This window comes from Psychromicrobium ferritrahens (assembly GCF_043789415.1).
GTDB lineage: Bacteria > Actinomycetota > Actinomycetes > Actinomycetales > Micrococcaceae > Renibacterium.
Genome location: NZ_JBDLLW010000001.1, coordinates 1150072 through 1611444, shown reverse-complemented (window position 1 = coordinate 1611444; position 461373 = coordinate 1150072). Strand labels below are relative to the sequence as shown.

Annotated in this window: 405 protein-coding genes, 9 tRNA genes, 2 pseudogenes, 2 CRISPR repeat arrays and 4 riboswitches (1 of these 422 only partly in view); of the genes and pseudogenes, 231 read left to right on the top strand and 185 right to left on the bottom strand. The window is 60.6% G+C overall.

The genetic code is table 11. The features are described from left to right. Positions 1-13 precede the first annotated feature (13 nt). Entirely contained in the window at positions 14-775 is a 762-nt protein-coding gene (locus ABDK06_RS07415) for a phosphatase PAP2 family protein (RefSeq protein ID WP_394940321.1), read from the top strand. Here the strand turns inward: ABDK06_RS07415 and ABDK06_RS07410 are convergent. Next, positions 672-1787 (bottom strand): glycoside hydrolase family 76 protein, encoded by a 1116-nt coding sequence (locus ABDK06_RS07410; protein ID WP_394940320.1) that lies wholly within the window; start codon positions 1785-1787, stop codon positions 672-674. The genes ABDK06_RS07415 and ABDK06_RS07410 overlap by 104 nt on opposite strands. Positions 1788-1923: 136 nt before the next feature. Here ABDK06_RS07410 and ABDK06_RS07405 point away from each other — a divergent pair, with 136 nt between their 5' ends. Continuing rightward, complete coding sequence (locus ABDK06_RS07405; protein WP_394940319.1) at positions 1924-2727, top strand: SDR family NAD(P)-dependent oxidoreductase; 804 nt, start codon at positions 1924-1926, stop codon at positions 2725-2727. After that, positions 2724-3884 carry an acyl-CoA dehydrogenase family protein gene (locus tag ABDK06_RS07400; RefSeq protein WP_394940318.1) on the top strand — a complete coding sequence of 387 codons (1161 nt, stop codon included), beginning with the start codon at positions 2724-2726 and terminating at the stop codon, positions 3882-3884. Before ABDK06_RS07405 ends, ABDK06_RS07400 begins: the two co-directional genes overlap by 4 nt. 1 nt (position 3885) lies before the next feature. Here ABDK06_RS07400 and ABDK06_RS07395 read toward each other — a convergent pair whose 3' ends face one another. Beyond that, positions 3886-4656: a DUF1684 domain-containing protein gene (locus ABDK06_RS07395; protein ID WP_394940317.1), complete on the bottom strand. Its 771-nt coding sequence runs from the start codon at positions 4654-4656 to the stop codon at positions 3886-3888. 118 nt (positions 4657-4774) lie between these two features. Between ABDK06_RS07395 and ABDK06_RS07390 the strand changes: the two genes are divergently transcribed. Next, a complete protein-coding gene (locus ABDK06_RS07390) occupies positions 4775-5083 on the top strand; it encodes a hypothetical protein (protein ID WP_394940316.1) in 309 nt (102 codons plus the stop codon). 5 nt (positions 5084-5088) lie between these two features. On the opposite strand, the gene ABDK06_RS07385 is transcribed toward ABDK06_RS07390, so the two are convergent. The 4 genes from ABDK06_RS07385 to ABDK06_RS07370 form a co-directional block, all read right to left on the bottom strand. Beyond that, positions 5089-6000 carry a pseudouridine synthase gene (locus ABDK06_RS07385; RefSeq protein ID WP_394940315.1) on the bottom strand — a complete coding sequence of 304 codons (912 nt, stop codon included), beginning with the start codon at positions 5998-6000 and terminating at the stop codon, positions 5089-5091. 12 nt (positions 6001-6012) lie between these two features. After that, positions 6013-6825, bottom strand: coding sequence for an Fpg/Nei family DNA glycosylase (locus tag ABDK06_RS07380; protein ID WP_394940314.1), 813 nt, complete (start codon positions 6823-6825; stop codon positions 6013-6015). After that, positions 6818-11728 (bottom strand): ATP-dependent helicase, encoded by a 4911-nt coding sequence (locus tag ABDK06_RS07375; RefSeq protein WP_394940313.1) that lies wholly within the window; start codon positions 11726-11728, stop codon positions 6818-6820. Before ABDK06_RS07375 ends, ABDK06_RS07380 begins: the two co-directional genes overlap by 8 nt. A 295-nt stretch (positions 11729-12023) precedes the next feature. Then, complete coding sequence (locus ABDK06_RS07370) at positions 12024-12434, bottom strand: DUF4232 domain-containing protein (protein ID WP_394940312.1); 411 nt, start codon at positions 12432-12434, stop codon at positions 12024-12026. On the opposite strand from ABDK06_RS07370, the gene ABDK06_RS07365 reads away from it, so the two are divergent. Then, positions 12391-12654 carry a hypothetical protein gene (locus tag ABDK06_RS07365; RefSeq protein ID WP_394940834.1) on the top strand — a complete coding sequence of 88 codons (264 nt, stop codon included), beginning with the start codon at positions 12391-12393 and terminating at the stop codon, positions 12652-12654. The genes ABDK06_RS07370 and ABDK06_RS07365 overlap by 44 nt on opposite strands. 227 nt (positions 12655-12881) lie before the next feature. Here the strand turns inward: ABDK06_RS07365 and ABDK06_RS07360 are convergent, their stop codons facing one another. Beyond that, positions 12882-13586, bottom strand: a complete 705-nt coding sequence (locus ABDK06_RS07360; protein WP_394940311.1) for a YcnI family copper-binding membrane protein — start codon at positions 13584-13586, stop codon at positions 12882-12884. A 53-nt stretch (positions 13587-13639) separates the two neighbouring features. Further along, positions 13640-14257, bottom strand: a complete 618-nt coding sequence (locus ABDK06_RS07355; protein ID WP_394940310.1) for a hypothetical protein — start codon at positions 14255-14257, stop codon at positions 13640-13642. A gap of 246 nt (positions 14258-14503) precedes the next feature. Between ABDK06_RS07355 and ABDK06_RS07350 the strand changes: the two genes are divergently transcribed. Then, the gene (locus ABDK06_RS07350) at positions 14504-15721 is read left to right on the top strand and encodes an Ig-like domain-containing protein (RefSeq protein ID WP_394940309.1); all 1218 of its coding nucleotides are present in this window, start codon (positions 14504-14506) and stop codon (positions 15719-15721) included. Between the two features lie 81 nt (positions 15722-15802). On the opposite strand, the gene ABDK06_RS07345 is transcribed toward ABDK06_RS07350, so the two are convergent. The 5 genes from ABDK06_RS07345 to ABDK06_RS07325 all read right to left on the bottom strand — a co-directional run bounded on the left by ABDK06_RS07345 (position 15803) and on the right by ABDK06_RS07325 (position 19458). Then, positions 15803-16303, bottom strand: a complete 501-nt coding sequence (locus ABDK06_RS07345) for a GNAT family N-acetyltransferase (RefSeq protein WP_394940308.1) — start codon at positions 16301-16303, stop codon at positions 15803-15805. 149 nt (positions 16304-16452) lie between these two features. Further along, a complete protein-coding gene (locus ABDK06_RS07340; protein WP_394940307.1) occupies positions 16453-17094 on the bottom strand; it encodes a hypothetical protein in 642 nt (213 codons plus the stop codon). Between the two features lie 179 nt (positions 17095-17273). Next, positions 17274-18146, bottom strand: coding sequence for an alpha/beta fold hydrolase (locus ABDK06_RS07335; RefSeq protein WP_394940306.1), 873 nt, complete (start codon positions 18144-18146; stop codon positions 17274-17276). A 657-nt stretch (positions 18147-18803) separates the two neighbouring features. Continuing rightward, a tRNA-Ser gene (locus ABDK06_RS07330) sits at positions 18804-18890 on the bottom strand. 121 nt (positions 18891-19011) lie between these two features. Next, positions 19012-19458, bottom strand: coding sequence for a nucleoside deaminase (locus tag ABDK06_RS07325; protein ID WP_394940818.1), 447 nt, complete (start codon positions 19456-19458; stop codon positions 19012-19014). 52 nt (positions 19459-19510) lie between these two features. Between ABDK06_RS07325 and upp the strand changes: the two genes are divergently transcribed. The 3 genes from upp to ABDK06_RS07310 all read left to right on the top strand — a co-directional run bounded on the left by upp (position 19511) and on the right by ABDK06_RS07310 (position 21528). Then, positions 19511-20146: a uracil phosphoribosyltransferase gene (upp, locus tag ABDK06_RS07320; RefSeq protein WP_394940305.1), complete on the top strand. Its 636-nt coding sequence runs from the start codon at positions 19511-19513 to the stop codon at positions 20144-20146. Continuing rightward, on the top strand, positions 20118-20687 hold the full coding sequence (locus ABDK06_RS07315; RefSeq protein WP_394940304.1) for a GNAT family N-acetyltransferase: 570 nt from the start codon (positions 20118-20120) through the stop codon (positions 20685-20687). The genes upp and ABDK06_RS07315 overlap by 29 nt, the downstream gene beginning before the upstream one ends. Positions 20688-20760: 73 nt before the next feature. After that, positions 20761-21528 carry a hypothetical protein gene (locus ABDK06_RS07310; RefSeq protein WP_394940303.1) on the top strand — a complete coding sequence of 256 codons (768 nt, stop codon included), beginning with the start codon at positions 20761-20763 and terminating at the stop codon, positions 21526-21528. Between the two features lie 3 nt (positions 21529-21531). On the opposite strand, the gene ABDK06_RS07305 is transcribed toward ABDK06_RS07310, so the two are convergent. Then, positions 21532-22188, bottom strand: coding sequence for an aggregation-promoting factor C-terminal-like domain-containing protein (locus ABDK06_RS07305; RefSeq protein WP_394940302.1), 657 nt, complete (start codon positions 22186-22188; stop codon positions 21532-21534). A 48-nt stretch (positions 22189-22236) separates the two neighbouring features. After that, a riboswitch (cyclic di-AMP (ydaO/yuaA leader) is annotated at positions 22237-22377 on the bottom strand. A gap of 155 nt (positions 22378-22532) precedes the next feature. Here ABDK06_RS07305 and ABDK06_RS07300 point away from each other — a divergent pair. Continuing rightward, positions 22533-22961 (top strand): MarR family winged helix-turn-helix transcriptional regulator, encoded by a 429-nt coding sequence (locus ABDK06_RS07300; RefSeq protein WP_394940301.1) that lies wholly within the window; start codon positions 22533-22535, stop codon positions 22959-22961. Then, positions 22962-24206, top strand: coding sequence for an MFS transporter (locus tag ABDK06_RS07295; protein WP_394940300.1), 1245 nt, complete (start codon positions 22962-22964; stop codon positions 24204-24206). It begins immediately after the preceding gene. A gap of 28 nt (positions 24207-24234) precedes the next feature. On the opposite strand, the gene ABDK06_RS07290 is transcribed toward ABDK06_RS07295, so the two are convergent. After that, entirely contained in the window at positions 24235-25638 is a 1404-nt protein-coding gene (locus ABDK06_RS07290; protein ID WP_394940299.1) for a sensor histidine kinase, read from the bottom strand. Between the two features lie 113 nt (positions 25639-25751). Beyond that, complete coding sequence (locus tag ABDK06_RS07285; RefSeq protein ID WP_394940298.1) at positions 25752-26495, bottom strand: response regulator transcription factor; 744 nt, start codon at positions 26493-26495, stop codon at positions 25752-25754. 194 nt (positions 26496-26689) lie between these two features. Between ABDK06_RS07285 and ABDK06_RS07280 the strand changes: the two genes are divergently transcribed. The 3 genes from ABDK06_RS07280 to ABDK06_RS07270 all read left to right on the top strand — a co-directional run bounded on the left by ABDK06_RS07280 (position 26690) and on the right by ABDK06_RS07270 (position 29120). Then, positions 26690-27064 (top strand): hypothetical protein, encoded by a 375-nt coding sequence (locus ABDK06_RS07280; protein ID WP_394940297.1) that lies wholly within the window; start codon positions 26690-26692, stop codon positions 27062-27064. A gap of 668 nt (positions 27065-27732) precedes the next feature. Continuing rightward, complete coding sequence (locus ABDK06_RS07275; protein WP_394940296.1) at positions 27733-28557, top strand: winged helix-turn-helix domain-containing protein; 825 nt, start codon at positions 27733-27735, stop codon at positions 28555-28557. 44 nt (positions 28558-28601) lie between these two features. After that, entirely contained in the window at positions 28602-29120 is a 519-nt protein-coding gene (locus tag ABDK06_RS07270; RefSeq protein ID WP_394940295.1) for a SixA phosphatase family protein, read from the top strand. 18 nt (positions 29121-29138) lie between these two features. On the opposite strand, the gene ABDK06_RS07265 is transcribed toward ABDK06_RS07270, so the two are convergent. After that, positions 29139-30041, bottom strand: a complete 903-nt coding sequence (locus tag ABDK06_RS07265; protein ID WP_394940294.1) for a LysR family transcriptional regulator — start codon at positions 30039-30041, stop codon at positions 29139-29141. Between the two features lie 72 nt (positions 30042-30113). On the opposite strand from ABDK06_RS07265, the gene ABDK06_RS07260 reads away from it, so the two are divergent. Continuing rightward, positions 30114-31061 carry an EamA family transporter gene (locus ABDK06_RS07260; protein ID WP_394940293.1) on the top strand — a complete coding sequence of 316 codons (948 nt, stop codon included), beginning with the start codon at positions 30114-30116 and terminating at the stop codon, positions 31059-31061. On the opposite strand, the gene ABDK06_RS07255 is transcribed toward ABDK06_RS07260, so the two are convergent. The 9 genes from ABDK06_RS07255 to ABDK06_RS07215 form a co-directional block, all read right to left on the bottom strand. Then, a complete protein-coding gene (locus tag ABDK06_RS07255) occupies positions 31046-31657 on the bottom strand; it encodes a TetR/AcrR family transcriptional regulator (protein ID WP_394940292.1) in 612 nt (203 codons plus the stop codon). The genes ABDK06_RS07260 and ABDK06_RS07255 overlap by 16 nt on opposite strands. Continuing rightward, entirely contained in the window at positions 31654-33672 is a 2019-nt protein-coding gene (locus ABDK06_RS07250; protein WP_394940291.1) for a YhgE/Pip family protein, read from the bottom strand. Before ABDK06_RS07250 ends, ABDK06_RS07255 begins: the two co-directional genes overlap by 4 nt. Further along, complete coding sequence (locus ABDK06_RS07245; RefSeq protein WP_394940290.1) at positions 33672-34400, bottom strand: ABC transporter ATP-binding protein; 729 nt, start codon at positions 34398-34400, stop codon at positions 33672-33674. The genes ABDK06_RS07250 and ABDK06_RS07245 overlap by 1 nt, the downstream gene beginning before the upstream one ends. 226 nt (positions 34401-34626) lie before the next feature. Next, positions 34627-35850 (bottom strand): Dyp-type peroxidase, encoded by a 1224-nt coding sequence (locus ABDK06_RS07240; protein ID WP_394940817.1) that lies wholly within the window; start codon positions 35848-35850, stop codon positions 34627-34629. Next, entirely contained in the window at positions 35850-36368 is a 519-nt protein-coding gene (locus tag ABDK06_RS07235; protein WP_394940289.1) for a copper chaperone PCu(A)C, read from the bottom strand. Before ABDK06_RS07235 ends, ABDK06_RS07240 begins: the two co-directional genes overlap by 1 nt. A 27-nt stretch (positions 36369-36395) precedes the next feature. Next, positions 36396-36998 carry a copper resistance CopC family protein gene (locus ABDK06_RS07230; protein WP_394940288.1) on the bottom strand — a complete coding sequence of 201 codons (603 nt, stop codon included), beginning with the start codon at positions 36996-36998 and terminating at the stop codon, positions 36396-36398. Between the two features lie 44 nt (positions 36999-37042). After that, entirely contained in the window at positions 37043-37702 is a 660-nt protein-coding gene (locus tag ABDK06_RS07225) for a hypothetical protein (RefSeq protein ID WP_394940287.1), read from the bottom strand. A gap of 71 nt (positions 37703-37773) precedes the next feature. Then, entirely contained in the window at positions 37774-39210 is a 1437-nt protein-coding gene (locus ABDK06_RS07220) for a dihydrolipoyl dehydrogenase family protein (RefSeq protein WP_394940286.1), read from the bottom strand. 202 nt (positions 39211-39412) lie between these two features. Then, positions 39413-39485: transfer RNA gene (locus tag ABDK06_RS07215), tRNA-Arg, on the bottom strand. Positions 39486-39736: 251 nt separating this feature from the next. Between ABDK06_RS07215 and ABDK06_RS07210 the strand changes: the two genes are divergently transcribed. Beyond that, complete coding sequence (locus ABDK06_RS07210; protein ID WP_394940285.1) at positions 39737-41560, top strand: phosphoenolpyruvate carboxykinase (GTP); 1824 nt, start codon at positions 39737-39739, stop codon at positions 41558-41560. Between the two features lie 163 nt (positions 41561-41723). Here the strand turns inward: ABDK06_RS07210 and ABDK06_RS07205 are convergent, their stop codons facing one another. The 3 genes from ABDK06_RS07205 to ABDK06_RS07195 form a co-directional block, all read right to left on the bottom strand. Then, entirely contained in the window at positions 41724-42191 is a 468-nt protein-coding gene (locus ABDK06_RS07205) for an HIT family protein (RefSeq protein WP_394940284.1), read from the bottom strand. 42 nt (positions 42192-42233) lie between these two features. Beyond that, on the bottom strand, positions 42234-43136 hold the full coding sequence (locus tag ABDK06_RS07200; RefSeq protein WP_394940283.1) for a hypothetical protein: 903 nt from the start codon (positions 43134-43136) through the stop codon (positions 42234-42236). A 68-nt stretch (positions 43137-43204) separates the two neighbouring features. Beyond that, complete coding sequence (locus ABDK06_RS07195; RefSeq protein WP_394940282.1) at positions 43205-44623, bottom strand: phosphomannomutase/phosphoglucomutase; 1419 nt, start codon at positions 44621-44623, stop codon at positions 43205-43207. A gap of 65 nt (positions 44624-44688) precedes the next feature. Between ABDK06_RS07195 and ABDK06_RS07190 the strand changes: the two genes are divergently transcribed. Both ABDK06_RS07190 and ABDK06_RS07185 read left to right on the top strand, forming a co-directional pair. Next, on the top strand, positions 44689-46899 hold the full coding sequence (locus ABDK06_RS07190; RefSeq protein WP_394940281.1) for a RecQ family ATP-dependent DNA helicase: 2211 nt from the start codon (positions 44689-44691) through the stop codon (positions 46897-46899). 353 nt (positions 46900-47252) lie between these two features. Then, positions 47253-50330, top strand: a complete 3078-nt coding sequence (locus tag ABDK06_RS07185; RefSeq protein ID WP_394940280.1) for an alpha/beta fold hydrolase — start codon at positions 47253-47255, stop codon at positions 50328-50330. Between the two features lie 81 nt (positions 50331-50411). Here ABDK06_RS07185 and ABDK06_RS07180 read toward each other — a convergent pair whose 3' ends face one another. Then, positions 50412-52649 (bottom strand): RICIN domain-containing protein, encoded by a 2238-nt coding sequence (locus tag ABDK06_RS07180; protein ID WP_394940279.1) that lies wholly within the window; start codon positions 52647-52649, stop codon positions 50412-50414. A 349-nt stretch (positions 52650-52998) separates the two neighbouring features. Then, on the bottom strand, positions 52999-53865 hold the full coding sequence (locus ABDK06_RS07175; protein WP_394940278.1) for a hypothetical protein: 867 nt from the start codon (positions 53863-53865) through the stop codon (positions 52999-53001). Between the two features lie 74 nt (positions 53866-53939). On the opposite strand from ABDK06_RS07175, the gene ABDK06_RS07170 reads away from it, so the two are divergent. Next, positions 53940-54104 carry a hypothetical protein gene (locus ABDK06_RS07170; protein ID WP_394940277.1) on the top strand — a complete coding sequence of 55 codons (165 nt, stop codon included), beginning with the start codon at positions 53940-53942 and terminating at the stop codon, positions 54102-54104. 451 nt (positions 54105-54555) lie between these two features. Here the strand turns inward: ABDK06_RS07170 and ABDK06_RS07165 are convergent, their stop codons facing one another. From ABDK06_RS07165 to ABDK06_RS07150, 4 genes are all read right to left on the bottom strand, one after another. Continuing rightward, positions 54556-55407 (bottom strand): DUF3800 domain-containing protein, encoded by an 852-nt coding sequence (locus ABDK06_RS07165; RefSeq protein WP_394940816.1) that lies wholly within the window; start codon positions 55405-55407, stop codon positions 54556-54558. Positions 55408-55815: 408 nt separating this feature from the next. After that, positions 55816-55906, bottom strand: a tRNA-Ser gene (locus ABDK06_RS07160). A gap of 109 nt (positions 55907-56015) precedes the next feature. After that, on the bottom strand, positions 56016-56492 hold the full coding sequence (locus tag ABDK06_RS07155; protein WP_394940276.1) for a GNAT family N-acetyltransferase: 477 nt from the start codon (positions 56490-56492) through the stop codon (positions 56016-56018). 13 nt (positions 56493-56505) lie between these two features. Next, entirely contained in the window at positions 56506-58611 is a 2106-nt protein-coding gene (locus ABDK06_RS07150; RefSeq protein ID WP_394940275.1) for a prolyl oligopeptidase family serine peptidase, read from the bottom strand. Between the two features lie 25 nt (positions 58612-58636). Between ABDK06_RS07150 and ABDK06_RS07145 the strand changes: the two genes are divergently transcribed. Further along, a complete protein-coding gene (locus ABDK06_RS07145) occupies positions 58637-60484 on the top strand; it encodes an FAD/NAD(P)-binding protein (protein WP_394940274.1) in 1848 nt (615 codons plus the stop codon). Positions 60485-60583: 99 nt separating this feature from the next. On the opposite strand, the gene ABDK06_RS07140 is transcribed toward ABDK06_RS07145, so the two are convergent. The 4 genes from ABDK06_RS07140 to ABDK06_RS07125 form a co-directional block, all read right to left on the bottom strand. Next, on the bottom strand, positions 60584-65317 hold the full coding sequence (locus tag ABDK06_RS07140) for an ExeM/NucH family extracellular endonuclease (RefSeq protein WP_394940273.1): 4734 nt from the start codon (positions 65315-65317) through the stop codon (positions 60584-60586). A gap of 204 nt (positions 65318-65521) precedes the next feature. Then, positions 65522-66031: a septum formation family protein gene (locus ABDK06_RS07135; RefSeq protein ID WP_394940272.1), complete on the bottom strand. Its 510-nt coding sequence runs from the start codon at positions 66029-66031 to the stop codon at positions 65522-65524. 333 nt (positions 66032-66364) lie between these two features. Next, positions 66365-66452 (bottom strand) — tRNA-Ser (locus ABDK06_RS07130). A 98-nt stretch (positions 66453-66550) separates the two neighbouring features. Beyond that, positions 66551-66955: a DoxX family protein gene (locus ABDK06_RS07125; RefSeq protein WP_394940271.1), complete on the bottom strand. Its 405-nt coding sequence runs from the start codon at positions 66953-66955 to the stop codon at positions 66551-66553. A gap of 21 nt (positions 66956-66976) precedes the next feature. Here ABDK06_RS07125 and ABDK06_RS07120 point away from each other — a divergent pair, with 21 nt between their 5' ends. Next, on the top strand, positions 66977-67936 hold the full coding sequence (locus ABDK06_RS07120) for an NAD(P)H-quinone oxidoreductase (RefSeq protein WP_394940270.1): 960 nt from the start codon (positions 66977-66979) through the stop codon (positions 67934-67936). A gap of 83 nt (positions 67937-68019) precedes the next feature. Here ABDK06_RS07120 and ABDK06_RS07115 read toward each other — a convergent pair whose 3' ends face one another. The 4 genes from ABDK06_RS07115 to ABDK06_RS07100 form a co-directional block, all read right to left on the bottom strand. Beyond that, entirely contained in the window at positions 68020-68544 is a 525-nt protein-coding gene (locus tag ABDK06_RS07115; protein WP_394940269.1) for a hypothetical protein, read from the bottom strand. A 122-nt stretch (positions 68545-68666) separates the two neighbouring features. Then, positions 68667-69113, bottom strand: a complete 447-nt coding sequence (locus ABDK06_RS07110) for a hypothetical protein (protein ID WP_394940268.1) — start codon at positions 69111-69113, stop codon at positions 68667-68669. A 276-nt stretch (positions 69114-69389) separates the two neighbouring features. Further along, positions 69390-70850: an adenylosuccinate lyase gene (purB, locus tag ABDK06_RS07105; RefSeq protein ID WP_394940267.1), complete on the bottom strand. Its 1461-nt coding sequence runs from the start codon at positions 70848-70850 to the stop codon at positions 69390-69392. Between the two features lie 189 nt (positions 70851-71039). After that, positions 71040-71465 carry a phage holin family protein gene (locus ABDK06_RS07100; RefSeq protein WP_394940266.1) on the bottom strand — a complete coding sequence of 142 codons (426 nt, stop codon included), beginning with the start codon at positions 71463-71465 and terminating at the stop codon, positions 71040-71042. A gap of 49 nt (positions 71466-71514) precedes the next feature. Here ABDK06_RS07100 and ABDK06_RS07095 point away from each other — a divergent pair, with 49 nt between their 5' ends. The 4 genes from ABDK06_RS07095 (at position 71515) to ABDK06_RS07080 (ending at position 76301) form a co-directional block, all read left to right on the top strand. After that, positions 71515-72633 carry a histidinol-phosphate transaminase gene (locus ABDK06_RS07095; protein ID WP_394940265.1) on the top strand — a complete coding sequence of 373 codons (1119 nt, stop codon included), beginning with the start codon at positions 71515-71517 and terminating at the stop codon, positions 72631-72633. A gap of 180 nt (positions 72634-72813) precedes the next feature. Continuing rightward, positions 72814-73947, top strand: a complete 1134-nt coding sequence (pdhA, locus tag ABDK06_RS07090; RefSeq protein ID WP_394940815.1) for a pyruvate dehydrogenase (acetyl-transferring) E1 component subunit alpha — start codon at positions 72814-72816, stop codon at positions 73945-73947. Further along, positions 73944-74918 carry an alpha-ketoacid dehydrogenase subunit beta gene (locus ABDK06_RS07085; protein WP_394940264.1) on the top strand — a complete coding sequence of 325 codons (975 nt, stop codon included), beginning with the start codon at positions 73944-73946 and terminating at the stop codon, positions 74916-74918. The genes pdhA and ABDK06_RS07085 overlap by 4 nt, the downstream gene beginning before the upstream one ends. A gap of 30 nt (positions 74919-74948) precedes the next feature. Next, on the top strand, positions 74949-76301 hold the full coding sequence (locus ABDK06_RS07080; RefSeq protein WP_394940263.1) for a dihydrolipoamide acetyltransferase family protein: 1353 nt from the start codon (positions 74949-74951) through the stop codon (positions 76299-76301). Here the strand turns inward: ABDK06_RS07080 and ABDK06_RS07075 are convergent. After that, entirely contained in the window at positions 76298-77551 is a 1254-nt protein-coding gene (locus tag ABDK06_RS07075; protein ID WP_394940262.1) for an aminotransferase-like domain-containing protein, read from the bottom strand. The two genes, ABDK06_RS07080 and ABDK06_RS07075, sit on opposite strands and share 4 nt — an antisense overlap. A gap of 563 nt (positions 77552-78114) precedes the next feature. On the opposite strand from ABDK06_RS07075, the gene ABDK06_RS07070 reads away from it, so the two are divergent. The 4 genes from ABDK06_RS07070 to ABDK06_RS07055 all read left to right on the top strand — a co-directional run bounded on the left by ABDK06_RS07070 (position 78115) and on the right by ABDK06_RS07055 (position 83998). Then, positions 78115-79098 (top strand): ABC transporter permease, encoded by a 984-nt coding sequence (locus ABDK06_RS07070; protein WP_394940261.1) that lies wholly within the window; start codon positions 78115-78117, stop codon positions 79096-79098. Continuing rightward, the gene (locus ABDK06_RS07065) at positions 79095-80051 is read left to right on the top strand and encodes an ABC transporter permease (RefSeq protein ID WP_394940260.1); all 957 of its coding nucleotides are present in this window, start codon (positions 79095-79097) and stop codon (positions 80049-80051) included. The genes ABDK06_RS07070 and ABDK06_RS07065 overlap by 4 nt, the downstream gene beginning before the upstream one ends. Continuing rightward, positions 80048-82213, top strand: a complete 2166-nt coding sequence (locus ABDK06_RS07060; RefSeq protein WP_463401502.1) for a dipeptide ABC transporter ATP-binding protein — start codon at positions 80048-80050, stop codon at positions 82211-82213. The genes ABDK06_RS07065 and ABDK06_RS07060 overlap by 4 nt, the downstream gene beginning before the upstream one ends. Before the next feature lie 90 nt (positions 82214-82303). Further along, entirely contained in the window at positions 82304-83998 is a 1695-nt protein-coding gene (locus ABDK06_RS07055; protein WP_394940259.1) for an ABC transporter family substrate-binding protein, read from the top strand. Positions 83999-84169: 171 nt separating this feature from the next. Here ABDK06_RS07055 and ABDK06_RS07050 read toward each other — a convergent pair whose 3' ends face one another. Then, positions 84170-84736 (bottom strand): NAD(P)H-dependent oxidoreductase, encoded by a 567-nt coding sequence (locus tag ABDK06_RS07050; RefSeq protein ID WP_394940258.1) that lies wholly within the window; start codon positions 84734-84736, stop codon positions 84170-84172. 110 nt (positions 84737-84846) lie between these two features. Here ABDK06_RS07050 and ABDK06_RS07045 point away from each other — a divergent pair, with 110 nt between their 5' ends. Continuing rightward, on the top strand, positions 84847-85479 hold the full coding sequence (locus ABDK06_RS07045) for a TetR/AcrR family transcriptional regulator (RefSeq protein WP_394940257.1): 633 nt from the start codon (positions 84847-84849) through the stop codon (positions 85477-85479). A 117-nt stretch (positions 85480-85596) separates the two neighbouring features. Here the strand turns inward: ABDK06_RS07045 and ald are convergent, their stop codons facing one another. Further along, complete coding sequence (ald, locus tag ABDK06_RS07040) at positions 85597-86709, bottom strand: alanine dehydrogenase (protein ID WP_394940256.1); 1113 nt, start codon at positions 86707-86709, stop codon at positions 85597-85599. 197 nt (positions 86710-86906) lie between these two features. Here ald and ABDK06_RS07035 point away from each other — a divergent pair, with 197 nt between their 5' ends. Continuing rightward, positions 86907-88142, top strand: a complete 1236-nt coding sequence (locus ABDK06_RS07035; RefSeq protein ID WP_394940255.1) for a PucR family transcriptional regulator — start codon at positions 86907-86909, stop codon at positions 88140-88142. Here ABDK06_RS07035 and ABDK06_RS07030 read toward each other — a convergent pair. After that, positions 88099-88689 carry a hypothetical protein gene (locus ABDK06_RS07030; RefSeq protein ID WP_394940254.1) on the bottom strand — a complete coding sequence of 197 codons (591 nt, stop codon included), beginning with the start codon at positions 88687-88689 and terminating at the stop codon, positions 88099-88101. The two genes, ABDK06_RS07035 and ABDK06_RS07030, sit on opposite strands and share 44 nt — an antisense overlap. 194 nt (positions 88690-88883) lie before the next feature. Between ABDK06_RS07030 and ABDK06_RS07025 the strand changes: the two genes are divergently transcribed. Further along, the gene (locus ABDK06_RS07025; RefSeq protein ID WP_394940253.1) at positions 88884-89957 is read left to right on the top strand and encodes a Gfo/Idh/MocA family protein; all 1074 of its coding nucleotides are present in this window, start codon (positions 88884-88886) and stop codon (positions 89955-89957) included. Here ABDK06_RS07025 and ABDK06_RS07020 read toward each other — a convergent pair. Both ABDK06_RS07020 and ABDK06_RS07015 read right to left on the bottom strand, forming a co-directional pair. After that, entirely contained in the window at positions 89954-91606 is a 1653-nt protein-coding gene (locus ABDK06_RS07020) for an MDR family MFS transporter (RefSeq protein WP_394940252.1), read from the bottom strand. The two genes, ABDK06_RS07025 and ABDK06_RS07020, sit on opposite strands and share 4 nt — an antisense overlap. A 234-nt stretch (positions 91607-91840) precedes the next feature. Continuing rightward, positions 91841-92545 (bottom strand): hypothetical protein, encoded by a 705-nt coding sequence (locus ABDK06_RS07015; RefSeq protein ID WP_394940251.1) that lies wholly within the window; start codon positions 92543-92545, stop codon positions 91841-91843. 111 nt (positions 92546-92656) lie between these two features. Here ABDK06_RS07015 and ABDK06_RS07010 point away from each other — a divergent pair, with 111 nt between their 5' ends. Continuing rightward, positions 92657-93928, top strand: coding sequence for an MFS transporter (locus ABDK06_RS07010; RefSeq protein ID WP_394940250.1), 1272 nt, complete (start codon positions 92657-92659; stop codon positions 93926-93928). A gap of 61 nt (positions 93929-93989) precedes the next feature. Here ABDK06_RS07010 and ABDK06_RS07005 read toward each other — a convergent pair whose 3' ends face one another. Next, positions 93990-95432 (bottom strand): S10 family peptidase, encoded by a 1443-nt coding sequence (locus ABDK06_RS07005; RefSeq protein WP_394940249.1) that lies wholly within the window; start codon positions 95430-95432, stop codon positions 93990-93992. 123 nt (positions 95433-95555) lie between these two features. On the opposite strand from ABDK06_RS07005, the gene ABDK06_RS07000 reads away from it, so the two are divergent. Both ABDK06_RS07000 and ABDK06_RS06995 read left to right on the top strand, forming a co-directional pair. Then, the gene (locus ABDK06_RS07000; RefSeq protein ID WP_394940248.1) at positions 95556-96119 is read left to right on the top strand and encodes an acyl-CoA thioesterase; all 564 of its coding nucleotides are present in this window, start codon (positions 95556-95558) and stop codon (positions 96117-96119) included. A gap of 41 nt (positions 96120-96160) precedes the next feature. Next, on the top strand, positions 96161-97315 hold the full coding sequence (locus tag ABDK06_RS06995) for a MalY/PatB family protein (protein WP_394940247.1): 1155 nt from the start codon (positions 96161-96163) through the stop codon (positions 97313-97315). Between the two features lie 6 nt (positions 97316-97321). On the opposite strand, the gene ABDK06_RS06990 is transcribed toward ABDK06_RS06995, so the two are convergent. Next, positions 97322-97813 (bottom strand): FBP domain-containing protein, encoded by a 492-nt coding sequence (locus ABDK06_RS06990; protein ID WP_394940246.1) that lies wholly within the window; start codon positions 97811-97813, stop codon positions 97322-97324. 390 nt (positions 97814-98203) lie between these two features. Here ABDK06_RS06990 and ABDK06_RS06985 point away from each other — a divergent pair, with 390 nt between their 5' ends. Both ABDK06_RS06985 and ABDK06_RS06980 read left to right on the top strand, forming a co-directional pair. After that, positions 98204-99325 carry an alcohol dehydrogenase catalytic domain-containing protein gene (locus ABDK06_RS06985; protein ID WP_394940245.1) on the top strand — a complete coding sequence of 374 codons (1122 nt, stop codon included), beginning with the start codon at positions 98204-98206 and terminating at the stop codon, positions 99323-99325. Positions 99326-99421: 96 nt separating this feature from the next. Next, a complete protein-coding gene (locus ABDK06_RS06980) occupies positions 99422-99877 on the top strand; it encodes an acyl-CoA thioesterase (protein ID WP_394940244.1) in 456 nt (151 codons plus the stop codon). Here ABDK06_RS06980 and ABDK06_RS06975 read toward each other — a convergent pair. Continuing rightward, the gene (locus ABDK06_RS06975; protein WP_394940243.1) at positions 99863-100513 is read right to left on the bottom strand and encodes a TetR/AcrR family transcriptional regulator; all 651 of its coding nucleotides are present in this window, start codon (positions 100511-100513) and stop codon (positions 99863-99865) included. The genes ABDK06_RS06980 and ABDK06_RS06975 overlap by 15 nt on opposite strands. Before the next feature lie 180 nt (positions 100514-100693). Between ABDK06_RS06975 and ABDK06_RS06970 the strand changes: the two genes are divergently transcribed. Then, on the top strand, positions 100694-101431 hold the full coding sequence (locus tag ABDK06_RS06970) for a dienelactone hydrolase family protein (RefSeq protein ID WP_394940242.1): 738 nt from the start codon (positions 100694-100696) through the stop codon (positions 101429-101431). A 63-nt stretch (positions 101432-101494) separates the two neighbouring features. Here ABDK06_RS06970 and ABDK06_RS06965 read toward each other — a convergent pair whose 3' ends face one another. Next, complete coding sequence (locus tag ABDK06_RS06965; protein ID WP_394940241.1) at positions 101495-102004, bottom strand: TetR/AcrR family transcriptional regulator; 510 nt, start codon at positions 102002-102004, stop codon at positions 101495-101497. Beyond that, positions 102001-104049, bottom strand: a complete 2049-nt coding sequence (locus ABDK06_RS06960) for an MFS transporter (protein ID WP_394940240.1) — start codon at positions 104047-104049, stop codon at positions 102001-102003. The genes ABDK06_RS06965 and ABDK06_RS06960 overlap by 4 nt, the downstream gene beginning before the upstream one ends. Before the next feature lie 233 nt (positions 104050-104282). On the opposite strand from ABDK06_RS06960, the gene ABDK06_RS06955 reads away from it, so the two are divergent. From ABDK06_RS06955 to ABDK06_RS06925, 7 genes are all read left to right on the top strand, one after another. Then, positions 104283-105332, top strand: a complete 1050-nt coding sequence (locus ABDK06_RS06955) for a glutathione S-transferase family protein (protein WP_394940239.1) — start codon at positions 104283-104285, stop codon at positions 105330-105332. 79 nt (positions 105333-105411) lie between these two features. Further along, positions 105412-105912: a MarR family winged helix-turn-helix transcriptional regulator gene (locus ABDK06_RS06950; protein ID WP_394940238.1), complete on the top strand. Its 501-nt coding sequence runs from the start codon at positions 105412-105414 to the stop codon at positions 105910-105912. A 100-nt stretch (positions 105913-106012) separates the two neighbouring features. After that, positions 106013-107074, top strand: coding sequence for an iron-siderophore ABC transporter substrate-binding protein (locus ABDK06_RS06945; protein ID WP_394940237.1), 1062 nt, complete (start codon positions 106013-106015; stop codon positions 107072-107074). 90 nt (positions 107075-107164) lie between these two features. Further along, a complete protein-coding gene (locus ABDK06_RS06940) occupies positions 107165-108256 on the top strand; it encodes a FecCD family ABC transporter permease (protein ID WP_394940236.1) in 1092 nt (363 codons plus the stop codon). A 5-nt stretch (positions 108257-108261) separates the two neighbouring features. Beyond that, positions 108262-109335, top strand: a complete 1074-nt coding sequence (locus tag ABDK06_RS06935; RefSeq protein WP_394940813.1) for a FecCD family ABC transporter permease — start codon at positions 108262-108264, stop codon at positions 109333-109335. A gap of 23 nt (positions 109336-109358) precedes the next feature. Further along, positions 109359-110336, top strand: a complete 978-nt coding sequence (locus ABDK06_RS06930; RefSeq protein ID WP_394940235.1) for an ABC transporter ATP-binding protein — start codon at positions 109359-109361, stop codon at positions 110334-110336. Next, on the top strand, positions 110333-111421 hold the full coding sequence (locus ABDK06_RS06925) for a siderophore-interacting protein (protein ID WP_394940234.1): 1089 nt from the start codon (positions 110333-110335) through the stop codon (positions 111419-111421). Before ABDK06_RS06930 ends, ABDK06_RS06925 begins: the two co-directional genes overlap by 4 nt. Positions 111422-111459: 38 nt before the next feature. Here the strand turns inward: ABDK06_RS06925 and ABDK06_RS06920 are convergent, their stop codons facing one another. Next, on the bottom strand, positions 111460-112506 hold the full coding sequence (locus ABDK06_RS06920) for a zinc-dependent alcohol dehydrogenase family protein (protein WP_394940233.1): 1047 nt from the start codon (positions 112504-112506) through the stop codon (positions 111460-111462). A 69-nt stretch (positions 112507-112575) separates the two neighbouring features. After that, complete coding sequence (locus ABDK06_RS06915; RefSeq protein WP_394940232.1) at positions 112576-113493, bottom strand: AraC family transcriptional regulator; 918 nt, start codon at positions 113491-113493, stop codon at positions 112576-112578. Positions 113494-113579: 86 nt separating this feature from the next. Between ABDK06_RS06915 and ABDK06_RS06910 the strand changes: the two genes are divergently transcribed. Both ABDK06_RS06910 and ABDK06_RS06905 read left to right on the top strand, forming a co-directional pair. Further along, on the top strand, positions 113580-114542 hold the full coding sequence (locus ABDK06_RS06910) for a nuclear transport factor 2 family protein (RefSeq protein ID WP_394940231.1): 963 nt from the start codon (positions 113580-113582) through the stop codon (positions 114540-114542). A gap of 160 nt (positions 114543-114702) precedes the next feature. Beyond that, on the top strand, positions 114703-115170 hold the full coding sequence (locus ABDK06_RS06905) for a MoaF-related domain-containing protein (RefSeq protein ID WP_394940230.1): 468 nt from the start codon (positions 114703-114705) through the stop codon (positions 115168-115170). Between the two features lie 14 nt (positions 115171-115184). Here ABDK06_RS06905 and ABDK06_RS06900 read toward each other — a convergent pair whose 3' ends face one another. The 5 genes from ABDK06_RS06900 to rpmB form a co-directional block, all read right to left on the bottom strand. Further along, positions 115185-115571, bottom strand: a complete 387-nt coding sequence (locus ABDK06_RS06900; protein ID WP_394940229.1) for a universal stress protein — start codon at positions 115569-115571, stop codon at positions 115185-115187. Between the two features lie 41 nt (positions 115572-115612). Continuing rightward, positions 115613-117067 (bottom strand): CitMHS family transporter, encoded by a 1455-nt coding sequence (locus tag ABDK06_RS06895; RefSeq protein WP_394940228.1) that lies wholly within the window; start codon positions 117065-117067, stop codon positions 115613-115615. A 441-nt stretch (positions 117068-117508) separates the two neighbouring features. Further along, positions 117509-118697: direct repeats of the CRISPR family, unit length 29 nt; unit sequence GGGCTCATCCCTGCACGCAGGGAAACAAC. Between the two features lie 156 nt (positions 118698-118853). Further along, positions 118854-119159, bottom strand: a complete 306-nt coding sequence (rpsN, locus tag ABDK06_RS06890; RefSeq protein WP_394940227.1) for a 30S ribosomal protein S14 — start codon at positions 119157-119159, stop codon at positions 118854-118856. Between the two features lie 3 nt (positions 119160-119162). Then, the gene (gene rpmG / locus ABDK06_RS06885; RefSeq protein ID WP_003798558.1) at positions 119163-119330 is read right to left on the bottom strand and encodes a 50S ribosomal protein L33; all 168 of its coding nucleotides are present in this window, start codon (positions 119328-119330) and stop codon (positions 119163-119165) included. Beyond that, the gene (gene rpmB, locus ABDK06_RS06880) at positions 119330-119566 is read right to left on the bottom strand and encodes a 50S ribosomal protein L28 (protein ID WP_394940226.1); all 237 of its coding nucleotides are present in this window, start codon (positions 119564-119566) and stop codon (positions 119330-119332) included. Before rpmB ends, rpmG begins: the two co-directional genes overlap by 1 nt. Positions 119567-120093: 527 nt before the next feature. On the opposite strand from rpmB, the gene cas3 reads away from it, so the two are divergent. The 11 genes from cas3 to ABDK06_RS06825 all read left to right on the top strand — a co-directional run bounded on the left by cas3 (position 120094) and on the right by ABDK06_RS06825 (position 135989). Then, positions 120094-122988: a CRISPR-associated helicase Cas3' gene (cas3, locus tag ABDK06_RS06875; protein WP_394940225.1), complete on the top strand. Its 2895-nt coding sequence runs from the start codon at positions 120094-120096 to the stop codon at positions 122986-122988. Positions 122989-123049: 61 nt separating this feature from the next. Next, positions 123050-124690 (top strand): type I-E CRISPR-associated protein Cse1/CasA, encoded by a 1641-nt coding sequence (casA, locus tag ABDK06_RS06870; RefSeq protein ID WP_394940224.1) that lies wholly within the window; start codon positions 123050-123052, stop codon positions 124688-124690. Beyond that, positions 124683-125285 carry a type I-E CRISPR-associated protein Cse2/CasB gene (casB, locus tag ABDK06_RS06865; RefSeq protein WP_394940223.1) on the top strand — a complete coding sequence of 201 codons (603 nt, stop codon included), beginning with the start codon at positions 124683-124685 and terminating at the stop codon, positions 125283-125285. Before casA ends, casB begins: the two co-directional genes overlap by 8 nt. Before the next feature lie 49 nt (positions 125286-125334). Continuing rightward, entirely contained in the window at positions 125335-126471 is a 1137-nt protein-coding gene (gene cas7e / locus ABDK06_RS06860) for a type I-E CRISPR-associated protein Cas7/Cse4/CasC (RefSeq protein WP_394940222.1), read from the top strand. Beyond that, a complete protein-coding gene (gene cas5e / locus ABDK06_RS06855; RefSeq protein ID WP_394940221.1) occupies positions 126468-127184 on the top strand; it encodes a type I-E CRISPR-associated protein Cas5/CasD in 717 nt (238 codons plus the stop codon). The genes cas7e and cas5e overlap by 4 nt, the downstream gene beginning before the upstream one ends. 10 nt (positions 127185-127194) lie before the next feature. Further along, on the top strand, positions 127195-127887 hold the full coding sequence (gene cas6e / locus ABDK06_RS06850) for a type I-E CRISPR-associated protein Cas6/Cse3/CasE (RefSeq protein ID WP_394940220.1): 693 nt from the start codon (positions 127195-127197) through the stop codon (positions 127885-127887). Position 127888: 1 nt separating this feature from the next. Then, positions 127889-128845, top strand: a complete 957-nt coding sequence (cas1e, locus tag ABDK06_RS06845; protein WP_394940219.1) for a type I-E CRISPR-associated endonuclease Cas1e — start codon at positions 127889-127891, stop codon at positions 128843-128845. Continuing rightward, positions 128845-129198: a type I-E CRISPR-associated endoribonuclease Cas2e gene (gene cas2e / locus ABDK06_RS06840; RefSeq protein ID WP_394940218.1), complete on the top strand. Its 354-nt coding sequence runs from the start codon at positions 128845-128847 to the stop codon at positions 129196-129198. Before cas1e ends, cas2e begins: the two co-directional genes overlap by 1 nt. A gap of 80 nt (positions 129199-129278) precedes the next feature. Further along, a CRISPR array of direct repeats spans positions 129279-130711; the repeat unit is 29 nt; unit sequence GTTGGTTCCCCGCCTGCGGGGATGAGCCC. Between the two features lie 796 nt (positions 130712-131507). Next, positions 131508-131810 carry an HU family DNA-binding protein gene (locus ABDK06_RS06835; RefSeq protein WP_179389467.1) on the top strand — a complete coding sequence of 101 codons (303 nt, stop codon included), beginning with the start codon at positions 131508-131510 and terminating at the stop codon, positions 131808-131810. A gap of 112 nt (positions 131811-131922) precedes the next feature. Then, entirely contained in the window at positions 131923-134076 is a 2154-nt protein-coding gene (locus ABDK06_RS06830) for a bifunctional copper resistance protein CopD/cytochrome c oxidase assembly protein (RefSeq protein ID WP_394940217.1), read from the top strand. Continuing rightward, positions 134073-135989, top strand: a complete 1917-nt coding sequence (locus ABDK06_RS06825; RefSeq protein WP_394940216.1) for an NHL domain-containing thioredoxin family protein — start codon at positions 134073-134075, stop codon at positions 135987-135989. The genes ABDK06_RS06830 and ABDK06_RS06825 overlap by 4 nt, the downstream gene beginning before the upstream one ends. Before the next feature lie 87 nt (positions 135990-136076). On the opposite strand, the gene ABDK06_RS06820 is transcribed toward ABDK06_RS06825, so the two are convergent. The 5 genes from ABDK06_RS06820 to ABDK06_RS06800 form a co-directional block, all read right to left on the bottom strand. Next, positions 136077-136601: a ferritin gene (locus ABDK06_RS06820; RefSeq protein ID WP_394940215.1), complete on the bottom strand. Its 525-nt coding sequence runs from the start codon at positions 136599-136601 to the stop codon at positions 136077-136079. A gap of 80 nt (positions 136602-136681) precedes the next feature. Further along, on the bottom strand, positions 136682-137695 hold the full coding sequence (locus ABDK06_RS06815; RefSeq protein ID WP_394940214.1) for a hypothetical protein: 1014 nt from the start codon (positions 137693-137695) through the stop codon (positions 136682-136684). 9 nt (positions 137696-137704) lie between these two features. After that, positions 137705-139312 carry a helicase HerA-like domain-containing protein gene (locus tag ABDK06_RS06810; protein WP_394940213.1) on the bottom strand — a complete coding sequence of 536 codons (1608 nt, stop codon included), beginning with the start codon at positions 139310-139312 and terminating at the stop codon, positions 137705-137707. A gap of 131 nt (positions 139313-139443) precedes the next feature. Further along, a complete protein-coding gene (gene panD / locus ABDK06_RS06805; RefSeq protein WP_394940212.1) occupies positions 139444-139860 on the bottom strand; it encodes an aspartate 1-decarboxylase in 417 nt (138 codons plus the stop codon). 64 nt (positions 139861-139924) lie between these two features. Then, complete coding sequence (locus ABDK06_RS06800) at positions 139925-140812, bottom strand: LysR family transcriptional regulator (protein ID WP_394940211.1); 888 nt, start codon at positions 140810-140812, stop codon at positions 139925-139927. A 275-nt stretch (positions 140813-141087) separates the two neighbouring features. On the opposite strand from ABDK06_RS06800, the gene ABDK06_RS06795 reads away from it, so the two are divergent. Then, entirely contained in the window at positions 141088-142419 is a 1332-nt protein-coding gene (locus ABDK06_RS06795) for an MFS transporter (RefSeq protein ID WP_394940812.1), read from the top strand. Between the two features lie 56 nt (positions 142420-142475). Here ABDK06_RS06795 and ABDK06_RS06790 read toward each other — a convergent pair. Beyond that, positions 142476-142549: transfer RNA gene (locus tag ABDK06_RS06790), tRNA-Gly, on the bottom strand. A gap of 158 nt (positions 142550-142707) precedes the next feature. Here ABDK06_RS06790 and ABDK06_RS06785 point away from each other — a divergent pair. The 3 genes from ABDK06_RS06785 (at position 142708) to ABDK06_RS06775 (ending at position 144943) form a co-directional block, all read left to right on the top strand. Beyond that, the gene (locus tag ABDK06_RS06785; RefSeq protein WP_394940210.1) at positions 142708-143502 is read left to right on the top strand and encodes an alpha/beta fold hydrolase; all 795 of its coding nucleotides are present in this window, start codon (positions 142708-142710) and stop codon (positions 143500-143502) included. Positions 143503-143549: 47 nt separating this feature from the next. Then, a complete protein-coding gene (locus ABDK06_RS06780; RefSeq protein ID WP_394940209.1) occupies positions 143550-144245 on the top strand; it encodes an esterase/lipase family protein in 696 nt (231 codons plus the stop codon). A gap of 68 nt (positions 144246-144313) precedes the next feature. Continuing rightward, entirely contained in the window at positions 144314-144943 is a 630-nt protein-coding gene (locus tag ABDK06_RS06775) for a histidine phosphatase family protein (RefSeq protein WP_394940208.1), read from the top strand. A gap of 51 nt (positions 144944-144994) precedes the next feature. Here the strand turns inward: ABDK06_RS06775 and ABDK06_RS06770 are convergent, their stop codons facing one another. Further along, positions 144995-146239: an NAD(P)-binding domain-containing protein gene (locus tag ABDK06_RS06770; RefSeq protein WP_394940207.1), complete on the bottom strand. Its 1245-nt coding sequence runs from the start codon at positions 146237-146239 to the stop codon at positions 144995-144997. Between the two features lie 190 nt (positions 146240-146429). On the opposite strand from ABDK06_RS06770, the gene kynA reads away from it, so the two are divergent. The 3 genes from kynA (at position 146430) to ABDK06_RS06755 (ending at position 148987) form a co-directional block, all read left to right on the top strand. After that, positions 146430-147302: a tryptophan 2,3-dioxygenase gene (kynA, locus tag ABDK06_RS06765; RefSeq protein ID WP_394940206.1), complete on the top strand. Its 873-nt coding sequence runs from the start codon at positions 146430-146432 to the stop codon at positions 147300-147302. 14 nt (positions 147303-147316) lie between these two features. Then, complete coding sequence (gene dcd / locus ABDK06_RS06760; protein WP_394940205.1) at positions 147317-147892, top strand: dCTP deaminase; 576 nt, start codon at positions 147317-147319, stop codon at positions 147890-147892. A gap of 138 nt (positions 147893-148030) precedes the next feature. Next, positions 148031-148987 carry a hypothetical protein gene (locus ABDK06_RS06755; RefSeq protein ID WP_394940204.1) on the top strand — a complete coding sequence of 319 codons (957 nt, stop codon included), beginning with the start codon at positions 148031-148033 and terminating at the stop codon, positions 148985-148987. 51 nt (positions 148988-149038) lie between these two features. On the opposite strand, the gene ABDK06_RS06750 is transcribed toward ABDK06_RS06755, so the two are convergent. Further along, positions 149039-150340, bottom strand: a complete 1302-nt coding sequence (locus ABDK06_RS06750) for an MFS transporter (protein WP_394940203.1) — start codon at positions 150338-150340, stop codon at positions 149039-149041. A 141-nt stretch (positions 150341-150481) separates the two neighbouring features. On the opposite strand from ABDK06_RS06750, the gene ABDK06_RS06745 reads away from it, so the two are divergent. From ABDK06_RS06745 to ABDK06_RS06685, 13 genes are all read left to right on the top strand, one after another. Next, entirely contained in the window at positions 150482-153397 is a 2916-nt protein-coding gene (locus ABDK06_RS06745; protein WP_394940202.1) for a Na+/H+ antiporter subunit A, read from the top strand. Further along, positions 153394-153834 carry a Na(+)/H(+) antiporter subunit C gene (locus ABDK06_RS06740; protein WP_394940201.1) on the top strand — a complete coding sequence of 147 codons (441 nt, stop codon included), beginning with the start codon at positions 153394-153396 and terminating at the stop codon, positions 153832-153834. The genes ABDK06_RS06745 and ABDK06_RS06740 overlap by 4 nt, the downstream gene beginning before the upstream one ends. Then, positions 153831-155414: a Na+/H+ antiporter subunit D gene (locus tag ABDK06_RS06735; RefSeq protein WP_394940200.1), complete on the top strand. Its 1584-nt coding sequence runs from the start codon at positions 153831-153833 to the stop codon at positions 155412-155414. The genes ABDK06_RS06740 and ABDK06_RS06735 overlap by 4 nt, the downstream gene beginning before the upstream one ends. Beyond that, the gene (locus ABDK06_RS06730) at positions 155411-155986 is read left to right on the top strand and encodes a Na+/H+ antiporter subunit E (protein ID WP_394940199.1); all 576 of its coding nucleotides are present in this window, start codon (positions 155411-155413) and stop codon (positions 155984-155986) included. Before ABDK06_RS06735 ends, ABDK06_RS06730 begins: the two co-directional genes overlap by 4 nt. After that, positions 155983-156270, top strand: coding sequence for a monovalent cation/H+ antiporter complex subunit F (locus tag ABDK06_RS06725; protein WP_394940198.1), 288 nt, complete (start codon positions 155983-155985; stop codon positions 156268-156270). The genes ABDK06_RS06730 and ABDK06_RS06725 overlap by 4 nt, the downstream gene beginning before the upstream one ends. Then, the gene (mnhG, locus tag ABDK06_RS06720; protein WP_394940197.1) at positions 156267-156635 is read left to right on the top strand and encodes a monovalent cation/H(+) antiporter subunit G; all 369 of its coding nucleotides are present in this window, start codon (positions 156267-156269) and stop codon (positions 156633-156635) included. Before ABDK06_RS06725 ends, mnhG begins: the two co-directional genes overlap by 4 nt. Before the next feature lie 203 nt (positions 156636-156838). Then, positions 156839-166810, top strand: coding sequence for a DUF7507 domain-containing protein (locus ABDK06_RS06715; RefSeq protein ID WP_394940196.1), 9972 nt, complete (start codon positions 156839-156841; stop codon positions 166808-166810). A gap of 6 nt (positions 166811-166816) precedes the next feature. Continuing rightward, positions 166817-167305: a hypothetical protein gene (locus tag ABDK06_RS06710; protein ID WP_394940195.1), complete on the top strand. Its 489-nt coding sequence runs from the start codon at positions 166817-166819 to the stop codon at positions 167303-167305. A 9-nt stretch (positions 167306-167314) separates the two neighbouring features. Beyond that, complete coding sequence (locus tag ABDK06_RS06705) at positions 167315-167575, top strand: DUF4235 domain-containing protein (protein ID WP_394940194.1); 261 nt, start codon at positions 167315-167317, stop codon at positions 167573-167575. Between the two features lie 101 nt (positions 167576-167676). Beyond that, positions 167677-167788, top strand: a riboswitch (TPP riboswitch). A 38-nt stretch (positions 167789-167826) separates the two neighbouring features. Continuing rightward, on the top strand, positions 167827-168441 hold the full coding sequence (locus ABDK06_RS06700; protein WP_394940193.1) for an ECF transporter S component: 615 nt from the start codon (positions 167827-167829) through the stop codon (positions 168439-168441). 5 nt (positions 168442-168446) lie between these two features. Next, positions 168447-169922, top strand: coding sequence for an ABC transporter ATP-binding protein (locus ABDK06_RS06695; RefSeq protein ID WP_394940192.1), 1476 nt, complete (start codon positions 168447-168449; stop codon positions 169920-169922). Then, positions 169919-170701: an energy-coupling factor transporter transmembrane component T family protein gene (locus ABDK06_RS06690; RefSeq protein ID WP_394940191.1), complete on the top strand. Its 783-nt coding sequence runs from the start codon at positions 169919-169921 to the stop codon at positions 170699-170701. Before ABDK06_RS06695 ends, ABDK06_RS06690 begins: the two co-directional genes overlap by 4 nt. 160 nt (positions 170702-170861) lie before the next feature. Then, the gene (locus ABDK06_RS06685; protein WP_394940811.1) at positions 170862-172337 is read left to right on the top strand and encodes a UDP-N-acetylglucosamine 1-carboxyvinyltransferase; all 1476 of its coding nucleotides are present in this window, start codon (positions 170862-170864) and stop codon (positions 172335-172337) included. 59 nt (positions 172338-172396) lie between these two features. On the opposite strand, the gene ABDK06_RS06680 is transcribed toward ABDK06_RS06685, so the two are convergent. From ABDK06_RS06680 to ABDK06_RS06645, 8 genes are all read right to left on the bottom strand, one after another. Beyond that, positions 172397-173590 (bottom strand): O-succinylhomoserine sulfhydrylase, encoded by a 1194-nt coding sequence (locus ABDK06_RS06680; protein WP_394940190.1) that lies wholly within the window; start codon positions 173588-173590, stop codon positions 172397-172399. Continuing rightward, complete coding sequence (locus ABDK06_RS06675) at positions 173587-173988, bottom strand: rhodanese-like domain-containing protein (protein WP_394940189.1); 402 nt, start codon at positions 173986-173988, stop codon at positions 173587-173589. The genes ABDK06_RS06680 and ABDK06_RS06675 overlap by 4 nt, the downstream gene beginning before the upstream one ends. Next, positions 173985-174188 (bottom strand): DUF1737 domain-containing protein, encoded by a 204-nt coding sequence (locus ABDK06_RS06670; RefSeq protein ID WP_394940188.1) that lies wholly within the window; start codon positions 174186-174188, stop codon positions 173985-173987. Before ABDK06_RS06670 ends, ABDK06_RS06675 begins: the two co-directional genes overlap by 4 nt. A gap of 35 nt (positions 174189-174223) precedes the next feature. After that, a riboswitch (SAM riboswitch) is annotated at positions 174224-174355 on the bottom strand. Positions 174356-174458: 103 nt separating this feature from the next. Then, positions 174459-176318 (bottom strand): ABC transporter ATP-binding protein, encoded by a 1860-nt coding sequence (locus tag ABDK06_RS06665; RefSeq protein ID WP_394940187.1) that lies wholly within the window; start codon positions 176316-176318, stop codon positions 174459-174461. Positions 176319-176355: 37 nt separating this feature from the next. Further along, on the bottom strand, positions 176356-177261 hold the full coding sequence (locus ABDK06_RS06660; RefSeq protein WP_394940186.1) for an aminodeoxychorismate lyase: 906 nt from the start codon (positions 177259-177261) through the stop codon (positions 176356-176358). 55 nt (positions 177262-177316) lie between these two features. Next, on the bottom strand, positions 177317-177679 hold the full coding sequence (locus tag ABDK06_RS06655; protein ID WP_394940184.1) for a DoxX family protein: 363 nt from the start codon (positions 177677-177679) through the stop codon (positions 177317-177319). A gap of 528 nt (positions 177680-178207) precedes the next feature. After that, positions 178208-180340 (bottom strand): aminodeoxychorismate synthase component I, encoded by a 2133-nt coding sequence (pabB, locus tag ABDK06_RS06650; RefSeq protein ID WP_394940182.1) that lies wholly within the window; start codon positions 180338-180340, stop codon positions 178208-178210. Further along, entirely contained in the window at positions 180333-180833 is a 501-nt protein-coding gene (locus ABDK06_RS06645; RefSeq protein WP_394940180.1) for a low molecular weight protein-tyrosine-phosphatase, read from the bottom strand. Before ABDK06_RS06645 ends, pabB begins: the two co-directional genes overlap by 8 nt. A gap of 293 nt (positions 180834-181126) precedes the next feature. Between ABDK06_RS06645 and ABDK06_RS06640 the strand changes: the two genes are divergently transcribed. Beyond that, the gene (locus tag ABDK06_RS06640) at positions 181127-182320 is read left to right on the top strand and encodes a beta-1,3-glucanase family protein (RefSeq protein ID WP_394940178.1); all 1194 of its coding nucleotides are present in this window, start codon (positions 181127-181129) and stop codon (positions 182318-182320) included. Positions 182321-182442: 122 nt separating this feature from the next. Here the strand turns inward: ABDK06_RS06640 and ABDK06_RS06635 are convergent, their stop codons facing one another. Then, complete coding sequence (locus ABDK06_RS06635; RefSeq protein WP_394940176.1) at positions 182443-183531, bottom strand: D-2-hydroxyacid dehydrogenase; 1089 nt, start codon at positions 183529-183531, stop codon at positions 182443-182445. Between the two features lie 130 nt (positions 183532-183661). On the opposite strand from ABDK06_RS06635, the gene ABDK06_RS06630 reads away from it, so the two are divergent. Together ABDK06_RS06630 and ABDK06_RS06625 are read left to right on the top strand one after the other, a co-directional pair. Further along, on the top strand, positions 183662-184138 hold the full coding sequence (locus ABDK06_RS06630) for a VOC family protein (protein ID WP_394940174.1): 477 nt from the start codon (positions 183662-183664) through the stop codon (positions 184136-184138). 54 nt (positions 184139-184192) lie between these two features. Beyond that, positions 184193-184675, top strand: a complete 483-nt coding sequence (locus ABDK06_RS06625; RefSeq protein WP_394940172.1) for a hypothetical protein — start codon at positions 184193-184195, stop codon at positions 184673-184675. A gap of 158 nt (positions 184676-184833) precedes the next feature. Here ABDK06_RS06625 and ABDK06_RS06620 read toward each other — a convergent pair whose 3' ends face one another. After that, on the bottom strand, positions 184834-185328 hold the full coding sequence (locus tag ABDK06_RS06620; protein ID WP_394940170.1) for an SRPBCC domain-containing protein: 495 nt from the start codon (positions 185326-185328) through the stop codon (positions 184834-184836). Continuing rightward, complete coding sequence (locus tag ABDK06_RS06615; RefSeq protein ID WP_394940168.1) at positions 185325-185729, bottom strand: ArsR/SmtB family transcription factor; 405 nt, start codon at positions 185727-185729, stop codon at positions 185325-185327. The genes ABDK06_RS06620 and ABDK06_RS06615 overlap by 4 nt, the downstream gene beginning before the upstream one ends. A gap of 311 nt (positions 185730-186040) precedes the next feature. Here ABDK06_RS06615 and dnaK point away from each other — a divergent pair, with 311 nt between their 5' ends. The 4 genes from dnaK to ABDK06_RS06595 all read left to right on the top strand — a co-directional run bounded on the left by dnaK (position 186041) and on the right by ABDK06_RS06595 (position 190078). Then, the gene (dnaK, locus tag ABDK06_RS06610; RefSeq protein ID WP_394940166.1) at positions 186041-187894 is read left to right on the top strand and encodes a molecular chaperone DnaK; all 1854 of its coding nucleotides are present in this window, start codon (positions 186041-186043) and stop codon (positions 187892-187894) included. 6 nt (positions 187895-187900) lie between these two features. After that, entirely contained in the window at positions 187901-188512 is a 612-nt protein-coding gene (locus tag ABDK06_RS06605) for a nucleotide exchange factor GrpE (RefSeq protein WP_394940164.1), read from the top strand. 138 nt (positions 188513-188650) lie between these two features. Continuing rightward, positions 188651-189622, top strand: a complete 972-nt coding sequence (locus ABDK06_RS06600) for a DnaJ C-terminal domain-containing protein (protein ID WP_394940162.1) — start codon at positions 188651-188653, stop codon at positions 189620-189622. Between the two features lie 39 nt (positions 189623-189661). Then, a complete protein-coding gene (locus ABDK06_RS06595; protein WP_394940810.1) occupies positions 189662-190078 on the top strand; it encodes a heat shock protein transcriptional repressor HspR in 417 nt (138 codons plus the stop codon). A 120-nt stretch (positions 190079-190198) separates the two neighbouring features. On the opposite strand, the gene ABDK06_RS06590 is transcribed toward ABDK06_RS06595, so the two are convergent. Together ABDK06_RS06590 and trmB are read right to left on the bottom strand one after the other, a co-directional pair. Then, positions 190199-191182, bottom strand: coding sequence for an endonuclease/exonuclease/phosphatase family protein (locus ABDK06_RS06590; protein WP_394940160.1), 984 nt, complete (start codon positions 191180-191182; stop codon positions 190199-190201). 188 nt (positions 191183-191370) lie between these two features. Then, entirely contained in the window at positions 191371-192081 is a 711-nt protein-coding gene (gene trmB / locus ABDK06_RS06585; protein WP_394940158.1) for a tRNA (guanosine(46)-N7)-methyltransferase TrmB, read from the bottom strand. Between the two features lie 337 nt (positions 192082-192418). On the opposite strand from trmB, the gene ABDK06_RS06580 reads away from it, so the two are divergent. Beyond that, positions 192419-194077 carry a DEAD/DEAH box helicase gene (locus ABDK06_RS06580; RefSeq protein ID WP_394940156.1) on the top strand — a complete coding sequence of 553 codons (1659 nt, stop codon included), beginning with the start codon at positions 192419-192421 and terminating at the stop codon, positions 194075-194077. 60 nt (positions 194078-194137) lie between these two features. On the opposite strand, the gene ABDK06_RS06575 is transcribed toward ABDK06_RS06580, so the two are convergent. The 11 genes from ABDK06_RS06575 to ABDK06_RS06525 all read right to left on the bottom strand — a co-directional run bounded on the left by ABDK06_RS06575 (position 194138) and on the right by ABDK06_RS06525 (position 201487). Next, a complete protein-coding gene (locus ABDK06_RS06575) occupies positions 194138-194290 on the bottom strand; it encodes a hypothetical protein (protein WP_394940154.1) in 153 nt (50 codons plus the stop codon). Positions 194291-194337: 47 nt separating this feature from the next. Next, positions 194338-194889 (bottom strand): HutD/Ves family protein, encoded by a 552-nt coding sequence (locus tag ABDK06_RS06570; protein ID WP_394940152.1) that lies wholly within the window; start codon positions 194887-194889, stop codon positions 194338-194340. Beyond that, entirely contained in the window at positions 194889-195119 is a 231-nt protein-coding gene (locus ABDK06_RS06565) for a hypothetical protein (RefSeq protein ID WP_394940150.1), read from the bottom strand. The genes ABDK06_RS06570 and ABDK06_RS06565 overlap by 1 nt, the downstream gene beginning before the upstream one ends. Before the next feature lie 141 nt (positions 195120-195260). After that, positions 195261-196712: an amino acid permease gene (locus ABDK06_RS06560; RefSeq protein WP_394940148.1), complete on the bottom strand. Its 1452-nt coding sequence runs from the start codon at positions 196710-196712 to the stop codon at positions 195261-195263. 82 nt (positions 196713-196794) lie between these two features. Further along, positions 196795-197796, bottom strand: coding sequence for an aldo/keto reductase (locus ABDK06_RS06555; protein ID WP_394940146.1), 1002 nt, complete (start codon positions 197794-197796; stop codon positions 196795-196797). 1 nt (position 197797) lies between these two features. Beyond that, a complete protein-coding gene (locus ABDK06_RS06550) occupies positions 197798-198280 on the bottom strand; it encodes a MerR family transcriptional regulator (protein ID WP_394940144.1) in 483 nt (160 codons plus the stop codon). A gap of 73 nt (positions 198281-198353) precedes the next feature. Next, positions 198354-198731: a YccF domain-containing protein gene (locus ABDK06_RS06545; RefSeq protein ID WP_394940142.1), complete on the bottom strand. Its 378-nt coding sequence runs from the start codon at positions 198729-198731 to the stop codon at positions 198354-198356. A gap of 76 nt (positions 198732-198807) precedes the next feature. Further along, entirely contained in the window at positions 198808-199536 is a 729-nt protein-coding gene (gene deoD, locus ABDK06_RS06540) for a purine-nucleoside phosphorylase (protein ID WP_394940140.1), read from the bottom strand. Between the two features lie 52 nt (positions 199537-199588). Then, positions 199589-200017 carry a hypothetical protein gene (locus ABDK06_RS06535; protein ID WP_394940138.1) on the bottom strand — a complete coding sequence of 143 codons (429 nt, stop codon included), beginning with the start codon at positions 200015-200017 and terminating at the stop codon, positions 199589-199591. A gap of 13 nt (positions 200018-200030) precedes the next feature. Further along, positions 200031-200906: a DUF4031 domain-containing protein gene (locus tag ABDK06_RS06530; protein WP_394940136.1), complete on the bottom strand. Its 876-nt coding sequence runs from the start codon at positions 200904-200906 to the stop codon at positions 200031-200033. Between the two features lie 98 nt (positions 200907-201004). After that, positions 201005-201487: a hypothetical protein gene (locus ABDK06_RS06525; protein ID WP_394940134.1), complete on the bottom strand. Its 483-nt coding sequence runs from the start codon at positions 201485-201487 to the stop codon at positions 201005-201007. Between the two features lie 280 nt (positions 201488-201767). Here ABDK06_RS06525 and ABDK06_RS06520 point away from each other — a divergent pair, with 280 nt between their 5' ends. Both ABDK06_RS06520 and clpB read left to right on the top strand, forming a co-directional pair. Then, positions 201768-203330, top strand: a complete 1563-nt coding sequence (locus ABDK06_RS06520; RefSeq protein WP_394940132.1) for a glycosyltransferase 87 family protein — start codon at positions 201768-201770, stop codon at positions 203328-203330. A gap of 109 nt (positions 203331-203439) precedes the next feature. Then, positions 203440-206064 (top strand): ATP-dependent chaperone ClpB, encoded by a 2625-nt coding sequence (clpB, locus tag ABDK06_RS06515; RefSeq protein ID WP_394940130.1) that lies wholly within the window; start codon positions 203440-203442, stop codon positions 206062-206064. A gap of 68 nt (positions 206065-206132) precedes the next feature. Here clpB and ABDK06_RS06510 read toward each other — a convergent pair whose 3' ends face one another. Further along, complete coding sequence (locus ABDK06_RS06510; RefSeq protein ID WP_394940128.1) at positions 206133-207938, bottom strand: septum formation family protein; 1806 nt, start codon at positions 207936-207938, stop codon at positions 206133-206135. Positions 207939-208193: 255 nt separating this feature from the next. On the opposite strand from ABDK06_RS06510, the gene ABDK06_RS06505 reads away from it, so the two are divergent. Next, positions 208194-208409, top strand: coding sequence for a DUF3073 domain-containing protein (locus ABDK06_RS06505; protein ID WP_394940126.1), 216 nt, complete (start codon positions 208194-208196; stop codon positions 208407-208409). 372 nt (positions 208410-208781) lie between these two features. Here the strand turns inward: ABDK06_RS06505 and purM are convergent, their stop codons facing one another. The 5 genes from purM to ABDK06_RS06480 form a co-directional block, all read right to left on the bottom strand. Further along, on the bottom strand, positions 208782-209906 hold the full coding sequence (purM, locus tag ABDK06_RS06500) for a phosphoribosylformylglycinamidine cyclo-ligase (protein ID WP_394940124.1): 1125 nt from the start codon (positions 209904-209906) through the stop codon (positions 208782-208784). 3 nt (positions 209907-209909) lie between these two features. Further along, positions 209910-211484, bottom strand: coding sequence for an amidophosphoribosyltransferase (gene purF, locus ABDK06_RS06495; protein WP_394940122.1), 1575 nt, complete (start codon positions 211482-211484; stop codon positions 209910-209912). A gap of 35 nt (positions 211485-211519) precedes the next feature. Next, positions 211520-211843: a hypothetical protein gene (locus tag ABDK06_RS06490; RefSeq protein ID WP_394940120.1), complete on the bottom strand. Its 324-nt coding sequence runs from the start codon at positions 211841-211843 to the stop codon at positions 211520-211522. Between the two features lie 72 nt (positions 211844-211915). Then, complete coding sequence (locus ABDK06_RS06485; RefSeq protein WP_394940118.1) at positions 211916-212287, bottom strand: sterol carrier family protein; 372 nt, start codon at positions 212285-212287, stop codon at positions 211916-211918. A gap of 40 nt (positions 212288-212327) precedes the next feature. Beyond that, positions 212328-213332, bottom strand: a complete 1005-nt coding sequence (locus ABDK06_RS06480; protein WP_394940116.1) for an asparaginase — start codon at positions 213330-213332, stop codon at positions 212328-212330. Between the two features lie 139 nt (positions 213333-213471). On the opposite strand from ABDK06_RS06480, the gene purD reads away from it, so the two are divergent. From purD to ABDK06_RS06435, 9 genes are all read left to right on the top strand, one after another. Next, positions 213472-214812 carry a phosphoribosylamine--glycine ligase gene (gene purD / locus ABDK06_RS06475; RefSeq protein WP_394940114.1) on the top strand — a complete coding sequence of 447 codons (1341 nt, stop codon included), beginning with the start codon at positions 213472-213474 and terminating at the stop codon, positions 214810-214812. Continuing rightward, a complete protein-coding gene (locus ABDK06_RS06470) occupies positions 214809-215684 on the top strand; it encodes a phosphoribosylaminoimidazolesuccinocarboxamide synthase (protein WP_394940112.1) in 876 nt (291 codons plus the stop codon). Before purD ends, ABDK06_RS06470 begins: the two co-directional genes overlap by 4 nt. 64 nt (positions 215685-215748) lie before the next feature. Further along, positions 215749-216357 carry a hypothetical protein gene (locus ABDK06_RS06465; RefSeq protein ID WP_394940110.1) on the top strand — a complete coding sequence of 203 codons (609 nt, stop codon included), beginning with the start codon at positions 215749-215751 and terminating at the stop codon, positions 216355-216357. Positions 216358-216403: 46 nt separating this feature from the next. After that, positions 216404-217729: an LssY C-terminal domain-containing protein gene (locus tag ABDK06_RS06460; RefSeq protein ID WP_394940108.1), complete on the top strand. Its 1326-nt coding sequence runs from the start codon at positions 216404-216406 to the stop codon at positions 217727-217729. A 58-nt stretch (positions 217730-217787) separates the two neighbouring features. Continuing rightward, positions 217788-219224, top strand: coding sequence for a sugar porter family MFS transporter (locus tag ABDK06_RS06455; protein ID WP_394940106.1), 1437 nt, complete (start codon positions 217788-217790; stop codon positions 219222-219224). A 306-nt stretch (positions 219225-219530) separates the two neighbouring features. Then, positions 219531-221030: a CoA-acylating methylmalonate-semialdehyde dehydrogenase gene (locus tag ABDK06_RS06450; RefSeq protein WP_394940104.1), complete on the top strand. Its 1500-nt coding sequence runs from the start codon at positions 219531-219533 to the stop codon at positions 221028-221030. Continuing rightward, a complete protein-coding gene (locus tag ABDK06_RS06445; protein ID WP_394940102.1) occupies positions 221031-222119 on the top strand; it encodes an enoyl-CoA hydratase/isomerase family protein in 1089 nt (362 codons plus the stop codon). It begins immediately after the preceding gene. A gap of 62 nt (positions 222120-222181) precedes the next feature. Next, positions 222182-223075: a 3-hydroxyisobutyrate dehydrogenase gene (mmsB, locus tag ABDK06_RS06440; protein ID WP_394940100.1), complete on the top strand. Its 894-nt coding sequence runs from the start codon at positions 222182-222184 to the stop codon at positions 223073-223075. Between the two features lie 38 nt (positions 223076-223113). Next, positions 223114-223893, top strand: a complete 780-nt coding sequence (locus tag ABDK06_RS06435; protein WP_394940098.1) for an enoyl-CoA hydratase — start codon at positions 223114-223116, stop codon at positions 223891-223893. Positions 223894-224030: 137 nt separating this feature from the next. On the opposite strand, the gene ABDK06_RS06430 is transcribed toward ABDK06_RS06435, so the two are convergent. Next, positions 224031-224531, bottom strand: coding sequence for a MarR family winged helix-turn-helix transcriptional regulator (locus ABDK06_RS06430; RefSeq protein WP_394940096.1), 501 nt, complete (start codon positions 224529-224531; stop codon positions 224031-224033). Continuing rightward, positions 224528-226306, bottom strand: coding sequence for an AMP-binding protein (locus tag ABDK06_RS06425; protein ID WP_394940094.1), 1779 nt, complete (start codon positions 226304-226306; stop codon positions 224528-224530). Before ABDK06_RS06425 ends, ABDK06_RS06430 begins: the two co-directional genes overlap by 4 nt. A 198-nt stretch (positions 226307-226504) precedes the next feature. Between ABDK06_RS06425 and ABDK06_RS06420 the strand changes: the two genes are divergently transcribed. Further along, a complete protein-coding gene (locus ABDK06_RS06420; protein ID WP_394940092.1) occupies positions 226505-227668 on the top strand; it encodes an acyl-CoA dehydrogenase family protein in 1164 nt (387 codons plus the stop codon). A 198-nt stretch (positions 227669-227866) separates the two neighbouring features. Here the strand turns inward: ABDK06_RS06420 and ABDK06_RS06415 are convergent. The 6 genes from ABDK06_RS06415 to ABDK06_RS06390 form a co-directional block, all read right to left on the bottom strand. Continuing rightward, a tRNA-Pro gene (locus ABDK06_RS06415) sits at positions 227867-227943 on the bottom strand. Positions 227944-228051: 108 nt separating this feature from the next. Then, complete coding sequence (locus tag ABDK06_RS06410; RefSeq protein WP_394940090.1) at positions 228052-229869, bottom strand: ABC transporter ATP-binding protein; 1818 nt, start codon at positions 229867-229869, stop codon at positions 228052-228054. Beyond that, positions 229866-231722, bottom strand: coding sequence for an ABC transporter ATP-binding protein (locus tag ABDK06_RS06405; RefSeq protein WP_394940087.1), 1857 nt, complete (start codon positions 231720-231722; stop codon positions 229866-229868). Before ABDK06_RS06405 ends, ABDK06_RS06410 begins: the two co-directional genes overlap by 4 nt. A gap of 144 nt (positions 231723-231866) precedes the next feature. After that, positions 231867-232427 carry a hypothetical protein gene (locus ABDK06_RS06400; protein WP_394940085.1) on the bottom strand — a complete coding sequence of 187 codons (561 nt, stop codon included), beginning with the start codon at positions 232425-232427 and terminating at the stop codon, positions 231867-231869. Positions 232428-232553: 126 nt separating this feature from the next. Further along, a complete protein-coding gene (locus ABDK06_RS06395) occupies positions 232554-233168 on the bottom strand; it encodes a hypothetical protein (protein ID WP_394940083.1) in 615 nt (204 codons plus the stop codon). A 3-nt stretch (positions 233169-233171) separates the two neighbouring features. Then, a complete protein-coding gene (locus ABDK06_RS06390; RefSeq protein ID WP_394940081.1) occupies positions 233172-233720 on the bottom strand; it encodes a hypothetical protein in 549 nt (182 codons plus the stop codon). Between the two features lie 175 nt (positions 233721-233895). Between ABDK06_RS06390 and ABDK06_RS06385 the strand changes: the two genes are divergently transcribed. Then, a complete protein-coding gene (locus ABDK06_RS06385) occupies positions 233896-234933 on the top strand; it encodes an LLM class flavin-dependent oxidoreductase (protein WP_394940079.1) in 1038 nt (345 codons plus the stop codon). Positions 234934-235108: 175 nt separating this feature from the next. On the opposite strand, the gene ABDK06_RS06380 is transcribed toward ABDK06_RS06385, so the two are convergent. Both ABDK06_RS06380 and ABDK06_RS06375 read right to left on the bottom strand, forming a co-directional pair. Further along, complete coding sequence (locus ABDK06_RS06380; protein WP_394940077.1) at positions 235109-235726, bottom strand: hypothetical protein; 618 nt, start codon at positions 235724-235726, stop codon at positions 235109-235111. Between the two features lie 378 nt (positions 235727-236104). Beyond that, positions 236105-238471, bottom strand: coding sequence for a glycoside hydrolase domain-containing protein (locus ABDK06_RS06375; protein ID WP_394940075.1), 2367 nt, complete (start codon positions 238469-238471; stop codon positions 236105-236107). Positions 238472-238717: 246 nt separating this feature from the next. Here ABDK06_RS06375 and ABDK06_RS06370 point away from each other — a divergent pair, with 246 nt between their 5' ends. Together ABDK06_RS06370 and ABDK06_RS06365 are read left to right on the top strand one after the other, a co-directional pair. Further along, positions 238718-239152: a DUF2690 domain-containing protein gene (locus tag ABDK06_RS06370; protein WP_394940073.1), complete on the top strand. Its 435-nt coding sequence runs from the start codon at positions 238718-238720 to the stop codon at positions 239150-239152. Between the two features lie 1132 nt (positions 239153-240284). After that, positions 240285-240731, top strand: coding sequence for a hypothetical protein (locus tag ABDK06_RS06365; protein ID WP_394940071.1), 447 nt, complete (start codon positions 240285-240287; stop codon positions 240729-240731). Between the two features lie 575 nt (positions 240732-241306). Here ABDK06_RS06365 and ABDK06_RS06360 read toward each other — a convergent pair. Then, positions 241307-241420 (bottom strand): annotated as a pseudogene (locus ABDK06_RS06360) (metallophosphoesterase); the annotation flags it as partial. A gap of 328 nt (positions 241421-241748) precedes the next feature. Between ABDK06_RS06360 and ABDK06_RS06355 the strand changes: the two are divergent. The 3 genes from ABDK06_RS06355 (at position 241749) to ABDK06_RS06345 (ending at position 246265) form a co-directional block, all read left to right on the top strand. Then, complete coding sequence (locus ABDK06_RS06355) at positions 241749-244007, top strand: hypothetical protein (RefSeq protein ID WP_394940069.1); 2259 nt, start codon at positions 241749-241751, stop codon at positions 244005-244007. Positions 244008-244571: 564 nt separating this feature from the next. Next, positions 244572-245786, top strand: coding sequence for a hypothetical protein (locus tag ABDK06_RS06350; RefSeq protein ID WP_394940067.1), 1215 nt, complete (start codon positions 244572-244574; stop codon positions 245784-245786). Beyond that, positions 245783-246265: a hypothetical protein gene (locus ABDK06_RS06345; protein WP_394940065.1), complete on the top strand. Its 483-nt coding sequence runs from the start codon at positions 245783-245785 to the stop codon at positions 246263-246265. The genes ABDK06_RS06350 and ABDK06_RS06345 overlap by 4 nt, the downstream gene beginning before the upstream one ends. Before the next feature lie 676 nt (positions 246266-246941). Here ABDK06_RS06345 and ABDK06_RS06340 read toward each other — a convergent pair. Continuing rightward, entirely contained in the window at positions 246942-247877 is a 936-nt protein-coding gene (locus tag ABDK06_RS06340) for a metallophosphoesterase (RefSeq protein ID WP_394940063.1), read from the bottom strand. Beyond that, positions 247874-250312: a transglycosylase domain-containing protein gene (locus tag ABDK06_RS06335; protein WP_394940061.1), complete on the bottom strand. Its 2439-nt coding sequence runs from the start codon at positions 250310-250312 to the stop codon at positions 247874-247876. Before ABDK06_RS06335 ends, ABDK06_RS06340 begins: the two co-directional genes overlap by 4 nt. A gap of 36 nt (positions 250313-250348) precedes the next feature. Here ABDK06_RS06335 and ABDK06_RS06330 point away from each other — a divergent pair, with 36 nt between their 5' ends. From ABDK06_RS06330 to ABDK06_RS06320, 3 genes are read left to right on the top strand one after another with little or no spacing between them, the layout of a single operon-like run. Continuing rightward, the gene (locus ABDK06_RS06330) at positions 250349-250504 is read left to right on the top strand and encodes a DUF4177 domain-containing protein (RefSeq protein ID WP_009359196.1); all 156 of its coding nucleotides are present in this window, start codon (positions 250349-250351) and stop codon (positions 250502-250504) included. Positions 250505-250506: 2 nt separating this feature from the next. Further along, on the top strand, positions 250507-251034 hold the full coding sequence (locus tag ABDK06_RS06325; RefSeq protein WP_394940058.1) for a RidA family protein: 528 nt from the start codon (positions 250507-250509) through the stop codon (positions 251032-251034). Continuing rightward, positions 251021-251938, top strand: a complete 918-nt coding sequence (locus tag ABDK06_RS06320) for an NUDIX hydrolase (protein ID WP_394940056.1) — start codon at positions 251021-251023, stop codon at positions 251936-251938. The genes ABDK06_RS06325 and ABDK06_RS06320 overlap by 14 nt, the downstream gene beginning before the upstream one ends. Positions 251939-252080: 142 nt before the next feature. Here ABDK06_RS06320 and ABDK06_RS06315 read toward each other — a convergent pair whose 3' ends face one another. Further along, positions 252081-252758 carry a Crp/Fnr family transcriptional regulator gene (locus ABDK06_RS06315; RefSeq protein ID WP_394940809.1) on the bottom strand — a complete coding sequence of 226 codons (678 nt, stop codon included), beginning with the start codon at positions 252756-252758 and terminating at the stop codon, positions 252081-252083. Between the two features lie 240 nt (positions 252759-252998). Here ABDK06_RS06315 and ABDK06_RS06310 point away from each other — a divergent pair, with 240 nt between their 5' ends. Beyond that, positions 252999-254180, top strand: coding sequence for a MarP family serine protease (locus ABDK06_RS06310; protein ID WP_394940054.1), 1182 nt, complete (start codon positions 252999-253001; stop codon positions 254178-254180). A 3-nt stretch (positions 254181-254183) separates the two neighbouring features. On the opposite strand, the gene aroQ is transcribed toward ABDK06_RS06310, so the two are convergent. The 3 genes from aroQ to acs all read right to left on the bottom strand — a co-directional run bounded on the left by aroQ (position 254184) and on the right by acs (position 257819). Continuing rightward, entirely contained in the window at positions 254184-254630 is a 447-nt protein-coding gene (gene aroQ, locus ABDK06_RS06305) for a type II 3-dehydroquinate dehydratase (protein WP_394940052.1), read from the bottom strand. A gap of 91 nt (positions 254631-254721) precedes the next feature. After that, positions 254722-255504, bottom strand: a complete 783-nt coding sequence (locus ABDK06_RS06300; protein WP_394940050.1) for a DeoR/GlpR family DNA-binding transcription regulator — start codon at positions 255502-255504, stop codon at positions 254722-254724. Positions 255505-255860: 356 nt separating this feature from the next. Then, positions 255861-257819, bottom strand: coding sequence for an acetate--CoA ligase (acs, locus tag ABDK06_RS06295; RefSeq protein WP_394940048.1), 1959 nt, complete (start codon positions 257817-257819; stop codon positions 255861-255863). 256 nt (positions 257820-258075) lie between these two features. Between acs and ABDK06_RS06290 the strand changes: the two genes are divergently transcribed. Genes ABDK06_RS06290 through ABDK06_RS06280 form a run of 3 tightly spaced genes read left to right on the top strand, consistent with a single transcriptional unit; the run spans position 258076 to position 261041 of the window. Further along, entirely contained in the window at positions 258076-259524 is a 1449-nt protein-coding gene (locus ABDK06_RS06290) for a hypothetical protein (RefSeq protein WP_394940046.1), read from the top strand. 36 nt (positions 259525-259560) lie between these two features. Beyond that, positions 259561-260379 carry an endonuclease III gene (nth, locus tag ABDK06_RS06285; protein WP_394940808.1) on the top strand — a complete coding sequence of 273 codons (819 nt, stop codon included), beginning with the start codon at positions 259561-259563 and terminating at the stop codon, positions 260377-260379. Next, positions 260376-261041: an NUDIX hydrolase gene (locus tag ABDK06_RS06280; RefSeq protein ID WP_394940044.1), complete on the top strand. Its 666-nt coding sequence runs from the start codon at positions 260376-260378 to the stop codon at positions 261039-261041. Before nth ends, ABDK06_RS06280 begins: the two co-directional genes overlap by 4 nt. A 4-nt stretch (positions 261042-261045) precedes the next feature. Here the strand turns inward: ABDK06_RS06280 and ABDK06_RS06275 are convergent, their stop codons facing one another. Further along, the gene (locus ABDK06_RS06275) at positions 261046-262725 is read right to left on the bottom strand and encodes a bifunctional 3'-5' exonuclease/DNA polymerase (protein WP_394940042.1); all 1680 of its coding nucleotides are present in this window, start codon (positions 262723-262725) and stop codon (positions 261046-261048) included. Between the two features lie 195 nt (positions 262726-262920). Between ABDK06_RS06275 and ssd the strand changes: the two genes are divergently transcribed. The 7 genes from ssd (at position 262921) to ABDK06_RS06240 (ending at position 267627) form a co-directional block, all read left to right on the top strand. Further along, positions 262921-263997, top strand: a complete 1077-nt coding sequence (ssd, locus tag ABDK06_RS06270) for a septum site-determining protein Ssd (protein WP_394940040.1) — start codon at positions 262921-262923, stop codon at positions 263995-263997. Further along, positions 263994-265163 carry a TadA family conjugal transfer-associated ATPase gene (locus ABDK06_RS06265; protein WP_394940037.1) on the top strand — a complete coding sequence of 390 codons (1170 nt, stop codon included), beginning with the start codon at positions 263994-263996 and terminating at the stop codon, positions 265161-265163. The genes ssd and ABDK06_RS06265 overlap by 4 nt, the downstream gene beginning before the upstream one ends. Continuing rightward, on the top strand, positions 265160-265843 hold the full coding sequence (locus ABDK06_RS06260; protein ID WP_394940035.1) for a type II secretion system F family protein: 684 nt from the start codon (positions 265160-265162) through the stop codon (positions 265841-265843). The genes ABDK06_RS06265 and ABDK06_RS06260 overlap by 4 nt, the downstream gene beginning before the upstream one ends. Then, the gene (locus ABDK06_RS06255) at positions 265843-266400 is read left to right on the top strand and encodes a type II secretion system F family protein (protein ID WP_394940033.1); all 558 of its coding nucleotides are present in this window, start codon (positions 265843-265845) and stop codon (positions 266398-266400) included. Before ABDK06_RS06260 ends, ABDK06_RS06255 begins: the two co-directional genes overlap by 1 nt. Positions 266401-266423: 23 nt before the next feature. Next, positions 266424-266696 (top strand): DUF4244 domain-containing protein, encoded by a 273-nt coding sequence (locus ABDK06_RS06250; protein ID WP_394940031.1) that lies wholly within the window; start codon positions 266424-266426, stop codon positions 266694-266696. Continuing rightward, positions 266677-267048, top strand: a complete 372-nt coding sequence (locus tag ABDK06_RS06245; RefSeq protein ID WP_394940029.1) for a TadE family type IV pilus minor pilin — start codon at positions 266677-266679, stop codon at positions 267046-267048. Before ABDK06_RS06250 ends, ABDK06_RS06245 begins: the two co-directional genes overlap by 20 nt. A 207-nt stretch (positions 267049-267255) precedes the next feature. Then, positions 267256-267627, top strand: a complete 372-nt coding sequence (locus ABDK06_RS06240; RefSeq protein WP_394940027.1) for an Rv3654c family TadE-like protein — start codon at positions 267256-267258, stop codon at positions 267625-267627. A 242-nt stretch (positions 267628-267869) separates the two neighbouring features. Here the strand turns inward: ABDK06_RS06240 and ABDK06_RS06235 are convergent, their stop codons facing one another. Next, complete coding sequence (locus ABDK06_RS06235; RefSeq protein WP_394940025.1) at positions 267870-270203, bottom strand: DEAD/DEAH box helicase; 2334 nt, start codon at positions 270201-270203, stop codon at positions 267870-267872. A 112-nt stretch (positions 270204-270315) separates the two neighbouring features. Here ABDK06_RS06235 and trhO point away from each other — a divergent pair, with 112 nt between their 5' ends. Continuing rightward, entirely contained in the window at positions 270316-271245 is a 930-nt protein-coding gene (gene trhO, locus ABDK06_RS06230; protein ID WP_394940023.1) for an oxygen-dependent tRNA uridine(34) hydroxylase TrhO, read from the top strand. A gap of 64 nt (positions 271246-271309) precedes the next feature. Here trhO and srmL read toward each other — a convergent pair whose 3' ends face one another. After that, positions 271310-272446 (bottom strand): PheS-related mystery ligase SrmL, encoded by a 1137-nt coding sequence (srmL, locus tag ABDK06_RS06225; protein ID WP_394940021.1) that lies wholly within the window; start codon positions 272444-272446, stop codon positions 271310-271312. A 194-nt stretch (positions 272447-272640) separates the two neighbouring features. Here srmL and ABDK06_RS06220 point away from each other — a divergent pair, with 194 nt between their 5' ends. From ABDK06_RS06220 to topA, 4 genes are all read left to right on the top strand, one after another. Continuing rightward, the gene (locus ABDK06_RS06220; RefSeq protein WP_394940019.1) at positions 272641-274218 is read left to right on the top strand and encodes a DUF7059 domain-containing protein; all 1578 of its coding nucleotides are present in this window, start codon (positions 272641-272643) and stop codon (positions 274216-274218) included. A 102-nt stretch (positions 274219-274320) separates the two neighbouring features. Then, positions 274321-275649 carry a sensor histidine kinase gene (locus ABDK06_RS06215; RefSeq protein WP_394940017.1) on the top strand — a complete coding sequence of 443 codons (1329 nt, stop codon included), beginning with the start codon at positions 274321-274323 and terminating at the stop codon, positions 275647-275649. Between the two features lie 74 nt (positions 275650-275723). Next, positions 275724-276374: a response regulator transcription factor gene (locus ABDK06_RS06210; RefSeq protein WP_394940807.1), complete on the top strand. Its 651-nt coding sequence runs from the start codon at positions 275724-275726 to the stop codon at positions 276372-276374. 97 nt (positions 276375-276471) lie between these two features. Further along, a complete protein-coding gene (gene topA / locus ABDK06_RS06205) occupies positions 276472-279216 on the top strand; it encodes a type I DNA topoisomerase (protein WP_394940015.1) in 2745 nt (914 codons plus the stop codon). Positions 279217-279302: 86 nt separating this feature from the next. Here topA and ABDK06_RS06200 read toward each other — a convergent pair whose 3' ends face one another. Next, positions 279303-280658, bottom strand: a complete 1356-nt coding sequence (locus tag ABDK06_RS06200) for a C1 family peptidase (RefSeq protein WP_394940013.1) — start codon at positions 280656-280658, stop codon at positions 279303-279305. 99 nt (positions 280659-280757) lie between these two features. Between ABDK06_RS06200 and ABDK06_RS06195 the strand changes: the two genes are divergently transcribed. From ABDK06_RS06195 to proC, 3 genes are all read left to right on the top strand, one after another. Then, entirely contained in the window at positions 280758-281750 is a 993-nt protein-coding gene (locus ABDK06_RS06195) for a Ppx/GppA phosphatase family protein (RefSeq protein ID WP_394940011.1), read from the top strand. Beyond that, positions 281747-282526 (top strand): sugar phosphate isomerase/epimerase family protein, encoded by a 780-nt coding sequence (locus ABDK06_RS06190; RefSeq protein ID WP_394940009.1) that lies wholly within the window; start codon positions 281747-281749, stop codon positions 282524-282526. Before ABDK06_RS06195 ends, ABDK06_RS06190 begins: the two co-directional genes overlap by 4 nt. A gap of 488 nt (positions 282527-283014) precedes the next feature. Then, the gene (gene proC, locus ABDK06_RS06185) at positions 283015-283851 is read left to right on the top strand and encodes a pyrroline-5-carboxylate reductase (protein ID WP_394940007.1); all 837 of its coding nucleotides are present in this window, start codon (positions 283015-283017) and stop codon (positions 283849-283851) included. Positions 283852-283896: 45 nt separating this feature from the next. Here proC and ABDK06_RS06180 read toward each other — a convergent pair whose 3' ends face one another. Continuing rightward, positions 283897-284583 carry a potassium channel family protein gene (locus ABDK06_RS06180; protein WP_394940005.1) on the bottom strand — a complete coding sequence of 229 codons (687 nt, stop codon included), beginning with the start codon at positions 284581-284583 and terminating at the stop codon, positions 283897-283899. After that, positions 284576-285985, bottom strand: a complete 1410-nt coding sequence (locus ABDK06_RS06175) for a TrkH family potassium uptake protein (protein ID WP_394940003.1) — start codon at positions 285983-285985, stop codon at positions 284576-284578. The genes ABDK06_RS06180 and ABDK06_RS06175 overlap by 8 nt, the downstream gene beginning before the upstream one ends. A gap of 126 nt (positions 285986-286111) precedes the next feature. Here ABDK06_RS06175 and ABDK06_RS06170 point away from each other — a divergent pair, with 126 nt between their 5' ends. From ABDK06_RS06170 to ABDK06_RS06155, 4 genes are all read left to right on the top strand, one after another. Then, positions 286112-287320, top strand: coding sequence for an acetoin utilization protein AcuC (locus ABDK06_RS06170; protein ID WP_394940001.1), 1209 nt, complete (start codon positions 286112-286114; stop codon positions 287318-287320). Positions 287321-287767: 447 nt separating this feature from the next. Beyond that, positions 287768-288211: an ArsR/SmtB family transcription factor gene (locus tag ABDK06_RS06165; RefSeq protein ID WP_394939999.1), complete on the top strand. Its 444-nt coding sequence runs from the start codon at positions 287768-287770 to the stop codon at positions 288209-288211. Positions 288212-288427: 216 nt separating this feature from the next. Beyond that, positions 288428-288640: a helix-turn-helix domain-containing protein gene (locus tag ABDK06_RS06160; RefSeq protein ID WP_394939997.1), complete on the top strand. Its 213-nt coding sequence runs from the start codon at positions 288428-288430 to the stop codon at positions 288638-288640. An 87-nt stretch (positions 288641-288727) separates the two neighbouring features. After that, positions 288728-288826 carry a 30S ribosomal protein bS22 gene (locus ABDK06_RS06155; RefSeq protein ID WP_003792170.1) on the top strand — a complete coding sequence of 33 codons (99 nt, stop codon included), beginning with the start codon at positions 288728-288730 and terminating at the stop codon, positions 288824-288826. A gap of 59 nt (positions 288827-288885) precedes the next feature. Here ABDK06_RS06155 and ABDK06_RS06150 read toward each other — a convergent pair whose 3' ends face one another. Further along, entirely contained in the window at positions 288886-289698 is an 813-nt protein-coding gene (locus ABDK06_RS06150; RefSeq protein ID WP_394939964.1) for an HAD family hydrolase, read from the bottom strand. Positions 289699-289769: 71 nt separating this feature from the next. On the opposite strand from ABDK06_RS06150, the gene ABDK06_RS06145 reads away from it, so the two are divergent. Both ABDK06_RS06145 and ABDK06_RS06140 read left to right on the top strand, forming a co-directional pair. Continuing rightward, complete coding sequence (locus ABDK06_RS06145) at positions 289770-290060, top strand: glutaredoxin family protein (protein WP_394939962.1); 291 nt, start codon at positions 289770-289772, stop codon at positions 290058-290060. 85 nt (positions 290061-290145) lie between these two features. Then, on the top strand, positions 290146-290817 hold the full coding sequence (locus tag ABDK06_RS06140) for a redox-sensing transcriptional repressor Rex (RefSeq protein WP_394940806.1): 672 nt from the start codon (positions 290146-290148) through the stop codon (positions 290815-290817). Here the strand turns inward: ABDK06_RS06140 and ABDK06_RS06135 are convergent. From ABDK06_RS06135 to ABDK06_RS06125, 3 genes are all read right to left on the bottom strand, one after another. Continuing rightward, complete coding sequence (locus ABDK06_RS06135; protein ID WP_394939960.1) at positions 290788-291483, bottom strand: hypothetical protein; 696 nt, start codon at positions 291481-291483, stop codon at positions 290788-290790. The genes ABDK06_RS06140 and ABDK06_RS06135 overlap by 30 nt on opposite strands. A gap of 85 nt (positions 291484-291568) precedes the next feature. After that, the gene (locus ABDK06_RS06130) at positions 291569-292309 is read right to left on the bottom strand and encodes a hypothetical protein (RefSeq protein WP_394939958.1); all 741 of its coding nucleotides are present in this window, start codon (positions 292307-292309) and stop codon (positions 291569-291571) included. Positions 292310-292435: 126 nt separating this feature from the next. Beyond that, positions 292436-292987: a YceI family protein gene (locus tag ABDK06_RS06125; protein ID WP_394939956.1), complete on the bottom strand. Its 552-nt coding sequence runs from the start codon at positions 292985-292987 to the stop codon at positions 292436-292438. Between the two features lie 127 nt (positions 292988-293114). Between ABDK06_RS06125 and ABDK06_RS06120 the strand changes: the two genes are divergently transcribed. From ABDK06_RS06120 to ccsB, 5 genes are all read left to right on the top strand, one after another. Continuing rightward, on the top strand, positions 293115-293777 hold the full coding sequence (locus ABDK06_RS06120) for a histidine phosphatase family protein (RefSeq protein ID WP_394939954.1): 663 nt from the start codon (positions 293115-293117) through the stop codon (positions 293775-293777). A 77-nt stretch (positions 293778-293854) separates the two neighbouring features. Next, the gene (locus tag ABDK06_RS06115; protein WP_394939953.1) at positions 293855-294484 is read left to right on the top strand and encodes a TlpA family protein disulfide reductase; all 630 of its coding nucleotides are present in this window, start codon (positions 293855-293857) and stop codon (positions 294482-294484) included. 16 nt (positions 294485-294500) lie between these two features. After that, positions 294501-295250, top strand: coding sequence for a cytochrome c biogenesis CcdA family protein (locus ABDK06_RS06110; RefSeq protein ID WP_394940805.1), 750 nt, complete (start codon positions 294501-294503; stop codon positions 295248-295250). A gap of 10 nt (positions 295251-295260) precedes the next feature. Then, positions 295261-296934, top strand: coding sequence for a cytochrome c biogenesis protein ResB (gene resB / locus ABDK06_RS06105; protein WP_394939951.1), 1674 nt, complete (start codon positions 295261-295263; stop codon positions 296932-296934). Then, positions 296934-298028 (top strand): c-type cytochrome biogenesis protein CcsB, encoded by a 1095-nt coding sequence (gene ccsB / locus ABDK06_RS06100; RefSeq protein ID WP_394939949.1) that lies wholly within the window; start codon positions 296934-296936, stop codon positions 298026-298028. Before resB ends, ccsB begins: the two co-directional genes overlap by 1 nt. Before the next feature lie 191 nt (positions 298029-298219). Here ccsB and ABDK06_RS06095 read toward each other — a convergent pair whose 3' ends face one another. Beyond that, positions 298220-298567 (bottom strand): PLD nuclease N-terminal domain-containing protein, encoded by a 348-nt coding sequence (locus ABDK06_RS06095; RefSeq protein WP_394939947.1) that lies wholly within the window; start codon positions 298565-298567, stop codon positions 298220-298222. A 92-nt stretch (positions 298568-298659) separates the two neighbouring features. Between ABDK06_RS06095 and ABDK06_RS06090 the strand changes: the two genes are divergently transcribed. After that, positions 298660-299016, top strand: a complete 357-nt coding sequence (locus ABDK06_RS06090; protein WP_394939945.1) for a DUF4229 domain-containing protein — start codon at positions 298660-298662, stop codon at positions 299014-299016. Between the two features lie 2 nt (positions 299017-299018). Here ABDK06_RS06090 and ABDK06_RS06085 read toward each other — a convergent pair whose 3' ends face one another. Genes ABDK06_RS06085 through ABDK06_RS06075 form a run of 3 tightly spaced genes read right to left on the bottom strand, consistent with a single transcriptional unit; the run spans position 299019 to position 301963 of the window. Further along, on the bottom strand, positions 299019-299900 hold the full coding sequence (locus tag ABDK06_RS06085; protein ID WP_394939943.1) for a 1,4-dihydroxy-2-naphthoate polyprenyltransferase: 882 nt from the start codon (positions 299898-299900) through the stop codon (positions 299019-299021). A 4-nt stretch (positions 299901-299904) separates the two neighbouring features. After that, a complete protein-coding gene (locus ABDK06_RS06080) occupies positions 299905-301008 on the bottom strand; it encodes an AMP-binding protein (RefSeq protein ID WP_394939941.1) in 1104 nt (367 codons plus the stop codon). A gap of 10 nt (positions 301009-301018) precedes the next feature. Further along, entirely contained in the window at positions 301019-301963 is a 945-nt protein-coding gene (locus ABDK06_RS06075; RefSeq protein WP_394939939.1) for a 1,4-dihydroxy-2-naphthoyl-CoA synthase, read from the bottom strand. Positions 301964-302052: 89 nt separating this feature from the next. Here ABDK06_RS06075 and ABDK06_RS06070 point away from each other — a divergent pair, with 89 nt between their 5' ends. Next, positions 302053-302571: a VanZ family protein gene (locus tag ABDK06_RS06070; protein ID WP_394939937.1), complete on the top strand. Its 519-nt coding sequence runs from the start codon at positions 302053-302055 to the stop codon at positions 302569-302571. Positions 302572-302578: 7 nt separating this feature from the next. Here the strand turns inward: ABDK06_RS06070 and ABDK06_RS06065 are convergent, their stop codons facing one another. Continuing rightward, complete coding sequence (locus tag ABDK06_RS06065) at positions 302579-303010, bottom strand: VOC family protein (RefSeq protein WP_394939935.1); 432 nt, start codon at positions 303008-303010, stop codon at positions 302579-302581. A 164-nt stretch (positions 303011-303174) separates the two neighbouring features. On the opposite strand from ABDK06_RS06065, the gene ABDK06_RS06060 reads away from it, so the two are divergent. The 4 genes from ABDK06_RS06060 to ABDK06_RS06045 all read left to right on the top strand — a co-directional run bounded on the left by ABDK06_RS06060 (position 303175) and on the right by ABDK06_RS06045 (position 306710). Then, the gene (locus ABDK06_RS06060) at positions 303175-304371 is read left to right on the top strand and encodes a thiolase family protein (protein WP_394939933.1); all 1197 of its coding nucleotides are present in this window, start codon (positions 303175-303177) and stop codon (positions 304369-304371) included. Next, positions 304368-305141: an enoyl-CoA hydratase/isomerase family protein gene (locus ABDK06_RS06055; RefSeq protein ID WP_394939931.1), complete on the top strand. Its 774-nt coding sequence runs from the start codon at positions 304368-304370 to the stop codon at positions 305139-305141. The genes ABDK06_RS06060 and ABDK06_RS06055 overlap by 4 nt, the downstream gene beginning before the upstream one ends. Continuing rightward, positions 305138-305986, top strand: coding sequence for a 3-hydroxyacyl-CoA dehydrogenase family protein (locus ABDK06_RS06050; protein WP_394939929.1), 849 nt, complete (start codon positions 305138-305140; stop codon positions 305984-305986). Before ABDK06_RS06055 ends, ABDK06_RS06050 begins: the two co-directional genes overlap by 4 nt. 130 nt (positions 305987-306116) lie before the next feature. Beyond that, on the top strand, positions 306117-306710 hold the full coding sequence (locus ABDK06_RS06045; protein WP_394939927.1) for a GNAT family N-acetyltransferase: 594 nt from the start codon (positions 306117-306119) through the stop codon (positions 306708-306710). Between the two features lie 14 nt (positions 306711-306724). On the opposite strand, the gene ABDK06_RS06040 is transcribed toward ABDK06_RS06045, so the two are convergent. Further along, a complete protein-coding gene (locus ABDK06_RS06040; RefSeq protein WP_394939925.1) occupies positions 306725-307123 on the bottom strand; it encodes a hotdog fold thioesterase in 399 nt (132 codons plus the stop codon). 44 nt (positions 307124-307167) lie between these two features. Here ABDK06_RS06040 and ABDK06_RS06035 point away from each other — a divergent pair, with 44 nt between their 5' ends. Both ABDK06_RS06035 and paaZ read left to right on the top strand, forming a co-directional pair. After that, positions 307168-307944 carry a class I SAM-dependent methyltransferase gene (locus ABDK06_RS06035; RefSeq protein ID WP_394939923.1) on the top strand — a complete coding sequence of 259 codons (777 nt, stop codon included), beginning with the start codon at positions 307168-307170 and terminating at the stop codon, positions 307942-307944. Between the two features lie 170 nt (positions 307945-308114). After that, complete coding sequence (paaZ, locus tag ABDK06_RS06030) at positions 308115-310253, top strand: phenylacetic acid degradation bifunctional protein PaaZ (RefSeq protein WP_394939921.1); 2139 nt, start codon at positions 308115-308117, stop codon at positions 310251-310253. A 703-nt stretch (positions 310254-310956) separates the two neighbouring features. On the opposite strand, the gene ABDK06_RS06025 is transcribed toward paaZ, so the two are convergent. From ABDK06_RS06025 to ABDK06_RS06015, 3 genes are all read right to left on the bottom strand, one after another. Next, complete coding sequence (locus ABDK06_RS06025; protein WP_394939919.1) at positions 310957-311391, bottom strand: universal stress protein; 435 nt, start codon at positions 311389-311391, stop codon at positions 310957-310959. Next, positions 311388-312809: an MFS transporter gene (locus tag ABDK06_RS06020; RefSeq protein WP_394940804.1), complete on the bottom strand. Its 1422-nt coding sequence runs from the start codon at positions 312807-312809 to the stop codon at positions 311388-311390. Before ABDK06_RS06020 ends, ABDK06_RS06025 begins: the two co-directional genes overlap by 4 nt. A 241-nt stretch (positions 312810-313050) precedes the next feature. Next, entirely contained in the window at positions 313051-313461 is a 411-nt protein-coding gene (locus ABDK06_RS06015; RefSeq protein WP_394939917.1) for a winged helix-turn-helix transcriptional regulator, read from the bottom strand. Between the two features lie 111 nt (positions 313462-313572). On the opposite strand from ABDK06_RS06015, the gene ABDK06_RS06010 reads away from it, so the two are divergent. Then, positions 313573-314460: an alcohol dehydrogenase catalytic domain-containing protein gene (locus tag ABDK06_RS06010; protein WP_394939915.1), complete on the top strand. Its 888-nt coding sequence runs from the start codon at positions 313573-313575 to the stop codon at positions 314458-314460. A gap of 31 nt (positions 314461-314491) precedes the next feature. Here ABDK06_RS06010 and ABDK06_RS06005 read toward each other — a convergent pair whose 3' ends face one another. Genes ABDK06_RS06005 through ABDK06_RS05995 form a run of 3 tightly spaced genes read right to left on the bottom strand, consistent with a single transcriptional unit; the run spans position 314492 to position 316903 of the window. Next, positions 314492-315100, bottom strand: a complete 609-nt coding sequence (locus ABDK06_RS06005; RefSeq protein WP_394939913.1) for a TetR/AcrR family transcriptional regulator — start codon at positions 315098-315100, stop codon at positions 314492-314494. Next, positions 315097-316398, bottom strand: a complete 1302-nt coding sequence (paaK, locus tag ABDK06_RS06000; RefSeq protein WP_394939910.1) for a phenylacetate--CoA ligase PaaK — start codon at positions 316396-316398, stop codon at positions 315097-315099. Before paaK ends, ABDK06_RS06005 begins: the two co-directional genes overlap by 4 nt. Before the next feature lie 37 nt (positions 316399-316435). Next, positions 316436-316903, bottom strand: a complete 468-nt coding sequence (locus tag ABDK06_RS05995) for a hotdog fold thioesterase (RefSeq protein ID WP_394939908.1) — start codon at positions 316901-316903, stop codon at positions 316436-316438. A 91-nt stretch (positions 316904-316994) separates the two neighbouring features. On the opposite strand from ABDK06_RS05995, the gene ABDK06_RS05990 reads away from it, so the two are divergent. From ABDK06_RS05990 to ABDK06_RS05970, 5 genes are all read left to right on the top strand, one after another. Next, positions 316995-318608 (top strand): beta-N-acetylhexosaminidase, encoded by a 1614-nt coding sequence (locus tag ABDK06_RS05990; protein WP_394939906.1) that lies wholly within the window; start codon positions 316995-316997, stop codon positions 318606-318608. Between the two features lie 110 nt (positions 318609-318718). Further along, entirely contained in the window at positions 318719-320392 is a 1674-nt protein-coding gene (locus ABDK06_RS05985; protein ID WP_394939904.1) for an LCP family protein, read from the top strand. A 97-nt stretch (positions 320393-320489) separates the two neighbouring features. Next, complete coding sequence (gene pta, locus ABDK06_RS05980) at positions 320490-322553, top strand: phosphate acetyltransferase (protein WP_394939902.1); 2064 nt, start codon at positions 320490-320492, stop codon at positions 322551-322553. Positions 322554-322555: 2 nt separating this feature from the next. Beyond that, positions 322556-323695 (top strand): acetate/propionate family kinase, encoded by a 1140-nt coding sequence (locus tag ABDK06_RS05975; protein ID WP_394940803.1) that lies wholly within the window; start codon positions 322556-322558, stop codon positions 323693-323695. A 12-nt stretch (positions 323696-323707) separates the two neighbouring features. Next, complete coding sequence (locus tag ABDK06_RS05970; protein WP_394939900.1) at positions 323708-324271, top strand: GNAT family N-acetyltransferase; 564 nt, start codon at positions 323708-323710, stop codon at positions 324269-324271. Positions 324272-324344: 73 nt separating this feature from the next. Here the strand turns inward: ABDK06_RS05970 and ABDK06_RS05965 are convergent, their stop codons facing one another. The 5 genes from ABDK06_RS05965 to ABDK06_RS05945 all read right to left on the bottom strand — a co-directional run bounded on the left by ABDK06_RS05965 (position 324345) and on the right by ABDK06_RS05945 (position 330457). Next, positions 324345-325208, bottom strand: coding sequence for a trypsin-like serine peptidase (locus ABDK06_RS05965; protein ID WP_394939898.1), 864 nt, complete (start codon positions 325206-325208; stop codon positions 324345-324347). Between the two features lie 172 nt (positions 325209-325380). Next, on the bottom strand, positions 325381-326253 hold the full coding sequence (locus tag ABDK06_RS05960) for a trypsin-like serine peptidase (RefSeq protein WP_394939896.1): 873 nt from the start codon (positions 326251-326253) through the stop codon (positions 325381-325383). 96 nt (positions 326254-326349) lie between these two features. Then, positions 326350-328488, bottom strand: coding sequence for a S9 family peptidase (locus ABDK06_RS05955; protein WP_394939894.1), 2139 nt, complete (start codon positions 328486-328488; stop codon positions 326350-326352). 195 nt (positions 328489-328683) lie between these two features. Further along, entirely contained in the window at positions 328684-329721 is a 1038-nt protein-coding gene (locus tag ABDK06_RS05950; protein WP_394939892.1) for a J domain-containing protein, read from the bottom strand. Next, positions 329705-330457 (bottom strand): hypothetical protein, encoded by a 753-nt coding sequence (locus ABDK06_RS05945; protein ID WP_394939890.1) that lies wholly within the window; start codon positions 330455-330457, stop codon positions 329705-329707. Before ABDK06_RS05945 ends, ABDK06_RS05950 begins: the two co-directional genes overlap by 17 nt. 224 nt (positions 330458-330681) lie before the next feature. Here ABDK06_RS05945 and paaA point away from each other — a divergent pair, with 224 nt between their 5' ends. From paaA to ABDK06_RS05915, 6 genes are all read left to right on the top strand, one after another. Next, the gene (gene paaA, locus ABDK06_RS05940; RefSeq protein WP_394939887.1) at positions 330682-331653 is read left to right on the top strand and encodes a 1,2-phenylacetyl-CoA epoxidase subunit PaaA; all 972 of its coding nucleotides are present in this window, start codon (positions 330682-330684) and stop codon (positions 331651-331653) included. Between the two features lies 1 nt (position 331654). Beyond that, positions 331655-331969, top strand: coding sequence for a 1,2-phenylacetyl-CoA epoxidase subunit PaaB (gene paaB, locus ABDK06_RS05935; protein ID WP_394939884.1), 315 nt, complete (start codon positions 331655-331657; stop codon positions 331967-331969). 157 nt (positions 331970-332126) lie between these two features. Continuing rightward, positions 332127-332981, top strand: coding sequence for a 1,2-phenylacetyl-CoA epoxidase subunit PaaC (gene paaC / locus ABDK06_RS05930; RefSeq protein ID WP_394939882.1), 855 nt, complete (start codon positions 332127-332129; stop codon positions 332979-332981). 9 nt (positions 332982-332990) lie between these two features. Beyond that, positions 332991-333530: a 1,2-phenylacetyl-CoA epoxidase subunit PaaD gene (gene paaD, locus ABDK06_RS05925; protein ID WP_394939880.1), complete on the top strand. Its 540-nt coding sequence runs from the start codon at positions 332991-332993 to the stop codon at positions 333528-333530. Beyond that, entirely contained in the window at positions 333531-334718 is a 1188-nt protein-coding gene (paaE, locus tag ABDK06_RS05920; protein WP_394939878.1) for a 1,2-phenylacetyl-CoA epoxidase subunit PaaE, read from the top strand. It abuts the gene before it with no gap. 30 nt (positions 334719-334748) lie between these two features. Further along, positions 334749-335528, top strand: a complete 780-nt coding sequence (locus tag ABDK06_RS05915) for an enoyl-CoA hydratase/isomerase family protein (RefSeq protein WP_394939876.1) — start codon at positions 334749-334751, stop codon at positions 335526-335528. A gap of 49 nt (positions 335529-335577) precedes the next feature. On the opposite strand, the gene ABDK06_RS05910 is transcribed toward ABDK06_RS05915, so the two are convergent. The 3 genes from ABDK06_RS05910 to ABDK06_RS05900 form a co-directional block, all read right to left on the bottom strand. Further along, on the bottom strand, positions 335578-336051 hold the full coding sequence (locus tag ABDK06_RS05910) for a GNAT family N-acetyltransferase (RefSeq protein WP_394939873.1): 474 nt from the start codon (positions 336049-336051) through the stop codon (positions 335578-335580). Continuing rightward, entirely contained in the window at positions 336052-337029 is a 978-nt protein-coding gene (locus tag ABDK06_RS05905; RefSeq protein ID WP_394939871.1) for a hypothetical protein, read from the bottom strand. Positions 337030-337112: 83 nt separating this feature from the next. After that, positions 337113-337550 (bottom strand): Lrp/AsnC family transcriptional regulator, encoded by a 438-nt coding sequence (locus ABDK06_RS05900; protein ID WP_394939869.1) that lies wholly within the window; start codon positions 337548-337550, stop codon positions 337113-337115. Positions 337551-337716: 166 nt separating this feature from the next. Here ABDK06_RS05900 and ABDK06_RS05895 point away from each other — a divergent pair, with 166 nt between their 5' ends. The 5 genes from ABDK06_RS05895 (at position 337717) to ABDK06_RS05875 (ending at position 343554) form a co-directional block, all read left to right on the top strand. Beyond that, positions 337717-338856: a thiamine pyrophosphate-dependent dehydrogenase E1 component subunit alpha gene (locus tag ABDK06_RS05895; RefSeq protein ID WP_394939867.1), complete on the top strand. Its 1140-nt coding sequence runs from the start codon at positions 337717-337719 to the stop codon at positions 338854-338856. Next, positions 338853-339890, top strand: a complete 1038-nt coding sequence (locus ABDK06_RS05890) for an alpha-ketoacid dehydrogenase subunit beta (RefSeq protein ID WP_394939865.1) — start codon at positions 338853-338855, stop codon at positions 339888-339890. Before ABDK06_RS05895 ends, ABDK06_RS05890 begins: the two co-directional genes overlap by 4 nt. Beyond that, on the top strand, positions 339890-341308 hold the full coding sequence (locus ABDK06_RS05885; protein WP_394939863.1) for a dihydrolipoamide acetyltransferase family protein: 1419 nt from the start codon (positions 339890-339892) through the stop codon (positions 341306-341308). The genes ABDK06_RS05890 and ABDK06_RS05885 overlap by 1 nt, the downstream gene beginning before the upstream one ends. A gap of 72 nt (positions 341309-341380) precedes the next feature. After that, a complete protein-coding gene (locus ABDK06_RS05880) occupies positions 341381-342199 on the top strand; it encodes an MBL fold metallo-hydrolase (RefSeq protein ID WP_394939861.1) in 819 nt (272 codons plus the stop codon). Between the two features lie 149 nt (positions 342200-342348). Then, positions 342349-343554: an MFS transporter gene (locus ABDK06_RS05875; protein WP_394940802.1), complete on the top strand. Its 1206-nt coding sequence runs from the start codon at positions 342349-342351 to the stop codon at positions 343552-343554. On the opposite strand, the gene ABDK06_RS05870 is transcribed toward ABDK06_RS05875, so the two are convergent. Both ABDK06_RS05870 and ABDK06_RS05865 read right to left on the bottom strand, forming a co-directional pair. Next, positions 343541-344422 (bottom strand): phosphatase PAP2 family protein, encoded by an 882-nt coding sequence (locus ABDK06_RS05870; protein ID WP_394939859.1) that lies wholly within the window; start codon positions 344420-344422, stop codon positions 343541-343543. The two genes, ABDK06_RS05875 and ABDK06_RS05870, sit on opposite strands and share 14 nt — an antisense overlap. A 62-nt stretch (positions 344423-344484) precedes the next feature. Next, positions 344485-345093: a TetR/AcrR family transcriptional regulator gene (locus ABDK06_RS05865; protein ID WP_394939857.1), complete on the bottom strand. Its 609-nt coding sequence runs from the start codon at positions 345091-345093 to the stop codon at positions 344485-344487. Positions 345094-345178: 85 nt separating this feature from the next. On the opposite strand from ABDK06_RS05865, the gene ABDK06_RS05860 reads away from it, so the two are divergent. Together ABDK06_RS05860 and menD are read left to right on the top strand one after the other, a co-directional pair. After that, the gene (locus ABDK06_RS05860) at positions 345179-346180 is read left to right on the top strand and encodes an o-succinylbenzoate synthase (RefSeq protein WP_394939855.1); all 1002 of its coding nucleotides are present in this window, start codon (positions 345179-345181) and stop codon (positions 346178-346180) included. 38 nt (positions 346181-346218) lie between these two features. Further along, positions 346219-347937, top strand: coding sequence for a 2-succinyl-5-enolpyruvyl-6-hydroxy-3-cyclohexene-1-carboxylic-acid synthase (gene menD, locus ABDK06_RS05855; protein WP_394939853.1), 1719 nt, complete (start codon positions 346219-346221; stop codon positions 347935-347937). Here the strand turns inward: menD and ABDK06_RS05850 are convergent. The 4 genes from ABDK06_RS05850 to ABDK06_RS05835 form a co-directional block, all read right to left on the bottom strand. After that, on the bottom strand, positions 347934-348692 hold the full coding sequence (locus ABDK06_RS05850) for an amino acid ABC transporter ATP-binding protein (RefSeq protein WP_394939850.1): 759 nt from the start codon (positions 348690-348692) through the stop codon (positions 347934-347936). The genes menD and ABDK06_RS05850 overlap by 4 nt on opposite strands. After that, positions 348689-349675 carry an amino acid ABC transporter permease gene (locus tag ABDK06_RS05845; RefSeq protein ID WP_394939848.1) on the bottom strand — a complete coding sequence of 329 codons (987 nt, stop codon included), beginning with the start codon at positions 349673-349675 and terminating at the stop codon, positions 348689-348691. The genes ABDK06_RS05850 and ABDK06_RS05845 overlap by 4 nt, the downstream gene beginning before the upstream one ends. Next, the gene (locus ABDK06_RS05840; protein WP_394939846.1) at positions 349672-350601 is read right to left on the bottom strand and encodes an ABC transporter substrate-binding protein; all 930 of its coding nucleotides are present in this window, start codon (positions 350599-350601) and stop codon (positions 349672-349674) included. Before ABDK06_RS05840 ends, ABDK06_RS05845 begins: the two co-directional genes overlap by 4 nt. Positions 350602-350740: 139 nt before the next feature. Continuing rightward, a complete protein-coding gene (locus tag ABDK06_RS05835; RefSeq protein ID WP_463401506.1) occupies positions 350741-352072 on the bottom strand; it encodes an isochorismate synthase in 1332 nt (443 codons plus the stop codon). Between the two features lie 69 nt (positions 352073-352141). On the opposite strand from ABDK06_RS05835, the gene ABDK06_RS05830 reads away from it, so the two are divergent. From ABDK06_RS05830 to ABDK06_RS05820, 3 genes are read left to right on the top strand one after another with little or no spacing between them, the layout of a single operon-like run. Beyond that, the gene (locus ABDK06_RS05830) at positions 352142-352891 is read left to right on the top strand and encodes a demethylmenaquinone methyltransferase (RefSeq protein WP_394939842.1); all 750 of its coding nucleotides are present in this window, start codon (positions 352142-352144) and stop codon (positions 352889-352891) included. Then, entirely contained in the window at positions 352888-354177 is a 1290-nt protein-coding gene (locus ABDK06_RS05825; protein WP_394939840.1) for a geranylgeranyl reductase family protein, read from the top strand. Before ABDK06_RS05830 ends, ABDK06_RS05825 begins: the two co-directional genes overlap by 4 nt. Then, complete coding sequence (locus tag ABDK06_RS05820) at positions 354174-355292, top strand: polyprenyl synthetase family protein (RefSeq protein WP_394939838.1); 1119 nt, start codon at positions 354174-354176, stop codon at positions 355290-355292. The genes ABDK06_RS05825 and ABDK06_RS05820 overlap by 4 nt, the downstream gene beginning before the upstream one ends. Positions 355293-355331: 39 nt before the next feature. Here the strand turns inward: ABDK06_RS05820 and ABDK06_RS05815 are convergent, their stop codons facing one another. Continuing rightward, complete coding sequence (locus ABDK06_RS05815) at positions 355332-355748, bottom strand: hypothetical protein (RefSeq protein WP_394939836.1); 417 nt, start codon at positions 355746-355748, stop codon at positions 355332-355334. 22 nt (positions 355749-355770) lie between these two features. Between ABDK06_RS05815 and ABDK06_RS05810 the strand changes: the two genes are divergently transcribed. After that, the gene (locus ABDK06_RS05810) at positions 355771-357606 is read left to right on the top strand and encodes a S9 family peptidase (RefSeq protein WP_394939834.1); all 1836 of its coding nucleotides are present in this window, start codon (positions 355771-355773) and stop codon (positions 357604-357606) included. A gap of 45 nt (positions 357607-357651) precedes the next feature. Here ABDK06_RS05810 and ABDK06_RS05805 read toward each other — a convergent pair whose 3' ends face one another. Next, entirely contained in the window at positions 357652-358269 is a 618-nt protein-coding gene (locus tag ABDK06_RS05805) for a trimeric intracellular cation channel family protein (RefSeq protein ID WP_394939832.1), read from the bottom strand. A 23-nt stretch (positions 358270-358292) separates the two neighbouring features. Between ABDK06_RS05805 and ABDK06_RS05800 the strand changes: the two genes are divergently transcribed. The 5 genes from ABDK06_RS05800 (at position 358293) to ABDK06_RS05780 (ending at position 363925) form a co-directional block, all read left to right on the top strand. After that, entirely contained in the window at positions 358293-358982 is a 690-nt protein-coding gene (locus tag ABDK06_RS05800) for a sirohydrochlorin chelatase (RefSeq protein ID WP_394939830.1), read from the top strand. 185 nt (positions 358983-359167) lie between these two features. Then, positions 359168-360904 (top strand): nitrite/sulfite reductase, encoded by a 1737-nt coding sequence (locus ABDK06_RS05795; RefSeq protein ID WP_394939828.1) that lies wholly within the window; start codon positions 359168-359170, stop codon positions 360902-360904. Next, positions 360901-361650 carry a phosphoadenylyl-sulfate reductase gene (locus ABDK06_RS05790; RefSeq protein WP_394939826.1) on the top strand — a complete coding sequence of 250 codons (750 nt, stop codon included), beginning with the start codon at positions 360901-360903 and terminating at the stop codon, positions 361648-361650. The genes ABDK06_RS05795 and ABDK06_RS05790 overlap by 4 nt, the downstream gene beginning before the upstream one ends. Next, positions 361647-362597, top strand: coding sequence for a sulfate adenylyltransferase subunit CysD (gene cysD / locus ABDK06_RS05785; RefSeq protein ID WP_394939824.1), 951 nt, complete (start codon positions 361647-361649; stop codon positions 362595-362597). Before ABDK06_RS05790 ends, cysD begins: the two co-directional genes overlap by 4 nt. Beyond that, complete coding sequence (locus ABDK06_RS05780) at positions 362597-363925, top strand: sulfate adenylyltransferase subunit 1 (RefSeq protein ID WP_394939822.1); 1329 nt, start codon at positions 362597-362599, stop codon at positions 363923-363925. Before cysD ends, ABDK06_RS05780 begins: the two co-directional genes overlap by 1 nt. Position 363926: 1 nt before the next feature. Here the strand turns inward: ABDK06_RS05780 and ABDK06_RS05775 are convergent, their stop codons facing one another. The 3 genes from ABDK06_RS05775 to ABDK06_RS05765 form a co-directional block, all read right to left on the bottom strand. Beyond that, positions 363927-364244, bottom strand: a complete 318-nt coding sequence (locus ABDK06_RS05775; RefSeq protein ID WP_394939820.1) for a hypothetical protein — start codon at positions 364242-364244, stop codon at positions 363927-363929. Between the two features lie 50 nt (positions 364245-364294). Beyond that, positions 364295-365089 (bottom strand): hypothetical protein, encoded by a 795-nt coding sequence (locus ABDK06_RS05770; protein ID WP_394939818.1) that lies wholly within the window; start codon positions 365087-365089, stop codon positions 364295-364297. Positions 365090-365247: 158 nt separating this feature from the next. Continuing rightward, positions 365248-365907 carry a DUF6318 family protein gene (locus ABDK06_RS05765; protein ID WP_394940801.1) on the bottom strand — a complete coding sequence of 220 codons (660 nt, stop codon included), beginning with the start codon at positions 365905-365907 and terminating at the stop codon, positions 365248-365250. Between the two features lie 599 nt (positions 365908-366506). Between ABDK06_RS05765 and ABDK06_RS05760 the strand changes: the two genes are divergently transcribed. Further along, complete coding sequence (locus ABDK06_RS05760; RefSeq protein ID WP_394939816.1) at positions 366507-367523, top strand: hypothetical protein; 1017 nt, start codon at positions 366507-366509, stop codon at positions 367521-367523. Positions 367524-367920: 397 nt separating this feature from the next. Beyond that, the gene (locus ABDK06_RS05755) at positions 367921-369264 is read left to right on the top strand and encodes an ABC transporter substrate-binding protein (RefSeq protein ID WP_394939814.1); all 1344 of its coding nucleotides are present in this window, start codon (positions 367921-367923) and stop codon (positions 369262-369264) included. Between the two features lie 145 nt (positions 369265-369409). On the opposite strand, the gene ABDK06_RS05750 is transcribed toward ABDK06_RS05755, so the two are convergent. After that, positions 369410-370180, bottom strand: a complete 771-nt coding sequence (locus ABDK06_RS05750) for an SDR family oxidoreductase (protein WP_394939812.1) — start codon at positions 370178-370180, stop codon at positions 369410-369412. 68 nt (positions 370181-370248) lie between these two features. Between ABDK06_RS05750 and ABDK06_RS05745 the strand changes: the two genes are divergently transcribed. The 3 genes from ABDK06_RS05745 to ABDK06_RS05735 are packed head-to-tail and all read left to right on the top strand — an operon-like array spanning position 370249 to position 372345. After that, on the top strand, positions 370249-370380 hold the full coding sequence (locus ABDK06_RS05745; RefSeq protein ID WP_394939810.1) for a hypothetical protein: 132 nt from the start codon (positions 370249-370251) through the stop codon (positions 370378-370380). A 53-nt stretch (positions 370381-370433) separates the two neighbouring features. Next, positions 370434-371222, top strand: coding sequence for an ABC transporter ATP-binding protein (locus ABDK06_RS05740; RefSeq protein WP_394939808.1), 789 nt, complete (start codon positions 370434-370436; stop codon positions 371220-371222). Continuing rightward, positions 371215-372345 carry an ABC transporter permease gene (locus ABDK06_RS05735; RefSeq protein ID WP_394939806.1) on the top strand — a complete coding sequence of 377 codons (1131 nt, stop codon included), beginning with the start codon at positions 371215-371217 and terminating at the stop codon, positions 372343-372345. Before ABDK06_RS05740 ends, ABDK06_RS05735 begins: the two co-directional genes overlap by 8 nt. 103 nt (positions 372346-372448) lie before the next feature. Here ABDK06_RS05735 and ABDK06_RS05730 read toward each other — a convergent pair whose 3' ends face one another. Then, positions 372449-374530 carry a PhoX family protein gene (locus tag ABDK06_RS05730; RefSeq protein ID WP_394939804.1) on the bottom strand — a complete coding sequence of 694 codons (2082 nt, stop codon included), beginning with the start codon at positions 374528-374530 and terminating at the stop codon, positions 372449-372451. A 257-nt stretch (positions 374531-374787) separates the two neighbouring features. Between ABDK06_RS05730 and cobA the strand changes: the two genes are divergently transcribed. The 3 genes from cobA (at position 374788) to ABDK06_RS05715 (ending at position 379692) form a co-directional block, all read left to right on the top strand. Then, the gene (cobA, locus tag ABDK06_RS05725) at positions 374788-376047 is read left to right on the top strand and encodes a uroporphyrinogen-III C-methyltransferase (protein ID WP_394939802.1); all 1260 of its coding nucleotides are present in this window, start codon (positions 374788-374790) and stop codon (positions 376045-376047) included. Positions 376048-376077: 30 nt separating this feature from the next. After that, the gene (locus ABDK06_RS05720; RefSeq protein WP_394939800.1) at positions 376078-377526 is read left to right on the top strand and encodes an FAD-dependent oxidoreductase; all 1449 of its coding nucleotides are present in this window, start codon (positions 376078-376080) and stop codon (positions 377524-377526) included. A 384-nt stretch (positions 377527-377910) separates the two neighbouring features. After that, on the top strand, positions 377911-379692 hold the full coding sequence (locus ABDK06_RS05715; protein WP_394939798.1) for a S53 family peptidase: 1782 nt from the start codon (positions 377911-377913) through the stop codon (positions 379690-379692). A gap of 154 nt (positions 379693-379846) precedes the next feature. Here the strand turns inward: ABDK06_RS05715 and ABDK06_RS05710 are convergent, their stop codons facing one another. Further along, the gene (locus ABDK06_RS05710) at positions 379847-381301 is read right to left on the bottom strand and encodes a PucR family transcriptional regulator (RefSeq protein WP_394939796.1); all 1455 of its coding nucleotides are present in this window, start codon (positions 381299-381301) and stop codon (positions 379847-379849) included. A 164-nt stretch (positions 381302-381465) separates the two neighbouring features. Between ABDK06_RS05710 and ABDK06_RS05705 the strand changes: the two genes are divergently transcribed. The 3 genes from ABDK06_RS05705 (at position 381466) to ABDK06_RS05695 (ending at position 385554) form a co-directional block, all read left to right on the top strand. Further along, positions 381466-382896 (top strand): gamma-aminobutyraldehyde dehydrogenase, encoded by a 1431-nt coding sequence (locus ABDK06_RS05705; RefSeq protein ID WP_394939794.1) that lies wholly within the window; start codon positions 381466-381468, stop codon positions 382894-382896. Between the two features lie 340 nt (positions 382897-383236). Next, positions 383237-384595, top strand: a complete 1359-nt coding sequence (gene gabT, locus ABDK06_RS05700) for a 4-aminobutyrate--2-oxoglutarate transaminase (RefSeq protein ID WP_394939792.1) — start codon at positions 383237-383239, stop codon at positions 384593-384595. Between the two features lie 83 nt (positions 384596-384678). Next, positions 384679-385554 (top strand): universal stress protein, encoded by an 876-nt coding sequence (locus ABDK06_RS05695; RefSeq protein ID WP_394939790.1) that lies wholly within the window; start codon positions 384679-384681, stop codon positions 385552-385554. Here the strand turns inward: ABDK06_RS05695 and rarD are convergent. Further along, on the bottom strand, positions 385551-386519 hold the full coding sequence (gene rarD / locus ABDK06_RS05690; protein WP_394939788.1) for an EamA family transporter RarD: 969 nt from the start codon (positions 386517-386519) through the stop codon (positions 385551-385553). The two genes, ABDK06_RS05695 and rarD, sit on opposite strands and share 4 nt — an antisense overlap. Before the next feature lie 253 nt (positions 386520-386772). On the opposite strand from rarD, the gene ABDK06_RS05685 reads away from it, so the two are divergent. Continuing rightward, positions 386773-394998 (top strand): DUF7927 domain-containing protein, encoded by an 8226-nt coding sequence (locus ABDK06_RS05685; protein ID WP_394939786.1) that lies wholly within the window; start codon positions 386773-386775, stop codon positions 394996-394998. Positions 394999-395110: 112 nt separating this feature from the next. On the opposite strand, the gene ABDK06_RS05680 is transcribed toward ABDK06_RS05685, so the two are convergent. After that, a complete protein-coding gene (locus tag ABDK06_RS05680; RefSeq protein ID WP_394939784.1) occupies positions 395111-395365 on the bottom strand; it encodes a hypothetical protein in 255 nt (84 codons plus the stop codon). A 125-nt stretch (positions 395366-395490) separates the two neighbouring features. Between ABDK06_RS05680 and ABDK06_RS05675 the strand changes: the two genes are divergently transcribed. Next, positions 395491-396675, top strand: coding sequence for a serine hydrolase domain-containing protein (locus ABDK06_RS05675; protein ID WP_394939782.1), 1185 nt, complete (start codon positions 395491-395493; stop codon positions 396673-396675). A gap of 424 nt (positions 396676-397099) precedes the next feature. Here ABDK06_RS05675 and ABDK06_RS05670 read toward each other — a convergent pair whose 3' ends face one another. After that, positions 397100-398620, bottom strand: a complete 1521-nt coding sequence (locus ABDK06_RS05670) for a catalase (protein WP_394939780.1) — start codon at positions 398618-398620, stop codon at positions 397100-397102. Then, positions 398617-399138, bottom strand: coding sequence for a Fur family transcriptional regulator (locus ABDK06_RS05665; protein ID WP_394939778.1), 522 nt, complete (start codon positions 399136-399138; stop codon positions 398617-398619). Before ABDK06_RS05665 ends, ABDK06_RS05670 begins: the two co-directional genes overlap by 4 nt. 362 nt (positions 399139-399500) lie before the next feature. On the opposite strand from ABDK06_RS05665, the gene ABDK06_RS05660 reads away from it, so the two are divergent. From ABDK06_RS05660 to ABDK06_RS05645, 4 genes are all read left to right on the top strand, one after another. Continuing rightward, a complete protein-coding gene (locus tag ABDK06_RS05660) occupies positions 399501-400775 on the top strand; it encodes an MFS transporter (protein WP_394939776.1) in 1275 nt (424 codons plus the stop codon). 16 nt (positions 400776-400791) lie between these two features. Next, on the top strand, positions 400792-401478 hold the full coding sequence (locus tag ABDK06_RS05655) for a histidine phosphatase family protein (RefSeq protein WP_394939774.1): 687 nt from the start codon (positions 400792-400794) through the stop codon (positions 401476-401478). Between the two features lie 70 nt (positions 401479-401548). Further along, positions 401549-402763, top strand: a complete 1215-nt coding sequence (locus ABDK06_RS05650) for a sensor histidine kinase (protein WP_394939772.1) — start codon at positions 401549-401551, stop codon at positions 402761-402763. Next, positions 402760-403419, top strand: a complete 660-nt coding sequence (locus ABDK06_RS05645) for a response regulator (protein ID WP_394939770.1) — start codon at positions 402760-402762, stop codon at positions 403417-403419. Before ABDK06_RS05650 ends, ABDK06_RS05645 begins: the two co-directional genes overlap by 4 nt. A 162-nt stretch (positions 403420-403581) precedes the next feature. On the opposite strand, the gene ABDK06_RS05640 is transcribed toward ABDK06_RS05645, so the two are convergent. Continuing rightward, entirely contained in the window at positions 403582-404349 is a 768-nt protein-coding gene (locus ABDK06_RS05640; RefSeq protein ID WP_394939768.1) for a VOC family protein, read from the bottom strand. A gap of 101 nt (positions 404350-404450) precedes the next feature. After that, positions 404451-404939: a YajQ family cyclic di-GMP-binding protein gene (locus ABDK06_RS05635; RefSeq protein WP_394939766.1), complete on the bottom strand. Its 489-nt coding sequence runs from the start codon at positions 404937-404939 to the stop codon at positions 404451-404453. A gap of 235 nt (positions 404940-405174) precedes the next feature. On the opposite strand from ABDK06_RS05635, the gene ABDK06_RS05630 reads away from it, so the two are divergent. Both ABDK06_RS05630 and ABDK06_RS05625 read left to right on the top strand, forming a co-directional pair. Further along, positions 405175-405411 (top strand): hypothetical protein, encoded by a 237-nt coding sequence (locus ABDK06_RS05630; RefSeq protein WP_394939764.1) that lies wholly within the window; start codon positions 405175-405177, stop codon positions 405409-405411. A gap of 87 nt (positions 405412-405498) precedes the next feature. Continuing rightward, a tRNA-Tyr gene (locus tag ABDK06_RS05625) sits at positions 405499-405580 on the top strand. A gap of 105 nt (positions 405581-405685) precedes the next feature. On the opposite strand, the gene ABDK06_RS05620 is transcribed toward ABDK06_RS05625, so the two are convergent. Beyond that, entirely contained in the window at positions 405686-406372 is a 687-nt protein-coding gene (locus tag ABDK06_RS05620) for a potassium channel family protein (protein WP_394939762.1), read from the bottom strand. 248 nt (positions 406373-406620) lie between these two features. On the opposite strand from ABDK06_RS05620, the gene ABDK06_RS05615 reads away from it, so the two are divergent. Then, positions 406621-407067: a MarR family winged helix-turn-helix transcriptional regulator gene (locus tag ABDK06_RS05615; protein WP_394939760.1), complete on the top strand. Its 447-nt coding sequence runs from the start codon at positions 406621-406623 to the stop codon at positions 407065-407067. A 70-nt stretch (positions 407068-407137) separates the two neighbouring features. Further along, positions 407138-408295 carry an MFS transporter gene (locus ABDK06_RS05610; protein WP_394939758.1) on the top strand — a complete coding sequence of 386 codons (1158 nt, stop codon included), beginning with the start codon at positions 407138-407140 and terminating at the stop codon, positions 408293-408295. A 30-nt stretch (positions 408296-408325) separates the two neighbouring features. Here ABDK06_RS05610 and ABDK06_RS05605 read toward each other — a convergent pair whose 3' ends face one another. The 3 genes from ABDK06_RS05605 to ABDK06_RS05595 are packed head-to-tail and all read right to left on the bottom strand — an operon-like array spanning position 408326 to position 410816. Beyond that, complete coding sequence (locus ABDK06_RS05605) at positions 408326-409150, bottom strand: ABC transporter permease subunit (RefSeq protein WP_394939756.1); 825 nt, start codon at positions 409148-409150, stop codon at positions 408326-408328. Beyond that, entirely contained in the window at positions 409147-410148 is a 1002-nt protein-coding gene (locus tag ABDK06_RS05600; protein ID WP_394939754.1) for an ABC transporter ATP-binding protein, read from the bottom strand. Before ABDK06_RS05600 ends, ABDK06_RS05605 begins: the two co-directional genes overlap by 4 nt. Next, positions 410145-410816, bottom strand: coding sequence for a TetR/AcrR family transcriptional regulator (locus tag ABDK06_RS05595; RefSeq protein ID WP_394939752.1), 672 nt, complete (start codon positions 410814-410816; stop codon positions 410145-410147). The genes ABDK06_RS05600 and ABDK06_RS05595 overlap by 4 nt, the downstream gene beginning before the upstream one ends. Positions 410817-410918: 102 nt before the next feature. Here ABDK06_RS05595 and ABDK06_RS05590 point away from each other — a divergent pair, with 102 nt between their 5' ends. From ABDK06_RS05590 to ABDK06_RS05575, 4 genes are all read left to right on the top strand, one after another. Beyond that, positions 410919-411401, top strand: coding sequence for a helix-turn-helix transcriptional regulator (locus ABDK06_RS05590; protein WP_394939750.1), 483 nt, complete (start codon positions 410919-410921; stop codon positions 411399-411401). A 10-nt stretch (positions 411402-411411) separates the two neighbouring features. Next, a complete protein-coding gene (locus tag ABDK06_RS05585) occupies positions 411412-411819 on the top strand; it encodes a VOC family protein (RefSeq protein ID WP_394939748.1) in 408 nt (135 codons plus the stop codon). Between the two features lie 124 nt (positions 411820-411943). Then, positions 411944-412114: riboswitch (M-box (ykoK) riboswitch) on the top strand. A gap of 72 nt (positions 412115-412186) precedes the next feature. Next, a complete protein-coding gene (locus ABDK06_RS05580; RefSeq protein WP_394939746.1) occupies positions 412187-412897 on the top strand; it encodes an MgtC/SapB family protein in 711 nt (236 codons plus the stop codon). 198 nt (positions 412898-413095) lie between these two features. After that, on the top strand, positions 413096-413473 hold the full coding sequence (locus ABDK06_RS05575; protein WP_394939744.1) for a thioredoxin family protein: 378 nt from the start codon (positions 413096-413098) through the stop codon (positions 413471-413473). Between the two features lie 35 nt (positions 413474-413508). Here ABDK06_RS05575 and ABDK06_RS05570 read toward each other — a convergent pair whose 3' ends face one another. The 5 genes and pseudogenes from ABDK06_RS05570 to ABDK06_RS05550 all read right to left on the bottom strand — a co-directional run bounded on the left by ABDK06_RS05570 (position 413509) and on the right by ABDK06_RS05550 (position 417003). Continuing rightward, the gene (locus tag ABDK06_RS05570) at positions 413509-413790 is read right to left on the bottom strand and encodes a putative quinol monooxygenase (protein ID WP_394940800.1); all 282 of its coding nucleotides are present in this window, start codon (positions 413788-413790) and stop codon (positions 413509-413511) included. 144 nt (positions 413791-413934) lie between these two features. Then, a pseudogene (locus ABDK06_RS05565) lies at positions 413935-414234 on the bottom strand (DUF952 domain-containing protein); the annotation flags it as partial. 74 nt (positions 414235-414308) lie between these two features. Then, positions 414309-414773 (bottom strand): GNAT family N-acetyltransferase, encoded by a 465-nt coding sequence (locus ABDK06_RS05560; RefSeq protein WP_394939742.1) that lies wholly within the window; start codon positions 414771-414773, stop codon positions 414309-414311. Between the two features lie 16 nt (positions 414774-414789). Beyond that, positions 414790-415719 carry a DNA-3-methyladenine glycosylase family protein gene (locus ABDK06_RS05555; protein WP_394939740.1) on the bottom strand — a complete coding sequence of 310 codons (930 nt, stop codon included), beginning with the start codon at positions 415717-415719 and terminating at the stop codon, positions 414790-414792. Positions 415720-415815: 96 nt separating this feature from the next. Then, positions 415816-417003 (bottom strand): ArsB/NhaD family transporter, encoded by a 1188-nt coding sequence (locus ABDK06_RS05550; RefSeq protein WP_394939738.1) that lies wholly within the window; start codon positions 417001-417003, stop codon positions 415816-415818. 374 nt (positions 417004-417377) lie between these two features. Between ABDK06_RS05550 and ABDK06_RS05545 the strand changes: the two genes are divergently transcribed. From ABDK06_RS05545 to ABDK06_RS05510, 8 genes are all read left to right on the top strand, one after another. After that, on the top strand, positions 417378-418544 hold the full coding sequence (locus ABDK06_RS05545) for an RtcB family protein (RefSeq protein WP_394939736.1): 1167 nt from the start codon (positions 417378-417380) through the stop codon (positions 418542-418544). 125 nt (positions 418545-418669) lie between these two features. Then, the gene (locus tag ABDK06_RS05540) at positions 418670-419905 is read left to right on the top strand and encodes a M20 metallopeptidase family protein (protein ID WP_394939734.1); all 1236 of its coding nucleotides are present in this window, start codon (positions 418670-418672) and stop codon (positions 419903-419905) included. 45 nt (positions 419906-419950) lie between these two features. After that, positions 419951-420787: an alpha/beta fold hydrolase gene (locus ABDK06_RS05535; RefSeq protein ID WP_394939732.1), complete on the top strand. Its 837-nt coding sequence runs from the start codon at positions 419951-419953 to the stop codon at positions 420785-420787. Next, positions 420780-421388 carry a TetR/AcrR family transcriptional regulator gene (locus ABDK06_RS05530; protein WP_394939730.1) on the top strand — a complete coding sequence of 203 codons (609 nt, stop codon included), beginning with the start codon at positions 420780-420782 and terminating at the stop codon, positions 421386-421388. The genes ABDK06_RS05535 and ABDK06_RS05530 overlap by 8 nt, the downstream gene beginning before the upstream one ends. A 147-nt stretch (positions 421389-421535) precedes the next feature. Beyond that, positions 421536-422912: a cystathionine beta-synthase gene (locus tag ABDK06_RS05525; RefSeq protein WP_394939728.1), complete on the top strand. Its 1377-nt coding sequence runs from the start codon at positions 421536-421538 to the stop codon at positions 422910-422912. A gap of 88 nt (positions 422913-423000) precedes the next feature. Then, positions 423001-424158, top strand: a complete 1158-nt coding sequence (locus ABDK06_RS05520; protein WP_394939726.1) for a cystathionine gamma-synthase — start codon at positions 423001-423003, stop codon at positions 424156-424158. 222 nt (positions 424159-424380) lie between these two features. Next, positions 424381-425100 carry a S1 family peptidase gene (locus ABDK06_RS05515; RefSeq protein ID WP_394939724.1) on the top strand — a complete coding sequence of 240 codons (720 nt, stop codon included), beginning with the start codon at positions 424381-424383 and terminating at the stop codon, positions 425098-425100. Positions 425101-425409: 309 nt separating this feature from the next. Continuing rightward, positions 425410-426141, top strand: a complete 732-nt coding sequence (locus ABDK06_RS05510; protein ID WP_394939722.1) for a S1 family peptidase — start codon at positions 425410-425412, stop codon at positions 426139-426141. A 51-nt stretch (positions 426142-426192) separates the two neighbouring features. Here the strand turns inward: ABDK06_RS05510 and ABDK06_RS05505 are convergent, their stop codons facing one another. From ABDK06_RS05505 to ABDK06_RS05495, 3 genes are read right to left on the bottom strand one after another with little or no spacing between them, the layout of a single operon-like run. Then, positions 426193-427182: an NAD(P)-dependent alcohol dehydrogenase gene (locus ABDK06_RS05505; protein WP_394939720.1), complete on the bottom strand. Its 990-nt coding sequence runs from the start codon at positions 427180-427182 to the stop codon at positions 426193-426195. Continuing rightward, a complete protein-coding gene (locus ABDK06_RS05500) occupies positions 427179-427412 on the bottom strand; it encodes a helix-turn-helix transcriptional regulator (RefSeq protein WP_394939718.1) in 234 nt (77 codons plus the stop codon). Before ABDK06_RS05500 ends, ABDK06_RS05505 begins: the two co-directional genes overlap by 4 nt. Then, a complete protein-coding gene (locus ABDK06_RS05495) occupies positions 427406-427834 on the bottom strand; it encodes a hypothetical protein (RefSeq protein ID WP_394939716.1) in 429 nt (142 codons plus the stop codon). Before ABDK06_RS05495 ends, ABDK06_RS05500 begins: the two co-directional genes overlap by 7 nt. 531 nt (positions 427835-428365) lie before the next feature. On the opposite strand from ABDK06_RS05495, the gene ABDK06_RS05490 reads away from it, so the two are divergent. After that, on the top strand, positions 428366-428722 hold the full coding sequence (locus tag ABDK06_RS05490; RefSeq protein WP_394939714.1) for a beta/gamma crystallin domain-containing protein: 357 nt from the start codon (positions 428366-428368) through the stop codon (positions 428720-428722). Between the two features lie 149 nt (positions 428723-428871). Here the strand turns inward: ABDK06_RS05490 and ABDK06_RS05485 are convergent, their stop codons facing one another. Beyond that, positions 428872-430059 carry an acyl-CoA dehydrogenase family protein gene (locus ABDK06_RS05485; RefSeq protein WP_394939712.1) on the bottom strand — a complete coding sequence of 396 codons (1188 nt, stop codon included), beginning with the start codon at positions 430057-430059 and terminating at the stop codon, positions 428872-428874. Beyond that, a complete protein-coding gene (locus tag ABDK06_RS05480; protein ID WP_394939710.1) occupies positions 430056-430214 on the bottom strand; it encodes a hypothetical protein in 159 nt (52 codons plus the stop codon). The genes ABDK06_RS05485 and ABDK06_RS05480 overlap by 4 nt, the downstream gene beginning before the upstream one ends. A gap of 376 nt (positions 430215-430590) precedes the next feature. On the opposite strand from ABDK06_RS05480, the gene kdpF reads away from it, so the two are divergent. From kdpF to ABDK06_RS05420, 12 genes are all read left to right on the top strand, one after another. Beyond that, positions 430591-430686 carry a K(+)-transporting ATPase subunit F gene (gene kdpF / locus ABDK06_RS05475; protein ID WP_394939708.1) on the top strand — a complete coding sequence of 32 codons (96 nt, stop codon included), beginning with the start codon at positions 430591-430593 and terminating at the stop codon, positions 430684-430686. Positions 430687-430696: 10 nt separating this feature from the next. After that, positions 430697-432340, top strand: coding sequence for a potassium-transporting ATPase subunit KdpA (kdpA, locus tag ABDK06_RS05470; protein WP_394939706.1), 1644 nt, complete (start codon positions 430697-430699; stop codon positions 432338-432340). 11 nt (positions 432341-432351) lie between these two features. Beyond that, positions 432352-434511 carry a potassium-transporting ATPase subunit KdpB gene (gene kdpB / locus ABDK06_RS05465; RefSeq protein WP_394939704.1) on the top strand — a complete coding sequence of 720 codons (2160 nt, stop codon included), beginning with the start codon at positions 432352-432354 and terminating at the stop codon, positions 434509-434511. A gap of 16 nt (positions 434512-434527) precedes the next feature. Next, entirely contained in the window at positions 434528-435118 is a 591-nt protein-coding gene (locus ABDK06_RS05460) for a potassium-transporting ATPase subunit C (protein WP_394939702.1), read from the top strand. A gap of 157 nt (positions 435119-435275) precedes the next feature. Further along, positions 435276-437840 carry a DUF4118 domain-containing protein gene (locus tag ABDK06_RS05455; RefSeq protein ID WP_394939700.1) on the top strand — a complete coding sequence of 855 codons (2565 nt, stop codon included), beginning with the start codon at positions 435276-435278 and terminating at the stop codon, positions 437838-437840. Next, the gene (locus tag ABDK06_RS05450; RefSeq protein ID WP_394939698.1) at positions 437837-438523 is read left to right on the top strand and encodes a response regulator; all 687 of its coding nucleotides are present in this window, start codon (positions 437837-437839) and stop codon (positions 438521-438523) included. The genes ABDK06_RS05455 and ABDK06_RS05450 overlap by 4 nt, the downstream gene beginning before the upstream one ends. 131 nt (positions 438524-438654) lie before the next feature. Next, complete coding sequence (locus tag ABDK06_RS05445) at positions 438655-439515, top strand: PhzF family phenazine biosynthesis protein (RefSeq protein WP_394939696.1); 861 nt, start codon at positions 438655-438657, stop codon at positions 439513-439515. A 70-nt stretch (positions 439516-439585) separates the two neighbouring features. Beyond that, on the top strand, positions 439586-440719 hold the full coding sequence (locus ABDK06_RS05440) for a serine hydrolase domain-containing protein (protein WP_394939694.1): 1134 nt from the start codon (positions 439586-439588) through the stop codon (positions 440717-440719). 317 nt (positions 440720-441036) lie between these two features. Further along, entirely contained in the window at positions 441037-443010 is a 1974-nt protein-coding gene (locus tag ABDK06_RS05435; protein ID WP_394939692.1) for a DEAD/DEAH box helicase, read from the top strand. A gap of 113 nt (positions 443011-443123) precedes the next feature. Further along, the gene (locus tag ABDK06_RS05430; protein WP_394939690.1) at positions 443124-443903 is read left to right on the top strand and encodes an MBL fold metallo-hydrolase; all 780 of its coding nucleotides are present in this window, start codon (positions 443124-443126) and stop codon (positions 443901-443903) included. Positions 443904-444073: 170 nt separating this feature from the next. After that, positions 444074-444145 (top strand) — tRNA-Thr (locus tag ABDK06_RS05425). Between the two features lie 64 nt (positions 444146-444209). After that, a tRNA-Met gene (locus ABDK06_RS05420) sits at positions 444210-444283 on the top strand. 168 nt (positions 444284-444451) lie between these two features. Here the strand turns inward: ABDK06_RS05420 and ABDK06_RS05415 are convergent. Then, on the bottom strand, positions 444452-445423 hold the full coding sequence (locus ABDK06_RS05415) for an AraC family transcriptional regulator (RefSeq protein ID WP_394939688.1): 972 nt from the start codon (positions 445421-445423) through the stop codon (positions 444452-444454). 333 nt (positions 445424-445756) lie between these two features. Here ABDK06_RS05415 and ABDK06_RS05410 point away from each other — a divergent pair, with 333 nt between their 5' ends. The 6 genes from ABDK06_RS05410 (at position 445757) to ABDK06_RS05385 (ending at position 454617) form a co-directional block, all read left to right on the top strand. Continuing rightward, the gene (locus ABDK06_RS05410; protein WP_394939686.1) at positions 445757-446116 is read left to right on the top strand and encodes a beta/gamma crystallin domain-containing protein; all 360 of its coding nucleotides are present in this window, start codon (positions 445757-445759) and stop codon (positions 446114-446116) included. A gap of 839 nt (positions 446117-446955) precedes the next feature. Further along, a complete protein-coding gene (locus ABDK06_RS05405; RefSeq protein WP_394939684.1) occupies positions 446956-448188 on the top strand; it encodes an ATP-grasp domain-containing protein in 1233 nt (410 codons plus the stop codon). Next, complete coding sequence (locus ABDK06_RS05400; RefSeq protein WP_394939682.1) at positions 448185-450062, top strand: IucA/IucC family protein; 1878 nt, start codon at positions 448185-448187, stop codon at positions 450060-450062. The genes ABDK06_RS05405 and ABDK06_RS05400 overlap by 4 nt, the downstream gene beginning before the upstream one ends. Further along, on the top strand, positions 450059-451429 hold the full coding sequence (locus ABDK06_RS05395) for an MFS transporter (RefSeq protein ID WP_394939680.1): 1371 nt from the start codon (positions 450059-450061) through the stop codon (positions 451427-451429). Before ABDK06_RS05400 ends, ABDK06_RS05395 begins: the two co-directional genes overlap by 4 nt. 12 nt (positions 451430-451441) lie before the next feature. Next, complete coding sequence (locus ABDK06_RS05390) at positions 451442-453319, top strand: IucA/IucC family protein (protein WP_394939678.1); 1878 nt, start codon at positions 451442-451444, stop codon at positions 453317-453319. Further along, complete coding sequence (locus ABDK06_RS05385; RefSeq protein ID WP_394939676.1) at positions 453316-454617, top strand: type III PLP-dependent enzyme; 1302 nt, start codon at positions 453316-453318, stop codon at positions 454615-454617. Before ABDK06_RS05390 ends, ABDK06_RS05385 begins: the two co-directional genes overlap by 4 nt. A 112-nt stretch (positions 454618-454729) precedes the next feature. Here ABDK06_RS05385 and ABDK06_RS05380 read toward each other — a convergent pair whose 3' ends face one another. Further along, entirely contained in the window at positions 454730-455758 is a 1029-nt protein-coding gene (locus ABDK06_RS05380; RefSeq protein ID WP_394939674.1) for an ABC transporter substrate-binding protein, read from the bottom strand. A gap of 159 nt (positions 455759-455917) precedes the next feature. Between ABDK06_RS05380 and ABDK06_RS05375 the strand changes: the two genes are divergently transcribed. Genes ABDK06_RS05375 through ABDK06_RS05360 form a run of 4 tightly spaced genes read left to right on the top strand, consistent with a single transcriptional unit; the run spans position 455918 to position 459596 of the window. Then, positions 455918-456952 carry a FecCD family ABC transporter permease gene (locus ABDK06_RS05375; RefSeq protein ID WP_394940799.1) on the top strand — a complete coding sequence of 345 codons (1035 nt, stop codon included), beginning with the start codon at positions 455918-455920 and terminating at the stop codon, positions 456950-456952. Then, the gene (locus tag ABDK06_RS05370) at positions 456949-458076 is read left to right on the top strand and encodes a FecCD family ABC transporter permease (RefSeq protein ID WP_394939672.1); all 1128 of its coding nucleotides are present in this window, start codon (positions 456949-456951) and stop codon (positions 458074-458076) included. Before ABDK06_RS05375 ends, ABDK06_RS05370 begins: the two co-directional genes overlap by 4 nt. Beyond that, a complete protein-coding gene (locus ABDK06_RS05365; protein ID WP_394939670.1) occupies positions 458073-458873 on the top strand; it encodes an ABC transporter ATP-binding protein in 801 nt (266 codons plus the stop codon). The genes ABDK06_RS05370 and ABDK06_RS05365 overlap by 4 nt, the downstream gene beginning before the upstream one ends. 30 nt (positions 458874-458903) lie before the next feature. Next, positions 458904-459596, top strand: coding sequence for an aspartate/glutamate racemase family protein (locus ABDK06_RS05360; protein ID WP_394939668.1), 693 nt, complete (start codon positions 458904-458906; stop codon positions 459594-459596). A 74-nt stretch (positions 459597-459670) separates the two neighbouring features. On the opposite strand, the gene ABDK06_RS05355 is transcribed toward ABDK06_RS05360, so the two are convergent. Continuing rightward, complete coding sequence (locus tag ABDK06_RS05355; protein ID WP_394939666.1) at positions 459671-460012, bottom strand: gamma-glutamylcyclotransferase family protein; 342 nt, start codon at positions 460010-460012, stop codon at positions 459671-459673. Between the two features lie 95 nt (positions 460013-460107). On the opposite strand from ABDK06_RS05355, the gene ABDK06_RS05350 reads away from it, so the two are divergent. Beyond that, positions 460108-460281 carry a hypothetical protein gene (locus tag ABDK06_RS05350; protein ID WP_394939664.1) on the top strand — a complete coding sequence of 58 codons (174 nt, stop codon included), beginning with the start codon at positions 460108-460110 and terminating at the stop codon, positions 460279-460281. Here the strand turns inward: ABDK06_RS05350 and ABDK06_RS05345 are convergent. Both ABDK06_RS05345 and ABDK06_RS05340 read right to left on the bottom strand, forming a co-directional pair. Further along, on the bottom strand, positions 460278-460559 hold the full coding sequence (locus ABDK06_RS05345; RefSeq protein ID WP_394939662.1) for a YciI family protein: 282 nt from the start codon (positions 460557-460559) through the stop codon (positions 460278-460280). The genes ABDK06_RS05350 and ABDK06_RS05345 overlap by 4 nt on opposite strands. Positions 460560-460653: 94 nt before the next feature. Beyond that, positions 460654-461373: the 3' portion of a nucleoside hydrolase gene (locus ABDK06_RS05340; protein WP_394939660.1), read on the bottom strand. It continues 339 nt past the right edge of the window; only the last 720 of its 1059 coding nucleotides appear in the window; the start codon falls outside the window, past its right edge; it ends in the stop codon at positions 460654-460656.

Genomic DNA, 461373 nt, shown 5'->3' with positions numbered 1-461373 from the left:
GCAAGATAACCAGGTGAATTCTGCGCCAGTAGCCGTGCTGCCCACGCAACATCGACGAGGCCTGCTCATTCTCAGCGGGGTGCTCTTGCTGCTGGGCATTGTCGGATTCACCCTGATCTATTCCATGGTTCACGCGAACGCCGGGCTGGCTGCCCTGGATCGACCGGTCTTCCAGGATCTGCTGCGGCAGCGCAACCACGGTTGGACCATCTTCTTCGCGATCATCAGCACCCTGGCTTCTCCTCCTTGGCTCGCGAGTATCGTGCTGATCTCCGCTGGCTTGTGGTTCCTGATCCGTCGGGAATGGTGGCGGCCGACCCTCTGGGTGGGCGCTATGGCGCTCGGCGCAGCGAGCTCCAACATCATCAAGCACATCGTGGGGCGGCGTCGGCCACCGCTCGCCGATATGGCAACCGGCGTCAATCACTCTTTTTCGTTCCCTTCCGGGCACACCCTGGGGATGGCGATCTTCATCCTGGTGCTGGGCTATCTTCTGCTCAGCAGAAGTTACCGCAGTGGCAAGCTCGTGCTCTGGCTGCTGGCCGCGCTGGTCACCATCGGACTGGTCGCACTCAGCAGGCTCTACCTGGGCTATCACTGGTTGAGCGATGTGAGTGCCTCGCTCTCGGTGGCCCTGGTTTTCCTTGGCTTGGTGATTCTCGCGGATGTCTTCAGGCCGAAGCGAGCCGATACGCTGCTTCGAAAATCATCCAAGCCTGTAGCTGACTCGATAGCTCGATCGGAGTCCCCGGTGGATACGCCTGATCAGCGTTGAGCGCTGAATCCCGGGTGAACACCAAGGGCCCGCCGGTGGAGCGTGAAGCCCACAGTGCTTCAGCGGTTGCGAAGACCAGCTGACGGGCAGTCTCCCGGCTGGCCGGTGGCAGAGCGGCATCACTCGCAGCGAGCGATAGATACCGCACCAGTATCCCGGTGAACAGTCCTAGGTCGCCGCTGCCGTGCAGCACGAGGGCGCCGTCCCTCAGCAGGCCTCGTTTGACGCCGTGAATCAGAGCCTCCGCAATCGACAGATTCTCAGCGGTCGGTCGGCTGAGCAGAGCGCTCAGCACCGGTCCCTGGTTGTAGGTCCAGAGGTTCTCTTCCCGCTCCGGGCCGCTGGCCCGCAGATGGATTCCGTCAATAAAGAGCTGGCGTTGCGGGTCCCAGAGAGCGTGCTTCATCCAGTCCAGCACTTGCTGAGCCCGCTTCTGGTCTCCGATTCGTCCGAAGTACAGGGCCCCCGGCCCGTTGATCGCGGTGTTCTTGTAATCCCGTTGCTTGGACCAGAACATCCCGCCGCCGAGATCCGGGCTGAGCGCGCTCCGAAGCTGCGCCCGCAAGCTTTTCCGGAGACTTCGCAGCTGGGGCAACGCCTGGCCATCGACCCGTTGAGTTAGTTCATTGGCTCGCTCAGCTGCCAGCGCCAGCCAGGCCATATCGTCGAAATAACTATTGCTGAAGCGCAGGAAATTGCGCAGCCGGATGCTACGGGGCATGGCCTTGATGCGTTTCAAGGTGAGCTCAAGCTCGACGACGGCCTCACCGGAGGGCTCGGAGGGCTGCTCCACCGGCCGGCTGCGGTGGGAAAGTTCTCGCCAGCCTGAATCCACCAGGCAGTCCAGGTAGTGCGCCTGCCACCAGTAGTGCCATTCCACACCGCAGCGCGGCGGACTGGAGATGTTTCCCAGCCAGGTGCCCGGTAGGCCCAGCAGACGGTGTCCGAAGCGCTTATTGACGGCGGCTGCCGCGCTCGCCGCGCGGTTGGCCCAGTGCTCGGCGCTGCTCATTCAAACACCTTATCCTCCACAGGGCGGGCTCGCTTTCAGCATCTCAGTTGATAGTGGGCGACGCGCGGAAACAATCCGTTTTCTGGCCTGGGGTTCTCAGTTAGGATTCATTAACGAACGATTCTGAGGAGGACTTGTGGAGCTGACTAATCTGGTTGCGGAGCACGCTACGGCCCTGATCACCGGCGGTGCGTCCGGGTTGGGAGCGGCCACAGCACGTCGGCTTCACGCTGCAGGACTCACCGTGGTGCTGCTCGATCTTCCGAACTCGAACGGCGCGGAACTGGCTCGGGAGCTCTCCGCTCAGCGGGAGAAGAGCGCGGTCTTCGTACCGGCGAACGTGCTACACGATCAAGAGGTCAAAGAAGCCATCGAAATCGCAGCACAGCTGGGTCCTCTGCGGGTCGTGGTGAACTGTGCGGGAATCGCCACCCCCGGCAAGGTATTGGGCCGTGATGGCGTGCTGCCGATGGAGGCCTTCGTCCGGGTGATCCAGGTCAATCTGATCGGTACCTTCAATGTGCTGCGATTGGCTGCTGCGGCGATGGCCGAGAACGAGCCCTTGATCGGAGAATTCGATACCGAAGAGCGCGGCGTGATCGTCAATACCGCTTCGGTGGCGGCTTTTGACGGGCAGATCGGTCAGGCCGCTTATTCGGCGTCCAAGGGCGCAGTGGCTGCTATGACGCTGCCGGTGGCCCGGGAACTGGCGCGCTCGCTGATCAGGGTGATGACAATCGCCCCGGGTATTTTCGAGACCCCGATGATGGCCAGCTTGCCGCAAGCCGCGCAGGATTCACTGGCCGCCCAGGTGCCTCACCCCTCGCGACTGGGCAAGCCCGCCGAATACGCTGGCCTGGTGGAGCACATCGTGGCCAATGCGATGCTCAATGGTGAGACGATCCGCCTGGACGGTGCTATCAGGATGCAGCCTAAATGATCGATGTCACCGCGCTGCCCAGCGCAGATTTCTTCTCCCTGGAATCCGGACTGACCGGTTTCGAGCAGCAAAAGCTCGGCCGCCTGCGCGAATTTCTCAGGGAACAAGTAGCGCCCTATTGCGTCGATTGGTGGAACAAAGCGGAATTCCCCGAGTCGATTCTGCCCGGGCTGGCCGGATTAGGGTTGTCCACCGCGATTCAGCAGGGCTACAGCCCTCTCTTCTCCGGCCTGGTGATCGCCGAGATGACCCGGGTGGATACTTCATTGGCCACATTCTTCCTAGTGCATCACGATCTTTTCGTGGAATCGCTGTACCAGTTCGGCACCGAGGAGCAGCGGGGCCGCTATCTGGCTGATGCCTTGGCTCTGCGCACCACGGGTGCCTTTGCGCTCACTGAGCCCGAACACGGCTCCGATGTGGCCGGTGGAATGACGACGACCGCGCGTCGTGACGGTGATGACTGGATTATCAATGGCGCAAAGCGCTGGATCGGCAACGGCACCTTCTGCGATTACATGCTGCTCTGGGCGCGCGATGCGGAAAACGGTCAGATGCGCGGCTTCATTCTGGACGCCGAGCTGCCCGGAGTGAGCCGGGAGAAGATCGAGCACAAGATCGCGCTGCGCACCGTGCAGAACGCGCACATCTTGCTCGAAGACGTCAGGATCTCCGAGGCTGACCGGTTCCAGGGAATCGACTCCTTCAAGGACACCAATGTGCTCTTGCAGGGTTCCCGGGTGATGGTCGCCTGGCAGGCGGTGGGACAGCAGCTGGGAGCGTTCGACGTCGCCCGGCAGTACGCCGTGGAACGCTTGCAGTTCGGCCGTCCGCTGGCTTCCTTCCAGCTGGTGCAGGCGCAATTGGTGAAGATGCTGGGCAATGCCACCGCCTCTTTGGCACTGATGGCGCAATTGACCTCGTTGCCGGAGATGAGCATGGAGCAGGTGGCGCTGGCCAAGGCTTTCACCACCGAGCGGATGCGGGAAACCGTGGCGATGGGACGGTCGATCCTGGGCGGCAACGGCATTGTCACCGACTACCGGATGGCCAAGTGCTTCGCTGATGCTGAAGCGATTTACACCTACGAGGGTTCTCACGAGGTGAACACCCTGATCGCTGGCCGGGCAATCACCGGGATCTCCGCGATCGTCTGAGCTAGAGCTTCTTCTCCCCCGCCAGTACGGGCACCGAGAGCTGGTTCTCAGGCACCGGCCGGGGGCAGGTGCCATAAGCGCTGAAACCGCTGGGCCAGTTGAGCGCGTAGTTGAAGTCGAGCTCAAGCTGCCCGGAGGCATCCGGTGCCGGGACACTCAGAAAGCGCCAGCCCGCGGTGAGTTCCCCGTTGCTCGGATCGTGGAAATTCACCAGTAAGTCCGAGCCGTTCTGCTCGGCGAGCAGCCGCTCGGGGCGACCGGCCAGCTCGAAGCTGATCTCACCCACTACGGTGCTCTGCCCTGGAACTCGGGGGTTCGCGGTGGAGATCTCGCGTGCTTGCGGGTCCGGGTAGGGCGTGAACCGCCCGCTGACTAGGAAATCGGGGTTGTAGTCAAAGCTCGGCACGGCGCTGAAGTTCTTCAGGGTAGGTGCCTCGGAATCCCGGGTGCGGATCGCGTAGTGGCCGCCTCGTCTGGCCAGTTCAACGAGCACGCTGCCATGGCGCAGCCAGTTCAGTGACTCGTTCTCCTCGAGCCGGGCGCTGATCGTTCCGGTCACCGGCGCTTCACCGTGGACCAGCAGCAGCTTGTCCTGGGCCGTCGCTGTCACGGTGGCTGCGCCGTCCTGAACGCTCCACGACCCCGGTAGCTCCAGCAATTCTCCCGGCGATTCGGGCAGCCATTGCAAAGAGGTCAGACTCAGCCAACCATGCGGGCTGGGCAGCGTCCGATTGCGATTCTCGCGGAACTGGGTCCACTTCTGGTTCTCCATGTTCCTCCCAACGTGTGTTGCCGTGGGTTCATTCCGCTGTGTCGTCAAATGACACGGAATCACGGATCAGCTCGCTCTGAGCCGCTCAAAACGACTCGAAGTGTCATAGCGTTGGTGAGTGCCTTCTTATCGAGCCGTGCTGCAAATCACCGGGTTGCGCCCGGGAAATCATCCCGAATCAGTGATAAAAACCGCGCTTGAGACGCTGTCGTCTATCCACTTGGTGGAAGCACACCAGCTGGACGTGGTGGGGCGTGTACCGGTGATCACCTTGAGATTCCTGGTGGAGACCAGCACAGACGAAGAGGAGGACGCTCAAGCCGCTGCGGCAGCTCACGCGATGCGCGAGGGCGTGCAGCAGGTGGCGCTCACCGGTCGGCTGACTACCTTGCGACGGCGTGGCGGCAAGTGGCTGTTCGTCGCCTAACGAGCCTAACGGGCTTCGCCGAGGTGTAGTTCGCTCTGGAAAGTCACCGGGCGCTGGCTCAGCGGGTCGACGAATTCCAGCCGGTGAGCCAGTAACTGTAAGGGCTTGGTGTAGTCGTCCGGAGCCTGCTCCAGCAAGCGTGGGTAGAAAGGATCGTTGAGGATGCCGATCCCGAGTGAAGCCAGATGAACCCGTAGTTGATGAGTTTTTCCGGTGTGCGGTTCCAGCTGGTACAGGCCGTGTTCGCCCTGTGGGGTGGCCCAGCTGCGGATCAGTGAGATGCGGGTTTCAGCATTGGGCTCGCCGGGAAGTTCCTGGCTGAGCAGATAGCTGCGTGATTTGTGAATCCGGCTGCGGGTGGTCAAGGGCAGTGCAAGGTCCGAGCGAACCGCTGCCACTGCTTGGTAGCTCTTGCGGATCTGACGCCGTTCGAAGAGCAACTGGTACTGCCCCCTGGTCCGCGGATTCGCGGCGAAGAGCAGCACCCCGGCAGTCATCCGATCGAGTCGGTGAATCGGCACCAGGTCGGGTAAGTCCAACAGCAACCGCAGTCTGACCAGGGCTGATTCTGCGACGTACATGCCGCCGGGGGTAGTGGGCAGGAAGTGCGGTTTATCCACCACCACAAGGTGCTCGTCCTGGTGCAGGATGCTCAGTTCCACGGGCAAGCGCTGCTCCACCGGTAATTCGCGGTAGTACCAGAGGAAGGTATGCTCGCCCAGCGGCGTCTCCGGTGTGATGATGCCGCCGCCCAGCCCGCGTACCTCGCCGCGTTTGAAGCGGTCCACGATGCCTTGCGGGTCAACGTGGTTGAAGCGTTCCAGCAGATACTCCATGGCGGTCGCCCAAGGCCCGGATTCCGGCAAGCGCAAGCGGGTGGCGTTGACACCATTGCGCACCGGGAGCGGGGATTCCATCACCCAGCGAGTCTACTGTGAGTCTTGCTTCTCAGGTTCCTGATGTCCGAGCGCCTGGCAGCGCGGGCAACTATAGATCACCCGACCGGCCAACTCGGCTTTCACGATCAGGGTGCCGCAGCGCAGGCAGGGTTCATGGGCGCGACCATAGACCCAGGCCCGGATCCTGCCAGGAGCTCCCGTGGTATTTCGCTGAGTTCGGCCCTTATTGGCTTCCAAGAGCCGTTTGGCCTGATCGACCAGCCGGGGTAAGTCAGGGACGTCAGCCACCGGCAGGGTGGGATGCACCCGGGCCAGGAAACACAGTTCATTACGGTAGATATTGCCGATTCCCGCGAGGTTGTGCTGATCGAGCAGAGCTAGCCCGATCGCTTGTCCGGGGTCAGAACGTAGTCGACGCTGCGCTTCGGCGGCGTCCCAATCGGGGCCGAGCAGGTCCGGTCCGAGGAAAGCCAAAGCGGCCTCGGTCTGGGCCGGGCTCAGCAGCTCGAGGATGCCCAGGGCGAAGCCAACCGCCACGGTATCGCCGGTGTGCAGCACGATCCGAGCGGTGTGCGCGGGTCTCCGCCAGGGCTCATCGGGCCGGTAGAGCTGCCAGCTGCCTTCCATTTTGAGGTGCGAGTGGATCACGACATCCTCGGCACCAGGCTTGCGACAGGTCAATAACAGGTGCTTGCCGCGGGCGGTTGAACTTTCGACGGCGTACCCGGCGAGATCCGCGGTGGCGAAAGCCGGGACTCGCACATCGCTTCGGCTCAGTATCTTTTCCTGCAAAGCCTGCTCAAGGTTTTTGGCCTGCCGCCAGACGGTGTCTCCCTCAGGCACGAATCCGCACTCCCCGAGGCGTCGAGTAGGCACCGGCAGCGGTCAGTGCTTTGGCCAAGGGGGTTTCCAGCACATCCTGGCCGTTAACCTTCTCAATCGCCAGCTTATCCACCGAACCACTGCGTACCGTGCCGATCAAGGATTCCGCCGCAGCCTTGAGGGCGGCCTGATCCGTAGTCGGCTGATAAGGGTCGGCGCCCTGACGATTTAGGCCCTCGGCGTCCGGCTTCTGAGTCCCAGAGCCGGAGCCAAAGCAGAGCACGGTTTTCCCGCCACGTTCCACATAGAGCACCAGCTCGCCATCGACCAGCACGACGAGAGCCCCTGCCTTACGCCCCGGCCGGTGACCGACATCCAAAGCTGGCCAGGGAAGTGCGGCTCCAAAGGGATTCGCCGGATCCGTCGCGGCCAGGGTGACCGTTTCGTAGCACCGTTCGGCAGCGGAAAAATCTTGTGAGAAGCCGCGTAAACGATCCACCGTGGCGGGAACCGCGAACTGTGCGGCACCCAGCTTTTCGATGAAGTAGCCTCGACGGCAGCGGCCCTGCTCCTCGAGCCGGGCCAGTACCTTGTACATCAGGGCGAAGCCCCCAGGCTGCTCCTCCGCGGCGACCGAGCCCCGGGTGACCACCCCATAACGGTCCAGCAGCAGCTCGGCCAAGCCGTGAGCTCGAATGGTGGCCTCCAGCTCGGGAACCCGCAGCGCGCTCCAGCGGCCGCTCAGCATCGTGGTAGCCGGGCTGCTCGCGGCACGACCGGTCGCCAAGCCCGCATAGCGGCCGGCGCTCTGGATGGAACGCAGCCTGGAGGGGCGCAGCCGGGGAGCCGAGGTCTTCTGCCGGTGCGCGATATGGCCGCCGCCCAGCATTGCCCGGATCGGCGCGAAGGTATCGTTGCTCACCCGGCCTGCCCAGACCAGATCCCAGAGCATCGAGGTGAGTTGAGATTCATCCAGGATGGACGCCGGGTTCTGCGGTTCGGCCAGAGCTTCGCGCAGCTGATGAATGAAATAGGCACCGCCTGAACTGAGAAGTTCCAGCAGCTTCGCGGCCGGCTCCGGGAGCTCCTGTTCAGAGGTGATCGGCAGGGTCAGAGCCGCGGAATCCGCTAAGTGCAGTGAAACCCAGCCGTCATTGCCCGGCAGTGCTCCCGCTCCGGCCCAGAGCACTTCACCCGAGGCCATTAACTCATCCAGGATCGCCGGTGAATAATCGCGAACCCGGAGCGGCAGAATCAAAGATTCCAGGGCAGAAGCCGGCACGGCCACTCCGGCCAGCTGGTCCACTACGGTGAGTACGCCGTCCGCACCGCGCAATTCGGGAGCTCTGCGACTCGAGCCGAGATGCTGCCAGCTCGGCAGGAACCGCGCGTAGGCACTACGATCGACCGGCTCGACTTCGGAGCGCAACGCTGCCAGGGAGCGTTGCCGAAGACGCCGCAGCACCTGGGCATCGCACCACTCCAGGCCGTCGCTGAAATCCTTTGCCGGCTTAGCAGCCGCGGTTTCTTGCACCGTCGAGCCTGGAACCGCCGCTATATGCTGCGCTGACTCTGCTCTGCCACCGGGGATGAATTCACCCTGCACCACCCGCCCATCGCTTACTAGTCGCTCCAGCGCCGAGAGCACGACGGCGATTCCCAGGCCTAATCTGGCCGCCACCTCCCGGGCCAGGAACGGCCCGTGGGTACGGGCGTACCGGGAGACCAGATCACCGAGCGGGTCGGCGACCGGCTCTATAAAGGCCAGCGGAATGCCCATCGGCAAGGGCGTGCCCAGGGCGTCCCGTAGCCGAGCCGCGTCCTCCACCGCGGCATAACGAGGCACCCCGGCCAGAGAGGTCCTGAAAGCGCGATTGGCCTTCACCAGGGAATCGAGCACCTCGATAACCTCAGCGATTTCCACGGCATCAGCCACCTCAGATTTTTCCGGAGCCAGTCGCAGAGCGACTTCCTCCACGCTGAGCGGGCCGAGCTGTCGGAGCAGATCCGCCACTCCCTCCAAACCTCGGGCCTTCCGCTCAGCGGCGGTTCTCTGCAACTCGGCTTCGGTGCGCTCGATCACGGCGGGGTCTAGCAGTTCGCGCAGTTCTGCCCGGCCGAGCAGCTCATTCAGCAGCACCGGATCGAGGGAAAGCGCGGCGGCCCGGCGCTCAGCCAGCGGCGAATCCCCTTCATAGAGGAAACTCGCCACATAGCCGAAGAGCAAGGAGCGTGAGAAAGGTGAGGGCTGGGCCGTGGTGGTCTCCACCATACGGAGCTCCCGACGCTCGATGGCCTGTGCCAGATTCTTCAGAGCGGGCAGGTCATAGACGTCTTGCAGGCATTCCCGGACGGTTTCCAGAATGATGGGGAAGCTGGGGTATTTGCGGGCGACGTCGAGCAACTGCGCCGAGCGCTGGCGCTGTTGCCAGAGCGGCGAACGTTTGGCCGGGTTCTGCCGGGGAAGCAGCAGCGCACGGGCAGCGCACTCCCGGAATCGTGAGGCAAAAAGTGCGGACCCCCCGACCTGCTCGGTGACGATTGATTCGAGTTCTTCCGGGTCGAAGCTGAACAACTCGGCACCGGGTGGCTCATCATCCATCAGCGGGACCCGAAGCACAATGCCGTCATCGGAGGCCATTGCGGAGCCATCCAGGCCATAACGTTCCTGGAGTCGTGCGCCTACCGCCAAAGCCCAGGGTGCGTGCACCGGCATCCCGAACGGGCTGTGCAGCACGATGCGCCAATCCCCCAGTTCATCGTGGAACCGCTCGATCAGCAGAGTGCGGTCATCCGGCACCACGCCGGTGGCCTGACGCTGTTCGCTCAGATAGCCCAGCAGGTTCTTGGCCGCGAATTCATCCAGTCCGGTCGCGGTGCAGCGGGCCAGCGCCTTTTCCACTGAGGCGGCTGAGATCTCACGGATGAAGCTGCCGATCGCCCGGCCCAGTTCCACCGGTCGGCCCAAGGAGTCGCCCTTCCAGAAGGGGAGTTTCCCCGGCTGGCCGAAGGCCGGGGAGACCAGCACCCGGTCGTGAGTGATGTCCTCGATGCGCCAGCTTGTGGCTCCCAGGGCAAAGACGTCCCCCACCCTGGATTCGTAGACCATCTCCTCGTCCAGTTCACCGACCCGGCGACTGCCCTTCGCGCCGTCATTGTCGGTTTCGGAGCCCACCAGATACACCCCGAAAAGCCCGCGATCCGGAATGGTCCCGCCCGAGGTGACCGCGAGCCGCTGCGCACCGGGCCGGCCAGTGATGGTGCCGGCATTCCGATCCCAGATGATGCGCGGACGCAATTCGGCGAATTCATCGGAGGGGTAGCGGCCTGCCAGCAGATCGAGGGTGGCGTCGAAGGCGGAGCGGGGCAGCGCATTGAAAGGTGCGCTGCGTCGCACGGTATCGAACCATTCCTCGACGTCAATGCTGCCTAGCGCGCTTGCGGCAACGGTTTGCTGGGCCAGGATGTCCAGCGGATTGGCTGGGATGAAGAGCGGCTCGATCTTTCCGGCCAGCATACGTTCTACGGTGACCGTAGAGTGCAGCAGATCGGCGCGGTGCTTGGGGAACAAGACGCCTTGCGAAACCTCACCCACCTGATGGCCGGCCCGGCCCACTCGCTGTAAGCCGCTGGCCACCGAGGGCGGTGATTCCACCTGGATGACCAGGTCCACCAAGCCCATATCAATCCCCAATTCGAGGCTGGAGGTGGCCACCACGCAGCGCAACCGTCCGGATTTCAGATCGTCTTCGATCAGGGCGCGTTGCTCCTTGGAGACCGATCCGTGATGAGCTTTTGCCAGCACGGATTCAACTCCCGCGGTGCTGCCGGCTTGCGCCATGATCTCCGCTGGCGGCGCCTGGACCGGCCGGGCTGCTGATTCCTCTGACTCTTCTGGCTCCGCCTGGCGCTCCAGGTAGATTTCATTGAGCCGTCCGGTGAGCCGCTCAGCCAGCCTCCGGGAATTCGAGAACACGATGGTGGAGCGGTTTTGCAGCACCAGATCAACGATCTGCTCTTCGACGTGCGGCCAGATCGAGGCGTTGGGCTGCAAGCCTGAGGCTGGGCCGAGGTCGTGCGCGGCCGCCGCTGAAGCTAGATCCGACATGTCCTCCACTGGCACAGTAACGGTGAGATCCCACGTCTTGCTGGCCGCGGGGGCGACAATCTGGCAGGGCGCACTGCCCGCCAGGAACCTGGCCACCGTGCTGAGCGGCTCGACGGTGGCGGAGAGCCCGATGCGCTGTGCGGGCCGATTCAGCAAGGCATCGAGGCGCTCCAGGGAAAGTGCCAGGTGTGCGCCGCGTTTCGTGCCGGCCACCGCGTGCACCTCATCGATGATCACGGTCTTCACCGAACGCAGGGTTTCTTGGGCCTGTGAGGTCAGCATCAGAAAGAGCGATTCGGGAGTGGTGATCAGGATATCCGGCGGATGACTCAGCAGCCTGCGCCGATCTGCCGCCGGGGTGTCCCCGCTGCGCACGCCCACGCTGACCTCTGGAACCTCCAGGCCGAGCCGCTTGGCGGTCTGGGTCAGCCCTATCAGCGGGGAGCGCAGATTGCGTTCGACGTCGACGCCCAGAGCTTTGAGTGGCGAGATATACAGCACCTTGCTGCCTTTTCCGGCTTCCGAAGCTGGGTTTTCCGGCAGGGCCTTCGCCGCGGAATCCAGTTTCACGAAGGAATCGAGCGCCCACAGGAAGGCAGCCAGGGTCTTACCCGAGCCGGTAGGGGCCACCACGAGGGCATTGGACCCCCGGGAAATGGCCTGCCAGGCACCGACTTGAACCGGGGTCGGCTGATCGAAAGCACCCATGAACCACTCACGCGTGGGCGCACTGAACCGGCCCAGCACCTGATCAGCCTGAGATTCCGAGCCGGTGGGGCGAAAGCCGGTGGAGCCGTCGTCGGAGATACCGCTCATAACTCCATCATTGCGCACCGTACCGACAAGCGTGGCATCATCTCGGGCAGCCGGGTCGGGCTCTCAGCGAGGGCAACGGCCGACGTCATACCCGTTTCGAACCGGGCAGCCGGCCGCTTGCAGGGCAGCGGAACTTCAAGCCGCGGGCTGCCGCTGCGCCATGAGCTGGTCTGCAGGGTTCCCTGACGCTGCCCGACCTGCTGGCCCGAGAGGTGCTCACGCCCAGCTCACGCCTAAAGCCCAGCCCAAAGCCGAGTCTCTGGCCGGCACGCTCTCGTTAGCAGGGTCTTCCGGGCTAGCTCTTCTGGAAGGCGCCGATATGCAGTAGCACCAGATTCTGCTGGGTGCAGGCATTGATCGGATTGAGCGGATTAGCGATGTACAGCGCATCCGTTGCACTGGGCGGATAGACCCTGAAGCCGTCTGTTGGCGAGAGCGTGCACGCTGCACCGTAGTTCTCGGCCCGGCTGTATTGCAGCTGGGCAAAGGCTGAGTCGCCGACAGCCAGCAGTATCGCTCCCTTTGAGGGGCGATCAGGGTCGCGTCCGGCTGCTGCACCGAGCTGGGTGCCGTTGCCCTGGCCCACCAGGGACACTCCGGGGTAGCCGTCAATGCTACAGGGCTGACTGCTCTTGTTCTTCACTGCGAGCTTGAGATAGATATTGCCCGCCCCGCTGCCCTCCGATGCGATGGAACCGCTCAGCATCGCTGCGCTGCACAGCGGTGCCGCGGCTGAGCTGGGGGGCGTGGAACTGGGAGCAGCGGTGGTCGACGTCGGACTGGTGGGGCTCGACGAACTTTCCGAAGCGGTGCTTGAACTGCTAGCGCTCGGGCTCGGCGAAGGCTGGTCGGGGTTTGAGGGGGTACAAGCGACCAAGACCATACCGCCGAGCAGGAGAGCGCTCGCGGTGGTCAGGAGGCGTTGACGGGGGAAAGAGCTAGTTGGACGCAGCATAGCTTCACCCTCGTCTTAACTGACGGCGGAGTCAATCAGCCAAGCGGAGGAATCGAGGATTGAGCTCCAAATCTCGCCACTGCTCAGGCGCTCGCGTACGGCCTGCCGGGTTTGGGGGTGCCGGGTTTGGGATGCCGGGTTCGTTGCTGTGCGGGAGGCCGGACTTCAGCGTCCCGCACAGCAACGAACCAGCTGATCTCAGGAGCGAGTTTTCCGGACTAGGAACAGCGCCACGCCGCTCAGTACTAAGGCCAGAAGGCCAGCACCGAGACCGATCCAGCCGGGCAGCGGGGAGCTCTGCTGATCCGCTGCCGGAGTGTGCGCGGCTGCCGTCTCCCCATGCTCCCCCGAGGACGCCGCGGTGAGCGTGATCGACGGTGCGGGGTCTTGGACGGCGTCGTGGTCCTGGCCTGCTTTCACCAGGTTGGACCAGTTGGTCTGGCCTTTGACGCAGCTCTGCAGCACCGGGAAGTTGAGCTGTGAACCGACTCCCTCGGGTAGCTTGAGGGAGAGCACCAGGGCATCGCGAAGCTCGGCCGAAAGCGGGACCTTCGCGGTGTAGATCACTTGGCTGGTGCGTTCCGAGATCTTGCTGCCGTTCTCCAGGGTCTTGGGCTGGGCGAGCTTCTCGGTCAGCTTACTGACGGTCCAATTTGGATTCACCGTGGGGGTGGCGTCATTGATGTTCTCCGGCAAGGAGATGGCGATCTTGGTGGTCGCTGAGCCATCGCAGCCGTGCGGAATGCTGAAGCTCAGCAGGGAGTACGAGTTCTCAGCGGTGCTCGAGGCATCCACCGTGACGTGAGCGGAGGCTGTGCTGATTCCCAGTCCCATCAGACCGATGGTGCCGAGGGCGATCAGAGTGGTTTTGCGCAGCAGTTTTTTGGGCGCGGTTGAATTCATTGTAGGTTCTTGGCTTTCGTTGAGGTGCGGCACTCTCAGGTGACGCAGGGGTGTCATGAATGAGTGGACAACCCGAATGATGGCGGTCCGCGTAACCGCAGTGCAGTCAAGAATTGCTGAGGTTCTGCCCGAACTGTTCTTTGAGGCGCGATCAGCTTGCCGGTGAGGATGGGAAGCAGCGCCGGGCTGGGAGGGCTCAGAAGCGGGCGGAGCCAGTCCGCCAGAGCGCAGAGTGCGGCTTCCCCGCGGGCCACCAGTAAGGCGGTCAGCACGGTGGCCACGGCGTGTGCTGAGAGCATCCCGAGACCGTCGTTCATTCCGCTGGAAACCATGTTGTGCGTGGCTTCCCCAGCGATCGGTTGCTGCATCAGCTGCATGCCGTGATGCTGCATACCCGATAGTGGAAAAGGCATCGGCGACGCCGAGAACCACTCGAAGCCTTGGTGCAGGGCGAACTGACTGCCGATCAGCAGGCTGAGGACGGCGGTCGTGCCGAGCCTCCAGCGTGAGACCAGCATGCACAGTAGAAGAGTGAAACTAGCCATCGCGGCGAATAGCAGCGGGTCCGGGAGTCTGCCGCCGGCGGCCGTATGCGCACCAGCGGCGAGGGAAAGGGTGCTGGCTGCCAGCACCGAACTGCGCAACAGCCGGAAGGGTGCAACCGCGCGCATCGGCACCCCTTTCCTGGCGACTTTCATCTCAACTTTACCGGATCGGGTGCGTTCTGAAAGGGGCGCGCTGAGCGAGCGGGCTATTCGTGACGACGGGTCGGACTTTTGCAAGCCCGGCAAAATCTACGGTATGGTTTACTGCTGTCAAGGCCTGTAATCAAGTTGTTATTTCAGGTAACAATTCTTGAATGGCGTTACAACTTCATCGCTTGCGCGAAAAAATACTGCTTTCTTTGGGGGATAAGCATGCAAAAAGATCTAGTCATCCAGGGTGCTCAAAAGAGGCCCTTTTCTTTGATCGGCTTCATCGCAGCCGTACTCCTGACGTTCCTCAGCTTGGGGGCGTTCGCCATGCCCGCGCAGGCTGCTGAGATCCCGGGCGCAATCAGCCAAGTCACGGTGGATCCCAAGGATCCCGGCCAATACGATCCGATGACGGTCGGAGTGAACTGGGCAGTGCCGGATGGAGCCAAGCCTGGGGATACCTTCTCTTTGCAACTGCCGCCCGAGCTGGTAGCCCTGACTCATAGCTTTGAGCTGAAGGATTCCAGCGGTCAGGTGATAGCAACCGCTCAGGTAGTGAACGGTGTTGTGGTTTTCACTCTCACTGACTATGTGAAGACCCATAAGAACGTCCAAGGTGTGGCGAACTTCAAAACCCAGTTCAGCAAGAAGGTCACTCCCGAGCAGCCGATCGCCTTGGACTTCGGCCCGGCCGGTAAAGTCACCGTGACTCCGAGCGGCGATTCCCCGCGTGATCGCAATCAGCCGATTAAATACGGTTACTGGGTTGATCGGAGTGGAAACTACTCGGCTGCTCCGACGAATCGGATCCGCTGGGTGATCGAGTCTCCTCGTGGTGCCTTCAATAACGCACTGTTCGAAGACCAGTTGGGGGCTGGGCAGCGCAATGACTGCAGCTCTCTGGTCGGCGGGGTCTCCACCGGCTTCGATGCCAACGGTGAAGTGAGCGGCTGGGCCGGAGTGCCCGCCGGAGGTTTGACGGTGAATTCCTGCACCGCTAACGCCTTCTCGGTGAACATCGCTTCGATTCCCCAGGACAAGATCGTCTCGCTGAGCTATATCGCTGAAATCACCGATCCGGCTCAGAGCTCCTTCACGAATGCGGCCGATGTCACGGTAGACGGCGAGAAGTTGCACACCGAGGCCGAACTGGTCGGTTATCAGGCCGGAGGCAATGGCAAGGGTGAGCTGACCGATCCGGTGACTCCCCCCACTCCGGTCAAGCCCACACCGGCCAAACCGGTGGTCGAGCCCAGCCCGGTGGTCCCGACCTCTCCGGCTGTCGTGAAGCCCGCGGGCGGCAGCACGCCGACGCCCGCCGCTGAAGGTGAACTGGCAAACACCGGTCCGGCTGATGCGCTGCCTTTGCTGGGTGTCGCGTCCCTGGCGATTTTGGCAGGCGCCGGCGCACTGCTGCTCTCCCGACGCCGGGCCCACTAGAAGTTCGACAGTTGCCTGGAGCGTCATCCGCAAGGGATGGCGCTCCAGGTGCTTAAGCCCTCAACTGCTTAGCTCAGAGTCTCAGCTTTGTTGCGGCCGGGCCATTCGGAGTTCGGGGAGGGATTCCCACTCGGGTGGCAGAACGGCGGTTCGCCCATCGGGTTGAAATCCGTGCTTCTGGTAGAAGGCCGTGGCCCGCGGGTTGCCTTCGAGAACCCATAGATAGGCCTCAGCATGACCAATAGCGGTTTCGAGAAGGGCTTTGCCCAGGCCGCTGCCGTAGGTGGCGGCCAGGGTATAGATCGAGTAAAGCTCCAGCGCCCCTGCTTTGTCTTCGTCCCGGCCTGGCCCGGCATCGGCTAGACCGACGATCTGATCTTCGGCGTCCAGGGCGATAATTCTGGGGTCAGCACTGTCCAGGTAGGTCCTGCGCCTTTCGATTCTTTCGCGGAGGCTCTCTCTCCTGCCAGCGAAGAAAGCCGCTGAGAGCAGCTGCCCGTAACACTCTTCATGGGCCAGGGTATGCATTCGGACGAGCTCCTCGGCGTCGTCCGGCGTCGCTTGCCTCAGTCGGTACTGCATATTGAAAGCATAATCGTAGGGTTTCCCGGGTTTCCCGGGTTTCCCCGTTGCCCGCGGACGACGTCGTCCGAGCTCAGTCAGTGGGTGGGCTGAAGTGCTTTCCAGCCCACCCACTGACCCTGGTGCTCAGCTTGAGAACCGCAAGGGACTCAGCCTGGGTAGACCCGCCAACCCTCGATATTGGTCGGAGCATTGAAGGCCAGGTCCTTGACCCCGTTCGTGTAGCAGACCGTATAGGGCTGATGGTAGAAGCCGTTGACCCAGTAGCCACTGGTCACAACCCGCTTGAGCTCGGTTCCTCGCGCGGTGACATCGTAGGCTTCCACGCCATAGTCTCCGCGGATCGAGGAGTGCGCGGGCACCGGCGAAGTGATCGAGACGCCGATCTGGGTGGTCCGGCTGTTGGTGATGGTGGCGCTCACCGAGGCATTGAGGAACTTCAGCACACTGACCGACATCGAAGCGGTGACCGAGATGGTGTAAGTCTTCGACAGTGAAGAGGTGAAAGTGGTGCTGATCGGAGCGTCGGTGTCGTTCTTTGCCACTCGGGTATCGCTGACATTGAAGGTCGGAGTGGCGTTGTAGAGGTCGTATTTATAGGAGGTATAGGTGGTGGTCGAGGGGCCGTTGAATTGCCAGCCGCTGGTGCCAGGAACGTAGGAGGTCAGTTCTTCGGTTGAGCTGTCGATGGAGTTGCAGTTCACGGCATCTGCTTGTGCCGGAGCGGCGCTGCCCAGCGCAATTGATCCGAGGACCAAGGGGATGACCATCAGGTGGATTCTCTTCTTCATGTTTTCCTTCGTAGGTGAACGCTGTCGCGAGTCGTGCGGCCCCCGCCGTCAAAAGTTGATCAGTTGATCAACTTTTACCCTACTCTGCGGTCACTGCACAAGGCAGGGCTGGAATCCGGCCTCGGATTAACGGGAATCAAGTGCTTCGGCAGCGGTCTATCGAAGGTTCCGAGGCGGTGTTAGCGCTCCAGCCAGGCGCTCATCGGCGATGGATCATCGAGCAGAATTCCGAGGTGGCTGCTCTGCTCCGAGATTTCCAGGCTGATCAGCTGATTGGAAGCGGAGTCCACCGCAGAGACGATCAGCTCGTTCGGCAACAGCTCATCACTCCCCGCGAGTATCAGCAGGGTCGGCACCGTGAGACGGGCGAGCTGCTCCACGGGTTTTGACGGCGTCAGGGCATTCGCCATCGCCACGCTGTAGCGAGCTACATAGCCGCGGCCGATGAGCTCCTGGGGGTAGCGCAGTGTGACCGCATCGATGTTCTTGCAGAGCCGCCCGCCGCTCATCGCATTGAGGACGAAAGGCCAGAGCCGGATCGTCGCGAAAGGATCCGCGTCCTTCCGCTGCTTTCGGCCCGGCAGGAAGGGGCCGAGTTCAGGGGCGAGCATGATCAGCGAGGCCACCTCGCGGGCTGTGTTCCGATGAGTCATCGCGTTCAGCACCATCCCCGCACCGCTGGAATGCCCCAGCAGGTGGATCCGAGCAGCGGGGAACCGCTTTCGCGTGGCTTCGATCACGCTGTCCACATCCGACCAGATCGTTGTGGTAGCCGGCGTCTTGCCTCGCTCGCCGAGCGACCGGCCGTGACCACGGATATCGACCAGAGCAACGGCGATCGAGCCTCGGGCGGCCAGCCGGCGTCCCAGCTCGGTATAGCCGCCGTCGATCATTGCACCACCACCGTGATAGATGATCACGACGTCCTGCACCTCGGGCGAGCTGGAAATCCACTGCACCTGGATTCCAGCCACCGATGCCTCGCTGAGTTCTCGGGCTGAAGGGGCGGGAATATCGGCGAGTCTGGCTTCGTAGGTCGAGAAATCAATCACTGATCAAGAATATGGCACGTCCAGACCCTCAGATTCGGGCCTTCGGCTGGTTGAGGTTTTCAGTGCGGTGCTGGGTTATGAGGCGCCGGGTTCTTAGTTGCCCGGTGCTCGCGCAGCTTTCGGTTGATACTGCCGCACGACCAGCTTTGCGCCATTAACTGATCTTTAGTGTTCCTCTACTAATCTTGGGTTATGGGTTTTATCAATTTTTTTGGAAAACCGCCGGTGCTGATCTGTCTCGGGGTGCTGTGCTTCGTCAGCGCAGGTATCCAGTTCTTTGTGAAAGAGCCGAGTGTCTGGGGTATAGCATTCGCGGGAATCGTGGGTCTATCGCTCTTTTTCAGTGCGACTGCGCTTCATTTCCAGAGAGCTCGGATCGCAGCGGGAATCGAGCGGCAGCGACTCAAGCAATAAAGGGCTGATACCGGGATCCCGGCGATCGGCTTCTTGATCAAGAGCTCTTCGGTCACCCAGCAATATGCTTTCCAGCTCGTTCAGGAAGGATCACCGTCCCGGTCTCCCTGGATGCGCCCGGTGGAGGGTGGGAGGTCGATCCGGTTCCAGACGTTGAGCTGAGCGGGAGAAATATCCACTGTCCAGCCCGCTAGATGCAGAAAACCCCTGGCCCGCTTACGCGTACCAGGGGTTTTCTCATCGCGGTGACGGTGGGATTTGAACCCACGTTAGGCTCTCACCTAAACAACATTTCGAGTGTTGCACCTTCGGCCGCTCGGACACGTCACCAACCTGAATACTCTACTTCACCGGCGTGCTCTGGCCCAAAACCTGGCTTCGCACCCTGTGCTGTGAACCCATCTCCGTGAAATCTCGTGCCGTGATGACCAGCTCAAAGCGACCCTGGGTGTCACAGCATTTCGCCGGAGCGCTGAGCGGCGAAGAAGTCCTTGAGCAATTGACCGCATTCCGCTTCACGCACCCCTGGAAACACCTCGACCCAGTGATTGAGTCGGCGCTCGCGCAACACCTCGAAAACCGAACCGGAAGCGCCGGCCTTCTCATCCCAGGCCCCGAAGACCACTCGTGGCAGCCTGGCCAGCACGATCGCCCCGGCGCACATCGCACACGGTTCAAGGGTGACCACCAAGGTGCAGTTATCCAGTCGCCAGCTGCCCAGTGCCCAGGCTGCCGCTCGGATGGCGAGCACCTCGGCGTGCGCCGTCGGATCCTGATCGGCTTCCCGCCGGTTGCGGCCTACCCCGATGACATGGCCGGCGCCGTCCAGAACCACTGCGCCAATCGGCACATCGGAGGTCGCCAGGGCTGCCCTGGCCTCGGAGAGGGCCAGGCCCATCCAGGAATCGAAAGCAGCACCGACAGTCACCACTCAATGGTAGCTTTTAGCTATGCGTGTACTGGTCGTTGATCACCCCCTGGTTGCCCATAAACTCACCGTCTTGCGGGATAAGAACACTCCCTCGCCGGTTTTCCGCCTGCTCACCGAGGAATTGGTGACCCTATTGGCCTATGAGGCCACTCGCGACGTCCGGGTTGAAGACGTGAACATCGAGACGCCAGTCACTTCGACCGTGGGCACGGGCTTGGTCAAGCCGACCCCGCTCGTGGTGCCGATTCTGCGCGCCGGCCTCGGCATGCTCGAGGGGATGACCCGGCTACTGCCCACCGCAGAGGTCGGATTCCTCGGTATGGCGCGCAATGAGGAGACTCTTGAGGCGATCACCTATGCCGAACGGCTGCCCGACGACCTCACCGGGCGTCAGGTCTACGTGCTGGATCCGATGCTCGCCACCGGCGGGACTCTGAAAGAAGCCATTAAGTTCCTCTTCGACCGCGGCGCGATGGACATCACCTGCATCTGCCTGCTCGGTGCACCGGAAGGCATCGAGGCCCTCCGCGAGCAGCACGAAGGCGCGAATGTCACCATCGTGCTGGCCTCGGTCGACGAAGGCCTCAATGAAAAGTCTTATATCGTTCCCGGCCTGGGTGATGCGGGTGACCGGCTCTACGGCGTCGTCGGCTGAACCGCTGCCCCCGCACGAATCGAAGGACGCCGGGAACGCCGAGATCTCCACTCTGGCGGCTCCCGGACACGCCCTGCGCTACGGCGGCGCTGAGGACGTCGAAGCCTGCGTCGCACTCTGGCGGGAAGCGATTCTGCGTCGAGACGGAGCCACCGCGGACCCGGCTGGCCTGGAGCTGCAGATCGACCGGCTGCGGGAGAACTTCAGGCTCCCCGGTGGCATTCTGCTGTTAGCCGAGGACTCGGCTGGTCAGAGCGGGTTTGCGCTGCTGATCCCGCAAGCCGATGGCCCCAGTGGCTATCTCTCGCTGCTCGCCGTCGCACCCCGGGCACAAGGCCGGGGGATCGCTCAAAGCCTGCTGTCCAGCTTCACGCAGGCCCGGCGCGCGGCCGGAGATCGTTGGCTCGTGCTGAGGGTTTTGGAGGATAACCGGGCCGCCCAGCAACTCTACCGAAAGCTGGGCTGGTTTCCCTTCGGACCGCTTGAGCCGCACGAAGTCACCGGGAAGCCCTTCCAGTGGTACAAACTTTTGCTTAGCTGAGCGCCCTCCTTCAAAGGACTGAGGGTTGTATATCGGGAGGCGCAGTCGAGAGGGCGTGGGCTAGGCTCTAGGAATGGACCAATTTCAGCCCCCGAGCAACCCTCAGTTGCCCCCACAGCAACCCAATCCGCAGCAACCCAATCCGCAGCAGCCGGGTCAGGCTCCGCAGTACGGCCAGAATCAACCGCCGCAGTTCGGCCAGCCACCAGCGCCGCAGTTCGGCCAAAATCAACCGCCGCAGTACGGTCAGAACCAGCCATCTCAGTACCCGCAGGCCCAGTACGGCCAAGCGCCCTATGGGCAGCAGTTCCAGGCCTACCCGAGCGGCCCCATGGGGTACTCTCAGCTTCCTCCGGTGGAGAAGCCTGCGACCTTGAAGAACGCCGTGATTCTGATGTTCGTCGGAGCAGCGCTGGCTCTTTTAGGCGGCATCTTCTCGCTGTTCCAGATCGATCGAGTGCTCGATTTAGCGCTCTCCCAGGCCAATACTTCTGAACTCAGCGGGAGCAGCTACGAGTCTGCGAAGTCGATAGCTCAAGCGGCTGCTTATGGTACCGCGATCTTCAGCTTGGTGATCAGTACAGCACTGTGGATCTGGATGGCGCTGGTGAACAACGCAGGCAAGTCCTGGGCGCGCGTCGTCGCCACGGTTTTTGCCGGTATCGGAATCATCGGCGGGATCTATTCGCTGATTTCCGGTCTGGTGAGCAAGATGATGTTCTGGGATAACCTGATCTTCGGCATTCTGACGCTGCTGGTCTCGATTGCGGCTTTGGTGCTGATCTGGCTCAAGCCCTCGACCGAGTACTACAAATTCAAGAGCCAGAAGGTTCTCTACTGAAGCTCAGTACCACCCGGTGGCCTGGGAATGTCCCCAGGCGCCGCAGGGTGAACCGTAGCGTTCTTTGATGTAACCCAGTCCCCAGCTGATCTGGGTTTTGTAATTGGTGCGGTAATCGGCGCCCGTGCTCGCCATCTTCTCCGCGGGCAGCGACTGTGCAATGCCATAGGCCAGGCTCGAGGGGTTTTCCGCTGTGGTCTGCCAGCTGGATTCTTTGGTCCACAGTGGCAGTAGGCAACTCATCTGGTCCTGCCCCCAGCCGAAGCCAGCCAGTTTAGCGGCCGCGAAGGTCTGGGCTGCTTGTGGGTCATTGATCTTTTTGATGTCGGCTGCCGTCGCGTCAGCATCGGGCGTGCCGGATGCGAGCTTTGAGCTTGCACTCACCCGGCTGAAAACCACCTCGGCGTCGGAAGCGGCGGAAACGGTCTGCGTGTGTGAATTCTGGGCCGCCGGCACCGGAGCGGAGATGCTCGTGCTCTGCTGAGAGGCACTGACGCCCGCTACCAGAACGCCTGCTACCGCGACTGCTGCGACCTGCTGAACCGGGAGCTTCGGAGTGGCGTCCCAGAGCAGGCTGAGATTGGACTTCTCAGCTGCGCGACGCCGTCCGGCGGCTTTGCCTCGGCGGGATCTCGGGGACCCCTCTTGGGGTGCTGCCACATGGCGTGCACGATGAGTGCGTGACTGATGGGCGCGTTGAGCCACTGGCTTGCCTCTCTTTTGCCTGCGAGGTGAGCTGTCGGATTCGGCTGAGAAAGCCGGCCCTGCGCTGCAGGGCTTCACCCCAAGGCCATCTGAAGATGACCGAAAGTGGTTCCCCCGTCTCTGCCAGAATTGCTGTTATCCGTCCGGAGTGGCAGAGCTCGGCGTCTCTCCGAAAAGGTGCGCGGCTTATGCTGCGCACCTCTCAACGATACCTGAGCCACCTGGATAAGTCACATTTAGGTAACGGAGTGCAGAATCTCTAATTTACTTAGCAAAGGTAATGACTTATGCTAAGTATTGTGAATTCAGCTCAAAAGTCGCCTTCTCTCGCGGTGCAGCTTCGAATGGCCGTGATGCGCACTTCACGGCGGCTGCGCGCCGAAGCGACCAGCGAGAGCGTCACCCCGGGGCAGTTCACCGTGCTGGCGATCTTGAGCGACGGTCGGCAAACTCTCCGGCAGCTCGCTGATCGGGAACATGTGCAGGCGCCCTCAATGACCCGGATGATCAATGCCCTGGAGAGCGGCGGTTTGGTCACCAGACAGTCGGATCCCAGCGACGGCCGCCAGATCCTGGTCGAACTGACTGACGCAGGCCGGGAGGTGCTTCGGGATACCCGGCAGCGCCGTACCGAATGGCTTGAGCGGCGACTGGCCGGGCTGAGTGCCGAGGAACGCAAAGTGCTGCGTGAAGCAGCCGCGATACTGCAGAAAATGAGCGCGAAATAATTGTTTAGTGCACTGAAGGTCTTCAACTACCGGCTCTGGGTCTCCGGGGCACTGGTCTCCAATATTGGCACTTGGATGCAAAGAGTGGCCCAGGACTGGCTAGTTCTGACCATTCTGACGAACCAATCGGGAACCGCGGTGGGGATCGTGACCGGTCTGCAATTCCTTCCCATCTTGCTGCTCGGCCCTTGGGCGGGACTGCTGGGAGACCGTTATTCCAAACGCAAGATCCTCCTGATCACGCAATCCTGCATGGGCTTCTGTGCTTTGATCCTGGGGCTCTTGGTGGTCACCAACACCGTTCAACTCTGGCATGTCTACCTGCTCGCACTGCTGCTCGGCGTGGGAAGCGCCATTGACGCCCCCTCGAGGCAGGCCTTCGTCTCCGAGGTGGTCGAATCGGATGACGTGCCCAACGCGGTGGCGCTCAATGCGACCTCATTCAATTTGGCCAGGTTGGCCGGGCCGGGACTCGCCGGGCTGCTGATCGCTTGGATCGGAACCGGGCCGGCGTTCTTGATCAACGCGGCGAGCTTTGCCGCCGTGATCATTTCCCTTGCCAAGATGCGGGTGACGGAACTGCACCCCGCCGCCCGCACGCCGCGGGGGAAGGGGCAGATCCGGGAGGGACTGCACTATATCCGGCAGCGCCCCGATCTGATGATGATCATGGTGCTGGTGAGCCTGGTGGCAACCCTGACCATGAATTTCCAGATCACCAATGCCATGATGGCCACCTCGGTCTTCGGCCTCGGGCCGGGAGAGTACGGGCTGCTCGGCACCGTGATGGCGGTCGGCACGCTCTCCGCCGCGTTGCTGGCGGCGCGTCGCCAGGGCGTGCGGATGGCCTATGTGGTGGGCGGCGCCCTCGCCACTGGAGTGTTCACCATACTGGCGTCGTTCGCCCCGAATTACTGGGTCTTTGCGATCGCCCTGGTTCCAATCGGCCTTTCCTCGATGACCTTCCTGAATGTCTGTAACACCACCATTCAGCTGACCACCGATCCGGCGATGCGCGGTCGGGTGCTAGCTGTCTATATGGCGGTGATGCAGGGCGGTACGCCGATTGGCGCCCCGCTGGTCGGCTGGATCGGCACGCTCTTCGGCCCGCGCTGGTCACTCATCGTTGGCGGGCTGGCCGCTCTGCTGGCCGGAGCGATAGCGCTCTCCGTGCTCAATAAGCGCAATCACACCACGCTGCGCAGCCAGGTCGGTTCGCTATTGCCCCATCGCGTCAAGGCCTGATTTCCGCAGCGACGGTGCGGTCGCTGGTTCAGTGGCCGCGGGGAAGATCGACCATGAACTCAGTGTCTCCAGGTTCGGATTTCAAAGTGATCTTCCCGCCGTGAGCCTGCACGATGGCGTGCACGATGGAAAGTCCCAGTCCGGTGGTTCCATCGTGGCCGGAGCGAGCCACATCGACCCGGGAGAAGCGATCAAAGATATCGGACTGGAAGTCCTTCGGAATGCCTGGACCGTTGTCTCGTACACCGAGCCGCAGCATTCCCCCCTCCACATTGCGCAAGCTGGTGGTCACCACAGTGCCGGCATCGGTGTGCTTGGCGGCATTGGACAGCAAGTTGAGCAGCACCTGACGGATCGCCCCGGCGTCGGCCTTGATGATGAAGGGGTCGCTGGGCAGGTCAAGCTGCCAGCGATGATCGCCGAGGGCGACCTTCATATCGTTCACGGTCTCCAGCACCAGCTGAGTCATCTCGGTATCGGCCAGCTCGAGCGGTTTGCCTTCATCGAGCCGGGCCAGGGTGAGCAGATCTTCCACCATGGCACCCATCCGCTTGGACTGCGACTCCACCCGGGAGAGCGATTTTTCTCCCGATTGGCTCAGGTTCTCGGTCATCCGGAGCATCTCGGTATAGCCACGGATCGCGGTCAACGGGGTGCGCAATTCGTGGCTGGCATCGGCGACGAATTGCCGGACTTTGGTCTCGCTGCGCTGCCTGGCCTGCAGCGCCTGGGAGACATTGTCCAGCATCCTGTTCAGAGCCAGGCCCACCGCGCCCACTTCAGTATTGGGGTTCGCCGCGGAGGTGGGGACTCGCTCCGCGAGGTTGACTTCACCCTCGTCGAGCGGTAGCTGGGAGACTTTGGTGGCCACTGCCGAAAGCTGATTGAGCGGCGTCATCGCCCGTCGGATGATCACGGTGCCCACCATGCCCATGGCGATCAACCCCGAGGCCGAAACCAGAATGATGGTGGAAATTAAGGTAGCTAAGGTGTCATTGAGGTCGTTAAGCGGCAGCCCAGTGATCAGGGAAGTGCCGTTCGACAACGGAATTGAGACCAGCCTGTAGTCGCCTTCATCGAAATGCGCATCGTAGAACCGGCCATCCGAAGGGATTGAGGTGATCGTCTTTTTGTCTTTTGCACTGAACGGCTGGAGACCATCAGGCTGACCGGTCCGTGAATCAGAGACAAATCCGCCAGTGGCCTCCGCATTCTGCGGGACAGTGGCGATGAGTGTACCGATAGCGATGCCGCGCACTGTGGCATATGACTGACCATTGAGATTTGTTTGCACCGAAAAGGTCGTGGAGGTTCTGTAGGAGCTGTCCACTAAATCACTGTTGAGCCGATTATTCAGCACAAAACTCATCGAGGCGTAACAGACCAGCCCGACGATAAAACAGATCGCGGTGAGTAGCGCCAGCGTCGCCATCACCATTTTGGAGCGCAGGCTCCAATCGGAAAGTTTCAGCCAGGCCGGTGGATGAAAGCGCTTAGTCAGGCTGTCCCACGACGCAGTTGACGTTCCAACAGGCGCCGCCTTGCTCACTGCTCAGCCGGTTTGAGAATATAGCCTGCTCCGCGCACGGTGTGGATCATGGCGGGGTGATTGGCTTCGATTTTCTTACGCAGATAGGAGATGTAGAGCTCGACGATATTGACCTGCCCGCCAAAGTCATAGTTCCAGACCCGGTCAAGGATCTGCGTTTTGCTGATCACGCGTTTCGGGTTCTCCATCAGGTAGCGCAGCAGCTCGAATTCGGTGGCGGTCAGAGTGATTTCTTCCGACCCTCGCATCACCTGCCGAGTGTCATGGTTGAGCACCAGATCTCCCACCCGGATCTCGGCGGAATCAACTGAGGTCACCCCCGCGCGCTGCACGATGCGGTGCAGTCGGAGCAGCACCTCTTCCATGCTGAAGGGTTTGGTCACATAGTCGTCGCCACCAGCGGTGAGGCCGGCCACGCGATCCTGCACGGCGTCCTTGGCGGTCAGGAACAAAGCGGGGATCTCAGGCGCGAAATTCCGGATCTTGCCGAGTAGCTCGACGCCGTCAAAACCGGGCAGCATGATGTCGAGCACCAAGACATCGGGCCGGTACTCGCGGGCGATCTTCACCGCGGTGGCACCGTCATGGGCTATCTGCGTCTCCCACCCAGCCATCTGCAATCCCATCGACATCAGTTCAGCGAGGCTCGGCTCATCGTCGACCACCAGGGCGCGAATCGGTGAACCATCCGGATGACTGAGTTTCGGCAGGTTCTCGGTGAAGTTTCTTGTAGTAGCCATAATCTAACTTTCTGACAATCCAATATATTTAAGCTTGAAGCTAGCTGGATATTGACTGTGGAAGCTGTGAATTTAAATTTTCACTCTGCTCACAGCCAGTGAGTTGCGTTCACAGCCAGCGATTTTTCCGCTGTCAGTTCAATCACAGCGCTCAGCGATTCACTAGAGGTCAACAAGTGATGGAAGGACCTCAGATGGAACAGCAAGCTCAACAGCACAACGAAAATCGGCCTCAGGGCGTGCCCGAAGCGGCCTCCGGCCTCGGCGGTCCGCCGAACGCCGCCCCAGGACCGGCCTCGGCCACCCCGGGAGCTCCAGAGCAGCGCACAAAAGCACCCCGGAGGCAGTGGCCACTGCGGACCGTCATCATTACCGGGGCGGTGGCCTTCGTGGTGGCCGGAGGTGGCGGAGTGGCCACCGGCTGGGCGATCGGCTCGGTGGCGCATGACCGACCGGCACTGCACCATCGGCCAGCTGGCCAGCAACCCTTCCATGCGCCGGGCGACCAGCAGGGAAAATCGCCGGGGGAGAACTCAGGAAGGCCCACCGGCCCAGCCAATAACCCCTGAGTTAACCTCTCGTCCGTTTCGAGGCCATTCACCTCCGGCACGGCACAGCGCTCGTGGCGCTGTGCCGTGCCTCTCCCGCTGATCTTCTCCCGCTGATCCTCTCCTGCACCTCCTCTCCGGTACCTCCGCGCCGCTTAGCTCGAGCTTTGACGGCGTCCCGGGCCTTCGGCTGAGCTCGACAGACTGAGGTCGATTGGTCAAAGTGTGAGAAGTGGATTTTTGACACATTCAGGAATCTAGCCGAATAAAATTCGCCACAAAGCCAAATTTATGGATTAAGAACCGTAACAATCCGCGGATACTGCGTCATTTAAGAATTAAGTTCGCTTCAATACCTCTTTGTGATCTCTGTCACAATTCTACGATTTGTCTCAAAATGCGGACATTTAGGGGCATTGTTACTTGCAAGTTGTGATTGTTACGTTGCACACTGCATATGTGAAGATCCACTCAAGCGCATCTGCAGCCGCAGCTATTCGATCCGACGCTTTGCTCGGTCGCGACATGTGCTGTTGTCGAATGCAGGCCTAACTCCCCATCCCAAGAGTTTCAGGCGTCGACCACACAAGGTCAGCCCAATGGCGGGCAAAATCTCGCGGTAAAACTTCAGCGAGATCAGGCATTCGAGTCATTCCCGTGACGGAATGGCAATTCACAACGAGGTCATCATGTCAATCGCACCCGGTTATGTTCATATTTCAGTCCGCAATGCCAATAAGGTGTCCCGCACCGGGATCCCCGGCTTCCCGCAGAATGCGGTGAATCAGCCAGCGGCAACTCGCCCCGAGATTCAGCGGCCCAATCAGCTCCGCGCAGTACCGCCTCGCCCAGCCGCGCCGATGACCGCTCCCAGCACCCTGGTCGCTGGTACCGGCTCCTCGGTTCGCGGCGTCGGTCAGGACAACGTCGCCCACGGTTTCGTGCTCTACGTGGGAATCGACGAGGAGACTGCGGCGGCCAATGGCACTTCGCTCGCCAAGCTGGCTCAGGATATTCGCGCCTACGCTCAGTCCCTGGTGCCCCAGGCGCAGAGCTATGCCGCGGTGGCCATCGCGGCAGCAGACGCTCCAGGGTCTTCTCTCGACGTCGTTCGCTCCACTTTCGGGGACCCGACGGTTGCCTCCCGGCAGCGCCCGGAGCCTCGGGTCAACAACACCCAGGAAAGCCGTCCTGCGGGCGTGCTCATTGACTTGGCTCGCCGGGAGGTCCACCTCGACGGAGATACCTTGAATCTCACGTTCAAGGAGTTCGAGCTGCTCAACTACCTGGTAGAAAACGGCACCCGGACGGTGCGGCGGGAAGAGCTTCTCGATGGGCTCTGGAGCAACGCCGAAGAAGTCCCCAATGAGCGCACCATCGATGTGCACATTCGTCGACTGCGTTCCAAGCTGGGCCGGCTGGCTAATACCGTGCGCACCGTGCGCGGCGAAGGCTATCGCTTCTATGAGCATCCTGAGGTCGTTGTCTGGGCTGCTCCGGAGTACTCGATCTGATCCGCCGGCTAAGGCTTGGATCGGCTTCCCCCTAGACTGTTGGGGTGACTGAGCATCATCTGAAACGACTGACCCTGATGCGTCATGCCAAATCGGATTATCCGATGGGTGTCTCTGATCATGAACGCCCCTTGGCTGCTCGGGGTCATCGTGAGGCGGCGCTCGCCGGTCAATGGCTGGCAGCGCACGGCGCTCCGGATTTCATCCTCTGCTCCTCCGCCTTGCGTGCCAGGCAGAGCTGCACTTGGGTGTGTAAGGAGCTGGCTGAACAGGCGCCCACGCCCAAGTTGGAAGACGATTTGTACGACGGCGGCCCGGTGCGGATGCTGGCGCTGATCAATCACCTACCCGAGACCGTCACGTCGCTTCTGGTGGTGTCACATCTGCCGACAGTGCAGGATCTCGGCCTGCGGTTGGCATCCAGGGACTCCGATCCGGAGGCCTATATGCAGCTTGCGGAGCGCTACCCGACGTCCTCCCTCGCGGTCTTCGAAACGGGTTCAAGCTGGGCGGAACTCGATGGCCAAGACGCCAGCTTGAGTTATTTCGTGGTGCCTCGCTGAAATTTCAGCTTTGCTGGTTCAGGGTTCTCTGGCGAGTTCCTGCAAAGCCTCGACCAGATAGTTGATCGCCGGGCTGGCGCTCAGGCTGCGACGATAGACGATCTTCACCTCCCGCTGCTGGAGCGGCGCCAGCAGTTCGAGGGCCACCACGTCGGACGGCAGCTCGGGGCGACCCAGCCGCGGCACCAGGGCGACTCCGACGCCGAGCTCCACCAGCCCGATATGGGTGCTGAAATCCGGATCGAAAAGCCTGATCTTGGGGAGTACGCCGGCCTCGGCGAACATTCTCATCAACGCCTCGTGGCAGATCATCCCGGCCGGCGTCGCCATCCACCAATCGTCCAGCAAATCACTGATCGAGACGCTTTGCCGGTTCGCCAGAGGGTGCTCTCGGTGCACCAGGACGTCTGCCCGATCATTGCAGAGTTCCCGCACGACGAGTTGCTCGGGGATCGGTAGCGGCACCGAGCTCCAGTTGTGAACCAGCGCTAAATCGGCTTCCCCATTGGCCACGCGTTCCACCGCTTCCCTGGGGTCCTCGCCGATGACATGAAGCTGGATCTGAGAGCCCGCCTGCTCGAGCTTCCTGATCAGCGGCCCCACGAGGCCCCGGCAGGAGGTGGAAAAGGCGCTGATCCGCACCGGCCCGCTGGGCTTATTGGGATCGGCCATCAGTGTGACTTCAAGCTGCTCAAGCTCTTCCAGCACTTTGCGCCCTTGCGCGGACATGCTGAGTCCTCGCTCGGTCAGCAGCACGCCACGACCATGCCGTTCAAGCAGCGCTCCGCCGGCTTGCTTCTCCAGTTTCTTGATCTGCTGTGAGATCGCGGAAGGGCTGTAACCCAGAGCTTCTGCGGCGCCGATCACTGAACCGTGGTGTGAGACGGCGACCAGGGCCCGGACGGCCATCACATCAATCATGAAGTAAATCTACATGAATATACTTCAGAACGTTTGCTTTTACTTCATTGAAATCCCTGTGATGCTGAGAACATGAAACTCAAACACGCCCTGCTGGCGATTCTGGTTGCCGTGATCTGGGGAACCAACTTCCTCGCGATCAACGCCACCTTGCAGGACATCCCACCGCTGCTTTCGGTGGCCCTGAGATTCCTGCTGGTGGTCTTCCCGTGGATATTCTTCATCAAGCGTCCAGCGGCAAAACTGAGCATGGTACTGGCCATCGGGCTCACCACGAGCCTGGGACAATTCGCGATTCTCTACCTTGCTCTCAAGCTGGGCATGCCGGTGGGGCTGGCACCCTTGGTATTGCAGGCTCAGGTGCTCTTCACCGCGCTGATTGCGATGGGCTTCCTCAAGGAGCGTCTCAAGGCGATGCAGCTGATCGGCATCGGCCTCGGGGTGCTGGGCTTGGTGATCGTCGGCATCGGGCGCGCTCAATTGGCGCCGTTGCTGCCCTTCATACTCACCTTACTGGCAGCATTCTCCTGGTCGATCGGGAACGTGATCACCCGGCTCGCGCAGCAAACCAAGCCCTCCTCCGGCGAGCCCGCTGCTTCCGGCTTGAGCATGGTCGTCTGGTCCAGCACGATCGTGCCGATTCCGATGTTCCTGCTCTCGCTGCTCTTCGAAGGCCCGAACGCCCTGGGGGAGGCGCTGAGTCAACTGCACTGGCCCGCGGTGGCCGGCATGCTCTACACCGTGCTGATCTCGTCCCTGGTGGGTTACGGAATCTGGAACAGCCTACTGAGTCGCTATCCAGCGAGCGCCGTCGGCCCTTACTCCTTGCTGATCCCGGTGGTGGGCATCGTCTCCGCCTGGTTGGTGCTGGGGGAGCTGCCCAGCCCGGCCGAAGTGCTGGGTGGCGCGTTGCTGCTGGCCGGCGTCGGCTTCGCGGTGCTGCGCTGGCCGCGTCCTGGGCTGGTGCCGCCGGTAGTTGCCCAGGCCCCGAAACGTCAGCCCGTTCAGTCGCGCAGGTAGCCGTTCATCACCGTCATCAAGGCCATCAGGGTCTCCTGCCGGGTCTTCTCCGGATGGAACACCTGACGGTCCAGCCCGGTTACCAGGGTGGCTCCGAGAATCAGGCCTACCATGGCTTGCGGGGCTATCTCTGAACGCACCGAATGCTCCTGGGCCACTCTCTCCATGGTGTTCCCCGCCAACAGGAAGAGCCGTTCTCGCAGCATGGTCAGAGTGTCTCGCCAGGTACTCGGAGTCCGCCAGAGCTCGGAGATCAGCAACTGACTGAAGGAAGGGTACTCCTCGAAGAAGTCCAGGGTCTGATCGAGCATGCTTTCGAGCGCTTCAAGGGAGGGCTTGCTCTCATCGGGGGTGAGCCGTTCCTCCAGCAGGCTCACGCCGTATTCCAGAAGCTGCGAGATCAACTCGTTCTTACTGCCGAAGTTGTAGTAGACGGTGCCCTTGGAGACTCCTGCGGCGGCGGCGATCTCATCGACAGTGACCTCCGCCGGGCCGCGCTCTCCGATCAACTGCATGGAGGCCTCGAAGAGCTTCTGCTTGGTCGCATTGGTGCGGCCGGGGCGCCTGGTCACCTGAGGGCTGGCTGTGGTGCTCATATGCTGATCTCCGGTTGCAGAGCGGTCAACGTCCAGGTCTTCCGCTTCCGCACCGCCAGTACCGAGAGCACGAGGCCGATCAGGGCGTAGATCACCAGGCTGATCACGATCGGTCCCAAGGGTGCCAGATCGGCGCCGTAGATCAGGTGACGCATGCCTTCAACCACATGCCCCATCGGCAGCAGGGTGTGCAGCACATGGAGTGGCTCCGGGGTGGTCTGCCAAGGGAAGGTTCCTCCCGAGGCCACCAATTGCAGTACCAGCAGGATCAATACCACGAGCTTGCCGGGGGTGCCCAGGAAAGCCACGATGCCTTGAATCAGCGCGGTGAAGGCCATCGAGGCGAGCAAGAGCAATCCGAGGGTGAGCACCGGATGCACCGGGCTGAGTCCGACGCCGAACATCACTACGGTGTACATCACCACTGCCTGGATCATGGAAACAGTGAGGAAGGGCAGCCAGCCCCCGACGGCGATCTTCCAAGAGGCCGCGTTGGAGGTCAGGGCTCGCTGGGTGAGCGGCCGCATTGCCTGGACCAGCATGAAAGCTCCGATCCAGAGTGCCAGCACTAGGAAGAACGGTGCCAGCCCGGCGCCGTAATTGGGGGCTTTGGCCTGATCCAGGTTATTGATCGCCACCGGATCTGAGATCACCTTTGAGGCATTGGCTTTAGCTGCATCGTCCGGGTTCGGAATGTCCCCGGCGCCTTGATGCAGTTGATCCGAGAGCGTCTTTGCGCCAGCGGCGAGCTTTCCGGCGCCGGTATCCAGGGTGCCGATGCCCTCATTGAGGGTCTTCGCCCCGCTGGATAATTTATCTGCCCCGGCCAGGGCCTGCTGCTCCGACGTCGCCAGTGTGGCAGCACCCCCGGCCAGCTGGGCGGCGCCATTCTTGGCCTGATCGATCGCTCCGGTGAGTGCCGGGGTCGAAGCAGCCAGCTGGGAGGCCCCATTTGCCACCTGTTGGGAGCCAGCGGCGAGCTTCTGAAGATCGGCGGCGTCTGCATTGAGCTTCGTCTTGACGCTGTTGACGTCGGTTTTCAGCGCGCTGGAGATCGAATTCTTCTGTGCCGGAGTGATCACCCCGTCGGCGACGAGTTTGTCCAAAGCGCTGCCGACGGCGGTGGAGGCCTGGGTGTCAAGCTTTCCCAGATTGCTCAAGGCGGACTGCACCTTGGAGTTCAGCGTGGCATTTCCTGCGGCAACCTGGGCTGCTCCGCTGGCGAGCTGTTGGGCTGACCCCGGCAGGGTCGCGGTCTTGCTCTGCAGTTGGTCCAAGCCGGAGGAGAGTGTGCCAGCGCCGATGCTCAGCTGGTTCGCTCCGGCGGCCAGCTGCTGCTGCCCGGCGGCCAGTTGATCGGCACCTTCAGAGAGTTCCTGGCTACCGGAATGCAATTTACCGCTGCCATCGTGCAACTGACTTGCCGCGTTGGCCAGCTGACCGGCGCCGTCGGCCGCTTTGAGGATCTGCGAGTGCACCGTGCCGTAGCCGGTGAGTAATTGATTCGCGGTCTTTTCGCCGACCTGATGGGCCACGCTGTCGTGCACCTGCGTGGTCACCTTGTCCACGATCGAAGACAGGATGTAACCATTGGCGTCATTGGTGGTGACGTCGAGGATGGCCTGCTTGGCCGAATCGAAGTTCGACGGCGAAGCCAGGTTCGCTGAGAAGTCCTTCGGGATCTTCAGTGCGAAGGAGTAGCTACCGTCGGCGACTCCGGCATCGGCCTGCTGATCGGTGTCCACGATGACCCAGTTGAACTTCTTGCCGTCCACCAGGTTCTGGGCCACTTCATCGCCCACCGCTAGCTTCTTACCGTCTACTGTGGCGCCCTGATCGTCAACCACGATGGCAGCTTTGAGCTGATCGAGATTGCTGTAGGGATCCCAGTTGGCGTAGAGATAGACCGCGCCGTAGAGCAAGGGGACCAGGGCCATGGCGATGAGTGAGAGCTTGGGAAGGACCCCGCTGGTCATGCGCTTGAGTTCGGAAAGCGCCAAACGGAAGACGGTCATCAGAGTGCCTGCGATTCTACTTCGGAGTGTTCTTCGGGGGTTTCCAGAGCTTCGGGTTCGGACGTCGTCGCTTCGGCGTCTTCCGGCTCTGTGGTGGGGGCTTCAGCGGTGGGATTTTCAATGCTCGCCACGGCGCCGTGCCAGGTCTGCGGTAATTGCGAAACCGTGGCCACGATGCACAGTGGGCGGCCGCGATCCTGGGCCAGATCCTGGAGCAGAGGCAGCCAGTTCTGCGGGTGTGGGCCGCGGCGATCCGGGGAATCAACGACCAGCAGGTCGACTTCGGGGTTGGCCAGTGCCAGGGTGCAGAGCAATTTGAGCCGCCGAGCCGCGGGAAGTTCTTCCACCTGGGCGTTCGCGATGTCTTCGAAGGAATTGATGGTGAGCCAGTCAGTGGCGCGTCGGATACCGCGATAGCGGTGCGGGATCAGTGCCAGATCTTCGGTCACCAGGTCTTTGACGCTCAGGTGCTGCTCCGGTTCGTTGACCGTGGGGGAGTCGATCAGTGCGCTTCGCTTGCGGAGGTGCGACATCTTCGAGCTCTGCCCCCAGCTCACCGCGCCCTCGCTGGGTTTCATCCGAGCGCTCAGGGTGAGCGCCAGTGCCGTGCGCTGAGGCTGCAGATCGCCGACCACCAGAGTGAGTGAGCCGACGGAGGCTTCCAGATTGAAGGACGGAACCAGGTCATAGTGGCGACCTTTGACTCTGAGATTCTGGGCAACGAGCACTGTAGTGCCTTTCGACGATGTTCTTACCTCAGACTAACAGAACTGACCGGTCAGTTCAAATAGAATGACCCGAGATACTACGCACTCAGCCTAAGGTCAGCAGAAGCTAAACTCGACCCTCTATGGAGGAATATTGAGCGACCGGGTGGCCAGGCCCTGACGGCTTGGCCACCCGGCCTGGTATTCGCTCTGAGTCCGCTGGGAACTCATGCGAACCGAGCTCCATTCAGGCCCGGTCGAAGAGGAAATCCCCGATGAAACCACCGGGCGAACAACCCGGCGGGATCGCGAAGACAGCCGAGCCGATCGGCGTCGTCCATTGGTTGAGCAGATCGAGCTCATCCAGCCTCTTCTGGATCGGCAGGAATTGCTGAGCGACGTCCGCTTGGTAGGAGGCGAAGAGCAGCCCAGCATCCGCGTTGGCCGAGCCCCGGCCCGGCTCATCGTAGTTATAGGCTCGCCGGAAGATCCGTTGCCGGGGGTTCTCCGGACGGGCCCGGCGAAGGTGCGAGAAATCCGCGATCACCGGGAAGCCCAGTCGGGTCTTGGCGGCGAAGTCGGGCTCGTCGAACTCCGCCGATCCGGTGAGCGGGGCTCCGGTGTCCAGGGTGCGTCCCACTGATTCCTCGCGGCCGCCCCGATCCAGTTCATCCCATTTGTCCAGGTTCATCGAGATCCGCCGCAGCACCAATGAGGTGCCATTCGGCTGCCATGCGGGTATTTCATCGTCACCCCAGATCACCCGCTCCTGATCCTTCGACCGCGGGTTCCCGGTGCCGTCGAGCTGACCGAACAGATTCCGCATGGTGGCGCCAGCCTTCTCGGTGCCGTAGGCCCTGCGGAATCCGGATTGCAGCCACTGCACGGTGCAGAATGACCTGGCGTCCTTGAGTAGCATCCGCTGGGCGTGCGCCAAGGTCAGCGGGTCGTCGCAGCACAGTTGAAGCAGCAGGTCGCCCCCGCTGAACGCGGGTCGCAAGCGGTCGACGCCGAAGGCGGGCAGTGGCTGGGCGGCTGCCGGTACGCGCTGCCCGATCGCCTTGAACAGCCCCGGACCGAATCCGAAGGTCAGACTCAGATTGGCTGGCTCGGCGGCCAATTCCCCCTCCATATCCGCGAGCGCCGCCTTGCCCTGACTCAGGGCGACGGCGTCAGCGGTGAGCAGGCTGAGCAGCCGCCGCACTCCCTCCGGGCCGAGCCCGGCATTGAGCCGCAGGGCCAGAAAACTGGCGTGCGCCTGAGCCGGGGTCTCGATGCCGGGTTGCCGGGGTGCGTGGAATGCGAGTTTGCTCCCTCCATTGAGTACTTGTGACGACGGCTTCGAGGTGGCGTTCTCCGGTGCCGCCGAGAGGGTGCCGCCGATCAGCGCGGCGGACCCGGCGCCGATTCCCGCGGCGGCGCCTCCGATCAGCAGGTGCCGCCGCGGGATCCGTTTTCCCGAGGGTTTCATCAACCGGCGTAGGTTTCAATGGCGCCGGAGAACGCCTTGGCTGGTGCTTTGAAGCTCATGCTCTGACCATTACTCAGGGTGAGCTCGAAGCCGAGTTCATCACCGGGGTTGATCGCTTTGGCGATTTCCATCAGCATGATGTGATTGCCACCGGGTTTCAGCTCCAGCTGGCCTTTGGCCGGAATCACGAAACCGCCCTTTTTGGGCTGCATCTTCATCGTGCCGTCACTGGCCATCACGGTTTCGTGCAATTCCACCATGCCGGCAGAAGGAGTGCTCGCCTTACTCACCGTGATGTCTTGATCGGTGCTGTTCTTCAGCACCCCGAAGGCTCCGGTCATCTCGGTGCCGTTGGCCTTAACCCAGGCCTCTTCGATGGTCAGTGCCGAACTCGCCGGGTTCTGTGCGGCCTGCGCTGTGGTGCTTGCGGTGCTGCTGGATGAGCTACCGCATCCGGTGAGCGCGAGGGAGACAATGGCGAGGGAAGTGATGGTCAGGCTGAGTGTTTTCTTGTTCATGATTCTCCTTGCAGGCTGGGCCTGCGGTCAGTTGTCGTTTTTACGTGCATTGCTGACGGCGATATAGACCAGGTAGGCCAGGATGCCGATGGCGGCACCGATACTCGCCCAGAGCAGCCAGGGCTGCGACCACCACGAGCCCACTGGCTCCGCGGCGACCTCAGGCACCGTCGCTGCCACGCTCGGCGTGCTGGTCGGGATTGCGCTCTCGGTAACGTCGGGTAAGAGCGAATCACCGTTGACCGGTTCTCTGATGGCGAAGCGAAAGCTCCCGCTGATCGGGTGGCCGTCACTGGAGATCACCCGCCAGCGCGCTTCATACTGCCCTTGAGGCAGGCCGGGCTTGAGTTGCTGGCTCATGGTGTCGCCGTCGAGCGTTGACTTCCCCGATGACCAGTTGCTGCCCTTAGCGTCAGCCAGGACCACTTCATTGCCCAGTTTGAGCAGCTTTGCGCTGAAGGTCAGGGTGAGTTTGCTCGGCGCGGTATCGAGTTGTGCATTATGTGCGGGAACGGTGGAAATGAGCTGATCGTGAGCTGAAGCGTTGGGCGCGCCAGCCAGCATCACGGCAGCGAGAACCGTGATGGCAGCAAAGATTTTCCACCAGTCCCTGAAGAGGACTGAAGGCATAGTGGTTCCCCAGATTGTGCCCGCCTGAGCGGGCGGATCAATGGTTAGCTGAAAGCGTGGGAAACCGGCGGACCGCGGTGCCGCAGGGTGAGCCTGGGGGCACCCAGGTCAGTGAGGGTGAGCAGCTGGCTGGTATTGACGGCGCTGATCGTCTCCGGCGCAGGCGGCAACGATAGCGGGGCGCGGAGGATGCCGCGCAGTTCCAAGGCGATGGCGTGCAGCAGCGCCATCATGGCTACTTCTCCGCGCCGTAGGAGAACGATGGTCAGCAAGGCGGCGACCAGGTGAGCGCCGAGCATACCGAGAGAGGAGTGATCCATTTCGGGCATTGCGGGCGGAAGCATCTGCTGCGAGTTCATCATGCCGCCGTGGTGCATCGCAGAGGGCACGAGAGGCGCGGTCTCGGGGGTCACAGTCTCGGTGGTCACACTGAACAGCAGATGGAAAAGTCCCTGGCTGAACAGCACTCCCAGGGACAGCCTGGTCAGTGAGAGTACTTTACCGGCGAGGGCGAGGCAGAGCAGTCCGGAGATCGCCAGCGAGAAGACCAGGATCAGCGGATTCGGCACCCCGCCTCCGGCCAGGGCGTGAGAGGCAGCGGCGATCGAGGTGGCGAAGCTGGCCGCGATCCAGCCGCGCCACACTCGCGCACCGCGACTGACCATGACCCTGCTTCCGCTCTGCCTGCCGACCTCTGTCGTCATTCCAGTATGAAATGTTTTCTACGGGCTGTCGAATAATTTCATAGCGGCCGTTGTCATTCTGGATCTTGTCGCTAAAGTCCGAGCTTCTCCAGCAGACGCAACCAGACCTCGCTGATCGTCGGGTAGGAGGGCACCGCATGCCACAGCCGGTGCAGCGGCACTTCGCCGACAATGGCAATGGTGGCACCGTGCAGCAGTTCCGCGACATCCGGGCCCGCGAAAGTCGCTCCCACTATGGTGTTCCGATCTCCGTCGATCACCAGTTGAGCCCAGCCCTGATAGTCATCGACATAGAGGCTCGAACCAGCCACCGCGATCGGTAAGGAGACCTCGATCACCACTAGGCCGTCGGCTTCTGCCTGCTCGACGGTCCGCCCCACCGTGGCGACCTCCGGATCGGTGAAGATCACGCTCGGCACCGCGTACTGGTCCGCGGTCTGCGCATATTTGCTCCACGGCTCGGCGACGCCGTCGAAAGCCCCTTTCACCATGGCTGCAATCGCGTCCCCGGTGATCCGCGCTTCGTACTTGCCCTGGTGAGTCAGCAGCGCTTTTCCGGCGGCGTCCCCCACCGCGTAGAGCCAATCGGTTCCCTTCACCCGGCCGCTCTGATCGGTGCTGAGCTGCTTGCCGTCGAAGTCGGGAAGATCGAGGTTGTCCAGGGCGAGTTCGCTCAGTGCAGGGATTCGTCCGGTGGCGACCAGTAGCTCCTCGGCTTCTAAGACCTGACCGTCATCGAGTTCCAGCCGGACTCCGCTGGCGCTGCGGCTGAGCTGTTTGAAGCCAACGCCCTCTCGGAGGTCGACGCCGTCCTGACGTAAGCCCGTTGCCACCAGTTCTCGCGCCGGATCGGGTATTTTGCCGAGCACTTTTCCACGGACCAGCTGACTGACCTTGGAACCGAGCCGGGCATAGATCTGGGCCAGTTCGGTTCCGGCGACGCCGCCGCCGATCACCAGCAAACTCGCGGGTATCCGCTGTGCGCTGGTGGCCTCCCGGGTCCCCCAGTAGCTGATCTCCGAGAGGCCAGGGATCTTCGGCGGGCTGGGCACTGAACCAGTGGCGAGCACGACGGCGTGCCGGGCATGTGCCAGCCGGGTTCCGGCTTCATCGGCCCCTGAAATCTCCACGGTGCGCTCGCCGAGAAGCCAGGCCTTGCCGCGCGCTAAGGAGATATTGGCTCCCTTGACCCAGGCGACCTGACCGTCGTCCTGCCAGTGCGCGGCAAAGGAATCCCGGCGCTGCAATACCGCGGTGACATCGAGGTCCCCGGTGATCGCTTCGCGGGAACCGGCCAGGCTGCGGGCATTATTGAGCGCGACGGCGGGCCGAATCAGGGCTTTTGAGGGCATGCAAGCCCAGTAGGAGCATTCACCACCGACTAGTTCAGACTCGATCAGCAGGGTGCTCAAGCCGCCTTTGACCAGGCGGTCTGCGACGTTTTCCCCTACTGGTCCGGCTCCGATCACAATAGCGTCATAGGTCTGTTCTGAGCGCACTTCAGTCATGTTCCGAGCCTACGCCGTGATGCTTTGCTTTGCGCTCATTCATACCCGGACCAGCCGTCCCACTGAGTGTTACCAGAGTGACGGAAGTGGCTATTTCGACTGTGATTGCGTAACTTCGGCACTATTCGATGGGACGGCTGGCCGGGAGAAGAAGGTTAAACGAAGAATCCCGCCACTAAAAGGTGACGGGATTTCCGAGGAGTGCGGGCGAAGGGATTCGAACCCCCAACCTTCTGATCCGTAGTCAGATGCTCTATCCGTTGAGCTACGCCCGCAATTCAAAACCGGCTAAAAGGCCAGAGACTACTGTAGCGCGGAAGCACCTCTGGCATCAAATCAGAGCCCGAAACCTCAATATATATAGACCGGTCTATATGATCTAGATCACAAAAAACCAAAGTTCATTCGGAGGAAATCCGCGGGAATCCGGCAATTTGCGGAAAATTCAGCTGAATCGGCTTCCCAGGCGTCTCCTCGACCAAACCTTACTCTGAGATGCATACACCGACCCAATGAAGGGAAGATCATGGGCCAAACCGCACAGCAGGTTCTCAGCGATGCACCTACCACCCATCAGCGATTGCGAGATTGGGTGGCCGAGGTTGCCCAGCTCACGCAGCCTGATCGGGTCTATTGGGTGGACGGTTCCGAGCAGGAGTATGCGGTGCTCACCGATGAACTGGTCGCAGCGGGAACCCTGAAGCGACTCAACCCTGAGCTCTTCCCGAACTCCTTTGCGGCTTTCTCCGATCCGAAGGACGTAGCCCGGGTCGAGGAGCAGACCTTCATCTGCTCGGCGAAAGAGGGCGACGCCGGTTTCACCAATAACTGGATGGAGCCTTCCGAGATGAAGACCAAGCTGAACGACTTGTTCGCCGGCTCAATGCGTGGCCGCACGATGTATGTGATTCCTTTCGTGATGGGGCATCTGGAGGCCAAAGACCCTAAGTTCGGCGTGGAGATCACCGATAGTGCCTATGTGGTGGCCTCGATGCGGATCATGGCGCAGATCGGTACCGATGTGCTGCGCAAAATCGAGGAATTGGATGCCTTCTTCGTCCCAGCTCTGCACTCGGTCGGCGCACCGCTGGAACCCGGTGAGCAGGATGTGCCTTGGCCCTGCAACGAGGAGAAGTGGATCGTGCACTTCCCCGAAGAGCGTTCGATCTACTCCTACGGCTCGGGCTATGGCGGCAACGCGCTGCTCGGCAAGAAGTGCTACGCGCTGCGCATTGCCTCGGTGATGGCGCGAGATGAGGGCTGGCTCGCTGAGCATATGCTGATCCTCAAGCTCACCTCTCCGGAGCAGAAGAGCTACTACCTGGCGGCGGCTTTCCCCTCGGCCTGCGGCAAGACCAATCTGGCACTTCTCGACCCCACGATTGACGGCTGGAAGGTCGAGACCCTCGGCGACGACATCACCTGGATGCGCTTCGATGACGAAGGACGGCTGCGCGCCGTCAACCCCGAAGCCGGGCTGTTCGGCGTCGCTCCCGGCACCGGTTGGGACACCAACCCCAACGCGATGCGCGCCATCAGCAAGGGAAATTCGATCTTCACCAACTGCGCGCTGACCGACGACGGCGGAGTCTGGTGGGAGGGCATGACCCACGAAACCCCGGCTCACCTGACCGACTGGCAGGGCAACTCCTGGACTCCGGAGATGGACCATCCGGCAGCCCACCCGAATGCCCGGTTCTGCACGCCGATCAATCAGATTGACATGTTGGCCCCGGAGTACCACGAACCCGATGGGGTGCCGCTCTCCGCGATCTTCTTCGGAGGACGCCGCAAGACCACGATCCCGCTGGTCACCCAGTCTCGGGACTGGAGTCACGGCATCTTCATGGGGTCGACGCTCTCCTCGGAGACCACCGCCGCCGCCGCTGGTGAACTCGGACGCTTGCGCCGCGACCCGATGGCGATGCTGCCCTTCATCGGTTACGACGCCGGTGATTACCTCAAGCACTGGGTCAAGCTCTCCTCGGCCGTCGACGCGGAGAAGCTGCCGAAGATCTTCCTGGTGAACTGGTTCCGCAGGACGCCCGACGGTGGCTTCGCCTGGCCTGGCTTCGGCGATAACTCCCGGGTGGTGAAATGGGCCATCGAGCGGATCGAAGGCAAGGCCGAGGCGGTGGATACCCCGATCGGCTTCGTTCCCACCGCTGATTCGCTGGATCTGGATGGTCTGGAGATCTCCACGGAACAGGTCGACGCGGCGCTCAAGGTCGACGCCCTGGAATGGGCTGAGGAAGCCGAGAGCATCGACGAGTGGTACCGCCGTTTCGGTGGCTCGCTGCCGGAGGAGCTGCTCAGTGAGCTGGAAGGTCTGAAAAGCCGCCTCGGCTGATTGCGTACCAGTTATCCCAACGAGTGTTGCTGCTGGGGTAGAAGTTCACTCAGTTGTGCCACTTTGGCCACACCTGTATCACTGAGTGGGACAACTGGGCGGGCAGAACGGCTGTGGGTGGGTTGGATATGAGGCCGTCGACGGCGGTATTCCCTGCTTCCGCTCAGATGTGCCGCTTGAGTCCTTCTGTGAGGGCAGCGCGCAGTGGGTCGTGCTGCGGTCCGAGGGCTGTGTTGGCGTGGTGCCAGTTCGCCTCCGGGTAGAGCCAGACTGGCCTACGCCGCAACTCCACTGGTTCCCAGCTGTACCGCGGGAAAATATGTGTATGCAGGTAGGGATCGGCATTGCCAAGGATCTCGATATTGACCCGGAGGAACGCCGGATCCATCGCTGCACAGCAGACTTCAACCGCTTCCGCCAACCGCTCGACGCTTTCCAGATACTCCTGCCGAGCTGGTTTCGGCAGCTCAGAGAGCCTTGAAACAGTTGGATCGTCGGTGAGTAAAACACAGTAACCCGGGAGCCACTGCACATCACCGATCACCGCGAAGCTCTGCGGTAACCGAGCTAGCACCGTCGGGTTCTCCCCGCGATGAGCCGCACCAATTCGATCCGATCGCCAGTCAGGCACTGTTCCTTATCTCCCATCCTGGACCAGGACTCTCGCCAGGAATCAGAGCCAAGTACGCGGAACAGGTTGTGAAGGGGAGGGCTCTGAAAACCGGACCTCGCCGCTGGAGAGATCGCGTTCCCAACGAGTGAAGGTGCGAAAACTTGGCCCCGAGGCGAGATCGATATCGACGGCGATTGCTGCTTCCGGCTCGGAATCTGCACTTTCACGAAGATAAACTTCGGAGGCAATGCCGGCAGCTCTGAGTTTTTCTCGTTCCTCGCGTTGACCTAAAGCGATGATCTCGATCTGCTGAGCGCTATCTACGGATTCTTCACCGACCATGGTGAAGTTTCGTTCGCCGGACAGATCAATGGTCTGGCCGAAGGGGAAGAACTCACCATTCTTCTGTATCTGCTCTTGAGCGAACTCAAGCAAAGATTCGTGGAGCGCGTCGAAATCTTCAGAGGCATAAGCCGGAAGACCAATAAATTGGCGGCCTAGTTCGAAGTATGTCTTGCGATCTTGATCGTCCCAGAGCAAGGGAGTTGAATCCAAGCCCTCGATCTCGCCGACCAGTTTAGGCGCTGAAAGCATTTTCTTCCGAGTGAAATTGGTTCGGCACTGCAGGTTATTGCCCAGCAAGTGCTCAACTCGCACAGTCGCGCTGGACTGAGCGGCATCGTCCATCGGCTCAGCCACCACGAGGAAACAAGAGAAGTCTGCCCGGCGTGGTTTGAGTTGCTCCACAACATAGGCCAGCACAGCGTCAAAACCCTGCGGCGCCAGAGCGGCGAGCTGAGATTCATCCAATCCAGGGTCAATGATCCGGTTCTCAAAGTCATTGAGCCGGATAATGGGGCTGGCGTTGCGGCCGCGCTTTAGCGAGTTAATCAGCTCGATTTCGGCGACCTGGAGCAACCCGTTCGTCATTTGACGGGCATTGTCCGGATCAATGATGGTCATCGGGTTCCCTCTCGAAGGCTTACTCAGTGATCCTGAGCGGCTGGTGCTGAAGTTTTCAGGCCTGCCGTTCAGCCGCGCACCAGAGCGAGGACGGCGTCGCGCACTGATTCCATCGTGGCCCGGTCCTTGGCTTCGCCGTTATAGCGCAGGTACGGCTCGGTGTTCGAGGGGCGCAGGTTGAACCACCAGTCCCCCGAATCCGCGGTGAAGGTGACGCCGTCCAACTCGTCCACGGTCACGCCGTCGCCGGCGTACTCCGCACGCACCCGGGCGACCGCTCCCGCCTTGTCCTCGATTTTGGAGTTGATTTCCCCCGAGGCGACATAGGGCTCGTATTCCGCGCCCAGCTCGGAGAGCGGCCGAGGCTGTTCGCCGAGCGCGGCGAGTACGTGCATCGCCGCGAGCATTCCGGTATCCGCATTGTAGAAGTCACGGAAGTAGTAGTGCGCGGAGTGCTCACCACCGAAAACTGCCCCTTCGGAAGCCATCACCGCCTTGATGAAGGAGTGGCCGACCCGGGTGCGAACCGGGCGTCCGCCGTCGGCCAGCACGAGTTCGGGCACCGCACGGGAGGTGATCAGATTGTGGATGATCGCCGGGGTCTCTTCGCCGCCGGCGCGAGCTCGGGCGATCTCACGGCGTGCCACCAGGGCGGTCACCGCGGAGGGCGACACCGGGTGGCCCTTCTCATCGATCACGAAGCAGCGGTCGGCGTCGCCGTCGAAAGCCAGGCCGATATCGGCACCGTGAGCGACGACGGCGGCCTGCAGGTCCACCAGATTCGCCGGTTCCAGCGGGTTGGCTTCGTGATTCGGGAAGGTGCCGTCCAGTTCGAAGTACATCGGCACGATCTCGAGCGGCAGGGCGGGCAGCAGCTGATCGCCCAGCACCGCAGGGGTGGTCAGGCCGGCCATCCCGTTTCCGGCGTCGACCACTACTTTGAGCGGGCGGGAGCCGGAGAGGTCGACGAGGGAACGTAGGTACCCGGCGTAATCCTTGAGCACGTCCTGCACGCCGATCTGGCCGAGCTGCTCAACCACCGGAATGCCCTCGGCGAGGTAGCGCGCGGTCAACTCCTGGATGTCTTTCAGACCGGTCTCTGAGGAGAGCGGAACTGCCCCGGCGCGGGTCATCTTAATGCCGTTGTACTCAGCCGGGTTGTGGCTCGCGGTGAACATTGCGCCAGCCGCGTTGAAATGACCCGAGGCGAAGTAGAGCTCGTCTGTGGAGATCAAGTCCAAAAGCTTGACTGAGGCGCCGCGCTTGGTCGCTCCCTGTGCGAAGGCCTTGCAGAAATCGGGGGAGGAGGGGCGCATATCGCCGCCCACCAGGACGGTCTGCCCGGCCAGTTCCAAGACATCGACGAAGGCTGCCCCGATTGCCTCGACCATCGGCACCGTGATGCTCTCGCCGACGATGCCCCGCACGTCGTAGGCCTTGAAGGACGCGGAGAGGTCAAGGGACTCAGGGTTCTGAATATTAGTCACGGGAGAAGTCTAATCGGCTCGGGCTGAATCGGCATTTTGTCTGCCGTACCGGCCATACTGGAACCATGCCTGCAGCCGAACAACTGGAACACGATGCCCGAAAGATCCTGGCGACTTTGGTGGGCAGCCCGGAGGCCAGCTTTCATCCGGGGCAGTTCGAAGCCATCGAAGCGCTTGTCGACGGCGGTCAGCGGGCGCTCGTCGTGCAACGCACCGGCTGGGGAAAATCCGCGGTTTACTTTGTCGCTTCGCTGCTCTTACGCGCTCGGGGTGCCGGCCCGACCCTGATCGTCTCTCCGCTGCTGGCGCTGATGCGTGACCAGATCGCCGCAGCCGAGCGAGCCGGAGTCCGTGCGGTGGCGATTAACTCCGCCAATGCGACCGCCTGGGACGAGGTGCGGCAGGCTCTGGCGGACGATCAGGTTGATGTTCTCTTGATTTCTCCCGAGCGGCTGAACAACCCGGGATTCCGGGAGCGTGAGCTGCCGGAGCTGATCCGGCGCACTGGGCTGCTGGTGATCGATGAAGCCCACTGCATTTCGGACTGGGGGCACGATTTCCGCCCGGACTACCGGCGGATCTCTGAGTTGATTTTCCGGCTGCCGAGCACTGTTCCGGTGCTCGCCACCACAGCGACCGCGAATTCCCGGGTGGTGGAGGACATCGCCGAGCAACTGAATGGCGGATCTCCCAAAACCGGGCACCCGAACTTCGAACAGCCGGGTGTGGAGGAGCAGCTCGATGCCGCGAACCGGGATTCTCAGGTATTGACCATCCGTGGCGCGCTGGCTCGTACCTCACTTCGTCTAGGAGTTCTGCGGTTGCCGAACTCGGCCAATCGACTGGGCTGGCTGCTGAGCCACCTGAATGAGCTACCGGGCAGCGGAATCATCTATGCATTGACGGTCTCCGCCGCCGAAGACACGGCCAGGCTGCTCGCCGAGGCTGGCCATCGGGTGCTCGCTTATACAGGGCGCACGGACAACGCCGATCGAGAAGAGGCTGAGCAGCTTCTCAAGGACAATAAGGTCAAGGCTCTTGTCGCCACCAGCGCGCTGGGTATGGGCTTCGATAAGCCCGATCTGGGTTTCGTGATTCACCTGGGGGCGCCGTCCTCGCCGGTGGCCTATTACCAGCAGGTGGGCCGCGCCGGCCGTGGCACGGCCAACGCCGATGTGCTGCTGCTGCCGGGAACGGAAGACGTGGAGATTTGGAAGTATTTTGCCACCGCCTCGATGCCGTCGGCGGAGCGAGCGACGGCGATTCTCCAGGCCCTCGCTGAAGCCGGTGGTGCGCTTTCGACGGCGGCCCTGGAGACCCGCGTGGACATCCGGCGCACCCCTCTGGAACTTTTGCTCAAGGTGCTCGCGGTGGATGGGGCCGTCGAACGGGTCAGCGGTGGTTGGCAGAGCACCGGGCTGCCCTGGGTCTATGACCAGCAGCGCTACCAGCGCATCGCGCAGGCGCGTCGGGATGAACAAGCGGCGATGCTGGAATATCAGAACACCTCGCAGTGCCGGATGGAGTTCCTGGCACGGGCGCTCGACGATCCGGCGGCCGCGCCATGCGGGCGTTGCGATAACTGCGCTGGGCGCTGGTTTAGCGGCGAGCTTGAGGAAACCGCGGTGCGGGCGGCGTCGAATTCACTGCAACAGTTAGGCCTGCCATTGGAACCACGGGCGCAGTGGCCCACCGGGATGGACCGGCTCGGGGTGCTCAGCGAGGGCAAAGCGGTCAAGGGGAAAATCGCGCTAGAAGATAGGTCAGCTGAGGGGCGGGTTCTGGCTCGCCTGACGGATCTGGGCTGGGGCGGAGCCTTGCGGGAGCTCTTTGCTGAAGGCGCGGCGGATCAGGAGATCAGCCAGGAAATGCTGCGGGCAAGTGTTCAGCTGCTCAAGGAGTGGGCGCAGAGCGGCTGGTCCGGTGCCGGGCGGCCCGCCGTCGTGGTCTCGATACCATCCCGCAGGAAGCCTCAGCTGGTGAAGTCCCTAGCGACTGGAATCGCCCAGATCGGGCAGTTGCGCTACGCGGGTGAACTCAGTCTGGTGCATGGCGGCCCCAGCGGTGAGCGAGGGGGCAATAGCGCCTACCGGCTCGCTGGAGTCTGGGAGCGGTTGGCCGTCGGTGCTGAACTCGCTACCCAGCTCAGCGGGCAAACAGTGCTCTTGGTCGATGACCTGGTGGATAGCCGCTGGACCGTCACGGTCGCCGCCCGAGCGTTGCGCCAGGCAGGCGCCAGCGCCGTGCTGCCACTCGTGCTTGGCCAGGCAGGTTGAGTAGTTTTCACGGATTCGCTGTGCCTGTCATGTCTTGAAAATTTTCATCGGAAGAATTTTGCTCAAGCGTTCTGTTGGAAGGTTTTCGATGCCCCTTGAGGGCAGCCGTGATGCTGATCTGAGGCCTTTTTGTCTCCGGCAATGCCGGATTCTACCGGCGAGGACGATGAACTACCTGTGTTAAAGGCTTGTTACAAGTATTGACCTTTCGGCGGAAGTCCAGCACAGTCGTCCTGGGAGACAAGTGATTAATATCATGTTTTGGAAACGTTTCCTTGGTCGTATTCAATCATTTCATTTCAAGGTGTTCGAGCGATGCCCCCTTCCCTTGAGTACCTTCCAGAGGAGAACTCTTGAAGAAAATCATCTCTGCCGGCCTCGCCGGGACCGTTCTATTGTCCGCAGCCATGTTCTCGGGCACCAGCTGGGCTGTAGCGGTTCAGCCGAATCCCGCAATGGCCAGTCACTCGTCGACCGAGCAAACCTCGGCCAATTCGGTCAATTCGACCGATCAGGCCCTGGTCTCTCAGGTTCTGGCCAATCAGACTCTGGCCAGCCAGACTCTGGCCGGCCAGACGTCCGCCGGCCAAGCAACTGGCTTCGCTCCGACCCAAGAAAACCTCTATAGCCTGCAAACCCACTCCACTCTCCCGAAGCTGGCGCCAGACCCTGCGGTAACCGAGTCAGCAGTGCCCGCTGCGCCTGCCGCAGGCGCTGCACAAAAGCGGCCGCCGCTGGACCCGACCGATCCCCAGATCCAGAATGAGAAGATGCCCGCAGGCCAGGGTTTATTGCCCAGTGCCAAGCAGTTCGCTGTTCCGGGCTCGGAGAACACCTTCAAGCTGACTCGGCCGACTCCGGGTGGGCAGAGCACGGGTGTGGTGCCGAAAGGACTGGATGAGTTCTATGCCCAGAAAGTGAACTGGGGCTCCTGCGCCGGATTCTCCACGAACCGAGACCTGGACATCATTCAAGGTCTGATCGATACCGGGGCCAGCGGTTTAGCGCGCATCGAAACGGCTTATAAAACGCCGGGTCTTGCCAAAGACTGGGCCGGTATGAAAATCACTTGCGGATACGTCATGGTGCCGGTGGATTACAGCAAGCCCGATGGCCCGACGACCGCGATCGCGGTTTCCAAGGCCTCGACCGGCACCGGCGCAGCTGGCAAACCGAAGCACGCCCTGTTCGGCAACGCGGGTGGCCCGGGCCAACCTTCACTCCCCTTCGTCCTTCAGTGGGCCTTAGAATTCCGGGCAGCTCTGCCGGATTACGACGTCGTCGCTCCAGACACTCGCGGTGCAGGGGCCTCACTGCCGCAGATCCGCTGCGCCACTAATAAATTCCTGCAAGCCCAATCGGAGGGAATGGACGGGCTGGCTAGCACCAAAGAGGGCCTGGCGAAACTAGATCAGATCAATAAAGCCAATACCGAGGCGTGCTACACCAATACGGGATTGGGCTTCCTCAACCCGGATGGTTCGGCCTTCAGCTCCGAGAGCTATCTGCCCAAGGTCAGTGTGGACGACGAAGCACGAGACATGGATGTGATCCGCTCGGTACTCGGCAATACGAAGCTCAGTTACCAGGGAGGTTCAGATGGCACCGGGGTGGGTTACACCTATGCTCAAGAATTCCCGGAGAACACCCGCGCCATGATCCTCGACTCCCCGGAGAACCCCTTTGAGAACAACCCGGTGGAAGCGGCTAAATTCCAGGATCTCACCGGCACTCCGAAAGCCGACCCCTATGCTCAGGACAAGGGCTTCCAGGACACCTTCTATCAATTCGCCACTGAGTGCGCCAAGAACGATGGCTTCACTTTCAACGGCGCCAAGGTGCCCTGCGCCTTAGGCACAGAGCCGGACCGTCCGAAATTAATGGCTGCCTATCAGGCCATCTCACAGCGGGCTTTTGGTGCGACGACCTACTACAGCGAGTCTCTGGGCCGTCCGCTGAGCTTCAAGGACTTCACCCAGGCGACTCAGGGAGCGCTTTATAGCAAAGACAACTGGGCGCAACTGAATGCAGGGCTGAGTGCCGCCAAGGACGGGAAAGACGTCAAGGACCTTTTCGGACTGAGCGATCAGTACTATCGCTGGAGCGGCAAGGGGGACTATCCCTTCTTCGTGGTGGCCACTTTCCCGACCATCGCCTGTCAGAATTTCTCCGCCGCTGCGAGCGAGGTCACCCTGCAAGGCAGCTACGCGGTGGCGCCGTTCAAGAGCCCCGGAAAGGACCCCGTGACAGGAGCACTCAGGGACACTCTGGACAGCAAGTTCGGCTGGTGCGATTTCTACCACACCAAGAACCAAAAGGCCCCTGCCCAGTCGGTGAAAGCGTTGCCGAATATTCTGGTGGTCGCTTCTTCACATGACCCGGCGACTCCCTATATCGGCGGGGTGCTGATGGCTAAGGGCTTGGGCGCTACCCTGCTCACCGTGGAGAACTCGCAGCATATCGCGGTGGGGAACGGCGTTGAATGCGCCGATCAGATCGCCGGAGCCTATTTGAGGGCCCTCACGGTGCCCACCGATATCCCCGGGAAAACCGGAATCGAGGTGCTTGACCTGAGCCAGCGTCCGATCGATCCCGCGACGAATAAGAATGTGATCGGCGATGAATGCCGGGTGGACTTGGCGAATCGGCCACGTCCGCTGGTCGCCTCGGCGTCCGCGGTTCTCGGCGCTTCCTCGGCTGTGCGGGTGACGGCGACCGGCTTGGTCCGTGGCGCGGCCTATAAATTAGTGGTCACCTCGGCCGATGGGAAGGAGCTTTCGGCGAAAACGGCCGCGGCTCCGCTGATCGCTGATGCACAGGGCAAGCTCGTCGCTCCGCTCAGCCTGCCGGCTTCGGTCACTGCGGGAAAGTACGCGCTCACCTTGGTTGGCCTTGAGGACGTCAACGAAAAGATCCTGGTGCCGGCCGGAACCTTGACCGTCACTAAGCCGTCGCCGGTGCTCTCCGTGGCGAAGTCCACGGTTCTGGCCGGAACGGAACAAACGATCACCGGCAAGGGGTTCATCCCCGGCGCTGAGGTTCGGTTGGTCCTGCACTCCACTCCGGTTGAATTGGGTACGGTGACCGCAGATGCCACGGGCGGTTTCACCAAGAAGTTCACCGTTCCAGGGAACCTCGAGGCAGGAGCTCACACTGTCTCCGCAACCAGCGCTGACGGCAGCGCCGTCCAAGCAGGTTTCCAGGTCACGGTGAAGTCTCCGGTTCCGGCGATTCATCCCGCCGGAAAAAGCGGTGAATCAACGCAGGGGAGCGGAGCCCAGGGTGGTGACTCAGCCAATCAGGCCGCGCTCGCCAACACCGGCAATAGCTGGATGTTGCTCTGCGGAGTATCAGGTCTGCTGATCCTGCTGCTCGGGGTGATCGTGCTGATTGCCTTCCGACGTCGTGCAGTGAGGTCGTGCAGTGAGTAGGAGTCTCTAGCGCCGAGCGCTGAGGAGAAAAGGGTGGGGTGGCGAGTAACTCGCCACCCCACCCTTTGCATTTCTAACCTTTTAGCTGGTGGCCCATTTCTGGTTCGCGCCGCCATTGCAGTCCCAGAGTTTCAGCTGGCTGCCGTCCGTGCTGTTGAAATCCGGTACGTCCAGGCAGCGTCCGGGGCTGGAAGCTCCATTGCGCAGTTGCCCGCCGTCCCAGGTCCACTTCTGATTGCTGCCGCCATTGCAGGTCCACAGTTCCACGACGGTGCCATTGGCTCCGGTGTGCCCCGAGGATTCCAGGCAGAGAGCGGGATTGCTGGCCAGTTTAATGGTGCCGTCCGCGTTGAACACCCAGGACTGATTGGCTGTTCGCAGGGCACTCGGAGTGTTCAGGGTGGCCGCCGATCCGCTGCTCGGGGTGCTGCCGGCAGCATCCACAACTTTTCCGGACAAGCCGGTGATGGTGGTCGACGTCGACGCGTTGCGGGCGGTGAAGGAGAGGGTTTGATTGCTCGTGCTGTCACTGGTTCCCAAGGAGCTTCCCGTGTTGTTGACCCAGTTGCGATAGGGGGTGGTTTGAACGCTGCCACCCAGGCTCAACACCAGGCCGCTGTATCGGTTGATCAACCGATAGCTGCCGCTCGGCGTCGAGGCTCCTTCTGCGGGAGTGCTGACAGCCTGTTGGATGAACCACTGCTGCCCCACGCTCGGCCCGCTGCTCGCCAGCGCGCTCACTCCTGGCTTAGTGCCCCAGGAGCGGCTTGCCGTGCCGTTGGAATTGACGCTCAAAGCGAGTCCCGAGGAGGAATTCGTCACGGTATAGGAGCCGTCTGCATTGCTGGTTAACTTCCAGCCTTCTAGATTCGATCCGGTCGGGGTGTTGATCACCGCGGTTGCGCTGCTGCCACTCTGGGTCAGCACCTGTCCCGAGGCGGAACCGATCAGATAGGAGGCGTTCGAATTGAACGGTGCGGTCGCGGGAGCGCTCGAGTCGATGCTCACATTGACGTACTCGCCGGAACTGGTTCCACCACTCGAGTTAGCAGAGCAATCGAAGGAGCAGTAAGAGCGGAAATTCTTGCCGAGGATGTTCCCGGTAGTACCGGTGGCTGAATCCACCATCCAGCGGTACCAGGATTTCTGCGTGTAGTTCGGCAGGCTGCCGATATCGGTCCACTTCTGAGTGGCCAGGTCATCGGTGGCGTAGAAGTGCAACGGCAGTTTTCCCTCACCCGAAGCGCCGGTGTCGGTTTGCGGGGTACCGATGTACTTGCCGAGGTAGGCGTTGTAGGAGACGTTCATCACGAACAGCGGTGAACTCTTGAGCTGTCCGTTCGCGATCTGCTGCTGCCAGGTGCCGGTGTTCTGCGGGTTGTATTCCTGGCTGGCCGGTAGGTAGCCATTCGGGTAGCTGCTGGAGACCGGCATCAGGGTGCTCTCTTGCCCTCCCACGCCGGGGCTCTGCCATCTGCCGTTGTAGTACTTCTGCCAGGAGCCCTTCGCCATCTTCTGTGAGATCGGGGCTCGGGCTACGTGGGAGGTGAAGGCACCCCAGCCGCCGCCACTGCCCTGATTCACCACCCGGGAGCTGTAGAACACATAGAAGTACCCGGAGGCGGTGTCGACGGTGAGCCGCTGGTCGCCGTCGCCGTAGTAATAGGTCTGGTTGGGGAAGGCAGTTTTGTCGTTCCGCGTGGTGCTGAACGGCGAGGTGATGGCGTGGTCTTTGATCGACCAGGTCTTTCCCTGATCCTTGGAGACCGCATAGTCAATGGAGTCCATGTGCAGATTGTCACCGAAGGGCGATGGGGTGAATTCGTTGTGCACCAGACCGTACCAGTCGCCGGTGTCCGGATCGACCCAGACGCTGGAGAGGTCGCAGTAATTCCGCTGCGCGTACCAGGTGGGCTGCGGTGGGTTGAGATAGCTCGATTCCAGGCCGGTCGGGCTATTGTTGCATCGCCAGGTGGTGTCGTTGTTCTTGTCGTTGGAGTTGGCGGGGTTGACCGCATTGCTCAGCGCCGAGGACTTAGTGGCGTTATCGAAATTGCTGCCGGTGTAGAAATCCCATTTCCGCGGGTCGGATTGCGCGTAGAGCGCGGCTGATTGCTGGAAGTAGAAGGTGCCGTCCTTGTCGATGAAGGGATTGGCCGGAGTGTCGGTGGGAGTGGTGTACGGGACGACGGCGCCGCTACTCAGAGTGTAGGTGGCAGCCGCTGTTGCGGGGCTGGCGGTGGTTGCGCCAATGGCGAGAGCGGCGCAGGCCGCTGCGGTCAGCAGTGCGGGGGCACGCAAGCTACGTTGCTTGAACATTGGGGTCCTTCCTATGGTCCGAGAGGCCTCGGAGCCTAAAAGACAAATATTGATTCTTTTTAATCATTTTCAATCAAGATCGATCATTCGTCTTAGTGTCGCGCCATCCCGGCCCAAAAGCAAGAGGTTAGTGAAAATTTAGCGGTGCGAACGGCGGGCGGGGTGTGGGGGAGCTGCGAGTTCAAAGGCGTTTTTGCCGGAGAGGACCCCAGCGAAAGAGCGGGTTCACTGGGCGAAGCCGGCTGTGCCCACTGAATCGGGGATGCGGTGGGCCTGGGTCTTCGGTAGGGATGGGTAACTGGACGGCTCGGCGCTTCGAACTGAGGCCGTGCCGCGGAGGTGGCCTACCTCAACCGCGCTTCAGGGTGTAACGCTGAAGCAAGCGGCCAGGCTGGCGCGAACTCAGCATGACTTCTCGGACGGTGAGGATCTTTCGCGGGCTCATCCACCCTTGAGAGGGTTTATGGAGCGCGTAGCCACCGCCAATCGTGACGGCGGCATGCTGTGCCAGCCCATTCGGCGATCGCCAGACCAGAACGGTTCCGGGTTCGTGGTCCTGCTCGCCGTTTCTGCTACCTGGGACGGCTGATTCGGCCAACCATTCCTCAAAGGGCTCATGAATAACCCAGTTGTCCGCTGCCCCTGAAACCCCGGCTGCTCCCATCACGGTCCCAAAACAATTGGGACCACTGGCTGTGGGGAAGGTCCCGGCGAGTGCCCTGGCCCCGGGAAGTACGACGTCGGCCCGCTGCCAGATCAGCTTGGGGACCTCAGCATGCCTGCTGCTTCGCCTACCGTATTGCAGGTAGGCATCCAGGACGCTTTCTTCGTGTCCTTCGAGCAGCGAGGGCCACCAGAGGAAACGATGGCCGTCGGCCTGTTGGGAAGCTCTTTCCCGGACCGCGGTGGGAGCGCTTCGCACAGAGGGGACCGTTTCGGAGCGAAAGCTCAGCTGGCTCCGAACCAGCTCGGTGCGAACTTTCCGCTCGAGCGTGTAGAACTCCTGCTCGCTCAGCAGGATGCAGACCAGACCGTGGGGAAGCCCATAGATCTCGAAGGTGTCGCGGTCCTCCGCGGAAAGCGGTTCGTGCAGCGGAGCGGCTTCGAGGTGTTCAGCCAACTTTTCGGAGACGAGAAAAGGCTGGTGTGCCGGCGCGAACCATCCGGCTTGGCGGGATGCCAGCTCGGGGGAGATCTCAATTCCAAGTGACTTCAACAGCGGCCTTCTTCCGATGGCTGGTAGGTACCTAGTGGATTGACATTGAACCTGCTGTGCCAAAAAGTGGAGGCATGGATGTTATCGCTGGGTTCTTAGTCTCTCTGGTTCCGATTTTCTTCGGCGCTCTTCTGCTATACGGCATTGTTCGCCTGGCGGTGAAACATGCCTTGCAAGCTTATTTTGAGAAATTTTCTGGCCCTGGGCAAACCATCCCTCAAAAGCCCGCGTCATTCTGAGATTGAGAATTAGCTTTCTTTACCTTGTCCACCACCAGGAGCTGGCTGTAGACGACTCAAATGAGTGCTCGAACGAACAAGATAATACCCGCTGAACAGAGCTTTCGAATAAGCAAAAAGACCGGAATTCTCAAAATCCTGAGGTCCTCGTACTACTTAGCTTCGTGGTGTTTCAGCACTTACCTCAGCACAAACTTCACATAATCGGACAAAAACAAACCCGGCGGAGACGGGGGATTTGAACCTCGAATGGGAGGTTGAGCGGTTGTGGGCCAGTTCATAGAGCATAGCTAGACTAGCGAGATCAAAATGCCAAGTAAATGTCTAGCAGGCGCTAGGTGAGGTTGCCGAGGTTCTTTACAATGAGGTCTGTCAGGGTTGTGTGCGGATCTTTTCAACCTTATCGGCTAGTGCCGTGATGCTCAGGTGCCTGATCTCGGCATGCTTCCTTCTAACGTTCTCGAAAGATGAAGTCAGTCTTCTGATATAGCGCGATGGAAGGTTGCATATTCATGTGATCGTGGACTCTCACGCCTCCGACCTTCTTGCCGGTCATGTCCTGGTATCGGTTCTCAAGCAGCCTTAGTCTGGGACCGTAACGCGTGCGGATATCAGCGTACTGATCTGCAATGTGGACATTATCGATAAGTGAGTTGCAGAATGCTGCGCACCCCATAGGGAACAAGAATGCTGAGGAAATAATGTCGGCTAATTGAAGTACCACATGAGCATCGCTGTGCCCAAAAACCGGAGACTCAATAAGATGTCGAAAAGGATCCCCACCCCGCTTGAATCTTTCTGTGGTGATGCGGTTGACGCTAGGAACGTTCTTGGTTTTCGTACTCGCATCGAGAACCATGGCTCCGGGTACTTGGGCGGCTCGAAGCTGAGCTTCAAACTGCAGCGCGAGCGCGGCGACTGCCTCAGCGTAGACCCAAGGGTTTAGAGGGCCTGCATTCTTGACGTAGATCTCACCCAGGATCGATACGTTGTGACGTTCGAGCATCTCTATCACGCGATCAAGAAAACCATATGAGCGCCGCCACGCTCTTCGGTTTCCGGAGCGAATTTCTTTGCGCAATTCACTACCTTTTACTTCAAATTTTAGAATTTCGGAAAGGCGGATGTCATCCTTGGCAAGCATTGGATTGTATTGCTTCTTTAGCTGCAAGAATTCCATGATTAAATTTTTTGCATTTTCGTGGTCCACGATTAGACCCGCCATCACAAACAGAGGTGGATCTGTCGCTGTACGGAGTTGCTGTTCGTCGCCAGATTCATCGATATAGCAAATTAGCAACACTACCCCCTGACGATACAACTACGGCCACCCTCTCTCGAGAGTGGCCGTAGGACCTGCCGCATAGTATGCGGCGAATGCTTTATGCTCTTCCAGTATGCGTAGTATCTTGCGTCGACGCAAGCCCATCAAAATGTGGCGTGGCCAACACCTATGATCTAGAGCTTACTCATCGTCTTTCATAACCCAAGGTGGAAGCTCACAGCGAGAGCAGGGCACCGGTCGGGGCTTAGCGGGTTCAGAGCAGATTGGCTAGACGATGCCGTGGTGGTGAAGGTCCCCGTTATTTTGAAACCGAAGTTCCCAGCGGGTCACAGCGTACGGTGTTTGGAGAGACGCCAAATACCGTACGCTTGGTCTTCACCAAAAACAAACCCGGCCCACACTTTCGTATGAACCGGGTTCAAAACCTGGCGGAGACGGGGGGATTTGAACCCCCGGTGGAGTTTTGCCCCACACTTCATTAGCAGTGAAGCCCATTCGGCCGCTCTGGCACGTCTCCAAGGTGCTGGCTCCAGTAGAAGCCTAGAGCCAGCCTCACAAGGCTACCGAACATATGGCCTTCTGCGCAAAGTGACTTCGGCCATGGCTCGCGATCGGAAAAGAAGCAGCTAACGTATCATTCTCAGCTCCACCAGGTTCTCCCAGTCTTCGACCACTTCGCGGCCACCGTCGAAAGTGAAACCTTGATGCTGGTAGAAGCCAATTGCTTGAGAGTTTTCCTCGGCAACCCACAGCGACGCCGGGCGTTGTTCCAGCGCAACGCGCAAAAGTGCACCGCCAAGACCGAGCCCTTGATGGCTCTGCAATAGGTATAAACCCCAGAGCTCCTCCCGCGCCGCTTCGGTCCCGGGCTTTGCTGGCTGTACTCCGGCAAATCCGACGATGATGCCGTCGTCCTCGGCAACCCAGTGTCGCTTCATGCCCTCCGGAGTGGCCCTCTGCCACATCTGAAGTCGGGATTCCGGCGTGACCGCGGCTAAGAACTCCTCGGAGAGCATGCCAGCGTAGGTCTCTTTCCAGGCCTGAGCATGTACTTCAGCGAGCCGGGGTATATCCGCGGCACGCATTTGTATCACAGAGGTCATCAGGACATCCCGGTCATAGCTCGCCGTCGTTGAGTGCTCGCCAGATGAATTCCAGCGGTGCGGTAGCCAGCCGGGCCCGGCCAGCGTTGTCCGCTGCCCCGGCATGGCCACCTTCTAAGGACTCCAGATACCAGAGCGGGGCGATTCCCATCGCTTCCATCCGGGCAGCCATCTTCCGAGCTTGCACCGGCCCCACCCGGTCATCGGAGGTCGCCGTCCAGATGAAAGTCGGCGGGTAGTCCACTCCCGCCTGGAGCAGATGATAGGGCGAGAAGGTTTTGATGTACTCCCACTGCTCAGGGACGTCGGGATCACCGTATTCGGCGATCCAGGAGAACCCGGCGCTGAGCTTGGTGTAGCGCTTCATATCCAGCAGCGGCACACCACAGGAGATCGCGCCGAACAACTCCGGGTATTGGGTGAGCATATTGCCCACCAGAAGCCCACCGTTGCTGCCGCCCTGACAGGCCAGTTTCTGCCGTCGGGTGACTTTGCGAGCTATCAGGTCTTGAGCCACCGCGGCGAAGTCCTCGTAGGCTTTGTGCCTGTTTTCCTTGAGCGCTGCAAGATGCCAGCCAGGTCCGTATTCACCGCCCCCGCGGATATTGGCCACCACATAGCTGCCACCGCGCTCCAGCCAGCCGCGGCCCACAACACCGCTGTAGACGGGGGTGCGAGAGATCTCGAAACCGCCATAGCCCGAAAGCAGCACCGGGTTATCGCCGTCCAAGGCCAGGCTCCGCGGCGAAACCTGGAAGTAAGGGATCTTGGTGCCATCCAGCGAGGAGGCGAAATGCTGTTCCACCCGATAATTTACCTCGTTGAAGAAGGACGGTGAGGCCTTCAGCTGGCGCGCTGCCGGACTGCCGGGGGTGACCGAGCCGCGCAAAAGCGTGCTCGGCGTCAGGAAGCCGGTGATCGTCAGCCAGTAGTCGTCACCCGCGAAGCCCTCCGCGCTAAGCCCCTCGTCGTCACCGTCCACCGGAGTGATGCCCACGACGTGCAGAGGCGGACAAGCATCGAGTTCCCGGTGCGCGAAACCCGCTGCGGGATCACAGATCAGGATCTTGCTGGAGACATCCTGTAGCAGTTCTAACAGCAGGTAGTTCTTGGTCCAGCTCCAGCCCTGCAAGGAGGTCTGCGCATCTGGGCTGAAGACCGTGATGAAGCCTCCTGCACCGGCCAGGAATTCCTCCAGCTCGATCGCGTAGAGCGCGCCGCCGAGCAGGGCTGTGCCTGCTACTTCGGTGTCGCTCTGCGGCCGCAAGAGCATCCATTGACGATGCAGTTCCACATTGACGTCGGCGGGGAGTTCCAGACTCTGCCAGGCCTCGCCGCGACGCAGATAGGTCTGCCGGGAGAAGAAATCAATCACATCCAGCGCGATGTCCCGCTCGAAGCCGGGGGTGTCATCGTGGAACACATGAGTGACCATATGTTCCGTTGGAACCTCGAAGTACGGCTCGGCTGCACTGAGTTCCTGGCCACGTCGGAGCAGCCTGGCGGTTCTGGGATAGGACGAACTGGTCAGCGTTCCGGGCCCGAAGTCCGTCGACACGATCAGGGTATCGGCGTCCTTCCAGGAGGCATCGGACTTCGCTACCGGCAGTACGAAGCCACCGGCTGCCGGATCGACAAAAGCCTTCTCGACGACGTCGAACTCGCGCTGTACGTGCGCGTCCCCTCCATCGGGGGACAATCTGATCAGGCAGCGGCGGTGCGGTTCGCCCTTTGCCGGTCGCAAGAAGCTGGTGCCGTGCCAAACCCACTGGCTGCCCTCCGCTGCTCCCAGGGCGTCGAGATCTAGCACGGTCTCCCACTCAGGAGAATCTGAGAGGTAGGATTCCCAGCGAGTCCGCCGCCATACTCCGCGGGGGTTCGCCTCGTCCTGCCAGAGGTTGTAGTAGTGGTCGCCGCGTTTCACCACCTCAGCGATCCGGTCCTTCGAGTCCAGAACCTCCAGTACCCGGTTTTCGAGTGCCGCGTACTCGGCACTTTGCAATTTCTCCTCGGTTAATGCATTGCGTTCACGGACCCAGGCGAGTGGAGCCTCACCGTAGATGTCTTCCAACCAGAGGTTTTCGTCGTCGTGCTGCGTAACGGTGGTGTGAGAGGTCATACCACCATCCTAGTAAGCTCATTTCATGCTCTCCTCGCCGTCTTCGCAGACTCTCCGTGTCGCCATTATTGGCGCGGGGCCGCGGGGCACCTCCGTGCTGGAACGGCTGATCTCGCAGCTCAGCGCGCGGTCGACGGGGCAGCCTCTCGCGGTATCCATCCACCTGGTGGACCCTTTCCCCGCGGGGCCTGGGCGGGTCTGGCGCACTGAGCAATCTGAGCTCTACCTGATGAACACGCAGTCCTTCTTCCCCACCGTGGTGCCCGATCAAGGGGTTGAAGCGGTCTCGATCACCGGGCTGACCTTCAATGACTGGCGGGCTCGATTCGCCCCTGAACTCGGCAGGGAAGAGTTTCCGCCACGAGCGGTCTACGGCCGCTATCTGCGCTGGACCTTTGAGAGACTGCTGAACTCGCTGCCCCCGGAGGTGAGCGTGCAGTGGCATCAGAGCGAGGCGGAGTCGATTGAAAAGAACGCTGAAGGCGGCTATTCGATTCGGCTCTCCGACGCGGATTCGTCGGCGCTGGAGGCCGACGCCGTGGTTCTGGCGCTCGGCCACCTGCCTGCGAACCTCAGCGCTGAACAGAGTGAGTTCGCCGAAGCCGCCCGCTCCGAGGGCCTCGGCTACTGGCCGCCCGCGATCCCCGCTGATGTGGACTGGTCACAGGTCTCCGCGGGAGAAAACGTCCTGGTGCGGGGTATGGGACTGAATTTCTTCGATCTGCTGGTGCAGTGGACCCAGGGCCGCGGCGGACGCTTCGAAGCCACCGGCGACGGAGCAGGGCGAGCGTTGCGATATTGGCCCAGCGGTCAGGAGCCGAAGATCCTCGCGGCTTCCCGGCGAGGCACCCCCTACCGTGCCAAGGCGGAGCTGAAAAGCTATTATCCTGCCGCGGTGGAACTCAGATTCTTGACCGAGCAACTCGCCCAGCAGAGCCAGCAACTACCGGGCTTTGAGCACGATCTCTGGCCGGCATTGCACAAGGACGTCCTCTGGGCCTATTACACGACCCTGTTGGGTGGGACGTCGGAGGAGCTCGCCACCGCGCTTCAGCAGCCCGATTGGCAGCTCGCCTGCCAAGCCTTTGAATCCGGCATCCCGGTATCCCAGCGGCTCGCTCTGGAATCGTTGGCCAAGCCCTTTGCCGGTCGTCGTTTCGCCAGCCACCGAGAGTTCGATGCGGCAGTGCTCAATGAGTTGGAGCGGGACGCGCAAGGTTCGGCTGCGGGAGAGTCAGATCCGGTCAAGATGGCGATCGGCGCGCTCAATAAGGGGCGGGCTCTGATCAAGGGATTCGTGCTTGATGGCGGAATCACCGAGGCTTCCTGGCTGGCCGAGCTGCGGGGCTGGTTCGAGCCTCTGGTGGAGGGCCTGGCGAGCGGTCCTCCTGCTGTGCGGATCGAGCAGCTCGCCGCTCTGGCCCGAGCCGGCGTCGTGCGCTTTATCGGCCCGGACCCCAGGTTCTCGGTTGATCAAGAAGGATTTCTGGCGCGTTCTCCTTGGGTGCAGGGAGCCCCTTGGCGAGCTAAGCAGCTTGTGGAGGCGATGTCCCCCGCCAACCGGGTGCTCCAGAGCTCATCGCCGCTTTTGCAACGCTTACTGGCCGATGGCTTGGCCAGGCCCAAAGCGATGCTGGCTTCTGACGGCGACGTCGTGCTCACCAGCGGTCTCGACGTCAGTGAGCCGCCCTATCGCCTGCTCGACGCCTCCGGAACCGTGGTGGATGACCTTTATCTGCTGGGACTTCAGCTCTCTTCAACCCAATGGGGCACCGCGATCGCAGCCGAAGCGCAAGCTCAGTACCCCAGCGGATATCAGACTTTAGTGGACGCCGATCGGATTGCCAGCGATATTCTGCGCACCCCGCGCTGAGCTCTCCAACTCTTGCGGATCGCGTCGCAGCCGCTTAAAGCAAGACGCTGCACCGGCCTCCCTGAGCCGGGAGACCGATGCAGCGTCTTTCACTGGCTACTAGTTAGTGACTTTCCTGCGTCGCGCAGCGACCGTCAGCGCCACACCGGCACTGAGCAATGCCAGCACGCCGAGTCCCAGGGGCGCCAGCGGGAAGCCGGTATTCGGCAACTCGCCTTCACCCGCGGTGTTGCCGCCGTCGGTACCCGGGTTGGCACCGGGTTGGGTCCCGGGCTTCGTGCCCGGTTTAGTTCCGGGGTTGGTCCCTGGGTTTGTCCCGGGGTTCGTCCCCGGGTCAACCGCGGTCTTGCCGATATTGATCGGCAATCGTGCATAGCTTCCGCCATCGGTGGTGATGGTGAGGCGTCCGCCGTTGACCTGTGTCGGCATCTTGAAGCTCACGGTTGCCGCGCCACCGGAGACCGAGGTGCTGCCCAGGTCGGCTGGAACGACCGCAGTGGTCAACGCCCAGCCCTTGCCGCCACCGATTCCGGAAGGATCGTAGCGAACGCTGACCTTGCTGCTCACCGGGGTACCCAGCGAGGTCAGATCGAGTTTCTGCAGCTTGACCGAGACCTGGTCGTTCTCCTTCACCGAGCCGGGGGCATCGCTCACGCTCAGCCCGCGACGGCTGAAATCGGGAGCGATCGGCGCTTTGGCCGATTCAGTGGAGAGGTACTTGAACCAGGCATCCCGATCCACCAGCCCGCTGTCCTTGGCATTCTTCCCGTCCTTGAAGATCCGGAAGTTGTCACCGCCGGTGGTCAGGAAGCTGAAGGTGCCGATCCGGTAGGACTTCGCGGGATCGATCGGTGCCCCGTTGATCACGATCGAGGTCACGTGGCTGCCCAGGGGTTTGGACGGATCGTAGGTGTAATCCACGTTCTTCGACAGTCCCAGGTTCAGGAACGGACGACTCGGGATGGTGCCATCCGCATTCGTCTGCCACTGCTGTTCTAGGAGCGTCTTGAACTGCGCACCGGTCAAGCTGGTGGTCCACAGATTGTTCAAGAACGGCAGCACGGCATTGGCCTCCGCGATCGTGACCACGCCATCGCCTTCCGGACCCGCTGCCTTGAACAGCAGGTCGGAGCGCAGGCCGCCCGGATTCACGACGCCGATCTCAGCGCCACCCAGGTTCGGATCGGAGAGCGAGGACTTCAGCGCATTGGCCACCAGATTTCCCAGGGTGGATTCGTTCTGCCGGTCATCACGGGAGTACTTTCCGGTCGCCGGGTCGAAGATCTGTGCCGTGGTGATATCCGCGGCGATCTTGCCGATCGGCTTGGAGCCTTCCGCCTTGGCATAGGCCAGAGCGGCGTCCACGATCTGCTTGACCTTCGCTGCGACCGGGAACTGGCTGACCAGATCGGCGGCAGGGGTGGTGGTGCGCGGAACGTTGCGCTGCTGGTAGCTCACAACCTGCTTGCTCGTCGGATCGATGTAGAGCTGAACCTGTCCGACGTTCTCACCGTAGTCACCGGTTTGCAGCACTGGACGGGTCTTCACTGGTGCATCAGCGGCAACACCCGGAATGGGAGCGTCCCAGGCGTATTCCTTATGGGTGTGACCGGTGAAGATAGCGTTGACGGCCGGAGAGGTCTGGTTCACGATCTTCTTGAACGCCTCGTTCTGGCCGGCCGGAGCATTGAGTTCCTGCTCCAGGCTAGCTCCGTCCGGGGTGCCTTCGGCAGCGCCCTCGTGGTATTCGGCCACGATGACATCGGCTAGGCCCTGAGCCTTGATCTTGGCAGCCACCCGGTTGACCGCATCCACCGGATCGCCGAATTCGAGCTGGGTGATGCCACCCGGGCTCACCAGGGTCGGGGTTTCACCGGTCACCGCACCGATCACGGCGACTTTCACGCCGTTCACGGTGAGGATCTTGTACTCGTCCAGCGCCGGGGTGGTGGTTCCCTTCAGGTACACATTGGCACCCAGATAACCCCATGCGGCATTGCCTCCGCCCTTGATGATCCGGTCCTTCAGATCGGTGAAACCGCCGTCGAACTCGTGATTACCAACGGCTGACGCCTGCAGGCCCATGGCGTTGAGTACATCGATGGTCGGCTGATCCTTCTGCACTGCCGAGGCGTACAGCGAAGCGCTGACATTGTCCCCGGCCGAGAGGAAGGCGGTAGCTCCGTTCGGCGAAGCCGCCTTGAGCTGCTCAACCGTGCCGCTGAAATTCACCGTGTTCTCATCGATCCGACCGTGGAAGTCGTTGATATTCAACAGGTTCACTTCGAGCGGGTTCGCTTCGGCGCTCTTCAGCTTGAGGCCGACGACCACCGGGTCGTGGTCACTCGCGGCGTAGGGCTCGGTGTTGTAGTAGTTCGTGACGTTGTAGTTGTAACGCGAGTAGTTCAGCGCGATCGGCTCGACCGAGTTGATATTCCAGATATCGGCACCGGTGATTGAGGGCACGAATTCGCTGGAGACCAGCACATGGTCGAGCGAGCCAACCCGGCCGTCGTAGAGATAGGAGTGCTTGCCGGTCTGCGGATCGAGGTCCGTGTAACCGGCGGCGGTCAGCGTGTTGATCGGATCTTCTTTGCTGTAGGCATTGAAGTCGCCGATCAAGAGCACCCGCTGGGTGTTCTTCTGCGCTTTGAGAGTGTTGGCGAAGCCGATCAGGGCCTGAGCCTGCTTGACCCGGGCCTTATTGGAGTTCCCCTGGCCCTTATCGGTGTCGCTGGGGTCATTGGCTGGCGCCGAGCCCTTGGACTTGAAGTGGTTCACAATGGCCAGGAACTGCTCGGAATCCGAGCCGCCCTTCGGCTTGAAGACCTGTGCCAGCGGCTGACGAGCGATGCCGGTGAAAGCGACGTCGTCGAGGATGATCGAATCGCCCACCGGTTCGGCTGCCGCCGTCTTGAAGATGAAGGCGGTGCGGATCACATCTTCTTTGCTGACGTCCGGGCGGGTCTGCGGAGAGCGCACGTAGTCCCAGACGGTGGAGCCGAGCTTGGCGTTCAGCGCGTTGACCAGGGTTCGCAGCGCTTTGTCCCGGTCAGTCGCGCTATCGGCGAATTTAGCCGAGTTCTCAATTTCCTCCAGGGAGAGAATATCTGCTCCGGTGCCGATGATGCCGGCAACCACTTTGTCCTGCTGGCGTTGCAGATTAGCCGCGTCCCAGGCGCCACGCTGAGTGCAGCCGGTGCGTACCGTGATCTTGTTCCCTGCTCGGTCAGAATAGGCCTGACAGGCCGGGTCCAGATCGCCGGTGTGGATGAAGTAGTTCTGCACATTGAAGGAGGCGATCTTCAGATCGCCGCCGACATTAGCCGGAGCTGAGCGGGTGTCGGAGAAACTGGCTGGCTGCACGCTCGCCGCATTGGCGGGAGTGAGCTGGGTCAGCGGCTGCAACTTATAGTCGCCGTTGCGGTTGTCGAAGATGACATTGGTCTTGAAGGTGACCGCTGAGCCGACCCGCAACGACGACGTCGTAGTCAGGTAGGGCAGCGGGGTGCCCTGGTTGGCGGCACTCAGGAAGTTCGTGGAGGCGCCGTCGTCAAGACCGATCGACTTAGCCGCATTGGAAGCGATCAGTGCGGTGTTCTCGCTGCTCCCATAGGGGTAGAGGGCGTTCGGCTGGACCAGTGGCGAGTTGCCTGAAGCGAGTTCGAGCTCGCCGTACTGGTTCAGGGAGTAGTTATCGGAGACAGTGAAGTCGCCCTTAGGAGCGAAGAGCATGCCTTCCAGGGATTCGCGTTCCGCTGCGCTCGCGGGAAGATCGACGACGGCGGCCTTCACCGCGACCGCAGGCTGGCTCAGCTTGCTGAGCTTATCCGCGGGAACCGTGATCTCGGTGAGCGACGTGGCGTCATTGGCGCCCTTGTACTCACTGACCGTGCCGGTGACCTCGACGAAGTCGCCGGGCTGCACCTGGGTGACGGTTGAGGGAGAGTAGACGAAGACGGCGTCCGAAGCCTTGTGCGTCGCGAGATCGAGATCGCCGCCGGTGCCCTCGGTCTGGATGTAGTAGCCGTTGAAACCACCCGTCGGGTAGACAGCGGTGACCACACCACGGGTGGTGACGCTCTGGTTCACCAAGGGGCTGGTATCGCTGGTGCCTTGGATGTCCTTGATCGCGGCGATGGTCGGGTTGCCAGGTCCTGGGTCGCCCGGGCCGGGATCGCTCTTGCTGCCCTGCGGGGTGACGTTCGTGGAGGCGCTGAAATCGGCGGAATTGTTATTTGTGTCCGCGAAGTTCGTTCGATTCAGCGATTTCGTCACGCTGGCGGCGCTGGAGGCCGCGGTTTCAAAAGTATTCGAGGTGCCGTAGCCGAGCAGATCGGCGATATCGGCGTTGTCCGTGACAGAGCCGGTGGCGAGCGGGTTCAGCGCGGAGGCCTTCTTGGCCAGGATGAGGGTGCCGCCGGCTGCGGCGAAGCTGTAGTTGGAAGCATCCGCGTCGGCTGCCGGGAGTTCCGCGCCGTTGGCGGCATTGCTGTTTCCCTTGATCAGGTAGTAGCCGTGCGGTGCAATGGAGCCGCTCAGCGGGGTCACCCCGGTGGGGGCAGCTGAGCCGGTCGCGCTGCGATACTGCAAGGACCAGCCACTGAGCGAGACCGCAGCATCACTGGTGTTGTAGAGCTCGACGAATTTATTCTTATAGACGGCGCCAGCTGAACCGCCATTGAGATAAGCCTCGTTGATCAGCACCGGTGAGGTACCGGCAACCCTTGGTGTTTCGTTGGCTGCAATGGCTGGCGCGGTGGCTAGCGGTGCGGCAAAAAGAGCCGCAGCGAGCACCGCCCCCAGCGTCATGCGGATGGACTTGACTGTCATATTTCCCCGTTTCTTTTAGCTCGTCTTTGAGTCATACCTAGGCTCAATGGCCCCCTGAGCCTGATGCGATAGTGAAGGCGACGCGACTGAAGCACTTCAGTGAATCAGATGGGGGTTAACGCTAGGTTGCGTGGTAGCGAGAACTTCACAAACATACGCCAAAGGCGGCTCCGCTGAGTTGCAGAACCGCCTTCAGGCTGCTGGCTACTTCTTGGCGCCCTTGAGGCTGCCGGTGACCTTTACGCCTTCTTTCTCGCCAGCAATGAGGCAGAGAATTTCGCGATCATCGGCTTTCCAGCTCTCTTCGGTCGGGAAGAAGTAGGTCATGTTCAAGACAGAGTCCTCGGTTTTGACCCCGACGAACTTTTCAAAGGCTGGTTCGCAGTAAGCATCGGCTTGATCTGTTACTGCCTGCTTGCCTGGGTAGTCGCCGTCCTTCATCAGGGTGCGGTCAAAAGCCTCGTAGTCATGGGGCTGACTGCAGGGCACGCTCACCACATCGGTGACCGAAGTGCCACCGGGATCCTGAATGCAATCGCCGACCTTGATCTGGAAGGCATCCGAGGTGGAGGTCGCTGTCACGGTGCCGCTGGGGTCGCGTGCCGGGCCGCCTCCGTCGAGCAGGCTGCAGCCACTGAGCGAGAGACCGAGTACTAAGGCCCCGCCTGCAACAGCTGTAATACCTAAGCGGCGTGATTTCATCGCAGCGAACATCGTTGAACTCCTCAGTCATTTCACGGTTCCAGGCGGGCTACTCGAGCTAACCAATTCATTTTTGAACAAAAGTTACTTGCTGAGAATAGCCCATTCGTACAGGAGATTTACAGCTAATTTTCCGGAAAATCTAAAAATTTCCCGATGCTGTCATAAATTTGTGAAACGCTATCGGTATCTACTGCCGGACTGCCGCCGATCCGGCGTCGCCACCTCCCCCATCGAGTGTGTAGATCTACATGTTAAGGGCCCCCAAAAGATGGAGATCTACACACTCGATGAGGGGGAGCCAACAAAAAGCCCTCCGACCGAACTCGGTCAGAGGGCTTAGCGCGGAAGGTATGGGATTTGAACCCATGAGACGGGGTTACCGCCCACTGGTTTTCAAGACCAGCTCCATCGGCCGCTCGGACAACCTTCCAGAACTACTAGTGTTTCACGACTCTGCCCCGTCAATCAAAGTCAGGCAAAGCCTGCCCAGCGCCCCGAGGGAGCGCTTAGCTTCCGGATGGCGAGGCCTCAGAGCAATCTGCGGACCCGAACATCCCGCAGCCACAGACCCAACCACAGGCCAATCCCGACGTAGACGGCGAAAAGCACGGTGCTGAAGAGCGGGGCTTCGACGCGGAGTTGGCTGGTCACCGCGCCACCTAGATAGCCGGTCATCAGGATAGCTCCAAGAATCGCGGTGCGCGGAATGAGGGTCAGTGCCAAGATGACGAGTTCTACGATGCCGATCGGCAAAGCCAGCCCCTCGGGGTAGCCCAATTGCTTCATCGATTCCTGCACCACCGCCGGATTCAGCAGATGAGTCACGCCGTCGAAAGCCAGGAAGAGAGTGACCAAGCCCGTCACAATCCAACCTGCGATCCTGGCGCCTTTGCCGATACGCTGAGTTGAGCTAACTGTCGGATGTTGTGTCATGGTCACATCATAGGAGCCGAAATGAAAGCCGTCACTGCTTTAGTCCCCGGAGGTCCGGAGGCTCTGCAACTCACTGAGCTGCCGGATCCTTCTCTGAAACCCGGCGAAGTACTGATCGACGTCGTCGCCGCTGGGATCAACCGAGCCGATGTGCAGCAGCGACGGGGCCTATACCCCTCGCCTCCTGGCGCCCCGGATTTTCCCGGTCTTGAAGTGTCCGGCCGGGTAGCCCAGGCCGCTCAGGGGTTCGAAGAAGGGCAGCCAGTAGTGGCGCTTCTTGCTGGCGGCGGCTACGCGGAGCGCGTCGCGGCACCGGCCGGGCAGGTGCTTCCGGCCCCGGAGGGCATAGATCTGATCGCCGCCGCGGGAATTCCCGAGGTGGCCGCCACCGTTTATTCCAACGTTTTCATGCTCGCCAAACTTCGCGCTGCGCAGACTCTGCTGGTTCACGGCGGAGCGGGCGGGATCGGTTCGATGGCGATTCAATTGGCGAAGCACCACGGTGCACAAGTGATCAGCACCGCGGGCAGTGCTGAGAAGTGTCAGCGGATACTGGAACTCGGAGCGGATCAGGCGATCAACTACCGGGAGCAGGATTTCGTCCACCTTGTTCAGCAGCATGGCGGAGCCGACGTCATTCTCGATGTGATGGGTGCTGTTTATTTGTCGAGGAACGTTGAGGCATTGGCCCTCGACGGTCGACTCGTAGTGATCGGTTTGCAGGGTGGGAAAACCGGAGAACTTGATCTGGGAGTTTTGATGGCTAAGCGCGGCGCGGTCTTCGGCACCGGTCTGCGCTATCGGTCCCTCGAGGAGAAGGCGGAGATCATGCGCCAGGTGCAGCAGCATGTTTGGCCGCTGCTAGCAGACGGCCGGCTCACCCCGAGCATCGGTAAGACCTTTCCCCTCTCAGAAGCGGCGGCGGCGCATGAGTATTTTGATTCGGGCGAGCATCAGGGAAAGATCCTGCTCACCGTTTAATGGCGAGAGCCTCCGGTTAATCCGGTTAATTAAGCGAAAGTATTCAAGCGAAGGCTGGGCCGAGATTCCCGCAAGGGGACGCCTCATCGGGACGACGACGGCGAGCCTGGGAGTTCTACTTTCGGGCTGCCGCAGTCCATCCAGAGTTCTTTGGCGATGTTTGATTGCTTGTTCAACGGGTCAGCCAATTTACTCATATAGAGGTAGTCGAGCTGTTTCTCGGTCTTATCCGGTGGTGGCGGGAAGGCTGCGGCGATGCCCTGCAACTGAGTGGCAACTGGGTCGAAGGCTGCCGCGTATTCGGTGAATTTTGCGGATAAAGGCGATCCTTTGAGCTTTTCTGCCGCCGTGGTTACTTCGGTTCGAAGCTGGTCGAGCTTTCCGGCGACTTCTGAGGGGTTCCCTTTTTTCGCGAGCGGGTAGAGCTCATCGTAGATCGATCCGTTGATCTTCTGCACGGCTACGCTCACGACGTCGCAGGCCTGTTGGGTGTTCAGGATCGGCGTATCTGAATCAGTGGGCGCAGCATCGCTGCCCGTACAAGCAGTGAGCAATAGGAGTCCGAAGACGACCGCGGAGCAGCAGAGAAAACTGAGATTGCGGGTCATGTGCGCTTCCCCAGGGTAATGAATTGACTGTCAGGTGAGGGAGAACTGGCCGGGTGCGGGATCCCCGTTGATCAGGCGAGGATCCTGCACCTTGGCGCTAGAACAGAGCAGCCGCGCTCACTCTAGAGAATGGTGAGTGAGGTGACTTTGATGGCGTCACCGTAGCTGTGACCTTCCCCTCGGCCGAAGAGGCGGATTGCCGTAGCTCCCCAGCCGTTTTGCTCGACGAAGGTATATGCGCCCTGGTTATTGCCGGTGCGCACGGTCCAGACCCAGTTGACATCAACGCCGGTAGCGCCCGCTTCTGCATAGCAGAAGGGAACTACGGCGTTATTGGCGGGATCCCGTTTGATAAAGATGGTGTAACCGGCATTTCCGGTATACACATCCGCGAGGCAATCGAACGGGTTGGTGAGATAGATAGCGGGAGCAACAGTGGTGGGCACTGATGCAGCGGGTGCGACGGCCGGCTGTGCGGCCTGTGCGGAGGTGACTCCGGCGGAAGAGAGTGCCAGAGCGATACCGAAAGCGGCGATTCCTTTTTGCAGTGGTTTCTTTGTCGTGAACATAGGGCGATGCTCCTTATGAAACGATGCAGCTGGTGATTATCTCCCGGGTAGATCCGATAAGCACCAACCACTTTTCGGATTTAGTGACTAAAAAGCTTTAGTCGCTATGAGTTTGCTGTGTTTTGGGTGTGAGCCGCAAGGGAAATGCGCGAAGATTGAGCTAAATTTTAGAGTTTTTTCAGAGTACTACAAGGTAACTTTGCGCAACTGACTAAGTGAATCGTTTTAGCCTCAGGTGCACTCAGTAAGCGCCCGGTGGGTTTCTGCGGATGGCTCTTAGTCGGTGAGGTGATCTACCAGTCGAGCAGCGATTCCGGTGTACGTTCCAGGGGTCAGCGCATGCAGCCGGTTTTCGGCATCCTGGGAGAGGCCGAGTTCCGCGACGAACTCCCGCATTCTGGTGGCGTCCACTCGCTGCCCGCGAGTGAGATCCTTGAGGCGTTCGTAAGGATCATCCATGCCGGGCACTCCGGCGAGGGCTTCTGCGCGCATCACGGTCTGGATGGCCTCACCGAGGACCTCCCAGTTGTGGTCGAGGTCTTCGGCGAGGACCTGCTCGGCGGTGTCCAATCGACCCAGACCACCCAGCACGTTATTGATCGCCAAAAGGGAGTGCCCAAAAGCGACGCCGATATTGCGCTGGCTCGATGAATCGGTGAGGTCTCGTTGCCAGCGTGAAGTGACCAGGGTGGAGGCCAAGGTATCCAGCAGAGCAGAGGAGATCTCCAGATTGGCCTCGGCGTTCTCGAAGCGGATCGGATTCACCTTATGCGGCATGGTCGAGGAACCGGTGGCGCCGGGTACCGGAATCTGCGCGAAATAGCCGATGGAGATATAGCTCCAGATATCGGTGCAGAGGTTATGCAGGATCCTGTTGAAACGTGCGATATCGGCGTATAGCTCGGCTTGCCAATCGTGTGATTCGATCTGCGTGGTGAGCGGATTCCAGCTCAACCCCAGACCCTCCACGAAACTACGGGAAATGGCTTGCCAATCCAGTGCGGGTGCTGCGGCGTAGTGTGCGGCGTAGGTGCCGGTGGCTCCATTGATCTTGCCCAGGTACTCGGCGTTTTCAATTCGCTTCAGCTGCCGGTCCAGGCGATAGGCGAGGACGGCGATCTCCTTGCCGAGGGTGCTCGGCGTCGCCGGCTGTCCATGAGTGCGGGAGAGCATCGGCACGGCACGATTCTCTTCGGCTATCGCGTGTAACTTGGCGCTCAGCGTCCTGGCGGCTGGCAGCCAGACATGTTGCACCGCGCCCTTCACTCCGAGGGCATAGGAGAGGTTATTGATGTCCTCGCTGGTGCAGGCGAAGTGCACGAGCGGTTTGAGCTGCTCGATGCCGATTCCGGCCAGACGGCGGCCGATGTAATACTCCACCGCTTTCACATCGTGCACGGTGGCCTTTTCGATCTCGGCTAGTTCCTCGATCGAATCGGCGTCGAATTCGGTGACGATAGCACGTAATTTTTCCTGCTGATCAGCGTTCAGCGCACTGATGCCGGGCAGTGCGGAAGCTGAACTCAGGTGGATGAGCCATTCCACTTCTACCGCGATACGATCCCTGTTGAGTGCGGCTTCCGAAAGATAGTCAGTCAGCGGTGCGACGGCGGGGCGGTAGCGTCCGTCCAGCGGCCCTAGTGCGATGCCGTTCTCCTGTGCGGCGAAAGAACGCCGCCCCGAGGCGATCCGGGAAACATCAGTGAGGGTCTGATCAGCAGAGGAGATGTGTGCCATGGCTCGATTCTTTCATGCCTCAACCCCATCCACACCTCGGCCTCCGCTCTCCGCGACCAGCCGCCCCTTCCAATGGTGCAGACGTTACCCCAGGGGCAGATACGACACATCATCTGCCACCGGCGTAACACTCAGTGGGACGGCTGAATCAGAACGCGGGAGGGGAGGGGAGGAACGCGGGCAGGGAGGCTAGCGTTTGTGGTCGGCGGATCGATTGATTCCGGTGACGGCATTACCGATCATGGACAGGATGCTGATGATGATGGCGGCCCAGATGGCGGTCCAGAAGAAGCTGTCGATCGTGAAGTGCACCGGGGTGTAACCGCTCAGCCATGAGGTGAGCCAGAGCATCAAGGCATTGATCACTATGGTGAAAAGCCCCAGGGTGAGAATCGTGACGGGCAGCGAGATGAGCTTCACCAGGGGGAGGATCAGGGCATTGACCACGCCGAAGATCAGTCCGATGAAGAGGAAAGCCAGCACGGTGGCCAGGGTGTCATTTCCCTGGGTGAGATCCAGGGTGCCCTGATTGCCGATCTTCGCTCCGGGCAGGATCCAGCTGGTGATCCATAGTGCAATGGTGCTGATGAGCACTCGGACGATGAACTTTCCCATCCCTCCATGCTGGCACACTTCCCAGCATTTGAGCAGTTAGAGTGTGAAGGTGAGCACTGAGAATCCTGCAGAGTCTACGGTTCGTCCACGTTCCGCGCTGGGGCGGCTGCCCCGCTACGCCGCGGGTAAACCACCGGTTCAGGTGGCAGGGATGGAAAGCTTCAAACTCTCCTCCAACGAGAATCCGCTGCCCCCTCTGCCGGAGGTGCTGGAAGCTCTTGTCGGAGGCCCGGAAATCAATCGTTACCCCGATCCGAGCGGAACGCCATTGCGCACGGCGCTGGGCGATTTTCTCGATGTACCCGCCGAGCACATCGTGACTGGCGGAGGCAGTCTCGGGGCGCTCAACCAGATCCTGGCGGCATTCTCCGGTGCCAACGACGGCGCGGAACCCGATGAGGTGATCTACGCCTGGCGCTCCTTTGAGGCCTACCCGATCTCAGTGGGCTTGGCCGGTGCGCGCAGTATCCAGGTACCGCTGGCTGCGGGTGCCCGCCATGATCTGGAGGCGATGGCCGCAGCGATCACCGAACGCACTCGGGTGATCATTCTCTGCACCCCGAATAATCCGACCGGTCCGGTCTTGCACACCGCCGAAGTTGAAGATTTCCTCAGCAAGGTGCCCGAAGACGTCGTCGTGGTGGTCGACGAGGCCTATCTGGAATTCGTCACTGACCTCAGGGCTGTGCAAGGCCTTGAGCTCTACCGGAAATACCCGAACATCGTGGTCTTGCGTACATTCTCCAAAGCGTATGGACTGGCTGGCTTACGCGTCGGTTACTCGGTGGCGCAGCCGGAACTGACTCAGTACCTGCGGGTCGCTGCGGTACCGTTCGCGGCATCGAGTGTTGCACAATACGCCGCCATCAAATCGCTCGAGCTCTACCCCAAAATAGTGGAACGGGTACAAAGCTTGGTGCTGGAACGAGACAGGGTGATGATCGGTCTCAAAGAGCTAGGCTGGCAGGTCCCGGAGGCCCAGGGCAATTTCATCTGGCTCAATCTAGCTGAGAATTCAGTTGAATTTGCTGGCCTCGCCGAGGCTCAGGGGCTCTCTGTGCGGCCCTTTGCGAACGAGGGTGTCAGGGTCTCCATCGGCGAAGTCGAGGCTAACAGCCGCTTTCTGCAGTTCTGTAAGAGTTATACAAAACCTCCTGTGGCTTCCTAGTCGGTCACATGGCCGGATTTGCGTGTTTTTTTGATTAGAGTGGAAGATGAGTCGGAGAAATATTCTCCAAGAGTTATGCATTCCTTGAGGGGAATATATTTATAGCCGAAGCATGGATTGAGGTCTGCTGTGTCAACAGCGAATCTGCCCGATATTGAAAAGAACGCCCAGCGCGGAGAGCTGCCGATAGCACCCGAGGCGGGAAGCTCCGGGGCCGAGCAGGACCTATTGCAATTGCTCACGCCAGAAGGCCGCCGAGCCTCCGATCAGGTCTTCGGGGCCTACGCGGAGGAGTTGAGCGCTGATCGGCTTCGCCAGTTCTACCGCGATATGGCGCTGGCACGTCGTTTCGATCAGGAAGCAACTGCCCTGCAGCGCCAGGGTGAGCTGGCCATGTGGGTGCCCTTGGTGGGTCAAGAGGCGGCTCAAGTCGGTTCCGTCAGGGCCACTCAGCCCGAAGACTATATTTTCCCCACCTACCGTGAGCACGCGGTGGCCATGGCCCGCGGAATAAATCCCGCGCAGTTACTGAGTCTCTTCAGGGGAATTTCTCACGGAGGCTGGGATCCGAGGGAAAACAACTTCCATCTCTACACTCTGGTACTGGCCGCCCAAACCCTTCACGCGGTGGGTTACGCGATGGGGATGCAGCGGGATAAGGCTGCCGGGCAGCTGGAGGATTCCGCCGTCGTCGCCTATTTCGGAGATGGCTCCAGCTCTGAGGGCGACGTGCACGAATCGATGGTGTTCGCGGCTTCCTTCCAGGCGCCAGTGGTCTTCTTCTGCCAGAACAACCAGTGGGCCATTTCGGTGCCGTTCTCTGTGCAATCCCGGGTGCCTCTCGCCAACCGAGCTGCGGCCTATGGCTTTCCCGGGCTCAGAGTCGACGGTAACGATGTGCTCGCGGTCTATGCGGCCACTCAGTGGGCGCTCGAACATGCCCGATCGGGTAAGGGCCCGGTGCTAATCGAAGCAGTCACTTACCGCTTAGGAGCACACACCACAGCGGATGATCCGAGCAAGTATCGCGGAAACGCTGAAGAGGAAAGCTGGCGTCTGCGGGATCCGCTCTTGCGCCTGGAGAAGCTGCTCAGAGCTGAGGGCCACGCCGATCAGGCTTTCTTCGAGGGTCTGAAGCTCGAGGATGATCAGCTGGCAATCCAGTTGCGCCACGATGTACTGGCCATGAAGGCACCTGATCTGCGAGCTTCGTTCGCCTCCGTTTACGCGGAACAGCACCCGCTGATCGCTGAGGAGCTGGCTTGGCTGGAAGAGTATGAAGCCGGTTTCACGGCGGAAGGCGAGCAGTCATGACGAGGCTGACCATTGCGAAGGCCATTAACGAGGGCTTGCGCCGCTCGCTGGCTGATGACCCTAAGACCTTGCTGATGGGTGAGGATATCGGTTCCCTCGGGGGCGTCTATCGGGTCACCGAGGGGCTCAAGGCCGAATTCGGTGCGGATCGGGTGGTGGACACCCCGCTGGCCGAGTCAGGCATCATCGGCACCGCGATCGGTTTGGCGCTACGCGGCTACCGGCCGATCTGTGAGATTCAGTTCGACGGGTTTGTCTTCCCGGGTTTCAACCAGATCACCACTCAGCTGGCCAAGATCCACGCCAGGAGCGCCGGTCAGCTGAAGACCGGGGTGGTGATCCGGATTCCTTACGGCGGCGGGATCGGTTCGATCGAGCATCACTCCGAATCACCCGAGGCGCTTTTCGCGCATACCGCGGGCCTGCGGATCATCACTCCTTCGAATCCGCACGACGCCTATTGGATGACGCAGCAGGCGGTGCAGTGCCCCGATCCGGTGATTATTTTCGAGCCCAAGCGGAGGTACTGGCTCAAGGGCGAGGTGAATACAGAGTCACCCGCTGGCAGCCCCTTTGAAGCCCAGATTCTGCGTGAAGGTCTGGATGCCACCGTGCTCGCCTATGGACCCCTGGTTCCGGTGGCGCTCGCGGCGGCAGCCGCCGCCGAGCAGGACGGGCGCAGTCTCGAAGTCATTGACTTGCGCTCGCTCTCCCCGATTGACTTTGAAACCATCACCGGCTCGGTGCAGAAAACTGGCCGACTGCTGATCGCCCATGAAGCCCCGACCTTCGGGGGACTTGGCGGCGAGATCGCGGCCCGGATCAGTGAGCGTGCGTTTTATTCACTGAAGTCCCCGGTGATCCGGATCGGTGGCTTCCACATGCCCTATCCGATAGCGAAGGTCGAGGAGCAATACCTGCCGGACATTGACCGGATCCTGGAAGCACTCGACCGCGCAATGGCCTACTGATTCAATGCCTACCATCTTGAGGGAGTCCAGATGAGTACCTTTCTATTGCCGGACGTCGGCGAGGGGCTGACCGAGGCGGAAATCGTGTCCTGGAAGGTCAAAGTCGGCGATACCGTGGCTATCAATGACGTTCTGGTGGAGATCGAAACCGCTAAATCGCTGGTCGAGTTGCCCTCCCCCTACGCCGGGAAGGTCACCGAGTTGATGGTGGCTGAGGGGCAGACGGTCGACGTCGGCACCCCGATCATCTCGATCGGTGCCGCGGCGGGTGAATCAGCTGCGCTGCCAGCCCCGGGTCTCTTGGATCTCGATCCGGCGCTGCTGGAGGAATCAGCGAGGAAAATCACTAAGCCCGCTGAGCAGACGCTGAGCCCTGCACCGGACTCCACTGAGGCTCCGGCGCCCCTGGTGGGTTCAGGGCCGAAAGCCGATGCGGTGAGACGCAGACCTCGCAGGGCGCAGCCGGCTCCAGCTAGCACGGCCGCGGACCTCTCGTCCCCTCCACTCGAGGCCCCGGTCATCAGAGTGCTTTCCACTCCGCCGGTGCGTAAAGCGGCCAAGGACTTGGGTGTGGATCTCACCGCGGTGATCGCCACTGGTAGCCGTGGTGAAGTGACTCGGAGGGACCTTCAGGAGTATTACGATCAGCGGGCCCTCGGGACGGACGGTTCGCCGTCCGTGAGCGATTCCACCGACAGAATTGACCGGATTCCGGTCAAAGGGGTTCGGAAAGCCACCGCGAGGGCGATGGTGCAGAGTGCCTTCAGTGCACCCCACGTCTCTATTTTCGTTGACGTCGATGCGAGTCGGACCATGGAGTTCGTGAAGCGACTCAAGGCGAGCCGGGACTTTGAAGGAATCAAGGTCTCGCCGCTGCTCATCGTGGCCAAGGCAGTGATCTGGGCGGCATCGCGTAACCCCGGAGTGAACGCCAGCTGGGCTGAAGAGGAAATCCTGATCAAGCACTTTGTGAACCTCGGAATCGCTGCGGCCACGCCACGCGGTTTGGTGGTGCCGAATATCAAGGATGCACAGCAGCTTTCGCTCAAGGATCTGGCGGTCGCCCTCAATCAGCTCGCCGCCACCGCCCGCGAGGGCAGGACTCAGCCAGCCGATATGCAAGGCGGCACGATCAGCATCACCAATATCGGTGCACTGGGTCTGGATACTGGAACGCCGATTCTGAACCCCGGTGAGGTCGGAATCGTGGCCTTCGGCACTATTAAGCAGAAGCCCTGGGTGGTGGACGGCGTCGTGGTACCGCGCTGGATCACCACCTTGGGTGGTTCTTTCGATCATCGCGTGGTGGATGGCGACCTCTCGGCTCGCTTCATCGCGGACGTTGCCGCGATTCTCGAAGAGCCGGCGCTCTTACTGGACTAGCCGGCGGCAGTGGTTTCGCTGGGCTGCTTCGTGACGGCTTTGGCGAGGATCGGGGCGAGGCGGCGGACACCTTCCCTGATGTTCTCGGAGCTCACCGCGCTGAAGGCGAGCCGCAAGGAACTGCTCTTCGGCTTGGTGCTGAAAGCCGCACCGGGAACGAAGACCACTCCGGCGTCGATACCCTCGCGCAATAGCGGATAGCTATCGACGTGGTCCGGCAAGGTCAGCCAGACGAAGAAGCCGCCCACCGGCCTGGTCCAGGTCACTCCGGCAGGCATATGCTCTTCGAGCGCTTCGAGCATGGTCTCGCAGCGTTCGGCATAGAGTTCCCGGTAGCGTCGCACCTGCGCCAGCCAATCGTAGTCCCTGATATATGCCGAAACCAGCATCTGATTGAAAGTCGGCGGGCAGAGCGTCACTGCTTCGCTGGCCAGGTAAAACCGCTGCTTGAGTTCGGCGGGGACCAAGGCCCAGCCGATGCGTAGGCCTGGCGCGAAGATCTTGGAGAAGGAACCCAGGTAGAGCACGTTTTCCGCGTCCCGAGCGCGCAGCGGCGGCAAGGGGGCGCCGTCGAACTTCAGCAAGCCGTAGGGATTATCCTCTAGGATCAAAATATGCTCTTTTTTGCATATATCGATGATCTGCTGGCGGCGCTGCTCGCTGAGCATCACCCCTGAGGGGTTATTGAAGTTCGGGATGGTGTAGAGGAACTTGACCTTCTTGCCTGCTGTGCGCAGCTGCGCCAATTGCTCGCGCAGGGCTTCGGGCAGCAGCCCCTCGCCGTCTCCGGCCATCGGAATCACTTCCACCTGATAGGCCTCGAGAGCATTGAGTGCACCGACATAGGTGGGGTCCTCGACTAGCACCACATCGCCGGGATCGCAGAACACTTTGGCTGCCACATCCTGGGCGGATTGCGAGCCCGCGGTGATCACGACATTCTCCGGATCGGCGTCTGTGATCCCTTCGGCTGCCATCACCTGACAGATTTGCTCACGGAGTTCGAGGGTGCCCTGACCGCCGCCGTACTGCAGGGCTTCGAGTCCCTGCTCGGCAATGATCCGGGCCGCCGATTCAGCGAGCTTTTCCAGCGGTAGGGATTGCAGATAAGGGTTCCCGCCGGCGAGTGAGATGAGCCCCGGTTGCATGGAGATCTCGAAGACGTCGCGCACGGCTGATTGTTTGATATTTGCTGCTCGAGCGGAGAAGAGACTGGTCAGCGATGCGTCATTGGCTAGAGGAGAAGTCACCTCTCAAGCATAACCTTGCGGTTGTTTGGCAGATAACTTCTGTTGCCTATTCCTCCATGTGCCGTAATGCAACTGGTGACGGTTTAGTAACTTTTGGGTAACGCAATGAAGTCCAGCAGATCACACGGCTGTTCCAGCTGTGGGGCCTGGGGTTACGTGACTTCTGGGTTGTTTGCCTGGAATTCGCCTAGATGTCGGGGGAAATTTGCGGAATCAAGGCCTCGGAGGTTACTCAGTTACCGACGAGTTCGGTTGCTTCCCTTTGTTAACGCGGGGAATGCTTCCCTGTGAATTGTGGCGATGGTGTGAAACTGCTGTGTTAGATTCGGTGCAATGTGATGCGCGACATAGTCGGTAGGGGCGTGGAAAGCTAAGCGGCTGCACATGCAAAATCCGCCTGAGAGCAACCGTCTTCGGGCTGAGCACGCGTCATTCATCAGGCCACAAGCCGTTCGAGAGGAAGTACAAGGTGTCAACGTTGGTCATGGGAAATCCAGGAAAAGCTCCAAGCAAACCATCTGCCTGCGTACAGAAGAGTTCCTGGTCCTAGAAGCTTTCGTTAGATGCTTTTATATTTGCTCAAGCGAGCCGGCAGCTATTTGGTCATGATCTTCCTGACCACCACCGCGACGTATTTCTTGGCTGTTTCCACCATGAAACCCGCGCTTTTGGAGCAGGAGAAGATCCCTAGGCCCACACCGGAACAGGTGCAGGCCAATTTTACGAGTCTCGGACTCGATCCGATCAAGAATCCCTGGGAGCGTTACGTCGACTGGTTGGTCGGCGTGGTCACCCGGTGGGATTGGGGGCGCAGCCCCAATGGTGGATTCGTCAATGCCCAATTCGGTGACCGAGTCTGGGTTTCCACCCGCTTGATCCTGGTCTCACTCATCCTCACCATCATTATCGGTATTGCGCTCGGTGTTTATTCAGCCGCTCGGCAGTATAAGATCTCTGATCGGGTGATCACGGGTTACAGCTACTTCGTCTATATCCTGCCGGCCCCGATCGGTTACTTCCTGATTCAGCTGCTGGCCATCAAGATCAATGAATGGACGGGCGCTCAGACCCTGTTCGTCACCGGGATATCCTCGGTCGGAGTCGAGCCTGGGTGGCCAACTATCGTGGACCTGGCGGCACACTATCTGGTGCCTACTTTTGCGCTCACCATCCTGGGCTGGCAGGGCTATCAGGTGGCCCAACGGCAGTACTTGCTGGACAATATCAATGCCGATTTCGTTCGCACCGCCAGGGCCAAGGGGCTGACCAGAAACCAGGCGATCCGCAAGCATGCGCTGCGGGTGTCGTTCATCCCGGTAGCGCAGAGCATCGCCTTCTCCATTCCCCTGCTGTTCACTGGTGCGTTCTTCGCCGAGCAGATCTTCGCCTGGCCGGGCATCGGCAAATGGTCTCTGGATGTGATCAGCGCAGCTGATGTGAATGGCACCGTGGCCACGGTGACCTTCGGCTCGGTGGTCTTTGCGGTCGGTGCGGTGCTGGCGGACTTTGCCACCACCCTGGTCGATCCGAGAGTGAGGGTTTCATGACCACGATGAATATGCCCGATCCGGTGGAAGTCGAGATTGAGAAGTCGATGGAATCCGGCGATGCTGTGATCAGCAAGAGCCGGATTATTCTGCGCCGCTTCCTGCGCAATAAAACCGCTGTTGCGGGTTTGGCGATCTTCCTGCTGCTCTGTCTCTTCTCAACCGCCGGCGTGCTGCTGCAGAAATGGGATAAGACTACTCTCGACGTCTTCAATATCGGCGTCGGTCCCTCGGCAGATCATTGGTTCGGTACGACCCAGTCAGGGCGCGATCTCTTCGCGCAAATGGTCGAAGGCTTACGCACCTCGATTTTGATCGGCCTGATCGTCGGTGCCGGTTCCACACTGATTGCCGCGATCTACGGCTGCACCATGGCCTACTTCGGTGGACCCGTGATGCGGATCATGCTTTTCGTCCTGGAGACCCTGATTATGGTGCCCTCCATTCTGATTGTGGCCATTGTGACCAGCGGTGGCGGTCGTCTCAAGGAGAATATTCCCGGCTGGATCCTGTTGACCATCGTGCTGTTGGTCTTCGGTTGGATGGGTGCTGCCCGTTTGATCCGCTCGCTGGGTCAGTCCTTGATGACCCGGGAGTTCGTCAAGGCCGCGCAGTTCATGGGAGTGCCACCGCTGAAGATCGTCTGGCGGCATCTGGTGCCCAATATCGGTTCCCTGCTGGTTCTCGAGTTGACTCGAGGGGTGACGATAGCAATTCTGAGCGAGGTCGCCTTCTCCTTCGTCGGCATCGGCATCAAGGATCCGGATGTCAGCCTCGGAGTTCTGATCGGCCAGTCAACGGCCCAAGTGAGTTCTTACCCCTGGATGTTCTGGTTCCCCTTGATCGCGATGTTCCTCTTGACCGGCTCACTGTCCATGATGAACGACGGCTTGCGTGACGCCTTCGATCCAAGCTCCTCCTCGGTCGGCAAAGCGAAGAAGAAAAAGAAATGACGGCAGAACTGCAACCCGAATTGATCGATATGAATGCTGCCGCAGGCACTAGGCCGGCAGCGGACGACGCCGTGCTGACGGTGCGGAACCTCAGCGTCAAGTTCAACACGGAGAACGGCCTGAATCACGCTGTGCGCGGCATCGATTTCGATGTTCGGCCGGGTCGTACCCTGGGCATCGTCGGCGAATCCGGATCAGGGAAATCGGTGACCTCGATGGCGGTCATGGGCTTACTCCCCGAGACGGCTGAAATCACCGGTTCGATCCGCTACCGAGGTCACGAACTGCTCGGCATGAACGATCGCAAGATGTCGGGGTTCCGAGGCAAAGAGCTATCGATGATCTTTCAGGATCCGCTCTCCTCATTGACCCCGGTGTTCACCATCGGTGATCAGATTATCGAGACCCTTAGCATCCACAATCCGCGGATGAGCCGTGCTGCCAAGGAAGCTCGCGCGATTGAGCTGCTGGGGCTGGTCGGCATCCCCAGCCCGAAGAGCCGGCTCAAGGCTTTCCCCCATGAGTTCTCCGGCGGTATGCGGCAGCGAGTGATGATCGCGATAGCGATGGCCAATGATCCCAAAGTCCTGATTGCGGATGAGCCGACCACTGCGCTGGATGTGACGATCCAGGCGCAGGTTCTTGAGGTTCTCAAGGTGGCTCAGGAAGAGACCGGCGCGGCAGTGGTGATGATCACCCATGACCTCGGCGTAGTGGCGGGGATCGCGGACGAGATCATGGTGATGTACGCCGGACGTTCGGTCGAGACCGGTGATGCAGAGGACATCTACTACCGCCCCAGAATGCCCTACACCATTGGTTTGCTGGGAGCTATTCCCCGGGTGGACACCAGCGCGAAATCCGCTTTGGTACCGATCAAGGGCACTCCGCCGAATCTGATTTCGCCTCCCCCCGGTTGTGCTTTTGCGGCCCGCTGCCCGCTGGCCAGCGAGGAATGCCGGACCACCGATGTGAGCTTAGTGACCGTTGACGGCGATCCCAAGCACCAAGCGGCCTGCATTAAGACCGAGAAGATCGGCGCCGATGCGGATGCCCATGAAGTCTATGATGTGCCCGAGATTCCGGTGTCGGTGTTGGAAAATGTGCCGCGCAGCCAGCGCAAGATGGTACTTCAGCTGACCGACGTTAGGAAGCACTTCCCGCTTTTGAAGGGTGCTCTGCTGAAAAGGCGGATCGGCACGGTCAAGGCTGTCGATGGGATCAGCTTCGATATCCGCGAAGGCGAATGCTTTGCCGTGGTGGGCGAATCCGGTTGCGGTAAGACCACGACCTTGCTGGAAATCATGGAGTTCAAGAGCAGCCAGCCCGGAGAGATCAGAATCGGTGAGGCGCTGAACAAGACGGCGAGAGTCGCTGATGTACGGCGCACGGTTCGCAAAGACCTTCAGATGGTCTTCCAAGACCCCACGGGTGCGCTCGACCCGAGGTTCACGGTTTTCGAGGCGCTCGCTGAGCCCCTGGAAAACCAGGGCGTCGCCAAGGCCGAGATCAAAAAGCGGATTTTGAACCTGATGGAACTGGTGGGCTTGCAACCGGACCACGTGAATCGCTTTCCCAACCAGTTCTCGGGCGGTCAGCGGCAGCGCATCGGCATTGCCCGCGCACTGGCCACCAACCCGAAACTGGTAGTCCTCGATGAACCCGTCTCCGCGCTGGACGTTTCAGTGCAGGCCGGGGTGATCAACCTTCTTGAGCAACTCAAGGCCGAACTCGGCTTGAGTTATCTGCTGGTCTCGCACGATTTGTCAGTGGTCCGTCATATTGCGAACCGAGTCGCCGTGATGTACCTCGGCAAGATCGTCGAGATCGGCGACGTTGACGAAGTCTTCGACAATCCGCAACACCCGTATACCAAGGCCTTGCTCTCGGCGATCCCGATTCCGGACCCGAAGATCGAGCGGCAGCGGGAACGAATCCTGCTCAAAGGCGACCTGCCGACGCCGCTCGATGCGCCGTCGGGTTGTGTTTTCACCAGCCGTTGCCCGATCTATGCGGCGCTGCCGCAGGAGAAGCAACAGCGGTGCCAGGAAAAGATGCCTTTGCTAGTTCCCGCGGTTGGCGACGGTCCGCATTCCGATGATCATGAACATGCTTGCTTGTTTCCGGACGGCAGGCTGGATGAGGCGATGCTTGTGCGCTGAATTCTTCAGACCGATCACCCAGATTGGCTTGCGCGATGACGGGCAGGCTTCAGAGTAAGAACCCAATGAGTACCGCTGGAAAGGAAAACCATGAATAACAAAATCAAACTCGGGGGAGTGATGGTGGTGGCTTCTGCGCTGCTGCTCACTGCCTGTGGCAGCGGAGGCAACTCCGGCGGCCCGACCTCCGCTGGCGCACAGACCGCCGGCGCCGATATCAACAAGCTGATCAGCATGAACACCCAGCCGGTGGATAACCTCAAGCAGGGCGGCACCTTCACGTTGGCGGTTGGTAATCTGGGCCCCGATTTCAGCCCTTTCAACCAGAACGGCAACAACACCGACAACATCTCTCTTCAGCAGCCGATGAACAATGTGGCGACCAATGGCTGCTGGAACTCTGAAGCCGATGGCACTCCGGCGCTCAATAAGGACTACTGCGAGAGCTTCGACTCCAAGGTCGATGGCGGCAAGCAGACCATCACCATCAAGATCAACGAAAAGGCGATCTGGAACAACGGCACTCCGATTGCCGCCGATGCTTTCATCAATAGCTGGAAGCAGCTCAGCGGCACCATCAAGGAAAACAACATTGTGACCCCGGGCGCCTGGGAGAACATCGAGAACGTTGTGCAGGGTGCAAGCCCCAAGGACGTCATTGTTACGATGAAGCACCCCAGCTACCCGCTGAGCGATCTCTTCGCTGGTCTGGTGAACCCGGCCATTAATACTACGAAGATCTTCAACGACGGCTTCGTCGACAACCTGCACCCGGAGTGGATGGCCGGCCCGTTCAAACTGGACAAGTACGACAGTGCGGCTAAGACTGTCTCCCTGGTGCCGAACGACAAGTGGTGGGGCGAGAAGCCCGTACTGAACTCCATCGTCTTCCGCCAGATGGAAGATGCCGCAGAGATCGCGGCCTTCAAGAACAAAGAGATCGATATCGCCTCAGGCCGTACCATCAACTCTTTCAACCAGTTGAAGGGCACCCCGGATTCCGAGGTTCGCACCGGACAGCGTCTGTTCGGCGGTGGTTTGAACATCAACGCCGCAGTTGCTCCGATGAATGATGTCAAGGTGCGCCAGGCTATTCTGACCGCGGTCAATCGCCAGGAAATCGCCAAGGTTCGTTTCGCCGGCCTGAACTGGAATGAGAACCCTCCCGGATCCCAGATGCTGATGCCGTTCTCGCCTTATTACCAGGACAACTACCCGGTCAAGGATACTGGAGCGGATGCCGCTAAGAAGGTGCTGACCGATGCCGGTTACACCATCGGTTCCGATGGCAAGGCCGTCAAGGATGGTAAGACGATCGCCTTCAAGATCACCAACTTCGGTGACGATCCGACCACTCTGGCCACCGTGCAGACCCTGCAGAAGCAGTTGCAGGACGCTGGCCTGGATGTCGGCATTGATCAGAAGGGCAGCAACGACTTCGGCAAAGTAGTCGGTGAGCGCACCTTCCAGATGACCATGAGCGGTTACGGCATGGGCTCTGACGCCACTGGTGGCGTGAAGCAGTACTACGACTCCAAGAACGGTGAATTCGGAGTGGGTGACGCTGAGATCGATGCCCGCATTGCCAAGGTGAGCAGCATTGCTGATAACGCTGAGCGCAATAAGACGGCGATGGACATTGAGAAGGACTTCATGGCCAAGTACTTTGTGCCCGGTATCGCCTTCAACGGCCCGGAGATCTTCTACGTCCGGACGGGTCTCGCCAACTATGGCGCTTCCTTGTTCAAGACCGTGAACTGGTCTGAGGTCGGTTTCCAGAAGTAAGTCTCGAGGCTGATTCGCTGATTCAGCGAATACCTGATCGGCTAAGACAAAGAGCTGTGGCCCCGGAGAATTCCGGGGCCACAGCTCTTTAAGTTTCCCAGCAGTTCTGGAGGAAGTCAGGCTATCAACATCCAGCAGCTAGAGGGGAGCCCGATTGAGGAGCTCTGAACTTCAGGCAGCGACCTCATCCTTCAGCGCACCGAGCAGGGTTTCCAGTATTTCGCTGACCTGCGTCGAGACCTCGGCATCATCCTTGGGGTGCACTTCAGCGAAGCGGACCAGTGAGCCGGGAATGGAGAGTTTGGCTTCTTCGACGACGTCGGCGCCAGCGATCTTAAGCGACTTACGAGCGTCGTCATGAGCCCACACTCCGCCGTACTGACCGTAAGCGGTACCGATCACGGCGGTGGGCTTGCCCTTGAGGGCGCCTTCGCCGAAGGGGCGGGACAGCCAATCGATGGCGTTCTTCAGCACGGCGGGAATCGTGCCGTTGTGTTCGGGGGTCAGCAGCAAGAGAGCATCGGCGTTCTGGGTGGCCTCGCGCAAACGCTGGGCAGCGGCCGGAACTGAGCCCGGCAGGTCAATATCGTCATTGTAGAAGGGGATATCTGCCAGGCCGTCGAAGATCACTACTTTGCTGCCACTCGGGGCCAGATGAGCCGCGGTCTCGGCGAGCTGACCGTTGGTGGAGCCAGCGCGCAGGCTGCCCACTAGAGCGAGTACTGTGTTTTCAGTCATGATAGTTACCTGATGCTTTCTAGGTTTAAGGGGTGGGGACTGCACGCCATGCGGGCAGTTCACTGATAAAACGGACCGTAGTCCGATTCATATTCCCGAGTTGAGGTTTTTTGTCAAAATTTTTATTACCGGTTATTTCGAATCCACCCGGCGATCCGGCGGAGCGGGGCGATGCTGCCCGTAATCGGCAAAAGCTATTGGAGATCGCTGCGCAGATTATTGCCGAGGGTGGTGTAGAAGCCCTGACGATGGATCGACTCGCGGAGCAGGCCGGTACGGGTAAGGGCACTATTTTCCGTCGCTTCGGTAGCCGTTCAGGACTGCTCGAAACACTGCTGAACCACACCGAAAAGGCTTTTCAGCGGGAATGGATGTTCGGCCCTCCGCCGTTGGGGCCCGGAGCTGAGCCGCGTGAGCGCTTGTTGGCTTATGGCCGGGCGGTGATCGACCGGGTGGCCATCACCGGAGAATTGCAGGAGGCGGCGCGGGAAGACGCCGAACATCGATTCGGCGTCCCCGCAGTGCAATTGCATCGAATGCATCTTGCGATGCTCTTGCGAGCCGCCGGCGCCGAGAGCACAGGAGTCGACATCCAGCTGCTCTGCTATGCCTTACTGGCCAGTCTGGAGCCCGGGCTGTTGCGGTTTCAGCGTCGGAACAACGGAATCGACGCCGAACGGCAGTACGAATTCTGGCAATACCTGGTGGATCGCATTCTGAATCGTGAAGCTGAGCTGAGCTGAGGATCGCGCTGCACCGAGCCTGGAACTGGGCTCAGCTTGGAAGTGGGTTCAGCGAACTGGACTCAGCGACCTGGGCCCTGCGAACTGGGCCCAGTTCCAAGCTCGGCTCACGGAAGCTCAGAGCAGGGAACGCCAGTCCGCTGTGAGTTCAAGCCCATGGGCTAGCGCCACCGAACGGTTGGTCACCTTTCCACCGGCGACGTTGAGGCCTTCAGCGAGGGCCGGATCCCGTTCCAGAGCGGCTTTGGTGCCCAGGTTTGCCAGTGCGACGGCGTAGCGCAGGGTGACGTTCGTGAGTGCATAAGTCGAGGTGTTGGGCACCGCGCCGGGCATATTGGCCACGCAGTAGAACAGCGACTGATGCACCGTGAAGGTGGGGTCTTCGTGAGTGGTGGGGTGGCTGTCTTCGAAGCAGCCGCCCTGATCGACGGCGATATCCACCAGCACGGAGCCCGGCTTCATCCGTGCCACGAGTGAGTTGGTGACCAGTTTGGGTGCTTTAGCCCCCGGAATCAGCACGGAACCGATGACCAGATCGGCCTCCAGGAGTGATTTCTCGATCTCCAGGGTGTTCGACGCGATGGTCTTCAAACGCCCTTGGTAAAGAGCGTCCAGCTCACGAAGCCGATTGATATTGATATCCAGGATGCTGACATCTGCACCCAGCCCAAGAGCCATCGCAGCAGCATTGCTTCCGGCAACCCCGGCTCCCAGGACAACCACCTTGGCGGGCCGCACTCCGGGGACGCCACCGAGCAGCATGCCCCGGCCACCGGCTGGGGCGGTCAGTGACTGAGCACCGACCTGCACCGACAGTCGGCCAGCGACTTCCGACATCGGGGCCAGCAGCGGCAGCGCGCGACCTTCCTGCACCGTTTCGTAGGCGATGGCGGTGACGCCGGACGTGACCAGTTCTGCGGTCAGCTCAGGCTCGGCGGCGAGGTGCAGATAGGTGAAGAGCACCAGGCCCGGTCGAAAGCGATGGTATTCAGCCGCGATCGGTTCCTTGACCTTCATCACCATATCCGCGCGGGACCAGACCTCATCGGCCGAGTCGAGGATCTGCGCTCCGGCGGCGAGGTACTCGCTGTCAGAGATCGAGGAGCCGGTGCCGGCGTCCTTCTCGATCAGGACCGTGTGGCCGTGACTGACGAATTCGTGCACACCCGAGGCGGTGATTGCCACCCGGAATTCGTTGTTTTTGATTTCCTTGGGGACGCCGATGATCATGGCTGGGCTCCATTTTTGGACTGGATGGAATACCTCTCCAGAATAATTCCGGTGTGAGCCAGCAGACAGCGTGCCTGAGAGCGGTAAGAGCCCTGTTCCCTGACTTTTCAGTGATTTACTCAAAAGTAATGAGACAAATGTCGAGCTATTAGGCGGCAAATGTCGCCTGATGTTGTATTTCGACGTAGTCTTGGAACGTGCACTCTGCCGATGTCGAAGGTCTGGTCGAAGAGGTTGCCCTTGCTCTGGGCCGCGGTTTATCGCTTGAGGATCTGGATGGCATTCTGCTCGCCTACAGCTCTAATCAACCGCACGCCGATAAGGTGCGGGTCAACTTTCTGCTCAGCAAGCGAGTGCCTTCAGACGTCAGTGCCTGGCAATTGGCTCATGGTATTTCAGTTGCGGTACGACCAGTAGCGATTCCGGCCAATGAATCACTCGGCATGTTTGGCCGGGTCTGTGTTCCCTTGCTGGTGCGTGGCTACCGGGTGGGCTATCTCTGGGTTCAGCAGGAGGCGGATGAAGAATCCGCCACCGCCATTCTGAGCCAATTGCCCTCGGTCCGCGATCAACTCGATTTGCTGGCCGCGCTGCTGCTGGATTCGAATACCGCAGAATCCGAGCAGCGCCGCCGCCGGGAACAGGAATTCCTGGCCGCATGCCGTGGTGAGCCAGCTGCCCTCGGCTCCATCGCCGGCTGGCGCGAGATCATGAACCGGGGGCCTTGGCAGGTGGTCTCGGCCCTTGAGGTGTCAGCTGGTACGCCATGGCGAGCGGATGATCCGCTGGCTGCCACCCTGACGCATCGTTCCGCTGCGCTGCAGGCCACGATCGGAATGGACGCCGCCCTTTTCAGCGCGGGCACCAGCACTCACGCGGTTATGCTGTTCCGGGATTCGGTGGGGCGGGCAAATCATGCTTCGGTCCTGGTGCAATACCAAGTTGAGCTGAGCAAAAGAATGGGCCGCTCGGCGCATCGAGTGCTGCTCGGCATCAGCGAGCCGTTCTCCTCGATTGCGATGCTTCCTGAGGCCAGTGAGCAGGCGAAGATAGCGGCCCAGGCGGCCGCAGTAGACCCCGGCTTGGGAGAACTCGTGGACTGCCGCTCAGTGGGGATCTATCAGCTTCTCGCGGGAAAGTACTGGAGTAACCAGACCTCCATCTACTATCGTCGTCTTGCCGCAGGGGATCGCAACCGGGAACTGCTTTCCACCCTAGAAGCGCTGTATGACGCCGATGGCTCTGTGCAGTCCGTCGCCGAACACCTCCACGTGCACCGCAGCTCGATCTATAACCGCTTGCTGAGAATTCGTTCGATGATCGGGGCGGATCCTTTGAGCGGTGCAGTAAGGCTCGAACTGCACTGTGTGCTCAAAGCGCAGCGGTGGGCTAAGCGCCCGCGCCTGGAGGGATCTCTTCCTCAAGCAAACTGAGGGTGCCGTGTCCATCCGTTTTCCACCGCTGACCCAAGCCATCGGTAAAAGTCACTGAATCGATCTGATACTTGCGGGCTTCCGTGAGGGCAGTGAAGTTTCCCGGCAGGACTTCGGTGGACTGGGTCCACCCCCAGCAGCGTTCCTCCTTTTGCCTAAAGGGCGTGAAATAGGAACCAGGGGGCAGCGAGTGAATCCTCACCGGGAGGAGTTCCCTGCCGTCAAACGTGGTTTTGATAACTAGATTGTGAAAAATGATGTTCGCAGAATTTGAAATGACCAGGCCGCGGTCACGATTGATTTTTTCCGCTGACTCGGTCGGGGAACTGTTGCTCTTTTGAGTCGCTTCCTCCAAGGTTTGGTACTGGCCTGCGGCGATATGGTGGGCCCACCAGATCCCCAGTCTGGCCGGCTGTGCCTTCCGTTCCCTCTCATGGCGGATCGCGTTCTCGGCAAGGTCCTTTCGATACTGTCGCAAACCGAACCAGGCTGCTACTCCCGCGATGAGTGCGGTAATCCAGCTGGGTAAGTCTCCCCAGAAATCCATAGTTTTAGCCAAACATTGGAATATTGCATTGAGCAATATCTAGGCGGTAATTCCGGGTCAATTCCAAGCTGGGACTCAGTTGAGAACCCATACTGAGCTCTGCTTCTGCTGAGCATTGCGGGCACAAGAGCAACGATCGCGAAAAGATCCGCGGCGACTGGCTTAAATCGTGCTGCTCAGAATAGGGTCGATTCATGACTGATCCGCTGCTCGAGCAGCCAACCAAACGTGTCTCACCCCTGCCGTCCGGACAGGCGATCAATATCGCCCTTGTCGGTTACGGCTTAGCGGGCAGCGTCTTCCACGCTCCCGCCATCGCGGCCGATCCTGATTTCCGGCTGCACTCGATCGTGACGAGCGATCCGCAGAAGCAGGCCGAGCTCAGTTCCAGGTACCCCGGGACTAAAGCCGTGGCCTCCTTTGAGGAACTGCCCTTCGCAGAGCTCGATCTGGTCGTCCTGGCCACTCCGCCGGAGACCCATGTCCGTTTGGCCTCGGCCGCGCTCGAAGCTGGCAGCTCGGTCGTAGTGGATAAGCCCTTCACGCCCACTAGCGCTGAGGGCTTGGAACTCATTGCCAAGGCGGAACGCCTCGGCAAGCTTCTCACGGTATTTCAAAATCGACGCTGGGACGGCGAGTTCCTCACCTTGCAGAAACTGCTCGCACAAGGTGCCCTGGGCGAGGTCTATCGCTTTGAATCGAGCATGGAGCGCTGGGCACCAACGATTAGCAAGGGCTGGAAGGCCGAGGCTAAAGCCGGTGGCGGAATCCTCTTCGATCTGGGCACTCATTTGATTGATCAAGCCCTACTGCTGTTTGGCCCGGTGCAGCACGTCTACGGAGAGCTGAATGCGCGCCGTGCGCAGGAACCCAGTGACGATGACGTCTTCATTGCCCTGCACCACGCCAACGGTGTGCGATCTCATCTGAGTATGAATCTCTCAGTGGCTCAATTCGCCCCGCGGCTCCGGGTGCTCGGTAGCGAAGCTGGTTACCTCAAGGAGCACGGCGATCTTCAGGAAGCGCAGATCATTGACGGGATCCTGCCCGGCGACGAGCGATACGGTGTTGACCCCGAAGAGAGCTGGGGCTTGCTGGGCAGGACCGGTGAGACTCGCAGGATCGAGACCGAACGGGGTGACTTCCCGGCTTTTTATGCGCTGCTGGCGCAATCCCTTAAAACCGGAACGCCGCCCCCGGTCGATCCTCTCGACGCGGTGGCGGCGCTTCGGGTTATTGAAGAAGTCCGAGCCCAGAACGGTTTCTAGAGAGCTACGGCCGCTTCTTCTTGAGCGGCTGCTGCTTCCTTCGGATCGGTGATCTTCTTCTTGGGCAAGAAGAAGGTCACCAGGAAGGCGACGGCGACCAGGATCGCCGCGCTCAGCATCACCAAGTCGATTGACTGGGCGAAGCCGTCTCGGATCGGCTGAGTGAGATCCTTATTTGCGTCATGCAACCAGGAAGTGTCATTCAGATTGCTGCTGCCACCGCTCTGCGCGTTCTTGATGAAGTCCAGGAAGCCCTTATTATCGGGATTCTGCACAATGGCGGGATCCTTGAACATGCCCGCATAACTCGGGTTCTTCATCGCATCACCCAGTAGGGTGGCGATCTTGTCCTGTGCGGTGGAGAAGAGCATCGAGATGAACACCGCGGTGCCCACGGTGCCGCCCATCGAGCGGAAGAAGGTAGCGGTCGACGTCGCCACGCCCATATCCTTCGGCGGCACCGCGAACTGCATGGACAGCGTGAGGGGCTGCATGCAGAAGCCGAGGCCGAGGCCGAAGGCGATGGCGATCCCGCCCGGAACCAGCAGGGAGGTGTCCACTCCCAGCAGCAAACCCATGGCCAGTGCGGAAACAGCCAGAATCAAGGTGCCCAGGATCGGGAAGATCCGGTAGGTGCCGGTTTTCGAGATGACCTGTCCGCTGGTGATCGAGCCGGCCAAAATGCCCACCGTGAAGGTGATCATCAGCAGTCCAGCCTCGGTCGGCGTCAAACCCGCGACAAGCTGCAAATACATCGGCAGCATGGCGATCGCACCGAACATGCCGATGCCGATGATGAAGTTCAGCAAGGCGGACACCCCGAAAGCCGGAATCTTGAAGAACCGCAGGGGGATCAGGGCTGAGTCGCCGGCCATCTTCTCCGCCAGGATGAACGCCACGATGCCGAGTGCGCCCAAGCCGTAGCAGAGGAAAGCGGCACCCGAGGTCCAGCCCCATTCGCGGCCCTGCTCGGCGATGATCAGCAAGGGCACGAGAGCCAGTGTGATGCTCGCGGCTCCCCAGTAGTCGACCTTCTGCCGAATTCCCTCTTTCTTGGGCAGATGCAGGAAGATCCAGACCACCACGAGGGCGGCCAAGGCGATCGGCACATTGATCAGGAACACCCAGCGCCAGCCTTCGAGCCAGAGGATCTGCGAAGATCCGGCGAAGAAGCCGCCGACCACCGGGCCGAGCACCGAGGAGATACCGAAGACGGACATGAAGTAGCCCTGGTACTTTCCGCGATCCTTGAGCGGCACGATATCGCCGATGATGGCAAGGCCGAGGGACATCAGGCCGCCAGCACCCAGACCCTGGATGCCACGGGCAAAGGCCAACTCGCCCATCGAGTGCACGAAGCCCGCGTAAATCGAGCCAGCCAGGAAGATGCTGATCGCAATCACATAGAGCGGGCGGCGGCCGAAGATGTCGGAAAGCTTGCCGTACAGCGGGGTACTCACCGTGGAAGTGATCAAATAGGCGGTGGTGGCCCAGGCCTGCAGGGAGAGCCCATTGAGGTCATTGGAAATGGTGTAAATGGAACTGGAGACGATGGTCTGATCCAGGGCGGCGAGGAACATACCCAGCAGCAGACCGACCAGAACGGTCATGATCTGCCGGTGGGTGTAGGCCTGTCCAGCCTCTGGCATTCGTCGCTTGCTCGATGTTGATGTCATCGCATGTGACATAGTTTTGCTCCGTGTCTGAGCTCAGGGATACCCCCGGTACCCGTAAAATTAGTTGCTTTCGTGAAACAAGTATATGCCTGGAGTGGCTGCTTGTCGTTAAAAATAAAGTGATCTTTACCGCATCCCGCGTTAAATTTTTGAAAGTCTCGCCGGAGACGCCGTTGCCGGAGCCGATCGGAAGGGCTCAGAAACTTTTCAGAACCGCCAGATCCAGCCCGGCCCTTCGGTGTTCTTCTGCGAGAGGATGAGCGCGCCCGAGTTGATCGGTGAATCGAGTACCAACAATCCTCGGATTCGTTGGGACGGCGGGATCTTCGCGGGAAGTCCCAGGCCGTTGTCCAGACAGGCGTGGGCCGGGTAGGTATCCAGGGGTGAGGTGACCTGGGTGCCATCGGGGGCTTGCAGATCGAAGTCCTTGGCACTGACGCCGAAGTACGGGTCCTTTGAATTGGCGAGTTCCGCGGTGGTTTCGATCCACAGCTCCACGGCGATGAAATGCCCATTGGCGGGCTTCACGGTGCCGGGCACTTCGCAATGGTAGTCAGCCTTGATCGAGGCGACGCTGAAGTTGACCAATCGGACGCCGGAGTTCTCGCTGGCCACCACGCCAGCCAGCTCTCCCACTTTCTTCTGCAGCATCCCCGTGGCATCGGGTCTGATGGTTCCTGAGGAAGAGGGCAAGGTGAAGTCACTGCGCGGCGTGGCCGGTGAGTTATCGGTCCCTTTGCGGTCCTTGACACTGGCGGACGGACTGGCAGATGGATTGCCCGAGGCATCACCGAATGGCGCCCAGCCGCCGTCGGAAGCAGCTGGATCGGGAGCGCAGGCAGCGAGTAGCAAGACGCAGCCGAGCGACAGGGCGAGGCGCGTTCGGTGACCGAGAATAATCGGTATCCGCACGGCGCTCTCCTTTCAACTGTGGATTCGATAGGCTAAGTCAACGTTACCGGGCCGATTTCCCCACAGTGAGGCTTTGGCGCAGTACACAGGAACGCACAGAGACAAAGGGCCATGACACAGTATCAAGCTAGTGCCGATGATCTTGCGGCGCTTCCCCCGGCGCTCGCCGAGCCGCGCTTGCGGGTCGGTCCGCTGTGGACCACTGCTGTGGTGCTGGTCAACGTCGGGATCAACGCAGCGTTTTTTGGTCCAATTCAGGTACTGCTCGGCACTCAGGCCGCGTCTTTCGACGAAGGCCAGAAAGAGGCGATTCTGGCTTTGGTGACCGGGGCCGGAGCCGCTGTCTCGCTGGTGGCAAACCCCCTGTTCGGAGCTTTCTCGGATAGCACGACCTCACGGTTCGGACGCCGGGTGCCCTGGGTCTTCATCGGCGCGGTGCTGGGCATGATCGCCTTACTCGGTTTGACTGTGGCGCCGAGCGTCGCGGCGATGACCCTGCTGTGGTGCCTGGTGCAGCTCGGTTGCAATGGCGCATTGGCTGCTATCACGGCGGCTGTTCCGGATCGAGTCCCGGTGCCGCAACGTGGCGTGATCGGCGGACTGTTTTCGATGGGCACCGTGGCAGGAATCCTGGTGGGAGCAGGAATCGGAGCGGTTGCCGGACGGAATTTCGCTCTCGGTTATCTGATCTGCGCGGTGGCTCTGCTGCTCGGGGTTCTGCTCTATGTGCTGCGGGGATCCGATGAAAAGCTCAGTAAAGCAGACCGCCCCGCCTTTTCCTGGCGGGGGTTCCTGAGCGGATTCTGGATCAGCCCCCGGAAGTACCCGGATTTCGGCTGGGCCTGGCTCACCAGGTTCCTGGTCCAGCTGGGTAATCACATTTGCACTCTTTACCTCTTGTTCTTCCTGACGGACGAGGTCGGCTACGCCGACCCGGCTTTTGGAGTGCTGGTGCTCACCGGTATCTACGCGATTCTGACCATTGTCACCGCGGCCATCGGCGGAGCCTGGACGGATAGGGTGGGGCGCCGCAAGCCTTTCGTCATCGCCTCCTCGGCGGTGATCGCTGTGGCCTCTTTGGTGCTCGCGTTCTTCCCCACGTGGACCGGAGCCATTGTCGGTGCCGCGATTCTCGGCATCGGCTATGGCGCCTATTTGGCGGTGGATATGGCTCTGCTGACCCAGGTGCTTCCGGCAGCGGTGAGCAGGGGCAGGGACCTGGGCGTGATCAATGTGGCGAATTCACTTCCTCAGGTTCTGGCGCCATTGATCGCTTTCCCCTTCGTGGCTTATCTCGGCGGCTACCTCACGCTCTATATCGTGGCTGGAGTGATCGGTCTGCTCGGTGCGGTCTTCGTCGTGAAGATCAAGGGCGTGAACTAGGGACGCCGGTCGCGAGGCTGCGCCGTGGGCCAAGTGCCGTGGGTCAACCGGGCCTAGCCGGCTACTGATTCTGGACGAACTCCGCGAGTGCTGCGAGCTGATCCTGGCGGCACTGCGGGTTCAAATACATCATGTGACCCGCCTGGTGATAGTGATGGCTGAACCGCGCACGGGCCTCCGGGCTGATCTTCAGATGAGCCCAGACATATTCCGCAGCGAAATGCGGAGTGGCGCCGTCGTGATAGCCGTAGTCCACGTGCACCCGCAGGTCCTGATTGTAGTTGAGCAGTCTTTCCAGATCCTCGGTGACCTCGATCGGCCTGCCCTCGAAGGTCTTGTAGCTCCAGGGTTGCACTCGTCCGGTCAGGATCTCGTAGGGCAGGTCGTTGTGATAGCCCAGCTCGGAACGGATGTAGTGATTCACAGCTGCGGCATACGGGCCGTTGATCGCGTTGAGCGAGGGGTCATCCCAATTGATCGAGGCTTGACCTCGCAGGTTCAGCTGGGTGAAGCGGCCATCGATCCGGCCCACGGTGAGGCCCTTCTCGCGCAAGAGCTCGGCTGAGAACTCAGAGTAGTCCCAGCGCAGATCGCTGCGCCGCACGAAGTCTTCGCTCAGTGTGGTGAGAGCGGCGAGTTTGCGGACGACGTCGTCGTAGGTGGCCTGGTCCAACCTGGAACCCTGGCTGAGCGCATAACCGAAGTCCTTGGCGGCGAACTCCTCGGCCTCGGCCACCACCTCTCTGAGCTCGCGACCCGGATGACGGCCGTGGAAATGCGCGATCGCGGCATACGTCGGAACATGCAGCGCGTACGGGACGTCGGAGCCCGGGGCGAAGTCCAGAGTGGACATATTGAGGACCGTGGAGATCAACCCCAGGCCATTGACCGCCATGCCATAGGTGTCAAAGAGCCTGGCCGCCACGGCCACCGCTCGTAGCGTGCCGTAGGACTCGCCGACCAGGTACTTGGCGGAGAGCCAGCGGTTGTTCCGGGTGGTCCAGAGCCTGATCACCTCGGCGACTAGATCGCGGTCTTCAACGAAAGCGTGGAATTCATCGTCCTTGCCGCCCTTGACCACCCGGGAAAAACCTGTGCTCACCGGGTCGATCATCACCAGATCGGCGTGCTTGAGAATGCTGTCGTGGTTGTCCAGCAGACCGTAAGGCGGCGGGGTCAGCGCGCCGACGTCGCCAGAATCGACCAGGCGAGGGCCGAGCAAGCCCAGGTGTAGCCAGACAGAGCTTGATCCTGGGCCTCCGTTGAAGGCAAAGACCACCGGCCTGTTCTGCTCGGATTCGGCAATATAGGAGGTCACGAAGATCTCCGCTTTAGCCTTGAAACCCTCGTTCTTGCCGTCTTTGCTCTCCTCTATGCGGAGCACCAGCCGACCAGCCGTCGAGGTGTAGTGCAGGCCGTCCAGCTCGTGCTCCCGACTGACGAAGTCGTCGCTCACCTCGGGCTCGACGGATTCTTTTTCTGATACGCTCTGCTGCTCAGCCATGTCTTCGAGCTTAGGCGTTCTGACGAAAATTTGCAGTGCTTTGAGCGCCGAGGAAACTCAGCACCCTAACGGCGGGGCAGGGAGGGTGCTGCACTTTTTACTACTACTCAGTAACATAGCCTCATGCACTTGCTCTTCAGGACCCTCCTGCACCTCTTTCTCTCCTATCGCCGCACTCCGCTGAGCCTATGGGGACATTCCTCGATCAAGCTGCGAGCCTGGCCCGCTGATATCGACCTCTACGGGCATGTCAATAATGGTAGGTACTTTTCGCTGATGGACCTGGGCCGGGTTGATCTGATGATTCGCTCGGGCATCTGGAAAAAGCTCCAGCAGAAGGGCTGGAGGCCGGTGATGAGCGCGGAGACGATCTCCTTCCGCAAATCCCTCAAGATGTGGCAGCGCTACACCATGGAATCCCGGCTGATCGGCTTCGATGATCGGGCGATGTACTTCGAGCAGTGCATGGTAGTCAGCGGCGAGATCTATGTCAGGGCCTTTATGGCGATGCGGGTGGTGGGCGGTGGTAAGCCCGTGACCAACCAGGAGCTCTTCGAAGTGATCGGTCAGCCACCCGCCGATCTGGTGCTGCCGGAGTGGCTGCACGGCTGGCGTTCGGATGTTTCGCTTCCGGGTACCAGGAAGCCCGCGCCTTTTAACTGGTCCAGCTTGCTGCCGAAGGGCTAAGCACTGACGGAAGTTCCAGAGTGGCCCGTAAGATGGCCTGAATGAGCTTCGATTTCTCTTCGCCGACGCCGACGTCTTTGCGAATCCGTGGTGGCATTAAATGGAACGCGTATCCCACTGACGTCTTTCCGGCGTGGGTGGCGGAGATGGATTTTCCCGCCGCGGAAGTGGTGACTAGTGCTCTGCAACAGGCTGTGGGGCGGGAGATGTTCGGTTATCCGCCGTCTGCTCAGCCAGAGCTGGCAGTAGCTCTCGCGGGCTTCAGCGAGCGGCGGTACGGCTGGTCCTTCGACCCGGAGAGCGTGCGGACGACGCCGGAGGTGCTGCGCGGCGCGGAGCTGGCCATCGATGCTTTCAGCCCACCGGGTAGCCCGGTGATTCTGCCGGTGCCCGCCTACATGCCCTTTTCCGAACTCATTGAGTTGATGGGGCGGGAACGTCTTGAGGTACCGATTCTGCGGAGCGGCGATGGCTGGGCGCTCGACCTCGAGGCCTTGGAAGCGGCTTTTCTGCGCGGTGGGCGCTCACTGGTGCTGACTAACCCGCACAACCCGCTGGGCAAGGTTTTCAGCGAGACCGAACTGAACCAGATCGCGCAGGTCGTTGACCGGCACGGCGGACGAGTCATCTCCGATGAGATCCATGCACCGTTGGTCTACCAGGGCAAACACATACCTTATGCATCGGTGAGCGAGACCGCTGCGGCGCATTCGGTGACTTTGGTGTCCAGTTCCAAGGCTTGGAACCTCCCCGGTCTCTGTTGCGCCCAGGCGATCCTGCATACCGAGGCCGACCGCTCGGCCTGGGACAAGCTCCCGGAGGTGCGAATGCACGGGGTGTCCTCGCTCGGCATCATCGCCTCGGAAGCGGCCTATCGAGCAGGTGGCCCCTGGCTGGACGCTTTGCTGGTGCAGCTTGCGTCCAACCGGGACTACCTCTTCAAGGCGCTCGCCGCTGTGCCGGGCTTGCGAGCCGTTCCACCGCAAGCCACCTATCTGGCCTGGCTGGATTTCCGCGCCCTGCCGTTGGGCGGTCGCGAAGAGAGCCCCGCAGAGTACTTTCTGCGGGAGGCCAAAGTGGCCATGGTGGATGGAAAGGCCTGCGGTGAGATCGGAACAGGCTTTGCCAGATTCAATTTCGGTACCACCGCGAGCCTGCTTGAGCAGGGTGTGAAAGCCCTGCTTTCCGCGCTTTGAGATTCTTCAGCTTCGTACTCGGCTGATGAACAGCTCAATTCTTTCGCACAGCCCGGAGATCTGACGTTCTCTGATGGTCGGCCAGTCGAGGTGCTCGGCTCTGCTGGGAAGCTCGAAGCGGACATTGGCCGAGCATTGAAAATCGGCGCAGATCAGAGTTCCCACGGTGTTCCCATTACGACCTGCAGCGCCTGTCCGCCGAGCGACGTAGAGATAGACCACCGCCTCACAGCGGACGTCGCGGCACAGATCGCAGAGTACTTTGCGGAGCTTGCCGCTGCCCCCTTCGGTAGCGCGCAGTAGCAGTCCGATCAACCCTTCCGGGGTCGGGTAGATCAAATAGCCGCGCTGTGGCATCTTGGCATCTCGCCAGCCCAAGTAGTCCAGGTTCTCCCAGTCAGTCTGTTCGAAGTCGGCCGGGAAGTTGATCGCTTTGACTTCGCTGCGAGAGGCATTGATGAAGCTGCGCCGGATCTGTTCTTGAGTGTAATTTTGCATGTCGAATCCTTCAATCAGCTGAACTTTGTGAAACAGCCGAGATTTCTAGTCAGTGAAGCGAGACCGACATACTCAATGAGTGCAGCACAAAATAGCCGGTTCACGCTAAGGGCTCAAGGCGTCGACGACTGACTGAAGATTACCGAAGGGTTCAGCGGATCCTCGACGCGGAGCTCGAAGCGAAACAGGCCTGCAAGGCCAGCACCTCGCTCACTATGGCAGCGATTCGCATGCTCATACTCCGTTCAGAAAAGGACTCTTGATCTGCTGCCAGCTCAGGCGTTGCCGCGATTTCGGCAGCAGAGCAAGCTCGTGCAGATCACTCACCAGAGTAGCATTCTTGCCAGTGGCCCATTCAAGGAGCTGGAAATTCTCAGGAGGAAGAGCGCAATGCGAGCTGCAGTTCTACACCGATCTGACGCAGGTCAGCCCTATGCGCAGAGCCAGCCTCTGATCCTTGAGGAGCTGGAGGTGCCGCATCCTCGGGCCGGAGAGATTCTGATCCGCATCGAGCGGGCCAGCTTGTGCCATTCCGATCTCTCGGTGGTGAATGGCTCCCGACCTAGGCCCTTGCCGATGGCGCTGGGGCACGAGGCCGCGGGTATCGTTGTGGAGACCGGGGCCGGGGTGCACGATCTGCACGAAGGTCAGCGAGTAGTCACGGTCTTTGTGCCGGCCTGCGGCGCTTGCCGGGCCTGCACCGCCGGAAGGCCTGCACTGTGTTACCGAGGCGCCGAAAGCAATGGCAGCGGTGACCTGCTGCACGGAGAGGCTTTGCTGCGCTCAGCTCAGCAAGAACGGGTCAATCACCATCTGGGAGTATCGGCTTTCGCTGAGTACGCCGTGGTGGCCCGAGAGTCGGTGGTGCCGGTGGACGATGACGTTCCGGCCGAGATCGCCGCGCTCTTCGGCTGCGCCGCCCTGACCGGGATGGGCGCCGTCTTCAATACCGCCGATTTACAGGCCGGGCAATCGGTGATCGTCTTCGGTCTCGGAGCGGTGGGATTGGCTGCCGTGATGGCGGCGGCGATGGTCCCGGGGACCACCGTGATCGCCATCGATCCACTGGAATCCAAAAGAGAGCTTGCTCAGCGCTGTGGCGCTGCGCTGGTGGCTCATCCGACCGAGGCCGCCGCACTCGTGGCGGAGCATTGTGACGGCGGTGTCGATCTGGCCATCGAAGCCGTCGGTAGCGCCCGGGTGATGGAGAGCTGCTTAGGGCTGCTGTCCAGAGGAGGGGCGCTGGTCTCGGTGGGGTTGCCCGCCCCTGATCAGCAACTCTCGGTTCAGGCGTTGCAATTCGCCGGGGTGGGGAAGCGGCTTCTCGGTTCCTATATGGGGGATGCCGTGCCGGAGCGCGATGTGCCGCGGTACCTGGGTTTTTGGCGGGAGGGTCGGTTGCCGATCGAGCTGCTGCACACCGATACCAAGGCTTTGAGCGAGATCAACGAGAGCCTGGACGCATTGGCCTCAGGCGCGGTGGTTCGCAGGCTTTTCATCCCCGGGGAGTGAGTTGTTGTGATGCAGACCGAGCAGCCGCTGTATCCCTCGGGGAGCTACCAACTCCTGCTGGCGCATCGATCCGCTGCTTCGACATAGGCTGAGAGCATGAGTCTTAGCCTTCGGATCCCCATGCGATGGGGCGATATGGATGCCTACGGGCATATCAACAACGTTGAGATCGTGCGCATTCTGGAAGAAGCCCGGGTCCACGCATTCGGCCCTCCGGCGGGCACTGGCCTGCCCGGCATCGAGGTCGAACAACCGATCTTCGCTGATCTGCCCGAGGGCATCCAGGCCCTGGTGGTGGAGCATCGGATCAAGTACCTCTCACCCCTGCACTACCGGAATCTGTCGGCCAAAGTCGAGATCTGGGTCAGTGATGTGAAGGGAGCCAGCTTCACGATCGGCTACGCCATCTATGACGCCGTCAGCGGGGTGAAATGCGTTATTGCGGAGACCACGTTGGCGCTTTTCGATGAGCCGGCGCAACGCCTGATCCGGCTCAGCCCGGAGAAGAAACAAATGCTGTCCGGCTTGCTGGAAGACTCAAATTTTCGCTGAGCTTCGCGGGCAGAACTCTCCCGCCAGATAGTCCTCGGTGGGCAGCTTGCAATTCAGCACGGCCTCCGCGATGAGAGCTATTTGCCGCACGGTGTCCAGAGCGTCGACGGTCCTGGACAGAATCGTCATCACCAGGCCATCTTCAATGCCGAGCAGCAGATGAGCCAGCTCCTGGGCCGGAATGATGGTTCGGAACTCCCCCGTAGCAAGGCCTTCCTCGATCACCGCCAGATATAAGGATTCCTGCTTCTCGGTCAGACTGTCCTCGACGACCTTCATCTCCGGATCGCGGATGCTCATACTCCAGAATTCATAGAGCACGATGGATAGATCGTCATCGAGTCCGCCGGTGACTCCGGTATAGATCAAGGCGGCTAATTTGGCGCTCGCTGATCCGTGGGGTTTCGCCATGGCTGCTTCCAGCCGACTGATGAATTCGCTGGCCGTGGCGCTTTGCAGATCGCGGATCAGCGCATTCAGATTGGGGAAGTAATAGAGCGCCGCCGAAGGCTCCATCTCGGCTTCGGCGGCGATGGCTCGCAGTGTGGTCCCGGTTGCCCCCTCGCGCACGGCGACCGTCTTCGCAGCATTGAGCAGGCGCTGACGTTGTGCGATTTGAGTACTGGGTCGAGGCACAGCTCAAGTCTGCCCTAATCCCGGGCTCTTGACTTCGGACACGAGCAACTCAACTGAATCTATTTTTGTTGGAGGTTTTCAGCCGGTGAACAACCGTGAGATTTCCGCGCAGCAGCGACACTGACTTCTCGATTCCTCAAGACATAGCTGTTTTCCAGTGTTTGGTGCGAAGATCGGAGAATGGCTGAAATGATTACCCTGGACAACGAATTATCCGCATATCTCGTCGAGCCTTCCGGCACCCCTCAGGGCGCACTCATCGTGATTCACGAAGTGTGGGGCCTGGTTCCGCACACCAAGGATGTCGCCGATAGATTTGCCGCGGAAGGCTACCTAGTGCTGGCTCCTGATCTGCTCTCAGATGCAGGCCTTTCCCCGGAAAGAGCGGAGGAGGTTCAAGCCCTGCTTTTCGATCCTTCGATCAGTCAGGAAAAGAAGGCCGCCGCGCAGCCGATGCTCCGAGAGCTGCTGGCTCCGATACGTTCCGAGGAATTTGCCGCTAAAACCCTAGAACGAGTGAAAGTCTGTTTCGATTACCTGGCGGCCAGGGCCGAGAAGGTCGCTATCACCGGATTCTGCTTCGGTGGCACCTATGCCTTCTCGCTCGCGGTTCACGAACCTCGGCTGGCCGCAGCGGTCCCTTTCTACGGTCACGCTGATTTCAAGGTCGCGGAATTGAAGAACATCACTGCCCCCGTGCTGGCATTCTATGGCTCCACCGATGAGCCACTGATGGTTAAATTACCGCAGTTGGAGCAAGACATGGCGGAGGCCGGTGTGGATTTCACCGCCGTCGTCTATCCAGAGACCGGTCATGCCTTCTTCAATGACTCCAACCAGTGGGTCTACCGGCCGGAAGCCGCAGAGGATTCCTGGGCCAAGACTTTGGAATTCCTGGCAACCAAGCTTCAGGCATAGCTCAGGGGATCAAGCGAGACCTTCGGCTCAGCCGTCCAGTTCTGGCTGCTGAGCCGAAGGCCTTCAACTATCGATGACCTGCTGAAGCAAAGCGCCGTATTGCTGGATGAGCTCCTCGGGCGGAACCTCGGAGAACAGCCCGAGGCCCCTCATGCCGGTTCCGAAACCGATCAGCAGGCTCATCACCAGTTCTGCCTTCTGGTGGTGGACGCCGAGAATCTCGCGTAGCCGTGCCAGGTATTGGGTGCGCACTTCCCGCCGAGCTTCCTCCTTATCCGGGGCGTCATGCACCCGGATCGCTGCCATCGCCCAGGGCTCCGCGTGTTGGGCTTCACGACGTTCCACAAGGCGCCGTGCCAGATGAAACCCCAAAGGCTCTCCGGACCAGTTCTCATAGCTCGGCGCGGCGGGTGTTGCAGCGGCGTAGAGCAGGGCTTTACTGCCCATGGTTTTCATCACCATGGCGGGGGAATAACCGGCTTTAGCCGCCACCTCCTTGATGGTCACTGCGGTATAGCCTTGTTCGCCGAAGAGCTGCTGAGCGGCGCTAATAATGGCATCCCGGGCATTCATGATCCGACCAGCTCTGCCGAGGGCAGCTCATCGAAATCCACCACCGAGGATTGCGAAGTCAACAGAACCTGCCGGCTAGCTGCCAGTGAAGCGCCGGACGCCAGAGCGGTGAGAATATAGCGGCCGGTCTGCGGCAGCGGCATCTCATAATTGCCCTCGGCGTCGGTCCTCGCCGAGTCGACGAATTCACCGGTCGGCCTGGTCAGGGTGACCAGCGCCTGTGGCAGTGGCAAGGTGGCAGAGCGCACTGTGCCACTGAGGGCTAGGCGTTCGGAAAGCCGGATCGTTCGATCACGCTCGCCGGCGCTGAAATCGGCGACTTGCGACGTCGGGGCCCAACCTTCCGCAGCGGAAATCACTAGGTAATGACCGGGTCCCGGCAGGACCAAGGTGTATTTGCCGTCATTGTCGGCGCGGCACCAATCGGCCGGACCGCCGTCCAGATCGAGCGCCGTCACCACGGCATTGCGCACCGCTCTGCCAGCGGGGCCGACCACGATGCCGCGCACCACGATTTCGTCATCAGCCATTTGCAACTCGGTTTCCCCGGCGACAGTGGGGAGTGCTCCTGTGCTGGATTTCAGCGGAGTCTCAGCGCCTGGAATCACCTTGAGCGCACCGGTTGCGGTGCTCAGGGCCTTTGCCGCCGGAATGAAGACCGCGACGGCGATGGCTGCCAGGGCAGCGATCGCGGCCAACCAGAATACCGTGGTGAAGGCGTTCAGTGTCGGCATCGAGACCCCGCCGTGCTGAGTGACGAGGCCGGTCAGGATCGCGGCGATGACGGCGCTCGCGGTTGAGGTGCCCACCGCGCGGAGCAGAGAGTTGAGGCCGTTCGCCGAAGCTGTCTCGGTGATCGGCACCGCCCGCATAATGAGGGTCGGCATAGCGGCATAGGCGATCGCCGTACCCACGCTGACCGCGGTGGCACCCAAGATGACCATCCACACCTCCCCGGTCAGGAAGACTCTGGCCACATAGGACAGCGCCAGCACGCTGACTCCGATGATCAGCGTCGTCTTAGCGCCGAAACGTTTGGTCAGCCCCGCGGAGATCGGCGCAAAGGCCACCATCGCCAAGCCCGAAGGCACCATGCACAAACCAGCCACGGTGACCGCTAATCCGAAACCGAAGCCGCTGCCTTCTGGCAATTGCAGCAACTGGGTGGTTGCGAGCATATTCGCATACATCGAGAAGCCGACCAGCAACGAGGCGATATTGGTCAGCAGTACAGGGCGGCGCGCTGAAGTACGCAGATCCACCATCGGCTGGCTGACCCGCAGTTCATAGGGCACCCAAGCGGCTAAGAAAACCGCTGCGGTGACGAAGAGCAGGATGACCGGCTCGCTCGTCCAGCCCCAATGCCCGCCCTTGGAGATTCCCAGCAGCAGGGTGGTGAGCGCCACCGAGAGCAAGACCGCGCCGAGGTAGTCGAAGCGGCCGTGAGTGCGCAGTTCCGATTCGGGGACCACGGCCAGCACGCCGATGATCAGCAAGATGCCGACTACCGTGCTGAGCCAGAAAATCGCTTCCCAGCCCAGGTTCTGGTAGATCAGTCCGGAGAGGGGCAGCCCGAGTGCGCCGCCGATGCCCAGCGTGGCGCTCATCAAGGCGACGGCGGAAGCCACCCGTTCCTTGGGCAACTCATCGCGGAGAATCGAGATTCCCACCGGGATGAGCGAGGCGGCGAGCCCTTGGAAAGCCCGGCCGACGACGAGCCAGCCGAAGGACTCACCGACGGCGCAGATGATGGAGCCGATCACCATGGTCACCATGGCGACGAGCATCATTCGTCGCTTGCCGTACATATCCGCCATTCGGGCGACGATCGGCGTTGCCACCGCGGCGGTGAGCAGGGTCGCGGTCACCAGCCAGGAGACATCGTCGGGGCTGGTGCGCAGAATCCTCGGAAAATCGGGGAGCAGCGGGATCATCAAGGTCTGCTGCAACGAAACGACAGTGCCGGAGAGACAGAGAATGGTGACGATAAGCCAGGTGGGCCGACGTGCGGTGATGGTCTTAGTGCTTTGCAAATGCGCGGGCACAGGAGGTCCTAGCGTAGGGGGTGAATGAGCGTTCACTGTCAAGTGAATCATAATTAACTTGCCTTTGGCAACTAAATTTGAAGTGAATTGCACTACTTCGCTCGCCGCCAGCTGATCAAGAATTGCCGGGTGGAGGACCGTGTTCGTCTTTAAATCGTCTTTTACGTTGCATGGCATCGTTGTCTATCTCTCAGATGTGCTAGCGGGTTGAAGCCGCCACGTAGGCTAAGAGGATGCAAAACGAGGGGTGGAGACAATCAGCCGCGGACGCGCAGCACAGTACTAAGGGTGCTTATGTGCATGCTGGGGAGGAATTCACTCGGGATACCAATTACATCGAAGACAGAATCACCCGTGCCGGCGAGCCCGGAGCTCGGGGTGAAACCGGTTGGCCAGTGGAACTGGGGCGGTATCGGCTGGTGGTTGCGCGAGCTTGCCCCTGGGCGCATCGCGCGACCATAGTGCGACGTTTGCTCGGTTTGGAGGACGTGATTTCCTTGGGAATCTGCGGGCCGACTCACGATGCGCGCAGTTGGACTTTTGATCTTGATCCGGGTGGCGAGGATCCTGTGCTGGGTATCGAGCGCTTGCAGCAGGCCTACTTCGCCCGCTTTCCCGATTACCCTCGCGGCATCACGGTGCCCGCTATTGTGGACATTCCTTCCGGTGGGGTAGTGACCAATAATTTTCCGCAGATCACCTTGGATTTCAGCACGGAGTGGTCTGAGTTTCATCGACCAGGAGCCCCACAGCTCTACCCTGAGGAGTTACGCGCGGAGATCGATGAGGTCAACCGGCGAATCTTCACCGAGGTGAACAACGGGGTCTATCGCTGCGGTTTTGCGGGTTCCCAGCAGGCTTATGATAAAGCCTATCAACGGCTTTTCGCGGCTCTTGACTGGCTTAGCGAGCGGCTCGAGAAACAGCGATATCTCGTGGGTGAAACGATTACCGAAGCGGATATCCGGCTCTTCACCACCCTGGTTCGCTTCGATGCGGTGTATCACGGGCATTTCAAATGCAATCGCTCGAAGCTCACTGAGATGCCGGTGCTCTGGGCCTATGCGCGTGATTTATTTCAAACACCTGGCTTCGGCGACACGGTCAACTTTGAGCAGATCAAGCAGCACTACTACATAGTGCACACTGATCTGAACCCCACACAGATCGTGCCGCAAGGCCCGGATGAGGCCGGTTGGACGACCGTGCACGGTCGTGAGGCGCTCGGTGGTCGTCCTTTTGGCCAAGGCACGCCGCCCTCCCGAACTGCGAGCGAGGGATGAATTGATAGAAGAACGAACAGCGGGGGTTGTGGCATTGAAGAATGTGGAACTGGAGGGCCGGAAAGTTAAGAATCAAGAAATGGATGAAGTCGAATGGCTGTCCACCCAAGAGCGTCGTACCTGGTTGGCTCTCATCTCGACCTTCTGGACGTTGCCGCGAGAATTCGATTCGCTTTTATTGCGTCGAGCAAAGCTCACTCTGTTCGACTACACCGTCCTCGTCGGATTGAGTGAGGTGCCCGACGGGCAGCTGCCGATGAGTGAACTCGCCTCGCGGACGATGGCTTCGCTTTCCCGGCTTTCCCATGTGGTGAGCAAGCTTGAAAGGCGCGGGCTTCTGATACGAAGTGCCCACGAGGAGGATGGTCGGGTAACCACAGCGAGCATCACCAATCTGGGCCGCGAGCTTCTCCAGGAAGTGGCACCGGATCATGTGGCGCATGTTCGACAGCTGGTTTTCGAACAGCTCAGCTCGGCCGAGTCGGTCCAGCTCGACAAGCTGCTGCGAAAGGTCCTGCTCGGTGTGAACCCGAAACTGTGGACGCTCAGCGATGAGGCCACCATGATCGAGGAAAAGTAACCTTTGCCACATTTGAATAATTAGGGCACATCTTTGTTTTCTATTCGGGAGCACTGCGCTAGCCTTAGTTAGGTTTGGATTACCTAACAGAAAGCTTGCCGTGAAACTCTCTCGCACCCATCGACTCCTCGGTCTGGGGACCGCCGTCGTAGTCGCTGCCCTTGCCCTGAGCTCATGCTCCACCGGAAGCGTGGCTTCAGGTGACAACACCACCGCGCCGAGTTCCGCCAGTGCTCAGTTCCCGGTGACCATCAAGCATGTCTTTGGTGAAACCACGATCGAGAAGCAGCCTCAGCGAGTGGCTACCGTGTCCTGGGTGAACGATGATGTCGCTCTCGCCCTCGGCGTGGTGCCGGTCGGCATGCCCAAGGTGGAATGGGGTGGTGACGCTCAGGGGTTGACGCCGTGGAAGGCTGAAGCGCTGAACAAGCTGGGTGCTTCGCTGGGCAGCGAGAAGGCGCCGAAGATCTATTCAGAAGCCGACGGGGTCAACTCCATCGAGATCGCTAAAACCACACCCGATGTCATCCTGGCCGCGTATTCGGGGCTGACCAAGGAGGACTATGACAAGCTCTCCAAGATCGCTCCCGTGATCGCCTACCCGGACAAGGCCTTCGGCACCTCCTGGCAGGATTCCACCACCTTGATCGGTCAGGCCCTGGGCAAGACCGCCGAGGCGAAGGAACTGATCGACAACACCGATAAGACCTTCAAAGACGAGGCCGCAAAATTCCCGCAACTGGCTGGTAAGACTTTCATCTCCGGCAATCTGGAACCAGGCAAGGCCGACGGCGTGAGCGTCTACACCGATTTGGATAACCGGCCGAAGTTCCTCAGCAGCCTGGGCCTCAAGCAAGCTCCCGTGATTGAGGCTGCAGAGAAGAACTCGAAGGAATTCTTCCTGCCCTGGTCGCTGGAAAAAGCCAATGAACTGAACTCCGATGTCTTCGTCAGCTGGGTCTCGGATGCTGGGGCCAAGGCAGCGATCGTCAAGGATCCGCTGCTCAGCCAGGTTCCCGCCATCAAAAAGGGTGCCCTGGTCGCCGATCCGGACAAGACTCTCAACCTCGCCATGTCGGCTGCATCACCGCTGAGCATCCCCTGGGTGCTGGATAAATTCGTCCCGCAGCTCGCCGCTGCCGTTGACGCAGGCTCGAAATAAACTCATGACGGCGGTCATCCCGGCGGCGGCAGGTCACGGCGCTTTGCAGCCTGCCGCCTCGGGATGGACTCTGCAGAACAACCTCACTCGATGACTATCTCAGCCTCCCCGCATTCCCGGACTCAGCGACCGGGCGCCCCGGACTCCTCGGTACTTCACTCGGCGCCGCCGCAGAGCCGCACACCGCTGAGCCGTAAGGCCCTGGTGCTGCTGGTGCTCGTGGTGATCCTGGTCGTGGTGTTGCTCTCCTCGGTGGCGATCGGTGCCCGCTTCATCGCGCTACCCAGCGTGCTCGACGCGCTGGCCCACCTGAGCCAGAGCGACGGCGGGGACTGGGACGTGGTGCACGAACGGATCCCGCGGACCGTGGCCGGATTGCTGGTCGGCGCTTCGCTGGGTCTGGCGGGTACAGGAATGCAGGGCGTCGCCAGGAATCCCTTGGCCGATCCGGGGATCCTCGGGGTCAATGCGGGAGCGGCGCTCGCCGTCATCATCGCCGTGGTGTTCTTCGGGGCGGGCACCGTGAGCGGCTATATCTGGTTCGCCTTCATCGGCGCGGCGATTGCCGCCGTCGTGGTCTACGCGGTAGCCAGCCTGGGCAGGGAGGGCGCGACGCCGGTCAAATTGGCGCTCGCCGGAGCCGCACTCACCGCGGGGCTGGGTTCCTTGCTGAACGGTTTGCTGGTGACCAATCAGGACGCGCTCTCCTCCTTCCGCAATTGGCAAGTGGGTTCCTTGGTGAGTAAGAACTGGGATCAGATCCTCTCGGTGCTGCCTTTTATGCTGCTCGGGATGATCATCCTGCTCTGCACCGGCAGAGTGCTCAATGGCCTGGCGCTGGGAGACGATCTGGCCCGCGGCCTGGGGCAGAATCCAGCGCTGGGCAGGTCGATTTCGGCGATCGGCGTGGTGCTGCTGTGCGGCTCGGCAACCGCTGTGGCTGGCCCTATCGGCTTCATCGGATTGATCGTGCCGCACCTGCTGCGAGCGCTGATTGGCACCGACTACCGTTGGCTGTTGCCGTATTCGGTGATCACCGCGCCCATTGTGCTGATCGCGGCCGATGTGCTGGGGCGGGTAGTGCTGCTTCCCGGCGAGGTTCCTGCCGGGATCATCTCGGTGATGATCGGTGCTCCGGTCTTCATCTGGCTGGTCCGCAAGCGCAAGGCGGTGACCCTTTGAGTGCGGTGACCCAACAGCCGCCGGTTTCCTCCGAACCCAATTCAGCTCTTCCGGAGAATCCTTTAGCGAGGCTGCGTGCCCTGCGTAGTAAGCAGCGCGGCAAAACAGCTCTGCTCTGCGCCTGCTTGGCGCTGCTGGTCTTCGGACTGCTGGCGGTCAATATCCTGCTGGGCAGTTTTACCGTGACTATCCCGGATTTCTTCGCCATGCTCTTCGGTAAGCGCATTCCGGGGGCGAGCTTCATTGTGATGGAGAACAAGTTCCCCCGCGCCTTGCTGGGACTTCTGGTCGGCCTGGCCTTCGGCGCCGCAGGCAGTATCTTCCAGACTCTTTTGCGCAATCCGCTGGCCAGCCCGGACATCATCGGCATCTCGCAGGGCGCCAGTGCCAGCGTGGTGACGGCGATCGTTTTCTTCGGCGCCGGCGGTGCCGTGGTCTCACTGGTCTCCATGGCTGGCGCCGTGCTGATCGCGCTACTGGTGATCGCCTTGGCGGGCCGGAACTCTGGTGGAAAACTGATCCTGATCGGCCTGGGCGTCTCCGCCATCATGAGTGCTTTCGTGACCTTCGTCTTACAACGTGCCGACACCAATCACGCCCAGGAGGCGATGCTTTGGCTGACCGGTTCACTCAACTCAGCCAATTGGGATCGGGTTGGTGCGCTGAGCGTGGGCCTGATGCTGCTGGTGCCTTTCATCCTGTTGTTGGTTTCTCGCTTGGCTGCGCTCCAGCTGGGGGATGATTCGGCTGCGGGCCTGGGGGTTCCGGTGGGCCGCACCCGGACCGGACTCATCGTGGTCGGGGTGATCCTGGCTTCGCTGGCCACGGCTGCCGCGGGGCCGGTGGCTTTTGTGGCCTTCCTGTCCGGGCCGATTGCGCGCAGGTTAATGGGAGGCAGATTCTCCCTGCTGGCCGCTGCCTTAGTGGGAGCAGCCATTGTGCTGGCCGCCGACTATGTCGCGGCATATTTGATTCCTGGCGGCAACGCGCTTCCGGTGGGGGTAGTGACCGGAGCGCTCGGTGCGCCATTTTTGCTGTGGCTGCTGATCAGCAGTAACCGACGAGGGAACGGTGCCTGATGACGAGGGAGAGAAAAGAGTCGATGCCACGGAAAACTGATCCGCCCACTGCTCAAGTGGCTGAAGAGCTGCCCAGTCTGAGTGCGGCCGGAATCTCTCTGGGCTACACCGAACGTCCGGTGGTCAAGGATCTCAGCGTGGAACTCCCCGCCGGGCAGGTGACGATGATCGTCGGAGCCAATGCCTGCGGTAAATCGACGCTTTTGCGCGGTCTGGCCCGGTTGTTGAAGCCGAGCACGGGTTCGGTATTGCTCGATGGTCAGGATATTCATCAGCAGTCGGCCAAGCAGGTGGCCCGTAAACTCGGTCTCTTGCCGCAATCTCCTACCGCCCCCGATGGGATCACCGTTTCCGAACTCGTCGGTCGCGGACGCTACCCTCACCAAGGCTGGTTCAGGAAGTGGAATAAGGACGACGACCTCGCCGTCGCCGAGGCGCTTTCGGCGACCGACACCTTGCAACTCGCGGAACGCGACGTCGATGAGCTTTCCGGCGGTCAGCGGCAACGCGTCTGGATAGCGATGGCTTTGGCACAGCAGACACCGCTCTTACTGCTCGATGAACCGACCACCTATCTCGATATGGCCCACCAGGTCGAGGTGCTCGACTTGGTCACTGAATTGAATCGCCACCGTGGCACCACCGTGGCTATCGTGCTTCACGAACTGAATCTTGCTGCGCGCTATGGAGATCATCTGATCGCGATGAAAGCCGGTCAGATCGCCGCTCAGGGCAAACCGAGTGATGTGCTGACCGCTCAGCTGGTTCGGGAGGTTTTCGGGCTTGAATCGGTGATCGTGCCCGACCCGATCACTGGCGCGCCCATGGTGGTGCCGCAAGGGCGGCAGCATTCCAAGACGCTCAGTGCCTTTCCGGACAGCCCGGCAGGCCTGAACCAAGAGATTTCAAGCGAGGCCTCTAGCGCTTCCACAGCAACGTCATCCATCCGTTGTGCGGCTCATCATTCTGCCGCCGTCAGCTCTGAGGGGGCAGAAGCATGAGCGCCAATGCCGAGCAGATTGAGGAAACGCCACTTCAGGGCGGTGCCATTCGTCAAGCTCCGGAGCTTCAGCCGATCATGGCTTTCGAGGTGGAGGTTGCTAGGGTGCGCAGCCTGAGCCCGCACTTTAAGAGGATCACCTTTTATGCTGAGCAACTCCGTCAGTTCGGGGCCAATGCCGAGGGCCAGACGCTGGATTTGCGGATCAAGGTGATGATCCCCTCCGCGGGCCATCCACTGCCGGACTTCGCCGCACTGATGGAACTGCCGGGGATGAGCTGGTACCAGAGCTGGCTGCGCATGGATCAGCACAGCCGCGGATTCATGCGCACCTACACGGTGCGGGAAGCCCGCCGGGAGCTCGGCGAAGTGGATGTGGATTTCGTCTTGCATCCTCCGGTGAACGGTGGCCCCGCTGGTCCTGCGGCGAGCTGGGCCGAGCAGGCCGCGGTGGGCGAGAAGATGGTGCTGATCGGCCCCAACGGCTTAGCCGGCCCCTGCCTCGGCATCGAATTCAAGCCGGGTGCTTCCCGGCGGCTACTGCTGGTGGGAGACGAGACCGCCGTCCCGGCCATCGCCGCCATCGTGGAAAGCCTCGACCCGGAGACGACCGGAACTGTCATCCTGGAAGTGCCTGACGCCGCAGACTTCCAGGACTTCAGAGCCCCGGACGGCGTGAGCATCCAATGGTTGTCCCGAGCCGGTCAGCATGGCATCGGGGAACATGGCGCTGTGGAACATGGCGCTGTGGAACATGGCGCTGTGGAATATGGCGCTGTGCAGCACGGAGCATTGCTTGACGCTGCGGTCCGCGCCGCAGTGCTACCCGGCTCGCATATCGCCCCGGTCGAGCTAGAGGATGTCGACGTGGATCAGGAGATCCTCTGGGACACCCCGGAAGACGACGGCGCCGGCCAGGCCGGCGCCGCGCCAGCCGAGCGGGGCTGTGCGCAGCTGTACGCCTGGATCGCCGGTGAAGCCGCGGTGATCCGGGAGCTACGGCGTTACCTGGTGCGCGATGTCGGGATGGACCGGCATCAGGTCGCCTTCATGGGGTATTGGAGGATAGGTAAGGCCGAGAGCTGAGGGCATCCTGGTGGCGCGGCCCGCTGGTGACTCAACTGCTAGGGGCGCAGCAACACCTTGATGGCCCGCCGTTCGTCCATCGCCCGGTAGGCTTCCGCTGCTTCGCTGAGCGGCAGTTCCAGATCGAAAACTCGTCCCGGCCGCAGGCTGCCGTCAAGGATCTCGGGCAGCAATTCGGGAATGTAGGTGTGCGCCGGAGCGATTCCGCCGGCCACGTGAATATTCGTTTCGAAGAGGTAACGCAAGGGGAGTTCCGGCCCACCCGCGGGAACTCCCACGTAGCCCAGATGCCCACCGGCCCGCAGCACACGCAGGGCCTGATCCATCGACTCTTTGGTGCCCACGCACTCCAAGGAGCAGTCCGCGAGGCCCCCGAGCAGCTCCTTGATCTTGGCGATGCCCTCCTCGCCGCGCTCTGCAACGATATCGGTGGCGCCGAACTCAAGAGCCAGCTTCTGCCGATCCTCGTGCCGGGACATCATCACAATCCGCTCAGCGCCTAAACGCGCGGCTGCCAGCACGCCTGAGAGTCCGACCGCGCCGTCGCCGACCACGACGACTGTCTTACCGGGGCCGACCTCCGCTGACACTGCTGCATGGTGGCCCGTGCACATCACATCGGCCAGGGTGAGCAGATCGGGGATCAATTCCTCCGGGGGCATCTGCTCAGTGGCGATCAGCGTGCCGTCGGCGTAGGGCATTCTGACGTACTGGCCTTGAGCGCCGTCGACCGGCAGGCCGAAGCCATCGGTGGCGCCGAAACTGGCGCCGTGCTCACAGGCCTGGGTCCAGCCGTTCCGACAATTCACGCAGCTGCCATCGCTGATCGAGAAGGGGGAGATCACGAAGTCTCCAGGCTTGACCGTGCGGACCTCGGATCCGATTTTTTCGACCACCCCGACTAGCTCGTGCCCGATCGGGTGCGGTTCCTCGGTGGGCCTGATTCCGCGATAAGGCCACAGATCTGAACCGCACACGCAGGCCGCCAGTACCCTGACCACGGCGTCCGAGGGATGCTGGATTTCTGGCTTCGGGCGTTCATCGACGCGGATGTCCTGTGGGGCGTAAATCATCGTGGCAAGCATGGTAACTCCTGTTCGCAAAGGGCTTCAGCAGGCAATGCTACTCCCGCTGGCTGAAGCCGCGCCCGGAGGTCAGGGAGCGTTCTGCCGCAGTAGAACCGAAAGCCGCTGTTGACGACGAAAATCTCGCGGTGAGAGTCCCTCGAGTTGCTTGAAGAAACTCGAGAAGTTCGAGCCGTCGCGGAAATGCAGAATTCGAGAGAGCTCCAGGACTGAGACCTCGGAGTGCGTGAGGTAGCGCTTCGCCTCCAAGTGCACTCTCAGATCGATGATCTGCTTCGGGCTCATCGAGGTGGCTTCCTGGCAGGCATTTCGTAGGGTCCGCAGCGAGACTCCCAGCTCCTTCGCGTACCAGGCGACGTCACGGTGCCGATCGAAATTCGCTTCGAGGGTCGCCCGGAAGCGCTTGTGATGCTGATAGCCAGGAGTACTATCTGATGCGGTCGGCGAGGAACTCAGGTTGAGATGCAATAGCATCGCGGAGAGCTGATGATGCAACAGCGCCGCACGGAGTTGGTCGCCGCGGCGTGCGGTCGGGTAGCTTTCTAACAACTCGAACTGGCAGCTGAAGGCCTGCGCCAGAGCACTGCCCAGCCTCCAGTGATTGTTCTCGTAAGGAGAAGGCAGCGAAGCAGCGAGCTGCGGGCTCAGCGCATCGGGTTTGAACAAGACGCAGTGCCCTTCCGCGGCGTTCAGATCGCCCCAGAGGACCAGCTGTCCCGGATGAATCAGCAGCAGTGAGGCGGGCCGTAGCTCGATCCGGTGGAAATCCACCAGCTGATCCAGCGCTCCCGAGTCGATGTAGAGCAGGATGAAGAACTGCGGCCTTTGCGGGCTACGGAATTCGCCGGGCGGTGCTTGTTCACGCAACGTGCTCAATGCCAGGGTCTCCACCCCGCCAGCTGAATTCGGATTGTCGAAGAACTCGACTTCTCGGGGCTGAGCATTGCCGATATTCACCCGAGATTTGCCGATTTGCATATTAATCATTGGATCACATGCCGAAAAATGCACAAACTAGCAGATCGGCAATTCTTCGAAGGGCTGATAACGGCTATCGAGATTAGAGGGGTATTGTGCAAAAATCATCGACCGCTTACCGAGCGATCTGGAGTGTCGGTCTGGTCCTGGCCTTAGCTGGATGCTCCACCGCTGCGCCGCAGCCATCAGGTTCCCCGGCGTCATCCCCGGTCACTGTTGATCCGAGTGATCCGGCGGATCCGGCGACGCTGCGTGCGGAGAAGAACAAACAGCTCGCCCAGGATTTCTACCGGTTGGCTTTCGACCAGCGGAAGCCCGATGAAGCAGCGGCTGAGTATCTCGGTTCCAGCTACCTTCAGCACAATCCGGGTATCGCGGACGGGGCGGCTGGCTTCGTCAAAGGAATCGAGGCGCTGCTCGCTCAGTCTCCGGAACTTACCACGGTGCGGCATCGGGTCTTCGCGCAGGGCGATCTGGTGGGCATGCAGAGCTCGATGACCCTCAAGGCCGGGGGCCCCGAGCAGGCTGTGATGGATATCTTCCGCTTCGATACGGACGGGAAGATTGTGGAGCACTGGGACGCCATCCAGGAGGTTCCGGCGAAGAGCGTGAGCGGTCGCACTATGTTCGACGGCCCCACTGAGATAAAGCAGGTGGCCGCTTCAACCCTGCAACGCAATACCGAGACGGTGAAGGGCTTCTTGGAACTCGCCTTCAACCAGGCGAAGGCTCAGCAGGCGGTGGATGACTTCGTCGGCGCCGAATACCTGCAGCACAACCCGAACATCGCCGATGGCGGGGCTGCCTTCGTGGCCGCTTTCGCCGGAGCGAGCCCGCTGAACGGAGAGAAAGCGACGAAATTCCCCAGGTTCATTGCCGAAGGCGATTTCGTGATGGCCCAGACCTTCGCGCCCTCGGGCAAGGGCCTGGCTGGCTCGGGATCGATCGATGTCTTCCGACTCGATGCGAACGGAAAGATTGTGGAGCACTGGGACGCCGTGCAGGACTATCCCGAAAAAACCGTCAGCGGCCATACCGTCTGGGACGACGGCGAGTAGCGGCGGTCCCTGGTCTGAAACTCAGGATGAACCTCGTATGACACTGGCAGACCAGGCAGTCCCGGCATTGGGGGTCGGGGCTGCCGACTCGTTCCTTGGCGAATCAGCCCCGGCCCTTCCGAGAGCCAAATGTTCAGAGAACACCGAAAAGGAGAGAAAGATGAAGATTTTCACGATAGCCCTGAGTGCCCTGGTGGTCGCCGCCGGCGGCGTGGTCGTTGCGCAGCCCGGCGCTGCGGAAGCCGCCGTCGGGCAAAACCCGCAGGCCGCCGTCGTTAGCCAGCACCGGCCGCAGGCGCCGGTGGTCCCGCAGGGCCTGGCGGGCCGCGTGGTGGAGGTGAAGTTCGATAACGGTGCTGCGAGTACCCTGACTTTCTCCAAGGACGGGAAACGGGTGACCTATCTGGACCTCAGCAGCGGCGAGGCGCCCACTGTTCCGGTGAGCGTGGTGAAGAATGCCAAGGGTCTCTTCCTGGTCACCTGGTACGAGCCGGCCACCGGCTACACCGTGAGCCATCTGCAGAACTACAACACCGGTACCCTGAGCTCCACCTGGACTTACCTCGATCCGGCCACCGGCCAGTACGTGGTGGAACCCCACCAGGGAACCTTGAAGCTACGCCGCTAGAAGGTGGTTCTAGCTCAGCGCCCGCGGACCGTGAGCACCGGGCAATCAGCCTCCAGGATCACCTGCTGAGCCATTGAGCCCAGGAAGAGCTTCATCACGGGTGAGCGCTTCCTGGTGGCCAGCACGATCAATTCAGCGGAGTGGGTCTCGGCGAGTTCTAGGATCTGCTCCGCTGAGTTGTCCCGCGCGGAGACCAGTTCGAAGTCCAGCCCAGCGGCTCGCAATTCGGTGGAGATCTCATCGAAAGCTTGCGGTGAGGAGTATACCGGGGTGCCGCTCGCGTCCCCTTGCGTGCTCACCGCGATGACCTGGGCGCTCCGCCAGAGAGCCTGCTGAGCGGCCTCCTTAATGGCGGCTGCGCCGTCGTCGCCTTTGACATGAGCCAGGATGATGGTGGGCATCTGGATTCCTTTCGAGGGTTCAGGGCGGGTGATGCGGAGGATCAGCGACCGAAGGGGATGGTTCCGACCAGGACGCCGACGGCGAGCATCACCAGGGAAACCACCAGGGCCCGCCAGAGCACCTTTTTGTGATGATCGCCCAGATCGACATTGGCCAGTGAGACCAGGAGCAGGATGGCCGGCACTAAGGGACTCTGCAGGTGCACGGGCTGCCCGGTGATCGAGGCCCGGGCCATCTCCACCGGTTGAATACCGTAGTTCTCCGCCGTCTTGCTGAGCACCGGCAGGATGCCGAAGTAGAAAGCGTCGTTGCTCATGAAGAAGGTAGCGGGGATGCTGATCAGGCCGCAGAGCACCGCGGTGAACGGCCCGAGCGAGGGCGGGATGATGTTCACCAGCCACTGCGACATGGCGTCCACCATGCCGGTGCCGCTGAGCACCCCGGTGAGCACCCCGGCGGCCATCACCATGGCGACCACGGCGACCACCGAAGGCGCATGGGCGATCAATTGCTTGGCCTGATCGTGCACCTTGGGGAAGTTCACCAGCAAGGCGATCGCGCTACCCAGCATGAAAACATAGGGCAGCGGAATCAGGTCCAGCACCAGCATCACCATGATCAAAACGGTCAGGCCGAGGTTGAACCAGATCAGCTTGGGGCGGAGTGTGGGGCGGCCCGGGTCCAATACGGTGTCCGCCATCGCGGAATCCGCCGGATCGGCTTTGGCCTTGACCAGCTGCCCGGCATTGCCGAGGGCCTTGCCGAGACCGCCACCCAGCGGGCCCTTGCCGGTCTTAGCGTCCAGGCCGGTTGAGGAGGAGATGGTTTCGCCCGCGCCGGGTGCCCAGGCAATCGGGTCGAGTGCGCGCAGCCTCTTGCGTTCGCCGACGCCGAGCAGCCAGGCGAAGACGAAGGCGACGGCGAGCCCGGCCAGCAGTGAGGGGATCATCGGCACGAAGATGTCCGTGGCCGAGACATTGAGCGCGGAGGCGGCGCGGATCGTCGGGCCGCCCCAGGGCACGATATTGAGTGCGCCATTAGCCAGTCCGGCAACGCAGGTGAGCACCACGGGGGAGATGCCCAGCCGGAGGTAGACCGGCAGCATAGCGGCGGTGGTGACGATGAAGGTGGTGGAGCCATCGCCGTCGAGTGAGACGGCTGCGGCCAGGATCGCGGTGCCCAGTACCACCTTGGCCGGGTCGTTGCCGAGCGCCTTGAGAATGAAGCGCACCAAGGGGTCGAAGAGCCCGACGTCGATCATCAACCCGAAGTAGATGATCGCGAACATCAGGAGCGCCGCGGTGGAGGACATCCCGCCGATCGACTTCATCACCATATCGCCGAGGTTGTGGTCCTCACCGCCCCAGAGCAGGCCCCCGGCGAACAGGCCGAAGACCGTGGGTACCAGGATGAGGGCCAGCACCGGCGTCATCCGTTTGGTCATGATCAGCACCATGAAAACAGCGATCATGAGAAAGCCGAGAACTACCAGCACGTTTTCTCCCGTTGGTTGCGACGTCGTTGTCCGTGTTGCGGTGGCTATGCCCCCGTGTTTATTGCCCCCGGAGGGCTGTAGTCCCGGGGCGGTTGGGCCGCAAGGGCTTCTCCGTTCCCGGGGCTGGCCAGCCTTCACACGGGCCGACCTTTCAAGACCCTAATACATGTCGTGGGTCACATTCGGTTTGCGAAGATAAAGCAGCGATCTGCTTGTTTACCGGGTTCTGCGCATTGTGCTCAGCTTATGTGGTTACTAGACATTTCAGTGCCGCTGTTGGAGCACCAGAGCCCACTGAATCCTGCGATTCGGTGGGCTGGAATGCCTGGCCCCAGCCAACTTCAGGATTCAGTGGGGTCAGCTAAGGCGGTTGGGCGAAAGTGCTTTTCATCGCGGGTAGGGAAGCAACTCATCGTTTCACTCGTAATGAAAAGGTCAGTCGGGCTCATCCCTGCACGCAGGGAAACAACATCAAGTTTCGGCAGCTGACCATCGCCGACCTGGGCTCATCCCTGCACGCAGGGAAACAACACCTCCAATAAACCGCCCATCGTAATGTCTAGGGGCTCATCCCTGCACGCAGGGAAACAACGACCCGTACAGTGCTTTCAGGCCGGCCAGCTCGGGCTCATCCCTGCACGCAGGGAAACAACTCGGCTAGCTGCTGCTTTGTCGAGGATGATCTGGGCGCATCCCTGCACGCAGGGAAACAACTGTCTGCCTCTTCTGCCCTGGCTGCTGCGGCGGGGCTCATCCCTGCACGCAGGGAAACAACATAGCGCGCTTGTGGAGTCGTCGCAAGGGCGTGGGCTCATCCCTGCACGCAGGGAAACAACACTATGGTGTGCACCGTTTTCATTGGTCCTGGGGGCTCAGCCCTGCACGCAGGGACACAACGGTGCCCCGCGTGGAGACAAGCCCGAGTTGCCGGGGTCATCCCTGCACGCCGGGAAACAACGTTGACCGTCTCGGGAAGGTCATCGGTGCCGAGGGCTCATCCCTGCCCGCAGGGAAACACCTGGCTCCAGTCCTGCCCCCCTGGCTCAGCTGGCGGGCGCATCCCTGCACGCAGGGCAACAACGTTGAACGGGTCGGTACGGTCATCGGTGCCGCGGGCTCATCCCTGCTCGCAGGGAAACAACCAGGATGAGAACATCATCAACCTGAGCAAGCAGGGCTCATCCCTGCACGCAGGGAAACAACGCGCTCATGCTGGCACCTTCTCAGCGCGCTCAGGGCTCATCCCTGCACGCAGGGAAACAACTTGACGTAATCAGCGTCAGTGAGAACTCCACCGGGCTCATCCCTGCACGCAGGGAAACAACGGCTGGTAGCTGGCCGGTTTCGCCGTGGCGACGGGCTCATCCCTGCACGCAGGGAAACAACCGGCACGAGTTCGTTGCTGACGTATCCAGACAGGGCTCATCCCTGCACGCAGGGAAACAACGTTTCCGCCTCAGCATTGACAGTGCGCCGGAAGGGCTCATCCCTGCACGCAGGGAAACAACCCAAAAAGTTGCCCGCTTATCATTGTTTGAGTGGGCTCATCCCTGCACGCAGGGAAACAACGACTTTTCGAAACGCATAGAGACGGCTGGTGTGGGCTCATCCCTGCACGCAGGGAAACAACACTACTTGACCTGCGGTTTTACTGCCGGTAAGCATGTTTTGCATTCACTTTAGCGGATGCTTTAACTCAGCGTGGATACGTCTCTATGCCTTCTTTAGGTCTTAATCGGAAGGGAGCCGCTCACAGGATGTGAACGGCTCCCTTCTGGAGAGCTTTTTACCAGCTCGACTTCTTGATGCCGGGCAGCTCGCCACGGTGCGCCATGTCGCGGAAACGAACGCGCGAGATGCCGAACTTCTGGAAGGTGCCACGCGGGCGACCGTCGATGACGTCGCGGTTACGCAGACGGATCGGGGAAGCGTTGCGGGGCAGCTTCTGCAGGCCCAGGCGGGCAGCTTCGCGCTGCTCGTCGGTGGACTCCGGATTGACCAGAGCCTTCTTCAACTCGAGGCGCTTCTCAGCGTAGCGCTCGACAATGACCTTGCGCTGCTCGTTACGAGCAATCTTCGACTTCTTAGCCATCTCTTAGCGCTCCTCTCGGAATTCGACGTGCTGGCGGATCTTGGGATCGTACTTCTTCAGAACCAAACGGTCTGGGTCGTTACGACGGTTTTTGCGGGTTACGTAGGTGTAACCGGTGCCCGCAGTGCTCTTCAGCTTGATGATCGGACGTACGTCCTTGTCTTTTGCCATTAGAGCTTCACCCCACGAGCGAGAATTTCGGCGACGACGGCGTCAATACCGCGGACATCGATGGTCTTGATGCCCTTTGCTGAGAGCGTCAGCGTCACATTGCGACGCAGGGAAGGAACCCAGTAACGCTTCTTCTGAATATTCGGGTCGAACCGACGCTTATTGCGACGGTGCGAGTGCGAAATGCTATGCCCGAAGCCCGGCTCAGCTCCAGTCACTTGGCAGTGTGCTGCCATGATTTGCCTCCATTGATTGTGTATTTGTCCACGCAAAGCGACGTCCAGCACGATCTAGAGTGAAGTTTCACGGAGTGCGAAAGCACCTTCAGAATCAGCTAGCAGAGGGTCCGTGCAACGTGAGCCCCTAACTACCGGCTGCCGATTTTTCGGCCACCGGAGCAATTGCCCGAGTTCCACGCCGCTTAGCGCCTTACAAGTTTACCGACAAGACGGGGATTAAAGCGAATTTGCGAGGGTGGTTGCGATGCCTTGAGCTGTCCAATGTGGGCATTAGAAAACTTTCCGCGTCAAATCACACTAGGCTTATGACTGCTGCACATCGCTTCCTGGCTTGATGCTTGGATGATCCTTTATGGTCGTTTTGTTGCAGTAACAAATCCCTGCATACCCGCAGGGCTCTATTAATAAATTTATTTAAACTTATGTTCATTCTCTTGAAGATACTAAGATTAGTAATAATAGCTCTTTACGTGGAGGTATATCGATGCTACGCTCACCTCAACGGAATCAGCTAAGGAGCCGTCGTGGTCGAAGAAGATCATCACTCAGCATTAAGCCCCCGAGCACTGACAGTGTGGGCCAAGAGTGTTGTTGACCCGGAACAGCCAGGTGTTCTTCGGGGTTGGCTTCCACTCCATCAGCACCTCGATGATTCTGCTGCGGTAGCAAACAAGTTATGGAAAGAGTGGCTGCCCGAGAACGTCAAGAAGCTCATCGCAGCCCCGTTCGGCGGAAGTTACGAAGTGACTCAAAGGCTCTATACCTGGATCGCCTCCACGCACGACGTCGGCAAAGCCTCGCCAGCCTTCGCCGTCCAAGTTCCAGACCTCGCAGAGACTATGCAGCGCAGTGGTTTCACGATGGACTTCTCTCTCAGGGGCACGGACGAACGCCGTCAGGCACGTCACGAGTTGGTGAGCTACCTGGCGATGTCGGAGCGGCTTTGCACGACCCATAACTTTGAGAAGAACACAGCCAAAGGCTATGCCTCCATTATTGGCACCCACCACGGCAACCCGCTCACACGACAGGGCATTGATCACGTCGGGCTGAATGCCCGGCTGTTCGGGCGCGGTGCCTGGGACGAAGTGCGGCAGGAATTCCTGCGCAGAGCAGAACAACTCCACCTAGAAGAAGGCGACTTGGCCCTTTTCAGGGAGACGAAACTGCCGCAGACAGTGCAAGTCCTGCTCAGTGGCATGGTGATCGTCGCGGACTGGATTGCCAGTAACGAAGAGCTCTTCCCCTACGCCCGGCCCGGCGAGTCAATCGAGGAAACCACTGCGGAGCGTCTTGAACATGCCTGGCAGCAACTTGAACTTCCGGGTCCTTGGCGGCTCTCCAAACCCCCGATGGAACTCACCGAACACTTCAGCCAACGGTTTTCCCTGCCCCCTCAAACGACCCCTCGCCCCCTGCAAACAGCACTTTACGACGCCGCCAACTCAGCCCCCTGCGCAGAGCTGTTCATCCTGGAAGCCCCGATGGGATCAGGAAAAACCGAGGCAGCCTTAGCCGCCGCTGAAGTGCTCGCTGCTACTACCCAAGCGGGTGGCATTTTCATTGCCCTCCCCACTCAAGCAACAAGCGACGCCATGCTCGCCCGAACCTACGAATGGTTGAAAGCACTACCCACGAGCAGCACGCTTTTCCTCGGTCACGGAAAATCCCAGCTCAATGCGCAGTACTCGGGACTGCTCCGGGACGCCTACCAGCGCGCAGCAGGAATTGGCAGTGAACCACGGAGCCGGAAAGTCACCGATGACGACGTCGTCGCGCACCAATGGCTGACCGGGAGCAAACGCGGATCACTTGCCAATGTGATGGTCGGCACCGTTGACCAGGGACTCTTCCTCGCACTGTGTAGCAAACATCTCATGCTCAGACATCTGGCCCTGGCCGGAAAAGTGGTCATTATTGACGAGGTCCACTCCTACTCCGCCTATATGAACGTGTACCTCAACCAGCTCTTGCACTGGCTTGGTGCTTACGGAGTCCCAGTCATCTTGCTTTCAGCCACGCTCCCCGGCGCTCAACGTGAAGCCATGCTCCGTGCCTACGACGACGGACGCCGTCGTTCTCAGGGCAGCTACTCAGCCCGCCGGGCGGAACGGGATGCGATCCGCCAGAGCTACAACTTCCTCGCCGAGGATATTGGTTATCCGGTGATTACTCACACTCGGAACGGTGAGCTGCCAGCGATCCGCAAAATTGATTCCGACGGTCGTGGTATCAATATCGACTTAGAACGGATTGCGGACAGTTCCCAAGCAGTGGCAGAAACGTTACAAGAGGCCCTGGTCGAAGGCGGCTGTGCCGTGGTCATTCACAACACGGTGGCCCGGGTGCAAGAAACCGCCAATTATCTTCAACAACACTTCGGCGAGGACACCGAGATTATTGTGGCGCACTCTCGGTTTCTGTCAATTGATCGTTCCGCTAAAGATGCACTGCTGCTCGATAAATTCGGCTCGCAGAGCAGAGCAAAACAGCGTCCGCACAAAGCCATTGTGGTGGCATCACAAGTGGTGGAGCAATCGCTCGATATCGATTTTGACGTCATGGTGAGCGATCTTGCGCCCATTGACCTGATTTTTCAGCGGGCCGGCAGATTACATCGGCATCAGAGGGGGCTAAACCAGGTAGAAAGGCCACAGCCACTCCGCAAAGCGAGATTGATCCTCACTGGTGTGGATTGGGCGGCAACCCTGCCGGAACCGGCTAAAAAATATCAAAAGGTCTACTATCTGCACATCCTTTACCGCACCTTGGTGGTTTTGGATTCGCTCAAGACGCTCACCATACCGGAAGACATCCCACGACTCGTTCAAGAGGTTTATGGTCCGGACCAGCTCGGCGCTCCAGCCTGGCAGGAAAGTATGCTCGAAGCTGAGCGAGATTACCTCAGGGAGGTCAAAAGTAAACAAGAAGAAGCCAGAGTTTTCCGATTGGGGGACGTTCCCACTGAGCCCGCAAGCCTTGCTGACTGGAATCAACGGAGTATTGGCGATCTCAAAGATACCGTCAAAGCGCAGGCCACGGTGCGAGACTCCTCGCCCACTCTTGAAGTCTTGGTGCTCTGCCGTGACGACGTCGGCAATCTGATCACCCCGCCCTGGCTAGCGAAGCATGCGGCTATTCCGCTGCCGCTCAATCAAGCCCCACCTCCTTGGCTGAGCAAGATCATTCTGAGTTGCTCGCTCACGCTGCCCGCCACTATGTGCTTCGGCAATAAGATCGACCAGCTGATTGACGAGTTGGAAAAGCAGACACGGATCCAACTTCCCGAATGGCAAGCCTCCCGTGAACTTCGGGATGAATTGGCCATTGTGCTGGATTCCGAGCACAAGGTAGAGCTTTTGGAATACTCCCTCAGTTACTCTCCAGACCGTGGATTGGATGTGAACAACCTTGATTGAAAGTCTTGTCCTTGAAGAGATCCCTGAAACGGGAAGCAACGTTGCAGCAGGCTCCAGCGTCGTGAGTTTCAACCTGATCGACCAGCCGTGGATCCGGGTGAGATACCAGGATGGCAGTGTGACCGAGGTATCTCTGAGCACTCTGTTCCAAGACGCTGAGCAGATTATTCAGATCACCGGAGAGCTACCTAGCCAGGACTTTGCCGTTCTGCGACTTCTGCTGGCGATCCTGTACCGCAGCTTCGACAGCGAATTCACCGAAGACGACTGGAAAGCGTGGTGGCAAGAGGGCCTTCCCTTGGATGAAATAGGGCGGTATCTGAAACAGGTCGAAGACCGCTTCGATCTTCTGCATCCGAAAACCCCCTTTTTTCAAGTCCCTGATCTGCAGACGGCTAAGGGTGAGAACAAAGATGTTTCACTTTTAGTCTTCGACGTCCCACCGAATAAAAGGCTTTTCAGCATGCGGGCGGGAAGCGGCTTGGAACGCCTGAGTTTCGCGGAAGCCACCCGATGGATTGTGCACACCCAGGCCTTTGACTACTCAGGGATCAAATCTGGCGCAGTCGGGGACTCCCGCGTCAAGGGTGGAAAGGGGTACCCCATCGGTGTGGGGGCAGCCGGACGCCTCGGTGGAGTGAGTATCGAGGGGAAAAATCTGCGAGAAACCTTGCTGCTCAATCTAGTGAAACCTGCAGAGCGTGACGATGACTTTGGCGACGATGATCTACCACCTTGGGAAAAGCCTCATCTCGGCCCCGCTGAGGAATCAGAAGGACGTAAACCCACGGGCCCTGTCGACCTCTATACCTGGCAAAGCCGAAGGATCAGGCTTTTCCACGATGAGACCGGTGTGATCCGATGCCTGGTTTCTAACGGGGACAAGCTGGAGACTCCTGACCTCTTTACCAAAGAAAACTTGACCGCCTGGCGGCGAAACCCAACTTTTGAAAAATCATTGGGGCGTGCTCAGGTTTTCACCCCGGTGCAGCACAATCCGGCTCGGCTCTTCTGGAGAGGTATTTCAGCGCTTTTACCCAAGAAGACACCGCCAGCAGCCCTGGCTAAGGCCGGCCGAGAGACTTTTTTACCCGCGGTCATCGAGTGGCTTTATAAGGTGCAGGACGAGCTTCCCCGCGATGCTTATGTTTCCCTCAGAGCCTCCGGTGTGCTCTACCCCGACAGTCAGAACTCCACGGTGGGGGAAATTTTCGACGATCGCTTGCTAGTCTCCCTCGCATTGCTTTCCCAGCAAGACGGGGAACTGGGCACCCTGGCAGAGAACGCCGTCGTCCAAGCTGAGGGAGCGGTGCAGGCACTCAAGAATCTGGCTAAGGACCTGGTAGTTGCTGCGGGTGGTGACGGCGATGGGCAACGGCAGCGTAGCGATGAAACCGGCTACGCCGCCCTAGACCGGCCCTACCGGCGTTGGCTCAGCGGACTTGACCTAAACACAGACATCGAAGAAGCCAGAAAAACCTGGCGAACCGAATGCCGCCGCATAGTCGTCGGCCTAGCCAATGAACTACTAGACACAGCAGGACCCGCCGCCTGGAAAGGCCGAGAAAGGGATGGTTATTTGATCAATTCCTCATTGGCTGAACGAAAGTTCTATCAGCAAATTGCCAGAGTTTTCGGACAACAGAATTCCGGGACTGAAGATGAAGGGCCTCACGGAAGTGGAGGAAATGACGATGAGTGACCCACAAGAACCACGCTCTGTCCAGTTGAAAAGAGTAGTGCGCAAACGAGTCTCTGAACTGCAAGATGGCTACTTGCGGGATCGCAGTGCCGCGGTTGCACAACTTGCCCAGCTACGTTCAGGCGTCACCAAGGCTATTGGCGAAGATTTTTCCCTGATTGGGCTGACCATCGCCGAGCTCTACCAGGATGGTGATGAACTAGGGCAAGAAGCAGATTTTGCCGAGAGAGCTGCTTATGCCGCCATCACACTCTACGCGGTTCATCAGCAGTCCAAGCGGGATCGTCGGATGCATCGGGAGGGTGGTAACTCCCTGGGCCGAGCGGCCGGTGTGCTCCGCGTTAGATCGAAAAATGATGAAGCCGTGCGGCGGCGCTTCAACTCTTTAGCAACCGCGTCAACTCACGAAGGTACCTTGCACTATGCCCGTAGCTTGGTTCAACAGTTCCGGGCAGAAAACATCAGCCTGGACTACGTGAAATTCGCTGAAGACCTCTTCTGGTTGCAGGGAACAGGTGCTAGTCGAGTGCGAAGGCAGTGGGGCATCGACTTCTACCGGGTACCTCAGGACGCCGGGCAAGACGACGAAGATTAACGCTCACTTTTGCGGGTGAAGAACTAAAACAACTTCTAAGGAGACTGAGATGACCAATACTTATATTGACCTGCACGTTCTGCAAACTCTGCCGCCGAACAATATTAACCGAGATGACACCGGCAGCCCGAAGAGCGCTATCTATGGTGGAGTGCCCAGAGCCCGGGTCTCCAGCCAGGCGTGGAAAAAGGCGACCCGAGATGCTTTTGAAAACACCTTACGGGCTGACCAGCTAGGTGTCCGTACTAAGCGCGTGGTCGAGCTGCTCGCTGAAAGGATTTCGTCGAAATCCACTGAAATCGACGAAGATCTTGCGCTGGAACTGGCTAAAGACACGCTTGCAGCGGCAGGGATTAAGCTGACGGCTCCCAGGACGAGAAAAGGCGAAGAAGCCAAACCAGAGGAAGCTGGCTACCTGGTATTTCTGAGTTTTCTGCAGGTCGACCACCTGGCCGAGGCCGCTCTCAAAGCGGTGGGAGCCGAGGATAGAACTGGGTACTTGAAGAGCCTGGAACTGAAAAAACAACTCAATCTGGATCATTCGGTTGACCTTGCGCTCTTTGGACGGATGCTTGCGGATGCTACCGATCTCAATGTGGATGCTGCAGTACAGGTAGCTCACGCGCTCAGCGTGCACGCGGTGGATAACGAATTCGATTACTTCACCGCCGTCGACGATCATAAAGCTCAGGACGTCGAAGAAGATGCCGGAGCGGCCATGATCGGAACCGTTGAATTCAATTCCTCCACCCTGTATCGCTACGCCACCATCAATGGCGCCGGGTTACTCAAGAACCTCGGTGATGTTGAGGCAACTCGGGAGGCAGTTGAAGCCTTCGTGGACTCTTTTGTGACCAGCATGCCGACCGGCAAACAGAACACTTTCGCTAACCGCACCCTGCCGGAGGCCGTTGTCGTGCAGGTTCGCGCAACTCAGCCGGTCAACCTAATAGGAGCTTTCGAGACTCCCGTCGAGCAGCCGCGGCTCAAAAATGCCGCTCAGCTTCTTACAGCGCAGTCCCAACAGATCGATGAAGCCTATGGGACAGCACCCGTGAGCGCCTGGGTGATTCGAACTTCAGATGCTTTGGCCTCCCTTGACGCCTTAGGCCACCGCAGCTCTCTCAGCGACGCCGTCAAAGAGCTGGGAGAGCTTGTTGCGGAGCGTCTTCAGGAGCAGCAGTGAGTTCACTGACTTTCGTGTTGAAAGGGGCAATGCAGTCCTGGGGTGGCAGCAGCCGCTTCCTTACCCGAGGTACTGAACAGGCTCCGACGAAAAGCGGCGTCATCGGCCTATTGGCAGCAGCGAAAGGTAAGCGACGTACCGAACCGCTCACTGAATTTCTGAATCTGAAGTTCGGTGTGAGGATCGACCAGCCTGGTCGGTTGATTCGTGACTTTCAAACCGCCAAGCCGAGTGCAGGAGAAGCAATGCCTTTGTCATATCGGTATTACTTGGGCGACGCGGTGTTCTTGGCGGGTATAGAGAGCGAGGATGAGGAGTTTCTCGAAAGTCTGGCACAGAGCCTGGCTCATCCTGTTTTCCCGCTATACCTCGGCAGGCGCTCGTGTCCGCCGATCTTGCCGCTGAAAACCGAGATTCATTCGGCGGGGGTTCTGGACTCTTTGAAGGAACATCCCTGGCAGGCTGCGCAGTGGCACAAGAAAAAGGTTCAGCAAGAAAAGGTGAAACTGGAGATTCTTCTGGACGCCGAGCCGCTTACCCCAGGGGCGGAGACTTTCCGCGATGAACCGCTCAGCTTTGATCCCCGCCGTCGAGAATACGGCTGGCGCAGCGTGAAGAGTGAACAGGTCGAGGTTGGAAATGACTGTTTTGTTGAACCTCCTGGACCCTCAAAGTTTCCCGAGAGCGGGCACGACCCGCTTGCCGCGTTTTAGGAGAGCCTGAATGTACCTCACGAGATTCCAGATCAATCGGAAGAGACCCGGAGCCTATAAATTTCTCGGTTCGCCACAGGTGATGCACGCTGCAGTGCTGGGTGGATTTCCTGACCCGAGCCCGCGAGAGAGCGGACGAATTCTGTGGCGGATAGATAGCTGGGAAGGTAAGACTTTTCTTTACATCGTCAGTCCCGAGCAGCCTGATCTGACCCATTTGGTAGAACAAATCGGTTGGCCAACGACGCAAAGCTGGGAGACCAAACCCTACGGGGAATTGCTCTCACGTATTCAAGAAGGTGAACAGTGGGCCTTTCGGCTCACCGCTAATCCGACGAGAAGCATTCCTCATCGAGGAGTTGAGCAACAAAGAGGAAAAGTCTCGGCCCATGTCACTGCTGATCAGCAGAAGCAGTGGCTTCTGGACAAGGCAGAGAAGAGTGGCTTTGAGTTGCTCAGACCGGCTCATCCCGCCAGTTGGGAGACCGATCCACAGAGCGTTGTGCTGAGCGACCGTCGAACACTTAAGTTCAAGCGCCAGGGCGCTGAGGTGACGATTGCCACGGTAACTTATGACGGCGCATTGCAAGTCACGGATCGAGATGCGTTCGTCAATAGCCTCACCTGGGGAATCGGAAGGGCAAAAGGGTACGGCTGTGGTTTATTAACCATCGCTCCGTTGAATCTTGGTAAGGCGAGTTGAGATGAAACCTCCGGGTGCGCCTCCGCCGTCGTTACCCGAGTTGGTGCGAGTCGAGGACCGCATGACCTTCATTTATCTCGAGCACAGCGTGGTGCACCGGGAAAGCAACGCTATTACTGCCACGGATCAGCGAGGCACGGTGCATCTCCCCGCGGCTTCTCTGGGCGCGCTGCTGCTGGGGCCAGGTACGAAGGTGAGTCATCACGCCATGATGTTACTTGCCGAAAGCGGATCAACGGTTGTTTGGGTGGGAGAACAAGGAGTCCGCTACTACGCTCACGGGCGTTCACTCGCCAGGAGTTCCCGGCTGCTGGAAGCGCAGGCACGGTTGGTGTCGAATCAGAGTTTTCGTCTTGGTGTTGCGCGGGAAATGTATGCCATGAGGTTTCCCGGAGAAGATACTTCTGGGCTGACTATGCAGCAGCTGCGGGGCAGAGAAGGTGCACGAGTGAGACGCGTCTATCGTGAGGAGTCTCAGCGGACAGGTGTTCCCTGGACAGGCAGGACTTACGATGTGGCATATTTCGAGGCGGGCGATCCGGTAAATCAAGCGCTTTCGGCTGCGCATACCAGCCTCTACGGCGTCGTCCATTCGGTCATCGTGGCACTGGGATGTTCCCCTGGTTTGGGCTTCGTCCACACCGGTCATGTGAGGTCTTTTGTCTACGATGTGGCCGATCTTTATAAGGCTGAACTGACCATCCCCGTGGCTTTCGATATCGCACATCAGGGTTTGACCGACGTCGGAGGTGCGACGAGAAGGGCAGTTCGGGATCTGATGTACGGCGGAGCTTTCCTGAGTAGATGTGTGCGGGATATTCAGCATCTTTTGCTTCCTGATCAGGATGCCGATGGCATTGAAAGTTCTCTGAGCGAAGATGTGGTGCAACTCTGGGATGGGACGCGAAGGAACGTAGCCAGCGGTACATCCTATGAGTCCTATGAGGATGTGTACTGATGGTGGTTCTGGTCTTGTCAGCTTGCCCAGCCGGGCTACGAGGATATTTGACGCGGTGGATGCTCGAGCTTTCCGCCGGGGTTTTTGTGGGGCATATCTCTCAGCGAGTACGCGAGCTGATGTGGGAAAAGTGCGTCTTAATGATCGGCTCAGGGCGGGCCATTATGGTCTTTAGCGCGCGAAATGAGCAGCGTATGGACTTCAAAGTGCACGGTCATCATTGGTCACCTGTAGATATTGATGGAATCAGTTTGCTGCTGCGTCCTGCTGACGGTGCTCCGTCTTTTCCATCGGGACCTTCAAAGACCGGCTGGAGCAAAGCTGCCCGTAGAAGGAAATATGGGAATGGATGAGTCCGCCTGAGCTCGAGTTTAAGATGTTTAAAGTGAATGAAAAACCGCTTGCGACGTTGTAACGTCCCAGGTCAGGAAGTGTTGGTTCCCCGCTCGCGGGGATGAACCCGAGAATGGAGATTACTCTGGTGGGTCAATCTTGTTGGTTCCCCGCCTGCGGGGATGAACCCGCTCGATCTCAAGTCGTTCATCGTCAGTTTCCGTTGGTTCCCCGCCTGCGGGGATGAACCCAGAGTCAGTTCGTCGTCTGGATGTAAGTGTCTAGTTGGTTCCCCGCCTGCGGGGATGAACCCACAAGTTCCCCTTCACCAATCGGTGAAGGGGAGTTGGTTCCCCGCCTGCGGGGATGAACCCGCCGCGCAGCTTCGCTATCCACGGCACAACAAGTTGGTTCCCCGCCTGCGGGGATGAACCCGCAGGTTGCATGATCTGAATGTATCTAGGATGGTTGGTTCCCCGCCTGCGGGGATGAACCCTGGACCGACGATGACAGTGAAGAGAACGGAGAGTTGGTTCCCCGCCTGCGGGGATGAGCCCAAAGATGCCAAAGTGGGACAATTCAATGCCTCGTTGGTTCCCCGCCTGCGGGGATGAGCCCGATGGGACGGCGAACCAATCAGCAAAAATATCGTTGGTTCCCCGCCTGCGGGGATGAGCCCAGGCCAGAGTCAGTCGTCACAACCAAGGTAACGTTGGTTCCCCGCCTGCGGGGATGAGCCCCGGCGTCCGGGAAGTCGTGGTGTACGCGGTCGGTTGGTTCCCCGCCTGCGGGGATGAGCCCAAAACCTTGACGCACACGCTTCACCTTGGAGGGTTGGTTCCCCGCCTGCGGAGATGAGCCCAGCTGGAAGCAGTGCTCAGCTGAGCGGTTCTCGTTGGCTCCCCGCCTGCGGGGATGAGCCCTCCCCGGATAACGACGAACCGGTGCAGATCCTGTTGGTTCCCCGCCTGCGGGGATGAGCCCGCAAGCTTGTCTAGCTCAGTGGTCAGAGCCAGGTTGGTTCCCCGCCTGCGGGGATGAGCCCCCTTTCTGGCGCGACGGCGGAAGAAATGGACGGTTGGTTCCCCGCCTGCGGGGATGAGCCCTGAACCAGCTGGCCCGCGATAAGTCAGTGCAGGTTGGTTCCCCGCCTACGGGGATGAGCCGCTCTTGACGGTTTTAGCCGTCCCGTTCTTATCGTTGGTTCCCCGCCTGCGGGGATGAGCCCCAGCCTTGCAAGACCTTGCCTTGCTCGGTATCGTTGGTTCCCCGCCTGCGGGGATGAGCCCGGCAAAAAGGTTTACATCGACTTCGCCCCCAAGTTGGTTCCCCGCCTGCGGGGATGAGCCACCCAGATCGACCATGCCGCTGCTGCCACCGCGGTTGGTTCCCCGCCTGCGGGGATGAGCCCGCTCGTGCGGTGGATGTGGGGGAGTGGGTGCCGTTGGTTCCCCGCCTGCGGGGATGAGCCCTCGGACGGACGCTCACCCGAGACTTGCAGATCGTTGGTTCCCCGCCTGCGGGGATGAGCCCACCTGCGGAACCACGTTCGACGCCAAAGAACGCGTTGGTTCCCCGCGTGCGGGGATTTTAGGTTTCTGACAGTGCGCGTTATCTGACCCCACTGAATCCTCGGTTGACTGGGGCAAACCGGTATACCCCAGCGAAACATCGGATTCGCTGGGACCAGATACCCACCCACTGTCCAAATACTCGAAACATTCCTGAGTGCAACTTACAGAGCCAGTCTCCGCAGTAAGGTCATAGGTCTGAGGGTGCCCAAGCATGGTCAGGAACTCAGGAGTGTGAGATGAGTAGCGAGTAGAGTTCAGACGTTGTTTTCCCTGTACGAGGAGGGGATCTAGATTTCAGGATTAACCAGGTCACCGAGTATCTGCCCTGTACCTCCCGCTGGAATGAAGAAGATAGAGGAACGAGGAGCTCGAATGTCCGTTGAACCGGTGAATCGATAAACTCGTTACCTGTCGCCAAGAATTTGAGGTTCAGCTAAGAACCTAACAGCGGACTCGGTAGCTATGAACTCAGCGGGCTGTTGAACTGGCCAGCTTCAGCTGCGGTGCCGGTTACCGTAACTCGCTGTTGCTAGGCCCACGAAGGAAGTCCTTCGAAAGCCGTAACTACGCCGCTCGGCACTACTCTGAGAGCGAACAAAGGCCCCGAAACACCGGGAAACATGACGAAAACCGCCGATTTCCGCGGAAATCTCGGCGATTTTGCTGGCGAAGTCAGTGAGAACTGGTATGTTTTCGAACAGTGGCTAGAACGAATCCCATGTTTTAGCTCCATTCCGAGGTCCAGGAGGACATAAATGGCTAAGAATCGTAGTGAGCTTGTCGCTGAGGTTGCCGCCAAGGCTGAGACCAGCCAGGCTGCTGTGAACAACGTTTTGGATGCGGTTTTCTCCGTATTCGAAAGCTCCGTTGCAGCTGGCGAGAAGATCACCATCCCCGGATGGCTCGCTGTTGAGCGCACCGACCGCGCCGCACGTACCGGCCGCAACCCGCAGACCGGTGAGACCATTCAGATTCCGGCGGGCCACAGCGTCAAGCTGACCGCTGGCTCCAAGCTGAAGGCTGCCGTCGCGAAGAAGGCTCCTGCCAAGAAGAAGTAACCACAGACTTCACTCAGAGGCGGTCCCTTCGGGGGCCGCCTCTGGCGTTCCCGGGGGATTCCCGGGGTGCTTCTCTCAGCATCGCCACAGCTGATTGGCCCGAGCCACTCCGATGCCGGAGAATGGAGGGGTGCCTGCAGCGTCGATGACCCCCAAGACCCCCGAAGGCATCCGCAACCCCTGGATACTGTTGGCGGCAGTGGTAGCAGCGCTGGCGCTGGTCGCTGCCCTGCTCTTCGGCGGCGCGCTCAGTGCCAGTAAGCTTCTCGACGCCGGCCCTCTAGTCCGCTGGGCTCTGCCGATAGCGCTCATGGTCCACAATCTGGCGGTGGCCGTCGTCGTCGGTGCGCTGCTTTTCGCCGTCGTGATCTTGCCCAAGGATAGGGTCGCAAAGGGCCGGACCAGTACAAGCAAAAGCGTTGAAGAACACCCCGCGTTCAGCCGGGTGATGGCTCTCGCATCAGTTGCCGCAGTGGTGTGGACGCTGGCCGCCATCGCGGTGTTGATTCTCACCTATCTCAAACAATCTGGCCTCGCGATCTCCGGCGGTTCTGATTTCACTCGGGGCCTGGTTTTCTTCATGACCGATATCGACTCAGGCCGCGCCTGGCTCGCCATCTGCATCTTCGCCGCTGTGGTGACCACGCTGTGCTTCGGTGTGCGGGCCCTGACGGGTCTGGCATTGACCCTCATTCTGGCCGTGATCGGAATGGTTCCGCAGGCACTGATCGGGCATTCCGCTTCGGCGGCGGATCACCAGGGCGCGGTCAATTCGCTGCTGCTGCACATCGTCGGCGTGGCCCTCTGGTTTGGCGGCATCACCGCGCTCACTTTCATCTCCGGCAAGCTCGGCAAGCCCGAGGCGCTGACCGCCAAGGTGCTCAAGCGTTTTTCCTCGTTGGCGCTTTTCGCCTTCTGCCTGGTCTTCGCCTCGGGCGTGGTCAACGCCTCGATCCGGGTGACCAGTTGGGATGCGCTGTTCAATTCGCCCTATGGGCAACTCATCCTGATCAAGTCCGTCGCCACCCTCTTGCTCGGCGCCATCGGCTTCATGCACCGGCAGTGGATCATTCCGCAGCTGGAAAAGGGCGTTCGGACTGCGAAGCGGGTGCTCTGGCAGCTCATCCTGGTGGAACTCGTGGTGATGGGGGCGACCAGCGGAATAGCGGTGGGCCTGAGTCAATCGGCCCCGCCTCAACCCACCGAATATGCCCCCAACACCTCACCGGCTGAGATCCTTTCGGGGTACCCCTTGCCCCCTGAACTCACCCCTGTCCGCTGGCTCACCGAATGGCGAATGGACTGGCTGTGGCTGGCCTTCGCGCTTGGCGCTGCGGTGGCTTATCTCCTGGCCGTCCGTAAGCTCCGCAAGCGCGGCGACAGCTGGCCGATTTGGCGTGCCGTGGCCTGGTTGGTCGGGATGGCGGCGCTGATCTATGTCACCTCCGGGCCGCCGAGCGTCTATGGCATGGTGCTCTTCAGCGCGCATATGGTGGATCACATGGCGCTCACCATGGTGGTGCCGATCTTCTTGGTGCTCGGTGCCCCGGTCAGCCTGGCGCTCAAGACCTTGCGGCCCAGGGGAGACGGCAGTCGTGGAATTCGCGAATGGATTCTGGTCATCGTGCATTCCAGATTCTCCAAGTTGGTGACCCATCCGCTCTTCGCGGCGGCGAACTTCGCGGGCAGCATCGTGATCTTTTACTACTCCGGGCTGTTCGGCTATGCCCTTCGCGATCACGTCGGGCACGAACTGATGATCGTTCACTTCACCATCACCGGTTACCTCTTTGTGCTCTCACTGATCGGCACTGACCCGGTGCCCTATCGATTCCCCTACCCGCTTCGATTGCTCCTGCTGCTCGCCACCATGGCGTTCCATGCCTTCTTCGGCGTCGCCATCATGAGTTCCACAGCGCTGCTGCAAGCCTCGTACTTCGGCAACCTGGGCAGGTCATGGGGAGCCTCGGCGCTGGCCGACCAGCAAATAGGTGGAGCGGTGGCCTGGGGAATCGGTGAGGTTCCCACCGTGCTGGTGGCGATCGGCGTGGCTCTGATGTGGTCGCGATCCGACGCGCGTGAGACGAAACGTAAGGATCGCGCAGCCGATCGGAATAATGATGCCGACCTGACCGCTTACAACAACATGTTTGCTCAACTGGCTCAGCCCGGTTCGAAGCAAAGCTCGTCAAGCAATGCTCAGGGCACCAAGATAAGTTCTGAAACCAAGCCCTCCAGCCAAGAGAATCCAGAGGAGAAGCGATGACCGCGACCGCACCACGAGTACGCGCCTCCGAACTGATCGGCCGCGGTTGGCTGAATACCGGCGGGCAATCCCTGGACCTGGAGGCGCTGCGCGGCAAGATCGTGATCCTCGACTTCTGGACCTTCTGCTGCATCAACTGCCTGCACGTCATCGATGAGCTACGGCCTCTGGAGCAGAAGTACTCGGACGTTCTGGTCACGGTGGGAGTGCACTCGCCGAAGTTCGAGCACGAGGCGGATCCAGTGGCGCTGGCCGCCGCCATCGAACGCTATGAGATCCACCACCCGGTGCTGGATGATCCTGAGTTGGTAACCTGGCAGGCTTATTCAGCGCGTGCCTGGCCGACCCTGGTAGTGATCGATCCTGAGGGCTACATCGTGGCGAACCTCTCAGGAGAGGGCCACTCAGCAGGGCTGGAGTCCTTCATCCCCGAGCTGGTCGCCCAGCACGAAGCCAAAGGCACACTGCACCGTGGCAATGGCCCCTATATCGCTCCGGAGCCGCAAGCCGGAACATTGCGCTTTCCCGGTAAGGTGCTGCCGCTCGGGCAGCTGCCTGGCCACGAAGGGAACTTCCTGGTCTCTGATACCGGCCACCATCAGGTGCAGGAGCTGGCATCGGACTTAGAGACCGTGGTGCGCAGCTTCGGTAGCGGTGTCAAGGGCTTCACCGACGGCGGCGCGGAAGCCACTCAGTTCAATGAGCCGCAGGGGCTGACTTTGCTGCCCGTCGAGCTGGCCGCTCAGCTCGGTTACGACGTCGTGATCGCCGATTCGGTCAACCACCGGCTGCGTGGCCTCTCGCTGGCCACCGGCGAGGTGCGCACGGTGGCCGGAAACGGCGTCCAGCGCCTTCTCGATGCCGGCCCGGGGCGAGTGAACGACGACGGCGAGGCTGCTCTCGGTCTCTTGGCTGAGGACCCGCTGTCGGTGGCTCTCTCCTCGCCGTGGGACGTGGTCTACTCCTCGAAGCTGGGCCAAGTAGTGATAGCGATGGCAGGTGTCCACCAGATCTTTGGCTTCGAGCCCCTCGCCGGCGCGGTCAGCGTGCTCGCTGGCACCGGCCTGGAGGGCCTGCTGGATGGGCCAGCCGACCAGGCCTGGTTCGCTCAGTCCTCTGGTCTCGCGGAAGACGCCGAGGGCGATATCTGGGTGGCTGATTCAGAGACTTCGGCGCTGCGCGTGCTACGGATTGCGGATGGACGGGTCTCCGCGGTGGAGACCGCAATCGGCGAGGGACTCTTCGACTTCGGTTTCCGGGACGGCGAGGCCGGGCAGGCCAGGTTGCAGCACCCGCTCGGTGTTGCGGCGCTCCCCGATGGTTCGATCGCCGTCGCGGATACCTACAATGGCGCGGTCCGTCGCTACGATCCGTCAGCCAAGACCGTGAGCACCTTGGCTCGCGGATTAGCGGAGCCTTCGGATGTGCTGCTCGACGGCGAGCTGCTGATCGTAGTTGAGGCCAACCGGCACCAGCTGATCCGCCTGCCACTGCCCCAAGACGCTTTGCAGGTCGATGAGGGCGCGGCGCAGACCCAGCGTCCGACCAGCGCGGTGGCTCCAGGGGATTTCGCCTTGCAGGTGCGCTTCAGTGCGCCGACCGGGCAGAAGCTCGACGATCGCTGGGGGGATCCCACCCAGCTGAAGATCTCCTCGACCCCGCCGGAGCTGCTGCTCGGTGGTCAAGGCACCTCAACCGGTCTCAACCGGACTCTGGTGCTCAATGGCGAGGTAGCTGAGGGCATTCTGCACATCACTGCCCGGGCCGCGGCCTGCGATGGACCGGAGACCGCAGACGGCGAGATCCCGGACCACGCGGCTTGTCACCTCTACCAGCAGGACTGGGGGATCCCGGTGAAGCTCGTGGTCGACGGCGACTCAGGGCTGGAATTGGACTTGCGCGGAATGAACTGAGCCTCGTTTAACCGCCGAGTGTGCAGTTCTACACCTTTTGAAGGCTTTATAAGGTGTAGAACTGCACACTCGATAAGAGAGAAGTGCTTAGAGTGCTCCGCCGGCGGCTTCCGGAGCAGAGGAATCCTCGCCGCCGTCGCCAATGGTCTCGCGGGCGATGAAGTTCTCGATGTCGAACAGGCTGTCCGCGCGCTCGGCGATATTCACCAGGGTGCTCATCGAAGCTACTTCTTCCACCTGCTCTTTGAGGAACCACAGCATGAACTGCTCGCCGAGGGCGTCGTTCTCCGCACGCGCGGTGGCGAACAGCTTCTCGATCTGCGAGGTCACTTGCTTTTCCTGTTCCAGGGCGAGCTTGAGCGGCTCGGTGACGTCCTTGAAATCGTTGTAGATATCGCCGATGCCCGGGATCGCGACCTTCTGATCGCGGTCGAGCATGTACTGGACCATCATCATGGCGTGGTTGCGCTCTTCCAGGGACTGCTTGTAGAAGTGGGCAGCCAACTGCGGCAGATCTTGTCCATCGAACCAGACAGATACCGCGATGTACTGTTGTGAGGCAGCAAATTCGTGACCGATTTGCTCTTGCAGGAGTGTGCTGAATTGGCTCATGGTTACAGCCTAGTTATTCTGAGTGATTCGGAAAAGCAAGCAGAGCCAATCCTCAGTGAGAGTAGCCTAAGCTAGCTTGGCTAGGAGTAGTCCACCACGGGCGTCACCGAGACGGAATCACCGTTGATACTGAGCTTCGCGGTGAAACCGTACTCTTGTTCCTGGTCGATATTGCTATAGGCTCCGGTGCCCAGATCCTGCTCTTTGTACTGGATCCGCGCTTTGACTTTGAGCGGCGAGATGACCCATCCCCCGTTGTACGCCGAAATCGTCGCCTTGGGGTAGTCGGTGATGCTCCAGGTGATGGGGCCGCTGACTTCTTGCACGCTGTGGTGACTGAGCGGGCAGTCAGTTGGGAGCAGGACTTTCTGCGTCGTGCAGCCATCCAAGTACTTCTTCAAGGAGTCATTGACCTGGTCAACGAGTGCCTTCGAAGGCTCGGTGGTCAAGGCGAGCGGGGACGGCGCGGAGCTAGCGGATGCGAAGGACGCCGAGATCGGCTGAGCGGTGAAGAGCTTGCCTTGGTATTCAGCCTGATACTTTCCCGGGTAGAGCACGGAGAAGGTGTTCTTCCCGCTCGGCATGCTCACCGCCGTGCCATTGATCTGAGCCTGGTCCTGATTCACGATGGAGACCTCCAAGGTCGGCAAGGTGGTCGGTACAAAAGCCCACTTATTGAAGAACATCCATTGCACCCCGGCTGGCTCCAACGTGAAGTCCGTGTTCTGCGGTTGTCCATCCAGTTGATAACTCACCGAGATCTTGACCCGCCCACCGTTCAGCGTGGTCGGGTTACCGACGTGAATATCGCTGATGCCCGCAGCGGATTGCTTGAGGGCATCACCGTCCAAGAGCGCGGGTGAAGCGTTCGGCAGGTTGGCGCGCAATAAACCGATCGCCCGCTCGCCGTCGCCGTCCTGAAGTGCCTGGAAATAGTCGCGCACCGGCTGCTGAGGGCCGTAGAGGTTGGCGTTGACCAACTGAACGGTGATGATCGCTGCGGCCACGGTGAGTAGCAGCCCGAAGAGCCAGCTGGCCGCAATGCGTACCAGCCGTGGACTCGTGGGGGCTGTTGCCGTCTCCGGTTCACTCAAGGGCAAAGGCTAACGACGACGACGGCGCGAGCTAGTGCCGAAAATATCGCGCATAATCGAATTCCCCAACCCGGTTCCCATTGAACGGACCATCGACTTCAATCCGCCACCGAGAATGCCGCCGAGTGCGCCAGCGATCTCAGCGCCGAAACCGCCGCCTTGCTGCTGGGGTTCCGGCAGCGGTGCGGGTGGCGGAGGAATCGGCACAGGAGGTGCCGGGGCGGGAGGAACAGCCTCTCCCACGGAATCACCCGTGGCTGGAGCGGCTTTGTTCTGCAGTTTCTCAAAGGCCGAAACGGGATCAGTCTCGGTGCCGTACTTGGCGAGTAGCGAAGACCCTGCCACCGTGGACTTCACCAGGTCATCGGCGCTCGGGCCCATCACCGATTCAGGAGCGCGCAATCGGGTCAGTGCGACCGGAGTCGGTGCACCTTTCTCATTCATCACGGTGACCACGGCTTCACCGATGCCAGCGCTGGTGAGCACTTCCTCCAGGTCGTAGTCGCTCACCGGGAAGGTGGAGACCGTGGCCTTGAGCGCCTTAGCATCGTCAGGAGTGAAAGCGCGCAGCGCGTGCTGCACCCGGTTGGCCAACTGGGCCAGCACATCCGCCGGCACGTCCTTGGGGGTCTGGGTGACGAAGAAAATGCCAACGCCCTTAGAACGAATCAGCCGGACGGTCTGGGTGATTGCAGCCAAGAAGGCTTTGCTCGCTCCGTTGAAGAGCAAATGAGCTTCATCGAGGAAGAAGACCAGTTTTGGCTTATCCGCGTCGCCGACCTCCGGTAGCTCACGGAACAAATCAGCCAGCAGCCACATCAGGAAGGTGGAGAAGAGCAGCGGTTTATCCTGTACGTTCGGTAGCTCGAGGCAGCTGATCACGCCTCGGCCATCGGGAGCGTTGCGCAGCAATTCAGCGGTGTAGAATTCCGGAACTCCGAAGAATTTGGTCATCCCCTGAGCCTCCAGGGTGACCAATTCACGCAGGATGACGCCGGCTGTGGCCTTGGAGAGGCCGCCCAGATTGGTCAGCGCATCCTTGCCCTCATCGGAGGTGAGGAACTGGATGACGGCTCGCAGGTCCTTCAGGTCGTAGAGCTCAAGGCCTTCGGTATCGGCATAGTGAAAGATCAGCTGAAGGCTGGATTCCTGGGTCTCATTCAGTTCCATCACGCGGGAGAGCAGGATCGGGCCGAAGGAGGTGATGGTAGCGCGCACTGGCACACCGTTGCCGTCTCCGCCCAGCGCCAAAAACTCGACGGGGAATGCCTTGGCAGCCCAGTCCTGCCCCAAGCTCTGAGTGCGCGCGGTCAGCTTATCGCTGCTGGTGCCCGGCGTCGCCAAGCCCGAGAGGTCGCCCTTGATATCGGCCATGAACACCGGAACGCCAGCTGTTGATAGCTGTTCGGCGATCATATGCAGTGTGACGGTCTTGCCGGTGCCGGTCGCACCAGCCACCAGGCCGTGCCGGTTCATCATCGAAAGCGGGAGCCGTACCTGGGCATCTTTATAGACCTCGGAGCCCACCAGCGCTGCGCCGAGCGCGATCGCTGGAGTCTCGAAAGTGTAGCCCTGGGTGATATTTGCGACCGTTTCTGCCGCGCTCTTAGAAGCCATGAGGTTAGATTACCCGTTGCTTCCGCACTGCGTCCTCTTTACGCCATGAGCATGAGCAGGTTCTTCTTACCGATCAGTAGGTGCACTTCGCCGAATTCGGTTCTGCGAGCAGGACTGAAAGTCGTAGCTGCTCAGCGATTCAGCGCGAAAGGCGGTTGCTCCAAGCCAGCGGTGACGGCTTCGGCGGGATCATTCCCCAGCTTGACCACCTGGTTATCGGCATTCACATGAACCACCGTTGGCAGGTAGGCCCTGGCCTCCTCGGTGGTCATCTGCGCATAGGTGATCAAGATGACCAGATCCCCTTCGTGCACCAGATGCGCTGCGGGTCCATTGATACCGAGCACACCCGAACCACGTTCTCCCGCGATGGTATAGGTCTCCAGCCGTGCGCCATTATTGACGTCGACGATCGAGACGAGTTCGCCGGGCAGGATATCTGCGGCATCCAAGAGGTCCAGGTCCACGGTGACCGAGCCAACGTAGTGCAGGTTGGCGTGGGTGACGGTAGCCCGGTGAATCTTGGACTTAAACATGGTTCTGTTCATGACATATATAAGTCTAAACCGTGCCGGAATATTCGCCATTCACGCTAATCCGCAACTCATCGGTTCAGCGTTGAACGGCATTGAGCTTCCGGCCCATGATTGCCTGCTCCAGAGCGTCGACCACATCGCTACGTGCCAGCGGATTGCGGATCAGGGTGAAGTCCACCTCGCCCACCGGGGGTAGTTCAAAGCGGCGAGTGATCGACACCAGGTCTTCCGGGATCAGGGTTGAAGGCATCACGGTGACGCCGATACCTGCGCGCACCGCCGCAATCACCCCGTTGATCTCCTTGGTGTTGCAGGTGATCCGCCAGGTCCGCCCCGCGCTCTCCAGCGCATCGATGGCCAGCTTCCGGCTCAGGCTGGGGCTCGGATAGGCGATCAGCGGCACCGGAGCCTCCGGGTCAAGCTGGGTCTGCTCAAGTCCGACCCAGGAGAAGTGATCATGCCGCACGACCCGCCCTTCCTGGCCGGTGCCTTCTATCCCGCTACTTTCCTGCAGCGCGGAAACCCATTTCACGAAGACCAGATCCAGTTGCCCCGCCTTGACTCGGCGGTAGAGCTGATCGCTCTGGCTCACCGTCAGTTCTAGGTTGATCTGTGGGTAGAGCTGGCGGAAATCCCGCAAAATCGTGGGCAGCCGGGTGTAGGCGAGATCATCTGCGGTGCCGAAGCGCAGCCTTCCTCGCATCGCGGCGCCGGAGAAGTACCTGGCGGCGTCATCCTGAGCGGCCATGATGCTCCTGGCGAAACCGGCCATCGCATCACCATTGTCAGTTAAGCGGACCTCCCGGGTGTCCCTGGAGACCAGCTGCCGGCCCACGTGATCCTCCAGTTTGCGCACGTGCTGGCTGATGGTGGGCTGGCTCAGTCCCAGGCGCTCCGCAGCCCGGGTGAAATTGAGGGTTTCAGCTACCGCCAGGAAGCTGCGCAACTGATCGTTGTCGTACATCGAGACACCTGCTTCACGCCCTATCCATTACAGAACATAATGCTAGTTATGGGGATTATATGTCTTCCAAATGACGTTGTGGCTGGGTAGCGTTAAAGCATTCCCAACCCGAGGATTTTTCCGTGGCTTCCCCCGCAACCGCCCAATTACCCGTTCAACAACCAGTCCAGCAGAAGTCCCGTAGCCAGAGACCGGCCGCTCAAGAAGCTCCCCGGGTGAGCACTGTGCTCCCGGACACTGTGCTCCCAGCCACCGCGCTCCCGGACACCGCGAGCATGCGAGCCGTTGCCAGCCCTGATGTCACCGCACCGATCAGTGTGGTCTCCGCTAAGAGCAGCCTGAAGGACACCTTCGCCGCCTTGAGCATCCGGAATTACCGCTACTTCACGATGGCCCATTTTGTTGCGGTGATCGCACTCTGGATGCAGCGCATCGCACAGGACTGGATGGTCCTGCAGCTCTCCGGTTCGGTGGCTGCCGTCGGCATCACGGTGGCTCTGCAGTTCGCTCCCACGCTGTTCCTCGGACCCTGGGGCGGAGTGCTCGCCGATCGCTTCTCCAAGCGGACGTTGCTGATCATTGCGCAGTCCGCTGCTGGGGCGCTGGCCGCCGTCATGGCGGTGCTCGCGTTGAGCGGCGTGCTGCAGGTCTGGCACGTTTACGCCGTGGCCTTTCTGCTCGGCCTGGTCACCGTGGTCGATCAACCTGCTCGCTCTGTCTTCGTCAACGAGCTGGTGGGGCCGCGGCATTTGCGAAACGCGATCAGCATCAACTCCTCGGTCTTCCAGCTGGGCGGCATGATCGGTCCGGCGATTGCCGGCGTCATGCTGACAGCGGTGGGCGGAGGCTGGGCTTTTGTGGCCAACGCGGTGGCCTGTGCCTTCACCGTCTTCATGCTCATCGTGATGCGCACGGCAGATTTGGTCCGGTCAGCCCCGGCCCCGCGCTCCAAGGGAATGCTGGCTGAAGGGGCCAGATATTTGGTGCGTAAACCGGCAATCCTCTTCTCTACCGTCATGGCCGGCTTCGTCGCGGTCTTCGCTTTGAGTCTTCCGGTGCTGATGGCGGCCTTTGCTGATCATGTTTTCGACGTCGGAGCGGGCGGCTATGGCCTACTGAACACCTTGATCGCCATCGGTGCGCTGCTGGGTGCCTTGGCCTCTACCCGGCGCAGTGAGCTTCGGCTGCGCTCGGTGATCAGCAGCGCCGGGCTCTACGGCGTGGCCTTGGTGGTGGCGGCTTTGATGCCTTCGATGTGGAGCTTCGCCACGGTCATGGTGCTCGCCGGTTTTGCCTCCCTGATGTTCCTCACCGGAGCCAACCAGCTGGTGCAGATCTCCACCAATATGCAGATCCGGGGCCGGGTGATGAGCCTCTATGTGATGGTGTTAATAGGTGGCCAGGCGCTGGGCGGTCTGCTGATGGGCTGGATGGCCGAGCACTTAGGGCCGCATCTGACGCTGGTGATCTCAGGCGCGGTGCCGGTTCTGGCCGCCGTCGTTATCGGTATGGTGCTGGCTCGGCGGGGTGAGCTGATGCTCAAGGTGAACTTGAGGTCCTGGCGGCCAGCCGACGTGCTAAGGATTGTGCCTCGCGCTGGCGCTTAGACAAGCGTTTAAACCACGAAGGGTCATCGGCTCAGAGAGCAGATGACCCTTCAGCGTGGAGCGGGCGACGGGAATCGAACCCGCGTATCGAGCTTGGGAAGCTAGCGCTCTACCATTGAGCTACGCCCGCACTGAGAGGATTTTTCAGATGCCACCGAAAATATCCCGGAGACCAGCATAGCGGAGTTTTGCGTTTCACTTGCGATTCCCAGGGCCGGGCGAAGCAGCGGATAGGCTGGAAGCTGGTCGGTGCTGAGCAGATCGATGATGCGCAAGGGGAAATGAGCGATGGTTTTCTGGGCTAAGTGGCGGCAAGCGTTCCGTGATAACCGGGGGCAGAACGGTGAAGGGGACGTCACGGAGTTCCGCCGAGGTGACCACGTGCTGGTGACCACTTCGTGGGGGAATCCCAAGGAGCAGACGGTGGTGCTGATTCACGGCATCGGGATGGGGCAGCAATATTTCGGTCTGCTGCGTGAAGAACTGCTGAAATCCTTCAATGTCGTCACCATTGACCTCCCCGGTTTCGGCGACTCCCCCGAACCCGAGCACTCCTTGCCGATGCCCGATCTCGCCGATCTGCTCGCCGAGTGCTTCAAGGCTCAGCAACAGCCCCCACTTGCCCTGGTGGGGCATTCGATGGGCACCCAGGTGGTTGCTGAACTTGCGGTCAGGCACCCCGAGCTGGTTTCTCATCTGGTGCTCATTGCTCCCACGGTCAATTCCCGGGAACGTACCATGTGGCAGCAGTCCCTGAGGATGCTTCAGGATCTCTGGGGAGAATCTCCGCTGGTCGGTTTGGTTGGTTTAGTGCTTTACGCCAAGGCCGGGCCACGTTGGTTCCTGAAGAAGTTCAACACCATGCTGCAGCATCGGATTGAGCTGATTGCGCCCCGGATCACCGTGCCGACCCTGGTGATCCGAGGCTCAGAAGACCGAGTCTGCCCACGGGGCTGGGTGCAGGAAGTCTCAGACCTGATTCCCGGCGCTCATCTGCTGGAGGCTCAGGGCCGGGGACATGAGGCCATGATCACCGCGGCTGAACCCGTGGCCCGGATGATCTACGGCCACCTTCGAGGATGACGCCTCGGTTCAGACCCGGCGAACGGCTGAACCAGGCTGGTGATTGGGTGGTTGATTACCTGAGTGCTGGCTGGTGGCAGCTACGAGCTGGGCTACATCGAGTTACCTTGGAGAGCCTGCTGCCCGGAGCTGACTCTGGGCCGCTGATCGTCTTGCTCCCCGGGGTATATGAACCATGGCGCTTCATGTTGCCGCTGGCCCGGGCTCTGCAAAGCAGGGGCTACCGGGTGGTCCCGGTGCCGGGCTTAGGACACAATCGCAGGCCCGTCGCGGAGGCCGCTCAAGTGGTGGAGTCGGTGCTCGACGAGCTAGCTGAATGTGCAGCTGCCGAGGGCGGAAGGGCGCGGGTCGTGTTCTTGGCGCATAGCAAGGGCGGGCTGATCGGCAAGCAGCTGCTGGTTCAGCAGGTGCGGACGCCGCAGCGGCGTCCGCACCTCCGGCTGCTGGGCATGGTTGCAATTGCGACGCCGTTCGCCGGCTCGCGCTATGCCAGCCGATTCCTGGGCCGCACGCTGAACGAATTCGGGCTGAAGCACCAGACCATCCTTGAACTGCAGGCCCATGCCGAGGTGAATTCCAGGATCGTCTCCGTGCTGCCGCGTTTTGATCCGCATATTCCCGGTGACCGCAGCCTGGCCGGTGCCCGTGAAATACTGCTTAAGGCCTCTGGACACTTCAAGGTGCTGGCTGAACAAGAAACGCTAGAGGCCATTGTCGAAGGCATCGAGGGGCTGACCGCTTAGCTCACTAGGCGGGATGAAAAACAGGTTCAGGCGCCGGCGGCGTCCACGGCGCGAGGGAGAGCAGAGCTGTGCGGAGCATCTATCTGGTGACTCACCCCGAAGCAACTCACCACGTCGAGGGTTTGGTGGGCGGTTGGTACGATTCCGCGCTGACCGCCAAGGGTGAGCGCGACGCCGTCCTGATCGCCGAAGAACTGCGTCGCCGGATTCCGCTGGAGGCCGAGGTGGAGTTGTACGCCTCCGATCTGCAGCGCACGCTGCTCACCGCCCAAATCATTGCGGACCGTTTTCGGCTCAAACCGATTCTCGACCCAGGACTGCGTGAGAAATCCTACGGAGTCGCCGGAGGCAAGCCTCAGGCTTGGCTGAACGAACGGTTCATCCCGCCACCGGTGCAGGGGGAGCGGATGAACCATGAGGAAGGCATCGCCGGTGCGGAGACCATGGCAGAGCTGGCGGTCCGGGTCTATCAGGCTCTCCAGGCGATCCTTGAGAGTGAGTGTGAAACCCAGATCGTGGTCACCCATGGTGGCGCGATCAGCTTCGTGTTGACGGCTTGGATCGGCATGCCCCTGGAGTCACTGGGTTACGCCAACTTCAAGGTGGCACCCGGCAGCATTACTCTGCTCCGGGAAGACGATTACTTTCACAACCACCAGATCGTCAGCCTGGGAGAAACCGGCCATTTGCCGAAATGAATGAGCGGGCCCAGGATGACTGATCTACTCAGGATGCCTGACTTAACCGGCTTAACCGGCTTGGACTCCGGCGGCGTCCCTCAGTACGTGATCGGCTAACTGCCCGGCGTCGATCGGCGTCGGATCGAACCATTTGGCGTCAGCCCCCAATAGCCCGGACGCACGGTAATAGTAGAGTCCCGGGACGACGGTGACGCCTTCCTGGTGAACGACGTGCCCGTTGCCATCCAGCACCTCGCTGCTCAGCCAGCTGTAGTCCGCCCGGAGCCCGGTGGCCCAGATCACGCTACGTACCCCAGAGGCGTCCAGATCCAGTACTTCCGGTTCCACGAGCTCGGCGCTGGCAGCTTCGCGACTCTCATCCGGCAGTTCCAGGCCCTGAGCTGTAATGAGGGTATCCACCATGTCTTTGAATCCGTTGTTGAAGGCCTCCGCCTTCCGCAGTGACCGGTTCAGAGTCGGGGCAAAGTGAATCGTGTTAGCCGTCACCCGATCCAGCCGACCATAGAGTCGCATTCCTTGCTCGGCGAACTTGTAGAGATTGATATCGCGGCCGCCGTCCCGACCGGTGACATAGGGCGACGTCGCAAGCTCTTGACGGCCCAGCGGGCCACCGCTGAGCATGCCGGCGCGGCCCAGCAGATCGAGCCAATCCATCACATCGCGGCCCCGATAAAAGCGTGAGGTCCTCACCGCGTCGCCCACCGCGAGGTGGACCTCCCGGCCTTCGAGCATCAGATCCTCAGCGATCTGAGCTCCGGATTGTGCGGAGCCCACCACCAGCACCGCACCCTCCGCCAGTTGGGCGGCATTCCGGTAGTCGAGCGAGTGCAATCGCTGGATCGTGTGGGGTAAGAGCTCCGCCGAGGCCGGGAACCGCGGTAATTGGAAAGTTCCACCGGTGGCTACGATCACCGCCCGGGCTCGCACGGTACCCTGGCTAGTCTGCAGGCTCAGTCCCACCTCGGTGCGCGAGACTGACTGCACCTCGACGCTTTCGTGAATCTCGGCGTCAACCAGCTGCACATAGGCCTGCAGCCAGGAGTAGACCTCCTCTCGATTCATAAAGCCGTGGGGCAGCTCACCCTGGTAGCTGTAGCCGGGCAGGCGGCACATCCAATTCGGCGTCACCAGGGTGAAATTGTCCCAGCGCAGATCTTTCCAGGCGTGCATCGCACTGTCCCGCTCGAAGATCACTGCCCGCTCGCCGCGCTGTTTCAACTCCCAAGCCAGCGAAAGACCTGAGTGTCCAGCGCCGATGATCACCGTGCCGTAGTCCCTGTTCTCTTCGAGCATGTCGGTCTCCCTCCGATGGTGTTTCTTTGGTAAACCTAATCTAAGAGATCACCTATTGAGAATGATTCTCTTGTGATCAAGAACACAGTGCGCTCACTTCGCCAGTGGCTTCGGCGCTTAGCGCCCTTGATCCCGAGGGGGTCATGCTCGACGCCATGCTGCTCAGCTCGCGTCGGCGTACTCTGGAGGAGTGACGGTGAAGAAGAATACGCGCAGCTTGGAGTCCGGCATCGAGACCGACTTCCGGGACAAAATGAGCTATGGTCGCTATCTGGCGCTCGATGAGCTGCTCAGCGCGCAGCACCCGGTGAGTGTTCCGGAGCACCACGATGAGATGCTCTTCATCATTCAGCACCAGACCTCCGAGTTGTGGCTGAAACTCGTGCTGCACGAGTTGCGCACGGTACGGCTCTCCTTACAGGATGACGATCTGCGGATGGCGATGAAGTGCATCGCCCGGATCAAGCACATTCAGCGCTCGCTGACCGAGCAGTGGAGTGTGCTGGCTACCCTGACGCCCACTGAATATGCCCAGTTCCGGGATGACTTGGGTGCTTCCTCGGGGTTCCAGTCCTACCAGTACCGGGCCGTTGAGTTCCTGTTGGGCAATAAGAACGCTGGGATGATCAAGGTTTTCGAGTCCGATCCGGTCGCCGCGGAATTACTCAGCCGCCTGCTCAACGAGACCAGCATCTACGACGAGTTCATCCGCTTGCTGGCTCGCTGCGGGTTCCCGGTGCCCGCAGGGTTGTTGAGTCGCGACGTCACTCAGGCCCATGTCTTCTCCCCCGAACTGGTGGATATTTACCGGACCATCTATGAGAACACCGAGACCAATTGGGATCTCTACGAAGCCTGCGAAGAATTGGTTGATCTGGAGGACAATTTCCAGCTCTGGCGTTTCCGTCATCTGAAGACGGTGCTGCGCACCATCGGGATGAAAACCGGCACCGGAGGCTCTTCTGGAGTGGGGTTCTTGCAGCGCGCCCTGGAGCTGACCTTCTTCCCAGAGCTGTTCGCGGTCCGGACCGAAATCGGTCAAACCCACCCCGAGCCGAAATAGGCTAATTTATAACTGTGCTGATCTCAGACCGCGATATCCGAACCCAGATTGCTGCCGGGCGTATTGTCCTGGACCCCTTCGAGCCCTCCATGGTGCAGCCTTCGAGCGTTGATGTGCGGATCGACAAGCTGTTTCGGCTCTTCGACAACCACAAATACGCGCATATCGATCCTGCTGAGGAGCAGCCCGAGCTGACCCGGCTGGTCGAGGTGGCCGATGATGAGCCTTTTATCCTGCATCCCGGTGAGTTCGTGCTCGGCTCGACTTACGAGACGGTCACCCTGCCGGACGACGTCGCCGCTCGGCTGGAGGGCAAGTCCTCGCTGGGTCGGCTGGGGCTGCTGACGCATTCCACGGCTGGCTTCATCGACCCAGGTTTCTCCGGTCACGTGACCCTTGAACTGTCGAATATGGCGACCCTGCCGATCAAGCTCTGGCCAGGTTCTAAGATCGGGCAACTGTGCTTCTTCCAGCTCTCTTCACCCGCTGAGCACCCCTATGGCTCCGGTGAGTACGGCAACCGGTACCAGGGGCAGCGTGGCCCGACCGCCTCACGCAGCTACCTGAACTTCCACCGCACTTCCCTCTAACTCCGAGTGTGCAGATAACCATCTTTTGACCCGGTTTTAAGATGTAGATCTGCACACTCGATGAAGTTTTTCGGCTGCCAGGACGTTTTGCTTGTGGAAAACTCCGGGTTGGGTTGCCGGAGCTTCCACCATGGAGGGATGAGAACTCCTCGCGCACTTCCTTCGCATTTAGACGGTCGATCCTTCGCGCTGGCCGAAGCCACTGAGCTGAGCCGAGGTCGTTTGCAGGGAAGAGATCTGTTCATCGCGAGCCGAGGTATTCGCGTGCCGTGGGGTGCGGCTCAAGAGTTTCATCGGATCGTGGCACCTCTGCTCAGATTGAGCCCTGGTTCGGTGGCCTGCTGGGGCACTGCTGCACGGCTCTGGGGACTGCCGTTGCCCGCATGGGCACAGGGCGAACAGCGGGTGCACCTGGCACGGGTCAATTCTTCGGTGGTTCCGCGTCGTTTCGGAGTGGTCGGGCATCGATTGCAGCTCAGCTGTGACGAGATCTCTGACTGTTCCGGCATCCCGCTTACCAGCCCGAGCCGAACCTGGCTGGATCTGGCGGCGCTGCTGGATATCGATGAACTGGTTGCGGTTGGCGATGCTTTGGTCTGCTGCCACAGTCGTCCCTTCGGCCCCGCTAAACCGGCCTTACTCAACCTCGATGAGCTGGCCGCCATCGTCCGCAAACACTCCGGAGCACGTGGGATCCGCAAGGCACGAGTCGCCCTGGGGCTGATCCGGGTCGGGGCGGATTCGGCTCCAGAGACGTATTTGCGTCTCGCCGCGCTACGGGTCGGCCTGCCGGAGCCTGAGTTGAACGTCGCGATCCGGGACGATCGAGGGAACGAAGTCGCCTGGCCGGACCTGGCTTTTCGGGCATTCCAGGTAGCCGTGCAGTACGACGGCGGTCATCACCTCAGCGTCGAACAGCAGGCCTTCGACGCGCGTCGCGACAACGAAACCGCTAAGGCCGGGTGGATTTCGATCCGGGTCAGCCGTGCAATGGTGCGGGAGCTGGGATACGAGGGCGTGATGCGCCAGTTGTGGCCGCTTTTGAAGGCTCGCGGTTGGCAACCTCCGTATCGAGTGTGCAGATCTACATCTTAAAACCGGGTCAAAAGATGGTTATCTGCACACTCGGCGGGAGGCGAAAGGGGCTCAGCCTTGGGCGGGGCGCTTGACCGGGAGCAGCAGGAGCAGCCCGGCTAACAGCACGATGCCAATACCGATGATGCCGAAACGCTGGCTGCCGAACCAGCCGATGAAGCTGGCGAAGAGGATCGGGGCGATGAAGGACGCCGCCCGGCCTGTGGTGGCGTAAAGCCCATAGAGCTCACCCTCTCCTCCACCGGGTGCGAGGCGTCCGACGAAGGTCCGAGCCGAAGACTGCGCTGGGCCAACGAAGAGGCAAAGCAGCAACCCGAAGATCCAGAAGATGGTCTTGCCCGAACTGAAGAACAACACCACCGCCGAGACCAGCAAACCGATCAGTGAAATGACGATCACCGTCTTGGGGCCGAGCTTATCGTCGAAGTAACCCGCCGAGAACGCTCCAATCGCCGCCACCACGTTTCCGGCGATCGCGAAGATCAGCACATCGCCCTTGGCGAAGCCGAAGGTTCCGACGGCGATCACCGCGCCGAAGGTGAAAATCGCTGCCAGGCCATCCCGGAAGATGGCACTGGAAATCAGGAAGTACAGGGTATGCCGCTGTTCCCGCCAGAGCCGACCGATAGTGCGGAACAACTCGCGGTAAGAGGCCAGGAAACCGAGCTTCGCTGCCGTCGGATCGGCGTGATTCTCCGGAATCGCGAAGAGCACCGGGAGGGAGAACACTGCGATCCAGGCCGCCGAGAAGAGCGCGACGAAACGGTACTTGAAGTTCTCATCCGAGATGCCGAAAAAGCCGACCTCGGGTGAGAGCAGGCCGTAGTAGAGGATGAGCAAGGCGACGATCCCGCCCAGGTAACCGAAGGCCCAGCCGATTCCGCTGATCCGGCCAATGGTCTTGGGCGAGGAGATCTGCAGCAGCATGGCGTTGTAGTTCACCGAAGCCAATTCGGAGAAAACGTGTCCCAGCGCGAGCAGCGAGCAGCCCAGCAGCAGATACGAGGGGTTGGGCAGCACGAAAAAGCAGCTGCCGGTGAGCAGCACCACGATGAGGGTGTTGACGCCGAGCCAGAGCCGGCGTCGTCCGCTGTGGTCGCTGCGCTGCCCGGCCACCGGGGCGAGCAATGCGATCAGCACCCCGGCAATTCCCAGGCACCAGCCCAGCACCTGGGAGGTGTAGTCAGCACCACCGAAGATGTCTGTGGTCAGGTAGAAAGCGGTGAAGATGAAGGTGGTCATCACGGCGTTAAAAGCCGCCGAGCCCCAGTCCCAGGAAGCCCAGGCGAGGACTTGTCCCCAGTGGCTCTGCCGTCGCTTCGGAGCTGCTTGGGCCATGGTGACGTCGCTCATACCGTGAATGCTACAGGCGACTGAGGTCAACTCGGAGAAGTTCCACGAATAACTCGTAGAGAACTCGAAGGTCATTCGGTGAGGCAACCCATTGCTAGAATAGATAATCCGACCGACCGCATCCAACAGGTGGAGCCGATCGTGCTAGTGATTCTTGCCATTCACTTTGTGATGGCATTTATCGCGCCTTTTTTCTTCCGGCGTTTCGGCCGCAATAGCTTCTATCTGCTAGCCGCCGTGCCCGCCGGTTCCTTCATCTGGCTGCTCAGCCAGCACGATGCCGTCTACTCCGGAGATCTTCCCACCGAAACCGTGCCATGGATCCCGGATTTCGGCATGGAACTGGCCTTCAGGATGGACGCGCTCAGCTGGGTCGTCTCGCTTCTGGTACTCGGCGTCGGGGCGCTGGTATTGGCTTATTGCGCCCGTTATTTCAAGGCGAACGACGGCGCTTTCCAAGCTCATGGGGCCGGTTTCGGTGCCCAGCTGCTGGGCTTCGCCGGGGTGATGTTCGGCTTGGTGGTCTCCGACGATCTGATCCTGCTCTTCATCTTTTGGGAACTCACCACGATCCTCTCCTATCTGCTGATCGGTTATTCGCGGACTCGCATCGCGGCTCGCCGGGCCGCTCTGCAGGCATTGATGGTGACCACCTTCGGCGGCCTGACCATGCTGCTCGGCTTGGTGATGATCGGCCAGAGTGCTGGAAGCTACCGGATCTCGCAGCTCCTGGAGCATCCGCCGACCGGCACCGTGGTCGACGTCGCCATCTTGCTGGTCCTGATCGGTGCGGTGAGTAAATCCGCACTCGTGCCCTTCCACTTCTGGTTGCCCGGCGCGATGGCTGCGCCGACGCCGGTGAGCGCCTATCTGCACGCCGCGGCAATGGTCAAGGCCGGCATCTATCTGATCGCGCTGCTCGCTCCGGCGTTCTCCGAGACGCCATTCTGGCAGCCGACGATCCTGACTCTCGGCCTGGCCACCATGCTGGTCGGTGGCTGGCGAGCGCTCAGGCAATACGATCTCAAGCTGATCCTGGCCTACGGCACGGTGAGCCAGCTCGGCCTGCTCACCCTGGTGGTCGGGCTGGGCACCCCGGAAGCCGCGACGGCAGGCCTCGCACTGCTGCTGGCGCATGGCCTCTTCAAGGCGACCTTGTTCCTGGTGGTCGGGATCATCGACCACCAGAGCGGCACCCGGGATATCCGCAAGCTCTCCGGAGTTTTCCAGTCAGCGCCGGCGCTCGGAGTAGTGGCAGCGCTCGGCGCGGCCTCCATGGCGGGCATTCCCTTGCTCGCCGGCTTCGTGACCAAGGAATCGGTGTTCGAGGCGCTCTTGGACTACGGGAATCCATGGCTGCTGGCGGCTGTAGTGATCGGCTCTGCCCTCACTTTCGCCTACAGCGCGCGTTTCCTCTGGGGAGGCTTCGCTCGAAAGGCCAAGGGCATGTCCACGGTCTTTAAGAAGGTACCGGCGGAATTCCTGGCGGCCCCCGCGATCCTGGCCCTGCTCAGTGTGCTGTACGGCCTCTGGCCGGGGCCGATCGAACATTGGATCGAGCCCTATGTGGAGCAATTCCACGGTGAGGAAACCCCGCATCTCGCGGCGTTCTCCGGATTCAATGCGGCGCTCGGAATGAGTGCCATCGCGATTGGGCTCGGTGTGCTGCTCTTCCTGGCCCGAGACCGAGTGGGGCGCGTTCAGGATCGGCTGTACCCGCTGATCGACGCCGAGAAGGGTTACCGGAACATCATCGGAGCGCTCGATGACACCGCGGTCTGGATCACCGGTCGCACCCAGCGCGGTTCGCTGTTCTTCTACCTCGCGGTCATTCTGTCCACCGCCGTAGTGGTCAATATCGTCGCCATCGTGCTCTCCGGACGTCCGCTGCCCGAGCTCTATCTGATCGATCCCGGTTCGCCCGCTCAGGCCGTCGCAGCGGTGCTCATCGTGATCGGCGCCCTAGCCGCTGCTCGCGCCAATAAGCGTTTCCTCGCGGTTCTCATGGTCTCGGTCACCGGCTACGGGATTGCGCTCATCTTCGCTTTCCAGGGGGCGCCAGACCTGGCGCTCACTCAGATGCTGGTGGAGTCCATCATCCTGGTGGCCTTCGTGCTCGCGATGCGCTCCCTGCCACCGGAACTGCGCAATCGCACGACTGGCTCGCACCGTTTGCTGCGCATGCTGATCGGCATCGCCTTCGGAGCCACCATGGTCGTGGTGGCGCTCGTCGCACTGGGGTCAAGGGTTGATCTTCCGGTCTCGCTGAACTTCCCAGAACTCGCCTACGGCCAAGGTGGGGGGCTGAATATCGTCAATGTCACCCTGGTCGACATCCGGGCGTGGGACACCTTCGGTGAAATCTCGGTACTGGCGATCGCTGCCACCGGGGTAGCCAGCTTGATCTTCGTGCACAATCGGGGGCGCGCGCTGCCTCGGGCCGCCGGGATTGAAAGCGGCAGCGTGGGACGTCGTCCGGAGCATCCGGAGGACGGCGTTCGTGACGCCGCTGCCCTCACTTTGGCCCGGCGTTTCGCCACCGCGAGCCGTGATGTCTGGTTGGTGGCTGGGCGCACTCTGGCCCCGGAGCGGCGCTCCATCATCTTCGAAGTGGTGACTCGGCTGATCTTCCACTCCATGGTGATCTTCTCGGTGTACTTGCTGCTCGCTGGGCACAACTTCCCCGGTGGCGGTTTCGCCGGTGGGCTGATGGCGGGGCTGGCGCTCACCATTCGATATTTGGCCGGGGGCCGGGTGGAATTGGCCGAAGCAACCCCGATCAGTGCCGGTGCGCTGCTCGGCTCGGGCCTCGGCGTGGCCGCTCTCTCCGGCGGCTTGCCGCTGTTCTTCGGCGGTCAGATCTTTCAGAGCTTCATCGTGGATATCACCCTCCCGGTGCTGGGTCACATCAAATTTGTCAGCTCGACACTCTTCGATATCGGGGTCTATCTGGTGGTGGTCGGCCTAGTGCTCGATGTTTTGCGCAGCCTGGGTGCCGAGATCGATGAACGCGAAGAACTCGGCACTCTAGAAGAGCAGGAGGTGAGGGCTGAGTGAGCGTCAATCTGACCCTGCTGCTCGTGATGGGAGTGCTCTACGCCGTCGGCATCTACCTGTTGCTGGAGCGCAGTCTGACCCGGGTGCTGATGGGTCTTATGCTGCTCGCCAACGGCACCAACCTGCTGCTGCTCACCACCGGCGGTTACGCCGCTCTCGCACCGCTCTTCGATAAAGATATTCAGCCCGGGGAATATAACGATCCGCTGCCGCAAGCGCTGATCCTGACCTCGATCGTGATCTCCTTCGCGGTGACCGCTTTCATGCTCGGCATCATCTACCGGACCTGGATCCTGGCCCGCCAGGACGAAGTCCAGGACGACCTCGAAGACCGCAGGGTGGCCAACCAGCCCAGCTTCGATGCCGAAGAGGACGTGGAGATCCCGTTGGAGACCACGGAATTCGATGAGACGACAAAAGGAAGGGGTAAGCAGTGAACTTCACCGACCTGACCCCGCTCGCCGTCGTCTTGCCGATCTTCGGCGCGGCCCTGACCTTCATGCTGATCAGGCACCCCAAGGCTCAGCAGACGGTCAGCATCGCATTGCTCAGCATCACCTTGCTGCTGGAAATCAGCCTGCTCGCCCAGGTCTGGGACGGCGGCACCGTCGCGGTGAAACTCGGCGCCTGGATGCCGCCCTTCGGTGTCGTGCTGGTAGTGGATCAATTCTCCTCGCTGATGCTCGTGGTCTCCTCAGCGGTGGGGCTCGCAGTGCTGATCTATGCTACTGGGCAGGGTGCTGCCGATGGCGACTCCGAAGGCCCGGTCTCGATCTTCCACCCGACCTATCTGATCTTGATGGCGGGTGTTTCCAATGCCTTCCTTTCCGGCGATCTCTTCAACCTCTACGTCGGCTTCGAGATCCTGCTCACTGCTTCGTATGTCTTAATGACGCTGGGCGGCACCGGACCGCGGGTGCGCGCGGGAGTGACTTATGTGGTGGTCAGCGTGGTCTCCTCCTTGCTGTTCCTGATCGCCATCGCGATGATCTACGGCGCCACCGGGACCATCAACATGGCTGATCTCGCGGTCAAACTGGCGCATCTGGACCCCGGTACGCAGACCTTGCTGCACCTCATGCTGTTGATCGCCTTTGGCATCAAGGCAGCCGTCTTCCCGCTGTCTTTCTGGCTGCCTGACTCCTATCCGACGGCACCTGCTCCGGTGACCGCGGTGTTCGCCGGCTTGCTGACCAAAGTGGGCGTTTACGCCATGGTGCGCACTGAGACGCTACTGTTCCCCAGCGAGGATCTGAATAATCTGCTCATGGTGGTGGCGCTGCTGACCATGGTGGTCGGCATCCTGGGCGCCATAGCGCAGACCGATATCAAACGTCTGCTCTCCTTCACCCTGGTCAGTCATATCGGTTATATGGTTTTCGGGCTCGCGCTCTCCTCGAAAATCGGTCTGGGTGCCGCGGTCTACTACGTGATCCACCACATCACGGTGCAGACCAGTCTTTTCCTGGTCACCGGTTTGGTTGAACGACGTGGTGGCACCACCTCGATCGAGCGTCTGGGCGGGCTGGCGAAGCTCTCCCCGCTGCTGGCGTTCCTGTTCTTCATCCCGGCGATGAACCTGGCGGGAATCCCGCCCTTCTCCGGCTTCCTGGGCAAGGTCGGGCTGCTCCAGGCCGGCGTCGATCTGGGCACTCCACTGGCCTGGGTGCTGGTGGCGGGTGGGGTAGCGGTTAGCCTGCTCACCCTGCTGGCCATTGCGAGGGTCTGGAACAGAGCCTTCTGGCGCCGTCCTGAAGACGCCGAGTTCCCCGATCCGGTGCTGCTCGCGGGCTCCTCCAACGGAACCAAGACCGTGCTGCCCCGGATGATGGTGGGGCCGACCATCGGCCTGGTGGGAATGGGCCTGCTGCTCACCGTCTTCGCCGGCCCGCTCGTGCAATTGGCGGATGCTTCCGCTCAGGAGATGTTGCAGCGCACCAGCTACGTGCACGCCGTGCTGGGCGACGAAGGCGTGGCCGCGCTTGAGCAGAACGCCGACACGGGGGTGAAGCCATGAGCCGCAAACCGATCTCCTTTAAACAGGAATTGCCGCTGCTGATCTGGCTCGTGCTGGTCTGGGCCGCGCTCTGGCGTGATTTCAGCCCGGGTAACTTGATCTTCGGTGCTCTGCTCGCCCTGCTGATCACCAGGCTTTTCTACCTGCCCCCGGTGGAACTGAGCGGCCGGTTCAACCCCTTCTACTTTCTCGGCTATGCGGCGGTTTTCCTCTGGCAAGTCGTCAAGGCAAGTGCCCAGGTGGCGTATTTCGCCCTGACCCGGGGGCCCCGGATCACCAATGCCGTGGTCGCGGTGCCGCTGCGCAGCCACTCCGATCTGATGGTCACCGCAACCAGCCATGTGATCTCGCTAATCCCGGGATCCTTGGTGGTTGAGGTGGACCGGTCGACGTCGACTTTGTATCTGCACGTGCTCAATGTGAGCACCCCCGAGGAAGTGCAGAAAGTACGTCAAGAGGTGCGGGCTGCGGAAGCCTGGCTGATCCGGGTGATGGGGAGCAAAGCGGAGCTTGCCGCGCTGCGCGCCGAGTCGGCAACTCAGCTAAAGAGCAAGGGCGAGGTGGTCTCATGATGATCTTCGGTGTACCGCTCATGACGGCGGTGTTCTGGATTGTCGGAGTAGTGCTCAGCTTGGCTGCACTGGGTGCCATCTATCGTATTGCGGTGGGGCCCTCACTGCTCGACCGGGTGCTCGCGGCGGATGTTCTGCTGGCGATTTTTTCTGCTGCACTGGCCACCGATATGGCGCTCAATAAGCATCTGAACAACTTGCCGTTACTGGTGGCGCTCACCGTGATCGGCTTCATCGGCTCGGTGACGGTGGCACGCTATGTCTCGGATCGGAGAAAGAGTTGAGCGGGAACGACGTCTTAGATCTGGTGTCTGCGGTCTGCATTGTGATCGGCGTGCTGCTCTCACTCGCCGCCGCCATTGGTCTGATCCGCTTTCCCGATCTGATGAGCCGGATGCACGCCGCGACCAAGCCCCAGGTGCTCGGCCTGTTCCTGCTGCTGCTGGCGATGGCCCTGCAATTGCGGCGCTGGGAAGTGCTGCCGGTTCTGCTAATCGCTTGGATCTTTCAGTTGCTCACCGTGCCCGTCTCAGCTCATATGGTGGGCCGGGCTGGTTATCGCACCAAGCACCTGCACCGCGAAACCCTGAGCCAGGACGACCTCGATGAAGTGGTGGAGGCCGCGGCTCGAAAAGAGTCCAAGGGCTGAAGTCTTTGTCGCAAGCTTTGTTGCTAGGGCTTAGCGGATGCTTAGGATAATATCGTGCCAGGTAGCTGAGGCTCGTGGGGGAGATCAGACGCAGAGACGGACGAGGGCAGATGACACCACGAAATCAGCGGGCTGGCAGCACTTCTAGTGCGCGGAGAACGCCTTTCAGCGGCCAGCTTTTTACTTCTCGGAACCGGTCAATCGTGAAACGCGCGGCGCACACCGTCGTCGCCTCCATTGCCGTGCTGACCCTCTCGCTCGGGGCCTCCCTGGTGACTCCGACGATTGAGAACTCGGTGGCGGCACCGGCAGATCCAGCGCCCTTAGCGGCACCGCCGGCCACCCAGGATCCGACCAGCTGCCCCACTCCGATCACCCTGAGCAACGGTGATTTTGAACAACCGGTCTTGGCGGGTAACTGGGGGCTTTTCGCACAATCCTCGGTGCCTGGCTGGAAGACCACGGCCTCGGACGGCCTGATCGAGTTCTGGAAGAGTGGTTTCAACGGTGTGCCCGCTTCATCGGGTAGTCAGTTCGTCGAGCTGAACGCCAACTTCGCTTCTGCGCTCTATCAGGACATTCCGACCACTCCCGGGCAAACCATCCAGTGGTCACTGGCCCACAGGGGCAGGCAAGGCACTGATGTGATGGCGGTCAAGATCGGCACCACGAGCAATCCCATCCAGCAGCAGCGGCTGAGCGACGGTAATACAGCCTGGGGCAAGTACAGCGGAATCTATACTGTTCCGGCCGGTCAGACCACCACGCGCTTCCAGTTCGAGGCGATCTCGTCGGCTGGCGGGAACGCCAGCGTCGGCAACTTCCTGGACGCCATCCAATTCGGCAACGCCGCCTGCCTGATCGCGAATAAGACCGTCACCAACCTGAACGGCAATAACCCGGCAAAGGTCGGCGACGTGCTGGAATACAGCGTCGCGGTCAACAATGGCGGCGGGCTCAATGCGCCGGAGACGGTGTTGCAGGACGTCGTTCCGGCGGGAGCTCAGTACCAGCCCGGTTCGCTCAAGATCTCTTCCGGTGCCGGCGCGGGATCCTTCACTGATGCTGCCGCTGACGACCGGGCGGAATATGCTGCGAGCAGTAAAACGGTCACCTTCAGGCTGGGGACCGGCGCAACGGCCAGCGCTGGCGGCACCCTCGAACCCGGGGTGAGTACTACTGCGACTTTCCGTGTCGTGGTGACCGCGGCTGCTGCGGCCGGTGAGATCAATAACAAGGCCACGATGAACTACCGCGATACCTTGTCCAATACGGTCAAGACCTCCACCTCGCAGACCGTGCAGACCCTGGTGGCTGCTGCTGCGGATTTACAGATCGCCAAAGCTCTGGTGACCCAGACCCCGGTGGCCGGCAGCCCGATCCAGTACAAGCTCACGGTGACCAATAATGGGCCGCAAGCCGCCACCGGTGTGACCGCCGTGGATGTCCTGCCGTCGAGTATTACCGGTGGTTCTGCGCAGCTCGACGGTGGTGCGGCTTGCGCCGTCAACGGTCAGACGATCAGCTGCCCGATCGGCACTCTCGCCGTCGGTGCCAGCCAGACCATCACGGTCAATGGCACCGTCGCGGCTGCCGCGGCTCCAGGCAGCACCGTGACCAACACCGCTACTGTCTCGGGCAATGAGTTCGATCACGTTCCGGCGAACAACACCGCCACCACGAACACCGTGCTGCTCAATCCGGCGCTCACCGTGACTAAAACAGCGGGTGCGCTGCAGGACACCAATGGTTCCGGCCGGGTGGACGCCGGGGATACCCAGCTCTACAGCTTCCTGGTGCGCAACACCGGTAATACGGTGTTGAATTCGGTCTCGGTGGCCGACCCCAAGATCGGCACGGTTTCCTGCCCGGTGGCCACGCTCGCGGCCAATGCCACGGTGACCTGCACGGGTAGCTACCAACTCAGCCAGGCTGATATCGACGTGGCCTCGGTGACCAATAGCGCCACCGCGAGCGGCACCCCTCCCGGTGGAACCGCGATCACCTCGCCACCCAGCCAGGTGACCACTCCAATCAACACCTCCAGCACGCTCAAGCTGACCAAGACCGCCGGCGCGATCACCGATGCCAACGGCTCTGGCCGCACCGATGCCGGTGACACCATCGGCTACACCTTCGACGTCGAAAACACCGGCGCCACTACCCTCACGACGCTGAGCATCAGCGATGCCAAGATCCCCGGGGTGAACTGCCCGGTGAGCACCCTCGCACCCGGAACCAAGACCAGCTGCACCGCGAACTACACCTTGAAGCAGAGCGATCTCGACGTCGGCAAAGTGGATAACTCCGCCACCGCCAATGCCAAGAACAGCAGTGGCCAGGCGGTGATATCGAATACCTCGACAGCGAGCAAGCCGCTACCTCAGATCTCCAGCTTTGACTTCAATAAGTCCGCGAGCGCTCCGGTCGACGCGAACGCTTCAGGACGACTCGATGCCGGTGACACGATTGGTTACAGCTTCACTTTCAGAAACACCGGAACCACCATGCTGAGCAAAGCGACCGTCGCCGATTCGCTGCTCGGCGCCATCAGCTGCCCGCTGGCTCCGCTGGCCCCCGGCGATTCGGTGACCTGCACCGCGAACTACACCATCACTCAGGGCGATATGAACGCCGGACACCGGGACAACTCGGCTACCGGTACGCTGACGAAACCCGACAACACCAGCTCGACCTCTTCACCCAGCACCACCGATACGCCACTCACCGGGGTCGGCTCATTGACCTTCGATAAGCAGCAAGGCACCCCGGTGGATAGCGACGGCGACGGCGTGATCGGCAAAGGCGACCAGATTCCCTACACCTTCGTGGTGACCAACTCCGGCCCGCTGACCTTGACCGGCATCAACGTAGCGGATAGCAAGGTCAGTCGCGTGGATTGCCCAGCTACCACCCTGGCACCCTCGCAAACAGTGACCTGCACCGGCAGCTACCTGATCACCCAGGAGGATGTGGACTCCGGCAGCGTTCGGAATACCGCGCACGCCAATGGCAAGGACCCGCAGAACCAGGACGTGAACTCGGCGGATGATTCCACGAACCTGCCGATTACTCAGACGCCGAAGATCAGCCTGCTGAAGAAGGCCGGAGACCTCACCGATAGCAACGGCGATGGCCGTAGCGGCGCGGGGGATAGCCTGAACTACAGCTTCACGGTGACCAATACCGGTAACGTCACGGTCGATACCGTCGCGGTGAGCGACCCGAAGATCCCCGGAATCAGCTGCCCAGCCGTTGCCCTGGCACCGGGTGAATCGACCAGCTGCACCGGTAGCCTGGCCTTGAGCCAAGCCGATTTCGACGCCGGCAAAGTGGACAACACCGCCACGGCCACCGCGAAGAGCGGCGGTAGCACGGTGACCTCGAACGAATCCACCGACTCCAAAGCCCTTCCGTTGCTCGATGCCATCACCGTCGAAAAGAGCGCCGGTGCGCCATTGGACTCCAACGGCAGCGGCAGGATCGACGCCGGGGACACCATCGGCTACAGCTTCCTGGTCACCAACACCGGAAACACCACACTCAGCGGGGTGCTGGTGACCGATCCCAAAGTGACCGGACTGCAGTGCCCGGCCACCACCCTGCTGCCAGGGAACTCCGTCAACTGCACAGCGAGCCACACCATCACCCAGGCCGAAGTGGACGCCGGGGCAGTCGATAACTCGGCCACCGCAACCGGAACTCCTCCGGGGCGTGAAGCGACCACTTCGAGCCCGAGCACAACGTCCACCCCGATCAGCCAGCTGGATTCGCTCAGCCTGGTCAAGGACTCGACCGGCTCGGTGGACTCCGACGGCAATGGCAAGATCAACGCCGGGGATACGATTCCCTATACTTTCGTGGTCAAGAACACCGGAACCTCAACTCTCCAGTCGGTGCGGATTCAGGACGATAAGCTCAGCGCCAGCTGCCCAGCTGGCGCGCTGCCCCCCGGAAGCAGCGTGACGTGTACCGGCAGCTATACCCTGAGCCAGGACGATCTGAATGCCGGGGTGGTGAACAACATCGCCACCGCTTACGGCACACCGCAAGGCGGGCGCCCCGAGGTTGCTTCTGACCAGTCGAGCAAGAGCGTGCCGATTCCGCAGCTGAGCAGCCTGAGCCTGCTGAAAGAAGCCCGGGCAGTCATCGATAACAACAACAACGGCCGCACCGACCACGGCGATTTCATCCCTTACACCTTCACGGTCAGCAACACCGGCACTGTCGCGCTGAACACCCTGTCGATCAGTGATCCGAAGGCTGGTTCGGTACAGTGCCCGGTCACCGAGCTGCTTCCCGGCGCCATTGCGACCTGCACCGCGAGCTACGAGATCCTGCAGGCCGATGTCGACGCCGGCAAAGTGGTCAATCAAGCCACCGCTCACGCCGAGGACCCGGCTGGTAGCCCGGTGACTTCCAACCAGTCCTCGGTGACCACGCCCACCAGCACGGTGGCCTCGATGACCTTCGACAAGCGGGCCGCTACGCCGACCGACGTCAACAACAATGGCGTTACCGACGCGGGCGACACCATCGCCTACACCTTCGAGGTGAGCAATAACGGCGCGCTCACGCTGAGCGGGCTGTCGATCAGCGACCCCAAAGTCGGCCAAGTGAACTGCCCGGCCGGAGCCTTGTCTCCGGGGCAGACCCGGTTGTGCACCGCTACCTACACCCTGACCCAGGCCGATGTGAACAACGGGGCCGTGCAGAACACCGCTCACGCCACCGCCACGGATCCCACTGGCACCGCCGTCGACTCACCGCAGGACAGCACCACCACCCCGATCCTGCCGCAGACCGAGCTGACGCTACAGAAAACCGCTGGACCGCCACAGCCGGCGCCGGGCCAGAGCACGGTCGGAGCGGGTGGCAGCGTCGAGTACACCTTCACGGTGAAGAACAACTCGACGGTGACCATTAAGAACCTCGCGATCAACGATCCGCTGGTGACCGCGGTGAGCTGCGATCTGAGCCAGCTCGATCCCGGCCAGAGCGCGACCTGCAAGGGCAGTTACACCTTGCAAACCGGGGATTTCAACCGCGGTGAAGTCAATAATGTGGCCACCGCGACCGGCACCGCGCCGGATAACAGCGCGGTGGAATCCCTGCCGGATACCGCCAACGTCCCGCTGGTTCAGCTGCCCAGTCTCTCGCTCGAGAAGACCGCCGGGGCGATCCAGCATCAAAACGGTGGAACCTCGGTGCGGGCCGGAGATGTGGTGCCCTATACCTTCAAGCTGAAGAACACCGGAAACACCACGCTGCACCTGCTGGGCGTGAACGACGGACTGGTGGGTTCGGTGCAGTGCCCGGTGACCGATTTACAGCCGGGTGAAGAGACCACCTGCCAGGCGCAGTACACCATCACCCAAGCGGATATCGATGCCGGGACCATCCTGAACCGGGCGAAGGCCTTCGCCACCCCGCCCTCGGGAGATCCGATCACTTCCCCTGAGGACTCCGCAACTGTCGACGCTCACGGCGAAGGCAAGCTGAGCCTGGACAAAGAAGCGAATGCTCCCGCCGACAGCAATGGCACTGGCCGGATCGACGTCGGCGACACCGTCGCTTACCGTTTCGAGCTGCGCAACGACGGCAACGTCACGCTGAGCGATTTCTCGGTCATCGATCCCAAGATCGGCACGGTGACCTGCCCGGTGAACACACTGGCTCCCGGGGCCAGCACCAGCTGTACCGGAAGTTACACCCTGACTCAGGACGACGTGAACACTGGCAAAGTGGACAACACGGCGAGTGCCAGTTCCCAGGACCCCTATGGCGGAACCGTCGGCTCCGCTGATTCCACCGCTTCGGTGCTTGTGCCGCAGCAGAACTCCCTGACCATTAAGAAGACCGCCGGTCAGTGGAACGATGCCAATGGCAACGGCTTGATGGATCCCGGTGAGAGCATCCCCTACACCTTTGTGGTGACCAACTCGGGGACCACCACGCTGACCGGCGTCGTGGTTAACGACGGGCTGATTCAGAATGTGAGCTGCCCGGCCCCCACCTTGGCGCCCGGCGCGAGCACTTCCTGCACCAGTTCGTACCTCCTGAAACAAACGGACGTCGATAAGGGTTTTGTCTTCAACTCCGCGACGGCCAGCGGCAGCACGCCGGGCGGCGGCAGCACCACCTCACCAGGCAGTGAGGTGACCACGCCGATCCCGGCCAAGGCCCAACTCAGCTTCGACAAAGCCGCCAGCCCGGTACAGGACGCAAACAGCAACGGTCGGGTCGATGCCGGGGATCGGATCGGCTACACCTTCACGGTGAGCAATCAGGGCAATGTGTCCATCGATTTCCTGGCGATCGCTGACTCGATTATGAACGGGATCAGCTGCCCGAAGGACGTCCTGATCGCCGGTGAGGGCATGGTCTGCACCAAGGACTACACGATCACCGCCGCCGATCTGGACAGCGGCAGCGTGCAAAACAGCGCCTCCGCCAGTGGCGTGGACCCCAGCGGCAAGACAGTGGAGTCCAACATCGACCAGACGAGCACAGCACTCAGCCCGACAGTGGGGATGACGGTAGAGAAGAGCGCCGCCTCTGCGGTGGACGTCAACGGCAACGGCTTCGTCGACGCCGGTGACACCATTGAATACTCCTTCAAGGTCAGCAACACCGGAACCGTGACTATGAAGGGGTTGGCGATCAACGACCCGCTGCTCGGCAGCGCTCCGATCAGCTGCCCGGTCGCAGACCTGCCGGCGGGTGAATCGACCACGTGTAGCGGCAGCTATACGCTGACCCAGCAGAACGTCGACGCCGGTTCAGTGAAGAACACCGCCACCGCTACCGCGACGCCACCCGGGACCGACGTCCCGGTCACCTCGCCGCCGAGCAATGAAGTGGTGGTGCCGATCGCTCCGAACAACAGGCTCGGCATCCTGAAAAAGGCCGGGGCTCCGCGAGATGCCAATAACAATGGCCAGATCGACCCCGGTGAAACGATCACCTACACCTTCACGGTGACCAACCTGGGCACCACGACGGTGAACTCGATCGCCGTCGCCGATCCTTTGATTCCCGCGGCCACGATCAGTTGCCCGGTGACCACGCTGGCTCCGCAAGGAGTGGCGGAGTGCGCCGCGAACTACCCGATCACAGCGCAGAACCTCGACGACGGCGTGGTGAGAAACACCGCTACCGCCACGGGGAAAGCAACCGATGGCTCCGACGTCGTCTCACCCGGCAGCAGCACCGAGACGCCGCTCGCTGCGGCGGACCAGCTGGTGATCAGCAAGGCAGTGGTGAAGCAGGCGGGCAAGGACTATCAGGACTCTAACGGCAATAATCTGCCTGATGTCGGAGAGACGGTGGCCTACTCCTTCACCGTCATCAACACCGGTAACACCAGCCTGGACAATGTCGTGGTTTCGGATCCGAAGCTCCCGGCGGTGAACTGCCCCAAGAGCGCCTTGGCCGCCGGCGAGTCGATCACCTGCCAAGGCATCTACGCCCTGACTCAGGACGATATCGACGCCGGTCAGCTGGTGAACCGGGCCAGAGTGGCGGGGACGCCTCCCCTGGGCCGTCCCGAGATCAATGCCGACAGCAACGAAGTGACCACTCCGCTTCCCCGAGCGAGCAGTGTGAGCCTGCTGAAAACCCTGCAAAGCCACGGCGATGTCAACGGTAATACTCTGACCGATGCTGGCGATTCGCTGACTTACAAGTTTGTGGTCACCAACACCGGAAACACTCGGGTCAGCGACGTCAAGATCAACGACCCACTGGTGACAAATACCAGCTGCGATAAGAACGCCCTGAACCCGGGAGAAACCGCCGAGTGCACCGGAAGCCTCACCGTCACTCAGGCTCAGGTCAATGCCGGCAAGATAGTGAACACCGCCACCGCAAAAGCGACCGGACCAGACGGCGAGAAGACCTCCCCGCCATCAACGGTGACCGTGCCGACAGACTCCAACCCCGCCGTGAGCTTGGTCAAATCCGTCAAATCGGTGCAGGACAGCAACGGCAGCGGTGGTATCAACGCCGGGGACACGGTGAACTATCTGTTGAGGGTCAGTAATATCGGCACTCTGACGCTGAGCAACCCGCAGATCGTTGAGCAGCTGACCGGGGTGAGCGTGAGTTGCCCGACGGGAGATGTGCAGCCCGGAGCCAGCGTGGATTGCGAAGGCAGTTACACGCTGACCCAGGCCGACATCGACGCCGGTGAGGTGATCAACACCGCGACCGCCACCGCCAGTGCGCCGATCCCCGGTTCCGGTGGAACACAGACCGTGACCTCGCCCCGGGCGAGCGTGGAACAACCCCTGCTGCGGAACAACCAACTCGAATTGCAGAAGACCGTCTCCGGCATCGTGGACGTCAATGCCAATGGCAAAACCGATACCGGCGATCAGATCAAATACTCCTTGGTGGCGAGCAATCAGGGCAACACCACACTGAAGAATGTCAAGGTGGTCGACGAGCTGCTCCCGGGACTCAATTGCACCGTGGCGACCCTCGAGCCGGGCAAGACTCTGGAATGCTCGGGCGTATACACCCTCAAGCAGTCAGACGTGGATGCCGGGGTGGCCATCAATAGGGCCACCGCCACCGCGACGGCTCCGGATAACAGCGAACTGAGCAGCGTGGATTCGGTCAATACCCCGACCGCGAACGATGCGGCGCTGAATCTCAAGAAGACCCACGAGGCGCCGGTCGATGCGAACAACAACGGCCAGATCGACGTGGGAGAGACGGTGAAGTTCAACTTCACGATCAGCAATAGCGGATCGGTGAGCATCAAGGGGATCGCACTGGAAGATCCGATGCTGGCCGGCCAGCTGAACTGTGAATCAACGCTGCTCGCGCCGGGTGCCTCGATGAACTGCTCTGGAACCTACACCATCACTCAGCGGGACATCGAGAACGGGAGCATCGTCAATACCGCGAGAGTCGACGGCGTCAAACCCGATAACAGCACTGTTCCTCCGGCGGAAGCCACTGACACGGTGGTCCTCGATCGAAAGCCCGCCTTGAGTTTCGTCAAGAGCATCACGGGCACCCACGACCTCAACCACGACGGCCGACTGGCCTCCGGAGACAGCATTGACTATCGATTCACGGTGAAGAACAGCGGCAACGTTTCGCTGACCGGAGTCGGCGTTGCCGATGCCAAGCTGGCCGCAGCGGGTGTGCGGATCTCCTGCCCGAGCACTGACCTGGCGCCGGGTGCCAGCGTGGACTGCACGGCGAGCTATCCCATCAGCCAGGCGGATGCCGATGCTGGCAAGGTGGTCAACACGGCACAGGCCTCGGCGCAGTTCGGTGACACCACGATCGACTCGGTGGAATCCGCGGCGACCCAGCTGCTGACCGTGAGGGACGGGCTGAGCCTGCAGAAGAAGATCGGTGGCACCAAGGATCTGAATCGGAACGGCAAGCTCGACGCCGGGGACACCATCGAGTACCTCTTCACGGTCAGCAACACCGGCACCAGAACCGTGACCGGCGTCGTGGTGAACGATCCGCTGGTCAAGGTCAGCTGCCCGGAGACCAGCTTGGCCGCCGGGGCCAGCACGATCTGCAGTGCGAGTTACCCGGTGACCCAAGCTGACGTGGACTCTGGCAGCGTCAAGAACACCGCGACCGCGAGTGGTAAGACGCCGGACGGCAAGCCGATCGTCAGCGACCCGGATTCGGTGACCGAGAACCTGAACCCCGCTCCCGGGCTGCAACTGGTCAAGAAGGCCGGTGCGGTGCAGGACGCTAACCGCAACGGCCGCAAGGACGCCGGGGACACGATCAGCTACAGCTTCACCTTGAGCAACACCGGTAACACCACCTTGCTCAAGGTCTCGGTGATCGACCAGATGCTCAGCAGAGCCGGAGTCAGGGTCAACTGCTCGGTCCCGGTACTCGCTCCGGGAAGTTCAGTGACCTGTAGCTCTGAGCCTTACCGGATCACCGCAGCGGATGTGCTGGCGGGGGCTGTCTCCAATACCGCGACCGCTACCGGAGGCAGCAGTAACGGCAACCCGCCGGTCGTCTCACCGCCGTCGAGCACTAAGACCTCGCTGGATGCCAAGGTCAAGCCACTGCCGAATACGGGGGTCGACAATATCTGGCTCTTCGGGCTGGGCGGCGCAGTGCTCTTGATCGGCATTTTATTGGTGGTTCTCGGCGCATATCGCCGTCGGAACAAATCCTAGGAGAATATGAAACACCCAGCTGGAAATGATCTTGTTTTGAAGGCTAAACGTCTGCGGCTCCTCGGTGCTGCGCTATTGCTCATGCCGCTGGCGCTGGCTGCTTGCACTCCGGGCGAGTCCAAGAACCCGACCAGTACGACGCCGTCGGCTTCGGTGAGCCAGGCGACCCAGGGGCTGATCTCACCGCAGTTGCCGGAAATACCTCAGTTGGAGGGCGTCAAAGGCATTCACTCCAGCACCACGATGGCGCAGTGCTCTAGCAAAGCCGGCCCGGTCACTGCCAATGGCAAGGTGACGAATTCGACGTCGCAAACCGCTGACCTAGTGGTCACAGTGGATTGGGCTACCGCGAGCTCAGACGTGATGGCGCGCGGCGTCGCAGTGCTCAGAGCGGTGCAGCCGGGCGAGAGCAAAGCCTGGCAAGTCAGTGCCCAGCTGAGTTATCAACAGCCGGTCAACTGCATTCTGACCGCGCAGGCCGGAACTCTGAAGTAGGCTGAAGCCATGAATCTGTTGTTCAAACTTCTGGCCGCGGGGATCAGCTTCGGCGCTGGCTTCGCCGCGAACAAACTGGTGGACACGGTGTGGACCAAGACCACCGGGAACGCCCCGCCCAAGGACGGGGAGAACCTGGAACACAGCCTGCGGTCCGCACTGACCTTCGCCATCGTCTCGGCGACAGTGGCGGCGATCATTCAGACCCTGACCGGTCGTGGCGCGCAACGCGCGATAGCCAAGTTCAATAAGTCCCGCGATCTGACCTGAGACTTAGCCGTCGAGTGTGCAGATCTACACGTTTTGAAGCCTCTTTAAGATGTAGATCTGCACACTCGATGTGGGTTAAGCGGGTGTAAACTTACACAGCAAAGTAACGACAGGGGAGCGCCGCCATCCGGTGGGCGCTGAGAGTGCGGATCACCGCAGACCCTCGAACCTGATCCGGTTAGTACCGGCGAAGGGAGTCGAGCGCTCTTCGGCGTGTGGGAATACGTCGCCCCTCCTGAAAAGGAGGAATCATGACCAGCACTCTTTCAAGCAGCACAGGCTACCGCTGGCGGGTAGTGGATATCGTGGTCGCCGCAGTGATCGCCGTCGCGGGTGGCGTCATTTTCTGGGCCTGGTCGGCGTTGGCCTCCGGGATCAGTGTGCTCTCCGCGGGCTACCCGCCGCTCAGCGCCCTCTGGTCCGGCGGCTGGTTCATTCCGGCGGTGCTCGGCGGCTTGGTGATCCGCAAACCTGGAGCCGCACTGTTCTGTGAAACCGTTGCCGCGATGGGTGAACTGCTCGCGGGGTCGCCCTACGGCGGCACCGTGCTGCTCTCCGGAATCTTGCAGGGCCTCGGGGCCGAACTGGTCTTCGCGGCCTTCCGCTACCGCTCCTGGAAACTGCCCGTCTCGGTGCTCGCAGGTGCTGCCGCTGGCCTGCTCTGCGGGATCAACGACTGCTTCCTGCCCTGGGGCTGGAACATCGAATACACCGCGGATTTCAAGGCCGTCTACCTGGTGTTCTGCATGATCTCCGGTGCGCTGATCGCCGGAGCGCTCTCCTGGTTGGCGACCCGGGGCCTGGCTCGCACCGGTGCGCTCTCCAGCTTGGGTGCCAGAAATGCTCACCGGGAGCCGAGCTTCTGAAGGCGATGACCGAGGTTCGCAGAGCCGCCCGGCTGAGCGCTGAGGGCTGGTCCTTCAACCGGGCCGACCGAGTTCAGCCGGTGCTCCGAGAGCTGGACTTCTCGATCGAACCTGGGGAACGGGTCCTGCTGCTCGGTCCTTCGGGCTCGGGTAAATCGACATTGCTCCATGCCCTGGCCGGGGTGCTCGGCGACGGCGAAGCTGAGGAGGTCGGCAGGCTGACCTTGGACGGCGCCCACCCCAGAGCGAGTCGTGGCAGGGCCGGTCTGATGCAGCAGGACCCGGAGACCCAGGTGATCCTGCCCCGGGTCGGTGACGATGTGGCCTTCGGCGCGGAGAATCTCTCGGTGGCACCGGACCAGATCTGGCCGCGGGTCGAGAAGTCACTGCGCGCGGTGGGCCTTGAGCTGCCGATGAACCATCCCAGTAGTGCGCTCTCGGGCGGGCAGAAACAGCGACTGGCCCTGGCTGGGATCCTGGCCATGCATCCCGGAGTGATCCTGCTCGACGAGCCGACCGCCAATCTGGACCCGGAAGGCGTGCTCGAGGTGCGGGACGCCGTGGTCTCGGCGCTGGCGGACCGCTCGGCGACCCTGATCGTGGTGGAGCACCGGGTGGAAATCTGGCAGCATCACGTTGATCGCATTCTGGTGCTGAACTCGGCTGGCCAGCTGGTGGCGGACGGCGTCCCAGCGGAGGTGCTCAGCCGCCAGGGCGAAGCCTTGGCGGCACAGGGCATCTGGGTGCCGGATCACCCGCCGCGTGTCGAGCCCTTTGCGGCGGCGCCCGGTGAGGCTTTACTCAGCGCGCGGTCGCTGGGAGTCGGACGCCGGGGAATTGCCGTATCTGAAGGCCTGGAGCTGCTGGTCAACTCGGGTGAAGCTCTCGCCATCACCGGGAAGAACGGCAGTGGCAAGTCCACCCTCGCGCTGACCCTGGGCGGTTTGCTGAAACCTGTCTCGGGGCTGCTGCACGCGGAACCCGGGCTGTCGGCTGGGCTGGACTCCCGCCCCCGGCAGTGGAAGGCCAAGGAACTGGTCAGCCGGATCGGCAACGTCTTCCAAGAGCCGGAGCACCAGTTCGTCACCGGGAATGTGCGGGATGAGTTGGCTTTCGGGCTGCGGCACCAGGGCCGTCGGAGCAGCCAGGCGGAAACCGATGCGAGAGTCGATGAATTATTGGATGGGCTGGGGCTGACAGAACTGGCCGAGGCGAACCCTTTCACACTCTCCGGTGGGCAGAAGCGCAGGCTTTCGGTGGCTACCGTGATGGCGGCCAGGCCGCAGCTGCTCATTCTCGATGAGCCGACTTTCGGGCAGGATGCGCTCACCTGGCGGGCGCTCGTTGAACTGCTCCGATCGGCATTGCAAACGGGGAGCGCCGTCATCTCAGTGACGCATGACGAACAGTTCCTGCAAGCCCTCGGCAGCAGGCGTTTTCGGCTCGCAGAAGCGAACTCCGCCGAGCGAGAAATATTATGAAGATAACGCATGGGGGCTGGCTGGCCGAAGCTAACCCACTCAGCAAATTGAGTGCGGTGTTCCTGCTGACCCTCTCGCTGGCGCTCTCAGTGGATTGGGTTTCCGGCGGCATCGTACTGTTGTGCTTGCTTGCGGTCTTCCCGCTCAGCGGAGTCTCCTGGGCGACGCTCTTCCGGCGGATCTGGCCGGTCATCATTGCGCTGCTATTGGCCGCTTGGGGGACGGCGCTGGCCGCAGCGGATTCCGGACGCGTGCTGATGGACTGGGGTTACTTGAGCATCAGTGAAGGGTCCTTGGCCACGGGAGTTGCCATCGGGGTGCGCGGGCTGGCGATCGCCCTGCCTGCGGCGATCCTGGTGCTCACCACCGATCCCAGCGATCTGGCGACGGCGCTCGCCCAGAAATGGCGGTTATCGCCGCGTTTCGTGATGGGTACCTTGGCGGCGATGCGCCTGGTCGGAGTGATGGCGGAGGAGTGGCAGACCCTGAGCATGGCGCGCCGAGCCCGCGGGGTGGGGGCGAGCGGCTCATTGTTCAGCCGGGTGAAGGCCAATCTGGGGCAGGCGATGGCACTGCTCATTCAATCGGTGCGCCGGGCCACCCGGCTGGCGGTCACTATGGAGGCCAGGGGATTCGGTGGTAAAGCACGAACCTGGGCCAGGGAAAGCAGCTTCTCTCCAAGAGATCTGCTGATCCTGTGCTACGGGGTTGCGGTCTCGGCGCTGGCCATCGCTGTCTCCGTGGCCTGGGGAGCCTGGAACGTGGTGTGGGCGCGTTGAGAAATTTATCGCATAAATCGACTACAAAGCACTGCTGACCAGGATTTTCTTCAAGTATTAGTCATTGATATGCGTTTTGTGATATTTTCTTTGTGTGACTACTGACATTCAGGAAACCGCAGAATCCGTTGCACAGCTGCTCCGTGATGCCCGGATTGAGATGGGCTGGACGCAGGGCCAGCTGGCCGCGGAGCTGGGCACCAGCCAGAGCGCCGTGGCCCGGATGGAACAGGGCAAGCAGAACCTCAGCTTGCGGATGATCCAACGGATGGAGACCATCTTCGGCCGCAGTATCGTCAACGTTGGTGGCACGGCCTCCACGAAGATGACTCATCTGCGGGTTACCGGCGGGCATCAGCTTTCCGGCGTCGTCGACGTCAACTCCTCGAAGAATGCGGGCGTGGCACTGCTCTGTGCCTCCTTGCTGAACCACGGCACTACCACGTTGCGTCGTCTGGCCAGGATCGAAGAGGTGAACCGGATCGTCGAGGTGCTGACCTCGATCGGCGTCGAGTGCACTTGGCTGAACGCCAACGACTTGCAAATCCGCCGCCCAGCGGTGCTGGATCTCGAATCGATGGACGTCGAGGCCGCTCGCCGCACGCGCAGCGTGATCATGCTGCTCGGGCCGCTGCTCGACGAGCGCGAGCTCTACCGTTTGCCGTACGCCGGTGGCTGCGACCTGGGCACCCGGACGGTCGAGCCGCATATGCAGGCGCTCCGGCAGTTCGGCCTTTCCGTTGAGGCACATAACGGTTTTTACGCCGTCCAGGCCCCCGCCGCTGACCTGGAAGACCGGACCTTTGTGCTGACCGAGCGCGGGGACACCGTGACCGAGAACGCGATTATGGCTGCGGCGCACCGCGAAGGTGCCACGGTGATCCGCAATGCCAGCCCGAACTACATGGTGCAGGATCTTTGCTTCTATCTACAGGGGCTCGGTGTCGAGGTGGAGGGCATTGGCTCCACCACGCTGACCATCCGGGGCAAGGCCAGGATCGACACAGATATCGAATACGCTCCCTCGGAGGACCCGATCGAGGCGATGAGCCTGATCACCGCGGGTATCGTCACCGGTTCCGAGGTGACGATCCGCCGGGTGCCGATCGAGTTTATGGAGATCGAGCTCTCCGTGCTGGAGCAGATGGGCTTCCAGTACCGAGCTTCCGAGGAGTATGTGGCGCGCAACGGCCACACCCGCCTGGTGGACATCACCACCTTGCCCTCCCAGCTCAAGGCCGCGCCGGACAAGATCCACCCGATGCCCTTCCCCGGGCTGAACATCGACAATCTGCCCTTCTTCGCGGTGATCGCCTCCTGCGCCGAGGGCAGCACGCTGATCCACGATTGGGTCTACGAGAACCGCGCGATCTACTTGACCGAACTGAACCGCTTGGGCGCCAGGGTGAGGCTGCTCGACCCGCACCGGATCGACGTCGAAGGCCCCACCCGCTGGCGCGCAGCCGAAGTGGGCTGCCCGCCCGCGCTGCGCCCGGCCGCCTGCATTCTGCTGGCCATGCTGGCCGCTCGGGGGACTTCGGAGCTGCGCAATATCTACGTGATCGAACGCGGTTACGAGGATCTCGCTGAGCGGCTCAACACCCTGGGCGCTGAGATCGAGTACTTCCAGGACTGATCCACCGGTTCGCTTCAGCATCACTTTATGAGCTAAAAGTGGTGCTGAGGCGATTGCCTCTAGAGCTGCCCGAGGGCCAGTTCCAGATCCCGCTGCAGATCGTCTAGATCCTCCAGCCCCACCGAGAGCCGCACCACGCCGTCGCTCAGTCCGATGGCTGCCCGGCCTTCCGGGCCCATCGCGCGGTGCGTTGTGGTCGCGGGGTGTGTGATGAGGGATTTCGAATCACCGAGGTTATTGGAGATATCGATCACCCGCAGGGCATTCAGCAGGGCAAAAGCTTCGGGCTTCCCGCCTTTCAGCGCGAAGGTGAGTACGGTGCCGCCCGCGCTCATCTGCGAGGCAGCCAGTTCGTGCTGCGGGTGCGAGGCCAGCAATGGGTACTTGACCCATTCCACGGCTTGCTGCTGCTCCAAAAACTCAGCTAGGGCCAGTGCCGAGGCCGAGGAGTGCTTGACCCGCAGTGACAAGGTCTCCAGCCCCTTGGTGAGTACCCAGGCGTTGAACGAGGACAGTGCAGGGCCAGTGTGCCGCATCAATTGCTTGACCGGGCCGTCGATGAATTCCCGGCTGCCCAGGATCGCGCCGCCGAGCACCCGCCCCTGGCCGTCGATGTGCTTGGTACCCGAATAGACGACGACGTCGGCGCCGAGCTCCGTGCAGCGCTGAAGCAAAGGCGTGGCGAAGACATTATCGACCACCACCTGGGCTCCGGCGGCATGCGCTAGTTCGCAGACCGCGCGGATGTCAACGATCTCCTGCATGGGGTTCGACGGTGATTCGAAAAAGACAGCGGTGGCCGGCACCGAAAGAGCTTCCCGCCACTGCTCCAGATCGGGGCCATCCACAAAAACCGTCTCGACTCCCCAGCGCGGCAGAATCTCGTTCAAGATCACAAAGCACGATCCGAAGAGCGAACGGGAAGCCACCACTCGGTCCCCCTGAGCCAGCAGCGCACCGAGTGCCACAAAGACCGCGGCCATTCCAGAGGCGGTAGCGAAGCAGGCCTCGGTTCCTTCCAAGAGCCGTAGCCGTTCCTGAAAGGTGGCCACCGTCGGATTGCCGTAGCGGGAGTAGACGAATCTCTCGTCCTCTCCCGTGAAAGCCCTTTCCGCGGCTTCGGCGGATTCGTAGACGAAACCGGAGTTCAGGAATATCGCCTCGGAGGTCTCCTGAAAGCCGGTGCGGTCCAGGCCGCCCCGGACCGCCTGGGTATCGGAGGACCAGCCGCCGGCCAGCGGATTGAAGCTCATGAGCCCTTCTTCCAGGGCAGTTTGCGGTTCTTCCAGCCGTTCACGGTGCGATCGCCATAGGCATCCGGGACGCCTTCGAAGCCTTCCAGCACATTGAAAGAGGTGAACCCGGCCTCGGTGGCCGCTTCAGCGGCGGACACCGAGCGAGCGCCAGAACGGCAGAGAAAAACGATGTCCGCATCGGCCGGCACGGCGGCCTTGAGCTCATCCAAGAAGGCCTGATTCCACACCCCTCCGGCGAGGTTCCACTGCACGAAACGGGGTTCGACGGAGAGTGAAGCGGTGTCTGGGACGCCGATCAATTGCCACTCCGCTTCGGTCCGCACATCCACCAAGACGGCGCCGTCGGAAACTTTCTGCCAGGCTTCCTCAGGGGTCAGATCACCGGCGTAACTCATTGTGCCGCCTCCCCATCAGTCGCGGAGTTAAAACCGGGGAGCACCACGGCCTGGGCGGCGATCACCTGGCCGCCGTTGGACGTCACTGAGGGGCTGCCGTAGAGCAGGTAGCCTTCGGCGATCGCATCACTGACCCGCTGACAGAAACTATGATCATCGGGGCCGGTCAGAAGCCGGTAGGTCAAGGGGGCGTCAGCCATTTGTTCTCCTTTTGCCTGAGGCGCAAGCCGCAGCAACTCCACGCTTGCAACCCGTTCACGTTGCCGAGTATTCACCTGAGGCACCCCACCGGAATCGAGGGTTGCCGGCCAGCAAGTCAGGGCAGTGCACCCGGCCTCGGCCAAAGTGCGTGCTGGCGCTCGTTACTCATCGCAAAGCTAACACATGGCGTGGCGTTGACGGGCAAAATGATGTCTTTATTGCGCAGTACCAGCTCGACCTCGTCGGCTAGCAGAGCCAGGGTCTTGAGCTCAGGCCTGTCTGGCTTGCTCAGCATAAAGTGCGGCATAGCGGCCGTTCAGTGCGAGCAGTTCTCTATGAGTACCCTGTTCGGCGATTCGGCCCTGTTCCACCACGAAGATCACATCCGCACCGACCACCGTTGACAGTCGATGCGCAATGGCCACCGTGGTGCGGCCCTGTGAGGCGGTCTCCAGCGCGGATTGCACCACTCGTTCTGAGATCGAATCCAATGCGCTGGTGGCCTCGTCCAGAACCAGCACGGCGGGGTCTTTCAGCAGCACTCGGGCGATCGCGATTCGTTGCTTCTCGCCGCCTGAAAGCCGATAACCGCGTTCGCCGACCAAGGTGTTGAAGCCCTCAGGGAAGCTCATGATGGTCGAGTAGATATTGGCCTGCTGGGTGGCCCGGTCGAGTTCGTCCTGAGTCGCTCCGGGCTTGGCGTAGCGCAGATTATCGGCGATGCTGGCGTGGAACAGATAAGTTTCCTGACTGACAATGCCGATATGCGCCACCAGGGAATCCTGAAGCAGTTCGCGCACCTCTATACCGCTGAACTCAATACGACCGGAAGTGGCTTCGTAGAGCCGGGGAATCAGATAGGAAATGGTGGTTTTACCCGCGCCAGAAGAGCCCACGAAGGCGGCGAACTGCCCGGGTTCAATAGTGAAGGAGACCTTATCCAAGGTCGGACGCTCCCCGGGTTGAGCATCCGGGTAGGCGAAGCTGACCTCTTGGAATCTGATCCTGCCCAGTTGCCGCAGATCGCTTAGCGGGGCTGCCCCCGGGCTGTCGGCGATGGCGGGTTTGAGGTCCAGGTATTCGAAGATCCGGGCGAAGAGGGCGCCCGAAGTCTGGAGGTCGAGGGCAACCCGCATCAAGCTGGTGAGCGGGAAGAGCAGACGCGCCTGGACCGTGGTGAAGGCCACGATAGTACCCGCGGTAATCGCTTGGAAGCCGTTGTCCACCAGCAGACCGGCGACGAGGTAGACGATTGCCGGAATCGAGGAGAGGAAAATAGTCACGATGGCGAAGAACCACTGTCCGCTCATCGCCTGGCGGACTTGCAGCCCGATCTGATTGCGGTTTTCTGCCGAGTAACGATCGATCTCGGCCTTCTGCATATTGAAGCTCTTGGCCAGCAGGATGCCTGAGACGCTCAGGGTCTCCTGGGTGATCGCGGACATCTCGGAGAGCGATTCCTGGGTCTGGGTGGCGATTTTGGCCCGGATCTTGCCCACTTTGCGTTGCGCGATCACCAGAATCGGCATCAGCACGACGGCGACCACTGTCAGCTGCCAGTTCAGCAGCAGCATCGCGACAAAGGCGGCGATTACGGTCACGGTATTGCCGAGCACCGCGGAGACAGTATTGGTGAGCACACTGGCGACGCCTCCGACGTCGTTCTGCAGCCTGGACTGGATCACCCCGGTCTTGGTCCGGGTGAAGAAGCTCAGATCCATCGCTTGCAGGTGACCGAAAAGCTTGACCCGCAGGGCTCCCATCACCCGGTTGCCCACTGAAGCGGTCAGATAGGTCTGCCAGACACTGAGCAGGGCCGAACCGATATAGACCAGGATCATCACACCGACGATCAAGGTCAGTGCTGCCAGATCGGGTTTACCCGAGCGCGGGAACAGCCCGTCATCGAAAGCGCGCTGGGTGAGCAGCGGCGGCACCACGGTGAGTGCCGCACCGACGAGCACCAGGACGGCGGTCAGGATCAGCGAGCGACGATACGGTGCGAAAAGCCCGTAGACCCTGCGGAAAAGGTGCGGGATCTGCGGAGCCTGGGCATTGATCGCGCGCTGTGCGTCTTCGTCCCCGCCGCTGAGCCGGCCTCGTGCTCCGGGCGGCCGGATCCCGCTCATCGCGGAGCCGTTCCCTGTGGTATCTGATGGTGCCAGTTCATTCAGTACCGGCTAAGATCTCGCTTAGTTCGGCGGTGAGCTCGGCCTGATTCTGTACCGTGCCGATTTCTTTACCATCGATCCGGTTGATCGGAGCCAGCAGCCGGACGCTGGAGATCAACCAGGCCGCATCCGCTTCGAAAAGATCCTGCGGCACCAAGGGGCCGTAGCCGAGCTCCCAGCCCGCCTTCTGCGCCGCGGCGAACAGCGCGCCCTGGGTGGTGCCGGGCAAAATGCCTGAATCGAGTTGCGGGGTGATCAGTTGCTTTGTCTTGCCGTGCCGTTTCGCGATCAGCACGGACGACGTCGGGCCCTCCAGTACGCGGCCGTCGGCACTGGTGAAGATCACGTCGTCGGCACCTTGCTGGTGCGCGTACCGCAGTGCTGCCATGTTCACCGCGTAAGAGAGCGTCTTGGCGCCGAGCAGCAGCCAGGGCGCGCGCGGTGCCAGATCGGCGTCGTAACCTCGGTCGAGCAGGATGACGTCGAGGCCCTTCTCGCGTTGCTGTTTGCCCAGTTCGGGTACCGCGGAGACCTGAACCCAGGAGGTCGGCAGGTTTGCGCCTTCAATTCCCCGGGTGACCAGAAGTTTGACCACGGCCTCCGGCTGGTCGAAGGCTTTCAACCCGGTGTCGATCGCTGCGGTCCAGGCTTCCTCGCCGGGGATGTCCAATTCGAGAAAACGCGCCGAAGAGGCCAGCCGGCTCAGATGGGCAGACAGTTTTTTGGGCTTTCCGGCGACCGCGAGCAGGGACTCGAAGATGCCATCACCGCGAGTGGCGCCTAGATCAGTGGCCAATAGTTGGGGCTGGCTGGCATCGGCAAGTCGCCCGGCAGGGAAAGCTGGGTCGATAAAGACGAGCTGAGTTGATGAGGGAGTACTGGGCGATGAAGTGCTGGGCATGAATTCAGCGTACTGGTTTTTGGTTCCTGAGCCGCTCAGGTTTATTGGTTGAGTTTTAGCCAGCGAAGCGGAACACCATCACGAAGGCGGCAAGCAGCAAGAGCACGATATTCACCGGCAGGTTCTTGATTTCAGCTCGGCGGATATGCACCACGATGGCACCGATCTGGATCAGTACCAGGCCAAGGGCGGCCAGCGGGGTGAGAATCGGTGCGACGCCGGTGAGCTGCGGCAGGATCAGCCCGATAGCGCCGAGCACTTCGACGGCACCGACGAACTTCACCAAGCCAGTGGAGGCGTTCTCCACCCAGCCCATCTGCCCGACCAGCTTTTCTTTGGGTTGGATGATCTTGACGCCGCCCGCTCCCAAATAGGCCAGGGCGAGCAGTCCAGCGACGATCCAGAGTGCGATGTTCATGATTCTCTCCTTGGGCGTGCCGAAGCCTTCGGGGTCATTTTATGCCTGGGGTAGGTGGGGAGGAGAGATCATCGACCGTGTTCAGTAGTTCGTATTCTTTGGTTTCTTCTGCTTTCAGGTTTTCCGGATGACGATTGGAAAGTTTTGTTGGTTATTGAGGTTCGATGCGTTGACCGAGACCGAATCGGAAGGAACGGGGCGAGGGCAATGAATGAGGTGGTTGGTAGGAACTATTGTGAGTTCCTACCAACCACCTCGAGGGTCTCATGCCTGGCTTGGTTACTTGGATTGATCGCCGGCATGTAGTTAGGGGTCAATCTCCGTTGCCCGGAGGATCAGAGATTCTTCAGGTTTTCCAGTTGTTTGACCGGATCCCAGCTGAGAGGTGGCATTATTCCTTTGGGGCTAGGTTCAGTTACTTATTCAACGGAGGCCGAGACCGTGTCCCTTTGTCCAAGTTGGTGATTCGCAGTACTTCCGCGCCAATCGCGCCGCGCCAACCGCGCCATGCCAACCTCCCCGCGCGAATTACCCCGCCGGAAACTCCAGCCCCAGCGCCCGCAACACACCGGACGCCTTGGCACCCACTTCTTGCCACTCCTCTTCGGGCACCGAATCAGCGGTGATCGCCCCGCCGACTCCTAGGCTGGCCGACCAGCGGCTCGCAGCGCCGCCGTCAATAAGCGTGCCCTGAAGTACCAGCGTGCGGATCACCACCGAAAGATCGCAGCTGCCATCGCGAGAGAAATACCCGATCGCACCGGAGTAAACACCCCGTGGCCGGGATTCCAGGTCGTCCAGAATGTTCATTGTGCTGATCTTCGGAGCCCCGGTCATTGAGCCCGCGGGGAAAGCCGCTGACACAGCCTCCGCCCGAGAAGCCCCGCGCCTTAACCGGGCCTCCACGGTACTCACCAGCTGATGCACGCTAGCGTAGCTCTCCACCGCGAAGAGCCTGCTGACCTTGACCGATTCCGGTTCGGCGAAATGCGAGAGGTCGTTGCGCATCAGATCGACGATCATCACGTTCTCCGCCTGATCTTTGGCGGAATGAGCTAGTTCATCATGGAGTGCAGCATCCTTCACCGGATCGACATCGCGTGGCCTGGTGCCCTTGATCGGTTCCGCAGTGAGCGCGCCATCGCCGCTGACACTGAGGAACCGCTCAGGTGAGCTGCTCAGCACAGCAAGTCCCTCGAAGCGCAGATACGAAGCAAAAGGTGCCGGATTCGTGCGGCGCAGCTGAGAGTACAGAACCAGCGGCTCGGCGTCGACTTCGAATTCAACAGCCGTGGTCAGGCAGACTTCGTAGCTGTTACCCTCCACAATCTGCCCCTGTGCCAGGGCGATTTTGGCCTTATAAGCAGTGACGTCGTCACGCACCCGGGGAGCCGCTGCCACGGTGGGCGGTCCGGTTGCCGGCTCGGGTGCCGCTTCAGCTAGGGTGCTCGTCGAACGCGCGGCAGCCTGCACGGTTTCGGCCCAGTGATCCTGGTCAGGGCCAAGGCTGAGGGCCCAGAGCTGCTTCTCCTGGTGATCGACCACGACGGCGCGACCGGCGAAGATCAGTGCGGCGTCGGGCACTTGGCTGGAGCGCTCTTGATGATCGGTGCCGCCGGTCTCCCGTTTCAGCTCATAGCCGAGATATCCCAGCCAGCCCAGCTTAAAGCCTCGATCTCCGAGTTCGGCCTCGACTCCGGGGCGTTCGCCCTGAATTCGTTCTACCACTGGATCGGCTCCCGGCTGGCGAGACCCCCAGCGCCTGTCCAGCCAGTGGAAGAAGGGCTCCGTCATCTTCACTTCAACCCCGCGGAAACTCTGCCGGGTCACTCCGGAGCTGTGCCAGGCGTATTGGCCGAGCGGGCCGTCGTCGTCCGCCATCACCGAGAAGCGATTCCTGCCGCTGGCCGCTGCCGCATCGGAACTGTCCAGCCAGACGGAATGCTCTGCTGAACCGTAAAGGGTAGTGAAAAGACCGAGGGTATCGCCTTCGAAAGGCATACTGCTGGCCCGCAAACGGTGTTCCTTCTCCGCCGAGATCTCCGGCGCCAGCAGCCCACTCAATTCAGGCAGGGCGCACAGCGCAAGCAGCACATCAGTCGGCTCTACAGGAGTGGAACCAGCGGCCGAATCGACTAGGATCGCGGCTGTTTCCGCAGGGTCGTGCTGAATGAGCAGCTCGGTCTCCTGGGCCGCCCAACGATCCCAGTAGGGAGCGTAGTTCTCGCCATCGCGTGCTAACGCACGTTCTTTGCGAACGGAGTCCGCAGCGTGCACCCAGATCACCACATCGAGAAAAGCGGCGGCGCTGGAATGTGCTACTCCCACGCCCTCCACGATCACGATCGGGGCGGCGGCTGTCTCCCGCACCGCGCCGTCGAAGTGGTTCTGCCAATCCCAGCTGATCCACCGCGCATCCCTTCCCTCGTTTAAGGGGGTCAGCACGGTCTGCACATAACGGTCGACGCCGGCCGCTAAGCCGTTCCAGCCAGGGTAGACATCCTCCAAATGGAAGAGCGAAACCTCTCGATGTTCACGTAATAATGACGCCAACTCCAGCGCGAGTGAGGTCTTACCTGCCCCGGAGCGGCCATCGATGGCGATCAGCAGCGGTCTGCGCGTCGAACGCTGCGACGTGCCGGTGAGTGGTGGCTCAGACATGACCGGCCACTGAGCAGCGAACCTGTTCCACGATGCCTGGAAGCGCGGCAGCGATCAGCTGATAGCACTGCTCGAAATCAGCTAGCTCGCCGTACCAAGGGTCTGCGATTCCCCATTCGTCCGGAGCGGCCTGAGGGTCGAACTCTCGTAGCAAATGGATTTTCGAGCTGTCTTGCGGGGAGCACTGACGCCGCAGCCAAGCAGCATGATCAGTATCCAGAGCCAGCACCAGATCATTGCGCTGTAGATCCTCCGTGCGGATCTTTCTGGCCCGATGTTGCCCCGACTCGCTGATTCCATGACGGCGTAAAACGCTGGCTGCTCGTGGGTCGATCGGATTTCCCTGCTCACCGCTCGTGGTCCCGGCGGAGTCCAGTTCAACCGCAGATTCACTGAAATGCTGTTGCAGAGCCTGCTTGATCATCAGTTCGGCCATCGGGGAGCGGCAGATATTTCCGGTGCACACAGCGATGATGCGGTACGGAGATGTCATAACTCCACTGTACTCACGCCGCCGCCTGGCCGGAGGGCGACCGCTGCTTCGATAACTCAGCGCTGTGGATGGCTGGGACACCTACTCAGGCTTTCCAGCAGCGAAGAGCCGGAGGAATATCTGACGCATATTTCCGGGGCTCACCTCAGTTACGTGGAAATACTTACATAAATTTCCCCTGAGGAATTTACTGAAAGTTTTTATAAATTTTTCTGTATTTTTGCGCAATTTTAATGCTAAATATCATTCTGTAACGCAGAAAATTTATCCAGACCATTCAAAGAGGAATCACTATGGAACCATTTTCGCGACGAGCACTGTTGCTCACCGCACCGGCACTTCTGGTGCCGACAGCACTGGCATTGTCTTCGGCTCAGACCGCGGCCGCCACTGCAGCTAAGCTGACTTTCAGGATCAGCAATGGCTCGGATCTGAATCAAACGCTGTACCTCTATGTGATGGGAACTGACCTCGGGACCGGGCGACTCGGCTACGTCGATCCGGCCGGAAACTTCCAGCCCTGGCCTGCTGGTTCTATTCCGCCGTCGCCCGCGCCGGATGCTTCGATGCTGGGGCCGGGAATCGGCGGGACGACTTCGGTGCTCGTTCCCCGGGGTTTCTCCGGACGGCTTTACTTGGCCTTCGGCAGCAAACTGGATTTCCGGCTTACTCCGGACGGTTTAGTTCAGCCCGATGCTGCGAATCCGCCGGACCCGAACTACAACATCCTGTTCGATTTCACCGAATTTACTTATAACGATCAGGGCTTGTGGCTCAATTCTTCCCAAGTGGATATGTTCGCCATTCCGCACGCGGTCACCGTTACCGCGCAGAACGGCTCGGTAAAACGCAGCGGACAATTGGTTGCGCAAGGGCGTAATAATGTTGTGCAGCAGATCCAGGCTCTGCCGGATTGGCAGCGCTCGGTGATCAAGCGCAGTGACGGCACCGTGCTGAGGGTGCTTTCCGCGGGTAAAGCGACAGGTGTCGGCCTGCTCGACAGCGGTTATCTCGACTCCGAGATCAACCGGGCGTGGAACACCTATGTGAACACCCCGCTGACAGTTCGGCCTTTCACTGACCAACCGAATATCGTCTTCACCGGTCGGACTTCTGGCAACGTAATGAATTTCACCGATAGCTCGGGGAACTTCGCGGCGAGCTTCAATAAGCCGAGCAGCGCTAATGTCTGGAACTGCGATGGCAATCTGTTCGCACCCAATGACCAGGTGGTCGGGCCGATCGCACGAACTCTCGGCGCTGCGCTGAACCGTTCCACGCTGGCCGATAACTCCCAGCAACCGGCTCTGAACGCGGGCACTTATTATCAGAACGCCCGCACCAACCACTACGCCAGGATCATTCACGCCAATATGGCGAACGGAAACGCTTACGCCTTCCCCTTCGACGACGTCGGAGGCTTTGAATCACTGGTCTACGATCCGGATCCGCTCTCCGCGGGGATTGAGATCGGCCCGTTCAACTAGGCTGAGGGAAGTAGTTCGCGCCCAGCGCGTCCCCGGTGGATTTCCCGCCGGGGATGCGCCTTTTAAGCCTCGGACCAGTTGAGTCTCGGACCAGTTGAGTCTCGGGCCAGTTGATCAGCTGCTCAGTAGAAATGCACCGGATCGACGGAGTGCGGCATCGGAGTGCCTTCGATGAAGAGCCTCAGGTTCGAGATGAAGCGCTCCGCGATGAGCCTGTTCTCTGCCAGGCTCAGAGCGGAGGTGTGCGGGGAGATCAGCACCCGGGGATGCTCCCAGAGCGGGCTCGATGCGGGCAGTGGTTCCTTATCGAAGACGTCGAGGCAGGCATAGCCCACCCTGCCGTCGTCCAAGGCCGCGAGCAGTGCTGCTTCATCCACCACGCTGCCACGGCCAACATTGATGAAGATCGCACCGGGTTTGAATGCAGAGAACATTTCGGCGTCGAAGAGCCGCTCGGTCTCAGCGGTGGCAGGCAAGGTATTGACGACGGCGTCCGCTTCGCTGAGCAGGGCTGGCAGGCCGTCATTGCTCACCACGGTGTCGACGCCTTCCAAGGGTGTCGCCGTGCGCTTGCTGCCGCTGACAGACATGCCGAGCGCCCTGGCCAGCCGGGCGGTTTCCTTGCCGATTTCGCCGAGCCCTGAGATCACCAGCCTGGAACCGGAGAGAAGGCGGGTGGGCACCCGGAGCTCCGGCCAGTGTTTGGCCCGCTGATCCTGCTGTAATTCGGCGACCCGCTTGAAGCCGTTCAGCAGACCCATCAAGGTGAATTCTGCCAGGGGCAGAGCGTGCACTCCCGCAGAGGTGGTGACGGTCACTCGGCTGAGTTCCTCGGAGTTGAGCTGTGCGGCTCGTACCGTGCCACCCGCCCCAGCCGCCATCGCATGCACCCAGCGCAGTTGCGGATTTTCCCGGATCGCACGGGCCAGATCTGCCGGGGATTCGTTGGGGATTCCGTAGAGCGCGTCGGCCTGCCGGATATTCTGCCAATAGCGGGATTCATGCTCGGAGTCGCGCTGAAACTCAGGATCGCCCGAATGATCTGCCGGGAATCGCTCGGGAGGAAGCAGTGCCTGATCGTAGAGCACGGTAGCTGACGGACAGCTCTGTCTGATCTGCTCGACCAACTCTGCTTCCAGAGGAGCGCAAATGGCGATCACCGGAGCAGCTTTAGCGAGTGGCGCAGCCGAAGGCGTCGAAGAGTCAGGCATAGCTGCATCATACTGAATCGCCCTCGCCCCGGCGCCTCCAGGTGATCGGGGCTGCCTTCTCACGGCTCCCAGGGAATAGACTCTGAGTGTCCGCACCGTGGCGGGCCATGAAGACACAGGAGGAATTCCGATGCCTGCGATCACCAATTGCCTCTGGTTTCACACCCAGGCGGCAGAGGCCGCTGAGTACTATTGCGGCATTTTCAAGAATTCGAAGATCAATAAGACCAGCTATTACTCCGAAGGAGCCCCTTTCCCAGCGGGCACTGTGCTGACCGTTGACTTCGAACTAGACGGGCAGCGTTTCACCGCGCTCAATGGCGGCCCGGAATTCACTTTTACCGAGGCCATCTCGCTGCAGATCGACTGTGCGGACCAGGCTGAAGTCGATTATTACTGGGAAAAACTCAGTGCGGATGGCGGCGAGCCGGGGTATTGCGGCTGGCTCAAGGATAAGTACGGGCTGTCCTGGCAAGTGGTGCCCTCAGTCTTGGCCGATTTGATGAGCGGGCCGGACCCGGAAGCAGTCCAGCGAGCGATGAACGTTCTGATGGGGCAGCGGAAGCTCATCATCGAGGAACTGGAAAAGGCTTACAACGGCGACTGACCCGCTAATGCCCCGCTAGAAATCTTCGCAGAACCGATCCTCTAACATATCCACATGGAACTATTCATCGCCTTTGTAGGTTTTGTCGGAGGTTGGTTACTGGTGGCCGGTCCGGTCTTTCAGGCTGCCACCGAGCTGCGCGAGCACGAGGCGGCCGGCAAACGCTTCATGCCCACCCAGCCGATGCCGGATGCGCCGAAGCGGGTGTCCGCTTGGTGGTGGTTCCTGCCTCCGGTGAAGATCATCCTGGAACGGCGTCGCGGAGCCGAGTACCGAAAGTTCTACTTCGGCTTGCTCTCCGCCGACGATGCCCGGCTCATGGTCTCCTACATCAATAAGGCCACTGGCTGGATCACGGTCGGCGCCGGAGCTTTTCTGATCGCGGTCAAGGAGACTTTCGAACTGACTGAGGAGCTCCACACGCCGGGCTGGGTGTTCTGGGTGATTGTCGTGGTGCCACCGCTGTTGATCATCTCTTTCACGGTGAGCCGAGTGCAGCGCAGCGAAGCGATTTCGAAGGGCACCCTCGAAGTCTGATACCTGGCCTTCGGCTATCCGCCTGCCCCGGTTTCTGAGCATCTCGGTGTCTGAATCAGCGTGGAACATCGAATCCCTCCCCACTGAATCTGAGATTCAGTGGGGAGGGACGGTTTAGCCCACCGAAACCGCGTTTCGGTGGGCTTGAACTGACCGGTTCAAGCGGCTTTGAGGGTTTCCAACAGCGTTTCAAGCTGGTTGAGAGTGATGGTCATCCCCTCCAGCATTCCCATCTGCACGATGGCATCTCGCAGTGCATTATCGGCATAGTGAATCTCGCTGCGCACGGTGGTGACGCCGTCCTGCTCGGTGAAGGTCACGGTCGCTGTGCCTTGGGGCATCTCTTCGTTGACCTTACCTTCGGCGTCGCAGAAGGCGTCGGTCCAAACGATTTTCTCCGGGACGACGATCTCGTGATAGACCGCTTTGGACCAGAATTCTTCACCGGACTCGGCGCTGCGCATGCTGTAGAGCCATGTGCCGCCAACCCGGAAATCCATAGTCGAATTGCTCACCGGAAAGCCTTCCGGACCCCACCACTGGCGGAGCAGTTCTGATTCCGAATGAGCGCGGAAAACTAACTCCCGGGGAGCCTTGAAGCTAGCGCTGATAACGACGCCGGTGTCGACGATCTCTTTGGTTACTTCAGTCATGATCCTTGTTCCTTTTCTCGTGGTTCTTGTGGTTTTTCTTGTGGTTTGAGGGTGTTCAGCAGAGTGTCGAGACGCTGCCAACTGCCCTCCCAGAGGTTTGCGTAATGCTGGGTCCAGTCTTTGAGGTGCACGAATCCAGCGGGTTCCAGGCTGCAGGTGCGCCACTGCTGATGGACGGTGCGATTGATCAACCCGGCCTTTTCCAGGATGGTCAGATGCTTCGAAATGGCGGGGGTGCCTAACTCGAAGTGCGCGGCGAGCTCGTTGACCGTTGCTTCTTTCACGTGCAGCAGATCGATGAGCCCTCTGCGGACGGGGTGCGCCAAGGCGGAGAAGATGGCATCGAGTCGGGCTTCTTTGTCCCGGTCGATCTCATATTTTCCAAGCTTGGAAATTTCCATATATGGAAACTATCAGAAATCTCGAAGGTGAGTCAAGAGCGAATTGGTTGTTTCTTGGGAGGGATCCGGTACTCCTCCCCGGTGAATGCGAGATTTAGTGAGCGTGGGATGGTTTGCCCCACCGAAACCACGTTTCAGTGGGGGTGGCTATGGCGGTGCTCTCCGCGGGATTCTTGAGCGAGCGAGGGGTTGGAGGAATTTCAACAAGTTGAGTCACTTGCACTCAACTTCAACTTGACAATACTCGACTCAAGAGTAGAGTTGATTGCAGAGCACTCAACTTACTCAGTCGTTCAATCGAAAGGAATCCCATGTCACGTGCAGTAGGCATTGACCTCGGAACCACCAACTCTGTGGTTTCCGTCCTCGAAGGTGGCGAGCCCACCGTCATCGCGAACGCCGAAGGCGGCCGCACTACCCCCTCCGTCGTCGCTTTCTCCAAGAGCGGCGAGGTCCTGGTCGGCGAGATCGCCAAGCGCCAGGCCGTCAACAATATCGACCGCACCATCTCCTCGGTCAAGCGCCATATGGGCACCGACTGGACGCTGGCGATCGACGATAAGAAGTACACCCCGCAGGAGATCTCCGCTCGTATCCTGATGAAGCTCAAGAACGACGCCGAAAGCTACCTGGGTGAAAAGGTCACCGACGCGGTGATCACCGTTCCCGCGTACTTCAACGACGCCGAGCGCCAGGCCACCAAAGAAGCCGGTGAAATCGCTGGTCTCAACGTGTTGCGCATCGTCAACGAGCCGACCGCGGCCGCTCTGGCCTACGGTCTGGACAAGGGCAAAGAGGACGAACTCATCCTGGTCTTCGACCTCGGTGGCGGCACCTTCGACGTCTCCCTGCTGGAAGTCGGCAAGGACGACGACGGCTTCTCCACCATTCAGGTCCGTGCCACCGCCGGTGACAACCGGCTGGGCGGTGACGACTGGGACCAGCGCGTCGTGGACTACCTGCTGAACCAGCTCAAGGTGAAAGGCATCGACCTCTCCAAGGACAAGATCGCCCTGCAGCGTCTGCGCGAAGCAGCTGAGCAGGCCAAGAAGGAACTCTCCTCGGCGACCAGCACCAATATCTCCCTGCAGTACCTCTCCGTCACTCCCGACGGACCGGTTCACCTGGATGAGCAGCTGACCCGCGCCAAGTTCCAGGAACTCACCGCTGATCTGCTCGAGCGCACCAAGAAGCCGTTCAACGACGTGATCGCCGAGGCCGGCATCAAGGTCTCCGATATCGACCACATCGTGCTGGTCGGCGGCTCCACCCGGATGCCCGCCGTCACCGAGCTGGTCAAGCAGCTCGCCGGTGGCAAGGAGCCCAATAAGGGCGTCAACCCGGACGAGGTCGTCGCCGTCGGCGCTGCCCTGCAGGCCGGTGTGCTGAAGGGCGAGCGCAAGGACGTGCTGCTGATCGACGTTACCCCGCTCTCCCTCGGCATTGAGACCAAGGGCGGCGTGATGACCAAGCTGATCGAGCGCAACACCGCGATCCCGACCAAGCGTTCCGAGACCTTCACCACTGCCGATGACAACCAGCCCTCGGTGTCGATCCAGGTCTTCCAGGGCGAGCGTGAGTTCACCCGGGATAACAAGCCGCTGGGCACCTTCGAGCTGACCGGCATCGCGCCGGCCCCTCGCGGTGTGCCGCAGGTCGAGGTCACCTTCGACATCGACGCGAACGGCATCGTGCACGTCTCCGCGAAGGACAAGGGCACCGGCAAGGAGCAGTCGATGACCATCACCGGCGGTTCCAGCCTCTCCAAGGAAGACATCGACCGGATGGTCAAAGAAGCCGAGGAGCACGCAGCCGAGGACAAGGCCCGTCGTGAGCAGGCCGAGGTCCGCAACAGCGCTGAGCAGCTCGCCTACTCGGTGGAGAAGATCCTCTCCGAGAACGACGACAAGCTGCCCGAAGAGGTCAAGACCGAGGTCAAGGCCGACGTCGAAAGCCTGAAGACCGCGCTCGCCGGCACCGAAGAGGACGCCGTCAAGGCAGCCTTCGAGAAGCTCCAGGCTTCGCAGACCAAGCTCGGCGAGGCGATCTACGCCTCGGCTCAGGCTGAGGGTGCGGCCGCCGGTGCGGAAGCTCCGGCTGGCGAAGCCAAGCCTGACGAAGATATCGTCGACGCCGAAATCGTTGACGAAGACGAGAAGAAGTAGGTAGTCATGTCGGAGAACGACAACAACTACCCCAAGGATGACTCCGGCGAGGAGGCGAATAACCTTTCGTCTCCCGCCGGGGAACCGGGCCAGTCAGCGGATAGCTCGGCTGACGCCACCGAGGATCCTTTGGCTCAGGTCGAGGATATCCTGAACAATGCCGAGGTGCCCGCCGAGGAATCGGTGGCCCAGGGCAGCGATCAGGCTGACGCCGCCGAACTCAAGAACGACTTGCTCCGCTTGCAGGCGGAGTACGTCAACTACCGCAAGCGGGTCGAACGGGACCGTGCAGTGGCAGGGGAGAGCGCCGTCGTCGGCGTGCTGAACTCGCTGCTGCCGGTGCTCGACGACGTCGACGCGGCCCGGGCACACGGCGACCTCACCGAGGGGCCGTTCGCGGCCATTGCGGTCAAACTCGAAACCGCCTTGCAGACCTACGGGCTGGAGCGCATCGAGGAGACCGGAGTGCCCTTCGACCCGACAGTGCACGAGGCGCTGATCCAGCAACCCAGTGCGGACGTTCAGGTCGATTCGGTGAGCCAGGTACTGCGGGCTGGCTACCGCAAAGGCGACCGGGTGCTGCGTGCGGCCCAAGTGATTGTGGCCGTACCGGAGTAACTCCCAGAGCTGCTGCGCCGGATAGGGGCTGTGCCCGCTCCGTGGTGCCCACCACACCGCAGCCCCTACCCGGCCTCCGCAGCTACACCATCCGCAACTCAGAAATAATGCGAAACTAGAGAAACGAAAGGAGACACCTTGGCTAGTCAGGACTGGGTCGACAAGGACTTCTATGCGATCCTCGGTGTCTCCAAGGACGCCAGCGAAGCGGACATCAAGAAGACCTATCGCAAGCTTGCCCGGAAGTACCACCCCGATCAGAACCAAGGCGACGAAGCGGCGGAGAAGAAGTTCAAGGACATCTCCGAGGCCTATTCGGTGCTCTCTAACGCCGAGGACCGCGAACAGTACGACGCGATTCGCGCGATGGGTTCGGGAGCCCGGTTCAGCGCTGGCGGCTCCGGTGCTTCCGGCAGTGCGGGCTTCGACGATATGTTCGGCGGTCTCTTCAACAATGCCCGTGGTGGCCGCAGCAGCCGCGGCGGGTTCGACGCCTCCGGTCTGCCGCCGGAGTTCGCCGATATCTTCGGCGGCGCTTACCAGGGGTACCAGCAACCGCGGCCCACCAAGGGCGCGGATCGCATGGCGCAGACCACGATCTCCTTCGCTGGCTCCATCAAGGGCACCACGATCGGGCTCAAAGAGCCCTCCGGCGAAGTGATTGACGTGCGGATTCCGGCGGGAATCAAAGACGGGCAGAAGGTTCGAGTGCGCGGTAAGGGACAGGCTGGCTCAGCCGGTCCCGGCGATCTAATGGTCGCCGTGCACGTCAAGCCCCACGAGTTCTTCAGCCGGGACGGTGACAATATCAGGATTCACGTCCCGGTGACTTTCCCGGAAGCCGCACTGGGTGCGGACATTACGGTTCCCACTTTGGACGGCGAGTCGGTCAAAGTGCGGATCCCGGCCGGCACCCCTTCGGGTCGGACCCTGCGGGTCAAAGGCAAAGGTGTCAGCACCTCGAAGAGCGTCGGCGATCTGTTGGTGACGGTCGACGTCGTCACTCCGCAGAAGCTGAGTAAAGAGGCCGAGCAGGCGGTACGCGACTTTGCCTCCGCCACTGCGGAGGGTGATCCGCGTGCGGATCTGGCCGCAAAAGCGAAGCTCTAGGACCGCCGATGACCGCTTTAGTCGCCGACTCGGGGGAACATCGTGGTTGAGAATCAGCACGCCCCGATCTATGTGATCTCGGTGGCCGCCGAACTCGCTGAAATGCACCCGCAGACCCTGCGGCAGTACGACCGGCTGGGTTTGGTCTCGCCGAGCAGAGCGCCGGGGCGGTCCAGGCGCTACTCGCAGCACGACGTCGATTTGCTCCGCGAGGTGCAGAAACTCTCGCAGTCCGGGGTCTCGTTGGAAGGCATCAAACGGATCCTGGAGTTGGAAAATCAGGTCGCCGCTTTGCAAGCCAAGGTCAAGGAACTCAGTGCCCAACTCGAGGGGCGAGACGCTGCCCGGATCTTCGCCGCGGGTCTAGCCGGAGACGTGGTGCGGCTCAACCGTGGCGAACGCCCTTCGGCCCGATCCCAGGCAGTAGTGGTCTGGCGGCCGAACCGCAAAGACTGATCCCCGAAACCTCACCAGCCGTCCCATTGAGTGTTGCTGATGAGGCAGAAGTTTCGCTGAAACGGCCACATTCTTCACGTTGGTAACACTCAGTGGGACAACGGGAAAAGGAAAAAGGGTTTAGAAGGAGAATTTGCTGGCGAGCCCCAGGTGATCGCTGCCGATCGGCGCCAAGACCTCGGCCTCGTTGATCTTGAGCCCCTTGCTCAGGATATGGTCCGGGCGGGTAGCGGGGAAGCTGGAGGGCCAGCTGAAGCCGAATCCACCACTGCTGGAAAGCTTTTCCTCCAGCTGATTATTGAAGTTGTCCATGATCCGGTTGGTAGGTGCTGCATTGAAATCCCCCAGCACCAGAATCCGCTGCGAACTATCCTGACGCACTCTCTGCTGCAGATCGGTCAGCATCTCGTCCCGGGCCTGATGGTCACCACCGCTCACCGAAGCCCCGTGGATCACGTACACGCTGAGATTCCCTGAAGGGCTTTGCACCGTGGCGTGCAGTGCGCGGTAGGAGGAGAACCCCTTCAAATCAAGGCCAGCCGAATCCTTGAAAGGAAATTTGCTGAGCAGCGCCACCGTGCCGACCCGCTCTTGGTAGGGGTATTTGGCTAGTAACTCCCCCAGGACTTCGGGATTTTTGACTTCCTGCAGCGCCACTAGGTCGGCGTTTTTAGCGATCAGCGCGGCATTGGCTGAGAGCGAGCCATTATCGCCCTCCAGGTTCTGAGTCGCCACACTCAGAGTGCCCTGTCCCACCGCGGTAGTGTTACCGGGCAAAATCGCGGGGACAAAGGTGATCGCCCAGACCACTACGGGCACCAGCCAAGCAAACCACGCGGCCCAGGACCGGGAACGGATCGCCGGGATCAACAGGACGACACTGAGCAAGCCCAGCCAGGGCAGGAAGCTTTCCAGGCCCATCGTCCATTCCCCGATATCGGGGATCAGCCGGTGCGCTCCCAAGACCACGGCCAGGAACAGACTGAAAAGGACGACCACGGTGGTGGCGAACGGGCGTACCCTACGGCGTGCAGACCGGTATTGAGGCGGCGCGGCAGGCCGACGTTCGTCGGGGTCTAGGCGGTACATTACGGTGGTATCCATCAATTCACCATGACCGCTGATGCTGTGTGAACCCTGTAGAAATCGCACGGTTGTGTAACACCCATCAAGGAGATGGCCGGTTTTGCCGCTTCAGCACTACCCACTCATACCTCGGTCTGATTTTCATCTGAGAAATTGCTGAGGCCCGTTCCAGGGAGTTTTCTGAGCCTTTCCGCCTCGTGAGGAAGCTAGGCGGACTTTCGATATGTCAGATCGTGGATCTCACGGCCGGCCTGGATAGCCTTGTTCTCGAAGCTCGTGATCACCCGACCTTCGAATCGCGGGGCCCAGGCACTGTGCAGATTGACCAGCGAGGAAGCCTCGCCGACCTCGAGCATCTGCTCGGCATAGTGCTGCCAGTCCGTGGCCAGGCGCCAGAGCCCGCCTGGCGCCAATGCCCCAGCCACCAACTCGGCGAAGGACGGCGTCACTAAGCGTCGCTTTTCGTGTCGGCTCTTGGGCCAGGGGTCGGGAAAGAAGGTCCAGATTTCGCTCACCGTGCCCTGCGGAATCATTGAGCTCAAGACCTCCGGGGCATTCGCCTGCACGACTCTCAGATTCTGCAACTCCAGGGCGGCGGCTCGCTGGATGGTCTGGGCCAAGCCCGGCAGATAGACCTCAACCGCGAGAAAATCTCGTTCCGGCTCTGCGGAGGCGGCGTGCACGATGGCCTCACCCAGTCCTGAGCCGATTTCGACCACGAGTTCAGCTTGCCTGCCGAAGACTGCTGCGGCATCGAGCCGGTACTCCGGATCGACGGAAGTGTCGGCGATCAGCCGGGGAACCTCCAACAGATAGTGTTCGCTGTGCTCTTCCCAGGCTTTCTGACGGCGTCCCTGCAGGCGGCTTCCCCGGCGCACGAAGGAGACCGGTTGCGGGCGATAGGTGCTTTCATTCATGGTGACTCAAGCCTAGCCGAGACCGTGAAGCTGCTGTTCTCCCGGAGGAAAAGCTGCCCGGCTGCGGGTCGATCAACCGGGAGAAGATCGGAAAGAGGGCAGTCATCAGGTGAGATGGCACACTAAACCGGGTTAAATCCGGTTCTGCTGATAAACTATTAATACTTGATGTGTTTACGCATCCTGCGTCGATAGAACGCGAACGTTCGGTCCCGTGTTTCCAACGGTTGACTGTGCAGCTTTTGAGCTTTTCTTCGGCGAACCCCTGTGCCAACCGGTCACGGGGACCGTGCCTGCGCAGCTCAAACTGGGTAGGCTCAGCCTGAAAGATATCTTCTTGCAAACCTTTGCTTCCTTGGGTGTGCCCAAGACCCTTGTTTCCCTGCTCGATGCCCAGGGCATTGCAGCTCCCTTCCCGATTCAAGCTAAGACCCTGCCCGATTCCCTGGGCGGCCGTGATGTCTTGGGCCGCGGCCGCACTGGCTCCGGTAAAACCCTGGCCTTCGGACTTCCCCTGGTGGCGCGGCTCGCTGAGGCCGAAGCCGCTTACCGGCGCAAACCGGGCCGCCCCTTGGGCCTGGTCCTGGCGCCGACTCGTGAGCTGGCCACCCAGATCAACGCCACCATCGAGCCGCTGGCCAAAGCCCTGGGCTTGAACACCACGGTGATCTATGGTGGCGTCTCCCAGCAGCGCCAAGAGCGTGCGCTGCGCGCCGGCGTCGATATTGTGATTGCCTGCCCGGGCCGGCTAGAAGACCTGATGGGGCAGAAGATCATTTCCCTCGAAGCAGTGGAAATCACTGTCCTCGACGAGGCTGATCATATGGCGGACCTCGGCTTCCTGCCGGTCGTCAAACGACTGCTCGACACCACGCCGAGCCAGGGGCAGCGCTTGCTGTTCTCGGCCACCCTCGACAACGGGGTGGATAAATTGGTGCAGCGTTATCTGAGCTCTCCGGTCACCCACTCGGTGGACGAGCCCAAAGCAGCTGTCTCCACCATGGAGCACCACGTTCTGGCGGTGGCGGATCAGACCGTCAAGAAGCAGCTGATCGTGGAGCTCGCCTCCGGCAAGGGACGGCGGATGCTCTTCATGCGCACTAAGCACCATGCGCGGAAGCTCGCCAAGACCCTGACAGACGCCGGCATTCCCGCCGTCGATCTGCACGGCAACCTCTCGCAAAACGCCAGGGATCGTAACCTCGCCGAGTTCTCCTCGGGCGATGTACGCGTGCTGGTGGCCACCGATGTGGCGGCTCGCGGCGTGCACGTGGACGACGTCGAACTGGTGATCCACGTCGATCCGCCCACCGAGCACAAGGCGTACCTGCACCGCTCGGGCCGGACCGCTCGCGCCGGTTCGGAAGGCACTGTAGTGACCATCTCGCTGCCCGAGCAGCAGCAGGACGTCAAGAAACTGATGCGCTCAGCCGGGGTAGACGTGGCCTTTGAAAAGGTCACTGCCAGCTCGCCGCTGATCGCCAAGCTGGTGGGCGAGGTTGCCGACCGGGTGGATCCGAGGACTCGCGCAGCGCTGCTCGCTGCTAAGGCCCCCAAACAAGAACCCGGCAAGTCGACCGGTGCTAATGCCCAGCGGAAGCGCGCTCGCCGTCAGGGCGGTTCAGCCGCGGCGCCCGCCGCCGGTAACCGTCAGGAACGCCGTCGCGATCAGCCGCAGGCCAAGTACTTCGCAGCGGATGCTTCAGAGGGCGGCCGTACCGGAGGCCGCAACGGACAGCGCCGTGGTGGCCAGGCAGCCGGAGGCCAGGGCGCAGCCCGTCAAGCCGGTGGTCAGCAGCGATCATCCACGGGTCAGCGCTCCACGAGTCAGCATGCTGCCGGGCAGCACACCTCCTCGGGTCAGCACTCGGCTGGTCAGCGTGGCATGAGCCAAGGGGCGGGCACCACCGGCCATGCTGCTTCGGCACAGCGCCGCAGCAGGCCCTCTGGCCCGCGTCGCGCCGGTGCTCCGGCGTCCAACGCGCGCCGCGGCTAAAGATTGGTGCGCTCCCATAGTGTCGCCTTCGTCGCCACGATGGGCCCCTCGCGCACCACTCTAGGTGCGCTCCTCCTTGCCTCCGGCGAAGGGGCGGGGCCCTCGCCAAGATTCCTTGGTGCGCTCCCGTAGTAGGGTCGCCTTCGTCGCCACGATGGGGCCCTCGCGCACCACGCTAGGTGCACCTAAATAATTGCTGGAAATGCTCGTCACCTTATGGTGGCGAGCATTTCTGTTGAGCGATTCTTCAAACTGCTTATCTAGTCGGTGGTACTCGCTTCCAGACTGATCACCGCGATGAAACCTCGACCGGTAAGCTCCGGAGGGGTGGCCGCACCCTGGACGGCGTCGAAGCGCTGCAATTCGGTTTCGTCCTGGAGCTGTGCACTTCCCTGAAGAAGCACCACCCACTGGTCTTCGAAGACCGGATGCGGGCGTTTCTTGGAGAGCTCCAGCACGGTGACGAAGCCGTGGAACGCTCCGCGCCGGGTCATCAGATTGAGATCTTTGCCCGGCCCGGTCGGCAACTCAGCGCTGGTCTCGGCGTCCCCGGAAAAGCGAAAAGGCCGATATTTCTCCAGACCGTGCTCCGCTCCGTCCACCGTGAGCAAGAGGAATTCGCCGTCGATCAGCGTGATGATTCGGTCGATTCCGGCTAAGGCCGAAAATGGCCCGGGCTTGCTCACCTCGGCAATGCTGATTCGCCAGTCAGGAATTCCGTCGTCGGTACTGGCCGAGGCTATCACCCTGGTGATCCCGCCGCCGTTCTGCCAGCGCTGTGCTTTGAGGTCCTGATATCTCACGAGCTGCATCAGTCATCCACCGTTTCCACGCTGATCACTCGAATCCGCCGCGGCTCGCTGCGCCGACGTCGTACTTGCCGCCGAATTCTGTTCGCCACGACGCCGAAGACCATGGCGAGCACGAGCGCGGCCAGCAATTTCACCAGAAAAGGCCAGCTGACCAGGGAGAGCAGCAAATAGATCAGCACGAACCCGCCGATCTGCAGGCCCAGCTCTAACCAGTTAACTCTTCCTCGCATCCACCCAGCATAAGGCCATCCCGGCCAACCCAAACCAGCCGTCCCACTGAGTGTGAAAGAAGTTGCTGATGTTGCATGGATTACGGCACATCTGCAACACCAGCAACATTCAGTGGGACAGCTGGTTAAAGAAGGAGCGGGTTAGTTGGCGGTTTTGTCTTTGAGGGCGTGCCGCGGGCTGTCCGGGTTCATCAGCGAGTGCTTTCGACTGTAGAAGAAGTAGACCACCAAGCCGATGATCAGCCAGATCACGAAGCGCAGCCAGGTCTCCCAGTGCAACTGAGCGATCAAGTACCCGGAGGCGAGCACGCCGAAAGCGGGGATCACCGGCATCCAGGGCAGCTTGAAGCTCCGCGGGGTATTGGGTTTGGTGTAACGGAAGGCGATCACCGAAACGCAGACCACCACAAAAGCCGCCAGAATGCCGATATTGGTCAGGTCGGCGACCTCCCGGATCGGGAAAATACCAGCCAGCACGGCGGAGCCGACGCCAGCGATCCAGGTCACCCGTTGCGGAACACCGCGCCGATCCACCTTGGAGAACCACTTGGGCAGCAAGCCATCGCGGCTCATTGAGAACCATACCCGGGTGACGCCGAGCAGGAAGGTCAGCATCACGGTGATGATGGAAATCACCGCGAAGACCGAGATGATGGTAGCGATCACCGGCAAGCCGACGCTGGTGAAGGCTGAGGCGAAGCCTGCCTTGGGATCGATGTCCTGGTAGTTCTGCATCCCGGTGAGCACCAGGGTCGCACCGACGTAGAGCACCATGGCGATTACCAGTGACAGGATGATGGCCTTCGGCATGTGCTTCTTACCGTCGACGGACTCTTCTGCTGCGGTGCTCATCGCGTCATAGCCGAAAACCGCGAAGAACACGGTGGCTGAGCCGGCGATCACCGGACCGAAGCCGAAGGGCATGAACGGCGAGTAGTTATTGGTGTTGATGTAGAACATGCCGAGCCCGACAATGAACAGGATCAGCAGGATCTTCAGCGCCACCGCGATGATCTCGAAGCGGCCCAGCGCTTTAGTGCCGCGGCTCAGGATGAAGGTGACCAGCAAGCAGATCACGATCGCCGGAAGATTGATCAAACCGCCTTCGGAATCAGCGGTTTGTGACATCCAATCCGGCAGGTGAATTCCGAAACCGGAGAGGAAGGCATCGAAGTATCCCGAGATGCCGATCGCCACTACCGCGACGATGGCGATGTATTCCAGGAGCAGATCCCAGCCGATGAACCAGCCCGCGGCTTCGCCCAGCGCGACGTAGCCGTAAGTGTAGGCGGACCCGGCGCGAGGCACCATTCCGGCGAACTCGGCATAGGAGAGCGCTGCCGCGGCAGACGCCGCTCCGGCGATCAGGAAGGAGATCAGCACCGCCGGGCCGACCGCGGGATTGTTGATATCTCCATGGGCCACCAGCCCGGCGAGTGAGAAGACTCCGACGCCGACGATGCCGCCCACGCCGATTGCCGTCAGCTGCCAGAGCCCGAGGCTTTTCTTGAGACCGCTTTTGCCGCTTTCCTCCTCAATCTCGTCCACTGGCTTTCGCCGCCAGATTGAATAGGGGTTGGCTACCCGTGCCATCACTGCCTCCAGAACGTCTTTGTCATTGAAAAGCTATTGTCGCGGAACGTTCAGTGTAGCCGGGCCGGATGCGCTCGTGCAGTTATTCGCGGCCGTATGACACCCAGCTCGGGGTATCCGAGCGGCTGCCCACCACTGCTTCGGCGGCTTGATCCAGTGCACTCAGCTGGGTATCGCTGAGCGTGAGTGAGATTGCTCCGAGGTTCTCATCGATCCGCGAGGCACGACGCGTACCGGGGATCGGCACCACCGGAAGGCCCAGTCGGCCGCCTTGTGCGAGCAGCCAAGCCAGGGCTACCTGAGCTGGCGTGACGGTTGCCTCGGTGCTGCTCAATTCTCCGGCCACCCGCACGACCACCTCGACGACCGTCTGATTGGCGTCAACGGCGCCATCGACGAAGCGAGGCATCCGCCGTCGGATGTCGCCTTCGGCGAGTTCCGAGCTATTGACGGTACCGGTGAGGAATCCTCTGCCAAGCGGCGAGTAGGGCACGAAGCCAACTCCCAGTCGGGCAGCAGTAGGGACCACGCTGCGTTCGACGTCGCGACTCCAGATGGACCACTCGCTCTGCACCGCGGCGATCGGGTGCACCTTGACAGCCCTTTCCAGTTCACTCGCGGTGACCTCGGAAAGCCCCAGATGCCGCACCTTGCCTTCCTGCACGAGTTCGGCCATCGCCCCGACGGTCTCTTCGATCGGCACTCGAGGGTCTAACCGGTGCAGGTAGTAGAGATCGATCACCTCAGTATTCAGGCGCTTCAGGCTGGCAGCCGCCGATTCTCTGACATAAGCGGGATCTGCCCGGACTTCACGCTCGCCGGTGGCCGGATTGCCCGCGATGCCGAACTTGGTGGCCAGTTGTACTTCTTCACGCCGGTCTTTGAGCAGCTCGGCGATCAGCTCCTCATTGGCACCCATGCCATAGACGTTCGCGGTGTCGATGAAGGTGATGCCAGCATCCACCGCGTGATTCAAGGTGGCCAGCGATTCCACCGGATCGGCTGGGCCGTACACCGGGGTGAGCGCCATGCCACCGAAGCCGAGCGGGCTGACCTGCAGGCCATCTCCGAGATCAATCGTCATATCAGAATTCCATTTCGTCACTGTTGAGCTTTTCAGATTCCAGGCATTCCTGGTTCCGGGAGATCGCCTCACCGTAATAGGCGATCTTATGATCGACCATTTCCAGATCAGATCGCACTTGTTGCAGCTGGGCAAGCACCTTGATTCGATGTTCCAGCAGCAGCGTCATTCGTTCTTGATGTGTTTCGCTGCCGCCAGCCAGAAGCTGAACGAAGCGCTGCATATCGTGTACCGACATTCCGGTCCGGCGCAGCTTGACCAACAGCATGATTCTGGAGAGATCCGTCTCGTTGTACTGACGACGACGGTCGCCACCTCGGGTGATGTGAGGAAACATGCCCTCACGTTCGTACCAGCGCAGGGTGTCCTGGCTCAGCCCGGTGGTCTGGGAGATCTCCGAGATCGACATCGCCCGGCCTTCAACTCCGCTCGAGCTCTGTACCCCTGAAGAGGGGCTTGCTGTGGTTCGCTTCGGTCCGGTCATATATTCACCGTATGACCTGGAGTGCACTCCAGGTCAAGAAGAACTTTTCCCGTTCCCGGCCCGAGCCCTTCGGTCACTCGCTGGGAACGATCACTTTGCCCAGTGGCATCAGGGAGACTGGAATGAGTTTCAGATTGGCGATGGCCAAGGGAATGCCGATGATGGTGATCGCCATCGCAAGTGCGGTGAGAACATGACCGATGGCGATCCAGATCCCGGCTACCAGAAGCCAGATGACGTTGCCGAGAGTGGTTAGTATTCCCGGCCCTTGTGGTTTGTCGACGACGGTGCGGCCGAAGGGCCACAGTGCGTAGCCCGCGATCCGGAAAGAAGCCACGCCCCACGGAATGGTGATGATCAGAATGCAGCAGAGCACTCCCGCTAGGAAATAACCGAGGGCCAGCCAGATACCGCCGAAGACCAGCCAGATAACGTTCAGAATCGCTTTCACTTCTCAATTCTGTGCTATCCGACGGCGCGGCGCATCAGGGATGTCCCTGAAATCAGCTGATTGCCGTGCGGGCTGCTTAGTGTGAGGGCTGAGCCTCCGCATTCTGCTTGACGGTTTCCAGGGCGAGTTCGACCATAGCGCTGAAGGTTTGCTGACGCTCTTGGGCGCTGGTGGCTTCTTCGGTCAGGATGTGATCGGAGACGGTGGCAACCGTCAGAGCCTGCGCCCCGTACTTGAGCGCCAGGGTGTACAGCACCGAGGTCTCCATCTCAATCGCGAGCACACCGTAATCGGCAAGTTGCATGGCGAGTTCGGGCCGCCCGTTATAGAACAGATCCGAGGAGAAGAGCCCGCCGACTTTCGCGTTGAGGCCACGGCTTTCGGCGTTGTCGGCGGCGTACCTCATCAAGTTGAAATCCGCCCCCGGGGCGAAATCAATACCGTGAAATTGCAATCGATTGATCGCTGAATCGGTGGAGGCGGTGTTCGCGATAATGACGTCTCGCAGTTTGACCTGGTGGGAGATCGCACCGCAGGTGCCCACCCGGATGATGGTTTTCACGCCGTAGTCCTTGAGTAGCTCAGTGGCGTAAATCGACATTGAGGGCTGGCCCATTCCGCTGCCCTGCACCGAGACGGGAACCCCCTGGTAGGTGCCGGTATAACCGAACATATTCCGCACGGTGTTGTACTGCCGGGCATCCTCCAGGAAGGTCTCGGCGATCCACTGCGCCCGCAAGGGATCGCCAGGCATCAGGACATGAGGGGCGATTTCTCCGGGCTGCGCAGCCAAATGGATAGACATATCACCAGCCTAGCGTGCCGAGAAGGGGCACCTTCGCCTGAGCAGCAGAAAATCAGGACGTCGGCTCGGCCTGATAGCTGGCGCGCAGGAAAGGTAAGAATTCGGCGGTATTGCCGACGGCGATCTCCACCTGATAATCCAGCGTCTCGCTCAGCAGCCAGCGGTGCCGGGCCTGGCCTCGCGGCGTCGTCTTGATCAGCGAGAGCCTGGATTCCTGAAGGTTGCCCCGAGCTGGCTCCAGGGGCGGAAAGCCGAAGCTATCGAAGGTGAAGAGCCAGATTTCACCATCGGCCTGCTGCTGGTAGACCTCATGGGCCAGGAACTCGCTGCCGTCGGCGCGGTGCTGGCGATAATCGCGCAGCAGCACGCCGGGCGGGCCAGCAGTGACGATGAATCGACCGAAAGCTGTTCCGGCCTGCGACCAAGGGGAGTCGAACATTTCCTCTTGCCCGGACCAGGAGCCGAGCATCTTATCCATCATGACTCTCAGTTTTTCACGCAGGCTTCAGGCTGTGTAGCTCTGTGCGCAGGTTCTTTTCGGCTTGAGCCGCCCAGAGAACCTGCCCGGCCGGGGTACGAAAGAGCGGTTGGAGCGAGAGCAACTGCTGGAGCACCGCACGACGGCCCTCTCGGAATTCCTGATCAGGAATATGCGCGTAGTCCTGGCGCACTGCGCGAACGTAGCGCCTGTACTGCTCCTGAGACGACCCCAGAATGGCAAGATCTGCATCGCAGAGCACGGCGCCGGTGAAGTCCTCGACGGACGGATCATGAGAGGCAGTGAGACGGACCAGGCGTTGCACCTCGAGCAGTTCCGGATCGGAGATTATCCCGGAGAGCAGGCTCGCGGCCAGCAGAGCTGAGTCTTCTTCGTCTTGTCCAGCGACTCCCAGGTAGACGGCGTCGTGAAACCAGGCAGCCAGCTGAACGGTGCGTGGAATCTCTGCGGCAAGCTCTTCCAGGGCTTCCAGCACGGCCAGTAGATGAGTCCGGGAGTGATAATGGCGATGCGGCTCCGCCCAGCGGCTGAGTAACTCGCGGCCGAGTTCCTCGGTGTGGGGGAGCAGCGAGTTCCAGCGGAGCTGCAGGGCGGTGTCCAAGGATTCACTGCGTGCTCTAGCAGGCACTCTGAGCCCGCTGGAGATCAGCAAACGGGTGAGTTCGCGGCCCTCCACCTCGATAGCTCCCTGTTCGGTGAGGTCTTGATAACGCCGGGCGGGTACATCGTAGTGATCACGGTCGAAGGCGCGTTCCGGGATGCCGGCTTCCGCCGCGAAGGAATGCAGCTCCTCGAGCGAACTGTCGGAGATCAGGTGCGAGAACGTCGTCCCATGAGCTGGCCAGCGGGGCGGATCGATGTAGACGGACATAGCGGAAGTTTAGCGCTTGCAAAGCGGCCCTCCCGGCAGCTCGACCCTCTCGGCAGCTCGGTGCTGCCGGGAGGGCCTGCTTCACTGCGGGTCAGCGATCAGTAGTACGTGATATCCCAGTGATTTCCCTCATCGCAATAGATGTTTCCGGCGGAGGACTTCCACTGCGGGTAGCCGTCGCCGCGGTTGGCGATTTGGGTGAAGGAGTTCTTGATGTAGTTGTTGATGCAGGTGCTCTTAGCGATATCGGCTTTATAGCCGTTGTAGTGGCTGTAGGTGCCGGAGGCATGGCCCACTTCGGTGCCGCCGGTGACGTTAATGGCGCATTTGCTGGCGTTCTTGAGCGTGATCAATCCAGTCACCGTCGATTGGTTGATCTGATCATAAGAGGTGCAAGTGGAGTTCGAGCGGGTTGTGCAGTTGCCGCTTGAGGAGTGGGTGATCCCCGCTGCGCTCAACTGAGACGCCGCGGCGGACTGGCTGAGTTTGGTGACAGCTGCTGCGGGGGCGGCGGTCGCGAAGAACGAGCACACTGCTACGCAAACGCAGAGTGCGATTTTCCAGAGGTGCTTTAAAGTCATGTCGTTTCATGCCTTTCAGTGGTCGAGCCGTGGTAGCTCCGGAGCGTCCAATGGCTTGGACAGTCCAGAACCTATCAGCGAAAGAAGAGGGCCTGAAGGCTGCCCAGTGAATTAACTGAGAATTACCGGAGAACTGCCAGACAGGGTCGATCTGGGTGGATTTTAAGGGAGTTCCATCACTCGAAGGGGGCTTAAGGGCTGGCTCTATAGTCAGTCCCGTAAACTGAGATGATCTCATCACTCCAGCCGCTGGAGTATCTCAACGGAAGAATTCTGGATCGTGACCCTCCGCAGCCCGCTTGCTCAGAGCATCGTAACGTTATTGGCCCTGGTAGTAGCCGCTTTGCTGGTCTATTGGGCATTCTGGATGGCGCCGATCTTCGGCCTCGATTTCGGGGTTTATATCAGCGGAGGCCAGAGTGTTCTGGATGGTGCGGGTGAACTTTACACCAAGGTCTACAACGACCTTCTTTTTACCTATTCCCCTTTTTCGGCTTTGTTTTTCTCGATTCTGGCGCTCTTCGGGCTGAGCGCCGGTTTGACGATTTTCACCACGCTTTCGATGCTGATCGCCGGACTCACCGCGCTCTACAGTGTGCGGTTTGTTTTCCAGACCAAGAACGTGGGCGCAGTGCTTCTGCACCCCTGGCTGCGTCCGCTGACCATTGTCGCCGCTGGATTCATCGTGGCGCTCGGCCCATGGCGGGAAACTACCGCGTTCGGTCAGATCAATATCCTGCTGCTCGGCATGATTATGGCGGACTATCTGATCAAGTCCAAGCGCTGGCCCACTGGTGTTCTGGTAGGAATCGCTGCCGGGATCAAATTGACCCCTCTCGTCCTTGGACTTTATTTCCTCTGCACCGGGAACTGGCGCGCCCTGCGCAATATGGCCTTGGGATTCTTGGGCACTGTGCTCCTCGGCTTCCTGCTGATGCCTAAGGAATCGGTTGCTTACTGGTTCCACCTACTGCCGGACACCTCGAGGATCGGCGGCGCGGGGTACGTTGACAATTTGTCCATCAAGGGCGCCATTCTGCACTTCATGGGCCCTGACTTTGCGGTGAACCTGCCCTGGCTGGCACTTTCGCTGGTGCTCACCGTGCTGACCGGTTGGGCGGTGTGGTCAGCTAAACGTCAAGGTCAGCTGACCACCGGACTAGCGATGACGGTGCTCTTGATGCTGCTGATTTCTCCTATTACCTGGTCGCATCACTGGGTCTGGATCGCCGTCATTATGGCTGTGCTGGCATTCAACCTGAGGGTGATGCCGAAGGGTCGCAAAGGCTTGCGAGCGGTGGGTTATGCGCTATTGATTCTTGCCGTGCCGATTTTCCTCTACTCTCCGAAGACCATCGGAACAGCTTTGGGTGCGACCGATCTCGGTTCGCAGATCCCCACAGTGTGGTTGATGGCGTCGAGCGTAGGAGTCTTCTGGGGCATTGCAACCCTGATCTGGTGGTTTGTGGTGTTCTGGGAGAATCCGAAGACTGCCATCCAGCAGGGTACGCTCTCTGTGCAGGGCTTTTTTAAGGCCGTTTCAGGGGGGAGTCCCGAGTCTGCGACCGGCCAGTCCGCCCATGGTGCGGCGGTCAGGCGGCTCACCAGCAAAATCCTCGGTAGCAGACTGATCTTGATCGGTCTCTTTGCTGCGTTGGCATCGCTGATGCTGATCACCTCGAAGGGCAATAGCCAATGGGGCATCGATCTTGGTTGGATCCTGAACTTGGTCGGCTTCGCGGGCTTGTTATTGGCGCTGTTGGGTGGAATTCTCTATTTCAGGGCAAGGCGTGCGGAGAAGCGAGAAGAGCGGCCTACGGTAAGGGAAGACCGGCAGGGCTAAAGGATTTCGCCCTGGGCAAACGGGGCCGCTGTCAAGAACAATTCTAAGTTGAGCGTAGTAGACTCAACCTTAGAGATTGCCATTTACGCAGCGAAGGAGTGCAGCTTAGTTGGACACCAAATTCACCACCAAAACCCAAGAGGCGCTCTCAGCGGCCGCGATGAACGCCTCCACTGCGGGGAATCCCCAGGTGGAACCCGCTCATCTACTCAAGGCCCTGATGGACCAGCGCGAGGGAGTCGCGGTCGCATTGCTCAAGGCGGCTGGAGTTGCACCGGATGCGCTCAGTGTGCAGGCCTCGGCGGCGATCAAGGCGCTTCCTGCGAGTTCTGGTAGCACCGTTGCGCAGGCCCAGTTCTCCCGCGCCGGGCTGCAGGCGATTCAAGCCGCGGAGCAAGAGGCGCAATCCCTCGGGGATACCTATATCTCCACCGAGCACCTGCTGATCGGCTTAGCCGCCGGGACGGACGACGTCGCCCGCATCCTGCGTGAGTCAGGAGCCTCGGTGGAAGCCTTGCGGGCCGCCCTTCCCGGGGTGCGGGGAGACCGGAAAGTCGACTCCGCTGACCCGGAGAACACTTTCCAGGCTCTGGAGAAATACGGCCTGGACCTCACCGCGGTGGCGCGGGCCGGAAAACTCGATCCGGTGATCGGACGGGATTCCGAGATCCGCCGGCTGGTCCAGGTGCTCTCCCGGCGCACTAAGAACAACCCGGTGCTGATCGGTGAACCCGGTGTGGGCAAGACCGCGGTGGTTGAGGGTTTAGCACAACGCATGGTGGCTGGTGACGTGCCGGAGAGTCTGCGCGGTAAATCCTTGATCAGCCTTGACCTCGGGGCCATGGTGGCCGGTGCGAAATACCGAGGAGAATTCGAGGAACGCCTCAAAGCTGTGCTCGAGGAGATCAAGAACTCGGACGGCCAGATCGTCACCTTCATCGATGAGATTCACACCGTGGTCGGCGCCGGTGCCTCCGAAGGTGCGATGGACGCCGGCAATATGCTCAAGCCGATGCTGGCCCGTGGCGAACTGCGGCTGATCGGTGCGACCACGCTGGACGAGTACCGGGAGCACATCGAGAAGGACCCGGCTTTAGAACGTCGTTTCCAGCAGGTGTACGTCGGGGAACCCAGCGTGGACGACACGATCGGCATCCTGCGTGGGCTCAAGGAGCGTTACGAAGCACACCACAAAGTAGCCATTGCGGATTCCGCACTGGTGGCTGCGGCGTCCTTGTCGAATCGCTATATCTCGGGGCGTCAGCTGCCGGACAAGGCGATCGATCTGGTGGACGAAGCCGCCTCCAGGCTGCGGATGGAGATCGACTCCGCGCCGGAAGAGATCGACCAGTTGCGCCGTGCGGTGGACCGGCTGACCATGGAAGAGCTCGCTCTGGAGAGCGAAACGGACGCCGCCTCGCTGGAACGCCTGGAAGCTCTCCGCGCTGATATGGCGGATAAGAAGGAAGAGCTGGCAGCGCTGAACGCTCGCTGGGAGTCCGAAAAGGCCGGACTGAACCGAGTGGGTGAGCTCAAAGCCAAGCTCGATGAGCTTCGCTCGGTCGCCGAGAAAGCCCAGCGCGAAGGCGATCTGGAGCAGGCTTCGCGGATTCTCTATGGGGAGATCCCCGGCTTGGAGAGCGAGCTAACCGAAGCCCAGAAAGCCGAGGAGTCTCTCGTCGGAGCGACGAAGCCGGAACTCATGGTGGCCGAGGAAGTGACCGCCGACGATATCGCCGAGGTCATCTCGGCCTGGACCGGCATCCCTGCGGGCAGGATGCTGCAGGGTGAAAGCCAGAAGCTGCTCAATATGGAGCAAGTGCTAGGTTCTCGGCTGATTGGTCAGGCCAAAGCGGTCGCCACGGTGTCTGACGCGGTTCGTCGGGCACGAGCTGGAATCTCTGATCCGGACCGCCCGACTGGCTCTTTCCTCTTCCTGGGACCTACCGGCGTCGGGAAGACCGAGTTGGCGAAGGCGCTCGCGGACTTCCTCTTCGATGATGAGCGGGCAATGGTCCGGATCGATATGAGTGAATACGCCGAGAAGCACGCGGTCTCCCGACTGGTCGGAGCTCCTCCCGGCTATGTGGGCTACGAGGAGGGTGGACAGTTGACCGAAGCGGTCCGGCGTCGGCCCTACTCTGTGGTGCTGCTGGACGAAGTGGAGAAGGCACACCCCGAGGTCTTCGACATCCTCTTGCAAGTTCTCGACGACGGACGGCTCACCGACGGCCAGGGCCGCACCGTGGACTTCCGCAATGTGATCCTGGTGCTCACCTCGAACCTCGGCTCGCAGTTCCTCGTCGATCCTTTGCTGGATGAGGCGCAGAAACGTGATTCGGTGATGGCGGTGGTCAATGCCTCCTTCAAACCGGAGTTCTTGAACCGCTTGGACGATGTGGTGATGTTCGACGCGTTGAGCGTCACGGAGCTTTCGAGAATCGTTGACCTGCAGGTCCAGAAACTCGCCGCACGGCTCCAGGAGCGCAGGCTGAGCCTTGAGGTGACCGACGGCGCGCGGGCCTGGCTGGCGATGACCGGCTACGACCCGGCCTATGGTGCTCGGCCGCTGCGCCGCCTGGTGCAGCGCGAAATTGGAGACCGCCTGGCCAGGGGATTGCTCTCGGGGGAGATCGCGGATGGGGACGCTGTGCTGGTGGACACCGCCGCCGATGTCGATGAACTGCAGGACGCTACCCCGGCCGCTCCGGGATTGACGGTACGCAAAGCCTGATTATCTGCTGAGTGAGCAAGGGAGGGCCCGCACCGACAGGTTCCGGCCCTCCCTTTTGCCTTGACAGGTTACTTTCTCAGATCTTGCTTCAGCGTGTCTTGCTTGCTCGAGACGTAGGCGATGCACTGAATCAGCCGATCGCCGCTGGCCCAGGTGCCTTCCGTCGGGTAAGCGAACTGCTCCTTGACCCCGGCGGCGTCCGCTGAGCTGATCAGGGGCACGGCGTCGCACACCTCGTTGCCCTTGGTTCTCAGCGCATCTTTTCCGGGGAACGCGGCCGAGGCTGGGTAGCTGTAAGTGTTGATCAGCTGAGCGCTGTGCGGGGTGGTACAAGTGACGATATCTGCCCGGGTATTGATATCCACGTAGCCTTTGATGCAGTCGCCTTTGATCCACGAAGTCGGCTTGACATTGGCTTGGATCAGGCCATCCGCCGCGGAAGGAGTGGGCTCACTCGAGGGGGTGGGATTATCCGGCTGCGTTGGAGAATCGGTCTGGGTTGCGATCGGATCATCACTCGGGTCGCCGACGGGAGTCTTATTGCTGCCGCTGATCAAATTGACGATCAGCACGATCACCAGAATGATCAGGGCGAGCAGAACAACTCCGCCGCCGATGAAGATCCAGAGCTTATTGTTGTTCTTTGGCGCCTGCGGGCCGGGGCCGAAAGGACCACCTGGTCCCTGGGGGCCGCCGGGAACACCGTAGGGGTTTTGCGGGCCGACCGGCCCCTGAGGGCCACCCGGGCCCTGCGGAGAGCGAGGCTGATTCCAGGCGGGCGGAGCCCCTTGCGGACCGCCAGCTCCGGGACCTTGCGGCTGACCGTAGGGATTGTTGTTGACGACCGGCTGACCATAACCCGGTGCGGCCGGTTGCCCCGGGGTGCCTGGCGCTCCATAGGGCTGGTTAGGGGCGTTATTGTAAGCAGCTTGGGAGCCGCCCGGTTGCGGTACGCCCTGGGTGTTACTGACTCCAGGAGCCGCATAGGGGTTCGGCCGATTCGGAGATGTGGCCGGGTTTGCCGGATTCGGTTGGCCGTAGGAGGGCGCTTGACCGAATTGCTGGGTTGGATGACCGGGACCCTGAGCGCTGCTCTGGCCAGGACTGTTGGCCTGAGCTGGACCGTTGGCCTGAGCTGGACCGTTGGCCTGAGCTGGACCGTTGGCCTGGCCCGAACTGGCGCTCTGTCCGAAGGCGTTATGCTGGCCCGGCGCCTGCTGGTTCTGGGGCGCCCATGGTGAAGGTGCCGAGGGCTGTTGCGGTGCACTCGGCTGTTGCGGTGCACTCGGTGCAGCCTGAGGTGCGGCCGGAGCTTGGTGCTGGGGCTGTGCGGGGCTTGAGGGCGCCGTGGTCGGGGCTGAAGGCGTAGTGGGTGAGGGGGCAGCAGCTGGCGCAGCTTCGGGGGTGCTCTCGCCCCGAGTCCAGGGGTTGTTGACTACTGGCGGTTCATTGAAGTTGGTGCGCAGCGCAGTGGCTTCGTCCGCACCCCACTCATTCTCGGCAGAAGGTGCTGGCTGAGCGGGGTTCGACGCGGTTGAAGGAGCTGCCGGTGCACTCTGCTGCGGATTGGCCGGGGCTACGGGCGGTGCGCTGAATGCGCTATCCCATTCGCTGGATTCTTTACCCTTATCGAGCCAGGAGGGTTCGTTGGCGGTGGACTCGGCTTCTGCTGCCACTTTGGCGGCCTCTGCCTCAACCTCATTGAGGGATGCGCTTTGTGCTGCGTCCGGGCTAATTTTTGCTTCGCCGAGGGAAGGTTCGGGGAAATTAAGATTGGCGTCAGCCGGTGGTTGATTGCCGTTCGCTCCTCCGGCCCCCGCCGGATTGCTCTCGTTTTCGCTCATCGAGCCCTCAACACCCTTCTTGGTAGTCACACTCATTATTAAGGCTATTATTTAGCGTAAATCATTGATCGCGTTGATTGGAAAAGTCTTTAGAATGTGACTCTACCGAATTTCCGGGGTTCTGGGCAGGTGTGAAGCGGTGTTGAAGAGGTTTGACGCCGAACAGTTCACGTCTGAGGCCGTTAAACATGTAATCTAGTAACACGACAAATTGACCGATAATCCGGGGCCTCGCCCGCAGCCAGGGCGACCACCTCCGGTACAAGTACAAAAGGGGGTCACGCCATGGGGCGCGGCCGTCAAAAGGCAAAAGCTACTAAGCAGGCTCGGGACATGAAGTACTACTCCCCGAGCACTGATTACTCTGCACTGGAACGAGAGCTTTCGCACGCTCCGAGTTCTGCCTCCAAACGTTATTCGGATGATTCTGGCGAGCCGGACTACTCCGAGTACGAGGACAAGTTCGGGGACGACGAAGCGGATAACCGCAAGATCGGTTAGTCCTCTAGCGGTCGGTCATTATACGGTCGGCGTTCAGGTATTAGACGGTCTGCCGTCTTTACCACCGGCCTATCTTTGTCCGCTCCTTAGAGTACTTGATCTCAAGCATCGCAATGCCGAGCAGCCTTCGGGCTGGCTCGGCATTGCGTCGTGCTCAGATCTTCGGCATTTTCCGCAGCCACCCGGCCTCATCAGCCAACTCATCAGTCAGCCAGCCCCATCAATCAGCCAGCCTCATCAATCAGCCAGCCCAGCTCGCTGAAAAGGGGTTTCGCTGGGTGGCGGCGGTGGGGTCCACTGAAACCCGGCCTGGCTGATCAGAGTCTCCGTTCGACGAGCCAGCGAGTTGCTGCCGCACCGGAGTGGCAGGCCTCAGGCGTAGCTGCTGGTCAGCCGCACCGCTCCGCCGTCCACCCCTTTGGCGCCCTGCACGTAATCAGGGCCGTCCTTGGCTGCGGTATCGGAGGCTGTTGCCCCCACGGTGCCCATCACCCAGGACTGCACGCCGCGATCATTCAAATGCGCCACTGCCGCGTCGGCAGCCTGCGCGCTGACAATTGAGACCATGCCGACACCCAGATTCAAGGTACGTTCCAGATCCGGTAGGGGCACATTGCCCAGTTCCGAGATCAGCTTGAAGATGGGGGGCAGCTCCCAGCTTGACCGATCGATCGTTGCGGTGAGTCCCTGGGGCAGCACTCGAGCCAGGTTGGCGGCCAGCCCGCCCCCGGTAACGTGACTGAAGCCGTGCACCGCCTTTTCGGCGTCGACGTCGAAGGTGCGGGCCAGATCGAGGCAATCCGCGGCGTAGACCCTGGTGGGCTCCAATAGCTCCTCGCCCAGGGTGCGGCCGAGCTCGCTGACCTGCCGATCCAAGGCCCAGCCAGCGTGGTTGATGACCCGGCGAACCAGCGAGTAGCCGTTGGAGTGTAAGCCCGAGGAAGCCATTGCAATCACGACGTCCCCTTCATGTACTCGCTCGGGGCCGAGCAGCTTGCTTTTCTCCACCACGCCGCTGGCGGCTCCGGCGACGTCGTACTCGTGTTCGCCCAGCAGCCCAGGGTGCTCCGCGGTTTCGCCGCCGATCAAGGCGGTGCCAGCTTGCTGACAAGCGGCGGCGATGCCACGGACAATATCGGCGATGCGCTCCGGGACGACTTTGCCGCAGGCGATGTAGTCGGTCATATAGAGCGGTTCCGCGCCAACCACTACGATGTCATCGACCACCATGCCGACCAGGTCATAGCCAATGGTGTGGTGAATATCCATAGCCTGAGCGATCGCGACCTTGGTGCCCACCCCATCGGTGGAAGTCGCCAACAGGGGCTCACGGAAGCGCAGCAACTGCGAAACGTCGTATAGACCCGCGAAGCCTCCCACGCCGCCCAGAACCTGTGGTCCGTGGGTGGCTTTGACCGCCTCCTTCATGAGTTCGACGGCTTTGTCGCCGGCTTCTACATCAACCCCGGCACTGGCGTAGGTGATCGATTCGCTCATACTTTAAGTCGCTCCATGTCGTTCCAGATGGGGTTCAGCATCGTTGAGTAGTTTTTCCAGCTCTGAGCCAGGCCCGGGTTCGCAACCGTTCGCGCCGGGGTGGCTGCCATTGGCGTCGTTGCGCTCCAGCAGATTCTTGCCCAGCCGGTCTGCGGCAGGCAGCTCTATCGGGTACTGCCCAGTGAAACAGGCGGTGCAGAGCCGTTCCCGAGGCTGTTGAGTGGCATCGATCATGCCGTCTTCGGAGATATAGGCGAGTGAGTCAGCGCCGATGGACTTGGTGATCTCCTCGATCGCCGCACCGTTGGCGATCAGCTCGGCGCGGGAGGCGAAGTCGATGCCGTAGAAGCAGGGCCAGCGCACTGGAGGAGAGGAGATCTTGACGTGAACTTCGGCCGCCCCGGCCTCGCGCAGCATCCGCACCACGGCGCGCTGCGTGTTGCCGCGAACGATCGAATCGTCGACCACCACGAGCCGCTTGCCGCGGATCACCGATTCCAGGGCGTTGAGCTTGAGCCGGATGCCGAGTTGGCGGAGCGTCTCTGAGGGTTGAATGAAGGTCCGGCCGACGTAGGCGTTCTTCACGAAACCGTGGGCGAAGGGGATGCCAGACTCCTCGGCGTAACCGACAGCGGCGGGGGTTCCGGACTCCGGCACCGGGATCACAATATCCGCTTCGAACTGGTTCTCGCGGGCCAGCTGGCGGCCCATTTCAACGCGGGATTCATAGACCGAACGGCCCGCGATGGTGGCGTCCGGCCGGGCAAGATAGACGTATTCGAAGACGCAGCCAGCAGCTTGGGCGGGGGCAAAGCGTTGCGAGCGGACGCCGTCCTCATCGATCGCGATGAACTCTCCCGGCTCGATCTCGCGGATGAAACTGGCACCCACGGTAGCCAGCGCCGCGCTTTCCGAGGCGACCACCCAGCCGCGCTCCAGACGGCCCAGCACTAGGGGCCGCACACCGTAAGAGTCCCGGGCGGCATAGAGGGTGTTCTCATCCATGAAGACGAAGCAGAAAGCCCCTTTGATCCGCGGCAGCAGGTCCATCGCGGTGTCTTCCAGGGAGTCCGTGCCGCTGCCCTGCAGCAGGGTGGTGACCAGAGCGGTATCCGAGGTGTTGCCCTGCGCCATTTCGCCCGTTTTGGGCCGACCATAGCGTTCCAGAACCAGATCGAGCAGCTCTGCGGTATTGGTCAGATTGCCGTTGTGAGCGAGCGCGACGGTGCCCTCCGCGGTAGCGCCGAGGGTTGGCTGGGCGTTGGCCCAGGTGGAGGAACCGGTGGTGGAGTATCGGCAGTGCCCCACTGCCATATGCCCTAGCAGGGTGTTCAGTGTGGGTTCGTCAAAGACCTGGGAAACCAGCCCCATATCTTTGTAGACGTTGATCCGCTGGCCGTCGCTGGTCGCAATGCCGGCGGACTCCTGGCCGCGGTGCTGTAGAGCGTAGAGACCGTAATAGGTCAGTTTCGCTACTTCTTCGCCGGGTGCCCAAACCCCGAAGACCCCACATGCATCCTGGGGGCCTTTTTCGCCGGTGAGAAGATCGTGGGAAAGTTTGCCATCGCCGCGTGCCACTAAGCCATTCTAAGCTACTTTTGCGGTGCGCAGTGCTAGTTGTCCTCGGGGGCGTCTTCCGAGGTCTCCTCGATCATCGCGCGTTGTGCTCGGCGCCGACCGATGAAGTCGAAGACCAGTGCGGTGATTCCTCCGAGACCGACTCCGACCATGGTGATCAGCACCAGGAAGAAACCGAAAATCGTGCCCTTGTCATACTGGTCGTCTTTCAGGGCAAAGGCCACAATCGCGGTGACCACCAGACCCACCACGCCGCCCGCGACCAGGAAGGGGACGTACTTAGGGGCGCGACGTACCGAAACGCTCAGTATCTCGCCGTCGTCAGGCTGGGATTCCCGGGCCGGAGGGGTTTCACTCATGGTTCTAGGGTATCGGGCAAAAGCACCGCCGCTCATCTCGCCCGGGTATCCCCGCCCTGAACGTCCTCGGAATCAGCTCTCTGGAATGCTGAAAAGCGGCAGCAACTCCGCGAGGTTGGTGCGCGTCCCCGAAGCGGCCATGGCACCCTGCTCGATCGCTTCATCCCACTGTTGCCGCCCCAGAACCAGTTCCAGCCAGGTCTGGGCATCGGTCTCCACCACATTGGGCGGTGTGCCACGGGTGTGCCGGGGTCCTTCGATGCACTGTGTAACGCCGAACGGCGGAACCCGCACTTCGACCGAGTTCCCCGGGGCCCGAGCGGTGATCTCCTCCAGGCAGAACCTGACGGCGAGCGCCGTCACATTCCGAGCGCGGTCTCCCGAGCTCCAGGCCACGAGCGCCGCCCGCCCCTCAGCTTCAGCTACTCTGCGCTTGGCGACCATAGCCCTATCTCAGCCCAGTTCTCATCTCAGCCCAGTTCTCTCAGCCGAGCAGCGCCGAAACCGCGGTGCCCAGTCGGAGGCTGCCAACCACTCCGCCACCACCGGTCACCGGTTCCACCACCTTATTCAGTACGCCGGCGACAGCGGGGATGTCGATGGCGCCCGACGCCGCCAACAGGGTCAGTGCCACCAGCGTCGAAGCCCGTTCGTTGCCGTCCAGGATCTTGACCGCGACGCCGACGCCGGTCGGGGTGCCGAGGGCTAGCACGCCCTCGGCACCGCCCTTGGTCAAGATTCCGAGATCTTCCATCACCACGCTGTTCGGTTTTCCGCGTCCGTGCACGGCCCACGGGTAGTCCACCATCGCGGTGGCGATGGTGGCGGCCCGGGCATTGGCGTTCTTATCACCCGGGGAGCGGCTCAGCTTGCCGTAGCCCCGGGCCAGTGCGGTGAGCGAGATCGCGGCGACGGGCGCCCCGCAGCCATCGATGCCCAGTTGCACCGGAGCCTCGCCGGTGTACTCCTCGATGGCGGCGATCACCAGTTGCTGCAAGGGGTGCTTGGGGTCCAGATAGCTCTTGAGGTCCCAGCCGTTCTCGATGCAGGCCCAGAGGAAAGCCGCGTGCTTGCCGGAGCAGTTCATTGCGAGCGGCGTCTTCTGACGCTCGGTGCGCACCATCCAGCGGTAGGCTTCGGAATCCTGTGGCCAAGCGGCGGGGCACAGCAGGTCACTCTCCTGGAGCCCTGCCTTCTGCAACATTTCTCGGACCAGGTCCATATGTTCTAGCGAGCCGATATGGCTGCCGCTCGCGATGGCCGCCTGGGCTCCGCGGAGCGGCGCTCCGGCCTGCATCGAGGCGAGCGTCTGAAAAGGCTTGAGCGTGGAACGCGGGAAGATCGGGGCATTCGGATCGCCCAGGCTGGTCACCACGGAACCGTCGGCGGCGGTGACCACGGCGGAGCCGATATGCCGGGATTCAATGAAGCCACTGCGTTCGACGACGGCCAGTTCCACGGCGTCCTGCGCCAAAAATGTATGTGCCACGCCTTTAGTATTGCAGTTCCAAATCCAGCCGTCCCACTGAGTGTTGCTGGAGTTGCTGATGAGACGGTTTGACTGAAACATCCGCCACTTGGGTAACACTCAGTGGGATAGCTGGAATTGATCGGTAGGCTTGGTGGTTGTGAAGGTTCTTGTGATTGGCCCCGGTGGCCGCGAACACGCCATTGTCCGAGGTCTGCTGGCTGATCCCTATGTGCACGAGGTGCATGCCGCACCGGGGAATGCGGGAATAGCCGCACTGGTGCCCACCCATCAGCTGAATGCTAACGACCCCGAGGAAGTGACCGCGCTGGCGCGGAAGCTCGACGTCGACCTGGTCGTGGTCGGGCCGGAAGCGCCGCTGGTGGCCGGAGTCTCCGACCGCTTGCGCGAGGCTGGCTTCCCGGTCTTCGGTCCTAGCCGTGAGGCCGCCGCGCTAGAGGGCTCGAAGGCTTTCGCCAAGCAGGTGATGGCCGGAGCGGGAGTGCCTACCGCGATGGCCAAAGTCGCCTCAAATATCGGAGAAGCCGCGGAAGCCCTCGACACCTTCGGCGCGCCCTATGTGGTCAAGGACGACGGTCTGGCCGCGGGTAAGGGAGTCGTGGTCACGAATGATCGCGAGGAAGCTCTAGCCCATGCCCAGAGCTGCTTCGAAGCGGGTGGGGAAGTGGTGATCGAGGAGTTCCTCGACGGCCCGGAAGTCTCACTCTTCGTGCTCTCCGATGGCCGCACAGTGGTTCCGCTGGCTCCGGCGCAGGACTTCAAGCGTATTCACGACGAGGACGAAGGCCCCAATACGGGAGGCATGGGGGCATACTCGCCCCTCTCCTGGGCTCCTGAGGGCCTGGTCGATGAAGTAATCTCCCGGGTCGCTCAACCCACTATCGACGAAATGGCACATCGTGGAACCCCCTTTGTCGGAGTGCTCTATTGCGGACTCGCCCTCACCTCCCGGGGGCTGCGCGTGATCGAATTTAACGCGCGGTTCGGCGATCCTGAGACTCAAGCCGTGCTGGCCCGACTGCGGACTCCGCTGGGCGGACTGCTGATGGCCGCCGCTAAAGGACAGCTGGCATCGGTGGAAACCCTGCGCTGGACGCCGGAGACCGCCGTCGCAGTGGTGTTGGCCGCGGCGAACTACCCGGATACTCCGCGGACCAACGATCGGATCAGGGGTATTAAGAAAGCCAATGCACTGGACGGCGTCCACGTGCTGCACGCCGGCACCGCTCTCGATGAGGAGGGGAAGCTGGTCAGCGCCGGCGGACGGGTGCTCGCCGTCGTCGGTTTGGGAGAGGATCTGGTGGAAGCCCGCGAACGCGCTTATGACGGCATGGCGCTGATTCAACTCGAAGGCGGTCAGTACCGGCAAGACATCGCGGCGAAAGCCGCTTGGGGCAAGGTAGAGCTGCCCCAGCAGAACGCTTCACGGCAGGCCGCTTCCCGCTCAGCAGCGTCATCAACCGCAGAGGAGACCCGATGAGCGTCCTGGAACTCGAAGGCTGGAAACACAGCTATTCCGGCAAGGTTCGGGATCTTTATCTGCCGGTCTCGGGTGAGCAGGATCGAGTTCTTGTAGTGGCCAGTGACCGGATCAGCGCTTTCGATCAAGTGCTCAGCACCGAGGTCCCGGATAAGGGCAAGATCCTCACCCAGCTGAGTCTCTGGTGGTTCAGCCAGCTCGAAGTTCCTCATCACGTTTTGGCCAGTACCGTACAGGACGGCGTGCCGGAAGCGGTGCTGGGCAGAGCGATGATCTGCCGCAATTTGCAGATGTTCCCGGTGGAGTGCATCGTTCGTGGTTATCTCACTGGCTCCGGGCTGCTCGAGTACCGGGCGAATCAGACGGTCTGTGGACTGCCCTTGCCCGAGGGTCTCAGCGATGGATCCCGGCTCTCCGAGCCGATCTTCACCCCTTCGGCGAAAGCCGAGGTCGGTGAGCACGACGAGAACATTGACTTCGCAGCAGTGGTAGCAGCGGTGGGCCAAGAGCACGCGGAGACCTTGCGCTCAAGCACCCTGAAAATCTATCAGCGGGCCGAAGAAATCGCCCGGCAGAGGGGCATCATCCTGGCCGATACCAAGGTGGAATTCGGTCTGGATTCCGACGGCGTGGTGACGCTGGGAGATGAAGTGCTCACCCCAGACTCTTCGCGGTTCTGGGATGCCGCTCTCTGGCAACCGGGTCAAGCGCAGCCCAGCTTCGACAAGCAGTACGTGCGGGACTGGTTGCGCTCCGCGGCGTCCGGTTGGGATGGCCAAGGCACTCCGCCTGAGCTGCCGAACGACGTCGTCGAACGCACCCGGGATCGTTATGTTGAGGCGTATCAGAAACTGACCGGACAGGGCTTCTAAGCGTGGAGGGCCGCAATGAGGCAACCCCCTGAAGGAACACCCCGGGCTGAGAATCTGAGGTGCCATGACTGAGCCCTCACGGCCGAACTCGGCATATCAAACACTGGTGGCTCGCCTGATCCGACGGCCTCTACTGATCTCCGCGGTGCTGGCCTTGGCCTTCGCTCTGGTGTATTTCACGGTGAGTTTAGGGGGTGGTCAGCATCCCCTGGTGGCTCTGGCTCAGGCGGTGTTCGCCGCCATTCCTTGGGCCCTTATCTGGTACTTCGTCTTCCGAAGGCTCCAGAAGACTCAGCTGGCGCTAGCTCGTGAAGGCAAATTTCAGGGTGCTGTCCGGACGCCCAATGCTCTGAAGGATTCACTCAGTGAACGTTGGGCGGTCGGGGTTATTACTCCCGCCGCCACCGGCTTTGGCTTCCAGCACGCGAACCCGACGGGTGAGCTGCCGGAGGGATCGGTCAGTTGGTACGAAGTCCTTGATGAACCAGCATCCCGTCCGCTGACGCCCGCAGAACAAAGAAGTTTTGGCTCGCGTTGGCAGCAGGTTCGGGTTTACCAGACGAGCAAAGGCGCCCGGGAAATCATCGCCACAGCGCAAGATCTTCACTCCCTGGAGTCAACCTGGCAGCCTGTTCTCGCTGAGCCTGAAGACGGTGGAGTTCAGCGCGACTGAAGCCGAGTTTCTGAGTGCGAAGAGCGATTACCCCTAGGCTGGGGAGATGACGGCAGCACACGAGATGATTCACGCTAGGAGACGGCGCTGGTCGGTCAACTCCCTGGTGGATAATCTTTTCTTCGTTTTCAGTGGTGGGGCCTCGGTCTGGCTCGCTTGGTTGGTGCTCGATGAGAGCCTGCGCGGTGGTTGGTCGAGACTCTGGCTGACCCTGCCGTTCTGGGCGGTGCTCGCTTATGTCGCCTTGCCCAGGTTGCATCGGATCCTGACCAATATCTACGTTCCGGATTATTTCATCGGACGCTCCCGTACCGCTGACGGGTTGCTCGGTGACCCCATCAACCTCGCGGTTCGCGGTTCGCAGCGACAGCTGGAGACCACGATGCTCGCCGCAGGCTGGACTAAAGCCGATGAGATCACCCTGCTCAGCAGCTGGCGGATCGTCATCGCCACCCTCACCGGGCGCAGCTACCTGAAAGCCCCGGTCAGCTCGCTGATGCTGTTCGGCAGACAGCAGGACTTCGCCTTCCAGCAGGAAGTCGCCGATAGCCCCGCCAAGCGGCACCATGTGCGGTTCTGGCGCTGCCCGGATGGCTGGCTGCTCCCGGGCGGGCATCAAGCCGATTGGCTGGCCGCCGGTACCTTCGACCGAAGCGTTGGGCTTTCACTCTTCACCTTCCAGATTACCCATAAGATCGACGCGAATATCGATCAAGAGCGGGACCATATCGTGCAGACCATGCGTGCCGTCGATCCCTCGGTGAGCGTGCAGGTGATTGAAGATTTCTCCACCGGCTATCACTCACGTAACGGTGGCGGGGATGAGATCACTACCGACGGTGATCTGCCGATCGTAAATGTGCGCGAGATCGCGGTTCAGGAAGTCTCGGAGCTGCACGCCTCGGGCGCCGTCATCCCCGGCACGAGCGTCGACGTGCCAACTCTCGAGCGGCCGTTGCCCACCATTTTCGGGGCTTTTTTCGGACTGTTCACCGCCGTCGTCACGATTATCCTCGGAGTCAGCTTCCTGACTTCAGATGAGCTGGAAAGGGTGCTGGCGGAAGCTGGTTATAACCCGATAGAGCTCGCTCAGCTCTCCTCCGGAGTGACTCTCATCACACTGATCCCCTTGGGTCTGCTGGCACTTTTCCAGATTGCGGTGGCATATTTTGTCTGGCACGGGCACAACTGGGCAAGGATCGCTTTGATGGCCGCCACCGCGCTGTCGCTCATTATTACCGCGGCAAGTACGGCACAGGGTGAGCGGATCTCGCTGAGTACGAATCTGCTGGGCATCACCCTGGACATCTTCGCTGTGCTCGCCCTCTCGAGCGAAAAAGCGAGGGCTTTCGCCCGCAACCGCCGAGCCTGAGTTCAGCTATTGGCGCTATAGTGTCGAGGGCACGAATACTCGGAGAGGCGGAAAAGGAATGGCTCAGGACGGCGGGAACAGAAAGCTCCAGCTCAAGGTGATCGGATTGGCGATCTCTGCGGCGGTGGGCGGGTTCCTCTTTGGCTTCGACTCCTCTGTGGTCAATGGAGCGGTTGATGCTATCCAAGGGCGATTCGGCCTCTCCAGTGCCTTGACCGGCCTCGCTGTGGCATCCGCTTTGCTGGGTTCCGCCGTTGGCGCTTACCTAGCTGGAGCGGTAGCGGATCGCTGGGGACGCCGGGTCACCATGTTGCTGGGTGCCGTGCTGTTCTTTGTCTCCTCGATCGGTGCCGGGGTAGCCTTCGAAGTTTGGGATCTGGTGCTCTGGCGAATCGTCGGCGGCCTGGGCATCGGCATTGCCTCGGTGGTGGCGCCCGCTTATATTGCCGAGATCTCGCCTAAATTGATCCGCGGCAGGCTCGCTTCCTTGCAGCAGCTCGCGATCACCCTGGGTATTTTTGCCGCACTGCTCTCCGATACCGTCTTTGCGAATGTGGCCGGAGGTGCCGCCGAGAAGTTCTGGTTCGGCCTTGAAGCCTGGCGCTGGATGTTCATCGCTTGCGCACTGCCCGCTCTGATCTACGGCCTGCTGGCTCTGCGGTTGCCGGAATCTCCGCGCTATCTGATGCAAAAGGGTCGCGAAGCCGAAGCGACCAAGGTTTTCTCTGCGCTATGGCCGCAGGCCGACGTTGACAAGGCCGTCAAGGATATCCACAGCGCTATCGCCGAGGACGCCAAAGCTAAAAAAGCCACGCTTTTCGGCGGAAGATTCGGTCTGCTGCCGATTGTCTGGATCGGCATCGCACTATCGATGTTCCAGCAGTTCGTCGGCATCAATGTGATCTTCTACTACTCCACCACCCTGTGGAAGTCGGTTGGGTTCCACGAATCCGATTCCCTTTTCATCTCCGTGGTCACTTCGGTGACCAATGTCGCGGTGACCGTGGTGGCCATCCTGCTGGTCGACCGCCTCGGCAGGCGTCCTATTCTGCTGGCCGGTTCCATCGGCATGGCGGTCAGCCTGGGCACCATGGCCTTGGCCTTCAGTACCGCCTCCACGATCAATGGTGAAGTGCAGCTCACCGGAGCCTGGGGGCCGATTGCCCTGGTCGCGGCGAATGTCTTCGTGATCGCCTTCGGCGTCTCCTGGGGCCCGCTGGTCTGGGTGCTGCTCGGCGAGATCTTCCCGAACCGAATCCGTGCCAAAGCACTCGGCGTCGCGGCCATGGCGCAGTGGATCTCGAACTTCGTGATCACCGTGAGCTTCCCGGCGATGGCGAATATGTCGCTCAGCGTCACCTATGGGATCTACGCCGCTTTCGCGCTGCTGTCCTTCGTCTTCGTGTTCTTCAAGATTCCGGAGACCAATGGCATGTCACTGGAGGAAGCCGAGACGCTGTTCGTGAAGAAACCGAAGAAGACCGCTTCCGCCTGAGCCTCGGCTTGAACCAGCTTCTGGCACCGAATTATTGGTTCTGCACGGCTGAGTGTGCTGAGCCGCTATTCTGCGCCGAATCCCTCCCCGCTGAATCGGGGTTTCACTGGGCTAAGCTAACCCCTGCCCACTGAAACCTAGATTCGGTGGGCAGGGGTTCTCTCCTTAACCGGGCAGTGTCGTAGCCAATGCCGCCGGAGCTGCTGGGTGACCTAGCAAATTACTAGGAAGTCCGAGTATATTTCTAAGCAGGCAGGCCCGCTCACTCCGAGGCAGGTAACGCCACAGCAGAGGAGACCTCAAGCAATGGTGCGTGAACTTTCACATTACATCGGTGGCAAACATGTTGCGGGCAGCTCGGGCCGGTTCAGCGACGTCTTCAATCCCTGCACCGGTGAGGTGCAGGCCAGATTGCCGCTGGCGGGCCAGGCCGAGATCGACGCCGTGATCGCCAACTCCGAGCAGGCTCAGCTCGGCTGGGCTGCCACCAATCCGCAGCGCAGGGCTCGCATCCTGCTCAAGTTCGTCGATCTGGTCAATGAGAATCTCGACGAACTGGCCGAACTGCTCTCCAGTGAGCACGGTAAGACCTTTCCCGATGCGAAAGGGGACATCCAGCGCGGCATCGAGGTGGTGGAGTTCTGCGCCGCCGCCCCGCACCTGCTCAAAGGCGAGTTCTCGGACAGCGTGGGGGCCGGTATCGACGTGCACTCCCTGCGCCAGCCGCTCGGTGTAGTCGCGGGGATCACCCCCTTCAACTTCCCGGCAATGATCCCGCTCTGGAAGGCCGGACCGGCGCTCGCCGCTGGCAACGCCTTCATTCTCAAACCCTCCGAACGGGACCCTTCGGTGCCGTTGCGGATCGCTGAGCTGCTCACCGAAGCCGGGCTGCCGGACGGCGTATTCAACGTGCTCAACGGCGATAAAGAAGCCGTTGACGGGCTGCTCGAAGACCCCCGGGTCAAGGCTATCGGCTTCGTCGGCTCCACACCGATCGCGCAGTACATCTACGCCACGGCGGCCGCGCACGGCAAGCGCGCGCAGTGCTTCGGCGGGGCCAAGAACCACATGATCATCATGCCCGACGCCGATCTGGGTATGGCCGCGGACGCCCTGATCGGAGCGGGCTACGGCTCGGCGGGGGAACGCTGCATGGCGATCTCGGTCGCGGTGCCGGTCGGTCAGCAGACCGCAGATGCCCTGGTGGCCAAACTGCAAGAGCGAATCAAAGACCTCAAGGTCGGTGCCAGCATGGATCCGACCGCCGACTTCGGCCCGGTGGTCGCTGCCTCGGCCAAAGAACGCATTGAGGACTACATCCAAGCCGGGGTCGATGAAGGCGCGAGCCTGCTGGTCGACGGGCGCGGGCACACCGTGGAGGGCTACGAAAACGGTTTCTGGTGCGGCCCTTCACTCTTCGACAACGTCACCACCTCAATGCGGATCTACCAAGAAGAAATATTTGGCCCGGTGCTCTGCGTGGCCCGTGCCGCCGATTACGAAGAGGCGCTGAGCCTGCCGAACGACCACGAGTTCGGCAACGGGGTGGCCATCTTCACCCGGGACGGTGACGCCGCCCGCGACTTCGCCAGCCGGGTCCAGGTGGGCATGGTCGGCATCAATGTGCCGATCCCGGTGCCGATCGCCTACTACACCTTCGGCGGCTGGAAGGCCTCCGGTTTCGGCGACCTGAACCAGCACGGCGCGGATGCCTTCCGCTTCTACACCAAGACCAAGACTGTCACCACCCGCTGGCCCTCCGGCGTTCGGCAGGGCGCAAGCTTCGTGATGCCGGAAGGCAGCTAAATGTCTTCGGATTCCTCTGGCACAGACCCCTCGGGTACACCTTCCTTCGGCACAGACCAGGTGCTCTTTGAACGTCGCGGTTCGCTCGGCGTAGTGACGTTGAACCGGCCCAAGGCTGTCAACGCGCTGACCGAGCCGATGGTTGACGGGCTGCTGGAACGGCTCACCGCCTGGGCGCAGGACGACGACGTGGCCCAGGTGCTCATCCAGGGGGCCGGGGAACGCGGGCTCTGCGCGGGCGGCGATATCGTGGCGATCTACCGGGATATCACTGGCCAGGCCGAGGGAGACGCTTCTGCCGAAAACCCGGGCGAGAAAACCGCGCGTTTCTGGCGCACCGAATACAAGCTCAACGCTTTGATTCACAATTACCCGAAGCCGTATATCGCCTTGATGGACGGTTTGGTGCTGGGCGGCGGCGTCGGGGTTTCGGCGCACGGCAGTGTCCGCGTGGTCACCGAACGCACCCGTTGCGGGATGCCGGAGACCACCATCGGCTTCGTTCCCGACGTCGGCGGAACCTATCTGCTTTCCCGCTCTCCGGGACGCACCGGAGTGCACGCCGCGCTCACTGGCGCGCATCTGGATGGCTCTGACGCGATTTTCCTTGGCTTGGCCGATTACTTCGTGCCCGCCGCCAAGCTGCCTGAGCTCACCGCAGCCCTGGAGACCGAAGCTGCGGCCGACGTCGTCCCTCGATTCGCTCAGCAGCCACCGGCCTCCGTGCTCGCCGAGCAGCAGAGCTGGATCGATCAGGCCTATGCCGCTGCAACGGCGGAGCAGATCGTGGCTGAGTTGCGCAATGGCGGAGCGGATCATCCGGGCTATGAATACGCCGCGGTGATCGAAGCGAAGTCGCCCACCTCGGTCAAGGTGGCGCTGGAATCGATCCGCCGGGCGGCTCGCTTGGACAGTTTGGAGGAGGTGCTCGACCAGGAATACCGGGTGGGCACCCGGCTCGCCGCCGCGCACGATATGCGGGAGGGCATTCGTGCCCAGGTGGTGGATAAGGACAGGAACCCGCAATGGCAGCCGGCCACTCTGGCCGAGGTCAGCGAGCGGGATGTGGCTGGCTACTTCGGCGAGTGAGAACGTGAATATCGATGAACTGGGTCTGGGCGAAGAAGCCCAGTCATGAAAGGGATACGGCGATGAAGATCGGATTTTTAGGACTCGGCCACATGGGGCTGCCGATGGCGGCAAACTTGGTCAAAGCCGGTCACCAGGTGACGGGGTTTGATGTGGTCCCGGCCGCCTTGGAAACGGCGGCTGGCCTGGCAGTGCCGACCGCGGACTCCGCAGTGCAGGCCGTCGCGGGAGCCGAAGTGGTGCTCACCATGTTCCCCAGCGGAAAGCATCTGCTGGATGCCTACCGAGGGGGCCTGCTCGCGGCGGCGGATCCGAATACCCTGTTCCTGGATTGCTCCACGATCAATGTCGATGAGGCTCGCGCAGCTGCTGCGCTGGCCGTCGAAGCCGGTCACCGAGCCGCTGACGCGCCGGTCTCCGGCGGAGTGGTGGGTGCTGAAGCAGGCACTCTGACTTTTATGGTCGGCGCCTCGGACCAGGAGTTCGAAACCATCAGCCCGCTGCTCGAGGTGATGGGTAAAAGAGCCGTGCACTGCGGTGGCAATGGTGCCGGGCAGGCCGCGAAGATCTGCAACAACATGCTGCTCGGGGTGACCATGATCGCGGCCAGCGAAGCCTTCGTGCTGGGCGAGAAACTGGGACTGGAACACCAGGCGCTGTACGACGTGATCTCCACGGCCTCCGGACAGTGCTGGGCGGTCACCACGAACTGCCCGGTGCCCGGGCCGGTGCCGAGCAGTCCGGCGAACCGTGATTATCAACCGGGTTTTGCCGGGGCGCTGATGTCCAAGGACCTGGGGCTCGCGGTAGCGGCTTTGCAGAGCACCGGAGTAGCTGGTGAACTGGGAACGCTGGCCTCGCAGATCTATGCAAGATTCGCTGAGGACGGCGGTGCGGGCAGGGACTTCTCCGGCATCATCACCGAGATCCGCGAACACTCAGTCTCAGCGGATTAACCCGTGCAAATCAATCCGGCGCAGATCAACCTAGAGGGATGGCAATGAGCTACGAAAATATTCTGCTGGAACGGCATGGCCGGGTGGCTCTGCTCACCCTGAACCGCCCCGAGGCGCTCAACGCCTTGAACAAGCAGACCATGGACGAACTGGTCGCTGCGGTCACCGAGCTGGACGCCGATCCGCAGGTGGGCGCCGCGGTGATCACCGGTTCTGCGAAGGCCTTCGCCGCGGGCGCTGATATCAAGGAGATGGCCTCGCAGGATTATATGCAGATGTACGCCCAGGACTGGTTCCGGAACTGGGAGAACCTGACCCGGCTGCGGATCCCGCTGATCGCCGCGGTTTCTGGTTTCGCTCTGGGCGGTGGCTGCGAGCTCGCGATGATGTGCGATTTCATCATCGCCGGGGAGAACGCCAAATTCGGCCAGCCGGAGATCAATCTCGGGGTGCTGCCAGGAATGGGCGGCTCGCAGCGGCTCACCCGTGCGGTGGGCAAGGCCAAGGCCATGGATCTGGTTCTGACCGGGCGCTTTATGGGCGCTGAAGAAGCTGAGCGCTCCGGCCTGGTCGCCCGGGTGGTGCCGGCGGACGACGTCGTGAGCGAAGCTTTGAAGGCGGCGGAAGTGATCGCTTCGAAATCGAAGCCCGTCACCATGATCGCTAAGGAAGCGGTCAACGCCGCCTTTGAAATGGGTTTGGTGCAGGGTGTCACCTACGAGCGGCGGCTCTTCCACTCGGTATTCGCCACCGAGGATCAGAAAGAGGGGATGGCCGCCTTCGTCGAGAAGCGCGCCCCGGAGTTCAAGCACCGCTAGTCCTCCACAGCCTCTGCCCCCTCTGTTTGCAACCAGCTATCCCACTGAATGTTGCTGAAGTGTCTGCTGAGGTAGATCTCGGTGCACTTCTGTAACTCTGGCACCACTCAGTGGGATAGTTGGAAATAGAGCGGGGCTTAGAAGTCTCCGGATCGTTGGCGGAAACGGGCCAGCACCTTGATCAGGGTCTGCACATCGTCGTCTGCGAAGCCCGATTGGCTGAAGATCTCTTCGTTGAGGGCAGCCGTCGCCCGCTTGGCCAAGGTCTTCCCCGCTGGGCTCAGCGTGATCAGGGTAGCCCGGCCATCGGTGGGGTGTGGTGAGCGTTTCACCAGGCCATCGCGTTCTAGCCGGTCGACGGCGTTCGTCACCGAGGTGGGGTGCACTTGGAGCAGTGCGCTGGCTTTGTTCATTGGCAGTGCGCCGTGCTTGGAGAAGCTCAGCAGGGCGAGCAGTTCATAGCGGGCGAACTTCAGCCCGAAAGGCTTCAGCACGGCTTCGATCCGGAGCAACAGAATCTGCTGAGTCCGCATGATCGCGGTGATCGCAGCCATCGGCGAAGCCACCTCGGCCCAGCCGTGGCGTTCCCAATTGCTCTGCGCCTCGGCGATCGGATCCCTGGAAAGCGGTGTGTTCATCTTTGGCCGGGGCTTTCCTTGATACCGGGGAAATCGGCTTCCGAATATTCGACGCCGAAGCCCTCCGGCAGCGGTGCATCGCTGTGCCGCAAGGCTTCGTTCCGGCGCAGTTCAACGCGACGGATCTTTCCGGAGATCGTCTTTGGCAGCTCGGAGAATTCCAGCCGACGAATTCGCTTGAAAGGGGGCAGCTGTTCACGGCAATAGCGCAAGATCTCTTCCGCCGTTTCCGCGCTCGGCGGATAGCCGGGAGCCAGCACCACGAACGCCTTCGGCACCGAGAGTTTGAGCGGATCAGGAGAGGGGACGACGGCGGCCTCGGCCACCGCTGGATGCTCGATTAACACGCTCTCGAGCTCGAAAGGGCTGAGTTTGTAGTCGCTGGACTTGAAGACATCATCGTCTCGGCCGATATAGGTGATCACGCCGCTGGCATCCCGTTCGGCCATATCGCCGGTGTGGTAGTAACCATCGCGGAACGCGTAGTCGGTCTTTTCGACGTCACCGTAGTAGCCCTTCATCAGTCCCACCGGGCGGCCGTATCGGCTGCTCCGCGGGCTGGCGGAGCCTGGATCCGAGGAGTTTGAGGAGCCAAGCCGCAAGCAGAGTTCGCCCTCGTTGCCTTCCGCGCCGGTCAGCGGATCGACCAGCACGGCGTGATAACCGGGAAGCGGACGTCCCATGGCGCCAATGGTGACTTCTTGCCCCGGGGTGTTGGCAATCTGCACGGTGGATTCGGTCTGGCCAAAACCGTCACGGATGGTCTGTCCCCAGGCCCGCCGAACTTGCTCGATCACCTCGGCGTTGAGGGGTTCACCGGCCGAAACCACTTTCTGCGGTGGGTTCTTCAGCTGGCTCAGATCGGCCTGGATGAGCAGTCGCCATACGGTGGGCGGCGCACAGAAGCTGGTCACTCTTTCGGCGTCCATCTGTGCCATCAGGGCCTTGGCATCGAAGCGATCGTAGTTGTAGATGAAGACGCAGGCCTCGGCGATCCACGGGGTGAAGATGTTCGACCAGGCGTGCTTTGCCCAACCCGGGGAGGCAACGTTGAGGTGAACATCCCCGGGTTCAAGTCCTATCCAGTACATCGTGGAAAGGTGCCCTACCGGATAAGAGGTGTGAGTGTGTTCCACCAGCTTGGCTTGGGAAGTGGTGCCCGAGGTGAAGTAGAGCAGCAGGGTCTCAGAACCTTGTGTCGCTTGCTCCGGGAGGAACTCTTCCGCGGCGGCCGAGGAGCCGGAGTAGCTCAAGGCCCCTTGAAACTCCGCGCCGACCGAGATCAGCCGATAATCTCCCGGCACGGTGGCGAATTTCGCGAGATCTGCCGCTGCGGCCAGCGCCCAGCGAGCCTCGCCACGCTGCACTCGGTCGGCGAGGTCCGCAGGCCCCATCTGGGGTGTGGTGGGAATCAATACCAGCCCGAGTTTGATGCCGGCCAGCATGGTCTCCCAGAGCTCTACTTGATTGCCGAGCATCAGGATCATCCGGTCGCCGCGGCGAGCCCCCTGAGCCCGCAGCCAGTTCGCTACTTGGCTGGAACGCCTAGAGAGCTCGGAGTAACTGCGGCGGAGTGCGCTTCCGTCCTTCTCCACAATCACTAGGGCGGGTCTGTTCGAGGTCGCCGGATCGGTGGCGATGGAGTCGAACCAGTCCAGGGCGAAGTTGAATTCCTCGAAGTGTGGCCAGCGGAACTCTTCGCGGGCGGTCTGATAGTCGAGTCTGAGTTCGAGTAGGCGATCACGAGCGGCTCGGAAGTCATCGGTGACGGTCATGCTTGGCTCCTCGCCGGGGTTGAACTCCTCGCCATGATTCATGGCATTGTCTTAGCGGGCTGAAGTTATTCTGCAATATACTTGGATATCCTAGGGTTTGAAAGAGTGTCTCGCTCTTTGGCCCAGTGGCCGCGGGCCACAGAAGGGAATCAAGTGCTGGTCAACAAGCCTCTTGGGCAAGAAATCCAGTCCGCTGCAATGGAGCTGCCATTCCCGGACGCTGATCTGATGCAGATCGTGGATCTGCTGTCGCAGGAGGAACGGGAGCGCTACCTCTCGACCCGGCAGTTCCTGCAGCAGCGGGTCCGGCCCGCCAGCATCGATTACTGGAACAAGGAAGAATTCCCCTTCGAACTGCTGCCCGAGCTGGCTTCCTTCGGCCTCGGTGAGTTGCAGACCGATGGCAGCAGTCAGTTGTTCAAGGGCCTGATGTACCTGGAAGTGGCTCGAGCCGATGTTTCACTATCGGCCCTAGTGGGGATTCATAATGAGCTGATCGTCGGAATGATCGATGAGCTGGGCTCGGAAGAGCAGAAGCGGCGCTGGTTACCCGGCTTGAAATCCTTTCGTCAGCTTGGAGCCTTCGCTCTCACCGAACCGAATCATGGTTCGGACGTGGCAGGCGGCTTGGAGACCACGGCTGAGCTGATTGATGGTGAATGGCTGATCAAGGGGGCGAAGCGTTGGATCGGCTCGGGGACGATTGCCGATTTCGCCTTGGTCTGGGCCAGGGACTTGGCAGACAAGGAAATCAAGGGCTTCATCGTGGAAACGGATAGGCCCGGCTACAGTGCGAGCAAGATCGAGAACAAGATCGGTCTGCGGATCATGCAGAACGCAGACATCAGGCTGGAACAGGTTCGGATTCCGCAGGCTAATCTGCTGCCCGGTGCAGTCAACTTCGCGGCCGCCAACGAATTACTCAGGGATTCCAGGGCCTGGGTGGGCTGGCAGGGTGCGGGTATTCAGTTCGCGGCTTTCGACGTCGCCCGAGCTTATGTGGTGGGGCGACAGCAGTTCGGCAGGCCCTTGGCGAAGTTTCAACTGGTGCAGCTGGGGCTGTCTGAGATCCTCGGGGACGCTTCGTGTTCCTTGGCCTTGATGGTGCAGTTTGCCCGGTTGCAGACGCAACGAGAGGCGAAAATGGCCCAGGCTGCGATGGTCAAGGCAACCACCACCAGGCTTGCCAGGCAATCAGTGGCCAAGGGGCGAGCTCTGCTGGGCGGTAATGGCATCGTGACTGACTATGAGATGGCTAAGATCTTCGGGGACGCTGAGATCCTCTACACCTATGAAGGCAGCTATGAGATCAACTCTTTGATCGTCGGCAGAGCTGTCACCGGAATGAGTGCTTTCGTCTGAGGATGCGGCGGAGGTTCTTCTCGATGTTATTTCCGCGAAACGCGAAGTTGATATGTTGACGCCGTGCCGCTGGCCTCGACTGAGCCGCGGAGACCAAAGGCGATGCGGGCTTTGACCATCGCACCTGCGGCGCCTACCGTTCTAGATCTTCGTGGAGACGACGAAGCCCTGGTGAGAAGTACTTCTCACCAGGGCTGTTGGTCGGGGTGACAGGATTTGAACCTGCGGCCTCGTCGTCCCGAACGACGCGCGCTACCAAGCTGCGCCACACCCCGCTGCTTTCTGCAGAATCTTCCAGAAAGCAACCTCTCAAGGATAGCCGACTCACGCCGCCCACTCAAACGCGAAGTGCACAGCCCCGGTTCGAGGCTCAAGTAGCTTCCTTAAACCAGTGAATCCTGCCAGGCTCCGTGCAGCTTGGCGAAGCGTCCGCCGGAGGAGATCAACTCCGCTGGAGTGCCGTCCTCGACAATACGACCGTCATGGACAACCAGCACCCGATCAGCGATTTCGACCGTGGAGAGCCGGTGCGCAATGATGATCGCGGTGCGTGAGGTGCCGGCTACCGAGCTGAGCAGATTCTGCAGCCCTTGCTGCACGATTCGTTCGGAAGGGATATCCAGCGAAGCCGTTGCCTCATCCAGAATCAGTACCGCTGGTGAGGCCAGGAAGGCCCGCGCGAAGGAGAGCAACTGGCGCTGCCCCGAGGAAACCCTCCCGCCGCGTTTATTCACGTCCGTGTGGTAGCCCTCTGGTAGTTCCATGATGAAATCGTGGGCGCCTACTGCGCGAGCCGCTGCTTCGATCTCCTGCTGGCTGGCCGATGGCTTGCCCAGGGCGATGTTCTCAGCCACCGTGCCGCTGAACAGGAAGGCCTCCTGGGTCACCATCACAACAGCACGGCGCAGATCTTCATTGGAGAGCCGGTTGAGCGGTACGCCGTCAAGAGTCAGAGACCCCGCCGAGACGTCGTAGAACCGGGCGACTAATTTGGCGAGGGTGGATTTTCCCGCCCCGGTCTGGCCCACCACGGCTACCGTCTGGCCAGCAGGAATACTCAAATCCATGGTCGGAAGTACTACCGGGCCATCGCCATAACGGAACTCGACACCACTGAACACCAGTTCGCCGCGAGGCTCGGGCAAGGGGATGGGGTCGCTCGGCGGCCGCACCGTCGGCACTTCCTCCAAGAGCCCGGAGACCTTCTCCAAGGCAGCCTGCGCGGACTGGAAGGAGGTGTAGAACATAGCCATTTGGTCCACAGGGGAGAAGAAACGCTTGGTGGAGAGAATCAGCGCGAGTAGCGCCCCGACGGCGAGGCCACCGTCCAGCACACGGAACCCACCCAACAGCAGCACCACGGCAACCGTGACATTGCCGATCAGGATCAGCCCGGGCTGGAAGACGGCGTTCAGATTGATCGAGCGAACCGTCACCTCACGGTACTCTTCGGCGACCTCTTCGTAACGTCGTGCATTGTCTTTCTCTCGGCGGAAAGCCTTGACCGCACGGATGCCGGTCATGGTCTCCACGAAGTGGACGATCAGCTTCGCAGAAACCACCCGGGAAGCTCGGAAGGCCAGTTGAGAACGGGTCTGGTACCAGCGAGCCAGGAAGAACATCGGAATCCCGGCCAACAGCACCACCAGCCCGGTCTGCCAGTCCAGGGCGAAGATGCTGATCGCGGTGAAGAGCATGAAGATCATCCCGGAGGCCAGCGAGGAAACCCCTGAATCGAGCAATTCTCGGAGCGCTTCAAGGTCCGAAGTCTGCCGGGCGATGATCCTGCCGGAGGTGTACTTCTCATGGAATTCCAGGCTGAGTCGTTGAGTGTGCCGGAAAACCCGGCGCCTCAGATCCAGCAGCATGGCCTGGCTGAGCTGTGCGGTGGCGGTGACGTAACCCGCGGTCATCACCGAGGTGAGCACAGCCGCTAGGATATAGCCGCCGCCGGTGAACAGCAGGAGCAATGGATTTCCGTTGATCATCGAGGGCAGCGCGTGGTCGATGCCGAAAGCTATCAGCAACGGGCCGACCACCCGAGTGGCTTGCGAGAGCACGACGAGCACGATGGTGTAGATGAAACGTCCGCGGACCGGGCGGATCAGCGAACTGAGGAGCTTCAGCGACCTCTTCCGGACCAGTTTGGAATCGGCTGTGGTCAGTTTGACCCGATCTTCATCGGCGGTCCCCATGCTCATGCGCGTACCCCGTCCACATCTTCTGCGTTGTCCAGATCTTCTAGTTCCCTCTCATCTTCGAGGGCGGAGTCCAGGTCCTTCGGCTCTTCGGTCAAACTGGCCAGCACATAGCGATAGTGCGCATTGCTCGCTAGCAGTTCCGAATGGGTGCCGACCGCACTGATCGAGCCGTTCTCCATCAGTGCCACCCGATCCGCCATTGCCACGGTGGAGGGGCGATGGGCCACGATCAGCGTGGTGGTATTAGCCAGCACCTGGCGCAGCCGAGCTTCTACGCGTTCCTCAGTGTTGACGTCCAAGGCGGAGAGCGGGTCATCCAATACCAGGACAGCAGGTTTGGAGGCGATTGCTCGCGCCAGTGCGACCCGCTGACGCTGACCTCCGGAGAGGCTCAGTCCCTCCTCGCCGATCAGGGTGTCGACGCCGTCGGGCAGCGAATAGGCGAACTGCGCCTGCGCGACGTCGAGCGCTTCTTCCAGAGCTTCATCGGCCGCACTGCTGCTGGTGTCCAGGCCAGTGCCGAGCAGAACATTGTCGCGAACCGAGGAGGAGAACAACGTGGTGTCCTCGAAAGCGACGGAAACCAGCGTTCTCAGTCGTTCCAGAGGTAGTTGCCGGACATCCACGCCGTCGATGGTGATGCTGCCCGAGGTCACTTCGTAGAGCCGTGGCACGAGTTGTAGCAGAGTCGATTTGCCGCAACCGGTGATGCCCACCAGAGCCATGGTTTCGCCCGGCTGGATGCTCAATTCGACGTCGTGCAGCAGCTCCGAACGGGCATCGGCGTAACGGAAGGCGACCTGATGGAACTCCACCGCGCCGCGCGGCTGAATCAACTCGGTGGGCTGCGCCGGATCGGTAATGGTGTTCTCCGCGTCCATCACCTCGTAGTACCGCTCCACCGCGGTTTTCATGGTCAAGGACATGGCCATCAGCGGTCCCATGAATTCCACCGGAGTAGCCACCACGGCGGCGGTGGCAAAGAAAGCCACCAGCGAACCCACGGTAAGTGAACCATTGGTGACCAGCAGGACGCCGACGATCAGTCCAGTGCCCAGAGCCAGCTCGGGCAGCAGACTGATGACGAGCGAATAGGTGGCGAGAGATTTGGCCTTGGAGATCTCGGTCTGCCGTAGTTCCTCAGCCTGGTCACTGAAATTCTCCAGCGCCTCCCGGCTGCGTCCGAAGGCCTTGAGAACTCGGATGCCGTGCACGGATTCCTCTACCGCCGTGGCGAGATCTCCGGTTTGATCCTGGCTCTTCCTGCTGACTTGCCGGTAATACCGGTTGAACCGAAAACCATAGATTACGATCGGCACTCCGGCCACGATGAAAATCAGAGCCAGGGCCCAGCTGAGGGTGAACATCAGTACCAGGCCGATGAGCACGGTCATGGTGGTGACCACCAGCATGATCGCGCCGAAGGCCATCCAACGGCGCAGGAAGTTCAAATCGGTCATCGCCCGACTGAGCAGCTGGCCTGAGCCCCAGCGATCATGGAAGGAAACCGTGAGATTTTGCAGATGCCGGTAGAGCGAGATCCGCATCTTGGTTTCCACCGTGGTGGCCGGCGTGATCACGAACTGGCGGCGCAGGGCCACGAAAGTCGCCTCTAAGACGCCCAGCACTAGGACGACGCCGGCCGCGATCCAGACGCTGCTGGTCTCGCCGCCCTGATGCAGCGCGGAATTGATCAGTACCCGGTAGACCTGCGGGATGGCCAGGGCCACCACGCTGGCTGCCAAAGCGCAGAGCAAGCCCAGAGCCAGGCGGGGGATGATGGGCTTGAGGAAGGGATAGAGGCGGCTCAGGGAATGGAAGAGGGAGTTCTGATTACGTTTCGATGCAGTCATGCCAGCTTCTTTTGACGTCTTTGTGACCGATACCAATTAGTTGCGCAGAGTAAATATCCTAGTGCTTTGTGGCTGGGGTCACCAGCGCCATGATTGTGCTGTTCGGGACAGTGCTGCGTCGCTAACCACTACCCGGGCTACCAGCTACTGTACAGAGATCGGCAGCAGCCAGAGACCGGTCCAGAGCAGGAAGGTCAGCGCCGGGGCGAGATACATCAGGACGCCGAATAAACGAGGGCGCTGAAAGCTGTTGATGCGCAAGTTGAGGGCGAGTAGAAGCGCCAGCGCTACGGTGCCCAGCGGGATCAGATAACGAAAGATCCACAGCAGGTTCCAAAAATCTGGCACAGAGACTGAAAATGTGAAGAGCGGCACGGAAAACATGGTCAGCAGAGTCCACAGCACCGGAGCAAGGGTGAGTAGAGCCAGGATGATGAGGTTCAGCCAAATAGACCAGAGTGGCAGCAAGGTGTCTTGGCGTCCACGCACCCGACAGAGCACTGTCAGCAGGATCAAGGAAATCACCAGAACGACGTCGGGAAACAGCTCGTGACCGCCGAGCGAACGTCTCAGGCCGGCCGTATAGATCTGCAGCGAATAGGGCACTAGCCAGCAGAGCACGCACACGAAAAGACCCGTGAATACGATGCCCGAAACACGTGAGACCCAGATTTGTCCCAGCTTCTCCGGCTCTGTTTTTTCCACGGGTTCCTACTCGGTTCGATGCGTGACCGTCAGGTTCTGTCAGTCGCGAACGGAATTCTGTCGGTGGATGAAAACTATGAGATAGCCTACCTCTTATCGAATATTAGCCCGGATCAGGGTTAACGATCACCCCGGCAGGCCCTCGGAGAGTATCTTGAAGGCGGTACTGCTGAGCAGCAAGACGAGGACCGCGCCGATTATGCTCACGCTGCAGGCGATGACGTAACTGGCAACGAAGACCAAGGCTCCATGGAAAGCAGCGAAGATTCGTCTGTACTGTCTTTTTCGGGCGTGATAGCACCCGAGGGCGACACCGCAGCAGGCTAGCAAGGGGATCATTCGGGTGCAGAAGAGGATCAAGGCGTTATCGCCCCAGAAGCTGAGATCCAGGCCGATATTCCTCCGCTGAAATCGTGACGGAGTGAAAGATTCTGCGATCTGAGGCAAAGCAGCCCAGAATTCCAGAGCGATAAAGAGCGAGGCAATGCTGGCTGCGACGATGACGGCGAGCAGTTTTGGCCGGAATTCAGACTGCGATCTCGCCCAAAGGCAAGACAGCGAAGCTAAGAGCCCGATGGCAAGCAGTGAGGGCCAATAGCCCTGATCCGCGAAGGAGTAGGGGAAGAGCTTGCCTAAGGGGCTGATTCTGGGGTTAGTGCTGTAGAAATTGGCGATTAGCAGAAACGCCCAGAGCGCACCGAATCCTACGTTGAACGAGATGATCGCAGCTTTTTCCATCATCGGCTAGCCAACAGCAGGGCGGCCCGTGACCAGGAAAGCGCCGATCAGGAGAGCTCCGCCGATCAGCAAAATTCCGGAGCTGAGTATCAAGGTGAGACGGATGGCTCGAGAGGGGCGCGAGCTGCGTACGTCGGCGAAGAGCCGGATCGCACTGGAGCCTAAGATTGCGGTCATTGGAGCGAGCGCGGCTAAACTGCCCATCCAGGCTCCGGTGGTCTCAGCAATCGTCGGAGCCTGGTGATAATCCGGATCCACGTTACTTGCTCCTAAAGCCACAATGTAGAGACCCAAGAGAACTATCGGTGCAGCCGCCAGGCAGGTCAACATCGTCGCGGCGAGACGTGCGCCATCCCAAAGGGGCGGTTCGCGATGATACGCCCACCAGGTTCCTAGTGTCGTACTGGCGATGATTGCCAGGCCGGAGAGACCCAGCAAAATCCAGCTTGTCACTTTCGGTGAGTAGTAGGGATATGCGGCTTCGATCCAGGGCAGGCTGCACCCGAGGCTGAGCAATGGCATGCCCAGTGCCCAGGCACTATTTGCAAGAAGCATGCCGAGCTTTCTAGACCAGCTAAGCGCGTTCCTTGCCTGGGTTTTTGAATTTTCGGCAAGGCTGGACATCTCAAAAGTCTGACAGCCAGGCTATCCGGGCGCCTCATACTGCGGGCTGAAATCGGTAGGTGTTTCCGGCGGGAATAATATATGCAAACGTATGCTTCTACCTGGCATGAAAGGTTTTGGATTTCTCTCCTTCGGACATTATGGAGCGGGCCGTGGCTCGCAGACGGTCACCGCGAAAGACTCGTTGAAACAAGCCATTGAGCTCTCCGTGGCGGCTGATGAGCTCGGCGTCAATGGCGCCTATTTCCGGGTTCATCATTTCGCCAAGCAGCAGGCTTCGCCGTTCCCGCTGCTTGCCGCCATCGCGGCGAAGACCGAGCGGATCGAGGTGGGCACCGGCGTCATTGATCTTCGCTATGAGAATCCGCTCTACCTCGCCGAGGAGACCGCGGCGCTCGATCTGATCAGCGACGGCAGGTTGGCACTCGGAATGAGCCGGGGATCGCCAGAGACCGCGTTGCGGGGGTATGAATCCTTCGGATACACCGGAAGTGTTGACCCGCGTGGCGCCGATCTTGCGCGGCAGAAGTTCGAGCTCTTCCTACGAGCTATTGACGGCGAGGGAGTTGCGCCTTCCGATCCGCAGATGACCGGGCGGAACACCCTGTTGCGCGTTGAGCCGCATTCCCCGGGCGTCAGGAAGCGCATTTGGTGGGGCTCTGCCTCCCGGGAAACCGCGAGCTGGACCGGGGAGATGGGTGTCAATATGATGTCCTCCACCCTGCTGACCGAGGACGCCGGCGTGCCTTTCCATCAGCTTCAGGCCGAGCAGATAGCGATTTACCGGAAGGCCTGGAAAGAGGCCGGTCACGACGGCGAGCCGAGAGTGTCGGTGAGCCGGAGCATCTTCCCGATTATGAACGATCAGGATCAGCTGTACTTCGGCCGGAGCGATTCCGATCAGGTCGGCGTGATCGACGGTTTCCGATCCACCTTCGGCAAGAGCTATGCGGCGGAGCCGGATCAGCTGGTCGAGGAGTTGCTTAAGGACTCAGCGGTGATGGCGGCGGACACCCTGATGCTGACTATTCCAACGCAATTGGGGGTGGAGTACAACCAGCATGTCCTCGAGTCCTTCGCCAAGTACGTGGCACCGGCGCTGGGCTGGAAGCCGAATACTGAGGGGCCAGTGACGGCTGTCTAACTGCGAGATGGGAATGGAGCGGTCGGCGCTTTCGCCATGCATTCTAGGGTTACCCGCAGCCGGAAGCTAAGAAGATCTTTTGGCCTAAGGCTTACGGCTTGAGTCCCTGGCACTCCGCTTATAGCGCCTTGGTGGATGGCAGGGAATATTAGTGCTGGCCCAGCCATCTACCAGATCAGTGAAGAAAAGCGCTGGTGGCGCCAGCACCAGGCCCACCAGGCCGCTCATCCCAGGCTCGAATTTTCTGCGCTGTCTTTTCCAGTTGGGCATGGCCGGGTGACAACGTAATTCCAAAATGGGATTCCATAGGTACTGATTGGTCTCCTCCCCAATACGCTGTTTTGTCTAGCTGGTTGAGGATATCTCGGACAATAGCTAGCTCCTTCGGGTAGAGGAGTCCGCGGGCCCCCGATGGGTAAAGGGCTGGTCGGAGTGCGATGGCGGTGCCAGAAAGATGGTTTGACTCGTAAGGTTGGGTAACTGTTAGCTCAGAGGAGTGTCCTTTGACGTCGCCACTACGCAAGGTCTCGATTTCGTAGTTAACGCGGCGAGCTATATAAAGCAAGATGACGGCCGTGTCGCCACCTGCCAGCTGCACTGACTGATTGCTACCTTCGATTTTGAAATTCACGGGCTGCTTGAGTATAGGCCAACCGTTCTGAGATCTGTTCTTGGACCATGGACGTGGCTTGGAAGGTGAAGCTGATGCAACTGGTGCTGACAAGGCCAGCGCCGATATAGACACAGCTGCAATACTCAGAACTCTACGACGGGCAATTTCTTTATGAATCATGATTTCAATTCCTTTTGCGATTATCTCTGTGCTGGAGAATCGCTGAGATGAGAGATGTTGCTAGAAGAAGTGCTATTACCACGCCAAGTAAGGTGATTGTTGGGTTGATCCAGAATGGAACGAGGTCGTAGTCAGCGTTACATCTATTGTGTAAAGGGAAAATTTGGCTTGGCTCTCGCCAATTCTCCGATCTGTATTTCTCGTCATAGATCTGCCCGGCCTTTGCACAAGTCTCTGAGGCGTCACCCCCTGCCGCAAAGGCGCCGATAAGGAAAGACAGGCCAAGAGCTAACACAAAAGGGATCGAAAGCGCAGTCCAAAGAATGGGGTGAACGTGACGAATGAAGGTGATTATTTTTTTCATCTGACTCGACCTCACTATTTGGTTCGGGGCGAGATGAGAAGTTTTCTTTGATTTTGTTGATATGTTTGGGACATTTTTCTTTCCATTCCGACTCTGGATAGAAGGCTATCAGCGAAGCCCTGTTCAAACTCTTTTAGTTTATTTCCAGGTAATGTAATAGGCGGTTCATGGGGGCCTATTAGGAATGTGCGAGCAATCACGATCTTTTCGAAGATAGAGGTTACCAGTGCATCATGGGCAAGAGCTAGACATGTCTCGGCGTTGATAAACCTCTGCTGATAGTAATCGCTAAACCTCTTCAAACCACCGGTGCCCCCATAATAGTCCTGGACTGCGGTGACAATATCTACGCCGTTCCGGAGCCGTTGTGCTAATAGGTAGCCGTCCGCATCGCACGCCAGATCGTCGAAATCAAAGCTGCTGGCGATGCCAGGCTTCCCTAACTTTTCCATACAATAGGTATAGCCGGACGAGTAGCTCGCGGATTCATTTCGCCAATCACCGTAGAAGGTCAGTAAATCGCCAGCCCAACCGGCAATGTCCCCTTCGGCCATCAAGTTGGTGTCTACCGGCGATGGGATCAGGAAATGTCCATTGGCGGTTGCCATTAAATGTTCAACACCAATCTGGTATCCGGTATACGGATCCTGGAACTCGGCCATGATGGAGAAGCCTTTTTTGTTGGCGAAGTCAACAAAACCATCATCCACCGAGCCGATTAATGCGATCCAGCGAAGATCATTATACTCACGGCTTCGCAGGTACTCCATGACTAACTGGTTCGGATTCCCCTTGCCATACTCTTGTGCGCAAGCATAGAGTTTTTTTATGTAACTGATAAATTCGTCTGCTGGACTGGCGGTCGAGTTAACAGATGATTGACCTGGATCTCCGCCTTCGCCGCGCCAAACATCGCGATCCAAATCAAACGTATCTGAACCGGTTATTACCTGAAATTCCTTAATTTGATTGAAAGACCAGTTCGATGGTAACGGAAATCCTAGATTTCCGGAAAATCCCCACGACATTCCAGAAATATATGAAAATCGAGCGTATGTATTTTTTGTAACTTTCGCACAAACGTTTCGTGAACCATATACGCCATGCACATACCTCTTGCCTTGTGATGAGAGACCCGCTTGGATGCCTTGAAAATACGGCACAACAGCCGAGTCTATTTCCTCACCGGTGGCGTCGTAGTCAACAGCAAAATAGATCACTGTGCCACGAGCAAAGCCATATGCGTTAGCTCTCTCATGCGCTTTCAGTGCGTGTTGGTAGCCTTGGGTGTAGGTGAAATCCGAGAGTTGACGGGCATTGTCTTGAAAAATCGGCAACACTCTTAAACCGGCGTTGAAGATGGTTGTCAGCTCGCCGGGCTTGATGTCCTTATCCAGTGTTGACCCGGGTGGGTTATATAAATATCGGCCGATGGCGCGATATCCGTTATTGAACAACCATTGGGCCCGGGAGGCAGTAATTTCGAAGCGTGTGTCGCAGCCCGCCACCGGACGGTCGGGGTCGCCAGTTGAGACTAGAAGCTGTGCCCATGTCGAGTAATCGCCCCTCCCGTTGACCTGAAGTTGCGAAAACGCCTGAAACGCGCTGACGAACTCGCCCAGTTTTGCGTCAAAGGTAGAGCGCTGAGTGGTGAACACTTCGGGATCGAAGGGTACTGGCTCGTTGAAAACGCAGGCCGCGGAGAAAAGTTCGACGAATATTCCGGAGTCGCCCTGCTGTACAGAGTGAGTCCGAAGTCCCGCCTGTGTAGCAGGCCCGAATGCTCCATTGGGGCTGCTAATACCTAGTTCGTATTGAAGAGCTATCATCAGCGACTGCTGTACATCGCGAGAGTAAATTCCATCACATGGACCGATGGTGTAAGCGTCCTTTTGCCAGTAACGACCATTCAGCCACTGCTGGATGCCTCGAACCTTCTCGGTGCCGCCGGCTAACACTATGTATGCGTCTAGGTTCAGAATGCACCGGAAGATGCTAGCTGGCACCGACGATCCTGGGGGGAGTCCCATATTGCTGCGCAGGCCAGCGACTGCCGCTGCCGTCACCCCGTCAAAAGTCCCGTAGGTATTTGCTCCCCAATAGCCCTTGCAAAATAGGCCGTGCTGAAGGATGCGCACAATGCGATCATCCTTGCCGCCCCACCCTTGATTGAGCTCACCTAGCGTCTGAAGTCGAGACATCGTCGTCGGCCCGAAGGCGGCGACAACCGGTGAGATCCCGAGTTCGTGTTGCAATCCCATCACCAGGGAATACATTGTGGACCAACCAATCAGTCCGTCCTCGGGACAAGGTACGTACCCAGAGGTGCCGGCGTAGGTTGCGTTGACCCATACCTGCGCTTCTTTGACTTTTGGATCCATGCTTTTGGCCTCTCGGGGTGAGTTGGCATCGATTTATTACGGTCAGAAAACTATTCGGACGACGACCTCGTTTTCTGTTGTTCTCCATGAGACTACCGTTTCAGCGGGCCCTAGAATCTCGGTTCGCGTGGGAAATCCAAAACTTCCAATCACTTCCAAAAAAACTTCCAATCAATACCCCGTCGAGGCTGCAATTGCCTTGCTAGTGTCGAAGTTCCCAAGGTTCAATAGATGAGGAATTTGGCTATGTTGAAGAAATCTTTGGCGACTATCGGCCTCAGCTCTGCGCTCTTAGCTGCTGGTTTACTTGGTGCGCCGGCTGCAAACGCGGCCGGTTATGACGGTACCGACCCGGTGTCTACCGGGTGTGTTTCGGGCGCGTACGCTGTTCAGTCATGGAAGTTCCAAAAAGGTGAAGGGCTGGCAGAGCTAGTCTATTCGCCTCGTTGCGGTACCAATTGGGTGAATGTTTATGGCTATCTTCCTGGCCAGAATTACTGGGCAGTGATTCAGGTTCCTAGCACGACCAAGAGCGCGATCGCCATGACCGCGGGGGTCTCCTCCGAGCACAGCGCTCAAGTGACGGCGCCGGGTAACACCTGCGTAGAGGTCACTTGGGGGCATCGAGTTCCAGATACCGGCTTGGTTGGTGGCGGCACCGCTCGCATCGGAAGTTGCTAGGTGATTTTGGTGCGATCTCTACGAGGAAGATTACATATGAAAAAGGTACTCGCTGTCCTACTGATACTTGCAGCAACCTGTGGTCTCAGTCTCGCCTCATCGCAGGCGGCTAACGCTGCCGGAAGTTGCTACTTCGAGAGCTGCACAAAGAAAGACCCTCAGGTTTCTGGCTGCAGTGCTGACGCTTACACGATTGGATATATTTGGGGAAAGGAGATCAGATTCTCTCCTGGCTGTGCGGCTTCATGGCTACGATCAGCCCCTCAAACCGGGAATCTAACCGCAGAAGTTAAGGTCACCCGCCCTAATAATGTATACGAGTACGTCTATTACGGTGCTGGCGCTTACTACGGAAATGAGTCTTGGAGTCTAATGGCACCTTTGCAAGTTGGCGGCTTGATCAACTGGCACGCAAGCAATTCGGTGAGCGGTTGGTTCAACACGAACCGAGTCTAGAAGAAATAAAATAACGCTATCCAGGTTTGTTAGATCTAGCTTTTTGCTGAGAAAGATTATCATGAGGAAGCTAGTTGTTATTCTTGGAATGATATTTGCAGTCGGGGCCTTTGGCCTGCTATCAGCTCAAGGTGCCAGCGCGGCGGGAACTTGTTACCTTGTCAGCTGTGCTGGGAAGGATCCGCAGGGGTCCGCATGTAGCTCTGATACTTATACCATCGCATAGGTGGTCCACCTGAGATACTCGCTATCTTGCGCGGGTGTTTCGTACCGGATCGACGGCATAATCCAGTGAAAAGATGGTATCTAGGCGGAAAAGTAGAAACCAAGACATATTCTGTTGGTAATCTTTACAACCGATATTAGAGCACCATGGCGCCGATGCAGCATTCCAGGGATGTAAATATGGAGACCGTTTCATGTCCTTCAGAGGGACGTCAGAGGATGAAAGCAGATTAGGAAGTAGTTATTCCAAAAATGGTTCGCCTGTTTCCTGAATCAAGTTCCTCATCTTGATGAGAAGTGCTAATTTCGATTTCTCTAATAGTTTAAGATTGAGCTAGTGTGAGGTGAGTAGAATATTTATCGAGTAAATTATGCGACCTCTCAACAAAAACAATATTTCGTAAAAATATATTCTAGTAGATCAATTTTATCGAGTGGAGACTGTTAAATTATGAATTATTTGATTTCAAAAAATAATCGATTATTTTCCACAGTATTTGGACTAGTTCTCCTTGTGGCTGGTTCACTTTTTGTAGCACCGACCGCAAATGCTGCACCTAGTTGTTATTTCGAGAGTTGCACCAACAAGGATCCTCAGAATTCGGGATGTAGCGTGGGCGCATATACTATTGGCTATGCTTGGGGAGTTGAAATTAGATTTTCTCCAAATTGTGGTGCTTCATGGTTACGACCCGTAGTTCAAGTTGGCAGTCTTTCTGCTCAAGTAAAAGTCACTCTGCCCAATAATGTCTATGACTACAGATGGTATGGGGTAGGCGGTTATTACGGGAATGAGCCGTGGACTCGTATGTCTCCTCTCCAGCCCGGAGGCATGATTAACTGGTGGCAAAATGGTGACAAGGCCCAGACTGGTTGGTTTGATACTAAGCCTGCGTAACGAAATTTATTTACATTGTAATAGCGTTTTTTTATGATAACTAACGCTAACATTGTATATAAATGTATTTTTTAGATCATTTAAATTAAGTTTTTTATGGGGAGAAAAATGTTAGCGCTTGCAAGCGTTCTGATTGCGGTTGGAGGGGCAAGCCTTACCATGGCGCAGACTGCGGGTGCTGCAGGTAGTTGCTATCTGGATAGCTGTGTTGGCAAGGATCCTCAAGGATCAGGGTGCAGCGCAGACGCGTATACGATTGCCTATGGAATTGATCTTAGGTATTCAAAGTCCTGCGCTGCTGTTCGGTATAGGCCGAATGGTGATGGCGTATCTCGCTGTTTAGAAAGTGTTTTTGAAGTTCACAGGTGGTATCCCGGAGGAAAGGTGGAAACAAACAGGTACGGTGTCGGGAACCTCTTCCACAAGACTTGGAGCACTATGGTCCCGATGCAGCAGGGTGATCAGGTTCGCTTTAATTGCGGAAGCTCTTATTCAGGCTGGTACAACACCTTACCGGCCTGAATAAGGACGAACTATTGAATCTTGAGAGAAATAGATTTGGACGGAAGCAATTTCTAAGTACGTTCGAGTAGCTCTAAAACCACAGCCTCAGGCCTGCAAACGAACCGGACCGGAGCGAAGCGGGAGGTGCCGATACCGCCGGAAACATTGACCGGCGTCGTGCCCCCCGCTTTCCCAACCTGTTCAGATTCCCAATTACTAGGAGACACACCCTTCTACCACCCTGTCCAGGTCCCAGGGCGTGCCCTGGTCGGGCCGGAATGGCGAGATCCAGATCGCTTCCAGCTTGCTTGCTGATGCGATAGAGGGTCCGTTGTTGCTGGGTTTTTAGACCTTTGAGGGAATAAGTCCCCGCAAGAGCTTCAACCACAGGGTCTCAGAAATTTTTATTTGAAGTGATTGAGCTATTGAATTTAGCCATCGAATCGCATAATGTAGAGCGAGTGAATTTGCCGATGGTCCAGTGTGATTCCAAAAAAATCTGTCGTTTTCAGGATGAATTTCGATCAGAACTCGGTCTTGCAGAAGTTTTTGCTCTTGTTAACACGGTTTTTTGAAGGAGTGCGTGTGTCCAATTTCGGTGTCCTGTGGAAGGCGATACTTTTCGTCGTTTGCCTGGCCTTGGGGGCAGGTTTGCTTTCGGTTCAAACTGCTCAGGCGACAGCGGGAGCAACCGCTCCTCAGTCAATTCCAGTGGACCCTCAGCCTGATAACGCAGATCCAGTCAAGCCGGATCTTGAGCCTTCGCAGGGTGTTAAGCCAGATGATCGTTCGAGCAAACTAGGGCAGAACTGGTCTAAGAGCAAGGATTTGGCGTGGACAACGATCGGTGACCAAGATGGTTTCAAGGTTCTGGTCTCGCGGGCTTCCGAAGGCTATGTCTGGACTCAAGTCGCTGCATTGGGTAACCCTGCAGTCGAGACGGATCGATGGATAGGGAATGCCTGCAGCATATCAGCGGGGAAGAAACTCGCAGTCGTCTATGCTCCGAGAACCTTTACAAACTCTGAAAGACTGTCGAGTGCAGGAGCATTTGCCGCCGTGGTCGACTTGATCACGGGCAAGGTGGAAGATTTAGGTCGGGGTTTCAGTATCGCTTATTTCAACCCTGGTTGTGGAAATTCAGATCTTTTCACATTGACTACTTATGCTAAAGACGAAGCTAAGACTAGGGTCGCCTTAATGAAATCAGGCTCGCTGAGAGCTGTGAAAACCTACGAACTGAACGGTCAAGTCACCTCACCAGTGCCTACCGAACAAGGAATCTTTGCTGCATATTCAGATGGCATTCGCAAGGTAGACGCGAACATAGCTGGAGATATCTCTTCCACACCCATAATCCGCACTAACGGTAGTGCTTATCATTTGACATCGCTAAATGGTGAGTTAGGTTATGTCGAACAGGATCATGGCAAGGCTGCTGTGAAAACCATTGCTCTCAAGATGCCAAGTGTAAACCCCGTTATCATCGCTTCTGGCGAAATTTTAGGAACCGCCTTGGTCAGAGACGGACGTGGACGTCCGTACGTAAGCGGTGATGCTTTAACATTGACTGGGAAAAAATCCGCATTAGGTCAAACAATAACTGCTGTATCAGCTAATGCAGAGGTGTCTTCCTTGGGTGAATTGGCTGTTGAACCAACAAGCACTAAGGGTCAAGGGCAAAATTCTACAAGCCGGGTCGAGATCAAAGCCAAGTCCACGATTACCGGTGCTGATATTGATATATCCGCGGAGATATCCTCCGAAGGGATAGCCACCAATAGTTCTGCACGTGGAGCCCCAACCACTGTAGGCCAATCTGGAAGAACTGGCCCGGTTGCTCCAGGGAATCTGGCCGAGACAGACCGTGTTTGTGCCGTCCCCAGGAATGATCCCAAAAGTCAGGCACTCCAGCCAAAACCAAGACAAGTGGAATGGGCCGTCGATCAGCTAGTTCAAAACAGTTTGAATGTTGTGAGACCAGCTAACTGGAATAACCTGGGTATGCCAGGTTACAACGTTAACCAGCTTTTCCCTATGAGACAGTTGGCAGGTGGCAAGGAGATCCCGCCGCAGGTCATGCTCGGAGTAATTGCTCAAGAATCGAATATGTGGCAATCTAGTCGATTTGCACTTCCGGGAGCTACGGGTAATCCGTTGATTGGAAACTATTACGGTTCAGATTTTGGATCAGCTGAGGATAATACCTGGGGATGGAATTTTCCTGAGGCGGACTGTGGCTACGGACTAACCCAATTAACCGATGGCATGCGTCTCGCTGGACGTGAGGGAGGTAGCACTCCAGCTATGCCCTACGATTCGCAACGTGCAGTCGCGCTCGATTTCGTAGCAAATATAGCCGCCGGAATGCAGAAGCTGCAAGAGAAATGGAACCAGACAAACGCTGCCGGCCTCATTGTTAATGACGGAAATTCGGAAAAAATAGAAAATTGGTTTATAGCAGTATGGGCGTACAACTCGGGTTTTTATGCGAAAGGGGCCGGCCCTTGGGGCGTGGGATGGTTTAATAATCCAGCAAATCCCAGATATCCGGCTTCACGTGCGCCCTTCTTGGAGAGCGGTGCGGCTGATGCCGCCCATCCTCAGGACTGGCCTTACCCTGAGAAGGTCATGGGGTTTGCGGCTTACCCTCCCTTCATGTACGAGAACGATAAGACCGATCAAGTTGCGGCTTACCGTATTGCTTCTTGGAACGGCGACGAGACCAACGCACCACTAAACCGGCGTGCGGTTAAACCTCCGGTAGACTAATTTTGCAAATCAGAAAATAATTGCTATTACGGAACTTCCACACCGCCAAATGCTCCAGGAGTCAGCGGAGAGCCAGCTGGTCCTTGTCAAAATAAAAATTCAAGTGGGCAGTATGACCTGAAATGCTATTTCCATACTGCCACCGTATGGAAAAAAGACTGCCAGTTCTCATGCGGAGATGGATTTATTCGATTCCCCGCGGGATGGGATTACCAAGCTGATGGAACAAGCTATCTTCCGAATTGCAGCCGAGATACATTGCCTTCCGGTGCCCTGATTGTTGACAACTTGCCCAACCAAACCGCTCCCGTTCGAGGTGGGTGCGGAAAGCAAGAGACCGTCGGCAGTTTCACATTCAATCTCGGCACTAATAGTTTGGGGCAGCCAATATCGAAAACAGACCTTCATCAGTTAGGATCAGGATTCAACGGACAGTTCTATTTTTCGCATACCCGCGAAAATTTGGGGCACCCCGGGGATGCTTCTCTGGGGGGAGCCTTAGATATAGTAGGTACCTGGTCCTTGGAGAAAAGTCTTAAGCAATGGGTCAAAGTCTATGTTCATATGCCTGAAGTCGCAGCTTGGACACAACGTGCAAGGTATGAAGTAAGTCTTGGAAACGGCATTGTAAAAACAAGATATCTTCCTCAACGAGTTGGTAGTAATAAATGGGTCTCCCTCGGAGTTTTCCCCATTGACGGTGTGCCAAAAGTTACACTTAGCAACACGGCTGTCAATGGGGATGGAGTGGATGACGTTGCTTGGGATGCCGTGAGTTTCCTGCCTCTTGCTCAAAAGCCGAGAGACATTGTTGTTGCTATTGGCGACTCTTTTTCATCTGGCGAAGGTGCGAAAGATTACTTCAGTGAATCAGATAATAATGGCAACCCGATTAATGGAAAACCAAACCGTTTCCAAAATGCCTGTCACAGATCAAATAATTCATGGTCGTTAAAGTCGGTTCTTCCTGGAAGCCTACTGAGTACTAAAAATCGAATTGCGCAAGGGGATCCTTCAATAGACTATAGCTTTGTTGCATGTTCCGGGGCAGAAACAAAGAACGCTCTTCCGTTCCTTACAGTTCCGGATTCTCAGCGGCCACAAAGCAGCTACGGAGCTTTTGGCACTGGGCAATACGGGGAAGTTGCGCAACTGGACAGTGGATTTATTGATGAGAGCACCACGTTGGTGACGATGACGATGGGTGGCAATGATCTGAAGTTTGCTCAGATCATGCAAGCTTGCGTGGGTACTATTATGCCGAGATGCCTCGAAGAACCTTTGGAGGGAGATGCTATTTCGGCTTTTGATGCGACAAATAAAAAAATCAAAGATAATCTTTATTTCGATCTTTTAAAAATTATGCAAGAAATCAAGAAAAAAGCTCCAAGCGCGAAAATACTAATTATGGGATACCCGTTTTTAATTGAGCGTAATTTGCAGTGTTTTCCAAATATTAGCAGCAAGGAGATCGATCAAATGGCTCAGATCGCGATGAATATTAGAGCAATGTTGCTAATGTTGAAGACGGCGGGAGGGGCCCAGGGTATTGATATAGTTCTTGGCGACCCTATTGATAAGTTTCAAAATCATTCTGTATGTGCAAATGAGAATGCCGGTATTAATGGTATCGTCACAGATCAGACGGAGGGGGAAGTCCCGGCGATCAACGTATTTAATCACGCCATTCCATTAGGTCTTTCTGCGCAATCTTTCCACCCAAATCAGCTTGGTACCACCCTCTACGCAGAAGTAATGAACGAGGCATTGCGAAAATGAGTAGATTGAAAATATCCGTTTGGGCAGGGATGGTCGTATTTGCAGTGTTTCTTGCGGGCTGTACTAATTTACCGTCCATTCAAGAACAAGCAAAGAATAAATTGCAGAACAGGGCATCGATGATATTTGACATGGTTGCTGACGAACTGCTGGCTCCAGTTCCATTGACGGCTGACCAGTTAAAAAACTACGGTAAAAATAGTCAGATTTTCTATAACTCTTCTGTCGACAACCGTGGTAATGCCATTATTTTTGCCTTTATTGATGCGGATGCTGAGAGCGGTGGAGGATTTTGGTATGAGTCTTGGAAAGCGAAATCCTGCCTTAAGATAAATTATATTCTGATGCAGCATTCCAGAGAGGTGAATATGGAGTCCGTTTCGTGTCCTTCAGGGGGGCTTCAGGGAATGAAAGCAGATGAAGAAGTGGTCATTCCAAAAATGGTTCGTCTATTGTCTGAATCAAGTTCATCATCTTGATGAGAGGTGCTAATTTCGATTTTTCCGTCGCTTTAACTCAGGCAATTCTTGCTGCATCATGGAGAATGAAGTGTTGATGAACTGAAACCTTTTTGTCAATTTATAAGATTATTTGAAGTATATAAGAATGGAGATTATTAAATTATGAGTTATTCAAATTCAAAAGCTGGTCGGTTATTTTGTGCAGTATTTGGACTGGTTCTCTTTGTGGCTGGTTCGCTTTTTGTAGCACCGACCGCAAATGCTGCTCCTAGCTGTTATTTTGAGAGTTGCACGAAGCAGGATCCCCAGGCTTCCGGATGTAGTGTGGGGGCTTATACCATCGGCTACTATAGCAGCGCTGAAATCAGATTCTCTCCGACATGCGCTGCTTCGTGGCTTCGGCCGGGTACAAGGAATGGTGAACTTTATGCGCAGGTAAAAATAACGCGACCTAATAATGTGTATGAGTATGTGACTTATGACGTAGGATTTTATTATTTTGAGTCTGCTTGGACGGTGATGGTGCCACTTCAGATTGGCGGAATGATTAATTGGAGGTCGGGGCCTGCTGGGAGTGGCTGGTTTAACACTAAGCGTGTAGCCTAACGGTTCACTTCGAATTTCGAAGTATGGTTTTATGACAGCTGTCTACTCTGTAGAACCGAGAATGTAGATCGGATAGATCTAGCTGAGGTTACTTGGGGTGAAGCTCCAAAACCACGGCCTCAGGCCTGCAGGCGAATCTGATCGGAGCGAAGCGGGAGGTGCCGATACCGCCGGAAACATTGACCGGCGTCGTGCGTCCCCCGCTTTCCCAATCGTTGAGGCCCTTGGCACGCCAGGTGGGCAGATCGCAATTACTCACCAAAGCTCCGTAGCCGGGAATGCAGAGCTGCCCGCCGTGGGTATGGCCAGCTAACAAGAGATCCGCGCCATCCTCAGTGAAATGATCGAGTACCCGTTGATATGGTGCATGGGCGACGGCGACCTTGAGATGCGGTGAGCTGTCCTGATCGGTCGTCCCTTTGGGCCAGCCCGCATAACGCTCACGTTTAAGATGCGGATCATCCACCCCGGAGAAGTCGAAGCGAATTCCTTTGAGCACCATCGACTGATTTCGGTTGGTCAGATTGACCCAGCCCCTGGCACCAAAACCAGCGTGCATCCGCTCGGTATCCAGCTTCAGCGGATTGCGCTTCTTCGACAACTGCGAGGGTCCAGCTAAATAAGAGGCTGGATTCTTGAACCTCGGCGCGTAGTAATCATTCGAACCCGGAACAAAGACGCCGGGAAACTGCATCAATGGCTTCAGAGCATCCAGCAGCGGATCGATGGCCTCGGGATGAGTCAGGTTATCTCCGGTATTGACCACCAGATCGGGCTTGAGCTCGGCAAGCCTCTGCAACCATTCCGTCTTACGGCGTTGCCCGAGGTTCAGGTGAATATCGGAGAGGTGCAAAACCCGGAAAGGTTCGGAACCTTTGGGTAGAATCGCCAACGACTCGTAGCGCACGGTGAACCAATTCCGCTCCACCAGGGCCCCATAGGCAACACACCCGAGTCCGGCCACTCCCACAGCACCCAGCCCGATCAGCCAAGGATTGGCCGATCGGGGTGAATCAACTGTCAAGGTCTGCCGTTTCCAGGCCCGAAGTTACCACCATTGCCGCCGCCACCGGGGCCGAAGTTCCCGTTATTACCCGTGCCAGGACCGAAACTGTTATTGCCACTGTTATTGCCAGAGTTATTGTTTCCGGCACCATTACCCTGGTTGCCACCTCCAGTGCCGTTACTCGCCGGAGGGCTGGCGTTTCCGCTAGCTCCATTGCCGCTCTTTTGATCATTGGACTTCGGGGGAGCCACGTAGGGGGTTGTTAGCATACTGCTGGGCGGCTGGGGGAAGTTCTCATGGGCATAATTCGGAGCGATATCGTACATGAAATTGGAGAAAGCTGTACCGGCGATATCTGAACCATCAATTGACTTAGGGTAATGGTGGTTATTGATCGTTATACCGTTGATGCCCTGATTGTAGAATTTCGGATCTTCCCCGCTGCCGGTGGGATTACCGAACCAGGACGCTGTGGCTAGGCCACTGCTTGTACCCACCACCCACGTGTCGACGTTGCCGTTAGTGGTACCGGTCTTTGCTCCAATGTCGAAGCCGATATTGCGCGGAGGGCGGTTTGGCGTAATCAGTGAACCGGAACCGTATTGCGCCGTTATGACGTTTTTCAGTCCGTAAAGCACTCCGGCAGCAACCTCTGGGTCCATGGATTGCTTGCAACCAGCTGAGGGAACGCTAAGAGCTTTCCCCTGAGGGTCTGTAATGCTTTCAATCGCAATCGGAGTGCAGTAGACGCCCTTAGCCGCAAAAGTAGCGAAAGCATTGGCCATGGTCACGGGGTCTATGCTGTCTGAACCCAGGAGTTCCGAGGCCTTGCTGAAACTAATCGGCAGAGCTTTTTTGACGAGTTTTTGATCGGCGTCCTTGCTATTGCCAACATCTTGCAACCCTGCTTGGTCGGCGAGCTGCTTGATCTTGCAGAAATCTAACTGTGAAGCGCTGGCAAATGTAATAGTGTTGATTGAATTCACTAGACCATCAAGAACGGACATCGGTTTGTAGTAGTTGGGAAGATCATTTTCTAGGTCTGCACTATTGGGCTGAGTACTGTCGAAGATGCCGGTTGTGGTTCCGCAGGAATTTCGCCAGACGGTTCCAGGGCCATAAACACGCTTGGTGCCATCCACAATAGTATTCATCGACTTACCCGAAGCAAGCCAGGCAGCGAAAGTAAAAGGCTTCATGGTCGATCCAACCTGCATACCCAGGCCACCGAGAGGGTTACCCTCGCTGTCGTACTGACCGACGCTGTAGTTAAGCGATGTCTGGCCAGGGGCGTCCACGGGTGACATCTTATTGTTCTGCGCCATCGCGACGATCTTGCCAGTGCCGGGGACCACGGCAACCATGGCCGAGCCGCGATTGTCCTTGGGCAGCGTCGTGTTGTTCTGCTGTTCCTGAGCGGATTGCTGAGCTTTCGGGTCCAGAGTCGTCTTGATCGTCAGACCGCCTTGGAAAAGCAAGCGCTTGCGATCATCAATGGTGGCGCCGTAGTCCTTATTGTTCAGGATCAATTGCGCGACGTAATCACAGAAGAACGGCGCGGTGACCGCCGTCGCACAACCCTGCGGCTGGATCTTCGGCGTCAGCTTCACCGGGGTGGCCACAGCGGCGTCGTGATCCTTTTTGTTGATCATCTTCTGCGCCAGCATCTTATCCAGCACATCGTCGCGGCGATCTTTGGCGTTATCCGGGTGAGCGATCGGGTCGTAGAACGAAGGGCTGTTCACCACGCCGGCCAGCAGTGCCGCCTGCGGCAGCGTCAATTTGTTCGCGTCGACGCTGAAGTAGCGCTGCGAAGCCGCCTGAATTCCATAGGCGCCATTGGCGAAGTTCACGATGTTCAGATAGCCAGCCAGGATCTGGTCCTTGGACTGCTGCTTTTCCAGCGCGATCGCGAGCTTCATCTCGCGCAGCTTGTCAGCGACAGTCTTCGCATCGCCGATTTTGGCCTCATCGCCCTTGTTCTGCGCCTCGAGGCCCTGAATGATCTTATTGTTCACATATTGCTGGGTGATGGTAGATGCACCCTGGCGTCCACCTTGCAGGGTCGCGGCCAGCGCGCGCAGAATGCCGGTGGCATCGACGCCGCCGTGCTCGTAAAACCGCGCATCCTCAATGGCTACCACGGCCTGCTTGATCAGCGGAGACATCTGATCGAAAGCCACCGGCTGACGGTTCTGGGTGTACAGGTTAGCGATCAAGGAGCCATCCGAGGCCAGGATCTTGGTCGCGACCGCGGGATCCCCGGTCTTCAACTCATCCGGCAGATTGTCGAAGGCGTCGATCGAGGTGCTCGCTGCGGAACCGGTGACGGCAACAGCAGGCACCATCAAACCGGCGACCAGAACGCCGCACAGTGCACTCACCGCGAGGAAGCCGATGAGCTTTCCCAACGTGGTGGCAGTATTAATGATCGGATTCTTTCGAACAGCCATTTCCCCAGTCTACCGGGGGCAGGCTAATCTGGGGATATGACCAAGTGGGAGTACGCGACTATACCGCTCATTATTCATGCCACCAAACAGATCCTGGACCAGTGGGGCGAGGACGGCTGGGAGCTGGTTCAGGTCGTTCCCGGCCCCGATGGCAACGGTCTGGTGGCCTACCTTAAACGGGAGAAGCAGTAATCGTGGGCGAACCGCAGAATGGCGCGCCAGCACAGGCAAGCGAGGCAGCGCAGGTCGGCACGAGCTCGCACTCCGCGGTCGAGCGCCGGCTGGACGAGCTAGGGCGCACGCTGCCTCCGGTGCCGGCTCCGGTCGCCGCTTATGTCCCCGCGGTGATTAGCGGAAACCATGTTTTTACCTCGGGCCAGCTGCCCACAGTGGCCGGAAAACTCACAGCCAGCGGAAAGGTTGGCGCCGAGGTCTCCGCCGAGGACGCCAAGGAGTGCGCGGCGCTCTGCGCGGTCAACGCCCTGGCCGCGGTGAAGAGTGTGATCGGGGATCTGGACCGGATCACCCGGGTGGTCAAAGTCGTCGGTTTCGTCTCCTCCGATCCTGCATTCACCGCGCAGCCCGCCGTGATCAACGGGGCCTCCGAGCTTTTGGGGCAGGCCTTGGGCGACGCCGGGGTGCACGCCCGCTCAGCGGTCGGGGTCTCGGTGCTACCGCTTGACGCGCCGGTGGAGGTTGAGCTCATTGTTGAGTTCCAGTAAGCCTCTGCTGAAGCGACGTTTCCAACTCTGGCAAGACGAGCTGGAAGCCGCGCAGAGCTGGGTGGAGCACGGTGAACGGACCCCCACGAAGGCCCGCTTCGCCTCCTCCTTGGTGCTGTTGAAGGACAGTGTTTCTGGCCCTGAGACCTATCTGAGTTATCGGCGCGGATATTCTCCGCTCGGCACGGTGGCTTTCCCGGGCGGCAGCGTGGAGACCACGGACGACGTCGAGATCGACTGGATCGGCCCCAGTCCGGCAGCCTGGGCGAAGACCATGGGAATGACCGACAGCTCTTTAGCGCGTCAGCATATTGTCGCGGTGATCCGCGAGGCCTTCGAGGAAACCGGCATTCTGTTGGCGGGCACCGACGCCTCTTCGCTGATCGATATCGCTCCGACAGCTGAGCTGATGAAAAAGCGGGAGGCCCTGGCTGCTCAGGACTTCAGCTTCCAGGACATGCTGAACAAACGTGGCCTGGCGCTGCGCACCGATCTGCTCAAGCCGATCATCAACTGGATCAGCCCGGATTTTGCGCACCGTCGCTTCAACACCCGTTACTTCGCCGCCGCTGCGCCGGTCAATCAGACCCCGGTGCCCCTGGAGAGCAAAGCGCTCTGGGCCAGCTGGGTCTGCCCCGCCAAGCTGATCGCCGAGCGAGATACCAGCAATCTGGGAGACCAGGTGGGTGCCGAGAACACCGTGGGGCGCACCCTCGGAGAATTGGTGAGCTCCGGCTGCGATCTGATCCTCAGCAAGATCGCGATGTCCCGCGGCTGCATCGCATATTTGAATCACGCCAGACCGGCCAGTTCCTACCAGCCCAAGCTCGTCGTCGAAAACGGTGAGTTCTGGCTGGAGGTCGATTCAGCGGCTGTGCCGGACGGCGTCTGCCGCGAACGCTGAACTGAAACTCACATAACCAGAGCCCACTGAATCGGGGTTTCATTGGGCTATGGCCGGTATAGCCCAGCCAAATCCCAGTTTCAATGGGTTATATTTCGATGAGCCGTATCAGTGGCTAACTTTCCACTGCTCATTCGCGGCTTTAGCGGCTGCGCTGGCGAAGCCGGTTGATATCCAGGATCACCACGGCGCGGGCTTCCAGCCTCAGCCAGCCACGCTGCACGAATTCCGCAAGAGCCTTGTTCACCGTCTCGCGAGACGCTCCCACCAATTGAGCCAGTTCTTCCTGAGTCAGTTCGTGGGCGACCAGAATGCCGTCGGTAGCGGGTCGGCCGAAGCGTTCCGAAAGATCGATCAGCGCTTTCGCGACACGGCCTGGGACGTCGGAGAAGACTAGATCTGAGAGGTTGTCGTTGGTGCGCCGGAGCCTGCGGGCCAGCGCTTGTAGCAACTGCGCGGAGACCTCTGGGCGGGATTGCAGCAGGGTTCGCAAGCTGTCATTGCGCAAGCCGGCCAGCCTGGTCTCGGAGACGGCGGTGGCGGTGGCGGTGCGCGGGCTGGGATCGAAGAGCGCCATCTCACCGAAGAGCTCGCCTGGCCCGAGGATCGCCAGCAGCGATTCCCTGCCATCCGAAGCGGTTCTGCCCAGCTTGACCTTGCCGGAAACAATGAAATAGAGCTGATCGCCCTGATCGCCCTCATGAAAAACCGAAGCACCGCGGGAGAGGTCGACTTCGGTCAGCTCATCTGTGAGCAACCGGAATGCCTCGTCGTCGAGCGTAGCGAAAAGTGGTGCCCGACGAAGTACCTCGATGTCCATGGAATCTCCTGAGTAACGTTTCATTGTTGTTCCTGCGGCAATTGTTTCAGATATTTATCGAGAATGTGACGTATTTGGCATTCTGCGACCAGTTTTCACCTCGACATCGCTCATCTATGACCTGATCCGTGCAGCCTGAAGAGGGCATCCGGTCCTCGCTGCGCAAAGGAGTATCTCAAGAACGCCGGATACACTGTGGTTTCTACGGAGGACCAGCTGGTGCTGGCCGGAGGAAGATCGATGTTCGGTTTGACGTTGCTTGATATCGCCTTGATAGCGCTGCTGATCTGGCAGCTTTTCTATGGTTGGCGAGTGGGCTTGCTGATCAGCCTGTGCGGTGTGCTCGGTTTCGCGCTCGGTGCTGTTGCAGCCTTCTTCGCCATGCCCTTCGTCAGCAGCTGGGCGAACGACTCAGGCTGGCGGCTGGCGGTAGTGATCGGCTCCGCGCTTTTGCTCATCGTGATCGGGCATGGTCTGGGCATCGCCGTGGGCAGGCTGCTGAGCCGAGGTGTCAGGCTCAAGCCGCTTCGGGCGATTAACCGGGCACTCGGCGCAGTGGCCGCCTTAGTGATCGCGGCTTTGCTGATCTCCCCGGTGGCCTTCAGCGTTTCAGCCCTGGGGATTCCTTTTCTGTCCTCCGCAATCAGCCAGTCAGGCGTGATTCGCACCATTGACGCACTGACTCCGCTGCCGCTCAAGCAGGCTATCGCCCAACTTCGCTCCACCGTCGTCAGCGAAGGCATTCCGCAGCTTTTCAACCAGCTGGGACCGGTGACGCCGGTCGCACCACCCGACGCCCGAACAGACACCCCCGCGCTCAATGATGCGGCGAATTCGGTGCTCAAGATCACCGGAACCGCTTTCCAATGCGGGCAGAATCAAACCGGCTCAGGATTCGTCATCTCAGAAAATCACGTGATGACCAATGCCCATGTGGTGGCCGGGGTGAGCCAGCCCGTCGTTGAAGTACCAGGCAGTGCGCTGCCCGGAAAGATCGTCTATTTCAATCCAGAGCAGGACCTCGCTGTTATTCAGGTGGACGGATTGGGAGTCAAGCCACTGAACCTCGGCTCTGATCTGGCTCTTGGCGCTCAGGCTGCTTTTGACGGCTACCCCCTGGGCGGGCCCTTCCAGTCGAAGCCCGCAGCGGTGCAGACCAAGGGGCAAGTACTGGTGCCTGATATCTATGGTCAGAATAAGCACTTCGAAGAGGTGTACCAGATCGCCGGGGATGTGCAGCCAGGTAACTCAGGCGGGCCCTTGCTCGATCTGAACGGCAAGGTCGCCGGAGTCATTTTCGCTAAAGCGGATTCGGACGTTCAGGTCGGCTATGCCTTCACCCTAGCCGAGGTGGCACCGGTCGTGCGGCAGGCTGCTGGTCTGGACCAGCAGGTCTCCTCGGGAAAATGCGTTCAGAAATGAGCTTCAGTGAGGGAGAACCGAGACCAGCTGCTCAATAGCCAGCCGGTAACCGTTGATGCCTGCGCCCACGATCACGGTGTCCGCAACAGCTGACAGATACGAATGATGCCGGAATTCTTCCCGCGCGTGCACATTCGAGATATGCACCTCCACGGTAGCCAAAGAGACCGAAGCGAGTGCGTCGTGCAAGGCGATGGAGGTGTGGCTGAAAGCACCCGCATTGATCACGATGCCGTCAGCGGTCCCTTGGGCCGCGTGAATCTCGTCGAGCAGTACGCCTTCATGGTTGGACTGCACGCAGCGCACCGTGAACCCAGCATCGGCGGCGGCACGTGCGCAGAGCGCTTCGACGTCGGCAAGGGTCGAGGTGCCGTAAATGGCCGGTTCTCTGCTGCCCAGAAGATTGAGATTCGGCCCGTTGAGAACCAGGATCACACCGGTGGAAGTCATGGCTTTAGTATGCCTCACAGCCCGGCTGATCAGTTAGCTCGAACTGCGCTCCGCAGTATCCGCAGCAATCTGCGGCGGAGCGCAGAAGCCATCAAGCCTTGGCCGCAGCACTGACCAGCTTCAACGAAGTCACTCGCTCCCGGAGTAGCGCGATCGCCTCTGGCGCCAAGCCGTCGTCGGAAATCACCTCTTCCACCTCCTCGAAAGAGGCTATTGAGGAGACCCCCATGATTCCCCATTTGCTGTGATCCGCCAGCACTACGACCCTACGTGAAGCCGCCACCAGAGCTCGGTCCATCTCGGCTTCCAACAGGTTCGGAGTGGTGAAGCCGGCCGCCGCGTCGAAGCCGTGAACTCCCAAGAACAGCAGATCGAGGTGCAGCTGCTGCAAGGACTGCGTTGCTATCGGGCCTACCAGAGCATCTGAAGGAGTGCGTTCGCCGCCAGTCAGCAGCACCGTGTTTTGAGTGGGAGCTTCATAGAAAACACTGGCGACTCGCACCGAATTGGTCACGATGGTCAGCCTGCTCAAGCGGGCGAGATGCTTGGCCAGGGTCCAGGTGGTGGTGCCGGCGCTGAGTCCGAGGGCCATTCCCTCCTGAACCATGGTGAGCGCCATTTCCGCAATGGCTTCCTTCTCGGCCTCGGCTTGAGTTGATTTGAGTTCGAAACCGGGTTCGTACATGCTGCGCTCGCTGCGAGTCTTTGCGCCGCCGTGAATTTTCTCCAGCACTCCCGCTTTATGCAGGGCTTCGATATCGCGGCGCACTGTCATCAGCGAGACGTCCAGGGCCTGTGCGAGATCGGCGACTCGCAGTACGCGCTCACGTTGCACCATTTCAGCAATAGCCGCCCGCCGGGCCTCAGCCAGCATAAGACGGGTTCCCCGGCAGTAGGGTGAGTGCTGCTCTTGACATGTAGAGTCCTCCGGTCATTCGTGAGCCATTCAGCCCCTGCCGAGGGTTGTGCGACGGCGAACTGACGCTGCAAGAGAGACGGAATCACCGGGGGCGGCAACACCAGATGCTGGCTCAGGCTGCACTCCGATTGTAATTGGAAGGCACTTCTCTTGCAGATTGTTGAGCGGGTGTTGTCGAACGGGCAGCCGAGGCCCCGTGATGACGGAGCGGTTTAAAGCTGATGCCCGGTTCGCGCTGCTGAGCAGAACGAACCGAGCATCAGTCGGTTGAGCCGCGGCGGGTGGCTCGAGGATGCCGCTGCGGTCAGGAGCTACTTCTTGAGGCTATCGGAGATCACTTGCATAATGCCGGCATCCGCGAGCGTGGTGGCGTCCCCAGCCTCGCGACCTTCGGCGATGTCCTTGAGCAGCCGGCGCATGATCTTGCCCGAGCGGGTCTTGGGCAGCTCGGGAACCACCAAGATTCGCTTCGGCTTGGCGATCGGTCCGATCTCCTTGCCCACGTGGTTGCGCAGGGTCCGTTCGATATCGGCGTCGTCTACCGCTGAGCCGCGCAGGATCACGAAGGCGACCACGGCCTGGCCGGTGGTTTCGTCCGCTGCGCCAACGACGGCGGCCTCGGCGACGGATTCGTGGCTCACCAGAGCCGATTCGATTTCCGTGGTGGAGAGCCGATGACCGGAAACGTTCATCACATCGTCCACCCGGCCCAAGAGCCAGATATCGCCGTCCTCATCTTTCTTCGCACCGTCGCCGGCGAAGTACATGCCTTCAAAACGGGACCAGTAAGTGTCCTGATAGCGCTCAGGATCTCCCCAGATACCACGCAGCATGGAGGGCCACGGGGACTTCACGACGAGATAGCCGCCCTGGCCGTTTTCCACCGGTACGCCCAGGTCATCGACGACGTCGACCTCGATGCCGGGCAGCGGCACTTGTGCCGAGCCGGGTTTAGTCGCGGTCACCCCGGGCAGCGGGGAGATCATCATGCCGCCGGTTTCGGTCTGCCACCAGGTGTCCACGATCGGGGTCTTGCCACCGCCGATGACGTCCCGGTACCACATCCAGGCCTCGGGGTTGATCGGCTCGCCGACCGAGCCGAGTACTTTCAGCGAGGAGAGGTCGAACTGGTCCGGGATCTCCCGGCCCCACTTCATGAAGGTGCGGATTGCGGTGGGAGCGGCGTACAGAATGGAGACCTTGTATTTCTGCACGATCTCCCACCAGCGGCCGCGGTGCGGAGTGTCCGGAGTGCCTTCGTACATCACCATGGAGGCACCGTTGACCAGCGGCGAGTAGGCGATGTAGCTGTGCCCGGTGACCCAGCCGATATCGGCTGCGCACCAGTAAACATCGGTGTCCGGGCGCAGGTCGAAGACGTTCTTGTGGCTGTAAGCCGTCTGGGTGAGGTAGCCACCGGTGGTGTGCAGAATGCCCTTCGGCTTGCCCGTGGTGCCCGAGGTATAGAGGATAAACAGCGGGTGCTCGGCGTCGTGTGGAACGGCCTGGTGCTCGGCGTTCGCGAGTTCAACTGTTTCCGACCACCACAGGTCCCGTCCTTCGGCCCAGTTCACCGGCTCGCCATTGCGCTTGACGACGACGACGTTCTGCACGGTGTGTCCTGGAGCGGAGAGCGCTTCGTCGACAGCGGGTTTCAGGGCACTGGGTGCGCCGCGGCGGTAGGTGCCGTCCGCCGTTACCACTAGCTTCGCTTCGGCGTCGTCGATCCGGTTGCGCAGCGCGTCGGCCGAGAAACCACCGAAGACCACCGAGTGGATCGCGCCGATTCGCGCGCAGGCCAGCATGGAGATCACGGCTTCTGGGATCATCGGCAGATAGATGGCCACCCGATCACCCTTGGCGACGCCGAGTGCTTCGAAAGCGTTGGCCGCCTTCTTCACCGATTCGGTCAGCTCGGCGTAGCTGATTTCACGGGAATCCCCTGGTTCGCCTTCCCAGTAGATGGCCACCCGGTCGCCGCGGCCCGCTTCGACGTGGCGGTCCAGGGCGTTATAAGCGGCGTTGATCTCGCCGCCGACGAACCACTTGGCAAAGGGTGCTTCGCTCCAATCGAGCGTGGTGTGAAAATCCTTGCTCCAGCTCAGCAGCTCACGGGACTGCTTGGCCCAGAAGGCGAGCCGGTCTGCCGAGGCCTCCTGATAGAGGCTGGGCTGAGCGATCGCCTGTGCGGCGAAGTCCTCGCTCGGCGGGAATTTGCGGTTCTCATGAAGCAGATTTTCTAATGCGTCGTGCGCGGGAACTTCGGACATTCTTGACCTCGTAGCGTCGAAATAGCTGGATTGATTTATACCCTAGCGCGAGTGGCGTCTAGATGGTGTCCCAGCTCACAGCATGTTAAGTTTTCGCCCGGAACGAGGTTGTTTTCTGTCCGGCTCTTGGATGAAGCAAATTGTCATTTCTCAGGTCAATCAGCTGTTGGGACTGTGGTTTAAACGCCTGGCCGTTAGTCTGTAAGAGAGGTTTCTGTCGAAAACGGCCTGAATACTGGCCGACAAGGAGAACAAAATGAGCGAGACGCAAGAGACCAAGGCGGTTAGCCAGGTGTCGCCTTGGGCGGCCCAGTCCAGCACGTCCCACCCGTCCAGCACGGTGGGCGGCAATCAGCCCGTCGGATTCAATCGGCCGCAGCAGGGTTCCGCGACTAAGGCTTCGCAGCCCGGGGGTGCGGTACTGGGGCCCTTCACAGCACGCGATCTGGTGATCTTGGGCTCGGCTCTGGTGATCTTTGTCGGCACACTGCTGCCGCTTTCCTCCAGGGGCATAGGGAACTTCTGGAATGCCTCCGCACTCTTCTTCCTGGGCATCGGCATCCTGCTTCCGCTGCTTGTCGTGGTGCTCTTGCTGCTGCACCGATTCAAGGTCATTGGCACGGTGCGCATCGGCACCCTGAGCTTTGAGCAGTTCAGCTCCGTGGTGGCTTCCTTCGCCGCCGCGTATTTCTTTTTGCTCACCGTGACCGGCGTTGGAGAGGGGCTGGTCATCGGTCCTCTGGTGGCGCTGATCGGATCCCTCGGATTCCTTGCCGCCACCGTGCTGGCCAAGTGGATTCCTCTGCTGGCGGTTGCTCCGCAGGACGCCCCAGCAGAGCAGCCCGTCACTGCCTCCGCTGATGCTCCGGTGGACATCGCGGCCACGACTTTCGCCGATCCGATCCCCGCGCAAGCTGCGCAACCGGCTTCAGATGCTCCAGCCGAGCCGAGCGCAGAGATTTCAAGTGCAGCTTCAGTTGCCGCTGAGTGGTCAGCTGCTCCGGCAGTTGCCGCACCGATAACTACTGCTGCCCCAGTAGCCGCTGATGTGGCTGAGTCTGCTTCCGAGCTGCCGGCTCAGCAGGAAGCTCCGCTGGCTGAGCCAGCAGCGGAAAGTCCCGTGACTTCGGCTGAGCCCGTACTTGAAGAGCAGTCCGCTGCGCCGGAGACCAATCTCAATCCGCTGGCCCACCCGCAATTCGCCGCAGCGGAAGCTGAGTCCGCTGCCGACGTCGTCAGTGCGCCGCTAACCGGGGAAGCGCAGCAGGGCGAGGAGGCGGGGCCGGAACTCGTGCAGCAGACCTCCTTCATCGCCCGGCCGGAGGCCGCTGCCGAAGATGACCCCCTTGCTCCAGCAGCGGGATCGGCCGCTGCGCAGGAGGAAGCGCAGGAACAGTCCGGCTTCTTCGCTGCAGAGCCCGAGCCGAAGGCGCCGGAGAGCTTCGCCGCCACCGTGGATCCAGCTGATCGACCGCATCAGAACACCGCGGGGGAAATCGTCCAAGAAGCCTTCTGGTTCGCTGTGGACAAGCCAAAGGCCGTGGTCGACGAGCACACCGGAGGGTTCCTCTACAACATCGAACCGGGCAGTTGGTTCCTGGCCTTACAGGACCGAGGCTACGACTATTTGGTGCAGAGCCCGGAGGGGAAGATCGGTGTACTCCGAGATCTGCGCAATATCGAACGCGCCCCGCAGGAGGGCTGATTGGCCAGCAGCGGATCGTCGGCGCAGGCCCCGCGCATCGCTTCAGCCGCTGAGCCGAGGCGCCGTGCTGAGTCGGCGTTGGCGACCAAGCGGCGGGCTCGGCGGATCAACCGGACCCTGGCTGAGCAATACCCCTATGCGCACGCAGAACTGGATTTTCGAAATCCCTTCGAGCTCTTGGTGGCTACGGTGCTCTCCGCGCAGACCACCGATGTCAGGGTCAACCAGACCACCCCGCAGCTCTTCGCTCGATATCCGGACCCCCTGAGCCTGGCGCAGGCCGAGCCACTGGAACTGGAGGAGGTCATTCGACCCACCGGATTCTTCCGAGCCAAGGCGAAATCCCTGATCGGTCTGGCTACGCGCTTGGTTGATGAGTACGACGGCGAGGTGCCGGGTGAGCTGGCGGCTCTGGTGACGCTGCCGGGGGTTGGCCGGAAGACCGCGAATGTCGTACTCGGCAATGCCTTCGGGGTCCCGGGAATCACCGTTGACACCCATTTCGGCCGCCTTTCCCGGAGGTTCGGTTGGACCGAGTCCGAGGACCCGGTTCAGGTGGAGCAGGACGTCGCGGCTTTGATCGAGCCCTCCGAATGGACCATGCTCTCGCATCGGGTGGTGTTCCACGGACGTCGGGTCTGCCACTCCCGCAAACCTGCCTGCGGTGCCTGCGCGGTGGCCGCTTTGTGCCCCTCCTACGGCATGGGGGAGACCGATCCTCAGAAAGCCAGGAACTTACTCAAATACGAACTGGCTCCGGGAAATGAGGAGCTTCTAGCCGCCATGCTCGCCAATACTTCGGCGGCGGCGCAGCTCAGGCAGGATTTTCAACGGAAAAGCGTTATCCCCTCATGACCGCTTTTTCTGATCTGCAAGAACTCGCTGCTCGATCCGCTGCCGGTCGGGTCGCCGCGATGCGGGATGAAATCCGAGATCTCTCAATAGACCCGCTGACGGTCCGGCAGGCCGCTGTGCTGGTGCTTTTCGGCAGCAATGCGCATGGCAAGGACGCCGCGCCCGAGGACTGCGATGTGCTCCTGGTTGAACGGGCCGCGACCTTAGAGGACCATCCGGGCCAGATCGGCTTTCCCGGCGGTGGGGTCGAGGCTTTGGACGCCAGCTATCAAGCCGCTGCCTTGCGTGAAGCGGTGGAGGAGACCGGTCTCGATCCCGCCGGAGTGCAGATTCTGGGGGAACTCCCGAAGACCGGCCTGCCGGTGAGTAACTTCATGGTGACGCCGATCCTCGCCTGGTGGGAGTCGCCGTCACCCGTCTTCGCTGTTGATCTAGCCGAATCGGCCCGGGTTTTCCGGGCCCCACTCAAAGATCTGCTGAACCCCGAGTTGCGCTGGATGTCCACGGTCACCAGGGGGAGCAACACTTTCCGCAGCCCGGCTTTCCTGGTGCAGGAGGCCGTGGTCTGGGGCTTCACCGGTGGCATTCTGAACAAGCTCTTCGACGAGCTGGGCTGGTCCCGCTCCTGGGATCGCAGCCGAGAACTGCCGGCGCCGCTCTGAGCCGCTACTTCGCCTGATCGTAGTGATCCACCACGGTCACGCTGACTGGGAAATTGATCGGGGCACGGCCGAACAGCAATTCCTTAGCGGCAGCCGCTGCCTCTTCAATCAGCGGGCTGACCTGAGGAACAGAGGATTCTGGGCAGTGCACCATCACTTCATCGTGCAGGAAGAACACCAGTTCGGCGCCGAGCTCAGGCCGTTGGCGCAGCCTGCGACGCAGTTCAGCGAGCCAGCAAGAAGCCCATTCTGCCGCGGAGCCCTGAACCACGAAATTCCTGGTGAAGCGGCCCCGCGAGCGAGCCAATTGGTCCGCCCAGCGCTGTTCCTGCTCCGTGCTGGTGCGTTGCGCCGCGCGCCAGCGCTCGGACGGTGCCGGGCAGCTGCGGCCCAGCCTGGTGGTAACGATCTCTCCACGTTCCCCTGCTCTGGCCGCCGCCTCGACCAGGCCGACGGCTTGGGGGTAGGTCCGAGCCAATTGGGGCATCAGCCTGCCTGATTCGCCCGTTGTGGAGCCATAGATGGCGCCCAGCAGGGCGATTTTCGCCTTCGCCCGATCACCGCCGAAACCCTGGGCGGCGATGCCGGCGTAGAGGTCGTGATCCCGGGCAGCCTCGGCCATTTTGCGGTCCTGGGCCAGCGCCGTGAGCACTCTGGGTTCCAATTGCGCCGCATCAGCAACGATGAGCTTATAGCCCGTATCGGCGTGTACTGCGCTGCGTACTTGCTTCGGAATCTGCAGTGCACCGCCGCCTCGGGAAGCCCAGCGGCCCGAGACCACCCCGCCCACTACGTACTCCGGCCGGAATCGACCACCGCTGACCCATTGATCCAGCCAGGCCCAGCCATTCGCGCTGAATAACCGGGCGAGCTTCTTATAGGCCAGCAGCGGCGGGATGGCGGGATGCTCGGATTTCTGCAACTCCCAGCTCCGAGTGGTCTTGACCTCTATTCCGGCACGATGCAGCGCCCGCATCAATTCCTGCGGCGAATCAGGATTGAAACTGTTGTTGCCCAGTTCCTGGCGCAATTGCTCCAAAAGGGCTTGCATTTTGGCTGGTAACTGAGGGCTCAGAAGCCCTCCTTGCGGCCTGGGACCGAGTGTTTCTTCAAGCAGTTTTTCGTGGAGATCCGCCCGCCAGGGCACACCGGCGTATTGCATCTCGGTGGCCACCAGGGCGCCCGCTGATTCGGCGGCTAAAAGCAGTTGCAGTCGAGCAGGGGCCTGAGACTGCCGAACAGTGCGCAGTTGTAACTGGAGTTCTTCGATCAGCTCCTGAGCTGAGGCTCGCGGGCGTTGACTGGGTCGTTCCAGTTCATCGAACAGGCCCTCCTGGGCCGGGTTGAGATCCCCTCTGGAGGGGGCATCGAAGTAGTCCTCCACGACGCCGATCTCACGAGGGTAATCGGTGCCCAGGGTGAATTCGGAGGCCGCCAGAATCGGTCGGCACAGTGACAGATCATGGCAGCGTTCCACGGTGGTTCCGGTATCCAGCAGTGCTGGGTACCAAGCTTGCGCTCGTTCCCAGACCCAGCGAGGCTGGGTGCGTGCTTCGATTTCTCGGACGACGCCGGGCAGTTCGGCGATCGGCAGGCGCCGAGGGGAGGACTGCGGCAGGCCCTGAGCGTCCAGAGGCCAGAGCTCGGCCTCCCTCGCCCCGAGCCGGTCCAGCAGCATGTACATCTTTCAATTGTGCCGGTTCCGAGGAGACAGTGAGTTCACCGGTCGCTTTTTTCAGGACAGCTGCTGTCCTGAAGGCTGCATTCCGCGATTCAGTTCTTCGGGTTATCTCCTCCACAAGGGCAGCTGGAAAGCGTTATCCGCACAAGCCGCGCTTGGCCACTATCTTGGCGGTTCGTCGGAGGCAAAGCTGGTGCCATGAGATCGAGTTCCAGCACTCAGCGTGCCGCAGTCCCGATGAGTTCCCCCGTCTATCTGAGGTGCTCTTCGGAGGAGGTGCGCGCTCAGGTGGAGTTAGCTGTTGCGGCGGCCGGAGCGCAACTCACCTCGGAGATCTCCTCACCGGCCCCGGCCGTGATTCTGATCGGCATGGAAGAGCTTTCCGCATCGGATTGGCGGCGTGCTGCCGCACCGGTGTTACTAATCGGCTCAGAACACGAAGAAGCTGAATTGTGGTCAGCAGCCGCTGAATACGGTATCGACCGGGTGGTGCCCTTACCGAAGGCCAAGCTCTGGCTCGCGGAGTTCCTCAATAGCGTGCAACAGCGCGGCCGAGGCGCCCGCGTGATCGCGATACTAGGAGGCTGCGGCGGAGCCGGTGCGAGCACTCTTGCCGCCCTTCTGGCTGCCGGATTGAGCAACGATGGGCGTTCCTGTCTATTACTCGATGGCGATCCTTGGGGCTTCGGCCTGGAACGAGCACTTTCTCCCTACCCAGCACCTGGCCTCAGCTGGCAAGATCTGGCGCAGAGCTCTGGGAGCTTCAACCCCCGCCAGCTAGCGGCTGCTCTGCCGGAATTGGCGGGTTGCCGGGTCTTGGGCTTCGGCGGAACGGAGTGGTCGATCAAGGAGAGCCCGGCAAGAGTATTGCAAAGAACAAGTATGCCGGTGCTAGAAGCGGCACGAAGCGCATTTGACCTGGTGCTTCTCGACGTCGGTCGGCTCGATGAGCTCCGGCGCAGCCTTTGCGCGCAGGCTGATCTGCTGCTGATCCTTCTGCCCGCCACTTTGCAGGCCGTACTGGCTACGCGGCGACTGCTTCATGGCGTGGCCGCAGAACACTGCTTTGCGGTGGTTCGACTCCCTGCTCCAGAAGGTTTGGACGCCCAGCTCATCGCAGAATCCCTCGGACTGCCATTGCTGGGGAGTCTTGCCCGGATCAGGGGTCTTGGTGGGTATGCGGAACAAGGGGAACTCACTGATCTCGCTGGGCACCGCTCGCTGCGAAAACTGCGTGGCTCAATGCTCTCGGTGTTGGAAGGAGCCAGTCCATGAGGCATCGGCTGGCGCAGCACGCTCCGGCGATCGATGAAGAACTCCTCGAGGAAGTTCGCCGGAAACTCGTCCAAGAAGGTCAATCGGCTTCCGCCGCGCAGATTGCTTCCGCCGTCAGAGCCTCCGGCCGAATTCTGGGTACCACCGGTGCGCTACGAGCGGTTGACCGGATCAGGGCAGAATTGGCCGGTCTAGGACCCTTGCAGTTCCTCTTGCAGGAAGCTGATACCAGCGATATTTTCGTCAACTCCCCCGCCGAGGTGTGGGTACGGCGAGGTCATCAACTGCTGAGAGCCGAGGTTGAGTTCTCGGGGGAAGCGCAAGTGCGCGGCCTGGCGAAAAGGTTGGTGGGTGCCGCCGGGAAGCGCCTCGATGAGGTCAGCCCCTATGCGGATGTTCAGCTCAGTGGCGGCTTGCGGGTGCACGCCGTGCTGCCCCCTATCTCCACCACGGGGACTTTGCTCTCAATCAGGGTGCGCCGTGCTAAGGCTTTCAGCCTCGATGAGTTAATAGCTTGCGGCACGCTGAGCGAGCAAAGCGCCGGGCTCATCGAGGCCATGATTTTCAGCGGTCTGAATATATTGATCAGCGGTGCAACCGGTTCGGGAAAAACCAGCTTGCTGAATGCTCTGCTTGCACTATGCCCACCCGAGCAGAGAATCGTGATCGTCGAGGACACTACCGAATTGGCGCCTCAGCATCCTCACATTCTGAGTTTGCAAGGTCGAGGCTCGAACGTGGAAGGTCGCGGAGCGGTGCCCCTTCAGCAATTGATTTACCAGGCATTGCGGATGAACCCGAACAGGTTGATCGTGGGCGAATGCCGCGGTGCCGAGGTGCGGGAGCTGCTCACCGCACTCAACACCGGCCATAGCGGTGGTGGCACGATTCATGCCAATAGTGCGGCAGACGTACCGGCCAGATTGCAAGCCCTAGGTGCGCTTGCCGAAATGACTCCGCAGGCCGTGGACATCCAGGCGGCTAGCGCCATTGATGCGGTACTCCATCTGGAGAACACTGGGACGGGGCGGAGGCTGACTCAGCTCGGAATACTTGAAAGGGCATCGGGTCGCTTAGAGGTCCAATTGGCTGCCGAATGCGGGGCCGAAGGGGTTCGTCCGGGAAAAGCCTGGGCCCAGTTGCAGAGGCGGCTGAGTCAGTCATGAAGGTGTTCTTACTCACCGCTGCGGCGAGTTTACTGCTTTTCGCAGGCCCGGCACGCCGTGGGCTCATGATGCATTCGCCATCATTGAAGGTCCGGCCCAGGCCGGGTCGCGAAGTGACCGCCAACGATGTCGTACTGCTCATTCGTCAACTTTCTGCCTTGCTGCGAGGTGGCAGGTCCATCGCCCAGCTGTGGCACGACGCTCAGTTGGTGACGAACTCAGCAGGGCTCAGAGAGTTCCTAGCCAAAGCAGCTGCGCTGAGCGCTCTTGGTTTATCCCCGACAACGGAGTTGAACGCACTGAGCCGTTCGTCGAGACTCAGCCGGCAAGCTCGGAAGGCGACGAGTGAGATGCTGATCTGTTTCGAAATCGCAGAGCATACCGGAGCCCCACTGGCTCTCACCCTTGAGACCCTGGCAGCCCATATCGAGCAGCGAATGGACCTCGAAGCACAGAGAGGTATTTCGATGGCGGGCCCTCGAACCACGGCCAGACTCCTTGGCTGGCTCCCGCTCCTGGGGCTAGGCGGTGGATTTTTGATCGGGCTCGACCCGCTCTCCGTACTGCTCACCACCCCCTGGGGTTTGGCTGCCCTGTTCGGCGGCTTATCGTTGATTCTGCTTTCCAGGCTCTGGACCGCTGCCCTCATTCAGGCTGCGGCGGGAAGGAGCCTCAATTGATGATCGTAGTGATCTGCTGGTGCGCCATCATGATGCTCTTTTGGCCCAGAAACCCCTTAGGCGCAGAGCATCGGAGGCTCACTCCCAAGCCCCTTGAGGCAAGAGACCTACCAGAGATCCCGCTGACCCTGGAGCTGTTGGCCAGCATGCTGGATGCCGGAAGTTCTTTAGACGCGGGCTTAGCGCATCTGGCCGCGTTCAGCGAAGGGCCAGCGTCACGAGGCTTGTCCGCGGTAACCGGGGCTCTGCGGACGGGGGGTGGGTGGACCGCTGCGTGGCAGATCGGATCGCAGCTGATCAGAGCGGGGCCGGTGCAAAATCGGCTTCGCCAGTTAGAAGCCTCACTCAGACTTGTGGCCTTGACCGGGGCTCCGTCCTCATCGTTACTGAGAGCTGAAGCTTCCAGAAAACGCAGAGAGCTGCACCGCGAATTGCAAGAACGTGCCGCTGCACTCGGGGTGAAGCTCGTCCTGCCGATGGGCTTATGCGCTCTTCCAGCTTTTATCTGCCTGGGGGTGCTACCCGTGGTCTTGGCTCTGTTCCCTCATCTCGACTAACTTCTCCGAAAGGATCGAATCCGATGACGATTCAAAAATCAGGACGCTCTGCTGCAACGAGACTCTCAGACAACGTCCGGGAAATTTTCCCGGGAGCATCGACGGTGCCAAGGCTGAACGGCTGGCATCCTGAGGTGGGATTACGGCACAGCGAAGGGGGAATGGCGACGGCTGAATACGCTATTGCGACCCTGGCCGCCGTCGGTTTTGCCGGCCTTCTGGTGGTCATTTTGAGAAGTGATGAGGTGCGAGGTTTCCTCCTCACGGTTATTCGCCATGCGCTCAGCCTCGGCTGAACGAGGATCCATCACGGCGGAACTCGCCGTGCTGATGCCAGCAGTGACCTTGCTTTTCGCGATGATTGTCTTCGGTGCGCAACTCGGGCTCTTGCAGCTTCGTCTTGACGACGCAGCCCGAGCTGGCGCCAGACAGGCGGCCCGAGGCGAGGATTCCGCCGCGGTCTCCACTGCGGTCAGAACGATTGCCGGTGAACGAACGATGGTCGCGATTTCTGAGAGTGGAGGTTTTACCACCGTCACTGTTTCCTCTCCGGTGCAAGGCCCGTTCTCCGGACTCATCGATTGGCGACTGAGTGCTCAGGCAAGTGCTCGAGCCGAATTGGCCACCTCAGCTGTGCCGAATCAGTAGCATCCAGTTTGCAGCTCTCATCGGTGCAGTCTTGACCGCCAGTTTTTGGCGAGTGAAGCAATCGGCTTGGGGGAGCAATCGGTCCCAGCGGCAAGGCTCGATGAAGCCGGTCAGGGCTCGCCAGAATCAACTGAGGAAGGTTTCAAGAGGATGCGTGTGAGGTTCACGACGAAGCCCCCAGGCAGCAACCCGTTTGAAGAGATCTCTGTGGCAAGACCGTTGGAACGTGGTTCCGGCAGCGTCTTGGTCGTCGGCTTGGCGGCAGTGGCGGTCATCGCATTATGCGCCGCGCTATTGCTGGTCCAGGCGGCCTCGGCGGCTCAGCAAGCAGCTACCGCGGCTGATCTGGCTGCGCTCGCTGCTGCGGATGCCGCACGAGGTCTCAACGAGGGCGATCCTTGTGAGGTGGCTGAAAGCGTGGTGCTGAGACAAGGGGCTCAGCTAAACGGCTGTCAGGTACTGGGCCCGATGTTCGACACCGTTGAGGTTCATACCGCGGTTTCGTTTCCGCCGATTCTGAGGGGTTTCTTTGATCAAGCAGTTGGTCAGGCTCGGGCGGGTCCACCGGGGAAACGATGAGTGCTCAGGCAGACGCTTCAGAGGCTTCCCCTTCCAGCTCAGACCGAGTGCTCCAGCTCAGACCGAGCGCTTACGCCGCGTGCCCCTTTCGAGATTCTCTGACAGCAACAGGGTCCTGTGAACGGTGGTCGTGGATCATCAACTGCTTAACCCAGTGAAGTCGAATTAACCCAAGGAAGCCGAACTAACCCAAGGAAGTCGAACTAAACCCAGTGAAGTCGAAGGGCGATCGAGCAGTTCAACTAACTGGATTCCCGGAGCACCAGCTTCAATAACTCGATTGCCCCTGCCTTATCCAGGGGATTGTTCTTATTGCCGCATTTGGGTGATTGAACGCAGGAAGGGCAGCCGAATTCGCACTCGCAGGCCATAATGGCGTCGTGGGTTGCCTGTAACCAGGTCTTCGCCATCTGGTAACCGCGTTCGGCGAACCCGGCTCCGCCGGGATGGCCGTCGTAGACGAAGACGGTCGGCGCGCCGGTATCAGCGTGCTGGGCGGTCGAGACTCCGCCTACGTCCCAGCGGTCGCTGGAAGCGACCAGGGGCAGTAGCCCGATCGCCGCGTGCTCGGCGGCGTGCAGGCTGCCTGGAAATCTGGCTTGGGTCAGGCCCTGAGAGGTCAGGAAGGAAGCATCGACGGTAAACCAGAAAGCTTTGGTGAAGAGGTCTTGGGCGGCCAGGTTCAGCGGCTCCTCACCGAGCACTTCATTGGAGACCAGGGCCTTGCGTTGGAAGGAGACCACCTGGGTTCGTACCTGTACCTCGCCGAAATGCAGGCTCACCGGGCCCCAATGCTTATCGCGCTGCTCGCTCAGCACCTCGATCTGGGTGACTTCGCGGGCTGTCGTGTAGTAGTCCGGCCAGGCTCTGCGAACCGCCACATAGTGTTCCTCTTCATTGAGCTCCTCCACCAGATAGCTCAAGCCTTGATGCGTGTAGACCGCACCGGCGTGTGCCTGATGATGGGATTGAGCGGCCCCCATGGTGCCGAGCACCGTTCCGGTATCAGCCTCGATGATATTGAGTGGGCCACCGCCTCCGGCCCGCAGATTGATCATCGCCGCTGGGCTCTGCGCATGGGTCCAGAACCAGCCCGCCGGCCGACGTCGTAAGTATCCTTCGGAGACCAGCGAATCCAGGAGCTTTTCGGTGCCGGTGCCGAAGAGAGTGAGGTCGGCTCGACCGAGTGGCAGCTCCGCTGCGGCTGCGCAAAGATGCGGCCCGAGGACCACCGGATTGTCCGGATCGAAGACGCTGGCTTCCACCGGAACGTCGAAAACAGCCTCCGGGTGATTGACCAGGTAGGTGTCCAGTGGATCATCGCTTGCCACAAAGACCGCGAGGGCCTGCTGCCCTGCCCGGCCCGCCCGGCCGAACTGCTGGAAGAGCGAAGCTTTGGTGCCCGGCCAACCGGCGACCAGGACGGCGTCCAGACCGGAGATGTCGATGCCGAGCTCCAGGGCGGAAGTGCTGGCAACGCCGAGCAGTTCGCCCGATCTGAGCGCCCGCTCTAGTTCCCGGCGTTCCTCAGGGAGGTAGCCGCTGCGGTAAGCGGCTATCCGCTGGGGCAGACTGGCATCCACTTCTTCCAGCAGTCTTTTGGTGTTCCCGGAAATTGCCTCAGCACCGCGCCGGGATCGAATGAAGGCGATGGTTCGCACCCGTGCCGAGACCAGGTTCGCCAGCAGATCAGAGGTTTCGGCGATGCTGGTGCGGCGCTCCGGAGCATTGTTTTCTCCCGTCAGCTCGCTCAGCACGGGTTCCCAGAGCGCTATGGTCGTTGCGCCGTGTGGGGAACCATCCTCCGAAACGGCGGTGACCGGGGCGCCGAGCAATCTACTGAAAGAGCGGTCCGGCTCCGCTGCCGTCGCGGAAGCCGCAATGAAAACCGGATCGGCCCCGTGATGCGCGCAGATTCGCCGCAGCCGTCGTAAAAGCGCGGCGATATGAGAACCGAAGACGCCTCGATAGCCGTGTGCCTCATCGATGATGACGTACTTCAGGCGCCGGAAGAACCGGCTCCACCACTCGTGGTTCGGCAGGATTCCGAAATGCAGTATATCCGGGTTGCAGAGCACGAAATTTGCGTGGTCCCTGATCCAGCGCCGCTCCGAGACCTCGGTGTCACCGTCATAAGTCTCAGCTCGTAGCGTGCTGAGCCCCAGGGCTCGCAGCGCGGTCAACTGATCGGCGGCTAGCGCCTTGGTCGGGGAGACATAGAGCGCCACCGCATCCTCGGCGTCCTGCAGAATCTTCCCGGGGTTGCAGGCCTGAATCAGCTGGGCCTGATGAATCGCATTGATCGCGGGCAGCTGGTAGGCCAGGGATTTACCGGAGGCGGTTCCGGTAGCAACGATGACGTGCTGGCCACGGTGCGCCAGCTCGGCGGCCTCCATCTGATGCCGCCAGGGTTGCTGAATTCCAAGCCCAGCGTAGGCCTGGACGATCTCCGGGTGCACCCACTCGGGCCAGGCAGCAAAGATCGCCTCCCTGCTGGGTACCTCCCGGACATGGCGGAGCTGTTCCGGTTCCGGACCACGGCCCAGGACGGAGAGCAACGACCTATCGGAGTTCACCGTGTCATTCTGTCATTAGCCGCAGACACCGGCGCAGCCCTTGCCCGGCGCCCTGATCAGGCAGCTCCTCGTCAGAGGACCCTCTCGCCAGGCGGCCCGGTATTCTTTAAAGGTGGCAATACACCGAATCGTGCTTTTTTACGCTTTCACCCCTGTGCCGGACCCTGAAGCTGTCCGGCTATGGCAGCGTGCGCTCTGCGAACAGCACGAGCTGAAAGGCCGGATCCTGATCTCCAAGGACGGTATCAATGTCACGGTGGGTGGAGAGCTGGGGGCGCTCAAACAATATGTGAAAACCACCAAAGAATATTTCAAGGGGATCGACGTCAAATGGTCGGAGGGTTCCGCCGCTGATTTCCCCAGACTGAGCGTCAAAGTGCGGGATGAGATCGTCAGCTTCGGTGCGCCCGGCGAGCTCAAGGTGGACGCGAAAGGCGTGCAGGGCGGCGGCAAGCACCTGCAACCCGAGGAGCTGCATGCCCTGGTGGCGGAAAAAGACGTAGTGTTCTTCGACGGCAGGAACTCTTTCGAGGCTCAGATCGGCAAGTTCAAAGACGCCGTCGTGCCCGATGTCTCCACCACGAGGGACTTCATCAAGGAGCTCGACTCCGGGAAGTACGATGCGCTCAAGGATAAGCCCGTGGTCACTTATTGCACCGGTGGAGTGCGTTGCGAAGTACTTTCCAGCCTGATGGTCAACCGCGGTTTCTCAGAGGTTTATCAACTGGACGGCGGCATTGTCCGTTACGGCGAGAAATACCGGGACGAGGGACTCTGGGAAGGCTCCCTCTACGTCTTCGACCAGCGGATGCGCTTGGAGTTCAGCCCCGAAGCCAAGACCATTGGCAGCTGCGTGCGCTGTTCCGCCGCTACCAGCGATTTCTACAACTGCACTAACCTGAGTTGCCGCACGCTGAGCTTGTACTGTGCTGAATGTGCCAGCGATCCAGCCAATCTGCGCTGCCCCGATGGCTGTCAGGCTCCAGAGCGGAAAGCCACTGACGTTTCAGCTGCCTCAATGAGCCTGAACTCTGCGCACTAGCCGCCTTGATCAGCGGTTATCGATCAGCGACTAGTGCGCAGAGTGTCTGCGGCATCGCGGCACGCTAGCCCGCAATCAGTTCCGGCACCGGTCCTTCGTGTAAGGCCAGATACACTCGATCGCGCAGCGTATTGGCTTCGGCTATGGTGAGTGTCCTCTCCAGCGCTTGCAGGGTCAGCCGGAGCAGCACATTCGACTGCCCCTCCACGATGCCGAGCCGGCCGCGCGCCGCCGCTGGAAGCCCGGCGGCCGGCGTCGTCGTGAGAATCTCCAGCGCGGCGAGCACCTCAGCCTCAGCACCGAGCGCAGTCCTGGCCAGATCTCCCAGGGTCTCCTCGTCCACCGCGGAGTCGCAGACCAAGGACAGATCTCGTTGCATCGGCGGCATTAAGGAAACCGGCATCCACGGCGCTAGATCGAGCAACTGAGACTGCACTCGAGGATCGCTTCCCCGCAGCAGCCGGATGTCGTCGATGCCCTTGCGTAGCATCAGAGCCCGATCGAGCCCCATCCCCAGTGCGAGTCCACACCATCGTCTGGGTTCCAATCCGGCGGCGCGCAGAATCGGGCTGGCAACCAGGCCGCACTCCGCTAGTTCGAGCCACTCGCTCGAACCGTCCCGGCCTTTCACCAGCACGTCCAGCTGATGACCGTGAGCGGTGTAAGGATGCTGGGTCGGTGTTGCACGCCACTGGCAGCCGGGCAGCACCGCCTCGGCTACCGCCGCCATCATGGCGTGCAGCTCGTCCAAGCCGAGCAAGCCCCGTGCTTTCAGCCGCCACAGGTCCACCTGGTGCGGCGTGCCCACGTGGTTCCGGTCAACAGCATCCCGCCGGTACACCAGGCCCGGCAGCACGTGCAGGATGTCATAGCGCTCCTCGGTGTTTCGCAAGCCGTCGAGCAGCGCCGGAATACCGGCTGAGGTGTGGCTGCGCAGCATCACGGTCGGAGAGACATGGCGGGAATAGCGCGAGTCCCTGGTCACCGCACCCGCGCTATAACCCAGCCGATCATAGTTATCGCGGGTAGCGACCAGCGGATTCAGCCGGTGCGTTTGAACTGGAATCTGCCACTCGGTTTCGAGCGCCTGGACGACGTCGGCCAGCATCTTTTGCATCGCGTGCTCACCGTTTGCCGGATCGCTCAGGTCACGCACTGCGAGTGCGGCATGGAGTTGAGATAAAGAAAGATCATTGGTCATCGGGGTTCCTTCGATCGGATTTTTGAGGAGCAGAACTCCCTCGACCGAAACCCCCGGGATGCGAATCTAGCGCACGGCGAACCTGCCCCGGCGGCCGAACGGCCGAGGGCAGCTAAATCGCTGATCACTGTGCATGGCATTCATCATACAGCCGTGCCGGTGACGCCGGGCTCGGAATTAACTAGCCTGAGAGCATGACCTTTGATGCTCCCACGGATGTGCCGATCTGCGATCTGCCTCGAATGACCGCTTTGCTGGAGGCCTTGCAGCAGGTGAATTACACGGTCGACGGCGTGGCCGAGTTATTGGGAGAGCGCGGCTATGCTGCGCTCAACCGGGAGCAATTCAGCGCAGCGCTGCTGATCACCGAACGCTCTGGCTCGCCGCTTGCCTTGCTGATTCGGCTCTTCCTGCTCGCCCAACCAGTGACGACCGCAGAACTGGATGCTGCGTTGCCCGGCCTGGACTCCACGGGGCTGTCCTCACTCGGCCTGATCGAGATGAGCGGAGACGCCTGCCGGGTCTTGATGGACCTGAGGCCGTACTCCTTCGAAGATGAGCGAGGCGAAGTGCGGCTCTGGGTTGCCAGCGATCTAGCGGCTCATCAGAGTCCTGGAGTGCTGCGACGAGACCATGTGCTCGGCATCGGCGGCGCATCGCTGACCCTCGCCCAGTCGACCATCAGGAAACCGGTACGCAAGGCCCTGGATCTCGGTTGCGGTTGCGGTATTCAAACCCTCCACCTGCTCAGGCACGCCGATCATGTCACGGCCACTGATATCTCGGCCCGGGCTCTGGCTTTCACTCGTTTCAATCTCTTGTTGAACGCCACTGCGCTGCGCCTCGATCCGCAGCATCTTGAGCAGCGGGTCTCACTTCGCCAGGGCAGCTTGCTGGAGCCTGTAAAGGGTGAAGAGTTCGAATTGGTGGTCTCCAATCCGCCCTTCGTGATCACGCCGCGCCGCGCCGGGGAGGACTCGGCAGAGCAATTCACTTATCGCGATGGCGGGCTGCCCGGCGATGAACTGGTCTCTTCGCTGATCCGCGGACTTCCCGAAGTGCTCAGCGCCGGCGGCAGCGCCCAGTTGCTGGCGAATTGGGAGATCCCTGAATCCGCTGCTTCTTGGCACAGCCGGATCAGCACCTGGTTCGCCGAGGAGCTGGATTACTGGCTGATCCAGCGGGAGCAGCTCAGCCCAGAACAATACGCCGAGACCTGGCTGCAAGACGCTTCCCAAGGCCGGGATCCCGAGTATTTCGCCAGCTCCTACCGAGACTATTTACTGGATTTCGAAGCGCGTGAGGTATCGAGTATCGGTTTCGGACTGGTCTGGCTACGGCGCTGGGCGGGCGGTCAACAGCGGGCGGCCATCCAGCGACTGGAAGAAATTAGTCATCCCCTTGAGCAGCCGATAGGCCCGGCGCTTGAGGCAGCTCTTGACCGGGCTGATTGGCTCGCCGAACGGCAGCAGGACGTGGATCAGCTCTCTCGGGTCAAACTCGTGGTGGCCGATGATGTCACCGAGGAACGGCATCAGCGTCCGGGGGCAGAGCATCCCGGTGTCATCCTGCTGCGCCAGGGTGCCGGGCTGCGAAGGACAACCCTGCTCAGCACCGAACTGGCGGGTTTCGTCTCGGCCTGCGATGGCACGCTGAGCGTCGGGCAGATCGTCTCTGCTCTGGAAGCCCTCTTGGAGAGGGACTTGCCGCTCGACGAGCAGATTCGCCCCCTGATAGCTGATGGCTTTCTGCTAGCGGACGATACCGACTGAGGAAGGACCGGGGGATAACCCCACCCCAGTCTGCGGCTTGCCCTGGAAAAGACGGTGGCTTGCCGCAATGCGCCCGTCAAAGTCGGTTGGCAGGCTGAATATATGACAACAGCAATCGAAACCGAGTTTGAGGAATCAATGATGTCCAGTCAGCAGCCGAATGCTCCGACGGCGGCGTCGCCGGGCCTTTTCGGCAGGCTAGGCCGGGATCTGGGTTATTGCCTGGCTTCGTTCTTCGTCGGGATCCCGGCCTTCGTCGCGGTGGTCGCTCTGCTGACCCTGGGAATCTCTACCGCGATCATCTACCTGGGGATCTTCGTGTTGATCGGCTGCGTTTTCACCGCTTCCTTTTTCGCCACTGCGGAGCGTCGCCTGGCGAGCTGGGATCGAGGAGAGCTCCCGCCGCACATCTACCGGCAGCCTCAAGGCAGCGGTCTGCGTCGGCTGCTTTCCCCGTTGACCGATTCGCTGCGCTGGCGAGAGGTGATTCACGCCGTGCTGAGTTTTCCGATTCGGGTCACGGTTTTCTGCCTCGCGGTCAACTGGACGGTCATCGGCCCCGCGATGTTACTGGCGTTCATCTGGCGACCCTACCTCGGTGAGGTGCCGGAAGACGTTCAGTCGATTCAACTCGGCGGAGTGGACGTCCTGCACTTCTGGGCGTCCGAACGATACTGGCTTGACGTCGTCATCGGGATTTTCTTCCTGCTCACCTTGCCCCTCGTGCTCAAGAGCCTGGCCCTGCTGCAGCGGGTGCTGGCCCGTGGTCTGCTGACCAACCAGTCCGAGGTTTGGAAAGTCCGAGCCGAGCAGATGGAGGCCTCCCGGAACTCTGCCGTCGCCGCCGAAGCGGGCAATCTGCGGCGCATTGAGCGCGATATTCATGACGGACCGCAACAACGCCTGGTCAGGGTCTCGATGGATCTCAAATCTGCACAGCGCCGGATGGAACGCGGTGACGCCGGAGCCGCCGAGTTGGTTGCCGAGGCTCTGCAGCAGACTCAGGACACACTCAATGAACTACGCGCCATCTCCCGCGGAATCGCTCCTCCCATCCTGGTCGATCGTGGGCTGCTCGCCGCGATTGAGGCGGCGGCGGCGCGCACGCCCGTCCCGGTTTCGGTGCAGAGCGAGGGGATGAACGCCGAAAGGCTGCCGGAAAACGTCGAGAATACCGCTTATTTCCTGGTCAGTGAGGCGCTGACTAACGTGGCCAAGCACGCCAAGGCCAGAAGGGCCACCGTGGAACTGAAGCGTCAGGAAACAGTGCTCTGGGTCTCGGTGAGCGATGACGGAGACGGCGGAGCCCACCTCGGCCGGGGGCACGGCTTGGCCGGGCTAGCGGAACGGGTTGAAGCGATCGGAGCCGTGCTCACGGTTGATTCAGGGGCCAGCGGAACCACGATCAGCACGAGCCTGCCCTTGAGCTGAGCTGATCCGGTTTGAATCAGGTCTCTCCGGAGGGCCGCCCCTTGACGCACCGGTACTCTGGTGGCGTGGAGAGAATCACAGTGGTGCTGGCCGAGGATTCGGTGCTGCTCAGAGAAGGCCTGGTGCGCTTGCTGGGCGAAAGCGGTTTCGAAGTGCTCACCGCAGTGGGCAGCGCCGAAGAACTGCTGCTCGCGGTCGAACAGTGCTCCCCCCATCTGGTGCTGACGGATGTCCGGATGCCTCCCGGTCACAGCGATGAAGGCCTGCGTGCCGCCCTCGAGATCCGGCAGAACTGGCCCGCCATCGGCATTCTGGTGCTCTCGCAATACGTTGAATTGAGTTACGCCCGCGATCTGCTCTCGACGGCGGCCAGCAGCGGAGGGATTGGCTACCTGCTCAAGGACCGGGTGACCGACGTCGATGAATTGGCGGACGCCGTGAACAGAATCCATTCCGGCGGCACCGTGCTGGATCCCGAAGTGATCGCGGCGCTGTTCAATAACAATAGGAGCCGCAGCGGCGTCGAGGCGCTCACCGAGCGAGAGCGACAAGTGATGGCCCTGATCGCCGAAGGCCGTAGCAATGCCGCGATCGGCCAGCACCTGACGCTTTCCGCCGGCGCGGTGGAAAAACACATCTCCTCGATCTTCAGCAAACTTGACCTTCCGCCCTCGTCGGAGGACCATCGCAGAGTGCTCGCCGTTTTGAGCTGGCTTCGGCAATAGCCAGCTGGCGCGGCATTGAATGTGCGGCCATTTAATGTATGGTGAACTAGATTCGGGGGCCGCATCGCAATGAGGGAAATACGCAGGTAGGAGAATCGTGCCCAGCAAGGCATCGAACATAAAGAAGACCGGTAAGAAACTGGTCATCGTGGAGTCCCCGGCAAAGGGAAAGACCATTGCCGGTTATCTTGGCGAGGGCTTCGAAGTCGAGGCGTCCTATGGGCATATCCGGGATCTGCCCCAGCCCTCCGACCTGCCCGCTGAGTTGAAGAAATCCTCGGTGGGCAAATTCGCTGTCGACCTCGACAATGACTTCGAACCCTATTATGTGGTGCCGCCGGATAAGAAGAAGCGCGTTGCCGAGTTGAAGGCCGCGCTCAAGGACGCCGATGAACTCTATCTGGCCACTGACGGTGACCGCGAAGGCGAGGCCATTGCCTGGCATCTGCTTGAAGTACTCAAGCCCAAGGTGCCGGTATATCGGCTGACCTTCCCGGAAATCACCAAAGAGGCTATCCAGCGCGCCATGAATGAGCTGCGCGATGTCGATATGCCGATGGTCGATGCGCAGGAGACTCGCAGAGTGCTCGACCGGCTCTACGGCTATGAGATTTCCCCCGTGCTCTGGCGCAAAGTCTCCCGAGGGCTCTCCGCGGGCCGGGTGCAGTCCGTGGCGACTCGTCTCGTGGTGGAGCGGGAGCGCGAGCGGATGGCTTTCCGCTCGGCGTCCTACTGGGACGTGCTGGGCGAATTCACCCCGCCCGGATCTGAGCAGCTCTTCAAGGCGAAGCTGGTGGCCGTCGACGGCGCCAGGGTCGCCACCGGGCGGGATTTCAACGACGTCGGAGCGCTCACCGCGGCCAAGGTCGCCCACCTCGATGAGGCCACCGCCACCGCGTTGGCGGAGGGGCTGCAACAGGCCGATTTCGCCGTCCGCTCGGTCGAGCACAAGCCCTATACCCGCCGTCCGGCCGCGCCTTTCACCACCTCGACCTTGCAGCAGGAGGCGGCTCGTAAGCTGCGTTTCTCGGCGCGGGTCACCATGCGGGTGGCACAGAGTCTTTATGAAAACGGCTACATCACCTATATGCGTACCGATTCGGTGGCGTTGAGCGATCAGGCGATCACCGCGGCCCGTCGTCAAGCGGCGGAACTCTACGATCCCTCTTTTGTGCCGAACTCGCCGCGGATCTACTCGAATAAGTCGAAGAACGCCCAGGAGGCGCACGAGGCGATTCGTCCCGCCGGTGACTCCTTCCGGGTTCCGGCTCAGGTCGCTCGCTCATTGAGTTCGGACGAGTTCAAGCTCTACGAACTGATCTGGAAGCGCACCGTGGCCTCACAGATGGCGGACGCCAAGGGCTCCACCGCCTCGGTGCGGCTCGGCGCCGTTTCCGCCGAGGGCAAGGACGCTGAGTTCGCCGCCTCGGGAACCGTGATCACCTTCCAGGGCTTCCTAGCTGCTTACGAAGAAGGCCGTGATGAGGCTCGGCAGAGCGATGACGCCAACGGCGCCGACGGCGGGAGGCTGCCTAATCTGGCGGTCTCCGATGCGCTGCGCACTGAGTCCCTGGAACCGCAGGGGCACGAGACCTCACCGCCGCCGCGTTACACCGAAGCTTCTCTGGTGAAGACCTTGGAAGAGCGCGGCATCGGCCGCCCGTCCACTTATGCGGCAACCATCTCGACCATCATGGACCGGGGCTACGTCAGCCAGCGCGGTTCGGCCCTGGTGCCCAGCTGGGTGGCATTCTCGGTGGTCCGGCTGCTGGAACAGTACTTCGAGAACTACGTCGATTACGACTTCACCGCCGAGATGGAAGAGGACCTGGACCGGATCTCCCGCGGCGAAGAGACCGGCTCGCACTGGTTGAGGTTGTTCTACTTCGGCGCTGACGACGGCTCCGGCTTGCTGCCGATCGTCGATAACCTCGGTGAGATCGATGCCCGGGAGATCAACTCGGTGCCGATCGCGGAGGGGATCACGCTGCGCGTCGGTAAGTTCGGGCCCTACCTGGAGAAGCCGGTTCCCGCCGATGCCCCGGAAGGCACCGAGCCTGAACGGGCCAATGTGCCTGAGGACTTGGCACCCGACGAGCTGACCGCTGAAAAGGCGATCGAGCTGATCAACACCGCTGCTCCGGAGGAAAGGGTGCTCGGGGTGGATCCGGTCTCGGGGCACAGCGTGGTGGCCAAGAACGGCCGCTACGGGGCCTATGTCACCGAGATCATCCCGGAGCCCACCGCGGAAGAACTGGCGAATGCACCCGTGGAGTACTACAAGAACGGCAAGCCGAAACCGCCGAAGAAACCGGTCAAGGCCAAGCCGCGCACCGGTTCGCTGTTCAAGTCGATGACCGTTGAGACGGTTTCTCTGGACGAGGCGCTGCAGTTGATGTCGCTGCCGCGAGTGCTGGGTGCGGATGCCGAGGGCGTGGAGATCACCGTGCAGAACGGCCGTTTCGGGCCCTATTTGAAGAAGGGCACCGATTCCCGTTCGATCGGCTCCGAAGAGGAGATCTTCACGATCACCCTGGAGCAGGCGCTGGAGATCTACGCGCAGCCCAAGCAGCGAGGGGCGCGCGCAGCCGTGCCGCCACTCGCGGAATTCGGTGAAGACCCGGTTTCCGGTAAGAAGATCGTGGTCAAGGAAGGCCGCTTCGGTCCGTACATCACCGACGGTGAAACCAATATCACGGTGCCGCGTGCCACCTCGATCGAGGAGCTGACCAGGGAACGCGCCGTCGAGCTGCTCGCCGAGAAACGCGCTCGCGGCCCGGTCAAGCGCCCGGGCGCCCGGGCCAAAGCCACGACCAAGAGGAAGGCCACGGCCAAGCGCTAAGCTGCCATCCTTTTCGTAGCGCTGTGGAAGCTAGAGCCGTTCTGACCCGCTTAGTAGCGGCTCTAGCTTCCACAGCGCTGCTGGCTTTAACTGGCTAGGGCACCCATCGGATCCCAAGCGGGTAGCACCCGGGGTGCTTCTTCCAGGGCGGCGCGCAGTTCCGGGCTCAGCTTGTTCTTATCGACCGCGACCTCGAACATGTACTCGTCGAACCACGAGTCGTTCATGGTGTAGAAACCCTGATCGGCACCTTGATCACCCCAGCTGTTCTCCACCCGCCAGCGCCGGGTGCCGCCGTCCAAGACGTCGACACCGGTGAACAGCATGGCATGGGTCATCGCTGATTCGCCGATGTTAACTCGTTGTTCCTTGTCGAGGCTCAGATCCACTCCGTAGACGCCGTCGTAGTCGAAGAGCTCGGCGTCCCATAAGCCCTCTGTCCGGAGCATCTGTGGTCCGACGTCGCAGCCGAACCAGACCGGCGCACCGGACTCCAGGGACTCCTTGGCTAGATCCTTCATCAGCTGGATATCGACGTTGAGGTAAACCGTGGGATCGCCTCCCACGATATTTCCCAGGTATTCGACGGTCAGAGTCTTCCCCTTGGGGTGTTCCGACCGCGGATCGTCCACTAGACAGACGTAGTCGTCCAGGTTCAGCGTGGTGTACTTCGCCAGGAACTCCTGCGGGCTGAGCACGCCGGCGCGGGTGAATTTCTTATCGTCGTCGATCCACTGCCAGTCCACGGTGCTGGGCGGGGTGCCCAAGTGGATGGTGAGGACTTTGTGAACCTGAGCGATGGTCTGCTGCACTAGAGCATCCAGTTCTGCTTCCTCGGCGCCCTTGCCGACCGCTGAGCGGAGCTCCAGGGCGGCCTTGCGCAGCAGGGTCTTCAGCCGGGAGTTCATCTGATCGGTGTCCGAGGAGGACTGCGTCTCCGGCATCGCTTCCTGGGGCACCGCACCGTACTTCTTGAAGATGCTGCTCGACATATTCCACTGGCCGCCGTCGCCCATCAGGGAATCGCCGAGGAAGGTTACCAGTCGGTCATCCAGCGGGCGATCCGCGGTTTCGATGATGGATTGCAGGTAGTAGTTAGCTCGCTCTAGCTTGTCGAAGTACATCGGGTAATTCTGCGAGAACTCGAAGTTCTTGACGTTGAGGATCTGCCGGGCTTCGGCGCGCAGCAGATTGAGCGCGGCGAACAGCCAGCAACGGCCGGATTTCTTCTGGTTGGTCACTTTCCAATCGTCGAGTCGCGTCGACATGGAATGCGAGCTGCCGGCTAGCACGCGGTGGTTCACCGCGATGTCGTTGAGCGCGGTGCGGGTCACCGCGTTCTGCGCCAGGACAGCTGCGGAGTTTGCCGAGAATTCTCCGTTCAGGCTTGATAGTTGATCACTCGTGATGGCTTTATCGGTTATTCGTCGAGCTTTACTCATTTGTTCAGTCTGGTACGGATGCTGATGACATTCAATCTCTTCGATCGGTCATTCGTCTCAGATCGTGGTGCTCGGTGCGCTCAGCATAAACTGGGCAGCATGAGACTTGGCGTTCTCGATATCGGCTCAAATACTGTGCATCTGCTCTTGGTCGATGCGCACCCGGGTGGTCAGCCGGTGCCCTTCGCCTCCCATAAACGGCCGCTCTCCCTCGTGCAGTACCTGGACGACGACGGCGCGATCACCGAAGCGGGGCAGAACGAGCTGATCGAGTTCGTGCTGGAAGCCCGAGAATTCGCGCTGAAGCATCAGGCCCAGGACCTTCTGGCGTTCTGCACCTCCGCGATCAGGGAGTCCAGCAACGGCGAGCAGGTGCTGAACCGGGTCCAGCGGGAGACCACGGTGCAACTCCGCGAGCTGACCGGGCCGGAGGAAGCTGCGATGACTTTCTTCGCGGTGCGCCGCTGGTACGGCTGGGGTGCCGGGACGGTTCTCGATTTGGATATCGGTGGTGGTTCCTTCGAGATGGCCCTGGGTGCCGACGAACTGCCGCAAAAGGCCACTTCGGTTCCGTTGGGCGCTGGGCGCCTGACCCGGGATTGGCTTTTCGAGGATCCGCCGACGGCCAAAAGCGTCAAAGAGCTTCGTAAATACATCCGTTCTACGCTCAAGCCTGCTGTCAAGGAATTCTCCGAGCTGGGCACCCCGCACTTAGTGGTCGGCACCTCCAAGACCTTCCGTTCTTTGGCCCGAATCACCGGGGCAGCGCCCAGCGCGATGGGTCCCTTCGCACGGCGCGAGTTGCACGCTCTCGATCTGGGTCTGTGGACCCAGCGGCTGACTGCGATGAGTGCAGCGGACCGTCTGCATCTGCCCGGAGTCTCCGAGGCCAGGGCACCACAGCTGCTTGCGGGGGCTCTGGTGGCTGAAGCGGCGCTTGAACTGTTCAAGGTCTCCACGATGCAGATCTGCCCCTGGGCGCTGCGGGAGGGGCTCATTCTCCGCAGGCTCGATCAGCTGGTCTTTGACGGCCCTCTCGAGCCGCCCCGTCATGTCAGTGCCCGGCCAGCTTCCGAGCTGAGCCGATCATGATTCCAGTGGCCCTGTCGAGTGCCTCGGTCTACCCGCTCTCGGTTCACGACGCCTTTGCGACGGCTCAAGATCTCGGCTATGACGGCCTTGAGGTGATGGTGACCAATAATGCCACCAGCCAGAATGCGGCGGCGCTGCGCACTTTGAGCGAAAAGTATCAATTGCAGGTGATGGCGATCCACGCCCCAACCTTGCTGCTCACTCAGCAAGTGTGGGGGAGTTACTGGAACAAGGTGGAACAATCCATTAACTTGGCTGCGGAGCTGGAGGCCTCCGTCGTGGTGGTTCACCCGCCCTTTCGTTGGCAGAGCGACTACGCTCGCAGCTTTGTCTCCGGGGTGCGGGATCTGGCTGAATCTAGTGGAGTGCGGATTGCGGTGGAGAACATGTATCCGTGGCGGGTACGCGGCCGGGAAGTGAAGGCCTACCTGCCCGATTGGGATCCGATGCCCCAGGACTACCCGGATGTCACCTGGGACCTGTCGCACGCCGCCACAGCAGGGGTCTCCTCACTGGAGTCGATCCGTGAGCTCGGGCCCAGATTGCGGCATCTTCATCTGACTGATGGCACCGGATCCTCCAGAGATGAGCATCTGCAACCAGGGTTGGGCAATCAGCGGGCCGCAGAGGTTCTGCAGCATCTGGCCAGTACCGGGTTTTCTGGAACGGTGGTTGCCGAGATCTCCACCCGTAAGGCCAAGGGCGTGGGGGAACGGGAAGAATGGTTGGCCGAGACTTTGCGATTCGCGCGAGAGCATCTGCGCGGGAGCATCTGAGGCTTCAGCCGGATTGATCAGCCAAGGTCCGCCACACCAACACCACGTGCTTTGAATCCAGCCGTCCCACTGAGTGGTGCAGAAGTTACGGATGAGGCCGGATCCTTGCCACATCTGCACCATCCGTAACATTCGGTGGGACGGCTGGTCTCGGAGGGGGCTGGTTTCGGGGGCTTGCAGAGCAGAAGTCGATTTAAATGAGAAAGCGCCGGAGAGTCGTCAGGGGCAGTGGTTGGGGGGAACACTGCCCGACTCTCCGGCGCTGTAACCGATCGTTAAGAACGACCAGTCCGCAATCACTCGCACCTTAATGAGGTAATTACTAAGTTAGACGCCCTCTCTGGGGGCAAGCTGCTATCAAGCTGGGAATTGGCTGACAATCTAAAATCGTTTTGGTAAATGGCTTCAGAACTGTTTCTTCCTTCTTGGATACGAGCCGATTCAGCACAGATTCGAAAAGCCACGAGCCTTGGTGGAAAGATGAAGTCATGACGAATCGAATTGCCTTTCTAGGTTGCGGGTCCATGGGTGAGGCCATTCTGGCCGGGCTGCTGACGGGGCCGGTTGAAGCTGCTTCGGTCGTCGCTACCGTGCGGCGGGTTGAACGCGCGCAGGAGCTCGCGGAACGGCACGGTATTGCCGTGATTGCGACGTCGGAGGAACCTCAGGCCAACTCTCTTGCGGTGGCCGGTGCCGAGGTCGTCGTGCTCGGCGTCAAACCTGCGCAGATCGCTCCGCTCTGCCGTGAGATCTCAGCCGCGCTGGAACCCGATGCAGTGCTGCTGAGCGTCGCCGGTGCGGTGACCATCGAGCAGATCGAGCGGGCCTTGCCGGAGGGGCAGGCCGTGGTGCGGAGCATGCCGAACACGCCCCTCATGGTGGGGCGCGGCGTCGTCGGGCTCTCCCTGGGCCGTGCGGCCAATGAGCGGCAGGCCGAGCTGGCCAAAGCGGTCTTCGCGGGCTCAGGGGTGGTGCTCGAGGTGCCGGAAGAACAGATGCCAGCGATCGGTGCGATCAGCGGATCCGGCCCGGCCTACGCCTTCTACCTCGCCGAAGCAATGGCTTCGGCAGCTCGTGAACTGGGCTTCGATGAATCGACGGCGAAGACCCTGGCTTCCGAGACGGTCGCCGGAGCCGGTCTGATGCTCGGCGCGGAAGGCGCGGATGCCACCGCGTTGCGCAAAGCGGTGACCAGCCCGAACGGCACCACGGAGCGCGCCATCGCGGTGTTCGATGAGCAGGGCTTGCCCGGCATTGTGCTCGCCGGGGCTCAGGCGGCCGTACAGCGCTCTGACGCCATCACCGCGGAGCTGGATAGGGCTTAGCGTGTTCTGCTCTCGGGGCAGGCCTGGAGCGCCGCTGAGAGCACGCTAGGGCCGGGCCGCGAAGCGCTCCAGGAGGTCGACGTGACCCGAAACGATCAGCATATGGCGGGCTGAAACTTTGGTATCCGGCTGAGCGTAGGTGAAATCCTCCCCCGGGGATTTGATCCCGACGATGGTCACCCCGTACTTCGAGCGCACTTTGGACTCTGCCAGGGTGAATCCCTGGGTTTCTTTCGGTGGGTACATCTTCACAATCGCGAAGTCGTCGTCGAACTCGATGAAGTCCAGCATCCGGCCGGAGACCAGGTGTGCGGCGCGCACCCCGGCGTCGGCCTCGGGGTAGATCACATGGTTGGCACCGATCCTGCTCAGGATCTTGCCGTGGGATTGCGTGATCGCCTTGACCCAGAGGTGCTCGATGCCCAGATCGACCAGATTCACGGTGATCAGCACGCTGGATTCGATGGAAGTACCCACTCCGACGACGGCGGAATTGAAGTCCTGAGCGCCGAGTTGGCGCAGTGCATCGATATTGGTGGCGTCTGCTTCCACCACATGGGTCAGCGTGCCCGACCACTTCTGTACCAGGCTGGGGTCGCGCTCGATCGCGAGCACTTCGCGGCCTTGTTTGACCAGCTGCTCAGCCGTTGCGGAACCGAAGCGGCCCAGCCCGATCACCAGAACGGGGGCGTTATGGGCGGGACGGGAATTGGATCCATTCTTATCAGCCAATGATCGGCCTCTCTTCGGGATAGTGGAACAATTGGCGGCGCTGGCGCAGGGCAAGACCGGCAGCGAGAGTGATAGTGCCCACTCGGCCGGCGAACATCAAAGCGGCCAGCACATAGACTCCGGCGGGCGGTAATTGGCCGCTCAAACCGGTGCTCAGGCCGCAGGTGGCGAAGGCGGAGATCACCTCGAAGAGCACGGTGTCCAGTGGGGCATCGCTGATGATCAGCAGCGCCCCGGTGGCGAGCAAGACGAAGGTCGCGCCCATGATGATCACCGAGATCGCCACTCGCATAGTCCCCTGCGGGATGGTGCGTCCATAAATCTTGACGTCGGCGTCGCCTCGCGCCTCGGCGGCAATCGCGAGGAACATCACCGCGAGCGTCGTGACCTTGATGCCGCCCGCCGTCGACGCCGAACCGCCGCCCGCGAACATCAGCGCATCGGTGAAAACCCGGGAAACCGGATCCAGGCTATTCATATCCACCAGATTGAAGCCCCCGGACCGGGTCATGATGGAGGCGAAGAGCGAGTGCAGCAGTTTATCGCCGTCGGAGAGATTCCCGATGCTCCGCGAGTTGGTCCACTCGAAGGCCGCGAAGCCGACCATACCCACCAGTACCAGGATCAAGGAGACCTGGATGGTGAGCTTGGTGTGCAGATTCCACTTTTTGATCCGCAGGCCGTTGCTGAGCAAGACCATCATCACCGGGAAACCGAGGGAGCCCAGGAAGACTCCGACCATCAGCGGAGTGAGGATCCAGGGGTCGGCCTCGTAGGGCACTAGGCCGTCGGAATGCGGTGTAAAACCGGCGTTATTGAAGGCTGAGATCGAGTAGAACACTCCGTGCCAGACAGCCAGCCAGAAGGGCTCGCCCAGGATGATGAAGCGCGGGATTAGCGCCAGCGCGAGAATGATTTCGACGGCGACCGAGGTGGTGATCACGATGCGCAGCAAGGTGCCGACTTCACCCAGTTTCCCGGCGTTCATCGCCTCCTGAGCGATCAGCTTGCCGCGGACACCGAGGCGTCTGGAGACCATCAAGGCCATCAGCGAGGCCAGTGTCAGGATGCCTAAGCCGCCGACGAAAATGGCGATCAGGATCACCAATTGGCCGAAGAACGTCCAGTGCAGCGCCGTCGAGACGGTAGTCAGTCCGGTGACGCAGACCGCGGAGACCGCGGTGAAGAGCGCGTCGTGAAAAGGAGTCACCTGGCCGTTGGTGGCTGCCGCAGGAAGCGAGAGCAAAGTGGTGAAAAACATGATGACCACAATGAAGACGATCAGCGCCAGGCGTGCGGGGGAGGAACTGGCCACTGAGTCGATGAAATCCCGCAGCGCAGCAACGAAAGCGAAACGACCGCGTTCGTGCTGCGGGCGCCAGGCGGGCTGACTCTTGGCCATCGAAAGGGAAACTTTCTTGTTCGAAAGAAAATGCTGATCTGACAAGTAGTAAACCACTTTTGCCCGAGTGTGGGGCAGTTCGTCCCGATTGCGCCACGGTGCCCCGGATCACGTAGCCTGTCAGAGATGTCTTCGCCAACTGATGCAAAGCTGCTCGCCCCGGCTACCTGCGTGGTCTGGGACTCCGACCTGACCGCTTACGACTTCGGACCGAGCCACCCGATGTCACCCGCGAGGCTCGCGCTGACGGCCGAGCTCTCCGAGCAACTGGGCTTGTTCGAGCGGGACGGCGTCTCCGTGCTGAAGCCCTATGTGGCCAGCGATGAGCAGCTGCTCACAGTGCACGACGCCGACTATATTGCGGCGGTCCGCTCGGTGAGCGCGGATCCTCACACCGTAGAGGACCGCGGACTCGGCACCGAGGAGACCCCGGCCTTCGCCGGAATGCATGAGGCCAGTGCGCGGCTGGTCGGCGGATCGTTGCTCGCCGTGGAATCGATACTCTCGGGTGAATCCCAGCGGGGCGTCAATTTTTCCGGGGGCATGCATCACGCCAGCCGTGGTAAGGCCAGCGGCTTCTGCATCTACAACGACGCCGCCGCAGCGGTCCAGCGCTTGCTCGACGCCGGGGTCAGCAAGGTCGCCTACATCGACATCGACGCTCACCACGGGGACGGCACGGAGAGCATCTTCTATAACGATCCAAGGGTGCTGACCGTCTCGCTGCACGAGAGCGGTTTGTTCCTGTTTCCCGGTACCGGCTTCGCCAATGAGATCGGCGGCCCGCAGGCGCTGGGCTCAGCGGTCAACATCGCCGTGCCTGCGCACACCGGTGACGGTGGCTGGCTGCGCGCCTTCCACGCCGTAGTGCCGCAGATCGTGCGGGCATTCGGTCCTGAAATAATCGTTTCGCAGCACGGCTGCGACTCGCATCGGGATGATCCGCTGACTCATTTGAATACCAGCGTCGATGCGCAACGCGAAGCTGCACTGAGCCTTTCCACGTTGGCGAATGAGCTCTGCGAGGGGCGTTGGCTCGCGGTTGGTGGCGGAGGCTACAGCGTGGTGAACGTGGTTCCCCGGGTCTGGAGCCATCTGATCGCCATTGTGAGCGGCAAAGCGGTTCCGCTGCGCACCGAGACCCCGCTTGCCTGGCGGGAACGCGTGAGTGCGCAGTTCGGGGCTCAGGCGCCGCTTCTGATGGGCGACGAGGTGGATATCTGGTGGCGGTCCTGGGAAGTCGGCTACAATCCCGCTGATGCGCTCGACCGCGCGGTGATGGCGACCCGTAAGGAGATTTTCCCGCTCTACGGCCTGGACCCCTGGTTCGACTAAGTCCCCACGCCCTCCCAAGCTTCGCAGGCTCAGCTCGGGGCCCTCGGGCGCGTGGGCCCAGGACGCTCCCATAGTGTCCGTTCACGAACTGCCCCTTTCCCTCGCGGGCTCGGGCAGGGGCCTTGTTCGTTCTCTTAGCGCCACGATGGGGCCCTCCCCGTCATCTCCCAAGCTTCGCTCCGCTCAGCGTGGGTCCCTCGATGCCGTGGGCCCAGCGTCCCACTCTATTTCGGATGGGCCCTCCCACTTCTCGTTCCTCGAAGCGGGGCCCTCGGGCGCGTGGCCCCGGGACGCTCCCCGAGAGCGATGCTCCCAAGCTTCGCAAGCTCAGCTCGGGTCCCTCGGGCGCCTTGATCGGGCGGAGAGGCAGGGGATCGCCAGTGAATTCCCGGCAGTCTTTCAGGTTGAAGAGATGCCAATTCGGTTATATGTCGTTAGGGTAGTTCCATGGTGAACGAAGATGTCTTTACCGTACTTGCAGAGCGAACCCGACGGGATATTCTGCTGGCGTTGCGCGGCGGCGATAAGGCTGTAGGTGAGTTAGTCGAAGAATTGGGGGCGAGTCAGCCCACCGTCTCCAAGCATCTACGGGTGCTCCGGGAAGCAGAGCTGGTGGCCATGCGTGCTGACGGGCAACGCCGTTATTACCGGCTCGAGCCAGGCCCGTTGAGCTCGGTCTCCGAGTGGCTGGATAGTTTCGGGCTTCCCCGAGCCGCATCGCCTGCCCGGGCCGCTCAACCGCAGTCGGCCCCCGGTCTGGCGCTAGCCCCCGAGGCTGAACTCGACACCGATTCAATGCCCCAGCAAATCGGGCGTAGCGTGGGGCGGGCCGCCACCAAGGCGGCGGATCTGCTGGCCAATCTGCCGAAGTTTGGCCGACGTCGAGACTAGCGCTCCCAGCCGTCAACGGCATTTTCACTCATCACGATGCGTCAGTATGAGTGAAAAATATGTAAACACTGTGGCGTGGCTAAGGCTCCGCAATATAAAGTTATGGTAAAGCACTTTCACATTGGTCACTTCAGCATCTAGAGTAACTTTGATGCGGTCAGGTGATCCTGCCGCCGTGGGTTGTGCATTTCAACTCAAGAGCGAAGGGTTCCAGATATGGCTGAGAGAAACACATTCTCAGATGTACGTTTTCTCACCGTGGCCGAGGTCGCGGAAGTGATGCGGGTGTCAAAGATGACGGTGTATCGAATGATCCGTTCTGGGGAGCTCCCGGCGGTGCAATTCGGTCGTTCTTATCGGGTTCCGGAGAACGCCGTCTCAGAGCATTTGCGCAGCCTCGGTTTCGGCGGTTCGGCGGAGACCGCCTAGAGGCTGTACCCTAGTAAAGATCCAGATCGGTCAATTATGTTGATACTCCTTGGCGGTTAGCCCAGGAAACAAGTTTGTGAGGACTTTGTGGGTTCAGTAATTAAGAAGCGCCGCAAGCGGATGGCGAAGAAGAAGCACCGTAAGCTGCTTCGCAAGACTCGTCACCAGCGTCGCAATAAGAAGTAAGGCTTTGTGCCTGGCCCGTCACCACCGGTGGCGGGCCTTCTTCGTCTTAAGCGCGAGTCTCAGCGGTTGCGAATCCGGCTGAATCCACGCCACAGCCCGTAAACCACGCCAGCGGCTGTTGCCACCCGCAGCCCGCGCGTAGCAGCCCGCCGTCCGGAGCGGAAGTCATAGATCGGCCAGTTATGATCCCTGGCATGACGGCGTAATTTGGCGTCCGGGTTGATCGCCACCGGATGGCCCACCGAGGTAAGCAGCGGAATGTCGTTATAGGAATCGCTATAGGCCCAGCTGCGTTCCAGCTCGAGGCCTTCCTGCCCGGCGAGCTTTTTGATGGCCACCGCTTTAGCCGGTCCATGCAGGATTTCGCCGACCAGTTTGCCGGTGTAGACGCCGTCTTTGATTTCCCCCACCGTGCCAAGGGCGCCGGTGAGGTTCAGCCGCGAGGCGATCACATCCGCAACCTCAATGGGTGTCGCCGTCACCAGCCAGACCTTGCGGCCCACCCTGAGGTGCTGCTCGGCGAGCGCCCTGGTGCCAGGCCAAATCTTCGAGGCGATCATCTCGTCATAGACTTCCTCACCGACATTGGTGACGAAATCCGCCTTGATGCCCGCAGCCAGGGTGAGCGCAGAATTCTGTACCGAATGAATATCATCCAGATCTTCGCCGCGCAGGATGAATTTCGCCTGCTTCCAGGCGAAACCGACGGCCTGACGCAGTGTGAAAGCCTTCTTCTGATACATTTTGCGGGCCAAGTGAAAGAGACTGGCCCCACGCATCAGGGTGTTGTCGACGTCGAAAAATGCAGCTTCGCCCTGGTGCTCAGAGGTAGTCGAAGATGCCTCGACTACAACGCTATTCACTTCGGGCATGCTACGAGTTTAGCCAGTTTTCGTGGTTTTACCCTAAGCCGCCCCGGCTGACTTTGAAGTACGGTGGTCAGGTGAGCCCAACCCCGCTACCCGAAGCAGTGACCCTCGTAGTGAAGCCCGACTGTCACCTCTGCGCGGAGGCGAGACGACTGGCCTCCTCAATCAGCGCTGAATTCGGGCTCTCCGTGCTGGAGCAGTCCATTCTGGACGAACACGGACGGTTACGGCCCGACTATGCGAAATTCGCCGAGGAAGTCCCTGTACTGCTGATCGACGGGGTGCAACGCGATTTCTGGACCATCGACCCGGAGCGAATGCGTCGTTTGTTACGGGACCGCCAGAGCCGCCCGAAGAACGACTGACTTGGGATTGTCTTCTGCGAAGATCTAGAGTTGTGGTGTGTCTACGCCGCAGTTTCCACTGAATTCCGCAGAAGGTGCTGGCAGCCTGCCTGCCCAGGAACTGGAAACTCAGGCCCGGACCCTACCGCCGGCCGCTGTGGCCAGGCTGACTCTTTACCTGCGGGCGCTCAATGCCTTACTCGCGGAAGGCGCCGAAAGGGTCTCCTCGGAGGAACTCGCCGAAGCCTCTGGGGTGAGTTCCTCCAATGTGCGGAAAGACCTTTCCTATCTGGGCTCATACGGTACTCGGGGCGTCGGCTACGAAGTGCAGTTCCTGAGCCGCCGGATCGCCGTCGCGCTGGGCCTTACCCAGGAATGGCGGGTCGCCATTATCGGCGCGGGTAACCTGGGACGCGCGTTGGCGCGTTATGCAGGCTTCGAATCACGAGGCTTCGACGTCGTCGCCCTGCTGGACCAGGATCAGCTGCTGATTGGTCAGGAGGTCGGCTGGCTGAGGGTTTCTGATGCGAGCCACTTGGAAGACGTGTTGCGGCGCACCCGAGCCAATATGGCGGTGCTGGCGCTTCCCGCTGAAGCCGCGCAAGCGGTCTGCGATCGGGTGATTGAGGCCGGAGTGCAGAGCATTCTGAGCTTTGCCCCGGTGCTCTTGCAGGTGCCAGACCACGTCAACCTGCGCAAGGTCGATATGGCGACTGAACTGCAGATTCTCGCCTACCATGCGCAACGGTTACCTGAGGCCGGAACCGCTACCGCCTGAATAGTTGCCGGGGACGCGGGGTTTCGGTTCGAAATGGCTTCTACTGGCCGGCAGCCAGCAGTAGATGATACCGAAAATGCCGAAGCCCACCTGCAAGAGCACGAGCGGGCTGAAGGCGATCAGGAACCCCAGGGAAAAGACAGCCAGCACGGTGCCAAGGATTCTGGCCCAATTGCGCCCGGCGCGGATCTTGAAGGCGATCAGCGCATAGAGCCCGGCCAACACAAAGCCGAGCACCACGGCGAAGATTATCGATCCGGTGATCACCGAGGAGATGTCGATGCCCGAGGAGTCGATCCCCGGGTATTGCTTGATTTGATTGAGCAGCGCGGCGCGCATTTCAGGAGAATTGGCCAGGAAGGCGCTGCTCACCGCGCTGACCAGCATAATGGCACCCGCCAGCAGGATCAGCGCAAAGGCGCTCTTGATCTGTCGAGGGACTGCGCTACCCGCCGGTGCGGAGGGCCCAGAGCTGGATCCGAAGCCGGGATTCTGTTGCTGATTCGCCTGTTCCTGCTGGAACGGGGATTGATAGCCGGGTGGGGCGTATTGGCCGTAACGCGGCACTCCCGGAGCGATTTCGGGGAACTGCCCACGGCCGGGCTGGGGCGAAGCGGAATCCGGAGTATCAGGATTGGCTGGTTCTCCGGGATGTGGCGTGCTCATCGGGTTCCTTGGGGTTTTTGCGGTTAAAAAGAGTGGCCGAGGTGGGAATTCAACCCTACCCCGACCACTCTGTGAGTGAACTGAATTAGCCGACTGGCGGTGCGCTACGACGTGAATTCAGCCACGCCGTCGACTCCGGCAACCACATCAGCACGGTGGCGACAATGCCGATCAGGCTGACCCAAGCACCGAAGGCGGTCAGAATGATGGAGACTACGGCTACCGCAGTCAAGGCGAATCGCGCCCATTGCAGCCCTTCTTTGAGCTTCATCGCGAAGACCACGATGGCTGCGATCACGACCAGGGCAATGATCGAAATGATGATTCCCCTAATACCGAGTCCGCGATAGTAGCCGCTTTCGACGTAGACGCCAAAGAGATTATCGCCCTGGCCGAGCAGCACGAGGCTGCCGATAAAACCGAAAATGGTGGTCAGCAGCCAGATCCCAGCGGTGATCAGCCAGAGCACGTAGGAGATCTTCAGCAGTTGCGGCAGTCCGCCCAGATTGAAGATTCCGGAGAAGCCGCCCTTGGGCAGCACCTCATCGAAAGATTTGGGAGTGTCCGTGGGCAGCTGGAATTGGAAATTCCCCTGACCGGGCTGGCCGGGCTGCTGATACTGCGGCTGGCCGGGCTGCTGGTACTGCGGGGCGCCTTGCGGAGCTTGGTAACCGGGCTGCTGGTAAGGCTGCTGAGGGGCCGCGGGCTGCTCGGGTGGCACCCCTTGAGGTGCCTGATAACCAGGCGCCTGATAAGGATCAGCGGGAGGCTGCACAGGCTGTTCGCCTGGCTGGCCTGGATTCGGGTTCTCTGGGGGTGTACTCATGGCAACACTGTATTGCTGTTCAGCGCTTTTGCATAGGAAGCGGAGGTCACAAAACAGGGCACAAAAAGGCCGCCGTACCAGAATTCATCGACAGTCGATCCGGTACGGCGGCCTCAGAACAAACCCTTAGGCGGCAGTGAATTCTGCCTCGATGTTGATGGTGACCTTATCGCCCACCAGGACGCCACCGGCTTCCAGAGCGGCATTCCAGGTCAGCCCGAAGTCCTTACGGCTGATCACGGTCTGTGCGCTGAAACCTGCACGGGTGTTGCCGAAGGGGTCAACCGCCACTCCGTTGAATTCGGTGTCGAAGGTGACCTGCTTGGTGATGCCGCGGATGGTCAGATCGCCGGTCAGCTGGTAGGTCTCACCGGAAGCCGTTACCGAGGTTGAGTTGAAGCTCAGCTCCGGAAACTGCTCGACGTCGAAGAAGTCAGCGCCGCGGACGTGGCCGTCGCGGTTGGCATCACCTGAGTCGAAGCTGGAGGACTTGATGGTGACCTGTACCGAAGAGTCGGCGAGGCTCTCGCCGACCACGGCGGCACCGCTGGCATCGGTGAATTCGCCGCGCACCTTTGAAATTCCGGCGTGGCGAACGGTGAAGCCGATCTGGCTGTGCGAGTTATCGAGGGCCCAGGTGCCGGTGGTCAATCCGGTGGGAATGGTTTCAACGCTCATGGTGACTCCTAAGTATTTGTTCGACAAGGGTGACGGGAAGGCCCGTTCACGATTAAGAATCATGCAAACGTATGGTTTATTCCAGGACTGATTAACCTTTCTTAATCTCGTTTGAGAGAATAGGTGGATGGCCCAAGCTACCGTTCACCTGCTTCGTCACGGTGAGGTCTTCAACCCCGATCAGGTGCTTTACGGTCGGCTGCCCGAATTTCACCTCTCTGATCGAGGGGTGTCGATGGCCTTTCTGGTGGCTGAGTACTTCCGTGCTCTGGCGGAGGACGGCGCTGTGTTCAGCTATCTTGCCGCTTCTCCGCTCACCAGAGCACAGGAAACCGCGCAACCCAGTGCCAGCGCTCTGGGGCTCGCACTGGAAACCGATGAGCGGCTGATTGAGGCGGGGAACCACTTCGAAGGAGCCAGGGTCAATGCTACCGAATTGGTCAAGCCGCGGTACTGGAAATACCTCTGGAACCCGCTGCGGCCCAGCTGGGGCGAGCCCTACGAAGCTCAGCTGCTACGGATGCGAGGGGCCATTGAAACGGCTCGGCAAACCGCCGTTGAACGGGGCGGCGACGGGGCTCAGGCGATTTTAGTGAGTCATCAACTGCCGATCTGGGTGACGCATCTGAGCTTGCAGGGCCGTCGTCTTTTCCACGATCCACGGAAGCGGGAGTGCTCCCTGGCTTCCATTACCGCCATCGATTTTGATGGCGCTCACGTGCGGGGAGTGCGCTACAGCGAACCGGCGGCCGCGCTGCTGCCCGGCGCCGCCGCCACTCCTGGCGCTTAGCGACGGCTTGAGACCGGCAGAGTAATGCGCGACAATTGAATTTCGACAATCTGTAGAAGTGTGGGTGAGCAGAACAGATGCTAGATCGACGTGCGCTCTTCGGCGCAAGCGCAGCCATCATTGCGAGTGCTGCGCTCGCCTTGAGCGGTTGCGCGGCTTCCGACCCGCTGGCTGATCAGGCCAAGGCGGGGGACGGTAAGAACTATATCGCCGGCGACGGTTCGGTGACTGAGTACGCCGTCGATCAGCGGGGTGGTACCGTCCAGTTTGCCGGCGCCCTGCTGAACGGGCAGAACGTGGACGCCAAGACCTTCAAAGGCAAGGTCACGGTGCTGAATTTCTGGTACGCGGCCTGTGCTCCCTGCCGCTTGGAGGCGCCCGATCTAGAGGCCCTCAATCAGGAATTCACCCCTCAGGGCGCCTTGTTCTATGGGGTCAACGTGCGGGACGACGTCGCCAATGCGGATGCCTTCGCGCGCACCTTCAAGACCACTTACCCGAGCTTCAAAGATAAAGACGGCGCAGTGCTGCTCGCGGTCTCCAGCTTCGTACCGCCCTCGGCTGTTCCCACCACCTTGGTGCTGGACAAAGAGGGCCGGGTGGCCGCACGGATTCTCGGGGTGGCCGATAAATCCACGCTCAAAGCGCTGATCAGCAGTGCGCTGGCCGAAGGGAAAACGGCCGAGGGGAACTCGGCTCAGAAGTGAACAGCTTGAGAAAGTGTTGAACAACCCCTTCGCCGAGGCGGTGCAGAATGGCTCGCTCTTGCTTGCCCTCCCGGTGGCTCTGCTCGCCGGACTGGTGTCTTTCCTCTCGCCCTGCGTGCTCCCTTTGGTGCCCGGTTACCTGGGCTATGTCACTGGGCTCACCGGAGTCGATCTAGCTAAGCAACGCCGTGGCCGGATGGTGCTGGGCATCTCGCTCTTCGTACTCGGTTTCACGGTGATCTTCGTGCTGCTCGGGGCTGCGGTGGGCGGACTCGGTGCTTGGTTATCGATCAACGCCTCCTGGATCACCCAGCTGATGGGCATTGTGGTGATCGTTCTCGGCATCGTTTTCCTCGGCGGCTTCTCCTTCCTGCAAGGCGAGGCCAAGATTCATGGCAAACCCCCGGCGGGACTCTGGGGAGCTCCCATCCTCGGCGTGACCTTCGGTTTGGGTTGGGTGCCCTGCATCGGCCCGACGCTGAGCGCTGTGCAGTTGCTCTCCTTCTCCGGAGGCACAGACGCCGCTAAGGGTGCGCTGCTAACCTTCGTCTATTGCCTGGGGCTCGGCTTGCCTTTTCTGCTGATCGCGCTGGGCTTTCGCCGCGGTATGGGCGCGCTGGGTTTCTTCAAGCGGCACAAACTCGCCCTGCAGCGGATCGGTGGCGGTCTGCTGATCGTGCTCGGTCTGCTGATGGTGACCGGGGTATGGAATTATCTGATCAGCACTCTGCAAGGTTGGATCTTTGCCGTGGAGTTGCCGATTTGAGGAACGGCCGATGACTGAGAGAGCAATGAGCGAAAAGAAAAAGCAGCGGCAAGCCGAAACATCGGAGCCCGTGCTGCCCCGATTGGGTTTCTGGGGCATGCTGCGCTGGGCTTGGACGCAGCTGATCTCAATGCGCACCGCGCTGTTCCTGCTGCTGCTGCTGGCAGTCGCCGCGGTCCCCGGGTCCACCTTTCCGCAGCGCATCCAGAACCCCGCAGCGGTCACTCAGTACATCAAGGACAATCCGGTCACCGGCCCGGTGATGGACTGGTTAAAGCTCTTCGACGTCTTCTCCTCGCCATGGTTCTCGGCGATTTATGTGCTGCTCTTCATCTCGCTGATCGGCTGCGTGCTGCCGCGTGCCAGACAGCATTACAAAGCGATGCGCTCGGCTCCGCCGCGCACCCCGCGCAGGCTTTCGAAGCTCGCTGAATACGGCACTTTACAGGTTCCCGCAGTGCAGTCCCTGAGTGCCGAGCAAGCCATTCGGGACGCCGCAGCGGTGCTCAAGCGCCGGGGCTATCGGGTTGAGGTGAGAGCCGACAGCGACCGACCGAGCGTGGGCGCTGAGCGTGGCTTCCTCAAGGAAGTCGGCAATTTGCTCTTCCACCTCTCGCTGATCGGGGTGCTGGTGGCCGTCGCCATCGGAGGGCTCTTCGGATACTCCGGGCAGCGCGTGCTGGTTACCGGGGACAGCTTCGTCAACACCCTGATCGGCTACGACTCCTTCAGCCCGGGCACGAATTTCAACTCGGACTGGTTGCAGCCCTATTCGATCAAGCTGGATCAGTTCAATATCGTCTTCGACCGGAACGCCAACGCCAAAAAAGTGCAGCCGCTCGATTTCAGCGCCAAGATGACGGTCAAGGAATCACCGGATGCCCCAGCCGTGCAGAAGGAACTCAAGGTCAATGAGCCGCTGAGTATCGGCGGCACCGATGTCTACCTGCTGGGCAATGGCTACGCCCCGCATTTCACCATTAAGGACGGGAACGGCAAGGTCGCTTTTTCCGACTGGGTGATTGGCGGAGTCCCGGACCCCACCTACAGCTCTGGACTGGTGATCAAGGTGCCCGATGCCAAACCTGATCAATTGAGTTTTGTCGGTACGTTCTTGCCGACCGCGGCCAAGAACGCTGAGGGACTGGATATCAGCATCGATCCTGATCTAGGCCGCCCAGAGGTGATTCTCAACTCTTATTTTGGTGATCTCGGGCTCGATAAAGGTGTTCCGCAGAATGTCTTCAACCTTGACGCCTCCAAGCTCACCGCGCTCAATGATCGGAAGCTTCCCTCCGGGGCCATTACCCTGCTCGGTGGTCAGACCTATCAGCTCCCGGACGGCAAGGGCTCAATCACCTTCGACAACATCACCCGCTATGCGGGCCTGGAGATCCGGCACAACCCGGCCCAGGTCTATGTGCTGGTTTTCGCGGCCACCGCGCTGCTCGGACTGATCGGCTCGCTCTTCCTCTCCCGCCGCAGGGTCTGGGTGCGGGCGGGGGAGCACCCCGACGGCCGGGTGATGGTCGAATACGGCCTACTGGCCCGCGGCGAGGACTACCGATTGGTACGCGAAGCCGCCCTCTTACGGTCCCAACTGGCTAAAGTCTGGGCACTGGCGGAGAATCAGAAGAACGATTCAACGGAGCCGGAGCCGGATTCGAAAGCGAAGGAAAGCTAATGCCCGAGATCAATGAACAGCTAGGCGAGTACAGCGCGCTCTTCATCCTGCTAGCCGGGGTGACCTATGCGGTGGCCTTCTGCGCCTTCACCTGGGATCTAGTGGTTTCCAGCCGGACGACCCGGGCCATCGAGGCTCAGTCGCGTGAAGCCCAGCTGGTCAAAGCCGCTCAGCTAAGTCAGCCCGTCGTCAAACGTCAATCGGCAGCGGTGAACGCGGAGTCAGCTAACGGCACCACCCTGGATCTCGCCGAGCGGCCAAGCAGTCACTCTGGGAAGAGCTCACCTTTGCTGGCCGATGAGTCGATGAAATACGGTGGCAGCGAACGCCGCCCGGCCGCTAGGGCCGCCGTCGCCGTCACGATTCTTGCCACCCTGCTCTGCGGCACCGGCGTGGTGCTGCGCGGCCTGGCAGCTGGTCGGGTGCCCTGGGGCAATATGTACGAGTTCTGCACCACCGGCGGCTTCCTGGTAGCCGCGGTGTTCCTGATCGTGCTGACCCGGCGTGACCTGCGCTTCCTCGGCACCTTCGTGATCGGCCTGGTGCTGGTGATGCTCTTCGCCGCTTCCAGCGCCTTCTGGGTACCGGTGGGTCATCTGGTGCCCGCTCTGCAGAGCTACTGGTTGGTCATCCACGTCTCCATCGCGGTGCTCTCCGCCTCGCTGTTCACCCTGACCTTCGCGATGAGCGTGCTGCAACTCATCCAATCGCGCAGGGAGGCAAAGCTGGAGGCCGGTTTGCAGGACCGGCTGCCCTTCATGCGCTTGGCGCCATCAGCGCTGAGCCTGGAGAACCTCTCCTACCGGCTCAATGCGATTGCCTTCGTCGGCTGGACCCTCACCCTGATCTTCGGAGCGATGTGGGCGGAGAAGGCCTGGGGCCGCTACTGGGGCTGGGACACCAAGGAGGTTTGGACCTTCGTGATCTGGGTGGTCTTCGCCGGTTATCTGCACGCCAGGGCGACTCGTGGCTGGACCGGTACCCGTGCGGCTTGGCTGTCGATCGTGGGCTACGCCTGCATCGTCTTCAACTTCACCGCTGTCAATATCTTCTTCACTGGCCTGCACTCCTACGGCGGGGTTTCACCGAGCTAGTCCCCACGTCCTCCCAACGCTCATACTTCGCGTCGGGTCCCTCGGACGCGGGGCCCCACCCACGCCTCCAGACTTCGCAGGCTCAGTCCGGGTCCCTCGGACGCGGGGCCCCACCCACGAAACCACTCACGACTCCGGATAATAACGACGTCGGGAAGCCGCGTTCAGAAGGGGTGCGGCTTGCAGCAGAGCTAGCTCTCCTGGTCGCGGAGCTTGCGCTCTCGTTCCTCGAGCTCGGCCCGAAGCAGCCGGAGCCGCTCTTCTTCGGTTTTCTGTCGCCGCGCAATGTCGAGATTTCGCAGGAAATCAGGGTCGTCATCCGGAGCCATCGGAGCTTTGCGCACCGGGGGCTCGGCCTGATAGCGCGGCCGCCCCAGAGTGAACCACAGAACGAGCCCGATCAGCGGAATGAAGACGATCAGTAAGGCCCAGCCGACTTTGGGGAGATTGCGAATGTGCTGCTCATCGCTGCGCAGGCAATCGATCAACGCATAGATCTCAAGACCGAGAAGAATGATGAACGGCAGTAAACGGAGCATGGTTCATTCTATCCGGAGCTCTGCGAAGACCTTGACGGGCGACCACACACCGTCCACAAGGAAGCGACAGGAAGTAAGCGTAAACTAGAGGCGTGGCGTTTCTGAAGTACTTTCTGATCAGAGCGGGAATCCTGATCCCGCTCTTCGTGATTTTCATGCTCCTGGGGTTGGGAATCATTTTTTCCGCGATTGCGGCGACCCTGATGGCTTTTTGCGTCGCCTATCTGTTCTTCCGACCGCAGCGCAATGCCGCAGCGGATTCGATTCGCACCATGGTCTCGCCCGAAGCCCGCCGTGCCCGGGCCAGTAAACCCATGAGCGACGATGCGATTGAGGATTCCCTGCTCGAGGAGCATCCCGATCTGGAGATCGACGTGGACCGCAAACCGGCTAAAACCGGCCAGGCTGCTCAACTCCCCGAGAACATCGACGGTTCGCGGCGGATCTAAGCTCAGAAGGCCTTCGAAAGCACCAGCGCCGCCGCGTACAGCACACTGAAACCCAGGTTGATCAGCCCGGTCTGCCGCAGCACCGGGATCAAGGCCTTCCGCGACTTACCTGAGAGCATGATCCAGCTCGGCATTAGCGTTGCCGGGATCAGCAGCAGCACCATCAGCACCCAGGGTTTCTCCAGCACGAGCAGCAATGGCAGCACGATCGCGATGCCTAACAGCAGCACATAGCTCAGCCTGGCATTCCGATCGCCCAATCGCACCGCGAGCGTCCGCTTCCCCACCTCGGAATCGGTCGGGATATCTCTGACATTATTCGCCATCAACAGCGCCACCGCGATCAATCCGGTGCTGATCGCGCCGAGCAGCGCGGGTACACTCAGCCGTCCAGCCTGAGTGTAAGTGGTGCCCAAAGTGGCCACCAGCCCGAAGAACACGAAGACGAAAAGATCTCCGAGCCCCAGATAGCCGTAGGGATTCTTACCGCCTGTATAGCCCCAGGCAGCGAGCACGCAGGCCACCCCGATGAGCAGGAACCACCAGGACTGCGAGATGACCACCAGGACCAGCCCGGCGAGCATGGCGACCGCGAAGGTACCGAAAGCCGCGAACTTCACCTGCTGGGGACTAGCAGCCCCCGAACCGACCAGTCGAAGCGGCCCTACCCGGACGTCGTCCGTGCCGCGGATGCCGTCTGAATAGTCATTGGCATAGTTCACCCCGATTTGCAGGAAGAGCGCGACCACAGCGGCCAGCAGGGCATTCAGCCACTTGAAAGCGCCCAACTCGAAAGCCGCTGCTGAACCGACGATGATCGGGGCGATAGCCATTGGAAGGGTGCGTAATCGAGCGCCCTCCACCCACTGTGCTGCATTTGCCATCCTTCTATTCTCCCCGATCTTTCAGGCGTAAGAGTTCGATCAGTCGTTGCCGGTCCACTTTGCCTTGAGGGAGCAACGGCAGCTCGTGGAGGAGCAGGAAAGTCTTCGGCAGAGCATGCGGTTCCAAGAGCTCGGCTGCGGCTTGACGCAGTGCCGTCTCCTCGGTTTCGCCGGATATCGCCGCGACGATCTTCTGCCCCCAGTCAGGGTCGTCCAGGCCCGTGACGAAAGCTTCGCGCACTCCCGGGATGCTGCGCAGTTCGGCTGCCACCAGCTCGGCCGATACTTTGAGGCCACCGGTGATCAGCACATCGTCGACTCGCCCTAGGATGCGTAGCCGGCCCTCGGCATCGAACTCACCGAGATCCGATGTCCGGTACCAGGGCAGGCCCTGGACGGTCTGGAAGACCTCGGCACTTCGTTCCGGATCGCCCAGGTAACCAGCGGCGATCGTGGGGCCGCCCAACCAGATGACCTGCCGCCCCTCGGAATCCTCCCGGAGCGCAATCTCGACGCCGTCGAGAGCTTCGCCGTCATAAACGCAACCGCCACAAGTCTCCGCGCTGCCATAGGTGGTGACCACCGAGACGCCGGATTCCCGGGAGAGCTGCAGTAAATCTGGGGACGCCGGTGCGCCGCCTAGCAAGATGGCGTTGAATCGGCGTAAAGCAGGCAAAGCCTCCGGTACCTCCAACAGGCGGCTCAATTGAGTCGGCACCAAGGAGGTGTAGCGGATCGGATCGGTCATGCTCGCTGCCGCCGTGATGAAGGCCCCCGGGCTGAATCCACCCGCCATGATCTCCGGGTAGGTCCCGGCGAAGAGCGACCGGACAAGTACCTGAACCCCCGCTACATAGTGCAACGGCAGGGCGAGCAGCCATTGCCCTTCCCCCTGTAGCTTCAAGGCCGTGCCGAAGGAGGAGGCTGCCAGAGCCTCGCCGCCCAGCATCACCCGCTTGGGGGTGCCGGTGGAACCGGAGGTGCCGATCACCACGGCGATGCCCTCGGGTGCTTCGAGGAGCCGTGCTCCTTCAGCGTCGAAGCAAACCGCCGGCCCCTCACCAGCCAGTGCGGCCGAGAGCGCGGTCAGAATTTCCTTGATCTGCATGCGCCGCGACCTAGAAGTAATAGGGGAATGCTGACCAGTCGGGAGCCCGTTTCTCCAGGAAAGCGTCACGGCCTTCCACTGCTTCATCGGTCATATAGGCCAGCCTGGTGGCTTCTCCGGCGAAGACCTGCTGCCCGGCCAGGCCATCGTCGGCGAGATTGAAGGCGAATTTCAGCATCCGGATCGCCTGCGGAGATTGCCGGGCGATATCCGCGGCGTATTCGAGAGCCACCTCTTCAAGCTTTTCGTGGTCAACGGCTTCGTTGACCGCTCCCAGTTGCACCATTTCGTCGGCGGAGTACTCCCGGGCTAGGAAGAAAATCTCCCGGGCGCGCTTCTGGCCGATCTGCCGTGCCAGCAGTGCCGAGCCGTAGCCGGCGTCAAAAGATCCCACGGTGGCATCGGTCTGCTTGAACTTGCCGTGCTGTTTTGAAGCCAAAGTCAGGTCCGAGACCACATGCAGTGAATGGCCACCGCCAGCCGCCCAGCCATTGACGACGGCGATCACCACCTTCGGCATGGTGCGGATCAAACGCTGGACCTCCAGAATGTGCAGGCGCCCTGCCCTGGCTGGATCGATGGTCTCGCGGGTCTCGCCCTCGGCGTAGCGGTAGCCGTCTCGGCCACGGATCCGCTGATCCCCGCCGGAGCAGAAGGAGTGCCCGCCATCCTTGGCGCTGGGGCCGTTTCCGGTCAGCAGCACGGTGGCCACTTCCGGGGTCATCCGGGCGTGGTCCAGCGCCCGGTACAGCTCATCCACGGTGCCGGGGCGAAAGGCATTGCGGACTTCGGGCCGGTTGAAGGCTATCCGCACGGTCGGCAGATCCACCCCGTTCTCATGCTGGCGGTGGTAGGTGAGATCCTGAAAATCCTCAAAACCTGTCACTGTGCGCCAGCGGCTGGGATCGAAGATATCTGAGACTTTTGAGGGCTGCTCGGCCGTTGATTCGCTCACCGGGACATTCTACTTCTCGCTCGGTCGGGGAACCGGATCGGTCCGAAAGCAGGCCGATAATCGCCCAGTTTAGCCTCGCTCCGCCCTAGATGGCAGACTGGAACGATGGAATGCCTGGCCTCACCCCTCGTTTTTGCGACGCCGGTGGGCCAATGAAGCGGCTTTCCAGGAGGTGGGCTTGGTGGGGTCTATCGATCTACGGCGTCGTGGTGCTTCTCGCGGTGTTCTGGCCCAGCCACATCGATGAGGGAGTCGCACCCGCCCTCTCTTATCTTCTCAATGCCCTGCATCGAGCGGGGGTGCCGAGCTTTGTGGACTACAGTCTGGTTGAGTTCTGCGCCAATATCGCGATGTTCTTCCCCTTGGGTTATTTTCTCGCCGTGCTCTTCGGGCGCCGCTGGTTCCTGGCGGTCCCTTTGCTGATCGTGCTGAGCACCCTGGTCGAGGTATCCCAGGCCGCGTTCTTAGCCGGACGTACCGCTGATTGGACGGACGTCCTGGCCAATAGCTTGGGTGGCCTGTTGGGGGCACTGCTGTGCTTCTGGCTGGCTCGACGCCGAAGAGCCCTGACAGGGCAGACGGAGACTCCCGAAGGCTCCGGGCCATAGGCCCCGACTAGGAAACGCAGAACTCATTCCCCTCCGGGTCTGCCATGGTGTACCAAGCGTGAGGCCCCTGACTGGCGTGCCAGAGAAAGCGCGCGCCACGCGCTTCCAAGCTCGCTCTGACCTCGTCCTTGGAGTTGCCCGTCACCCTGATATCCAGGTGGACTCGGTTCTTCACGGTTTTCTCTTCCGGGGCGGACTGGAACAGCATCCGGGCACCGCCCGGCAATCCCTCCGGCGGGTTGATCGCGGCGCCGTCCTTCCAGACCAGCGCTCCGCGGTACACGATGGTGTCGGATTCCTCGGCGTAGCCCTGGGCCAGCATCGAGCGGATGAAGTCTTCATTGCTCGACTCGACCTGCCAGCCGAGGGTCTCGGCCCACCAATCGGCGAGCAGATGCGGATTCTTCGAGTCGACGGCGATCTGGACTGAGTAGCTCATAGTGGCAGGCTATGGTGCTGCGCGAGGTAAGAACAGTCCATTCAGGACAATTGCGGTCCTTGAATGATGATTGACCGGTCTTCTCAAGCTGTGGAATATTGATTTATAGAACGAACGGTCAGTAATGTTGCTGGCGGTGGGGAAGCTGACGCTGAGGAGCGGATATGACGGAGGCGTTTCTAGTTGATGGTGTCCGAACTCCGGTGGGGCGTTACGGCGGTGCACTGTCCTCGGTGCGGCCGGATGATCTCTCTGCTGTGACTCTTGCCGCTCTGGTGCAACGAACCGGCATCGACGCCGCGCAGGTCGATGAGGTCATCCTGGGCAATGCCAATCAAGCCGGTGAGGACAATAGGAATGTCGCCAGAATGGCGCTCCTGCTGGCCGGACTGCCGGATTCGGTGCCGGGAATCACCGTGAACCGGCTCTGTGCCTCAGGCGTGTCGGCCATCATGATGGCTTCTCATATGATCAAGGCCGGTGCGGCGGACGTAGTGATCGCCGGGGGCGTCGAATCGATGAGCCGGGCTCCCTGGGTGATGGCCAAGCCCGAAAAGGCATTTGCCCGGCCCGGCGAGGTCTTTGACACCTCGATCGGCTGGCGTTTCACCAACCCGCGTTTCAAGGGGCGGGATAAGGCCACGTTCTCGATGCCGGAAACCGCAGAAGAGGTCGCCTCCCTTGACGGCATCACTCGCGAAGATGCCGATGCTTTCGCGCTGCGCTCACATCAGCGAGCGATAGCCGCGATTGACGCCGGTCATTTCACCCAGGAGATCATCCCGGTGCAGGCCAGAGCGGGCCGCTCCGTGGTCACGGTGTCCGCGGATGAGGGGCCGAGGCGGGACACCTCCATGGAGAGCTTGGCGGGGCTGCGCCCGGTGGTCCGGCAGGACGGCGTGGTGACCGCAGGGAATTCTTCGCCGCTCAATGATGGGGCCTCAGCGATTCTGGTGGTCTCAGAGGCGGCGCTCCACCGTTTTGGCCTGACTCCGCGGGCCAGAATCGTCGAGGGCGTCAGCGCTGCCCTGGCCCCCGAGGTGATGGGCCTGGGACCGGTACCGGCGACCGAGAAGCTGCTGGCGCGCAGCGGTGTCGCGCTCTCCTCGATCGGCGCCGTCGAACTCAATGAAGCCTTCGCCACCCAGTCTCTGGCGAGTATCCGCAGGCTCGGACTCGACCCGGAGATCGTGAACGCTGACGGCGGTGCGATTGCCTTGGGGCACCCACTGGGTTCCTCCGGGGCCAGGATCACCATCACCCTGCTGGGCCGGATGGAACGCGAAGGTGCACATCGCGGCCTGGCCACGATGTGTGTCGGTGTCGGGCAGGGCACCGCTCTGCTGGTGGAACGGGTATGAGTTTTTCCGAAGAAGCGCGGACCCTGCTGATCGAGGAGCGCGCCGATCGGCTGCTGGTCCGGCTCAACCGCCCCGAGGTGCGCAATGCCATTGACCAGCAGATGGTGGACGAGTTGCACCGGGTCTGCGCTGAACTTGAGCGGAACCCGAAGATCCTGATCCTCACCGGCGCTGCCGGTGACGGCGAAAAGACTGGCGTCTTCGCCTCGGGTGCGGATATCGCCGAGCTGCGCGAACGACGTCGTGAGGATGCGCTGCAAGGGATCAATATCAAACTTTTCATCCGGATTGCCGAACTCAAAATGCCGGTGATCGCCGCCCTCGAGGGCTATGTGCTGGGCGGGGGTGCTGAGCTGGCCTTCGCCGCCGACTTCCGGATCGGCACGCCGAGCATCCGGATCGGGAACCCTGAGACCTCACTCGGGATCATGGCAGCGGCCGGTGCCAGTTGGCGATTGCGCGAGCTGGTGGGGGAGCCGCTGGCCAAAGAGATCCTGCTGGCCGGAAGGGTGCTGAACGCGGAAGAGGCACTCGCCGCCGGACTGGTCAGCTCCTTGCACGATCCAGCCGAGTTGCTGGGGGCCGCCGATGCCCTGGCCGATCGAATCGCCGCACAGGACCCGCTCGCGGTGCAGTATACGAAGGCCGCTTTCCATAGTCCGCGCGACGCGCATCCCGAGGTGGATTTGCAGGCGCAGGCGGTGCTCTTCGAATCCGAGGAGAAGTTCAAGCGAATGACCGCGTTCCTAGAGAAGAGAGATCGCCGATGAGTCAGCTGCCGGAGTCGATCGGCGTGATCGGCGGTGGCCGGATGGGCGCGGGCATAGCCCACGCCTTCCTGATCAACGGCTGCCGGGTCACCGTCGCGGAAGCCGCTCAGGACGCCGTGGCCGCCGCTCAGCAACGAGTCACCGAGGCGGTGCGGAAAACGGCGGAGCGAGGAGCGCTCAAAGAGTCGTCCGAAGCCTGCCTGCAACGGCTCAGCGTCGTCGATGCCATCGAGCAGTTATCCGACGCCGAGCTGGTGATCGAAGCCGTTCCGGAGGTATTCGAGTTGAAGGTCTCGGCGCTCCGCCGCGCTGAGCAGGTGCTCTCCGCCGGTGCGGCGCTGGCGACCAATACCTCCTCGCTCTCGGTCAATGCGCTCGCAGCCACGCTGCGCCGACCGGAGCAGTTTCTGGGCCTGCACTTCTTCAACCCGGTACCGGCCTCCTCCTTGGTCGAGGTGGTGGCGGGAGAGCGGAGCGAAGATTCGCTGATCAGCGCGGCCCAGGAATGGATCGCCGAACTGGGCAAACGGGCCATTGTGGTGCGGGATGCACCCGGTTTCGCCTCCTCACGGCTGGGTGTCGCGATTGCCCTGGAAGCCATGCGAATGGTGGAGGAAGGGGTGGCGAGCGCTGAGGACATCGATACCGCTATGGAGCTGGGCTATAAGCACCCGATGGGGCCGTTGCGCACCACCGATGTGGTGGGCCTCGATGTGCGGCTCGGCATCGCTGAGTATCTGGCTTCTACTCTGGGCGAGCGCTTCGCGCCGCCGCAGATCTTGCGGGACAAAGTGGCCCGCGGCGAGTTGGGGCGAAAGAGCGGTCAGGGCTTTTTCCGCTGGTAGTGGGGTCCGGGCTCTTGTCCGATTAGCTGCGGCACCGGCCGGCGTCGAAAATTATTGGCTTCAATCAGGGGGCCAGGCGGCCGAGATTGGCGCTATCCGGCGGTTGCTGCTGAACCCCTAGGATGGTTTCATGGCCCTCTTCGAACCTGTCACGCTCACCGGTAAGTACGTCCAGTTGGAACCGCTTTCCCTGGAACACCACGACGAGCTGGTAGAGGCGGTCAAAGACGGTGAGCTATGGAAACTCTGGTACACCAGGGTGCCCTCTCCCGAAGAGATGCGGCAGGAGATCGAACGCAGGTTGAGCCTGCAAGAAGCCGGTTCGATGCTGCCCTTCAGCACCCGAAGGCTCAGCGACGGCAAGCTGATCGGCATGACTACTTACTGCAATATCGATGCTCACACTCCCCGGGCCGAGATCGGCTACACCTGGAATGCGGCGAGCGCCCAGCGCAGCGGAACCAACCCTGACTCCAAACTCCTGCTGATGAGGCACGCCTTCGAGACTCTGGGATGCGCGGCGGTGGAGTTCCACACGCACTGGATGAACCAGCAGTCGCGGGAGGCGATCGCCAGGCTGGGGGCCAAGCAGGACGGCGTCCTGCGCGCGCATCTGCGGATGCCGGACGGCATTGTGCGAGACACCGTGGTGTTCTCCATCATCGCTTCTGAATGGCCGATGGTGAAGTCGGGCCTGGAATTCAGAGTGAATAAAAAGCGCTGATCACTTCTTGCCGGTCACTTCTTCTCCAGCAGCAGATTGGTGATTCGCACGGTGCACAGCCGCTTCCCGGCTTCGTTGCTGATCAGCACCTGATGGCTGGTCAGGGCGCGGCCCAACTGCAGAGGAGTCGCGGTGATGGTGATGCTGCCTTCCCTGGCGGACTGATGGTGGGTGGCTGAGACGTCGACGCCCACCGCGGTCTTCCCGATGCTGGAGGCGTAGATCACCGCAGCCCAGGACCCCACCGCCTCGGCCACCGCCAGTGAAGCCCCGCCGTGCAGCAGGCCGAAGGACTGCCGATTGCCGACTACCGGCATGGTCGCCACCACTCGCTCGATGGACTCCTCGACGATCTGCACGCCCATCTTCTCGTCCAGTTCGCCCAGCTGAATTTTCCACAGTGACTCTGCCATGACTTCACTGTAATCGCCGGATTCGCTCAGGCTAAGCTCGGAGTATGAAATCTCGGGACGGCAGCGCAGGTGACGCCGACTACGGTTCCATCGGCTCGGGCTACACTCGCTACCGGCGTCCCGAGCCGCTGATCGCGCAGCATATTGAACAAGCTCTGGCTGACGCCAAGACAGTACTCAATGTCGGTGCTGGCGCTGGATCCTACGAACCTCGGGATCGCCAGGTGACCGCGGTGGAACCCAGTGCCACGATGCGGGCGCAACGACCCGCCGAACTGGTGCGGGCCATCGACGCCACAGCCGAAAACCTGCCTTTCGACGATGGCTCTTTCGACGCCTCGATGGCCACCTTCAGTGTTCATCAATGGAAGGACCTGGCGAAAGGACTGGCTGAAATGCGGCGTGTAACGCGAGGGCCGGTGGTGATCCTGAGTTGTGATCCGGCGCTGCTGGATAGGTTCTGGCTGGTGGACTACGCTCCCGAGGTGATCGCCACCGAAGCTTCCCGCTACCCGGCGCCGCAGACGATCGCTGAACTGCTCGGCGGAGCCACGATCCATCCGGTGCCGATTCCGCTGCATTGCTCCGACGGATTCGGTGAGGCGTACTACGGAAGGCCGGAAGTGCTTTTGGAGCCCGGTGCCAGGCTGGCCAATTCGGCGTGGAGTTTTCTCAGCGTCCAGGAGCAATCCGAGGCGGTTGAGAAACTCCGGACCGAGCTGCGCAACGGTCAATGGGATGAGAAATTCGGGACGCTCCGGACCCAGCCCTTCTTCGAAGGTTCACTCACCCTGATCGTCAGCAATCCCTTCCAAACCTGACCAGCCGTCCCATCGAGTGTTACGTAAGTGGCTGGTGTGGCGTTTTTCTCTTCACTTCCGGCACTCCTGTAACACTCAGTGGGACAGCTGGATTGGGTTAGAATGGGGTTATTACCGACCGATCGTTCAGTAATTCGCTGCTGAAGATTTGCCCTGGAGGAATGTCAACGATGACCGAGGCCGAAATGACCAGTGTCGATACGGTACTGCGCACCGTCCCCAGCTATATCTGCGACGTTTGGTGGACGCCGTCCGAAACGCCGCATGATGCCCCCACCGTGCGCGATGCGAGCACCGGGGAGCCGCTGGCTCACGTGAGCACGGCTGGCCTCGAGCTGGCCGAGGTGGTGCGCTATGGCCGGGAGGTCGGGCAGCGCAGCCTGGCAGACTTCACTTTTCATCAGCGTGCGCTCAAACTCAAAGAACTCGCCCAGTTCCTCAATGAGCGCCGCGCGGAACTCTACGAGATCTCGGCGAAGACCGGTGCCACCAAGATCGACAACCTGGTCGATATCGACGGCGGCATCGGAGTGCTCTTCACCTTCGGTTCGAAGGGACGCCGGGAGCTGCCCAATTCCAATCTGGTGATCGACGGTCCGCTCGAGGTGCTCTCCCGAGACGGATCCTTCATCGGAGAGCACATCTACACCCGGATTCCGGGAGTGGCGGTTCAGATCAACGCTTTCAACTTCCCGGTCTGGGGCATGCTGGAGAAATTCGCTCCGGCGTTCCTGGCCGGGGTGCCCAGTATCGTCAAACCGGCCACTCCCACCGGCTATCTCACCGAGGCGATGGTGCGGCTGATGGTGGATTCCGGAATTCTTCCAGCGGGCTCGATCCAGCTGATCTCCGGCTCCGCGCGCGAGTTGCTGGATGAACTCGACTATCGAGATCTGGTGGCTTTCACCGGCTCCGCCGCAACCGCCAAAGCGCTCAAAGCCCACCCTCATGTGGTCTACGGCGGGGTGCGTTTCACTTCGGAGACCGATTCGCTCAATGCAGCCATCCTGGGGCCTGACGCGGTGCCCGGCACCCCGGAATTCGAGGCTTTCGTGCGTTCGGTGGTCACCGAGATGACCGTTAAAGCCGGACAGAAGTGCACCAGCGTCCGGCGCACCATTGTGCCAGAGGCGATTAAGGATGAGGTGATTGCTGCTCTCGCCGCGCGATTGCGGGAAAAGGTCGTGCTGGGGGACCCACGGGCGGAGGGGGTCACCATGGGAGCGCTCGCCTCGCTCGATCAGCTGGTTGATGTGCGCGCTGCGGTGCAGACCATGCTCGACGCCGGAGGTGAGCTGGCCTACGGCTCGCTGGAGACGCCGTCTGTCACCCGGCTCGATGGTTCCCAGGGTGCTGTGCGGGACGGCGCGTTCATGTCGCCCGTGCTACTCAGCTGGGCGGATTCTGCTGCCCCCGAGGTGCATAATCTGGAAGCTTTCGGCCCGGTCAGTTCGGTGATCGGTTACCGCTCGCTCGATGAAGCGATCCGGTTGGCGGCGTTGGGCGCTGGGTCCTTAGTCGCCTCGGTGTGCAGTAACGATCCGCTGATCGTGCAGCAGCTGGTGAGCGGGATCGCGGCGCATCACGGCCGGGTGCTGGTTCTGAACCGCGAAGACGCCCGGAGCTCGACAGGGCACGGTTCGCCGGTGCCGCATTTGGTGCACGGTGGGCCAGGCAGGGCGGGAGGCGGTGAGGAACTCGGCGGCATCCGTTCGGTGTACCACCATATGCAGCGCACCGCCCTTCAGGGCTCCCCCAATATGCTCACCGCGGTGACCGGTGTCTGGCATCCGGGCGCTGACCGGCATTTCGACGTCGTGCATCCCTTCCGCAAGTCGCTCGCGGAGCTGCGGATCGGAGATGCCTTCGCCTCCGAACTGCGTGAAGTCAGCCTGCAGGACGTCACCGATTTCGCGAACAGTACGGGGGACACCTTCTACGCTCATACCGATCAGGAAGCGGCAGCCGCAAACCCCTTCTTCCCGGGCATTGTGGCGCACGGCTATCTTTTGCTGTCCTGGGCGGCTGGGCTGTTCGTCGAGCCGGCACCGGGCCCGGTGCTGGCCAACTACGGGCTGGAGAACCTTCGGTTCATCACGCCGCTCGCGGCGGGGGATTCCTTCCGGGTCACTCTGACCGCCAAGCAGATCACTCCCCGGGAAGATCAGGAATACGGTGAAGTGTGCTGGGATGCCATTCTGCACAATCAGCACGATGAGATCGTGGCGACTTACGATGTGCTGACCCTGGTGGCGAAAACCCAAAATCCCCTCAACGCTGTGACAGCTAAAGTCGCTTTGAATGGCTGAAACCGACTCTAGCTGTCACAGTGTTTAGCTGAGGCTTAAAGTTCACCACTAAACTTTTGCTTGAAATTCGTCCGATTAGATCGGGTCGTTTTTCTGAGGATATTTACCAGGTGCCTCTGGTGGCCCAAGTATTGCCTTCGAGTGCCTGCCAAACTCTTTGCTTGGTCACAACAAATATGCCAGGGCAGCTAATGGTGCTTGTCCCGCTGCCAGTAACCTCATTTCCATACTCCCATCCTTCCCACGTTGCTGGATCTCCTCCTGGCTGTGGGTTGGGGAAGGACCAAAAACAATAAACAGCCCCGCGAAGTTTGTAACAGGTGGAGTTATAAAAAGTTACTGAGTTTCCGTTAACCGAGGTGGAGGCTACGCAACGTGGATCTCGTTGTCCACCGGGCTCTGCTTGTGCTACAGGGATGGCAAGCGTGGACAGTCCAAGGAGCATTAGTAGACCAATGGCAGCAGTGTGAAGTTTCTTCTTTTTCATGTTTGCTCTCCTTTAAGCATTTATCCCTAACGATTGATTAATTTACTCCTAAAGAGGTGTCTTTCCAAGGTTTCGATATATTCTTAGCCATAATTAAAGAGAGTATGAGCGTTTTAGGGAGCACTCGCATTGCCCAAAGCTAAGGCATTCGGAACTTCCGCTTTGCCCTACAGAGCATTGCTTCTTATAACTCGGGCAACCCTATGGATGGGGTTGCTACCCCGCTTGGGCTTGCGAAGGCGGCATGATCAACACGGGGCAACTCGCTCGATAAACCAATTTGTGCGCCAGCAGTGGCGAGCTTACGGCAACTGATCCTCGGGGCGCATCCACCACGAGCAAATCAGCGCCTTTGGACGCGTTGAGCAAGACCTTTCCCGGTGTCCCTCTTACTAGTCGGCATTCCACCTCTTGTTCGGAAAGAGTTTCCGTTACTTGCTCACGCAGCGCGCGTTCGGCGTTGCTGAACAGCTGATTCGAATCCACGTTCACCGCGGGCGGTCTTCCGGCGGAAGCCGAAGGAGCACGCGGTGCGGACCAAGCTTGGACGGCGATCAAAGGCACCCCGCGTAGTTGAGCTTCTCTGGCGGCCATTCGAAGCGCGCCGGGCGAACCGCTCGATGCGCTAACCCCCACCACAATGAACGTCATGATTGAGTTCCTTTCGCGCTAAGTGGTTCTTCTGTTTCTTTAATCTTGGACAACGGATCCGCGATGTCTTCAAGTGCTTTGCCTTCGGCATTCACGCCAAAGATTAAGGCAATGATGCCTCCGACTAACATCACAGCAGCACCCAGGTAGAAACCGCCGGTGATCGGTCCGCGATCGTCTCCTTTTCCTATCAAAGCGCCGAAGATCGTCGGGCCGAAAGAACCAACAATTTGGGCCACAACGAAAAAGTAGGAGATTGCCTGCCCACGTAACTCGAGTGGGAAGATCTCGCTCACCGTCAGATAAGCAGAGGAAGCACCGGCGGAGGCGAAGAAGAAGGCAATGCACCACAAGATGACGTGGGTTGTGGCATTGAGCACATTCGCCTGGAAGAGAGAGGCTGAAATGGCGAGCACTACAGCTGCCAACCCATAGGTAGCGAAGATCATTTTTCGCCTGCCGATAGTGTCGAAAAGAGGCCCCAACAGGAGTGGTCCTATGAGATTTCCAAGAGCAAAAGGAAAAATATAATAACCTGTGTTAGCTGACGATATGTGATAGAAGTTCTCCAAGACCAACGCATAACTAAAGAAAATCGCATTGTAGAGGAACGACTGAGTGATCATCATGCTCAGCCCCAGGAAGGTGCGCTTAGGGTATTCCAGGACGAAGACCCGAACCACCTTGCCGAAAGGAACGCTCTTCATTGGCGCGATCAGCATGGCTTGATCGTCTGTGACTTTGCTGAGCTTGGTACCCTTCTTCGTTATATCTGCTTCGATTTTGTCTACAACCTTGGTTGCTTCCACTTCTTTTCCGTGTGTCACCATCCAACGAGGGCTCTCAGGGATGTGTCGGCGCAGATAGATAATGATCAATCCGAAAACTGGTCCAATGAAGAAACCGATCCGCCAACCCCAGCTATTGGCAAAGCTCTCGTCTGAGAGCAGAAAGATGTTTGCGGTTGCTCCCAGCGCGGCGCCTGCCCAGTAAGTGCCATTGACGGCGATATCGACCCGGCCACGGTATTTGGAGGGAATCAGCTCATCGATCGCTGAATTGATCGCGGTGTACTCGCCGCCGATACCCATCCCAGCGATGAATCGGAACACCCAGAGGAACCACATATCAGTGGAGAGGCCGGCGATGCCGCTCGCCACCAGATAGATCGCCAGGGTCAGAATGAACAATCGCTTCCGGCCCAGCCGGTCCGCCAGACGGCCGAAGTACAGGGCGCCCACCACCTGACCCAGCAAATAGATGGTTCCGGTGAGGCCTATCTGAGCGCTATCCATACCCAAGGCGGTAGCGAAGCCGTTTTGCGCCACGATCTGGACTTCGAGGCCGTCCAAGATCCACGAGACTCCCAAGCCCACCACAACGGTCCAGTGGAATTTGGTCCACGGCAATCGGTCCATTCTGGCGGCGATCACACTGCGGATCGGCTGTGGGGCCTCATTGCTGAGCGTATTCGGCACGGCACTCCTCCTTGAGTTTCAGTCCGAAGCGGCTACCGCCACCTCGGACTTGCCTGCGGGTCGGAGACCTCTTTATCTCCCCTTCGCTGGGTAGCAACATACTCTTGGCAAAGTGGCTTGACAACTGTATTGCTCGACCGGTTTTTCCGCCTATTCGGTTGCCTAGGGGTAGTTTTCCGTTTCAGCTGGCGGCTTGGCTCGCCGAATCGAATTCCTCTCGGCGGGCCAGAATGACGCCCATATTGTTTTCCGCCCAGCATTTGAGCTGCAAGACAATGACGTAGAGCGATTTCCCCAAATCGGTCATTTCATAGTCCACTCGAACCGGGACGGACGCAGTTACGGTTCTTCGAATCAAACCGTCCCGCTCCAGATTCCGCAGGGATTGGGTGAGCATCTTTTGGCTCACCCCCGCAATTCGCCGGCTGAGTTCCGAATATCTCAGTGGGCCCTGATCCAGGGCCGATAGCACCAGGGCAATCCATTTATCGCCGATTCTATTCAATAGCTGCCTGCTGGGGCAGACCGCCAGAAAGGCATCGTAGGAGGCTTTAGCCTGTTGGCGCTGCTGCGCCATGGTCAAGGTTGGCAAATCGGGGTTTCCTCTCGGAGCGGTAGGCACTTCAAAGTTCGTACTTACTAATAGAGAGTAGCCCAACTAATCTAGTGCAGGTCAAGCATCATTAGTCAAGGAGAAGAATCGATGAAAGCAATCGTCAATCAGGCATCCGCGCTCGTGCGGGTCATCGAACTGGAACCACCGGTAGCCGGACCCGGAGAGGTGTTGCTCAAGGTGCACGCGGCATCCATCAATCCGGTCGACGTCCATGTTCGAGGCTATTTGCAAGCGATGGGCTTAGACCAGGTGCAGGACGTCGGCCTGGGCTGGGATGTGGCGGGCGAAGTGGTCCAGCTGGGGGAGGGTGTGGAGACCGGGCTCGGTTCGCTGGTGGCCGGGGTGCAGTCCGCCGGGATGGCGAAGCCCTATGGAACCTTAGCGGAATACGCTGTGCTGCCTGCTGTTGCTCTCGCTGAGTTGCCCCAGACCATCAGCGCGGTGCAGGCGGCGAGCCTGCCGATGAACTCGCTCACCGCGGCCCAGGGGCTGGATTTACTGGGCGCGGCGGAGGGCAGGAAGCTACTGGTGACCGGCGCCGCCGGAGCGGTGGGCGGTTTCGCGCTCAGCCTGGCCCGCCGGGCAGGGTTCGAAGTCAGCGGCCTGGCAAGGCCTTCGGATGCAGAGTTCATTCGATCTGCCGAGGCCGAGTTCATCACTGAGATCCCCGTGGGTGGTTTCGATGCGGTTTTCGACGCGGCTGCTTTAGGGGCCAAAGCGCTCGGTGCACTTCACGACGGAGGCGCTTATTCTGGGGTGATCCCAGGTAACTCCCCTGAATCAGAGCGCGGAATCTCGATCAGGGTCGTCCAGATGACGGGTAATGATCCTCGGCTTACCGAATTCTTCCAGCTGGCCGTCGATGGTGAACTGGATCTGCGTATTGCGGGTACTTTCGGCTTCGGTGAAGCTGCCGAGGTGGCTGATCGCTTGCTGCGGGGCGGGCAGCGCGGGCGCTGGGTTCTGTTGCCCTGAACTAGAGCTACCGGCAGCTGATTTAGCTGCTTCACCCCTGGCGGAGACCGCCGAAGAGCATGGCGATCACATCGTCTGCCAGCTTCTGCGCCGTCAGGGGGCCACCCGGCCGGTACCATTCCACAATGGAGTTAATCGTGCCGTAGAGCAGGCGTTCCGCGGTCCGCGGGTCAATATCATTACGCAGCGAACCGTCCGCTTGCGCTGCGGCGACCAGGGCAGAGACCTGGCGGTCGAATTCACGACGCCGAGCCAGGGCGCCGCGTTCCATCTCGGTATTGCCGCGCAGCCTGAGCAGCAAGGTGACATAGGGCAGCTTGGCAACCAAGACCGCGATGGTTTCACGGAGCACGTATTCCAAGCGGTCGACCGGAAGGCCGCCCGGTTCAGCGGGAGTTTTCAAGATGGCTTCCAACCCGCCCAGGGCTTCCTCCAGAGCGAGTTCCAGGAGTTCTTCCTTGCTCGCCACATGATGATAGATAGCGGACTTCGAGATGCCGAGATTCTCGGCGAGCACTCCCATCGAAGTCGCTTCGTAGCCATGTTGGTTAAAGGCCTCAACCGCCACCCGCAGCACGGTCTCCTGATCGTAACCGGGGCGCCCTCTGCGAATTCCGCCGTCCTTATCGGCCTGGCTCATGCTTTGTTTCGCACATCGTAGACCCTGCGCAGTTTTCCATTGGAGCGAGCCAGGCTGCCGGGTTCCGCCAGGGCCACCAGGGCCGAAGAACCGATCTGCACCTTGATTTCTTGCCGAAGCCGGATTGCGGCAGCGTCTCGTTCCGCGGAGCTGGTGCCTTCGCGTGGTTCGATCCGCACGGTCAATTCATCCATCCTGTCTGGCCTGGAAATTTCAAGCTGGAAATGCGGGCTGAGCGCCGGGATGCGCAACGCGATTTCCTCGATTTGCGAGGGGAAGAGATTCACTCCGCGCAGGATGATCATATCGTCTGTGCGGCCGCCGATTCGCTCCATCCGCCGCATGCCGGGGCGAGCTGTACCGGGCAGCAAACGAGTCAGATCCTTGGTGCGGTATCGGATGACCGGCAGCGCTTCTTTGGTCAGTGTGGTGAAAACCAGCTCGCCGGTTTCGCCGTCGGGAAGTGCGGTCTCCAGGTTGAACGGGTCCAGGATCTCGGGGCGGAAATGGTCCTCCCAGAGATGCGAGCCGTCCTGGGTTTCGACGAATTCGCCGGCGACTCCGGGCCCCATCACCTCGGAGAGGCCATAGATGTCGCAGGCCTTGAGATCGAGGCCGGTTTCCAACTCATGCCTCATCTCCTCGGTCCACGGCTCGGCTCCGCAGATCGCGTATTTCAGGGAAGTGCTGCGCGGGTCGACTCCCCGCTGAGTGAAAGCGTCCATAATGGTCAGCAAATAGGTCGGTGTGCACATGATGACCTCTGGTTCGAAGTCCTGAATGAGCTGGACCTGTTTCTCGGTCTGCCCGCCGGACATCGGAATCACGGTGCAACCGAGCGACTCAGCCCCGTAATGCGCCCCCAGTCCGCCGGTGAACAGGCCGTAGCCGTAGGCGATGTGCACTTTGTGGCCCGGTCGAGCACCCGAGGCGCGCATTGATCTGGCCACCAGGTCAGCCCAGTTCCGCAGATCATTGCGGGTGTAACCGACCACTGTGGGCTGACCGGTGGTGCCCGAAGAGGCATGGATTCTGGAGACCTCGGCCTGGGGAACGGCAAACATTCCGAAGGGGTACTCTGCGCGCAGATCCTCCTTGGTGGTGAAGGGGAACTTAGCTAGATCGGCCAAGCTCCGTAGATCTTCTGGGCGCACTCCGGCCTCGTCGAACTTCCGTTGGTAGAGCGGCACCCGATCGTAGGCGTAGCTCACGGTGCGCTGCAGCCGGCGTAACTGGAGTTCTTCGATCGCTTCCCGGTCGAAGAACTCGGTCTCGGAATTCAGCGGTTCGCTCATCATGCCCTCTCTGGTGGATCCTGGCGAGATGCGGTCTGGATTAACTGCCACTGGGCTGGGCGGACTTAGTCGGAATGGTTCGGCAGCGTCCCCGGAATTCAGCGATCAACTGCCGTTCGACGTCGTCAGCTCCGCAGTCAGCAGCCGAGCCCGTCGCCGGAAGGGCGAAGACCTGGACGTCGTAGAGCCCGCTGCGGCCGCTGCTGGCCCGCCGGTTCGCCACTGCCAAGAGCTTCTGTCCGGCGTAGGAAGGAGCCAGGAAGTTCACATCCACCCCGGAAGCCACTGTCTGAGTGCTGCCGTCTGAATCCCGGGGATTACAAGCGAAGGCGAAGGCCGAATCGGCAAAAGCGAAGATCATTCCGCCGTGGCTGGTGCCGAAACCGTTCATCATTTCGGCTCGCAACGTCATCGACAAAGTGGCGTGGCCTTCGGAGAGCTCTTCAATGGTCACGCCCAGCCAGGCTGAGGCGGCATCGTGGGCGAGCAAGGGATGCGTCACGATCATCTCCAATGATTACTTACCGAATGTTCATTAGGTAATCGTGAATTCGGACAAAGGTCAAGAGCTGCCTTGCCGGGCCGCCTAAGCTATGAGTATGGCCGCTTTCCGACTCGCCGGTGCCGCGCTCTTCACCGTGCTGCTCACTGCGATCGCTTCTTTCGTCCTTCCGCCGAGCCCGGCCCAGGCAACTCAGCCGACCACGACTCAGGCTCAGGCCGCCGCCACACCACTTTCGATTGCTCCTTCGGTTCGACAGTTCACCGCTAACGGCACCGCTAGCTGGAAACCCGGAGCGGCGCCGCGCATCTTGATTGATCCGAGCAGCACGGCGCTGAACGCCGACGCCCAGCTACTGAGCGCCGAGCTTGCGAGCATCGTCAAACCGGCTTCCGGGACGGTGCCCGTGATCAGCGGCACCGCCGCCCAGGCCCAGCCCGGAGATATCTTACTGAGTCTCGGCAGTGTGGCCGGGAGCAGCGGGCAGGAAGCCTATCGCCTGGTCGCCGCACAGAGTCTGAGCATCACCGGAGTGACCCCGGCCGGTGTCTTCTACGGCAGCCGCTCGCTCTTGCAGAGCCTGAAGGCCACTCAGGGAGTGCCCGCCGGAACCATTCTGGACTGGCCGGATCGCCCGGTGCGCAGCCTCAACCTGGATATCGGCAGGAAGTTCTACACCAAGAACTGGATTCTGGAGCAGGTCAAGAGCCTGGCCTGGATGAAGTTGAACACCCTGCAACTGCACTTCTCCGAGGATGAGGGGTTCCGGATCGAGAGCCTGAGCCATCCCGAGGTGGTGTCCGCACAGCGGCTCAGCCAGCAGGACATTCGGGATATCGTGGCCTTCGCGGCGAAGTACCACGTCACGGTGGTACCGGATCTGGATGTACCGAGTCATATGAAGTTCATTCTCAAAGCCCACCCGGAGCTGCGTTTGGTGGAGAACGACGGACTGGTGCATCAGCAGAACCTGGACATCTCCAAGCCTGCGGCACGAACGCTGGTGATGGATTTGATCAATGAGTTCCTGCCGCTCTTCCCGGGACCATCCTGGCATATCGGGATGGACGAATACGTTGACCTGCCCTCGGCGGATGATGACTTTCAGCAATTGCTCGACTATGCCCGGCAGCGTTACGGAGCCGGTGCGCGAGTTGCTGATGCCCTGGTGGGCTATGCCAATGAGCTGAACAGCTATCTGCGCTCCAAGGGCAAGACGGTGCAGGCCTGGAACGATGAGTTCTACCGTTTCACCTCTAAGGTCAAGCTGGACAGCAGCATTCAGGTGACGCATTGGACGAACTGGGATTGGCCGATGGCGCCCTTGCAAGCTTTCCTGAATGGCGGCCACCAGGTGATCAACTACGCCGACTCCTACCTTTATTACGTCATCGACGCGGCGGCGGACGGCTATCCGCCCTCCGCCGAGGATCTCTACAACGAATGGTCGGTCGGCGTCTTCTCGCCGCTCGCTCAGCAGGACGGTTCGGAAAAGCCGCAGATCCTGGCAGCTCCGGTCACGGCGTCGGTCCTAGGTGCCGCCTTCTCCATCTGGAGTGAGAATCCAGGCGCCCAGACCGAGGCGCAAGTGGCTGCCGGCGTCACACCGCTGCTTTGGGCGATGTCTCAGAAGATCTGGAATCCGCTGCAACCAAGCGAAAGCTATAGCAAGTTCAAAGCCAAAGTGGCTGCTATCGGCAAGCCAGTCTGAAAGGCTCATCCGGTAGGCTGTCAGGAAAAAGGTCGCTGTGGGGGTCGGCTTCGACAATACTTCGAGCTTGATCGATGAGTGTTTCGATCGGCCTTCGTGAAAGGTGTGAAATGGGACGTCGTGCGGCTGCTCCTGCGGTTCCTCGGCATCCCAGATCGATCACGGCAGTACCTTCCAAGGGCGCGGTCTTCGGTCTCTTGGTGCTCAACGCTTTCCTGCCCGGTGCTGTGCACTTCTTGCGCGGGCCGCGTAAGCTCCGCTGGCTCTTCCTCGGCATCGCGGCGCTCATCTGGGCTGCCGGGAGTTATCTGATCCTCTCCTCTTTGACCAGCCGGGTTTGGCTTTTCAATCTGGTGACCCACCCCGTCGCTTCCATGGTGCTGATCATCGGCTTGCTGGTGGTTTCGGCCTGGTACCTTTTCAGCTTCATCGACGTGCTGCGGCTGATCCGCTTCCCCAAGCTCAACGGCGGAATGAAGGCCGCCGTCATCGTGGTGCTGGTTCCCTTGCTGGTGCTCACCAGCGGCAGCACGGCCTATGCAGCCTATCTGCTGAACGTTGGGCGCAACGCTCTGGGAGATATCTTCTCCGCTTCTCAGAGCTTAGGTCCCGATAAAAGCTATACCAAGCCATCGCTGAACCCGATCAATGGCCGCTACAACATCCTGATGATGGGCGGCGACGCCGGATCAGATCGAGTAGGACGCCGCCCCGACAGCATTATGGCGATCAGCGTCGACGCGGAAACCGGAGCAACCCTCACGGTGAGCATTCCACGCAATCTGCAGAACGCCCCGTTCCCGGATGACTCTCCGATGAAGGCCGCTCTCACCACTGGTGACGGCGTCGACGGCACCGACGGCGCTTTCAACTGCGGCAATGAGTGCATCATCGGCAATCTCTATTCCAAGGTCAATGAAAAGTACTCCTCGCTCTACCCCGGAGTGGGTGATCCCGGTGGGCAGGCCATGCTGGAGACCGTCAGTGCGATTCTGGGCATTAAGATGCAGGCCTATGTGATCGCTGATATGGACCAGTTCTCGCAACTCATCGATCTGATGGGCGGGGTCAAGATCAACGCCGGTAACTGGGTGCCGATCAGCGGCGAGGCGCTCGACAACGTCGGTGGCGGACATAAACCGCCCGAGGGCTGGATAGCTCCCGGCGAGCAGACGCTGAGCGGTTATCAGGCGCTCTGGTACGCCCGTTCGCGTGAGTGGGTCAACGACTACGCGAGAAATCAACGTCAGCAGTGCGTGGTGCAGGCGATGATCAAGCAGATGAATCCGCTGACGCTTTTCACCAAGTTCACCGAGATCGTGAAGGCCGGCACTAAGATCATCGAGTCGGATATCACCACCGCGCAGATCGGCAGCTTCATCGATCTGGCGCTCAAATCCCAATCCCAGCCGGTGAAGAAACTCATCCTCGGGCCGCCCGATCTGGTCTCCGATGTACCGGGGCAGACAGATTTCCCCACCTACCCTGATTTCAAGCTGAGTCAGCAAAAGGTAGCCCAGCTGCTCGGTAAGACCGCGACGACTGGCACGACGCCGCCGAGCAGTTCCGCCCCGCCGGCGAGCAACGGCACGACGCCGCCCTCCCCGCCGGCGAGCAGCAGCTCACCCGGCACGCCGAGTAACACTCCGAGCAAGCCTCCGGGACCTCCGATCACCAAGGAGTACCTGCAAGGCCTAGCGGTAGCTGCCTATAACGGTGACGCCGGGGCGAAAGATACCCTGGTGGGGCTGCTGGCCAATAACGGCGCCTGTACACCGGGCTGAGTTCAGCGCCGCGAATCGCTTGGCCCGGCAACACTGAGCTCCGAGGTTTTGCTCACAATCCTCCCCATCAGGGGAAGGTCTTTGGCAGGATAAGAGGGTGACCCAGGGAATCTACGTCAGCGCTGCGACGCCGGGATCCGGCAAATCGCTCATCACCCTTGGGCTGGCGGACGCCCTGCACCGGCGCGCTGATCGGATCGGCTTCTTCCGACCGATCGTGGACGACGTCGAAGCGGATCCGATGGTCGCCATGGTGGCGCGCCGCTTTGATCTGGGCGCTGGAGTATGCCGAGCCGGGTTGACGGCCGAAGAGGCACGTGGGCTCCTCGCCTCGGGTGATCGTGAGGAAATCGATGCTCGCTGCGTAGCGATCTACAGTGAGATCGCTCGCGAGGTGGATGTCGTCATCGTTGAGGGCACCGACCTCACCGGGCAGGATGCCGCCGTCGAATTCGATGTGAACGCCCGGTTGGCTAATGACCTCGGCTGCACAGTGCTCGCCGTGGTGAACGCGAAGGGCCGCACCACAGCGGAGGTCGCCGACGCCGTGGATGTGACGCGGAAGGAACTCGCCGCCGCGAATTGCTCCTTGCTGGCGATGATGGTCAATCGCGCGGACGCCGATCAGCTCACCGGAATCGCCGCTGAGCTGCGCCCCGGAGCCTCCGGCAAACCGGTCTACATCCTGCCGGAGATCGACGAGATCGTCCAGCCGACGGTGGGTGAGGTGGCGAGTTCCCTGGGCCTGCGGCAGATTGCCGGCAGCGCGGAGCGGGAGCGGGATGTCGAATCGATCAAAGTAGCGGCGATGAGTGTTGGGAACTTCCTGCATGTGCTGGAATCCGGCGCTCTGGTGATCGTCCCCGGTGACCGGGCTGACATCATTATCGCCACCTTGGCCTCCAGTTTCTCACCGGAGTTCCCGGTGCCTTCCGGGATGATCCTGACCGGCGGGCTCTCCCCGGACGCACATATCTACCCGCTGCTCGGCGGCGCTCCCTTTCCGATTTTCGCCAGTCCGGAGGATACCTACAGCACGGCAAAACGGGTCAGTGAGGTGCGCAGTGAGATCTGGTCATCGCAAAGTCGTAAAGCCGCGGCCGCGCTCGGCGAATGGGCGAAACGCGTTGATGAGGCAGAACTGCTGGAACGTTTGGAGATCCCACGGCCGGTCAGGATGACGCCCTTGCGCTTCCTGCATGAACTGATTGAAAGAGCCCGTCAGGACCGCAAGCACATCGTGCTGCCCGAAGGCCAGGATCCACGGATTCTTCGGGCCGCGGAGATCCTGCGCCGCCGAGATGTTTGCGAACTGACCATTCTGGGCCCGGAAACTCAGGTGCGAGACCTGGCGGCCGGCCACGGTGTCGATCTGCGCGGCATCACCGTGATCGATCCGGCGAATAGCGAGCTCCTGGAAGGCTTCGCTGAAGAGTATGCGCGTTTGCGGGCACACAAGGGAATGGACCTCAGCCGGGCTCGGGAGATCATGCTGGAAGCTTCCTATTTCGGCACCATGATGGTCCAGCTGGGGGTGCTGGACGGCATGGTCTCGGGAGCGGCGCACACCACCGCGAACACCATCAGACCGGCCCTGGAATTCGTGAAGACCGCCGAGGGTGTGAAGATCGTCTCCTCGGTGTTCCTGATGCTGCTCCCCGACCGGGTATTGGTTTACGGTGACTGCGCGGTCAATCCTGAGCCCAATGAGGAACAACTCGCGGATATCGCCATCGCCTCGGCCCAGACCGCGGCGCAATTCGGGGTGCAGCCCAGAATTGCGATGCTCTCCTACTCGACGGGAGAATCCGGTTCGGGTGCCGCGGTGGACCAAGTGCGGCATGCCACCGAGCTGGTGCGAGCCCGGCGGCCCGATCTGGCGGTGGAGGGCCCGATCCAGTACGACGCCGCGGTGGACGCTTCGATCGCCGCTTCCAAGCTCCCCAGTTCTCAGGTCGCCGGGCAGGCCACGGTCTTCATCTTCCCCGACCTCAACACCGGCAACAACACGTATAAGGCGGTGCAGCAGTCCTCGGGAGCGGTCGCCGTCGGCCCGGTGCTACAGGGCCTGCGCAAGCCGATCAACGATCTCTCCCGCGGCTGCACCGTTGAAGACATCGTCAATACCGTGGCGATTACCGCCATTCAGGCTCAGGGGTGACCGTGCAGATTCTGGTGATCAACTCGGGTTCCTCCTCCTTGAAGTACCAAGTGCGGGATACCCAAGCGGAAGAGGTGCTGCTGGAGGGGCTGATCGAGCGAATCGGTCAGGCCGAGGGCGGAGCGGCCAGCAATCCGGTAACCGATCATGCTGCCGCTCTTGAACTGGTCGGTGCCGCCCTCGGTGAGCTACGGATTGACGCGGTGGGGCATCGGGTGGTGCACGGAGGCGAACGGTTCAGCGAGCCGGTGCTGATCGATCATGAGGTCACCCGAGCTATTGAACGGCTCAACCCTTTGGCTCCGCTGCACAATCCGGCGAACGTTCTAGGCATCCGGGCGATTTCCGCGAAATGGCCGGAGCTGCCGCAGGTGGCTGTCTTTGACACCGCTTTCCATCGCACCCTTCCCGAGTACGCCTGGCGTTACGCGATTCCCGCTGAACTCTATGAACGGCATGGAATCCGGCGCTATGGCTTCCATGGCACGAGTCACGAATTCGTCAGCCGTCAGGCCGCAGATTTTCTTGGCCTCCCCGGGCAGTCCTTTGACGGCGTGGTCGCTCACCTGGGTAATGGTGCTTCGGTCACCGCGATCAAAGCTGGCTTGAGCATCGACACTTCAATGGGCTTCACCCCGCTGGAAGGGTTGGTGATGGGTACTCGGAGCGGTGATCTGGACCCTTCGATCCTGGTCTTCCTGGGGCGTCAGGGATATTCCGCCGAGCAGATCGATGACTTACTCAATCGGGAATCGGGGCTACTGGCACTTTCAGGAAGCAATGACATGCGTTCCGTGGTGGAAGCGGCAGGCAGCGGCCAGCAGGCAGCTCAGCTGGCGCTCGCGGTGGCGTCTTATCGGTTGGCCAAGTACATCGGTGCCTACCATGTGGCGGTGGGCGGAATGAAAGCCCTGGTCTTCACCGCGGGTATCGGCGAGAACTCTGCTGAATTCAGGGCTTTGGTGGTGGCGAAGCTAGCTGCTCTGGGCCTGGTTCTCGATTCGGCGGCGAACGCCGTCCGATCGAAAGCCGCTCGGCTGATCAGCGCGGTCGACTCGGCGATCCCGGTGCTCGTGGTGCCTACGGATGAGGAAAGAGCCATCGCCGAAGCCACTGCGGGGCTGGTGTCCAGGCTGAGCTAGATACTATGAGATATGGAAAAAATTCCTTACCCCTTGCACACTGAACGGCTGCTGCTGCGCCGCTTCAAACCCTCGGATCTCGAGGCTTATTACGCGTATCAATCGCTGCCCGAAACAGCCCGCTACTTGCTCAGCGATGAACGTAGCCTGGCTGAGTGCATGGAACGAGTCGGTAAGTTCTGCAAGCAGACTTTCGATAGGGAAGGCGACTGGGCTTCCTTTGCGGTGGAACGCGCCGATCAGCCAGGTTTGCTCGGTGAGATTGCGCTGAAATGGGAGACCGGTGGCGACGCCGAGCACGGCTATATCGGTGAAGTCGGCTGGAGCCTGGCGCCACAGGCTCAAGGTATGGGCTACGCCACCGAAGCCGCGCGCGCCGTCGTGGATCTCGCTTTTGGCCAGCTGGGTTTCCGCAGGATCCAGGCGAGGCTCGACGCCGCCAACGACGGTTCCCGGAAGATCTGCGAGCGGCTCGGTATGACGTTCGAGGGGGTGGCCCGGGAGAACTGGTATCTCAAAGGAGAATGGTCCTCCGAGGCGATGTACGCACTGCTGCGTTCCGAGTGGCAGTCCTAGCCAGCAAAGCAGTAGAGGGTGGAATCTCAGCAATACTGAGATTCCACCCTCTCTGCGTCGTCAGAGATAACGCTTAGGAACCGGCGTTCTTCAGATGGGTCAGGGTGTTGAAGAGCTGGGGCTTGATCCGGGTACCACTGTTCCCGGAGCCGTCATTGCCGTAGGCGTGGATCGCTATCGCCTGGGCAGCTGAGTTGTACACCGGAGAGCCGCTTTCGCCGCCGAAGGTGTCATTCGGGTACCAGACCTTGGTCGCGGTGACTTGGGCGACTTTGTTGGAATCGCTCCACACCTGGCCCCAGGGCTTGTCCCCGGGGTAGCCGGAGACCGTGACCCCGAGATTGGCCAGGTTGCCATCGGAATCCGTCTTGTAGCCGAACCAGCCGGTCTGGGTTCCCACCGTGCAATTGAGCTTGACCACTGCCCAGTCAAAGTTTTGGTCGTAGTTGCTGAGCCACTGCTGATCGGTCCAGACCTGGGCAGCCTGACAGGTGCCGAAGGGCCGCTTGGTGTCATTGCGTGCGGGTGAGGCAGTGAAATCTGCGGTGTAGCTGCTGCCGTCCCAGACGCAGTGACCCGCGGTGACCAGGGTGTCGGCGGAGATCATCCAGCCGGTGCAGCCCGAGAGCGAACCTCCACTGAGCTCGACCAGGCCGCGGTAGGGGGTCTTCAGGGTGTCGGTAATCTGCTTGCGGGTATCGGCGCCGATCACCGATTCTGCACCCGGAAAGCTAGCCGGGGTTGAAGTGAAACCAACCGAGTCGGTCAATCCAGCTGAACTGAGCGGATTCGCGGTGTCTGCCACACCGTTGACAATCTTCACGCCTACCGGTGTGGTGACTGAGGAGTCGACCGCTTCGGGGGCAGCTGCTGTTGCTGCGCCGCTAGAGAAAACCAATGCTGCCAGTGCGATTAGCACTCCGCCTGCCGCGCTCATGGACCGTTTTTGCATGCTTAGACCAGCCTCCAGTGGGGTTGTCTCGATTTTGGGTACACCGAGCATGTCAACGTTTCCTGAAAATCCGCTGGTATTTGGCCAAGGGTTGGCCGGATACGGTAGGGGCGCCCAGCCTTTCGGACGGGCGCCCCGAGTGGGTTTTGAAGGTGGCTCAGCGATCCTTCAAGTGACTCATCACATTGAAGAGTTGAGCCTTGATCCGGGTGCCGCTATTGCCGGTGCCGTCATCGCCGTAAGCATGAATGGCGATGGCCTGGCCCGCCGAGGTGTACACCGGTGCGCCGCTCTGGCCACCGATGGTGTCATTCGGGTACCAGACCTTGGTTGGCGTCACGTTGGCGACTTTCTTGTTATCGGTCCACATGGTGCTCTCTGGCATATCCCCGGGGTAACCGGTCACCGAGACATAGCTCTTCAGCAGGGCGGCATCATTAGCCACTTTGTAGCCGAACCAGCCGGTCTGTTCGCCTACCCGGCAATTGAGTTTGACCAAGGCCCAGTCGTATTCCCAGTCCTGAGTCTCCAGCCACTTCTTGTCAGTCCAGATTTGCGAAGCCTGGCAGGAACCGAACGGTGCGACATTGCCGTTCTTGGCGGGCCAGGCGTTGAAATCCGCGGTGTATTCGAAGCCGTTCCAGACGCAGTGCCCCGCGGTCATCAGGGTGTCAGCGGAGATCATCCAGCCGGTGCAGCCGGAGAGCGAGCCGCCGCCGAGTTTGACGACGGCACGGTAGGGGTTCTGCGTGGTGTTCAGAATCTGCTTGCGGGTATCCACTCCGATCACGGACTCGGCACCGGGGAAGCGTGCGGGGGTGCTCTTATAACCCACCGATTTAGTGAGCCCTTTGGCATCCAGTGGATTATCGGCGTCGGCGATTCCGTTCACCACCTCGACGCCCACCGGGGTGGTGACCAGGGCGGGATCCACTGCTTTCGCGGCGGCAGTAGCTGTCCCGCTGCTCAGGACAAGCGCGAGCAGGGTCGCGACGACCCCGCTCGCGGCACTAACAGAGCGTATGCGCATGGTTGTTCAACCTTCTGTGTTAGGGCACCCTGTGTAGGGGCAATGCCCCCGAGTATCCCAATGGAGACTGAAGGTTGGCTGGGAGATCTCTGGGTTTTAGCTGGTGCGTAGTTCTCTGGCGTTCAGGGCGTCAGCGACGAAGGCGTAGTCCCAGGCGCGGTCCTTCCAGTTCTCGTAACGCCCTGAGGCTCCGCCGTGCCCGCCGTCCATCTCGATTTTCAGCACGATGGGTTCTTCGCCGGTGCTCACTTCACGTAGTACCTGGACCCATTTGGCTGGTTCCACATAGAGCACCCGGGTGTCGTTGAAACTGGTGACCGCGGCGAGCTTGGGGTAATTCACCGCTCGCACGTTTTCATAGGGGGTGTATTCCTTCATGTACTGATAGACCTCAGGGTCGGTGATCGGGTTCCCCCACTCTTCCCACTCCAGGGCGGAAAGCGGCAGCTCAGGGTCAAGAATGGTGGTCAGTGCGTCGACGAAGGGCACTTGAGCCAGCACCGCAGCGTACTTCTCCGGAGCCAGATTGACGATCGCCCCCATCAGCAGACCACCTGCTGAACCACCGATAGCGGCGATCCGCTGCGGGTCCGCCCAACCGGACTGGGCGAGCCAGTCGGTGGAGGCGACAAAGTCGGTGAAGGTGTTCTTCTTGTGCAGCTTCTTGCCGTTTTCATACCAGGCGCGGCCCAACTCTCCGCCGCCGCGAATGTGGGCGATCACAAAGACGAAGCCCCGGTCCAAGAGGGAGATGCGGGGGATGGAGAAGCCTGGGTCCATGCTGGCCTCATAGCTGCCATAGCCGTAGATCACCGCTGGGTTCGCCCCGTTCCGCGGCAGATCGGCGCGGCGAATCACGGAAAGCGGGATCTTAGCGCCATCTTCGGCGGTCGCCCATTCCCGTTCGGCGATGTAGTCACCCGAGGAGTAGCCGCCCAGCACAGGAGTCTCTTTACGCAGGATCAATTCACCGGTGCCCAACACATAGTCGTATACCCGTGGAGGAGTGGTGAACGAACTGTAATTGAGCCGCAGCTGAGGGGCGCTGAACTCCGCGAGCGAGAGCTCGACGGTGTAGAGCTCTTCATCGAAGGCCGGCTCGATGGGCTCAGAGTCTAGGGCGTCCAGTGGCAGCAACTGAACTTTCTCGACGGTGTCCTTACGCACCGAGATGATCGCGTGAGTCGCGTTCGAACTGGTCCCATTGACCCGCACGGTATCACTGTGCGGTACCACCGTGGTCCATTGCTGCTCGGCGAGAGGCTTGCCCAGCTCAGAGATCCTGACCAGGGAGACCATGGAGTTGAGGGCATTGCGATTGTGCGTGATCAGCAGCTGGGCTTCCCCGCCGACCTTGACCGGGTCGACGTCGTAAAGCACTCGTTCTTCGCGGGAGACGACCAGTTGCAGGCCGGCCTCGCGTTGGGCGAAATCGAGCAGGTGTACCTCGCTGTACTCGGCGCAGCCAACGCTGATTACCAGCTGATTGCGATCCGCCGAGAGTCCGAAGCCGGTCCACATTCCCAGATCGTCCTCCTGGAAAAGCACCTCATCCTGCTCAGTGGGAGTGCCCAGCCGATGGGATTTCACCTGATACGGGCGCCAGGAATCGTCCACCACGGTGTAGAAGATTTCGCTGCCGTCGGGGGAGAAAGCGATGCCGTAATAGATATTGCCGATCTCATCGGGCAGCAACTCGCCGGTCTGCAGATCTTTGATCTTCAGCGTGAAACGCTCGTCACCGGCATTATCCACCGCAAAGGCGAGCAGGCGATGATCCCGGGTGAGTGCCTGGCCGCCCAGGCTGAAGAACGGCTTCCCCTCAGCCTCGGCATTGCCATCGAGCAGGATCTGCTCGCCTGGCACGGGCTGTCCCGCGACGATCGCGGGCGGTGTCCAGTCGGCCTTCAGATCCCCGGTGTGCTGCGCGGCGACCCGGCAATGGATGGCGTACTGCTGGCCTTCTTCCATCCGAACGTAGTACCACCAGTCATCCCGCCGATAGGGCACCGAGAGATCGGTTTCCTGGGTGCGGTTCTTGATCTCCTCGAAGATCGCGTCACGCAAGGGCTGCTGGCCCGCGGTCACCGCATCCGTATAAGCCTGCTCGGCGTTGAGGTGCGCCACCACCTCCGGACTTTCCTTCTCCCGAAGCCACTCGTAGTTGTCGATGAACACATCGCCATGGTGTTCGCGGGCAGTGGGGAGCTTCTTTGCGACGGGGGGAGTAGTCATGCGATTACCTTAGCTGCCAGCGGGTCGGGCCTGGGAAGCGAGTTCGCCGGAAGGAGAAATAAATTTCATCTCCAGTGCTCTGGGGGATCCTATGTGTCAGTGTCATGCCCCAGTATCCCAGCCCAATGAACGCAGCTTTCACTGGGCTGGAGACACTTTAGCCCACTGAAACCTCGATTGGATGGGTGTGGGGTTCTAAGCGGTCTTGAGCTTGTCGTTCAGCTGGTGCCAAGCAGTCAGATTTGTTGCATTGGCCCAAGACAGCACTGTTTGGGAACGTCGGTCATAGTCGATCCAATTTCCAGCGGGGAACCAACCCCAGATCCAGAGGGTCTCTGGAATTCCGGTAGCGTCATGTCGGACGAGAGCATTGGTTTTTTGTCCGTTAAAAACAGGTGTGGACTGCGCAATGAATAACAGTGGATGGCCTAATGACCTCACTCGATTTTCAAAGTTTTCCCAGTCCATCGCATTCTTATAGGTACTCAGGTAGCTAATTTTCTTTCTGCGAAGCACACCTAGAGCAACCACCATGCCAATTGTCAGAATCAGTGGTGTTGAATTTCTGAGTTGGCTAAATTCGTTAGCTAGATAAATGGCGGTGAAAAGGTAACCGATGTAAGGAGTTTTTTTCCGAAGCACTAGCCAGGCGCTCAACAACGTCACGAGGATTAGTGGAAGCACCACATTTGTGCCGTACAGAATCGCGGTGTTGTTTTTGGGAGGTAAGAAGATCGGGGAGAAAAATGCTGGGACGAAATACCCTAAAAATGCTGCTGCGGTGGCAGCTGCCAGGACTTGTTGTATCTGCCGATAGATGATTTTTTGAGCCTTGTGATGTTCCGGGGTCCATGCGTTCTGGACGAAAACCTTGGAATAGTGAGGAAAATCGGGGGAGGGATTCACTACGGTTTCCCTGGTTTTTCTTATTGGCGGCTCGTCCCAGGACCGTTCCTCGCCCCACAGCGGTTCTTCGTCCGACGGAGATGAGTTAGTACCTCCATCGGCAGCTCCGAAGTCTTTAACTTGCTCGTCATATTGCTTACGTTTTTCAGGATTAATCAAGACCGCATAAGCGTTGTTCAGCTCGGCAACTAGATCATGTGAACTCCCTCGGTTCAAATCAGTGTGGATTTGCCGCATGAGCTTTCTATAGGATTTTTTGATCTCATCGATGGAGGAGTCGCTGGTTACCCCCAACACGTCGTAGCAGTTTCTATCGGTTGATTTCATCTTTTTTAGTTCCTAGGGCATACGTTATTTGAGTCACTTTCCAGGGGGTCAATGCCAGTGATTGCTTGGCATCTGAAAAACTGGCTACGGATCTTTCCGCAATAACAACGGTGGCTTTTTCGCCGCCTACTCGCAGGAGATCAATGCGCTGACGAATCTGGCCGCTTCCTTGAAACTGAACGAGCTGTCCGCAATAGACTTCGGCCTGGGGAACAACGGATAACATCGTTGATCGGACCGGGCCAGGAAGATAAAGAGCCGCCTCATAACCGCTGCGATGAGTCGGGTTTTGCTTCTCGACGGATGCTTTGTCTTGTGTCTCTTCGGAGGAGATCAGTGGGCCTACCGAGACTTCTCCCGCTCTTCTGGTTGGGACGTCCACTGGAGAGTGAAGTTGCTTGTCGTAGATGTGCCAATCTCCGACGGGATGGAATCGCCCGTTCTCTTGGCATAGGGCACGTCGAAGCTCTGCTACGACTATCCCTTGGCGGTCAGCGCCCCAGGCGGTCATCAACTCGAATGCTTGGTGACCGATCCTGCGAACTAACCGGTAATGCCTCACAACTGCTTCAGCTTCTACACCTTGTCTGTCAGCGAATAAAGATGAGAGGGCGGGGAAATCCTCACGACTTAGTACCACGGCATTGAATGCCAAATTTTCGGTGGTTTGAGCGCCGGAAACTTTATGCGCTGATGTCAGCGCACCGCCGGAAAATTTTTCAATGTGTCTTTCCATTATTTCTCCTCCACTAACAGATTCTTGATTATGGTGTTTCTGCTCTCGATAGCAAAATTGGCTCGCATTCGTTAGAGCTGGAGCTTCTTAGTGCTGAGGGAATGCGAGTCGATTCGTTCAGCTCGCACAGGGTACGCCGATCAGCTCAGGTTGCGTTGACCTCTTCTGAACCCTCCGGATATACTGAACGAGCGGTCAGTAATTCAATTCCGGATGGAGTGGCAATGGTGCAGAATCTCAGCGCGCTGGATGCGCAGAGCGTCGACGACGCCGGGCAAGCTGCCTTTGAAGCGATCCTCGCCGAAGACTCGCGGATCGAACCGCGGGACTGGATGCCCGAGGCCTACCGCAAAACCCTGGTCCGGCAAATCTCCCAGCACGCGCACTCCGAAATCATCGGCATGCAGCCCGAGGCGAACTGGATTTCCCGAGCGCCGAGCCTCAAACGCAAGGCGATTCTGATGGCCAAGGTGCAGGATGAGGCCGGCCACGGCCTCTACCTCTACTCCGCAGCGGAGACCTTGGGCGCCCCTCGAAACAAGATGACCGAGGACCTGATCGCGGGCAAGGCCCGATATTCCTCGATTTTCAATTACCCCACCCGCAGCTGGGCCGACGTCGGTGCTATCGGCTGGCTGGTGGACGGTGCCGCGATCTGCAATCAGGTGCCGCTCTGCCGCGCCTCCTACGGGCCGTATGGCCGGGCCATGGTGCGCATCTGCAAAGAGGAGTCCTTTCACCAGCGGCAGGGCTTCGAAATCCTGCTCGAACTGGCGCAGGGTACTCCGGCGCAGAAGCAGATGGCCCAGGACGCCGTCAATCGTTGGTATGCCCCGGCTCTGATGATGTTTGGGCCGCCGGACGACGACTCGCCTAATTCCAAGCAGTCGATGGCCTGGAACATCAAGCGCTTCTCCAATGACGAGTTGCGGCAGCGCTTTGTCGGCATGATGGTCGAGCAGGTGAAAGTGCTCGGCTTGACCTTGCCGGATGATCAGATCCACTTCAATCAGGAAACCGGCAAATGGGAGCACGGGCCCTTGGACTGGAACGAGTTCAAGGAAGTGCTGGCAGGTCGGGGTCAGTGCAATTCGCAGCGTTTGGAACGCCGTCGTGAAGCCCATGAAGACGGTGCTTGGGTGCGTGAGGCCGCTGCGGCCTATGCCGCCCGCCAGCAGCGAGCAGAGGTGGCTTGAGATGACCGAGCAGAACGACGTCGTCAATGCGGCCGCTCAACCCTGGCCGCTCTGGGAAGTGTTCGTGCGCTCCTCCCGAGGCTTGTCTCATGTGCACGCGGGCTCGCTGCACGCCCCGGATGCCTCCATGGCGCTGCGCAATGCCAGGGACCTTTACACGCGTCGCAATGAGGGGGTTTCAATCTGGGTCTGCCCTGCGGACGCGATTTCCGCTTCTGATCCTGATTCCAAAGGCGCCTTCTTCGAGTCGCCGCAGGGCAAGGACTATCGGCACGCCACGTATTACACGAAGAGCGAAGGGGTGAAACACCTCTAATGTTTCCACCCACCCAGAGCTTCGCCGCGCAGACCCAGGCAGGAATCCAATGAGTGGAGAATCAGCGACTCGAATTACCCTCCCCAGCGGCTCCCTCAGCTCGCAAGTCCCCGGTCGCCCCCTAACTTCGCAAGCTCAGCTAGGGAACCCTGCGACCGTGGGCCCTCGCTGGGGAACCCGCGCCGCCGTGGCCCCAGGCAACGCGCTGCGCCCGGAGGATATCGCGCTCGAGGTGCAGGACGCCGCGAAGAAGCCCAGCGCCGAGATCGCCGAATACGCACTGCGATTGGGCGACGACGGCCTCGTGCTGGCGCAACGGCTCGGCTGGTGGATCTCTCGCGCCCCCGAACTCGAAGAAGACGTCGCACTGGGCAATATCGCCCTGGACCAGCTCGGCCACGCCCGCTCCTTCCTGAGCTACACAGCGGCTGCCTTCAGTAACCCCGACGGCACCGCGCAGACCGAAGACGATCTGGCCTACTGGCGCGGGGAGGAAGATTTCCGCTGCGCCCAGCTCATGGAACAGCCCAATGGAGACTTCGCTCGCACCATCGCCCGCCAGCTGGTGGTGTCGGTCTACCAGTTCGAGCTCTACCAGCGCTTGCAGTACAGCAGCGACCCGACGTTGGCCGCGATCGCTGCCAAAGCGGTCAAAGAGGTCGACTACCATCGGGACCACGCCAGCCAGTGGGTGCTCCGGCTCGCCCTGGGCACCGAGGAATCACGACGTCGGATGATCGACGGGCTGAAACTCACCTGGCCTTATGTCGAGGAGCTCTTCGACCAGGACGAGTTGTTCGAAAGACTCGCAGAGGCCGCTGTTCCGCCGGCTTCCTTGCGCCCCGGCTTCGACGCCTTTATCGCTGCGATCCTCGACGAAGCCGATCTGGAGCTGCCTCAGACGCCGCGAGTGAGCGGTGGTGGGAGGCACGGTGAGCACAGCGAGCACCTCGGCTACCTGCTCGCCGAAATGCAGGTGCTGGCACGCCAGCACCCCGGTGCCAGCTGGTAGGGGAAAGACATGAAGACCCTGAATAAAGAAGCCCCCGATCAGGAAACGCCGGATCACGAAACACCGGACAAAGAAGTTCTGTGGCAGATCGCCTCAAGGATCAACGACCCGGAGATCCCGGTGCTCAGCATCGCCGAACTGGGCATTCTGCGCGCAGTGGAGCTGATCGGTGAGCGAGTGAAGGTCACCATCACCCCGACCTACTCTGGGTGCCCGGCGATGGAGACCATCCGGGACGATCTGCTCGCAGAATTCGCGCGTGAAGGCTTCTCCGCCGAGATCGAACTAGTGCTTTCCCCGGCCTGGACCACTGATTGGATGACCGAGAGCGGCAAAGCCAAGCTAGCCGGTTACGGCATTGCGCCGCCCAGCGGACGCTCCGGGCTGGGCAGCCAGCACACGCCGGTCCGGTTGGCTCTCGCGGTGAAGTGCCCGCTGTGCGATTCGCTCAATACTCGTGAGTTGACCCGTTTCGGCTCGACGTCCTGCAAAGCCCTGTACAAGTGCCAGGACTGCCTGGAACCCTTCGACTACTTCAAGGTGCACTAAATGGTGGTGACCCGCAAACCGTCGAACCGACGGGCCAGTTTCCATTCCCTCGCGGTCAAGGAAGTCCGCAGGCTCACCGCAGAGGCCATTGAGGTCAGCTTCGCGGTCCCCGCCGAACTGAGCGGCCAGTTCGACTACCTGCCCGGTCAGTATGTAGCTTTGCGCACCACCTTGCCGGATCCGTCGGGCGAACTCAAGGAATTGAGACGCAGCTACTCGATCTGTGCCACACCCCGTTCCTTCGAAGACGGCAGCAGCGAAATCCGGGTGGCCATCAAAAAGGACCTCGGCGGCCAGTTCTCTAGCTGGGCCAATGCGGAGCTCACAGCCGGGGACACACTGGAAGTGATGAGCCCGATGGGTGCTTTCACCTCTCGTCATCACAATGTGCTGACCGATCTGAACCATCCGGAACAGCTCGCAGCTGCCGCTGCCTCGGACGGATGCTTTGTAGCGATTGCCGCTGGCTCAGGGATCACCCCGGTGATCGCCATTGCCAAGACCTTGTTGGCGGCACATCCGGCAACCAGATTCGACCTGATTTACGCTAATAAGGCTGCTATGGATGTGATGTTCCTGGAGGAACTGGCGGACCTCAAGGACAAATATCCCGCTCGTTTCGCACTGCACCATGTGCTTTCCCGGGAGCAGCGGATCGCGCCGTTGCTCAGCGGCCGGATCGACGCCGAGAAGCTACGGCTCCTGCTCGGCACCGTGTTACCGGCCGGGCAAGTCGACGAATGGTTCCTTTGCGGACCGTTCGAACTGGTCCAGCTCTGCCGGGATGCCCTGCAAGAACGCGGAGTGCCAGCTGAGAAAGTGCGTTTCGAGCTCTTCACCACCGGCAAGCCCGATCAGCCTCAAGCCCAGCACGGCCGCTCGGTGAGAGCCGCCGAGACCGATGAGAACTTCGAGATCACCTTCACCTTGGATGGTTTGAAAGGCGCGGTCAAGAGTCCCACGCACGCTCGCGAGACGATCCTGAACGCTGCACTTCGAGTCCGTCCCGACGTTCCCTTCGCCTGCGCGGGGGGCGTCTGCGGCACCTGCCGTGCCAAGGTGGTCAGCGGGACGGTTCAGATGGAAGAGAACTATGCTTTGGAACAAGATGAATTGGACAAGGGCTATGTACTGACCTGCCAGTCCCATCCGACATCGGAACGCGTCACCGTCGACTACGATGTCTAGTCCAGTGAGCCAGCCAGGAGAGGGCGTTAAATGATCGAGCTAAGCATTGCTGACGGAATTGCCGAAGTGGTGTTGAACGCGCCGCACAAGCTGAACGCCCTGGATGCGCAAGCCTTCACGGATCTGAAGAACACCGTGGATGAAGCCGCTGCCGGAGTCGCCGCGGGAAGCGTCCGAGCTCTTTTGCTGCGCGGTGAGGGCAGAGCATTCTGTGCCGGCCGGGATCTCTCCGAGGTAGCGGTCGACAACGATGACGCGCTGGCTTTCCTCGAGGGCAAGATCGTTCCGGCGATGCGCGCCATCATGGACTTCCCCGCGCCCAGTTTCGTCGCTGCTCAGGGAGCCTCACTCGGTGCCGGGCTGGGCCTGCTAATCGCGGCCGACGTCGTCTACGTAGCCGAGAACGCCAAGATCGGCTCGCCCTTCGCGAATCTCGGCATGGTGCTGGACTCCGGTGGGCACTGGCTATTCACTGAGCGGCTGGGTACTCACCGCACTCTCGATTTGATCTACACGGCTGATTTGATCTCCGGCGCAGAAGCGGTTCGTTCCGGACTGTTCAGCCGCGCCTTCCCGGCGGAAAGCTTGCTGGAGGAAACCCGGAATATTGTGGCCCGGGTGGCGAAGGGACCGCTCAACGCTTTCCAGGATGGTAAGAAACTGGTCACCGCGATTCGTGACGACCGGCTCGGATTCTGGGAAGCCCTCGATATCGAGAACAAGGTTCAGGCAGCCATTGTGAGTACCGAGAATTATCGCGAGGGCATCACCGCGTTCCAGGAGAAGCGACCGCCGATCTTCAAGAACTGAGACGTCTTCAAGAACTGACACGGCGGCCCCGGCTGGGCAGCCGACCCGTCTACCCAGCCAACCGGTTCTCGAAATAAGCTTGAGCCTCATCGCTTCTGAGCAGGGTGAAGCCGTTTTTTAATAGCACCCGTTGCGACGCGAGATTATCCAGATCTGTGACGGCGTGCACCGCGCGCACCTGATTCCACCGCGCGATCTCGACGATCTCTGCGACCGCTTGGCTGGCAATCCCACGTCCTCTGGCAGACGGCACCACACCGTAGCCGATCGTCACGGCTCCCTCTAGATCTGGGGGCCCGAAGAAACCAATGCCGCCGACCGCGTGGCTCGACTCCTGGTGCACCGAGTAGAGCCCGAAAACGGCGGACTCCACGGACAATGCCGGGCTGGCGAGAAAGAAGCGCAAGGCGTCCAGTTCGTCGTCGAGCGGGTAATCCGCCAGCCAGAGGTCGCTGGCATCCGGGTTCTTCGCCAGAATCCGTTCAGCGCGTTCCCGAGAGATCAGTCGTAGAGTCGGAGCCACTCAGGAACCCGTGATGAAGATATTGCTCAGCGCATCGTCCCAGCCGCTCGAGGCGAGTGGCACGGTGGCTCTGCACGCCACGCCAGCGACCAGCACAGTAGAGTTGTTCGGCATCGCCCGCTGGGCCAGTTGCAGAGTGACTTTGACCCCGTTCTTATTGGTATAGCTCAAGGCCTTCGCATAGAACTGGATCTTCTGCCCGCCCACCTTATTCATGCTGATGTTGACCAGCGAAGTGATGTGTTCTTCCTTGGTATCGGGGTAGTCGGTTTTAAAGGTCTGCACTGACTTGATGCTGCGACTGATCGTGGCGAGCATATCGGAGGTCTTCAGAGTGGCCCCGAGAACTGAGGGGTCGAGTGGTTCCTTGCTCAGCAGGAGCATGCAACCGTTGGGGTGTGAGTAACGAATCCCGTCGCTATTAGTTTCCTCCAGGGACCAGCCGCTGGGGGCTTTCGTGCCCCAATCCGCCGATTGCAGATAGGGCGCCGGTTGGGAAAGGCCCAAGATGCCAGCCACGCCGCCACCCAAGTTGCTCGGAGTGGGAGGCGAGTCGACCGAGGTTGTGGGAGTCGGACGCGGCCGATTGCTCTGCGTAATGGGCGGATCGCTCTCCGCCACCGGAATGGAGTTCATGTTGACCGTGATGAGTGTGATCACCAAGGCAATCACGCCGAGCACCGGTATGCCGATCGCAAACCATCCCCAGAGCGGAAAATTCCTCTTGGGCGGTGGGGGAGGAGTCGGTGAATAACCTCCGTACTGCTGCTGTTGGGCGGCGTAGGGGTTACCGTAGGGCTGGCCTTGATACTGCCCCGGATACTGCGGCTGAGCCGGGGGTTGCTGGGGAACTCCGTACTCTGGAGTGGAGCCACCGGGCGTCGGGATCGGTGGCGGAATGCGGGAGGGTTTTCCCTGCCCGTACCCTCCAGGATTGCTGGGATAAGGTCCCTGCGGTGGGTAATTCGAATTGCTCATGAGCGGCCCTTCCCCGGGTGCGAGTGGAGTAATTACGCCATCATATCGTTTTAATTTAAATAAGAGAATGTCTATCTGAAATATTACCTCGGGTAAAAGTCCTCGAAAATGAGATAAGTCTGAGTGTCCAGCACGCCTGGCATCGATTGAATCTGATCGAAGATCACTCGCTGCAGATCGACGTTGTCTCGCGCCCTGACCAGCAGCATGACATCGAAGTTTCCGCCGAGCAGGGCAATGTGCTGCACCTCGGGTAAAGCGCCGAGGAGCGCTTTGAGTTCCCGCCAGTCGTGCTGGCGAACTTTCATGCTCACATAAGCACTGGACCCCAGCCCTGCTTTGAGTGGGTCGATCACGGCGGTGAATCCGGTAATCACTTTCTGCTCGGTCAGCCGTGCGATGCGTGAGTAGGCGTGTGCTCTTGAAATATGAACTCTTTCGGCAATTGCGCTGACGCTCGCCCGGGCATCCTGCCGCAACTCGGCGATGATGCCGCGGTCTATTTCGTCAAGTTCGGACATTTGTCTCCTGAGGTCTGAGTAAGCTGGGTCACATTTACAAATCGTCTTCTAATTTAGCTTTTTTGATCTATAAATTCCATATAAACCCAGAACCATCTATACAAATCTTCAAATAAGCGAGAATAGGTAAACAGAATGTCGCAGCTGAAACTACTCAGGAGACGGTATGGACTCGCTGAACGAGCGGCCCGAAGCGGTGATGCTCCCCTCAAAGCAGCCGGTTGGCCTGATTGACCCCGAGGGATCTTTGCTGACCGATCACTCCACGGACAAGGACGCCTACCCGCTTCCCGATCAGGCCAGCTTGCTGCGAGGATACGCAGAGATGGTCAAAGGTCGCCGGATCAATGATCAGGCCGGCGCCCTGGTACGTCAGGGCAGAATGGCTGTCTATCCCTCGTCGCATGGGCAGGAGGCCTGCCAGATCGCAGCCGCCATGTGCCTGGCAGAGCAGGACTGGCTGTTCCCGACCTACCGGGATTCCGTCGCGGTGATGGCCAAGGGCGTGCCGCCGGTTGAGGTGCTAGAGCTGCTCAGAGGCTCCTGGCACGGCGGCTACAACCCCTATCACTACAAGGTGGCAACCCAGGCGACGCCGCTAGCTACTCAGCTTTTGCACGCCGTCGGACTGGCCCATGCCGCCAAGCTCAAGGGCGAGGACACCGTGGTGCTCGCACTCTGCGGTGATGGGGCAAGCAGCGAGGGAGACTTCCATGAGGCGCTCAACTTCGCCGCCGTCTTTCACGTTCCGGTGGTCTTCCTGATTCAGAACAATGGTTTCGCCATTTCAGTGCCCTTAGCTCAGCAAAGCGTCGCGCCTTCCCTGGCCCACAAGGCCATCGGCTATGGAATGCCCGGTGAACGGGTCGATGGAAACGATCTCGCCGCGCTGCTGTCGGTATTGCGGAAACTCATCCAGCGGGCTAGGGACGGCGGCGGCCCGGCGTTGCTGGAAGCCCATACCTATCGGATGCTCGCCCACACCAATGCCGATGATGCTTCCCGTTATCGCAGCGAGGAAGAAGTCGCACAATGGCTGCCCAAGGATCCAATTCTCCGGCTGCGTCGTTATTTGACGGCTCAAGGAGTGCTGACCGAGCAATTGGAGCAGGAATTCGCGCAGGCAGCGGACGACGTCGCGAGCCAGATGCGCGACGGGCTGAACGCTGAAGCGCAGGTCGATCCGCTCGATCTCTTCCGCTTCGTCTATGCCGAACCGAGTTCGCAGCTGCGGGAACAATCGGAGTTGCTGGCCGAGGAAGTCCGGCGCACGAACAACGCCGATACTGAAGAGGTGGCACGATGACCGCGGTTGATGAGCGCACTGAAACAACGGCCCGGGGGAGTGCTCCGGTGACATTCGCCAGGGCACTCAATCAGGCCCTGGTGGATGCCATGCAGGACGATCCCAGCGTGCTGATCTTCGGCGAGGACGTGGGCACTCTGGGCGGGGTCTTCCGGATCACTGATGGGTTGACCGCGCGCTTCGGAGAGGACCGCTGTTTCGATACCCCGCTTGCTGAGTCCGGGATCATGGGGGCGGCGGTGGGGATGGCGATGAATGGCATGCGCCCCGTCGTCGAAATGCAATTCGATGCCTTTGCCTACCCGGCTTTCGAGCAGGTGGTGTCCCACGTGGCCAAAATGGCCAACCGCACGCGCGGTGCGGTGCGGCTACCGATGGTCATCCGGATTCCCTATGCGGGGGGAATCGGAGGAGTGGAACATCACTGCGATTCCTCGGAGGCCTACTACGCGCATACCCCTGGGCTGACGGTGCTGGCTCCTTCTACCGTGGCCGATGCCTACACCATGCTGCGCGATGCGATCGAGTCACCCGACCCAGTGGTCTTCCTGGAACCGAAAAAACTCTATTTCGCCAAGGAATCTGTTGATCTGCGAGCGCTCGCCGCTTCACGCTCGGCCTCCAGCATCGGTAAAGCGGTGATCGCCCGGGAGGGGACCGACGCAACGCTGATCAGCTATGGCCCCTCGGTCTCCACCGCTCTGGCCGCCGCAGAAATTGCTGCCAGCGAGGGCCGGTCACTGCAGGTTGTGGATATCCGTTCCCTGGTGCCCTTCGACGATGAGACGGTCTGCGCCGCGGTACGCTCTACCGGCCGTGCGGTGGTGATCGCGGAAGCACCGGGATTCGCCTCGGTGGCATCCGAGATCGTGGCTCGGGTGCAGGAACGTTGTTTCCACTCCCTGGCGGCTCCGGTGCGCCGGGTCACCGGCTTCGACATCCCTTTCCCAGCGCCCAAGCTCGAGCAGTATCAATTGCCGAGCGTTGACCGGATTCTGGATGTGGTGGACGAGTTGCAGTGGGAGGACTCCTGATGACCGAGGCTCAGCAAAAAGAGCTCCAGCACGCCAGGGTTTTCCTGCTTCCAGACCTGGGGGAAGGGCTCACCGAGGCCGAGCTGGTGCGCTGGCTCGTCGCAGAGGGCGAAGTGGTCGTCGTCGACCAGGTAGTGGCTGAAGTGGAAACCGCGAAGTCCCTGGTTGAGGTGCCGACGCCGTTCGCCGGAGTGGTAGCGCGGCTGCACGGTGAAGCGGGCCAGCTGATGGATGTTGGCAGGCCTTTTCTCACGGTGAGCGAGGTGGTTCCTGATACCACATCGGCTGGGGAACATCATCAGAAGTACCGCGAGGAAGAGCGGGCGGGTAGCGGTAATGTGCTGATCGGCTATGGCACATCGGGCCATGGCACGATCGGTCGCAGCCGTCCGCGCAAGGGCGGCGCGTCTTCCCGCCCAACAGCCAGCTCTCCTGAGAACGCAGTGCAGAATCCGGCCGCGCCGCCCCTGGTGATTTCCCCCTTGGTGCGAAAACTGGCGCGAGAGCTCGGCGTGAAGCTCCGCGAAGTTCCGGGCTCCGGGCCGGGAGGACTCATCCTGCGAGCCGATGTGCTGAGCTTCGGCCAAGCGCGGCATGAGACTGAGCTTCAGCGGACGACGGCGACCGGTGCTGGAGCGCTCCCTGTCACGAAGGGATCCGCAGCGCAGGTCTCCGCTGATCAGCAGGGCGAAGCAGACAGCCGCTCCGGGCTGCCGATTACTTCACGCCTTCCACTGACCGGGGTACGGCGCAGCATCGCGAAGGCGATGAGCCGAAGCCGACAGGAGATCCCCGAGGCGACCGTCTGGGTCGATGTGGATGCCACCGCTTTGCTGGAATTGAGGGCTGCACTCAAACAGCACGACCCGGAGGGCACGCCGAGTCTGCTCGCTTTTATCGCTCGCTTCGTGCTGGCCGGCTTGGCGCGCTTCCCCGAGCTGAACAGCCGGATCGTGCCGGGCGAGGCCGGTGCGGAAGAACTGCTCACGGTGGACGGCGTCAACCTGGGCTTCGCCGCGCAGACCGAGCGTGGTCTGCTGGTTCCCGCCATTCGTCAAGCGGATCGGTTGAGTGCACGGCAGCTGGACGCCGAGATCAAGCGGCTCACCGCGCTCGCCCGGGAGGGCAAAGCCAGTCCTGCCGAGCTGAGCAGCGGGACCTTCACCCTGAACAATTACGGGGTGTTCGGTGTCGACGGCTCTGCGGCGATCATCAACTATCCTGAGGCCGCGATGCTGGGAGTCGGCAGGATCATTGACAAGCCCTGGGTCGTCGACGGCGAACTAGCGGTCCGCAAGCTCACCGAGCTGACGTTGGTCTTCGACCATCGGGTCTGCGATGGTGGTACCGCGGGCGGTTTCCTGCGCTATGTCGCCGATGCGATCGAGAATCCAGGACATTTGCTCGCCGACCTCTGAGCAGGCCTTCCGCCAATCGGCGGCTCGATGCGGCAGAATAGTGCTGAAATAGCATCGAAAGGTCGTAGCTGAATGGCTTCATGGCGGGAATTGGGTCCCGACAACTATCTCTTATCCACCCCCGGCGCGCTGCTCAACACCGGATTGGTGGTGGGAACCGAGCGGGCGATGGTGATCGATACCGGGAGCGGGCCACGTCAGGGTGCTCAGATCCTGCAAGCGGTTCGTGAGCTCACCACGTTGCCACTCGTGGTGGTCACTACGCACGCGCACTACGATCACTTTTTCGGCAATGCGGTCTTTGCCGCTGACGGAGCGACCGAGTTCTGGGCACATCAGAACGCCGCGAAGACCATCGAAGAAAGCGGCGAGGCCCAACGCCGCTTACTGAACCCCGAATTTGAGCCCGAAATGGCGGCCGCGGAAGGTGAGCACACCGAGATCCTGGTACCGAGCGCTCTGGTCGGGGATCAACCGGTGCTCGTCGACCTGGGTGGCCTCTCGGTGACCTTGTTCTATTTGGGCCGTGGTCATACCGACGGCGATCTGCTGGTTGGGACTCCCTCGACGGTGTTCACCGGAGACCTGGTTGAAGAGGGGGCACACCCCTCCTTTGAAGATTCCTACCCGGTGGACTGGGCGGATACTCTTCGTCAGCTTTCCGCGCTGCGCCACCGTTATGAGTTCCTCGCCCCGGGGCATGGACGCCCGGTCAACGATGAATTCGTCAAGACCATGGCGACCACCATGTCCACGGCTGTCAGGATGGCTCAGGAGGCGATGCGGGAGACCCCGAACGATGCCACCAAGTCGATTCCAATTCTGCCCTACGGGCCGGAGCAGTCCCGCTGGTTCATCGCCCGGCTGAAGCAGACCACTCAGCATGTCTGAGGATAGCCCGACGACGTCGCGATAGCCCACCGCATCGACGGTGAGCTGTCCCGAGGCCGTCGGGCTAACGCGTGTGAAAGCTCCGATGCGAGGGCTCGGCCTTGAACGGAGGCGGAGACGAACGTGCGTGAGCGAAGTTGCGCGGTAGGCTGGCAAGAGTGAGTCAAGACGGTGCTGCGTTCAGCTTCAAGAAGATAGCCATTCCAGCTTTCGGCCCCTCCATCCTGTTCGGCATCGGCGAGGGAGCGATCCTTCCGGTCATCGTGCTCAGTGCCCGTGACCTCGGAGCCTCCGTGGCGGTAGCCGCACTCATGGTGACCCTGATCGGCGTCGGCTCTCTGCTGAGCAATATCCCGGCCTCTATCCTGACCGATAAATACGGTGAACGCTGGGCGATCGTCGGTGCCGCGGGGCTCAGCATGCTGGCCATGCTGCTCTGCTTGCTGGCACCGAACCTCTGGTTCTACGGCCTCGGGGTGCTGATGATCGGCGCGGCCTCGGCGGTCTTCAACCTGGCCCGGCAGAAGTACCTCACCGAGGCTGTTCCGCTGGAATTCCGGGCCAGAGCGCTTTCCACACTGGGCGGGGTGATGCGCATCGGTGTTTTCATCGGCCCCTTTATCGGAGCTCTGGCGATCAACTTCTTCCACCTCGCGGGCGCCTATTGGGTCGGCGTCGTGGCCGTGATCATCGCCGGGCTGATCGCCCTCAGCATGCCTGATCTGGTGCACGAATCCAGCGGGGAAGAGGAGCTGGCGGCCCCCACGCTGCGCAGCATCCTGATGGACCACCGTAAGATCTTCCTGACCATCGGCATCGGCGTACTGCTGGTAGGTGCAGTGCGTGCCTCCCGGCAGGCCGTACTGCCGCTCTGGGCCGAAGGCCTGGGGCTCAGCCCGAGCACCACCTCGCTGATCTACGGTCTTTCCGGTGCCATCGATATGCTGGTCTTCTACCCAGCAGGCAAGGTGATGGACCGGCGCGGTCGGGCTTGGGTGGCCGTTCCTTCAATGCTGATCATGAGCATTTCGCTGCTGCTCATGCCACTCACCGCCGGTGCGGTCACGCTCTTGCTGGTCGCCCTGTTGATCGGATTCGGCAACGGCATCGGCTCGGGAGTGGTGATGACGCTCGGGGCCGACTATTCTCCGGCACGACGCCGAGCCCAATTCCTGGGAATCTGGCGGTTTCTCGCCGACCTCGGCTCCTTCTCCGGACCCGCTTTGCTCTCGGGGATCACCGCGGTGGCTTCACTGGGTATCGGAGTAGCCGCTACCGGCGTCATCGGCCTGGCTGCGGCAGCCATGCTCTGGTACTGGATTCCGCGCTCGCCGAGGGCGGCTAGTCCACAATGAGCGGGCGACGTCGTGCCTCGAAGCTGAACAGCAGCGTGCCAGCCACGGTCAGCAGATAGCCGGCTATCACGATCAGGGCGACGCCGGAGAAGAAATAATCTGTGCTGCTCTGTGCTCCCGGGCTGTTCAGCCTGCTCAGTAGAACGCAGCTGACCACGGCTGCGGCAACCCCGAAGAGCGCCGAGAGCAGCGGCCACAGCCTGCTCGACGCCCAATGAGCCGAATAACCCTGCCAGATATTCCAGGAGCCGCCCCAGCGCATAATGAGCCAGCCGGCGAGGCAGGCCCACGCAGCCACCATCAGATAAGCGGCGAGCACATCGGCTGGGCGATGCCATTGATTGATCAGGGTCGAAGTGCCAGAGAGGATCGCGAAACTGGCGCCGATAAAAGCCGCGAAGGGCCGCCAGCGCGGGCTGACCACCAGGAAGACCCCGACCGCTGCGCTTGCCGCCAGGGTGCTGTGACCAGAGGGCAAGGAATTGAAGTTGAGGGTGGCAATACCCTGATCGGGCCGTTCCGGCAGCATGGTTTTGAAGAGCTGAGTGCTCGCATTGGCAGCGCCCATCGCCAGGATGGCGATCGCCGAAGCAAGCCAGCGCCGACGCCAGATGGTGACAAAGAGTACTACGACAACGCCGGTGACCAGCGAGATGATGGGGAGCAGATCCAGGAAGTAGGACACCTGTGTGCCGATCTTCTGCCGCGGAACAGCTGCTTCCACGAGGGCTGATTCGTCGATGAACTGCCCGGTAGTGGTGTGCACGAAGTAGAGATAGGTGCTGATCAGCCCCAGCACCGAGAAGGCGGTGGCCAGTAGAAACAGGCCCGGGCGTACGGCTCTTCGGGCTCCGGTCCGTGAATCCATCAATCCAGACTACTTGCTCGGCTTGAGCCGGAGCTGTGATCAGAGCTGGTTCGGTCCAGGCATTATCCCGTCTTGCCCTCCATGGCAAGGAATCCCTCGAATAAATGCTCAAACGCCAGCCGGAGGGAATCGTTGTCCGAGCCGGCAGCCCCTTGAGCCAGCACCCGGCGTAAGGCGTAGCCTTCGATCAAACCGATCACCGAATCAGCGAGTTCTTTGCTCTTCGCGATCCCCAGCGACTCCAGGAAGGCTTGCACCGCTTGCGGCAGCTGATCTAGCAACCGCCTGGCTTCGGGGTAAAGTTCTGGATCCCGGGCCACCACGAGGTAGGTCTCCAGGAGCGGCAAGAGCGCGGCACCGTCCCGGGAAGTGACCTGCTCGGCGAGCGGGCCGGCAACCCGTCGCAGATCAGTGGATTCAGCGAGTTGCTTCCGCACTGCTTGGCTCATCGCCGGCGCCAGAGCCCGCAGATAGTGCGCGAATGCGCCTTGAATCAGTTCCACCAGATTGGGGAAGTAATACGAGACACTCGACGCCGGGACCTCAGCCTTCTGAGCCACGGCTCGCAGAGTGATCCCCGAAGGACCCTCGGCTCGCAGTATCACGAGGGCGGCATCGAGGATGCGCAGGTATTTGGCTTTAGCCCGATCTTGAACTGTCCGCTGTGTCACTGTGTTCCCTGTTGGTTCTTGAGGTCTGTGTCGCGCATGAAGCATATCTCTCGTTCGGCTGCACCGGTAGGCTCGAAGAGTGCTGATGCCAGATATTGAAGAACTCTTAGACGGCGCGCGCGTTGTAGCGTTGCCGATGCGGAACCGGTTTCGTGGCATCACGAGCCGGGAGACGCTGCTCCTGCGAGGGCCAGCTGCTTGGGCAGAATTCGGGCCTTTTGCTGAATATGACGACGTCGAGGCCGCCCGATGGCTGCGGGCCGCTCTCGAAGCAGGCTGGTCCGGATTTCCGCCCGCGCTACGCTCCAGCATTCCGGTGAACGCCACGGTGCCCGCGGTCGCTGCCGCTCAGGTCGGCTCAGTGCTGGAGGCCTTCGGCGAAGTGTCGGCGGTGAAAATCAAGGTCGCGGAGCCCGGGCAGCAGCTCGAGGAGGATCTGAACCGGGTCGCCGAGGTGCGCAGGTTACTGCCTCGAGCCGCAGTGCGGATCGATGCGAACGCTGGGTGGAGCCACTCAGAGGCGCTTGAAGCCCTGCGCAGACTCGTGGACTTCGACCTGGAATACGCCGAGCAGCCGGTTGCCGGGATTCCGGGCCTGGCCCGGCTCCGGGAGGCACTCAGCTCGGCCCGAATAGAGCTGCGGATCGCCGCCGATGAAAGCGTCCGCAAGGAGACCGACCCCCTGGCCGTGGCCCGGCAGGGAGCGGCTGATCTGCTGGTGATCAAGGTGGCTCCGCTGGGCGGGGTGAAGGCAGCGCTCGACATTGTCTCCCAGGCGGGCCTTCCCGTCGTGGTGAGTTCCGCCTTGGATACCTCGGTGGGGATTCGAGCCGGACTGGCACTGGCCGCGGCGCTGCCCGAACTGCCCTTCGCCTGCGGGCTGGGAACCGTGGCCCTGCTAGCCGCCGACGTCTGCGATGAGCCGCTGACTCCTCGCAATGGCAGGATCGGGCTGCGCGAAGCGGTCCCGGATCCGGAGCTGCTGCAACGCTACCGGGTTGCCCGAGAACGTGAGGAGTGGTGGCTGGAACGCCTGCGCCGCGTGCATGCTCTGCTCCAGGCGGAAGCACCTCGGTCAGGCAACTGAGGCCGCACCGCTCAGCTCATACCACTTAGACTGAGCAGGTGAGTTTCGCAGAACCGTCCAGGCATTCCCCGGACTGGCTTGCCCTGGATGCTGCCCGGAGGGTTGTGGCGACTTTGCTCGAGGGCGGAGTCCGCCAGCTGGTGCTGGCTCCAGGCTCACGCAGCGCTCCCCTGGCCTACGCGCTGGCGGAAGCTCAGCCGCAGTTGGAGACCCTGGTACGCATTGACGAACGCGCCGCAGGGTTTACCGCCCTCGGGCTCGCCCTGGGCTCGGGCCGCCCCGCCGCGGTGGTCACCACCTCCGGGACCGCTGTGGGAAATCTGCTGCCCGCAGTAATGGAGGCCAATCACGCCGGGGTGCCGCTGATCGTGCTCTCCGCAGACCGGCCGGAGGAATTGCGGGGCACCGGCGCCAACCAGACCACCGATCAGCTCGACCTTTTCGGAACCCACGTTCGCTTCGCGGTGGATATTGCAGCGGGAACCGATCCGCAGGCCGCCGTCCGGACCGCCCTGGACGCCGCCCAGGGCTTATTGGCCGATATCCCGCCCGGACCGGTGCAGCTCAATCTGGCCTTTCGTGAGCCGCTGACGCCGAGCCTCGACGGCAGTGATTTCCAGCCCCGGGCGCGGCGGCCGATCACGAGCCCGAGCAGCGAAGTGCCTCAGCCGTATTCACGACTCGGCTTGACCAGATCGCTCAGTGAGCGGGCCCGGAGGACCGTGGTGCTCGCCGGGCACGATGCCGGGGCGGAGGCCGAGGAATTCGCCCGGCTGCATCAGCTGCCTCTGCTCGCCGAGCCCTCTTCGAATGCACGGTTCGGCGCCAATGCGATCGGCCCGTATCGTCTGCTGCTCGCCGAATTCTCTGAGCAAGTTGAACGCCTAGTGACCTTCGGCAGGCCAACGCTCTCCCGTCCGGTGGCCGCTCTGATGAATCGCACCGAACTGCCCCGAGCACTCTATCTGCCGCGCCCGGTGCCCTGGTTCGAAGAGGGACGGCGCAGCGAATCACTGATCCGGAATGCAGCTGCGCTCAGCGAATTCGCCGGGACGGGAGCTGAAGGCTGGCTGGAATCCTGGCAGCACGCGGCGGCGCTGGCTGAAACCGCACTGGAGAGCACCCTGGGCACCGAACTTTGCGGCCTGCGGCTGGCCCGAGAGGTTTGGCGGCAACCGGTCGAGCAATTGGTGGTGGGCTCTTCCAACCCGATTCGCGATCTTGACCTGGCGGGCACCCCGGGAGTGCTGAGCCCGCGCGTCTTCGCCAATCGCGGGCTGGCCGGGATCGATGGCACGATCTCCACCGCGAGCGGGGTCGCCTTGGCCGCTCCTCGGCCCACCCGGCTGCTGCTCGGGGATCTGACCTTCCTGCACGATGCGGGGGGCTTGCTGTTGCCCGACGGCGAACGAATCCCAGAAGTGCAGATGATCGTGCTCAACGATGCGGGAGGCGGGATCTTCAACCTCCTGGAGCACGGTGTGCTGGGGGAGCAGAAAGATTACGCGGACGCCGTCGAACGTTTTTTCGGCACCTCCCACCGAGTGAAGCTGGAGAGCCTCGCGGCCGGCTATGGCCTGGAACACCGGCTGATCAGCACGACGGCGGAACTCACCGAAAGCCTGCAGGCCCCGATCCACGGCCGCTCGATACTGGAAATCCGTACCGAGCGCTCCGCTTTACGAGGCCTACATGACCGGGTGAAAACCGCTGTTTCGGCAGCGCTCAGAGCCGGGGATGTCAGAGCCGGGAGCTAGAGCACCCGGCTGAGAAACTCCCTGGTCCGGTTGTGCTTCGGATGGGCGATCAACTCACGCGGATCGCCGGACTCGACCACCACACCGCCGTCCATAAAGCTCAGCGTGTCACCCACTTCGCGGGCGAAACCGATCTCATGGGTCACCACCATCATGGTCATCCCGGATTTAGCGAGGTCCTTCATCACCTGGAGCACATCGCCCACCAGCTCCGGGTCGAGCGCCGAGGTGGGCTCGTCGAAGAGCATCAGCTCGGGCTCCATGGCCAGCGCCCGGGCGATCGCCACCCGCTGCTGCTGTCCGCCGGAGAGCTGTGCCGGATAGTGCCCGGCACGATCAGCCAGCCCGACCTGGTCCAGCAGCTCCAGAGCTTTGGCCTGAGCCTGGGATTTCGCCAGGCCCTTCACCTGAATCGGGGCTTCCATCACGTTCTGCAACGCGGTTTTGTGCGGGAAGAGGTTGAAGCGCTGGAAGACCATGCCGATATTGCGTCGCTGGGCGGCGATCTGGCTCGGGGTCAGATCGTGCAGCTGGCCGTTCACCTCGCGGTAGCCGATCAGCTCGTCCTTGACGTAGACCCGGCCAGCGCTGATCGACTCCATTTTGTTCACACAGCGCAGCAGGGTCGATTTACCGGAGCCGGAAGGCCCGATGATCACCGAAACCTCGCCCTGTTTGATGGTCATATCAATGCCGTGCAGCACATGGTGCTGGCCGAAGACCTTATGAACTCCCTCAATGCGTACCAGGGTCATGATTCATCGTCCTTCCGCACGATCTGTCCGACTTCCGTCGGTGGCGCCGGATCGGCGTGCACCGCAGCGGTCGCCTTAGTGGCCATCACGGGTGCCGGAACCAGATTGTCCACGCCTTTCCCGAAGTACCTCTCGATGAAGTACTGCCCGACCATCAGCACGCTGGTGATGATCAGGTACCACAGTGCCGCCACGATCAGCAGCGGGATCGGGAAGTAGATGCGGTTCGCGATGGCGCTCGTGGCGAAGGTCAGCTCGAAGGTGAAGGGCACCGCCAGCACGAGCGAGGTGGTCTTGAGCATGCCGATAGTCTCATTGCCGGTTGGCGGCACAATCACCCGCATCGCTTGGGGCAGGATGATCCGCAGCATGATCTTGCTCTTGCGCATGCCGAGTGCCTCGGCGGCCTCCATCTGCCCGTTGTCCACCGATTTCAGCCCGGCTCGGAAGATCTCGGCGAGGTACGCCGATTCATTGAGTCCCAAGCCGATCACTGCTGCCCAGAAGACGTTGAGGAAGTCCTGGGTGCTGAAAGTGAAGAACTCAGGCCCGAAGGGGATTCCCAGTGAGATCCTCGGATAGAGCACACTGACCATGCCCCAGAACGTCAGCTGGGTGTAGACCGGGGTGCCGCGGAAGAACCAGACCCAGGCCCAGCTCACCCAGCGGAAGATCCAGTTATCGGATTGCCGCATTACAGCCAGCAAGAGCGCCAGCACAATAGCCAGCACCATGGAGATGACGGTGAGCAGCAGCGTCCAGCCGACGCCCTGTACTACCAGGACATCCATGAAATAGGTGGCGACCAGATCCCAGTGGAAGTTCTGGTTGGTCGCCGCGCTGTAAACCGCGGCGATCGCCAATAACACGATGATGACGACGGCGACCCAGCGGCCCGGGTGCGGTACCCGGCGGGCTCGGATCCAGTCCGGCTGCGATTCTCCCTCGGGAGTCGCAGCCGGACTAGTGGCAGGGGTGCTCAACTGGCTGCCGCGGGGTTCACCACGGCCTTGTCGATGGCACCTGCGGTATTGCTCCAGGACTCCAGGACTTTCTTATAGTTGCCATCGGCCATCAGCTTATTGAGCACCTTGGCGATCACCTCCGCGAAAGCAGTGTCGCTCTTGGCCACCGCGATGCCCTGCTGCGCGGCGTCGGTCTCTTCACCCAGGGTCTCCAGTTTGTCGCCGGTCTGGCTGATCGCGTATCGGGTCACCGGTGAATCGGCGCTCATCGCGTCCAGACCGCCGTTGGCGAGGCGGGTGGTCACATCAGCCTGTTTGGCGAGGCTGACGATATTGACGGCCGGTTTGCCCGCATCGGTGCACTTCTTGGAGCGCGCGGTCACATCGTCGGCCTCCACGGTGCCGGTCTGCACACCGATGGACTTACCGCAGACGTCGTCGAGGCTGAAGTTCTTCGGGTTTCCTTTAGCCACTGCCCAGAGCACACCGGCGTTGAAGTAGCTGACCATATTGACCGCGTCGAGACGTTCTTTAGTGATCGTGAAAGAGGAGATACCCAGGTCGTACTTGCTGCCCAGGGCGGGCAGGATGCCGTTGAAATCCGCGGTCTGCACATCCAGTTTGAGGCCCAGGGTGGCTGCGATGGCCTTGCCGAGGTCGACGTCGTAACCTAAGGGGGTGCGGCCGTCGCTACCACCGAGGAATTCAGCGGGAGCATAGGAGGTGTCAGCGCCGATGATCAGGGTGCCGCGGCTCTTGATGGCCTCGGGAACAGCAGCCGCAAGCGTGTCGTCTTTGGCCACGGTTGTCGGATCGAAGCTGGCTGAGCCATGTGAACTGGAGGAGGGTTGTTGCTGTGAAGCGGTGGTACAGCCAGTCAGTGCAACGGCACCGACGGCAAGAATGGCGAACGACTTCGCGAGTGCCTTGGATGTGATTTTCATTAAGTTACCTTTGTTCAACTGAAGGTGCCTTGTGCGAGCCCCGAAATGCACGGTGTGCAGGCCAGAACTATACCGCAGTGGGGCCATAAAGAGCCCGCAAATGCGGCTGCATTTACTTTAATGTGATGCAAAGCCCGGGCTAGTCTCGTTCACCCAGGGCCTGCAGCATGGGCCTGAATTTCGCCCAGGTCTCAGCCAGCTCGGTCTCCGGATCTGAGGCGCCGACGATTCCGCATCCGGCGTACAAACGAGCGGTATTCTCGGTTTCCAGCACCGCCCCGCGCAGGCCGATGCCCCATTCTCCATTGCCCTCGGCGTCTAGCCAACCCACCGGACCGGCATAGGGGCCCCTTTCGAGTTGCTCCAGCTCACGGATCAGCGCTCCGGCCTCGGTGCGCGGGGTGCCGCAGACCGCCGCGGTTGGGTGAAGGGCTTCCAAGAGCGCCAGGGTGTTCGGTAAATGACTGCCATTCCGGGCCAGCTCGGCACTGACATCCGAGGCAAGATGCCAGACATTGGGAAGTTCGAGGACGAAGGGCTTGATCGGCACCGAGAGGTCGGCGGCAAAGGGAGCTAGCTCCCTGACCAACGATTTCACCGCGAAATCGTGCTCTTCGCGCTGTTTCTCAGAGTCCATCAGCATCCGGCGGGCATAATCCTGCTCTTCCGGAGCCCCGGCGCGATCGACGGTGCCGGCGAGCACTCTGGCCCTGGCCACCCCGGACTGGATCTCCACCAGCATTTCCGGGGTCGCTCCGACGAAATCGCCCACGCCATAGGTCCAGCACTCACGGTAACTGTCGATCAGTCGGCTCAGCACGACGGCGCGGTTGATCGGCTGCGAGCTGCGCGCCACGATATCCCGCGCCAGCACGACCTTCTGCACCGGTTCCTGCATCGGGGTTGAACGCCCGCTGGGTGCGTTGATCGCTTGCACCCCGGCGGCGACCACCGACATCCACTCGGCCTCACTCAAGGCACCCGTGCTCAGCGTGAAGTCTGTGGGTTCCGGGGCTGTTCTCCGTGCGGCGCCGCTGCGTTCAGCCGCAGCGAGATAGGCCGCCAATTCGGCGTGGGCGTACCGCTCGGAAAGCTCTTCCTCGAAGCTATTGAGCGTCAACCAGGCGACGCCGTCCCGGATTCCGAGTACCAGCCGGGGCACTATAAGCCGGGAATCGCGCCGCGAGAATTTTGAGAAAGTGAAGCTGCCGAAGGCCACCAATCCCGTGCCGTGCAGGTTGACCCGGTTCTCCACCAGGGCCTCTGCAGTGAGTGTGGCCCACCAGTTCTGAGCTTCGGCAAAGCGTCCCGGACCACGCACCAGGAACTCCGTGAGTTGGCCGAACCCCACCATTCCTTCATCGCGCAATACCCAGCACAATGAGTCTTCGCCTAAGGCATCACTCAGGGTGGGAGAGTCCGCCAGAGGGACAGTCAAACTGCGTAGCACGAGTCCAAGCGTACTCGTCAGCGAGACCGGTCCAGGAACGTCGGGGCTTAGCTGGTCACGGGGACGCCCAGAATTTGCGAGAATGGAGGGGTGAGCCGTGCATCTTTGGAGAAACGTCCGGACGAAGTCGCCGCAATGTTTGACGACGTCGCACCAAAATACGATCTGACGAACGATCTGCTGTCATTGGGCCAGACCCGTCGCTGGCGCAAGATCGTGGTCGAAGCTGTTGGCGTGGTGCCGGGCCAGCGGGTGCTCGACGTGGCCGCCGGCACCGGAACCTCGAGCGAGCCCTATGCGGACGCCGGAGTCGATGTGGTGGCCCTGGATTTCTCGCTCGGTATGCTCAAGGTCGGTAAGCGCCGCAGGCCAGACATCGACTTCATCGCGGGGGACGCCACCGCGCTGCCCTTCGCGGACAACACCTTTGACGCGACCACGATCTCCTTCGGGCTGCGCAATGTGAACGAACCGAAAAAAGCCATCGCGGAAATGCTGCGGGTCACCAAGCCCGGAGGGAAACTGGTGATCGCTGAGTTCTCACACCCCACTTTCGGGCCTTTTCGAACCGTCTACACGGAGTATCTGATGCGCGCTCTGCCGGCGATCGCCAAGCGCTCATCCTCCAATCCGACTGCCTACAGCTACCTCGCCGAGTCCATCCGGGCCTGGCCGGATCAGGATCACCTGGCCCAGTGGATCAGCGACGCGGGTTGGCAAAGGGTCAGCTATCGCAATCTCAATGGCGGTACGGTGGCCTTGCACCGCGGCTTCAAAGCCGAGACCGGTGTGAAGAGTGATCGTGCTGGACAAGCCGGGGCAGGCACTAGCTCTTCATGAAAGTCCTGATCGTCGGAGCCGGTCCGGCAGGTTCCACCGCAGCCTATTATCTGGCCAGCGCGGGGATCGATGTCACCGTCCTGGAGAAGACGCACTTCCCACGGGAGAAGGTCTGCGGCGACGGCCTCACCCCGCGGGCGGTCCGGGAGATTCAACTGCTCGGATTGCCGCACGACGGTGAGGGCTGGCGGCGCAACCGCGGGCTACGGCTGATCGCTCAGGGCCGCCGAGTCGAGGTGCCCTGGCCGGAGCTGAGTGATTTCCCGGACTACGGGCTGATTCGCACCCGGTTCGGCTTCGACGAGGAACTGGCCGCGCACGCTCGGAGTGCTGGCGCCACGATCTTGGAAGGCCATAATGTCAGCTCGGTGCTCACCGACGACGCCGGCCGGGTCACCGGGGTGAGCGCTGCCGTGCTCGACGCCAATGGCCGGAAAACCGGCGAAATGCTCGATTTCAGTGCCGACGTCGTGCTCGCCGCGGACGGCAACTCGACCCGTACCGCGCTTTCCCTCGGTCTGGCCAAACGCGATGACCGTCCGCTCGGCGTCGCCGTCCGCACCTATTTCAGCTCACCACGCCACGAAGAGGACTGGATGGAAGGCTGGCTGGAACTCGCTGGCCCCTCCGGGCCGCTGCCCGGCTACGGCTGGGTCTTCGGAGTCGGGGATGGCAGTTGCAATGTTGGGCTCGGGATTCTGAACTCTTCTAAGGAATTCGGCAGGCTCGACTACCGCAAGGTGCTGCGGGACTGGACCGCCGCGATGCCCGAGGAATGGGGGTTCAGCGCTGAGAATCAGCTCGGGGAGATCCGCGGAGCTGCGCTGCCGATGGGCTTCAACAGGACGCCGCACTACTCTCCAGGACTCTTGCTGCTCGGGGACGCGGGTGGCATGGTCAGCCCCTTCAACGGCGAAGGCATCTCCTACGCCATGGAATCGGGGCGCTACGCCGCTGAGTTCATCGAGCGAGCCGCACTGACCAACTCCCGGCTCGGGTTCGACTTCGCGCTGCAAGGTTACGCCGATCACATCCGTGGTCTCTGGGGCAAGCATTTCACCCTGGGAAGGTTGTTCGCAGGCTTGATCGGCAAACCCGCTGTGATGCAATTGGCCCTGAAAACCGGGATGCCGGTGCCTCCGCTGATGCGCTTCGTGGTTCGGCTGATGGCGAACCTCACCGATCAGCCAGGAGCGCCGGGGCGCGATTTCAACGACCGGGCGGTGCATCTGCTGGAACAGCTGGTTCCTGCTACCAGCAATGGCCGGGTTAGGGTTAACTCGTGAGCAACGCTGTTATCCCGGGCGAACCCGGCAAGCCCACCTGGACCCACGCCGGTCACGGGGTGCATGAATCTGTCGAATTGGACCCGCTCACGAGCGCTATCGCGCTGGATATCAAATTGCCCGCGGCTTTCGCGGAGATCGCCGAGGATCCGCAGCTCGGCCCGGTGATCTCCACCTCGCTGGCCAGGGTGGAGAAGCAGTTGCGGGAGGCGATCGCGAATTCCGATCCGCTCGCCGATGCCACCTCTCGGCACCTGATCGAAGCCGGCGGCAAAAGGATCAGGCCGCTTTTGGTGCTGCTGGCCTCTCAGCTCGGCGATCCGGGCCGCCCCGAAGTGATCAGCGCCGCCGTCGTGGTTGAACTGACGCATCTAGCGACCCTCTACCACGACGATGTGATGGACTCGGCTCCTTTCCGCCGTGGTGCGCCCACCGCCCACGAGGTCTGGGGGAACTCGGTCGCCATCCTGACCGGGGATCTGATCTTCGCCCGGGCCTCCATCCTGGTCTCCGAGCTGGGGCCCAAGGCCCTGGGCATCCAGGCCCGGACCTTCGAACGTCTCTGCCTGGGGCAGCTGCACGAAACCGTCGGCCCGCGACCCGATCAGGATCCGGTGGAGCACTACATTTCGGTGGTCTCCGATAAGACTGGCTCACTCGTCGCGGCCTCCGGGCAGCTCGGCGCGATCTTCGCCGATGTATCGGAAGAGTTGCAAAACGTGCTCGTCGAGTACGGCGAGAAGGTCGGGGTGGCCTTCCAGCTGGCAGATGACGTGATCGATGTGACCGGGCTCAAGCAGGTCTCCGGGAAATCACCCGGCACCGATCTGCGTGAAGGAGTGGCCACACTACCCGTGCTGCTGTTGCGTAAAGCGGCTCTCACCGACCCCTCGGCCGCTGAAGTACTGGCCCTGGTGGAAGGCGATCTGAGTTCTGACGAGGCGCTAGCCGAAGCGGTACAAGCCCTGCGTGCGCACCCGGTCACCGAGGAATCCTGGGCGGTAGCCCGGCAGTGGGCTGACGACGCCGTGCAGGCTCTAGCGCCGTTGCCCGAGGGCGTCGTCAAATCCGCGTTGAGCAGCTTCGCACACGCCGTGGTGCACCGCGAACTTTAGTCTTCTTTATAGCCTTCCCGTTTATCGTCTTGCCGCGAGCTACTCGTCTTCGTCGTCATCGCTGAGCACCCAGTCGAAGTAATCCAGCACGAATTCGCTGAAGGTGCCTTCTTCGCAGACCCAGCTGCCCTTGGCGTTGCTGCGCCGCCAGATCAACGGATCCGGAACATCGATCTGATCGGCTTTGATGCCCCAGGTGTAGAGCTCTTCTTCGTCCTCAAGAAACAGCAAGAAGCCGTCTTCGACTTCCAGCTCGTCCGGATCCCAGAAGAAGTGATACGCCTCCATCAGCTCGGAGTTGCCGAGCGCCAAGTAGAACTCGCGCAGGGCCTGGGGGACGTCGGTAGCCAGTTCAGCGTTCAACTCGGCTTCGGAGAGCCCGTCTTCTTCCTGCCAGGGCTCGGAGAGGTAGTTGGGAAGTAAATCGCGGAATTTCTGCAGAAAGATTTCGCTCACCTGAACATCCTAGGATGTTTTTATGACCTCTGAAACGCCTGCTGTCCCCACCGAGCTGATCGAGAACGTTAAAAAGCTGCTCAACCTGCCGATTTCTTCAGTGGCTGACGTGGCCGACGATGGAACCGTGCTGACCAATAGCAATCTTCACGGCACCAGCCAGCTCTGGGAAGTGCTGCCCGATGGGGAGCGGCGTCAGCTGACGAATTTCAGTTCCACGGCCACCGGAAGATATCTGCCCGGAAGCCGGCAGGTGGTGATCTCCTCTGATACCGATGGTAATGAAAGGCACCAGCTCTATCTGCTGGACCCCGAGACGGTACAGCTACCGGTGAGTATGCTGTCGCCGCTGATCGATGATCCGCAGCATATCTATCATCTGATGGCTCTCGACTCCGAGGCTTTGATCTACTCCACCAATCGTCGCAATCAGGTCGACTTCGATCTGATCCGGCGAGTTCATATCAGTGGGGCGGAACAGGTGCTCTGGGACGGCGGCGGCAGCTTCGCCCAGGTCTCGGCATCTCCCGATGGTCGTTATCTGGTATCGAGCGCGATGAGCCTGCAGCCGGCCTCCAGCACGCTGCGGCTTCTCGACGTCGCCGCGGGGGAATGGCGATTACTCACCGATGAGAACGCACCCGGCCAGTACGGGGAGGTCAGCTGGCTCGCCGACTCTTCGGGATTTCTGACCAGCCAGGATGCCAGCACTGACTTCAGATCCCTCAGTTTCTATCGGGTGGCCGATCAGAGTTGGCACTCTGTGCTGGCCGAAGCGGAGTGCAATCTTTCGATTCGGCTCAATGAGAGCGGTGAGCGGGCACTGATCCAGCGTCTCAAAGATGGCCAGAGCAGGCTGAGCCTGAGCGATCTCGAGGTGGTGGACGGCGTGCCGCTGATCGGTGCAGAGGTCCCAGTCGGTCTGCCCGGAAGTGGGTGGGCATCGGGGGTTCTGAGTGCCAATGGCCGTTGGCTCGCCTTCACTTTCTCCTCTCCGGTCTTTCCGGACGAAGCCTTCAGCGCGGAGCTGACGGCGCAGCTCGGCGGTCCGGTGGAGCCGAAGCAACGGACTTCTGCGCCGGGGCGTGAGCTGGCCGCTCAACTGCCGGTTCCCTCAGTGGTGCGGATTCCCACTCGTGACGGTGAGCAGATCCCCGCTTTTGTCAGCAGGGGCGATGCCAGCGCGGTGCTCAACATCCATGGCGGCCCGGAATCCGCCAGCCTCTTCCAGTGGTCGCCTCGGAACGCGGCTCTGGTGATCTCCGGGCACACCGTAGTGGTGCCCAATGTCCGAGGTTCCAGCGGTTATGGCCGACGCTGGATGTCGTTGGACGACGTCGAACTGCGCTTGGACTCCGTTGAAGATCTGGTGGACATCCATCGCTGGCTGGTGAGCAACGGCGTCGATGGCGGACGAGTGGCGCTCTACGGCGGCAGCTACGGCGGTTATATGGTGCTCGCCGGGATGACCTTCTTCCCGGAGTACTGGGCCTCCGGAGTGGATATCGTCGGGATGAGCTCGCTGGTGACTTTTATGGAAAACACCTCTGCGTACCGCCGGGCTTACCGGGAGCGGGAATATGGTTCGCTGGCGCACCACCGGCAGGTTCTCGAAGATGCTTCACCGCTGCCCAGAATCGACCGGTTGGCGAAACCCTTGATGGTGATTCACGGTGCCAACGACCCGCGGGTTCCGCTGAGCGAGGCCGAGCAGGTGGCCGCTGCGGTGCGAGCCAATGGCAGTGAATGCGAAATGCTGGTTTATGCCGATGAGGGCCACGGGCTGAGCCGGCGGAAGAATCAGCTGGAAGCCTATCCGCGAGCCGTGGAGTTCTTGCGCCGAACTCTGGGGCCCTGAACCTCAGCCTGGGCCCCTCACCGTGAGCCGGATTGCTGCTGTGCGCTAGAGCTTGTTCTTTCGCACCGCTAAGGGGGCGTGCCAGCGGAAGTGCCAGGCCGCGATTCGAAAGGTGAAAACCACGACGGCGATCGCGATTCCGGTGCCCACGTTGAGCCAGCGACCGGTCCAGGCGAAGGCCGCCAGAGTAGCGCCCAGAATGGCCGGGATGGCGTAGATATCGTGTGAGTTGAAGAGTTGCGGAACCTGATTGGCCACCACATCACGCAGCAGCCCACCGCCCACCGCGCTGGTCACGCCGAGCAGTACGGAGGCCACCGGGTTGAAGCCGAAATTGAGTGCTTTGACGGTGCCGGTGATGCAGAACAGGGCGAGACCTGCGGCGTCGAAAACAGTGAGCCATCGTCCGATTTTCTCCACCGAGTTGTAGAGCCAGAACACCAGCAGAGCAGCCAGTACCGGCGGCAACAGATAGACCGGGTTTGAGAAAGCCGCCGGAATCTGGCCGATGATGAGATCCCTGGCGACTCCGCCGCCCAGGCCGACCAGTGAGCCGAGCAACAGCGAACCGATCAGGTCGAAGCCCTTGCGGCCTGCCAGCAGGCTGCCCGAGACGGCGAAGAAAAAGACGCCCAGCAGATCAGGCAGAATTTCGATACTCACCGGAGCAGATTACACTTCCCAGGATGAAGCAGCCCATTCTGATTGCCTGCTCGCACGGCACCGACGATCCGCAGGCCCGGACTGAAGTGGCTCAGTTGCGTCGGCGGATCGCTGAGTTGCGGCCGGCCCTGGAAGTGCGGGAAGCCTACGTGGATGTGCAGAGCCCGGCACTCCCCGAGGTGCTTTCCCGGCTGCCCGAGGGGGTTCCCGCCGTCGTCGTGCCCCTGCTGCTATCCGTTGGCTATCACGTAGAAGTGGATATTGCTCAGGCCGTAGCAACTCGGCCACTGACCCGCGCGGCAGCGCCGCTAGGACCGGACTCCCGGCTCGCCGAACTGTTGGCTCGCCGAGTTGCGGCGGTGATGGATTCTGAAGCTGACTGGGGTGTGGTCTTCGCCGCTGCCGGCTCTTCTAAGGCCAGCGCTGCGGTTGCTATTGAGGAGATGGCAGGGCAGCTGCGCGCACTGCTGCCTTGTCCGGTTCGGGTTGGCTACGGCGCGGGTGCGGAACCCAGGGTTCCAGCCGCGGTGCAGCTGCTGCGCCAGCAGCTGCCGGAACACGCCAAGGTCGCGGTGGCCTCTTATCTGCTCGCCCCGGGATACTTCCACCGACTGCTCTCGCAGGCCGGGGCCGATCAGCTCGCCGCGCCTTTGCTGCCGGATCCGGTGCTGGCGCAGATCGCTCTGGACCGTTTCGACGCCGTCGCCGGTTAGCCGCTGAGGGCTAGGCGATCTAGGAGTCCTGGTCGGAATGCCGGAGCCGGGTCGTGGCTGCTGAGCTCTCAGCACACGCGACTCGAGGGCGTGGCGGGCGCGTCGTTATGACGAAGTATTGCCATAGATGACCTACGGTTGCGAGGTATTCCAGCGTGTTCCGCACGCCGTCCTAATCTCAGTACATGACGCAGGCTGCAACCGATCCTCGTGCTGATGCCCAGAACCGGCCGGTGCGCGCTGCCCGGCCTGCGGCGAAGCCTCATGGTCAGTGGAAGGTGGACGGCACCGCACCGCTGAACGCCAATGAGAGCTGGAAGCAGCAAGACGGCGGCCTGAACGTGCGGGAACGCATTGAACAGATCTATTCGCAGCAGGGCTTCGACTCCATCGAGGAGACCGATCTGCACGGGCGCTTTCGCTGGTGGGGCCTGTACACCCAGCGGAAACCAGGAATCGAAGGCGGGAAGACCGCGACGCTGCAGCCGCACGAGCTGGAAGACCGCTATTTCATGTTGCGGGTGCGCATTGACGGCGGGGCTTTGAACACTCGACAGCTGCGGGTGATCGCTCAGATCTCGGTGGATTTCGCTCGTGGTTCGGCCGATCTGACCGACCGGCAGAATATTCAGTTGCACTGGATCAGGATCGAGGACGTGCCGGAGATCTGGCAGCGGCTGGAGAGCGTGGGGCTCTCCACGACGGAGGCCTGTGGGGATGTTCCACGGGTGATCCTGGGCTCTCCCGTGGCGGGTATTGCCGCCGACGAGATCATCGATCCGAGCCCACTGATCAACGAGCTGGCTGATCGTTTCATCGGTGATCCGGAACTGGCGAATCTGCCGCGTAAGTACAAAACGGCGATCACTGGGCATCCCTCCCAGGACGTGGTGCATGAGATCAATGATTTCGCCCTGGTGGGAGTTGTCCACCCGAGCCTGGGCGCCGGTTATGACCTGTGGGTGGGAGGAGGGCTCTCCACCAGTGCCCGGCTGGCCGAGCGGCTGGGGGTTTTCGTCGAGCCCGTGGTCGCAGCTGAGGTATGGCTGGGAGTGACCAGCATTTTCCGGGATTACGGGTATCGCAGGATGCGGACCAAGGCGCGGCTCAAATTCCTGATGAACGATTGGGGGCCGGTGAAGTTTCGCGAAGTTCTCGAGACCGAATATCTGGGTTATGCCCTGCCGGACGGGCCTGCAGCGGCCAAACCCACTTCTCCGGGTGACCATATCGGAGTTCATGAGCAGAAAGACGGCAGGCGTTATATCGGAGTCGCACCGACCGTCGGGCGGGTTTCCGGTGAAAAGCTGCTGGCCCTCGCCTCGGTCATTGAAGCTCACGGTTCTCAGCGCCTGCGGACGACGCCGCATCAGAAACTGGTCATTCTGGATGTGCCTGGAGAGCGGGTGGAATCACTTTTGGCGGCCATCGAGCCGCTCGGGCTGACCGCCAAGCCCTCGATCTTCCGTCGTAGCACGATCGCCTGCACCGGAATCGAGTACTGCAAATTGGCCATAGTGGAGACCAAGGTGACTGCGGCGACCGCAATCACCGAGTTAGAGAAGAGGCTCGCCGATCTGGTCGATTCGGGTGAATTGGTGGATCCGATCGCTTTGCATATCAATGGCTGCCCCAACTCATGTGCTCGGATTCAGACCGCTGACATCGGGTTGAAAGGAATGATGCTGCCCACTCCTGACGGCGATCCGGCCCCGGGGTTCCAAGTTCACCTCGGCGGTGGCCTGGCCTCATCGAACCGTGAGGAGGCCGGGCTGGGCCGGACTATTCGCGGGCTCAAAGTCACCGCGCAGGACCTGCCGGACTATGTCGAACGGGTGGTGCGCAGCTTCGTGGCGGGTCGCGATCCGGAGGAGACCTTCGCCCAGTGGGCACATCGGGTTGATGAGGATATTGTGAAATGAGCGAGGTCTCTGAAGTGACGAAGGTGCGACGCACCCATGCCGTGCCGTTTCGTTCGGAGCAGGAGCTCCGGGCTCTGGTGGATTCCGGCGTCGGGGAACTCGGCTGGGATGCTCCGACCGCCGAAGTGATCGCCTGGGTGGCACGCCACTTCGAGGTCTCGGCGAGCGCCGTCGCCTGTTCGATGGCTGACGCCGTGCTGCCCGCTTTGGTGGCCGAGCAGCTTCCTGGAGTCGATGTGCTCTTCTTGGAGACCGGGTACCACTTTCCAGAGACCCATGACACCAGGAAGACGGTGGCCCGGTACTTTCCGGTCAATATTGTCGATGTGCTCCCGGAGCGTACCGTGGCCGAGCAGGATGCGGAGTTCGGCAAGGATCTTTTTACCCGGGATCCGGCCCGATGCTGCCAGTTGCGCAAGATGGATCCCTTGAAAAAGGCGCTCAGCGGATATGAAGTGTGGTTCACCGGAGTGCGGCGTGACGAAGCCCCCACCCGGACGAACACTCCACTACTCAGTTGGGATGCCTCCCACGGCTTGGTGAAGGTGAACCCACTGGCTGGCTGGTCTTTGGACGCTTTAGTCACCTACGCCGAAGAGAATTTGATCCCGGTGAACCCCTTGATGTCGCGGGGGTATCTTTCCATCGGCTGTGCTCCGTGTACCAGGCCGGTGGCGCCGGGTGAAGATCCTCGGGCTGGTCGCTGGTCGGGGACGGATAAGACTGAGTGCGGGATTCATCTATGAGCATCGAATCCGCCGATCGAAGCGTCGGAGGATCCTTGGTCGCCCGCGAGACGGGGCAGCTGGACAGTTTGGATGTCTTGGAGTCTGAGTCGATTCATATTCTCCGAGAGGTGTTTGCGGAGTTCGAGCGTCCCGCGATGCTGTTCTCCGGCGGCAAGGATTCCGTGGTGATGCTACATCTGGCTGCCAAGGCCTTCTGGCCGGGGCGGATTCCCTTCCCGGTGCTGCACGTTGATACGGGGCACAACTTTCCCGAGGTGCTGGAGTTCCGGGATCGCACCGTGGCAAGGCTGGGACTGCGGCTCGTAGTGGCAAGCGTGCAGGAGTATCTCGATCGGGGTGAACTGGCTGAGCGCGCCGATGGCACGCGGAATCCTCTGCAGACCGCTCCGCTGCTCGGGGTGATTGCTTCGGAGAGGTTCGACGCCGTCTTCGGGGGAGGGCGGAGAGATGAGGATAAGGCACGAGCGAAGGAACGAATTCTTTCGCTGCGGGATGAGTTCGGTCAATGGGATCCACGCAATCAACGTCCTGAGTTGTGGAATCTCTATAACGGGCGGCATGCCGTGGGGCAGCATGTCAGAGCCTTTCCGATTTCAAACTGGACCGAGTTGGATATCTGGAGGTATATCGAACGGGAGGGGATCGAGCTTCCCGAGATTTACTTCGCACATCGGCGCGAGGTCTTTGAACGTGAAGGAATGTGGATGGCGGTGGGCCCCTTTTCGATACCTGGTCCGGCCGAAGCCGTGGTTTCCCAAACCGTCAGGTATCGCACAGTGGGGGATATGTCTTGCACCGGGGCTGTGGTGTCCTCGGCGGCCACTGTGCACGACGTCGTGCTGGAGGTTGCGGCTTCCACCCTGACTGAGCGTGGTGCTACTCGAGCGGATGACCGCATCTCTGAGGCTGCGATGGAAGATCGGAAAAAGGACGGGTATTTCTAGTGGCTTCTCTTTTCCGTTTTGCGACGGCGGGTTCGGTTGATGATGGGAAGTCGACCCTGGTGGGTCGGTTGCTTCACGAGTCGAAGGCCATCCTGGTCGATACTTTGGCCGCGGTGGTGCGAACTTCTGCTGAGCGCGGCTTCGGTGGCGCTGCCGGAGGAGTGGATCTGGCTCTATTGACGGACGGCTTGCGGGCTGAACGTGAGCAGGGCATCACGATCGATGTGGCGTATCGGTACTTTGCTAGTTCTGTGCGGTCGTTTGTGCTGGCGGATTGTCCCGGGCATGTGCAGTACACCAAGAACACCGTGACCGGGGCCTCCACCGCGGATGCTGTGGTGGTGCTGATCGATGCCCGGAAGGGTGTTTTGGAGCAGACTCGGCGTCATCTTTCGGTTCTGCATTTATTGCGGGTGCCGCACGTGGTGGTTGCGGTCAACAAGATTGATCTGGTGGATTTTTCGCAGTCAGTTTTCGCATCGATTGTTCAGGATGTGGTGGAGGTGGCGGGTTCAATTGGTTTGGCGACGCCGCTGGTGATTCCGGTATCCGCATTGGAAGGTGACAATGTGGTGGAGCGCTCAGAGCGGACTCCCTGGTATGCGGGTCCCTCGTTATTGGGGATTCTGGAGTCCTTGCCTTCCGTAGATGAGCTGGAATCTCTTGCTGAGACTCCGGAACCTTTCAGATTTCCGGTGCAATTGGTAGTGCGCCCGCAGGGCGGTCTGGCTCCGGGTCTTTCTGCGGAAGAGTTTCGAGACTATCGGGGTTACGCGGGGCAGATCGCTTCGGGCGCTGTCGCCGTGGGGGACTCGGTCACCGTGTTACCGGGCGGCCGGACGACGTCTGTGGTGGGGATCCATGGGCCGGGAGGGCCGGTGCTTGATCGGGCGGTGGCGCCGCAGTCGGTGGTGTTGAGGCTAGCGGACGAATTGGACGTGGCACGCGGGGAACTGCTCGCAGCTGCGGGGACCACGAGGGAGGCCTCTCAGGATCTGTCTTCCTCTTTGTGCTGGTTATCCCCCAAACCCTTACGAGAAGGCAATAAGGTGCTGGTGAAGCACGGCACTCGGACGGTCCAAGCCCTGGTTCGGGGTATTGGCGGAACGTTGGAGCTGGGGAGTTTCTCCCTTCGACCTGCTGCTTCATTGGAGTTGAACGATATTGGTGCTGTGCAACTCAGGCTGGCTTCGGCCTTGCCGCTGGAGCCGTATCTGGCACACCGGCGAACCGGTGCCTTCTTAGTCATCGATCCGGTGGATGGAAATACTCTGGCAGCTGGAATGGTCTCCGAACATCCGGCTGATTCTGCGAGTGAGCGGTGGTGATTCAGAGGCTGCGGCTCCAGCGAGGCCAAAGCCCTTTGTCTTTTGTGTTGTGAACGTGCTGAAGTTCCTTGATCCACAGTGCTATGCGTGCTTTTTCTCTGGCGGCTCTGGCCGAGGAGCAGCCGATAATGATGGCGAGGAGGAAGAAGGCCCCTGCGAACAAGGTGCCGAACATCAGTAGGTCATGAGTCATCGAAACATAAAAGTCTTTGTCGACATTGCGTTGATTTGCAAAGGAGACAACTGCAGCCGTGGCAATTCCCGTGAAGGAGAAAAACGTGGAGAACCCAGCACAGGTTAGTTCAGCGCTGAAAGGCAACGAGTCTTAGCGGGCAGGCGAGTCGGAGTGCATCTCGTGGGGGATGAGTTTCAGTTGTTCCCTGTGTGCGAGGCCGAGTTCTGGCATCCCCAGGATTGAGGGTTTTGCTGACAGTCCTGACTCACCCATCTCTTCTTGATCAGCCATACTTTGACCGGGATTTCAGCGGTGCTGAAGTTCCCTTGGCCGGGGATTGGCGTGGTCGGCCCATCGTTGACGGAGTAGGTGCCTGCGAAATGCACGATGATCCGAGCGGTGTAGTCCTTGGTCTGTTCGTAGCGGTGGCTGGTGGCTGTTTGAAGCTGTCCCCATTGGGCTTGCGGGATGGATTGACCAGGGGTCGAGATGGGGCCGAGGCTGTGCCCATCGCCGTAAATGTAGGTATAGCTCAACGGGGTGGCGGTGATGCGGACGCGTTGGCCGAGCAGCGTGATGTTGAATTGCTGGGGTGCTGCATTGGAGATGAAGTTGGTTTGCCAGCTGTTCAGTGTGAAGGGACTGGGCTGGGTTGTCGCGGTTCCGGGGCTCACCGGAAGATGCTGAAAATCCGTCTGAATCCGAGCTGCGATCTCAGCGAGTAGATCGACGGGGTTTGCGTCGTAGACACAGGTGGGGGAGCCCACTTTCTGCCAATCGGGAGGCTGGATAGCCTTCAGGGAGCTGTACCACTGAACCATTGCGCCGTTCTTGCCTGCGGTGCACTGCCGCATGGAAACGGCATCACAGTGTTCGGCACTGGTATTGCCTTGGTCTTTGCCCCCGGTGACACATTCCACGGTGGTCTTATAGCTGTGAGTATTGTCAGGCCTCACGACAGAGGCATTGGTCCAGACTCCATTGGGCATCTCGATTGTGGTTTCGATCCCTTCATAATCCCAATTTGTCGAACTCGGTTGATGAGAGACCGCAAAACAAACATCGGTGCTAATAAATGAAAAGCCGAATAACACTACTAAGAAAACGATGGACCGCGTAACGTGCAATATTTCTCTGAGAAAAAATTTCATGAGATCTTCCCTATATTGCTTGCTTTCCACCGTCCTGCTAGATAGACCGCGTCAAGAACCTCGCCATTAGCTACTGAAGAGTTTTGCGTGTCGTTGACCGAACCGTCTGAGTTGAGGGTCTGACCTGCGGTCTGATTAGACTGGATAATCACCTGGTAGGAATTATCTGGGGTGGTTTTAAATCCGGCTTTTGTCAGTTGAGTGCGAGTTACGATAACTTTGCCGCCGACGTTCCATCCCTTGCTCTTATAGAGAGCTTTGATGTTGCCAATAATTTTATAGCAGTAGGTACAGGTGCTCTGAGTAATTTTTTCGTATGACTCTGTATCGCCGGTTTCTGCGGCATAGTTGAAAACGTTGAACCAGTAGGCGGCGAAAGCCTTGAGGCCTCGTTCGCTGAATTCATCTGCTTCCGGAGGCTTTACCGGAACTGGGACATTCTTTGCGGGCCCCTTGACCGTTGCAGGCTGATAGGGCTGAGTCGGGCTAGGGCTGGGAAGCGTCGCCGGGGTTGTTTTGTCTTGAGACGCTGTCTGAAGAGAAGCTGAACTCGATGGGGCAGCTTTACCCCCGTCGCTGCAAGCAGTCAGACCGGTACCCAGAGCCAGGATGAGAAGTAAGCATATACAAGTTGATTTAAAGGACCATCGAGCCATGTTCACTCCGATTCCTCGGCGGATCAATCCTTAGTAATCGATGAGCATACTCAACATGCCGTGAAAAGGATAGGAAAATAATCGCTTTTGTGGATAACCAAGGTTATCCACATCGGCGATTTATCGATTGCGGGGCTTCTGAATGCCGGATTTCATTTTAGGTAGGCAGCAATTACCCGCTCGGGTTGAGACGATGCTGCGGAGGGTGAAAGGTGCCGGTAATGGCAGGAATAATGATCGGTGCAGATACCGCCGCATTGCGGGACTTTGCAGTCCTGCAGGTGAGGGCTGCCGAGAACCTCAGACAGGTGGCGATGGGGCTTTCCAGGGCCTTCCGGGCGGCTCGATGGCAGGGCCCTGACGCGGAAGCATTTCAGCTACGGTGGCATACAGTTCACTCCTTGCATCTTCATGCAATTGCGGACTCTTTGGCGCTAGTGGCCAAAAGCTTGACGAAGCAAGCCGCCGATCAGGACAGAACCAGTTCCAGGGATGTCTCGGGCTCTGCTTCGCGATGGGGGCCTATTCGTGGAGCAGAGCAGAAACTCGATTTCTTCGGACTCCTCGCTGACCCCTCACCTCTCGGAAAACTGAAGCCAATGGAGGTGCAAAGCTGGTGGGCCACTTTGACGGCGCAGCAGCAGGACCAGTTCATAAAAATGCAGCCCATAGCTGCTGGAAACACTCAGGGCGTGCCATTTGCTGAGCGGATCAAAGCGAACGGAATCAATGCGCGGATTGAACTGGAAAGGATGCGACGACGAAAAAGTCCTGAAGAGCAATACGGCCCGTCGCGTCGGGTTTTGATCGGGCCAGATACGGGGGCTCAAGACGCTGATGACGGCGATCCTGCTAAGGTCAGTTATCTCGAAGCAGTGGCAGCCGGCGAGATCAATTTAGCGGCGTACGATCCAGCGAAGCATTCCATCATCGAGGTCGTGGGTCAGCTCGGGCCGCACACCAAGAACATCATCACCTACGTCCCCGGAAGCTTCACCAATGACACCTCCTTCTTCAAACATCAAGTGCAAGGGCTGGCTCAATACCTGGTGAAGGGTGAAGCGGCGGGGGAAACAGCGGCTTTCATCTATAAAGGTGGGGAATTCCCTGACGGTAGCGTCCCCGATGGCCTGCTCGAAGCACGGGGCGATTCCTTTCTGATCGCGAATGCTCCGAAACTTGCTGCTTTTCAAGCGGCTATAGACGCGGAAAACACCCAAATTGGGGCCAAGACCAGCAATATTTCACACAGTTGGGGAACCCGGTTGACCTCTGGGGCGGAGGCTATGGGAGCGCATTACGATCAAGTCATTGCGCTCTCGGGTGCCGCTCTGGATCCCCACTGGAAGCCGCAGCTGGGCACTGAATATCTCAGTATGAGTTATCCCGACCCTCTGCAGACCGCCGAGCAACTAGGAGTTGTCGGCATCAATTACCCCATGAAAGACCCGAACTTTGAACATCGTTGGTACCGGCCACCGAACGGCAGCAATTGGGGTGCTCCCTTCAATACTGAGAATCACAACCTGATTGTCAGCACCGAGAATAAGAACGAGCCGGTGCTGAGAGATCTTCTCCAGAAAATCCAGATATCTGCGCTCAAAGCAGCAGCATAAAGGAGCATTCAAGCGACTAGCTAAGCCGAGTGGACTGATGGATCGGTACCCGGAAGGTCATCATTGCGATTTCCATCCGGCCATTGAGCCTTCAGTATGACCCCTGATGACCTTCAATGACCCAGTGTTTCCGCGCTATTGAGCTGAACCAGAGCTGAAACTACCTTTGAGCCATGGCTCCTGAATCCTTGTTGTCGCACGCCGGGATCTCCCGGCAATCACGATGTCGAATGCGCTGAATCCGCCAGCCATCCCTGTAAGAGCAGCCATCCCAGTTGAACCAGTCATGAAAGCTAGACCGGCCACCTCCGTTAGAGCCGAACCAGCTGAATCCTCTTTCTCAGACCGTTTGGCGAGACATCCCGACTCCCGCACCTGACTCCCAGTAAGGCACTCCATGTCGCAAGAATCAGATCGTTCCAGTAACGACAACAACGAAACATCAAAGAACAATGCATTCGAGGAACGAGCACCTCAGAATGATCTGCCGCAAAACGGGCTGGATCAGGACCGGGGTAACGACGTCCTTAGCCATGAGGAGGTCAGAACCACCAAGGTTGTCGCTGGTCAGAAGAGTACTTCAGCCCAGAAGGAATCCAAGAAGGGACTTTTCACGAAGTCTCGTTCGCTGGAAATCGGGGTTGCGATTGGGCTTGCGGCAGTAATCGCGATAGGCGCGGCGAGCTTCACCATCGCGGCCAACGCAAATAACTCCAATGCAAATAACTCAGCGAATGGGAATCAGAACAATGCCCAAGCAGTAGATGACCTCAAGGAATTGAGGCTAGGTTACTTCGGGAATGTCACTCATGCGCTACCCGTCGTTGGGGTCCAGCAGGGGTTCTATGCCAAAGAACTCGGTAAGACTGAACTCAAGACGCAGATCTTCAATGCAGGGCCAGCAACGGTTGAAGCCCTGAATGCCGGAGCGCTCGATGCCGCTTATTTGGGGCCGAATCCGGCGATCAATTCCTTCGTCAAATCCAAAGGGGAGTCGATCAGCATTGTGGCCGGAGCTGCTTCTGGTGGGGCCCAACTAGTCGTCAAGCCCGGAATCAACAGTGCGGCAGACCTCAAAGGTAAAGTACTGGCGACCCCGCAATTAGGCGGCACTCAGGATGTGGCACTGCGGAATTACCTCGCTGACAATGGGCTGAAGGTCGCCACCAACGGAGGTAATGACGTCACTATCAACCCCACGGACAATGCACAGACCCTCAAACTCTTTCAAGACGGAAAGCTGGACGGCGCTTGGCTCCCCGAACCTTGGTCCTCGCGCCTGGTCTTGCAAGCCGGAGCGAGAGTCCTTGTTGATGAAAAGGACCTGTGGCATGCTCAGGGATCTCAAGACGGACAGTTTTCCACCACCATCCTGATCGTGAATAAGTCTTTCCTCAAGGACCACCCCCAAGCCATCAAGTCCCTGCTCAAAGCGCAGCTTGAAACCCAAGACTGGCTAGATCAACATAAAGGTCAAGCGATAAGTGCGGTCAATGCAGGTTTGGTGCAGGCCAGCGGCAAAGGGTTACCCGACGACGTCGTAAAGCGGGCTTTGGACAGTTTGACCCTCACCGCCGACCCAATTGCCGGTACTTATAAGACCTTACTGGCCAACGGGGTCAAAGCCGGGGTGACTAAGGACGCCGATATCAACGGGATCTTCGATCTCAGGTTACTCAACGAGATTCTCAAAGAACAAGGAAAAACCATAGTCAGTACCGCGGGTCTTGGGCAAAGCTGAGCCCTGAGCCCTGAGCCCTGAGCCCTGAGCCCTGAGCCCTGAGCCCTGAGCCCTGAGCCCTGAGCCCTAGGTCCTGAGTCCTGGAGTTCAGTTCCGAACTCTGAGTCTAGGAAACTAGGAAACCAGGAAACTAGGAAACCAGGAGCTAACGGGCGTGGGTCACACCGCCGTCGACGATCAGAGTGGATCCCACCACGTAGTCGCCGGCTCGTGATGCAAGATAGATGGCGGCGGCCGCCATATCCTCCGGCTGGCCAATCCGCCCGGCCGGAATATGTTCGGCGATCTCATCGGCGTGGTCACGTGCCTCCCGATTCATCTCCGAAGCGAAGGCACCCGGTGCGATGCCACTGACGACGATGCCCTCCGGTATCAACTGAATCGCCAGCCTGCGGGTCAGCTGGATCAGGCCCGCCTTGCTCGCCTGGTAGGAGTAGGTCTCATTTTGGCTGAGGGAAATTCCGTCGATTGAAGCGATATTGATCACCTTGGAAAGCCGTGCACCACTCGCCTTAATCAGCTGGGGCAGGAGTCGCTGTGTCAGGAAGAAGGGAGCTTTGACATTGAGATCCATCACCTTGTCCCAGCCGTTCTCGGGAAAGTCCTGCAATGGCGCTCCCCAGGCCGCACCGGCGTTATTGACCAGAATGCCCAGTTCAGATTCCCGTGCACTGTACCTCGCCACAAGGTCCTCGATTCCAGTGAGAGTCGAGACATCGCCTGGTAGCGAAATGCACTCGCCCAGAGCCGACAGTTCGGCGGCAGCCGCATCGCAGGCCTCGGCCTTGCGGGCAGAGATGTAGACGCGGGCGCCCTGCGCCAAGAAGCCTTCGGCGATCATCCGACCGATTCCACGAGAGCCTCCGGTGACCAGGGCGGTTCGTCCTTCGAGGGAGAAGAGAGCTGAAGTATCCATTGTTCTGCCTTCCAAATGATGCGATGAGCCAGGGTGAGCCAGCTGGTTCGAGCTTGATCGGGTTGCTCATGAACACATCACAAGACTACGAGCTATTAGCCCAGAACTCCGGAAAGCTCCTGAACACTTCTGGGAGGCGGATCCGGCTTGAGCACAAGGCCTTGACTCAGCGCATTATGAACCAGCATGACACCGGATGACTTCGTATTGCCGAGACCTTGAAGGGCCAGCGGGCCATCCTTAGCGTTGAGGGATGACCGCGACAGCCGCCGCAGCACATCATGAGGTAACGCCTTCGGTGAATTCCGCGAAGCCGGTGGTAGTGCTGGAGAACCTGGGCAAGACCTTCGGAGACGCAAACGTCAATAACCCGGTATTGGAAGGGCTTGACCTGACAATCAGCCAAGGGGAGTTCGTCGCGCTGCTCGGAGCTTCCGGCTGCGGGAAGTCCACCCTGCTCAACCTCATCGCCGGCCTCGAAGTGCCGACTCAGGGTTCAATGGAGATTCCAGCCGATGGTGTGGCCTTCATGTTCCAGGACGCCACACTCTTTCCCTGGCTCACGGCACAACAGAATATTGAACTGGCTCTGAAACTCCGCGGAGTCAGCAAAGAAGAGCGGAAACTCAAGGCAGAAGAACTTCTGGCCCTGGTCCATCTTCAGCAGGCCGGTAAAAAACGGCCTCACGAACTCTCCGGAGGCATGCGTCAGCGCGTCGCTCTCGCCAGATCCCTCGCCCAGGACAAGCACGTTCTGCTGATGGATGAGCCATTCGCTGCACTGGACGCCATCACTCGGGACCTGCTCCACGAAGAACTCAACAGAATCTGGAAGCACACCGGGAGAACCATAATTTTCGTTACCCACAACGTGCGCGAAGCCGTTCGGCTGGGTCAGCGGGTGCTTTTGCTCTCCTCTCGCCCAGGCAAAGTGATCCGAGAATGGCGGATTGCCGAGGACCAGAAACACCCCGAACCAGCGGCCTTGCTAGCCAAAGAGATAACTGACTCCCTCCGCCAAGAGATCAGCAGACATGTCTAGCCTCCTGAATCCGGACAAATCTGACCCCGCAGCGAACTCAACCCACACTGAGCGGCTTCCCTCGCTCAGCTCTGCGCAAAGCGCTGAGCCAGCCCAGAATAACGCCGAGCAAACCCGGCCTACAGGGTTTGTCCAGGAAGCCGAGCCAACTCAGATCACCGGCCTAGTCCAGGGTTCCGAACAAGCCCGGCTTTCTGAACTAGCCCAGAAAGCAGCTCAAACCCAGAAAGCCGCGCAAACCCAGGAAACTGAACAAGCCCAGCGCTCCGAACAAACCCCGGACGCCGAACTGCAAGGCCTGGATCGCTTGCAAACCGATCGGCAGACCCAGCGCAATCTGAAGAGAACCCTGATCCAGATTCTGGCACCGCTCGCCGCCGTCATCGTCTTGATTGTGATCTGGCAGCTCTACGTGTGGCTCGGGGCTAAGAGGCAGGACGTCGTACCGGGGCCGCTCGACGTCGCCGGTACTTTCGCTGAGTTGTCGCGCCAGGGCACGCTACAGGAAGCGATCTGGACCTCAGTGAAACGCGGCCTAATCGGCTTCGTGGTCAGTGCCGTGATCGGCACCGCTCTGGGGTTATTGCTAGCTCAGGTTCGTCCCTTGCGCACCGCTTTCGGCCCGCTCATCTCAGGGCTTCAAGTGCTGCCCAGCGTGGCCTGGGTGCCCGCCGCGATCATCTGGTTCGGGCTTTCTGATGGCACGGTGTACTTCGTGCTTCTGATGGGCGCTATTCCTTCGATCATCAATGGGCTGCTCTCCGGAGTGGACCAGGTTCCACCGCAATACCGCGCCATGGGCACAGTGCTGGGAGCCTCGAAAACCGAACTCTCATTGAGGATCATCCTGCCCGCTGCGCTTCCGGGCTACCTCTCCGGTCTCAAACAAGGCTGGGCCTTCTCCTGGCGATCCCTGATGGCGGCCGAGATCATCGCGATTGGCGGCACCCTGGGCTTCGGCTTGGGATCGCTGCTGCAAAGGGGCCGGGATCTGTCGGATATGGGCATGGTGATGGCGGCGATTTTGGTAATCCTCTTCGTCGGGATCGTCGTCGAGCTCGCTGTCTTCGCTCCGATCGAGCGTCGCCTGCTCCGCGGCAGGGGTCTTCTGCGGAGCACCTGACCAAGCCCCCGAGCAGGCCCGGTGATCCCTGAGATCATGGCACAGCAACTGATCACGGCCGACTCCGGAGCAGCCAGCCGACTCCGGAGTCAGCTGCTTCGGCCTAGCGTGAACCCCGGTATACCTGCACCACAGCAGGTCTGGGGAGTGCAGCCCGGCCACGTTTCGGCTTGCTACCGGGCTTCACATAATCCGGGAAAGCCGAACGCTGGGCGGCCCAGCTACCCTCTTCGCCGGGGTGCTGCACGGCGACGAAGACCAGCCCGTCCTGATCGTGCACGATCGGCCCGCAGGTCTCGGACTCTCGCGGTACCGAGAGGAACTGCTCCACTCGACCGCGCTCGCGGCCCTCCAAGGTCACCTTGAATAAGCCGTCATTGAAACCGATCGTCGATGGTGCGCCGTCAGTGGAAATCCACAGATTGCCCGCCGAGTCGAAAGCCAGGTTATCGGGGCAGGAGATCGGGGAGACCTTGTCCTTCGGGAATCCGCCGAAGTAGGTCGACTCGTTTTTCGCCGGGTCCCCACAGACCAGGAGCAGGTTCCAGTCGAAGAACTGCGAGACCTGGCCGCCGCGCTCGGTGATCTCGACGACATGACCATCCCGATTCTCAGTGCGCGGATTGGTTTCGTCCGCTGCCGGATAGCCGCTTTTCCCCCGGTTGGTGTTATTGGTGCAGGCGACGTAAATCTTCCGAGATTTCAGATTGGGCTGCACATCTTCGCAGCGATCCATCTTGGTGGCTCCGACCTTATCGCCCGCCAAGCGGGTGTAGACCAGCACCTCAGCGATGCTCATCCCCGGAACCGCAGAGACGCCGTTGCGGGTTAGCGGAATCCAGCGTCCGGTGCCATCGAAACGGCCATCGCGCGGCAGCTTTCCGGAGCCATCGATCTCCCGGGCCGAATCGCCGTCGAACTTGGCGACGAACAGATCTCCTTCACTGAGCAGCTTCTTGTTCCAGGCTCGGGCGGCGGCAGAATTGCCCGGCCGGTACTTGTTCTTGCTGACGAATTTGTAGAGGTAATCGAAGCGCTCATCATCACCCATATAGGCCACCACTTGGCCGTTCTCTGCGATGATGACGTTCGCACCCTCGTGCTTGAGGCGGCCCATCGCGGTGTGCTTGACCGGCCTGCTCGTCGGATCGAGCGGATCGATCTCGACGATCCAACCGAAGTGGTTCACTTCGTTCTGGTACCCCTGATTGCGGGTGTTCCAGCGCGGTTCGTCGAGTTCCCAACCGAGTGTGGTCGGCTGGGAGGTGAGGCCGTAGCGCTTATCCGTGGTCCGGTCACCCGGAGTGACGAAATAGCCGTTGAAGTTCTCCTCCCCGGAGAGCATGGTGCCCCAGGGCGTGGTGCCGCCGGAGCAGTTCCCCAGGGTGCCGAAGGCGACACGGCCATCGGGGCTCTTCACGGTCTTCAGCAATTCGGAGCCGGCAGCCGGGCCGGTGAAGCTGTAGGGCGTGTTGGTCAGGAACCGTCGGTTGAGCGGGGCCCCCTGTTGATAGCTCCACGGTTTTCCAGCCCGGCTGCGGCGTAATTCCACCACGCTGAGACCATGGGCGGCGCGGCTGATCGCCCGGGATTCGGTGGCCGCTAAGTTTGGAGGGAACATGATCCCCGGATTGACATACTCGTGATTGCTGAACAGGATGGCCCGCCGTCCGCGACTGCCTGGGATCTCGACAATATCGGTGTAGTCGTTGTTGTAGCCGAACTGTTGCGCCTGGGCAGCCGCGCTCTGATGCAGTGGATCGAAGTCGGGGGAGCGCTTGAAAAGCGGGTCGCCCCAGCGAATCACCGGCTGCCAGCTGAAACCGGAAGGCACCGTGAGCTCATCCACTAGCCGGTCAACGGGCTTAATCGCCCGGAAGCTCAGCGGTGAGCCATGCGACCAGTAATGCGCCGGCGCGGCTCCGGCGGCTGCCGCCTCAGCCGAAGGCGCGGTGGCCGCTTGGGTGACGCCGCCGAGCACCAGCGTAGCCGCCCCGACCGCTCCCAACCCTAGTAGCTGACGGCGGCCCAGCGCGCTTTGCGCGATATCGCGAAAGTAGGCATTGCTCGTCGTGTTGCAGACCTCAGCCGCACAAGCATTGTCGCATTTTAGCTGGCAGGTAATCGCACTGCGCTTGCCACGTGTGTGGCCCGCCATTGGCAGCAGGGTAGGGGTTTCAGTCATCGGGCTGGCTCCTTGTGGTCATGGGGTGATTCCAACCTTGCTGGACCCGCCCTGCCAGGGAGTGAATGTGAGGTGGACCACAGGTTAAATCTGTGCTGAAACTGAGTCTTAGCTGTTGTTTTCATGACGGCTTGACCCGCGAGGTGTCATGAAGGGATTCCGGTCGCCCGATCAGCAGATGACCTCGGATGACCTCAGATGAACCACCCCGTAATACTCGTTCGTGCCCGGATTGAAGCGAAAACTACAGTCAATCCATGGCTGTTCGTGATCTCTACCCCACCTCCTTACGACTGCTCGGGCGCCCCGTCCTGGTGGTCGGAGCCGGAGAGGTGGCTGCTCGCCGGGCTAAAGCCCTGCTCGACGCCGGGGCGCAGCTCAGCGTGGTAGCGCCGGACGCCGTCCAGAGCATCGTGGAACTTCACCGGGCCGGCCTGCTCGACTGGCAGCCAAGACGCTATCGAGAAGCCGATCTGGAGGGCCAGTGGTTCGTGCAGACGGCGACCGGTGACCCTGCGGTAGACGGACAAGTGAGCCGACAGGCTGAAGCCCGGCGGATCTGGTGCGTCAACGCCTCCGATCATCAGGAATCAGCCGCCTGGACGCCTTCGGTGGCCCGGCTCGACGACGTCACGGTGGCGATCAACGCTGGCGGAGACCCACGCCGCGCGGTGGCTCTGCGCAATGCCGTACTGACCGCCCTGGAAACCGGACAGCTCGATTCTCCCGGCAGCTCACCGCTCAAGCTCCGCCGGGAGCACGCCGGTTCGGTCGCCCTGATCGGCGGCGGCCCGGGGGCTGACGATCTGATTACTGTGCGGGGCAGGAAGCTGCTCGCGCAGGCCGACGTCGTGATCGCTGATCGGCTGGGCCCCAGAGGTTTACTGGAACTGCTGGAGGAAAGCACCGAGGTGATCGATGTGGGCAAGAGCCCGGATCACCATCCGGTGCCCCAGCAGCAGATCAACAGCCTGCTGGTGGAGCATGCTCGTGCGGGCAAACGGGTGGTGCGACTCAAGGGCGGTGACCCCTATGTGCTGGGCAGAGGCGGCGAGGAAGCCGAATACTGCCGCGCGCACGGCGTCGAGGTCGAGGTGGTGCCAGGGGTGAGTTCCGCGATCGCGGTGCCCGCTGCCGCTGGCATCCCGCTCACTCACCGGGGATTGGCTAGGGGATTCACCGTGATCTCCGCTCATCAGGATCTCGCTGAGCTGCCAGAGGGCCGGGATCACACGGTGGTTTTACTGATGGGAGTGGCCACGCTGCGCCGCACCGCGGTGAGCTTGGCCACAAAGGGACGGGGCGAAGGATGCCCGGTTGCTATTATTGAAGATGGCTTTGGGGCGCAACAGCGTATTACGATCGGCACTCTGGGCGGTATCGCCGACCAAGCGGAGGCGCTCGGCGTCAGTTCACCCGCCGTCGTGGTGATTGGCGACGTCGTGCGAATCAGCCCCTTCGCCCCGACTGATTTTCGATTGGCTGGGCTCAGCGCTTCCGAACACTCCGCGCACTGAGCATTCAGCATTCACAAGGAGAACGCACTGTTGTCGAACCCGACCGAGGCCGCTGAGCGCGGTACCCTCGCCCGCCCGCTCCGGGTGGCCGTCATTGGCTCCGGCCCTGCTGGCGTCTATGCCGCAGACATTCTGACCAAGTCCGAGCCGGTCAAGAACGGTGAGCTGGTGGTCAGCATCGACCTCTTTGACCGTTACCCGGCGCCGTTCGGCTTGATTCGTTACGGCGTGGCCCCCGACCACCCGCGGATCAAGGGCATCATCCAGGCATTGCACAAGGTGCTGGACCGCGGTGACATTCGCTTCTTCGGCAACGTCGACTACGGCACCGACCTGAGTCTGGACGACCTCAAGAAGCACTATGACGCGGTGATCTTCGCCACCGGCGCGATCGACGACGCTTCGCTGAACATCCCCGGGATCGATTTGAAAGGCTCCTTCGGCGGTGCGGATTTCGTCTCCTGGTACGACGGGCACCCCGATGTGGCCCGGGAGTGGCCGCTGGAAGCCAAAGAGATCGCCGTATTGGGCAATGGGAATGTGGCCTTGGACGTGGCCCGGGTACTCTCTAAGCACGCTGATGACCTGCTGGTCACCGAGATCCCGGAGAATGTCTACCGGGAACTGAAGAAGTCCCCGGTGACGGATGTGCACGTCTTTGGTCGTCGCGGCCCCGCGCAGATCAAGTTCACCCCCTTGGAACTTCGTGAACTCTCGCACTCGCGCGATGTGGACATCATCCTCTACCCCGAGGACTTTGAATTCGACGAGGCCTCGGACGAGGCGATCAAGACCAATAACCAGGTCAAGACCATGGTGAACACCTTGACCAACTGGCTCGTCGAGCAACCGGAAGAGTCCACCGCTTCGCGTCGCCTGCACCTGCACTTCCTGCACAACCCAGTGGAGATCCTGGGCGAGGACGGCGCGGTCACCGGAATCAAATTCGAGCGCACCGAACTGGACGGCACCGGCAACGCCCGCGGCACCGGCGAATTCTTGGAGTACCCGGTGCAGGCCGTCTATCGCTCGATCGGATACTTCGGCTCGGCGTTGCCGGAGATCGAGTTCGACGCCGGGCGCGGCGTGGTGCCGAACGCCGGTGGGCGGGTGCTGGGTGCTGATGGCGAGCACCTTCCCGGAATCTACGCCACCGGTTGGATCAAGCGTGGTCCGGTGGGACTCATCGGTCATACCAAAGGTGACGCGCTGGAAACCGTCAGCTATCTGCTAGAGGACCTGGAGTCGCTGCCGGTCGCGGAGGCGCCCGAGGAAGACGCCGTGCTGGCGCTGCTTGAGCAGCGCGGGGTGCAGCTCACCAACTGGGAAGGCTGGCACACCCTGGATACCCATGAAAAGGCGCTGGGTGAGAATTTCGACGCCGCAGCCTTGGGACTCGATCTGAAACGTGAACGCGTGAAAGTCGTGGATCGCGAAGAAATGGTGCGGATTTCTCGTAGCATCAATGCCGGGGTTTAAGCCCGCAATTACTTTTGCTGTGATTTTGCTGGAGATTTGCCGATAAAAGTGCTGGACTGGTTAAGAGAACCGGTTCAGCACTTTTGTTGTCATGGTGTGAGAATCCTGAATGAAGAGCTTTTCGCGAGGTGCCACGCACTGAGATGCGGGCCGTGGCAGATGGCGAAACATCTCTTCCTGTGACGAAGCTAGACCTTTGATGTGCACAAGATGTGGAATTGTGTCGTTTTAGTTAATTTCGTATTCAGTTTTGTTTCTTATATTTCGAATTCTTTCTTTTTCCCAGAATTTTCCAGATTGAAGTGCTTAGATCTGTCTACCGGTTGATCGGAACAGATCATCTTGGCCAACAAACATCATTTTGGCAGATTGGGAAGGAAAATAATGTCGCGACAAAAAGCTCGTCTGGCATTGCGGATCACCTCAACATTGAGTGTTCCAGTAGTTCTCCTAGGCCTGGCAAGTGCCGCTACGGCGGCGCCTCCCACCCCTCCGGAAGTTGCAATCCCCGGCTCGGAATCCCCGAAGGCCGCGATCGCCCATAAGCTCTCCAACGCGCCGGCTACTCAGCTGCGCACGGTTCAGATCGCTTTGGCGCCGCGTGATCCCCAAGGGCTCAATCAGTTGCTCAGTAATCTGAGCAATCCGAGCTCACCCGATTATCGGAAGTACCTCACTCCTCAAGAGTATTCAGCTCGGTTCGGACCGACTCAGCAGAGCGTTGACCAAGTGGTCAAGTTCCTGGAGTCGCACGGTCTGCAGGTGAATTCGATTGCCACCGGAAAGCAGTCCATCTCGGCCACCGGCACCAATGCCCAGCTTTCCAGCGCTTTCGCGACCAACCTGGCGCTTTATCAGGACCCCGAGACCACCGGGACCTTCGTGGGCGCTGAAGGCGCGGTGAAGCTCCCTTCCTCGGTGGCCACCTTGGTCACCAACGTCGCCGGGCTGACGGATGAACGGGCACCTTTCAAACCCGCTTCCCGGCCCTCCCCGGATGCTACGGGTAAAACCGCGCAAGCCAAGACTCTGGCACCTAAGAGCACCGACCAGGGCAGCGGCCCTAAGGGTGGCTTCACCCCGGCCGAATTGAGGAAGGCTTACAACACGGCCTCCATCACGGGCGGCAATGACGGCGCAGGTGCCGTCGTCGCCCTGGTGGAGTTCTCCGGCCACGACGCCTCTAACCCGGCAGCCTATGATGCGCAGTACGGTATTTCCGCTCCGGCCGTTGAGAACGTCAACGTCGACGGCGGGCCGACCGACGTCGAGGGACAGGGCGAGGTGGACCTGGACATCGAGGTGCTGCACGCCATCGCCCCTCAGGCGAAGATCCTCAACTACCAATCGCCCAATACCGGTAATGCTGATCTGGATCTCTACGGCGCCATTGTGAACGACAACCGGGCTTCTATTATCTCCAGCAGCTGGGGACTGCCCGAGGCAGCGACCAGCTCGAGCCATGTTCAGGCGCTGTCCAATATCTTCAAGCAGGCCGCTGCTCAGGGAATCACCGTGTTCTCAGCCGCCGGTGATCACGGTGCCTCGGACAATTGGTCCTCGGGCAGCACGGCGCTGACCGTGGATTCGCCGTCATCTGATCCGAATGTCACCGGCGTCGGCGGCACCCGGCTCTCGATTGATTCCAGTACCGGTGCCTGGTCCAGCGAAACGGTCTGGAATGACTATGTCGATAACGGCGACACCTGGCGTGGTGCCGGTGGTGGCGGCGTCTCCAAGTTCTTCACCCGCCCCTCCTGGCAGACCGGCGTCGGCGTCAACCTGAACCAGAAGCGTCAGGTCCCGGATATCTCCTCGGCTGCCGCGGAATACCAGTACTCCGGCTACACCGAGCTGTTCGATAAGAACGGTAACGATAAGGGACCCGGTTGGACGGCTTTCGCCGGAACCAGCGCCGCCGCTCCGCTCAACGCTGCTTTCCTGGCGCTCACCAGTGTCAAGGGCGGCGGAGTGAAGTTCGGTAATATCAACCCGCTGATCTACCAGATCGCCGCGGATGATGCGGGCGCGTTCCACGACGTGACCTCCGGTACCAATAGCATCGTGGGAAATGCTGCGAGCTATGCTGCGACCACTGGTTTCGATAAGGCGAGCGGTTGGGGCAGCCCGGTCTTCCCGAACTTCGCTACCGGATTGCTGAAGTAAGTAGCTGAAACCACCACTGGAACGCCCGACTTCCGGGACGTTCCACTGACCTCGGGATAGCTCACTGTCGCTACAGTGGGCTATCCCGAAGTTTTTAATTGTCTTGGCGTCTGGGCCCACGCGTCCGAGGGCAGAGTTCTGAACCGAAGCCGGATCAGGAGAGCTGGCGCACCGACAAGGCCAGCCAGAGCTGCACTCGATCAGCGGTGATCGCCGGGTCATAACCTGTCAGCTCGGCGATCTGGGTGAGTCGGTATCTCACCGTATTGCGGTGCAAGGACAGTGATTCAGCTACCGCCGCGAGGGAACCATTGAGTTGAAGGTAGCTCTCCAAGGTCATCAGAAGCTCTGCATTGTGCCGAGCATCGAAGTCAATCAGCGGCCCCAGGGTCTCCGCCGCCATATCGTTCATCGGCACATCCTCACTCGCCAAGAGCAGCGAGGTCAGGGATAGCCGTTCGGGCTCATTGACCGCCAGCCCTCGGCTGGCCGCTTCCCTGGCCTCGAAATAACTCCAGCGCAGTCCATTGGCCTGAGCATAGCTTCCCCCGATGCCGATCTGCACGCTTACTCCCGCCCCCTGTAAATACCGGGAGAGCTGCCGTGCCAGAACACCAGAATCTCCCGCTGAGCTCGGCACAATGAGCAGTAGCTCGCCCTCCACCACCGCACTCACCGCGGCGTCGAAAGCTGCGGGCAGCGACATCCCACTGAGTAGCTGGCGTTTCTGCTCAGGGGCGGAGATCAGCAGGATCACGTTCTTCACAGCCGGGTTGATCTGTATTCCGCGCAGCCTGGCGGCGATTTCTCCTTCTGGCAGTGCGCTGTGCAGCACATCCTGCATCACCTGTCCCGCCAGCAGTCTGCTGTCTTGCCGGCGCTGGGTCTGATTTGCCAATTCGATGCTCACCAGGCCCTTGGCATAGTCCACGATTCCGCCCCGATGCCCTTCCTCGGCAAAAGGTCTGCGCAGCCACAGCGTGCAAGCGTCGCGTTTGCCGGTGGGCACCGGCACCGGAAGCCACTCATCATCGTTGGGATCATCGCCCGGAGAGCTGTTGAAGATCTCGGTATGGAATTGTTCAAGGGCGACATCGGTGTTCACCAGGCGGCGCAGCGCGTTCAACAGCGAAGCCAGTCCACTGCCATGCGCCGGATTGGTGCTCAGCAGCGACTTGGCAAGCAGCTGATGGCCCGAGAGCAGATTTTCCAGCCTCGTGTAGTGCTCGGCGCTCAAAGCGTCGGCCACCAGTTTGCTGATCGCCAGGAAGGGAGTCTGATAAGGGATCTCAACCACTGGAACCGCCCAGCGATTGGCTTCCGCGAGCAGCGCCTGCGGCACGCTGTCATGCCCCAGCCCTACGCCGAAGCCGATGCCCACGGCTCCGGCTCGCTGCACCTGGCGAACGAAGACCCGCTGTGCGGCAGCGGTGCTGAGCCTGGCTCCGGTGGTGAGAACCAGTTCGGCGCCGCTGAGAAACGGTTGCGGATTCTCCAGTTCAGTCACGGCCACCCAGGAGATCGGAGCTTCCAAGGTACTCGTTGCGGAGCCGAGCCTGCTCAACTTCAAGGTCGATTCCGCTAAGAGGGTGCTGAGGGTGATTGCCATGGCACTAATCTACCGATAGCAACTATACAAACGCACTAGCAATACCCATCTTGGTAGTGCAATCATCCATTCCTCGGTGGGAAAACGTCCCCTACGCTCACAATCAGGTGAAATTCCCGATTTACCCGCCAGCTAGCACCCAGTCATCAGTAAGGTTGAACACCGTGGTCAACATTTTGCAGAACTTCATCAACGGCGAATTCCGCGCTCCCAGCGGAGCCGGGGCACTCGATATCGTCAATCCGGCCACCGAGGAGATCGTGGCCAGCGCCCCGCTCTCCAGTGCCGAGGACATCGACGCCGCAATGGCCGCGGCCGCCACGGCCTTCAAGAGCTGGAAGCGCACGACGCCCGCCGAGCGGCAACTGCTGCTGCTCAAGTTAGCCGATGCCATGGAAGCTCGCAGCGACGAGCTGGTGGAAGCCCAGCACCGCAATACCGGCCAGGTCCGCCAGCTGATCGCCGACGAAGAGGTCGCCGCGGGTGCGAACCAGCTCCGCTTCTTCGCCGGTGCCGCCAGAGTACTGGAAGGCAAGAGCGCGGGCGAATACATGGAAGGCTTCACTTCCTATGTGCGCCGCGAAGCAGTAGGGGTGATCGCTCAGGTGACGCCCTGGAATTATCCGCTGCTGATGGCGATCTGGAAGATCGGCCCCGCACTGGCTGCTGGCAACACCATCGTGCTCAAGCCCTCCGACACCACGCCGGAAAGCACCCTGGTACTCGCGGAGCTGATCAGAGATATCTTCCCCGCCGGAGTGTTCAACGTACTGCTGGGCAACGGTGAGACCGGAGCCGCCATGGTGGCGCACAAAACCCCAGCCATGGTTTCGATCACCGGTTCGGTGCGCGCCGGTATCGCGGTGGCCAGCGGTGCTGCACAAGGCCTCAAGCGCGCGCACCTGGAACTCGGCGGCAAGGCACCGGCCATCGTCTTCGCCGATGCTGATCTGCCGAAGACCGCTCAGGCGCTCGCCGAATTCGCTTTCTTCAACGCCGGGCAAGACTGCACCGCGGTGACCCGGGTATTGGTGCAGGACGCCGCTCAGGATGAATTCCTCGGACTGCTCAAAACCGCGGCGGAAGGCCTGCACACCGGTAGCCAAGATGACAGTGAGAACTACTACGGTCCGCTGAACAACATCAATCATTTCGCCGCGGTGAGCAAGGCCGTCGATTCGCTCCCCGAGTACGCCACCGTGGTCACCGGGGGCCACCGAGTGGGGGAGAAGGGCTTCTTCTACGCCCCCACCGTGATCACCGACGTCAAGCAGAGCGACGACATCGTGCAGCGGGAGACCTTCGGCCCGGTGATCACAGTGCAGAGCTTCAGCACCGAGGAAGAGGCGCTCGAACTAGCGAACGACGTCGAATACGCGCTCGCCTCTTCGGTCTGGACCTCGGACCACGGCACCGCGATGCGGGTCTCTCGCGACCTGGATTTCGGTGCGGTCTGGATCAACACGCACATTATGCTCACCGCCGAGATGCCGCACGGCGGATTCAAACAGTCCGGCTACGGCAAGGACCTCTCGATGTACGGCGTCGAGGACTACACCCGGATCAAACACGTGATGTCCTCCCTCGACGCGTAGTTCCAGATGACGTCTTTGGTCACTATGGTGTTTCCCCGCCGCTTAGACACGATCCACCGTGTCGCCGTTCGCAAACTCCCTAACCTCGCAAGCTCGGCCAGGGAACCCTGTTTGCTCTCTTAGCGCCACGCTCGGGGTCGCGATGCGCGGCTTTCGGAAACACCTCCGTGACCAATGGTGGGGAAGCTGGTTTTTGTAGCCGCGCATCGCGGGATCACCGCATGGCGACGAAGTCGACAGGCGAAGACCGTGTCTAAGCGGCGGAAAGCCAGCGCCCCGACCAGAACACGCGCTACCCCAATGAGCAACTCGATTTTCCATAGACCTGAAAGGCACGAAGATGGCAGATATTCAGTACCGACTCGAACAGAAGCGCAGGATTCTGGGCGACTTCCCTGGGCCTAAGTCGGCGGCGCTCGCCGAGCGGCGGAAGAAGGTCGTGGCGGGCGGCGTCGCTTCGAGCGTGCCGGTCTACGTGGCCGACGCCGACGGCGGCATCATCCACGACGTGGACGGCAATTCGTTCATCGACCTGGGGTCCGGAATCGCGGTGACCTCGGTGGGCGCTTCGGACGCCGCCGTCGTCGGGGCAGTTGCCGAGCAGGCTGCGCACTTCACTCATACCTGCTTCATGGTCACCCCCTACGAGGGCTATGTGCAGCTCGCCGAGGAACTCGCCCGGCTGACCCCCGGCGATCATGAGAAGCGTTCGGTGCTGTTCAACTCCGGCGCCGAAGCAGTGGAGAACGCGGTGAAGATCGCCCGGCTGGCCACCGGCCGGGACGCCGTCGTCGCCTTCGACCACGCCTATCACGGACGCACCAACCTGACCATGGCGCTCACCGCGAAGGCGATGCCCTATAAGACCGGGTTCGGTCCCTTCGCGCCGGAAATCTACCGGGTGCCGATGAGCTACCCGTACCGTGAGGAAGCGGACATCAAAGGTGAAGAGGCTGCGCAGCGCGCCATCACGATGATCGAGAAGCAGATCGGTGGTGACCAAGTGGCGGCCCTGCTGATTGAACCGGTGCAGGGCGAAGGCGGCTTCATCGTTCCCGCCGAGGGTTTCCTGCCGACTCTGGCTACCTGGGCCAAGGAGAAGGGCATCGTCTTCATCGCCGATGAAGTGCAGTCCGGCTTCTGCCGCACCGGTGCCTGGTTCGCCAGTCAGCACGAGGGCGTGGTGCCCGACCTGATCACCATGGCGAAGGGCATCGCGGGCGGTCTGCCGCTCAGCGCGGTGACCGGTCGGGCGGAACTGCTCGACGCCGTGCACCCCGGCGGCCTCGGCGGCACCTATGGCGGCAACCCGATTGCGTGCGCTGCTGCCTTGGCCGCGATCCGCTCGATGGAGGAGTACGACCTCAACTCCCGCGCACAGCGGATTGAGGATCTGGTGCTGGGCCGTTTGCACAAGCTCGCCGAAGAGCTGGGGGCGCAGGGCATCATCGGCGACATCCGGGGCCGCGGAGCCATGCTCGCCGTCGAACTCGTCAAGCCGGGCACCGCGCAGACCACCAAGGAACCCCATCCGGAAGCTACCAAAGCGATTGCCGCTGCCTGTCTGCAGGCCGGTGTGGTCATCCTGACCTGCGGTACCTATGGCAATGTGGTCCGGCTGCTGCCACCCCTGGTGATCAGCGAGGAGTTGCTCGCCGATGGCCTCGACGTGCTTGAGGAGGCCATTCGCAAGGCCTAACCGGGCCAGCGGGCTGTTCCGGCTTTTGGGCGACATCGTTTCAAAGCCGGGACAGCCTGTGAATTAGCAGGTAAGGTTCGGATATGCGATACGTGGTTGGATACACTCCGAATGAACGCGGTGCCGATGCGATTGCGCTGGCCTCTGCCATTGCACGGACTCAGGGCGCCGCACTGGATGTGGTTTATGTCTTCAATGAGGACAACCCGTATCAGGCTGTCACCCCGGGTGGGGAGTTGCTCAGCCCCGCCGATCAGGCGGTACTGATCGCGCGAGGCAAGGCGCTCAAAGAGGTGCCGGACGACGTCGAGGCCGAGTTCCACGTCCGGGAAGCCGATTCCTTTGCCGCCGGACTGATCGAGGCCGCCGTAGAGTACCAGGCCGGTCTGATCGTGATCGGTGCCACCAGCAATGGGCTTTTCAAGCGGTTCACGGTCGGCTCCATCGCCAATGGCCTGCTGCACGCTTCCCCCGTTCCGGTGGCGTTGGCTCCTCGTGGATACCAGCGCCGGGAACCGCTGACCCGACTGACCCTCATGGTGGGTACCCGGCAGGGCGCTCAGGCCGCTATCGACGTCGCGATCGAATCAGCGGCGCGGCGCGGGGTGCCACTACGACTGGTTTCGCTGCTCGAACTGGACGAGCTCAAACAGCAGGAATTTGAACTGGATAACCCGCTGAGCCCCGCTCGGCAGCACGTTAATACGGTTTTGGCGATGGCGGCTGCCCGGCTGCACGAGGGCCAGGCCACCGCAACCTTGGCTCATGGCCGCAGCATTGAGGCCGCCATCGACTCCATCGGTTGGGACGACGGTGAAGTGGTCATTGTCGGTTCTTCACGCCTAGCACAGAAGAATCTATTGTTCCTGGGCAGCACCGCAAATAAGGTGCTGCGGGCCCTCCCGGTGCCGATGGTCGTAGTGCCGCGCGATTATGAGCGGGTGGATTCCACCGTCTAAGTCTCGGTAGATGCCGTAGCTGCTTCCCGGCGCAGCGCGGCGTGATTGCGCACGGTCAGCAGCATATCGATGGTCAGCACCAGAAGGGCCAGCCAGACCACGCCGAAACCGATCCAGCGTTCCAGGCTCATCTGCTCATTGAGGAACAGCACCGCGATCAGGAACTGCAGTACCGGGGCGAAGTATTGCAGGAGTCCGATGGTGGTCATCGATAATCTGCGGGCTGAGGCACCGAAGAACAGCAGCGGAACTGCGGTGATTACCCCGGAAGCCGCCATCCACCAGAAATGCCCGGCACCGGCAGAACCCAGGGTCGCGCTGCCATTGAGGGTCAGCACTACCATCACCGCTGCCGCGATCGGCGCGAGCAGGGCGGTCTCCACGCTCAAGGAGGTCACCGCCGTCACACGCGGGCCCACTCTCTTCTTCACGAAACCGTAGACTCCGAAGCTCAATGCCAGTACCAGGGCGATCCAGGGCAGCTGCCCATAAGCGACGGTGAGCTCCACCACGGCGGCAAAGCCGATGCCGACCGCCAGCCATTGCAGAGGCCGTAGCCGTTCCTTGAGTACCAGGACGCCGAGCAAGACCGAAACCAGCGGGTTGATGAAGTAACCGAGCGAACTCTCAATCGCGTGACCCGTGGTGACACCGTAGGTGTAGGTGAGCCAGTTGATCGCGATCAAGACCGCGGCAACCGCCAGAGTGCCCAGCAGCCGAGGCGATCGCACGACGTGCGAGAAAGCCGGCCAGCCCTTGGTCACGGTGAGCAGCAGAGCGCAAAAAACCAAGGAAAAGAGAACCCTATTGGCGACAATCTCCACGGAATCCGCTGGTTTGAGCATCACGAAGTAGATCGGCAGCAATCCCCACAGACCGTAGGCGGCGATCCCGTAGAGCACGCCGAGACTGGAATTCTCTGATTTGGAGACCGCTGCGGAAGCTGCGAATGGGGGACGGCTCACACAGCAATAACATCAGTTGCTTCCAGCAAATTCCACTATTACCGGGATCGGCTCGGCGGAAGAGGCGGTTTGGGGGCGGCTCAGCTCAGCCAGATTATTGCGCTAGGAGACGCTGGCTTCCTGCCAAATGAATTTCAGTCATATACGTCTGCTATCATTTGTCGGGGTGTAATTTCGTTACGGGTTGGGGCCGTGAAATTCACCTCCCGCAATAGCTCAGGACTCTACGAACGAATACTAATTGGGGAAACGCATGCGCATCGATGCTCTATGGTCACGGATTTTCACTTTTTTCATTGTTCTCTCGGTGGCCGTTCTAGGGCTCGTCGCAATGCCGGTGGCCGCTACCGCGGCAACCCCAGCTAGTACCTCCTCGGCCAAGGCCCTGCCCGCCGCTCCAGAGGCCGTCAATCCGCCCCTGAGCTGTATCGGTACCATCTACGCGGTGAACAGCAGCTCAACCGGTAACGGTGTGCTGACCGCGATCAATACCGATACCGGTGCCACCAGCCCGGTCGCGATCAGCACCGGTCAGATCGGCGATAACAGCCTGGGCATGTCCGCGGATGGAAAATTCACCTATAGCTACCGCAATGATGCTTCTAAGCGCTACCCGATCGTGATTCACGACGTGGTGGCTGGAACATACACCGAAATACCCACTAACCTTGGCGACCGCACCATCCGTGGAGCGATCAATCCGGTCAACGGTTTGTTCTACCTCTCTAACGCCGGGGCCAATGGCACTGTCTACGTCTTTGACACAGTGAATCAGACCTTGGTCGGCAAAATCGGTACCCTTGCCCCCGATTTCGCGCCAGCTGGCGGTAACGGTGACTTCGCTTTCGATACCAGCGGCAATCTTTATGTCGTCGCTGGCGACCGGTTGTACCGGGCCACCTCAACCGTGCCCACCACCGCAGGTAACGCTACGATTTCCCTGACCACGCTGGCTGTGCTGCCTTCCGGCACCAATAGCCCCGCGATTGCTTTCGCCTCGGACGGCTATCTCTACGTGAGTTCCGGCAGTGTTGTCACCCGGGTGGATCCCGGCAATGGCGCGATCAGCGGCACCTTCACGTTGCCGAACGGCTATTCGCCCAGTGACTTCGCCAGCTGTGCTGCACCGAACACCTTGAGCATCAAGAAGAATGTGCAAGGTCGCATCCTGCCGACCGATCAATTCGGCTTGCAGATCACCGGAAACGGTATTAGTTCTGGTAACACCGCGACCACTGCGGGCACCGCCAACGGTGTGCAGAGCCAAGTAGCGGGACCGGTGCTCACCCTGGAGAACCGAACCTACACGGTGAGTGAAACCGCCGCCGGAAGCACCAGCTTGAGCAACTATGTCAGCAGCTACCGCTGTATTGACCTGAACAATAGCAATGACGTGGTGGCCAGCGGCAACGGCATCACCACTTCCTTCACCTACCCCCGCTCCGATAATCCGAGCGGTGGCAATGTTGAGTGCACCTTCACCAATGTCGCCAAACCACAGTCCTTTTCGGTGAAGAAGACCGTAGATAAGCCGAATGCCAAAGCTGGGGATAAGGTCAACTACTCGGTGGTACTGACCAATACCGGCCAGGTTCCTTACACCGTCGGCAACCCGGCATCGATCACCGACAATCTGAGCAATGTGCTCGATGATGCGAACTACAATAACGATGCCACGGCAACTCCCGGCACCGCTCCGGCACCCAGCTACTCAGCTCCGACCTTGTCCTGGTCAGGCCCGTTGGCCATTGGTGCGACTGTCACGCTGAACTACAGCGTCACGGTCAAGGCCGATGGTTCTCGGGGTAATAACACCCTGAAGAACATCGTCACCGGCGGCAGCAACTGCCAGGCCGGTTCCGGCGATGTGAACTGCACCACCACGACGACGGTTCCGCAGTTGGAGGATTCGAAGTCCGTGAATCCTGCTTCGGGCACCTCGGTGGTGGCTGGTCAGGAATTGACCTACACGCTGACGTTCAAGAACACCGGTGCTGCTGCTGGCACGGTGGACCGGGTGGACGATCTGACGAAGGTGCTGGACGACGCGACGATCAGTTCCGCTCCGGTCTCTTCCGATCCTGCCTTGACCGTGAGTAACGGTTCTGATGGCAAGATCACTGTGAAGGGCACCTTGGCTGCCGGTCAGACGGTCACGGTGACTTATAAGGTGAAGGTGAAAGCCGACGGTTCTCGTGGGGACAATATTCTCGGCAACTTCCTGGTGAATCCCGGGGAGACTCCGCCGACTACCTGTGTACCGGGTAATCCGGATTGCACGACCAACCCGGTGACCCAGCTGGAAGACTTCAAGAGCGTTGATCCGGCGTCTGGCTCGACGGTGGTGGCTGGTCAGGAACTGACTTACACGCTGACCTTCAAGAACGTCGGCGCGGCCCCGGTGGGTGTGGATCGGATCGATGACCTGACCAAGGTGCTCGACGACGCAACCATCTCCTCGGCCCCAGTGTCCTCGAACGCTGCATTAGTGGTGAGCAACGGTGCCGACGGCAAGATCACCATCAAGGGAACCCTGGCGGTAGGCCAAACGGTCACCGTGACCTACAAAGTGAAGGTCAAGCCTGACGGCTCCCGTGGGGACAATATTCTCGGGAACTTCCTGGTCAATCCGGGCGAGACTCCGCCGGCAACCTGCGAACCGGGCAATCCGGATTGCACCACCAACCCGGTGCCACAGCTCGAGGATTCGAAGTCGGTGAACCCGGCATCTGGTTCGACCGTAGTGGCGGGTCAAGAACTGACCTACACGCTGACCTTCAAGAACACCGGTGCTGCTGCTGGCACCGTTGATCGGGTCGACGATCTGACGAAGGTGCTTGACGACGCCGAGATCACCTCGGCCCCGGTCTCCTCTGATGCGGCGCTCACGGTGAGTAATGGTTCTGATGGCAAGATCACCGTGAAGGGCACTCTCGCCGCCGGTCAGACGGTCACCGTGACCTATAAAGTGAAGGTGAAGGCTGACGGGTCTCGTGGCGATAATGTGCTGGGGAACTTCCTGGTCAATCCGGGGGAGACTCCTCCGGCGACCTGCGAGCCGGGTAATCCGGATTGCACCACCAACCCGGTGCCACAGCTCGAGGATTCGAAGTCGGTGAACCCGGCGTCGGGTTCGACGGTGGTGGCTGGTCAGGAACTGACTTACACGCTGACCTTCAAGAACACCGGTGCTGCTGCTGGCACCGTTGATCGCGTGGATGACCTGACGAAGGTGCTCGACGATGCGACCATCTCCTCGGCCCCAGTGTCCTCGAACGCTGCATTAGTGGTGAGCAATGGTACCGACGGCAAGATCACTGTGAAGGGCACTCTCGCCGCCGGTCAGACGGTGACCGTGACTTATAAGGTGAAGGTCAAGGCTGATGGTTCTCGTGGCGATAATGTGCTGGGGAACTTCCTGGTCAATCCGGGCGAGACCCCGCCGGCAACCTGCGAACCGGGTAATCCGGATTGCACGACCAACCCGGTTCCTCAGCTCGAGGATTCCAAGTCTGTTGATCCGGCCTCGGGAAGTTCAGTGTCCGCCGGACAGGAACTGACCTACACGCTGACGTTCAAGAACACCGGTGCTGCTGCTGGCAGCGTTGATCGGGTGGATGACCTGACGAAGGTGCTCGACGACGCCGAGATTACCTCGGCACCGGTCTCCTCCGATGCCGCGCTGACCGTCAGCAATGGTGCCGATGGCAAGATCACTGTGAAGGGAACTCTCGCTGCCGGTCAGACGGTGACCGTGACCTACAAAGTGAAGGTCAAGGCTGACGGTTCTCGTGGCGATAATGTGCTGGGGAACTTCCTGGTCAATCCGGGGGAGACTCCGCCTGCGACCTGCGAACCGGGCAACCCGGACTGTACCACCAACCCGATCACCCAGCTGGAAGATTTCAAGAGCGTTGACCCGGCATCGGGTTCTACCGTGGTGGCTGGTCAGGAACTGACTTACACCTTGACCTTCAAGAATGTCGGTGCGGCCCCGGTGGGTGTGGATCGGGTCGATGACCTGACCAAGGTGCTCGACGACGCAACCATCTCAGCCCCACCAACGGCGTCGAACGCTGCATTGGTAGTGAGCGATGGTTCGGATGGCAAGATCACGGTCAAGGGCACCTTGGCTGCCGGTCAGACGGTGACCGTGACTTATAAGGTGAAGGTCAAGGCTGACGGTTCTCGTGGCGATAATGTGCTGGGGAACTTCCTGGTGAATCCGGGCGAGACTCCTCCGGCGACCTGCGAACCCGGCAACCCGGACTGCACGACCAACCCCGTGCCACAGCTGGAAGACTCCAAGAGCGTTGATCCCACCTCGGGAAGTTCGGTGTCCGCCGGACAGGAGCTGACCTACACGCTGACCTTCAAGAACACCGGTGCTGCTGCTGGCACCGTGGACCGGGTCGACGATCTGACCAAGGTGCTGGATGACGCGACGATTTCTTCCGCCCCGGTCTCTTCCGATGCCGCGCTGACCGTGAGTAATGGTTCTGATGGCAAGATCACGGTCAAGGGCACCTTGGCTGCCGGTCAGACGGTCACGGTGACTTATAAGGTGAAGGTGAAAGCCGACGGTTCTCGTGGCGATAACGTGCTGGGGAACTTCCTGGTCAATCCGGGGGAGACTCCGCCGACCACCTGCGAGCCCGGCAACCCGGACTGCACGACCAACCCGATCACCCAGCTGGAAGATTTCAAGAGCGTTGATCCGGCGTCGGGTTCGACGGTGGTGGCTGGTCAGGAGCTGACCTACACGCTGACCTTCAAGAATGTCGGCGCGGCCCCGGTGAACGTTGACAAGGTTGACGATCTGACGAAGGTGCTCGACGACGCCGACATCACTTCGGCCCCGGCGTCCTCGGATGCCGCGCTCACAGTGAGTGACGGCGCTGACGGCAAGATCACCATTAAAGGCACCCTGGCCGTCAACCAGACGGTGACCGTGACTTATAAGGTCAAGGTGAAAGCTGATGGTTCTCGTGGCGATAATGTGCTGGGGAACTTCCTGGTGAATCCGGGTGAGACTCCGCCGGCGACTTGTGAGCCGGGTAATCCGGATTGCACGACGAACCCGGTGCCACAGCTGGAGGACTCTAAGAGCGTTGATCCGGCTTCCGGGTCCACGGTACTTGCTGGTCAGGAGCTGACCTATACCTTGACGTTCAAGAACACCGGTGCTGCTGCTGGCACGGTTGATCGGGTCGACGATCTGAGCAAGGTGCTGGATGATGCAGCGATCAGCTCCGCCCCAGTGGCTTCTAATGCTGCTCTGACGGTGAGTGACGGCGCTAATGGCAAGATCACGGTGAAGGGAACTCTTAACGCCGGTCAGATCGTCACCGTGACCTATAAAGTGAAGGTCAAGGCTGACGGTTCTCGTGGCGATAATGTGCTGGGGAACTTCCTGGTGAATCCGGGTGAGACTCCGCCGGCGACTTGTGAGCCGGGTAATCCGGATTGCACGACGAACCCGGTGCCACAGCTGGAGGACTCTAAGAGCGTTGATCCGGCTTCCGGGTCCACGGTACTTGCTGGTCAGGAGCTGACCTATACCTTGACGTTCAAGAACACCGGTGCTGCTGCTGGCACGGTTGATCGGGTCGACGATCTGAGCAAGGTGCTGGATGATGCAGCGATCAGCTCCGCCCCAGTGGCTTCTAATGCTGCTCTGACGGTGAGTGACGGCGCTAATGGCAAGATCACGGTGAAGGGAACTCTTAACGCCGGTCAGATCGTCACCGTGACCTATAAAGTGAAGGTCAAGGCTGACGGTTCTCGTGGCGATAATGTGCTGGGGAACTTCCTGGTGAATCCGGGTGAGACTCCGCCGGCGACTTGTGAGCCGGGTAATCCGGATTGCACGACGAACCCGGTGCCACAGCTGGAGGACTCTAAGAGCGTTGATCCGGCGTCGGGTTCGACGGTACTTGCTGGTCAGGAACTGACCTATACCTTGACGTTCAAGAACACCGGTGCTGCTGCTGGCACGGTGGACCGGGTGGACGATCTGACGAAGGTGCTGGACGACGCGACGATCAGTTCCGCTCCGGTCTCTTCTGATCCTGCCTTGACCGTGAGTAACGGTTCTGATGGCAAGATCACTGTGAAGGGCACCTTGGCTGCCGGTCAGACGGTGACCGTGACTTATAAGGTGAAGGTCAAGGCTGACGGTTCTCGTGGGGACAATGTGCTGGGGAACTTCCTGGTGGATCCGGGTGAGACTCCTCCGACCACCTGCGAACCGGGTAATCCGGATTGCACGACCAACCCGGTTCCTCAATTGGAGGACTCCAAGAGCGTTGACCCGGCTTCCGGAACCGCTGTTTCAGCAGGACGCGAGCTGACCTATACCTTGACGTTCAAGAACACCGGTGCTGCTGCTGGCACGGTGGATCGGGTCGACGATCTCACCAAGGTGCTCGACGACGCCGAGATCACTTCGGCCCCGGTCTCTTCTGATCCTGCCTTGACCGTCAGTGACGGTTCTGATGGCAAGATCACGGTGAAGGGCACCTTGGCTGCCGGTCAGACGGTGACGGTGACTTATAAGGTGAAGGTGAAAGCCGACGGTTCTCGTGGGGACAATATTCTCGGCAACTTCCTGGTGAATCCCGGGGAGACTCCGCCGACCACCTGTGTACCGGGTAATCCGGATTGCACGACCAACCCGGTGACCCAGTTGGAAGACTTCAAGTCGGTGGATCCGGCGTCGGGTTCGACCGTGGTGGCTGGTCAGGAACTGACCTACACGCTGACCTTCAAGAATGTCGGCGCTGCACCGGTGGGTGTGGATCGGGTCGATGACCTGAGCAAGGTGCTCGATGACGCCACGATCACATCCGCCCCGGTAGCTTCTGATGCCGCGCTCACAGTGAGTGATGGTGCCGATGGCAAGATCACCATCAAGGGCACCCTGGCCATCAACCAGACGGTGACCGTGACTTACAAAGTGAAGGTGAAGGCTGACGGTTCTCGTGGGGACAATATTCTCGGCAACTTCCTGGTGAATCCGGGGGAGACTCCGCCGGCGACCTGTGAGCCCGGCAACCCGGATTGCACCACCAACCCGGTGCCACAGCTGGAAGACTCCAAGAGCGTTGACCCGGCGTCGGGTTCGACCGTAGTGGCGGGTCAAGAACTGACCTACACGCTGACCTTCAAGAACACCGGTGCTGCTGCTGGCACCGTTGATCGCGTCGACGATCTGACGAAGGTGCTTGACGACGCCGAGATCACCTCGGCCCCGGCGTCTTCCGATGCTGTCCTCACGGTGAGTGACGGCGCTGATGGCAAGATCACCGTGAAGGGCACTCTCGCCGCCGGTCAGACGGTCACCGTGACCTACAAGGTGAAGGTCAAGCCGAATGGCTCCCGCGGAGATAACGTACTGGGCAACTTCCTGGTCAATCCGGGGGAGACTCCTCCGACCACCTGCGAGCCGGGTAATCCGGACTGCACCACCAACCCGGTGCCGGAGGTGACCGATTCAAAGAGCGTGAATCCGGAATCCCGGAGCACCGTGGTGGCGGGTCAGGAACTGACCTACACGCTGACCTTCAAGAACACCGGTGCGGCCATCGGCGGAGTGGATCGGGTCGATGACCTGACCAAGGTGCTTGACGACGCTAGCCTGATCAGTGCCCCGGCGGCTTCCGATCCAGCACTTTCGGTGACCGATGGCAAGAACGGCCAGATCGTCATCAAGGGTGACCTGAAGCCCGGCCAGATCGTCACTGTGACCTACAAGGTGAAGGTCAAGGCCGATGGTTCGCGCGGAGATAATGTGCTGGCCAACTTCCTGTTGAACCCAGGGCAGCAACCGCCGACGAGCTGTGAGGCGCCAGCGCCGGCTCAACCCGGTGGCCGTGGTCTATCCAGAGCGGCCGCGACCCCGCAGCCGGTGCATTGCACCACGAACCCGGTGCCGCAGTTGCAGGACTTCAAATCGGTGGACCCGGCATCTACGACTCCGGTGAAAGCCGGTCAGGAGCTGACCTACACGCTGACCTTCAAGAACGTCGGAGCGGCCGCTGGCACGGTGAATCGTGTCGATGACTTGAGCAAGGTGCTCGATGATGCCGCACTCATCAGTGCACCGACGTCCTCCGATCCGGCCCTGACGGTCAGTGATGGTTCGAATGGCAAGATCACGGTCAAGGGTTCTCTGGCCGCTGGTCAGACGGTGACCGTGACTTATAAGGTCAAGGTGAACCCTGACAGCTCCAAGGGCGATAATGTGCTGGCGAACTTCCTGCTGAACCCGGGCGATACCCCGCCCGCGGTTTGTGCGCCGAAGGATCCGCACTGCACGACCAACCCCAAGGTGCCGGGAGTCGTGCCGCCGGTCAAGCCGAACCTGCCGAACACCGGAGCTGAGGGCCTGATGCCGATGCTGGTCACGGCGCTGGGAGCATTCTTGCTCGGCATCCTGCTGTTGCTGGGCTTCGGGCTGAGACGCCGGAAGAACTAAGGCTGATTGATCGCTGAGGGCGGGGAGCATTCCCCGCCCTCAGCGATCAAAATCCGATTAAAAAATGAAGCCACGGTACTCGATGAGTGCCGTGGCTTCCGAGCTTGGCGGTTCAGCGGTATTTAGCGGTCAGCCAGACCGCCGCTGCTCCGCAGAGGAAAGTGGCAGCCAGGCTCACTATCCACCATGCCGCTAGGCCCAGTGTGAGGCTGACCAGGATCAGTACTAGAGTGGCGATGAGGAAGGTGGCTGTCAAAACAGCGAAGAACGCGGCGGCGTGAACCGGTCCGAGAGTGAACCTGGATTCAGGCTGCGGTGCGCTGTGAAAATGGCGCGGTGCTACGGTCCGCGGTAAGTAATCAGTCACTATAAATCCCCAAAATGTGATGAGCTATTACTTGGTAGTAGGGGTTGAGCTCGTTTAGTGACGGGGTTTCTCAAGAAATATTCAAAATAATGTACCGAAACACGATTTTTCAGGAGCAGACTGCTGTGACGAGTCAGGGATTTGTAGCCGAGGGGTTCGAACCTCTCGCGGAAGCGTTCGATTCACTTTTCGCCGATGGACTAGAGGACGGTGCCTCGCTAGCTGTTTATCAGCACGGTCAGGCGGTCCTCGATCTCTGGGGCGGTGAGGACCCACACGACGGCAAGCCCTGGGAGAAAGACAGCGTCACCATCGGATTCTCCACCACCAAGGGGGCAGCCAGCATTATGCTGCTTCGACTCGTGGAACGTGGACTGGTTGATCTCGATGCGCCGGTGGCACGTTACTGGCCGGAATTCGCGGCTGCTGGCAAGGAGCAGATCACCGTACGGCAAGTGACCCAGCACCGCTCCGCACTGCCCTACCTGGAAGGCGCAGTTGAGGACTTCTTCACCCCGGGGAAGGCGGAAGGCATTCTGGCGGCGCAAGCCCCGGCTTATCCAGTGGATTCCTTCTTCAACTATCACGCGATAACTTTCGGCACCCTGATCGGCGAGCTCATTCAACGAGTTTCCGGGCAACGGGTGGGGGAGTTCTTCGCCGCGGAGGTCGCCGAACCGCTCGGCCTGGACTTCTGGATCGGTGAACCAGACTCCGTAGAACCGAGATTCCGTCCTGTCACCTACAGTGCGAATCCTCAGGTGCCGCCTGCGGTGCCTGAGGAGCTGTTGGCGCAGCTTCCGTTGGCCGTGTCGGCAGGGGTGAAGACCTTCGAGCAATTGCTCAGCCTGTTCACTCCGGATAGCCGCGAAGCCGGTGCGAACACCCTGGTCTACCGGCAAGCGCAATTAGCCGGTGCCAACGGGGTGAACAACGGTCGGGCCTTGGCCAGGATGTACGCCGCCACGATCGGTGAGGTCGACGGCGTCCGGCTGCTCTCCGGCGAAACGGTCGAGCAGGCACGCCGCTACGCCACCGCGGATATCGAGCGTCCGGCACTGCCGGACGGCACTCCGCAGCCGCAACCCCATTGGGGCATCGGATTCCAGCTGGAAGATCCGACGAATCCGGTGATGCTCGGGGAGGGCTCCTTTGGGCACGCTGGGATGGGTGGACGCTTGGGCTTCGCCGATCCGGAATCGGGCATCGCTTTCGGTTACGTTTCGCAGCGCATGCACTTGGAACAGACTCCGGATGAGCGGATGACTCGGCTCAACAGTGCTTTGCGTTCAGTCGTAGCCGGGCAGTAAGTAAAGCGGAGTATCGGGAGGATACTGGGGCCCAGCGAAGGGGGCTTATCGGTGGGCCCCAGTAGTTATACCCCACTGAACGTACTGATTCGGTGGGGCCTGATTCAGTGAGGCCCAGCAGACAAGTTCTGGTAGTCAAGAGGCCCAACCGGGACAATTGACGCCGGAGCGCATGATCCTCACGGTGAGGAAGCACCTCACGTGACGAACAGATTAAACGTGGAGGGGTGGTTCCCAGGAAATCCTGGGAACCACCCCTCCACGTTTGTTGTCTCAACCTCGCGGCCGGGCTTTCTCGGCGCTATCCCGTCCGAGGGCCCCAGACTGAGCTTGCGAAGTCTGGCAGGTTAGTGGGAGGACGTGGGTGGGGCCACGCGTCCGAGGGCCCCAGACTGAGCTTGCGAAGTCTGGGAGGACGTGGGGACTACTGGCCGCCGTCGTTCGGGCCGGTCAGGCCTTCCTGGCGGACCGCGCCGTCGGCCGAGCCCTGATCGCCCGCGCCGAGGTTGGCACGCAGCTTAGCGCCGAGCTCGGCGTCCACATTGGTCCAGTACTGGATGGCTCGCTCCTTGATGTCTGCATCCTGTACGCCGCCGACCGCGCCGGTGATGGTCTCCAGGAAGCGGGCCTTGGCGCCGTCGTCGAAGATCTCACGGTACAGGGTGCCGGCCTGGCCGAAGTCGCTATCCTCAGCGTGCAGTCGAGCCGCCGAGATGGTCAGCTCGCCGTCGTTCTCCCAGCCGCCGGGCTGGAAGCTCGACTCGTCAGCGGCCGCGCCACCCTTGGAATTCGGTGCGTAGTTAGGCGTCGCCGCCGAGTTGAAGTGGTAGCGGGCGGCACCGTTCTGCGAGTAGTTGTGCACCTCGTTCTTCGGTGCGTTCACCGGGATCTGCGCGTGGTTGGTGCCCACCCGGTAACGGTGCGCGTCGGCGTAGGAGAAGATTCGAGCCTGCAGCATCTTGTCTGGCGATGCGGCGATGCCAGGCACGAAGTTCGACGGCGCAAAGGTGGCCTGCTCGATCTGCGCGAAGTAGTTCTCCGGGTTCTTGTTCAGCGTCATGGTGCCGACGTGGATGAGCGGGTAATCCTTCTTCGGCCAGACCTTGGTCAGGTCGAAGGGGTTGAAACGGTAATCCTTGGCATCCTCATAAGGCATCACCTGGACGTGCAGTTCCCAGGACGGGAAGTCTCCGGTGTCGATAGCCTCGTAGAGGTCGCGGATGTGGTGATCGCCATCGGAACCGGCCAGTTCAGCGGCCTGCTCGTTGGAGATGGTCTCCACGCCCTGGTTGGAGTGGAAGTGGTACTTGACCCAGAAACGTTCGCCCGCGGCATTGATCCACTGGTAGGTGTGCGAGCCGTAGCCCTGCATCTTGCGCCAGGAGGACGGCAGACCGCGGTCGCCCATCAGCCAGGTCACCTGGTGTGCGGATTCGGGGGAGAGCGTCCAGAAATCCCACTGCATATCGGCGTCGCGCAGGTTGGAGCCCGGCAGGCGCTTCTGGGAGTGGATGAAGTCGGGGAACTTGATGCCGTCGCGGATGAAGAACACCGGGGTGTTGTTGCCGACCAGGTCGTAGTTGCCCTCAGAGGTATAGAACTTCACCGCGAAGCCGCGGGGATCGCGCCAGGTGTCGGGGGAGCCCTGCTCTCCGGCCACCGAGGAGAAGCGGATCAGCATCTCGGTTTCGGCTCCGGGCTGGAAGAGCGCCGCCTTGGTGTACTTGGAGACGTCTTCTTTGGTGACGAAGGTGCCGAAAGCGCCGCCGCCCTTGGCGTGCACTACGCGCTCCGGAACCCGCTCACGGTTGAACTGGGCGAGCTTTTCGACCAGGTAGTGGTCGGTCAGGGCGATGGCGCCATCGGCGCCGACGCTCTGCGAGTGCGCATCGGACTTGACCGGCGCGCCGGACTGAGTCGTCGAGCTGGTTGATGGATTGGTCATGACTCTCCTTGGGTTGTGTTTCTGTGCGGTGGAGTGAAATCTTCGGGGACTGGATGGGGGACGGCGGAATCCTGTGCGGCGCAATCAGCGCAGATACCAGAGAAGGTGACTTCGGCGTGCAGGATCTGCATGCTGGACGACGAGGGCTCGAGGCAGGGTGCGTGCCCCACGGCGCAATCGATGTCCTCAATGCGGCCGCAGCGAATGCAGATCGCGTGATGGTGGTTATCGCCCACTCGGGTTTCATAGCGAGCGGGTCCCGAGGTGGGGTCTATTTTGCGCAGCAAACCGAGTGCTGTGAGGTCAGCGAGAATGGTGTAAACGCTTTGCAGAGTTAGCTCGGGAAGTTCCGCGGTGGCTGTTTGCCAGATATGCTCGGCGTCCAAATGCGGAGCCGAATCGGCCGCTCTGAGCACTGTCAGTCGCTGTTTAGTGACCCGACGGCCAGCCAGGCGCAGGCTGGATTCCCACTCTGGTTGCCCAAGCCCAGGTGTGGATGCAGTTGCGATCTCGGTCACATTCCTAGTCAAACACTTATTCCGAGTAATTCGTAATAAGGTAAACCTAAGTCAGTTACGGGAATCCTGGTGACGGCGGTTGGCTGCCGTGAAGCGGCGAGTGCTCGTCCCTCGGTTCGGGGCCCTGAACTGGGCCCACCTGACCGAGGGTCCCTGCCTGAGGCACGAGGGCTGGGAGGTCAGGGGGATAGCGCCTATTGTTCTGCCCAAACCTCGTCCCTCGGTTCGGGGCCCTGAACTGGGCCCACATGACGGAGGGACCCAGCTTGAGGCACGAGGGCTGGGAGGTCAGGGGGATAGCGCCTATTGTTCTGCCCAAACCTCGTCCCTCGGTTCGGGGCCCTGAACGATAGGCTTAGGCGGTGCGAAGTATTCTGGCTGACCTCACCCCGTTGCGGGAGAGCCCGGGATTCCGCCGGATGTGGAGTGGTATTGCACTCTCCGCCATCGGTACTCAGCTGACCTTAGCCGCACTGAGCTTGCAGACCTATGCCTTGACGGGATCCACCTTTGCCGTCGGGTTGCTTGGCATCTTCTCCCTAGGCCCGCTGATCATCGCGGGTCTCTATGGTGGGTCGGTCGTCGATGCCTACGACCGGCGTAAAGTGGCAATATTCTCTTCGATGGCGATGTGGATCATCACCATTGCGGTCGCGCTTCAAGCCTGGTTCAACCTAGGACAACCCTGGATTCTTTATGTGCTTGCCGGTTTGCAGAGCGCGGCAATGGGCATCAATCAATCGGCCCGAAGCGCGATTATTCCTCGGCTGGTACGGGCGGAACTGTTACCCGCAGCCAATGCTCTGAACATGATCGTGTTCGGCATCGGAGCGAGCCTGGGCCCTATGCTGGCGGGCGTCCTGGTCGGCAGCGTCGGTTACAACTGGACCTATTCCATCGATGTGCTGACCTTCACCGCAGCGCTGTGGGCGCTTTTCAAACTGCCTGCGTTGCCTCCGGAGGGCGAGCATATTAGAAAGGCAGGCTTGCGCTCCGTCGTCGAAGGCTTCCAGTTCCTCGCGCAGCGGCCGAATATCAGGATGACTTTCCTGGTGGATCTCTGTGCCATGATCTTTGCCATGCCGCGGGCGCTCTTTCCCGCCTTGGGGGTAATCTGGCTCGGCGGTGGGGATGCCACCGCCGGGCTGCTGCTGGCTGCCGTGGCGATCGGCTCCTTGCTGGCTGCATTGTTCTCCGGACCACTGGGGCGGGTCAACAGGCAAGGTCTTGCTGTTGCGGTATGCATCAGCATCTGGGGAGTCTCGATAGCCGGTCTGGGAGCGGTGGTGCTGCTGGCCGGGAAATATCAAGGGGAAGGTGTTTCGCCGTGGCTTGCTGCCGCCGTCGTATTGCTGGTGATCTCCGGAATCGCTGATTCAATCAGCGGAGTGTTCCGCTCCACCATTCTGCAATCGGCGACCCCCGATCAGATGCGTGGCCGGCTTCAGGGCATTTTCATTGTGGTGGTTGCCGGCGGGCCGCGGATCGGTGACCTGCTCGCCGGAACCTCCGGTGATCTCTTCGGCGAGGGCTTTGCCGCGCTGATCGGCGGGCTGCTGTGCATCGCGGTGCTGTGGTTCTTGCTGAAGCTCCAGCCGAGGTTTTTACGGTACGATGCCCGGACCCCCGAACCATAAGTGCCAGAATGGAAACATGCGTCTGATTCTGATCCGCCATGGCCAAACTCCTTCGAATGTTCGCAGATTGCTCGATACGGCTTTGCCAGGCCCTGCGCTGACCGAATTAGGGGAGGCCCAAGCTAAGGCTTTGGTCCCTGCTTTGGCTGAAGAGCAAATCGATGCCATCTATTCGTCGGTAGCACTTCGCGCTCAACAGACGGCGCAGCCGCTGGTTGAGCAGCGTGGCCTGGAGCTGCAGGTTCGTGAAGAGGCCAGGGAGATCGCTGCCGGTGAGCTTGAGCTAGCCGATGACCTGCCATCGGTGCAAAAATACCTCAAAGTGGTTTACAGCTGGCTGATCGGGGAACGTGAGCTTCGGATGCCCGGTGCAGAGAGCGGAACCGAGGTGCTGGAGCGCTTCGACCGGGTGGTCCAAGAAGTTTTGCAAACCGGCCATCAGTCGGTAGCCCTAGTCAGCCACGGAGCGATGATTCGTACCTGGGCGGCTTGCCGGGCAGCTAATGTCGAGCTGGATGACCCGCTGAAATACGATTTGAGCAATACCGGTGTGGTGGTTCTGGAGTACCACAATGATGGCACGGAACGCCCCTGGCAAATAGTCTCCTGGAATAGCGAACCCGCCGGTGGCAGCACAGTAGCTGATCCGCATCACGACGGACCCGATGTGGAAGGTCTGAACGCTGAAAACCAGCAAGCCTGAGCGTCCGGATTTCAAACGGACAAGTCGCTGGCGGCGAAATAATCGCCGGACGGCGTCCCTGGCTGCTTCTGTGACTCCGAAGCCCAGGCGGCTGCAATCTTTGCGTAAGATCCGCTGGGACCGGATCGTCTTGCTGGCCACTACCGTGGTGCTGCTTGCCATCGCCGCTTCACTCAATACTACGATTTACGGCATTAACCTCATCGTCGGCCTGCTGCTCGCCGCCGCGCATGCCGGGAGCTTGCTGTTGAGCTACTTCCGCCCTTTCTTCGGCATGCCGGCCTCCTTGATCTCGGTCTTGCTGATCGCTCTGCTGCTGGATCCGGTGAGTGAATCCGCCAGACCGTTCACCGTCGTCGGGATGCTGACCCAATTACTCGTCGTAGTGGCTTGCGGGTTGCGTGCGCGTTGGTATATCTCGGCGCTGTGCTGGCTCGGCAGCATCGGGGCAGCGGTGGTCGGTGGTTCGCACTTCAGCATGCATCTCAATCCGACCGAGACCGGCAACGTGGTGATCTTCGCTTCAATAGGTTTCGGGGTGGTGGTCGCCTCCAGCGTGGTCCGGCAATGGCAGCTCATCCGAACCCAGCTCACCGTGGAACGGAATGTCAGCGCGGCTGAGGCGGCCAGGCGCCAACTGGTGGAGGACCGCGCCGGGATCGCCCGAGAATTGCACGACGTCGTGGCCCATGGCATGTCCCTGGTCACCGTGCAGGCCACCACAGCACGATACCGGTACCCGAATCTTGAGAAGAACGTCGCTGCGGAGTTTGAAGAGATCGCGGAGCATTCACGCCGCGCGATGACCGAGATGCGGCATATCCTCGGGGTGCTTCGTGCGGAAGGGTCGGATAAGGAGACCCTGCCACAGCCGGGGGCAGGGGATCTGAGACCCCTCATCGAATCCATTCGGCGTGCCGGGATAGCCGTTGATATCTCGACTCCGCCGGTCTTCGATCCGGGCCCGGTACTCGGACTCACGGTGTACCGGATCGTCCAGGAAGCGCTCAGCAATGTGGTGCGGCATGCTCCGAATTCGCGCGCTGTGGTGCGCATCTCTCAGGATTCGAGGCATGTACTGGTTTTGGTGGAAAATCGGCCGGCTGCGGTGGTTTCGCCGGAAAGCAAAGGCGGTCACGGATTGATCGGCATGCGAGAACGGGCGCAGGCAGTTGGCGGTACCCTCGAGTATGGGCCATCGGAGGACGGCGGCTTCCGGGTCGAGGCGAGCTTGCCTCTTAGCCCGGGGCGGACTCCTGATGGAAAACAAAGGAAAATATCGTGACGATCACCGTGGTACTGGCCGACGATCAAGCCATGGTCAGGGCCGGATTCGCGGCGTTGCTGAACGCCCAGCAGGATATCGAAGTGCTGGGGCAGGCCGAGAACGGCCTGGAAGCCGTGGAGATGTGTGCCAAACTCCATCCTGATGTGGCCCTGCTAGACGTTCGGATGCCGGAGCTGAACGGTCTGGAAGCAGCGGCCAAGATCATTGAGGCGGGCTATGGCACTCGGGTCCTGATGCTGACCACCTTCGATATCGACGACTATGTCTATGAGGCGCTCGCCATCGGAGCCAGCGGTTTCCTGCTCAAGGACGCGCTGGCCGATGAGCTGGTTTCCGGGGTACGAGTGGTGGCTGCGGGTGAGGCCCTGTTAGCACCGAGCGTCACGAAACGGCTGATCGAGAATTTCACCAGGAGCCGCCCGCGCACTCCACGGCACACCGCCCGGCTGAACAACCTAACCGATCGGGAACGAGAGGTCCTCACTCTGGTCGGCCAAGGCCTCTCCAACCAAGAGATTGCGGCAGAGCTCTTTATCGCCGAGCAGACCGTGAAAACCCATGTCTCCAAAGTGCTCACCAAACTGGATCTGCGAGACCGGGTGCAGGCTGTGGTGCTGGCCTATGACACCGGACTGGTGGAACCAGCGGGTTGAACTGGCAACGAGCCGGTCAACCAACAGCCGGAGTAGCTCCGGTGCGAAGGACAGCCCGGGCGCTAAGCCATTTCGATTCAATCAACGAAAAGAGGCGGCTTCTCCGACGGACCTTTCTGAAGGAAAGGCCGTTGAATGAGAAGCCGCCGCTTTGCTCCGGCTCTAATCTTCGATCAGCTTGAAAGCCGCTCCAGTGGGGTCGGTGAGTGCGGCCAATCGCCCAAAGGGCGAGTCTTCAACTTCTTGGATCACCTGAGCACCGAGTTCCAGGGCCTTGGCGATCGTCTCGTCCACGTTTTCGACGTCGAAGTAGATCTGCCAATTGGAAGGAGCCCCCTCGGGCAGGAAAGCGGCAGAGTCCATCAAGCCCGCGCGGGCTTCTTCACCCGTGCCGAGGGTGCTGTAGCGGAATTCCTCGGAATCCGACATCACGCTGGTCTGCCAGCCGAAGACGTCCTGATAGAACTTCAGCGCAGCCGGGTAGTTCTTAGTGTGCAGTTCGAACCAGGCGGGTGCTCCGATGGCTGCCTGCAGCTGGAAGCCGGTGTGCCCGCCGAACTCCCAGAGGCCGACGGCAGCGCCTGAAGGGTCGCCGAGCATGCCCATTCTCCCTTGCTCGGGAACATCCATCGGAGGCAGATGGACCTGCCCGCCGTTCGTCGTCGCCAATTCCACGGTTTTGTTGATGTCATTGGTGCGCAGGTAAGTGGTCCACACGTCGGGATAGCCTGAGCCAGGTTCGTTGTGCATCAGTCCGGCCACCATCTTGCCGTCCTTGGACGCCGTCACGTAGCCGCCGTACTTCTCCTGGTCACCGGTCTCATAGCTCCAGCCGAAAAGAGCTGTGTAGAAGGCTTTGGACTTCTCCAGATCGGAGGTCATCAGATCGATCCAGCACGGCGCTCCGACCGGAATTTCAGACTCAGACATATTCGCTCCAGTTCCTGACGACAGATGTCATCTCACTTTGAGCCTATGACGGGGCTCCGACACTTTCAATGCCTCACCCCGGGAGCTAGCTGTGAGAAGGCTCAGCGCAGATTCACGAACTGCAGATCTGCGTCCTCAAAACCTTTCAGGAGAGTCATGGTGGCTTGCAGATCGTCGCGTGACTTTGAACTGACCCGTAGCTCGTCGCCCTGGATCTGCGCTTTGACGCTCTTGGGGCCCTCGTCGCGGATCAGCTTGCTGATCTTCTTGGCGACGTCCTGAGCGATGCCCTCCTTGATCGAGGCCTCCAGCCGGTATTCCTTACCGGAGGGGTAGGGCTCACCGGCATCGAGGGATTTGAGCGAGATGCCGCGTTTGATGAGCTTGCTTTCGAAGACATCCAGTACTGCCTTGACTCGCTCATCGGAATTCGCCTTGAGCAGGATCTTTTCGCCGCTGAAATCAATTTCTGCGCCCACGCCTTTGAAGTCGTAGCGCTGGGCGATTTCCTTCTGAGCCTGGTTCAGGGCGTTGGCAACTTCTTGTTTGTCGACCTTGCTGACCACGTCGAATGTTGAATCGCTCGCCATGATTCCTCCTATTTGATGACGAATTGCTTGGTTACCAGCTTATAACCCCCTCTTGGACTCTGCTCCCGTTCTCCCGATGGGGGAGGTTGCGCGCGGCGATTGTCACGAACCATCCGGCCGCTGACTGATCACCGGCTGCTGAGGCACTCAAAGCAGTTATCTAGGTTTTCCGAAGTCGGAACAAAACTCGATCCGCAAGAGTAGTACTTATCAACGAAGGGAAAGGAGTGGGACGGTGTCGAAAGCTCGCCGATATGTTGTCCGAGGTGCTAAAGCTGCGGCTGGAACCATGATCGCAGCTGCCACCGTCGCTGCGATGACGGCTTTTGCCCCAACCCCCAGCCCAACGACACGGATAGCTGGTGTGCATCAAGATCTGGCCCGGGCGATTGCGCTGCGGCAGCTGACCCCGGAACAGGCCAAGAGGTTTGAAGAACGGATCCTTCGACAGATCAATGACGCCGATACCTAGGCCGGTTTTCCGGCAAAATCGGTGGCGATTCGATTCTTAGCCAGTTGTTCTGTAAAGTTGTCTTGCTCCCACTGGGGAGTCACTCATGGCAGATTACCCGAGCGGCCAAAGGGGGCTGACTGTAAATCAGCTGGCAACGCCTACGGGGGTTCGAATCCCTCATCTGCCACCGAGTACGAAGGTCCTCATCTCCTGTTTCAAGGAGATGAGGACCTTTTGCGTTGGGTTGGTCAAAGCATTGATCGTGTGACATCCGTTGGCAGGACAAAATCAATCAGGGATTTTTGGGCTTTTCTAATTCTTTTCTGAGCAGTTCGATCTGCTGTCCCAATAAGGCGACTTGTTCCCTAAGAGGTTCCTCCGCGGCCGCTGCCTCGGCTTCGGTCTCCACGGCGACCTGCTCGACAAGCCAAGAAGCGAAGGAAGCAGTGACAACACCAAGAACTGCGATGCCGCCAATCATCAGTCCCACAGCAACCAATCGCCCGATAGCGGTAATCGGATAATGATCTCCGTAACCGACGGTGGTTATTGTGGTTACTGCCCACCAAAGAGCATCCCAGATATTCGTGATATTAGAACCAGGGGTATTTTCTTCTGAATCGAGTACAGCTAATGCTCCGGCGTAAATAAGGAGCGTAGCTGATACGAGAACGTAGCTGACGACTCGACCACGAAGAGCATTTCCTCCCGATCTTTGAAGGATTCGTATGAGGGTAAGTAGGCGTAGCAATCTCAACGGGCGAAGAGCGGGCAAGATCAAAATAACTAGTTCGTGAAGATTTCTGAGGAACCAACGCCCCCTCCTAGGTGCTAGCCAGAGGGCTACGATGTAGTCGACGGCGAAGGCCACCCAAGTGATTGCGATAATGATTTCTATTGCGATTGCTTGATCTGGTTGAAGGTTGGCAATGACTTGGATGGAATATGCCACGAGGAAAAGTAGCGCAGCAGTAAGCATTGGCCATTGTGAGTGCCTACTCCATTGGTCTTGAGTCATGTCCCCAAGAATAAGTTAACTGTCTCTAGAGATTGCCGAATTCGAGGATTGCAGAAGTTAGGTTACTCACTCCGACTTTGATTGGGTGGCCTTCACCTCAGGAGCCAGATTGAACGTGGGAGCTAGCTCCCATAAGGATGGCGAGAACTGATCCTACGATGAGTGCTTCAATTTGTACTTAGGCACCCTAACTGTTAGGCTACCTAAGTATGAACGGAAAAGACACTGAGCTGCTTCAACTCGCTGCGGACTATCGGGACTCTCTGCGCCAGAGCGTGTACTTCGTCCGCCAGCTCGATGTCGAAGCCGAGCTTTCCGCGGCGCAACTCAGTCTCTTGAATATGGTTGCCGACGACGGCCTGCGGGTCAGCGCGATCGCCGCCAACTTGGGCATGAAGGTTCCCAGCGCTACCGAGGCGATCAAACGGCTTGAAACATTCGGCTATCTGGAACGGAGCACCGACCCGGAGGATTCAAGAGCCGTCGTCATCCGTTTGAGTGAGTCTGGCCGTGAGATCGTCACGCAAAGCAATACGCGCCGTAACGAACTGATGGCAGAGCTTCTCGCCCGGCTGAGTCCTGCACAGCAAGAATGCCTCCGTGCAGCCATTCCGGTCATCGCCCAACTCAACAGCACATTTACTCAGGGAAACTAGGGAAATACCAGTGTCAACTCATCAGAGTGTGGAATCCGTTGAAGAAATCCTCCACGAAGAGAAAGTCTCAATGCTCAAGCAACCGATTGCGGTGTGGGCCACTGCCATTGCGGCTGTTTTCGCCTTTATGGGCATCGGACTGGTCGATCCGATCCTGCCGGCCATCGCCAAGAATCTGCAAGCGAGTCCTTCGGAGGTGTCGTTACTCTTCACCAGCTACTTCTTGGTCACCGCCGTTGCGATGCTGTTCACCGGTTGGGTCTCGTCTCGCATCGGCGGCAAGAAAACCCTGCTGATCGGCCTGGTTCTGATCGTCGTCTTCGCCACCCTCTCCGGTTTCTCCGGCAGCGTCGGCCAGTTGGTGGGTTTCCGGGCCGGCTGGGGTCTGGGCAATGCCTTATTCGTTGCCACCGCGCTCGCCGTTATCGTGGGCGTCGCCAGCGGCGGGACAGCTACCGCGATCATTCTCTATGAAGCAGCTCTGGGCCTGGGCATCTCTCTCGGGCCGTTGCTGGGTGCCTTGCTGGGCGGCTGGCAGTGGCGGGCGCCGTTCTTCGGAACGGCCACCGCCATGGCGATTGCCTTTATTGCCTGTATGGCGCTGCTGCCCAAAATGACTCCGCCCGCGGTGAAAACCCGGCTGCGGGATCCGCTACTGGCATTGGGGCATAAGGGTCTGCGGTTCACCGCGGGCAGCGCGCTGTTCTACAATTTTGGGTTCTTCACCATTCTGGCCTTCACACCTTTCGTTCTCGGTATGGATGCCTACGGTATTGGCACGGTCTTCTTCGGCTGGGGTGTCTGCTTAGCCATCACCTCGGTGTTCGTCGCCCCCGTGCTGCAAAGGATGTTCGGCACCACTCGGGTTATTGTCGCCACCTTGATTGCGCTCGGGTTAGTGTTGCTCGGCTTGGGCTTCGCCGCTGGCCACTCGATACCCCTGGTGGTCACTCTCGTCGTCATCTCGGGTGCGCTGCTGGGCATCAACAACACGCTCTTCACCGAATTGGCAATGGGCGTCTCAGACGCTCCGCGACCGGTGGCCAGTGCCGGGTACAACTTCGTCCGCTGGCTGGGCGGGGCACTCGCGCCTTTCATCGCTGCGCAGCTGGGGGAGCACTTCGGCGAGCAGGTTCCCTTCTTTGCCGCTGCCCTCGCCATCGTGATCGGCATCGTCGTCGTGCTACTCGGTCGCAAGCACCTCGCGGTGGCGGCCAGCGATCACTAGCCGTCACCGGAGGGCTGCGGAGTCGAGGTCTTAGACTCCGACGTCGCGGCGCCGTAGCGCCATCACTGACACGGCCGCCATCACCAGTGAGATGCCGTACAAGGCCAGCAGTGCCCAACCATTGGCACCGTTGATCAACGGTTTGTCGGCGTAAGCCCAGCTGATGGGTGAGAGCGCGTGCAACCACTCCAAGTCCTTCGACTGATTGCCGACGGCGTTGAAAACATAGCCAATCACGGGGACGAAGGCGCCCACTCCGATGCCCCAGATTCGTCTGCCGCTGATCGCCCCAGCCATCAGCGCTGCCGAACCGGTGAGTAGGCCCAGGCCGGTGAAAAGCGCACTGCTACCCGCGAGCTTGGCCACGTCCAAGGTGGTTTCTGCCGGCCCATTGAACAGCGCAATCAGGGCGAAGACCCAGGCGCCTAGGATCACAATGCGCAGCGCCATCGCGGCATAGCGTTCCAGCACGATCTGCATTCTAGTGACGCCGTGCGCCAAGGTGAGTTCAAGCTGGCCGGCTTCTTCATCTCCGCCGATGGCGGCAGCTCCCCAACTTATTGCCGCAATTGATACCAGCAGGAAGCCGAGCAGACCAAAGATCGTGGCCTGCACATAGCCTGCGCCAGAGGCAATATCGTCATAGCCGATGGCTTTGGTGAGTTCAGGCGGCAGCGATGAGATCAAGCCTTTCATCTGGGCATTGCCGCCAATGGAGGGATAGAGCGGTAAATACAGCGAGATAACTGCTGCCAGCCCGATCATCCAGCCGATTAAGGAGCGCCAGGAATCGGTGAGAGCCTTGCTGAAAAGTGGTAGCGGGACGCGTCGTAATTCAACCGTTGTGCTGGTCATCGTACTGTCTCTTTCGAATCTGAGGAATAGAGCTTGAGCACGGATTCTTCAAGATCCGGCTCTTCAAGAACCAGGTCACGCAAAGGCAAAGTGGAGATCGCCTGAATCACCGGTTGAACGGCGCCGATCAGGGTGGCTTTGGCCTCGACGTCGTTGGCGTTGGAGTGCACGCTGATATTGCCGACCCCCTCAAGGGCCTCCAACCGTTGTCGTAACTCATCGGATGAGATGCCCGTGGTGACCAGTTTCAGATGCCTGATCGCCGAAGCCCGGAGCTCTTCCACGCTGGAAATGGTGACGATCTTGCCGTCCCGCAGAATCGCCACCTCATCGGCAGCCTGCTGGATCTCACTGATCACATGGGAGGAGAGGAAAACGCTCTGCCCGGCTTGCCGTGCTTCAGCCACCAGCTCCAAAAAGACCTGCTGCATCAGCGGGTCCAGGCCACTGGTTGGTTCGTCGAGCACCAGCAGGTCCGGCTTATGCATAAAGGCTTGCACAATGCCCAGCTTTTGCTTATTGCCCTTGGAGAGCTTGCGCACCGGGCGGCTGAGATCCAGACCGAGTCGTTCGGCGAGTTCCTCCAAGTAGCCCTTGGATACTGGCCCGGAGATATCGGCGTAGTGTTGCAGCAGCTTGCGGCCCGTGCTGCGGCCATCGAGAATGAGCTCGCCCGGCAGGAAACCTATTCTGCGACGCAGCTCGGGCCCGGCCTGGCGCGGGTCGACGCCGAGTACAGTGGCCTGGCCCGAGGTGGGCCGGACGATGTCCAATAAGGTTCGCATCGTGGTGGTCTTGCCTGCCCCGTTGGGTCCGATGACGCCGAAAACGGTACCTTTCGGCATCGTGAAGCTGACACCGTTCAAAGCCAGCCGCGAGCCGTATTTCTTGGTGATCTGATGGGCTTGAATGGCGTAATCAGCGCTGTTGGCGGGCTCAGCCGTTTCGTTGAGCGCCCTTTCATTGAGCGCTGTTTCGGCGGAGGAGAGATGGCTCATGGCCTGTTACTTTCTTTAGAGGTGGAGGAGAGGACTTCTTGAGCGGCTTTTAAGTAGCTGTCGTCGACGTAGAGTCCGTGGGTGAAGAGTTCCAGCGCCGGGATTGCTATTCGATTCGTCATCGCCTGGTTGAACCCCGGTGCGTCCAGTGCTTCGTTGATCTGCTCCGACATGGTGAGCATCGCCAGGCTGGTCATCGCCACGAACACCGCCAATGCCCGAGCATCCGAGGAGGGGTTCATCGTCCCGTCCGCGATGCCTGCGCGGATCACCGCCTCGGTTTCGTCGATCACCAGAGTGATGACCTTGTGCCCCATCGGAGAGTCCTCAGAAACCGCGCGTCGCAGATAGCTGACTTCGAGATCGAATTCGCCTGGGTTGTTCAGGTGATTTTGCAGCACTGATTGAAAACCCTGCAAGCTCGACTCTTCGTTCGCCTTCGTCAGTACCTTGTTGAGGATGAACTCGTCGCATGCTTCACGGAGGCCGTCTTTACTGCCGAAGTGATGGATGATCAACCCCGGGCTGACTCCTGCTGCGCTCGCAATGCTGCGAACGCTGGTCTTCTGGAAGCCGGAATCGGCAAAGCATCGGACGGCGGCATCCCGGATTTTGGCCGGGGTGCTTAGGTCCTCGTGCGGCGGCCCGACATCCTTGATTGAACTCACGTTCAATATGCTAAACACTTGTTCAATCCTTGGCAAGTGGCGCTGCCGAGCACGGAGGTCCGCGCTCGAGGGGGAGAACAATCGGGTAGTAAGCTTTTTCATATGACGCCCCAAGAGCTCGCGGTTCTCGCTGACCTCCGTCGGGCGCGCGATCTCATTGATCGGGACTATGCCCTGCCTCTCGATGTGCCGACCATGGCCCGGCGAGCCCTGATGTCTCCGGCGCACTTTTCCCGGCAGTTCAAAGCAGCCTATGGTGAGACGCCCTACGGATACCTGATGACCCGCCGGATTGAGCGGGCGATGGCTCTGCTGCGCAATGGAATGAGCGTGACGGACGCCTGCATGGCTGTCGGTGCGACATCCCTGGGTTCTTTCAGTGCGCGTTTCACCGAGATCACCGGTGAGACTCCCACTGCCTATCGCTCTCGGGAACATCGCGCTGTAATGGTCATACCGGCCTGCGTGGCGAAGATCAACACCAGGCCTCCTCGGAAGCGGAACCCGCAGCGGAGCAAACCCACCGCTAAGCCGGTACTGGAATCGAGCAGGAATCGAGAAGCGTCTATCGTGCAGGCTGAATAAGCTCAGAGACATGACTATTTCACTTGAATATGCCCATGTAACCGTTAACGATGTCGAAGAATCTCTCGGGTTTTACCGGGATGGCTTGGGCCTCGAGGTGCTCAACGACGTCGCCCATGGCGAATTCCGCTGGGTCACCCTGGGCAGCCCGGCTCAGCCAGGGCTTGGCATCGTGCTCTCCGCCCCGCACGCCGGACGTTCTCAGGCTGACGGCGATGCGCTGCAGGAATTGCTCACCAAGGGGGTGCTGCCGATGGTGATGTTCAGTACCGACGATCTGGACGCGCTCTTTGAGAAGGTCAGTTCCTCGGGCGTCGGCGAGGTGCTGCAAGAACCGACGGATCAGCCCTGGGGTCCTCGCGACTGCTCCTTCCGGGATCCTTCGGGCAATATGGTGAAAGTCTCACAGGCCTCCTGAACCCGCCGGGTGTGGAGATCTGCAGGTTTTGAAGCCCTCAAAGTAGGCAGATCTCCGCACTCGTTTTAATTTTTTACGGCACCCCGGTTTGACTGAGTCAAGGTTTCCGGGTCACACTGAAAGTGCAGCACCTCGTTAGGCGAGGCTCCTGCGCGAACATAGGCCACTGATCTGACGACATCGAGAGATGCCCAAGATCAGGACAGGCCGCCTCGGCTTAAGGGGCGGTCCCAAGTGGCTTCCGACTGGTTTCGGATACGTCGCGCAGTGCCAAAGCTCTACGTGGGGGTGACTTCAATTCTTCTGGGCGTATCTGGTGTGCGCCCGAGTCTCTCGCGCTGTCCTGGTGTATTCCGGAGGTGGACAGATGGAATTCTTCGACATGATCCTACGCATTCTTTGCGGCTTGGGTTTGGGTGCCTTAGTTGGCTTCGAACGGCAGTGGCGGGCCCGGCTGGCCGGCCTGCGGACCAATGCCCTGGTCAGCCTGGGCGCCACTCTCTTCGTGATCTTCGGCGCCTACAGCTTCAACGGTCCGGGTGCCGACCCCACCCGAGTGGCCGCGCAGATCGTCTCCGGCATCGGCTTTCTGGGTGCCGGCGTCATTATGAAACAAGGTGCCTCGGTGACCGGGCTGAACACCGCGGCAACCCTCTGGGCCACAGCTGCGATCGGAGCCCTCGCCGGAGCGGGTGAGTTCGCGTTGGCGGCGGCAGGCACGGTGGCCATTATGCTGGCGAATATGCTGCTAAGGCCGCTGGGTCGGCTAATGGATAAAGCTCCCGACGGCGGACGCGAGCCGGTCTCGGTGGACTACCTTTTCGAAGTCCGTTGCGCCGAGGACGCCGAGGCGCACCTGCGGACCCTGATCGTGCACGCGGTCAGCCTGCCCGAGTTCCGGCTGCGGTCGGTGCAGTCCTCTGATACCTCGACGCCGGGAGAGGTGCGGATAGCGGCAGAGCTCTCCGCGCAAGAGCGTGACGATCGGCTGCTGGAGGCCGCCGTCAGCAGGCTGAGCCTGGAGCCCAGGGTGACTTCGGTACGCTGGATCATCGTCGAGCCGGTAGCCCTGGACTGAAGCGATTCACTCCCATCGAGTGTGTAGATCTGCACCTTTTGACGGCGTTTAAGATGTAGATCTACACACTCGACGGGGTCGGGCTGGAATATGAGCCGAGTGAAGAACGTTGTGCGGGAAATCCTGAAGAGATAGCGCCCATCTCTTTCCCAATCCTCACAAGTTCGGATCGGGGCCCTCAAGAGATAGGCTGAGGATATGGCGACTTTAGACATCACTGGTGAGACATTCGGCCCCACGGTCGAGGGCAACGATATTGTGCTGGTCGATTTTTGGGCGGGTTGGTGCCAGCCTTGTTTGCGCTTCGCTCCGACCTACTCCGCAGCTTCGGAGAAGCACGACGACGTCGTGTTCGCCAAAGTCGATACCGAAGCCGAGCAGCAGCTCGCCGCCGAGGCGAATATCACCTCGATTCCGACCCTGATGGCTTTCCGCGAAAAGGTTCTGGTCTTCTCGCAGCCCGGTGCTTTGAACCCGAGTCAGCTCGAAGAGGTCATTATCGCCGTCAAAGGGCTGGACATGACCGAGGTGCACGCGGCGGTTGCTGCGCAGAAGGCAGAAGCTGAAAAGAAGTAGCTCGGCTCAGGCAGAGCGGGATATAGGCTCGCGAGCTAGGGCAATTTATCGAGCTTGACGGGCTCGGCCAGCAGGGCGGACAACGATTCGTTGAGGTCCTGTACGGCCGAGCCTTTTCCATGCACGGCCAAGGCCTCTTCGGATTCCCACTGCTCGGTGAGCACAATGCGTTCCGGGGTATCCTCGGTGACTTCATAGCGCAGGCATCCCGGTTCTTTCACGACTTCTTCAATCGCGATGTCGAGGGCGAGGCGCACGCGGAACTGCTCGCCGTCGTTAGGGATAAAAGTAGCTCGAAGGTTCACCAGATCACTCATAACCTCAAGCCTACCGCTAGAGCTTCGGGACGCCGAGTCATCCTCTGTCAGCGGGTGCGGGGGTTCGGCGAGCACCTGGAAGCCAGAAAGATCGGGTAGCTGAAACCGTCCACCTTCAAAGCTAACAGCCAGCACGGCACGCACTGCCGAGCTTGCCAGCGGGCCATAGAGATGGGGAAAGAGTTCGCCATTGCCGCCGTCTTCCCAACGGACACCCACCCCTGAAGCAGCCAAAGCAGCCAGATCGATCACCAGGAGCACTACATCGATCTGCTCATCCGAATAAAGAAATTCAGCCACCCGAGGCAATTGGGCCGACGTCGATGCATGGATGAAACCGATCTCGTCGAGACTGTGCCCTTTGGTGGATTCTCGATAGTCAGTGGCGTGATCTTGGGCGGCCTTCCAACGGGAGGCTTCGGCGAGATGCAGGACGGTGCTCATCGAGTCAGCTTATGGTGCTTCGTGCGTGCGCTGAAAGACGAGCTTTCCGTGTCTCGATTGTTGGACCCCAAACCCTAGAGTTCAGGTGGCGTCCACCGCAGCGTATGACCGGTGGCTTGGAAGGACTCATTGCCCGCCAATTTGCCGGTGGTGGTGCCTGTCCAGACAAAACCGACGCTTTCATAGGCCGCCCGGGCGTGCTCATTGCCGTCGAGTACCTCCAGTTCCATCGGACCTTTGGCCCGGTCTAGTACGTGTCGCAGCATAGCGCTGGCCACGCCCTGTCGATAGTGCTGCGGATCAACATAGGTCCAGGTGATCTCCTCATCGTTATGAGCGATGAAACCGACGACGTCGCCGTCCAACTCAGCAACCCAGACCTCGCCTGCGAAGAGTTCTTCGTTTTCATACGTTGATTCCAGCTTGAGAAAGGCTTCAAGACCCACCGTGGGCCGAAGTTCATCGAGTCGAGCAGCATCGTGAATCCGGCAGATCTCAGTCCAGTCCGAGTCCGCATAGCGACGAATAGCGATGGTCATGTTACTCCTTGAAAATTCAAATTTTACGATAATCCCGCACACTCATTCGTGGTCCATGCCGCTCCTTCACGGTCCCGGAGAGATAGAGCAATCTCACCACTCGTTGCCGATGGCCACGCCACGGCTCCAGTAGTTCCAGCATTCGGTCGTCCTCCACCGGGGTTCCGGTGAGTGCGGTTCCCACGAATCCGGCGAGGTGGTAATCACCTACGGCGATCGAATCCGGGTCGCCGTGGCTGTGCTGCAATACCTCTGCCGCCGTCCAGACCCCGATCCCCGGGATGCTTTGCAGCGCCTGGCTGGCGGCTGCTGCTTCGGCCTGGCCAAGCCGTGCTAAGCCCGTTGAGCGTTTCAAGGCACGCATCAAGGTATCCGAGCGCTGTGGTCCGACTCCCGCGCGATGCCAATCCCAGGAGGGGATTTTCAGCCACTCTTCGGGACTCGGTGCGAGCCGCAATCCGGTTGGTGCAGGGCCTGGCGGCTCGGAGCCGTACCAGCGGATCAGCAGACGGTAGCCTCGGAAGGCCTCTTGGCCGGTGACTTTCTGCTCCAAGACGGCGGGAATCAGCGAATCAATCACCCTCCCGGTGGCAGGTAATCGCACCCCCGGATTTCGACGTCGGGCCTCTCGCACCAGCGGAGGGAGTGAGCTCTGGAAGGTTGCTGAATCGAATTCTTTCCAGTCATCGTTCTCCCCCAGGAGAGCGGGCAGGGCTTCCAACGCCGTCTCGGCACCCGGGCCGAAGGCTTTGGCCTGCACGCCGCCCTCGATGGCTTGCAAGCGCAAGCTGACGGCGTTTCCGGAAGCACGGAAAGCCAGCCACCAGGCACCTTCATGGAAGAGCATGCAAGGATCGGAGCTGCTACGGCGCAGCACGCCGATGCTGGCATTCAAAGAATAAGCTCCAGCTGGGCGCCAGAATCTCTGATGAACTGAGGCGTGCATTTTTATATCGTCGCACAGCACCCCGACAACGGCTTTGCCCGGTGATTCAGCTACTGGCCTCACCGGACAAGCTGGCTTCACCCGCACAGATTAGCCTTACCCCGGTAATCCGGCGCTCAGCCAGAGAGCCAGTACCGCCAAGGGCAGTAGCACAATAGTCAGCACCAGTCCGAGCAGCACGAAACGCCACCAGGGCACTGAGATGCCCAGGGCTTTGAGCCGTTCGTGCCAGAGCAAGGTCGCCAGCGACGCCCAGGGTGTGATCAAAGGGCCGAGGTTGACTCCGATCAGCAGGGCCGCCAACCGAAATGGACTTCCTGCGGTGGGTTCCAGCGCCAGATAAGCGGGCAGGTTATTGGCCGCGTTCGCGGTGAGTGCGGCTAGAGTGCTGAGTTGCAGTAAATCTCCCAGACCCCCACCTTCTCCGGCGGCGCCGGCTAAGAGTTTCGGCAGACCGTGCACCAGCAGGGTCTGCACTACGAGGAATAAGCCAATGGTGAGCAGCAGCGGTTTCACCGGCAAGATCCGCCAGTTCAAGGAGCTGCGACGCCGTAGAAGAAAAGCGCAGATCAGCAGAGCTGCCGCGACCAAGGCGGGATATTCCACTGGCAGGCCGCTCACCAACGCCGGCAGCAAAAGTGCAACCGTGAAGCCGCTGATCAGCAAGAGCGGCTTATCCGGTGCGGTGTCGGGGTCCGGAGGCTGGTAGCTCCCCTGCAATCTGGAGCGAAAGAGCAGCCAAATGAAGCTCACCGGGATCACCACGCCGAGTAGCGCCGGAGCCCAGAGCAGCCCGGCGAATTGCCAGGGGGTCATCGCCAGGGCGTGTTGTGCCAGCAGATTCGTCAGATTAGAAACGGGTAAGAGCAAGGAAGCGGTATTGGCCAGCCAGACAGTGGTGAGTGCGAAGGGCAAGGGTGGAATTCGCGCGTGTAAGGCGAGCAGCACGACCACCGGGGTGACCAGAACCGCTGTGGTGTCCAGGGACAGGAAAACGGTGCTCAGCGTCGAGAGCGCGACCACGATCAGCCAGAGCAGCAGAACCTTGCCTCGACGCCCGGCCCCGCTGGACCACAGCGCCAGCTTGGAGGTCAGCACTTGGAACACTTCGGCGTCGTCGGCTAGTTCGGTGACGACCGTCATGGCCACCACGAAGAGCAGAATTGGCACGGTACGTTCGGCGAGTACCAGGAATTCCGGCCAGGGCAGCAGACCGGAAAACAGGCTGAGGACGCCGAGCAGCAAGGCTGTTCCCGGAAGGGCCCAGCTGCGCACGGTTTGCATATCAGTATCCTGCCACGCGATGGATTCAGCCCTCCGTTCCATGGACAGTCCCTTCCCCCAGAGACCATCGCCTGTTATTGTTGCCTGGTGCTCCAGACAGGAGCGCTCAACCCGAGCAGAAAGGCAGCACCGTGGTTTCCAGCTTCGTGAAACAACTACACCGTGATGGCTTTTTGCGTGCCTTCCGGCAGGAAGAGCCGCAAATGTTCGGGTTACCGGTGTAATTAGCTCTGTGCTATCGCGCCCCGTAACCAGACAGGTTCGGGGCTTTTTCTTTGCCCACTCAGTCCAGTAATTCAAGGACTGAAGGGGATCAGCTGGCCAGCGGTTCCGAACCTTGAAGAACTCATCCAAGGAATCACTAGGAAAGACTCATGAAGAAAATCAATAGCAAGCTTTACAGTTGGGCTTCCATCATCGACGAGAAGACGATGGAACAGGCCGAAGTCACCTCGGCCATGCCGTTCATCTTCCCGCACCTGGCTCTGATGCCGGACGCACACCTGGGGAAGGGGGCCACGGTGGGCTCCGTGATTCCTACCCTGGGGGCGATTATCCCCGCGGCGGTGGGTGTGGATATCGGCTGCGGGATGATCGCCGTCAAAACCCAGTTCACCGCCTCTCAGCTGCCGGAGGACCGCAAGACGCTGCGCGAGCAGATTGAGCGCGCCATTCCGCTGTCTGCCGGTAAGTACAACCGCAAGCTGGTTGCCACCGCGGCACCGCGCATTGAGCAGTTGCGAGCGCTCGCTCAGAAGGCGGAGTTCGACCCCGCGGAGTACGCCGGGAACTGGGAGCTTCAGCTGGGCACCCTGGGGAGCGGAAACCACTTCATCGAGGTGTCGCTCGACGAGGACGACGCCGTCTGGCTCTTCCTGCACTCCGGTTCCCGGGGTGTGGGGAACAAGATCGCGCAGCACCATATCAAGGAAGCGCAGCGAATCGCCAGGCAGTACTGGATTGAACTGCCTGACCCTGACCTGGCGTATTTGGTGGAGGGGACGCCGGAGTTCAGCAAGTACATCAGGGAGTTGAAGTGGGCGCAGCAGTTCGCGCTGTTCAACCGTGAGGAGATGATGGATCGGGTGTTGCGCCAGTTCTCCGAATGGGCCGGAGAGCCGGTTCAGGAGCAGAAGCGGATCAACTGTCACCACAACTTCACCGAGCGGGAGACGCACTTCGGTAAGTCCGTCTGGCTTTCCCGCAAGGGCGCGATCAAGGCGGAGCCCGGAGTTCCCGGGTTGATTCCGGGGTCGATGGGCACTGCGTCCTATGTTGTCGAGGGTTTGGGGGACAAGATGTCGCTGAATTCCTCTCCACACGGCGCGGGCCGAGAGTTCTCCAGGTCCAAGGCACGCCAGACCTTCAATCTGGAGCAGCTGCGAGAGGCGATGACCGGTATTGAGTTCCGGGATACCGAGGCTTTTGTGGATGAGATCCCGCAGGCCTATAAGCCCATCGATACGGTGATGCAGGATGCTCAGCCGCTGGTGCGGATCAAGCACACCCTGCGACAGATCATCAACGTCAAGGGCGATTGACCCCTCTCACCCCCACGCTGTGACAGATCATGTCGGTATGAAGCCAGTATTCCGGCTCTATCTGTCACAGCGTGCTGGGAAGGAGTCTCAGCCGCGAACTGGGGCGGGAATATAAGCTGGGGAATATGACGACCCAAACCCAGGAACTTGCCGCAGGCTTCGCCGACGAGATCATCGCGCTGCGCCGGGAGCTGCACCAGAACCCGGAAATCGGCCTGCACCTGCCGCAAACCCAGCAGCGCATCCTGCAAGCCCTCGAACCGCTGGACCTAGAGATCACCCTCGGTGAAGGGCTCAGTTCGATCACCGCGGTATTACGAGGTGGCGCGGTTCAATCGGATGACCGGCCTGTCGTGCTGCTTCGCGGGGATATGGACGGCCTGCCAGTGGTCGAGTTAGTGGACGTCCCCTTCAGATCGGCCAACGGGGCGATGCACGCCTGCGGTCATGATCTGCACGTCGCGGGGCTGGTTGGCGCGGCCAAGATCTTGCACGCCATCCGCGATCAGCTGGCCGGCGATGTGATTTTCATGTTCCAGCCCGCGGAGGAGGGCCCGGGCGGCGCTGAGCCGATGATTGAGCAAGGACTACTCGACGTCACCGGCAAGCGTGCTGATGCGGCCTATGGCCTCCATGTCATGTCGGATAAGCACCCGCTAGGTGTCTGGAGTGGCAAGCCGAAGACCCTGATGGCCTCTCCGGATAACCTCCGGGTGAAATTCATCGGTCAGGGTGGGCACGGTTCCACGCCCTACCGGGCGAACGATCCGGTTCCGGCGCTCTGCGAGGCGGTGCTCGCCCTGCAGACCATGGTCACCAGGCACTTCGATATCTTCGAACCGATAGTGGTCACCGTGGGTCGGATCGCCGTCGGCAGCAAAGAGAACATCATTCCGGACAGCGCCGAATTCGACGCCACGGTGCGGTCCTTTAGCGCCCGGAGTCGTGAACAAGCCGAAGCGCTCAGCGTCCAGCTGATGAAAGGTATTGCGGCGGCGCACGGTTTACAGGCCGAAGTCCAGTTTGAGCGGGTGTACCCGGTCACGGTAAACGACGAAACCGAGTTCGCCTTCGCCCGAGGCGTCATCGAGGAGCTCTTCGGCCCGGAGCGCTTCGACCTGATGGCGGATCCCTTGCCCGGTGGCGAGGACTTCTCCTTTGTACTCAACGAGGTCCCCGGAAGCTACGTTTTCCTCAGCGCCTGCTCGGCGGAGAACCCTGCTGAAGCCGAGGGGAACCATTCACCGCGGGCCGCCTTCGACGATTCGGTGCTTCCCGACGGCGCGGCGCTGCTGGCCGAACTCGCGGTGCGCAGAATCGCCCGGGGCAAGGAAGCCTCATCCGCAGGTCTGAACGCGTAAAGAGGGGACTTGCCAGATAAAGCTAATGATATTAGCTTTAAAGCTATGGAGACTAAATTTTTGGATCGACCGGATGGTCGCATCGCCTATTCCATAGCAGGCGAGGGCCCGCTTCTCATTGCTGTTCCGGGTCTAGGGGATCTGCGTTCCAGCTACGCGGAGCTCAGTGCCGCCCTGGTCGCCGAGGGCTATCGAGTCGCCGTGATGGATCTTCGAGGGCACGGGGAATCGGATGTCACTTTCCGCGAGCACGGCGATGCGGTGACCGCTCAAGACCTGCTGGCGCTCGCCGAGCAGCTGGGCGAGCCCGCCGTCGTAGTGGGCAATTCGCTCGGCGGGGCGGTCTCAGTCTGGGCTGCCACCGAACGCCCCGAGCTGATCCCAGGAATCGTGCTCTACAGTCCCTTTATGCGGAACCCGAAGTTCCCGGCGTTCGCCTTGGCGATGATCAAATTCCTCTATCGGCTGGCCTTCATTCCGCCCTGGGGTGCGACGCTATGGGCGGCCTATTATCGAAGCCTCAATAAGGGTGTGCTGCCCGCTGACCTGGATGCACATCTCGCTGAGATCAAAGCGAAGCTTCACGAGCCTGGGCGGCTGCGTTCCTTGCGTGAACTGCTCTTGCAACTGGATCACAGCGTGATCGATGACCGGCTGCCCAGACTGAAGACTCCGATGCGGGTTTTTGTGGGAGCGCTCGACACGGATTTTCCAGATCCCAGCGCAGAAAGCGAGTGGATCGCCCAGTTCGGCGCGCAATCCGAACTGGTGCCGGAAAGTGGTCACTATCCGCATCGTCAGCGGCCGGAACTAGTGATTCCCCAAACCTTGGAATTCCTGAGTGGACTCCGCGAGGGGCAGTCCTGGAGAGCGCATGCCTAGAGTTGGGTTGAACCGCCAAACCGTCACCCTCGCCGCGCTCAAAGCGGTGGACGACGGCGGAGTGCACGGGTTCACCGAGCTGACCCTGGCTGCGGTGGCCGCCAGCGCCGGAGTTGCGGTGCCCAGCCTCTATAAGCACGTTGCCTCGCTGGCGGACCTGAAAAGGGCTGTTGCCCTGGTTGCAGTCGGCCAGTTAACTGAGCGAATGAGCGTTGCCACGGTGGGTCGGGCTGGGCCGCAGGCCGTGCAGGCGCTGGCGGAAAGCTGGCGCAGCTTTGCGCTAGAGACCCCCGGGCGGTATCTGGCTACGCAGTTGGCGGCAGATCCCGAAGATCCCGCTGATGCAGAGTTGGCTGGGGCTGGTGCCGCTGCGGTTTCCCTGATAAGTGGAGTGCTGCGTGGGTTCCAGATACCCCCGAGATTGGACGTCGATGCGGTCCGCCTGGTGCGTAGCGCATTCCACGGTTTTTTGACCCTGGAACTGAACGGTGGGTTCCGGCTGAGTGATGATCTGGACCAGAGCTACCGGCGGATGGTCAAAGCGGTGGTGGCGGGGTTGCAGCAATTTGCCGTTGAGGGTTTGCCGGCAAAGCAATCTTGAACCTCTTGTTCTGCAACAAGATGGTTGCAGAACAAGGTTACTTATTAAGACGCGCTTCCCAGTCTGCGGCGCTTTAGCGCGATGATCACCGCTGATTTCGGCTTTCTGGTTCTCTAGCTAAGGGCTTCAGAAGGTACGCTGGACACCATGAAATACGCGAATTCGGTGCTAGATCTCATCGGCAATACCCCCTTGGTCAAACTCAATAAAGTCACCGAAGGGATTCAAGCCACGGTTCTGGCCAAGGTCGAGTATTTCAACCCGGGTGGCTCAGCCAAGGATCGCATTGCGGTCAAAATGCTCGATGAAGCTGCCCGCGAAGGAAAGATCGCTCCCGGCGGCACGGTGGTGGAACCGACCTCGGGCAATACCGGCGTGGCGATGGCTATGGTGGCGCAGCAGCGCGGCTATCACTGCGTGTTCGCGGTGCCGGATAAGATCGCCGAGGACAAGCGCGCCGCATTGCGCGCCTATGGGGCCGAGGTGGTGGTGACTCCTACCGCGGTGGCCGCCGATTCCCCGCAGTCTTACTATGGGGTTTCCGACCGTCTGGTTAAGGAGATTCCAGGAGCCTTCAAGCCTGATCAGTTCTCCAATCCGAACGGCCCGCTCAGCCACTATGAGTCCACCGGCCCAGAGATCTGGCGGGATACCGAAGGTAAGGTCACGCATTTCGTGGCGGGCGTCGGCACCGGCGGCACGATCAGCGGCACCGGCCGCTACCTCCGCGAGATCTCCGCCGATCGCCCGAGTGGCGAAGTGAAGATCATCGGCGCCGACCCTGAAGGGTCGGTGTATTCCGGCGGCACCGGACGTCCCTATTTGGTAGAAGGCGTCGGAGAGGATATTTGGCCCGGTTCCTATGACCCCGCGGTGCCGCATCAGGTGCTCGCCGTCTCCGACGCGGAGAGTTTCGAGATGACCAGGCGGCTGGCCCGTGAAGAGGGACTGCTGGTCGGCGGCTCGAGCGGGATGGCCGTGGTCGCCGCCCTACGAGTGGCTCGAGAGCTAGGCCCGGACGACGTCGTCGTAGTGCTCTTGCCGGATTCCGGGCGAGGCTACTTGGCGAAGATCTTCAATGACGAGTGGATGCAGAGCTATGGCTTCCTGAAAGTCACCGATCAGCCTGCCGTGGGCGAGGTGCTGCGTTCGAAGACGGGACAGCTGCCCGACCTGGTGCACATCCATCCCAATGAGACGGTGCGCGATGTGGTCCGCTTGATGGACGAGTACGGCGTCTCCCAGGTGCCCGTGCTGACCGCTGAACCGCCCGTGGTGATGGGTGAGGTGATCGGCTCGGTCGATGAGCGCCTGCTGACCGCTAAATTGTTCCGTGGTGAAGCCAAGATGACCGACAAGATCACTGAGCATATGACGGCGACCCTGCCCATTATCGGTTCGCTGGAGCCGATTTCCGCGGCGCGCGCCAAACTGCAGGACGTCGATGCCCTGTTGGTTACCTTCGTCGGTGCCCCGGTGGGAATTCTGACCCGCCACGATTTGCTGTTCTATCTGCAGGATTGATTTCCTGGCCGGTATTCTGCCCTTTGCGGCGGCCCAGAACGCGCGTACTCAGGCACCTCAGAGGTGCCGTCGATACTGAGGAGTTTTTGTGAAAGAGACCAGTGACCTGGGGTTCAGCACCCGTGCCATCCATGCCGGTCAAGAGCCCGACCCGGTAACCGGCGCCGTCGTCGGGGGGATCATCCAGTCGTCCACCTTCGCGCAGGACGGCATCGGTCAGCTGCGCAACGGCTACGAATACGGCCGTGGCACCAACCCGACCCGGGATTCCCTGCAAGCTCAGCTGGCCGCCGTCGAACACGGTAAGCATGCGTTCTCCTTCTCTTCAGGGCTGGCGGCAGAGGACTCGCTGATCCGGGGCCTGCTGCGCCCCGGCGACCACATTGTGCTGGGCAACGACGCCTACGGCGGCAGCTACCGGTTGATCAATCGAGTACTCGGACCCTGGGGGATCACGCATTCCACTGTCGACATGGCTTCCTTGGAGCAGGTCGCCGCTGCGGCGAATTCCAGCACCAAATTGTTCTGGGTGGAAACGCCGTCCAACCCGATGATGAAGATCACCGATATCGCGGCCCTCGCCGAGTTGGCCCATGCCCAGGGGGCGCTCCTGCTGGTGGATAACACCTTCGCTTCTCCTTACCTGCAGAACCCGCTCGAACTCGGCGCGGATATCGTGGTTCATTCGACGACCAAGTACATCGGCGGGCACTCCGATGTGATCGGCGGTGCGGTGATCGTCCGTGATGACGAGCTGGCCGAGAAGATCGGCTTCGTACAGTTCGCGGTAGGTGCGGTTTCCGGCCCGATGGATGCCTTCCTGACCACCCGGGGTTTGAAGACGCTCGGAGTCCGAATGGACCGGCATTCGGCCAATGCGCTGCAGATCGCACAGTGGTTGCAGGGGCGTCCGGGAGTGCAGAGAGTGCTCTATCCAGGGCTGCCTGAGCATCCGGGACATGAATTGGCGAAGCGTCAGATGAAGGCTTTCGGCGGGATGATCTCGGTTCAGTTCAGCGGTGGAGCAGCGGCAGCTCGGGCGGTGGCCGAATCCACCACGCTGTTTACCCTGGCCGAATCGCTCGGCGGCATCGAATCCCTGATGAACTATCCCTCGGAGATGACTCACGCCTCGGTCAAGGGCACTGAGCTGGCGGTACCAGAGAACCTGATCCGCCTCTCGGTGGGCATTGAGGACGCCGCTGATCTGATCGCAGATCTGGACGGCGCCTTGCGTCAGTTGTAAAATTCCGGTTCGCTGGGAGTTCACCTATCTGCTCCCAGCGAATTAACAGGATAGAGCGCTCAAACTGCGAGCTGCTCCCTAGCTGGCTCAAAGTTAGCTGAGAATCCTGGACCGGTTTAGTTCGCCGGAGTAACGTTCGTCGAGGACCTGAGGCCGATCGGCCCGATCCATGTGGAGATCGGTCGGCAGCGGCCGGTCCTGAGCACAAAACAAAGGATAGGTATGAACAAGATTTTCAAGTCGGTCCTTATTGGTGCGGGTGCAGCCGCTATGGCTTTCCTCGGTTCGGGCGCGGCCACTGCCGCAACTCCCACTCCGGAGATCATTGGCGGAACCAAAGCCCCGGCAACCCCCTGGGAGGTTCAGCTCACCTTCGAACTGAACGGCGATCAGTACGGTTGCACCGGTGAGGCCATCTCTGCGAGCTGGGTACTCACTGCGCAGCACTGCGTCGACGGAATCAGCTGGATGGATGTCTACTACAGCAACAGCACCTCCAACCCGGGCACCCCGGTGGCAGCGGATCAGGTCTACGGCTCACCCTACGGTGACGTCGCCCTGGTGCATCTCTCCAGTTCACATGCGCTGAGCTCCTACCCGACGCTGGCTTCCAGCTACACCCCCACCTCGGGTGATGCTGGCACCATCATGGGCTACGGCCTGCGCGCAAATGGCGTCGAGCCGACCGGCCTCTACCAGGCCAGCGTCCAGGTCCTCGGTTCTAGCACCGATGCCTACAATGGCAAGGCCGTGCACGTACAGGGCGTCTCCGGAGCTTCCAATCATGGTGATTCCGGTGGCCCGCTGATCGTCGGCGGCAAGATCGTCGGCGTCTGCTCCACCGGTGACGTCGCTGATCCGGGTTCCGATACCCATGCCGGAAGCAACTACGCCAACCTGACGGATTCGCGTAGCTGGATCAAGACCAAATCCGGCGTCTGATCTGCCATTAACTTTTCGGGGACGGCGGTCTGGGCACTCAGGTGCTCAGGCCGCCGTCCTTTTTATCGCCTGTCGTCCGGGATTCCTAGCCATGCCGCTGAAGCCCAGCTGAGCGGCTTTCAGGTAATTGACAGGTTAACTACGGATTTCTGCAAGAAAGATTTCAGTTAGCTCTTAATTGGCTGGGAGTCGCTCCTGATAAAGCTCCAGAGTTGTAACGTTCATCACGGGAAGCAACTTAAATTGCTGCGTCTCGAGTGGAGACTGGCCAGCATGGTGGCCAGTCGTGAACACAAACAAAGGATAGGTATGAACAAGATTTTCAAGTCGGTCCTTATTGGCGCTGGAGCAGCCGCGATGGCTTTGCTCAGCTCAGGCGCAGCTACCGCTGCAACCCCCGCCCCCGAGATCGTGGGCGGAACCCAGGCGCCGGCCACTCCGTGGGCAGTTCAGTTAGTCTTCCAGCAGGGCGGCACCGCAAGCTACGGCTGCACCGGTGAAGCAATCTCCGCGAACTGGGTTCTGACCGCAAACCACTGCGTTGATGGAACCACCGCAATGAAGGTCTACTACAGCAACAGCACCACTGATCGTGGCCCTGGCATCGTGGTGGATCAGTTCAAGTCCTCGCCCTACGGAGATGTCGCTTTGGTGCACCTCTCCACTTCGCACGCGTTGAGCTCTTACCCGACCGTGGCGACCAGCTACACCACGAAGAAGAACGACACCGGCGTCATCATGGGCTATGGACGTCGTGCCAATGCCGTTCAGGCAACCGGTCTCTTCCAGGCCAACATCAAGGTGCTCGGCACCAGCTCTGATGCCTACCTGGGACGCGCTGTTCACATTCAGGGCGTCAACGGCGCAGCCAACCACGGCGATTCCGGTGGCCCGCTGATCATCGGCGGCAAGATCGTCGGCGTTTGCTCCACCGGCGACACCTCGGATCCCGGTGCGAACATCAACGCCGGTTCCAACTACGCCAACCTGACCAGGCATGCAGCCTGGATCACCAGCACCAGCGGCGTGGCTACTTCCTAATTCATCAGGTATTGCTGATGGCCTGGTTCAATGAACCAGGCCATCAGTGCTTTAAGCTGGGCGATCCGATGGAGCGACGGTGACCACGAGCTTACCGAGCGTGCCGCCCCGGCCAATCTGCCGAATCGCCTCGGCCGCTTCGCGCAGTGGATAACTCCGCTCGATCACCGGGGAGAGCTCTCCGGCGTCGACGAGTTCGGCGACCGAGCGCAGAGATTCTGCGTTTTCGGTGAACATCAACGCAACCAGTTTGTGCTTTACCCAGGGTGAGAGCAGAGCCGCGCGAAAGGATCTTCCGACGCCACCGGTCAAGCGGCCGCCCTTTTCGGAGCCGACAATGACTAAGGTGCCTTGCGGGGTGAGCAGACGCCGTAGTCTGCTGAGCGATCTGTCGCCGCCGATGTCGATCACCAGATCGTAGTCTCGCTCTGCACTGAGATCGTTCTCGGTATAGTCGATCACTCTGTCGGCACCGAGAGAACGGCTCAGTTCAAGCCCGCGGCTACTGCAGACCCCGGTGGGCCGGGCCCTCATCAGCTTGGCGATCTGCACCGTGAAGCTTCCGACGCCGCCAGCAGATCCCAGGATGAGCACCCGCTGGTTTGCCCTGAGTTTTCCGGCATCCCGTAAGGCGAGAAGCGCGGTGACGGCTGAAGTGGGCAAAGCAGCGGCCTCCACGAAGCTCAGTGATGCGGGTTTGCGGGCGATCAGCTTCGTCGAGCACACCGCGTACTCGGCGAATGCGCCCGCGCAGATACCAAAAACCTGATCGTCGACGGCGAAGTCACTGACGCCGGGGCCGAGCTTAATCACCCGGCCAGCGAAGTCACGCCCGGGGGTGCGCTGCCGAGGAGCGGTTAAGCCGTAGCCGAAAAGCCTGAGTAGATAGGGCAGTCCGGTCATCAAATGGTGAGTCCCGCGATCAACTCCGGCGGCCCCGACCTCCACCAGTACCTCACCCTCTCCGGGGTGCGGTACCGGGATATCTCGGAGTTCCAGGACTTCCGGCGAACCGTATCGGTCGTGAACCATGGCTTTCATCGAGTGTCCTTTTCATCATGGGGGTACTGGAAGACGGAGTCGAGCGGTACTCGGAACACCTGAGCGATCTGAAACGCCACTTCGAGGGAGGGAGAGTAGCGGCCCTGTTCGATGGCGATCACGGTCTGCCGAGTGAGCCCGATCCGCTCAGCGAGTTCGGCCTGGGTCATCTCGCCGTGATTGAAACGCAAGCTTCTGATGCTATTGGTGACTCTGGTTGGCTTCACCATGTCTGAAAACCTCGACGATAGCCTACGATTTTCGCGATCGAACTGAGCAGTGCGGAGAGCACGAAGGCCAGGTACACCAGATTGGCGATCCAGAACTGATCCACCCTGAGAATCGCCAGTAGTAGGGCGCCCACCGCGCCGATCACCACGAAGGCCTGACCGGTGTATTCGCCGAAGCGGCTGATTTCCCGGTCTCGCGAATCGCGTTGCAGCTCGGCTCGCGGCGTGAGTGCGGACATCGTGATGTTCAGCAGGATGGCGACGATGATGGCGCCGCCGATGGTGCAGAGCATTGCTGGGACGTACTCGACCTCGGGTAGGGGAGTTCGCGCGGTCTGGGGTAAGACGAGCAGTAGATAGCTGAGGTATCCCAGCAGTGCCAGGATGCCCATGATCCAGGCACTTTTCTCGTGATGTGGCATCAGCAGCTCCGATGTAAAGAAATATTGACACTCTCAATGTATGCAGAGTTGGACATTAAGTCAATAAAACTTGACATTTAACTATGCTGCCCACGCGTTGTGGGCCGAGGCTGACCACAGTGCGTGGTAGTGGTGCTCAAGGTGGTTGCAGTGGAGAGTGGTCAGAGATGTGAGCTAACTGCGGTGGTGCGCTGACTGGTGCGCTGACTGGTGTGCTGATTGGTGTGCTGATTGGTGCGGGAAGCATTGAAGGATGATATTGCGAGTGGCGGGGGATCTTCGATCAGTCAATTAATTTATTGACTCACTTAAATTGATTTATGCGGCCAGCTCCTGAGTGTTGGTGGCCTTGGGTAAACAGTCTGTGGCAATTGAGAGGCTGTTTCGAAATGACATTCAGTGTCACTCAGCTTCGGTAAGAATATTTTTAGAAAACGGTAAATATTTGCTATGCTTTAGTTAAATCTTCAAGTTCTGTACCACGTAAGAAATCACTTAAATATCGCGTCAAATTTTTGTCAGGAGAAAATCATGAAGAAGACTATGCCTCTTGCCGTTGCTGGCGTCACTGCCGCCCTTCTGGTGGCCAGCGCTGTGCCGGCTTATGCCACTGCCGAGGTCGGCTTGCTCCCTTGTACTTATGACGTCGTAGGCGAGTATCTGCACTTCTCGATGCGTAACGACAATGGCACTGTAAGGCAGCGCTGTTTCGCCGATTCGGGCGAGATCAATATCAACGAAACCGGCGTGGAAAGATTCAGCAGCGGAAACAATGCTGGTTGGTTTATCTACGCTCCGGGTGATGGGTCTGAGTACCGGCACGACTTTGGGAAGAACGAAGCTGTCACTCAGAACTATGGAAAAGTGTACGAAGTTCACATTTTCTAATTCTCAGGTAATTCTCTCAGCTGGAGATTATCGAGCATTTAGATTAACTCTTCATCGTGATTGAGTTGAATCTGCTTTATTGTGCGCCGACTCGGATTATAATCTGTCCGGCTAATGCGGTAACTCAGTGATGCTGTTTGGGGGAATGTTCAGCTGCGAAATGCTGAATGGCCGGTGAGGTACTGCCCTAGGATCAGGGTGTGTACCTCATCGGTCCCCTCATAAGTGCGCACTGACTCCAAATTATTGGCGTGCCGGAGCGGTGAATAATCGAGGGTAACCCCGTTGCCGCCCAGGATGCTCCGTGCGGTATGACAGATTTTTAGCGCTTCACGCACATTATTGAGCTTGCCTACTGAGATCTGTTCAGCGCGCAGTTTCCCGGCGTCCTTCAGTCTGCCAGTATGCAATGCGAGCAGCTGACCCTTTTGCAATTCCAGCATCATATCGACGAGCTTTTGTTGAGTGAGCTGGAAACTGCTGAGCGGTTGATCAAAAGGCTCTCGTCCGGCCGCGTAGCTCAGCGCACACTCAAAAGCGTCCCGAGCGGCTCCTATCGCGCCCCAGATAATGCCGTAGCGGGCTTCGTTTAAACAGGAAAAAGGGCCGCCTAGGCCCTTGGCCCCCGGCAAAACGGCGTCTTCAGCCAATTTGAGTTCGTCAAACACTAGATCGCACTGAATTGAAGCGCGCATCGAGAGTTTTGGTTCGATCGGAGTGGCAAGAAAACCCTTGCTATTGGTAGGAACCAAGAAACCTCGAACGGTGTCGTCACTCTGACCGTCCGAGGTCTTGGCACCCATTGTTCTAGCCCACACCACCGCGACATCCGCCACCGAGGCCAGCCCGATCCAGCGTTTCACGCCGTTCAGCCGCCAGCCCTCTCTGGTGCGGGTCGCCGTCGTCGTCATCGCCGCGGGATCGCTGCCGGCCTGTGGCTCGGTCAGTGCGAAACAGCCGATCAGCTCGCCGCGCGCCATCGCTGGCAAATAGCGTTGTTTCTGCGCTTCGGAGCCCCAGCGGTGGATCGCCGTCATGGCCAGTGAGCCCTGCACCGAGACGAAGGTGCGGATTCCGGAATCCCCTGCCTCCAGCTCCATGGCGGTCAGTCCGTATTCAACTGCGCTGCGTCCCGCACAGCCGTAGCCTTCCAGGTGCATGCCGAGCACCCCCAGCTCGCCCAGTTCGGGAACCAGTTCCAAGGGGAACTCCGCATTCTCAAACCAGCCCGCGATATTCGGCTTAATCCGCCGTTCGGTGAATTCACGTACCTTGAGCTGCTGGGCCTTTTCGGCATCGTTCAGCTGGCCCGCCAGGTCGAGCACATCATGTTTCATCGCTGGGCCACCACCCTGGAGCCGCGCAAAGCTTTGACCGTGAGGTCGAGCTCGCTGAGCTTCCGGGCTTTGAGCGCCAGCCCGCCGTCGAAAGAGGCTCCTTCGATCGGCACGATACGGGCGTTCGGAATAACCAGAGCGGATTTTGCCACCATAGGATTCAGCCTATCCCCGGAAGCTGTTATCCCGCCCGCAATCCTCAACCAGCCGTCCCGTTGAATGTTATTGAGGTGACACATGTGAAAGAAAACCGTGAACTTTTGCAACACCAATAACACTCAGTGGGACAACTGGTCTAGAGGCTGGGGGTGAGCCGGCTGTAAAGATGCTGTAAAGGTCTGGGTATAGGGTGTAAGGGTCCTGTAAAAGTCGCGCAGAACCGGCTGAGGACGGCGTTTTATAAGTAGGTCCCCATTACTGGGCACTCTCTTCTTGAAAGGACGCTGACATGGCCGACGTAATCGTCGTCGTGATATTTCTGGTCGCTGCCGCATTGGTAATGTGGCTGGCCAAGGCGGTGGCCAAGCTCTAATGCTGGACATCATCTCTTGGATTGCACTCGCCGTCGTTGGGCTAGCGCTCTGCGGCTATCTGCTCGCCGCCTTGATTCGACCGGAAAAGTGGTGACCTTTTCCCGATGACCCTTTCACTCGCATCCTTATTCACCCAGCTCGCGATCTTGCTCGTCTTGCTGGCCCTGCTGCACAAACCCCTGGGCCTCTACATGGCCAAGGTCTTCGAGAGCAGCAAGAATTACCTGCCAGAGCGCATCTTCTACCGTTTGGCCGGAGTCGACGCCGCAGCTGATCAGAAATGGTCAACTTACCTGCGCAGCGTGCTCGCCTTCTCGGTGGTCGGCATCCTGCTGGTCTTCCTCTTGCAGCGCCTCCAGGGGCTGCTGCCCGGTCAGGGAGCAGCCGTTGACCCGTGGGTCGCCATGAACACCGCGATCTCCTTCGTGACCAACACCAACTGGCAGGCCTATGTGCCGGAGACCACGGTGGGGATCCTGGTCCAGATGCTGCTGCTCGCAGTGCAGAACTTCCTGTCCGCAGCGGTCGGCATTGCGGTTGCGGTGGCTTTGATCCGGGGGATCAAGCGCACCACCACCGACCTGCTCGGTAACTTCTGGGTCGATCTGGCTCGCGCCAGCTTCCGCGTGCTGCTGCCCTTGGCGACCATTGGCGCGCTGGTCTTCGTGATCACCGGCGTGGTGCAGAACTTCGCCTCGGGGACCGACGTGAGCAATGCCGCGCTCGGCGTCCAGCAAACCATCCCTGGCGGGCCGGTGGCTTCTCAGGAAGCGATCAAGCTGCTCGGTAACAATGGTGGCGGTTATTTCAACGCCAACTCGGCGCACCCCTTCGAGAATCCCAACGCTTACTCCAACCTCTTCTCCGTCCTGCTCATCCTGGTCGTTCCCTTCTCCTTGCCGTACACCTACGGCCGGATGGTCGGCCAGCAGCGTCAGGGCTACACCATCCTGACCGTGATGGGCGGCCTCTGGGCAGCCAGCACCGCGCTGATGGCCTGGGCTCTGGCGAGCTCTCCGACCGCACTGGGTGAAGGCTTCGAGCAGCGCCTCGGGCCGGCGGCGAGCTCGATCTTCGCCACCGCGACGACCGCGACCTCAACCGGCGCGATCGACGTGGCTCACGATTCATTGCCCGCTTTGGGCGGTGGCATGGCGATGCTGAACATCATGCTCGGCGAAATCGCTCCCGGCGGTGTGGGCTCCGGCTTGTACGGCATGCTCGTGCTGGCCATTATCTCAGTGTTCATCGCCGGATTGATGGTGGGCCGTACCCCCGAATTCATGGGTAAGAAGATCACCGCGAAGCAGATGAAGCTGGCCGCGATGTATATCCTGGTCACCCCGACCCTGGTGCTGGTGATGACCGGCATCACGATGCTGTTGCCGGATCAGCTCAGCAACGCTCCAGCCAGCGGACCGCACCAGTTCTCAGAGGTGCTGTACGCCTTCACCTCAGCTGCGAACAACAACGGTTCAGCCTTTGGCGGCATCACCACCTCGGGACCCTACTTCTCCACCATGCTGGGTATTGCGATGTTCCTCGGTCGCTTCATCCCGATCATCCTGGTGGTCGCGCTGGCCGGTTCACTGGCTCAGCAGCGCCACGTACCGGAATCCTCCGGCACGGTGCCTACGCACGGACCGCTCTTCGGATCGCTGCTTCTGGTGATCTCGGTAGTGCTGACCGCGCTGACCTATTTCCCCGCTCTCGCTCTCGGCCCACTCGCGGAAGGCCTGACAAAATGAACGCCGATCACATGACAACAACACTCAGCTCACCCAAGGAACAGCTCCCCGCACAGCCGACTAAGCGGAGCAAGGCCCCGGCCAAGCTTTCGCTCAACTCGGTGCGTGAAGCTCTTCCGGTAGCGTTCAAGAAGCTCTCGCCCCGGCAGATGGTGCATTCGCCGGTGATGTTCACGGTGCTGTTGGGTGCCGTGGTCTGTACCGTCGTGACGATCATCGATCTGTTCACCGGCAGCGCTGACGCCGTTTTCAGCCTGGTGGTGACCATCTGGCTATGGCTCACCGTGCTCTTCGGCACGCTCTCCGAGGCGATCGCTGAGGGGCGCGGCAAAGCGCAGGCTGCCAGCCTGCGGGCCGGTCGCACCTCGGTGATGGCTCGGCTGGTGCGTTTGGACGGCGGGCGTCAGGCGGCAACTATGGCTGATCTGACGGGCGCTGAATTCCTTTCCACCCCGGCTACGGAGCTCACCGTGGGCGACGTCGTGGTCTGCTCGGCGGGGGATACCATTCCTTCCGACGGCGAAGTGATCGCTGGCCTGGCGAGCGTCGACGAGTCCACCATCACGGGCGAATCTGCACCGGTGATCCGTGAATCGGGCGGCGATCGCAGCTCGGTGACCGGCGGCACCAAGGTGCTCTCGGACCAGATCCTGGTCCGCATCACGGCTGCTCCCGGACAGACCTTCATCGACCGGATGATCAAGCTCGTGGAAGGTGCTTCTCGGCAGAAGACGCCGAACGAGATCGCGCTCAACGTGCTGCTCGTCTCACTGACCATCGTCTTCGTGGTGGTCGTGATGGCGTTGGCTCCTATGGCCAGCCTGGCCAATGCGGTACCCACACCGATCGTGCTGGTCGCGCTCCTGGTCTGTCTGATTCCTACCACTATCGGTGCTCTGGTACCGGCCATCGGCATCGCCGGTATGGATCGCCTGGTGCAGCACAATGTGCTGGCAACGTCGGGGCGCGCGGTGGAGACCGCGGGCGACGTCGACACCCTGCTGCTGGATAAAACCGGCACCATCACCTTCGGTAACCGTCGGGCCGTCGGGTTCTTCCCGGTGGCAGGCGTCAACGACCGTGAGCTGATCCAGGCGGCGAGGCTCTCCTCCCTCGCCGATGAAACCCCGGAAGGGCGTTCCATCGTCGAGCTGGCCGATCAGATCGGCGTCAATGAGCCGACCCTGGAAAGCCTGGAAGCCCGTGCCCGTGCCGGCGAGATCGAACTGGAAGCTGTTGAGTTCACCGCGACCACCCGGATGAGCGGCCTGGACCTCTTGGAAGCCGGGCAACGCCGCGAGATTCGCAAGGGCGCCGCCGGTGCCGTCGAGGCTTATGCCAAGGACAACGGAATGCCTGATCTGGCCGCCAAGGAAGTTCAGCGGATCTCCGAATCGGGTGGTACGCCGCTGCTGGTGGCGGAGAACAATCGGGTGCTCGGCGTGATCGAACTCGCTGACGTGGTGAAGCCGGGCATGAAGGAACGCTTCGCCCAGCTGCGTCAGATGGGCATCCGCACCATCATGATCACCGGTGACAACCGGGTCACTGCGGCTGCCATTGCGCAGACCGCTGGAGTCGATGATTTCGTCGCCGAAGCCACCCCCGAGGATAAGCTCGAGGTGATCAAGCGCGAGCAAGCCGCTGGGCACCTGGTGGCTATGACCGGTGACGGCACCAACGACGCACCCGCGCTGGCTGCGGCCGACGTCGGAGTGGCGATGAACAGCGGCACCCCGGCGGCCAAGGAAGCGGCCAATATGGTCGATCTGGACTCCGATCCGACCAAGCTGATCGACGTCGTCGGCATCGGCAAGCAGTTGCTGATCACCCGTGGCTCGCTCACCACCTTCTCGGTGGCGAACGACGTGGCCAAGTACTTCGCCATCGTGCCGGCGCTTTTCGCGGCAGCTTTCCCGGGGCTCGGCTTGCTCAACATCATGGGCCTCTCCTCGCCGAACTCGGCGATTCTCTCCGCGGTGATCTTCAACGCGCTGATCATCGTCGTCTTGGTTCCACTCGCGCTCAAGGGCGTCAAATACCGTGCGGTCTCGGCTAGCCGGGCACTGGGGCGGAATCTGTTGATCTATGGAGTGGGCGGCCTGATCGCGCCCTTCATCGGGATCAAAATCATCGATCTGCTCATTTCGCTGATCCCCGGCCTCGGCTGAAAGTCTGAAAACTAAGATGAACTCTTTTACCGCCTATTTACGTCAATTCGGTACCGCAGTGCGTTTCTTGCTGCTGGCCACCGTCGTGCTCGGATTGGTCTACCCAGCGGTTGTCTGGGGAGCCGGTCAGCTGATAGCGCCGTCGCAAGCCAATGGCTCGATCGTCAAGGTCGGGGACGCTCCCGCGGCTAGCTCACTCATCGCACAGTCCACTGAGGACGGTCTGGACGCCAACTGGTTCCACCCCCGCCCCTCAGCGGTGACCTGGAATCCACTGACCTCCAGTGCCAGCAACTTGGGCCCCAACGAGCCTAAGCTGCTCGAAGGGATCACCCAGTTGCGGCAGCAAGTCGCCCAGGCCGAAGGCGTGAGCGAAGACCAGGTGCCGGTGGACGCCGTGACGGCCAGCGGTTCCGGCCTGGACCCGCAGATCTCGGTAGCTTATGCGCAGCTTCAGGTTCCCCGGATCTCCAAGGCAACCGGGCTGAGCGAATCGGATCTGCTGACCCTGATCAAGAACCGCACCACCTCGGCTCTGGAATCCTTGCTGGGGCAGGAAGCGGTCAACGTCACCTTGCTGAACTTGGATCTGGCCGCCAAAAAGTAGCCGATATTCGGCCGCTCGCTCATTACTGAATACCGCAACGCACCGCCACCGTGAAGTTACCTGGCGGTGCGTTGCGGTATCGGCTTTGTGATGACGGCTTTGCGATTAACAGTGCAGCAGAGTGTGTGTTCCGGCGAGGATAGGCGAAGATAGGGAGATGGCCAGAGGTACACTGCGTATTCTGCTCGGAGCTGCGCCCGGCGTCGGGAAGACCTACGCCATGCTCGAAGAAGCTCATTTCAAGCAGGAACAGGGCATTGACACCGTGGTGGCGATCGCCCTGCACCACGGCCGAGCCGATACCAAAGCTCTGCTCGACGGGCTGGAAGTCATCCCGCCGAAAATCGTCGAGTATCGGGGCAGCCGTTTCGAAGAAATGGATGTCGCTGCGGTACTCGAGCGAAAACCGCAACTCGCGCTGGTCGATGAGTACGCACATACCGTGGTCACCGACAGCGATGCTCAAACCGCCGGTCAGCGCCGCAAGCGCTGGGAAGACGTCGAAGCGTTATTGAACGCCGGGATCGATGTGATCTCCACCCTGAACATCCAGCACCTGGCTTCGCTGGGCGATGTGGTCAGCCAGATCACCAATACCAGGCAGAGCGAAACCGTGCCGGATGAAGTGGTGCGGCGGGCTGATCAGATCGAACTGATCGATATTTCGCCAGAGCTGCTGCGCCAGCGACTCTCCGCAGGAAGCATTTACTCCGCGGAGAAGATCGACGCCGCGCTCGCCAACTATTTCCGGATGGGCAACCTCTCCGCGTTGCGCGAACTGGCCCTGCTCTGGCTCGCCGACCAGGTCGAGGACGGGCTCTCCGCTTATCGGAACAGCCAGGGCATCGAGGAGAACTGGCCGACTCGGGAACGCGTCGTGGTCGGCCTCACCGGCGGCCCGGAAGGTGAGGTGCTGATCCGCCGGGCCGCCCGAATCCTGGCCAGGATCTCCGGCGGAGAGTTGCTCGGCGTGCACGTCAGAGCTGCCGATGGCGTCCGCGGCGAATCGCCCCGGGAACTGGAGAACCAGCGGCAATTGCTCAAGGACCTGGGCGGAAGCTATCACAGCGTGACGGGGGAAGACCCCGCGCAGGCCATGCTGGAATTTGCCCGCTCGGTCAATGCCACTCAACTGGTGGTGGGCATTTCCCGGCGTCGTCCGCTGGCCCGCCTGTTCACCGGAGGCGGCGTAGGCAGCAAAGTGGTTCGCGGTTCCGGCGATATCGACGTGCATATGGTCTCCCACCCGATGGGCGGCCAGGGGGTGCATTTCCAGCGCCCCGCGGATGTCGGCAGGCGTCGGCTGATCATCGGCTTAGTGCTCGCGGTGATACTTCCCGCGTTGATTGAATGGGGCCTGGTGCAATGGGTGCCCAATAGTTTTGTCACCAATACCCTGCTGCAACTGTGCGGCTGCGTGGTGGTGGCACTGGTCGGTGGGCTGTGGCCCGCGCTCTTAGCCGCCGCCTTCAGCTCGCTATTGCTGAATTTCTTCTCTGCCACGCCCACCGGCTCGCTGAGTATCTCCGATCCGGAGACTCTGCTGGCGCTGATCATCTTCCTTGCGGTGAGCGCCACGGTCGCTGTGGTGGTGGGCCTGGCCGCGAGGCGGTCCCGGGACGCCTCCCGGACGGGAGCCGAGGCTGCGACGCTCAGCGAGGTGGCACGAGCCACCCTGGCCGGGGAGGATTCGCTGGATTCGTTCCTGGACCAGTTGCGCGAGACCTTCCGGGTCTCTTCGGTGAGTTTATTGGTCAGGACGCCGGGTTCGACGCCGGTGGAATGGCGGATCGAGGCTTCCTCGGGGGAGGACCCGCCAGCCAGCCGAGAGGCCGCCGATAACGTCGAGGACATTGAAGAGGGATTGCTGCTGGGGCTTAACGGGCGCATTCTGGAGGCTTCGGACCGCCGTCTTCTGGTGGCCTTCGGGGCCCACTTGGTGGCCTTGCGTCAGCGCATCGCACTCGATGAAAGCCGCCGGGACAACGCCCGGCTCGCTGAGGGCAACACTATGCGGACCTCCATTTTGCGTGCCGTCTCCCACGATCTTCGTACTCCGCTGGCCGCTATCAAGCTTTCGGTGAGCAGCCTGCGGCAGGAAGATGTGCAGTTCACTCCCGAGGATGAGGCCGAGCTATTGGCCACTATTGAGAGCTCGGCGAACCGGCTCGACGCACTGGTGGGTAATCTGCTCGACATGTCCCGGATATCCTCCGATGCGGCGACCCCGCTGATGGCACCGGTGCGCTGGGTGGATGCCATCGACGCCGCCCTGGGACATGATTTCAGCAGGGACCCGCTGATGCCGGTGCGGATCGACTTGCCGCCCAATATGCCGCCGGTGGAGGCCGACCCTGGCATGCTGGAGAGAGTGATCGCCAATATCGTGGAGAACGCCTTGAAATATGCCCCGGATTCGGATGTAGTGCTGGTTGGTAGCGTTGGTGGTGCCGGAACCGCAATGATTGATGGACGCCCGGCGAGTGAATTGCGCATTGTCGACCACGGAAAGGGAGTTGACTCCAATGATGTGGTGGCGATGTTCCGGCCTTTCCAAAGGCTCAACGATGTACCCGCAGGCACCGGAGTGGGGCTCGGGCTAGCCGTGGCGAAGGGTTTCACCGAGGCGATGGGGGGCGTTTTGGAAGCTGAACAGACTCCCGGCGGGGGGCTGACCATGGTGATCCGGTTGCCAATGAGTTCTGGAGGGACGGTTGTATGACAACGGTTTTGGTAGTTGACGATGAACCGCAGATTCTTCGTGCCCTGCAGATCAATCTGCACGCTCACGGTTACACGGTCTTCACTGCTGCGAGCGGCACTGAAGCGCTATCCAGCGCCGCCACGCATCATCCCGATGTAGTGGTGCTCGACCTAGGGTTGCCCGACCTCGACGGGATGGAAGTTATCGCCGGGCTGCGGGGCTGGACGGATGTTCCGATTATTGTGCTCTCGGCGCGACATGCCTCCGAGGAGAAAGTCGCAGCTCTGGACGCCGGAGCCGATGACTACGTCACCAAACCCTTCGGCTTGGACGAATTCCTGGCCAGACTGCGCGCCGCGCAGCGGCATGCCGAACAGCGCGCCGGGGCCGCGCAATCGGTGCCCACCGTGACCACCGAGGATTTCGTGGTGGATCTACAGGCCAAGAAGGTGCTGCGCTCCGGGCAACCGGTGCGGCTCACCCCGACGGAGTGGTCGATTCTGGAACTGCTGGCCCGCAACCCCGGCAAGCTGATGAGTCAGCAGCAGATTCTGAGCCAGGTCTGGGGCCCTGCTTATGCCAAGGAGACTCAGTACCTGCGAGTCTATCTGGGACAGTTGCGGCGCAAACTGGAACCCGATCCGGCGCATCCGCGCCATCTGGTCACCGAAGCGGGTATGGGGTACCGCTTCGAGCCCTGAGCACCGGCGACGGGAATTCCTGCTGCGGTGCGCCGCGTTAGCTGTGCTGAACGAGAGTTCAAACGGAAGCGGGGCCAGAAGGCATCGAGTGGCCCGCGCGATTCGGTGAGCCAGCAGGAAGAGTGGGAAACGTGAAATCAGGCCTTGAAGTACTGCACCTGACCGCTTTCTCGGATGGGCCCGGCGGTGGCAACCCGGCCGGCGTCGTGCTCGATGCTGCTCAGCTCAGCGAGACCGAGATGCTGGAGATAGCCGCTGAGCTGGGGTACGCCGAATCAGCCTTCGTAACCAGCCCGCCCTCTGCGCCCGGTCCGGGCCGAATCGGGATTCGTTATTTCTCGCCGATCGCCGAAGTCCCGTTCTGCGGGCATGCCACGGTGGCCACCGCGGTCGCCCTGGCCGATAGATACGGCGCGGGGAACTACCTCTTTGAAACCCAGTCTGGAGAGGTCGAGCTCGTCACAGAGCGGACGCCTGACGGTGTGCGGGCCTCTTTCACGAGTGTCAAACCACGAGTGGATGGCCTGGGCGGGCCGGAAGTGGGCAGACTGCTCGCTCTGCTGGGCTTGCGCGAAGAGCAGCTGCATCCGGAATATCCGCCGCGCATCGCCTTCGCCGGTAACCCGCACCCGGTGCTGGTGATTAAGCAGCAGCGGGTCTTCGATGAGTTCTCTTTTGACCCCCAGGCGTTGCGGGAGTTCATGGACCAGCAGGGCTGGCCAGCCACCGTGACGGTGCTCCATGTCCTTGCAGAGAACGAATTCGAGGCCCGGAACCTCTTCCCGGTGGGGACGCTCTCGGAGGATCCCGCTACTGGCTCCGCAGCCGCATCGACCGGAGCCTATTTACGGGAACTGGGCAAGATCGAGCTGCCGGGCAAGATCTGGATCCGGCAGGGCAGGCATATCGGACGGCCTAGCCTGCTCGAGGTCGACATCCCGGTTTCGGGTGGGATCACGGTGAGCGGCAGTGCGGAGCGAATCACGGACTGAGGCTGGCCCTGGTGGGCAATCAGCACTAGGCTCTCACTACTGGACTGAACGACCTCGAAGGATGATCACGATGTCCGATTTCTCTCAGTTATGGCGATCGGTCGATGACGCCGTGGCCACTGGACGAATGCCCGGAGCAGTGGCTGGAGTGAGGCATCATGGCGTCACCGAATTCCATCCGAGCGGCACCCTGGACTTCGGCTCTGGCCGCCAGATGACCGAAAGCACTCCTTTCCGGATTGCTTCGCTGAGCAAGCCGCTCGCCGGGGCGCTCGGTGCCTTGCTCATCCAGGATCAGGTTTTCGGACCGGATGATCCGGTGGACCGCTGGCTGCCCGAGCTGACCAGCCCTCGCGTGCTTCGAGATCCGGATGGTCCGCTCAGTGAGACTGAACCGGCCGAATCGCCCATTACGGTTCGGCACCTCTTGACCGGAACCTTAGGGGTCGGAGTGAATTTCACTGCTACCCCGCTCGCCGAGGCCACTCAGGCGGCAAAGATCGGTGCGGGAATCTTCCCGCCGGAGATGACGGCAGACGAGTATATGGCGCGGCTGGCTGAACTGCCCTTGGCCCATCAGCCCGGCAGTCGATGGCGATACAACACGGCAGCCGACGTGCTTTCGGTGCTGCTCAGCCGAGCGTCAGGAATGCCGCTCTCCAGGCTTCTGGAGCAGCGGATCACCGGGCCTTTGGGCATGTCGGGCACCGGTTTCTTCGCCGCTGCGAGTGAGTTGCCACCCTTGTATATGCCTGAGGCAGAGGGGTTGAAGGTGATCGATTCAGCAGAGGGGCGGTTCAGCCGGAGACCTCAGTTCGAGACTCTGGCGGGTGGCCTGGTGTCTACTGTTCCGGATTACTTCGCGTTCCTCACCGCCCTGGTCGATGGCAGATTATTGCCTCAGAAACTCAAAGAGCAGATGGTCTCGGATCAGCTCAGCGAGGAGCAGCGCGAGGGAGCTTTCCCTTTTCTTGATTCGGAGATCTCCTGGGGCTGGCAGATCGCCGTCAATATCGCCGAAGGAGAGAATTCGATCTCGGTGGGTAGTTATGGTTGGACCGGAGGCAGCGGGACCAATGCTTTAGCCGATCCGGGCCGGGACCTGATCGGGGTGGTTTTCAGCCAGCGGGCCATCGCGGGTCCTGATGACAATTTCAACTATTTCTGGTCGCCTCTGGCTGACCTCGCGCCAGCTGAGCACTGAACTGTTCGAGGAGTTCGGATCGATTTATCGCTCTCGCCGGTGCTCTCGAATAGCCGACTCACACCATGGTGTGCGCCATCTCACCAGCGTCTCAGCCCAGATCTGGCAGGCTCTGAGCTTGCCGTAGCGTATCATTGAATTACTCCCTTCTTACGGAATCCCTTTTCTTTCTTCCCTATTTTCCTGCCGTCGATAGCCAGATGGCTCAGGCAGGCCCGCGCTAGTGGCGGGCAAGTGCGTAGGGGATCGCCGTGAGGTGAATCGTCCGGATATCGATGAGTATTCGATCCGGCCCTATGTGAACGAGGACTATTCCTATGCCCGAAGACAATTACACCGACTCCGTAACCGATCAGATTTCCGACCGTACCGCCGAGCAGGACGTGCTCTTCACCGATTTCGGCCTCGACGAGCGAGTGCTCCGCGCGCTCAAAGATGTCGGCTACGAGAAGCCGTCCCCGATCCAGGCGGCTACCATCCCGGTCTTGCTCGAGGGGCGCGACGTGGTCGGCCTGGCCCAGACCGGAACCGGCAAGACCGCGGCCTTCGCGGTTCCCGCGCTGTCCCGGATGGCCGAGCTGCCCGCCACCAAGGCCACCCAGGTGCTGGTGCTCGCTCCTACTCGTGAGCTTGCCTTGCAGGTCGCCGAGGCTTTCTCCTCCTACGCCGCGCATCTGAACGACTTCAGCGTGCTGCCGGTATACGGTGGCTCTGCTTACGGCCCGCAGCTGGCCGGTTTGCGCCGTGGCGCGCAGGTCGTCGTCGGAACTCCAGGCCGGGTCATCGACCACCTGGAGAAGGGCTCGCTGGACCTCTCCGAGCTCGAGTACCTGGTGCTCGATGAGGCCGACGAGATGCTGCGGATGGGCTTTGCGGACGACGTCGAGCAAATCCTTTCGCGCACCCCCGACGAGAAGCAGGTGGCGTTGTTCTCCGCGACGATGCCCGGCCAGATCCGCCGGATCGCCAAGAAGTACCTGAAGAACCCGGCTGAGATCTCGGTGAAAGCCAAGACCACCACGGGCGAGAACACCCGGCAGCGTTACCTGCAGGTGATGGGCCCGCACAAGCTCGACGCGATGACGCGGATCCTCGAGGTGGAGGACTACGACGGCGTGATCGCCTTCGTGCGCACCAAGATGGCCACCGAAGAACTCGCCGATAAACTCAAGTCCCGCGGCTACCGCGCGGCAGCGATCAATGGCGACATCCCGCAGCAGCAGCGCGAGCGTACCGTTGAGGCGCTCCGCTCGGGCAATATCGACATTCTGGTCGCCACCGACGTCGCCGCCCGCGGCCTGGACGTGGAGCGGATCAGCCTGGTGGTCAACTACGATATCCCGCACGACACCGAGAGCTACGTGCACCGGATCGGCCGCACCGGCCGTGCCGGGCGTTCGGGCGATGCCATCCTCTTCATGACCCCGCGTGAGAAGTACTTGCTGCGCGCCATTGAGAAGGCCACCCGGCAGCCGGTGGAGCAAATGCACCTGCCGAGCGCCGACACCATCAACAATCTGCGGTTGAGCAAATTCGCCGATCAGATCACCGAGACCCTCGGTTCCGAGGATCTCTCGGTGTTCCGCAATCTGATCAGTTCCTACGAGGCCGAGCACGATGTCACGGCTGAGGAGATCGCCGCTGCTCTGGCGTTCATGGCGCAGGGTGGCGAGTCTTTGCTAGTCAAGGATCTGCCGGCGGCTCCCGAGTACCAGAAGCGGGAGCGCTCCAAGGACGGCTTCGGTTCGCGTGGCCCGACCCGGCCGCTCACCGAGGGTAACGCCACCTACCGGATCGCGGTGGGACGCCGTCAGCGTGTGATGCCCGGCTCGATTGTGGGCGCTATCGCTAACGAAGGCGGCTTGTCCTCCGCACAGATCGGTGGCATCGACATCCGTGCCGACCACACCCTGGTGGAGTTGCCCGCTGAGCTAAGCAAGGATCAGTGGCGTGCACTCTCCAAGACCCGGATCGGCGGAGAGCTGATTCACCTGGAACTGGACAAGGGACGTCGTCCGGCCGCTAGCGGTGGTGCCGGGGGTTACAAGGGTCGCTCAGAAGGCGGCGATCGGGGCTATGAGCGCGGCGGAGACCGCGGTCAGGGCGGTTTCAAGAAGAAGTATGCCAATGACTCCTCCGAGCGCAGCGGTTCTGAGCGCGGCGGCCGCAGCGAGGGCGGTTACTCCCGCAACTCCGATCAGGGCCACACCGGTCGTGGCGCGGGGGACCGCAAGCCCCGTCATGGCAAGGAAACCGGCAGTCGCGATTTCAATCGCAAGGGCAAGTGGTAAGCCACTAGAACTGTCTTAACCTTCGCTGAGTTCGCGGTTGAGTCTCGGGTTCGTTCGTCATTTGCAGGCGAATCCGAGACTCAGCCGCGAATTTGCTGTTTAAAGTGGTGGGTATGACATGGGATTCGAAGCGGATGATCACCGAAGTTGCTGCCGGGGTTTTCTTTCTCCAGGGGCCAGCATCGAATTGGACCATTATCCGCGAAACCCGGCAACCGGGTTCTGGAAAGTTCTTCCTGGTAGATACCGGGTATCCGGGTGATCGGGAAAAGCTTCTTGAGTCCATCGCCCACTGTGGGCTGACGCTTTCCGATTGCCTGGGCGTCGTGGTAACGCATGCCCATTCCGACCATATCGGTTCCGCGAAGTTCCTCGCCGAACAGGGCATCCCGATTTACGCGCATTCACTGGAGTTGCCCAATCTGAAGCGAGAAGTCAGCGAACAAGCAACCCTTGCTGATTTTAGTTGGCGAATCCTGATCCCTCGAGTGCTGGGCTGGCTGAGGCATGCGGTGCGAGCAGGCGGCCTCGCCGACGTCGCGGTGGCAGAACCTCGGGAACTGACCGAAGAGGTGCTCCGTGGCCTTCCTGGGGCACCTGAACTGGTGCTTACCGGGGCCCACACCACCGGACACCTGGCACTGTACCTGCCCGAGTCCGAGTTGCTGCTGACGGGGGATGTGGTGGTCACCGGGCATCCGCTGAGCCGCTGGGAAGGATTGCAAACCCTCCCGAAGCTCTTTCATCATGCCCCGGAAGGAATTGCAGTGGGTATTCAAAAGCTGGGGAAGCTGGATGTTCAGGCGGTGCTTCCCGGACACGGGCCGTATATGCGGGTGGAGCGAGACTGGAATCAGCGGGTACAAGTGGCTGATTATTGGCCCTACCGCTGACCCGCCGCTTAGCTGAGCGGACCACGGCGAACCCGCAGTTCGGCCGTCGTCCAGAGTCCGGCGTGCAGCCCTTATTTTCGCTGGTTTTTACGGATTTTCAGGGTGACGCACAGCACCCGAAACAGTTGATTTCCGCTATCTCCGAAGGACTGGTAAAGTATTCATTCGTTGCCCCCCTAGCTCAGTGGTAGAGCGCGTTCTTGGTAAGAACGAGGTCACCGGATCGATTCCGGTGGGGGGCTCGCAAATGGGGAGGCTCGTGTCAGGGCGGTTTTAGCCGGCAAGGCACGAGCCAATCTCATTTATGGCGGTGTAGCTCAGTTGGTTAGAGCGCACGACTCATAATCGTGAGGTCGGGAGATCGAGCCTCCCCACCGCTACAGTCAAAGTCCCGAGATTCTCAGCCAGCAACGTGAGAACCCCGGGGCTTTTCTGTTTCTGAAAAGCATTTGCCCGGTAGCTGCTGCCTGAATCCGACCGGCCGAAAGAACCTGCTCGGGCGTTCGCCGGGTTCGGTGCAAAGCAGCGGTCCACAGTAGCGGGGCAGACTAGCGATGCAGCGTATCCGAAGGGTACTCCTGGAATGTTCGGTAGTAGATCGCGGCGAATCTTCCGGGGTTCCCGAAGCCCCATTTCAAAGCCATCTCGGTGATGGAGATTTCATCAGGGGATGCGAGGGTGAGAGCCCTGCGAATGTTCCTCAACCTGATTTGCTGGAGTTTCGTCACTGGACCAACTCCGAACTCTTTTCGAAAATGAGTTTGCAGGGTTCTCACCGAGACCCCGGCTAAGGCCGCCAACTCAGCGACGCGCCACGGATGCTCGGGCATCTCCTGCATTACCTGAAGAACCTGACCCAGTGCCCGTTGAGCGCATTTGTGGGTACTGCGTGGAAGTGACGCATGGCGGTTGGGGTGCGCGTGGACTAATCCGACGATGATCATTTGCTCGGCGTTCACCGAGAGGATGGGAGATCGGAAGAGCGGAACAGCATTATTCAGATCTATCAGGAGGGTCCGAAGCATGCGCAGCCAGCTTTGCACGGCAGGATCGAGCATGTTCAAGGCGGGACTGAAATGGAGATCCTTGATTTTTTCGTCCGGGGGCAGGCAGCTCAGAAACGGTTCCAGTGAGTGGCAGGGGATGGAGAGCAGCAAGCCATCCATCGACTTTGATCTGCTGATAGTGGTATCCATCCCGGGAGAGATCACCGTGCCCCATTCGGGTCCGCTGATGAAGTGCTCTGACTGAACTCGTACTCGCGCGCTTCCCCTGATCGGAATGCCGACAAATACCCGTTCGCGGGAGGTATCCGGCTGGACGACGACCTCTTCACCGTACTTGAAGTAACTGATCTGGATTGTTCCTAGTTCGATCTGGCTCAGGGTGAAGTCCACGGTCTCGACGGTGGGATTGAAGAAGAGCGATTTCACACCGAAATGGCTTTTCATCGTCGTGGACGCTGATTGCGGGTCCGTCGTCTGAGCCACCAGATGTTGTGAAAGTGGATGTTTACCCATTGCGCCCCCTCTGCATGCGGTATGCCCAACCTAACTGTTCATTGAATGTGATGAAAATCAGTTCCTGTAACAAAATGAAACGGATTATATTTATTTTCCAGGGGACAATAAATATAAAATTGACTCTGGAAATTATAAAATGAAGTTCAGCTGTCTTTGAGAGTGCCAATGGTTTACTTCGCGTTAATGGTATGACGATTTCGTTATTTGTATGCTTGCTGAAATCAGAGGCTTAGGCATGATTAGTGTTCTGGACGTGGGTGCAACTGAAGCGATTCAGAATGCGTGCACAAACGAAGTGAAACCTCATAACCTACACCGGAGGAAATTCTCATGAAATTCAACATTCAGAATGCTCTGCGTAAGACCCTGATCGTGTCAGCTGTGGGCGCTGCCGTTTTGGTAACACTTCCAGTTGGAACCAGCACCGCAAATGCGAGTGAAGTCAATTGCACGGATGGAAATTTCGTTCATCTGTACTGGCATGCAGTGGGAGGTTTGTCCAGCGGCACCGCTTGTTATGCGGGCGCGGGTACGAACAAAGTCAATTCCGTATGGGTTGACCGGATCACCACTGGAAACAACTCCATCACCTACCATTCCACGAATGGCGCCAATGTGAATCTCCCGAAGTACTACGACATCTCCTACCCCAATAATCCGCCGAAGGTCGATAGCCTCACCATCCACTAACTCCCTCAGGCTCCCCTCGGTGGTGGACTGGTGCGCACCGGTCCACCACCGAGTGGTTTAAAGCGGGTTGAAGTCCTGGAGCCGGTCGGCCGAATATTCTTTGGGTTTCGAATAGTCATTTCTTAGAAATGATTATTCAGGAGCCTGAGAACTCGATTTCCCGGGGCGCTGGTAGTGGAGTTGGGGCCTCTACGAGCGGTATCGCTGGATATCCGGTCCAGCTAAGCCGGGTTTTTGCGGAGACTAACTTCTGCCTGTTGGGAATTATCAGAGATGCATTGAGTGTGCCGAACGGAAGGGCGCGCTGCGGGAGGTGTTCAGATCTCTGCATAAATCAGTCTTAAGAATGCTAGAAAGAATTAAAATGGCGCTGAACGATTTTCTGAATTGAAGATCGTGAAAACCCTAGAGTCTTTTTCTTCCCCTCGCCGTTCGAAAGAATGGTCGGAGCGCTTTCGGAATCGGGCTCTTTGGGGTGCCCGCCCCGTCCTTCCTCTCGGAAGGTGCTCGGCTTGTCTCGCTCCCTCGGTGGCTCAGCCGGCGTCGGGAAGTTTTTCCCCTTGGCGGCGCAGCTCCGCAGCTTTTGGCGACTCAGGGAGCTGAAGCTGTGCCGGGTCTTAGGGGGCTTGGAAGATTTCGGCGGGGCGGAAAAATGTCAATGATGAAATAGTGCCAAAACGCTTTCGTTGGACGGTGTAAGGTAATGATCGAACCTATTGAGTTAGGTAAGCATAACCAAACTTCCCCGGTGAATTTCTGCGAGCTTGAGCCGCTGTGTGGCTGCCAAAGTATCCCGTTGAAGGGTTTGCTTGCCACCCAGCTAAGGACCGCTAGAGGCAATGCCTATCTACCTGACCGCTATGAAGCCGACCATTTCCGTCACAGAGGGTTTCCTGCCCGCTGCTGCGGCTTTGGGTCTGCCCCTGGTGGTGTTGACCGATCAAGTTGAAGCGCACGCTGAGGCTTACCGCGATATGCCCACTCCGCCGCTCGCCATCGAAGCCGTCAATGTCAATGATCCCGCGGAAACCGCATCCCGGGTCACTGCGCTCAGTGCCCGGTACGGGCAGCCGCAAGCGCTGTTCAGTAATAGCGATCACCTGCAGTTCAGTGCCTCGCTGGCTGCTGAGTTGCTCAGTCTGCCCGCTAAAGACTGGCGGAGTGCGCTGCGCTGCAAGAACAAGGCGTTGACACGTCAAACCCTTTCTGAGGCTGGCTTGGATTCGGTCTTCAGCGTTGAGATCCCGGCAGATACCGAACCGCAGGATCTCGACGCCATGCTCGCGGAAGTTCCCTTTCCCGCGGTGATCAAACCGCGTGAAGGCGTGGCCACCGAGGACGTCCTGTTCGTCGCCGATCGCCGGGAGCTGCGCTCCGCGATGACCCGGATCAGACAGCGCAGGGGAGCCGTGGCCCTGGTAGTGGAGGAGTATCTTTCCGGGAAGTTCTACACCTTCGACACCCTGGGCGACGGTGAAGAGCTACTGCACATCGGCTCCTGGCACACCGAGCTCAGCGAGCCGCCCTTTTTCGACGAATTGCGGGACACCTGGTACCCGGAACTGCCCCCAGCTGTGGTCAGCAGCCTGAAAGCTCAGCTCCGTGCGCTCGGAGTGAACCTCGGCGCCTGCCATACCGAATTCGTCGTCGATGGCGGCCGAGCCAGGATCATCGAGGTGAACTATCGGCTGATCGGTGGCTCGATGGATCTGTTCACCTCGGAGTTGCTCGGCATCGATCTCTTCGCTGAAGTGATCTCACTGCACTGCGGGCAATCGTTGAGCGAGGCGAGCCGTTCCGCCGGTAAGCCTCCGAGGCAAGCCCGAGTGGAATACGTCTTCGCCGAAGGGGCCGGCCGCCTCACCGAGCTTCCGCAGGCTTCAGACGCCGTCCTGGAAAGCGGGGTGCGGCTGATCCACAAACCGATCCAGGAAGCCGGGAGTCTGCTGCACGGCGGGCATACCAAACGTGACTACCTCTCGGCGGTGCAGGCCATTGGCCCCGATCTGGTCAGCGTCGACCGGGAGATCTCCGCTTTCCTCGCGGCAAACCGCTGGCTGGTGGAAGCATGAGCGCCGCGAGCGACGTCGAACTCAAGCTGCTCAGCCGAGTGCTCGATGCTCTGTTCCGCGAGGACTACGCAGGAATCCGCAGCCATGGAGGATTCCTCGACGAAGCAGCGCACCGCGGCGCCAGAGGCGAGCACTCTGCGGAGCCTCGCCTCTGGTCCGTGCGGCTTCCGGGCGCGGTGAAACTCACGCTGCCGCTGGTGGAAGACGGATTTCTGGCTGATTACTCGGTTGCCGAGGGGGCAGTCGCCGAAGGCGCCGTGGAATTCACCGATGATCAGGGCCGGAGTCACGCGCTGCGCGACCTTGAGGAACTGTTCACCGCGCTGGCTCCTCAAGAAGACCCCGAAGCCGAAGCCGGTTGGCAGGAGTTCCGGCTCGAATGCCTGCAGACCGTTGTGACCCTGCAGAATCGTCAACAAGCGGCAACCGAACTCTTGCAGCGGCTTTCGGCTGAGAACGTCACTGAACTCGGCTTTGCAGGGGCTTTGCAATTCGAGGCGCTGGCCGCATTGGGCTCTCACCCGGTGCATCCCACTGGCTCCTGCCGATGGGGGATGGAGCTGGCTGAGCAGCGCCAATACTGCCCCGAATACCTGCCCGAATTCGAAACGCAGTGGATCACCGCCCCCTCTGAGTCGTTGCGGATCTCGCCCGCTCTGGCCCAGCAACGTCCCAGCTGGTGGCCCGGGAGTGCGAGCTCCGATTCAATGCTCGTGCCGGTGCATCCGCTCACCCTGGCGAAGGGCGGCCCCCAAGTGCTCCATCAGGGCACGGCTTCCTTGGCGAACGTCAGTGGGCCGATGGTTTCTCCCACCTTGTCGATCCGCAGTATGGTGCCGCTGAGCGATCCGCGGACCCAGCTGAAGCTGCCTTTGCCGATCTCCACCCTGGGACGGAAGAATCGCCGAGGGATCAAGGCAGGCGATCTGGCGGATGGCGCGACAATGCAGTCGCTGCTGCAGAAGATCCTGGATCGGGAGCCCGAGCTCGCTGCCAGGATCGTGCTGGCCGATGAGTCCCGCTGGTTAGCCGGTGAAGATGACTCCCTGGCGGTGCTGATCCGTAGTTACCCGGAGGAACTCTCAGAACGGCTCCTGCTGCCGCTCGCAGCGCTGCACGCGCCGGACCCGAGAAGCTCGGGCACGAAGCGCACCGCCACTGGAGTGCCTGCGCGGCTGATCGACCGCCTCGCGCAAGGAGATTCTCTGGGCTGGTTCGAAGAGTACCTGAGAACCCTCTTCGACTGGCATCTCGCGCTCTGGCTGCGTTACGGCGTCGCCTTGGAATCCCATCAGCAGAACATCACCTTGGCGCTGCGGGCGACCGCTGCGCGGCCCGATGGCTCAGTACCCCGGATCCGGCTCGTCTACAAGGACAACGACGGCGCTCGGGTCGATCTGCCCCGGCTGGCCTCAGCCCTGGGGGAGCAGATTCCGAGGGAGAGTTTCAACGACCAGCGGATGCTGATCAGCGAAGCCACTGAACTGGCGGATATGTTCACCACCATCACTCTGCATCTGTGCGTTGCGGCTCCGATTCTCGATGAGTCAGAACCGGGGACACCGCTACGCCAGCAGCTCTTCCAGCTGGTGCGCAGCGAACTGACCTCGGCGATGGAACGCTGGACTGACCCCGGCGATGCCGCCTCGGTGGCGGCCGCCCGCTTGCTGCGAGAGCGCGTGCTCGATGCCGAGCGGCTACCGGTCAAGGGAATGGTCACCGCCGGGACTTTGCTGCCCAAGACCCGGCTCGGCTGCGAGGACATCAATAAGTACTACCTGCGCAGCGGCCCCAACTATCTGCTCCCCGGTTCCCAGGTACAGCGGGTACGGGACGCCGCAGAAGATCAGACCCTCCAAAAGGTGACGTCGTGAAAGAGAGCCTGACAGTGCAGACGCCACTGCAGATCCAGAGCGTCGAGCAGAGTGGTTCTGAGGACCTTCGCAGCGCACAGCGCGAGATCCCGCACAGCGGCAGGGCGGCGAATTCCCAGTCAGCCGTTGTGGAAGCGGCTGCTCCAGAAGCGGCCGCTGCGGAACCGGGAGGATTGAAACACCGCCATGTGATCGCCGTCGCCAGCTCGCTCTGCGCCACCTCTTTCGCGGCACTCGGTCTACCGCCGTTTCTGAGCAGACTGCTCCCCGAGCTCGGTGACCCGCAGGCCAGATGGGCGGGTCTGCTGTATATCTTGCCCACTTTGTTCACCGGCATCTCGGCACCGTTCTGGGGGCGGCTGGCGGACCGCTTCGGTTGCAAACCCTTGCTGATCAGAGCCCAGCTAGGACTCTGCGTCGCCTTCGGGCTCGCCGCTATAGCGCAGAACATTCCAATGCTCGTGGCGGCTCTAGTGTTGCAAGGCCTGCTCGGCGGCACATATGCGGCGAGCACAGCCTATCTGGCCAGCGGTCTCAGCGGGGCTCCTCTGGCCTCGGCGCTCACTCTGATGCAGGCAGCTTCCCGGGTCTCGCTGGCCGCCGCCCCGGTGCTCGCCGGATTGCTATCCACCTTCCTGGATGTGCGGCAGATGTACGCAGTGGCGGTCCTGATGCCGCTTTCCGCGGCACTGCTGACCATGACGCTTCCCAAGGCGCAGCAGCGATCACCCCTGAGCAGTGCGGAGCCGAAACACGAATCAGCTCAGAAGCCCCGGGCAGCTCTTTCGGTGATGGGTTATTGCCTGGCTGAGGCCGGTTTCGTGCTGGCCACCGTGGTCACCTTCCCGTACTTCGTGCCGCTGGTCACCGGCGTCTCACCCGAGTTGCCCTTGACCGTCGCGGGTGTGCTCTTCGCTCTGCCGCATTTGTTCTATCTGCTTACCGCGGCCTTGGTGCTGAGCAGGGTGCGTGAGCGACCGAAACTCGCCCTGATCGCCGGATTCTCAGCGGTGGCTTTGGCCGCCATCCCGCAGTTGCTCTCCTTGCAGTGGCCCGGCGTACCCGGACTCGTTTTGCTCATCCTGGGCAGGCTGTTGCTTGGTGCAGGCCTCAGTCTGGGACTTTCCGCGCTTTCGGTGTTCGCCGCCGGGCTCGCCGCTGAACATCAGCCCGGTCGGCTCTTCGGACGAATCGAAGCCTTTTCCAAGGGCGGCGCGGTGATTGCCGGGCTAGCGGCCTCCGCGTTGATCAGCTGGGGGCTCGGTACGCCGCTGCTGATCTCCTTGGCTACCTCGATAGTGCTCATCCTCGTGCTGTACCGCTCCTCTCGCCAACGACCACCAGCTCTTCTACCGACTCATGACTGATGGATAGGAATCATGATGCTTTCCATGCCACAAGTGCACCCCGCTGATCTGCTTCCTGCTGAAGCCTCCCTGGGCAATGCGGATCTGCTCTCCAGCCATATTCTGTTGGGCTGTTTTCTTCGCGAGGTCTCTGCTCCCGATCAGCATCTCGAGATCGGCGGTGAGCAACTGATCCTGCGACTGCCCAGAACGGGCCGGGCCCTGCGGGTTGGGCTTTCCCGCTATTCCGCGGGCGGTGCGCATCGGCTCAGCGGCCAGGTCGAGCAAACCTTGGACGCCGAGCCGACCGAGAACGTTCACTCGCCCAGTGCCCACTGGCAAGACGTGACACTGCAAGAACTCGGTGATCTGTTAGGCGCAGAACTGGCATTCCGCACCGGTCAGCAGAATGAAGAATTCACCGCGCAACTGCTCGCCAGCCGAGACAGCCTGGCTGATATCGCGATCTCGCGGCCATCGCAATTGCCGCGGAACGTCGAACAGCCCGCTGCAGACTATCTGGACTCGGAGCAAGCCTTGCTGGCCGGCCATCCCCGGCACCCCAGCCCCAAATGGCGCTCCGGGGATCCCAAACAATGGCGTGAGTTCTCGCCGGAGACCCGGACTTCCTTCCGACTGCACTGGCTCGCCGTGCCGGAAGAACTCGTGCTCGATCTGGGAGAGAACTTCGACCGTCACGCAGCGATCGAACCGGTGCTCGCCGGACTGCAGCTCCCTGAGCATCACCTGGCTCTGCCGGTGCACCCCTGGCAGTATCGACTGCTGAGCGAAGGGGCAGCCGGGCCAGCTCTCTCCGCGGCGCTGGCCAGCGGAGCTTTGCGTGATCTCGGCGTGGGCGGCTTGGATTTCTTCCCCACCGCGAGCGTGCGAACCCTCTACCAACCGGAATACGATTTCTTCCTCAAGACCAGCCTCAATGTGCGGATCACCAATTGCCTGCGGAAGAACGCCGATTATGAACTGGCCGGCGCCGTCGAACTCACCCGGGTGCTCGCGGCTCCCTTCGCCAGCATCTCTGCGCTGCACCCAGCTTTCTCCGTGCTTCCGGAACCGGCAGCACGGAGTGTGCGGCTGCCGGAACACCTCGCCGATGCCTCCTCCCGGCACGCCCTGCTGGAGGGTACCGGCGTGATCGTCAGGCAGGGTATCGGCTCTTCGCTGAAACAGCGTGAGAGACTGCATCTGGCCGGCACCCTGGCCGCAGTTGAACCCGATCCGGCCGGAACCCAAACCAGGCTCGCTGATCTGGCCGTGCTTGCGGGCTCGCGGAACAAACAGGACTGGGCTCGGCAGTGGTGGCAGCAGTATCTAGAGCATCTGCTGCCGCCGGTAATTCAGCTCTGGGCCGAGCACGGCATCGTGCTGGAGCCCCACCTGCAGAACGTCTTGGTAGCACTCGGCCCTGACCAGCTGCCCACCGGGGTCGTCCTACGGGATATGGAAGGCACCAAACTGGCGCAGCACCGGGGCTCCCAGCTCCTGGCTGAACTCTCGGGCGGAGTCGCCGCATCGGCCCGTTATGACGAGGAACGAGCCTGGAACCGGGTTGCCTACTGCCTCTTCGTGAACAACCTGGTGGAGGTCGCGGCCTCCTTAGCCGACGTCTGCTACGCGGAAGCACCGAATGCCGTGCAGGTGGAAGAGCAGCTCTGGCAAGACGCCAAGGGCATTGTGGCGCGGATCAGCGCCCAGCTCGGCCACCCGGAGGAACTCCAGCGGGTGCTAGCGGGTGCCGCCTTGCCAGCGAAGACCAATATGCTGCTGCGCTGGGGGCGTGAAGCCGACCGCCGGGCGGGCTACGCTCCGTTTGCCAACCCTTTTCGGGGCGGCAGCGAACCCACCGGCACCGAGCGGGAGCGGGTCGAGCTATTGAAGGGAGGCCGGGGATGACCCTGCAACTCAGCGAACCGACAACCGGCCTTCCCCTGACCGATCGGGTGATCGAAGCCGCCCGACAGCTCTCGGCGCAGCACCGGCTGCCCGCTTATCTCTACGATCTTGAGCATCTGAGGGAACACCTTCGCCGAATCAGAAACCTCTTCGAACAAGCCGGTGCCGACGTCGGGATCCTCTACGCTACGAAAGCCAATCCAGACGCCGAGGTGGTGCGCACAGCGGCATCTCAGGTCGACGGTCTGGAGGTCTCTAGCGGAGGGGAGATCGCTCATGTGCGAAGCTTGCTCCCCGAGGCCACATTGATCTTCGGCGGCCCCGGGAAAACAGATGCCGAACTGGCTACCGCGCTCGCCGCCGGAGTGCACCGCTATCACGTGGAAAGCCTTGAGGAGTTACGACGCCTCGACGGTCTGGCCCGGCAAGCCGGGGTGCTCGCCGAGGTGCTGTTCCGGGTCAATATCGATATCAGCGGGGCCGTCGAATCATCTCGGAGCCTCGATTCCGAGGCCTCTCCGAGCGTTGCCCTTGGCCCGGCGGCCGGACCAGCCCTGACGATGGGTGGAGTGCCGAGCCCTTTCGGTATGGATCCCGAAGCGGCGGCCCTCGCGGTCGCACAGCTCGCAGAAAGCTCGAACCTCAGCTTCCGCGGTGTGCATGCCCACCTGGCCAGCGGAGTCGAAGCCGTGGAGGCCGCGGCTCAAGCCGCGGAGATCGCACGCTGGGCTCGCCGATTCGCCGTCCAGCATGGAGTGCGAGTGAGCGAGCTCAATGTAGGCGGCGGGATGTCAGTGGACTACCGGAATCCTGAGCGGCTTTTCGACTGGGCGGAGTACGCCAAGCTGATGGCTCAGGTCACCGCGGAATTCTCTGAATTCCGCTTCGAGATCGAGCCGGGACGCGCGCTGAGCGCCTATTCGGGCTGGTATGCCAGCAGTGTTCTGGAGCTTAAAAGGAGCCACGGTGAATGGTTCGGCATCTGCGCGGGCGGGACGCATCATCTGCGCACCCCGGCCGCCAAGGGGCACAGCCAGCCCTTTGCCGTGCTGCCCATCGAGGAGTGGCAACGGCCCTGGGCAAGGACTGAACTGCGGCAGCAACGGGTCTCTCTGGTGGGGCAGCTCTGTACCCCCAAGGACCTGCTCGCCAAGCAGGCGCCGGTCGCGGAACTGCGCACCGGCGACGTCGTACTGTTTGCGCTCGCCGGGGCGTACGCGCTGAACATATCCCACCGCGATTTCCTGATGCATCCGGCTCCGCAGATCGTGCATCTGGGAGGGATCGCAGCCGACTGAGCAATCGGCCATTCTGGCCAAGAGGTTCCGAAGAGAACGACAAAGGGCCCGGTGTGCAGCTACTGAGCTGCGCACCGGGCCCTGACGATTGTGCCGACCGACGACGAGCCGGCTAGAGGGCCACGTCGTAGGCTTTGGCCAGCTGAGCCATCACGGCCTTGGCGCCCTGGATGCTGACGGACGCGACGAAGGTGGCATCGTCGACTTCGGTGGTCTTACCGGTCAGCCGGCTCCACAGCGGGTTCGATTCGAAGGACTTCTCCTGCTGAGCCGCCTTTTCGCCGTCGGCTCCCGGAGTCTTCGGGGTCGCGATCAAGATCGACTTGGCGTCGGCTTTGAGGATCTCCTCGCTGGAAAGCGGGACGAAGATCTCTTCGGTGGAATCAGGCGCACCCTTCGGTCGCGGAATGCCCATATCGCTCATGATCTCGCCGATAAACGACTTCGAGGAATACAGCCGTGCGGTGTCTTCGCCGACGAATCGGACCAGCGAATAGGTTGCCGCTGGATCTTTGGCGAGGATCTTCGCTCCGATCTTCTTCGCCTCGGCCTGGTAATCGGCGATCAGTGCGCTGGCCTTGGCCTTTTCACCCATCGCGGTACCGAGCAGTTCGATGTTCTGCTTCCAGGTGGGGCCGGTGGTCTGCGAGAAAACGGTCGGGGCGATCTTCGCCAGCTGCGGGTAAAGCGCTTCCTGACGCACCTTGGCGGAGATGATCAGATCGGGTTTGAGCTCCAGGATCTTCTCCAGATTGGGCTCAGCCATGGTGCCGACACTGACGGCGTCCTTGGTCTGGGCACTGACATCGCCCAGATACGGGGCGAACGGATGGGCGGGATCCTGGCGGTACTGGGCATACCCGACCAATTGACCGCCGAGCAGCAGTGTCGCGTCGACGTAGCTCGGATCAAGTGCGACGATTCGCAGTGGCTTCTGCGGAATCGTGGTGCTTCCCATCGCGTGCTCCACGGTCAGCGGGAAGCCCGCCGCTGAGCTGGAGGCAGTTGAGGTAGCCGAAGTCGATGAGCCGGGAGTAGTGGACCCGGCACCGCAGGCGGCGGTCGCCAAAAGCGCTAAGGCGGTGGCCGTAGCGGCCAGGGAAGTGATCAGCCGGTTGGACCGGGAAGGGCGGAAAGTCACGCGGTTTCCTTTTCGGGACTCGGATTTGCAAGAATAAACAAGCACGTCCTGGTTTAGGTAAGGCTATGCTTACCAAACTCTAACAGGTGTGTCTGCTCAAATTTTTTCATCAAGCCATTTTTTACCAGGCCCGGATCTAGACACTGGAAGGATGCTCTCATCGATACTCTGCAGACCGCTGAGCCGCGTAGGATCAGCACCGGGTGGCGATCTCCGGGTAGACTTCTCGTCATCCTGGCCCTGATTCTGATCTTCAGCGTGGCCGTGAGCATCTGCCTGGGCTCGGCGCCGTCGTCCATAGCCGAGGTCTGGCACGCGATCTTCCAACCGAGCGGCTCCACCATGGACGTCACTATCACCCAGATCCGGATGCCCAGAACCGCGAGCGGAATCATCGTCGGTGCCTGTCTCGGAGTCGCCGGTATGGTGATCCAGGGTCATAGCCGCAATCCGATCGCCGATCCGGGCTTGCTCGGAATCAACCAGGGTGCGGCTCTGGCGATCGTCGCGGTGACGGCGTTCAGCGGGCCGCTCGGCTATCTCCCGCAGGCTCTGCTGGCTTTCGCCGGGGCATTTCTGGCCAGTGTCCTGGTGTTCCTGATCGGCTCGGCCAGTCGCAATGGCGCTACCTCGGTCACCCTGGTGCTGGCCGGAGCCGCGGTGACCGCAGTGTGCGGCGGGATCGTTTCAGCAATAGCGCTGCTCAACGAGGACTCTTTGGAGACCTTGAGGTTCTGGCAGGTCGGCTCGCTCGCTGGTCGTCATGACATTCTGGGTTATCTCTGGCCCTTCATCCTGGCCGGGCTGCTGCTCGCACTGTTCAATGCGAGTGCACTCAACGGTCTGGCTCTAGGAGAAGACTCCGCCAGGTCCTTGGGGATATCGGTGGCCGGGGCCAGGACTGTCGGCATTCTTGCGGTCACCCTGCTCGCCGGAAGCGCGGTGACGATGGCTGGGCCAATAGCTTTCGCGGGGCTGTTGGTGCCGCACCTCGCCCGCTTCCTAGCGGGATCCGACTATCGTTGGCTGATGCCCACCGCGGCGTTGTGCGGGGCGGCGATTCTCTTACTGGCCGATACTGCGGGTCAGGTCATCGCCCGCCCCGGGGAACTCTCGGCCGGCGTCGTGCTTGCGGTGATCGGTGCGCCCTTCTTCGTCATACTGGCCAGGCGGCGCAGGTTGATGAAATTATGAGCGCCGGTGAAAAAGTGAAGACCGGGGAAACGGTGAAAGCGACTGAGCAGAATGCTGGGCGAAGCAAGCTGCGGACCCGTGTGATCAGGCTGGGCTCGGTATCCTTCCGGTTCAGGCCGCGGTCAGTGCTGATCTCGGCTGTCCTCCTGCTCCTGGTCCTCTTGCTGATGGCTTTTCATATCGCTTATGGCGGCACCGTCTTGCCCTATGACAAAGTCGTGGCCGCACTGCTGGGGGATCAGAGCGATTCGGCGATCCATTTGGCGAGCACAGAATTCCGAGCCCCGCGAATGGCCGCTGCGGTGCTCGTCGGGGCGTGCTTGGCAGCATCCGGAGCGATTACTCAGACCGTGGCACGCAACCCGCTGGCCAGTCCGGATATTTTAGGGGTGACCAGCGGGGCCTCTTTCGGTGCTGTATCGATTCTGGTGCTGGCCGGTGGCGGGTACGCCGGGCTGAGCGGGCTGGCTGCCACCGTCAGCATGCCAGCCGCCGCTTTCGGTACCGGGCTCCTGTTCGGCATCGCCGTGTATGCCTTCTCCTACCGCCGAGGAGTGGATGGCTTCCGTCTGGTGCTGGTCGGGCTGGGGATCTCCGGGCTGGCCACCAGCCTGACCACCTGGTTGCTGACCCTGGGCGATGTGACCAATGCGGCGCAGGCACTCACCTGGATGATGGGCTCGCTGAACGGCAAGGACTGGACGCTGATGCAGCCCATGGTTTGTTGTGGTGCGGTTCTGCTGCTCTGTGCTTTCTTATTGGCTCGCCCACTGTTCCTGACCAGTCTGGGCGAGGAAACCGCGATCAGCCTGGGCGTCCGGCTTGGCCCGCTGCGGTTGGCTGCTTTGACGACGGCGGCGTTGCTGGCTTCGCTCGCCACGGTAGTCGCGGGGCCACTGGGTTTCGTCGCCTTGGCCAGCCCTCAAGTGGCGAGGCTGTTGCTCAGAGCGGTGAATCCGCCGATCTTCTCCTCGGCTCTGGTCGGAGCGATTTTCGTCCTGCTCGCCGATACCGTGGCTGCCCATTCGCTCTCGGTGGCGCTGCCGGTCGGAGTGGCGACCGCGGTTGTCGGGGCGCCCTATCTGATCTATTTGGTCTTAAGATCGCAACGGAGGTTGTTATGAGCGTCACCTCGGGCAAAGTAGCACTGAGGGCCGAAGGGGTGAGCCTGGGCTACGAACGCCGGCTGATCATCGAGGGGTTGAGCATCGATATCGCGCCGGGTGCGGTGACCGCGATCATCGGCCCCAACGGCTGCGGGAAATCGACCTTGCTCCGTGGCCTGGGCCGCTTGCTCAAACCCTCGGCGGGTGAGGTCCAGCTGGACGGCAAGCCGATCGGCTCGATCTCCACACGGCAGGTGGCCACCAGGCTGAGCATCCTGCCGCAGAACCCCTCTGCCCCGGCGGGGCTGACCGTTTCCGATCTGGTGTCCAGGGGCCGCCACCCCCGGCAGCGCTGGTACCAGCAGTTCTCCCGAGCCGATGAATCGGTGATCCGGGAGGCTCTGGAGGCGACAGATATCGCAGACCTCGCCGAAGTGCCGATCGAAGAGCTCTCCGGAGGGCAGCAGCAGCGAGCCTGGATTTCCATGGTGCTCGCGCAGCAGAGCGAGATTTTGCTGCTCGACGAGCCGACCACCTATCTCGATCTTGCTCACCAGGTTGAAGTACTGCAATTGGTGTCCCGGCTCAACCGGGAACTGGGGCGCACCATTGTGATGGTGCTGCACGATATTTCGCTGGCCGCTCGCTACGCGGATCATATGGTGGCGATGAAAGGTGGTCGCATCGTCGCCTCTGGAACGCCCGCCGAGGTGGTGACGGAAGAGCATCTGCTGGAGATCTTCGGCCTCGAGGCCTCCGTGGTCACCGAACCAATGGCCGGTCGGCCGCATGTCATACCGCTCACCACTGGTTGAGATTATTGAGTCACGCCCTATTGTGGAAAGGTGAAAACAATCGGGCTGCTGGGCGGTATGAGCTGGGAGAGCTCCGCCCTCTATTACAAAACCGTCAATGAACTGGTCAAAGAGCGGCTGGGCGGCCTGCACTCCGCCCGCTGCATCATGGTCTCGGTGGATTTCGCCGAGATCGAGCAGCTACAGGCTTCGGGTGACTGGCAGAAGGCGGGCGAGTTACTAGCCGACGAAGCCCGTGCCCTGGAAGCCGGCGGAGCGGATTTCATCGTGCTCTGCACCAACACCATGCACAAAGTCGCTGAGGCCATCGAAGCCGCAGTGCGGATACCGCTGCTGCACCTCGCGGATGTCACGGCTCACGCGGTGCAGCGGGCGGGCCTGCAATCGGTCGGTCTGCTGGGCACGGCGTTCACCATGGAGCAGTCCTTCTATCGGGATCGCATTGCGAGCCACGGCTTGGAGGTGATTGTTCCGGACGCCGAGCAGCGGCAGAGTGTGCACCGGGTGATCTACCAGGAACTGGTGCTCGGCATCGTCACCGAGGAATCCCGGGCTCAGTACACCGCGATCATCGAATCCTTGCAGGCCAGGGGAGCCCAGGGCGTGATCCTGGGCTGCACCGAAATAGAACTGCTGGTCAGCCAGAGCAACAGCCCGATCCCGGTGTTTCCGACCAGCAGGATTCACGCGGTCGCGGCAGCTGAACTGGCTCTCAGCGAATAACTGGCTCTCACCGAATAACTGGCACTCACCGAATAAAAGGCACTCCTCGGAGAGAAGTCCCGTCCGACAGAGCTTTAGGCATCATCCTGAGCCACATAGACCCAGGCCTCGGCTCCGGACGCCAGGATGACCGACACCCGGGCGTAATCATCGACCTCGTAAGCGTCCGCGGCTCCGAGTTCCTCTTCGGTGAGTTCCAGGAACGCTCCTGCCACCGAGTCGCCAGCCGATCCTCTCCGCAGGATGGGGTGGCGGTCCGAGCCGCTGGTGGCGATTACCTCTGGGTCGGTGATCAGCACCTCGTCCAGCACAAAGCCGGGTAAGGCATCGGAGATAGTGGGCACCGACCGGCCAAAGAGGGCCTGTTGCACCTCGGGCTGGCGCAGGGTGCCGTAGGAGAAGAGTCGCTCGCTCACAGCACGATTGTAAGCACAGCGGTTCGCAGTGGTGGTGCGTTCGAGGGCGCTGCGGCAAGCTATCGCGGGAGCTGAAGCGATGACATACTGAAGCCATGCCTCTTGGAATGAAACTTGAACTGACCTTCGATCCGGACCATCTGACGCTCGGAGAGTTACGAGCCTTCCTGTTGAAGGCTGAGTCGGCGGGGGCAACCGACAGCCAGCCGGTGAGTATCGATCTCGATGAGAACGAAACGGTCTCCGGGCTCTCCCTCATCGTCGCTTAGCCCAGACTGACGCCTTCGCGCACCTTGTTCGGCTCGAACTCGATCACCGCGTACTCAGCAATGCCCTGAACGCTGAAGGGATCCTCGGCCAGCCGAGCATCCAATTCGGCACGATTCAAACCACTGGCCAGGATCACCCCGCCGGTTCGTGGCACTTTTCGCCCGGAGGCGAGGAAGACGCCGTCCGTATAGTTCTGCTCCAGCCATTCCAGATGAGCCGGAATGAACCGATCCACCTGCTCCAGTTCCACTAGGTAGCTCAGTGAGACAATGAACATGCCAGGCTCCTCCGGTCCGATGATTAGCGGCTGATCCTCAATTTACTGGCCTCGAGTGCGCCAGCGGTCAAGCTATCTTCCCGGCCGAGCGGGCTCATTCGGCCAAGATGTGCCGCGCGAAATCGCCGACTCTGCGGATCAACTCGTTGAAGAAGGCCTCCGGATCGGTCCGGGTAACGATCTGCGCATTAGAGGGCCGCCCCCAGAGCCCGTGCCAATCAGCAATCGTCGCGCCGCGGCTCAGCGTGCCGGTCAGTTCGACGTCGACAGTGGCTTCTCGCGTTTCCGCGATCCCCGGGGACAACGCCACCGCGGCGGCGAAGGGATCGTGCAGATGGCTGATGTAGCCCTGCTCGTGCTCGGCGTGGAACTCGAAGTAGAAGCGGACGGCGTCGATCAGCTGGCGGACCAGCGGGTTCGAGGTCTGCGAACGCAGGCCCTTGGCATCGTCGGGGCCCGGCAGTTCGATCGGGCTGCTGCCCGCAGCCTCAGCCAGCCGGGCCAGGTGCTGCGGCGTCATCACGATCGTCTCCGTGACATCGAGGGGGCAGATCACCGGCTGCCGTTCCGGGGGCAAGCCGGAGAAGGCATCGAAAACCAATTTGGCGGCTTCTGGGTCCACCGCTACGTTCCATTCGCTGCACGGCGTGGTGTTGCCAGGGTGGTTGAAAGCTCCGCCCATCACCACGATCCTCTTCAGCAGGTGCGGCAGTTCCGGTTCCAGCTTGATCGCCAAGGCGAGGTTGGTCAGCGGGCCGGTGATCAGTCCGGTCACCTCTCCGGGCCGGGCCCGCGCGGTCTCGATCCAGAGCTG

Coding starts and splice junctions, on each gene's coding strand:
- ABDK06_RS07410 (WP_394940320.1), bottom strand. CDS start 1,787: ATGAGCAGCGCCGAGCACTGGGCCAACCGCGCGGCGAGCGCGGCAGCC.
- ABDK06_RS07400 (WP_394940318.1), top strand. CDS start 2,724: ATGATCGATGTCACCGCGCTGCCCAGCGCAGATTTCTTCTCCCTGGAA.
- ABDK06_RS07395 (WP_394940317.1), bottom strand. CDS start 4,656: ATGGAGAACCAGAAGTGGACCCAGTTCCGCGAGAATCGCAATCGGACG.
- ABDK06_RS07385 (WP_394940315.1), bottom strand. CDS start 6,000: ATGGAATCCCCGCTCCCGGTGCGCAATGGTGTCAACGCCACCCGCTTG.
- ABDK06_RS07375 (WP_394940313.1), bottom strand. CDS start 11,728: ATGAGCGGTATCTCCGACGACGGCTCCACCGGCTTTCGCCCCACCGGC.
- ABDK06_RS07370 (WP_394940312.1), bottom strand. CDS start 12,434: ATGCTGAGCGGTTCCATCGCATCGGAGGGCAGCGGGGCGGGCAATATC.
- ABDK06_RS07360 (WP_394940311.1), bottom strand. CDS start 13,586: ATGAATTCAACCGCGCCCAAAAAACTGCTGCGCAAAACCACTCTGATC.
- ABDK06_RS07355 (WP_394940310.1), bottom strand. CDS start 14,257: ATGCGCGCGGTTGCACCCTTCCGGCTGTTGCGCAGTTCGGTGCTGGCA.
- ABDK06_RS07350 (WP_394940309.1), top strand. CDS start 14,504: ATGCAAAAAGATCTAGTCATCCAGGGTGCTCAAAAGAGGCCCTTTTCT.
- ABDK06_RS07345 (WP_394940308.1), bottom strand. CDS start 16,303: ATGCAGTACCGACTGAGGCAAGCGACGCCGGACGACGCCGAGGAGCTC.
- ABDK06_RS07340 (WP_394940307.1), bottom strand. CDS start 17,094: ATGAAGAAGAGAATCCACCTGATGGTCATCCCCTTGGTCCTCGGATCA.
- ABDK06_RS07325 (WP_394940818.1), bottom strand. CDS start 19,458: ATGGGCCTGGCCCTCTCCGAGGCCAGGGCAGCCCTGGCGACCTCCGAT.
- upp (WP_394940305.1), top strand. CDS start 19,511: ATGCGTGTACTGGTCGTTGATCACCCCCTGGTTGCCCATAAACTCACC.
- ABDK06_RS07310 (WP_394940303.1), top strand. CDS start 20,761: ATGGACCAATTTCAGCCCCCGAGCAACCCTCAGTTGCCCCCACAGCAA.
- ABDK06_RS07290 (WP_394940299.1), bottom strand. CDS start 25,638: ATGGCGACGCTGGCGCTACTCACCGCGATCTGTTTTATCGTCGGGCTG.
- ABDK06_RS07285 (WP_394940298.1), bottom strand. CDS start 26,495: ATGGCTACTACAAGAAACTTCACCGAGAACCTGCCGAAACTCAGTCAT.
- ABDK06_RS07280 (WP_394940297.1), top strand. CDS start 26,690: ATGGAACAGCAAGCTCAACAGCACAACGAAAATCGGCCTCAGGGCGTG.
- ABDK06_RS07275 (WP_394940296.1), top strand. CDS start 27,733: ATGTCAATCGCACCCGGTTATGTTCATATTTCAGTCCGCAATGCCAAT.
- ABDK06_RS07265 (WP_394940294.1), bottom strand. CDS start 30,041: ATGATTGATGTGATGGCCGTCCGGGCCCTGGTCGCCGTCTCACACCAC.
- ABDK06_RS07260 (WP_394940293.1), top strand. CDS start 30,114: ATGAAACTCAAACACGCCCTGCTGGCGATTCTGGTTGCCGTGATCTGG.
- ABDK06_RS07255 (WP_394940292.1), bottom strand. CDS start 31,657: ATGAGCACCACAGCCAGCCCTCAGGTGACCAGGCGCCCCGGCCGCACC.
- ABDK06_RS07250 (WP_394940291.1), bottom strand. CDS start 33,672: ATGACCGTCTTCCGTTTGGCGCTTTCCGAACTCAAGCGCATGACCAGC.
- ABDK06_RS07240 (WP_394940817.1), bottom strand. CDS start 35,850: ATGAAACCCTCGGGAAAACGGATCCCGCGGCGGCACCTGCTGATCGGA.
- ABDK06_RS07235 (WP_394940289.1), bottom strand. CDS start 36,368: ATGAACAAGAAAACACTCAGCCTGACCATCACTTCCCTCGCCATTGTC.
- ABDK06_RS07230 (WP_394940288.1), bottom strand. CDS start 36,998: ATGCCTTCAGTCCTCTTCAGGGACTGGTGGAAAATCTTTGCTGCCATC.
- ABDK06_RS07225 (WP_394940287.1), bottom strand. CDS start 37,702: ATGACGACAGAGGTCGGCAGGCAGAGCGGAAGCAGGGTCATGGTCAGT.
- ABDK06_RS07220 (WP_394940286.1), bottom strand. CDS start 39,210: ATGACTGAAGTGCGCTCAGAACAGACCTATGACGCTATTGTGATCGGA.
- ABDK06_RS07210 (WP_394940285.1), top strand. CDS start 39,737: ATGGGCCAAACCGCACAGCAGGTTCTCAGCGATGCACCTACCACCCAT.
- ABDK06_RS07200 (WP_394940283.1), bottom strand. CDS start 43,136: ATGACCATCATTGATCCGGACAATGCCCGTCAAATGACGAACGGGTTG.
- ABDK06_RS07190 (WP_394940281.1), top strand. CDS start 44,689: ATGCCTGCAGCCGAACAACTGGAACACGATGCCCGAAAGATCCTGGCG.
- ABDK06_RS07180 (WP_394940279.1), bottom strand. CDS start 52,649: ATGTTCAAGCAACGTAGCTTGCGTGCCCCCGCACTGCTGACCGCAGCG.
- ABDK06_RS07170 (WP_394940277.1), top strand. CDS start 53,940: ATGGATGTTATCGCTGGGTTCTTAGTCTCTCTGGTTCCGATTTTCTTC.
- ABDK06_RS07155 (WP_394940276.1), bottom strand. CDS start 56,492: ATGACCTCTGTGATACAAATGCGTGCCGCGGATATACCCCGGCTCGCT.
- ABDK06_RS07150 (WP_394940275.1), bottom strand. CDS start 58,611: ATGACCTCTCACACCACCGTTACGCAGCACGACGACGAAAACCTCTGG.
- ABDK06_RS07145 (WP_394940274.1), top strand. CDS start 58,637: ATGCTCTCCTCGCCGTCTTCGCAGACTCTCCGTGTCGCCATTATTGGC.
- ABDK06_RS07140 (WP_394940273.1), bottom strand. CDS start 65,317: ATGACAGTCAAGTCCATCCGCATGACGCTGGGGGCGGTGCTCGCTGCG.
- ABDK06_RS07135 (WP_394940272.1), bottom strand. CDS start 66,031: ATGTTCGCTGCGATGAAATCACGCCGCTTAGGTATTACAGCTGTTGCA.
- ABDK06_RS07125 (WP_394940271.1), bottom strand. CDS start 66,955: ATGACACAACATCCGACAGTTAGCTCAACTCAGCGTATCGGCAAAGGC.
- ABDK06_RS07120 (WP_394940270.1), top strand. CDS start 66,977: ATGAAAGCCGTCACTGCTTTAGTCCCCGGAGGTCCGGAGGCTCTGCAA.
- ABDK06_RS07115 (WP_394940269.1), bottom strand. CDS start 68,544: ATGACCCGCAATCTCAGTTTTCTCTGCTGCTCCGCGGTCGTCTTCGGA.
- ABDK06_RS07110 (WP_394940268.1), bottom strand. CDS start 69,113: ATGTTCACGACAAAGAAACCACTGCAAAAAGGAATCGCCGCTTTCGGT.
- purB (WP_394940267.1), bottom strand. CDS start 70,850: ATGGCACACATCTCCTCTGCTGATCAGACCCTCACTGATGTTTCCCGG.
- ABDK06_RS07100 (WP_394940266.1), bottom strand. CDS start 71,465: ATGGGAAAGTTCATCGTCCGAGTGCTCATCAGCACCATTGCACTATGG.
- ABDK06_RS07085 (WP_394940264.1), top strand. CDS start 73,944: ATGACGAGGCTGACCATTGCGAAGGCCATTAACGAGGGCTTGCGCCGC.
- ABDK06_RS07080 (WP_394940263.1), top strand. CDS start 74,949: ATGAGTACCTTTCTATTGCCGGACGTCGGCGAGGGGCTGACCGAGGCG.
- ABDK06_RS07070 (WP_394940261.1), top strand. CDS start 78,115: ATGCTTTTATATTTGCTCAAGCGAGCCGGCAGCTATTTGGTCATGATC.
- ABDK06_RS07065 (WP_394940260.1), top strand. CDS start 79,095: ATGACCACGATGAATATGCCCGATCCGGTGGAAGTCGAGATTGAGAAG.
- ABDK06_RS07060 (WP_463401502.1), top strand. CDS start 80,048: ATGACGGCAGAACTGCAACCCGAATTGATCGATATGAATGCTGCCGCA.
- ABDK06_RS07055 (WP_394940259.1), top strand. CDS start 82,304: ATGAATAACAAAATCAAACTCGGGGGAGTGATGGTGGTGGCTTCTGCG.
- ABDK06_RS07050 (WP_394940258.1), bottom strand. CDS start 84,736: ATGACTGAAAACACAGTACTCGCTCTAGTGGGCAGCCTGCGCGCTGGC.
- ald (WP_394940256.1), bottom strand. CDS start 86,709: ATGATCATCGGCGTCCCCAAGGAAATCAAAAACAACGAATTCCGGGTG.
- ABDK06_RS07030 (WP_394940254.1), bottom strand. CDS start 88,689: ATGGATTTCTGGGGAGACTTACCCAGCTGGATTACCGCACTCATCGCG.
- ABDK06_RS07025 (WP_394940253.1), top strand. CDS start 88,884: ATGACTGATCCGCTGCTCGAGCAGCCAACCAAACGTGTCTCACCCCTG.
- ABDK06_RS07020 (WP_394940252.1), bottom strand. CDS start 91,606: ATGCCAGAGGCTGGACAGGCCTACACCCACCGGCAGATCATGACCGTT.
- ABDK06_RS07010 (WP_394940250.1), top strand. CDS start 92,657: ATGACACAGTATCAAGCTAGTGCCGATGATCTTGCGGCGCTTCCCCCG.
- ABDK06_RS07005 (WP_394940249.1), bottom strand. CDS start 95,432: ATGGCTGAGCAGCAGAGCGTATCAGAAAAAGAATCCGTCGAGCCCGAG.
- ABDK06_RS07000 (WP_394940248.1), top strand. CDS start 95,556: ATGCACTTGCTCTTCAGGACCCTCCTGCACCTCTTTCTCTCCTATCGC.
- ABDK06_RS06995 (WP_394940247.1), top strand. CDS start 96,161: ATGAGCTTCGATTTCTCTTCGCCGACGCCGACGTCTTTGCGAATCCGT.
- ABDK06_RS06990 (WP_394940246.1), bottom strand. CDS start 97,813: ATGCAAAATTACACTCAAGAACAGATCCGGCGCAGCTTCATCAATGCC.
- ABDK06_RS06985 (WP_394940245.1), top strand. CDS start 98,204: ATGCGAGCTGCAGTTCTACACCGATCTGACGCAGGTCAGCCCTATGCG.
- ABDK06_RS06980 (WP_394940244.1), top strand. CDS start 99,422: ATGAGTCTTAGCCTTCGGATCCCCATGCGATGGGGCGATATGGATGCC.
- ABDK06_RS06970 (WP_394940242.1), top strand. CDS start 100,694: ATGGCTGAAATGATTACCCTGGACAACGAATTATCCGCATATCTCGTC.
- ABDK06_RS06965 (WP_394940241.1), bottom strand. CDS start 102,004: ATGAATGCCCGGGATGCCATTATTAGCGCCGCTCAGCAGCTCTTCGGC.
- ABDK06_RS06955 (WP_394940239.1), top strand. CDS start 104,283: ATGCAAAACGAGGGGTGGAGACAATCAGCCGCGGACGCGCAGCACAGT.
- ABDK06_RS06950 (WP_394940238.1), top strand. CDS start 105,412: ATGGATGAAGTCGAATGGCTGTCCACCCAAGAGCGTCGTACCTGGTTG.
- ABDK06_RS06940 (WP_394940236.1), top strand. CDS start 107,165: ATGACTATCTCAGCCTCCCCGCATTCCCGGACTCAGCGACCGGGCGCC.
- ABDK06_RS06930 (WP_394940235.1), top strand. CDS start 109,359: ATGCCACGGAAAACTGATCCGCCCACTGCTCAAGTGGCTGAAGAGCTG.
- ABDK06_RS06925 (WP_394940234.1), top strand. CDS start 110,333: ATGAGCGCCAATGCCGAGCAGATTGAGGAAACGCCACTTCAGGGCGGT.
- ABDK06_RS06920 (WP_394940233.1), bottom strand. CDS start 112,506: ATGCTTGCCACGATGATTTACGCCCCACAGGACATCCGCGTCGATGAA.
- ABDK06_RS06915 (WP_394940232.1), bottom strand. CDS start 113,493: ATGATTAATATGCAAATCGGCAAATCTCGGGTGAATATCGGCAATGCT.
- ABDK06_RS06905 (WP_394940230.1), top strand. CDS start 114,703: ATGAAGATTTTCACGATAGCCCTGAGTGCCCTGGTGGTCGCCGCCGGC.
- ABDK06_RS06900 (WP_394940229.1), bottom strand. CDS start 115,571: ATGCCCACCATCATCCTGGCTCATGTCAAAGGCGACGACGGCGCAGCC.
- rpsN (WP_394940227.1), bottom strand. CDS start 119,159: ATGGCTAAGAAGTCGAAGATTGCTCGTAACGAGCAGCGCAAGGTCATT.
- rpmG (WP_003798558.1), bottom strand. CDS start 119,330: ATGGCAAAAGACAAGGACGTACGTCCGATCATCAAGCTGAAGAGCACT.
- rpmB (WP_394940226.1), bottom strand. CDS start 119,566: ATGGCAGCACACTGCCAAGTGACTGGAGCTGAGCCGGGCTTCGGGCAT.
- casB (WP_394940223.1), top strand. CDS start 124,683: ATGAGTGACCCACAAGAACCACGCTCTGTCCAGTTGAAAAGAGTAGTG.
- cas7e (WP_394940222.1), top strand. CDS start 125,335: ATGACCAATACTTATATTGACCTGCACGTTCTGCAAACTCTGCCGCCG.
- cas6e (WP_394940220.1), top strand. CDS start 127,195: ATGTACCTCACGAGATTCCAGATCAATCGGAAGAGACCCGGAGCCTAT.
- cas1e (WP_394940219.1), top strand. CDS start 127,889: ATGAAACCTCCGGGTGCGCCTCCGCCGTCGTTACCCGAGTTGGTGCGA.
- cas2e (WP_394940218.1), top strand. CDS start 128,845: ATGGTGGTTCTGGTCTTGTCAGCTTGCCCAGCCGGGCTACGAGGATAT.
- ABDK06_RS06835 (WP_179389467.1), top strand. CDS start 131,508: ATGGCTAAGAATCGTAGTGAGCTTGTCGCTGAGGTTGCCGCCAAGGCT.
- ABDK06_RS06830 (WP_394940217.1), top strand. CDS start 131,923: ATGCCGGAGAATGGAGGGGTGCCTGCAGCGTCGATGACCCCCAAGACC.
- ABDK06_RS06825 (WP_394940216.1), top strand. CDS start 134,073: ATGACCGCGACCGCACCACGAGTACGCGCCTCCGAACTGATCGGCCGC.
- ABDK06_RS06820 (WP_394940215.1), bottom strand. CDS start 136,601: ATGAGCCAATTCAGCACACTCCTGCAAGAGCAAATCGGTCACGAATTT.
- ABDK06_RS06810 (WP_394940213.1), bottom strand. CDS start 139,312: ATGGCTTCTAAGAGCGCGGCAGAAACGGTCGCAAATATCACCCAGGGC.
- panD (WP_394940212.1), bottom strand. CDS start 139,860: ATGAACAGAACCATGTTTAAGTCCAAGATTCACCGGGCTACCGTCACC.
- ABDK06_RS06800 (WP_394940211.1), bottom strand. CDS start 140,812: ATGTACGACAACGATCAGTTGCGCAGCTTCCTGGCGGTAGCTGAAACC.
- ABDK06_RS06795 (WP_394940812.1), top strand. CDS start 141,088: ATGCGAGCCGTTGCCAGCCCTGATGTCACCGCACCGATCAGTGTGGTC.
- ABDK06_RS06785 (WP_394940210.1), top strand. CDS start 142,708: ATGGTTTTCTGGGCTAAGTGGCGGCAAGCGTTCCGTGATAACCGGGGG.
- ABDK06_RS06770 (WP_394940207.1), bottom strand. CDS start 146,239: ATGCTCGAAGAGAACAGGGACTACGGCACGGTGATCATCGGCGCTGGA.
- ABDK06_RS06755 (WP_394940204.1), top strand. CDS start 148,031: ATGAGAACTCCTCGCGCACTTCCTTCGCATTTAGACGGTCGATCCTTC.
- ABDK06_RS06750 (WP_394940203.1), bottom strand. CDS start 150,340: ATGAGCGACGTCACCATGGCCCAAGCAGCTCCGAAGCGACGGCAGAGC.
- ABDK06_RS06730 (WP_394940199.1), top strand. CDS start 155,411: ATGAGCCGCAAACCGATCTCCTTTAAACAGGAATTGCCGCTGCTGATC.
- ABDK06_RS06725 (WP_394940198.1), top strand. CDS start 155,983: ATGATGATCTTCGGTGTACCGCTCATGACGGCGGTGTTCTGGATTGTC.
- ABDK06_RS06710 (WP_394940195.1), top strand. CDS start 166,817: ATGAAACACCCAGCTGGAAATGATCTTGTTTTGAAGGCTAAACGTCTG.
- ABDK06_RS06705 (WP_394940194.1), top strand. CDS start 167,315: ATGAATCTGTTGTTCAAACTTCTGGCCGCGGGGATCAGCTTCGGCGCT.
- ABDK06_RS06700 (WP_394940193.1), top strand. CDS start 167,827: ATGACCAGCACTCTTTCAAGCAGCACAGGCTACCGCTGGCGGGTAGTG.
- ABDK06_RS06695 (WP_394940192.1), top strand. CDS start 168,447: ATGACCGAGGTTCGCAGAGCCGCCCGGCTGAGCGCTGAGGGCTGGTCC.
- ABDK06_RS06690 (WP_394940191.1), top strand. CDS start 169,919: ATGAAGATAACGCATGGGGGCTGGCTGGCCGAAGCTAACCCACTCAGC.
- ABDK06_RS06685 (WP_394940811.1), top strand. CDS start 170,862: ATGGGCTGGACGCAGGGCCAGCTGGCCGCGGAGCTGGGCACCAGCCAG.
- ABDK06_RS06680 (WP_394940190.1), bottom strand. CDS start 173,590: ATGAGCTTCAATCCGCTGGCCGGCGGCTGGTCCTCCGATACCCAGGCG.
- ABDK06_RS06675 (WP_394940189.1), bottom strand. CDS start 173,988: ATGAGTTACGCCGGTGATCTGACCCCTGAGGAAGCCTGGCAGAAAGTT.
- ABDK06_RS06670 (WP_394940188.1), bottom strand. CDS start 174,188: ATGGCTGACGCCCCCTTGACCTACCGGCTTCTGACCGGCCCCGATGAT.
- ABDK06_RS06665 (WP_394940187.1), bottom strand. CDS start 176,318: ATGAGCGGGATCCGGCCGCCCGGAGCACGAGGCCGGCTCAGCGGCGGG.
- ABDK06_RS06660 (WP_394940186.1), bottom strand. CDS start 177,261: ATGCCCAGCACTTCATCGCCCAGTACTCCCTCATCAACTCAGCTCGTC.
- ABDK06_RS06655 (WP_394940184.1), bottom strand. CDS start 177,679: ATGAACATCGCACTCTGGATCGTCGCTGGACTGCTCGCCCTGGCCTAT.
- pabB (WP_394940182.1), bottom strand. CDS start 180,340: ATGTCTGAGCCACCACTCACCGGCACGTCGCAGCGTTCGACGCGCAGA.
- ABDK06_RS06645 (WP_394940180.1), bottom strand. CDS start 180,833: ATGACATCTCCGTACCGCATCATCGCTGTGTGCACCGGAAATATCTGC.
- ABDK06_RS06640 (WP_394940178.1), top strand. CDS start 181,127: ATGGAACCATTTTCGCGACGAGCACTGTTGCTCACCGCACCGGCACTT.
- ABDK06_RS06635 (WP_394940176.1), bottom strand. CDS start 183,531: ATGCCTGACTCTTCGACGCCTTCGGCTGCGCCACTCGCTAAAGCTGCT.
- ABDK06_RS06630 (WP_394940174.1), top strand. CDS start 183,662: ATGCCTGCGATCACCAATTGCCTCTGGTTTCACACCCAGGCGGCAGAG.
- ABDK06_RS06625 (WP_394940172.1), top strand. CDS start 184,193: ATGGAACTATTCATCGCCTTTGTAGGTTTTGTCGGAGGTTGGTTACTG.
- ABDK06_RS06620 (WP_394940170.1), bottom strand. CDS start 185,328: ATGACTGAAGTAACCAAAGAGATCGTCGACACCGGCGTCGTTATCAGC.
- ABDK06_RS06615 (WP_394940168.1), bottom strand. CDS start 185,729: ATGGAAATTTCCAAGCTTGGAAAATATGAGATCGACCGGGACAAAGAA.
- dnaK (WP_394940166.1), top strand. CDS start 186,041: ATGTCACGTGCAGTAGGCATTGACCTCGGAACCACCAACTCTGTGGTT.
- ABDK06_RS06605 (WP_394940164.1), top strand. CDS start 187,901: ATGTCGGAGAACGACAACAACTACCCCAAGGATGACTCCGGCGAGGAG.
- ABDK06_RS06590 (WP_394940160.1), bottom strand. CDS start 191,182: ATGGATACCACCGTAATGTACCGCCTAGACCCCGACGAACGTCGGCCT.
- trmB (WP_394940158.1), bottom strand. CDS start 192,081: ATGAATGAAAGCACCTATCGCCCGCAACCGGTCTCCTTCGTGCGCCGG.
- ABDK06_RS06570 (WP_394940152.1), bottom strand. CDS start 194,889: ATGCAGCTCGTGAGATATCAGGACCTCAAAGCACAGCGCTGGCAGAAC.
- ABDK06_RS06565 (WP_394940150.1), bottom strand. CDS start 195,119: ATGCGAGGAAGAGTTAACTGGTTAGAGCTGGGCCTGCAGATCGGCGGG.
- ABDK06_RS06560 (WP_394940148.1), bottom strand. CDS start 196,712: ATGGCACGGGTAGCCAACCCCTATTCAATCTGGCGGCGAAAGCCAGTG.
- ABDK06_RS06555 (WP_394940146.1), bottom strand. CDS start 197,796: ATGACGATTGATCTCGGAGATGGCCTGCAGGTCAGCCCGCTCGGCTTC.
- ABDK06_RS06550 (WP_394940144.1), bottom strand. CDS start 198,280: ATGACCGGACCGAAGCGAACCACAGCAAGCCCCTCTTCAGGGGTACAG.
- deoD (WP_394940140.1), bottom strand. CDS start 199,536: ATGTCTATCCATTTGGCTGCGCAGCCCGGAGAAATCGCCCCTCATGTC.
- ABDK06_RS06535 (WP_394940138.1), bottom strand. CDS start 200,017: ATGATGGATAAGATGCTCGGCTCCTGGTCCGGGCAAGAGGAAATGTTC.
- ABDK06_RS06530 (WP_394940136.1), bottom strand. CDS start 200,906: ATGTCCGTCTACATCGATCCGCCCCGCTGGCCAGCTCATGGGACGACG.
- ABDK06_RS06525 (WP_394940134.1), bottom strand. CDS start 201,487: ATGACTTTAAAGCACCTCTGGAAAATCGCACTCTGCGTTTGCGTAGCA.
- ABDK06_RS06505 (WP_394940126.1), top strand. CDS start 208,194: ATGGGGCGCGGCCGTCAAAAGGCAAAAGCTACTAAGCAGGCTCGGGAC.
- purM (WP_394940124.1), bottom strand. CDS start 209,906: ATGAGCGAATCGATCACCTACGCCAGTGCCGGGGTTGATGTAGAAGCC.
- ABDK06_RS06490 (WP_394940120.1), bottom strand. CDS start 211,843: ATGAGTGAAACCCCTCCGGCCCGGGAATCCCAGCCTGACGACGGCGAG.
- ABDK06_RS06485 (WP_394940118.1), bottom strand. CDS start 212,287: ATGGTCGCCAAGCGCAGAGTAGCTGAAGCTGAGGGGCGGGCGGCGCTC.
- ABDK06_RS06470 (WP_394940112.1), top strand. CDS start 214,809: ATGAGCGTCCTGGAACTCGAAGGCTGGAAACACAGCTATTCCGGCAAG.
- ABDK06_RS06465 (WP_394940110.1), top strand. CDS start 215,749: ATGACTGAGCCCTCACGGCCGAACTCGGCATATCAAACACTGGTGGCT.
- ABDK06_RS06460 (WP_394940108.1), top strand. CDS start 216,404: ATGACGGCAGCACACGAGATGATTCACGCTAGGAGACGGCGCTGGTCG.
- ABDK06_RS06455 (WP_394940106.1), top strand. CDS start 217,788: ATGGCTCAGGACGGCGGGAACAGAAAGCTCCAGCTCAAGGTGATCGGA.
- ABDK06_RS06450 (WP_394940104.1), top strand. CDS start 219,531: ATGGTGCGTGAACTTTCACATTACATCGGTGGCAAACATGTTGCGGGC.
- ABDK06_RS06445 (WP_394940102.1), top strand. CDS start 221,031: ATGTCTTCGGATTCCTCTGGCACAGACCCCTCGGGTACACCTTCCTTC.
- mmsB (WP_394940100.1), top strand. CDS start 222,182: ATGAAGATCGGATTTTTAGGACTCGGCCACATGGGGCTGCCGATGGCG.
- ABDK06_RS06435 (WP_394940098.1), top strand. CDS start 223,114: ATGGCAATGAGCTACGAAAATATTCTGCTGGAACGGCATGGCCGGGTG.
- ABDK06_RS06430 (WP_394940096.1), bottom strand. CDS start 224,531: ATGAACACACCGCTTTCCAGGGATCCGATCGCCGAGGCGCAGAGCAAT.
- ABDK06_RS06425 (WP_394940094.1), bottom strand. CDS start 226,306: ATGACCGTCACCGATGACTTCCGAGCCGCTCGTGATCGCCTACTCGAA.
- ABDK06_RS06420 (WP_394940092.1), top strand. CDS start 226,505: ATGGAGCTGCCATTCCCGGACGCTGATCTGATGCAGATCGTGGATCTG.
- ABDK06_RS06410 (WP_394940090.1), bottom strand. CDS start 229,869: ATGAGCATGGGGACCGCCGATGAAGATCGGGTCAAACTGACCACAGCC.
- ABDK06_RS06405 (WP_394940087.1), bottom strand. CDS start 231,722: ATGACTGCATCGAAACGTAATCAGAACTCCCTCTTCCATTCCCTGAGC.
- ABDK06_RS06395 (WP_394940083.1), bottom strand. CDS start 233,168: ATGATGGAAAAAGCTGCGATCATCTCGTTCAACGTAGGATTCGGTGCG.
- ABDK06_RS06390 (WP_394940081.1), bottom strand. CDS start 233,720: ATGCTTCTTGCAAATAGTGCCTGGGCACTGGGCATGCCATTGCTCAGC.
- ABDK06_RS06385 (WP_394940079.1), top strand. CDS start 233,896: ATGAAAGGTTTTGGATTTCTCTCCTTCGGACATTATGGAGCGGGCCGT.
- ABDK06_RS06380 (WP_394940077.1), bottom strand. CDS start 235,726: ATGATTCATAAAGAAATTGCCCGTCGTAGAGTTCTGAGTATTGCAGCT.
- ABDK06_RS06375 (WP_394940075.1), bottom strand. CDS start 238,471: ATGGATCCAAAAGTCAAAGAAGCGCAGGTATGGGTCAACGCAACCTAC.
- ABDK06_RS06370 (WP_394940073.1), top strand. CDS start 238,718: ATGTTGAAGAAATCTTTGGCGACTATCGGCCTCAGCTCTGCGCTCTTA.
- ABDK06_RS06365 (WP_394940071.1), top strand. CDS start 240,285: ATGAATTATTTGATTTCAAAAAATAATCGATTATTTTCCACAGTATTT.
- ABDK06_RS06355 (WP_394940069.1), top strand. CDS start 241,749: ATGAATTTCGATCAGAACTCGGTCTTGCAGAAGTTTTTGCTCTTGTTA.
- ABDK06_RS06350 (WP_394940067.1), top strand. CDS start 244,572: ATGCCTGAAGTCGCAGCTTGGACACAACGTGCAAGGTATGAAGTAAGT.
- ABDK06_RS06345 (WP_394940065.1), top strand. CDS start 245,783: ATGAGTAGATTGAAAATATCCGTTTGGGCAGGGATGGTCGTATTTGCA.
- ABDK06_RS06335 (WP_394940061.1), bottom strand. CDS start 250,312: ATGGCTGTTCGAAAGAATCCGATCATTAATACTGCCACCACGTTGGGA.
- ABDK06_RS06330 (WP_009359196.1), top strand. CDS start 250,349: ATGACCAAGTGGGAGTACGCGACTATACCGCTCATTATTCATGCCACC.
- ABDK06_RS06315 (WP_394940809.1), bottom strand. CDS start 252,758: ATGGACATCGAGGTACTTCGTCGGGCACCACTTTTCGCTACGCTCGAC.
- ABDK06_RS06310 (WP_394940054.1), top strand. CDS start 252,999: ATGTTCGGTTTGACGTTGCTTGATATCGCCTTGATAGCGCTGCTGATC.
- aroQ (WP_394940052.1), bottom strand. CDS start 254,630: ATGACTTCCACCGGTGTGATCCTGGTTCTCAACGGGCCGAATCTCAAT.
- ABDK06_RS06300 (WP_394940050.1), bottom strand. CDS start 255,504: ATGCTGGCTGAGGCCCGGCGGGCGGCTATTGCTGAAATGGTGCAACGT.
- acs (WP_394940048.1), bottom strand. CDS start 257,819: ATGTCCGAAGTTCCCGCGCACGACGCATTAGAAAATCTGCTTCATGAG.
- ABDK06_RS06290 (WP_394940046.1), top strand. CDS start 258,076: ATGAGCGAGACGCAAGAGACCAAGGCGGTTAGCCAGGTGTCGCCTTGG.
- ABDK06_RS06280 (WP_394940044.1), top strand. CDS start 260,376: ATGACCGCTTTTTCTGATCTGCAAGAACTCGCTGCTCGATCCGCTGCC.
- ABDK06_RS06275 (WP_394940042.1), bottom strand. CDS start 262,725: ATGTACATGCTGCTGGACCGGCTCGGGGCGAGGGAGGCCGAGCTCTGG.
- ssd (WP_394940040.1), top strand. CDS start 262,921: ATGAGATCGAGTTCCAGCACTCAGCGTGCCGCAGTCCCGATGAGTTCC.
- ABDK06_RS06265 (WP_394940037.1), top strand. CDS start 263,994: ATGAGGCATCGGCTGGCGCAGCACGCTCCGGCGATCGATGAAGAACTC.
- ABDK06_RS06260 (WP_394940035.1), top strand. CDS start 265,160: ATGAAGGTGTTCTTACTCACCGCTGCGGCGAGTTTACTGCTTTTCGCA.
- ABDK06_RS06255 (WP_394940033.1), top strand. CDS start 265,843: ATGATCGTAGTGATCTGCTGGTGCGCCATCATGATGCTCTTTTGGCCC.
- ABDK06_RS06250 (WP_394940031.1), top strand. CDS start 266,424: ATGACGATTCAAAAATCAGGACGCTCTGCTGCAACGAGACTCTCAGAC.
- ABDK06_RS06245 (WP_394940029.1), top strand. CDS start 266,677: ATGCGCTCAGCCTCGGCTGAACGAGGATCCATCACGGCGGAACTCGCC.
- srmL (WP_394940021.1), bottom strand. CDS start 272,446: ATGACCAATGATCTTTCTTTATCTCAACTCCATGCCGCACTCGCAGTG.
- ABDK06_RS06220 (WP_394940019.1), top strand. CDS start 272,641: ATGACCTTTGATGCTCCCACGGATGTGCCGATCTGCGATCTGCCTCGA.
- ABDK06_RS06215 (WP_394940017.1), top strand. CDS start 274,321: ATGACAACAGCAATCGAAACCGAGTTTGAGGAATCAATGATGTCCAGT.
- ABDK06_RS06200 (WP_394940013.1), bottom strand. CDS start 280,658: ATGAGTAAAGCTCGACGAATAACCGATAAAGCCATCACGAGTGATCAA.
- ABDK06_RS06195 (WP_394940011.1), top strand. CDS start 280,758: ATGAGACTTGGCGTTCTCGATATCGGCTCAAATACTGTGCATCTGCTC.
- ABDK06_RS06190 (WP_394940009.1), top strand. CDS start 281,747: ATGATTCCAGTGGCCCTGTCGAGTGCCTCGGTCTACCCGCTCTCGGTT.
- proC (WP_394940007.1), top strand. CDS start 283,015: ATGACGAATCGAATTGCCTTTCTAGGTTGCGGGTCCATGGGTGAGGCC.
- ABDK06_RS06175 (WP_394940003.1), bottom strand. CDS start 285,985: ATGGCCAAGAGTCAGCCCGCCTGGCGCCCGCAGCACGAACGCGGTCGT.
- ABDK06_RS06170 (WP_394940001.1), top strand. CDS start 286,112: ATGTCTTCGCCAACTGATGCAAAGCTGCTCGCCCCGGCTACCTGCGTG.
- ABDK06_RS06165 (WP_394939999.1), top strand. CDS start 287,768: ATGGTGAACGAAGATGTCTTTACCGTACTTGCAGAGCGAACCCGACGG.
- ABDK06_RS06160 (WP_394939997.1), top strand. CDS start 288,428: ATGGCTGAGAGAAACACATTCTCAGATGTACGTTTTCTCACCGTGGCC.
- ABDK06_RS06150 (WP_394939964.1), bottom strand. CDS start 289,698: ATGCCCGAAGTGAATAGCGTTGTAGTCGAGGCATCTTCGACTACCTCT.
- ABDK06_RS06135 (WP_394939960.1), bottom strand. CDS start 291,483: ATGAGCACGCCACATCCCGGAGAACCAGCCAATCCTGATACTCCGGAT.
- ABDK06_RS06130 (WP_394939958.1), bottom strand. CDS start 292,309: ATGAGTACACCCCCAGAGAACCCGAATCCAGGCCAGCCAGGCGAACAG.
- ABDK06_RS06125 (WP_394939956.1), bottom strand. CDS start 292,987: ATGAGCGTTGAAACCATTCCCACCGGATTGACCACCGGCACCTGGGCC.
- ABDK06_RS06120 (WP_394939954.1), top strand. CDS start 293,115: ATGGCCCAAGCTACCGTTCACCTGCTTCGTCACGGTGAGGTCTTCAAC.
- ABDK06_RS06115 (WP_394939953.1), top strand. CDS start 293,855: ATGCTAGATCGACGTGCGCTCTTCGGCGCAAGCGCAGCCATCATTGCG.
- resB (WP_394939951.1), top strand. CDS start 295,261: ATGACTGAGAGAGCAATGAGCGAAAAGAAAAAGCAGCGGCAAGCCGAA.
- ccsB (WP_394939949.1), top strand. CDS start 296,934: ATGCCCGAGATCAATGAACAGCTAGGCGAGTACAGCGCGCTCTTCATC.
- ABDK06_RS06095 (WP_394939947.1), bottom strand. CDS start 298,567: ATGCTCCGTTTACTGCCGTTCATCATTCTTCTCGGTCTTGAGATCTAT.
- ABDK06_RS06085 (WP_394939943.1), bottom strand. CDS start 299,900: ATGGCAAATGCAGCACAGTGGGTGGAGGGCGCTCGATTACGCACCCTT.
- ABDK06_RS06080 (WP_394939941.1), bottom strand. CDS start 301,008: ATGCAGATCAAGGAAATTCTGACCGCGCTCTCGGCCGCACTGGCTGGT.
- ABDK06_RS06070 (WP_394939937.1), top strand. CDS start 302,053: ATGGCAGACTGGAACGATGGAATGCCTGGCCTCACCCCTCGTTTTTGC.
- ABDK06_RS06065 (WP_394939935.1), bottom strand. CDS start 303,010: ATGAGCTACTCAGTCCAGATCGCCGTCGACTCGAAGAATCCGCATCTG.
- ABDK06_RS06060 (WP_394939933.1), top strand. CDS start 303,175: ATGACGGAGGCGTTTCTAGTTGATGGTGTCCGAACTCCGGTGGGGCGT.
- ABDK06_RS06055 (WP_394939931.1), top strand. CDS start 304,368: ATGAGTTTTTCCGAAGAAGCGCGGACCCTGCTGATCGAGGAGCGCGCC.
- ABDK06_RS06050 (WP_394939929.1), top strand. CDS start 305,138: ATGAGTCAGCTGCCGGAGTCGATCGGCGTGATCGGCGGTGGCCGGATG.
- ABDK06_RS06045 (WP_394939927.1), top strand. CDS start 306,117: ATGGCCCTCTTCGAACCTGTCACGCTCACCGGTAAGTACGTCCAGTTG.
- ABDK06_RS06040 (WP_394939925.1), bottom strand. CDS start 307,123: ATGGCAGAGTCACTGTGGAAAATTCAGCTGGGCGAACTGGACGAGAAG.
- ABDK06_RS06035 (WP_394939923.1), top strand. CDS start 307,168: ATGAAATCTCGGGACGGCAGCGCAGGTGACGCCGACTACGGTTCCATC.
- paaZ (WP_394939921.1), top strand. CDS start 308,115: ATGACCGAGGCCGAAATGACCAGTGTCGATACGGTACTGCGCACCGTC.
- ABDK06_RS06025 (WP_394939919.1), bottom strand. CDS start 311,391: ATGACGTTCATTGTGGTGGGGGTTAGCGCATCGAGCGGTTCGCCCGGC.
- ABDK06_RS06020 (WP_394940804.1), bottom strand. CDS start 312,809: ATGGACCGATTGCCGTGGACCAAATTCCACTGGACCGTTGTGGTGGGC.
- ABDK06_RS06010 (WP_394939915.1), top strand. CDS start 313,573: ATGAAAGCAATCGTCAATCAGGCATCCGCGCTCGTGCGGGTCATCGAA.
- ABDK06_RS06005 (WP_394939913.1), bottom strand. CDS start 315,100: ATGAGCCAGGCCGATAAGGACGGCGGAATTCGCAGAGGGCGCCCCGGT.
- paaK (WP_394939910.1), bottom strand. CDS start 316,398: ATGATGAGCGAACCGCTGAATTCCGAGACCGAGTTCTTCGACCGGGAA.
- ABDK06_RS05995 (WP_394939908.1), bottom strand. CDS start 316,903: ATGATCGTGACGCATCCCTTGCTCGCCCACGATGCCGCCTCAGCCTGG.
- ABDK06_RS05990 (WP_394939906.1), top strand. CDS start 316,995: ATGGCCGCTTTCCGACTCGCCGGTGCCGCGCTCTTCACCGTGCTGCTC.
- ABDK06_RS05985 (WP_394939904.1), top strand. CDS start 318,719: ATGGGACGTCGTGCGGCTGCTCCTGCGGTTCCTCGGCATCCCAGATCG.
- ABDK06_RS05970 (WP_394939900.1), top strand. CDS start 323,708: ATGGAAAAAATTCCTTACCCCTTGCACACTGAACGGCTGCTGCTGCGC.
- ABDK06_RS05965 (WP_394939898.1), bottom strand. CDS start 325,208: ATGAGCGCGGCAGGCGGAGTGCTAATCGCACTGGCAGCATTGGTTTTC.
- ABDK06_RS05960 (WP_394939896.1), bottom strand. CDS start 326,253: ATGCGCATACGCTCTGTTAGTGCCGCGAGCGGGGTCGTCGCGACCCTG.
- ABDK06_RS05955 (WP_394939894.1), bottom strand. CDS start 328,488: ATGACTACTCCCCCCGTCGCAAAGAAGCTCCCCACTGCCCGCGAACAC.
- ABDK06_RS05950 (WP_394939892.1), bottom strand. CDS start 329,721: ATGAAATCAACCGATAGAAACTGCTACGACGTGTTGGGGGTAACCAGC.
- ABDK06_RS05945 (WP_394939890.1), bottom strand. CDS start 330,457: ATGGAAAGACACATTGAAAAATTTTCCGGCGGTGCGCTGACATCAGCG.
- paaA (WP_394939887.1), top strand. CDS start 330,682: ATGGTGCAGAATCTCAGCGCGCTGGATGCGCAGAGCGTCGACGACGCC.
- paaB (WP_394939884.1), top strand. CDS start 331,655: ATGACCGAGCAGAACGACGTCGTCAATGCGGCCGCTCAACCCTGGCCG.
- paaD (WP_394939880.1), top strand. CDS start 332,991: ATGAAGACCCTGAATAAAGAAGCCCCCGATCAGGAAACGCCGGATCAC.
- paaE (WP_394939878.1), top strand. CDS start 333,531: ATGGTGGTGACCCGCAAACCGTCGAACCGACGGGCCAGTTTCCATTCC.
- ABDK06_RS05915 (WP_394939876.1), top strand. CDS start 334,749: ATGATCGAGCTAAGCATTGCTGACGGAATTGCCGAAGTGGTGTTGAAC.
- ABDK06_RS05905 (WP_394939871.1), bottom strand. CDS start 337,029: ATGAGCAATTCGAATTACCCACCGCAGGGACCTTATCCCAGCAATCCT.
- ABDK06_RS05900 (WP_394939869.1), bottom strand. CDS start 337,550: ATGTCCGAACTTGACGAAATAGACCGCGGCATCATCGCCGAGTTGCGG.
- ABDK06_RS05895 (WP_394939867.1), top strand. CDS start 337,717: ATGGACTCGCTGAACGAGCGGCCCGAAGCGGTGATGCTCCCCTCAAAG.
- ABDK06_RS05890 (WP_394939865.1), top strand. CDS start 338,853: ATGACCGCGGTTGATGAGCGCACTGAAACAACGGCCCGGGGGAGTGCT.
- ABDK06_RS05885 (WP_394939863.1), top strand. CDS start 339,890: ATGACCGAGGCTCAGCAAAAAGAGCTCCAGCACGCCAGGGTTTTCCTG.
- ABDK06_RS05880 (WP_394939861.1), top strand. CDS start 341,381: ATGGCTTCATGGCGGGAATTGGGTCCCGACAACTATCTCTTATCCACC.
- ABDK06_RS05870 (WP_394939859.1), bottom strand. CDS start 344,422: ATGGATTCACGGACCGGAGCCCGAAGAGCCGTACGCCCGGGCCTGTTT.
- ABDK06_RS05860 (WP_394939855.1), top strand. CDS start 345,179: ATGCCAGATATTGAAGAACTCTTAGACGGCGCGCGCGTTGTAGCGTTG.
- ABDK06_RS05850 (WP_394939850.1), bottom strand. CDS start 348,692: ATGACCCTGGTACGCATTGAGGGAGTTCATAAGGTCTTCGGCCAGCAC.
- ABDK06_RS05840 (WP_394939846.1), bottom strand. CDS start 350,601: ATGAAAATCACATCCAAGGCACTCGCGAAGTCGTTCGCCATTCTTGCC.
- ABDK06_RS05825 (WP_394939840.1), top strand. CDS start 352,888: ATGAAAGTCCTGATCGTCGGAGCCGGTCCGGCAGGTTCCACCGCAGCC.
- ABDK06_RS05810 (WP_394939834.1), top strand. CDS start 355,771: ATGACCTCTGAAACGCCTGCTGTCCCCACCGAGCTGATCGAGAACGTT.
- ABDK06_RS05800 (WP_394939830.1), top strand. CDS start 358,293: ATGAAGCAGCCCATTCTGATTGCCTGCTCGCACGGCACCGACGATCCG.
- ABDK06_RS05795 (WP_394939828.1), top strand. CDS start 359,168: ATGACGCAGGCTGCAACCGATCCTCGTGCTGATGCCCAGAACCGGCCG.
- ABDK06_RS05790 (WP_394939826.1), top strand. CDS start 360,901: ATGAGCGAGGTCTCTGAAGTGACGAAGGTGCGACGCACCCATGCCGTG.
- cysD (WP_394939824.1), top strand. CDS start 361,647: ATGAGCATCGAATCCGCCGATCGAAGCGTCGGAGGATCCTTGGTCGCC.
- ABDK06_RS05770 (WP_394939818.1), bottom strand. CDS start 365,089: ATGCCCAATGGAGTCTGGACCAATGCCTCTGTCGTGAGGCCTGACAAT.
- ABDK06_RS05765 (WP_394940801.1), bottom strand. CDS start 365,907: ATGGCTCGATGGTCCTTTAAATCAACTTGTATATGCTTACTTCTCATC.
- ABDK06_RS05760 (WP_394939816.1), top strand. CDS start 366,507: ATGGAGGTGCAAAGCTGGTGGGCCACTTTGACGGCGCAGCAGCAGGAC.
- ABDK06_RS05755 (WP_394939814.1), top strand. CDS start 367,921: ATGTCGCAAGAATCAGATCGTTCCAGTAACGACAACAACGAAACATCA.
- ABDK06_RS05750 (WP_394939812.1), bottom strand. CDS start 370,180: ATGGATACTTCAGCTCTCTTCTCCCTCGAAGGACGAACCGCCCTGGTC.
- ABDK06_RS05745 (WP_394939810.1), top strand. CDS start 370,249: ATGAACACATCACAAGACTACGAGCTATTAGCCCAGAACTCCGGAAAG.
- ABDK06_RS05740 (WP_394939808.1), top strand. CDS start 370,434: ATGACCGCGACAGCCGCCGCAGCACATCATGAGGTAACGCCTTCGGTG.
- ABDK06_RS05735 (WP_394939806.1), top strand. CDS start 371,215: ATGTCTAGCCTCCTGAATCCGGACAAATCTGACCCCGCAGCGAACTCA.
- ABDK06_RS05730 (WP_394939804.1), bottom strand. CDS start 374,530: ATGACTGAAACCCCTACCCTGCTGCCAATGGCGGGCCACACACGTGGC.
- cobA (WP_394939802.1), top strand. CDS start 374,788: ATGGCTGTTCGTGATCTCTACCCCACCTCCTTACGACTGCTCGGGCGC.
- ABDK06_RS05715 (WP_394939798.1), top strand. CDS start 377,911: ATGTCGCGACAAAAAGCTCGTCTGGCATTGCGGATCACCTCAACATTG.
- ABDK06_RS05710 (WP_394939796.1), bottom strand. CDS start 381,301: ATGGCAATCACCCTCAGCACCCTCTTAGCGGAATCGACCTTGAAGTTG.
- gabT (WP_394939792.1), top strand. CDS start 383,237: ATGGCAGATATTCAGTACCGACTCGAACAGAAGCGCAGGATTCTGGGC.
- ABDK06_RS05695 (WP_394939790.1), top strand. CDS start 384,679: ATGCGATACGTGGTTGGATACACTCCGAATGAACGCGGTGCCGATGCG.
- ABDK06_RS05685 (WP_394939786.1), top strand. CDS start 386,773: ATGCGCATCGATGCTCTATGGTCACGGATTTTCACTTTTTTCATTGTT.
- ABDK06_RS05670 (WP_394939780.1), bottom strand. CDS start 398,620: ATGACCAATCCATCAACCAGCTCGACGACTCAGTCCGGCGCGCCGGTC.
- ABDK06_RS05655 (WP_394939774.1), top strand. CDS start 400,792: ATGCGTCTGATTCTGATCCGCCATGGCCAAACTCCTTCGAATGTTCGC.
- ABDK06_RS05640 (WP_394939768.1), bottom strand. CDS start 404,349: ATGTCTGAGTCTGAAATTCCGGTCGGAGCGCCGTGCTGGATCGATCTG.
- ABDK06_RS05635 (WP_394939766.1), bottom strand. CDS start 404,939: ATGGCGAGCGATTCAACATTCGACGTGGTCAGCAAGGTCGACAAACAA.
- ABDK06_RS05620 (WP_394939762.1), bottom strand. CDS start 406,372: ATGCTTACTGCTGCGCTACTTTTCCTCGTGGCATATTCCATCCAAGTC.
- ABDK06_RS05615 (WP_394939760.1), top strand. CDS start 406,621: ATGAACGGAAAAGACACTGAGCTGCTTCAACTCGCTGCGGACTATCGG.
- ABDK06_RS05610 (WP_394939758.1), top strand. CDS start 407,138: ATGCTCAAGCAACCGATTGCGGTGTGGGCCACTGCCATTGCGGCTGTT.
- ABDK06_RS05605 (WP_394939756.1), bottom strand. CDS start 409,150: ATGACCAGCACAACGGTTGAATTACGACGCGTCCCGCTACCACTTTTC.
- ABDK06_RS05600 (WP_394939754.1), bottom strand. CDS start 410,148: ATGAGCCATCTCTCCTCCGCCGAAACAGCGCTCAATGAAAGGGCGCTC.
- ABDK06_RS05590 (WP_394939750.1), top strand. CDS start 410,919: ATGACGCCCCAAGAGCTCGCGGTTCTCGCTGACCTCCGTCGGGCGCGC.
- ABDK06_RS05585 (WP_394939748.1), top strand. CDS start 411,412: ATGACTATTTCACTTGAATATGCCCATGTAACCGTTAACGATGTCGAA.
- ABDK06_RS05580 (WP_394939746.1), top strand. CDS start 412,187: ATGGAATTCTTCGACATGATCCTACGCATTCTTTGCGGCTTGGGTTTG.
- ABDK06_RS05575 (WP_394939744.1), top strand. CDS start 413,096: ATGGCGACTTTAGACATCACTGGTGAGACATTCGGCCCCACGGTCGAG.
- ABDK06_RS05570 (WP_394940800.1), bottom strand. CDS start 413,790: ATGAGTGATCTGGTGAACCTTCGAGCTACTTTTATCCCTAACGACGGC.
- ABDK06_RS05560 (WP_394939742.1), bottom strand. CDS start 414,773: ATGACCATCGCTATTCGTCGCTATGCGGACTCGGACTGGACTGAGATC.
- ABDK06_RS05555 (WP_394939740.1), bottom strand. CDS start 415,719: ATGCACGCCTCAGTTCATCAGAGATTCTGGCGCCCAGCTGGAGCTTAT.
- ABDK06_RS05550 (WP_394939738.1), bottom strand. CDS start 417,003: ATGCAAACCGTGCGCAGCTGGGCCCTTCCGGGAACAGCCTTGCTGCTC.
- ABDK06_RS05545 (WP_394939736.1), top strand. CDS start 417,378: ATGAAGAAAATCAATAGCAAGCTTTACAGTTGGGCTTCCATCATCGAC.
- ABDK06_RS05540 (WP_394939734.1), top strand. CDS start 418,670: ATGACGACCCAAACCCAGGAACTTGCCGCAGGCTTCGCCGACGAGATC.
- ABDK06_RS05535 (WP_394939732.1), top strand. CDS start 419,951: ATGGAGACTAAATTTTTGGATCGACCGGATGGTCGCATCGCCTATTCC.
- ABDK06_RS05530 (WP_394939730.1), top strand. CDS start 420,780: ATGCCTAGAGTTGGGTTGAACCGCCAAACCGTCACCCTCGCCGCGCTC.
- ABDK06_RS05525 (WP_394939728.1), top strand. CDS start 421,536: ATGAAATACGCGAATTCGGTGCTAGATCTCATCGGCAATACCCCCTTG.
- ABDK06_RS05515 (WP_394939724.1), top strand. CDS start 424,381: ATGAACAAGATTTTCAAGTCGGTCCTTATTGGTGCGGGTGCAGCCGCT.
- ABDK06_RS05510 (WP_394939722.1), top strand. CDS start 425,410: ATGAACAAGATTTTCAAGTCGGTCCTTATTGGCGCTGGAGCAGCCGCG.
- ABDK06_RS05505 (WP_394939720.1), bottom strand. CDS start 427,182: ATGAAAGCCATGGTTCACGACCGATACGGTTCGCCGGAAGTCCTGGAA.
- ABDK06_RS05500 (WP_394939718.1), bottom strand. CDS start 427,412: ATGGTGAAGCCAACCAGAGTCACCAATAGCATCAGAAGCTTGCGTTTC.
- ABDK06_RS05495 (WP_394939716.1), bottom strand. CDS start 427,834: ATGCCACATCACGAGAAAAGTGCCTGGATCATGGGCATCCTGGCACTG.
- ABDK06_RS05490 (WP_394939714.1), top strand. CDS start 428,366: ATGAAGAAGACTATGCCTCTTGCCGTTGCTGGCGTCACTGCCGCCCTT.
- ABDK06_RS05485 (WP_394939712.1), bottom strand. CDS start 430,059: ATGAAACATGATGTGCTCGACCTGGCGGGCCAGCTGAACGATGCCGAA.
- ABDK06_RS05480 (WP_394939710.1), bottom strand. CDS start 430,214: ATGGTGGCAAAATCCGCTCTGGTTATTCCGAACGCCCGTATCGTGCCG.
- kdpF (WP_394939708.1), top strand. CDS start 430,591: ATGCTGGACATCATCTCTTGGATTGCACTCGCCGTCGTTGGGCTAGCG.
- kdpA (WP_394939706.1), top strand. CDS start 430,697: ATGACCCTTTCACTCGCATCCTTATTCACCCAGCTCGCGATCTTGCTC.
- kdpB (WP_394939704.1), top strand. CDS start 432,352: ATGACAACAACACTCAGCTCACCCAAGGAACAGCTCCCCGCACAGCCG.
- ABDK06_RS05460 (WP_394939702.1), top strand. CDS start 434,528: ATGAACTCTTTTACCGCCTATTTACGTCAATTCGGTACCGCAGTGCGT.
- ABDK06_RS05455 (WP_394939700.1), top strand. CDS start 435,276: ATGGCCAGAGGTACACTGCGTATTCTGCTCGGAGCTGCGCCCGGCGTC.
- ABDK06_RS05450 (WP_394939698.1), top strand. CDS start 437,837: ATGACAACGGTTTTGGTAGTTGACGATGAACCGCAGATTCTTCGTGCC.
- ABDK06_RS05440 (WP_394939694.1), top strand. CDS start 439,586: ATGTCCGATTTCTCTCAGTTATGGCGATCGGTCGATGACGCCGTGGCC.
- ABDK06_RS05435 (WP_394939692.1), top strand. CDS start 441,037: ATGCCCGAAGACAATTACACCGACTCCGTAACCGATCAGATTTCCGAC.
- ABDK06_RS05430 (WP_394939690.1), top strand. CDS start 443,124: ATGACATGGGATTCGAAGCGGATGATCACCGAAGTTGCTGCCGGGGTT.
- ABDK06_RS05415 (WP_394939688.1), bottom strand. CDS start 445,423: ATGGGTAAACATCCACTTTCACAACATCTGGTGGCTCAGACGACGGAC.
- ABDK06_RS05410 (WP_394939686.1), top strand. CDS start 445,757: ATGAAATTCAACATTCAGAATGCTCTGCGTAAGACCCTGATCGTGTCA.
- ABDK06_RS05405 (WP_394939684.1), top strand. CDS start 446,956: ATGCCTATCTACCTGACCGCTATGAAGCCGACCATTTCCGTCACAGAG.
- ABDK06_RS05400 (WP_394939682.1), top strand. CDS start 448,185: ATGAGCGCCGCGAGCGACGTCGAACTCAAGCTGCTCAGCCGAGTGCTC.
- ABDK06_RS05390 (WP_394939678.1), top strand. CDS start 451,442: ATGATGCTTTCCATGCCACAAGTGCACCCCGCTGATCTGCTTCCTGCT.
- ABDK06_RS05385 (WP_394939676.1), top strand. CDS start 453,316: ATGACCCTGCAACTCAGCGAACCGACAACCGGCCTTCCCCTGACCGAT.
- ABDK06_RS05370 (WP_394939672.1), top strand. CDS start 456,949: ATGAGCGCCGGTGAAAAAGTGAAGACCGGGGAAACGGTGAAAGCGACT.
- ABDK06_RS05365 (WP_394939670.1), top strand. CDS start 458,073: ATGAGCGTCACCTCGGGCAAAGTAGCACTGAGGGCCGAAGGGGTGAGC.
- ABDK06_RS05350 (WP_394939664.1), top strand. CDS start 460,108: ATGCCTCTTGGAATGAAACTTGAACTGACCTTCGATCCGGACCATCTG.
- ABDK06_RS05345 (WP_394939662.1), bottom strand. CDS start 460,559: ATGTTCATTGTCTCACTGAGCTACCTAGTGGAACTGGAGCAGGTGGAT.